This window comes from Micromonospora matsumotoense (assembly GCF_900091525.1).
Classification (GTDB): domain Bacteria; phylum Actinomycetota; class Actinomycetes; order Mycobacteriales; family Micromonosporaceae; genus Micromonospora; species Micromonospora matsumotoensis.
In genome coordinates this window covers 55,589-508,422 of record NZ_FMCU01000004.1, presented here as the reverse complement: position 1 = coordinate 508,422, position 452,834 = coordinate 55,589, and the positions used below count along the sequence as shown (strand labels likewise).

Annotated in this window: 346 protein-coding genes and 3 pseudogenes (1 of these 349 cut by a window edge); 215 read left to right on the top strand and 134 right to left on the bottom strand. The window is 73.0% G+C overall.

Annotated elements, in window-relative coordinates; all coding sequences use genetic code 11:
• From GA0070216_RS11925 to GA0070216_RS11900, 6 genes are all read right to left on the bottom strand, one after another.
• Nucleotides 1–636, bottom strand: a 636-nt coding sequence (locus GA0070216_RS11925; RefSeq protein ID WP_141723059.1) for a chorismate synthase, incomplete at its 3' end; no start/stop codon positions are given.
• A gap of 5 nt (nt 637–641) precedes the next feature.
• Nucleotides 642–1,670, bottom strand: a complete 1,029-nt coding sequence (locus GA0070216_RS11920; RefSeq protein ID WP_091243861.1) for a pseudouridine-5'-phosphate glycosidase — start codon at nt 1,668–1,670, stop codon at nt 642–644.
• A 133-nt stretch (nt 1,671–1,803) separates the two neighbouring features.
• Nucleotides 1,804–5,793: an amino acid adenylation domain-containing protein gene (locus GA0070216_RS11915; RefSeq protein WP_091243858.1), complete on the bottom strand. Its 3,990-nt coding sequence runs from the start codon at nt 5,791–5,793 to the stop codon at nt 1,804–1,806.
• Nucleotides 5,794–5,818: 25 nt separating this feature from the next.
• Entirely contained in the window at nt 5,819–6,736 is a 918-nt protein-coding gene (locus GA0070216_RS11910; RefSeq protein ID WP_091243856.1) for an EamA family transporter, read from the bottom strand.
• Nucleotides 6,733–7,440: a uracil phosphoribosyltransferase gene (gene upp / locus GA0070216_RS11905; RefSeq protein ID WP_176738933.1), complete on the bottom strand. Its 708-nt coding sequence runs from the start codon at nt 7,438–7,440 to the stop codon at nt 6,733–6,735. The genes GA0070216_RS11910 and upp overlap by 4 nt, the downstream gene beginning before the upstream one ends.
• Before the next feature lie 5 nt (nt 7,441–7,445).
• Entirely contained in the window at nt 7,446–8,129 is a 684-nt protein-coding gene (locus GA0070216_RS11900; protein ID WP_091243853.1) for a phosphoribosylanthranilate isomerase, read from the bottom strand.
• Between the two features lie 399 nt (nt 8,130–8,528).
• On the opposite strand from GA0070216_RS11900, the gene GA0070216_RS11895 reads away from it, so the two are divergent.
• Nucleotides 8,529–9,425, top strand: a complete 897-nt coding sequence (locus tag GA0070216_RS11895; protein WP_218108176.1) for a haloalkane dehalogenase — start codon at nt 8,529–8,531, stop codon at nt 9,423–9,425.
• Between the two features lie 50 nt (nt 9,426–9,475).
• Here GA0070216_RS11895 and GA0070216_RS11890 read toward each other — a convergent pair whose 3' ends face one another.
• Together GA0070216_RS11890 and GA0070216_RS11885 are read right to left on the bottom strand one after the other, a co-directional pair.
• Entirely contained in the window at nt 9,476–11,293 is a 1,818-nt protein-coding gene (locus GA0070216_RS11890) for a class I adenylate-forming enzyme family protein (RefSeq protein ID WP_218108175.1), read from the bottom strand.
• Nucleotides 11,290–12,120, bottom strand: coding sequence for an aminotransferase class IV (locus GA0070216_RS11885; protein WP_176738932.1), 831 nt, complete (start codon nt 12,118–12,120; stop codon nt 11,290–11,292). The genes GA0070216_RS11890 and GA0070216_RS11885 overlap by 4 nt, the downstream gene beginning before the upstream one ends.
• A gap of 309 nt (nt 12,121–12,429) precedes the next feature.
• On the opposite strand from GA0070216_RS11885, the gene GA0070216_RS11880 reads away from it, so the two are divergent.
• The 7 genes from GA0070216_RS11880 to GA0070216_RS11850 all read left to right on the top strand — a co-directional run bounded on the left by GA0070216_RS11880 (nt 12,430) and on the right by GA0070216_RS11850 (nt 19,268).
• Nucleotides 12,430–13,605: a sulfotransferase family protein gene (locus GA0070216_RS11880; protein WP_176738931.1), complete on the top strand. Its 1,176-nt coding sequence runs from the start codon at nt 12,430–12,432 to the stop codon at nt 13,603–13,605.
• The gene (locus GA0070216_RS11875; RefSeq protein ID WP_176738930.1) at nt 13,602–14,849 is read left to right on the top strand and encodes an ABC transporter substrate-binding protein; all 1,248 of its coding nucleotides are present in this window, start codon (nt 13,602–13,604) and stop codon (nt 14,847–14,849) included. Before GA0070216_RS11880 ends, GA0070216_RS11875 begins: the two co-directional genes overlap by 4 nt.
• A gap of 38 nt (nt 14,850–14,887) precedes the next feature.
• Nucleotides 14,888–15,820, top strand: a complete 933-nt coding sequence (gene cysD, locus GA0070216_RS11870; protein WP_091243833.1) for a sulfate adenylyltransferase subunit CysD — start codon at nt 14,888–14,890, stop codon at nt 15,818–15,820.
• The gene (locus GA0070216_RS11865) at nt 15,820–17,085 is read left to right on the top strand and encodes a sulfate adenylyltransferase subunit 1 (protein ID WP_091243831.1); all 1,266 of its coding nucleotides are present in this window, start codon (nt 15,820–15,822) and stop codon (nt 17,083–17,085) included. Before cysD (GA0070216_RS11870) ends, GA0070216_RS11865 begins: the two co-directional genes overlap by 1 nt.
• Before the next feature lie 52 nt (nt 17,086–17,137).
• Entirely contained in the window at nt 17,138–17,740 is a 603-nt protein-coding gene (locus GA0070216_RS11860) for a mycothiol-dependent nitroreductase Rv2466c family protein (RefSeq protein ID WP_091244021.1), read from the top strand.
• Between the two features lie 75 nt (nt 17,741–17,815).
• Complete coding sequence (locus GA0070216_RS11855) at nt 17,816–18,670, top strand: arylamine N-acetyltransferase family protein (RefSeq protein WP_176738929.1); 855 nt, start codon at nt 17,816–17,818, stop codon at nt 18,668–18,670.
• Nucleotides 18,671–18,695: 25 nt separating this feature from the next.
• Nucleotides 18,696–19,268 (top strand): DNA-3-methyladenine glycosylase I, encoded by a 573-nt coding sequence (locus tag GA0070216_RS11850; RefSeq protein ID WP_091243824.1) that lies wholly within the window; start codon nt 18,696–18,698, stop codon nt 19,266–19,268.
• 57 nt (nt 19,269–19,325) lie between these two features.
• On the opposite strand, the gene GA0070216_RS11845 is transcribed toward GA0070216_RS11850, so the two are convergent.
• From GA0070216_RS11845 to GA0070216_RS11825, 5 genes are read right to left on the bottom strand one after another with little or no spacing between them, the layout of a single operon-like run.
• Nucleotides 19,326–20,027: an ABC transporter ATP-binding protein gene (locus tag GA0070216_RS11845; RefSeq protein WP_091243820.1), complete on the bottom strand. Its 702-nt coding sequence runs from the start codon at nt 20,025–20,027 to the stop codon at nt 19,326–19,328.
• Nucleotides 20,008–20,766: an ABC transporter ATP-binding protein gene (locus tag GA0070216_RS34500; protein WP_176738928.1), complete on the bottom strand. Its 759-nt coding sequence runs from the start codon at nt 20,764–20,766 to the stop codon at nt 20,008–20,010. The genes GA0070216_RS11845 and GA0070216_RS34500 overlap by 20 nt, the downstream gene beginning before the upstream one ends.
• Nucleotides 20,763–21,740, bottom strand: coding sequence for a branched-chain amino acid ABC transporter permease (locus tag GA0070216_RS11835; protein ID WP_091243812.1), 978 nt, complete (start codon nt 21,738–21,740; stop codon nt 20,763–20,765). The genes GA0070216_RS34500 and GA0070216_RS11835 overlap by 4 nt, the downstream gene beginning before the upstream one ends.
• Nucleotides 21,737–22,624, bottom strand: coding sequence for a branched-chain amino acid ABC transporter permease (locus GA0070216_RS11830; RefSeq protein WP_091243809.1), 888 nt, complete (start codon nt 22,622–22,624; stop codon nt 21,737–21,739). The genes GA0070216_RS11835 and GA0070216_RS11830 overlap by 4 nt, the downstream gene beginning before the upstream one ends.
• Before the next feature lie 26 nt (nt 22,625–22,650).
• Complete coding sequence (locus GA0070216_RS11825; RefSeq protein ID WP_176738927.1) at nt 22,651–23,847, bottom strand: ABC transporter substrate-binding protein; 1,197 nt, start codon at nt 23,845–23,847, stop codon at nt 22,651–22,653.
• A 522-nt stretch (nt 23,848–24,369) separates the two neighbouring features.
• Between GA0070216_RS11825 and GA0070216_RS11820 the strand changes: the two genes are divergently transcribed.
• Nucleotides 24,370–24,729, top strand: a complete 360-nt coding sequence (locus GA0070216_RS11820) for an MmcQ/YjbR family DNA-binding protein (RefSeq protein WP_091244018.1) — start codon at nt 24,370–24,372, stop codon at nt 24,727–24,729.
• Nucleotides 24,726–25,169 (top strand): hypothetical protein, encoded by a 444-nt coding sequence (locus GA0070216_RS11815; protein ID WP_091243803.1) that lies wholly within the window; start codon nt 24,726–24,728, stop codon nt 25,167–25,169. Before GA0070216_RS11820 ends, GA0070216_RS11815 begins: the two co-directional genes overlap by 4 nt.
• 63 nt (nt 25,170–25,232) lie before the next feature.
• Here GA0070216_RS11815 and GA0070216_RS11810 read toward each other — a convergent pair whose 3' ends face one another.
• Nucleotides 25,233–26,519, bottom strand: coding sequence for a cation:proton antiporter domain-containing protein (locus GA0070216_RS11810; protein ID WP_091243800.1), 1,287 nt, complete (start codon nt 26,517–26,519; stop codon nt 25,233–25,235).
• Nucleotides 26,520–27,125: 606 nt separating this feature from the next.
• Here GA0070216_RS11810 and GA0070216_RS11805 point away from each other — a divergent pair.
• The 17 genes from GA0070216_RS11805 (at nt 27,126) to GA0070216_RS11725 (ending at nt 47,441) form a co-directional block, all read left to right on the top strand.
• Nucleotides 27,126–27,740: an FMN-dependent NADH-azoreductase gene (locus tag GA0070216_RS11805; RefSeq protein WP_176738926.1), complete on the top strand. Its 615-nt coding sequence runs from the start codon at nt 27,126–27,128 to the stop codon at nt 27,738–27,740.
• A gap of 49 nt (nt 27,741–27,789) precedes the next feature.
• Nucleotides 27,790–28,635 (top strand): SDR family NAD(P)-dependent oxidoreductase, encoded by an 846-nt coding sequence (locus GA0070216_RS11800; protein WP_091243795.1) that lies wholly within the window; start codon nt 27,790–27,792, stop codon nt 28,633–28,635.
• Nucleotides 28,636–28,679: 44 nt separating this feature from the next.
• Nucleotides 28,680–29,759 carry a class I adenylate-forming enzyme family protein gene (locus GA0070216_RS11795; RefSeq protein ID WP_218108174.1) on the top strand — a complete coding sequence of 360 codons (1,080 nt, stop codon included), beginning with the start codon at nt 28,680–28,682 and terminating at the stop codon, nt 29,757–29,759.
• A complete protein-coding gene (locus GA0070216_RS11790; RefSeq protein ID WP_091243791.1) occupies nt 29,760–31,130 on the top strand; it encodes an aldehyde dehydrogenase family protein in 1,371 nt (456 codons plus the stop codon). It begins immediately after the preceding gene.
• The gene (locus GA0070216_RS11785) at nt 31,117–31,959 is read left to right on the top strand and encodes an acyl-CoA synthetase family protein (protein ID WP_091243788.1); all 843 of its coding nucleotides are present in this window, start codon (nt 31,117–31,119) and stop codon (nt 31,957–31,959) included. The genes GA0070216_RS11790 and GA0070216_RS11785 overlap by 14 nt, the downstream gene beginning before the upstream one ends.
• Before the next feature lie 107 nt (nt 31,960–32,066).
• Nucleotides 32,067–33,605 carry a MocR-like pyridoxine biosynthesis transcription factor PdxR gene (gene pdxR / locus GA0070216_RS11780; RefSeq protein WP_176738925.1) on the top strand — a complete coding sequence of 513 codons (1,539 nt, stop codon included), beginning with the start codon at nt 32,067–32,069 and terminating at the stop codon, nt 33,603–33,605.
• A 181-nt stretch (nt 33,606–33,786) separates the two neighbouring features.
• Nucleotides 33,787–35,001, top strand: a complete 1,215-nt coding sequence (locus tag GA0070216_RS11775; RefSeq protein WP_091243782.1) for a 3-deoxy-7-phosphoheptulonate synthase — start codon at nt 33,787–33,789, stop codon at nt 34,999–35,001.
• A gap of 44 nt (nt 35,002–35,045) precedes the next feature.
• Entirely contained in the window at nt 35,046–37,127 is a 2,082-nt protein-coding gene (pabB, locus tag GA0070216_RS11770) for an aminodeoxychorismate synthase component I (protein WP_091243779.1), read from the top strand.
• Complete coding sequence (locus GA0070216_RS11765) at nt 37,114–39,048, top strand: FAD/NAD(P)-binding protein (RefSeq protein ID WP_091243776.1); 1,935 nt, start codon at nt 37,114–37,116, stop codon at nt 39,046–39,048. The genes pabB and GA0070216_RS11765 overlap by 14 nt, the downstream gene beginning before the upstream one ends.
• On the top strand, nt 39,045–40,475 hold the full coding sequence (locus GA0070216_RS11760; RefSeq protein WP_091243773.1) for a lyase family protein: 1,431 nt from the start codon (nt 39,045–39,047) through the stop codon (nt 40,473–40,475). Before GA0070216_RS11765 ends, GA0070216_RS11760 begins: the two co-directional genes overlap by 4 nt.
• The gene (locus GA0070216_RS11755) at nt 40,472–41,530 is read left to right on the top strand and encodes a nitronate monooxygenase (RefSeq protein WP_245722441.1); all 1,059 of its coding nucleotides are present in this window, start codon (nt 40,472–40,474) and stop codon (nt 41,528–41,530) included. Before GA0070216_RS11760 ends, GA0070216_RS11755 begins: the two co-directional genes overlap by 4 nt.
• A 25-nt stretch (nt 41,531–41,555) precedes the next feature.
• Complete coding sequence (locus tag GA0070216_RS11750; protein WP_091243770.1) at nt 41,556–41,780, top strand: tautomerase family protein; 225 nt, start codon at nt 41,556–41,558, stop codon at nt 41,778–41,780.
• A gap of 54 nt (nt 41,781–41,834) precedes the next feature.
• Nucleotides 41,835–42,797: a cysteine synthase A gene (gene cysK / locus GA0070216_RS11745; protein WP_091244009.1), complete on the top strand. Its 963-nt coding sequence runs from the start codon at nt 41,835–41,837 to the stop codon at nt 42,795–42,797.
• Nucleotides 42,798–42,825: 28 nt separating this feature from the next.
• Nucleotides 42,826–44,115, top strand: a complete 1,290-nt coding sequence (locus GA0070216_RS11740; RefSeq protein WP_091243767.1) for an ATP-grasp domain-containing protein — start codon at nt 42,826–42,828, stop codon at nt 44,113–44,115.
• A 1-nt stretch (nt 44,116) separates the two neighbouring features.
• Nucleotides 44,117–45,379: an ATP-binding protein gene (locus GA0070216_RS11735; RefSeq protein WP_091243764.1), complete on the top strand. Its 1,263-nt coding sequence runs from the start codon at nt 44,117–44,119 to the stop codon at nt 45,377–45,379.
• Nucleotides 45,376–46,770 carry an MFS transporter gene (locus tag GA0070216_RS11730; protein ID WP_218108173.1) on the top strand — a complete coding sequence of 465 codons (1,395 nt, stop codon included), beginning with the start codon at nt 45,376–45,378 and terminating at the stop codon, nt 46,768–46,770. The genes GA0070216_RS11735 and GA0070216_RS11730 overlap by 4 nt, the downstream gene beginning before the upstream one ends.
• Complete coding sequence (locus tag GA0070216_RS11725; protein ID WP_091243761.1) at nt 46,770–47,441, top strand: TRM11 family SAM-dependent methyltransferase; 672 nt, start codon at nt 46,770–46,772, stop codon at nt 47,439–47,441. The genes GA0070216_RS11730 and GA0070216_RS11725 overlap by 1 nt, the downstream gene beginning before the upstream one ends.
• 18 nt (nt 47,442–47,459) lie before the next feature.
• Here the strand turns inward: GA0070216_RS11725 and GA0070216_RS11720 are convergent, their stop codons facing one another.
• Together GA0070216_RS11720 and GA0070216_RS11715 are read right to left on the bottom strand one after the other, a co-directional pair.
• Entirely contained in the window at nt 47,460–49,046 is a 1,587-nt protein-coding gene (locus GA0070216_RS11720) for a class I adenylate-forming enzyme family protein (RefSeq protein ID WP_091243758.1), read from the bottom strand.
• Nucleotides 49,036–50,580, bottom strand: coding sequence for an NAD(P)-binding domain-containing protein (locus GA0070216_RS11715; protein WP_091243754.1), 1,545 nt, complete (start codon nt 50,578–50,580; stop codon nt 49,036–49,038). The genes GA0070216_RS11720 and GA0070216_RS11715 overlap by 11 nt, the downstream gene beginning before the upstream one ends.
• Before the next feature lie 63 nt (nt 50,581–50,643).
• On the opposite strand from GA0070216_RS11715, the gene GA0070216_RS11710 reads away from it, so the two are divergent.
• The 9 genes from GA0070216_RS11710 (at nt 50,644) to GA0070216_RS11670 (ending at nt 61,092) form a co-directional block, all read left to right on the top strand.
• Complete coding sequence (locus tag GA0070216_RS11710) at nt 50,644–52,161, top strand: aromatic amino acid ammonia-lyase (protein WP_091243751.1); 1,518 nt, start codon at nt 50,644–50,646, stop codon at nt 52,159–52,161.
• A complete protein-coding gene (locus tag GA0070216_RS11705; RefSeq protein ID WP_091244006.1) occupies nt 52,151–53,713 on the top strand; it encodes an FAD-dependent oxidoreductase in 1,563 nt (520 codons plus the stop codon). The genes GA0070216_RS11710 and GA0070216_RS11705 overlap by 11 nt, the downstream gene beginning before the upstream one ends.
• A gap of 1 nt (nt 53,714) precedes the next feature.
• Entirely contained in the window at nt 53,715–54,776 is a 1,062-nt protein-coding gene (locus tag GA0070216_RS11700) for an alpha-hydroxy acid oxidase (RefSeq protein ID WP_245722440.1), read from the top strand.
• Entirely contained in the window at nt 54,773–56,113 is a 1,341-nt protein-coding gene (locus GA0070216_RS11695) for a cytochrome P450 (RefSeq protein WP_176738924.1), read from the top strand. The genes GA0070216_RS11700 and GA0070216_RS11695 overlap by 4 nt, the downstream gene beginning before the upstream one ends.
• On the top strand, nt 56,110–57,375 hold the full coding sequence (locus GA0070216_RS11690; protein ID WP_091243748.1) for a cation:proton antiporter: 1,266 nt from the start codon (nt 56,110–56,112) through the stop codon (nt 57,373–57,375). The genes GA0070216_RS11695 and GA0070216_RS11690 overlap by 4 nt, the downstream gene beginning before the upstream one ends.
• A 74-nt stretch (nt 57,376–57,449) precedes the next feature.
• Nucleotides 57,450–58,097, top strand: a complete 648-nt coding sequence (locus tag GA0070216_RS11685; RefSeq protein ID WP_218108171.1) for a response regulator transcription factor — start codon at nt 57,450–57,452, stop codon at nt 58,095–58,097.
• Nucleotides 58,097–59,377, top strand: coding sequence for a sensor histidine kinase (locus tag GA0070216_RS11680; RefSeq protein ID WP_091243742.1), 1,281 nt, complete (start codon nt 58,097–58,099; stop codon nt 59,375–59,377). Before GA0070216_RS11685 ends, GA0070216_RS11680 begins: the two co-directional genes overlap by 1 nt.
• A 158-nt stretch (nt 59,378–59,535) precedes the next feature.
• The gene (locus tag GA0070216_RS11675; protein ID WP_091243739.1) at nt 59,536–59,943 is read left to right on the top strand and encodes a YciI family protein; all 408 of its coding nucleotides are present in this window, start codon (nt 59,536–59,538) and stop codon (nt 59,941–59,943) included.
• Between the two features lie 3 nt (nt 59,944–59,946).
• Nucleotides 59,947–61,092: an RNA polymerase sigma factor gene (locus GA0070216_RS11670; protein WP_091243736.1), complete on the top strand. Its 1,146-nt coding sequence runs from the start codon at nt 59,947–59,949 to the stop codon at nt 61,090–61,092.
• Here the strand turns inward: GA0070216_RS11670 and GA0070216_RS11665 are convergent.
• Both GA0070216_RS11665 and GA0070216_RS11660 read right to left on the bottom strand, forming a co-directional pair.
• Nucleotides 61,070–61,516 (bottom strand): IS5 family transposase, encoded by a 447-nt coding sequence (locus tag GA0070216_RS11665; RefSeq protein WP_091243734.1) that lies wholly within the window; start codon nt 61,514–61,516, stop codon nt 61,070–61,072. The two genes, GA0070216_RS11670 and GA0070216_RS11665, sit on opposite strands and share 23 nt — an antisense overlap.
• Nucleotides 61,517–61,586: 70 nt before the next feature.
• Nucleotides 61,587–62,024: a hypothetical protein gene (locus GA0070216_RS11660; RefSeq protein ID WP_091243731.1), complete on the bottom strand. Its 438-nt coding sequence runs from the start codon at nt 62,022–62,024 to the stop codon at nt 61,587–61,589.
• 143 nt (nt 62,025–62,167) lie between these two features.
• Between GA0070216_RS11660 and GA0070216_RS34495 the strand changes: the two genes are divergently transcribed.
• The 3 genes from GA0070216_RS34495 (at nt 62,168) to GA0070216_RS11650 (ending at nt 64,079) form a co-directional block, all read left to right on the top strand.
• Nucleotides 62,168–62,695, top strand: coding sequence for a hypothetical protein (locus tag GA0070216_RS34495; protein ID WP_218108170.1), 528 nt, complete (start codon nt 62,168–62,170; stop codon nt 62,693–62,695).
• 57 nt (nt 62,696–62,752) lie between these two features.
• Nucleotides 62,753–62,878 carry a hypothetical protein gene (locus GA0070216_RS36075; protein ID WP_255554102.1) on the top strand — a complete coding sequence of 42 codons (126 nt, stop codon included), beginning with the start codon at nt 62,753–62,755 and terminating at the stop codon, nt 62,876–62,878.
• A gap of 130 nt (nt 62,879–63,008) precedes the next feature.
• On the top strand, nt 63,009–64,079 hold the full coding sequence (locus GA0070216_RS11650; protein WP_091243729.1) for a TauD/TfdA family dioxygenase: 1,071 nt from the start codon (nt 63,009–63,011) through the stop codon (nt 64,077–64,079).
• A 201-nt stretch (nt 64,080–64,280) separates the two neighbouring features.
• Here the strand turns inward: GA0070216_RS11650 and GA0070216_RS11645 are convergent, their stop codons facing one another.
• Nucleotides 64,281–65,684, bottom strand: a complete 1,404-nt coding sequence (locus GA0070216_RS11645) for a DUF4386 domain-containing protein (RefSeq protein ID WP_091243726.1) — start codon at nt 65,682–65,684, stop codon at nt 64,281–64,283.
• Nucleotides 65,685–65,778: 94 nt separating this feature from the next.
• Between GA0070216_RS11645 and GA0070216_RS11640 the strand changes: the two genes are divergently transcribed.
• A complete protein-coding gene (locus GA0070216_RS11640; protein ID WP_091243724.1) occupies nt 65,779–66,423 on the top strand; it encodes a TetR/AcrR family transcriptional regulator in 645 nt (214 codons plus the stop codon).
• A gap of 203 nt (nt 66,424–66,626) precedes the next feature.
• Here GA0070216_RS11640 and GA0070216_RS11635 read toward each other — a convergent pair whose 3' ends face one another.
• The gene (locus GA0070216_RS11635) at nt 66,627–68,888 is read right to left on the bottom strand and encodes a cytochrome P450/oxidoreductase (protein WP_091243721.1); all 2,262 of its coding nucleotides are present in this window, start codon (nt 68,886–68,888) and stop codon (nt 66,627–66,629) included.
• A gap of 209 nt (nt 68,889–69,097) precedes the next feature.
• Nucleotides 69,098–70,180 (bottom strand): NAD(P)-dependent alcohol dehydrogenase, encoded by a 1,083-nt coding sequence (locus GA0070216_RS11630; RefSeq protein ID WP_091243718.1) that lies wholly within the window; start codon nt 70,178–70,180, stop codon nt 69,098–69,100.
• Nucleotides 70,181–70,252: 72 nt separating this feature from the next.
• Between GA0070216_RS11630 and GA0070216_RS11625 the strand changes: the two genes are divergently transcribed.
• The 12 genes and pseudogenes from GA0070216_RS11625 to GA0070216_RS11570 form a co-directional block, all read left to right on the top strand.
• Nucleotides 70,253–71,722 carry an aldehyde dehydrogenase family protein gene (locus GA0070216_RS11625; protein ID WP_091243714.1) on the top strand — a complete coding sequence of 490 codons (1,470 nt, stop codon included), beginning with the start codon at nt 70,253–70,255 and terminating at the stop codon, nt 71,720–71,722.
• A gap of 17 nt (nt 71,723–71,739) precedes the next feature.
• Nucleotides 71,740–73,095, top strand: coding sequence for a helix-turn-helix domain-containing protein (locus tag GA0070216_RS11620; RefSeq protein WP_176738922.1), 1,356 nt, complete (start codon nt 71,740–71,742; stop codon nt 73,093–73,095).
• A gap of 174 nt (nt 73,096–73,269) precedes the next feature.
• The gene (locus GA0070216_RS11615) at nt 73,270–74,292 is read left to right on the top strand and encodes a zinc-binding dehydrogenase (RefSeq protein ID WP_091243705.1); all 1,023 of its coding nucleotides are present in this window, start codon (nt 73,270–73,272) and stop codon (nt 74,290–74,292) included.
• Nucleotides 74,289–75,761 (top strand): amidohydrolase family protein, encoded by a 1,473-nt coding sequence (locus tag GA0070216_RS11610; RefSeq protein ID WP_091243701.1) that lies wholly within the window; start codon nt 74,289–74,291, stop codon nt 75,759–75,761. The genes GA0070216_RS11615 and GA0070216_RS11610 overlap by 4 nt, the downstream gene beginning before the upstream one ends.
• Nucleotides 75,758–76,837 (top strand): BMP family ABC transporter substrate-binding protein, encoded by a 1,080-nt coding sequence (locus GA0070216_RS11605; protein WP_091243697.1) that lies wholly within the window; start codon nt 75,758–75,760, stop codon nt 76,835–76,837. The genes GA0070216_RS11610 and GA0070216_RS11605 overlap by 4 nt, the downstream gene beginning before the upstream one ends.
• 37 nt (nt 76,838–76,874) lie before the next feature.
• On the top strand, nt 76,875–78,464 hold the full coding sequence (locus tag GA0070216_RS11600) for an ABC transporter ATP-binding protein (RefSeq protein WP_245722439.1): 1,590 nt from the start codon (nt 76,875–76,877) through the stop codon (nt 78,462–78,464).
• Complete coding sequence (locus GA0070216_RS11595; protein ID WP_141723051.1) at nt 78,464–79,798, top strand: ABC transporter permease; 1,335 nt, start codon at nt 78,464–78,466, stop codon at nt 79,796–79,798. The genes GA0070216_RS11600 and GA0070216_RS11595 overlap by 1 nt, the downstream gene beginning before the upstream one ends.
• Nucleotides 79,795–80,709, top strand: coding sequence for an ABC transporter permease (locus tag GA0070216_RS11590; RefSeq protein WP_091243694.1), 915 nt, complete (start codon nt 79,795–79,797; stop codon nt 80,707–80,709). The genes GA0070216_RS11595 and GA0070216_RS11590 overlap by 4 nt, the downstream gene beginning before the upstream one ends.
• Before the next feature lie 278 nt (nt 80,710–80,987).
• Nucleotides 80,988–81,932 carry an alpha/beta fold hydrolase gene (locus GA0070216_RS11585; RefSeq protein ID WP_091243691.1) on the top strand — a complete coding sequence of 315 codons (945 nt, stop codon included), beginning with the start codon at nt 80,988–80,990 and terminating at the stop codon, nt 81,930–81,932.
• Between the two features lie 4 nt (nt 81,933–81,936).
• Complete coding sequence (locus GA0070216_RS11580; protein ID WP_091243686.1) at nt 81,937–83,184, top strand: ATP-binding protein; 1,248 nt, start codon at nt 81,937–81,939, stop codon at nt 83,182–83,184.
• Nucleotides 83,181–83,783 carry a response regulator transcription factor gene (locus GA0070216_RS11575; RefSeq protein ID WP_091243683.1) on the top strand — a complete coding sequence of 201 codons (603 nt, stop codon included), beginning with the start codon at nt 83,181–83,183 and terminating at the stop codon, nt 83,781–83,783. Before GA0070216_RS11580 ends, GA0070216_RS11575 begins: the two co-directional genes overlap by 4 nt.
• A 123-nt stretch (nt 83,784–83,906) precedes the next feature.
• Nucleotides 83,907–84,404 (top strand): annotated as a pseudogene (locus GA0070216_RS11570) (type 1 periplasmic-binding domain-containing protein); the annotation flags it as partial.
• Between the two features lie 75 nt (nt 84,405–84,479).
• On the opposite strand, the gene GA0070216_RS11565 reads toward GA0070216_RS11570, so the two are convergent.
• Nucleotides 84,480–85,952, bottom strand: coding sequence for an arabinofuranosidase catalytic domain-containing protein (locus GA0070216_RS11565; protein ID WP_091243680.1), 1,473 nt, complete (start codon nt 85,950–85,952; stop codon nt 84,480–84,482).
• Nucleotides 85,953–86,276: 324 nt separating this feature from the next.
• Here GA0070216_RS11565 and GA0070216_RS11560 point away from each other — a divergent pair, with 324 nt between their 5' ends.
• From GA0070216_RS11560 to GA0070216_RS36070, 4 genes are all read left to right on the top strand, one after another.
• Nucleotides 86,277–86,561: a LacI family DNA-binding transcriptional regulator gene (locus GA0070216_RS11560; protein ID WP_245722438.1), complete on the top strand. Its 285-nt coding sequence runs from the start codon at nt 86,277–86,279 to the stop codon at nt 86,559–86,561.
• Nucleotides 86,562–86,610: 49 nt separating this feature from the next.
• Nucleotides 86,611–87,822: a helix-turn-helix domain-containing protein gene (locus GA0070216_RS11555; RefSeq protein ID WP_091243678.1), complete on the top strand. Its 1,212-nt coding sequence runs from the start codon at nt 86,611–86,613 to the stop codon at nt 87,820–87,822.
• A gap of 205 nt (nt 87,823–88,027) precedes the next feature.
• Nucleotides 88,028–88,186 carry a hypothetical protein gene (locus tag GA0070216_RS34490; protein WP_176738897.1) on the top strand — a complete coding sequence of 53 codons (159 nt, stop codon included), beginning with the start codon at nt 88,028–88,030 and terminating at the stop codon, nt 88,184–88,186.
• Entirely contained in the window at nt 88,176–89,414 is a 1,239-nt protein-coding gene (locus GA0070216_RS36070; protein ID WP_281190415.1) for a helix-turn-helix domain-containing protein, read from the top strand. The genes GA0070216_RS34490 and GA0070216_RS36070 overlap by 11 nt, the downstream gene beginning before the upstream one ends.
• Before the next feature lie 333 nt (nt 89,415–89,747).
• Here GA0070216_RS36070 and GA0070216_RS11545 read toward each other — a convergent pair whose 3' ends face one another.
• Nucleotides 89,748–90,776: an aldo/keto reductase gene (locus tag GA0070216_RS11545; protein ID WP_091243675.1), complete on the bottom strand. Its 1,029-nt coding sequence runs from the start codon at nt 90,774–90,776 to the stop codon at nt 89,748–89,750.
• A 186-nt stretch (nt 90,777–90,962) separates the two neighbouring features.
• Between GA0070216_RS11545 and GA0070216_RS11540 the strand changes: the two genes are divergently transcribed.
• From GA0070216_RS11540 to GA0070216_RS11530, 3 genes are all read left to right on the top strand, one after another.
• Nucleotides 90,963–91,412, top strand: a complete 450-nt coding sequence (locus tag GA0070216_RS11540) for a VOC family protein (protein ID WP_091243671.1) — start codon at nt 90,963–90,965, stop codon at nt 91,410–91,412.
• On the top strand, nt 91,400–91,852 hold the full coding sequence (locus GA0070216_RS11535) for a nuclear transport factor 2 family protein (protein WP_091243667.1): 453 nt from the start codon (nt 91,400–91,402) through the stop codon (nt 91,850–91,852). The genes GA0070216_RS11540 and GA0070216_RS11535 overlap by 13 nt, the downstream gene beginning before the upstream one ends.
• A 248-nt stretch (nt 91,853–92,100) precedes the next feature.
• Nucleotides 92,101–92,856, top strand: a complete 756-nt coding sequence (locus GA0070216_RS11530) for an IclR family transcriptional regulator (protein WP_176738920.1) — start codon at nt 92,101–92,103, stop codon at nt 92,854–92,856.
• 18 nt (nt 92,857–92,874) lie between these two features.
• On the opposite strand, the gene GA0070216_RS11525 is transcribed toward GA0070216_RS11530, so the two are convergent.
• Together GA0070216_RS11525 and GA0070216_RS11520 are read right to left on the bottom strand one after the other, a co-directional pair.
• Nucleotides 92,875–93,684 carry an IclR family transcriptional regulator gene (locus tag GA0070216_RS11525; RefSeq protein ID WP_176738919.1) on the bottom strand — a complete coding sequence of 270 codons (810 nt, stop codon included), beginning with the start codon at nt 93,682–93,684 and terminating at the stop codon, nt 92,875–92,877.
• 49 nt (nt 93,685–93,733) lie between these two features.
• Entirely contained in the window at nt 93,734–95,065 is a 1,332-nt protein-coding gene (locus tag GA0070216_RS11520; RefSeq protein ID WP_091243656.1) for a zinc-binding metallopeptidase family protein, read from the bottom strand.
• A gap of 212 nt (nt 95,066–95,277) precedes the next feature.
• On the opposite strand from GA0070216_RS11520, the gene fdxA reads away from it, so the two are divergent.
• The 7 genes from fdxA to GA0070216_RS11485 are packed head-to-tail and all read left to right on the top strand — an operon-like array spanning nt 95,278 to nt 100,861.
• Nucleotides 95,278–95,589, top strand: coding sequence for a ferredoxin (fdxA, locus tag GA0070216_RS11515; protein WP_091243652.1), 312 nt, complete (start codon nt 95,278–95,280; stop codon nt 95,587–95,589).
• The gene (locus GA0070216_RS11510; RefSeq protein ID WP_091243649.1) at nt 95,589–96,569 is read left to right on the top strand and encodes an NAD(P)/FAD-dependent oxidoreductase; all 981 of its coding nucleotides are present in this window, start codon (nt 95,589–95,591) and stop codon (nt 96,567–96,569) included. Before fdxA ends, GA0070216_RS11510 begins: the two co-directional genes overlap by 1 nt.
• Nucleotides 96,566–97,486 (top strand): fumarylacetoacetate hydrolase family protein, encoded by a 921-nt coding sequence (locus tag GA0070216_RS11505; RefSeq protein WP_091243646.1) that lies wholly within the window; start codon nt 96,566–96,568, stop codon nt 97,484–97,486. The genes GA0070216_RS11510 and GA0070216_RS11505 overlap by 4 nt, the downstream gene beginning before the upstream one ends.
• The gene (locus GA0070216_RS11500; RefSeq protein ID WP_091243643.1) at nt 97,483–98,649 is read left to right on the top strand and encodes a hypothetical protein; all 1,167 of its coding nucleotides are present in this window, start codon (nt 97,483–97,485) and stop codon (nt 98,647–98,649) included. Before GA0070216_RS11505 ends, GA0070216_RS11500 begins: the two co-directional genes overlap by 4 nt.
• A gap of 7 nt (nt 98,650–98,656) precedes the next feature.
• The gene (locus tag GA0070216_RS11495; RefSeq protein WP_091243639.1) at nt 98,657–99,556 is read left to right on the top strand and encodes an aldolase/citrate lyase family protein; all 900 of its coding nucleotides are present in this window, start codon (nt 98,657–98,659) and stop codon (nt 99,554–99,556) included.
• A gap of 25 nt (nt 99,557–99,581) precedes the next feature.
• Complete coding sequence (locus GA0070216_RS11490; protein WP_091243637.1) at nt 99,582–99,956, top strand: cupin domain-containing protein; 375 nt, start codon at nt 99,582–99,584, stop codon at nt 99,954–99,956.
• 5 nt (nt 99,957–99,961) lie between these two features.
• Nucleotides 99,962–100,861, top strand: coding sequence for a ribokinase (locus tag GA0070216_RS11485; RefSeq protein ID WP_091243635.1), 900 nt, complete (start codon nt 99,962–99,964; stop codon nt 100,859–100,861).
• A gap of 240 nt (nt 100,862–101,101) precedes the next feature.
• Here GA0070216_RS11485 and GA0070216_RS11480 read toward each other — a convergent pair whose 3' ends face one another.
• The gene (locus tag GA0070216_RS11480; RefSeq protein WP_091243633.1) at nt 101,102–102,211 is read right to left on the bottom strand and encodes an acetamidase/formamidase family protein; all 1,110 of its coding nucleotides are present in this window, start codon (nt 102,209–102,211) and stop codon (nt 101,102–101,104) included.
• Between the two features lie 310 nt (nt 102,212–102,521).
• Here GA0070216_RS11480 and GA0070216_RS11475 point away from each other — a divergent pair, with 310 nt between their 5' ends.
• The 5 genes from GA0070216_RS11475 (at nt 102,522) to GA0070216_RS35000 (ending at nt 106,189) form a co-directional block, all read left to right on the top strand.
• Entirely contained in the window at nt 102,522–103,895 is a 1,374-nt protein-coding gene (locus GA0070216_RS11475; RefSeq protein ID WP_091243631.1) for an aromatic ring-hydroxylating oxygenase subunit alpha, read from the top strand.
• A 5-nt stretch (nt 103,896–103,900) separates the two neighbouring features.
• The gene (locus GA0070216_RS11470; RefSeq protein WP_091243992.1) at nt 103,901–104,428 is read left to right on the top strand and encodes an aromatic-ring-hydroxylating dioxygenase subunit beta; all 528 of its coding nucleotides are present in this window, start codon (nt 103,901–103,903) and stop codon (nt 104,426–104,428) included.
• A gap of 11 nt (nt 104,429–104,439) precedes the next feature.
• Nucleotides 104,440–104,769: a Dabb family protein gene (locus tag GA0070216_RS11465; RefSeq protein ID WP_091243629.1), complete on the top strand. Its 330-nt coding sequence runs from the start codon at nt 104,440–104,442 to the stop codon at nt 104,767–104,769.
• Nucleotides 104,766–105,659 carry a VOC family protein gene (locus GA0070216_RS11460; protein ID WP_091243627.1) on the top strand — a complete coding sequence of 298 codons (894 nt, stop codon included), beginning with the start codon at nt 104,766–104,768 and terminating at the stop codon, nt 105,657–105,659. Before GA0070216_RS11465 ends, GA0070216_RS11460 begins: the two co-directional genes overlap by 4 nt.
• Before the next feature lie 197 nt (nt 105,660–105,856).
• Nucleotides 105,857–106,189: a MerR family transcriptional regulator gene (locus GA0070216_RS35000; protein WP_091243626.1), complete on the top strand. Its 333-nt coding sequence runs from the start codon at nt 105,857–105,859 to the stop codon at nt 106,187–106,189.
• Here the strand turns inward: GA0070216_RS35000 and GA0070216_RS11450 are convergent.
• The 6 genes and pseudogenes from GA0070216_RS11450 to GA0070216_RS11425 form a co-directional block, all read right to left on the bottom strand.
• Nucleotides 106,168–106,452 (bottom strand): nuclear transport factor 2 family protein, encoded by a 285-nt coding sequence (locus GA0070216_RS11450; protein ID WP_245722451.1) that lies wholly within the window; start codon nt 106,450–106,452, stop codon nt 106,168–106,170. The genes GA0070216_RS35000 and GA0070216_RS11450 overlap by 22 nt on opposite strands.
• A 116-nt stretch (nt 106,453–106,568) precedes the next feature.
• Nucleotides 106,569–106,724: pseudogene (locus GA0070216_RS35410) on the bottom strand (SRPBCC family protein); the annotation flags it as partial.
• Nucleotides 106,721–107,074 (bottom strand): ArsR/SmtB family transcription factor, encoded by a 354-nt coding sequence (locus GA0070216_RS11440; protein ID WP_091243624.1) that lies wholly within the window; start codon nt 107,072–107,074, stop codon nt 106,721–106,723. The pseudogene GA0070216_RS35410 and the gene GA0070216_RS11440, both read right to left, overlap by 4 nt.
• Nucleotides 107,075–107,112: 38 nt before the next feature.
• Nucleotides 107,113–108,003 (bottom strand): hypothetical protein, encoded by an 891-nt coding sequence (locus tag GA0070216_RS11435; RefSeq protein WP_091243622.1) that lies wholly within the window; start codon nt 108,001–108,003, stop codon nt 107,113–107,115.
• On the bottom strand, nt 108,000–109,250 hold the full coding sequence (locus GA0070216_RS36065) for a WxL protein peptidoglycan domain-containing protein (protein WP_091243989.1): 1,251 nt from the start codon (nt 109,248–109,250) through the stop codon (nt 108,000–108,002). The genes GA0070216_RS11435 and GA0070216_RS36065 overlap by 4 nt, the downstream gene beginning before the upstream one ends.
• Nucleotides 109,251–109,319: 69 nt before the next feature.
• The gene (locus GA0070216_RS11425; protein WP_091243619.1) at nt 109,320–110,819 is read right to left on the bottom strand and encodes an HtaA domain-containing protein; all 1,500 of its coding nucleotides are present in this window, start codon (nt 110,817–110,819) and stop codon (nt 109,320–109,322) included.
• A 194-nt stretch (nt 110,820–111,013) separates the two neighbouring features.
• Between GA0070216_RS11425 and GA0070216_RS11420 the strand changes: the two genes are divergently transcribed.
• From GA0070216_RS11420 to GA0070216_RS11395, 6 genes are read left to right on the top strand one after another with little or no spacing between them, the layout of a single operon-like run.
• Entirely contained in the window at nt 111,014–111,853 is an 840-nt protein-coding gene (locus tag GA0070216_RS11420) for a hypothetical protein (RefSeq protein WP_091243614.1), read from the top strand.
• Entirely contained in the window at nt 111,850–112,866 is a 1,017-nt protein-coding gene (locus GA0070216_RS11415) for a heme/hemin ABC transporter substrate-binding protein (protein WP_245722437.1), read from the top strand. The genes GA0070216_RS11420 and GA0070216_RS11415 overlap by 4 nt, the downstream gene beginning before the upstream one ends.
• On the top strand, nt 112,863–113,960 hold the full coding sequence (locus GA0070216_RS11410; protein ID WP_091243611.1) for a FecCD family ABC transporter permease: 1,098 nt from the start codon (nt 112,863–112,865) through the stop codon (nt 113,958–113,960). Before GA0070216_RS11415 ends, GA0070216_RS11410 begins: the two co-directional genes overlap by 4 nt.
• 43 nt (nt 113,961–114,003) lie before the next feature.
• Nucleotides 114,004–114,897, top strand: a complete 894-nt coding sequence (locus GA0070216_RS35400; protein ID WP_091243608.1) for a heme ABC transporter ATP-binding protein — start codon at nt 114,004–114,006, stop codon at nt 114,895–114,897.
• Nucleotides 114,898–115,575 (top strand): biliverdin-producing heme oxygenase, encoded by a 678-nt coding sequence (locus GA0070216_RS35395; protein ID WP_245722436.1) that lies wholly within the window; start codon nt 114,898–114,900, stop codon nt 115,573–115,575. It begins immediately after the preceding gene.
• On the top strand, nt 115,572–115,880 hold the full coding sequence (locus tag GA0070216_RS11395; protein WP_245722435.1) for a DUF2470 domain-containing protein: 309 nt from the start codon (nt 115,572–115,574) through the stop codon (nt 115,878–115,880). The genes GA0070216_RS35395 and GA0070216_RS11395 overlap by 4 nt, the downstream gene beginning before the upstream one ends.
• Before the next feature lie 117 nt (nt 115,881–115,997).
• On the opposite strand, the gene GA0070216_RS11390 is transcribed toward GA0070216_RS11395, so the two are convergent.
• Nucleotides 115,998–118,067: a HelD family protein gene (locus tag GA0070216_RS11390; protein ID WP_091243602.1), complete on the bottom strand. Its 2,070-nt coding sequence runs from the start codon at nt 118,065–118,067 to the stop codon at nt 115,998–116,000.
• 324 nt (nt 118,068–118,391) lie between these two features.
• On the opposite strand from GA0070216_RS11390, the gene GA0070216_RS11385 reads away from it, so the two are divergent.
• From GA0070216_RS11385 to GA0070216_RS11370, 4 genes are read left to right on the top strand one after another with little or no spacing between them, the layout of a single operon-like run.
• Complete coding sequence (locus GA0070216_RS11385; RefSeq protein ID WP_218108168.1) at nt 118,392–119,258, top strand: ABC transporter permease; 867 nt, start codon at nt 118,392–118,394, stop codon at nt 119,256–119,258.
• Nucleotides 119,259–119,290: 32 nt separating this feature from the next.
• Nucleotides 119,291–120,337: a taurine ABC transporter substrate-binding protein gene (locus tag GA0070216_RS11380; protein WP_091243595.1), complete on the top strand. Its 1,047-nt coding sequence runs from the start codon at nt 119,291–119,293 to the stop codon at nt 120,335–120,337.
• On the top strand, nt 120,321–121,100 hold the full coding sequence (locus GA0070216_RS11375; protein WP_091243592.1) for an ABC transporter ATP-binding protein: 780 nt from the start codon (nt 120,321–120,323) through the stop codon (nt 121,098–121,100). Before GA0070216_RS11380 ends, GA0070216_RS11375 begins: the two co-directional genes overlap by 17 nt.
• Before the next feature lie 22 nt (nt 121,101–121,122).
• Entirely contained in the window at nt 121,123–122,004 is an 882-nt protein-coding gene (locus GA0070216_RS11370) for a TauD/TfdA dioxygenase family protein (protein WP_091243588.1), read from the top strand.
• Nucleotides 122,005–122,331: 327 nt separating this feature from the next.
• Here the strand turns inward: GA0070216_RS11370 and GA0070216_RS11365 are convergent, their stop codons facing one another.
• From GA0070216_RS11365 to GA0070216_RS11355, 3 genes are all read right to left on the bottom strand, one after another.
• Entirely contained in the window at nt 122,332–122,703 is a 372-nt protein-coding gene (locus tag GA0070216_RS11365) for an ArsR/SmtB family transcription factor (RefSeq protein WP_176738918.1), read from the bottom strand.
• Nucleotides 122,704–122,907: 204 nt separating this feature from the next.
• Nucleotides 122,908–124,218, bottom strand: a complete 1,311-nt coding sequence (locus tag GA0070216_RS11360) for a CE1 family esterase (RefSeq protein WP_091243581.1) — start codon at nt 124,216–124,218, stop codon at nt 122,908–122,910.
• A gap of 332 nt (nt 124,219–124,550) precedes the next feature.
• Nucleotides 124,551–126,134, bottom strand: a complete 1,584-nt coding sequence (locus GA0070216_RS11355; RefSeq protein WP_091243577.1) for a cellulose binding domain-containing protein — start codon at nt 126,132–126,134, stop codon at nt 124,551–124,553.
• A 394-nt stretch (nt 126,135–126,528) separates the two neighbouring features.
• On the opposite strand from GA0070216_RS11355, the gene GA0070216_RS11350 reads away from it, so the two are divergent.
• The gene (locus GA0070216_RS11350) at nt 126,529–127,422 is read left to right on the top strand and encodes an SGNH/GDSL hydrolase family protein (RefSeq protein ID WP_091243574.1); all 894 of its coding nucleotides are present in this window, start codon (nt 126,529–126,531) and stop codon (nt 127,420–127,422) included.
• Between the two features lie 158 nt (nt 127,423–127,580).
• Here GA0070216_RS11350 and GA0070216_RS11345 read toward each other — a convergent pair whose 3' ends face one another.
• From GA0070216_RS11345 to GA0070216_RS34485, 3 genes are all read right to left on the bottom strand, one after another.
• Nucleotides 127,581–129,254: a cellulose binding domain-containing protein gene (locus tag GA0070216_RS11345; protein WP_091243571.1), complete on the bottom strand. Its 1,674-nt coding sequence runs from the start codon at nt 129,252–129,254 to the stop codon at nt 127,581–127,583.
• Nucleotides 129,255–129,371: 117 nt separating this feature from the next.
• A complete protein-coding gene (locus GA0070216_RS11340) occupies nt 129,372–132,218 on the bottom strand; it encodes a glycosyl hydrolase family 95 catalytic domain-containing protein (RefSeq protein ID WP_091243982.1) in 2,847 nt (948 codons plus the stop codon).
• A complete protein-coding gene (locus tag GA0070216_RS34485) occupies nt 132,211–132,348 on the bottom strand; it encodes a hypothetical protein (protein ID WP_176738917.1) in 138 nt (45 codons plus the stop codon). The genes GA0070216_RS11340 and GA0070216_RS34485 overlap by 8 nt, the downstream gene beginning before the upstream one ends.
• A gap of 627 nt (nt 132,349–132,975) precedes the next feature.
• On the opposite strand from GA0070216_RS34485, the gene GA0070216_RS11335 reads away from it, so the two are divergent.
• The 6 genes from GA0070216_RS11335 (at nt 132,976) to GA0070216_RS36060 (ending at nt 141,341) form a co-directional block, all read left to right on the top strand.
• Nucleotides 132,976–134,592 (top strand): glycoside hydrolase family 43 protein, encoded by a 1,617-nt coding sequence (locus GA0070216_RS11335; RefSeq protein WP_091243566.1) that lies wholly within the window; start codon nt 132,976–132,978, stop codon nt 134,590–134,592.
• A 10-nt stretch (nt 134,593–134,602) separates the two neighbouring features.
• Nucleotides 134,603–135,643, top strand: coding sequence for a LacI family DNA-binding transcriptional regulator (locus GA0070216_RS11330; RefSeq protein ID WP_091243563.1), 1,041 nt, complete (start codon nt 134,603–134,605; stop codon nt 135,641–135,643).
• A gap of 97 nt (nt 135,644–135,740) precedes the next feature.
• The gene (locus GA0070216_RS11325; protein ID WP_091243559.1) at nt 135,741–136,169 is read left to right on the top strand and encodes a Fur family transcriptional regulator; all 429 of its coding nucleotides are present in this window, start codon (nt 135,741–135,743) and stop codon (nt 136,167–136,169) included.
• Nucleotides 136,170–136,192: 23 nt separating this feature from the next.
• Nucleotides 136,193–138,469, top strand: a complete 2,277-nt coding sequence (gene katG / locus GA0070216_RS11320; protein WP_091243555.1) for a catalase/peroxidase HPI — start codon at nt 136,193–136,195, stop codon at nt 138,467–138,469.
• A gap of 368 nt (nt 138,470–138,837) precedes the next feature.
• Complete coding sequence (locus tag GA0070216_RS11315) at nt 138,838–139,458, top strand: acyl-CoA-like ligand-binding transcription factor (RefSeq protein WP_091243551.1); 621 nt, start codon at nt 138,838–138,840, stop codon at nt 139,456–139,458.
• A gap of 311 nt (nt 139,459–139,769) precedes the next feature.
• A complete protein-coding gene (locus GA0070216_RS36060; protein WP_091243547.1) occupies nt 139,770–141,341 on the top strand; it encodes an FAD-dependent monooxygenase in 1,572 nt (523 codons plus the stop codon).
• Nucleotides 141,342–141,395: 54 nt separating this feature from the next.
• Here the strand turns inward: GA0070216_RS36060 and GA0070216_RS11305 are convergent, their stop codons facing one another.
• From GA0070216_RS11305 to GA0070216_RS11245, 12 genes are all read right to left on the bottom strand, one after another.
• Nucleotides 141,396–142,700 (bottom strand): sulfate adenylyltransferase subunit 1, encoded by a 1,305-nt coding sequence (locus tag GA0070216_RS11305; RefSeq protein ID WP_091243545.1) that lies wholly within the window; start codon nt 142,698–142,700, stop codon nt 141,396–141,398.
• A complete protein-coding gene (gene cysD / locus GA0070216_RS11300; RefSeq protein WP_091243542.1) occupies nt 142,700–143,614 on the bottom strand; it encodes a sulfate adenylyltransferase subunit CysD in 915 nt (304 codons plus the stop codon). Before cysD (GA0070216_RS11300) ends, GA0070216_RS11305 begins: the two co-directional genes overlap by 1 nt.
• Entirely contained in the window at nt 143,611–144,477 is an 867-nt protein-coding gene (locus GA0070216_RS11295; RefSeq protein ID WP_091243539.1) for a 3'(2'),5'-bisphosphate nucleotidase CysQ, read from the bottom strand. The genes cysD (GA0070216_RS11300) and GA0070216_RS11295 overlap by 4 nt, the downstream gene beginning before the upstream one ends.
• A 54-nt stretch (nt 144,478–144,531) precedes the next feature.
• Entirely contained in the window at nt 144,532–145,359 is an 828-nt protein-coding gene (locus tag GA0070216_RS11290) for an ABC transporter permease (protein ID WP_245722434.1), read from the bottom strand.
• A complete protein-coding gene (locus GA0070216_RS11285; protein WP_091243536.1) occupies nt 145,356–146,531 on the bottom strand; it encodes an ABC transporter ATP-binding protein in 1,176 nt (391 codons plus the stop codon). The genes GA0070216_RS11290 and GA0070216_RS11285 overlap by 4 nt, the downstream gene beginning before the upstream one ends.
• A gap of 52 nt (nt 146,532–146,583) precedes the next feature.
• Complete coding sequence (locus GA0070216_RS11280; protein WP_245722433.1) at nt 146,584–147,579, bottom strand: extracellular catalytic domain type 1 short-chain-length polyhydroxyalkanoate depolymerase; 996 nt, start codon at nt 147,577–147,579, stop codon at nt 146,584–146,586.
• A 194-nt stretch (nt 147,580–147,773) separates the two neighbouring features.
• Nucleotides 147,774–149,600 carry a hypothetical protein gene (locus GA0070216_RS11275; RefSeq protein ID WP_176738938.1) on the bottom strand — a complete coding sequence of 609 codons (1,827 nt, stop codon included), beginning with the start codon at nt 149,598–149,600 and terminating at the stop codon, nt 147,774–147,776.
• Nucleotides 149,601–149,689: 89 nt separating this feature from the next.
• Nucleotides 149,690–150,652, bottom strand: a complete 963-nt coding sequence (locus GA0070216_RS11270; protein WP_091243529.1) for a sulfotransferase domain-containing protein — start codon at nt 150,650–150,652, stop codon at nt 149,690–149,692.
• 26 nt (nt 150,653–150,678) lie between these two features.
• Nucleotides 150,679–151,503 carry an alpha/beta fold hydrolase gene (locus GA0070216_RS11265; protein WP_245722450.1) on the bottom strand — a complete coding sequence of 275 codons (825 nt, stop codon included), beginning with the start codon at nt 151,501–151,503 and terminating at the stop codon, nt 150,679–150,681.
• Between the two features lie 2 nt (nt 151,504–151,505).
• Nucleotides 151,506–151,814: an acyl carrier protein gene (locus tag GA0070216_RS11260; RefSeq protein ID WP_091243523.1), complete on the bottom strand. Its 309-nt coding sequence runs from the start codon at nt 151,812–151,814 to the stop codon at nt 151,506–151,508.
• A gap of 59 nt (nt 151,815–151,873) precedes the next feature.
• Nucleotides 151,874–156,865, bottom strand: coding sequence for a type I polyketide synthase (locus tag GA0070216_RS11255; protein WP_091243521.1), 4,992 nt, complete (start codon nt 156,863–156,865; stop codon nt 151,874–151,876).
• Nucleotides 156,866–156,917: 52 nt separating this feature from the next.
• Entirely contained in the window at nt 156,918–164,747 is a 7,830-nt protein-coding gene (locus tag GA0070216_RS11245; protein ID WP_141723049.1) for a type I polyketide synthase, read from the bottom strand.
• An 837-nt stretch (nt 164,748–165,584) separates the two neighbouring features.
• Here GA0070216_RS11245 and GA0070216_RS11240 point away from each other — a divergent pair.
• Nucleotides 165,585–166,514 (top strand): sulfite exporter TauE/SafE family protein, encoded by a 930-nt coding sequence (locus GA0070216_RS11240; RefSeq protein ID WP_091243518.1) that lies wholly within the window; start codon nt 165,585–165,587, stop codon nt 166,512–166,514.
• 18 nt (nt 166,515–166,532) lie between these two features.
• Here GA0070216_RS11240 and GA0070216_RS35380 read toward each other — a convergent pair whose 3' ends face one another.
• Nucleotides 166,533–166,889 carry a hypothetical protein gene (locus GA0070216_RS35380; protein WP_245722432.1) on the bottom strand — a complete coding sequence of 119 codons (357 nt, stop codon included), beginning with the start codon at nt 166,887–166,889 and terminating at the stop codon, nt 166,533–166,535.
• Between the two features lie 180 nt (nt 166,890–167,069).
• Nucleotides 167,070–167,300: a hypothetical protein gene (locus GA0070216_RS35375; protein ID WP_245722431.1), complete on the bottom strand. Its 231-nt coding sequence runs from the start codon at nt 167,298–167,300 to the stop codon at nt 167,070–167,072.
• Between the two features lie 122 nt (nt 167,301–167,422).
• On the opposite strand from GA0070216_RS35375, the gene GA0070216_RS11230 reads away from it, so the two are divergent.
• On the top strand, nt 167,423–168,262 hold the full coding sequence (locus GA0070216_RS11230; RefSeq protein WP_091243514.1) for a fumarylacetoacetate hydrolase family protein: 840 nt from the start codon (nt 167,423–167,425) through the stop codon (nt 168,260–168,262).
• A gap of 28 nt (nt 168,263–168,290) precedes the next feature.
• Here GA0070216_RS11230 and GA0070216_RS11225 read toward each other — a convergent pair whose 3' ends face one another.
• Nucleotides 168,291–169,028 (bottom strand): SDR family NAD(P)-dependent oxidoreductase, encoded by a 738-nt coding sequence (locus GA0070216_RS11225; protein ID WP_091243511.1) that lies wholly within the window; start codon nt 169,026–169,028, stop codon nt 168,291–168,293.
• A gap of 202 nt (nt 169,029–169,230) precedes the next feature.
• On the opposite strand from GA0070216_RS11225, the gene GA0070216_RS11220 reads away from it, so the two are divergent.
• Genes GA0070216_RS11220 through GA0070216_RS11205 form a run of 4 tightly spaced genes read left to right on the top strand, consistent with a single transcriptional unit; the run spans nt 169,231 to nt 173,518 of the window.
• A complete protein-coding gene (locus GA0070216_RS11220) occupies nt 169,231–169,917 on the top strand; it encodes a (Fe-S)-binding protein (protein ID WP_091243509.1) in 687 nt (228 codons plus the stop codon).
• Between the two features lie 28 nt (nt 169,918–169,945).
• The gene (locus tag GA0070216_RS11215) at nt 169,946–171,376 is read left to right on the top strand and encodes a lactate utilization protein B (protein ID WP_091243506.1); all 1,431 of its coding nucleotides are present in this window, start codon (nt 169,946–169,948) and stop codon (nt 171,374–171,376) included.
• Nucleotides 171,366–171,890, top strand: coding sequence for a LutC/YkgG family protein (locus GA0070216_RS11210; protein WP_091243502.1), 525 nt, complete (start codon nt 171,366–171,368; stop codon nt 171,888–171,890). The genes GA0070216_RS11215 and GA0070216_RS11210 overlap by 11 nt, the downstream gene beginning before the upstream one ends.
• Nucleotides 171,891–171,928: 38 nt before the next feature.
• On the top strand, nt 171,929–173,518 hold the full coding sequence (locus tag GA0070216_RS11205) for a DUF4139 domain-containing protein (protein ID WP_091243498.1): 1,590 nt from the start codon (nt 171,929–171,931) through the stop codon (nt 173,516–173,518).
• A 67-nt stretch (nt 173,519–173,585) separates the two neighbouring features.
• Here GA0070216_RS11205 and GA0070216_RS11200 read toward each other — a convergent pair whose 3' ends face one another.
• The 3 genes from GA0070216_RS11200 to GA0070216_RS11190 form a co-directional block, all read right to left on the bottom strand.
• Nucleotides 173,586–175,118, bottom strand: a complete 1,533-nt coding sequence (locus tag GA0070216_RS11200) for a polysaccharide deacetylase family protein (protein WP_176738916.1) — start codon at nt 175,116–175,118, stop codon at nt 173,586–173,588.
• A 112-nt stretch (nt 175,119–175,230) separates the two neighbouring features.
• A complete protein-coding gene (locus tag GA0070216_RS11195; protein ID WP_091243491.1) occupies nt 175,231–176,607 on the bottom strand; it encodes a glycosyltransferase family 2 protein in 1,377 nt (458 codons plus the stop codon).
• Between the two features lies 1 nt (nt 176,608).
• Nucleotides 176,609–177,970 carry a nucleotide sugar dehydrogenase gene (locus tag GA0070216_RS11190; protein WP_091243487.1) on the bottom strand — a complete coding sequence of 454 codons (1,362 nt, stop codon included), beginning with the start codon at nt 177,968–177,970 and terminating at the stop codon, nt 176,609–176,611.
• Nucleotides 177,971–178,525: 555 nt separating this feature from the next.
• Here GA0070216_RS11190 and GA0070216_RS11185 point away from each other — a divergent pair.
• The 7 genes from GA0070216_RS11185 to GA0070216_RS11155 all read left to right on the top strand — a co-directional run bounded on the left by GA0070216_RS11185 (nt 178,526) and on the right by GA0070216_RS11155 (nt 192,343).
• The gene (locus GA0070216_RS11185) at nt 178,526–179,401 is read left to right on the top strand and encodes a DUF4132 domain-containing protein (RefSeq protein ID WP_091243484.1); all 876 of its coding nucleotides are present in this window, start codon (nt 178,526–178,528) and stop codon (nt 179,399–179,401) included.
• The gene (locus GA0070216_RS11180; RefSeq protein WP_091243481.1) at nt 179,398–184,149 is read left to right on the top strand and encodes a hypothetical protein; all 4,752 of its coding nucleotides are present in this window, start codon (nt 179,398–179,400) and stop codon (nt 184,147–184,149) included. Before GA0070216_RS11185 ends, GA0070216_RS11180 begins: the two co-directional genes overlap by 4 nt.
• Complete coding sequence (locus GA0070216_RS11175; protein WP_091243478.1) at nt 184,146–185,309, top strand: ATP-binding protein; 1,164 nt, start codon at nt 184,146–184,148, stop codon at nt 185,307–185,309. Before GA0070216_RS11180 ends, GA0070216_RS11175 begins: the two co-directional genes overlap by 4 nt.
• On the top strand, nt 185,293–188,886 hold the full coding sequence (locus tag GA0070216_RS11170) for a DUF5682 family protein (protein WP_091243475.1): 3,594 nt from the start codon (nt 185,293–185,295) through the stop codon (nt 188,884–188,886). The genes GA0070216_RS11175 and GA0070216_RS11170 overlap by 17 nt, the downstream gene beginning before the upstream one ends.
• The gene (locus GA0070216_RS11165; protein WP_091243472.1) at nt 188,883–190,802 is read left to right on the top strand and encodes a hypothetical protein; all 1,920 of its coding nucleotides are present in this window, start codon (nt 188,883–188,885) and stop codon (nt 190,800–190,802) included. Before GA0070216_RS11170 ends, GA0070216_RS11165 begins: the two co-directional genes overlap by 4 nt.
• A gap of 63 nt (nt 190,803–190,865) precedes the next feature.
• Nucleotides 190,866–191,465: a carboxymuconolactone decarboxylase family protein gene (locus GA0070216_RS11160; RefSeq protein WP_091243470.1), complete on the top strand. Its 600-nt coding sequence runs from the start codon at nt 190,866–190,868 to the stop codon at nt 191,463–191,465.
• Entirely contained in the window at nt 191,462–192,343 is an 882-nt protein-coding gene (locus tag GA0070216_RS11155) for an RNA polymerase sigma-70 factor (protein WP_091243970.1), read from the top strand. Before GA0070216_RS11160 ends, GA0070216_RS11155 begins: the two co-directional genes overlap by 4 nt.
• 95 nt (nt 192,344–192,438) lie before the next feature.
• Here the strand turns inward: GA0070216_RS11155 and GA0070216_RS11150 are convergent, their stop codons facing one another.
• The 4 genes from GA0070216_RS11150 to GA0070216_RS11135 are packed head-to-tail and all read right to left on the bottom strand — an operon-like array spanning nt 192,439 to nt 203,184.
• Nucleotides 192,439–192,735: an acyl carrier protein gene (locus tag GA0070216_RS11150; protein ID WP_141723048.1), complete on the bottom strand. Its 297-nt coding sequence runs from the start codon at nt 192,733–192,735 to the stop codon at nt 192,439–192,441.
• The gene (locus GA0070216_RS11145; protein WP_091243468.1) at nt 192,735–195,989 is read right to left on the bottom strand and encodes a non-ribosomal peptide synthetase; all 3,255 of its coding nucleotides are present in this window, start codon (nt 195,987–195,989) and stop codon (nt 192,735–192,737) included. The genes GA0070216_RS11150 and GA0070216_RS11145 overlap by 1 nt, the downstream gene beginning before the upstream one ends.
• 23 nt (nt 195,990–196,012) lie before the next feature.
• Nucleotides 196,013–197,521, bottom strand: coding sequence for a class I adenylate-forming enzyme family protein (locus GA0070216_RS11140; protein WP_245722430.1), 1,509 nt, complete (start codon nt 197,519–197,521; stop codon nt 196,013–196,015).
• Nucleotides 197,518–203,184 carry a non-ribosomal peptide synthetase/MFS transporter gene (locus GA0070216_RS11135; RefSeq protein ID WP_245722429.1) on the bottom strand — a complete coding sequence of 1,889 codons (5,667 nt, stop codon included), beginning with the start codon at nt 203,182–203,184 and terminating at the stop codon, nt 197,518–197,520. Before GA0070216_RS11135 ends, GA0070216_RS11140 begins: the two co-directional genes overlap by 4 nt.
• A 138-nt stretch (nt 203,185–203,322) precedes the next feature.
• Between GA0070216_RS11135 and GA0070216_RS11125 the strand changes: the two genes are divergently transcribed.
• On the top strand, nt 203,323–206,247 hold the full coding sequence (locus GA0070216_RS11125; protein ID WP_091243465.1) for a condensation domain-containing protein: 2,925 nt from the start codon (nt 203,323–203,325) through the stop codon (nt 206,245–206,247).
• Between the two features lie 320 nt (nt 206,248–206,567).
• Here GA0070216_RS11125 and GA0070216_RS11120 read toward each other — a convergent pair whose 3' ends face one another.
• Complete coding sequence (locus GA0070216_RS11120) at nt 206,568–207,647, bottom strand: SRPBCC family protein (protein WP_091243461.1); 1,080 nt, start codon at nt 207,645–207,647, stop codon at nt 206,568–206,570.
• A 549-nt stretch (nt 207,648–208,196) separates the two neighbouring features.
• Between GA0070216_RS11120 and GA0070216_RS11115 the strand changes: the two genes are divergently transcribed.
• From GA0070216_RS11115 to GA0070216_RS11105, 3 genes are all read left to right on the top strand, one after another.
• Complete coding sequence (locus GA0070216_RS11115) at nt 208,197–209,594, top strand: endo-1,4-beta-xylanase (protein ID WP_091243458.1); 1,398 nt, start codon at nt 208,197–208,199, stop codon at nt 209,592–209,594.
• 186 nt (nt 209,595–209,780) lie between these two features.
• Nucleotides 209,781–211,100: an extracellular catalytic domain type 1 short-chain-length polyhydroxyalkanoate depolymerase gene (locus tag GA0070216_RS11110; protein WP_091243456.1), complete on the top strand. Its 1,320-nt coding sequence runs from the start codon at nt 209,781–209,783 to the stop codon at nt 211,098–211,100.
• A 126-nt stretch (nt 211,101–211,226) separates the two neighbouring features.
• A complete protein-coding gene (locus GA0070216_RS11105) occupies nt 211,227–211,520 on the top strand; it encodes a ricin-type beta-trefoil lectin domain protein (RefSeq protein WP_245722428.1) in 294 nt (97 codons plus the stop codon).
• A 214-nt stretch (nt 211,521–211,734) separates the two neighbouring features.
• Here GA0070216_RS11105 and GA0070216_RS11100 read toward each other — a convergent pair whose 3' ends face one another.
• The 5 genes from GA0070216_RS11100 to GA0070216_RS11080 all read right to left on the bottom strand — a co-directional run bounded on the left by GA0070216_RS11100 (nt 211,735) and on the right by GA0070216_RS11080 (nt 219,822).
• Nucleotides 211,735–213,564, bottom strand: coding sequence for an alpha-galactosidase (locus GA0070216_RS11100; protein WP_091243453.1), 1,830 nt, complete (start codon nt 213,562–213,564; stop codon nt 211,735–211,737).
• Between the two features lie 21 nt (nt 213,565–213,585).
• Nucleotides 213,586–215,055 (bottom strand): arabinofuranosidase catalytic domain-containing protein, encoded by a 1,470-nt coding sequence (locus GA0070216_RS11095; RefSeq protein ID WP_091243450.1) that lies wholly within the window; start codon nt 215,053–215,055, stop codon nt 213,586–213,588.
• Nucleotides 215,056–215,170: 115 nt separating this feature from the next.
• Nucleotides 215,171–216,562: an extracellular catalytic domain type 1 short-chain-length polyhydroxyalkanoate depolymerase gene (locus tag GA0070216_RS11090; RefSeq protein WP_091243446.1), complete on the bottom strand. Its 1,392-nt coding sequence runs from the start codon at nt 216,560–216,562 to the stop codon at nt 215,171–215,173.
• A 341-nt stretch (nt 216,563–216,903) separates the two neighbouring features.
• Complete coding sequence (locus GA0070216_RS11085; protein WP_218108167.1) at nt 216,904–217,887, bottom strand: LacI family DNA-binding transcriptional regulator; 984 nt, start codon at nt 217,885–217,887, stop codon at nt 216,904–216,906.
• 537 nt (nt 217,888–218,424) lie between these two features.
• Nucleotides 218,425–219,822: a LacI family DNA-binding transcriptional regulator gene (locus GA0070216_RS11080; protein WP_218108166.1), complete on the bottom strand. Its 1,398-nt coding sequence runs from the start codon at nt 219,820–219,822 to the stop codon at nt 218,425–218,427.
• Between the two features lie 379 nt (nt 219,823–220,201).
• Between GA0070216_RS11080 and GA0070216_RS11075 the strand changes: the two genes are divergently transcribed.
• On the top strand, nt 220,202–221,773 hold the full coding sequence (locus tag GA0070216_RS11075) for a glycoside hydrolase family 27 protein (RefSeq protein ID WP_091243962.1): 1,572 nt from the start codon (nt 220,202–220,204) through the stop codon (nt 221,771–221,773).
• A gap of 190 nt (nt 221,774–221,963) precedes the next feature.
• Here the strand turns inward: GA0070216_RS11075 and GA0070216_RS11070 are convergent, their stop codons facing one another.
• Together GA0070216_RS11070 and GA0070216_RS11065 are read right to left on the bottom strand one after the other, a co-directional pair.
• Entirely contained in the window at nt 221,964–222,965 is a 1,002-nt protein-coding gene (locus tag GA0070216_RS11070; RefSeq protein ID WP_141723046.1) for a family 43 glycosylhydrolase, read from the bottom strand.
• Between the two features lie 75 nt (nt 222,966–223,040).
• Nucleotides 223,041–224,066: a LacI family DNA-binding transcriptional regulator gene (locus tag GA0070216_RS11065; RefSeq protein WP_091243436.1), complete on the bottom strand. Its 1,026-nt coding sequence runs from the start codon at nt 224,064–224,066 to the stop codon at nt 223,041–223,043.
• 412 nt (nt 224,067–224,478) lie between these two features.
• On the opposite strand from GA0070216_RS11065, the gene GA0070216_RS11060 reads away from it, so the two are divergent.
• From GA0070216_RS11060 to GA0070216_RS11045, 4 genes are read left to right on the top strand one after another with little or no spacing between them, the layout of a single operon-like run.
• A complete protein-coding gene (locus GA0070216_RS11060; protein WP_091243433.1) occupies nt 224,479–225,837 on the top strand; it encodes an ABC transporter substrate-binding protein in 1,359 nt (452 codons plus the stop codon).
• Nucleotides 225,834–226,805 carry a carbohydrate ABC transporter permease gene (locus GA0070216_RS11055; RefSeq protein ID WP_091243430.1) on the top strand — a complete coding sequence of 324 codons (972 nt, stop codon included), beginning with the start codon at nt 225,834–225,836 and terminating at the stop codon, nt 226,803–226,805. Before GA0070216_RS11060 ends, GA0070216_RS11055 begins: the two co-directional genes overlap by 4 nt.
• Nucleotides 226,802–227,626, top strand: a complete 825-nt coding sequence (locus GA0070216_RS11050; RefSeq protein ID WP_091243426.1) for a carbohydrate ABC transporter permease — start codon at nt 226,802–226,804, stop codon at nt 227,624–227,626. Before GA0070216_RS11055 ends, GA0070216_RS11050 begins: the two co-directional genes overlap by 4 nt.
• A 2-nt stretch (nt 227,627–227,628) precedes the next feature.
• Nucleotides 227,629–228,783, top strand: a complete 1,155-nt coding sequence (locus tag GA0070216_RS11045) for a serine hydrolase domain-containing protein (RefSeq protein WP_091243423.1) — start codon at nt 227,629–227,631, stop codon at nt 228,781–228,783.
• Nucleotides 228,784–228,878: 95 nt separating this feature from the next.
• Here the strand turns inward: GA0070216_RS11045 and GA0070216_RS11040 are convergent, their stop codons facing one another.
• Nucleotides 228,879–230,207 (bottom strand): hypothetical protein, encoded by a 1,329-nt coding sequence (locus tag GA0070216_RS11040; protein ID WP_091243420.1) that lies wholly within the window; start codon nt 230,205–230,207, stop codon nt 228,879–228,881.
• Nucleotides 230,208–230,628: 421 nt separating this feature from the next.
• Here GA0070216_RS11040 and chvE point away from each other — a divergent pair, with 421 nt between their 5' ends.
• The 4 genes from chvE (at nt 230,629) to GA0070216_RS11020 (ending at nt 237,086) form a co-directional block, all read left to right on the top strand.
• Nucleotides 230,629–231,771 carry a multiple monosaccharide ABC transporter substrate-binding protein gene (gene chvE / locus GA0070216_RS11035; RefSeq protein WP_091243417.1) on the top strand — a complete coding sequence of 381 codons (1,143 nt, stop codon included), beginning with the start codon at nt 230,629–230,631 and terminating at the stop codon, nt 231,769–231,771.
• Nucleotides 231,772–231,857: 86 nt separating this feature from the next.
• The gene (gene mmsA, locus GA0070216_RS11030) at nt 231,858–233,396 is read left to right on the top strand and encodes a multiple monosaccharide ABC transporter ATP-binding protein (protein ID WP_091243414.1); all 1,539 of its coding nucleotides are present in this window, start codon (nt 231,858–231,860) and stop codon (nt 233,394–233,396) included.
• Nucleotides 233,393–234,643 carry a multiple monosaccharide ABC transporter permease gene (gene mmsB / locus GA0070216_RS11025; RefSeq protein WP_091243411.1) on the top strand — a complete coding sequence of 417 codons (1,251 nt, stop codon included), beginning with the start codon at nt 233,393–233,395 and terminating at the stop codon, nt 234,641–234,643. The genes mmsA and mmsB overlap by 4 nt, the downstream gene beginning before the upstream one ends.
• Nucleotides 234,644–234,986: 343 nt before the next feature.
• Nucleotides 234,987–237,086, top strand: coding sequence for a family 43 glycosylhydrolase (locus GA0070216_RS11020; RefSeq protein ID WP_176738914.1), 2,100 nt, complete (start codon nt 234,987–234,989; stop codon nt 237,084–237,086).
• 286 nt (nt 237,087–237,372) lie between these two features.
• On the opposite strand, the gene GA0070216_RS11015 is transcribed toward GA0070216_RS11020, so the two are convergent.
• The 3 genes from GA0070216_RS11015 to GA0070216_RS11005 all read right to left on the bottom strand — a co-directional run bounded on the left by GA0070216_RS11015 (nt 237,373) and on the right by GA0070216_RS11005 (nt 242,958).
• Nucleotides 237,373–239,715, bottom strand: a complete 2,343-nt coding sequence (locus GA0070216_RS11015; protein ID WP_091243409.1) for a beta-L-arabinofuranosidase domain-containing protein — start codon at nt 239,713–239,715, stop codon at nt 237,373–237,375.
• A gap of 130 nt (nt 239,716–239,845) precedes the next feature.
• Entirely contained in the window at nt 239,846–241,612 is a 1,767-nt protein-coding gene (locus tag GA0070216_RS11010; protein WP_245722449.1) for a family 43 glycosylhydrolase, read from the bottom strand.
• A gap of 581 nt (nt 241,613–242,193) precedes the next feature.
• Complete coding sequence (locus GA0070216_RS11005; RefSeq protein ID WP_091243406.1) at nt 242,194–242,958, bottom strand: FadR/GntR family transcriptional regulator; 765 nt, start codon at nt 242,956–242,958, stop codon at nt 242,194–242,196.
• A gap of 151 nt (nt 242,959–243,109) precedes the next feature.
• Between GA0070216_RS11005 and GA0070216_RS11000 the strand changes: the two genes are divergently transcribed.
• Genes GA0070216_RS11000 through GA0070216_RS10960 form a run of 9 tightly spaced genes read left to right on the top strand, consistent with a single transcriptional unit; the run spans nt 243,110 to nt 253,530 of the window.
• Nucleotides 243,110–244,378, top strand: coding sequence for an ABC transporter substrate-binding protein (locus GA0070216_RS11000; RefSeq protein ID WP_091243403.1), 1,269 nt, complete (start codon nt 243,110–243,112; stop codon nt 244,376–244,378).
• Nucleotides 244,379–244,381: 3 nt separating this feature from the next.
• A complete protein-coding gene (locus tag GA0070216_RS10995; protein WP_176738913.1) occupies nt 244,382–245,353 on the top strand; it encodes a carbohydrate ABC transporter permease in 972 nt (323 codons plus the stop codon).
• Nucleotides 245,353–246,180, top strand: a complete 828-nt coding sequence (locus GA0070216_RS10990) for a carbohydrate ABC transporter permease (protein ID WP_091243400.1) — start codon at nt 245,353–245,355, stop codon at nt 246,178–246,180. The genes GA0070216_RS10995 and GA0070216_RS10990 overlap by 1 nt, the downstream gene beginning before the upstream one ends.
• A gap of 1 nt (nt 246,181) precedes the next feature.
• Nucleotides 246,182–247,420 (top strand): mandelate racemase/muconate lactonizing enzyme family protein, encoded by a 1,239-nt coding sequence (locus GA0070216_RS10985; protein ID WP_091243397.1) that lies wholly within the window; start codon nt 246,182–246,184, stop codon nt 247,418–247,420.
• A gap of 25 nt (nt 247,421–247,445) precedes the next feature.
• Nucleotides 247,446–248,471, top strand: a complete 1,026-nt coding sequence (locus GA0070216_RS10980; protein WP_091243395.1) for a zinc-dependent alcohol dehydrogenase — start codon at nt 247,446–247,448, stop codon at nt 248,469–248,471.
• Nucleotides 248,468–249,229, top strand: coding sequence for an SDR family NAD(P)-dependent oxidoreductase (locus GA0070216_RS10975; protein WP_091243392.1), 762 nt, complete (start codon nt 248,468–248,470; stop codon nt 249,227–249,229). The genes GA0070216_RS10980 and GA0070216_RS10975 overlap by 4 nt, the downstream gene beginning before the upstream one ends.
• Entirely contained in the window at nt 249,226–250,098 is an 873-nt protein-coding gene (locus GA0070216_RS10970) for an amidohydrolase family protein (RefSeq protein ID WP_176738912.1), read from the top strand. Before GA0070216_RS10975 ends, GA0070216_RS10970 begins: the two co-directional genes overlap by 4 nt.
• Complete coding sequence (locus GA0070216_RS10965; RefSeq protein ID WP_091243389.1) at nt 250,095–251,078, top strand: aldo/keto reductase; 984 nt, start codon at nt 250,095–250,097, stop codon at nt 251,076–251,078. Before GA0070216_RS10970 ends, GA0070216_RS10965 begins: the two co-directional genes overlap by 4 nt.
• Nucleotides 251,079–251,133: 55 nt before the next feature.
• Complete coding sequence (locus GA0070216_RS10960) at nt 251,134–253,530, top strand: RICIN domain-containing protein (RefSeq protein ID WP_091243384.1); 2,397 nt, start codon at nt 251,134–251,136, stop codon at nt 253,528–253,530.
• Between the two features lie 101 nt (nt 253,531–253,631).
• On the opposite strand, the gene GA0070216_RS10955 is transcribed toward GA0070216_RS10960, so the two are convergent.
• A complete protein-coding gene (locus GA0070216_RS10955) occupies nt 253,632–255,329 on the bottom strand; it encodes a tetratricopeptide repeat protein (protein WP_091243380.1) in 1,698 nt (565 codons plus the stop codon).
• A 344-nt stretch (nt 255,330–255,673) separates the two neighbouring features.
• On the opposite strand from GA0070216_RS10955, the gene GA0070216_RS10950 reads away from it, so the two are divergent.
• Nucleotides 255,674–257,212: a ricin-type beta-trefoil lectin domain protein gene (locus GA0070216_RS10950; protein WP_091243376.1), complete on the top strand. Its 1,539-nt coding sequence runs from the start codon at nt 255,674–255,676 to the stop codon at nt 257,210–257,212.
• 119 nt (nt 257,213–257,331) lie between these two features.
• Nucleotides 257,332–258,132, top strand: coding sequence for an alpha/beta hydrolase (locus GA0070216_RS10945; RefSeq protein ID WP_091243372.1), 801 nt, complete (start codon nt 257,332–257,334; stop codon nt 258,130–258,132).
• Nucleotides 258,133–258,353: 221 nt separating this feature from the next.
• Here the strand turns inward: GA0070216_RS10945 and GA0070216_RS10940 are convergent, their stop codons facing one another.
• Together GA0070216_RS10940 and GA0070216_RS10935 are read right to left on the bottom strand one after the other, a co-directional pair.
• Nucleotides 258,354–259,211: an NAD-dependent epimerase/dehydratase family protein gene (locus tag GA0070216_RS10940; RefSeq protein ID WP_091243369.1), complete on the bottom strand. Its 858-nt coding sequence runs from the start codon at nt 259,209–259,211 to the stop codon at nt 258,354–258,356.
• Complete coding sequence (locus tag GA0070216_RS10935; protein WP_218108165.1) at nt 259,208–259,624, bottom strand: nuclear transport factor 2 family protein; 417 nt, start codon at nt 259,622–259,624, stop codon at nt 259,208–259,210. The genes GA0070216_RS10940 and GA0070216_RS10935 overlap by 4 nt, the downstream gene beginning before the upstream one ends.
• A 107-nt stretch (nt 259,625–259,731) precedes the next feature.
• On the opposite strand from GA0070216_RS10935, the gene GA0070216_RS10930 reads away from it, so the two are divergent.
• Together GA0070216_RS10930 and GA0070216_RS10925 are read left to right on the top strand one after the other, a co-directional pair.
• Nucleotides 259,732–260,319 (top strand): TetR/AcrR family transcriptional regulator, encoded by a 588-nt coding sequence (locus GA0070216_RS10930; protein WP_091243363.1) that lies wholly within the window; start codon nt 259,732–259,734, stop codon nt 260,317–260,319.
• A 24-nt stretch (nt 260,320–260,343) separates the two neighbouring features.
• Nucleotides 260,344–261,213, top strand: coding sequence for an LLM class F420-dependent oxidoreductase (locus GA0070216_RS10925; RefSeq protein ID WP_091243360.1), 870 nt, complete (start codon nt 260,344–260,346; stop codon nt 261,211–261,213).
• Nucleotides 261,214–261,370: 157 nt separating this feature from the next.
• Here the strand turns inward: GA0070216_RS10925 and GA0070216_RS10920 are convergent, their stop codons facing one another.
• Nucleotides 261,371–263,017, bottom strand: a complete 1,647-nt coding sequence (locus GA0070216_RS10920; RefSeq protein WP_245722427.1) for an amidase — start codon at nt 263,015–263,017, stop codon at nt 261,371–261,373.
• Entirely contained in the window at nt 263,017–263,316 is a 300-nt protein-coding gene (locus GA0070216_RS10915; protein WP_091243353.1) for a hypothetical protein, read from the bottom strand. Before GA0070216_RS10915 ends, GA0070216_RS10920 begins: the two co-directional genes overlap by 1 nt.
• Before the next feature lie 575 nt (nt 263,317–263,891).
• Here GA0070216_RS10915 and GA0070216_RS34465 point away from each other — a divergent pair.
• From GA0070216_RS34465 to GA0070216_RS10895, 5 genes are all read left to right on the top strand, one after another.
• On the top strand, nt 263,892–264,065 hold the full coding sequence (locus GA0070216_RS34465; protein WP_176738911.1) for a hypothetical protein: 174 nt from the start codon (nt 263,892–263,894) through the stop codon (nt 264,063–264,065).
• Complete coding sequence (locus tag GA0070216_RS10910; protein ID WP_091243349.1) at nt 264,062–265,084, top strand: glycosyltransferase family 4 protein; 1,023 nt, start codon at nt 264,062–264,064, stop codon at nt 265,082–265,084. The genes GA0070216_RS34465 and GA0070216_RS10910 overlap by 4 nt, the downstream gene beginning before the upstream one ends.
• Nucleotides 265,085–265,207: 123 nt before the next feature.
• Nucleotides 265,208–266,347 (top strand): glycosyltransferase, encoded by a 1,140-nt coding sequence (locus GA0070216_RS10905; protein WP_091243346.1) that lies wholly within the window; start codon nt 265,208–265,210, stop codon nt 266,345–266,347.
• On the top strand, nt 266,344–267,408 hold the full coding sequence (locus GA0070216_RS10900) for a glycosyltransferase (RefSeq protein WP_091243340.1): 1,065 nt from the start codon (nt 266,344–266,346) through the stop codon (nt 267,406–267,408). Before GA0070216_RS10905 ends, GA0070216_RS10900 begins: the two co-directional genes overlap by 4 nt.
• Entirely contained in the window at nt 267,405–268,886 is a 1,482-nt protein-coding gene (locus GA0070216_RS10895; protein WP_091243336.1) for a glycoside hydrolase family 130 protein, read from the top strand. The genes GA0070216_RS10900 and GA0070216_RS10895 overlap by 4 nt, the downstream gene beginning before the upstream one ends.
• A gap of 395 nt (nt 268,887–269,281) precedes the next feature.
• Here GA0070216_RS10895 and GA0070216_RS10890 read toward each other — a convergent pair whose 3' ends face one another.
• The gene (locus tag GA0070216_RS10890; protein WP_176738910.1) at nt 269,282–269,842 is read right to left on the bottom strand and encodes a hypothetical protein; all 561 of its coding nucleotides are present in this window, start codon (nt 269,840–269,842) and stop codon (nt 269,282–269,284) included.
• Between the two features lie 367 nt (nt 269,843–270,209).
• Here GA0070216_RS10890 and xynC point away from each other — a divergent pair, with 367 nt between their 5' ends.
• From xynC to GA0070216_RS10870, 3 genes are all read left to right on the top strand, one after another.
• Entirely contained in the window at nt 270,210–271,880 is a 1,671-nt protein-coding gene (gene xynC / locus GA0070216_RS10885; protein ID WP_342670716.1) for a glucuronoarabinoxylan endo-1,4-beta-xylanase XynC, read from the top strand.
• Nucleotides 271,881–272,002: 122 nt separating this feature from the next.
• On the top strand, nt 272,003–273,118 hold the full coding sequence (locus GA0070216_RS10880; protein ID WP_091243325.1) for a MerR family transcriptional regulator: 1,116 nt from the start codon (nt 272,003–272,005) through the stop codon (nt 273,116–273,118).
• 429 nt (nt 273,119–273,547) lie between these two features.
• The gene (locus GA0070216_RS10870; protein WP_091243319.1) at nt 273,548–274,153 is read left to right on the top strand and encodes a YdeI/OmpD-associated family protein; all 606 of its coding nucleotides are present in this window, start codon (nt 273,548–273,550) and stop codon (nt 274,151–274,153) included.
• A 7-nt stretch (nt 274,154–274,160) separates the two neighbouring features.
• Here the strand turns inward: GA0070216_RS10870 and GA0070216_RS10865 are convergent, their stop codons facing one another.
• Genes GA0070216_RS10865 through GA0070216_RS10850 form a run of 4 tightly spaced genes read right to left on the bottom strand, consistent with a single transcriptional unit; the run spans nt 274,161 to nt 276,679 of the window.
• Entirely contained in the window at nt 274,161–274,718 is a 558-nt protein-coding gene (locus tag GA0070216_RS10865) for a GNAT family N-acetyltransferase (protein WP_091243315.1), read from the bottom strand.
• 31 nt (nt 274,719–274,749) lie between these two features.
• Nucleotides 274,750–275,157, bottom strand: a complete 408-nt coding sequence (locus GA0070216_RS10860) for an arsenate reductase ArsC (protein ID WP_091243311.1) — start codon at nt 275,155–275,157, stop codon at nt 274,750–274,752.
• 47 nt (nt 275,158–275,204) lie between these two features.
• On the bottom strand, nt 275,205–276,293 hold the full coding sequence (gene arsB / locus GA0070216_RS10855) for an ACR3 family arsenite efflux transporter (protein WP_091243946.1): 1,089 nt from the start codon (nt 276,291–276,293) through the stop codon (nt 275,205–275,207).
• Nucleotides 276,290–276,679: an ArsR/SmtB family transcription factor gene (locus tag GA0070216_RS10850; RefSeq protein ID WP_091243308.1), complete on the bottom strand. Its 390-nt coding sequence runs from the start codon at nt 276,677–276,679 to the stop codon at nt 276,290–276,292. Before GA0070216_RS10850 ends, arsB begins: the two co-directional genes overlap by 4 nt.
• A 135-nt stretch (nt 276,680–276,814) precedes the next feature.
• Here GA0070216_RS10850 and GA0070216_RS10845 point away from each other — a divergent pair, with 135 nt between their 5' ends.
• The 6 genes from GA0070216_RS10845 (at nt 276,815) to GA0070216_RS10820 (ending at nt 284,140) form a co-directional block, all read left to right on the top strand.
• Nucleotides 276,815–277,312 carry a GNAT family N-acetyltransferase gene (locus GA0070216_RS10845; RefSeq protein ID WP_091243305.1) on the top strand — a complete coding sequence of 166 codons (498 nt, stop codon included), beginning with the start codon at nt 276,815–276,817 and terminating at the stop codon, nt 277,310–277,312.
• A gap of 34 nt (nt 277,313–277,346) precedes the next feature.
• Nucleotides 277,347–278,750 (top strand): FAD-dependent oxidoreductase, encoded by a 1,404-nt coding sequence (locus GA0070216_RS10840; protein ID WP_091243302.1) that lies wholly within the window; start codon nt 277,347–277,349, stop codon nt 278,748–278,750.
• A 373-nt stretch (nt 278,751–279,123) separates the two neighbouring features.
• Nucleotides 279,124–281,835 (top strand): fibronectin type III domain-containing protein, encoded by a 2,712-nt coding sequence (locus tag GA0070216_RS10835; RefSeq protein WP_176738909.1) that lies wholly within the window; start codon nt 279,124–279,126, stop codon nt 281,833–281,835.
• 85 nt (nt 281,836–281,920) lie between these two features.
• The gene (locus GA0070216_RS10830; RefSeq protein ID WP_141723045.1) at nt 281,921–282,778 is read left to right on the top strand and encodes a hypothetical protein; all 858 of its coding nucleotides are present in this window, start codon (nt 281,921–281,923) and stop codon (nt 282,776–282,778) included.
• Nucleotides 282,775–283,722: a nucleotidyltransferase family protein gene (locus GA0070216_RS10825; RefSeq protein ID WP_091243293.1), complete on the top strand. Its 948-nt coding sequence runs from the start codon at nt 282,775–282,777 to the stop codon at nt 283,720–283,722. Before GA0070216_RS10830 ends, GA0070216_RS10825 begins: the two co-directional genes overlap by 4 nt.
• Complete coding sequence (locus GA0070216_RS10820) at nt 283,715–284,140, top strand: lasso peptide biosynthesis protein (RefSeq protein WP_091243289.1); 426 nt, start codon at nt 283,715–283,717, stop codon at nt 284,138–284,140. The genes GA0070216_RS10825 and GA0070216_RS10820 overlap by 8 nt, the downstream gene beginning before the upstream one ends.
• Nucleotides 284,141–284,184: 44 nt before the next feature.
• Here the strand turns inward: GA0070216_RS10820 and GA0070216_RS10815 are convergent, their stop codons facing one another.
• From GA0070216_RS10815 to GA0070216_RS33695, 5 genes are read right to left on the bottom strand one after another with little or no spacing between them, the layout of a single operon-like run.
• On the bottom strand, nt 284,185–284,463 hold the full coding sequence (locus GA0070216_RS10815; RefSeq protein ID WP_091243286.1) for a PqqD family protein: 279 nt from the start codon (nt 284,461–284,463) through the stop codon (nt 284,185–284,187).
• Nucleotides 284,460–285,653 (bottom strand): asparagine synthase-related protein, encoded by a 1,194-nt coding sequence (locus tag GA0070216_RS10810; protein WP_091243282.1) that lies wholly within the window; start codon nt 285,651–285,653, stop codon nt 284,460–284,462. Before GA0070216_RS10810 ends, GA0070216_RS10815 begins: the two co-directional genes overlap by 4 nt.
• Nucleotides 285,654–285,660: 7 nt before the next feature.
• The gene (locus tag GA0070216_RS10805; RefSeq protein ID WP_091243277.1) at nt 285,661–286,536 is read right to left on the bottom strand and encodes an ABC transporter permease; all 876 of its coding nucleotides are present in this window, start codon (nt 286,534–286,536) and stop codon (nt 285,661–285,663) included.
• Nucleotides 286,533–287,153 (bottom strand): ABC transporter ATP-binding protein, encoded by a 621-nt coding sequence (locus GA0070216_RS10800; protein WP_091243272.1) that lies wholly within the window; start codon nt 287,151–287,153, stop codon nt 286,533–286,535. Before GA0070216_RS10800 ends, GA0070216_RS10805 begins: the two co-directional genes overlap by 4 nt.
• Nucleotides 287,154–287,171: 18 nt before the next feature.
• Nucleotides 287,172–287,336: a lasso RiPP family leader peptide-containing protein gene (locus GA0070216_RS33695; RefSeq protein ID WP_141723044.1), complete on the bottom strand. Its 165-nt coding sequence runs from the start codon at nt 287,334–287,336 to the stop codon at nt 287,172–287,174.
• Nucleotides 287,337–288,056: 720 nt separating this feature from the next.
• On the opposite strand from GA0070216_RS33695, the gene GA0070216_RS10795 reads away from it, so the two are divergent.
• The 3 genes from GA0070216_RS10795 to GA0070216_RS10785 all read left to right on the top strand — a co-directional run bounded on the left by GA0070216_RS10795 (nt 288,057) and on the right by GA0070216_RS10785 (nt 293,795).
• On the top strand, nt 288,057–289,019 hold the full coding sequence (locus tag GA0070216_RS10795; RefSeq protein WP_176738908.1) for an AraC family transcriptional regulator: 963 nt from the start codon (nt 288,057–288,059) through the stop codon (nt 289,017–289,019).
• Between the two features lie 40 nt (nt 289,020–289,059).
• Nucleotides 289,060–289,350 (top strand): GNAT family N-acetyltransferase, encoded by a 291-nt coding sequence (locus tag GA0070216_RS10790; RefSeq protein WP_245722426.1) that lies wholly within the window; start codon nt 289,060–289,062, stop codon nt 289,348–289,350.
• A gap of 173 nt (nt 289,351–289,523) precedes the next feature.
• A complete protein-coding gene (locus tag GA0070216_RS10785) occupies nt 289,524–293,795 on the top strand; it encodes a family 43 glycosylhydrolase (protein WP_091243262.1) in 4,272 nt (1,423 codons plus the stop codon).
• A 291-nt stretch (nt 293,796–294,086) separates the two neighbouring features.
• Here GA0070216_RS10785 and GA0070216_RS10780 read toward each other — a convergent pair whose 3' ends face one another.
• A complete protein-coding gene (locus GA0070216_RS10780) occupies nt 294,087–295,238 on the bottom strand; it encodes a helix-turn-helix domain-containing protein (protein ID WP_091243258.1) in 1,152 nt (383 codons plus the stop codon).
• Between the two features lie 208 nt (nt 295,239–295,446).
• Between GA0070216_RS10780 and GA0070216_RS10775 the strand changes: the two genes are divergently transcribed.
• From GA0070216_RS10775 to GA0070216_RS10690, 17 genes are all read left to right on the top strand, one after another.
• A complete protein-coding gene (locus GA0070216_RS10775; RefSeq protein WP_091243255.1) occupies nt 295,447–295,695 on the top strand; it encodes an acyl carrier protein in 249 nt (82 codons plus the stop codon).
• Nucleotides 295,688–297,250 (top strand): class I adenylate-forming enzyme family protein, encoded by a 1,563-nt coding sequence (locus GA0070216_RS10770; protein WP_091243252.1) that lies wholly within the window; start codon nt 295,688–295,690, stop codon nt 297,248–297,250. Before GA0070216_RS10775 ends, GA0070216_RS10770 begins: the two co-directional genes overlap by 8 nt.
• A gap of 161 nt (nt 297,251–297,411) precedes the next feature.
• Nucleotides 297,412–298,134 (top strand): Phenylacetic acid catabolic protein, encoded by a 723-nt coding sequence (locus GA0070216_RS10765; protein ID WP_218108163.1) that lies wholly within the window; start codon nt 297,412–297,414, stop codon nt 298,132–298,134.
• 14 nt (nt 298,135–298,148) lie between these two features.
• A complete protein-coding gene (locus tag GA0070216_RS10760; protein ID WP_091243249.1) occupies nt 298,149–299,279 on the top strand; it encodes a 4Fe-4S cluster-binding domain-containing protein in 1,131 nt (376 codons plus the stop codon).
• Nucleotides 299,280–299,309: 30 nt separating this feature from the next.
• Nucleotides 299,310–299,567, top strand: a complete 258-nt coding sequence (locus GA0070216_RS10755) for an acyl carrier protein (protein ID WP_091243247.1) — start codon at nt 299,310–299,312, stop codon at nt 299,565–299,567.
• The gene (locus tag GA0070216_RS10750) at nt 299,564–300,400 is read left to right on the top strand and encodes an SDR family oxidoreductase (RefSeq protein ID WP_245722425.1); all 837 of its coding nucleotides are present in this window, start codon (nt 299,564–299,566) and stop codon (nt 300,398–300,400) included. The genes GA0070216_RS10755 and GA0070216_RS10750 overlap by 4 nt, the downstream gene beginning before the upstream one ends.
• A gap of 21 nt (nt 300,401–300,421) precedes the next feature.
• Entirely contained in the window at nt 300,422–303,811 is a 3,390-nt protein-coding gene (aroA, locus tag GA0070216_RS34990) for a 3-phosphoshikimate 1-carboxyvinyltransferase (protein WP_218108162.1), read from the top strand.
• Nucleotides 303,808–304,956 (top strand): acyl-CoA dehydrogenase family protein, encoded by a 1,149-nt coding sequence (locus GA0070216_RS10735; RefSeq protein ID WP_091243243.1) that lies wholly within the window; start codon nt 303,808–303,810, stop codon nt 304,954–304,956. The genes aroA and GA0070216_RS10735 overlap by 4 nt, the downstream gene beginning before the upstream one ends.
• Nucleotides 304,953–305,747 carry an SDR family oxidoreductase gene (locus GA0070216_RS10730; RefSeq protein ID WP_091243239.1) on the top strand — a complete coding sequence of 265 codons (795 nt, stop codon included), beginning with the start codon at nt 304,953–304,955 and terminating at the stop codon, nt 305,745–305,747. The genes GA0070216_RS10735 and GA0070216_RS10730 overlap by 4 nt, the downstream gene beginning before the upstream one ends.
• Entirely contained in the window at nt 305,744–307,837 is a 2,094-nt protein-coding gene (locus GA0070216_RS36385; RefSeq protein ID WP_091243236.1) for an FAD-dependent oxidoreductase, read from the top strand. The genes GA0070216_RS10730 and GA0070216_RS36385 overlap by 4 nt, the downstream gene beginning before the upstream one ends.
• A complete protein-coding gene (locus GA0070216_RS10720) occupies nt 307,834–309,843 on the top strand; it encodes an ABC transporter ATP-binding protein (RefSeq protein ID WP_091243233.1) in 2,010 nt (669 codons plus the stop codon). Before GA0070216_RS36385 ends, GA0070216_RS10720 begins: the two co-directional genes overlap by 4 nt.
• Nucleotides 309,840–311,735, top strand: coding sequence for an ABC transporter ATP-binding protein (locus tag GA0070216_RS10715; protein ID WP_091243229.1), 1,896 nt, complete (start codon nt 309,840–309,842; stop codon nt 311,733–311,735). Before GA0070216_RS10720 ends, GA0070216_RS10715 begins: the two co-directional genes overlap by 4 nt.
• A gap of 31 nt (nt 311,736–311,766) precedes the next feature.
• Entirely contained in the window at nt 311,767–313,023 is a 1,257-nt protein-coding gene (locus GA0070216_RS10710) for a cytochrome P450 (protein ID WP_141723043.1), read from the top strand.
• A 32-nt stretch (nt 313,024–313,055) separates the two neighbouring features.
• Nucleotides 313,056–314,783 carry a condensation domain-containing protein gene (locus GA0070216_RS10705; RefSeq protein WP_141723042.1) on the top strand — a complete coding sequence of 576 codons (1,728 nt, stop codon included), beginning with the start codon at nt 313,056–313,058 and terminating at the stop codon, nt 314,781–314,783.
• A 141-nt stretch (nt 314,784–314,924) separates the two neighbouring features.
• A complete protein-coding gene (fabF, locus tag GA0070216_RS10700; RefSeq protein ID WP_245722424.1) occupies nt 314,925–316,205 on the top strand; it encodes a beta-ketoacyl-ACP synthase II in 1,281 nt (426 codons plus the stop codon).
• Nucleotides 316,202–317,287 carry a branched-chain amino acid aminotransferase gene (locus GA0070216_RS10695; protein ID WP_091243222.1) on the top strand — a complete coding sequence of 362 codons (1,086 nt, stop codon included), beginning with the start codon at nt 316,202–316,204 and terminating at the stop codon, nt 317,285–317,287. Before fabF ends, GA0070216_RS10695 begins: the two co-directional genes overlap by 4 nt.
• A complete protein-coding gene (locus tag GA0070216_RS10690; RefSeq protein ID WP_245722423.1) occupies nt 317,287–318,900 on the top strand; it encodes a beta-ketoacyl [acyl carrier protein] synthase domain-containing protein in 1,614 nt (537 codons plus the stop codon). Before GA0070216_RS10695 ends, GA0070216_RS10690 begins: the two co-directional genes overlap by 1 nt.
• An 87-nt stretch (nt 318,901–318,987) precedes the next feature.
• On the opposite strand, the gene GA0070216_RS10685 is transcribed toward GA0070216_RS10690, so the two are convergent.
• The 6 genes from GA0070216_RS10685 to GA0070216_RS10660 form a co-directional block, all read right to left on the bottom strand.
• Nucleotides 318,988–319,452, bottom strand: coding sequence for a PaaI family thioesterase (locus GA0070216_RS10685; protein ID WP_091243219.1), 465 nt, complete (start codon nt 319,450–319,452; stop codon nt 318,988–318,990).
• A 115-nt stretch (nt 319,453–319,567) separates the two neighbouring features.
• On the bottom strand, nt 319,568–321,103 hold the full coding sequence (locus GA0070216_RS10680) for a family 43 glycosylhydrolase (protein WP_245722422.1): 1,536 nt from the start codon (nt 321,101–321,103) through the stop codon (nt 319,568–319,570).
• A gap of 90 nt (nt 321,104–321,193) precedes the next feature.
• Nucleotides 321,194–323,254 (bottom strand): family 43 glycosylhydrolase, encoded by a 2,061-nt coding sequence (locus GA0070216_RS10675; RefSeq protein WP_091243217.1) that lies wholly within the window; start codon nt 323,252–323,254, stop codon nt 321,194–321,196.
• Between the two features lie 86 nt (nt 323,255–323,340).
• A complete protein-coding gene (locus tag GA0070216_RS10670) occupies nt 323,341–324,486 on the bottom strand; it encodes a cellulose binding domain-containing protein (protein WP_091243214.1) in 1,146 nt (381 codons plus the stop codon).
• Nucleotides 324,487–325,006: 520 nt separating this feature from the next.
• On the bottom strand, nt 325,007–326,005 hold the full coding sequence (locus GA0070216_RS10665) for an acetylxylan esterase (protein ID WP_091243212.1): 999 nt from the start codon (nt 326,003–326,005) through the stop codon (nt 325,007–325,009).
• 15 nt (nt 326,006–326,020) lie between these two features.
• The gene (locus GA0070216_RS10660; RefSeq protein WP_091243209.1) at nt 326,021–327,061 is read right to left on the bottom strand and encodes a LacI family DNA-binding transcriptional regulator; all 1,041 of its coding nucleotides are present in this window, start codon (nt 327,059–327,061) and stop codon (nt 326,021–326,023) included.
• A gap of 281 nt (nt 327,062–327,342) precedes the next feature.
• On the opposite strand from GA0070216_RS10660, the gene GA0070216_RS10655 reads away from it, so the two are divergent.
• The 9 genes from GA0070216_RS10655 (at nt 327,343) to GA0070216_RS10615 (ending at nt 338,829) form a co-directional block, all read left to right on the top strand.
• A complete protein-coding gene (locus GA0070216_RS10655) occupies nt 327,343–329,727 on the top strand; it encodes a beta-xylosidase/alpha-l-arabinosidase (RefSeq protein WP_091243206.1) in 2,385 nt (794 codons plus the stop codon).
• Nucleotides 329,728–329,737: 10 nt separating this feature from the next.
• Complete coding sequence (locus tag GA0070216_RS10650; RefSeq protein WP_091243203.1) at nt 329,738–330,724, top strand: ABC transporter permease; 987 nt, start codon at nt 329,738–329,740, stop codon at nt 330,722–330,724.
• Entirely contained in the window at nt 330,721–331,662 is a 942-nt protein-coding gene (locus GA0070216_RS10645) for a carbohydrate ABC transporter permease (RefSeq protein WP_245722421.1), read from the top strand. Before GA0070216_RS10650 ends, GA0070216_RS10645 begins: the two co-directional genes overlap by 4 nt.
• 58 nt (nt 331,663–331,720) lie before the next feature.
• Nucleotides 331,721–333,358, top strand: coding sequence for an ABC transporter substrate-binding protein (locus GA0070216_RS10640; RefSeq protein WP_091243199.1), 1,638 nt, complete (start codon nt 331,721–331,723; stop codon nt 333,356–333,358).
• A gap of 84 nt (nt 333,359–333,442) precedes the next feature.
• Complete coding sequence (locus GA0070216_RS10635; RefSeq protein WP_091243196.1) at nt 333,443–334,996, top strand: GH39 family glycosyl hydrolase; 1,554 nt, start codon at nt 333,443–333,445, stop codon at nt 334,994–334,996.
• Complete coding sequence (locus GA0070216_RS10630; protein ID WP_091243192.1) at nt 334,993–335,676, top strand: hypothetical protein; 684 nt, start codon at nt 334,993–334,995, stop codon at nt 335,674–335,676. Before GA0070216_RS10635 ends, GA0070216_RS10630 begins: the two co-directional genes overlap by 4 nt.
• On the top strand, nt 335,673–337,808 hold the full coding sequence (locus GA0070216_RS10625) for an alpha-glucuronidase (protein ID WP_091243188.1): 2,136 nt from the start codon (nt 335,673–335,675) through the stop codon (nt 337,806–337,808). The genes GA0070216_RS10630 and GA0070216_RS10625 overlap by 4 nt, the downstream gene beginning before the upstream one ends.
• A 156-nt stretch (nt 337,809–337,964) precedes the next feature.
• On the top strand, nt 337,965–338,408 hold the full coding sequence (locus GA0070216_RS10620; RefSeq protein ID WP_091243186.1) for a helix-turn-helix transcriptional regulator: 444 nt from the start codon (nt 337,965–337,967) through the stop codon (nt 338,406–338,408).
• A gap of 10 nt (nt 338,409–338,418) precedes the next feature.
• Entirely contained in the window at nt 338,419–338,829 is a 411-nt protein-coding gene (locus GA0070216_RS10615; RefSeq protein WP_091243917.1) for a VOC family protein, read from the top strand.
• 15 nt (nt 338,830–338,844) lie between these two features.
• Here GA0070216_RS10615 and manD read toward each other — a convergent pair whose 3' ends face one another.
• Nucleotides 338,845–340,053, bottom strand: a complete 1,209-nt coding sequence (gene manD / locus GA0070216_RS10610) for a D-mannonate dehydratase ManD (protein WP_091243182.1) — start codon at nt 340,051–340,053, stop codon at nt 338,845–338,847.
• Nucleotides 340,054–340,436: 383 nt separating this feature from the next.
• Between manD and araB the strand changes: the two genes are divergently transcribed.
• The 12 genes from araB (at nt 340,437) to GA0070216_RS10550 (ending at nt 355,107) form a co-directional block, all read left to right on the top strand.
• Nucleotides 340,437–342,134 (top strand): ribulokinase, encoded by a 1,698-nt coding sequence (gene araB, locus GA0070216_RS10605; RefSeq protein WP_091243179.1) that lies wholly within the window; start codon nt 340,437–340,439, stop codon nt 342,132–342,134.
• Nucleotides 342,131–342,808 carry an L-ribulose-5-phosphate 4-epimerase gene (locus GA0070216_RS10600; RefSeq protein ID WP_091243175.1) on the top strand — a complete coding sequence of 226 codons (678 nt, stop codon included), beginning with the start codon at nt 342,131–342,133 and terminating at the stop codon, nt 342,806–342,808. The genes araB and GA0070216_RS10600 overlap by 4 nt, the downstream gene beginning before the upstream one ends.
• A gap of 172 nt (nt 342,809–342,980) precedes the next feature.
• Nucleotides 342,981–343,997 carry an ABC transporter substrate-binding protein gene (locus tag GA0070216_RS10595; RefSeq protein ID WP_176738906.1) on the top strand — a complete coding sequence of 339 codons (1,017 nt, stop codon included), beginning with the start codon at nt 342,981–342,983 and terminating at the stop codon, nt 343,995–343,997.
• 62 nt (nt 343,998–344,059) lie between these two features.
• A complete protein-coding gene (locus GA0070216_RS10590; RefSeq protein ID WP_091243171.1) occupies nt 344,060–345,607 on the top strand; it encodes a sugar ABC transporter ATP-binding protein in 1,548 nt (515 codons plus the stop codon).
• Nucleotides 345,604–346,674 carry an ABC transporter permease gene (locus tag GA0070216_RS10585; RefSeq protein ID WP_091243167.1) on the top strand — a complete coding sequence of 357 codons (1,071 nt, stop codon included), beginning with the start codon at nt 345,604–345,606 and terminating at the stop codon, nt 346,672–346,674. The genes GA0070216_RS10590 and GA0070216_RS10585 overlap by 4 nt, the downstream gene beginning before the upstream one ends.
• Nucleotides 346,671–347,663, top strand: a complete 993-nt coding sequence (gene yjfF / locus GA0070216_RS10580) for a galactofuranose ABC transporter, permease protein YjfF (RefSeq protein WP_091243163.1) — start codon at nt 346,671–346,673, stop codon at nt 347,661–347,663. Before GA0070216_RS10585 ends, yjfF begins: the two co-directional genes overlap by 4 nt.
• 31 nt (nt 347,664–347,694) lie before the next feature.
• Nucleotides 347,695–349,200, top strand: a complete 1,506-nt coding sequence (araA, locus tag GA0070216_RS10575) for an L-arabinose isomerase (RefSeq protein ID WP_091243159.1) — start codon at nt 347,695–347,697, stop codon at nt 349,198–349,200.
• 6 nt (nt 349,201–349,206) lie between these two features.
• The gene (locus GA0070216_RS10570) at nt 349,207–350,229 is read left to right on the top strand and encodes a LacI family DNA-binding transcriptional regulator (RefSeq protein ID WP_091243156.1); all 1,023 of its coding nucleotides are present in this window, start codon (nt 349,207–349,209) and stop codon (nt 350,227–350,229) included.
• A gap of 310 nt (nt 350,230–350,539) precedes the next feature.
• Nucleotides 350,540–352,807: an FAD-dependent monooxygenase gene (locus tag GA0070216_RS10565; RefSeq protein WP_245722420.1), complete on the top strand. Its 2,268-nt coding sequence runs from the start codon at nt 350,540–350,542 to the stop codon at nt 352,805–352,807.
• The gene (locus GA0070216_RS10560) at nt 352,804–353,124 is read left to right on the top strand and encodes a putative quinol monooxygenase (RefSeq protein WP_091243149.1); all 321 of its coding nucleotides are present in this window, start codon (nt 352,804–352,806) and stop codon (nt 353,122–353,124) included. The genes GA0070216_RS10565 and GA0070216_RS10560 overlap by 4 nt, the downstream gene beginning before the upstream one ends.
• Nucleotides 353,121–354,410, top strand: coding sequence for a cytochrome P450 family protein (locus tag GA0070216_RS10555; protein ID WP_091243146.1), 1,290 nt, complete (start codon nt 353,121–353,123; stop codon nt 354,408–354,410). Before GA0070216_RS10560 ends, GA0070216_RS10555 begins: the two co-directional genes overlap by 4 nt.
• A gap of 16 nt (nt 354,411–354,426) precedes the next feature.
• The gene (locus GA0070216_RS10550; RefSeq protein ID WP_091243142.1) at nt 354,427–355,107 is read left to right on the top strand and encodes a TcmI family type II polyketide cyclase; all 681 of its coding nucleotides are present in this window, start codon (nt 354,427–354,429) and stop codon (nt 355,105–355,107) included.
• Between the two features lie 57 nt (nt 355,108–355,164).
• Here the strand turns inward: GA0070216_RS10550 and GA0070216_RS10545 are convergent, their stop codons facing one another.
• Nucleotides 355,165–357,600 carry a M14 family metallopeptidase gene (locus GA0070216_RS10545; RefSeq protein ID WP_091243140.1) on the bottom strand — a complete coding sequence of 812 codons (2,436 nt, stop codon included), beginning with the start codon at nt 357,598–357,600 and terminating at the stop codon, nt 355,165–355,167.
• 411 nt (nt 357,601–358,011) lie between these two features.
• Nucleotides 358,012–359,244, bottom strand: coding sequence for a PucR family transcriptional regulator (locus GA0070216_RS33690; RefSeq protein ID WP_141723041.1), 1,233 nt, complete (start codon nt 359,242–359,244; stop codon nt 358,012–358,014).
• 222 nt (nt 359,245–359,466) lie between these two features.
• On the opposite strand from GA0070216_RS33690, the gene GA0070216_RS33685 reads away from it, so the two are divergent.
• From GA0070216_RS33685 to GA0070216_RS10490, 11 genes are all read left to right on the top strand, one after another.
• Nucleotides 359,467–360,384 carry a dihydrodipicolinate synthase family protein gene (locus GA0070216_RS33685; protein ID WP_141723040.1) on the top strand — a complete coding sequence of 306 codons (918 nt, stop codon included), beginning with the start codon at nt 359,467–359,469 and terminating at the stop codon, nt 360,382–360,384.
• A 296-nt stretch (nt 360,385–360,680) separates the two neighbouring features.
• On the top strand, nt 360,681–362,684 hold the full coding sequence (locus GA0070216_RS10535; RefSeq protein ID WP_245722419.1) for a M6 family metalloprotease domain-containing protein: 2,004 nt from the start codon (nt 360,681–360,683) through the stop codon (nt 362,682–362,684).
• Between the two features lie 76 nt (nt 362,685–362,760).
• Nucleotides 362,761–363,213, top strand: coding sequence for a hypothetical protein (locus GA0070216_RS34460; protein WP_091243137.1), 453 nt, complete (start codon nt 362,761–362,763; stop codon nt 363,211–363,213).
• The gene (locus GA0070216_RS34455; RefSeq protein ID WP_091243134.1) at nt 363,210–363,788 is read left to right on the top strand and encodes a TlpA family protein disulfide reductase; all 579 of its coding nucleotides are present in this window, start codon (nt 363,210–363,212) and stop codon (nt 363,786–363,788) included. Before GA0070216_RS34460 ends, GA0070216_RS34455 begins: the two co-directional genes overlap by 4 nt.
• Nucleotides 363,789–364,265: 477 nt before the next feature.
• Complete coding sequence (locus tag GA0070216_RS10520; protein ID WP_245722418.1) at nt 364,266–365,378, top strand: sugar phosphate isomerase/epimerase family protein; 1,113 nt, start codon at nt 364,266–364,268, stop codon at nt 365,376–365,378.
• Between the two features lie 452 nt (nt 365,379–365,830).
• The gene (locus GA0070216_RS10515; RefSeq protein ID WP_091243130.1) at nt 365,831–369,049 is read left to right on the top strand and encodes a ThuA domain-containing protein; all 3,219 of its coding nucleotides are present in this window, start codon (nt 365,831–365,833) and stop codon (nt 369,047–369,049) included.
• Nucleotides 369,050–369,286: 237 nt separating this feature from the next.
• Nucleotides 369,287–370,576 carry a glycosyltransferase family 4 protein gene (locus GA0070216_RS10510; protein WP_091243127.1) on the top strand — a complete coding sequence of 430 codons (1,290 nt, stop codon included), beginning with the start codon at nt 369,287–369,289 and terminating at the stop codon, nt 370,574–370,576.
• Between the two features lie 65 nt (nt 370,577–370,641).
• Nucleotides 370,642–372,141, top strand: coding sequence for an O-antigen ligase family protein (locus GA0070216_RS10505; RefSeq protein ID WP_091243124.1), 1,500 nt, complete (start codon nt 370,642–370,644; stop codon nt 372,139–372,141).
• Between the two features lie 11 nt (nt 372,142–372,152).
• Complete coding sequence (locus GA0070216_RS10500; RefSeq protein WP_176738905.1) at nt 372,153–373,229, top strand: Wzz/FepE/Etk N-terminal domain-containing protein; 1,077 nt, start codon at nt 372,153–372,155, stop codon at nt 373,227–373,229.
• 15 nt (nt 373,230–373,244) lie between these two features.
• Nucleotides 373,245–374,831, top strand: a complete 1,587-nt coding sequence (locus GA0070216_RS10495; protein ID WP_141723038.1) for a flippase — start codon at nt 373,245–373,247, stop codon at nt 374,829–374,831.
• Nucleotides 374,828–375,673 carry a sulfotransferase family protein gene (locus GA0070216_RS10490; RefSeq protein ID WP_176738904.1) on the top strand — a complete coding sequence of 282 codons (846 nt, stop codon included), beginning with the start codon at nt 374,828–374,830 and terminating at the stop codon, nt 375,671–375,673. The genes GA0070216_RS10495 and GA0070216_RS10490 overlap by 4 nt, the downstream gene beginning before the upstream one ends.
• 53 nt (nt 375,674–375,726) lie before the next feature.
• On the opposite strand, the gene GA0070216_RS10485 is transcribed toward GA0070216_RS10490, so the two are convergent.
• Genes GA0070216_RS10485 through GA0070216_RS10475 form a run of 3 tightly spaced genes read right to left on the bottom strand, consistent with a single transcriptional unit; the run spans nt 375,727 to nt 379,104 of the window.
• Nucleotides 375,727–377,229 carry a hypothetical protein gene (locus GA0070216_RS10485; protein WP_091243111.1) on the bottom strand — a complete coding sequence of 501 codons (1,503 nt, stop codon included), beginning with the start codon at nt 377,227–377,229 and terminating at the stop codon, nt 375,727–375,729.
• Entirely contained in the window at nt 377,226–378,176 is a 951-nt protein-coding gene (locus GA0070216_RS10480; protein ID WP_091243108.1) for a sulfotransferase family protein, read from the bottom strand. The genes GA0070216_RS10485 and GA0070216_RS10480 overlap by 4 nt, the downstream gene beginning before the upstream one ends.
• Complete coding sequence (locus GA0070216_RS10475) at nt 378,169–379,104, bottom strand: sulfotransferase family protein (RefSeq protein ID WP_141723037.1); 936 nt, start codon at nt 379,102–379,104, stop codon at nt 378,169–378,171. The genes GA0070216_RS10480 and GA0070216_RS10475 overlap by 8 nt, the downstream gene beginning before the upstream one ends.
• A gap of 239 nt (nt 379,105–379,343) precedes the next feature.
• On the opposite strand from GA0070216_RS10475, the gene GA0070216_RS10470 reads away from it, so the two are divergent.
• From GA0070216_RS10470 to GA0070216_RS10455, 4 genes are all read left to right on the top strand, one after another.
• Complete coding sequence (locus GA0070216_RS10470; RefSeq protein WP_176738903.1) at nt 379,344–380,588, top strand: glycosyltransferase; 1,245 nt, start codon at nt 379,344–379,346, stop codon at nt 380,586–380,588.
• Entirely contained in the window at nt 380,585–381,589 is a 1,005-nt protein-coding gene (locus tag GA0070216_RS10465; protein WP_091243098.1) for a sulfotransferase family protein, read from the top strand. The genes GA0070216_RS10470 and GA0070216_RS10465 overlap by 4 nt, the downstream gene beginning before the upstream one ends.
• Nucleotides 381,590–381,592: 3 nt before the next feature.
• Nucleotides 381,593–382,504, top strand: coding sequence for a sulfotransferase family protein (locus GA0070216_RS10460; protein ID WP_091243095.1), 912 nt, complete (start codon nt 381,593–381,595; stop codon nt 382,502–382,504).
• Between the two features lie 160 nt (nt 382,505–382,664).
• Nucleotides 382,665–384,560: a CocE/NonD family hydrolase gene (locus tag GA0070216_RS10455; RefSeq protein WP_245722417.1), complete on the top strand. Its 1,896-nt coding sequence runs from the start codon at nt 382,665–382,667 to the stop codon at nt 384,558–384,560.
• A gap of 158 nt (nt 384,561–384,718) precedes the next feature.
• Here GA0070216_RS10455 and GA0070216_RS10450 read toward each other — a convergent pair whose 3' ends face one another.
• The 4 genes from GA0070216_RS10450 to GA0070216_RS10435 all read right to left on the bottom strand — a co-directional run bounded on the left by GA0070216_RS10450 (nt 384,719) and on the right by GA0070216_RS10435 (nt 390,877).
• Nucleotides 384,719–386,815 (bottom strand): cellulose binding domain-containing protein, encoded by a 2,097-nt coding sequence (locus GA0070216_RS10450; protein ID WP_091243088.1) that lies wholly within the window; start codon nt 386,813–386,815, stop codon nt 384,719–384,721.
• A gap of 274 nt (nt 386,816–387,089) precedes the next feature.
• Complete coding sequence (locus GA0070216_RS10445; RefSeq protein WP_091243084.1) at nt 387,090–387,788, bottom strand: SDR family NAD(P)-dependent oxidoreductase; 699 nt, start codon at nt 387,786–387,788, stop codon at nt 387,090–387,092.
• A gap of 199 nt (nt 387,789–387,987) precedes the next feature.
• Nucleotides 387,988–389,070, bottom strand: coding sequence for a DUF8189 domain-containing protein (locus GA0070216_RS34450; RefSeq protein ID WP_176738902.1), 1,083 nt, complete (start codon nt 389,068–389,070; stop codon nt 387,988–387,990).
• Between the two features lie 445 nt (nt 389,071–389,515).
• Nucleotides 389,516–390,877: an extracellular catalytic domain type 1 short-chain-length polyhydroxyalkanoate depolymerase gene (locus GA0070216_RS10435; protein ID WP_091243081.1), complete on the bottom strand. Its 1,362-nt coding sequence runs from the start codon at nt 390,875–390,877 to the stop codon at nt 389,516–389,518.
• A 206-nt stretch (nt 390,878–391,083) separates the two neighbouring features.
• Here GA0070216_RS10435 and GA0070216_RS10430 point away from each other — a divergent pair, with 206 nt between their 5' ends.
• A complete protein-coding gene (locus GA0070216_RS10430; protein ID WP_091243079.1) occupies nt 391,084–392,085 on the top strand; it encodes a LacI family DNA-binding transcriptional regulator in 1,002 nt (333 codons plus the stop codon).
• A 184-nt stretch (nt 392,086–392,269) separates the two neighbouring features.
• Here the strand turns inward: GA0070216_RS10430 and GA0070216_RS10425 are convergent, their stop codons facing one another.
• A complete protein-coding gene (locus tag GA0070216_RS10425; RefSeq protein ID WP_091243075.1) occupies nt 392,270–393,229 on the bottom strand; it encodes a hypothetical protein in 960 nt (319 codons plus the stop codon).
• 174 nt (nt 393,230–393,403) lie between these two features.
• Complete coding sequence (locus GA0070216_RS10420) at nt 393,404–394,771, bottom strand: FAD-dependent oxidoreductase (protein WP_091243072.1); 1,368 nt, start codon at nt 394,769–394,771, stop codon at nt 393,404–393,406.
• Between the two features lie 285 nt (nt 394,772–395,056).
• On the opposite strand from GA0070216_RS10420, the gene GA0070216_RS10415 reads away from it, so the two are divergent.
• A complete protein-coding gene (locus GA0070216_RS10415; protein WP_245722416.1) occupies nt 395,057–396,055 on the top strand; it encodes an alpha/beta fold hydrolase in 999 nt (332 codons plus the stop codon).
• A 146-nt stretch (nt 396,056–396,201) separates the two neighbouring features.
• Here GA0070216_RS10415 and GA0070216_RS10410 read toward each other — a convergent pair whose 3' ends face one another.
• The 9 genes and pseudogenes from GA0070216_RS10410 to GA0070216_RS10370 form a co-directional block, all read right to left on the bottom strand.
• The gene (locus GA0070216_RS10410) at nt 396,202–397,134 is read right to left on the bottom strand and encodes an oxidoreductase (RefSeq protein ID WP_281190412.1); all 933 of its coding nucleotides are present in this window, start codon (nt 397,132–397,134) and stop codon (nt 396,202–396,204) included.
• 254 nt (nt 397,135–397,388) lie between these two features.
• The gene (locus GA0070216_RS10405; RefSeq protein WP_245722415.1) at nt 397,389–397,763 is read right to left on the bottom strand and encodes a DUF4260 family protein; all 375 of its coding nucleotides are present in this window, start codon (nt 397,761–397,763) and stop codon (nt 397,389–397,391) included.
• Entirely contained in the window at nt 397,760–398,329 is a 570-nt protein-coding gene (locus GA0070216_RS10400; protein WP_091243066.1) for a TetR-like C-terminal domain-containing protein, read from the bottom strand. The genes GA0070216_RS10405 and GA0070216_RS10400 overlap by 4 nt, the downstream gene beginning before the upstream one ends.
• 94 nt (nt 398,330–398,423) lie before the next feature.
• Nucleotides 398,424–399,044: pseudogene (locus tag GA0070216_RS36580) on the bottom strand (alpha/beta fold hydrolase); the annotation flags it as partial.
• A 373-nt stretch (nt 399,045–399,417) separates the two neighbouring features.
• Nucleotides 399,418–400,164 carry an SDR family NAD(P)-dependent oxidoreductase gene (locus GA0070216_RS10390; RefSeq protein ID WP_091243893.1) on the bottom strand — a complete coding sequence of 249 codons (747 nt, stop codon included), beginning with the start codon at nt 400,162–400,164 and terminating at the stop codon, nt 399,418–399,420.
• The gene (locus tag GA0070216_RS10385; protein WP_091243062.1) at nt 400,164–400,403 is read right to left on the bottom strand and encodes a ferredoxin; all 240 of its coding nucleotides are present in this window, start codon (nt 400,401–400,403) and stop codon (nt 400,164–400,166) included. The genes GA0070216_RS10390 and GA0070216_RS10385 overlap by 1 nt, the downstream gene beginning before the upstream one ends.
• A gap of 50 nt (nt 400,404–400,453) precedes the next feature.
• On the bottom strand, nt 400,454–401,695 hold the full coding sequence (locus GA0070216_RS10380) for a cytochrome P450 (protein ID WP_091243060.1): 1,242 nt from the start codon (nt 401,693–401,695) through the stop codon (nt 400,454–400,456).
• Between the two features lie 112 nt (nt 401,696–401,807).
• Nucleotides 401,808–402,635, bottom strand: a complete 828-nt coding sequence (locus GA0070216_RS10375; RefSeq protein ID WP_218108181.1) for an alpha/beta fold hydrolase — start codon at nt 402,633–402,635, stop codon at nt 401,808–401,810.
• A gap of 8 nt (nt 402,636–402,643) precedes the next feature.
• Complete coding sequence (locus tag GA0070216_RS10370) at nt 402,644–403,933, bottom strand: nucleotide disphospho-sugar-binding domain-containing protein (RefSeq protein WP_141723036.1); 1,290 nt, start codon at nt 403,931–403,933, stop codon at nt 402,644–402,646.
• A gap of 403 nt (nt 403,934–404,336) precedes the next feature.
• Here GA0070216_RS10370 and GA0070216_RS10365 point away from each other — a divergent pair, with 403 nt between their 5' ends.
• Entirely contained in the window at nt 404,337–404,756 is a 420-nt protein-coding gene (locus GA0070216_RS10365; protein ID WP_245722413.1) for an SCP2 sterol-binding domain-containing protein, read from the top strand.
• Between the two features lie 145 nt (nt 404,757–404,901).
• On the opposite strand, the gene GA0070216_RS10360 is transcribed toward GA0070216_RS10365, so the two are convergent.
• The gene (locus GA0070216_RS10360; RefSeq protein ID WP_091243046.1) at nt 404,902–406,569 is read right to left on the bottom strand and encodes a (2,3-dihydroxybenzoyl)adenylate synthase; all 1,668 of its coding nucleotides are present in this window, start codon (nt 406,567–406,569) and stop codon (nt 404,902–404,904) included.
• Between the two features lie 349 nt (nt 406,570–406,918).
• Here GA0070216_RS10360 and GA0070216_RS10355 point away from each other — a divergent pair, with 349 nt between their 5' ends.
• The 6 genes from GA0070216_RS10355 (at nt 406,919) to GA0070216_RS10330 (ending at nt 417,127) form a co-directional block, all read left to right on the top strand.
• The gene (locus GA0070216_RS10355; RefSeq protein WP_425413147.1) at nt 406,919–412,300 is read left to right on the top strand and encodes a type I polyketide synthase; all 5,382 of its coding nucleotides are present in this window, start codon (nt 406,919–406,921) and stop codon (nt 412,298–412,300) included.
• Nucleotides 412,301–412,525: 225 nt separating this feature from the next.
• The gene (locus tag GA0070216_RS10350) at nt 412,526–413,008 is read left to right on the top strand and encodes an SgcJ/EcaC family oxidoreductase (protein ID WP_091243037.1); all 483 of its coding nucleotides are present in this window, start codon (nt 412,526–412,528) and stop codon (nt 413,006–413,008) included.
• Nucleotides 413,009–413,039: 31 nt separating this feature from the next.
• Nucleotides 413,040–413,495: an SgcJ/EcaC family oxidoreductase gene (locus GA0070216_RS10345; protein WP_091243034.1), complete on the top strand. Its 456-nt coding sequence runs from the start codon at nt 413,040–413,042 to the stop codon at nt 413,493–413,495.
• A gap of 127 nt (nt 413,496–413,622) precedes the next feature.
• Nucleotides 413,623–414,105 carry an SgcJ/EcaC family oxidoreductase gene (locus GA0070216_RS10340; protein WP_091243030.1) on the top strand — a complete coding sequence of 161 codons (483 nt, stop codon included), beginning with the start codon at nt 413,623–413,625 and terminating at the stop codon, nt 414,103–414,105.
• Between the two features lie 171 nt (nt 414,106–414,276).
• Nucleotides 414,277–415,854 carry a GMC family oxidoreductase gene (locus tag GA0070216_RS10335; protein ID WP_091243890.1) on the top strand — a complete coding sequence of 526 codons (1,578 nt, stop codon included), beginning with the start codon at nt 414,277–414,279 and terminating at the stop codon, nt 415,852–415,854.
• Between the two features lie 85 nt (nt 415,855–415,939).
• Nucleotides 415,940–417,127: an acyl-CoA dehydrogenase family protein gene (locus tag GA0070216_RS10330; RefSeq protein ID WP_091243026.1), complete on the top strand. Its 1,188-nt coding sequence runs from the start codon at nt 415,940–415,942 to the stop codon at nt 417,125–417,127.
• Nucleotides 417,128–417,217: 90 nt separating this feature from the next.
• Here the strand turns inward: GA0070216_RS10330 and GA0070216_RS10325 are convergent, their stop codons facing one another.
• Nucleotides 417,218–417,589 carry a YciI family protein gene (locus GA0070216_RS10325; RefSeq protein ID WP_091243022.1) on the bottom strand — a complete coding sequence of 124 codons (372 nt, stop codon included), beginning with the start codon at nt 417,587–417,589 and terminating at the stop codon, nt 417,218–417,220.
• A gap of 114 nt (nt 417,590–417,703) precedes the next feature.
• Between GA0070216_RS10325 and GA0070216_RS10320 the strand changes: the two genes are divergently transcribed.
• Complete coding sequence (locus GA0070216_RS10320) at nt 417,704–419,281, top strand: DHA2 family efflux MFS transporter permease subunit (protein ID WP_091243018.1); 1,578 nt, start codon at nt 417,704–417,706, stop codon at nt 419,279–419,281.
• 293 nt (nt 419,282–419,574) lie between these two features.
• Here the strand turns inward: GA0070216_RS10320 and GA0070216_RS10315 are convergent, their stop codons facing one another.
• From GA0070216_RS10315 to GA0070216_RS10260, 12 genes are all read right to left on the bottom strand, one after another.
• Nucleotides 419,575–420,810: an acyltransferase family protein gene (locus tag GA0070216_RS10315; RefSeq protein ID WP_091243015.1), complete on the bottom strand. Its 1,236-nt coding sequence runs from the start codon at nt 420,808–420,810 to the stop codon at nt 419,575–419,577.
• Between the two features lie 323 nt (nt 420,811–421,133).
• On the bottom strand, nt 421,134–422,351 hold the full coding sequence (locus tag GA0070216_RS10310) for an RNA polymerase sigma factor (RefSeq protein ID WP_091243012.1): 1,218 nt from the start codon (nt 422,349–422,351) through the stop codon (nt 421,134–421,136).
• Nucleotides 422,348–422,719: a YciI family protein gene (locus GA0070216_RS10305; RefSeq protein WP_091243009.1), complete on the bottom strand. Its 372-nt coding sequence runs from the start codon at nt 422,717–422,719 to the stop codon at nt 422,348–422,350. Before GA0070216_RS10305 ends, GA0070216_RS10310 begins: the two co-directional genes overlap by 4 nt.
• Nucleotides 422,720–422,935: 216 nt before the next feature.
• Nucleotides 422,936–424,240 (bottom strand): lipopolysaccharide biosynthesis protein RfbH, encoded by a 1,305-nt coding sequence (rfbH, locus tag GA0070216_RS10300; RefSeq protein ID WP_091243005.1) that lies wholly within the window; start codon nt 424,238–424,240, stop codon nt 422,936–422,938.
• A 102-nt stretch (nt 424,241–424,342) separates the two neighbouring features.
• Nucleotides 424,343–425,521: a nucleotide disphospho-sugar-binding domain-containing protein gene (locus GA0070216_RS10295; RefSeq protein ID WP_091243002.1), complete on the bottom strand. Its 1,179-nt coding sequence runs from the start codon at nt 425,519–425,521 to the stop codon at nt 424,343–424,345.
• A gap of 159 nt (nt 425,522–425,680) precedes the next feature.
• Entirely contained in the window at nt 425,681–427,252 is a 1,572-nt protein-coding gene (locus tag GA0070216_RS10290) for an ABC transporter substrate-binding protein (RefSeq protein WP_176738901.1), read from the bottom strand.
• Between the two features lie 47 nt (nt 427,253–427,299).
• Nucleotides 427,300–428,157 carry an ATP-binding cassette domain-containing protein gene (locus tag GA0070216_RS10285; RefSeq protein WP_091242995.1) on the bottom strand — a complete coding sequence of 286 codons (858 nt, stop codon included), beginning with the start codon at nt 428,155–428,157 and terminating at the stop codon, nt 427,300–427,302.
• Nucleotides 428,154–430,166: a dipeptide/oligopeptide/nickel ABC transporter permease/ATP-binding protein gene (locus GA0070216_RS10280; RefSeq protein ID WP_091242991.1), complete on the bottom strand. Its 2,013-nt coding sequence runs from the start codon at nt 430,164–430,166 to the stop codon at nt 428,154–428,156. The genes GA0070216_RS10285 and GA0070216_RS10280 overlap by 4 nt, the downstream gene beginning before the upstream one ends.
• Complete coding sequence (locus tag GA0070216_RS10275; RefSeq protein ID WP_091243887.1) at nt 430,163–431,104, bottom strand: ABC transporter permease; 942 nt, start codon at nt 431,102–431,104, stop codon at nt 430,163–430,165. Before GA0070216_RS10275 ends, GA0070216_RS10280 begins: the two co-directional genes overlap by 4 nt.
• A 215-nt stretch (nt 431,105–431,319) precedes the next feature.
• Nucleotides 431,320–432,246 (bottom strand): alpha/beta fold hydrolase, encoded by a 927-nt coding sequence (locus GA0070216_RS10270; protein WP_245722412.1) that lies wholly within the window; start codon nt 432,244–432,246, stop codon nt 431,320–431,322.
• A gap of 111 nt (nt 432,247–432,357) precedes the next feature.
• Entirely contained in the window at nt 432,358–434,361 is a 2,004-nt protein-coding gene (locus GA0070216_RS10265) for an acyltransferase family protein (RefSeq protein WP_141723035.1), read from the bottom strand.
• 99 nt (nt 434,362–434,460) lie between these two features.
• The gene (locus tag GA0070216_RS10260; RefSeq protein WP_091242982.1) at nt 434,461–434,640 is read right to left on the bottom strand and encodes a hypothetical protein; all 180 of its coding nucleotides are present in this window, start codon (nt 434,638–434,640) and stop codon (nt 434,461–434,463) included.
• Nucleotides 434,641–435,009: 369 nt separating this feature from the next.
• Here GA0070216_RS10260 and GA0070216_RS10255 point away from each other — a divergent pair, with 369 nt between their 5' ends.
• Complete coding sequence (locus GA0070216_RS10255) at nt 435,010–436,605, top strand: FAD-dependent oxidoreductase (protein WP_176738900.1); 1,596 nt, start codon at nt 435,010–435,012, stop codon at nt 436,603–436,605.
• Between the two features lie 486 nt (nt 436,606–437,091).
• On the opposite strand, the gene GA0070216_RS10250 is transcribed toward GA0070216_RS10255, so the two are convergent.
• From GA0070216_RS10250 to GA0070216_RS10240, 3 genes are read right to left on the bottom strand one after another with little or no spacing between them, the layout of a single operon-like run.
• Nucleotides 437,092–438,168, bottom strand: coding sequence for a carboxymuconolactone decarboxylase family protein (locus tag GA0070216_RS10250; protein ID WP_091242979.1), 1,077 nt, complete (start codon nt 438,166–438,168; stop codon nt 437,092–437,094).
• A gap of 55 nt (nt 438,169–438,223) precedes the next feature.
• Nucleotides 438,224–439,861, bottom strand: coding sequence for an FAD-dependent oxidoreductase (locus GA0070216_RS10245; protein ID WP_091242975.1), 1,638 nt, complete (start codon nt 439,859–439,861; stop codon nt 438,224–438,226).
• Nucleotides 439,858–440,427, bottom strand: coding sequence for a DUF5987 family protein (locus tag GA0070216_RS10240; RefSeq protein ID WP_425413146.1), 570 nt, complete (start codon nt 440,425–440,427; stop codon nt 439,858–439,860). The genes GA0070216_RS10245 and GA0070216_RS10240 overlap by 4 nt, the downstream gene beginning before the upstream one ends.
• 425 nt (nt 440,428–440,852) lie before the next feature.
• Here GA0070216_RS10240 and GA0070216_RS10235 point away from each other — a divergent pair, with 425 nt between their 5' ends.
• Nucleotides 440,853–441,848: a DUF1702 family protein gene (locus GA0070216_RS10235; protein WP_091242967.1), complete on the top strand. Its 996-nt coding sequence runs from the start codon at nt 440,853–440,855 to the stop codon at nt 441,846–441,848.
• Between the two features lie 60 nt (nt 441,849–441,908).
• Here GA0070216_RS10235 and GA0070216_RS10230 read toward each other — a convergent pair whose 3' ends face one another.
• A complete protein-coding gene (locus tag GA0070216_RS10230) occupies nt 441,909–442,655 on the bottom strand; it encodes a TIGR03084 family metal-binding protein (protein WP_245722445.1) in 747 nt (248 codons plus the stop codon).
• Between the two features lie 466 nt (nt 442,656–443,121).
• Here GA0070216_RS10230 and GA0070216_RS10225 point away from each other — a divergent pair, with 466 nt between their 5' ends.
• The 6 genes from GA0070216_RS10225 to GA0070216_RS10200 all read left to right on the top strand — a co-directional run.
• A complete protein-coding gene (locus GA0070216_RS10225; protein ID WP_176738899.1) occupies nt 443,122–444,177 on the top strand; it encodes a carboxymuconolactone decarboxylase family protein in 1,056 nt (351 codons plus the stop codon).
• Nucleotides 444,178–444,311: 134 nt separating this feature from the next.
• Nucleotides 444,312–445,286, top strand: coding sequence for a DUF1702 family protein (locus tag GA0070216_RS10220; protein ID WP_091242957.1), 975 nt, complete (start codon nt 444,312–444,314; stop codon nt 445,284–445,286).
• Nucleotides 445,287–445,453: 167 nt separating this feature from the next.
• On the top strand, nt 445,454–451,213 hold the full coding sequence (locus GA0070216_RS10215; RefSeq protein WP_091242953.1) for a type I polyketide synthase: 5,760 nt from the start codon (nt 445,454–445,456) through the stop codon (nt 451,211–451,213).
• 2 nt (nt 451,214–451,215) lie between these two features.
• Nucleotides 451,216–451,659 (top strand): acyl-CoA thioesterase, encoded by a 444-nt coding sequence (locus GA0070216_RS10210; protein ID WP_091242950.1) that lies wholly within the window; start codon nt 451,216–451,218, stop codon nt 451,657–451,659.
• 16 nt (nt 451,660–451,675) lie between these two features.
• The gene (locus GA0070216_RS10205; RefSeq protein WP_091242946.1) at nt 451,676–452,212 is read left to right on the top strand and encodes a flavin reductase family protein; all 537 of its coding nucleotides are present in this window, start codon (nt 451,676–451,678) and stop codon (nt 452,210–452,212) included.
• Nucleotides 452,209–452,834, top strand: the start of a protein-coding gene (locus tag GA0070216_RS10200; protein WP_091242943.1) for a cytochrome P450. It continues 733 nt past the right edge of the window; 626 of the gene's 1,359 nt are visible here — the first part of the coding sequence; its start codon is at nt 452,209–452,211; its stop codon lies off the right edge, out of view. Before GA0070216_RS10205 ends, GA0070216_RS10200 begins: the two co-directional genes overlap by 4 nt.

Genomic DNA, 452,834 nt, shown 5'->3' with positions numbered 1-452,834 from the left:
CGCCGCGTCGACCTCGGCGACCATCCGGGCACTCGCGTCCGGATCGAGACACCGCAACGGGTCCGCGTCGATCCGCTCAGCGTCCTCGGGCGTCGGCCGCAGCCCCGGCTTCGCGGCCACCGACCCCAACTCCACCACATGCGACACGATCTCGATACCGAGGGCCTGCTTCACCAGGGCCTTCGCCACGGTGCCCACGGCCACCCGGGCGGCGGTCTCCCGGGCGCTGGCCCGCTCCAGAATCGGCCGGGCGTCGGTGTGGCCGTACTTCTGCATGCCGGCCAGGTCGGCGTGGCCGGGCCGGGGACGCGTCAACGGCGCGTTCCGGGCCTGACTCGCCAACTCGTCCGGATCGACCAGGTCAGCGGCCATCACCGTCTGCCACTTCGGCCACTCCGAATTCCCCACCCGGATCGCCACCGGACTACCCAAAGTCAACCCATGCCGCAGACCACCGACAACCTCGACCTCATCCCGCTCGAACGCCATCCGCGCACCCCGGCCGTAACCCAACCGACGACGCGACAACTCACCCACGATGTCACCGGTGGTCACCGCCACCCCGGCGGGAACCCCCTCCAACAACGCCACCAGAGCCGGACCATGCGACTCACCTGCAGTCAGCCAACGCCACACCGTCGTCACCGCCCGAGACCGGGCAGGGCGTGCGCCGTCCCGGCAGCCGCCGGCACCGGGGCCGGCGACGAGGCCCCGGCGGTCGCCGGGCTCCCGACCTCGGCCAGGTGTCGGGCGTGGGCCGCGGCGAGGCGGCCACCGGTGCGGGCGGTGCTGATCAGCACCGCCATGTTGGCCCGGGACGAGCGGCCCTGGGTGGCCGCGTCGACGGCGCGCATGAGGTACTTCGTGATGGCGTTGCCGCGTACCCCGTCCCGGCGGGCGGCCGACATCGCCTCGTCGATCGCCTGGTCGACCTCGGCGTCGTCCACGGCCTCCTCGGCGTCGACCGGGGTGGTGATCAGGAAGGAGCTGTGGTTGCCCAGTGCCCAGTGGTTCTCCACCGCGCGGGCGATGACCATGTCGTCGTCGACGCGGCAGGGGCTGGCGAGGCCGCTGGAGACGCAGTAGAAGGCCGGGAAGTCGTCGGAACGGTAGGAGACCACCGGCACCGAGTGGGTCTCCAGGTATTCCATGGTCAGTCCGAGGTCGAGGATCTTCTTGGCGCCGGCGCACACCACGGCGACCCGGGAACGGGTGAACTGGACGAGATCCGAGGAGATGTCCATGCTCGTCTCGGCGCCCCGGTGGACACCGCCGATGCCGGCGGACGCGAAGAACGCGATGCCGGCCAGATCCGCCGCGATCAACGAACTCGCCACCGTCAGCGCGCCCATGCCGCCCCGGGCGAGCGCCACCGGCAGGTCCCGGGCGCTGACCTTGGGGATTCCGGGCGTCGAGGCGAACCGCTCGATGTCCGCCGCGCTCATGCCGACCCGGATCACCCCGTGGTCGACCGCGACCGTCGCCGGCACCGCGCCGCCCGAGCGGACGGCCTCCTCCACCCGGTGCGCGGTGGCGGCGTTGTCCGGGTAGCGCAGCCCGTGGGTGATCACATTGGATTCCAACGTCACCACGGCCCGCCCCTCGGCCAGGGCGTCGGCGACCTCCTCACTCAACCGCACCTCGACGGTGGAGTGGACGTTGCGTGTCATGCGGGCTCCTCGGTCGGTCCGGTCCGGGCAACGCGGGACCGGTTTCGGGCAGGGCAGGTGCGGTTTCGGGCAGGTCGGTCTCGGGTCGCCGGTCGGGTCGGGCCGTCTGTGGCGGGTGCGGGCCGGGGTCGGCTCACTCCTCCAGGACCGCCTCCAGCGCGATGGACACCGCGTCCTCGTCGCAGCCGAACGCCCTGGTCATGGCGCGGGTGACGGCGGTCACCAGGCGGTTGTGCTGCTCGTCGGTCAGGGCGATCGGCAGGTGGGTGATGCTCACGTGCGGGCGGACCGGTCGACGGCGGGACCGGGCGGGCAGCGCCGCCACCACCTGGTGCACCCCGGGTTCGCGCAGCACCGCGTAGTGGTCGGCGGCCAGGTCGACGACCACGGGGGAGAGGTTGCGGCGGGCGACGGCGGTGTCCAGGAAGGACTCCTGGTCGCCCCGGGTCCGCAGCACCGTCACCGGGGCCCGCACCGGCCGCCGGGCGAGTTCGGCCTCGGTGTGGCGCAGCCCGTACGTACGGGCGACGACCCGGGTGATCCGGCGGACCAGCGGCAGGTCCAAGGCGGGGAAGTGCCGCCGGACGAACCCGGTGAAGGTCTCCTCGTCCACGACGGTGGCCAGACACTCCTCGATCACCGGACCGCTGACCGTGCCCGCGAACACGGAGCACAGCACCGCCAGGTACGTCGGGCTGGCGAAGCTCGCCGGGCCGTCAGTGGCCGGGCCCGCCGACACCCGGACCCGGGGTGATCCGGGGGCGATCAGAACGAGTTGGTCCACCTGCTCGCCGGCCTGCTCCAACTGGTACGCGGCCTCCACCGCCACCCGGGTGCCGAACGAGTAACCCCACAGCGTGTAGGGGCCGCGGGGTTGCCGTTCCCGGATCGCCCGGATGTCCTCGGCCGCCATCCGGGAGATCGTGCGGTAGGGCTCCTCTCCCGGGTTCACGCCGTACGCCTGCACGCCGTGGAAGGGCCGGCCGACGGTGCCGGCCAGCAGCCGCAGGTTCATCGGGTAGCCGCCGAGGCCCGGCCAGCAGTAGACGGAGCGACCCTCCCGGGTCCGCGCCAACGGCACCAGCCGGGACCTGCTCACCTGGTCGCGTTGGGCGATGCGCCGCGCCAGTTGGGCCACTGTCGGGCTGTCGAAGATGACCTGCATCGGCAGCGCCGCGCCGAACACCCGGTTGAGCCGGTTGATCAGGGCGACGGCGATCAGCGAGTTGCCGCCACAGGCGAAGAAGTCGTCGTGGACCGAGACCTCGTCCTGGCGGACGGCCTCCTTCCACAGGCGCGCGATGCGGCGCTCCAGGTCGGTGCGCGGTGCCACGAACGGCCGTTGCGGGCCGGGATCGTCGGCCACCCGCGCGGCGAGCGCCGTGAGATCGGTCTTGCCGTTCGCGGTCAGCGGCATCCGGTCGACGATCACCACCTTGTTGGGCAGCATGTAGTCGGGAAGCCGGCCGGCCAGGTCGTCCCGGATCAGCTCCGCCGGCCCCTTCATGTGGACGACGTCCTCCTTCATTCCCCGGCCGGCCACCTGGGCGGGGCTGACCCGCCCACCCACGGCGAAGTACGACGGCCCGTCGGGCAGCCCGTGCCGGCGCAGGATGCCCCGGAGGCGGTGTGCCGACGGCAGGTCGTGACCGGTGTCCGAGCTGTAACCGGAGGACATGAACCCGAAGTCGAGGTCGTTCATGGACAGCCGTTGCAGGGCGCGACCCAGGTCGACGTACCGCCGCCAGCGGGTCGGGGTCGTGCTGACCATGCTGATGCCGATCGCGGCCCGGTCGTACACCTGCTGGTTGATCGCGATGACGTGCTGGCGCAGCACCAGGGCGTCGTCGACCCGGACCAGGTCGCCGTCGCGGTGCAGGTACTGGCCGGGGGGCAGGTCCACGCCCCGGTCCGGGTGGACCTGGACGTACACGTCGATCTCGTCCGGGGGCGGCGGGGTGTACGGGGTCAGCGTGAAGCTGCCGAGGTAGAGGTCGTCGTCGGCGCAGTCGAGGTGCCGGATGGTCGGCGGTGCGTGGTCCGCCGCCGTGACGGTCAGCCCGTACCCGGGGAGGACCTGCTCCAACAGGCCGACCAGGTGGCCGGTCTCGATCTCCAGGACCTCCCGGATGTTGTTGCGGTAGACGGGTTCGATGGCCCGTCGTCGGCCGACCAGGTGCAGCCGGACCGTCGGCTCGGGCTGCGGCGTGGCGGGGCCGATCAGGAACAGCTCGTGGGTGAGGGGATGGTGGTAGTAGTAGCCGGACGGCTGCCCCCACAGCTGGTGGATCTCCAGGTAGAGCTGGGTGGCGTTGAGGGCGCCGGGTGAGGCGTAGCCGTACTTGGGCAGCAACCGTTCGTCGCTGACGAACTGCCCCAGGTAGCGGAGGATCTCCCCGAAGGTGGCCAGGTCGAGCTGATCGAGCGGGCGCGCGGGGAGGTCCCCGTGCGCTGCGGGACGCAGCAGCGCCAGCAGGTCGGCGCGGGTGACCGGCGGTCCCTCGTAGAAGCGGTACGTCTTGCGGGCGAACACCCGCCGCACCTGCTCCTCGGTGGGCTCGGCCCCGGGCAGGGCGAGCGCCGCCCGCCCGGCCAGTTCCTCCGGGGTACGCACCCCGACGTGCGACAACTGCGCCCGGACCTGGAGGCGGCTCTCCTTCGACCGGTGGTGCGCCTCCTGCCGGCCCTGGTCCATCAGCGCCGCCTCGCGCGGGTTGAGTTCGACGAAGGCGAGCAGGTGCGGGTGGCCGGTACGCCTGTCGTCGCGGACCAGCATCCCGGCGTGCCGGACCCACTGGTGGGCCTCCACGGCGAGGCGTACCTCGTCGAGTTCGACCCGGAACCCGCGCAGCTTCACCTGGTTGTCGACCCGGCCGACGAACCGTACGGTGCCGTCGTGGTGGCGGGCGGCCAGGTCGCCGGTGCGGTAGAGCCGCTCGCCGGTGGCCGGGTCGGGCACGAAGCGTTGCGCGGTCAGGGCCGGCCGGTGCAGGTAGCCCCGGGCGAGCTGGATGCCACCGATGAGCAGTTCCCCGACGGTGTCACCGGTCACCGGCACGTCGTCGGTGTCGACGATGACGTAGCGCAGGCCGGCGACGGGCCGGCCGATCGACACGGACTGCTGGGCGTGGTCGAGGGTCGCCGGATCGACGGTGAACGCGGAGGAGTTGATGGTGCACTCGGTGGGGCCGTAGAGGTTGACCAGTGTGCCGGGGTGCGCCCTGAGCACGTCGGCGGCCAGCGTCGTGGACAGCGCCTCACCGCCGGTGAAGATCTGCCGCAGGGTGGTGCAGGCGCCGAGGCGGTCGGTGTCGACGAGCGCCCGCAACAGGGTCGGCACGCACTGCAGGGCGGTGACGCCGTGCCGCCGGATGGTCTCGATGATGGCCTCGGGGTCGCGGTGCAGACCCGGGGTGCCGGCGACGACGGTGCCACCGCAGGCCGGGGCGAGGATCTCCCACTGCGCGGCGTCGAAGCTCATCGGGGTCTTCTGGAGGATGACGGCCTCGTCGAGGCGGTAGGTGTCCCGCAGCCACCGCAGTTGGCTGACGATGCTGCGGTGTTCGATCATCACGCCCTTGGGTCGGCCGGTGCTGCCGGAGGTGTAGATGACGTAGGCGAGGTCGCGGGGGCGCGGCCCGTGGCGGGGCACGTCGGGCGGGGACGCGTCGTGCCACGCGCTCAGCGGCACGATGGACGTGCCGGGCCCGACCAGGTCCGACAGGCGTTCGACGAGGTCGTCCTGGGCGACGACGATGCGGAGCCCGGCGTCGGTGGCCATGTAGCGCAGGCGCTCGTCGGGATAGTCGGGCGCCAGGGGCAGGTAGGCCGCCGACGCGTACAGGATTCCCCAGGCCCCGACGACGAGCGCGGCGGACGGCTCGGCGAAGAGCCCGACCCGGTCGTCGGGGCCGGTGCCCCGCGCGCGGAGGTGGGCCGCGAGGGTACGGGCCCGGCGGGCCAGCTCCCGGCGGGTGATCCCCGCCGGCCCGTGCCGGACGGCGACCGCGTCGGGGTCGGCCCGGACCTGCGCGTCGAGCAGGTCGGGCAGGGTGGCGGCGGCAGGTTCGTGGGCGTCGGTGCCCGGCTCGCGGGCTTCGGTGGTGGCGGGCGTGGTAGGCATGCTTCCCCCTGTGGTGGGTGACGCCTCACCGGCTGGTCAGTGCCGGGGGTGCCACCGACACCGGGGCGGGTGGCGGTGCCGGCGGGGACGACCTGCGCTGGGCGAGGGCGACTGCGGCGACGATGACCAGGGCTCCGACGAGCTGGGCGGCGCTGAGTTTCTGGTCGAGGAAGGCGAAGCCCAGCAGGCTGGCGACGATCGGGCTGACCAGGCTGAGGAAGGAGGCGGCCAGGGCGGGCAGCCGTTCCAGCCCGCGGAACCAGACCGCGTAGCCGAACAGCGATCCGACGATGCCCAGGTAGGCCAGGCCGGCCAGGTTCGGACCGGTGAGGTGGTCCGGCAGCCCCTCCAGCAGCAGGGTGGCGGGGAGCAGGACCAACCCGCCGGCGGTCAGCTGCCAGCCGGTGAACTGCAACACCCCGACCCCGGGGGGCCGCGCCCACCGTTTGGTCAGCACGATTCCGCTGGCCATGCTGGCCGCACCGGCCAGGGCAGCGACGACGCCCAGCGGATCCAGCTCGGCGGTCGGGCGCAGCACCAGCAGCGCGACCCCGGTCGCCCCGAGCAGGCACGCCACGACGTGCAGCGGGCGGATGCGGTCGCGCAGCAGCAGCGCTGCGAGGACCAGCACGAGCATCGGCTGGAACGACATGATCAGGGCTGCGACGCCGCCGGGCAGCCGGTACGCGGCGATGAAGAGCAGCACGAAGAACAGGCCGATGTTGAGGGTGCCGAGCAGCAGCGCCCGCCAGATCCACGCGCCACGCGGCATCACCCGGCCGAAGGCCATCAGGGCGAGTCCGGCCGGCAGGGCGCGGGCGAGGGCGGCCAGGTACGGCCGGCCGGGGGGCAGCAGTTCGGTGGTGACGAGGTACGTGCTTCCCCAGATCGCCGGTGCCAGGGCGGTGATCCCGATGTCGCTGACGACTCCACCGCGCCTCATCGGGGCTGGTCCGTCCCGAAGTAACGGTCACCGAAGTCACCGATGCCGGGCACCATGTAGGCGTCCCCGTTGAGGCGTTCCTCGACGGCGGAGGTGACGATCCGTACCCGGGGGTGCCGGTCGTGGACCGCGCTGATGCCCTCCGGCGAGGAGAGCAGGGTGACGAAGACGATGTCCTCCTCGAAGACCCCGTATTCGCGGAGCAGGGCGATCGCGGCCAGCGCGGTGCCGCCGGTGGCGAGCATCGGGTCCAGCAGCAGCACCTGGGACGTGGCGATGTCCGGGGGCAGGGCCGCGTAGTGCAGGTGCGGCAGCTTCGTGGTCCTGTCCCGTTGGATCAGGATCTTGCCGATCCGGGTCTGCGGCAGCATGGCCCGCAGCTCCGCCTCCATGCTCTCGCCGGCACGGGCGATGGACACCCCGCAGACCGGTGCGGCCGGCCGTAGCCCGTGGTAGGTCTGCCCGACCGGGGTCCGTACCGACCGCGTCGTGACCGGGAGCAGGTCGAGGGCGGTGTCGAGGAGCAGCCGGAAGATCTGGGCGGAGGTCTGCACGAAGTCGGCCCGGGAGGCGTCGCGGTCGCGGATGACCGTGTGCAGCGACCGCAGCCGGTTGGTCTGCGGCAGCAGGTGCAGGCGGGTGGTCACGGGGGGGCCGGTCACGGCGGTGTGGCTGGGGCCGGTGTCGATGGCGGTGTCGGTCATGGCTCTCAGTCCTGTCCGGCGAGGTCGGCGAACGCCTGGCGGGCGACGGTGACGAACCGGCGCACCTTCGCGCGGTCCTTGCGGCGGTCGGCGCCCTCCAGGCCGGTGTGCGCGTCGACGGCGGCGGGGCGTACCGCGGCGATGGCCGCCGCCACGTTGTCGGGGTTCAGGCCACCGGCCAGCATCAGCGGCCGGGGCGCGACGCGGACCAGCTCGGCGCTGACCGACCAGTCGTGGACGAGGCCGGTCGCGCCCTTGGCGCCGGTGGCGGGGTTGAAGCTGTCGGTGATGTACATGTCGACCCACTCGGCGCTCTCATCGACGATCTTGGTCAGTTCGTCGATGTTGTCCTCCTTGACCACGAGGCTCTTGAGGACATAAAGGTCGGGGTCGATCTGACGCAACCGGCGCAGCTGCGCGGGGTCGACGTCGCCGTGCAGCTGCACGGCGGTGACGCCGAGTTCGGCGCAGAACTGCCGGATCTCCTCGGCCTCGGTCAGATAGGTGATCAGCACGCCCCGGTGGCGGGGCTGGATCGCCGCGACGATGGCGGCGGCGGCGGCCTCGGACAGGTCCTCGTTCTTCGCCGGCAACCGCAGGGCGAACCCCAGCCAGTCGGCGCCCTCCGCGCAGATCAGGTCGGCCTCGTCCTGGTCGATGACCCCGGCGACCTGGATCAGTCCCTGCATCTGGTCCTCCCTCTTTCGTGAGCCGGCGGAAAACCCGCGTGGCGCATTTGACATATCGGTGGCGTCCGGAGATCCGAGAAACACTCGTCCGGGCCCTCGGGTCGACACAGGAAACGTACGAAGCGGCGGTGCCGGTGCACAGGCCCATGTGCGAAGTCGCGTCGGTGCCATTTGCGTCGGCGGTCGGGCCGGTCGGGGCCGGTCACGGCATCCGGCATCGCCTGACCAGGGCGGAGCCGAGTCAGATTCACCATGTCATTCTTTGACTTTTCGCGAACAGTTCATGAATGGTGTCGGGCTGCGGAGCGCGAACTGTCGTCCGTGGCCGGACACGCCGTCACACGGATTCCCCGGAATTGCCTGGCCCGCTTGCTATCACTGGGGCGAGGAGGTCTACAAGTGACACACAGTTCCATGCCCGCCGCGGTGCCCGTCTCCGTGGCCGACCCACACCCACGCCGTCGGATCGACCTGTGCGGGACCCACCTCTCGTACGTCGACGTGGGGGCCGGTGATCCGATCGTGTTCCTGCACGGCAACCCCACCTACTCGTACCTGTGGCGCAACATCATCCCGGCGGTCCGCGACCAGGGTCGCTGCCTCGCCCCCGACCTGGTCGGGATGGGCGGCTCCGGGCCGGCGCCCGACGGCCGCTACCGCTTCACCGACCAGGCGCGGTATCTCGACGCCTGGTTCGACGCCGTGGTGGGCGACCGGCCGGTCACCCTGGTGCTGCACGACTGGGGTTCCGCGCTGGGTTTCCACTGGGCGGCCCGCCACCCCGAGCGGGTCCGGGCCATCGCCTACCTGGAGGCGATCGTCCAACCCCGCCGGTGGAGCGACTTCGAGGCCGGCCGCGACCAGCTCTTCCGTGCCATGCGCTCGCCCGAGGGGGAACGCATGGTGCTCCAGGAGAACTTCTTCGTCGAGGTGGTGCTGCCGCGCAGTGTGGTGCGCCCCCTGTCGGAGGCGGAACTGGACCACTACCGCCGGCCCTTCGGTGACCCCGACTCCCGACGGCCGACCCTCGTGTTCCCCCGGGAGCTGCCCATCGAGGGCGAGCCGGCGGACGTGACGGCCATCGTCGAGGAGTACGGCCGGTGGCTGGTCGCCTCGCCGGTGCCGAAGCTGCTGGTGGTCGCCGAGCCGGGGGCGTTGCTGACCGGCCGGGCGCTGGCGTTCGCCCGGACCTTCCCCCACCAGCGCGAGGTCACCGTCACCGGCAGCCACTACGTGCAGGAGGACTCGCCGGACGAGATCGGCGCCGCGTTGCGGGACTTCGTCGCCACGTGCTGAGGACGCGCTCCGGGGCGGGCGGTGGGGAAACCGCCCGCCCCGGTGGCCGCTCAGACGGCGGAGGTGGCCTGGTCCTGCGGGGCCCCGGCGGTCGCCTGCGAGGTGCTCAGCTCCCGCAGGACCGACTGCTCGGTGCGGGTACGCGCCACGTCCAGCCCGCCGTCGTCGTCGGTCAGCAGCAGCTGGGCGAACTGCGCCCGCACCTCACGCTTGAGTACCTTGCCGGTGACCCCGAGCGGGATCTTGGTGTCGTCCTTGGAGATCACCGCCGCCGCCAGCTCGTGCCGGCCCGCCGCCCGCAGGGCGCGGTTGACCAGGGTCAGCAGCTCCTCGGCGGAGATGTCCGCCTGGTCGATGAGCCGCAGCGCGGCGATCGGCGCGAACGAGGTCGGCTCGACCGGGTCGACCACCCCGACGACGGCGCAGTCCACGACCGCCCGGCACGCCTTGAAGATCTCCTCTTCGAGGGTGAGGCTGTAGACCGGTCCGCGTCGCGTCGTGATCACGTCCGTCGTCCGGTCGTAGTGGTAGAAGCGGCCCTTGTCGTCCCGGTAGCCGATGTCACCGGTCAGCCAGTAGCCGTTGCGGATGGACTTGTGCGTCAGCTCGTGGTTGCCCCAGTAGCCCAGGGTCACCGTCGGGGTGTGCACCGCCAGGTAGCCGACCTCGTTGGGGCCCAGCTCCCGACCGTCCTCGTCGAAGACCACCGCGTCCTCGACGATCGGCTCGGGGTAGCCGACGCAGCGGTCGTAGGCGTCGGTCTTGGGACCGTGGATGTTGAGGAACAGCGCCATGCCCATCTCCGAGGCGCCCAACCCGTCGAGGTAGTGCGACCCCGGCCGCCAGCTGCCGTTCTCCCGGTGCCGGCCGAGCCGGACCAGCTCCCGGACGTGGGCCTCGTGCGAGGCGTCCGCCGTGCTGATCCAGGTCGTCACGTTCGCCGCGGCGGACGGCTCCAGGCCGAGCGCGAGCATCTCGGTGAAGGTGATCGGGAAGCCGGTCACCACGCTGGGCTTCCACCACCGCATCGCCTGGGCCACCGTCGCCCCGTCCTGGGACTCCATCACCAGGGTGGGCAGGCCGATGAGGGTGGCCATCATCATGTAGCTGTAGCCGGACGAGTGCGAGGCCGGGAAGGCCAGCAGCATCTTGTCGTCCGGGCCGGACGGCAGCGTCATGATCCGGGGGCGCTTGCCGGCGAAGAACTGGCGGTGGCCGAACGTGGCGGCCTTGGGCATGCCGGTGGTGCCCGAGGAGTGCGAGATGAGCACCGGGTCGCGGTCGCCGTGCCGGTAGGGGTAGACCCCGGGCAGCGGGCCGGCCGGCGGCGCGGCGTGCATCTCCTCCTGCGAGGCGGTGAACCGGAACGGACGGGCGTCGGCCATGCCGTTGAGCAGCGGGCCGAGCTTGTCCGCGTCGACCACCACGCCGACCGCGTCGAGCCGGTCGAGGTACTTGGCGGCGGTGTCGGGCAGCATGTTCGGGTTGATCACGGCGGGGATCGCCCCGAGGCTGTTGAGCGCCAGGAAGTGCACGAAGCTCGCCATGCCGTTGCGGGTGAACACCCCCACCCGGTCGCCGTGGGTGACCCCGGCGTTGTGGTACCACCGGGCGTACCGCTCGGTCTGGTCGCGCAGCGTCGCCAGGCTGTAGACGATCAGGTCGTCCGGGCCGCCGCCGGGCGGCAGGTGGTGGAACAGCGGCGCGTCGTGGTCCTGCCCCCGCTCCAGGGCATGCCACAGGAAGTCGCCCGCGCCGAGCTGACGCGTGGCCAGCAGCTCCAGCCGGGCCCGCAGCCCCCGGTGCGACCGCCCGAAGTGCATGCGCGGGACCGATGCCAGATAACGCTGTAGTGACCTGAGCTTCATGGTGCCTCCTCGGTGCTTCGGTGCGGCCAGATGGCCTCGGGGTCGGGCAGGGGTTCGCTCAGCGCGTCGAGATGGGCGCGCCACTCGTGCAACCGCCGCTCGTGGACGGGAGCGGTCGGCTGTCCGTTGATCTCGGTCAGTACTCGGATGCCGTGCAGGGCACTGGTGATCCACACCTCGCTGTCGAGCAGCTCCGCCACGCTCGGCAGGCGGTGCCGCACCGGCAGGCCGAGCGCGGCGCAGCGGGCCAGCAGCAGCCGCCGGGTGACGCCGGGCAGGATCCGCCCGTCGTCCGGCGGGGTGTGCAGGATGCCGGCCGACCACCAGTAGAGCGTGCTGAACGCCCCCTCGCGGACCAGACCCTGCTCGTCGCACAGCAGGGCCTCGTCGGCGCCCGCGTCCTGGGCGGCGGCCCTGATCTTCTCCAGCTTCTCGAAGTCCGGCCCCTTGAGGTGGGGCAGCCGCCGGGGGTCCGGATGCGGCCAGAGCCAGCCGCGTGCCCTGCTGACCAGTGGTGGGGCGGGACGCAGCCGCAGGGCCAGCCGCTGCGTGGGGATCATGTGCAGTTCGATGCGGGGGAACCAGACCCCGGAGCGGGGCAGCGCCGCGGTGACCGACGTCCCGAAGGACGCCACCCGGTGCGCCGGGACCCCGAACCGTTGCACGGCGGCACCGAAGCGTCGCCAGTGCAGCGGATAGGCCCGTGCCCGACCATCGGTCAGGAGCCAGGAGTCGGCGACGACGGGTCGGTACCGACTGTCCTCGATTCCTTCGCTGACCCCCGTCTCCCACAGCAGCAGGGGGACGGCCCGAGTCGCCGACGGCATCTGGTCCTCCGATCCGCGGTGCATCGCCGATTGGCTGGGCCGACCATAGGGCCGCTGCTCGCCACCGCTCCAGAGCCACATTGACGTCGGACCCCGGGCCACTTGTCGGCGTCGGCTTTGGTTCCCCGGAAACGGCTGATGTGGCCCTGTACCGACCGGGGTCGGGTGCCTATCGTCGCTACCTACCGTGACCGTTGTTCACATTCGTCGCGGTCCGTCGGTCGGTCCGGCTCCGCGGTGCGGCGCACCGACCGCGCGGACCGGCAGCCCGATCCGCCGCGCTTGCAGCCAGATAGAGGGGAGTACGCCGTGACCGCCGTCATCGAACCGAGTCAGGACACCTACCGGGTGGAGGAGTTCGTCGAGGCAGCCCGGGAGAGGGCGGGAGTTCCGGGCTTCGAGTTCGCGCACCTCGACGCCCTCGACCGGCTCCTGGGGGCGTTGGACACGGAGGGTGGCCTGAACGAGGCCGGCCGCCGGTCGGTCCGGGGCGCCCTGATCGCCGCGCTCGCCACCCAGGCCGCCGCTCACCGGGCCCGGGTGAAGAACCCCGAGATCGCCTCGACCGAGATCCACCAGCCGGTGTTCGTCACGGGCATGACCCGCAGCGGCACCACGCTGATGCACAACCTGCTCGGCCAGCACCCGGATCTGCGGGCACCCGACCTGTGGGAGCTGATGGCGCCCGCGACCGACGACCGCGACGAGGCGACCCGGCAGGCGCTGGTCCGGGCCGCGGAGAACTTCTGCACCGACTACTACACGGTCGCGCCGGCGCTCAAGCCGGTGCACCTGTGGGAGCCGCACCGCCCGGACGAGGACCACCGGCTGACCGCGCCGACGTTCAAGACCATGGCGTACGAGCTGCGCTACACCGTGCCCAGCTACGGCGAGTGGCTGCGGACCCAGGACCAGTACGACGCCTACGACTACCACCGCTACCTGATGCAGCACATCGTCTGGCGGGTGCCCACCGACACGCTGGTGCTCAAGGACCCGTTCCACCTGTGGCGGGCCGACGCGCTCGCCCGCACCTACCCGGACGCCCGGCTGATCTACATGCACCGCGCCCCGAGCGTCACCATCCCCTCGACGTGCAGCCTCACCGAGATCATCCGACTCGCGCGCGCCGACCAGGTGGACCGTCTCGCGCTGGGTACGCTCTGGACCGAACGCTTCGCGGAGATGCTCGACCTGTTCGCGCGCGCCGAGCGGGACAAGATCGCCGACACGCCGGTGCTCGACGTCGACTACCAGCGCCTGATGGCCGACCCGATCGCGGTGATGGCCGAGATCTGCGAATTCCTCGGTGCCCGCTGGGACGGCGAGGTCGAGCAGGCGTTCCGCGGCTACCTCGCGGCGAACCGCAAGGACAAGCTCGGCAGGCACGTCTACCGGGCCGAGGACTACGGCCTCGACGCCGACGAGCTCGACGAGCGCTTCTCCGCATACCTGACGAAGTACCAGATCGGAGGACGGGTGTGAGCACGACGTCGGAGCCCACGGTGCTGGAGACGGTCAACGACCAGGTCCGCGCCTTCGCCCGCACGGTGGCGGGTGCACCCACCGTCACCGTGGGCATCGTGACCCCACTGTCCCTGCCCGGTGACCCCACGGCCGGCACGCTCGCCGTGCGCGGGGCCCTGATCGGCGCCGAGTACGTGCGGGACCACGGTGGAATCCGCGACGGCCTCCAGTTCGACTTCGTCGTCCGGGACGACCAGGAGACCGTCACGCTCGACGGTGGCACGATGCCCCGCTCGGCGGTGGGCGCGCTGGCGAAGGTGGCGATCGTCGACCGGGCGTTGGCCGTCCTGGGCCCCTGGCACCTGCGCTACACCGAGGAGGTCGCGGAGCTGGCCGACCGGATCGGGGTGCCGCTGTTCATCGAGAACGCCCATCCGGCGGTCACCGCGCAGCAGCGGCGGGCGGTCTTCCGGACGTTCACCTCGATGGCCGAGCGCGCCCCGGTGCTGATCCGGTTCGCCGCCGAGCAGGGCTTCCGGCGGGTCGGCCTGATCCACGCCGACACGGTGTTCGGCCGTAGCGCCGCCGCGTTGCTCACCGCCGAGTTGCAGGCGGCGGACGAGCCGATGGAGCTGTACGCCGTGGAGTTCGACCAGGAGTCGACGACGGACCTGCGCCCCCAGCTGCGCGAGATCCAGCAGTGGCAGCCGGACGTGGTGATCAACGTCGGGGTGGTCCGCACCAACCACCTCATCGTGCAGCAGGCCGCCGAGATCGGGCTGCTGCCGCAGGTGCCCATGTTGGCGCCGTTCCAGTGGCCACTGCGGGCGGCGGACTACTGGAAGGCGCTCGGCACGCACGGCCTGCACCTGGTGTGGCCGGCCACCCAGTTCAGCCCGAACTGGTCGGGGCTCACCCCGATCGGCCGGTGGTTCGTGGACCGCTACCGCGACACGTACGGCACGATGCCGCCGGACACCGCCCTCAACGCCTTCACCGACATCACCATCATCGCCCAGGCCCTGCGCCAGGCGGACGGGGTCGGGCGGGCGGAGCTGATCGACGCGTTGGAGAAGGGCACCTTCGACACCTGGCGTGGACCGGTCAGCTTCGCCCGCGGCGAGACCCACTGGCACCACAGCCCGCCGCCGGTGGTGCTCCAGCAGTACCAGGAGATCGACCAGGACATCTCCACCGTGCCGATCGTCTACCCGCCCGAGCTGCGTACCGCAGGGTACGTGCGACCGGGCACCTCGACCTGACCGGCCCACCGGGCCGACACCTGTGGGGAGACAACGCCATGGCGTTCACTCAGACCGCATCCGAGACCGCACCCAGCCTGCGGATGTCCTACCTCGACGTCCTCGAGGCCGAGGCGGTGCACATCATCCGTGAGGTGGCGGGCACGCTGGAGCGACCCGTCCTGCTCTTCAGCGGCGGCAAGGACTCCGCCGTCATGCTCCACCTGGCCCGCAAGGCGTTCCTGCCGGGCCTGCTGCCCTTCCCCGTCATGCACGTCGACACCGGGCACAACTTTCCCGAGGTGATCGAGTACCGCGACAAGGTGGTGGCGGAGCACCAGCTCACGCTGCGGGTGGCACACGTCCAGGACTACATCGACGACGGCCGGCTGACCGAGCGTCCCGACGGCAGCCGGAACCCGTTGCAGACCGTACCGCTGCTCGACGCCATCGGGCAGCACCGGTTCGACGCCGTGTTCGGCGGCGGCCGCCGCGACGAGGAGAAGGCGCGGGCCAAGGAGCGGGTGTTCTCGCTGCGCGACGAGTTCGGGCAGTGGGACCCGCGCCAGCAACGCCCGGAGCTGTGGAACCTGTACAACGGCCGGCACGACCCCGGCGGTCACGTGCGGGTCTTCCCGCTGTCGAACTGGACCGAACTCGACGTGTGGCACTACATCGCCCGGGAGGAGATACCCCTGCCCGCCATCTACTTCGCCCATCAGCGCCGGGTCTTCCTGCGCAACGGGATGTGGCTGGCGCCGGGGGAGTGGGGCGGACCGCGCCGCGACGAGCAGGTGCAGGAACGCACCGTGCGGTACCGCACGGTCGGGGACATGTCCTGCACCGGGGCCCTGGTGTCCGAGGCCGCCACCATCGACGAGGTGATCGCCGAGATCAGCCTGTCCCGGATCACCGAACGGGGATCGAGCCGGGCCGACGACAAGTTGTCGGACACCGCCATGGAGGACCGCAAGCGGGAGGGGTACTTCTAGTGACCACGCTCAGCCTCGACACCGCCCGGGACAGCGAGCTGCTCCGGCTCGCCACCGCCGGTTCCGTCGACGACGGAAAGTCCACCCTGGTGGGCCGTCTCCTCTACGACTCCAAGTCGGTGCTGGCCGACCAGTTGGAGGCGGTGGAGTCCGCCAGCCGCGCCCGTGGCTACGGACAGGCCGACCTGGCCCTGCTGACCGACGGGCTGCGGGCCGAACGCGAACAGGGCATCACCATCGACGTCGCCTACCGCTACTTCGCCACCGGAAACCGCCGGTTCATCCTGGCCGACACCCCCGGGCACGTGCAGTACACCCGGAACATGGTCACCGGTGCCTCCACCGCCCACCTGGCCGTGATCCTGGTCGACGCCCGGCACGGGGTGGTGACCCAGACCCGGCGACACACCGCCGTGGCCGCACTGCTGCGTACCCCGCACGTGGTGCTGGCGGTCAACAAGATGGACCTGGTGGACTTCGCCGAGGAGCGGTTCGCCGAGATCGACGACGAGTTCCGCCGGCTGGCCGGCTCGCTCGGGATACCCGACGTGCGGTCCATCCCGTTGTCGGCGCTGCGCGGCGACAACGTCGTCGACGCCTCGACCGAGATGCCGTGGTACACCGGGCCGACCTTCCTGCAACACCTGGAGCGGGTCGACCTCGACGAGGACCTGACCGCGCTGCCGGCCCGGCTGCCGGTGCAGTACGTCCTGCCCGGGAACGGGGCGCCCGCCGGTCAGCTCGTCGCCGGTCAGCTCCGCGTCGGCCAGCAGGTCCTGGTCATGCCGACAGGACGGCCGGCGGTGGTCACCGCCATCCACCGGCTCGGCACACCGACGGAGCACGCCCGCGCCGGGATGTCGATCAGCGTCCAGCTCGACGTCGAGGGCGACGTCGGGCGGGGCGACATGATCGTCGCGGCGGACCGGATACCGACGACGACCCGGCAGGTCTCCGCGACGCTGTGCCACGTCGCGGAGCGCCGGCTCGCCGAGGGCGCCCGGGTGCTGGTGCAGCACCAGACCCGGGTGGTCGGGGGGACGGTGGCGTCGATCGTCGACCGCCTCGACCTCGCCACCGTGGAGCACACCCCGAACTCCGACCCGCTGGCCGTCAACGACATCGCGAGCGTGGTGCTGGATCTCGACGAACCGATCGCCGCGGACCCCTACCGCCTCATCCGGGGCACGGGGTCGCTGCTGCTCATCGACCCCCGCGACGGGGCGACCCTCAGTGCCGGCCTGGTGGGTCCGGCGTTCCGATGAATCAACCGAAGGATGTACGACGGTGCCTGAAGTGAACCGAATCCTGGTGGACATGTTCGTCGACCCGGTCTGCCCGTGGGCGTGGCTGACGTCGCGCTGGCTGCTCGACGCCGAGCGGCAACGCCCGCTGGACGTGCGATTCCGGATCATGAGCCTGTCCGCGCTCAACGAGGGACGCGCCGACATCGACGCGTTCTACCAGCGCAACATCGGACCGTGGCGGCGGCCGGTACGGGTGCTGATGGCGGCCGAGCAGCAGCACGGGCCGGACGCCGTCCGGTCGCTCTACGACGCCATGGGCACCCGCCGACACGTCAAGGGCCAGTCGTACGGGCCGGCGCTGTACAAGGCGGCGCTCACCGAGTGCGGCCTGCCCGGGGGCCTGGCCGACGCGGCGGACGACGCGGGGCTCGACGACGCGGTGCGCAAGAGCCACCAGGCGGGGATGCAGCCGGTCGGGCTGGACGTCGGCACGCCGACGATCCACGTGCACGTGCCCGGCGGTGATCCGGTGGCGCTGTTCGGCCCGGTGGTCACCCCCGCTCCGCGCGGCGAGGACGCCGCCCGGCTCTGGGACGGCTTCCTCCTGGTCGCCCAGACCCCCGGATTCTACGAGCTCAAGCGCAGCCGCACGAGCGGCCCGACGACCCGCTGACGACCGACCGGGGCGGTGCCATCTCCACGGATGGCGCCGCCCCGGCGTCACGGGGGGAAAGGTAACTGTCCCGACATGCAGGAGCCGTCTGTGACCCGGATCGGTGACGAGGTGGTGCATCGCTACCTCAGCCGCCTGGACGAACCCGGTCGGCCCCGGGTGAACCTGGCCACCCTGGTCCGGCTGCACGAACGCCACGTGCGGCGGATTCCGTACCACAATCTCGACATCCGGCTGGGGCTGCCCACCGACGTCGACCCCGCCGGCAACGCCGCGCGGCTGGCCGGCGGCGACGCCGGTTACTGCTTCCACCTCAACGGCGCGTTCGCCGCCCTGCTGGCCGCGTTGGGCTTCGACGTCACCCTGCACCGGGGGCAGGTGAAGAAGGCGCCGGCGCTGCCGGACGGCGTGCAGTTCGCCAACCACCTGACCATGACCGTCACCCTGGAGGGCCGGCGCTGGTTCGTCGACGTCGGGCTCGGTGACGGGCTGCTGGGCCCGGTGCCATTACGTCCCGGCGTGGTCCGACACCCGCCGTTGACCTTCGGCTTCGCCGAGGCGGCGTGGGGTTGGCGGTTCACCCACGACCCCCGTGGGTCGTTCACCGTGATGGACTGGGAGGACCGGCCGGCGCAGCCGCACGACTTCGCCGAAGCCCACCACGTGCTCTCCACCGCGCCGACCTCCACGTTCGTCCGCCGGCTCATCGTGACCAACCGGGGCCCGGACGACGTGGTGTGGTCGCTTGTCGACTGCCAGCTGACCCGCATCGACGGCGACGGCGTGCACCACCGGGTGCTGACCACCTTCGACGAGTGGCGTCGGGAGCTGGAGGACACCTTCCTGCTGCGGCTCGACGACGGGCACACGGCCGGGCTGCGGCGGTTGTGGCAGCGGTTGCCGCGTCAGCGCAGCATCCCGGCGGGCTGACCCCCGCCCCCGACAGGAGACGACGATGCAGATCAGCACCGGACCCGACGGCGTGCCGCGCTGTGGTTGGTGCACCGGCACCCCCGTGTACGTGGCGTACCACGACGACGAGTGGGGTCGGCCCGTGCACGGCGACGCCCCGCTCTTCGCACACCTGGCGTTGGAGACCTTCCAGGCGGGGTTGTCGTGGTCGACGATCCTGCACAAGCGGGACGCCTTCCGGTCCGCCTTCGACGACTTCGTCCCCGAGACGGTCGCCGGATACGACGACACCGACGTGGCCCGGCTGCTCGGCACCGAGGGCATCGTGCGCAACCGGGCGAAGATCGAGGCGACGATCGGCAACGCCCGGCTCGTCGTCGCGCTGGCCGGCGGCCTCGACGCCCTGCTCTGGTCGTACGCGCCGGCCGGTGGGCGGGCCCGTCCCCGCACGGCGTCGGAGGTGCCGGCCCGTACGCCCGAGTCGACCGCGATGGCGCGGGAGCTGAAGCGGCGCGGATTCCGGTTCATCGGCCCGGTCGGCGCGTACGCGCTGATGCAGTCGACCGGGATGGTCGACGACCACCTGGTGGGCTGCCACCGCGCCGTCGACGGCTGAACCCGGCCCGGTGCGGCCCCACCAGCGACGGCGGTGGGGCCGCACCGGGCCGGGCGTTCACCCCGCGACGCCCAGCAGACGCCGCATCGTCGGCAGGTCCCCGCGCAGTTGCGGGGTCGGGCACCGGTGCACGATCAGGCCCCGGACCATCACCGCCGCCTGCTCGGTCACCCCGAGGGCCAGGTGCAGGTCGTGTTCCACGAGCAGCAGCGTCAACCCCTCCCGGACCACCATCCGCAGCGCCTCGGCCACCTGGTCGACGACGATGGGCGCCAGCCCCTCGGACGGCTCGTCCATCAGGATCAGCCGCGGGTCGGTCGCCAGGGCCCGGCCGATGACGAGCATCTGCTGCTCGCCCCCGGACAACTGCCCGGCGAGGTGCCGCCGGCGCTGCGCCAGGCGGGGGAACACCTCGTAGACCCGCTCCGTCGGCCAGGTCCGGCCGCCGTGCCGGGTGGCCAGGGCCAGATGCTCGTGCACCGTCAGCGCCGGCCAGACCCGCCGGCCCTGCGGCACCAACGCGACACCGGCGCGGGCGAGCCGGTCGGGCCGCCACCCGGTGACGTCCCGACCGTCCAGCAGCACCCGCCCGCCGGTGGGCCGCAGCAGCCCGGCGAGGGTGCAGACGAGGGTGGTCTTGCCGACCCCGTTGCGGCCGAGCAGGGCCAGCGCCTGACCCGCGGGCAGGTCGAGGTCCAGCCCGTGCAGCACCTGCCCCTGCCCGTAGCCGGCGGACAGCTCACGCACCTCCAGCTTCACCGTGCACCTCCTCCATCCGACCGCCGAGGTACGCCTGCTGCACCTCGGGACTACGCCGTACCTGCTCGGGCGTGCCGCTGTGCAGCACGGTGCCGAGGTGCAGGACGCTCACCCGGGTGGCGACGTCGAACACGACGTCCAGGTCGTGCTCGACGAACACGATCGTCACGGTGGGCGGCACGCTGCGCAGCAGCTCCACCAGCCCACCCCGTTCCTCGCCGGACATGCCGGCGGCCGGCTCGTCCAGCAGCAGCAGTTGCGGCTTCGCCGCGAGGGCCACCGCGATCTCCAGCCGGCGGCACTGGCTGTAGGACAGCGCCGCCGCCGGCACGTCCGCCAGGTCGGTCAGGCCCACCGGGGCGAGCGCCTCGGCCACCTCGGCGCGGTGACGCCGGTCGGTGTGCCGGGCCAGCAACCGGCCACCGGTCAGCGCCAGGGCCACGTTCTGTGCGGCGGTGAGCGAACCCAGCAGGGTGGAGTGCTGGAAGCTGCGGCCGATGCCCGCCCGGGCCCGCCGGTGGACGGGGTCCCGGGTGACGTCCCGGCCCCGGTAGTGGACGGTGCCGGCGGACGGCCGTTCCTCCCCGGCGATCAGTTTCAGCAGGGTGCTCTTGCCGGCGCCGTTCGGCCCGATGAGCGCGTGCCGGTCGCCGGCGGACACCGTCAACCGCACCCCGCGCAGCACCGTCAGCGCGCCGTAGCGGTGCTGCACGTCCTGGCAGCGGAGCAGATCGATCACGAGGCGGCCCTCCTCAGCCGGATCCGGGCGATCCCGGTGGGCAGCAGATAGACGACGAGGACGAACAGCAGCCCCAGGGCCAGCGGCCCGTGACCGTCGAGGGTCGCGCCCAGTGAGTCCCGCACGACGATGACCAGGGCCGCGCCGAGGCAGGGGCCCCACCAGGAGCCGGTGCCGCCGATCACCACAGCGAGCAGGGCGAGCGCGGAGGTCTCGAAGCCGACGTCGGCCGGGGTCACCAGCCGCTGCTGGGCGGCGAGGAGCCCGCCGGCCAGCCCGGCGACCGCCCCGGCGAAGACGAGCGCGCCGAGCTTGATCGCGGTGGTCCGGTAGCCCAGCGCCCGCATCCGGTCCTCGCTGTCGCGGATGCCCCGCAGCACCACGCCGGGGGCCGAGGTGGACACCAGGCGCAGGGCGAGCATGCCGACGACGAAGAAGCCCAGCACATACCAGTAGGTCGTGGCGGGTTGGTCGAGGACCGTGCCGAACAACGTCGGCGCCGGTACGCCGTACAGCCCGTTGGAGCCGCCGGTCACCGACTCCCAACTGTCGGCCGCCTGCTGCGTCAGCTCGCCGATGGCCAGGGTCAGCATGAGGAAGAACACGCCGCTCGCACGGACGGCGACCGCCCCGGCGACCAGCGCCACGAGGGCCGCGACGACCACCCCGACCAGGAGCGCCCCCGCACCGGCCAGCCCGTGGATGGCGGTCCAGGCGGCGGCGTACGCGCCGACGCCGAAGAACGCGGCGTGTCCCAGGGACGGGAGTCCGACGACCCCGACGAGCAGGTTGAGGCTCGCGGCGAGCAGTCCGAAGACGAGGATCCGGGTCAGCGTCGTCGTCGCGTACGGGGCGAGGTAGAGCGGGGCGGCGGCCAGCAGCAGGGTGCCGGCGGCGATCCCGGTCGCCGTGCGGGCTCCCACCCCCAGCCGGGGCCGGGCGGGCGCAGCACGGGTCTGGGCCAGGGATGTCATCGTCGTCCTCCCGGGGCGAGGGTGAACAGGCCGCGCGGGCGGACGACCAGCACCGCCGCGAGCGTGCCGAAGAGCAGGAAGGAGGCCAGTCCGGGCAGCACCGCCCGACCGACGGACTCGACCTGACCGAACAGCAGCGCGGCGATGAGCGGCCCCCGGATGGAGCCGAGCCCGCCGACCACCACGACCACCAGGGCGAGCACCAGGATGGTGGTGTCCAGCCCGGGACGGGCGTGGTAGATGGGTGCGCCGAGCAGCCCGGCGAGGGTGGCCAGCACCGAGCCCAGGACGAACACCCCGCCCCGGACCAGGCGCGGGTCCACCCCGACGGTGGCGACCATGTCCCGGTCGCTGACCGTGGCGCGGAACAGCGCGCCGAGCGAGGTGCGTTCGACGGTCCAGTAGACGGCGGCGGCGAGCAGGGCGGCGATCCCGACGAGGGCGAGCCGGTAGCTCGGGTAGCTCCAGCCGGCGATGGTCACGGTGCCGTCCAGGCCGGCCGGTGGCTCGGTGGCCCGGACGTCGTCGCCGAAGAGCGCGGACAGGATGTCGGCGGCCACCAGGGCGATGCCGAGGGTGAGCAGCGCCTGTTCGAGGTGGGAGCGGCGGGACAGCGGCGCGGTCAGCAGCGACAGCAGGCCACCGGCGGCGGCCCCGAGCACGACGACGGCGACGACCGCGCGGGCGAGCGACGGCCAGGTCTGCTGCTCGCCGCCGATCCACCAGGCGAGGTAGGCGCCGGTGAGGAACAGCGCGCCGTGGGCGAGGTTCAGCACGTCCATCATGCCGAAGATCAGGGACAGGCCGGCGGCGGTGATGAACAGCAGCAGCCCGATGGCCAGGCCGTTCACCATAGCCGTGACGGCGATCTGCGTGGTGGGCATCGTGGAGGCTCCGTCCGGTGGTGCGGTTACGACTCGGGGTCGAGCGGACCGAGGTCCTCGACGACGCTGTTGACCGGTGCGCCGGCCCTGGTCCGCACCCGGCGCAGGTAGAAGTTCTGCCGGGGCGACTGCTGTACGAAGGACCACGGTCCACGGGGGCTGTCGGTGAGCACGCCGACCGAGCCGAGGGCCGCGGCGAGGCTGTCCCCGTCGACGGCGCCGGCCTGCGCGACGGCGCGGGAGAGCACCTCGGCGGCGTCCCACGCCTGCACCGCGTACGCGGTGGGGGTGGCGTCGTAGGCGGAACGGAACGCCTGGCCGAACGCGGTGTTGGCCGGGTTGTCCAGTTCGGAGGTGTAGTGCAGCGTCGACAGCACCCCGTCGGCCGCCTGGCCCTGTGCGCTGAGCACGCCGCCTTCGACGAGGAACCCCGACGCGTACAGCGGGATGGTGCGGGAGAGGCCGAACTGGGCGTACTGCTTGACGAAGGCCACCGACTCGGCACCCCCGAAGAAGCAGAAGGTGCCCTGGGCGCCGGAGGACTGGATCCGGCTGAGGAAGGGCTGGTAGTCCTGGGTCTTGCCGAACGGCGGCTGACTCTGGCCGACGATGGTGCCACCACCGGCCCGGTAGGCGTTGCTGAACCCCTTGATGGCCTCGGTGCCGGCGACGTAGTCGGGGGCGATCGCATAGACCCGGCGTACGCCGCTTTCGGCCAGGTGCCGTCCCATCGCGGCGGCCACCTGGGCGTTGGTGAACGAGGTACGCCAGATGTAGGGGCTGCGGTTGGTGCCGGTGATGGCGCCCGCGCCCGCGTTGGCGATCACCAGCAGCCGACGGGCGCTGGTGACCAGGTCCCGCACGCCGAGGGCGGTGGCGGAGCTGACGATGCCGACCAGCACGTCGACCCGGTCGTTCTGGAGCAGCTTCTGCACGGCCGGCACGCCGGTCTGCGGCCCCTCGCCCTCGTCGGCGACGACGGTGGTGACCCGCCGCCCACCCAGCCGGCCGTCGTGCTGGCGCAGCCAGAGGTCCCAGCCCCGCTGGATGTCGACACCCAGCGGGGTGTAGACCCCGGCCTGCGGGATGACGAGGCCCACCTTGACGGTGTGGCCGTCCCCGCTGGCCGCGGCGGCGCCGATGCTGCTGCCACAGCCGGTGAGGCCGGCGACGCCGAGGCCGGCGCTGATGCCCAGAAATGTCCTGCGGTTGATCCCGGTCATGGCCCAACTCCCGAACGTATCGAGCAGGATTAGTGGCCTGAAGGTATGGCCGGCCGTCGGGGGCGGCCAGAGCCACATCACCGCGCGGTCCGGGACCACTCCGGCGGCGGGCGGGGCCGGTGCCGCCGACGCGACCCGCCCCGCGTCGTCGCCCGTCCGGGTGCTCGCGGGGACGGCGACGATTGGTCCTGTCGACCGGCGGCAAGTGGCCGTTTCCCGCACCGGCGACCCGTGGCACGCTGCTGGTCGCCGTCCGGTCCGAACAGGTGAGGAGTCCCCGTGCGCGCGTACGGCCGGCGGGACGGCTCCGCCGAGGTCCACGCCCCCGCGGTACGCGTACCCCTGGGGCGGCTGCCGGCCGCACCCCGATACCCGGCCGCGGTGTCGTGCCGGCCGCTCCCGGTGGCCCGTCCCCGGGTGCGGGCCGGCGCGTCCGCCCGGACGGCAACCGGCGTCGACCGTCTAATGGGCGGTACGCCCCACTGCGGGCGTGGCCGCCCGCTGACCCGGAGGGAACCGACGATGTTGACACCCGAGCAGGTACGGGAGTTCGCCCTCGCGCTGCCGGAGGCAGTGGAGCAGGAGACGTGGGGGCATCCCACGTTCCGGGTGCGGGACCGCATCTTCGCCAGCACCTCCGCCGACGGGGTGGTGGCGATCATCAGGGCGTCGAAGGAGGACCAGGCCGAGCTGATGGCGGCCGACCCGGACACCTTCGACCCGGCGGACTACTTCGGCCGGTTCGGCTGGGTCCGCGCCCAGCTCGCCAGGGCGGACCCGGACGAGATCCGGGAGCTGGTGGTGGAAGGGTGGCGGCGCGCGGCGCCGAAGCGGCTGGTGGCGCACTACGACGGCGCTGCGGCCCGGGTTCCGGGGCGGTGAGCACGGTGGCCGCGATCATCCTGGGCTGGAACCCCCAGCGTTGGAACGGGTGGACGCCGAGCTACGAGGCGCTGACCCCGGGGGTCTCCCCGCAGCGCACGTTGGCCGGTTCGTGGACGGTGGGACGGCGGGTGAACATCCCGGTGGGCGCCGACGCCTGGCTGCTGATGCAGGGTCGCCAGCGGGGCCTGGTCGGGCACGGCGTGGTGACCCGGGCCCCGTATCCCGGTCCGCACGACCGGGACCCGGAATCGACGACGAACTACGTGGACGTGGCGTGGGACGGGCTGCTGCCGGTGGCGGAGCGGATCGTTCCGCAGGTGTTGAAGACGGAGGCGTCCGGGGTCGCCTGGGACTACGTCTTCAGCTCGGGCACCGGCGTGCCGACCGCCGCCGAGGCGCAGGTCCACCAGCTCTGGCAGCGGCACGCCCTGGACTGAACCGCGGGGCCGGTCCCGGTGGCGCGTCGCGCGCGCCACCGGGACCGGCCCCGCAGTCGGTGTTCAGCGGGTGGCCGGCACGGGTTCGGCGGCCAGCATGGGCACGTCGTCGCTCGCCGGCATGCGCGTCGCCAGCAGCGGGCCGGCCATCGCGGTGGTCACCAGGGCCATGACGACCATCATGGTGAACAGCTGTCCGTCGAGGACGCCGAGGGAGACGCCGATGTTGAGCACGATCAACTCGGTCAGCCCCCGGGTGTTCATGAGGATGCCCAGTCGACGCGCCTGTGGCCAGGGCAGGCCGAAGGCCCGCGCGGGCAGGGTGGCGCCGGCCATTTTGCCGACGCAGGCGACCAGGATGATCGCGGCCAGTTCGAGCAGGTTGGTCAGGGTCAGCGCGGCGATGTCGACGCTGAGTCCGGTGACGATGAAGAAGACCGGCAGCAGGACCAGGCCGATGTTCTCGAACGGCACCCGGACGTGCGTGGTCAGCGGCTCCGCCGGTTGGCGGGGCATGACGAACCCGAACGCGAAGGCCCCGAAGATGGCGTGGATGCCGATCCAGGTGGTGGCGTAGGAGGACAGGAAGACACCGGCGGCGGTGATGGCCGCGAGCTGGTAGGTGTTCGGACCGATGCGGCGGATCAGGGCGGCCAGGCCGGGGCGGACCGCGAACGCCATGACCGCGATGTAGCCGGCGGACATGAGGACCACCTGGGCGAGATCGGTGGCGTCGCGGGCGGTGGCGACCGCCGCGACCACGGCGAGGATGCACCAGGCCAGCACGTCGTCGATGGCGGCGCTGGCCAGTGCCAGCACCCCGACCTGGGTACGGGACAGGCCGCGGTCGCGCAGGATGCGGGCCAGGACCGGGAACGCGGTGATGGCCATGGCGGCGCCGAGGAAGAGGGCGAACGCGACGAACGGCACGTGGGTGCCGCCGATCGTCGCGTGCCGGGGATAGATCAGCCTGGCCAGGCCGACGCCGAGGGTGAAGGCCAGAGCGATGGAGCACACCGACACCGACAGGGTGAGGCTCTTGCGTCGGGAGATCATGCGCCGGTCGAACTCCCACCCGACGAGGAACATGAACAGCAGGAGGCCGACCTGCGAGATGGCCGACAGGTACGGCCGCGCGGCGGCGGGGAAGAGCAGGGCGGTCAGGTCGCCGGGGAACAGGCCGAGCAGGCTGGGGCCCAGCGCGATGCCGGCGAGGATCTCGCCGATCACCACGGGCTGCCTCAGCCGGCGGGCGATCCCGCCGAACAGGTGGGCTACCAGGAGGACGAGGGCGATGTCGGCCATCACGATTGCAGCGGTGAGTTCGGCCGGGGTGGCTACGGACTTCATGAGATCTCCGGATCTGGGCGGGAGAAGGCTGGTCCGGGTCGGCGCCGGTGTGTTCACGGCGGCGCGGATCACCGACCGTAGCAGCGGATTTTCCCGCCGGACACGGCCATGTCCGGCGGGTTGAGGGTGCCATTTGCCGATTGGTCGCGGTGGTGGTGGGGGCCGGTGGGAATCGCGTCCACCGTCCACCGTCCGCCGTTTAATCACCGGCCCCCGTCGCGCCGGCGGGAAGAATGCAGAAAAAGCTGACCTGTAACGGGGTGGTCAGCATGCCGACACCGCTTCGATAACCTGAAATGGTGCATTCCAGAAGAGTGGTTCCGGCGATTGTCGTCTATGGCCCGATTTCCGGGATGCCAATTGGCCACGCTGGGTGACGCTGCGGCTACTTCGTGACATGAGTCCTGGATGGCGGGCTGCTCAGTGGTTCTGTCCCGGAGCAGGGAATGGCTCTGGTTGCCCTCCTACCGGTGGGTTAGCCTTCCTGACGTTCCGTCCTTCCGTCGACACAGAGAGTGGAGTCATGGCGCGTTTGTCAGGCCTCGGCAGTCATTGCGGCCGATCCGGGGCGGCACTGCCCGGTGCCGAGCCGCAGAGGTCCGAGCGGTGACCCGACTTCTGCACGTCAGCGCCTCCCCGCCCGGCCCGGGTAGCCGTTCGGCGGCGGTCGCCGAGGCGTTTGTCGACGCATTCCGCGAGCGTTACCCCGGGGCGACCCTCGACGTGCTCGACCTTTCCTCGACCACCTTGCCCCCGGCCGGCGTCAGCGCGGTGACCACGGAGAAGAACGCGGCCGGCTCCGGCGGGCAGGCGGCGTTGCGGCAACAGACCCGCGACCTGGAACGTCGCTTTACCGATGCTGACCACTATCTGTTTTCCGTGCCGATGTGGAACTTCGGAATCCCATACCTGCTCAAGCACTTCATTGATGTCGTCACCCGGCCCGGCCTGACGTTCCGACTCGATCCGCGACACGGCTACCAGGGCCTGCTCACCGGCCGACGGGCCTGTGTCGTCTATACCAGTGGCGTCTACACCCCCGGGTGCCCACCGGAGTTCGGCGTCGACTTCCAGTCTTCCTACCTCAACTACTGGCTCCGGGTCATCGGCGTCGACCCCGTGATCGAGATCGCGCTGCGCCCCACCGACTTCACCCGGTCCCTGGCCGCCGATCTGGACCGCGCCCGGGAGGACGCGCGCAAGGCCGCCCACACCATCTGACCGCACCCGGCCGACGACGCGTCGGCCCGTACCGCAGGAGGGAAGCAGCATGTCCGTCTGGTTCGTCACCGGCGCGTCCCGGGGCTTCGGCCTGGAGATCGTCCGCCAACTGCTGGAGCAGGGTGAGCAGGTCGTCGCCACGGCGCGCAACACCAGCAGCCTGGCCGACCTGCCCTACCCCGACCGGTTGCTCGTGGTCCCGCTCGACGTCACCGACCAGTCCCAGGCCGACCGGGCCGTACTCGCGGCGGTGGAGAGTTTCGGTGGCATCGACGTGCTGGTCAACAACGCCGGCCGGGGCCTGCTCGGGGCCGTGGAGGAGGCCACCGACGCCGAGGTCCGGGCGGTGTTCGACGCGAACGTCTTCGGCCTGTTGAACGTCACCCGCAGCGTGTTGCCCGTGCTGCGCCGTCAGCGCCGGGGCCGGGTCATCAACATCAGCTCGGTCCTCGGCTTCAGCGCCAAGATGGGCTGGGGCGTCTACGCGGCGACGAAGTTCGCGGTGGAGGGGCTCAGCGAGGCGCTGCGGGTGGAACTGGAGCCGGTCGGGGTCCAGGTGTGCCTGGTGGAACCGGGCCTGTTCCGTACCGACTTCCTCGATCCCTCGTCGCTGTGTTTCGCCGGCCGGGAGTTCCCGGATTACGCCGAGACCGCCGGGCGGATCCGCACCTGGTCGGTCGGACACAACCACGCGCAGGCCGGGGACCCCGAGCGGGCGGCGGCGGCCATCATCGCGCTCGGCCGCAACCCGCAACCGCCGTTCCGGCTTCCGCTCGGGGTGGACTCCGTGCAGCGCATCGGCGAGAAGCTGGCCGAGGTGACGCAGGAACTGGAGGCCACCCGCGAGACCGGGCTGTCGATGTCCTACCCGGAGCCGGCCACCGTCGTCCGCTGAGGCGGTGCGTGGCGGATCCCCCAGACGATCGGTGAGGAGCGAGGATGGACACGATGACCACGGCGCTGGCACCGGGCCGCGTCGAGACCTTCGACGAGCGGTTGCGGCGGTTGCTGCGCTGGCACTTCGACCCCGAGACGGGTTCGGCGTTCTGGCTGCGCCAGCGCCGGTTGCTCGACTTCGATCCGCTGCGTGACATCGACGGCGCTGCCGATCTGGTGCGGTTTCCGGACCTCACCGAGCAGTTGCGGCACGTGCCGGTCGGTGACCTGATCCCCCGTGGCCTGACCGGCACCGGCTTCCGGGTGTACGAGTCGGGTGGGACCAGCGGGGCGCCCAAGCGCATCATCGACCGGGACTACCGGCGTCGGCTGCTGTCCTGGGCGATGCAGCGGCTGCGGGCGCACCACATCGCGGATCCGGCGCACTGGCTGCACCTCGGCCCGAGCGGGCCGCACGTCTTCGCCTACGACTGCGCCCGCTACGCCGCCCTCGGCAACGGCATGTTCCACACTGTCGACTTCGACCCGCGCTGGGTCAAGAAGCTCGTGGCGGCGGGGGAGAGCGACATGGTCAAGCGGTACGTGCGGCACCTGCTGGACCAGGCGGCCGAGGTGCTGCGGTCGCAGCCGATCAAGGTGCTCAGCACCACGCCGCCGCTGATCGAGGCGATCTGCGCGGACCCCGAGCTGCACGCCGCCGTCGAGCGGACCGTCGAGACGATCATCTGGGCCGGCACCTCGTTCAGTCCGGAGAGCCTGCGCCAGGTGGAGGAGGTCTTCTTCCCCGACACGACGCTCGTGGGGATCTACGGCAACACCCTGATGGGTGTCGCGCCGCAGCGGCCCCGCCGCCCCGGGGACCGGCACCTGTGCGTGTTCGAGCCCTACCAGGAGGCGGTGTGGATCGACGTGGTGGACGACCGCGGCGCGGTGGTGGACTACGGTCAGCGCGGCCGGGTCCGGCTGAGTCTGGTCAGCGAGGAGATGTTCCTGCCCCACGTCATCGAGCGGGACACCGCCGTCCGGGTGGAACCCGTCGGTGACGCCACCCTCGACGGACTGGCCGAGATCGGCACCGTGGCCGAGGTCGGCGACGTCCGGGTGATCGAGGGGGTGTACTGAGTGGCCGGCATCGTGGTGGAGCCGATCGTCTGCGGCCGGCCGGTGCGCAGCCTCGACCGGGCCCCGCTCGCCGACGTCCGGGGCGACCTGCTGGGCGAGGTGGGCATGGTGCCGAGGCTGATGGCCGTCGGGGCGGTGACCCGGGCCCGCCGGGCGGCCGACGGCCGCCCGGTCGGGCACGAGCTGTTGCTGCGGGCCGCCGAGCTGTTCGCCACGGCGGACCTCGACGGGGAGACTCCCGACGAGTACGAACGGCGGGTCGCGCTCGCCGCCGGGCTGCCCCGGGTCACGGTCCGCCACGCCGTGGCCGACATCGTGCGCAGCCTCACCCACCTGCCCCGCACCACCCGGGCCGAGCTGCCCGAATCCCGGTTGGGCGACGGTTACCAGACGGCCTGGGTGCCGGCCGGCCGGCTCTTCGCGGCCGTGATGGCCAGCAACCACCCGGCGCCCAACGACTCGTGGCTGCACGCGCTGGCGCTGGGCTACAGCGTGCTGGTGCGCCCCGGCACCCGGGAGCCCTTCACCGCCCGGCGGTTGACCCTCGCCCTGCTCGCCGCCGGCCTGGCGGAGCACCGGATCTCCTTCCTGCCGGGCGAGCGCGCGGTGGGGGAGTACCTGTTGGAGGCCGCCGACCGGGGCATCGTGTACGGCGGCAGCGACGCCGTGCGGCGGTGGGCCGACAGCGCGACGGTCACCACCCGGGGGCCGGGCCGCAGCCGTGCCCTGCTCGACCGGCCGCTGACCGACGACGTGCTCGACCATCTCACCGTCAGCGCCGCGTACGACGGGGGGACCCGGTGCAACAACATCTCCCTGGTGCTGACCACCGGGGAACCCCGGCAGGTCGCCGCCGCCCTCGGCGCCCGCTTCGACGCCCTGGCCAGCCCGGAGGTGACGGCGTCCGATGCCACCCTGCCCGTCGTCGACGCCGGCCGTGCCGAGGCCCTGAGCCGGCAGCTCGCCGGGCTCACGCACGGGGCGACGGTGCACACGGCGGCGGGCGCGGACCCGCTGGTGCGGTTGCCGGACGGCGCGTACCGCCCGCTGCCCACCGTCCTGTCGACGGACGATCCGCGCCACCCGGCGGTGGGGGTGGAACTGCCGTTCCCGTTCGTCGTGGTCGCGCCGTGGCGTCGTGCGGACGGCACCGCGCCGCTCGGTGGGGCCCTGGTGCTCAACCTGTTGACCGACGACGCCGACCTCCGGGCCGACGCGGTGGCCGATCCGAGCATCCGCAAGGTGACGTGCGGGCTGACCCTGCCCTGGGACAGCACGCCCGGCATTCCCCACGAGGGCAACCTGTCCCTGTTCCTGTTGCAGTCCAAGGGCGTCGTCTCGACCGGAACGAGGGATCATGCGTTGGCTTGAGGAGTTACTTTCGGACGGGTGGTGGGCCACCGGCCAGGCGGTGCGGTTCCAGTTGCCGCACCAGTCCGAGTCGTCGATCACCTACGGCGACCTGCTGCGTCAGGCGGCGACGTTGGCCGGGCGGATCGGCGAACCCGGCGAGGGCGCGCAGATCCGCCTGGCCATCCTGACGATGGGCAGCGCGGAGGGGCTCGTCGCCCTGCTCGCCGGGCTGATCGTCGGCGCGGTGGTCATCTCCACCCCGATCCAGACGACGAGCCCGTGGTCGGCGGACCTGCTGGGTGATCCGGACGTGGTGCTGACCGACGCGACGGGCGCGGCGGTGTTGCAGTGCCACGAGCGGTTGATCGGCGCACGACCGCGATACCAGGTGCTCACCGTCGATCTGACGGAACCCGCCAAGGCCAGCGTCCGGCCGGACGTCTGCACGGACCAGGACGACGTCTGCAAGGTCGCCTACCTGGACCAGGACAGGTCGCCCCTGGTGGTGGCGCTGACCGGGTTCGCCCTGAACGCCGCGGTCCGGCAGCCGGACCGCCGGCCGGTGGGCGCGGCGGGCGGGCTCGGCAGCCTCACCGGGCAACTGGCCAGCTACCGCACGCTGGCGACGGGGGGCGTCGTCGATCTCGTCGCCCCCCGCCGGGCCGGTAGGTCCATCCTGGACGCCGCGATGCCGGTGACCCTGCCCCGCCGTACGGAGCGGATACCGGCCGACTCCACCGCTACCTTTCCGTACATCGTGGACAACACGGCCCAGTTGGACAGGCTTGTGTCGGGAATCGTCCTGCCGGCCGGGTCCGGCGCGCTCTCGTCAGTAGCTAAGTTGTAAGCATGGTCATTTCCGTTTCTTGAGCCGGTTCGGTCGGGAGACGGATCGTCAGTGCGGGCCGGACACGGGCAATGCCGGCCTCGCCCGATCGGGCAAGGGACAAATGCATGCCACGTGAGTCGCCCGCGCTGCCGGGAAGCGGTTTCCTCATCGACCGTCATTCATCGGCGCCGCTCTACCAACAGTTGTACGAACAGTTGCGGTGGAGCATCGAGGCGGGGCAGCTCACCCCGGGCACCCGGCTGCCGGCCACCCGCACCCTGGCCAAGGAGTTGGGCGTCTCGCGCAACACCGTGCTCGTGGCGTACGACCGGCTGCTCGCCGAGGGTTATCTCGACGGTCGGGTGGGCTCCGGTACCCGGGTGGCCACCCGACAGAGCGTCCGGGAGTTGGAGGCCAAGCTCCCCCGGGCGACCACCCAGACGCCGCTGCGCATCACCCGGGCCGCCCGCCGGATGGCGGAGGCGGCAGCGTACTTCACCCCGGCGCACGATCAGCTGCGCTACCCGGACCGGCCGTTCACCCTGGGCATGCCCGCCCTGGACCTCTTCCCGTCGAAGGTCTGGGGCCAGATCATGTTCAGCAAGTCGCACCAGCTGACGAGCGCCCTCTACACGCACCGCGATCCGGCCGGCTACTGGCCGCTGCGCAAGGGCATCGCGGCCATGCTCGGGCTCATGCGCGGGGTCCGGTGCACCCCGGAACAGGTGATCATCCAGCCGAGCGCCCAGATCGCCGTGCACGTCATGGCCCTGACCCTGCTCGAACCGGGGGAGAAGGCTCTGGTCGAGGACCCGGGCCTGCAGGCCATCCGGGGCGCCCTGCACTCCGCCGGCGCGGAGACCTGTCCGGTGCCTGTCGACGCCGAGGGCATGTGCATCGCCGTGGGCCAGGCCCGGCACCCGGACGCGCGGATGGCGGTGGTGACGCCCAACAACCAGTTCCCCCTGTCGATCCGGATGTCCGCGGCCCGGCGGGCCGAGGTGCTGGCGTGGGCCAGGGACACCGACGGCTGGATCATCGAGGACGACTACGACGGTGAGTTCTGGGCGGAGAATCCCGGCCCGCCGCTGCACCAGGCCGACGACCGTGGGCGCGTCATCTACGTCGGGACCTTCAGCAAGGTGTTGTTCCCCGGCCTGTGCCTGGCCTACCTGGTGGTGCCCCCGGATCTCGTCGACATCGTCACGGAGGTCCAACGGGCGACGGTCAACTCGCTCAACATCCTCACCCAGTCCGCGCTCGCGGAGTTCATCGAGGCCAACCACCTCGCCCGGCACGTCAGGCGGATGCGGGACGTCTACCGGGAACGCGGGGACATCCTGGTCGGCGCGCTGCGCGGCAGGCTCGGCGGTTTCGTCACGATCGACAACCCGCCCCGGGGCACCCATCTGGTCGCCAGCCTGCCCGAGGCGGCCGACGAGCAACGCCTGGCCCGGCTCGGCCGGGAAGCGCGCCTGCGGGTGTATCCGCTGTCGTCGTTCGGCGACGAACTCGAAGGGATCGGCCGGGGGCTGGTCCTCGGTTACGCGGCCACGCCACCCGAGAAGATCCTCGCCGGCGTCGACCGCCTGGCGACAGTTGTCGAGCAATTCTCCGGCCGTTCGCATCCGGGCAGTCGAACCGCATTGAGGAAGAGCGTATAAGGCGCTTCGCCGGTGCCAAAGGGCCATGTATCCAAATAGCCAGGTGCCAATCCCAGTGGTACTAGCGAGATGGCGTACATGGCCCTGTGCCAATCGTCTTCCCCGCCGATACGGTCCGTACCGGATCGCGGCGCCCTCTTCGGTGACCGGGCCGCCCCGCAGAATACAGGGGGAGACTTCCATGCCATCACCACGGCTTCTCGTACGGCGCCCCGAGGCGCCCACCACCGACAGTTGGAGCCCCGCCGGCTGGCGCTCGCTGCCCATCACGCAGCAGCCGACCTGGCCGGACCGGGACGAACTCGACGCTGTCGCCGACTACCTGTCCGGCCTGCCGGCGCTGACCGGCGTCGAGGAGATCAGGCGGCTGCGCGAGGAACTGGCCCTCGCCAGCGCGGGGCAGGCGTTCGTGCTCCAGGCCGGCGACTGCGCCGAGCCGCTCGGCCTGGCCGCCACCACCTCGGCACGGGCCAAACACCGGACCATCACCTCGCTCGGTGAGCGCCTGGCCCGTGAGCTGCACCGTCCGACCATCGGCCTGGGACGGCTCGGCGGCCAGTTCGCCAAGCCCCGCTCCGAGCCTTTCGAAGCGGTCGACGGGCAGCTGCTGCCCGTGTTCCGTGGACTGATGGTCAACGAGCCGGAGGCCACCGCGCTGGCCCGCCAGGCCGACCCGTACCGGCTGCTGTCCTGCTACTACACCGCCCGGCAGGTGGTGGCGGAGCTGTCCCGGGCCGGCGGCGGCGTGCGGACCAGCCACGAGGTGCTGATCCTCGAGTACGAGCAGGCGCTGACCCGCCTCGACGAGGCCACCGGCGAGTGGTTCCTGCGCTCCACGCACCTGCCGTGGGTGGGCGACCGCACCCGCGCGGTGGACAGCGCCCACCTGCACTTCCTGGCGGGGCTGGGCAACCCGGTCGCGGTCAAGGTCGGCCCCAGCGCCACCGTCGACGAGGTGCTGCGGATCTGCGCGCTCCTCGACCCGCACCGCCGGCCCGGCCGGCTGACCCTGATCAGCCGGATGGGCCACCGCCAGATCGCCGACCACCTGCCGGCCCTGGTGCGGGCGGTGGTCGACGCCGGGCATCCGGTCGCCTGGATGTGCGACCCCATGCACGGCAACACCGTCCGTGGCGTCGGCGGGGTGAAGACCCGCCACCTGGACGCCATCGTGGGCGAGCTGACCACCTTCGTCGAGGTGCTGCGTGGCCACGGCCGGGAGCCGGCCGGCCTGCACCTGGAGATCGCCGCGGACGACGTGACCGAGTGCGTCGGCGCGAGCGTGACCGACGAGCACCAGCTCGGCCGCGCCTACCGGTCGCTGTGCGACCCGCGGCTCAACCACGAGCAGGCCGACGCGGTCGTCGCCGCGGTCGTCGCCGCGATGCACCCCTGAACACCTGTCCCCCACACTTCGTGACCCGAGCGGAGGAGGCATCAGTGCGTACCCTGCTGGTCGACAACTACGACTCCTACACCTACAACCTGTTCCAGCTCATCGCCGTCGTCAACGGCGTCGAGCCCACCGTGGTCCGCCACGACGACCCGGCCGTGGCCACCCTGGACCTGCGTCGTTTCGACAACGTGGTGATCTCGCCCGGCCCCGGGCGACCCGACCGGGAGAAGGACTTCGGCTTCTCCGCACAGGTCATCGCGGACTCCCCGGTGCCGGTGCTCGGGGTCTGCCTCGGCCACCAGGGCATCGCCTCGGGGCACGGCGCCGCCGTCCGCTCCGCGCCCGTTCCCCGGCACGGGCACCTGGCGTCGATCAGCCACGACGGGGACGGCCTGTTCGCCGGCATCCCGCAACAGTTCACCGCGGTCCGCTACCACTCGCTGTGCGTGTCGGACCTGCCCCCGGAGCTGGTGGCGACGGCCTGGGCCGAGGACGGGGTGATCATGGGTCTGCGGCACGTCAGCCGGCCCATGTGGGGGCTCCAGTTCCACCCCGAGTCGATCTGCACCGAGTACGGGCAGACCCTGCTCGGGAACTTCCGCGACCTGACCCGGGCCCACCAGGCCCGGGAGAGCATCCAGGTGGCCGCCCCGCCGGCCATCGCCCCGCCGACGCACCGGCTGCACGTGCGCACCCTGGACTGGGAGACCGACGCCGAGCAGGCGTTCGCCCGGCTGTTCCGGGACTCGACCCACGCCTTCTGGCTCGACAGCGCCCGGGTCGAGGAGGGGCTGTCCCGCTTCTCCTATCTCGGCGACGCCTCCGGGCCGCTGTCCGAGGTGGTCCGCTACGACGTCGGCGTCGGCGAGGTCGAGGTCGCCGTGGCGGCCGGGACGCCGACGCGGGTGCCCGGCACCATCCTGTCCTACCTCCAGCAGCGGCTGGCCGGGATCCACCTCGACTCGTCGGCGCTGCCGACCGACCTCACCTGCGGCTACGTCGGCTACTTCGGTTACGAGCTGAAGGGTGACCTCGGCTCGCCCGTGCCGCACCGTGCCGACACCCCGGACGCCTACTGGATCTTCGCGGACCGGTTCGTGGCCGTCGACCACCGGGACCGGCAGACCTACCTGGTCGCGCTCTCCGACGGCGACGAGAGCAGCGACGACGCGGCACAGGACTGGCTCGACACCGTCGCCGACCAGCTCACCGCCATCCCCGAGGCGGGACGACTCACCCCGCTCACCCCACCGCCGGTGGACACCAGCTCGCTCGTCGCGGCGCTGGAGCGGGACCGGGAGCAGTACCTGGCCGACATCGCCGCCTGCAAGCGGGAGCTGGTCGCGGGGGAGAGCTACGAGATCTGCCTGACCAACTCGTTGCTGCTGCCCCGCCCCCGGGACGGGTTCGCCTTCTACCGGGCCATGCGCCGGTACAACCCGGCGCCCTACTCGGCCTACCTGCGGCTGGGTGACATCGAGGTGGCCTGCTCCTCCCCGGAACGCTTCCTGCGGCTGACCGCCGACCGGGTCGTGGAGACCAAGCCGATCAAGGGGACCGCTCCCCGGCACCCGGACCCGACGGTCGACGCGGCGCTGCGCGACGAGCTGACCACCAGCGACAAGACCCGCGCCGAGAACCTGATGATCGTCGACCTGCTCCGCAACGACCTCGGCCGGGTGTGCGAGGTCGGCAGCGTCACCGTGCCCAAGCTGATGCAGACCGAGTCGTACGCGAGCGTGCACCAGCTCGTCTCGACGATCCGGGGCCGGCTGCGGGCGGAGTCCGGCGCCGTCGACTGCATCGAGGCGTGCTTCCCCGGCGGGTCGATGACCGGGGCGCCGAAGCTGCGGACGCTGGAGATCATCGACGGGCTGGAGACCACGGCCCGGGGCATCTACTCCGGCTCGCTGGGCTTCCTCAGCTGCAACGGCACGGCGGACCTGAACATCGTGATCCGCACGGCGGTCCTGTCCGGCTACGGAATGCGGGTCGGCGCCGGCGGGGCCATCATTCTCGACTCCGACCCGGAGGGGGAGTTCGACGAGATGCTGCTGAAGGCCGCCGCCCCGTTGCGCGCGCTGCTCAGCGGCGGCTACCAGGAGGACGTCGATGTCTACCAGTGATCCCCTCGCGGTGTGCGTCGTCGGTATGGGGCCGCGTGGGCTGTGCGTGCTGGAGCGCCTGGTCACCAACGCCGCCGCCGACCCCGACCGGCCGGTACGCATCGACGTCGTCGACCCGTACCCGCCGGGGGCGGGACGGGTGTGGCGGGCCGACCAGTCCGACCGGCTGCTGATGAACACCGTGGCGTCCCAGGTGACCGTGTTCACCGATCCGACCGTGGAGCTGGCCGGCCAGTTGCGGGAGGGCCCGAGCCTCTACGAGTGGGCCCGCTTCCAGGTGCTGATGGGCGACCTCGACCAGTTCCCGTCCGACGTCGCCGAGGAGCTGCGCGGGGTGGGGCCCGACACCTACTCCACCCGCCGTTTGTTCGGCCACTACCTGACCTGGGTCTACCGGCGGGTGGTCACCACGGCACCGGCGAACGTCAGCATCCACGCCCACGCCACGGTCGCGGTCGCGGTGTGGGACGAGTCCGACGGCCGGCAGTGTGTGCAGTTGCAGACCGGCGACCGGCTGCCCGGCCTGGACGCGGTGGTGCTGGCGCAGGGCCACTTCCCGGTCACCCCGACCGTGCCGGAGCAGACGCTGGCCGCCTTCGCCGTCGAGCGGGGACTGACCTACATTCTGCCGGCCAACCCGGCGGACGTGGACCTGTCGATGGTGCGCCCCGGCGAACCCACCCTGCTGCGTGGGCTGGGGCTCTGCTTCTTCGACTACCTGGCCCTGCTCACCGAGGGACGCGCCGGCCGCTACGTCCGGGGCGACGACGGCCGGCTGACCTACCTGCCGTCCGGGTTGGAGCCGCAGTTGCTGGCCGGGTCCCGTCGCGGGATCCCGTACCGGGCGCGGGGCCGCAACGAGAAGGGCGCGCACGGGCGGCACGAGCCGCGCGTGCTCACCGTGGAGCTGGTCGAGCGGCTCCGTACGGCTGCGGACGCGACGCCGCTGGACTTCATGGCCGACCTGTGGCCGCTGATCGCCAAGGAGGTGGAGACGGTCTACTACGTGGCCGTGCTGCGCCGGGGCGGCTGCCGGGGCAAGGCGCGACGCTTCGAGGCCGAGTATCTCGACGTGCCCCGGGGCGACGAGCGGGAGGAGCAGATCCGGCAGCGCTACGGCATCACCGAACGGTGGGACTGGGACGCGGTGCTGGACCCGGCCCGGGACGAGACGTTCACCGAGCCGGCGGCGTTGCAGGAGTGGATGCTGCGTTACCTGGAGCAGGACGCCGACACGGCCCAGGAGGGCAACGTCAGCGGCCCGCTCAAGGCGGCCATGGACGTCCTGCGCGACCTGCGCAACGAGGTACGCCTCGCCGTCGACCACGGCGGCCTGCGGGGCAGCTCGCACCGGCGCCACCTGGACAACTGGTACACCCCGATGAACGCCTTCCTCAGCATCGGACCGCCGGCCCACCGGGTCGAGCAGTTGGCCGCGCTCATCCGCGCCGGGGTGCTCCGGGTCGTCGGGGCCGAGATGCGGGTGTCGCCGTACCCCGAGCAGGGCGGGTTCCTCGTGGAGTCCCCCCGGACGCCGGGGACCCGGGACGTGGTGACCGCCATGATCGAGGCGCGGTTGCCGGAGGTCGACCTGCGTCGCACCGCCGACCCGTTGCTCGGCTGGATGCTCGCGCACCGGTCCTGCACCCCGCACGTGGTCGCCGATCAGGGGGCGGAGCCCCACGTCACCGGCGGACTGGCCGTCACCGGCCGGCCGTTCCACCCGGTGACGGCGGCCGGCGAACGACACGCCCGCCGGTTCGTCTTCGGGGTGCCCACCGAGGGCACACACTGGGCGACCGCAGCCGGGGCGCGTCCGGGCGTCAACTCGGTGATGCTCGGCGACGCGGACGCGATCAGCCTGTCGGTGCTCGCCCTCACCGTGCGGGCGGCCACCACGACGGGAGCGGTGACGACATGACCGAAGGCTTCGACCACGGGCTGCTCAGTCCGAGCAGCGCCGACCGGGCCATCGAGCACGCCGTACGGGACCGGGCGGTCCTGCAGGCGATGCTCGACGCCGAGGCCGCCCTGGTGCGGGCCCAGGCCCGGCTGGGGGTGGTGCCGCAGGAGCACGCGGACACCATCACCGCCGTCGCCGACGCGCGCCGGCTCGACCTGGCCGCCGTCGCCCGCCGGGCGACCGAGACGGCGAACCCGGTGGTCGCGGTGGTCGCCGCGCTCACCGACCTGGTCACGGCGCTGGACCCGGCCGCCGCGGAGTACGTGCACCGCGGCTCCACCAGCCAGGACATCCTGGACACCGCCCTGATCCTGGTGGCGGAACGGGCGCTGCGGGTCGTCGACGCGGACCTGGCGGCCACCGCCGACGCCCTCGCCGCCCTCGCGGACCGGCACCGGGGCACCCCGTTGGCGGGGCGGACCCTGACCCAGCACGCCGTGCCGACCACGTTCGGTCTGAAGGCGGCGACCTGGCTCTCCGGTGTGCTCGACGCCCGGCAGGCGGTCCACGCCCTGCTGGCGGAGGGGTTGCCGGTGCAGCTGGGCGGGGCCGCCGGCACCCTCGGCGGTTACCTGGAGTTCGCCCGGCTGGCCGGGAACACCGACGACGCCTACGTCGAGAAGCTGATCCACGCCTTCGCCGCCGAACTGTCCCTGGCCGAGCCGCACGCACCGTGGCACACCGTGCGTACGCCCCTGCACGCCGTCGCGGGCGCGTTGAGTCTCACCACCGGTGTGCTCGGCGCGATGGCGGCGGACGTGCAGGTCATGACGCGTACCGAGATCGGGGAGCTGGCGGAGCCGACCGGCCCGGGGCGCGGGGTGTCCTCCGCGATGCCGCACAAACGCAACCCGGTGCTGGCGACCCGGATCCGGGCGGCGGCAGCGCAGTTGCCGCTGCTCGCCGCGACCGTCGCGCACTGCCTCGTCGCCGAGGACGAACGCCCCGGTGGCGCCTGGCACGCGGAGTGGCAGCCGTTCCGGGAGGCGTTGCGGCTGGCCGGCGGTGCCGCCGACGCGGCGGCCGAGTTGGCCGGGGGCCTGACGGTGTTTCCCGACCGGATGCGCGCCAACCTCGACCTCGCCGGGGAGTTCATGGCCTCGGAGCGGTTGGCCGTCCGGCTCGCCCCGCTGCTGGGCAGGGTCGAGGCGAAGGAGTTGCTGACCGCCCTGACCGGCCGGGCCATCGAGACCGGGCAGCCGTTACGCGACCTGGTCGCGGCCGACCCCCGGGTCACCGCCGTCCTCGACCCGGGGGAGGTCGCCGGCCTGCTCGATCCGGCCCGCTATGTCGGCGCCGCCGACCTGCTGGTGGACCGCATCCTGCACCGGCACCGCGCGTTCGGCGTGCGGTCGGCGGCACCGGCCGAGGGCCGGCGGCCGTGAGCCGGCCGGGTCCGCTGGCGCGTGCGGTGATCGGCGCGCCGATGGCGGGGGGCGTCAGCACACCCGCTCTCGTCGCGGCGGTCAGCGACGCCGGGGGGCTCGGTTTCCTGGCCGCCGGCTACCTGCGCCCGGCGGACCTGGCCGGCGACATCGACCGGGTCCGCCGGGCCACGACGGGCCCGTTCGGCGTCAACGTGTTCGTGCCGGAGTCCCGGCCGGCGGACCTGGCCGCCGTCGACCGGTTCCGGCAGGCGCTGCTGCCGCAGGCCGCCCGCTGGGGGGTGACCCTGCCCGACCCGCCCGAGTGGGACACCGACCATTTCGCCGAGAAGATCGAGGTGGTGCTCGCCGCCCGGGTGCCGGTGGTCAGCTTCACCTTCGGCTGCCCGCCCCGGGCGGTCGTGGACCGGCTGCACACCCACGGGTCGCAGGTGGTGGTCACCGTCACCGACGTCGCGGAGGCGCAGTTGGCCGTCGCCGCGGGCGCCGACGCGCTCTGCGTGCAGAGTTCCCGGGCCGGCGGGCACCGGGCGAGTTTCACCCCCGACGTCCGCCCCGACCCGCAGCCGGACACGGCCGAGCTGGTCGGGGCGGTCCGGCGGGCCGTCGCGGTGCCGCTGATCGCCGCCGGGGGCATCACCGGGCCGGCGGAGATCGACGCGGTGGTCGCGGCCGGCGCGTCGGCGGTGCAGGTCGGCACCGCGCTGCTGCTGACCCCGCAGGCGGGCACCCACCCGGTGCACCGGGCCGCGCTGACCGATCCCGGCCGGGCCGGCACGGTCGTCACCCGGGCCTTCTCGGGGCGACCGGCCCGGGGCCTGCGCAACCGCTTCATCGACGCCTTCGACACGCTGGCCCCCGCCGCGTACCCGCAGGTGCACCACCTGACCCGGCCGCTGCGGGTGGCGGCGGCGGCGCGCGGCGACGCCGAGCAGATGGCGCTCTGGGCCGGGGTGGGACACCACCTCGCCCGGCCGGAGCCCGCCGGGCAGGTAGTCACCCGCCTCGCCGCCGCCGTGGCCGCCGCGACCCCGCTACGCCCCGCATCCCACTGACAGTCGTACCCCCCAGGAGGACCCGATGCCGCACATCAACATCAAGTTCTTTCCGGTCGCCCTGCACCGGGACACCGAGCAGCAACTGGTCGACGAGTTGACCGAGGCGGTCACCGCGGCGTTCGGGTGCAGCCCGAACGTGGTGTCCATCGCCCTGGAACCGGTGGAGGAACAGCGCTGGCAGGCGCAGGTCTACCAGCCGGAGATCGTCGAGCGGGGACACCTGCTGCGCAAGCTGCCGAACTACTGACGTCGTCGCGGCGACGGACAACCGGACCCGGTCCCTCAGGAGGTGGACACCGCCATGGCGCAGCCGACCCGTACCCTCGCACCGCAGCCGTTACCCGGCATCGCCGACGGCATCGACGACCTCGTCGGCAACACGCCGCTGCTGCGGCTGCCCGTCGCGCACCGGGCGCCCGGCGTCGACGTGGTGGCGAAGCTGGAATGCGCGAATCCGGCCGCCAGCGTGAAGGACCGCGCGGCGCTCTACATGCTCCGCACGGCGGAGGCCGACGGACGGCTGCGGCCCGGCGGTGTCGTCGTGGAGGCGACCTCGGGCAACACCGGCATCGCGCTGGCCGCCCTGTGCGCGGCGCGCGGTCACCGCTGCATCATCGTGTTGCCGGACAACGCCACCCCGGAGCGGATCGGCCTGCTGCGGCGGTTCGGCGCCGACGTGGTGCTGACCCCGCGTGAGGCGCGCTACCAGGGCGCCGTGGACAAGGCCGAGGAGATCTGCGCGATGACCCCGGGCGCGTGGTTCGTCCGGCAGCACGACAACGACGACAACCCCCGGGCCCACCGGGAGACGACCGGCCCGGAGATCTGGGCCGACACCGGCGGCCGGGTCGACGTCCTGGTCTGCGGGGTCGGCACCGGCGGCACGCTGAGCGGGACCGCCGGATACCTCAAGGAGCGCAACCCGGCGCTGCGGGCGATCGCGGTCGAGCCGCTGGGCTCGCCGCTGCTGTCCGGGGGTGTGCCCGGCACCCACGCCATCCCCGGTTTCAACGGCGGGTTCATCGCCCCCACCACCGACCTCGACCTCATCGACGAGGTCGTCACCGTCAGCGACGACGAGGCGGCCGAGACGAGCCGCTGGCTGGCCCGGCGCGTCGGGGTCCTCGCCGGGGTGTCCTCCGGGGCGGCGACCCACGTCGCGCTGCGGGTGGCCCGTCGGCGCGACAGCGTCGACAAGCGGATCGTGGTCATCCTGCCGGACACCGGGGAGCGCTACCTCAGCATGTGGTCGGAGCGTCCGTGAGACGCCGGAGGATTGGAGAGGAAACCCCGTGAGGACACTGCTTCTCGTCGGTGGCGTCGACGACACTCTCGTCGCGGCGAAGGAACTCGGTCTGCGGGTGCTCCTGCTCCAGCACCCCACCAAGATCACAAATCGTCAGCGGGAGTTGGCCGACGTCGTGGAGGTGTTGGACTACACCGACTGGACACTGACGGCACCGGTGGTGACCCGGCTGCACCAGCAGTGGCGCATCGACCAGGTGGTGTCGCTGACCGAGCCGGGCCTGGACATCGCGGCCCGCTCCCGTGACCTGCTCGGCCTCGGCGGCACCACGTACCCGGTGTCCCGCCGGTTCCGCGACAAGCTGGCCATGCGCCGCCACCTGGTACGCCGGGACGCCGACGCGGTCGCGGCGACGCCGCTGCACGACTTCGACGACCTGCGGGCCTTCGGCGCCCGGCACGGATACCCGTTCGTGGTGAAGCCGACCGCCGCCACCGCCAGCATCGGGGTGTTCCGGGTCGACGACCCGTCGGGGCACGAACACGTGTGGGAGCAGGTGTGCCGGTTGCGGGGGACCCGCACCGACCGGGTGTCGACCCTGCTGGTGCTCGACGACTTCCTGATGGAGGAGTACGTCCACGGCCGGGAGTTCAGCGTCGAGACGTTCAGCTTCGCCGGTCGGCACGTGGTCGTCACCATCACCGAGAAGATGACCGACCCGGGCCACTTCGCCGAACTCGGCCACGCCGTGCCGGCCCGACTGACCGAGGACGCCTGGGACCGGGTCGGCGAGTGCGTCGGCACCCTCCTGGACCACCTGGAGTTCACCGACGGCCCCTGCCACACCGAGGTCCGCCTCAGCGGCACCCGGGCCCGCATCATCGAGAGTCACCACCGTTACGGCGGGGACGCGATCCCCGAACTGGTGCGCGCGGTGTACGGCATCGACCTGGACCGGCTTGCCGTCGGCTGGCCGTTCGGCCTGGTCGACCCGCTGCCGGACAGCCCCGCGCCCCGGGGCGGCGGCTGCGTACGGGCCGTCGTCGGGACGCCCGGTCGGGTGCTGTCCGTCGACGGGGTCGAGGAGGCGCTGCGCCAGCCGGACGTCCTGGCGGTGCGGATCAGCGCCCGCCCCGGCGACGAGGTGCGCCCCCTGCGGGACAACTGGGACCGGCTCGGACTGGTCGCCGTCACCGGGCCCACCGCCACCGCCGCCGCCGTCCGGGGCGCCCAGGTCATCGACGAGTTCATCCGGATCCGGATCGCCGACGACCGGGGTGAGGTGCGGCTCGCCCGGGCCGCCGAGATCGCCGAGGTGTCCGGGGTGGTGGGCTGACATGAGCGTGCTCATCCTGCACCGCAATCCGTTGGAGCCGTTCCCCTACCGGGACTGGCTCGCCGACCACGACCAGCCGGTGGTGGTGCTCGCCGCCCGCGACAAGATCGAGTCCTTCGGTGAGCAGGTGCCGCGTGACACCCTGGGCCTGGCCCACCTGGAGGTGCTCGACCACTACGACCGGGACGTGGCGGACCGGGCCACCGCGCTCGCCGCGAGCTACCGGCCCCGGCACGTCGTCGCCCTGCACGAGGCGGACCTGGAACTCGCCGCCGAGCTGCGGGTGCGCTGGGGGCTGCCCGGTCCCCGACCCGCCGACATCCGGCCGTTCCGCGACAAACTGCTGATGAAGCAGCGGGCGGTGGCCGCCGGCATCGAGGTGGCCCCGCACGCCCCGGCGGCCACGGCGGCGCAGGTGTGGGCCTTCGCGGCCGACCACGGTTACCCGGTCGTGCTCAAGCACCGGGCCGGCTACAACTCCATCGGCCTGCGCATCGCCCGGTCACCCGACGCCCTCCGGTCCCACCTGGACGAGCTGTACGGTGGCGGCAGCCGCGACGACCTCATCGTCGAGCAGTTCGTGCCCGGCCGGATGTGCCACGTCGACGGGTTCGTCCGGGCCGGTCGGACGGCGCTGGCCTGGCCCTCGCAGTATCAGTACGACCTCGCCTCCTTCGGCAGCGATCCCGGCCCGCGCATCGATGTGACCCTCGACCCGGACGACCCGCTCACCGGGCGGCTGCTCGACCTCGTCGACCGGGTGCTGGCCGCCCTCACCCGCCGCCCCGGCCAGCTCACCGACCACGCCTTCCACGCCGAGGTGTTCCACACCCCCGACGACCGGTTGGTGCTCTGCGAGATCGCCTGTCGCAGCGGCGGGGCGAAGATCCGTGAGGTGTTCGAGGTGATGTTCGACGTCAACCTGGCGGAGGCGGAGCTGCGTACCCAGCTCGGGTTGCCCGTCCCGGCCGTCGACCGGCTCCCCGGCGACGTCCGCCCGCACCCCCGCAGCATGTCCGGTCAGCTGCTGATGATGAAGCGCCCCGGGCTCGTCCGCGCGGTGCCCACCCCGCCGACCGAGCCCTGGGTCCGCCGGTTCTGGTGCTGGGCCCGACCCGGGCAGGTGATCCCACCGGCCGCCGGGTCGGCCGACTTCCTCACCGCCGCCGTCGCCGCCGCCCCGACCCGGGGCGAGTGTGAGGCGCGGCTGCGTCGGCTCGGCGACCGGGTCGCCGGGCAGATCCAGATCGCGGAGGCGTCGTGACGACCCGGGGAGTCCAGGCCCGGTACATGGCCGCGATGGTGATCGACGCCACCGGCAGCGGCATGTACCTGCCGCTGTCGCTCATCTACTTCCAGCACAGCACCGGCCTGTCCGTGGGGCGGGTCGGCGCGATCGTGAGCGCGGCGGCGGTGCTCGGCCTGATCGCGAACCCCCTCACCGGAGTGCTCGTCGACCGGTTCGGCGCGCGGGCCGTGGTGGTGGGCGGCTACCTGGTCCGGGCCGCCGCCTTCGCCTGCTACCCCCTGGTCGACTCGGCGGGGCCGCTGTTCCTGGCCGTGCTGGTGGTGGCGTTCGGTGACGTGTCCTTCTCCCCGTCGGTGCACTCGCTGGTCGCCGAGATCGCCAGCGGCAGCGCCCGGGACAAACTGATCGCCGCCCAACGGAGCCTGCGTAACGCCGGGCTCGGCGCGGGTGGCCTGCTCGCCGGGGCCGCCCTCACCGTCCGGGCCGACCTGGCGTTCACCGTGATCGTGCTGACCGGGGCGGTCGCCTTCACCGTCGCGGCCGGGCTGATCCGCGCGATCCCGGTCCAGGCCCACCGGCGCGATGCCACCGCCCCGGCCACGGCGGCGCAGCGGGGCTACCGGCTGGTGGCGCGCAACCGGCCGTTCCTCGCCCTGACGCTGCTCAACGTGCCCACCGCGTTCGGCTACATGGTGTTGTCGGTGAGCCTGCCCGTCTATGTGACCCTGCACCTGGGTCAGCCGCCCGCGCTCGTGGGGGCCCTCTATGCCGTGAACACCATCGGCATCGCGGTGGCGCAGATCCCCGTCACCCGGGCGTTGACCCGGTTCCGCCGGTCCCGGGCCGTGGCGGCCGGGGCCGGCATCTTCGGGCTGTCGTTCGTGTCGTTCGCGGTGCTGGGGGCGACGTCCGGCGGGGCGGTCCTGCTGGCCGGCGTCTTCGCCGCGACCGGGCTGTTCACCGTCGGGGAACTCCTGCACGGGGCGACCGCGTCCGCGCTGGTGGTCAACGCCGCCCCCGCGCAGACGCGGGGCCGGCACCTGGCCGTCTACCAGCTGTCCTGGGCGGTGCCGGGCGCGTTGGCCCCGGCGGTGCTGACCGCGCTGCTGTCCCTGTCGCCGACCGGAATGTGGCTGGTGCTGGCGGTGGGTGTGGTGGTCGCCGCCGTCGGCGTGCTGCGCCTCGAACCCCACCTGCCGCCGGAGGCGCTGCGACCGCAGCCGGCACCGGACACGTCGGGAACGACCCCGCCGGCCTTCACAGTCACCGGTCCCGACGCCGGCCCCGCCAGCACCGACCCCGACGCCGGCCCCGCCAGCACCGACCCCGACGGCGGCCCGGCCGCCACCGACCCCGACGGCGGCCCCGCCGCCATCCACCTCGTACGAGTCAGGGAGAAGAACTGATGGGAGTTGCCAGCTGGGTGGTGCTCACCGGCGACGATCCGCGGCACGCGCCACCGGCAGCCGCCGGGCAGTGTGGCTGGGTGAGTCAGATCGCGCCCCTGATCACCGAGTTCACCCGCCCGGGGGACCTGGTGTTCGACCCGTTCGCCGGGTGGGGGACCAGCCTGGTGGCGGCCTCGGTCACCGGCCGGCGGGGCATCGGGTTGGAGATCTCGCCGGACCGGGCCAAGCAGGCGTCGCGCCGCCTGGAGGCGTACCCCGACCAGGTCATGATCTGTGGTGACGCCCGACGGCCCCCGGTGCCCGACCGCAGCGTCGACTTCCTTGTCACCGACCTGCCCTACTTCGGCACCGCGCTCGACGCCGACTCCCCGGTCGACGGTCAGCTCTATGCGGTCCGGGACTACTCCGCCTACCTGACCGCCCTGGACCACGCCTTCCACGCGCTGGCCCGGGTGCTGAAGCGGGGCGCCTACGCGGTCGTCGCGGTGCAGAACCGGCGGGTCGCCGACCGGTTCGTGCCGTTGGCGTGGGATGTCGGCCGGGTGCTCGGCGGTCACCTCACCCTCGGCGACGAACGCATCCACCTGTACCCGCGTCCGGTCAGCGAGGGGGACCCGCTGGTCAACAACCGGGCCCACGAGTACCTGCTCGTCGCGCAGAAACGGTAGCCGGCGGGCCTGGGCGGCTCAGCCGCCGGTGGCCATGCCCAGGGCGGGCTTGTCCGGCTTGCCGCTCGGTCCGACCGGGACCCGGGCGATCACCTCGACGGTCTTCGGGGCGGCGGCCGCACCCAGGGCCGCTGCGACCCGGGCGCGGAGCCGTCCGGCATCCGGCGACTGCCTGGCGGCCGGCACCACGTACGCGTGCACCGCCTCGCCGGTGGCGTCGTCGGGGCGGCTGACGACGTACGCCTCGGCGACCGAGGGGTCGGTGGCGAGCACCCGTTCGATCGGGCCGGCGTACACCAGGTTGGCGTTGACGATGATGACGTCCCGGACCCGGCCGGACAGGTGCAGGTAGCCGTCGGCGTCCCGCCGGGCCAGGTCGCGGGTGCGGACCCACCCGTCGGCGAACACCTCGGCGGTCTCGGCCGGGTCCGCCCAGTAGGCGGTGGCCTGCGCCGGGGTCCGGACGAAGAGTTCACCCTCGGTGGCCGGCCGGCCGGCGGTGTCCCGGATGGACAGGTCGACCACCTCGGGCGCGCGCCCGACCGAGGCGAGCCGGCCCGGGTCGGCCAGCAGTTCGGCCGGGGTGACCATCGAGATCATGCCGGTCTCGGTCTGCCCGTAGCCGTGGAAGACCACCGGCCCGAGCACGTCGAGCGCCTCGGCGAGCCGGGACGCGGTGAGCGGGGAACCGGACACCAGCAGCGCCCGCAGGCTGCTCAGGTCGACCGGGTCGGTGCGCTGGTCGCGGACGAGCTGGTGCAGCTTGCCGACGGTGATCACACTCGCGGTGGCCCGGTGTCGGGCGATCATGCCGGGGAAGCCCGGCGGGCGGGCGGCGACCAGGGTGCCGCCCGCGGCGAGGGTGAGGATGCCGTACTCCAGCATCACCTGGCTGCTCAGCGAGCCGAAGACCAGGTAGCGGCCCAGCCGGGGCGCGAGGTCGGCGATCGCCGCCGGCCACCGGTCGGGGTACGGTGCCCAGGCCGCGCCCATCGCCGCGTACGTCTGGGCGCAGCCCTTGGGGTTGCCGGTGCTGCCGCTGGTCCAGGTGATCCGGGCGATGTCACCGGGCCGGCCGGCGGCGACCAGCGGGACGCCGTCGTCGGCGGTCCGCGCCAGCGCGGCCAGCCGGGTGTCGTCGACGAGCAGCGCGTCGTCGCTGGCGAGCAGCCGGTCGAGTTGCGCCGGGGTCAGCTCGGGCCGGATACCGGAGACCCGGGCACCGACGGTGAACGCCGCGAGGACGCCGGCGAGCGCCTCCGGGGTGACCCCGATCCGCAACGCCACCCCGCTGCCCGGCCCGATGCCGGCGGCCCGCAGCCCGGCGGCGACCCGCCGCACCAGCTCCGCCAGTTCGGCCGCGCCGACGACCCGGTCACCGTCCTCGAAGACCGGCCGGTCGCCGCCGGTGGTGAGCAACCGCAGCACGGGCTGCGGCCACCGCTCACCACCGGCGGCGAGCCCGCCGGCCCCGGGCCGGCCGCGGTCCGCCGACCCGCGACCGGCCCGGTCGTGCCCGCCGTGGTGGCCGGGCTCCGTCGCGCGGCGGTCGGCGTGGTCGTGCTCCGCCGCGCGACGGTCGTCGTTGTCGTGCTCAGCCGGCATCGGACAGGACGCCCTTGAGGAACAGCGCCAGGGGTTGCTGGTGCACGCCGGGGAGGTCCCAGTTGTTCTCCAGGTTCTCCGCGAGGTGGTGGGTGGCGACCACCCGGCCGCCCCGGTGCACCCGGACGACGGGGTGCAGGTAACTGGCGTCGTGGGCGCGTTCGGCGTCGTTCTCGGCGATCCGGGGGATGGTGATGTCGAACGGATCGACCTGGTCGTGGTCCGGGCCGTACTCCAGGGTGGTCACCAGGGCGAACGGCTCGGGGCCCAGGCCACCGTCGTGCAGGTAGGCGACCGGCACCTCCTCGTGGTAGCGCGCGGTGCCGTCGGCGATGACCACGACGTCGCCGAGGACGCCGAACTGCTGCCACAGCGCCGAGGTCCGGTTGATCCGGGCGATGACCGCGTCGGTGATCGCCTCGGGGGTGGCGTCCAGCGTGGTGGACGGCCACGGCGTGCCGTGGTGCCGGGCGTCGAGCATCCGGTGCAGGGCGCGGACGCCGTACCGGAAGCCGTGGATGAAGCCGTTCGTCGAGCGCTTGAAGTCGCGCTGCTGGGTGAGGGTGCCGGCGAAGTACAGGCCGGGCACGTTCACCGACTCGTAGCCGGAGGTCTGCTCGGGAAAGCGGTCGTTGATGACCAGCCGGGGCCGGGCCGACGGGTCGAAGATGCTCGCGTCGAACCGGAAACCGGTGCAGAGGATGACCCGGTCGTAGTCGAGTTGCCGGATCGACTCACTGGTCCGGGCGTACCGGAAGTCGATCCGGTAGCCGCCGTCGTCGCGTCGGGCGATCCGCTCGACGGTGCCGTCGAGCACCGCGTTCTGCGACTTGAGCTGGTAGGTGTCGAGGAAGTTGTTGTTCACCGCGCGCAGGTGCCCGACGTAGTGGGTCTGCCAGGCCAGCCGGATCGAGTGCGGGCCGGCGACGTGGATGACCGCGGCGGTCTCGACCAGGGCGTCGGCGGTCTCGAAGGCCGAGTTGCCCTTGCCGATGATGAGGACCCGCTGGTTGGTGAAGTCCTCCGGGTCGACGCTGACGGTGTCGTAGCGTTCGGCGAGGTCGACGCCGTCGATCGGGGGGACGTACAGCTGGGAGACGCCGGTGGCGACGACGACCCGGCGGGCGGTCAGGGTGTCGCCGTCGGTCTCGACGGTGAACAGGTCGCCGTCGCGGGCGATCCGGGTGACCCGGGTGTCGTACCGGACCCGCAGCCCCTCGGCGAACGCGGCGAGGTAGCGCACCAGGTCGGCCGCGTCCGGGAAGTAGCGTCGGCTGAAGTTGCCGAACAGCAGCGCCGGGTCGTCGGTGAGCAGCGAGTTCCAGTCGGAGCGCAGATTGAACTCCGGATCGTCGGAACCGGTCCAGACCTTGTTGATCGAGATCAGTTGCCGGTGCCGGGGATAGCGGGTGAAGAACGTCCCCGGCTCCGGTCCAGCCTCCAGCACCAGATGGTCGCGGCCGTCGCGCTCCAGCAGGGCGGCGAGTTGGAGCCCGGCCGGCCCGGCTCCGATGATCAGGTAGTCGAGCGTCATGCGGCGCACCGTATCGGCCCGATTTCAAAGCGTTCTGAGATTTCGTCTCTAGGGTCCCGTCGCATGACGACAGAGGTAGATCTCGCGGCCCCGCTGCGGATCGCCGATCTGAGCGCCGCCCGTGACCCGGTCCGGGTCGTGGTCGGGCCGCAGGTCCGCGATCGGGTCACGCACACCCGCATCTTCCTGTCCGAGGTGCTCGGCGAGGACCGCGCGGTGTACGGCAGCACCACCGGCTTCGGCGCTCTCGTCGGGTACGCGGGCCGGGCCGACCTGCGCGACCAGGCCGACAACACCCTCGCCCACCTCGGTGCGGGCCACGGCCCGGATCTCGCCCCCGAGATCGTGCGGGCGACGGCGCTGGTCCGGGCCTGGTCGCTGGCCCAGGGCGCGTCGGGGGTGTCGCCGCACGTCGTCGACGCGTTGGCGGCGATGCTCGGGACCACCTTCGTGCCGGCGGTGCCGAGGTGGGGATCGGTCGGCGCGAGTGGTGACCTGATCCCGTTGGGCGCGGTGGCCCAGGCGCTACGCGGTCGCGGCCACGCCTACCTGGACGGGGTCCGCCTATCGGCGGCCGAGGCGCTGCATAGGGCGGGTCTGGAGCCGTTGCCGCTGGACGGTCGGGACGCGCTCGCCCTGGTCAACGGCACCTCTTTGACCACCGCGGCGACGGCGTTGGCGTTGTCCGCCGTGCGCGCCGCGCACCGGTCGGTGCAGGTGCTCACCTGCCTGCTCGCCGACCTGCTCGGTGCTGATCCGCAGTTCCTCGACGCCCGGCTGCTGCGGGCGTACGGACACCCGGGCGCGATCGACGTGGGCGCGCGGATGCGGCGGGTCAGCGACGGGTTGGTCCCGTCCGGCAAGCGCCCGTTGCAGGAGCCGTACAGCATCCGGTGTGCGCCGCAGTTGCTCGGCGCGGCCGAGGACGCGCTGCGCCACGTCGATTCCGTGGTCACCGCCGACCTGGGCAGCGTCAGCGACAACCCGCTGTTCTTCCCCGACGACGATCTCGTGGTGCACGGCGGCAACTTCTTCGGACAGCCGGCCGCGTTCGCCGCCGACCTGCTGTCGATGGTCGTGGCGCAGGTCGGCAACCTCGCCGAACGTCAACTCGACCTGCTCGTCGACCCGCACCGCAACGGCGGCCTGCCGCCGATGCTGGCCGCCGGCCCGGGGCAGCAGCACGGGCTCCAGGGGGTGCAGTTGGCCTCGACCGCGCTGATCGCCGAGATCCGCCGGGACGCCATGCCGGCGAGCATGCAGAGCCTGCCGACCAACCTGCACAACCAGGATGTCATCCCGCTCGGCACCCAGGCCGCCCTGCGGGTCTTCGACCAGGCCGGGCTGCTCCGGCTGATCGTCGGGTCGCTCGCGCTGGGGCTGCGGCAGGCCGCGTACGTGGGCGCCCGGACGCCGACCGCGCCGGGCTGCGGCGAGGCGCTGGCGGCGCTGGTCGCGGCGATCCCCCCGGTCGATCCGGACCGGCCGTTGGACGGCGACGTCCGGCGGGCCGCCGACGTCATGGACACGCTCGAACTCCCGCTGACCCCTCTCACCCTGGATGGCCGTCGTGACGCTTGACTATCTGATCATCGGGGCCGGGCCTGCCGGTCTGCAGCTGGCGGCCCTGCTGGAGGCCGACGGGCGGCGCGACTACCTGGTGCTGGAGGGTGCGGACATTCCCGGCGCGTTCTTCGCCCGCTATCCCCGGCACCGGCAACTGATCTCCATCAACAAACCGCACACCGGCTCCGACGACCCCGAGGAGAACCTGCGGCTGGACTGGAACTCGCTGCTGAGCGACGATCCGACGTTGCGGTTCACCACGTACACCGAGCGGTACTTCCCGGACGCCGACGTGATGGTCCGCTATCTGGCGGACTTCGCCGCGAAGACCGGGGCGAAGGTGCGCTACGGCAGCCGGGTGACCTCGGTGTCCCGGGTGGACGGGGTCTTCGAGGTGCAGGCCGGGGAGACCTTCCGGGCCCGGCGGGTGGTCGTCGCCACCGGGGTGTCCCGGCCCTACCTGCCGGACGTCCCGGGGCTGGAGCTGGCCGAGCAGTACGCGGACATGCCGGTCGACCCGCGCGACTACCTCGACCAGAAGGTGTTGATCATCGGCAAGGGCAACTCCGCGTTCGAGACCGCGGACAGCCTGATGGAGACCACCACCCTGATCCACCTGGCCGGTCCGAGTTCGGTGCGGATGGCCTGGCGCACCCACTACGTCGGGCACCTGCGCGCGGTGAACAACAACTTCCTGGACACCTACCAGTTGAAGTCGGCGAACGCGATCCTGGACGGCACCGTCCGGCAGATCACCCGCGACGACGACGGCTACACGGTGACGTTCGCGTTCTCCCGGGCCGACGAGGTCACCAAGGAGCTGCGCTACGACCGGGTGCTCGCCTGCACCGGGTTCGCGTTCGACGCGTCGATCTTCGACGACTCCTGCCGACCGGAGCTGGCGATCCGGGACCGCTTCCCGGCGCAGACGGCGGCGTGGGAGTCGGTCAACATCCCCGGCCTGTACTTCGCCGGCACCATCAGCCAGGAGCGGGACTTCAAGCGCTCGACCAACGGTTTCATCCACGGCTTCCGCTATGCCGTCCGGGCCCTGCACAAGATCCTCGAACGCCGCTACGGGGACACGCCGTGGCCGGCGGAGAAGCTGGACGCCACCGGCGCGTCGATCACCGACGCGATCATCACCCGGGTCAACCGCACCTCCGCCCTGTGGCAGCAGTTCGGTGTCCTCGGCGACGTGGTCACGGTCGCCGACGCCGACGCGCGCTACCACGAGGAGGTGCCGGTCGAGTACTTCGCCCAGACCGGCCTGCGCACCGCCGACCACGACTACTCCGACGCCTTCGTGGTCACCCTGGAGTACGGCCCGGAGCACGACCAGGTGGACCCGTTCGACATCACGGTCAGCCGGGTGGCGCAGAACGTCGTCGGTCAGGCCCACGACGCCGCCTACCTGCACCCGGTGGTGCGCCACCACCGGGCGGGGCAGGTCGTCGCGACCCACCACCTGGCGGAGAACCTGGAGAACCGGTGGGACCGGCCGGAGGTGCACGTCACGCCGCTGGCCGCCTTCGTCGACCGCTGCCTGCGCAGTGTCCGGGACTGACGTGCTGGCGTCCGACGAGGTGGGGCTGAACCTGGCCGACGTGGCCGAAGCCGCCCGGCGTCGCCTGAACCCGGTGCACTGGGACTTCTTCGCGGGCGGGGCCGGCGACGAACGTACCCTGCGGGCCAACGAGGCGGCCTTCGGCCGGCGCTGGCTGCGGCCCCGGGTGTTGCGCGGCGTCGGTGAGCGTGACCTGCGGGTCTCGCTGTTCGGCAGTCCACTGTCGATGCCGGTGCTGATCGCGCCGACCGCGTTCCACCGGCTGGCCCACCCCGACGGGGAGGTGGCCACCGCGCGGGCCGCCGCCGACGCCGGCACGGTCATGGTGGTCAGCATGGCGGCCACCCGGTCGGTCGAGGAGATCGCGGCGGCCGGCGGGCCGCTGTGGTTCCAGCTCTATCCCCACACGGATCTGGGGTTCACCACCACCGTGGTACGGCGGGCGGTGGCCGCCGGCTGCCGGGCCCTGGTCGTCACGGTCGACTCGCCCGTGTTCGGTCGGCGCGAGCGCGACCTGCGGCACGGTTTCGTCGACCTGCCGCCCGGCATGGTCTGCGAGAACATGCGTGACGCGAGCGGCCGGGTCCGGGACATCGAGATGAACGCCCGGGTGAGCTGGGAGCTGGTCTCCGTGCTGCGGCGGCTCACCACCGTGCCCATCCTGCTCAAGGGGGTGCTGCACCCCGAGGACGCCCGGCTGGCCGTCGAGCACGGGGTGGACGGGGTGTTGGTCTCCAACCACGGCGGTCGGCAGCTCGACGGGGTGACGGCCACCCTGGACGCGCTGCCGGCCGTCGTGGCGGCCGTCGACGGGCGGCTGCCGGTGCTGGTCGACGGCGGCCTGCGGCGTGGCACGGACGTGCTGGTCGCGTTGGCGCTCGGCGCGACGGCGGTGCTGGTCGGCCGCCCGGTGCTGTGGGGGCTGGCGGTGGCCGGGGCGGCCGGTGTGCGGCACGTGCTCGACCTGCTGCGCACCGACCTCGACCGGGCGTTGGCGCTGGTCGGCGTCGCCCGACCGGGTGACCTGAGCGCCGATCTCGTCGTCTCGGGGGCACCGGGATGAGCGGGCCGGTCATGGCGGGTGCGCTGGTCGCGCTCGGGGTGTGCTGGAGCCTGCCGCGGTGGCTGCCCCCGGCGGTGGTGCGGCTGCGGCAGTGGGTGTTCGCGAGGGTCAACGGCGGGGAGGGCATCCCGGTGCCGGGCCCGCTGGTCGGCGTGGAGCACTTCGAGCGGGTCTATGCGGACCCGGCGGCGGACGGGCGCAGCCGGGGCGCCGGCCTGTCCGACCTGTTCTGGTACTGGCTGTCGCCCGGCCCGCACATGCACCAGGAACACCTGGAGCCGGGGGAGCGCTACCGGGCGGTGGCCGGGGTGACCCGGCGGGTGCTCGCCCTGCGCCCGCAGCGGGCCGACGCGTTGGCCACCGCCGCCACCCGGCGGGTGCTCGACGAGTTGCCGGCCGGGCGGATCAACCATGTCCGGTTGCGCGACCTGATGATGCCGGTGTGGGCGGAGGTCTACCACGAACTGATCTTCGACGAGGTGTGCCCGAAGGAGGTCCGGGCGCTGTTCGTCGCCAACGCCGGTGACGTGGCCGCCGCCCTGAAATGCACCGGCCTGCGGCACATGCGTCGACGTGACCCGCTGACCAGGTACCTGCGCGGGCGGGTCGAGGCGGGCACCTGCCCGGTGACGTTGCCGGCGCCGTTTACCGCCGAGGAGACGGCCTGGTATCTGCACGGCGCGTTCGGCACCACCGCCGTGGTGCAGATGTCCGAGGCGATGGCGCACGTGCTGCTGACCCTGGCCAACCATCCGGACCTGCAACGTGGTCTCGACGACGACGACGCGTTGGACCGGGTGATCGACGAGACGCTGCGGCTGCATCCGCTCTTCGGTGTCGCCCACCGGATCACGTCCGCGCCGATCGCGCTGCCCGCCGGGGTGACCCTGCCCGCCGGGTCGGTGCTGCTCTTCAACTACCTGGCGTTCCAGCGCAGCGGACCGGCCGGCGACGACCGGTTCGACCCGGACCGGTGGCGCACGCTGACGCGCCGGGAGGCCCGCTTCATCCCCTACGGCGTCACCGCCAACCGGGCCTGCCCGGCGCGCGGGGTCGCGCCGGTGATGATGCGCGCCGCGACCCGCGAGGTGCTGCGCCGGTACGCCCTGGCGTCCTCGGCCGCACACAGCCGGTCGTTGCCCAGCCGGGGACCGGCGTACCTGACCCCGGCCGGTGTCCCCGGCCCGGGGTGGCTGCGGCTGGCCGCGATGCGGTGGCGGGACCGCTGGGCCGACGTGGGGCGCAGCGTACGGCAACTCGTGTTCGGCGCCTGGATGGTCGTCGACGCCCGGCGACAACGGTTGTGCACCCACTACTTCGAGGAGGCGGTCCGGTGACCCCCACCCAGTTGGCTCCACGGTTCTTCATCGCGGTCGCGGTGATCCTGATCTTCTGCAAGGCGGTGGCCTGGCTGCTCGGCCGGGTGGGTCAGCCCGCCGTGGTCAGCGAGATGCTCGCCGGGGTGCTGCTCGGCCCGTCGCTGCTGGGGTTCGTCCTGCCGGAGGTGAAGGACGCCCTGTTCCCGACCGCGCTGTTGCCGGTCCTCTACGTGGTGGGCCAGGTCGGCCTGGTGCTGTTCATGTTCCAGGCCGGGTACGCGTTCAGCGCCCACCGGGTCACCGGTATCGCCGGCACCGCCGGGCTGGTGTCGTTGGCCGGGGTGACCGCGCCGCTCGCGCTGGGCGTGGGGCTGGTCCTGGTGACCGCGGACACGGTGCCGATGCGGGCCGACGGGACGTCGATCGGGGTCTCGGCCGCGTTCGTCGGGGTGGCGCTGGCCATCACCGCCTTTCCGATGCTGGCCCGGATCATCACCGAACGCGGGCAGGCCGGGACCCGGCACGGCACCCTGTCCCTGGCCAGCGGTGCGCTCGACGACATGGTCGCCTGGATCATGTTGGCCGTGGTGCTGGCGTTCGCCTCCGGCCGGGCCGGGCCGGCGATCGTCACCGCCGGGGGCGCGGTCCTGTTCGGGTTGGTGCTCTGGCTCTGCGGGCGGCGGGTGACCAATGCCCTGATGACCAGTCCCCGCCTCAACGACGGCGCCCGGGTGCTCGGCACGGTGGCCCTGCTCTTCCTGGTCGCCTGGTACACCGACGAGATCGGGCTGTACGCGGTCTTCGGCGCGTTCGCGGTCGGGGTGGTGATGCCGCACACCGAGAACACCGACCGGGTGGTGGACACCCTCACCCCGGTCGCCGCGACGGTCTTCCTGCCGCTGTTCTTCACCTACTCGGGGCTGCGGACGGAGTTCGGGTTGCTCGGCAGTGCGCCGGTGCTGCTCTTCGCGGCGGCCTGTGTGACGGCGGCGGTCGTCGGCAAGTTCGGCGCCTGCTGGGCGGCGGCCCGGTTCCGGGGCGAGTCGCAGGGTGTCGCGCTGCGGGTGGGCGCGCTGATGAACGCCCGGGGTCTGATGCAGCTCATCGCGCTCAACGTCGGGTTGGAGGCGGGCATCGTGAACGCGTCGTTGTTCACCGTGCTGGTGGTGGTGGCGCTGGTCACCACGATGATGACGACCCCGCTGCTGAGCTGGATCGAGCGCCGGGAGGCCCGCAGGCAGACCACTGTCCGACCCCCGGCCCTCGCGGTGGTGAAATGATAAAAAGATAGCTATCACTATTTAGCCTCACTCTGTGCGATTGTGGACGCATGTGCGGGGGAGGACCGAACCGGTTGCTGTTGGTAGAGGACGACGAGGAAATGGCCGGCCTGCTCACCGAGACACTGGTCGGCGACGGGTTCGTCGTCGACCACGCCTCGGACGGTCAGCGCGGTCTCCATCTCGGACTGACCCGCACCTACGACGTGATGGTGATCGACCGGATGCTGCCGGCGCTCGACGGGCTCGACCTGGTGATCCGGCTGCGTTCGCGCAAGGTTCCGGCCCGCGCGCTGATGCTCACCGCGCTCGGCACGGTCGGCGACCGGATCGCCGGGTTGGACGCGGGCGCCGACGACTACCTGATGAAACCCTTCGACCTGGACGAGCTGAGCGCGCGGATCCGGGCCCTGTGCCGGCGCACGCCCGAGTCCACCACGGTCCTGCGCATCGGGGCCGGGCTGCTGGACCTGACGCCCCGCGACGCCGTGCTGGCCGACGGCACCCGGGTGGCGCTGTCCGCCCGGGAGTTCGAGCTGCTGCGGGTGCTGGCGGCCCAGCCCAACCTCGTGCACTCCCGGGCGGAGCTGCGCCGCCGGGTCTTCGACGAGGCTGCGGCGGCGTCGATGGTGGACACCTACGTCTACTACCTGCGCCGCAAGCTCGGCCGGGCGGTGGTCCGCACCGTGCACGGGCTGGGCTACCGCCTCGGGGCGCTCTGATGGAGTTGGTGGAGCAGGCGATGGTCCGGCGGGCCCGGCTGCGGATCGGCCTGCTGGTCGGGCTGGCCATCGGCACCCTGCTGTTGCTGGCCGGCGGCATCTCGTACGCCGTCCTGGTCCGCAGCCAGGAGGCCCAGATCCACCGTGAGTTGGCCTGGGGCACCAACCACGCCACCATCCCGGGCCCACCCGCGTGCAGCTGGATCTTCCGGTACAACGGCCTCATCACCGACACCGGCCTCAACCCGCCGCCACCGGGCTTTCCGCTGACCGGTGCGCTGACCTCGGTGGCCGCCACCGGCATCACCGAGGTCACCACCGTCACCCGTAACGGCACGACGTATCACGTCCGCACCGAGTCCCGCAGCGACGGGCTGGTCGTCCAGGCGGTGTTCGACGCGCGTTTCCAGCTGTCCGACCGTCGGCATCTGCTGCTGGCGTTCAGCCTCGCCGCGACGGTCGGGCTGCTCGTCGCCGTGCTGACCGGCGCGCTCGTCGGCCGACGGGCCGTCGCCCCCCTGGCGGAGGCGCTGACCCGGCAACGTCGGTTCATCGCCGATGCCAGCCACGAGCTGCGGACGCCGATCGCCCAGGTGCACATCCGCGCCCAGTTGATGGCCCGCCGGGCCCGTACGGGTGGCGGCGCCACGAACCTGGAGGATCTCGACCGGCTGATCGGCGGCACCCGCCGGCTCGGCGAGATCGTGGACGACCTGCTGCTCTCGGCCCAGCTCGCCGCCGCGCCCGCCGACCGCCGTCCGTATCCGCCGGTCGATTTCACCGCCCTGGTGGGGGCGGCGGTCGCCGCCGAGGCGGAACGGGCCACCGACCGCCAGGTCACCCTCGCGGGGGACCTGCCCGGCGTCCCCCTGCCCGTGCCGGGTGTCGAGTCGGCGCTGCGCCGGGTGGTCGGCGAACTGCTCGCGAACGCGCTCACCCACACACCTGCCGGGGGGCGGATCGACGTGTCACTGCGGGCCGGCGGCGACTACGCGGAGTTGGTGGTCGCGGACACCGGGGACGGGTTCGACCAGGCGGACGCGCGGCGCATCTTCGACCGGTTCCACCGTGGCGGGGGCTCCGGGGAGCACCGGTTCGGGCTGGGGTTGGCCCTGCTCCAGGAGGTGGTGACGAGCCACCGGGGCACGATCGAGGCCGAGGGCCATCCGCACCGGGGGGCGGTCTTCACGGTGCGCCTACCCGCCACCCGGCCGCCCGCCCCGGTCGAGCGGGTCTCGGGGATCCGACGACTGCGGGTACGGCAGCTCGTGGAGCGGTGAGCGGGGCGGTGTGGTCGCCGCCGCGCCGGTCCTCTCCCGGACGTCGGCACCCGGGCGGAAAAATACCCCGGCCGGGATGTCGAGAACGGGGTGCCGGCGTCGTCCCTGGGGTGAACGCGGCCAGAATAGGGGTCGCACCGGCACCGAGGAGACACCCGATGGCGAAGTACCTGCTGCTCAAGCACTACCGAGGCGCCCCCGCCGCGGTCAACGACGTCGCGATGGACCAGTGGACGCCCGAGGAGATCACGGCCCACGTGCAGTACATGAACGACTTCGCGGCCCGGCTGGAGGGCAGCGGGGAGTTCGTCGACGGGCAGGCGCTCGCCCCCGAAGGGACGTTCGTCCGGTACGACGGGCCGGGGCGTCCGCCGGTGACCGACGGGCCCTTCGCCGAGACCAAGGATCTCATCGCCGGCTGGATGGTGATCGACGTGGACAGCTACGAGCGTGCCGTCGAGCTGGCCGGGGAGTTGTCGGCGGCCCCGGGGGCGGGCGGGCGACCGATCCACGAGTGGCTGGAGCTGCGCCCGTTCCTGACCGAGCCGCCGACCATCACCGACTGACCGGTGGACGGTGACCTGCTGCGCCGGCTCACCCCGGAGGTGCTCGGGGTTCTCGTCCGGCGCGGGGCCGACTTCGCGGCGGCCGAGGACGCCGTGCAGGACGCGCTGGTCCAGGCGGTCCACGGCTGGCCGGCCGACCCGCCCCGGGACCCGAAGGGCTGGCTGGTCACCGTGGCCTGGCACCGGTTCCTCGACGCGGGCCGGGCGGACGTTGCCCGCCGACGGCGGGAGTCACTCGTCGTCGAGGAACCGCCCCCGGGGCCGACGCCCGGGGTGGACGACACGCTCCGGCTCTACTTCCTGTGCGCCCACCCGGCGCTGACCCCGTCGTCGGCGGTCGCCCTGACCCTGCGCGCCGTCGGCGGGCTGACCACCCGGCAGATCGCCCGGGCGTACCTGGTGCCGGAGGCGACCATGGCGCAGCGGATCAGCCGGGCCAAGCGCACCGTGTCCGGCGTACGCCTCGACCGGCCGGGCGACGTCGCCACCGTGCTGCGGGTGCTCTACCTGGTCTTCAACGAGGGCTACTCCGGCGACGTCGACCTCGCCGCCGAGGCGGTCCGGCTCACCCGGCAGCTCGCGGCGATGGTCGACCACCCCGAGGTGGCCGGGCTGCTCGCCCTGATGCTGCTGCACCACGCCCGACGCGCGGCCCGGACCACGCCGGACGGCAGCCTGGTCCCGCTCGCGGCGCAGGACCGCAGCCGGTGGGACACCGCCCTGATCGCCGAGGGGGTGCGCATCCTTCAGGCGGCGCTGGCCCGGGACCGGCTGGGCGAGTTCCAGGCCCAGGCCGCCGTCGCCGCGCTGCACGCCGACGCGCAGGCCGCCGGGGAGACCGACTGGGTGCAGATCGTCGAGTGGTACGACGAACTGGTGCGACTGACCGACAGCCCGGTGGTGCGGCTCAACCGGGCGGTGGCCGTCGGGGAGGCCGACGGGGCGTGGGCCGGGCTGGCGGCACTGGCGGCGGTGGACCCGTCGGTGCCCCGCCACGCGGCGGTGACGGCGTACCTGCACGAGCGGGCCGGTGACCGGGCGACGGCGGCCCGGTGGTACGCCGAGGCCGCCCACCGGGCCGCCCACCTCGCCGAACGTGACCACCTGATCCGCCAGGCCGCCCGCCTCAACGCCCGTCTGCCCGGCTGACCTCCGGTGCGCGCCGCCCGGCGGCCGGGGCTGACCGTGGTGATGTGCTTGTCCCGCAGGGCGGTCCGGTTCGCGCGAGAGGAGTACGCCTTGTCGCCGGTGAGCGAGTCCGGGCACGCACGATGGTGGCATCGACCTGGGCGTTCCAGTCGATACCGTCGTCGAGTTCGGCCAAGGCGATGACGTGGGCCTTCAACCGGGCCCACGTGCCGTCGGCCGCCCACCGGGAGAACCGTCCGTGGGCGGTCTTCCAGGACCCGTACCGTTCGGGCAGGTCCCGCCACGGCGACCCGGTGCGTTTCACCCAGCAGATCCCGTTGATGACCTGCCGGTGATCCCGCCACCGCCCACCCCGCACCGGCTGCGCCGGCAACAACGGGGCCAGCACAGCCCACTCGTGGTTCGTGAGATCACCTCGCGCCATACCAGGCTCAACGAGCCAGACTCATGATCCGCAAGACGGAACCTGGCCGCAACCGGCCAATGGCTTCGGGTCAGGTCCGCTTGCGGCTCGCGATCTCGTCAGCGAGTTGCTGCACACGGGCCGGGTCCGCGTCCCGGGCAAGGGCGACGTAGTGGTCCATGACGGCCGGCCGGTAGCGCACGGGCAATGTCTGTCCCGGAGCGAGTCGGGTGAGCTCGGTGATCGTGAGGTCTTCGTCTGCGATACCGCGGAACGAGATGCCGTCGGCAGTCTCCACGTCGAACACCAGGACCACGCGAGGGTTGCTGTTCACCTCCCGCCAGTCGACGAGAACGCCGAGCGCAAGCGCCCCCGTACGCAGTTCCGCATTGCGCTTCCGTGCATCACTGCTCAGGAGCGGGTTCGGGGCGACGCCCGGGAAGTCGGGCCCGACGCCGAGCGATTCCCGACTCAGGTCGGGCCTGAGCTGCGCCATCAGATCGTTGATCTTCTTCTTCGAACCGAACACCCTGCACTCTCCCTCACCCCGGTGCCGGAATCTTGGCCTGGCGCTTCGCCCTCACCGCGACTGTACGTCGCCGGCCCCGGCAAAGATGATCTCATCCGGGCTGCGGCTGCTGTAGAGCAGCACGATCCGGCAGCCTGGAATCCGTGGTGCGGACCCTGGTCCGGGACGCGATCGACCACCACGACGACGACCCGAGACTGCTCCGCATCATGATCGAGGAGGCGTCCTTCTCCCAGGAACTGGTCGACACGCTCGACCGGCACAGCCGCACGCGCGCCGCCCAGGTGCGCGACCTGCTGGCCGGCCACCCCGATGTGCGCGTGGAGAACCTGGACGTGGCCACCGACCTGATCATGTTCACCGTCGAGCTGAACACCCACAGGCTGATGGCGACCCACGCGACGTGCCGGTCGAGACCTTCGGGAACGAACTGGTCGCCATGGTCACCCGCTACCTGCGCGGCCAGGCCCGTATGCCGCGGGTCGGCAATCGTCAGCGCCCACTCCCGGGGAGGGGTGCGGCGTGCTCCGTGCCCGACCCCCGGTGTGATCGATGTTGTCGGATGGTTACGCCTGGTAACCGCACGCCGTCGGTCGCCGCGGAGCGTGCGGGTGCCGTCGGACCCGTCCCGACGTCGGTCAGATCATATTGCGAGACGGTGTCTCTGTTGACGTCGCAGCGGGGGTTGGTTAGCCTGGAGCGATCATCGCCAGCCGCAGGAGAACGCCATGATCCGAGTTCCGCAAGGCTCTGGATTGCTGGTGCGCGGCTACGAGGAGCCGTTGCGGGTACACCCGCCGCGGGAGGGCATGCGCCCCGGGACCGCCGCCGGGGACCCGCAGACCCCGTTCTGATGGATAGGCGCGCCGCCTCCCGTCCGGGACACGGCGATCGCCCACGTCGTTGATCAGCCCGGTGGGCGGCACGGCCCACGCCGGGACATTGACCCGTTTTCCGCAGAACCGACCCTCGGAGCGCACCATCATGACCACCGCAATCGATCTCGCCCCCATCTCCGGCCCGTCCGCCTGGCGCGGTGACGAGCTGCGTACCTCGACCGAATGGGTCTACCAGCTCAGCGACGCCGAACTCGCCGAGCTGGAGACCGTCGGCCGGCGGTTCGTCGCCGACAACCCCGACCTGCGTACGGTGACCGCCGCCGACTACCCGTTGCCGGCCTGTGCCGGGCTCAACGAGGAGTGCGCCCGCCAGCTCGACAGCGGACGCGGCTTCATCCTGGTCCGGGGCCTGCGCACGGAGGAGTACGGCGACACCCTCGCCGGGGCGATCTTCTACCTGATGGGGCTGCACCTCGGCGTGCCGATGGGGCAGAACCAGATGGGCGACGTGCTCGACCACGTCATCGCCACCTCCAACAAGACCCTCGACGACCCGTCGGCCCTGCCGTCGCGGGTCCGCGACCGGCTGCCGTTCCACTCCGACAGCTCCGACGTGGTCGCGCTGATGTGCCTGCGGGCGGCCAAGGCCGGCGGGGCGAGCAGCCTGGTCAGCGGCACCACCATCTACAACGAGATCCTGCGCCGCCGGCCCGACCTCGCGCCGCTGCTGTTCGAGCCCTGGCACTGGGACTGGTACAAGCAGGACCACCAGGCTCCGGCGAAGACCTACACCTCGCCGATCTGCAGCTATGTCGACGGCGTGTTCAGCACCTACGCCGGCAGCTCGATGATCTTCTCGGCGCAGGACTACCCCGAGGTGCCCCGGCTCACCGACGCGCAGATCGAGCTGCTGCACCTCTACGACGAGGTCTCCCAGTCCGCCGGCCTGGCCCTGGACATGGACTTCCAGCCCGGCGACGTGCAGTGGCTGCTGAACTACGCCGCCCTGCACTCGCGTACCGGTTACGTCGACTTCCCGGAGCCGGAGCGTCGCCGGCACCTGCTGCGCCTGTGGCTCAAGCGGGACGTCGGCCGGCCGCTGGTCGACAGCTTCGGCAAGCACGTGGTGACCGACCGGGAAGCCGCGGTCGTCACGCCGGGCGGCCGGTTCCACATCGCCGAGGCGGTCGAGCCCAACTTCGAGTGGGGCAACTGACCCACCGGCCCCTCGTCAGGACGGCCCGCAGCGCCCCAGTGTCGTGGCGCGGCGGGCCGTCCGCATGTGGTCACCAGGCGGTGCGCCGTCGGGCGGCATCACCGGGTGGCCTGTCGTCCGGCCCGGTTCACCACCCGAGGGGGCCTGCTCACCGGCCGGCGGGTCGGGGCCCGGGTGGCCAGGCGGCGGGCCGGGGCCTGCTCACCGGGCGGGGATGAGCGGACGTCGGTCCGGGCCCGGCGCGACCCGCCGACCGGGGGAGCGGTGTCGGGCGGCGTGGGCGAGCAGCCAGCCCATCAGGACGACCTCGCCGACGAAGGTGACCCCGGAGACCTGCACCGGATGACCGGCCGGGAGCAGCGACCCGACCGAGTCGGCGAGGTAGCCCGCGCCGGCGACCCCCACCAGCGCCGCCACCCAGGTCGGCACGGTGGGTGAGCGCCAGCACAATCCCCCGACCAGCAGCAGGTGTACGCCGAACAGCAGCAGACCCAGCTCCCAGACCTGCTGGAAGTCGGTGAGTCGCGGATGCCCCTCGGCGGCGAGCCGGTCGGCCCCCGCGCCGTCGCGCAGCAGTCCGGCGACGGCGATCAGGTGGGTGAGCGCCACGGCGAGGACGATCGCGTACCCGGTGCGGCACCAGGCCGACAGCAGCGCGACGGTGGGCCGGGTGCGGCCGAGGAACGTCCGCAGCGCCCAGCCGACCAGCACGTCGAGGCAGGCCACCGTGAACAGGGCGACCACGGCCAGGGTGAGGGCCCCCTGCCGTGCCGGCAGTCGCCTGGCGCTCCCGGCCGCGTCGGTGTCGACCAGCGGTTGTACGACGGCGAAGTTGGCCCACCCGGCGAGCACCGCCATCAGCAGGAGGCCGAGCCCGGCGGCCAGCGCCGCCCGGCGGGCGCGAGAGCGGTCCGGGCCCGCCCCGGCCGCTCCGGTGGCGCTGGCCGGCTCACCTGCTCCGGCGGCGGTGATCGGCTCGCCTGCCTCGGTGGCGCTGGTCAGCGCGCCTGCTCGGGAGGCGGCCGGAGTGCCTGGTCCGGCGGCGCTGGCCGGAGTGCCTGGTCCGGCGGTGGCGGCGCCGGCCGGCGTGAAGCCCCGGGTGAGCAGCAGCAGGCCGAAGACGATCTCGAACAACCCGCCCGGGGCGGCCAGCACGACCCCGACCGCCATCCCCGCCAGCTCGGCTGCCGCGCCGACCGCCAGCAGCGCGTAGCCGACGGTTCCCCAGAGCGCGAGCCAGCGGGGCAGCCAGTGCCGCCGGGCCAGGGCCAGGCAGAACGGCAGGCTGCCCAGCCCCAGCGCCAGCATGGCCAACTGGTAGGCGAGGTCGCCGGCCCCGGCACCGACCCGGTCCCGCAGCACGATGCCGGCGGTCAGCAGGAACGCCTCCGCGCCCCGGGCCACCAGGTAGGTCCAGGCGGCTCCCGGGTGTGCCCGACGCAGCGCCCGGAAGGCCAGCCCGCCGATCGCCGCCACCAGCACGGAGTTGAGCACCACGAGCGTCACCCCGGCCGGTTGCCCGGCGAGCGCGCTGCCGAGACCGTAGGCGACGAACGCCGACAGGAAGAACGCGCCGGCCCACCGACCGGCCACACGCAGGGACATCGTCGCCTCCCAAGTCTTCGTACTAAGTACGACTTACTTAGTACGGTACGGTGGGCGGTGCAGGCGGTCAACCGGGCGTCAGGGGAGCGACAGGGTGGGCGAACCGGTGCGGCAGCTCAGTCGGGAACGGGTGCTGCGGGCTGCGGTCGCCATCGCCGACGCCGACGGCCTCGGCGCGCTGACCATGCGGTCACTCGCCGCCGCGCTGCACGCCAAGCCGATGTCGCTCTACCACTACATCCGCAACAAGGACGAGTTGCTCGATGCGCTCGTCGACGGGGTCTTCGCCGAGATCGACCTGCCCGAGGTGGGCGGTGACTGGCGGGCCGAGGTGCGCCGACGGTGTCTGTCGGCCCGGGCGGTCCTCGCCCGGCACCCCTGGGCGCTGGCCCTGGTCGAGACCAGGACCAGCCCCGGCCCGGCCACCCTGCGCCATCACGACAGCATGCTGGGCGTGCTGCGGGGCGGGGGGTTCTCGCTGCCGATGACCGCGCACGCCTACGCGATCATCGACGCGTACGTCTTCGGGTTCGTGTTGCAGGAGGCGTCACTGCCGTTCGACGGCGGCGACTCCGCCACCGAGGTCGCGGACTCGATCATGGAGCGGTTCGCGGCAGGCGACTACCCGCACCTGGTCGAGTTCGCCACCCGGCACGTCCGGCAGCCCGGCTACCACTTCGGCGGGCAGTTCACCTTCGGCCTCGACCTGATCCTCGACGCCCTGGCGAACGCGTCGTGACGGCGGCCGGAGCGGCGCCGGCCAGCGGGTGACGGTACCGGGCCACCGCCGTCGATCGGTGCGCGCCACCGGCACCTGACACACCCGCGCCGTCGAGGTCACCCGTAACACCGTGCGGGCCACCGGCGGGGACCCTTGGCGACGGCCACCGGCGACGGACGGGCCGGCCGCTGGTCAGCGGCCGGCCCGTCCGGGCGGCACACCTACAGGTCCAGCACCAGCCGCTCCGAGCGGCACCGCCCGACGCAGATCATCATGCTCCGGCCGGCCGCGCGCTCCTCGTCGGTGAGCAGCGAGTCGCGGTGCTCCGGCGTGCCGGCCAGCACCCGGGTCTCACACGCGCCGCAGTAGCCCTTCTCGCAGTCGTAGGTCAGGCCGGGCACCATCTCGCGCAGTACGTCGATCATGCGGCGGTCCCTCGGCACCCGCAGGGTCGCCCCGGTCCGCGCCAGGTGCACCTCGAACTCGGTGTTCGCCGCCGGGTCGAAGGCGACCTCCAGGTCGTCACCGGCGGTGAACCGCTCGACGTGTAGCTGCCCCGACCGGTCCGTCTCGGCGCAGACCCGCTCCACCGCGTCGATCATGCCGGTCGGCCCGCAGCAGTAGACGGCGGTGTCCGCCCCGGTGGAGCCGAGCAGCGCCCGCAGGTCGGGCAGGCCGGCCTCGTCCTGCGGCAGCAGGGTGACCCGGTCCCCGGCCAGCGCCACCACCTCGTCGACGAAGGCCATCGAGGCCCGGCTTCGCCCGCCGTACACCAGCCGGAACGGCACGCCCCGGCGGTCGGCCTCGCGGGCCATCGCCAGGATCGGGGTGATCCCGATGCCCCCGGCGAGGAAGAGGTAGCCGGGGGCGTCGACGAGCGGGAAGTGGTTGCGGGGGCCGCGCACGGAGAGGGTGACGCCCGCGCGGGCCAGCGTGTGCAGCTCCACCGAACCGCCCCGGCCGGCCGGCTCGCGCAGGGCCGCGATCCGGTAGTGCCGGGCGTCGTCCGGGTCGCCGCACAGGGAGTACTGCCGGACCCGCCCGGACGGCAGCCGCACCTCCAGGTGCGCGCCCGGCGTCCAGGGCGGCAGCTCCGCGCCGGTCGGGTCGGCCAGGCGTACCTCCAGCACCTCGTCGGTGACGGCGCCGGTGGTCGCCATGACCAGGCCCCGGTCGCCGGTCAGGCTGGCGGTGGGCCGGGTCCCCGCCGCGTCGGCGTCGCGGCGGGGACCCGGAGTGAAGACGGCCGGGATGGCGTCCCAGCCACTCTGGTTGCCCCGGGTGGGGTAGGCGACGAGGCCCTCCTCCACGACCCGGAAGTCGGGCAGCCGGGTGAGCACCTGCGTGATCATCTCGCGGAACATCAGCCGGGCCAGGTGGGCGCCGGCGCAGCGGTGGCTGCCGATGCCGAAGCTCAGGTGCCGGGCGGCGTCGCGGTCCAACCGGAGCTGCTCGGGGTCGGGGAAGACGACGGGGTCGTGGTTCGCCGCGACCCAGGGGATCAGGACCCGCTCACCGGAGCTGACCGGGCAGCCGCCGACCTCGGTGTCGGCCCGCACGGTACGGGCCATCGACTGGGACGGGGCGAACACCCGCAGGAACTCGTCGGTGGCGGTGAGCAGCAGGTCGGGGGAGTCGATCAGGCGCTGCCGGTCGTCGGGGTGGCGGCTCAGGTGCACCAGGGTGGAGCCGGTCAGCGAGGTGGTGGTGTCCACCCCGCCCGCGATCAGCAGCCCGATGACGGAGACGAGCTCGTCGGCGGCGAACAACTCCCCGTCGGGGCGACGCTGGGCGGCCAGGTAGCTCACCGCGTCGCCGGTCGGCGCGGCGCGCCGACCGACGATCAGCTCCCGGATCCGCTGGTCGAGGTAGGCCAGGCCGGCGGCGCCGCGCACGGCGCGCTCGCTGCCGGGCAGCGCGGCGAAGATGTCGTGGATCGGGCCGGCCAGCTTGGCCCAGTCGGATTCGGGGAAGCCCAGCCAGTCGAGGGTGACGGCGGCCGGCAGCGGGTTGGTCAGGTCGCGGACGAAGTCCACCGACCCCTCGGCGATGAAGGCGTCCACCACGCGGGTGGTGTGCCGGGCGACCATCGGGGCCAACTCGGCCACCGCGTCCTGGGTGAGCAGCGGGTTGATCAGGTCGCGGTAGCCGGTCGCGGCGGGCGGGTCCAGCTCGATCGGGTACTGCTCCAGGCCGGGGCCCCGGGGGATGACGATGGCGGTGCCGTCGCCGCCGGCGGTGGCGCGGGCGGAGGAGAAGGTGTCGTCGTCGCGGGCGATCCGGACCACGTCGGCGTACCGGGTGGTGTAGACGAAGCCGCCGTGCGCGTCGGTACGACCCACCGGGCAGGTCTGCCGGAACTCCCGGTAGTAGCCCACCGGGTCGGTGTTGCACTCGGCCGAGTGGTGGTCGAAGGGCGCGACGGGCCGGTCTTCGGTCGCGGTCTGCGCGGCGGCCGGGGCGGTGCGCTGCTGTTCGGTCATCGGGACGTGCTCCACAGGTGCGGGACGCTGCGCGGTGTTGCCCAGCCGCGCCACTGGGTGTGGGTCTGACGCCAAGGGTAATGTCGCTCACATGGCGAGACAATGTTTCGCCATGAGATACAGCGCTGTCGATGCTGCCCCGCCCGGCCAGGTGGGCGGGGGGTTGCCGGCCTCGGCGGGTGGCCGCGCCGGCGGGCGGGGGCGGCCCGTCAGAGGGTCAGGACGGCCTTGCCGATCTCGCCGGACCGCAGCGCCGCCACCGCCTCGTTGATCTGCGTGAAGGGGAACCGGGTGATCAGGCGGTCCACCGGGAAGTTGCCGGCGGCGTGCAGGTCCAGCAGCTTCGGCAGGAAGACCTGGGGCAGGCTGCTGCCGCCGATGATGCCGGTGATGCTGCGGCCGTTGAGCACGCTGCGCCACTCGAAGCTCATCTGCTCGCTCGGGCCGATCCCGACCACGCCGCAGCGGCCGAGCGGGCCGAGCGACTCGACGGCCAGCCGGAGTACGTCCTCCCGGCCGGTGGTGTCGATCGCGACGTCGAAGCCGTGCGGGGCGATCGCGGTCAGCAGCTCGCGCGGGTCGCCGTCGGCGGAATTCACCCCGTGGGTCGCGCCCAGCAGCCGGGCCGTGTCGAGCTTGCCGGCGTTGACGTCGACCGCCGCCACGACGGCGCAACCGGCCACCCGCGCGGCCAGGATCGCCGCGACGCCGACCGCGCCCGCGCCGAAGACGACGAGCGAGGAGCCGACCTCCGGGCGCAGCACGTTGAGCACCGCGCCGGCGCCGGTGCCGAAGCCGCAGCCGAACGGGCCGACCACGCCCAGGTCGACCTCCTTGCTGATGGGCACCACCGCGCGGGCCGGGGCGACCACGTGACTGGCGAACGACGACTGGCCCAGGAAGTGGCCGTTGACCGGTTGCCCGTCGCGGGACAGTGCCGAGCTGCCGTCGGGTCGCCGGCCGGAGAAGTTGACCGCGTCGAACTGGCGGCAGTAGGCGGGGTTTCCGCCCCGGCAGAGCGGGCAGTCGCCGCAGGAGGTGAAGCTCATCGCGACGTGGTCGCCCGGGGAGATGCCGGTGACCCGCGCGCCGACCTGCTCGACCACCCCGCTGCCCTCGTGGCCGAGCACCGCCGGGGTGGGGAAGAAGTTGGCGAACTCCAGGTCGGTGGCGCAGATCCCGACGCTGTGCACCCGGACCAGCACCTCGTCCGGCCCGGGGTCGGCGAGGTCGATCTGCTGCAGGGTGAACGGCCCTCCCGCGTTCTCCAGCACCGCCGCTGTGATCCGCACGCGCCCTCCTAGTGACTCACAAAGCGAGATTGCATCTTGACATGCGAAACGTAGAGGGTCAAGGATTCGCACATGGCTGACCTGGACATTCCCACCGCCCGCCAGCTCATCGACGGCGCCTGGACCGCCGCCGCCGACGGCGGTGAGCTACCGGTGCTCGATCCCGCCACCCGGGAGACCATCCAGTCGGTGGCCCGCGCCCGCGCGGTCGACGTCGACCACGCCGTCGCCGCCGCCCGACGGGCCGCCCCCGGCTGGGCGGCGACCTCGCCCAGCGAGCGCGGCGCGATCCTGCGCCGCTGGGCCGACCTGATCGGCGCGCACGTCGAGCAGCTCGCCGAGCACGAGTCGCGTGACGTGGGCAAACCCCGTTCCGGCGGGCGGCTCAACATGTACATCACCCAGGGCATCGTCGACTACTTCGCCGGGGCCGCGGACAAGCTCACCGGGGTCACCCTGCCCACCCGTACGCCGGACTACTTCGGCTACACCCGGCCCGAGCCGTACGGGGTCTGTGCGGTGATCATCCCGTGGAACGTGCCGGCCGTGCTCACCGTGGCCAACGTCGCCCCGGCGCTGGCCGCCGGCAACACGGTGGTGCTGAAGCCGTCCGAGATCGCGCCGCTGTCGCCGTTCGCGCTGGCCGAGTTGGGCCGCCGGGCGGGGCTGCCGCCGGGCGTGCTCAACGTGGTCACCGGGCTCGGTCCCGAGGCCGGGGTCGCGCTCACCGGGCACCCCGACATCGACCACATCAGCTTCGTCGGCTCGACGGTGACCGGCCGGGCCGTGATGCGGGCTGCCGCGCAGCACCTGGTGCCGGTCAAGCTGGAGCTGGGTGGAAAGTCCCCGAACGTGGTCTTCGCCGACGCCGACCTGGACGTGGCGATCCCGGCGATCATCGCCTCGATCACCGAGAACGCCGGGCAGAACTGTTACGCCGGCTCCCGGCTGCTGGTCGAGGAGTCGATCCGGGCGCAGGTGGTGGAGCGGGTCGCCGCCGGCATGGCGGCGATCCGGACCGGCCCCTGGGACCAGGACCTGGACATGGGGCCGCTGGTCAGCCAGGCCCAGTACGAGCGGGTCCGGGGCTTCCTGGCCGAGGCCCCGTCCGCCGGGGCCCGGCTGGTCACCGGCGGCGAGCCGGCCACCGCCGCGTTCGACGACGGCTGGTACGTCGCCCCGACCGTCTTCGACCAGGTCGACTCGGACATGCGGCTGGCCCGGGAGGAGGTCTTCGGCCCGGTGCTGGCGGTGCAGGGCTTCCGGGGGGTCGACGAGGCGGTGGCACTGATGAACGGCACCGACTTCGGGTTGCTGGCCTGCATCTGGACCAGCGACGTGTCCCGGGCGCTGCGGGTGGCCGGGCAGGCCCGCGCCGGGCAGGTGGCGGTCAACCAGTTCCACGACGCGGGAGTGATCGGCTTTCCGTTCAACATGCAGAAGGAGAGCGGCTTCAGCCGGGGCGGCGGCTACGCGGCGCTGCGCGAGTACACCCAGGAGAAGGCCGTCGCGGTCCGGCTGCTCGACCGACCGTCGGCGTGAGCCGACCGACCGTCGGCGTGAGCCGACCGACCGTCGGCGTGAGCCGACCGGGTGAGCTGGCGGCGGCGCGACCACGGCTGGCCGTCGCCGCCGGGCCGCCGCTGGCCGCGTTCGCCCAGTGGCTCACCGAACTCGCCTTCGCCGGTGCCGGCTGGCCGGAGCTGCTGGCCGCGCTGGCCGAGCGGACCGGGGCGGCCTGCCGGCTGGTGGCCGAGACGGGGGAGCTGCTCGCCGCCAGCGACGGCGCGGACGGCCCTCGTTGCGCCGCCGCGCCGGACGACGTGCGCCGCGCCCTGGTCGCACAGGATGCCCGCCGACCCGTACCGGGCGGTCGGGCCGGCGGCGCGGGGGTGCCGGGCGGCGTGCCGACCCCGGTGCGCTGTGCCGACGGGTGGACCGGTCGGGCGGTGGCGGTGGGCACGGGGTCCCGCCGGCTCGGCGCGCTGCTGCTGGCCGAGCCGGTCACGGCGGGGCAGTTGGCGTTCGCGGGGGCCGCGCCCACCGCACTGTTGATCGAGGCGGTCCGGCACGAGTCGCCGCCGCCTGCCGTCCGGGACGCCGCGACGGTGCTGCGGGCCCTGCGCGACGGCCTCGGCGACCCCGCCGGGTCGCCACCCGGACCCACCGAGGCCGAGGCCGGACTGCTCCGGTCGGGCGAGACCGGGCCGTCCCCTGCCGGCGGGACCGGGCTGCTGCGGGCCGGCGAGGCCGAGCTGCTGCGGGCGGGCGCGGCGCACGGCTGGCGGTTGGACCAGCCGCACGCCGTCGCCGGGATCGCGTACACGGGGGCGCAGCAGCGCCGGTGGGCGTCCGCGCTGAGCTGGCTGGACCGGCCGGTGCTGGCCGAGGGGCGACGGGCCTGGACCCTGCTGCACGGTGACGTGGAGCGCGAGGTGACCCGGCTGCGGGTCCGGTTGGACCAGATCGTGGGGGGCGGTCAGGTGCGGGTGGTCGCCGGGTCGCTGGTGACCGGGCCGGCCCGGACGGCGGTCTCGTTCCGTGACGCGGACCGGTTGCTGCGGCTGCTGCTGCGGTCGTCCGACGAGCGGCCCGAGCTGCCGTTCGGGCAGGCGGGGTTGGCGCAGGTCCTGTTGGCCGTGCCGGACGAGCGGTTGCGCTGGTTCGTGCACCGGCACCTGGGGCCGATCGCGCACCGCGACGACCTGCTGCGCACCCTGGACTGCTGGTTGGCGACCGGGGGCAGCCGGCAGGCGGTCAGTGAGCGACTGCATCTGCACCGCAACTCGGTGGGCTACCGGGTCGGCCTGATCAAGCGGCTGCTGGGGGTCGACCCGCTCGATCCGCAGACGGTCGCGGTGCTGCGTACGGCGCTGGCCGCGCGGGAGTTGCTGGCCGCGTCCGAGGCCGGTTGATCCCCTGGTGGGCGGCCTGTGAACGGCCTGTACGACCGGCTTCGTTAACCGTTCCGCCTCTTTTGCGGCAAGCCGTTGACACGCCGCCGCCCCGCAGGCAGAGTACGTCGCTAAGCAACGAGAATCACAATGCAAGACGCCATATTGACTGGTAGACCATGGGGGGAGGTTGCGATGCGGGCGATGGTCCAGACCGGTTTCGGGGGTCCCGAGGTGCTGCGCCTACGGCACCTGCCCGACCCCGAGCCGGGCGCGGGCGACGTGGTCGTCCGGGTGCACACCGCCGCCCTCAACCGCCTCGACCTGCTCCAGCGGCGGACCGCCCTGCTCCCCGGCTTCGCGCTGCCGCACGTCGGCGGCATGGACGTCGCCGGGCAGGTCAGCGCCGTCGGGCCGCAGGTCACCACGGTACGCCCCGGAGACCGGGTGCTGATCGACCCGACCATCGGCTGCGGAGCCTGTGCCACCTGCAAGAACGGTCAACCGGGCTACTGTGCGACGCTGGCTGTGGTCGGCGGCAACCGCCCCGGCGGCTTCGCCGAATTCGTCACCGTCCCGGCCACCGTGGTGCACCGGGTGCCCGCCCACGTCGACCTCGCCGACGCCGCCGCGCTGCCCACCGCCTGGAGCCTCGGCTGGCACGCCGTGCACCGCGTCGGCGCGGTCCGCGCCGGGGAGTGGGTGCTGGTGCAGGCCGCCACGAGCGCGGTCAGCATCGCCGCCATCCAACTCGCCCGCCGGGCCGGCGCCCGGGTGCTCGCGGTGGCCCGTACCGAGGCCAAGCGGGCCGTCGCCGCGGACCTCGGCGCGGACGTGCTCGACCTGGACGACCGGACCGTCGAGCAGGTGCGCGAGCGCACCGACGGCCACGGCGTCGACCTGGTCGTCGACCACGTCGGCACCGCCACCTGGGCCACCTCGCTGGCCAGCCTGCGCACCGGCGGACGGATCGTGCTGCTCGGCAACACCACCGGCGACCAGGTCAGCTTCTCCCTCTCCGACGTCTACCGGCGCGGGCTGCGGCTGCTCGGGGCGGGGGCGTACAGCCCGGCCGACTTCGCCGACATGCTCGACGCCTACTTCACCGGTGGCCTGCGGGTCGTCCGGGGGGCGGAATACCCGCTGGCCGACCTGACCGAGGCGTACGCCCGGCAGGAGTCCGGCGACCTCATCGGCAAGATCCTCGTCCGGCCATGACCACCCCGACGGCGCACACCGCCGACCTCCGCCCGGCCGACCTGCTGATCGTCGATGCCGAGATCGTCACCATGACGCCCGACCGGGCGGTGGTCCCCGGCGGCACCATCGCCGTGGTCGACGGCCGGATCGCCGCGATCGGGCCGGCGGCGACGCTGCGCGCGGCGTACCCGGGCAGTCCCGAACTGGACGCCGCCGGCTGCCTCGTCGTCCCCGGCCTGGTCAACGCCCACCAGCACACCACCGCCGACCCGCTGGTGCGCAGCAGCATCCCCGACGACGTCCCCGCCCAGCAGGCCATCTTCGACTGGATCGTGCCGCTGCACGGCGCGGTCACCGGCGACGACGACGAACTGTCCGCCACCCTCACCGCCGTCGAGTCGCTCAGCTACGGGGTCACCACCCTGCTGGAACCCGGCACGGTGGCCCACCCGCTGCGGGTCGCCCGGGGGCTGCGCGCGGCCGGCATCCGGGCCCGGGTCGGCGGCTGGGGCTGGGACGCCCCCGACGTGCCCTACGCCCGGCCGGCCGCCGACACCCTCGCCGTCCAGGCCGACACCGTCGCCGCCCTGGCCGGCGACCCGCTGGTCACCGGTTGGATCACCCTGGTCGGGCACGACCTGGTCAGCGACGAGTTGTTCACCGGCGCGGCGGACCTGGCCGACCGGCTCGACGTGGGAATGACCTGGCACCTGTCGCCCGGCCCCGAGGACGCCGCCGCCTACACCGCCGCCGGTCGGGCCCGGCCGGTGCGGCACCTGCGTGACCTCGGTGTGCTCGGCCCCCGGCTGCTGCTCGGCCACGCGGTGTGGCTCGACGACGTCGAGGTCGACGCGCTCGTCGAGACCGGCACGGCGGTCGCCTCCTGCCCGGGGGCCTACCTGCGGCTCGGTCAGGGCTTCAGCCGGGCCGGCCGGCACACCGCGCTGCACCGGGCCGGCGGCCGGCTCGCGCTGGGCTGCGACTCGCACAACGCCGGGGACACCCCGGACCTGTGGCGGGCCGCCCGACTCTTCGCCGGCCTGGAGCGCGACCGGGGCGTCCCCGACCCGCTGCGCGCCGACGAGGTCTTCGCCCTGGCCACCGTCGACGGCGCCGCCGCCGTCGGGCTGGGGGCGCAGACCGGCTCGATCGAGGTCGGCAAGGCCGCCGACCTGGTGCTGCTGGACACCCGGACCATCCCCTGGACCCCGCGCGGTGACCTGCCCACCCAGCTCGTCTGGGGTGCGGCCGGGCACACCGTCCGGGACGTCCTGGTCGACGGCCGGCTGGTGGTCCGCGACGGGCGGATCACCACCGTCGACATCGACGCCCTGCGCGAGGAGGCCGCCCAGCGTCGGGCCGCCCTGCTGCGCCGGGTCGGCATCGACATCCCCCCTCGCTGGCCCACCGTGCCAGCGACCGAGTACTCCGCGCGCCGGTCCGTGCCGGGCCGCGCGCCGACCCCACGTGAAGGGAAAGCACCATGACAATGAGGATTGGTCGGGGTCCGGCGGCGCTGCTCGCCGGGGCACTGGGATTCGCCCTGGTCGGTTGCGCCAGCAACGACGAGACCGCGCCATCGGCCGCCGGCTCGGCCAGCAGCGGTACGGCCCCCGCCGGGCAGCCCGACGCCAACGGCGACGGCAAGGTGGTCATCGGGGTGCTCAGCCCCGGTGACATCAACGACAACGGCTACTACGAGAGCTTCGTGATCGGTGCCGAGAAGTTCGCCACCGAAAAGGGCTGGCAGGTCATCAAGCGCGGCAACGTGCCGCCGACCGAGGCGCTCAGCGCCGCCCGCGCGCTGTGTCAGCAGGGCGTGGACATGGTGGCGCTCGGGGCCTCCGAGCTCAAGGACGCCATCCCGGCCTCCGAGGAAGCGGTCTGCGCCAAGACCTCCTGGTACGTGCCGTCGTCGGAGAACATCCCGCAGACGCCCCGGGTGACGCTGTCCAGCGACGACCCCAACCAGAGCATGCTCGCCGCCGGGTACGCCACCGGCCTGGTCATGCAGCAGAAGAACGCCACCAAGGCCGGCTTCGTCACGGGCATGGAGGCCGACTTCTCGGTCAACGCCGCCAAGGCGTACAAGGCGGGCATCCGGATGGTGGTGCCGAACGCGACCCTGGTGACCACCTACACCGGTGACTTCAACGACTCGGCGAAGGCCCGGGAGGCCGTCCAGGCGCAGATCAGCCAGGGCGTCAAGGTCGTCTACCCGTACCTGGGTGGGGCCACCGACGCCGCCGCCAAGCTGGCCAACACCGGCGGCGCGCTCACCCTGACCCCGGGCACCGACCGGTGCGACTCGACCGACCCGCGCTTCGACATCTCGGTCATCTTCGACCCGGGCGCGTACTTCGCCGCCGCGCTGGAGCTGTTCGCCAAGGGTGAGATGACCCTCGGCACCACCAAGAAGTGGGAGCTGGGCAAGGACCCGTACCCGGCCGTCAAGATCTGCAAGCCGACGCCGGAGCAGACCCAGAAGATGGACGCCTTCGTCGCCGACGTGGCCAGTGGCAAGACCGACACCGCCGCGACGGTCGCCAGGCTCGGTTCCTGATTCCCGCTGCCCGACGACCAACGAGGTGAAACGGACTGTGGACGTTGACGACAAGCTGACGCCGGCTCTCACCCTGCGCGGGGTCAGCAAGCGTTACGGTCCGGTCGTCGCCTGCGACGCCGTGGATCTCGCCGTACGACCCGGCGAGATCCACGGCCTGCTCGGCGAGAACGGGGCCGGAAAGTCGACCCTGATGAAGATCCTGCTCGGCCTGGTGCACCGCGACGCCGGCACCATCACGCGCGGCACCGAACCGGTCGAGATCGACAGTCCGCAGGTCGCCGTCGAACTCGGCCTGGGCATGGTGCACCAGCACTTCAGCCTGATCGAACCGCTCACCGTCTGGGAGAACGTCATCCTCGGCGACACCGGGCGGATCGACCGGGCGGCGGCCTGCGCCCAGGTCGAGGAGGTGTCCCGCCGCTACGGGCTGCCCATCGACCCGCACGTGCGGGTCGACCGGCTCTCGGCCGGGGAACGGCAGCGCGTCGAACTGATCAAGTGCCTGCGCCGCGACCCGTCCGTGCTGATCCTGGACGAGCCGACCTCGGTGCTCACCCAGGCCGAGTCGGCGGAACTGTTCACCGTGCTGCGCCGGGTGGTGCAGGCGGAGCGGCGGGCGGTCATCCTGATCAGCCACAAGCTCGCGGAGATCATGGCGGCCACCGACCGGGTGACCGTGCTGCGGCGCGGCGCGGTGGCGTTCCACGGCGCGACGAAGGACACCACCGCCCAGGAACTCGCCCGGCAGATGGTCGGCCGGGAGGTGTCGTTGCAGGCCGAGAGCGCGGCGCTGGGCCTGCTGCCCGTCGAGCGTCCCGCGCCGGTCGCGGGTGCCGACGGTACGGAGGTCGCCCCGTCGGCCGCGGGCCCGACGCAGGAGAAGCCGGCGGTGTTGCGGCTGCGCGAGGTGACCCTGCTCGTCGGCGGCCTGCCGATGCTGGACCGGCTCAGCCTCGACGTGGCCCCCGGCGAGATCGTCGGCCTGTACGGGGTCGAGGGCAACGGCCAGGCCACCGTCGGTGAGCTGCTGTCCGGGCTGCTCGTCCCCGACTCCGGCACCGTCGAGATCGACGGCCGGCCGGTCGACCTCGTCCGCCCCGGCGCGCTGCACCACGCCGGCCTCGGCATCGTGCCCGAGGACCGGCACCACTCCGGGGTGGTGCTGGACATGAGCGTCGCCGAGAACCTGGTGATGAAGTCCCTCGCCGGGGTCACCACCCGCGGGGTGCTCAGCCGGCGGCGGATGCACCGGATCGCCCAGCGGCAGATGACCGAGTTCAACATCGTGGCGCCCTCGCCCGACACCCCGCTGCGCAGCCTCTCCGGCGGCAACCAGCAGCGGGTGGTGCTGGCCCGGGAGTTGTCCGCCGGCCCGAAGGCGCTGGTCGCCGCCCAACCCACCCACGGGCTGGACGTCGGCGCGATCGAAGACATGTACGTGCGGCTGCGGCAGGCCGCCGCGGAAGGGGTGGCGGTGTTGCTGATCTCCACGGAGTTGGAGGAGGTGATGGCCCTGGCCAACCGGATCGCGGTGATCTCCTCCGGCCGGATCGTCGGGGTGCTCCCCACCGCCGAGGCCACCGCCGAGCGGCTCGGCATGCTGGTCGGCGGGGTGAGTCACTGATGGCCACCCTCGGCATCGACGGCACCGGCCAGCGGCTGCTGCGCCGGCTCAACCCCGGACCCGGCGGCTGGCAGGTCGGTCTCGCCACGGTCGCCACGGTGGGGGTCGCGCTCGGCCTGTCCGCCCTGCTGATCGCGGTCACCGGCGGTTCGCCGACCGCCTCCGCCAAGGCCCTCTACCAGGGCAGCATGGCCTCCCCGGCGGCCTGGTCCACCTCCCTGCTCTATGTCGCGCCGCTGCTGCTGGTCGCGGTCGGGGCCTGCGTCAGCGCCCGCTCCGGCTTCTTCAACATCGGCCAGGAGGGGCAGGTGCTGATCGGCGCGCTCGCCGGCGCGTGGGTCGGCCTGCGGCTGGCCGTGCCCGGGCCGCTGCTGCTCGTCCTGGTGCTGCTCGCCTCGGTGGTCGGTGCCGGGATCTGGGCCGGGCTCAGCGCCCTGATGTACCGGTTCCGGGGCGTCAACATCGTGGTGAGCACGATGCTGATGACCTTCCTGGCCCAGCAGCTCGTCTCGTTCGCGGTGAACACCCCGTGGCTGCTCCAGGAGTCCCGGCTGGGCCGGGGCACGCTCTCTCCGCAGTCCAACCCGGTGCCGGAGAACGCCCGGCTCACCTCCCTCGGCGACTACCCGAACCTCCAGCTCAACGGCGGTCTGGTGCTGGCCGTCGTGGTGGCGGTGGCGCTGGCGCTGGTGATGGCCCGTACCCGCTGGGGTTTCCGGTTGAAGATGGTCGGCCTCAACCCGGCGACGGCCCGGCACGCGGGCGTGCGGGTCGGCGCCCTCGGCGGCATCGCGCTGGCGATCTCCGGGGCGCTGGCCGGCCTGGCCGGTGCGCTGCTGCTGACCAGTCCGGTCAGCACCAACCGGTTGCAGCCGGGGATGTCGCTCAACATCGGGTGGGACGGCCTGCTGGTCGCCCTGGTCGCCCGGAACAACCCGCTGCTGGCCATCCCGGTGGCGGTACTGTTCGGCGTGCTGCGGGCCGGCGGCAGCTTCCTGGCCGCCACCGGTGTGCCGTCGTTCCTGGTCGACGTGGTCAAGGCGCTGCTGGTGCTGGCCTTCGTCGCGCCCCCGGTGGTGATCGGCATGCTGCGCCGACGTCGCCTGGCCGACGAGCCGGCGACTCCCACCTCCACCCCGACCGCACCGGCCGCTCCGATGGGCGCTCCGGCCCCGACGGCGCCGACCGCCGGGTCGGCCGAGGCTGCCGGGTCGGCCCCGGCCGGATCGGCGGCCCCGGTGCCCGGCCCCCGGACCACCGCGCCGCCACCGGCGGACCCCGGCGACGCCGGGACCGCCGGCAACAAGGACGCCATGGAAGGCAGGTTGGCATGAGCGCCGCCGACAACATCGCCACCATCCTCTCCAGCGGGGCCCGGCTCACCGTGCCCCTGGCCTTCGCCGCCTGCGGTGAGTACGTCGCACAGCGCGCCGGCACCCTGAACATCTCCGTCGAGGCGATGATGCTCGGCGCGGCGTTCGGGTCGATCGCGGTCGCCAGCGCCACCGGCAGCGCCACCATCGGCCTGGTGGCCGGCGCCCTGGTCGGGGTGGCGGTGGCGTTCGTGCACGGCATCCTGTCGCACCGGGTGCAGATCAACACCTTCGTGGTCGGCCTGGTGCTCAACGCCCTGGTGCTCGGCCTGACCAGCTACCTGATCACGGTGAGCACCTTCACCGGCCACCAGGTCTGGCAGGTGAACGTCCCCGGGCTGCGGGACATCCCGATCATCGGTCCGATGCTGTTCGTCCAACGCTGGCCGGTCTATCTGCTGCTGGCGGTGATCCCGCTGACCTGGTGGCTGGTCGAGCGCAGCCGGTGGGGGCTGGAGCTGCGGGCGGTGGGGGAGAACCCGCAGGCCGCCGACGTGAGCGGGATCGAGGTCAACCGGCGACGACGGCAGGCGCTGCTCTGGTGCGGGCTGCTCGCCGGGCTGGGCGGGGCCTACCTGGCGGTCGGCGAGGTGGGGTCGTTCAACCAGAACATGACCGCCGGCCGGGGTTACCTGGTCATCGCGGCGGTCATCTTCGGGGCCTGGCGGTTGGGCCGTACCCTGATCGGCTGCGTCGTCTTCGGTCTGGCCGACGCGATGCGGCTGGCGCTGCCGGCGCTCGGGGTCACCATGAACTCGCAGCTGCTGATCGCCGCGCCCTACCTGCTCGCCCTGCTGGCGATGCTGGTGTTCGCCACCACCCACCGCGAACCCCGGGCGCTGGCCCAACCGTTCCAACGCGGCACCACCTGACGGGGGATTCCTCGACTCCGGTCCGCCCACACGGCGCAGCGGCCACCCTCCTCCGGTGGCGGTCGCTGCGCCGTGTGGGTCCTGGGTCGGCACCCGCCCGCCGTGGTGGTCGTATCTCGTTGATCACGAGGACCCGGGGGTCCCACGGGGCATACCATGACTTTTTGTCACGATCGGTCGTGACAGCAGGACACTTCCGCAGCGCCTCGCGCGCTTGATTGGCTGGTCAGGCATCACGGGAGTGATCCGGATGCGCCGCCGATCCGAAATGAGAACCCATGCGAAAGCCCGTGCGAGTCGTGCTCACCACCCTCGGTGTCCTGGTCGCCGTGCCGGTGCTCCTGCTCGCGACCACCGCCGTGGTGAACGTGGTGGCGACGAAGTCGGAAGCCTCCTCGATCACCCGTTACGGGCAGCTCGTGCCCGTGGACGGCAAGCAGATGAACGTGGTGGTCGCGGGCAGCGGTGCCGAGACGGTCGTGCTCCTGCCCGGCCTCGGCACCGCCGCCCCCGGGCTCGACTTCCAGCCGCTGATCACGGAACTCCAGAGCACGTACCGGGTCGTCGCGGTCGAACCGTTCGGCACCGGCCTGAGCGACCCCGCCGACACCGACCGCACCGCCGCGAACATCACCCGGGAGGTGCACGAGGCGCTCCAGCACCTCGGCATCGACCGTTACGTGCTGATGGGCCACTCGATCGCCGGGATCTACGCGCTGACCTACAGCGCCAGCTACGCCGATGAACTCGTCGCCTTCGTCGGCATCGACAGCAGCGTCCCCGACCAGCCCGGCGGGGACGAGCCGATCCCGACCGGGGTGATCGTCGGCCTGAGCAAGCTCGGCATCACCCGGGCGCTGGCGGCAATCGCCGACGACCCGTACGCGGGCCTGCCCTACGACGAGCAGACCAGGAAGCAGCTGCGGTTGCTCAGCGCGAAGAACACGGCCGCCCCGACCATGGTCGACGAGATGGACCACGCCTCGGCGAACTTCGCCGCGGTCAGCGGGAAGACCTTCCCGAAGGGCCTGCCCGTCCTGTTGTTCGTGCGGTCGGACGACCCCGACGTGGCGGGCTGGGTCGCGCTCCACGAGCAGCAGGCGGCGAGCGTCGACACCGGTCAGGTCGTCCTCCTGACGGGCGACCACTACCTGCACCACACCCTGTCGCCGGAGATCGCCCAGCAGACCAGGGCTTTCCTGGCGGCGCGGTCGCTACGCTGAGCCGGTGACGGACACCTGGCCGGGTGCACCGCGGGTGACCGCCGACCTCAGGGCGATGCGGCTGTTCACGGTGTTCTCCCTGGGGCTGGGGATGCTCGTCGGCGGCGTCGTGCAGCTGGTGCTCGGCGCGGGCACGGCCACCGGCGTGCGGGCGGTCACCCTCCTGGTCGCCACGATCGCCGCCGTCCTGGTGGGGCTGGCCGCGATCCCGCTGCTGCTCCGGGCCCCCGACGAGGCGACGCCCGGTCATCCACTCGTCCTCGTGCTGCTGGCGCTGTCCGGCGCGGTGTGGGTGCTGGCCGTGCTGCCGCCGTTCGCGGGCTGGGGGTGGGCGTTCACGCTCGCGATGGCGGGCGGAGTGCTCAGTTGCCTCGTGCGGGGCTGGTGGCGGGCGGCGGTGATCCTCGGCTCCTGGGCCGCGATCGGGCTCGGCGGCCTCCTCGGCGTGCTGGCCCGGCCGCAGGCCGCCGCCGTGGCGTGGCGTGGCGAAGCGGGTGCCGAGGCCGTCGTGATCAGCACCCTCGCGCTGTTCACGCTGCTGCCCCTGAGCGCGGTCTGGGTGCAACAGGTGGTGTGGCGGCTGGAACACGCCCGCCGGCTCGCGTCCGACCTGGCGGTGGCGAAGGAACGGCTCCGGTTCGCCACCGACCTGCACGACATCCAGGGCCACAACCTCCAGGTGATCGCGTTGAAGAGTGAACTGGCGGAGCGGCTGCTGCCCGGTCAGCCCGAGCGGGCCGGCCGGGAGATCGCCGAGATCCGCCGGATCGCGCAGGTGGCCCTCGACGACACCCGGGCCGTGGTGAACGACTACCGCACCGTCACCGTGGCGGCGGAGGCGCGCAACGCGGCGGCGGTGCTGCGCTCCGCCGGCATCCGGTGTGCGGCCCACATCGGGACACCGGACCTGCCGGTGGCCCTCGGCGCGGTGTTCGCCGTCGCGATCAGAGAGGCGGTGACGAACGTGCTCCGGCACAGCAGGGCGACCGAAGCCACCATCGCACTCGTCCGCGTCGCGGCGGAGTACCGACTGACCGTCACGAACAACGCCGCAGGCGTGCCGCGTCCGGACGGAACGGGCCTGGCCGGTCTCGCCCAACGCGTCGCGACCCACCGCGGGACGGTCGAGACCATCCGCGAGGACGACACCTTCACGTTGACCGTCCGCATTCCGGCGCCCGCCGCCGACGCGCCGGGGCCCGCTCCGCAGGAGCCGACCCGGCCGACGAGACGACGGGGGACCCGCCGGTGATCCGGATCGTGATCGCCGACGACGAGGAACTCATCCGGGGCGCGCTCGTGGCGTTGCTCTCCCTGGAACCCGACATCGAGGTCGTCGCGGATGTCGCCGACGGCGAGGCCGCGGTCGCGGCTGCCGTCGCGCACCGACCCGACCTGACCCTGCTCGATCTCGAAATGCCCGGACTCGACGGGGTCGACGCCGCCCGACGACTGCTGCGTCTCGTCGCGACGCAGGTCGTCATCGTCACCCGACATGCCCGACCGGGCACGTTGAAGCGGGCGTTGAGCGCCCGGGTGCACGGCTTCGTGCCGAAGTCCACCCCGGCGTCGGAGCTGGCCAGGATCATCCGGTCGGTCGCCGACGGCGAGCGCTACATCGACGCGCGCCTCGCCGCGTCGGCACTCACCGAGCAGGAGAGCCCGCTCACGCCCCGGGAGATCGACGTGCTGAGGCTGACCCGGGACGGCCTGCCCACCAAGAACATCGCGCGGCAGCTCGGCCTGGCCCACGGCACCGTCCGCAACCACCTCTCGTCCGCGATGGCGAAACTGGACGTCGATTCGCGCACCGCCGCCGCCACGATCGCCTGGGAACACGGCTGGATCTGAGTGCGCCGTTTTCGGTCTTCGCAGTTTCGCCGATGTTGCGGTATCAACGCGCCGTCGATGCCGCAACATCGGCGACATTGAGTCGATCCCGGGATTCGAGTCTGGTCGCCGCCGCTTCTCCCCGTGGGGGGCCGGGTGAGGGGGCGTCATGTTAGATCCACACTCCCGCGGATCGTCACCGGGCGCCGGGTGGACGGTGTGGTCCTGATGGAGATCCGCTTGGAGGACGGCCGGGTGACCCGCCTGACCAAGACCGGTCTGCCGTTCGTCACGATCGGGCGGATCGCCGAGCCGCACGACATGAGCTGGATCGACATCGACTATTCCGGGCTGATCGCCCGCTGCGTGCACCACCTGGCCGATCTGGGGCACCGGCACGTGGCCCTGGTCAACCGCTCCGCCGAGTTGGTCGCCGCGGGTTACGGGCCCAGCCATCGAGCGCTCGCCGGTTTCCGGGCGGCGGCGGTGGACCGGGGGCTGACCGGCGTGGAGGTCTGCTGCGGCGACGACACGGCCTCCGGCGAGGCGTGCGTGGAACAGCTGCTCGTGACACATCCCGACGTCACGGCCATCGCCACCATCAACGAGGCCGCCCTGCCCGGAATGCAGCGCGCGCTGACCGGTGCCGGCACCGCCGGCGCTGCCGGCACCGCGAGTCTCGCGGTGCCGGCAGCGCCGGTCGGGTGGTGGTACGGATCAGCTGCGGGTGGACCAGCGCTGGTTCTGTTGCCCGATGCAGGCCCAGAGGAGGAGCTTGGTGCCGTTGGCGGTCCCGGCGCCGCTGGCGTCGAGGCAGAGCCCGGACTGGACGCCGGTGATGGTGCCGTTGGAGTTGATGTTCCATTGCTGGTTGGTGCCGCTGTGGCAGTCCCAGATGATGGCCTGGGTGCCGTTGGTGGTGCCCTGGCCGCTGGCGTCGAGGCACTTGTTGCCCAGCACCTGCAGTTGTTTGCCGGCGGTGTGGGTCCAGCGTTGGGCGGTATTGCCGGTGCAGTCCCAGAGTTGGACCTGGGTGCCGTTGGTGGTGGTGCCGTTCGGCACGTCGACGCAGCGGTTGGACTGGCCACCGACGAGTTGGACGCCCTGTGGCGGGTTGCCAACGGCCGGCGCGTACGCGGCGGCGGCGATGTTGGCCTGTACCGCGTCCTCGGTCGTCGCGGTCGGGTAGCCGGAGGTCATCACGCCCTCGTAGAAGGTGCCGCGGGCGGTGTTGCTGTTGTCGCCGCCGATGCCGAGCAGGATGGCGCCTTCCTTCTTCATCGGGTGGTAGCCGTTGGGGCGGCGTCCGTCGAAGTAGGTCGTCAGGCCGCCGGACTGCGCGCTGCCGCCGCGGATCGCCCAGTGGTTCGGTTCGCCCTTGACGATGGCCGTCACGAAGCGGTGGTTGATGGGCGGCATGGGGTTGTATCGCGGGTTCACTCCGGAGAAGAGTCCCCACTCCATGTCCATCATGATCCAGGGGCCGTTGCCGTCCCCGTAGCCCCACACCTTGTTGTTGCCGAAGTAGATGGTCTCCATGATGCCGATGTCGTCGGCCATGGCGTTCGTCTGCGCGTTGCCGTAGTCGAAGCAGCACCCGTTGTTGTAGTGCGTGCCGTCGAGGACGGCGTACATGCCCTCGGGCTGGTCGCCGGTCGCGATGCCGTTGGTGTTGTTGTTGCGGTAGCCGGTGCCCGGAGGGATGTAGACGCCGTACGCCTTCTGGCCGCCGATCGTGATCGGCGCCGCCTTCGCGTCGGCAAGGTTGTCCGACCCGCCAGGCCCGGGGCCCGGCACGCCGCCACCCAAGGCCTGGGTGAGACGGTTGTTGCGGCCGGTCTGGTCGTAGATGATCGTGATGACGCAGTTGGTGTTGGTGCAGAACGTGTCCTGCGCGGCGGCGTCGGCGTAGCCGCCCGCGCTGAGCACGCCGACGTCGCGGGTGGTGTTGTCCGACGAGCGGCGAACCTGGTAAAGCGGGCCGTTGTACGCGCCGTACAGCGCCCGGGTGGTGCTGTGCGCGGCCACGCACGGGGTGCCACCCGAGGCGTAGATGTCGCACGGCCCCGTGCCGGCGGCGCGGGCGACACCCGGCGCGTCCGAGACCACGTAGATGCTGGCGCCGACAGCGAGAACCAGCAGGGTTCCCGTCGCGGCGAGCAGACGACTCAGTCGTCCCTTCACATTCATCGGATCCTCTCGGCGGTGAGGTGGAGCGTGGTGGTGGCGGGTTGAGCCTGTGTTGCCGGACCGATCCAGTTCGACACGGTTGGTGCCGTGGGCGGCGGTGGTTCGAGCCTCGCTACCGGCCCAGACTGACGTCACACGTCATACCTATTACATTAATGCCCGTCCATGCGTCGCGCTACCGGGCGCGGGCCGTCGCATCCGACCCGGTCGACGCCCCGCTGGCCGGGGAACATGCCGACTCGGGGCTTGGGTTCCGGACGGATATGCCGACAGGGAAGAGGGTGCGTGCCCGTTTCGGGGCAAGAATCGATTCGAGGGCGCGGCATGAACATCGGGGAGATCGCCCGCCGGGCGGGGGTGTCCCGCAGCACCGTCTTCTGCGTCCTGAGCAGGAAGCGGACCGTCTCGGAGGGGACCCGGCAGCGGATCCAGGCGGTCATCGACGAGCTGGACTACCGACCGAACGCCAGCGCCCGCGCGCTCAAGGAGGGACGCAGCCGCACCCTCGGGCTGGCGATCCCCCCCGGGATAGCCGTCGAGCAGGTGCTGATGCGGGGCAGTGAGACGAGGGGTTATGCGGTCGCGGGATGGTCGGTAGCGTTGGTGTGACGGCGGCCGGTCGGTCGGCGATGCATCCCGCACTGACGAGGAGGTCGGGGTGGATTTCTTGCCGGAGTTGACGTTCGGGCAGCGGCTGAAGGTCTACCGGGAGCGTTCCGGCAAGACCCGCGCGGTGCTCGGTGGGCTGGTCGGCCGGAGCGCCGAGTGGGTCAAGGCGGTGGAGACCGATCGCATCCTGCCGCCGCGCATCCACATGTTGGACCGGATCGCGCGCGCCCTCAAGGTCGACGTCGCCGTCCTCGCAGGCGAGCTGGGTAACCGGTCGGCGGTGGTCAACGGCCCCGAGCATCCGGCGCTGGCATCGGTGCGGGACGCGGTGAACCGCTTCACGGTCTTCCCGGACGTTCCGGCCGAGTCCTTGTCCAGCCTGCGTGAGCGGCTTGCGGCGGCGTGGCGGGCGCGTCATCAGGCGTCGGATCACCGGACGGTGCTGGGTGCGTTGTTGCCCGCGCTGCTGCGGGATGTGCGGCACGCCGCCCTGGTTTACGAGGGTGCGCAGCGGCGACAGGCGCAGGCGCTGTTGGCCGAGACGCTCGGGGTGGTGCAGATGTTCCTCGCCTACCAGCCCGCCGCGGAGTTGATCTGGCGGGTTGCGGATCGGGCGATGGTGGCGGCGCAGGAGTCGGGCGACCCCGAGGCGATCGCCCGAGCGGGGTGGTTCCTGGGACAGGTGCACCGGGACACCGGCGATTGGGACACCGCGATGGCGGTGACACTGGACGTGCTGTCGGCTCTGGAATCCCGGGCGGCCGAGGGAGACGCTGGTCTGCTGGCCCTGTGGGGAGCGCTGAACTTCGAGGCCGCGTACACCGCTGCTCGGGCGGGGGAGGAGGGCCGGGCGTGGCGGTACTGGGATCGCGCGGACCGGGTCGCGCAACGCCTGCCGCAGGGCTTCTACCAGCCGCAGACGTCGTTCTCCCGGGTTGTCATGGGCGCTCATGCGGTGACCGTGGCCGTGGAGTTGCAGAAGTTCGGCGAGGCGGTCCGACAGGCGCGTCGCCACGAGGCGGCGACGATTCCGTCGAGGCCGCGCCGGGCGCGGCACCTGATCGAGGTCGCAAGGGCGCACCACGGGAAGGGCGACAAGGAGGCGGCCGTGGCGACGCTCCGGCAGGCGTACGAGTCGGCTCCGGAGACGATCCGCTTCAACGGGTACGCCCGACAGATCACCCTGGACCTGCTCGACGGTCCACGGTCCACCCGTGACGAGGCCCGCGACCTCGCGGTGAAGGTCGGCCTCGTCCCGTGAACCGGGGGTAGAGACCCTACCCGTTCCCCATGGTCACCATACGTAGCGTCTTCCGCACGGGATGCGGCGGGCGGTGCGACTTCGCCTGGTCGCCGCGTCCCCCTCAGCACGGGGCGAACGATGCCCCCGTGATCCGGCGCGGTGGTGACGTTCTCCCGAGCACATCGCCGCGCCCCTTCCGAAGGGGACGACGCGGATGGGTGGCGTGGACAGTGATCGGGGCGTAAGCCGGGGCGAGCAGATCCAGGCGGCGGAGCGGGCCGCGGCAAGACAGCGGCTGCTCGCGCAGGCCGAGGCGGAGCGGATACCGGTGGAGGAGACGACCCGGGCGGTGCCGGATCGGCGGTGGCGTCGTGGACGGTAGTGAGGTGCTGCCGGTCGGTCGGCGGGTGGCGTACTGGCGGGGGCGGCGCAGGTTGTCGCAGCAGGTGTTCGCCGACCGGTTGGGCAAGTCGAAGAGTTGGGTGGACAAGGTCGAGCGGGGTGTCCGGACCCTGGACAAGGTGTCGACGCTTCAGGACATCGCCGGTGTGTTGCGGATCGACACGAGCGTGCTGCTCGGTCGTGAGGTTCCGCCGGCCGAGGTGGGCGGTCAGGTCGTGGGGGTCGAGCGGGTCCGGGAGGCGTTGTCGAGGTACGACGTCGTGGTGGGTCGGCGGGCTGCGCGGGGTCAGGCGGTGCCGGCGGATCGGCTGGCGCGGGATGTCACCCTCGCCTGGACCGCCTTTCAGCATGCCCGGTATCCGCAGGTGACCGGGATGCTCCCGGAGTTGTTGGCCAGCGCGCAGCGCTCTCATGCCGGTGATCCGGACTCCATGAACCCCTCGACGGCGAACTTCGCCGCGCCGGTCGGGCGGTCGGTGCTGGTGCAGGCGTACCGGCTCACCGCGTCGTTGCTGGTCAAGCTGGGTGAGACGGAGCTGGCGTGGTTGGCTGCCGACCGGGCCATGACCACCGCGACCGGTGACGTGGTGCTGGTGGCCGCCGCGACCGTGCCCCTGGCGCAGGTGTTACGCGCGTCGGGGCGGGCGCGCACGGCCAGGTCGACGGCGCTGGCAGCCGCGTACCGGATCGCCCCGCCCGACCTCGACGGCGCGCCCGCCCCCGGGCTGTCGCTGTGCGGGACCCTGGTCGTGCAGGCCGCGCTGGCCGCCGCCCGCGACGGCGACGACCGCGCCACGGTCGACCTGCTCGACGAGGCCGCCGGGATGGCCGCCCTCGTCGGCGACGGCCACGACCACCACCGGACCGCGTTCGGGCCGGTCGCGGTGGACCTGGCCCGGGTCGCCACCGCCCTCGACCTCGGTCATGCCGGTGAGGCGGTGGCCTGGCACGAGAAGACCACCGCCCGTGACGCCTGGCGGTGGCTACCCGCCGAGCACCGCGCCGCCCACCTGCTCGACGCCGCCCGCGCCTACCTGCACACCGGCGACCCGGGCAACGCCGGCCGCGCCCTGCTCGCCGCCGAGCGCACCGCCCCCGGCGAGGTACGCCACCGGCCCACCGCCCGCGCGGTGATCGCCCGACTCGTCCACGACCCGCACGCCCCCGCCGCGATCATCCAGCTAGCCGCCGCCCTCGAGGTGGCCTGAGCATGACCGCCCCGTTCCTGTCCCTGGCCCAAATCCGCAACCGCCTGACTCTCCAGGCCCGCCACGCCCTCCGCAACCCGCACCCGGCCCCCGCTACCCGCGACCCACGCCCGGCCTCCGCTACCCGCGACGACCCACGCCCCGCCTTCGACGACCGCTGCCCGCTCTGCGGCGCCGTCGCCGGCCAAGCAAGATCGTGCTATTTCCTGGTTGTAGTGGCCTCCGGGCGTAGCGAAGCCACTACAACCATGTTCGAGCGTGACCTTGTGGCACGGTTCCCGGCGTGCGTCGGGGTGGTCCCGGCGTGCGTCGGGGTGACCGCCGCTGACGACGTCAGGGACGGCGGCGCAGGCTCGGGTCGGTCAGCGCCGGCACCTGGTAGCCGGCGTCGGCCGGGTTGACGTCGTGGCCCGGCCGGACCAGGGCGTCGATCCGGTCCAGCACGTCGGCCGGCAGCCCGGCCGGCTCCCCGGCGGGCAGTTGGCTGCGCAGTTGGGCCAGGGTGCGCGGGCCGATGATGGCGCTGGTGACCGCCGGGTGGCTCAGCACGAAGCCGAGCGCCAGCTCGATCAGCGTCAGGCCGCTCTCGTCGGCGAGCGTGGCCAGCTCGTCGACCAGGGCGAGCTTGCGGTCCCGGGCGGCGGCGTCGCGGAAGTCGAAGTGGTCGCCGTTGCGCCCGGCGCGGGAGTCCGCCGGTACGGCCGCCGACCGGTACTTGCCGGTCAGCCAGCCGCCGTTGAGCGGGCTGAACACCAGCACGCCGAGCCGGTGCCGGGCGCTGGTGGGCAGGGCGGCGGCCTCGACGCCCCGGGTCAGGATCGAGTAGCCGAGCTGTTCGGTGGTGAAGCGTTCCCGCTGCCGGCGCTCGGCCACCCACTGCGCCTCGACGATCTGCTCGGCCGGGAACGCCGAGGTGCCGATCATCCGGACCTTGCCCTCCCGGACCAGGTCGGACAGCGCGCCGAGGGTCTCGTCGACGTCGGTGAGCGGATCGGGCCGGTGCACCTGGTAGAGGTCGATCCAGTCGGTGCCGAGCCGGCGCAGGCTGCCCTCCACCGCCTGCCGAATCCAGCGGCGGGAGTTGCCGCGCCGGTTGCGGTCGTCCCCCATCGGCTCGTGGAACTTGGTGGCCAGCACCACGTCGTCACGTCTGCCCCGCAGCGCCCGGCCGAGGATCTCCTCGGACTCGCCGTGGGCGTACACGTCGGCGGTGTCGACCAGGTTGATCCCGGCGTCGAGCGCCTCGGCGACGATCCGATGGCACTCCTGCTCGTCGGGGTTGCCCCAGGCGCCGAACATCATGGTGCCGAGGCAGAGGGTGCTCACCTCGACCCCGGTTCCGCCCAGTCTGCGGTACTGCATGATCCGATCGACCTCCCGTACGCGGTGTGCCCCCACGCTGGCACGCCGGCCGGTCGGTGACACCGTCCCGGCGCGTCGAACCCGGCGCGCCGGCTTTGTGTCCCCGGCACATCGACCCCGCCGCCGAACAGTGAATAGGCTGGTGGAGGCGATAATGATGGACATTTCGGTACGGTGGAGGTAACAGTGGCGACCGGTCTGACCCAAGCCCGATGGACGCACGTGGCGTTGCCCACCGGCGACCTCGACAAGGCGATCTCCTTCTACACCGCGCTCACCCCGCTGGTGGTCGTGGAGCGGTTCGCCGACGCCGACGGGGAGAGCGTCTGGCTCTCCAACGACAAGCAGGCCGACACCCCGTTCGTGCTGGTGCTCGTCTCGTTCAACAAGGACAAGGGCGGCCAGCTCGGTCTGCTGCACCCGTTCGCGCACATCGGCATCGAGGTGCCGCAGCGTGCGGACGTCGACGAGATCGCCGCGCGGGCCCGGGAACTGGGCTGCCTGCACTGGGAGCCCCGCCAGATGCCGCCGCCGGTCGGCTACATCTGCGCGCTGAAGGACCCCGACGGCAACGTCATCGAGATCTCCCACGACCAGCAGGTCTTCGACACCGTGCGGCGTCGGTGGGGGAGCTGACCGCAGCGTCCACCCGCGCCGCCGTACTGCGGTACCTGGCGGCGTTGAACGCCCACGACGCCGATGCCGTCGCCGGCTGCGTCAGCGCCGACTTCGTCAACGAGCACACCGCCGCCCTCGGCCGGACGGTGGTCGGCCGGGTCCGTTACCGGGCCCGACTCGACGGCTTCCTGGCCGAGTTCGTCGACCTGCGCTACGAGGTGGAGGAGCTGCTCGTCGACGGTGACCGGGCGGCGGTGGCCTACCGGATGTCGTTCCGGCTGGCGTCGGCCGGCCGGGCACCGGTGCGCATCCGCGGCGTGTTCCGGTTCCGGGTCGACCCGGACGGGCTGATCGCCCACCGGGTCGACTACTGGGACAGCGGCGAGGTGCACCGTCAGCTCGCCGGTGCCCCCGAACCGCCGCCCGCCCCCGGTTCGGGGGCGGGCGGCCCGGCGTAACCCCGCGTCCCCGGGCGGCGATCTTGGTGGCAGATGGCCCCTCCGGGGGCCGCGATCCTCCAAGATCTGTCGGGACACCGCGCGTCGCCGTGCGGGACCGGCCGCGTGCCGGGCCTGTCCGTTGTCGGGCGGGACGCCGGTTGCGGGGGAGAAGTCGGCGGCGTGGTGTGGTGTCCGTGTCGCCGGATGCGGTCGGTGCTCGGTAAAGTTCGCCTTTCGGTGGACGGCGGCGAGTGCGGGGTGACGCGGTGACGGGCGGAGTCGACGAGCCGGCCGGTGACGCGCCGGCGATCCAGACCGTGCAGCGGGCCGCCACGATCCTCCAGGCGTTCTCGGTCGAGCGGCCCCGGCTCACCCTGGCCGAGTTGACCGCCGACCTGGCCATCAGCCGGGCCACCGCGCACCGGTACGCCCGCGCGTTGCGGGCCGCCAACCTGCTGCGCTTCGACGTGGCCACCGCCACCTACACGCTGGGTCCGCAGGTGTTGGCGATGGAGGCCGCCGCCCGTGCGGCGCTGCCCATCGTCACCGCCGCCGAGCCGTACCTGGACCGGCTCACCCGGTTGACCAACCAGACCTCGATGCTCAGCGTCTGGAACGGTGAAGTGCCGACGGTGGTCCGCTGCATGGACAACACCAGCGGTGACGTGCGGTTGAGTGTGCGCACCGGCTCGCCGTTGGATCTGCTCCGCTCGGCGCAGGGCCGGGTGTTCTGCGCCTACCTGTCGGCCGCCGAGGCGCCCGCGGTGGCCCGCCAGTTGCGGCTGTCGGCGGGGTTGCGGGTGGTGGTCGAGCAGGTCCGCCGGGACGGTTTCGCCGCCAACTCCCCGGAGGATTTCGGGGTACGCGTGCTGGCCGCGCCGGTGTTCGAGCGTACCCAGGTGGTGGCGGCCTTGGCCGTGCTGGGCACCAGCACGACGCTGTCCGGCGCGGTGGAGGCCGCCGCGGCGGACAGCGTCGTGCTGGTGGCCCGGGAGTTGTCCGAGGCGCTCGGCGCAGGCTGAACCGGGGCCTCCCGCCCGTCAGCGGTGGCCGTTGCTGCCGGCCGGGGGGTGGTGGCCGTTGCCGCCGCTGCCCAGCTCGGCGGTGACCACGGCGGCGGCGCGTTGCAGGGCGATGGCGAGCGGGCTGTCGGTGCCCTCGGGGACCGAGGTGGTGGTGCCGACGATGGCCATGGCGGCGATCAGGGTGCTGCCCCGGAAGATCGGCGCGGCGATGCTGCGGACCCCGTTGGCCGAGGGCGTGTTGGCCGAGATGCCGGTACGCCGGATCTTGTCGACCTCCCGGCGCAGCTCGGCGGAGGCCGCGATCTCGCCGGCCAGCCCCGGGACGTCGGCCTCGGGGAGGAAGGCGCAGAACACCCGGCCCTGGGCGGACTCGGTGCGCGACAGCCGCGAGCCGGTACGCACGGAGACCCGGATGACCCGGTCGGTGTTGTCGTCGGCGCGGACCACCACGGCGGTGTCGCCGTCCCAGACGCTGAGCACGACGGTCTCGTCGATCTCACGGACCAGTTGCTGCATGCGCGGGCCGGCGATGCTGATCACCGGCATCGCCGCGCGGGCGGCGGCGGAGAGGGTCAGGATCTGCGGACCGAGGGAGTAAAGTCCCTCCCGCTCGTCGTAGCGCAGCAGGTTGCTCTCCCGCAGCGCCTTGGTGTAGCGGTGCGCGGTGGCCTTGCTGGTGCCGAGGCTGGCGGTGAGTTCGTTGAGGCTCAGGCGCGGACGTGCCGCCGTGAACGCGTTGAGGATGACCGCCGCGCGCTGCACGGTCTGGATCGCCGGTGAGCTGGGATCAGCGCTCTTGACCGGCGAAGGGGCATCGTCCGCCATCTGGATTCCTTTGTGCGCAGAGTGAGACAGTATCATGGCATATGACACGTCAGCCTGTCGATGCCTGCTGGTGCCGCAGTGCGATGTCGGCGTACAACCGGGCGAAGCGCATCAGTTCCGGCACCGCGTACCTTTCCCGTCGGGGATCGGTCGGATCGGGCGGTAGCGCCGGCGGGCCCAGTCGGACCGTCGGCACCCCCCGTCGACGCAGCACCACCCCGTCGGTCGAGCCGGTCCAGCCGCGCACCGGTGGGGCCGGCCGACCGTATGCGGCGAGCCAGGCTCTGCCCGCGTGCCGGCAGATCGGTGCGTCCGCCGGGGTGGCGGCGGACGGATGGGCCGGGTGGCCGGCCACCGCCAGCCCGCAGCCGGCCAGGGGAGTGCCCCGCAGTCGCTGGACCAGGGTCGCCCGCAGCGCGTCGGTGATCTGCCCCGGATCGTCTCCGGGCACCGTGGTCAGGTACAGGTGGACGTCGACCACCCCGGGCAGCAGGTCGGGTTTGCCCGGTTGGCCGGCCCGGACCGCCCCGATGCCCAGTTCCGCGCCGACCAGGGCGTCCGGGTCGGCCCGACGGGCCAGGTGCGCGCGCCGGAACTCCTCCAGCGCCTCGACGAGCACGCCGAGGTGGGTGAGCAACCCGCCCGGGGGTGTGGCGGTGTCCCGGAACAGGGCCGGATGGAACCCGCTGGACAGTCGTACCCGCAGGAACATCGCCCCGGGCTCGGCGGTGAGGATGCCCGGGCTGGTCTTGGCCACGACCGCGGCGGCCGGCAGTGGCCGGTCGCGCAGGTGGTGGAGCACCCCGCCGGTGGTGGGGGCGGGCGCCACCCCGTCGTCCGGTCCGGCGGTGGGATCGTCGCGGTGGGTGCCGGTGGCGGCGAGCAGCAGGGTCAGCCGGTGCGGCCGGCCGGCGGCCCGGCAGGCCTCGGCCGCGGCGGCGTAGCCGACCAGGGCGGCGGCGGCTGCCGCCCGCGCCACCCCGAGGCCGAAGCCGCTGACCACCTCGCGGGCCGGGCCGGACAGCTCCAGCGCGGGGGCGGGGGTGCGTCGACCGGTGATCGGGGCGTCGAAGTCGGTGGCGCCGGTCAGTGAGGTGTCCAGGTGTGAGTAGATCAGCAACTCGGGGCGCTCGCCGAGGTCGGAGCCGCCGACCAGGTTGGCGCTGTCCGGCGTGGCCGCGGTGCGGGGGACCGGGTCGACCCGCCAGGACAGCTCGGGCCAGCGGGTGGCGGCCCAGTCGGCGACCCGGTGCGCGGTGGCCCGTTCCCGGCCGTACGGGCTCGGCTGCGCGCTGAGCGCCGCCAGGGCGTCGAGCAGGGTGGCCTCGTCGACCGCCCGTTCGGCGGCGTGACGCAGGGTCGCCGGCACCTCGTCGTCCATCCGGTTCCTCTCACCAGCGTGACTTCATTCAAGATGACGTCTCGTATGTTGACATACTCTGGGCCAGGTCTCTAGCGTGGCCTGACACCCAACGACATCGCCCCCGCATCCGGCGACGTCACGGAACGGGCCCGGCACGCCGGATCGGCTGCGCGCCCCGACCTGCCGCGTCGGCTCGGATGTGGCGGGCCGACCGAACCGCAGGAGGACCGATGACCTACGTGGTCACCGACGAATGTGTGGACGTACAGGATCGGTCCTGCGTCGAGGAATGCCCGGTGGACTGCATCTACGAGGGCGACCGGATGATGTACATCAACCCCGACGAGTGCGTCGACTGCGGGCGTTGCGAGCCGGTCTGCCCGGTCACCTCGATCTTCCACCTCGACGACCTGCCCGCCGACCGGGCCCGCTTCGGGCCGATCAACGCCGAGTTCTTCACCGAGATCGGCACCCCGGGCGGCGCCCGCAAGATCGGCCGGGTCGGCCACGACCACCCGGCCGTCGTGGAAAGCGCCAGCTGATGGCCCCGCGGCACGAGGTCGATCTCGCCATCATCGGCGCCGGGCCGGCCGGCCTCTACGCCACCTACTACGCCGGCTTCCGGGGGATGAGCGTGGCGGTGATCGACTCGCTGCCCGAACCCGGCGGGCAGATCGCCGCCCTCTACCCCGAGAAGGCGATCTACGACATCGCCGGGCTGCCCGCCGTCCGGGGCCAGGAACTCGTCGACGCCCTGCTCACCCAGGCCGCCACCGCCAAGCCGACGTTCCTGCTCGGGGAGAGCGCCGTCGAGCTGACCTGCGCCGAGGACCACGTGCTGATCGGCACCGACGTCGGCACCCAGGTCCGGGCGGCGGCGGTGCTGCTGACCGCCGGCATCGGCACCTTCACCCCCCGGGAGCTGCCGGTCGGCAGCGACCACCTCGGCCGGGGACTGCGCTACTTCGTACCCCGGCTGGAGGAGCTCACCGGGCAGGAGGTCGTGGTGGTCGGCGGCGGCGACTCCGCCGTCGACTGGGCGCTGGCCCTGGAGCCGTACGCCCGCAGCGTCACCCTGGTGCACCGACGGCCGCAGTTCCGCGCCCACGAGCGCAGCGTCACCCAACTGCACGACTCGACCGTGCGGGTGCTCACCCCGTACGAGGTGTGCGGGATCGACGGGGAACAGACCGTCGAGGCGGTGCACCTCGCCGAGGTGCGCGGCGAGGGCCGGGAGACCCTGCCCGCCCAGGCGGTGGTGGCCGCGCTCGGTTTCATCGCCGACCTCAGCGCGATGGAGCGGTGGGGGCTGGAGATGCGTCGCCGCTACGTCGCCGTGGACCGGACGATGCGCACCAACCTGCCCCGGGTCTTCGCCGCCGGCGACATCACCGACTACGACGGCAAGGTACGCCTCATCTCGGTCGGCTTCGGTGAGGCCGCCGCCGCCGTCAACAACCTGGCCCCGCTGGTCAACCCGGCGCTGGGCACCGTTCCCGGCCACTCCTCGGACGCGGCATGACCGCCCCGGGGCGCACCGCCCCGCACCTGGTCGTCACCCGGTACGGGCTGGGCCGGATCACCGGCGACGACGTCGAGCTGCTCGACCTGCCGTACCCGGACGTGGCGGCCCTGCTGCGCGCCGGCCTCGGGCTCACCCCGGCCGCCGAGGCCCGGGTCCGTCGCCGGCTGCCGCTGGAGACCCTCGTCGGCGATCTGCGCCCACCGCTGGCCGGCACCCGGGCGGTGTGGGGGGTCGGGCTGAACTACCACTGCAAGGCCCGGACCACCGGGCGGGCGCTACCCACCCAACCGGTGCTCTATCTCAAGTCGCCCAGCGCCGGTTCCGGCCCGGGGGACACCGTGCCGCTGCCCGGCTCGGTCAGCGAGCAGCCCGACTACGAGGGTGAGGTGGCTCTGGTCGTCGGCGCGCGGATGCACCACACGCCGGCCGAGCAGGTCTGGGCGCAGCTCGCCGCGATCACCGCCGCCAACGACCTGACCGCCCGGGACGTGATGGCCGCCACCGGCAACCCCACCCTGGCCAAGAGCTTTCCCGGCTTCGGGGCCCTGGGCGCGTCCGTGCTCGGCCTGGGCGCGGTCGCCGACCGCGCGGCCATCGGGGTCCGCACCACCGTCAACGGCGAGCTGCGCCAGCAGGCCAGCACCGCCGACCTGATCTTTCCGGTGCCCGAGCTGCTGGCCTGGATCACCCGGTACGTGGTGCTGGAGCCCGGTGACGTGGTGCTCACCGGCACCCCGACCGGCACCGGCCAGGACCGGGGCTGCTTCCTGAGCCCCGGCGACCTGGTGGAGGTCACCGTCGCCGGGGTGCTGCCCCTGCGTACCCGGTTCCGTGCCGAAAGCCCGGACCACCCCGCGCCGGCCGCCGTCAGCGCGTCGACCCACTCGCTTCGCACAGAGAGCCCGATGTCATGAGTGAGAATTCCGACCGATACGACCTGGTGCTGGCCGGTGGCCAGGTGTTCGACGGCGAGACCGGGGCCAGTCGGGTCGCCGACGTCGCGGTCACCGGCGACCGGGTGGCCCGGATCGCGCCCGGCCTCGCCGCCGACGCCGCCCAGGTGGTCGACTGCACCGGGCAGTACGTGCTGCCCGGCCTGGTCGAGGCGCACACCCACATCTTCGCCGAGGTCTCCAAGGTCGGCGCCCCGCCGGACGAGGCGCACCTGCACCGGGGTGTCGTCGCCGCCTGCGACGCCGGCACGGTCGGCGCGTCCACCTTCGCCGCCTTCGAGCGGTACGTCGCCGAGCCGGCCCGGATGCGGCTGGTGAACTTCCTCAACGTCTCGGTCCTCGGCCTGATCGACTTCCGGTTCGGCGAGCTGATGAACCCGGGCACGCTGGTCCCCGAGGACGCGCTGGCGGTGGCCGAGGCGAACCCGCACCGGGTCCGCGGCTTCAAGATCCGGCTCTCCGAGGACGTCGTCGGCCTGGACTGGCGTCCGCTGCTCAAGCGGTCCCTGGCGCTCGCCGCCGAGGCCGGCCTGCCGCTCATGATCCACATCGGCGAGACGCCGGAGCCGCTGCCGGTGATCCTGCCCCTGCTGCGCCCCGGCGACGTCGTGGCGCACTGCTACACCGGCAAGCCGTACGGCATCCTCCACGACGGCACCGTGCTGCCCGAGGTGTACGCCGCCCGTGAGCGCGGGGTGCTGTTCGAATCCGCCCACGGCAAGAGCAACCTCAGCTTCGCCGTCGCCCGGCCGGCGATCGCGCAGGGCTTCCTGCCCGACGTGGTCACCTCGGACACCAGCGCCCGCAACTGGCGCGGCCCGGTCTTCGACCTGGTCACCAGCATGGCCAAGCTACGGGCGATGGGGATGACCCTGGAGCAGTTGGTGCCCCGGGTGACGTCCGCACCGGCCCGGCTGACCGGCCTGGACGCCGAGGGTTACGGCAGCCTGGTCGAGGGCGGCCCGGCCCACGTCACCGTGCTGGCCGAGGCGGAGGAGGCGGTGCTGCCCGACGCCGCCGGCAACAAGATCACCGCGCCCCGGCTGGAGCCGAGCGTGGTGCTGCTCGCCGGTGAGCAGGTGCCGACCGTGCCGTGGCGCGGCCTGCCCGCCACCGGGGCGTGACGCGCTGATGTCCGCCGCCGAGCCGCAGCCGGGGAGCGCGGCGTCGACGTCCACCGGGTCGACGCCGGGTAGTGCGGCGTCGATGCCCGCCGGGTCGACGCAGGCGTCGACGTCCGCCGAGCCGACACCGCCCGCCGGCGTGCACGGGTCCCGCGCCCGGCTGCGGGCCGTGCTGCGCGGCGGCGGGCAGCTCGTCGGCACCTTCGTCAAGCTGCCCGGTGCCGACGTGATCGCCCTGGCCGCCCGCGCCGGCGTCGACTTCGTCGTGGTCGACCTGGAGCACTCCGGGCTGGACGAGCGCACCGCCACCGACCAGCTCCGGCTCGCCGCCCTGGCCGGCCTGCCGGCGCTGGTCCGGGTGCCGGCCGTCGACCCCGGCCAGGTCAACCGGCTGCTGGAGGCCGGGGCCGTCGGGGTGCAGCTGTCGACCGTGCGTCGCCGGGCCGACGTCGAGGCGCTGCGCGCGGCCAGCCGGTACGCCCCACACGGGCGGCGCAGCATCAGCCTGGCGCACCCGTCGGCCGGGTACGGCGGCGACGGGCTGGACCGGTACCTGGCGGCGGAGGCCGCGCACCCGCCCGTACTGGTGGCGCAGATCGAGACGGCGACCACCGACGACCCGTTGCCCGCCCTGCTGACCGGGGTGGACGTCGGCTTCGTCGGCACCACCGACCTGGCGGTGAGCCTGGGCCTGTCGAGCACCGACGACCCGGGGCCGTTGCTGCGGCGCACCGGGGACATCGCCGACGCGGCCCGCGCGACCGGGGCCGCTCTCGGCGGGTGGGTCGCCGAGCGCTCCGCCGGGGCGCTGGGCCGCTACGGCCTGACCGACGCGCGGTACCTCGTCGTCGGTTCGGACCTGCAACTGCTCGGTGCCGGCCTGCGACGGCTCGCCGCACCTGCCTGACCCGCCTGAGAAGGGACGCGTTCACATGCTCAATGCGCAGCTGTACGGCATCTCGGTCAACTGGGACGACATCCCGGCCACCGAGGTCCGCCCGGGGGTACGCCGCAAGGTGTACGCCACCGACGAGGTCCTCTTCGCCTGGCACGAGCTGGCCGTCGGGATGGACCTCAACCCGCACCACCACGACGACTTCGACCAGCTGGTGCTGATCCTCGGCGGCCGGTGCAACTACTACGTCGACGGCGTGCCGCACCCGATGGGGCCGGGCTCGCTGCTGCTGGTGCCGCGCGGCGCGGCGCACTACATCGAACCGACCGAGGGCCCGTGCATCAACGTGGACGTCTTCGCCCCGCCCCGGGCGGACTTCCTGCCGCACGCCTGGCGTCCGGGACAGGGCTGACCGTGATGACCGACATCGTCGTGGTGGGCAGCCTCAACGTGGACGTGGTGGTGCCGCTGCACGAGCTGCCCGCCCCCGGTCAGACCGTGCTCGGCGCGGCCGACCACCGGCGCACCGGCGGCGGCAAGGGCGCCAACCAGGCGGTCGCCGCCGCCCGGCTGGGTCGCCGGGTGGCGATGGTCGGCGCGGTCGGCATCGACGCCGACGGGGACTGGCTGCTCGGGCTGATCGCCGCCGAGGGGGTGGCCACCGAATCGGTGCTGCGTGCCCCCCGGCCGACCGGGCAGGCGATCGTGTTGGTCACCGCCGACGGCGACAGCACCATCGCGGTGAGCTCGGGGGCGAACATGTGGCTCGCGCCCGAGCACCTCGCGCCGCTGCGGGACCTGCTCGGGTCGGCGCGGGCGGTGCTGCTGCAACAGGAGGTCGACGCCGCGGTGGTGGCCGAGGCGGTACGCCTGGCGGAGGGCCTGGTGGTGCTCAACCCGGCCCCGGCCCGCCCGGTCGACCCGGCGACCCTGGCCCGGGTCGACGTGCTGGTGCCCAACCGGGGTGAGCTGGCCGCCCTGGCCGGTGCGCCACCGACGGACGCCGGGGTCGACGGGTTGGCCGCGATGGCCCGCTCGCTGGGCACCCGGGGGCCGGTGGTGGTGACCCTCGGCGGCGACGGCGCGCTGGTGGTGACCACCGACCGGCAGTGGCTGGTGCCGGCGGAGCAGGTCGACGCGGTGGACGCCACCGGTGCCGGGGACACCTTCTGCGCCGCCCTGGCCGACGCGCTGCTCGACGGCGCGGCGATCGACGAGGCGGCCCGGTGGGCGAGCCGGGCGGCGGCGGTCACGGTCACCCGCCCGGGGGCGATGGCCGCCGCGCCGCGCCGCGCCGAGGTGCCCACCGCCGCCTGACCTGCCCGCCTGCGGTCCTGATTCTGCCGCCCGTCGTGCCGTTTGCGGCGAGGGAGCGGCCCGGCTCCGGCCGGCTGCGCGCGTTGCCCCCGGCTTGTCCCGGTCGGGGGCAGCGGCGTGGCGGCGGCTGCACCGGCCGGGCGGGCGCCGAGGTGCCACCCGGTCGATCCGGGTCCGCTGCCGACCTCCCGGTCCCGGCCCGCAGCACGGTGCCACGGGCCGGGACGTCACGCGCTCCGGTCAGAAGTGGGCCGGGAAGTCGGCCTTGCGGATCAGGCAGTGGATGCCTTTCACCCCGTCGACGACCTGGCTGACCTCGAAGTCGGCGGCGGCGCTGAGGTAGGCCAGGGCGGTCTGCGGGGGCATGCCCTGGGTGCGGACGAGGAAGTCGACGGCGGCCCGGACGGCCCGCCGCATCGCCTCGTCGAGATCGCTGTGCAGGCCGACCGGCAGCCAGTGGGTGGCGGTCTCGCCGAACGGCCCGTCGACCCCGCCGAGCAGCAGGCCGGCCTGCGCCCGGGGGATGACTGACAGCCGCAGGGTGGCCCGCAGCGGTGCCTCCAGGGCGGTCAGCGCCACCTCGCCGTCGCCCTGGGCGTAGTGCGGGTCACCGGCGTAGAAACCCGCCCCGGGCAGCTGCACCGGCAGGTAGAGGGCCGAGCCGACCTGCAACTCGTTGATGTCGAGGTTGCCGCCGAAGGCGCCGGGCGGCACCGAGTGGACCGGCTCGTCGGTGTCGACGGCGACGCCCATCAGGCCGAGGAACGGCGCGAGGGGGAAGCGGGCCGCGCGACCGTCGCCGTACGGCAGGGTGCCGAACAACCGGCCGCCGTGGTGGACCACCGGGGTGAAGTGGCTGACGGTGCCGTACTCCCGCGGAACGTCGCCGTCCGGGCCGGTGTCGGTCGGGGTGAGCGGGTACTCCCCGGGCAGCGCGCCGTAGCCGTGCCGGCTGCTGATGAAGCCGTAGGGGGCGCGGATGAGCAGGTCGACGACCTCGACCCGGAGCAGGTCGCCGGGTTCGGCCCCGGCCACCGTGATCGGCCCGGTGACCACGTGCGGGCCGTCGGCGTCGTAGTCGTGGGCGACGTCGGAGGCGGCCAGGTCGCGGGCGTCGGTGAGCACCTGGTCGGTGGGTACGTCGAACTGCTTGAGGTAGCCGACGGGGTCGCGCCCCTGGTCCTCCAGGATCCCCTCGTGGCTGAGCGTGTCGATGGTCACGGTCTCGCCGGAGCCGACCCGCAGCACGGGCTCGTGCCGCCGGTTGGGCAGCCGGCCCCACAGGCAGGTGTCCGGGGTGCTGGGCAGGTAGTGGGTTCCACCGATCGGGCCATCGTGCGGCTGGAGCATGACATCCTCCGGGAGGGGTGACACCGGCTGGCGGTGCGACGGGACGGCGCTGCCCGGTGCGGGTGGCCGGCGGCCGGCGACGGGGTGCGCGGGCCGCATCCGGGGGCCGGTGATCGCCGTGGGGCGGATCGGCCGGGCCGAGTCGGATGTGGGGCATCGTGGCCGGCGAATCAGCAGGCACGTGTTGCGTTCGTATTAACAGCGAGTAACCCGGTGCCGGAGTCTGCCCTGCTCTTGACAGTTGCCATGGCGGAGTAGCAGCATCGTGTAGCGAGATGCTGTCTCGCATGACGTAGAAGGCGGTGAGGTGATGGCGCAGCAGACGCCGGTACGTCCGCTCGGTGCAGCCGGCGCGATGATCGACGAGGACTGGGAGGCGCTGCGGTTCCGGGTGCACCGCTCGGCGTACCGCGACCCGGAGGTGTTCCGGACCGAGGTCGACCGGATCTGGAACCACACCTGGCTCTATCTCGGCCACGAGACCGAGATTCCGAAGGCGGGGGACTTCAAGACCCGGACCCTCGGCGGTCGACCGCTGATCTTCTGCCGGGACGCCGACGGCCAGGTGCGGGCCTTCTTCAACGCCTGCACCCACCGGGGCACCGTGCTGTGCCGGCACAGCGAGGGCAACACCAAGTTCTTCCAGTGCTTCTACCACGCCTGGGCGTTCAGCAACGCGGGCGAGCTGGCCGCGCTGCCCGGCGACGACGCGTACCCCGACGACCCGGCCTTCCGGGCCTCGATGGCCCTGCGGCAGGTGGCCCGGCTCCAGATCCACGAGGGATTCGTCTTCGTCGCCTTCGACCCGGACGTGCCGGACCTGCTGACCCACCTCGGCCCGGCCGCGCACTACATGTCGCTGACCGCCAAGATCGGCGAGCACGGCATGACCACCCTGCCGGGCGTGCAGCTCTACAGCGTGAAGGGCAACTGGAAGCTGGCCGTCGAGAACGCGATGGACGGCTACCACTTCGCCCCCACCCACAACACCTTCGTCGGCTACCTGCGCGAGACCGGTTTCGCCGTCACCGACGACGACCAGTACGCCTACGACCTCGGCGGCGGCCACGGGCTGCTCGTGCTCACCGGGCACAACGGCCGGATCGGGATGGTGTGGGAACCCCGCTTCGGCGACGAGGAGAAGACCCGCACCGTCACCAAGCGCCGCGAGCTGGAGGCCCGTCTCGGCCCCGAACTCGCCGCCGAGGTGGCCGACGCCAGCCGCATCCTGTTCGTCTTCCCCAACCTGCTGCTGTTCGACCTGGAGGCGCTGACCATCCGGCAGCTCGAACCCGTCGCCGCCGACCGCACCGACGTGCGGGCCTGGCAGTTCGTCGAGGTCGGCGAGCCGGAGTCGGTCCGCGCGCTGCGGATCAAGACGATGGTCAGCTTCGTCGGGCCGGGCGGCCTGGCCACCCCCGACGACATCGAGGCGTACGAGGCGGTGCAGCGCGGCATCACGGCGACCGCCGACTCGGTCGACCCCGCGCACGACTGGAGCGACATGTCCCGGGGCATGGCCAACGAGAAGCAGGGCAACCAGGGCCGCTCGATCGACGAGGGCGCGATGCGCAGCTTCTGGCGACGCTGGGCCGAGGTGGTCGGGGCGAGCACCAGCGTGGCCGGCGACCCGCCGGCCGGTACGCCCGCCGCCGGACCCGCCTCGGGTGGTGCGGGCAAGTGAGCGCGATGTCAACGACGGTCGGTAGCCCCAGGGGAGTGGTCAAGGTGGAGTCGCGCGAGGTGACCCGGGCCGAGGTGGAGGACTTCCTCTACCGGGAGGCCCAACTGCTCGACGAGTGGCGACTCGACGAGTGGCTCACCCTGATCGAGCCGGGCGGCCGGCTGGAGGTGCCGACCACCGACTGGGCCGGCTGGGACGCCACCACCGCCGGGTACTTCGTCGCCGACGACTACGAGCTGATCCAGGCCCGGGTCAAGCGGCTCAAGAGCCGCAAGGCGCACGCCGAGAATCCGCACTCGCGTACCCACCGGATGATCTCCAACGTGCTGCTGTTGGAGGCCGGCGCGGAGACCGTCTGGATCAGCGCCAACTTCCTCATCCACCGCTACCGCGACGGCGGCGCCTACACCTACGTCGGCCGGTACGAGCATGTGCTCAAGGTCGACCCGGACGGGCTGCGGTTCCGGCTGCGCCGGGCCGTGCCGGTGATGGAGTCGATGGATCCCGGCGCCCGACTCAGCTTCATCCTCTGAGCCGGCCCGCCATGATCACTCACATCCTGGTCTTCCGGTTCCGCGACGACCTGCCGCCCGGCGCGGCCGAGTCCGTCCTGGCCGAGCTGGAGACCTTCCCGAGCCGCTATCCCGCGATGCGTAATTGGCGCAGCGGGGTCAACGTCAGCACCCGGGACACCAGCATGACCCACGGCTTCGTCGTGGAGTTCCCCACCGAGCAGGACCTGCTCGACTACCTGCACAGCGACTCGCACGAGCGGTTCGTCCGGGAACGCTGGCGGCCGGTCGTCGCGCGTCAGGCCATCGTCAGTCTCCCCACCGCCGGGGACGCCCAGCCCATCGAGAGGGGTCACAGATGACCACCGAGGCCACCGCCCGCCGCCGTGGGCCGTACGGCATGGAGTACGCCCGGATCGAGGTGCCCGACCTGGCCGCCTCCATCGAGTTCCTTCAGTACCACGTCGGGCTGCAACTGGAGCAGCACGACGACGAGTACGCGTTCCTGCGCGCCGACCTGGAACATCACAGCATCGAGCTGATCGCCGCGCCGCACCGGTCGGAGTCCTGGACCACCGCGGTCGGGTTCAGCGTCGAGAACGACGCGGTCCTCGACGACCTGCGCGAGCGGGTCACCGCCGCCGGGCACGAGGTGTTCGAGCTGGCCGACCGGGTCAAGGGCCTGGTCCAGCGGGGCTTCGCCGTCCGCGACCCCAACGGGCTGATCGTCGAGCTGTTCACCGAGTTCCAGGAGTACGCCGAGCCGCCGCTGATCGAGCTGCGCCCGCTGGACCTGGTGCACCCCTTCCTGGCCACCGACAAGTACGACGAGACGCTGGCGTTCTATACCACGGTGCTCGGCTTCCAGGAGTCCGACCACGTCGGCGACGTCACGGTCTTCCTGCGCAGCGAGGACCGCTACCACCACAGCCTGGCGATCCAGCGCAACAACGAGTTCTACGTCGCGCACCTGTGCTTCATGATGAAGAGCTTCGACCACGTGATGCGCGGCCGGGCGCGGGCCCAGTACAAGCAGATCCCGATCGCCTCCGACCTGGTCAACCACTCGGCCTCGACGTCGATCGCCTTCTACATGCACGACACCCGGCACGGGCCGCGCTACGAGCTGTGCGACCGGCACCGGGTGTTCACCCCCGAGGAGCACGAGACGCACCGGGCCCGGCGGATGGCGGTGGACCCGCGCAACATCGACGTGTGGCGGCCGGCCGCCGACGACTGGGCGCGCTTCTGACCCGCGCCCGGCCAAGGCCGGTGGGCGGGATGTCGTACCCGCCCGGCCGGTAGGGCGCGTTGTAGCGGGGTGGCCCGGTCAGGGGGCCACCCCGCCTTCCTGCGCGCGACGTCCGGTCCCGCCGCGCACGCGATGACTTGACCTTGACATTGATGTCAGGGTTCTAGCATCGCCAGGCGCGGAAGGGGACCAGCGACATGCGGATCGGAGAACTCGCGCGCCACTGCGGCGTCAGCCCCCGTTCGGTGCGGTACTACGAGCAACAGCGCCTGATCGCGCCATCGAGGACCTGGGCCGGCTCGCCGACGCGGGGGTGTCGATGTGCTCGCTGTGGATGCCCATCGACGGTCGCCTGGTGGATGCGGCGTTGGAGTGGCTTGCCGGCGAGGTTCTGCCCCAGGTGCAGCGCACGGGCCGGTCAGGCCCGCGCTAGCCGCCGCTCGGCAGAAGGGGCCGGACAGCGGCCCCACCCGGCGTGCCGGTTCTTGTATGGCGGGGACCCGTCGCCTTACGGCAGCGGGACGACGTAGGAGTCGACCCGGGCGATCAGCCCGTCGCGGAAGGTGAACAGGTCGTTGAAGGCGAAGCGGAACGGCCCGTGGTCGACGCTGACGCCCCGGCCCTCGCCCGTGACGACGACGACCGGGCCGTCCTCGTGGACGCGGTGGACGTCGAGCGCCGGGCTGCCGGTGAACGCCGGGTTCTCGATCTCGCCGTCGAACTCCGCCCGGCCGTGGGTGGTCCGGTGCCCGTGGATGACCCACTCGACGTCGTCGGTGAGGGTCGCGAGGATGCGCGGGTGGTCGCTCGCCCGGAACCCGGCGAAGTAGTCCGCGACGAGGTCGCGTTGGGTCTGCGGCCGTCCGGCGCGCGGGTGTCGAGCGCGAACTCTCCCCCGGGGCGCAGGTCGACGGTCACCGATCCGGGTGGCACGGCGGCGTGCGAGCCGCCCCAGAAGGCGGTGATGCCGGCCGGCGAGGTGAACGCGGCCCAGACCCGCTCGGGTGGCGCGGCGAGCTGCCGTCGGGCGATCAGCTCGTCGCCGCGCAGCTGCGCGGCGGTCACCGGGCCGCCCCGTCGTCGGTGAGGTGTTGCTCCAGGGCGTCGAGCCGGTCGTTCCAGGTGCGCCGCTGCGCGTCGATCCAGGTGCCGAGCAGCGAGAGCTGATCGGTCCTGAGCCGGCAGGGGCGTCGGGTGCCCTCGCGTCGCTGCTCGACCAGGCCGCACCGGCGCAGCACCCCGACGTGGTGCGAGATGGCCTGCGGGGTCAGGTCGAACGGCGCGGCGAGCTGCCCCACCGTGGCATCCCCACGGGCGAGGCGGGCCACCAGGGCACGCCGGACCGGGTCGCCGAGCGCGGCGAAGGCCGCGTCGAGATCCGGGCCGGGTGCGACGGGTACGGGGGCGGTGGGCACGGCCCCACCCTAATGCAAACCACCATTTGTGCAAGCGATTATTTGTCGATGGGTTCCGCCGGCGTCGCGCCGGGCGGTGGGCGTCGTGCCGGCCGGGCGAGCAGCAGCACGACCGTGAGAACGGCGGCGGCGACCGGCAGTCCCCAGGGCCGCCGGGCCGCCGACACGGTGAACGCGAGCGGCCGACCGGGCACCGCGATCCGACCATCCACCTCGTACCGGCCGAACGGGGCCGCGTCGGTGGGCACCGCGACGTGGTACTCCCGGGTCTGCCCGGCGGCGATGGTGCCCACCGCCGGGGCGGCCACGATGGTCCGGGCCCGGCCGGGCGGCCCGACGGTCAGCTGGAACGCAGGATCGGTGATCTCCTGCGGGCCGGGGTTGTGCACGGTGATCCGTACCGCGAGTACGCCCGGCAGGCCGAACCACCCGCGCGGCCCGGACCGGTCGGCGGCCCGCAACGCCACCAGGGTCAGCTCCGCCGGGGCGGTCGGCGCGACGGCCGGGGCGGTCACCCCGGCCAGCGTCAGGTCGGCGACGGCGGTGGCCGTGCCGGTCGGCGTCCGGACCCGCAGCACGCACGGGCAGGCCACCGGCGGGGCGGCCAACAGCACCGGCAGGGTGGCCCGGCCGACCGGCGGCACCTGACCGTGGGTGGCGGCCCCGGTCGCGCAGTCGAGCGCTCCGCGCCGGGCGGCGTTGCCGCACACCTCGATCTGGACGGTGCCGGCGGGCCAGCCGTCGAGGCTGACCAGCACCCGCTGCCCGACCCGCAGCGCTCCGGCGGGCAGGGTGACGCCCGGTCCGGCGGCTGCCGCGCCACCGCCGCCGCCCTCCGTGGCATCGACCTTGGCGGCTGCCCCGGGGGCCGGCGTCGTCAGGACGGCGACTACGGCCAGCAGGACGACGGCGCGGACCGGTCGGGTCATGAGGCGTCGGGGCGTCGGGCGTCGGGGCGCGGGTCGACACCCGGAACCGGCCCGGCGGCCGTACCGCCCGACGCAGCCTTGGCGGCCGGTTGCGGTGCGGCCGGGGCGTCGGCGGGGCCCGGGGCGGTTCGCTGATCGGCGGGAGCGCCGGTGGAGCCCGGGGCCGGCCGTTGATCGGCGGGGCTGGGGGCGGGCGGTTGCCCGGCGGGGGCGTCGGCGGGGCCCGGGGTGGTCACCCGGCCGGCGGTCGGCGCGTCCCGCCGTCGCCACCACCGCAGGCCGCCCCCACCGGCCGCGACGGCGAGCAGGGCCAGCAGCAGCCACGGCGGAGCCCAGATCCCGGCGGCGCGGACCACCGGCGGCAGCGCGGTGTCCGTGCTGGTGGCCGCGATGTCGACCGCGGCGGTCAGGCGCAGCAGCGGGGGTACGCCGGTGATCCGCTCGGTGACGGTGAAGGTGGCCCCGGGCAGCAGCTCCGGCAGGTCGGTGGGGGAGGTGCGGGCCTGTTCCCATCCGAAGGGCGCGTCGACGGTCACCGTGCCGCTGCCGCCGAGCCGGACGTTGCCGTCGTTGCGCAGCCGGTAGCGGACCACCACGTCGCCACCGGCGAACGGGTTGACCGGGTTGTCGTAGGAGACGTCGACCGCCTCGACGGTGACGGCCGGCCGGACCGGGCCGTTGACCCGCAGGTAGACCCGGGCGGCCAGTCGCTGGTCGACCAGGACCCGCTGCCCGTCGACGGTGGTCCGGACCCGGGCGACCGCCCCGATCACCCCGCCGGTGTGGTCGCCCGGGGTGGCGTTGGCCGGCACGGCGAGCCGGAACGGGATGTCGACCCGCTTGCCCGCCGGGATCGTCCACTCGCGCCGGTCGACGCTGATCCAGGAGCCTACGTCGGTGGCCCGCCGGTCCGCCGGCAGCAGGGCGAACGCGCCGTCGGCGGCGCTGTACGCGTCGGTGCCGTACACGGCGAAGGTGACCGGGCGGTCGCCGAGGTTGGTGATGCCGACGTGGTCGGTCAGGGTACTGCCCGGGGCCAGGTCGTAGATGAAGTAGTTGCGCCCGGTCGGGCCCTTGGCGCTGGACGGCTGGACGGCCCAGCGGGCCGCGCCGGTCTCCCCGACGCCGGCTGCGGGGCCGGGGGAGGGGGTGGGCGCGGCGTGGGCCGGCGCGGGCAGGGCGGTCGCCACGAGCAGCGCGGCGGCGAGGGCGGCGCTCGTCCGGGACAGGGCGGTACGCAGGGACATGCCGGGCTCCGGGGAGTGGTCGGGCCGGTGGGACGGGAGCGGGTCCCGTCCCACCGGTGTGGTGCCGAATCAGGAGAGGGTGAGGGTCAGCACCGCGCTGTAGTCGCCCGCCGGGGCGGACGCCGGGACTCCGAGGTGGAGTTGGGCGCCACAGGTGAAGGTGCCGTTGCTCGCGCCGGTGGCCGAGGTGCACAGCGCACGCGCCGTGCCCAGGCCGGCACCGGGCGCGGCGGGCACGCCCGGGGTGACCACGCCGGGGGCCCCGGCGAGACCGTCGACGCCGACGGTGGCGCTCGGCGTCCAACCGAGGTTGTCGGCGGCGATGGCGCCGCCGCTGGCCGAGGCGAAGTCGGCGACCTGCCCGACCAGGCTCCAGCCGGCGTTGGTGCCGCGCAGGTCGGCCACGGTGGCGGCGTTCAGTGCCCCGTTGGTGACCTGCCCGTTGCTGACCGCCGGCAGGGTGACCGAGGAACCGGTCACGCCGAGGGTCAGCGCGCCACCGGTGACGGTGGTGGTGATCTGCTGGCTGGCGTGGCCGCCACCGGCCGGGGTACGGCTGAACGTCACCGGGGTGAAGGTGTCCTGGCTCCGGTCGGCCGCGCCACGGGCGGCGAAGGTGATCACGTAGCACTGGACCTTCGTGCAGTCGACAGACGTGCCGGTGCGGTCGGTGTACACCGCGCTGATCGGCAGGGTGGTGCGGAACGTGCCGTCGGCGTTGAGGCGGTCGCGGGCCTCGGTCGGCTCGTTCGTCTTGTTGACCCACTTGGTGACCTGGAGGACACCGGCGTTCGTCCAGTGCTCGTCGACCTTGGGGCCGAAGGAGACATAGATCCCCGCCGCCCCGTTGGCCTCCGGGTCGAAACCGCTGCCGGTGACCGTGATCGTCGCCCCGGCCGGGTCCAACCCGGTGGCCGGGGTGACGCCGACCGCCGGCCCGGTCGGTCCGCTGCCGCCACCGGTGGAGAAGGTGAAGGACAGCGGGTCGAGCGCGGAGCCGGCGGAGTAGAAGCCGTTGAACGCCGAGGCGCCCTCGGCGGTCAACGTCGCCGCCAGGTTGGTCGCGGTCACCGTGCCACCGCTGCCACCGGGCTTGCCGTCGATGGTGGCGATGGTGGCCTGCCGGACCGACACCGGCTCGGCCGCGGTGGTGAGCAGGTCGACGTCCGCCGTGACGGACGTGGTGCCCCCGGTGACGACGATCGTCGGGTTGGCCAACGAGATGGTGAAGAAGTGCGCCGGGTACGAGAAGACGATCTTCCCACCGTATCTGGCGTCGATGGCGCCGGTGTCGGGGTCGTGCGTGCCGCCCTTGGCGGGGAAGGTGAAGGTGCCGTCGCTGTTGATGCTGGCGCCCTCGCTGGCCGCGATCGGCGGGTTGCCGTTGCCGGTGGTGACGTAGGCGCGGAACGACGCCTTGAAACCCCAGGTCAGGCTGCCGGAGCGGATGTCCGTCCCGGCGGCCTGGGCGGGGCTGACACCGATGAGTGCGGCCGATGCGCCGAGCAGGGCGACCGCCGCCCACCGCGCCGACCGCCACCGACCGGTACCGGTTCTGGATCTGACCATGCTGCTCCCTCTCTTGTGCCCAATACGGACAGTGGTTGAGGTTAGGCAAACCTAACTATCGGGCACAGTGGGCGACAGGTTGAAGATCTTGATCCGAAGAACCCCTTGTGAACTGCGGATCTCTCGCTTAGGTTAGGCAAACCTTAGCTACGGTCGGTGTGTCAGCCGGCCCGATCCGTCATGGGGGGAGCCTGATGCGAGCACTGCGTCGCGCCGTTCTGATCGCCACCCTGATCACTCTCGGTGTCGGCGTGCTGCCGACGCCGGCCCACGCCGGCACCGGTCGGGGCGCTGCCGGGCAGACCCTCACCGTCACCCCCAGCGCCGGGGTGGGCCGCACCGGGGCGAAGGTGACCGTCGCCGGCAGCGGGTACGACGTCACCAAGGGCATCTACGTCGCCTTCTGTGTGGACAACGGGGCCGGCGTCGCCCCCAGCCCGTGCGGCGGCGGGGCCGACACCACCGGCAGCACCGGCGCGTCGCACTGGATCTCCTCCAACCCGCCCTCCTACGGGGAGGGCCTGGCCGTGCCGTACGGCGACGGCGGCTCGTTCCGGGTCAGCCTCACCGTGGCCACCCGCATCGGCGACGTGGACTGCACCGTCCGCCGGTGCGTGGTGGCCTCCCGGACCGACCACACCCGCACCGCCGACCGTTCCCAGGACGTCCGGGTGCCGATCACCTTCGCCGCCGGGGCCGCTCCGGCGCGTACCACCGCGGCCGCCCCGGCCACGACCGGTGTCGGCGGCAGCACCGGTCGGACCACGCCACCGGCGGCGGCACCGACCGGCGCGGTCGCCGCGCCCACCGGCGCGGGCCCGGCGTCGGCTGCCGTCGGCCCCACCGGGGGCGTCCCTACCGGGGCCGACGGCGGGGTCGATGAGGCGGGCCGGACCGACCAGGCGCAGGTGACCCGGGTCAGCGCCGCCTCCGACACCGGCCGCTGGTGGCTCGCCGTGCTGGTCGTACCCCTGCTCGGGGTGGCGCTGCTCGCCGGCCTGCGTCGTCGCCGTCGCCGCCGGGCCACGTCGTGACCCGGCGCGCGCTGCCGCTCGTCCTGGTGCTGCTCGCCGGTGCCCTGGTCGGCTGCACCGATCCGGCGGCCGAGGCGCGGTCGACCACACCGACGTCCTGCGGCCCGGTCACCGCCACCCTGCCCGACACCGACGTCACCCCGCTGGACCCGCCGCCGACCCCGGCCCTGCCCGTCACCGTCACCTCCGCCGACGGCATCGCCAGCACGGTCACCGACGCCGCGCGCATCCTGCCGGTCAACCTCTACGGCTCGATCGCCGAGATCGTGTTCAGCCTCGGGCTCGGCGGCAACGTCGTCGGCCGGGACACCTCCACCACCTTTCCGGCCGCCGCGCACCTGCCGGTGGTCACCCCGGCCGGGCACGACCTGTCCGCCGAGGCGGTGCTCGCCCTCGCCCCGACGGTGATCCTCGCCGACGACAGCATCGGTCCACCCGAGACGCTGCGGCAACTGCGCGCCGCCGGCATCCCGGTGGTCCTGGTGGCCGCCGAGCAGAGCCTCGACGCCGTCCCCGGGCACGTCCGGGCCATCGCGGCGGCGCTCGGTGTCGGCGCGGCCGGCGACCGGCTGGTCACCCGGATCGAGGGGGAGATCGCCGCCGCCCGCGCCGGGGCGCCCGACGGTCCGGCCCCCCGCGTCGCCTTCCTCTATCTGCGCGGCACCGCCGGGGTCTACCTGATCGGCGGGCGGGGCGCCGGCTCCGACGCGATGATCGAGGCAGCCGGGGGAGTGGACGCCGGCACCGCGATCGGCCTGGCGAAGTTCCGCCCGCTGACCAGTGAGGGCCTGATCAACGCGGCCCCGGACGTGCTGCTGGTGATGAGCGGTGGACTGAAGTCCGTCGGCGGCGTCGACGGACTGCTCAAGCTCCCCGGGGTGGGGCAGACCCCGGCCGGGGCCGCCCGCCGCGTCATCGACATGGACGACGGCGTCCTGCTCACCTTCGGCACCCGCTCCGGCCGGGTGGTGCGGGCCCTGGCCGACGCGCTGCACTGCCGGGGCCCGCGATGACCGCCACCGACACCCGACCGGCCACCGGGGACACCGGTGACGGCCGGGACCGCCGCCGTCCGGTCCGGCGCGGGCCGGTCCTGCTCGCCGGGCTCACCGCCGGCCTACTGCTGGTCGCCCTGATCGCCGCCGGCCGGGGTCAGGTGGCCGTCGCCCCGGCCGAGGTGCTCGGCTCGGTGCTGCACCGCCTCGGCCTGGACCTCGGCCCCCGGCCCGCCGCCCCGCACGGCGAGAGCGCGCTGTGGCTGGTCCGCTTCCCCCGGGTCGCGCTCGCCGCCGTGGTCGGCGCCGCGCTCGGCTGTGCCGGCGCGGTGATGCAGGGGGTGTTCGGCAACCCGTTGGCCGAACCGGGCATCATCGGCGTCTCGGCGGGCGCGGCGGTCGGCGCGGCGCTGGCCATCGTCACCGGTGTCACCGTCCTCGGTGGCTGGACGGTGCCCGCCGCCGCGTTCGCCGGTGGCCTCGCCACCGCCTGGCTGGTCTACCTGCTGGCCCGCTCCGGTGGCCGGACCGAGGTGGTCACCCTGGTGCTCACCGGGGTCGCGGTCAACGCCGTCGCCGGTGCCGCCATCGGGCTGCTGATGTTCGTCGCCGACGAGTCGGGCGTGCAGGCCATCGCCTTCTGGAACCTCGGCAGCCTGGCCCAGGCGAACTGGTCGGCGGTCTCGCTGGCCGCGCCCTGCCTCGCGGTCGGGCTGCTCGCCACCCTCGCCGACGCCCGCCGGCTCGACCTGCTCGCCCTGGGCGAGCGGTCCGCCCGCCACCTCGGGGTCGACGTGGAACGGTTGCGGACCCGGATGATCGTGGTCACCGCGCTGCTCGGTGCGGCGGCGGTCGCCTTCACCGGCATCATCAGCTTCGTCGGCCTGGTCGTGCCGCACCTGGTCCGGATGGTCGCCGGCCCCGGGCACCGACTGCTGCTGCCGGCCAGTGCCCTCGGGGGCGCGATCGTCGTCATCGTCGCCGACCTCGCCGCCCGGACCCTCGTCGACTACCAGGAGCTGCCGTTGGGGGTGCTGTCCGCGATCGTCGGCGGGCCCGCCTTCTTGTGGCTGCTGCGGCGCACCCGGGACCGCGCCGGAGGTTGGGCGTGAACGGCTGCGGGGCGTCGACCCGTACCCACCCGGGGAGGCCGTGATGACCGAACGCGTACGTCGGCGGCGAGGTCCGCTGCGGTTGCTCGGCCGTCGGTCGGCGCCCCGGGTGCCGACCGCCACGACGTCGGGCAGCACCCGGGTCCAGGTCACCGGGGTCCGGGTCGAGCGCGCCGGCCGACCGGTGCTCGACCAGGTCGACCTCGCCATCCGCGCCGGTGAACTGCACGCCCTGCTCGGCCCGAACGGTGCCGGCAAGTCCACCCTGCTGGCCGCCGTCAGCGGTGACCTGCCGCTCGCCGCCGGGACCGTCGAGGTGGACGGTCGTCCGCTGGCCGAGTGGTCGGCCGTGGAGTTGGCGATGCGTCGGGCGGTGCTGACCCAGAGCAGCGCCCTGAGCTTTCCGTTCGCGGTGGTCGAGGTGGTCCGGATGGGCCGGGTGCCCTGGGCCGGCCGCCCCGAGGAGGCCCACGATGATGCGGTCGTCGCCGAGACCATGCGACGCTGTGACGTGATCCGGTTCGCCGCCCGCCCCTTCCCGTCGCTCTCCGGGGGCGAGCAGGCCCGTGCCGCCCTGGCCCGGGTGCTGGCCCAGCAGACCGGGGTGCTGCTGCTCGACGAACCGACCGCCGCCCTCGACCTGCACCACCAGGAGCTCGTCATGCGGATCGCCCGGGACCGTGCCGACGCCGGCGACGCGGTCGTGGTGGTGCTGCACGACCTCGCCCTGGCCGGGGCGTACGCGGACCGGATCACCCTGCTCGCCGACGGGCGGGTACGGGCCGCCGGCCCGCCCGACGCGGTGCTGACCGCGCCCCTGCTCAGCGAGGTCTACCGGCACGACATCGAGGTCGTGCCGCACCCGGACACCCGCCTGCCGCTGGTCGTGCCCCGCCGTCGGGGCCCGGCCCGGAACGTCCCCCTCACGGAGGAATAGATGGACACACCACCCATGCCGTTCTCGGCCCGGCTGCGGGCCGCCACCCAGGGGGCCCACTCCGCCGCCGAGAGCCAGCGCTACGTCTCCGCGCTGGTCGCCGGCGAGCTGGACATCGCCGGCTACGTCGACCTGGTGGTGCAGCACCACGCCCTCTACCAGGCGTTGGAGTCGGCCGCCGAGGCGATGCGCGCGGACCCGTTCGCCGGTGGCTTCGTCGACGACGCGCTGACCCGACTGCCCGCGCTGGAGGCGGACCTGACCCAGCTCGCCGGGCCGGACTGGGCGTTGCGCACCGCGCCGCACCCGGCGACGGTGGCCTACGCCGACCGGATCCGGGCCGTCTGCGGCACCTCCCCGGTGCGGTTCATCGCCCACCACTACACCCGCTACCTGGGTGACCTCTCCGGGGGCCTGTACATCGGGCGGGCGGTGTCCCGGCGGTACGGGTTGACCGACGGGTCCGGGGTGGCCTTCTACGCCTTCGACCGGATCACCCGGCCGAAGGCGTACAAGGAGGCGTACCGGGCGCGGTTGGACGCCCTGCCGTTGAGCGCGGCCGACGAGGCGGCGCTGCTGGACGAGGTGCTGGTGGCGTACCGGCACAACATGGCGGTCTTCTCCGCCCTGGCCCGGCACGTGCCGGACGGCCCGGAGATCACGGAGGCGGTGGCGTGACCGGGCAGCCGTTCGACGCCGACGTCGTCGGGGCGGTCAGCCGGCACATGAACGACGACCACGCCGGGGACTCGTTGCTGATCTGCCGTACCCTCGGTGGCTGCCCGGACGCCAGCCGGGCGCGGGTGACCGGGCTGGACGCCGACGGGATGGACTTCGCCGTCACCCTCGACGACATCGAGGTGCCGGTGCGGGTCCCGTTCGCCCACCGGCTCACCGAGCGGGCCGAGATCCGCCGGGAGGTGGTCCGGATGTACGAGCAGGCGTGCGCCGCGCTCGGTGTGCCGCCGCGCCGCGCCGACTGAGCGCCCACCCCCGCCGGCCGACGTCACGGGGGCCGGTCCTGCGCGGGCCGGCCCCCGCGAGCGGGGTCGACCACGTCCGGTGGCGGGGCGGCGGGTCGTGGGGTGCCGCCGGCCGCCTCAGGCCCGGGTCAGCTGCTCCGGCAACGGCTTGCGGTGCAGGATGACCAGTTCGCCGACGGCCCGGGTCAGGGCGACGTAGAGCCGGTTCATCCCCCGGGGTTCGGCGGCGACGATGTCGGCGGGTTCGACCAGCACCACCCGGTCGTACTCCAGGCCCTTGACCTGACTGACCGGGATCGCGTGCAGGGCGGCGGCCAGGTGGTCGGGGGCGATGACCGTCCCGGTCTCCCGGGCCACCGCCTCGGCCAGGTCGTCGACCCGGCGGATCGCCAACCGGCCGCCGGGACGGAACGACCGGGTCGGCGCGATGCCGGGCGGCAGGGCCCGGGCCGCGAAGTCGGCGATGACCTCGGGGACCCGGTAACCGGTGGGCAGGTCCAGCGTCCGGGCGGTCCGCTTGCCCAGCCGGTGCACCAGCTCCGGCCACGAGCCGGCGGCCAGCGGATGGGTCGCCTGGCCGAGGTCGCCCACGATGGTCATCGAGGCGTACGCGGCCCGGCGGGCGATCATCCGGCACTCCATCGGCGACAGGTCCTGCGCCTCGTCGATGATGACGTGCTGGTAGGTGTCCTCGACGGGCTCCTCGGCCTGCGCCACCGGCAGCGGCTCGGCCAGTACCGGCACGTGCCCCTCCTCGCCGTACGGGTCGAACCCGTCGACCCAGCCCACCACCTGGTGACCCTCCCGCAGGATGATCGCCGCCGCCCAGCGCTGGGCGCCCCAGTGGCCGCTGTCCAGCGACTGCCCGGACTGCGCGATGGGAGTCGCCACGCCGGGCGCGAAGAGCTGCCACCCGTCGCCGAGGCTCAGGCTCAGCACGAAGGTCTCCGCCAGTCGGGCGCCGCTGCGCAGCTCCCGGCGCTGCCACTCGGGCCGGACCTCGGCCACCCGCTGCGGCCGGCCCAGGATCTCGGCCAGCTCGTCGAGCAGCGGCACGTCGTCCACCGACCACTCGCCCCGCTGGGCGGGCAGGACGTCCTGCGGGGTCAGCGACGGCCACCAGGCGGTCAGGAAGGCGGCCGGGACCTCCCGGCCGTCCAGCAGCTCCGCGAGCACCGTCGCGGCCTGGGCCCGCGCGGCGTTGGGGGTGATCCCGGCGGCCTCGCACCTGCGGCGGACCTCCCGGCGGGCCCGCGCCAGATCGTCGGCGTCGAGACCCCACAGCCGGTCCGGCACGTTCGGCGGGGTGTCCCAGGCCAGGTCGGTCAGCACCCGCACCATCCGCAGGTCACCCTTGGTGCGGGCCACCTCGGCGCAGTCCCGTCGGGTGGCGACGACACCGTCGAACAGGTCACCGATCGCGCGCAGGTGGACGCTGTCCTCGCCGAGGCCGGGCAGCACCCGGCCGATGTAGGTGGTGAACACCGTCGACGGGCCGACCACCAGCACCCGGCCGTCGGCGAACCGGCCCCGGTCGCGATAGAGCAGGTAGGCGGCCCGGTGCAGGGCCACCTGCGTCTTGCCGGTCCCCGGACCGCCGGTGATCAGGGTGACCCCGGCGGCGGGGGCGCGGACCGCCTCGTCCTGTTCGCGTTGGATCGTCGAGACGATGTCGCGCATGTGTGCGCCGCGTTCCCGGGTCAGCGACGCGAGCAGGGCGCCCTCGCCGACCACCCCGTCGACCGGCGTGTCCGTCAGCACCTCGTCGTCGAGGCCGACCACGGTACGGCCGGTGCAGGTGATCACGCGGCGACGAGCCACCCCGAGCGGTTCGCCGGGGGTGGCCCGGTAGAACGGCGCGGCGGCGGGGGCCCGCCAGTCCACCACCAGCGGCTCCCGGTCGGCGTCGCGGACCCCCAACCGACCGATCCGGTACGTCTCGTCGTCGTCGAAGTCGAGCCGGCCGAAGACGATGCCCTCCTCCTGGCCGTCGAGATCGGACAGTCGGGCGGCGGCGCCCAGCACCATGGCGTCCCGCTCGACCAGCCCGGCGACCGGTCCGCCGCCGGCCCGGCGGTGTCCCTCCTCGCTCAGCTGTCTGGTCTGCGCGCGCATGACCTCCAGGCGGGCGTACACCGTGTCGACCACCTGTTGTTCGATGGCGATCTGTCGGGCCGTCTCGGACACGTGCTCCCCGTTCTCCCGCCGGGCCCTCCGGCACGGACCGGTCGAGCGTAGGCATGGTCGCGGGGGCAAAAATCGTCATCCGGGACGATCTGGACGGCTTGACCGGCGCATATGATGAATGTGGCGGCCGGAAACGGGTGCTCCGTTTCCGGGGTCGGGCGCCCCGCCCCGCCCCGCCCCGCCCCGCCGCCCCGCCGCCCCGCCGGGCCGGATGCCGCCCGGACGGCCCGGTCCGGCGATCACTCGTTCCACGCCGTGGGCCACCCCTTGTCTAAGACCTACTAAAGCTGTAGGAAAAGTAGGTCATCGACATCGGGAGAGATCGTGACCGCCGTCCAGGCCACCCAGAGCACCAACGTCACCCCCGGCACCGCACCGCCGAGGCACGCCACGCACCCACCCCGGCGGGGTCTCCTGCTGCGGCGCGTCCTCCTGCGCGCCGCCGCGCTGCTGGCCCTGCTGGCGCTCTGGCAGACCCTCGCCGTGCTGGTCGAGAACCCGACGTTCATCCCGTCACCGGGCGCGGTCTGGGGCCGGCTCGTGCAGACTTCCACCACCCACGACGGCATCCGGGGCTACAGCGGGCACCTGCTGATCGAACACCTCGGGGTGAGCCTGCGCCGGATTCTCATCGGTGCGGTGGTGGGCGTACTGGCCGGTCTCGTGCTGGGCCTGCTGATGGGCACCGTCACCTGGGTCCGGGTGGCCACCGAACCGGTGGTCACCTTCGTCCGGGCGCTGCCACCCCTGGCGTACTTCAGTCTGCTGATCATCTGGTTCGGCATCGACGAGACGCCGAAGCTGTGGCTGCTGGCGATCGCCGCCCTGCCCCCGGTCGCGGTCGCCACCGCATCGGCGGTCCACGCCGCACCGGTCACCCTGGTCGAGGCGGCCCGCGCGCTGGGCGGCGGCCGTTGGCAGGTCACCCGGGACGTGGTGCTCCCGCACGCGTTGCCGGAGATCTTCACCGGGGTCCGGCTCGCCGTCGGCATCGCGTACTCGTCGGTCGTCGCGGCCGAGACCATCAACGGCGTACCGGGCATCGGCGGCATGGTCCGCGACGCCCAGCGCTACTCACAGACCGACGTGGTGGTGCTCGGCCTGTTCGCCATCGGTCTGTCCGGCCTGCTCATCGACGCGCTGTTGCGCGCCGCCGAGGACCGGCTCGTTCCCTGGCGCGGTCAAGGGTGACCCCGCCGTCAGCTGTCAAGAATGGACGCCCCGTGCATCGACCTGTCCCCCGTATCCTCGCCGCCGTCGCCGCGGTGCTCACCACCGTCTCGCTCGCGGCCTGCGGAGACGGCGCCGCCAGCGGCGGCGGAGACCCGCAGCGCAAGAGCATCCGGATCGCCTACCAGGCGTTCCCCAGCGGCGACCTGATCGTCAAGAATCAGCGGCTGCTGGAGCGGGCGCTTCCCGACTACACCATCACCTGGACCAAGTTCGACTCCGGCGCGAGCATCAACACCGCCTTCGCCGCCAACAGCGTGGACATCGCCGCGATCGGCTCCAGCCCGGTCGCCCGGGGGCTGTCCGCCCCGCTGAACCTCCCGTACAAGGTGGCCTTCGTGCTCGACGTCGCCGGGGACAACGAGGCGTTGGTGGCCCGCAACGCCAGCAACGTCAGCACCGTCGCCGGGCTGCGCGGCAGGAAGATCGGCACCCCGTTCGCGTCGACCGCGCACTTCAGCCTGCTCGCCGCGCTGGACCGGGCCGGGGTCAAGGAATCCGAGGTCACCCTGGTCGACCTGGAACCGCAGGACATCCTCGCCGCCTGGAGCCGGGGCGACCTGGACGCGGCCTACACCTGGCTGCCGTCCCTGGACGCGCTGAAGAAGACCGGCAAGGTGCTGGTCACCAGCCGCGAGCTGGCCGCCGCGGGCAAGCCCACCCTGGATCTCGGGGTGGTCTCCACCGCGTTCGCCGACGCCCACCCCGGGGCGGTCGACGCCTGGCGTCGGGCCGAGGCCCAGGCGCTCGACGTCATCGCCACCGATCCGACCGCCGCCGCGACCGCCGTCGGCAAGGAGCTGAACCTGAGCGCCACCGACGCGGGGCACCAGCTGGGTCAGGGAGTGTTCCTGAAACCGGCCGACCAGTCCGGCCCGGAGTGGCTGGGCACCGCGGACAAGGTGGGCGCGCTCGCCGACAACCTGCACGGCGCCGCGGTGTTCCTCAAGAGCCAGCAGAAGATCGACGCGGTACCCGACCCCTCGGTGTTCGCCGCGGCCATCTACACCAGGGGACTGCCGGATGTCCTCAAGCCCTGACGCGGCGGTCGACGTCCGCGACGTGACCCACGTGTACCGGACGGGGGGCGGGGCGGTCACCGCGCTGGGCCCGGTCGACCTGCACGTGACGCCGGGCACCTTCCTCGTCCTGGTCGGCGCGTCCGGCTGCGGCAAGACCACCCTGCTGCGGCTGATCGCCGGCTTCGAGGAGCCGACCAGCGGCACGGTGACCGCCGCCGGGGCGACGCCGGTGCCCGGCCGCAACGCCGGCCTGGTGTTCCAGCAGCCGAGGCTGCTGCCGTGGGCGACGGTCGGCGGCAACGTCGGGCTGGGTCTGCGGTACGCCGGTGTGCCCCGGGCCGAGCGGGCCCGCCGGGTCGCCGACCTGCTGGACCGGGTCGGGCTGCCCAACGTCGCCCACCGGCGCACCTGGCAGCTGTCCGGCGGTCAGCAGCAGCGGGTCGCCATCGCCCGGGCGTTGGCCGTGCAGAACCCGCTGCTGCTGCTGGACGAGCCGTTCGCCGCCCTCGACGCGCTGACCCGGGAACGGTTGCAGGAGGACCTGCGCCGGGTCAGCGCCGAGACGGGCCGGACCTGCGTGTTCGTCACCCACAGCGTGGACGAGGCGGTGTTCCTCGGCAGTCGGGTCGTCGTGCTGACCAACCGTCCGGGGCGGATCGCCCTCGACCTGCCCGTCGATCTGCCGCGCGGCGGTGTCGAGCCCGACGAGTTGCGGGGCGCACCGGAGTACGCCGCGCTGCGCACGACGATCGGCCACGCCGTACGGGCCGCGGCGATCTGAACCGGATGAGAGGACGACACGGATGACCGACACACTGCGGGAGTTGGCCCTGACACCGCTCGGGCCGCACTTCGCCGCCCGGGTGACCGGGCTCGACCTCGACCGGGCGACCGACGGGGAACTCGCCGCCGTGCGCGCGGCCCTGGTGGCGCACAAGGTGCTGTTCTTCCCGGACCAGCGGCTCGACGACGACGGCCAGGTGCGGCTGGGCCGCCGGCTCGGCGAACTGACCGCCTCCCACCCGGTCGTCGGCGGGGTGGACGAGGCACACCCGGAGGTGTATGCGCTGGACAGCGCCGACAACGGTTTCGCCGACGTCTGGCACACCGATGTCACCTTCGTCGCCCGACCGCCCCTCGGCGCGATCCTGCGGGCGGTCACCCTGCCGCCCAGTGGCGGCGACACCACCTGGGCGGACAGCCAACTCGCCTACGACTCGCTCGCCGAACCCGTACGCCGACTGGTGGACCGGCTGGTCGCCGTCCACGACGGCAACCGGGAGTTCGGTTACTACCTGGCGCACCGGCGCGGCGGGCGGGGCAGCGTGTGGGAGGACGAGGTGGTCACCCGGCTCGACCCGGTGGAGCACCCGGTGGTGCGGGTCCACCCCGAGACCGGCCGCCGGGGCATCTTCGTCAACCCGGGCTTCACGTCGCACATCGTCGGTGTCTCCGAGGCGGAGAGCCGGGCCGTCCTGGACCTGCTCTACGCCCACCTCACCAAGCCGGAGCACCTGGTACGACACCGGTGGCGGCCGGGTGACGTGGTGATGTGGGACAACCGCAGCACCGCGCACTACGCGAACCGCGACTACGGCACCGCCCGGCGGATCGTGCACCGGATCACCCTGCGGGGGGACCGTCCCCGGGGGCCGGGCGACCCGTGGCGTCCGCCGGCGGCCTGAACGCCGCCCCCCGCCGAGATCGGGTGGGCCGGGCACGCGCCGGCCCACCCCAGGCCGCCGGGCGGCACGGTCCCACCGGGTCCGGGGTGGCCCGCCGGGCCGACGATCCTCGTGGGCGTCACCGCCGCGCGAGGTCGCTCAACGGGCGGCGGCGGGGTGCCGGGCGGCGGCCGACCGCTGGCTGGGCCGGGGCACCGGCCTGATCAGCTTCGGCCGTGCCTATCTCGCCAACCCCGATCTGGTCGAGGGGAATCCGTCGCGGACCGGCCGGGGCCGGGTGGTCCGTCGAGCTGCGGACCGGGAGCGTGCTCGCCCCGGTGCCCGGCGTCAGCGGGTCTTCTTCGTCGCCCGTTTGCGGGGCGGGGTCAACAGGTCGGCGATCGCGGCGATCGCGGCGGGCACCGTGCGGTAGTACGCCCAGACGCCACGCTTCTCGCGTTCGATCAGGCCGGCCTCGGTGAGGATCCTCAGGTGATGGCTCACCGTCGGCTGGGACAGGCCCAGCGGCGCAGTGAGGTCGGTGACGGACGCCTCGCCCTCCGGGGCCGACTGGATGAGGCTGAGCAGTCGTAGCCGGGCCGGGTCGGCGAAGGCCTTCAGCACTCCCGCCAGCCGCTCCGCGTCGGCGCGTTTGATCGGCTCACCGGCTAGCGGCGAGATGACAGGCGTATTGGTTTTCGCAGCTCCCACGTCCGCCATCATGGCAGCAAGAGGCACGTCGGGCCGCTCGTTCGACGATCGGCCACGACGAATTCGCGGATCGGGTGACTCCTGCCGGCGAGTCGGCCGACCCGCCGTCGCGGACCGGGCGACGCCCGGGGCCGGGTGCACCGGACGTCATTCCCGTGCACCCGGCCCCGCCTCGTGTTTCCTGGTGACGCAGCCGAACCGCGACCGGTCCGGTCAGCGGGTGGTGCAGGTGGGCGTCAGCCCGGACCCGCTGCCGTTGCCCTGGAAGCCGAATTCCGCCACCTGACCGGCGCCGAGTTGGCCGTTGTAGCTGACGTTGGTGAAGCGCACCGTCCCGGTGCTGCCACTGGCGGTGGCGTTCCAGGTGTTGGTGACGCTGGCCCCGCCGGGCAGGGTGGTGCTGACGGTCCAGCCGGTGGTGCCGGAGGAGCCGGCGGTGACGCGTACGGAGGCGGTGAAGCCACCGGTCCACTGGTTCACCGACACCGTGGCGGTGCAGCCGTTACCACCGGGCGGCGGCGTGGTCGGGGTCGCGGGCGGGGTCGTCGGGGTGGGCGGCGGCGTGGTGGGCGGCGGCGTGGTGGGCGGCGTCGTGCCGTCGAACTGGGTGAAGAAGCTCCACACCACCGGTCGCGTCCAGGACTTCTCGCCGGGCGCGTAGGGGTCGGCGGTGCCGTCCACGGCGTTGGGGGCGTGTCCGCCGTCGAACGGCGCCCAGGCGACCGGATAGCCGGCCCGGCAGCCGGAGTAGTAGGTGACGGTGTGCGTCAGGCTGCCCTGCGCCGGCTCCGGCGGGTTCTGCGGGGTGCAGCCGTTGTTCCGGACGAACCGGTCGCGCAGCGACCGCCCGGTCGCGATGGGGAGCACGCCGTCCCGCAGACCGTGGATGCCGATGTACGCGATCGGCTGGGTGCCGCCGTTGCACCCGCTGAGCTGGCCGCCGGAGTAGACGGCGACGGCGCGGAAGACCGTGGCCCGGGCGCAGGCGATGGCGTAGCTCATCCCGCCGCCGTAGCTGAAGCCCATGGCGAACCGCTGCGTGGTCTCGACGCACAGGGCGGACTCGATCTGGCGCATCATGTCGTCGACGAAGGTCAGGTCCCGGTCACCGCTGTTGGCCCAGCCGTTGCCGATGCCCTGCGGTGCGACGAAGATCGCGCTGTTGTTCGACAGTGCCCGGATGCCGTAGTAGGACCACGGGTATCCGCTCGTCCCGCCCGAGTCGACGTCGTTGGCGGTGCCGCCGTTCCAGTGGAAGCCGAAGATCAGCTTGTAGGGGTGGTTGCGGTCGTAGTTGTCCGGGATCCGCAGGATGTACGAGCGGTTCTGGCCGCCACTGGAGATGGTGCGGTTGCCGCTGGTCAGCGTGGGTGCCTTGCCGCAGCCGGCGGTCGCCGCGAGTGCGCCGGCGTCCTTCGCGTAGGCGGGCGGGCTGGCCCCGGCGGTGATCGCGGCGCCGCCCATGGCGAGGGCGAGCGCCGCGACCCCCGCGACGGCACCGGCTACGAGGCGGTGTCTCGACATCAGGAAGGGCTCCTTTCGGGAGCGGGGTGATGCGGTGAATGCGATCGACCGCCCGGGGCAGGGCTACGGCGGCCACGGACGCGGCGGCGCTAACTCTCGATCAACCCCGGCAGGCGATGATATGTATCGATGATTACAAACGTAATCCGTATGACGTATGATGTCAATGTGGGGGCGGTCGGTGGCCCGGAGCAGCGCAAACGGGTCAGTCATCCGAGGTCATCTGTCCGATGAAGACCTGTCCGGCTAACGCCGCGGGGCCGACGGTGCACGCGCCGCCGGCCCCGCGGCGGCCGGGAAGCCGGTCCTCCGGCGTCCGCCGGAGGACCGGCTCACCAGGTCAACGGCAGGGTGTTGACGAACCGGGTGAGCGCGCCGGCGAGGAGCTGGTCGTCGCGGCGGGAGGGGTGCCAGTCGCAGCCGAGCTTGTCCAGCCCCAGCGCGTTGTCGTCGTAGTAGAGCGAGCGGATCCGGGTGTCGCCCCGGCTGACGCGGGTCTGGACGATCTGCTGGACGGAGCTGGCGAGCGCGGTGGTGGGGGACAGGTCGGGGTAGGTGAGCACGATGAACGTGTCGGCCCCGTACCGGCTGCGGAGCTTGTCGATGAAGGCCAGGTAGGCGGTCCGGTAGTCGGCGGCGAGCTGGTCGATGGTGGCCCACCGCTCACCGGGGTTGAGGGCGGTGGAGAAGTCGTTGATGCCCAGCCCGACCACGACCAGTTGCGGCTTCCAGGTGCTCGGCTTCTGCCACACCGTGCTGTTCCACAGGGCCTGGAGATCCGTCTCGTAGTAGGTACGGAAGTTGTCCGTGCCGCCACCGTTGTAGTTGCGCACCATGCCGAGGCCGGACCAGGCGGTGAGCTGGTAGTCGGCGTTCAGGCTCTGCGCGGTGAGCGCGCCGAAGGTGACGTCGGCGTTGGAGTTGCGGGTGACCCCGCCGTTGCTGTTGCAGTCCCGGGTGGTCGACATGTTGCCGTACCCGGCGGTCCATGAGTCGCCGATGAACTCGATCTGCCGGCTGCGGGGGGCGGGCCTGGTCAGGATCGCGCCGCCGGAGGCGGCGACCAGACCACCGAACTCGCCGGCAGCCCACGGGCTCTCGGTGCGCTTGACCAGTCGTACGGTGTGCTCGGCGTTGGTGAGGCTCCGCACCCAGTAGGTGGTTCGACCCGGGGTGACCAGGGTGGCGACGGTCGCCCCGTCGATCTGCACGACGTAGTCGTTCTGCGCGTCGTTGAGGACGATCCCGACCCCGGTGCCGCGGAACCGGCCCTCGAAGTAGATGCCGGGCCAGGTGTACTGGGCGCTGGTCCCGACCGCCTTGACCCGCCCGACCGTCGACGTCTGGTCCAGCGCCCCGGATGCCGGCGGCGCGGTGGTCGGCGGCACCGTCGTGGGCGGCGCGGTGGTGGGTGGCGTCGTGGTCGGCGGCGTCGTGGTGGGCGGCGTGGTCGTCGGCGGCGCGGTGGTGGGCGGCGCGGTCGGGCTGGTGGTACGCCCGGTGCACGGCACCCCGTTGAGGGCGAAGTCGACCGGCACCGGGTTCGACGAGTTGTTCCACGAGGCGCCGAAGCCGAACTGGGTGCTCGCCCCGGAGCCGAGGTTGCCGTTCCAGCCGGCGTTGGTGACCGTGACCCGACCGGTGGCCTGGGTCACCGTGCCGTTCCACAGCTGGTCGATCACCTGCCCTGCGGCAAAGGACCAGGTCAGCTGCCAACTGGTGAGCGGATCGCCGAGGTTGGTGAGGTCGACGCTCGCGCCGAATCCGCCCGGCCACTGATTCGTCACCGCGTAGGTGACCCGACAGCCGGCGGCGGCCTGGGCGGGTGCGGTGCCGGCGAGCGCGGCGGTGGCGGCGACGGTGGCGGTGGCGAACAGCGACACCGCCAACCGGAACCGGGAACGGGTGAGTCGCATCGGTGGTCCTTCCACGAGGATGGCGGCGACAGTTGTCGGCCGTGGTGCTGGGGCGGCTGCACCGGATCTCCCGTTCGGGGGCGGTGGCCGCGCAGATGTCGAGGGGATGCGCCGGGTGGTGACGTGCCGCCAACGGCCCTGATCCGCCGTCGGCCGGCTCACGTCGGTGGTGTCGTGCGGTGTCGCTCGCCCTGCAGCCAGCCCGGCTCCGCGGAGATTATCCCGCCCGGCTTTCACGTCCGTCAATCGATCTGGCTGCTGCCCTGGGCGTCGGCCCGGTGGCGTCCGGGCCCGTGCCCATGTCGGCAATTTACTGAGATCCATCTATATTGACGCCGGGCGTCAGCAGCGGCAGGATCGCGGCACCACCCCCGTGATCTGCCCTGGAGGCGTCATGCCCCGTCCCCGCCTGCCGCTGCTGCGGGCCGCCACCCGGACGGTCGCGCTCGCCGCGGCCACCGCCGGTGTGCTGCTCGCCGCCGCCGTGCCCGCCAGCGCCGCCGTCCCCACCGGTCGCTACGTCGCGCTCGGCGACTCGTACACGTCCGGTCCGCTGATCCCCACCCAGGTCGACCTGAACTGCCTGCGCTCCCACCGCAACTACCCGTCCCTGGTCGCCGCGTCCGCCGGCTCCTCGTCGTTCGCCGACGTGAGCTGCTCCGGAGCCACCACCGACGACATCCGTTACGGCGGCAGCGGCTCGTGGGGCGGCGCGCTGCCACCGCAGCTCAACGCGGTCACCCCGAACACGGCCCTGGTGACGGTGCAGATCGGCGGCAACGACATCGGCTTCTCCAGCATCATCAGCGACTGCGCCCAGGCGAGCTTCAGCAGCCCGCTCGGCTCGCCGTGCAAGAACCGGTACACCGCCGGCGGCACCGACCAGTTGCAGGCCCGGATCACCGCCACCGCGCCGAAGGTGACCGCCGTGCTCCAGGCGGTCCGCCAGGCCGCGCCCGGCGCGCGGATCGTGGTGCTCGGTTACCCGGCGATCGTGCCGGACTCCGGATACGGCTGCTGGCCGCTGGTCCCGATCGCCTACCAGGACGTGCCCTACCTGCGGGGTGTGGCCAAGTCGCTCAACGCGATGCTGGCCGGCGTCGCCGCCGCGAACGACGCCAGCTACGCCGACGTCTACACCCCGTCGATCGGGCGCGACACCTGCAGGAGCAGCGGCACCCGGTGGGTGGAGGGGCTGGTGCCGGAGAGCGCCGCGGCGCCCTTCCACCCCAACGCCCGGGGCGAGCAGGGCATGGCCACCGCCCTGCTGGCCACGCTGAACAGCTGAGCGGGCCGAGCGCGACGACTGACCAGGTGCCCTGCCGGACGGGTCGGTGCCACCGATCGTCCCGTGGGGAGGAGGTTCCCCCTGTCATGAGCCGTCCCGGTATCGGGCCGGCTCATGACAGGGGTCCGCACGTCTGCGGGCGCGGGCCGGTTTCCCGGTCAGGCCACGCCGCACTCCTGGCCGTTGAGGGTGAACCCGGTCGGCTTGGCGTTGCCGCCGGACCAACTGGAGATGAAGCCGAAGTTGGCGCTGCCGCCGGGGCTGATGGTGCCGTTCCAGCCCGCGTTCGTGGCGGTGACCTGCGCGCCGCTCTGGGTGTAGGTGGCGCCCCACGCCTGGTTGAGCTGCTGGCCGTTGGCGAACGACCACCGCAGGTTCCAGCCGTCGACCGCCGTGGTGCCGGTGTTGCGGACGATCACCTCGGCCTGGAACCCATCCGGCCACTGGCTGCTGATCGCGTACGTGACCTGGCAGGACGCGGTCGACGGCGGCGGCGTGGTCGGAACCGGGGTGGTCGGGGCCGGCGTGGTGGGCGTGGGGGTGGGCGTCGGGGGAGTGGTGGTCGGGGTCGGGGTGCTAGTCGCGCCGCTGACCCGGTAGACGACGGTGCCGTGGCCCGGCACGCTGGCCGAGATGGCCCCGGAGGTGGTGCTGGTCGTGTTGCTCCACGCGTCGCGCAGGGTGAACGAGCCGCCCGACAGCCCGATCGCGGCGGCGGTGGTGCTGATCGTGGTGGTGGCCGTCCCCTGGTTGAACAGGGCGACCGCGACGTCCCCGTTGGCCAGCCGCTTGGCCAGCACCCGGCGGGTGCCGTCGAAGGAGACCTGGCTGGCCTGGAGCGCGAGCGGGTCCTGGCTGATGCCGAGGAGGTTGGCGTTCTTCAGGATCGTCTGGGTCGCCGCGTTCATGTTGCGCAGGTCGTTGCCGGCGATCATCGGTGAGGCCAGGATGGCCCAGAGCGCGAAGTGGCTGCGCATCTCGGTGTCGGTCATGCCACCGCGGCCGACCTCCATCATGTCCATGTCGTTGAACGCGCCGGGCTTGGCCCGCGCGGCGAGCGGCACGGTGACGTCGACGATGTTCTGGATGCCCATCGGGTAGCCGTTGGTCTGGCCGCTGTTCCAGGTGTTGGTGATGTCCTCGGTGGTGCGCCACATGTTCGACACGTCGCCCCAGTTGCGCTGTGGCCCGGTCTTGGAGTGGATGCTGTTCGAGTTGATGCTCAGCACGATGGGTCGACCGGCTGCGGCCAGCCCGTCGCGCATCTTGGCGAAGGCACGCACCTGGTCGTCGATGCTGCCGCTGGGCGAGCACCAGTCGTACTTCAGGTAGTCGACGCCCCAGGCGGCGAACTGGCGGGCGTCCTGGGCCTCGCGTCCCTGGGAGCCGGTGGCCCCGGGGTAGCTGTTGAAGTACTGGGCGCAGGTCTTGTCCAGCGGGGCCTGGTAGATGCCGAACTTCAGCCCCCGGGCGTGGATGTAGTCGCCGAGCGCCTTCATGCCGGAGGGGAACCGGGTCGGGTCACCCTGGAGGTTGCCGGCCGAGTCCCGGTTCGGGTTCATCCAGCAGTCGTCGACCACGACGTACTGGTAGCCCGCATCCTTCATGCCGGAGCTGACCATCGCGTCGGTCATCTGCCGGATCAGGGCCTCGTTGATGTTGCAGCCGAAGGTGTTCCAGCTGTTCCACCCCAGCGGCGGGGTGCGGGCCACCCCGTTGTCCAGGGCCAGCGCCGGGGAGGTCCGCAGCACCACCGCCGGGCCCGCCACCAGCAGCAGCCCGGCCGCCAGGGCGGTCAGCAGGCGACGCCCGCGGGTAGATGGTCTTCTCATGTTCTTCCGTCCGTTTCACAGAGGTGGGATCGTGCGCGCCGGCAGGGGGCGGGACGCGCGCCGCCACCTCGACCGGCCCGGGGGCGGGGCGAGGCGGCGACGCCCGTCCCACGCCGGTCAGGTCGTGGTGCAGGTGAGGTTCGTCGGTGCGTTGTTGGTGCCGTTCACCGTGCCGATGAAGCCGAACGTGGTGGAGGCGCCGGCGGCCAGCGCCCCGTTGTAGTCGACGTTCTTCACGGTCACGTTCGCGCCGCTCTGGCTGTGCGACCCGCCCCAGATCTGGCTGATGCTCTGTCCGTTGGCGAACGTCCAGGACACCGTCCAGCCGCGGATCGCGGTCGCGCCGGCGGTCACGGTGACCTCGGCCTGGAAGCCACCCGACCAGGAACCCGTCACCGCGTACGTCGCCCGTGCGCCCGAGGGCGCGGGCGAACTGGTGGTCGGGACCGGCGTCGTCGGCGGCGGGGTGGTGGTCGGCGGGGGCGTCGTCGTCGGCGGGGGGGTGGTCGGCGTCGGGGTGGGCGTCAGGGTCGGCGTCACGCCCGGCCGGGCCGCCCGGTAGGTGTGACCGGCGCGGACGGTGAACTGGACGACGTCGGTCTCCGGGCGGGTGGTGGCCGGGGCGCTGTCGTCGGCGACGTCGACGAGGGTGAAGCTGCCGGTGAACAGCCGGGAGCGCAGCCGCAGCGTGCCGTCCCGGTCGGCGCGGATGCCGATCTGGTCGGGCTGACCGCTGCTCCACGCCACGCCGACGGTGTATCCGCCGCGCCCCCGCAGGCCGGCGACCTGGCCGGTGGGCCAGGCGCTCGGCAGCGCGGGCAACACGTTCAGCTCGCCGGTGTGGCTGTGCAGCAGCATCTCGGCGATGCCGGAGGTGGCGCCGAAGTTGCCGTCGATCTGGAACGGCGGGTGCAGGTCGAACATGTTCGGTGCGAGCCGGTCGGTGCGGACCAGGTCGCGGATGAGCTTGTGGGCGCGGGTGCCGTCCTCCAACCGGGCCCAGAAATTGATCTTCCAGGCGAGGGACCAGCCGGTCCCGTCGTCGCCCCGCAGCTCCAGCGTCTTACGGGCGGCCTCGTACAGCGCCGGGGTACCCCGCTTGGTGATCTGGTTGCTGGGGTGCAGGCCGTACAGGTGGGAGACGTGCCGGTGGGTCCGTTCGGTCTCCACCCAGTCGGCCAGCCACTCCTGCACGTTGCCCCGGGAGCCGACCCGGCTCGGGGGCAGCCGGTCCTTGGCCGTGCGGACCTGCGACCGGAAGGTGGTGTCGACGCCGAGGGTCTCGCTGGCGCGGGCCGCGGCGTCGAACAGGTCCCGCAGGATCTGGTTGTCCATCGTCGGGCCCGCGCAGACGCTGGCGTTCGAGTGGTGCGGCAGCTCCGGCGAGTTCGACGGGTTCGTCACCAGGTAGCCGAGCGTCGGGTGGGCGACCAGGGTGTCGAGGAAGAACTGGGCGGCGCCCTTGAGCGCCGGGTAGTTGGCCTGGAGGAAGCCCAGGTCACCGGTGAACAGGTAGTGGTCCCAGATGAGGGTGCCCAGCCAGGCGCCACCGGTCTGCCACATGCCCCACAGCGCCCCGTCGACGACCGAGGCGCCCCGCCACGCGTCCGTGTTGTGGTGGGTGACCCAGCCACCGGCGCCGTACTGCGCCTGGGCGACCCGGGCACCGGTCACCGTCAGGTCTTTGACCATGTCGAAGACCGGTAGGAAACACTCGGCGAGGTTGGTGGTGTCGGCCGGCCAGTAGTTCATCGGCAGGTTCGCGTTGATGGTGTACTTCGAGTCCCACGACGGCGTCAGCGAGTCGTTCCAGATGCCCTGGAGGTTCGCCGGCTGGGTGCCCGGCCGCGAGGAGGAGATCAGCAGGTACCGCCCGAACTGGAACAGCAACGCGGAGAACTGCGGATCGTTGCCGCTCGCGTGCTGCGCGATCCGTACGTCGGTGGTCTGGTCGGCTGCGGCGGTACGCCCCAGGTTGATGCTCACCCGGTTGAACAGCGCCTGGTAGTCGGCGAGATGGCGGCTGCGTAGCTGCTCGATGGCGACGCTCTTGGCGGCGTTGAGCCGGGTGCGGGCGATGCCCTGGTAGTCGCCGTTGACGGTGCGGTAGTTGACGTAGCTGGAACCGATCGAGATCAGGATGGTCACGCTGGTGGCGCCGGACACCCGCAGGGTGCCGCCGGAGCTGCTGACCGTGCCTCCGGTCGCGGCGGCGTTGGCCAGGGCCAGGAACCGCACCGAGCCGGTGACCCCCTCCTGGCTGCCGGAGATGCCGTCGAGCCCGATGGTGGCGGCGTCCGGGCTCGACACGGTGGTGCGTTGCGGGCTGTCGAAGGTGGCGGAGAACGTGATCGCGTTGGCCCGGTCGGCGGTCAACCGCACCACGATCACCTGGTCGGGCGCGCTGGCGAACACCTCCCGCTGGTGCCGTACGCCGCCCAGCAGGTAGGTCGTGGTGACCGTGGCGGTGGTCAGGTCGAGGGTCCGGACGTACTGGCTCGCCCCGCTGGCCGAGCCGAAGGCCAGCCGGAGGTTGCCCACGGTCTGGTAGGCGAGCTGACCACCCGGGTTGCCCATCATGGTCTGGTTGATCAGGTCCTGCGCCGAGGTCCACTGGTCGGCGAAGACCCGCCGCCGGATCTCGGCCAGGTTGGCCGCGCCCCGGGTGTTGGCGGAGTCGTACGGCCCGCCCGCCCAGACGGTGTCCTCGTTGAGCTGGAGCCGCTCGGTGTCGACGTTGCCGAACACCATCGCGCCGAGTCGTCCGTTGCCGATCGGCAGCGCGCGGAGCCAGTCGGTGCCGGCCCCCTCGTCGTACCACAGGGCCAGGTCGTTCGCGGCCAGCACCTGGGGTGGCGCGGCCGAGCCGGCGCGGGCGGTGGCGGTCCAGGCGACCGGCAGCAGCGCGGCGCCGGTCCCCGCCGCCCCGGCCTTGAGGACGTTCCTTCGGGTGACTTCAGACATGATCACTCCCAGCGGTGCGGATCAGGGACGGGTGCGGGTGGGGGCGGGCGTCGTCGCCGAACCAGATGCGGAACCGCCGCGCCCCGGGCCGTCGGGGCGGCGTGCCGGTGTCGGCCTGGCGTCTTGCCATGGCGTGACTCCTGTCGGTGGTGCGCGGTGGCGGGCCGGCAACAGCGCAGGGTGGGGTGTGTGTCGCCGTGGACCCGATCGGGGACACGGCCGATCGCCACCCGTCCCGAGCCGGTGTGGCGATCAGTCAGCAACGGAAACGCTGCTGTGAGCGTTAACAGGCGCGGCCCCTCGCACCCTGACGTCGGCATCCACGAATGCCACGACGGCGCGTCGAGCTCCCGACGGCGCACCATCTCGCCTTATATGGACTCTCGTGGATTCGCGGGGCCCCGTCAAGATATGACCGCCATGTTGCGCGAATGTTCCTTGCCGGGTTTCGGTGGCCCGGGCGGTGTGCCGGACGCCGCCCCGCCGGGTCCGGCGGGTGCCCGGGTGGGTTCCCGGCCGGTGGGACGGCCACCCGTGCGCGGGCGTACTGCCAGATCAGGGCTTTTCGCCGAGGTGGCGGGTGAGCTGCCCCCCGGTGCGGGGTGGGTCGACACGCGGGGGGACCTTGAACCCGGGGCGGGCCTTCCGTAGCATTCAAGTTGCGAAATGTTACCGCAAACATTTCTGGACCGTGGCGGCGTCCCTGCCCCGCAGGCGCCGTCTGCCGTGGCCGACGACCCCAGGGAGGTGGCACCCGGTGTCCGCCGGACCGTCCTACCGCAATCCGGTCGTCCCCGGTTTCCATCCCGACCCGAGCGTCTGTCGGGTGGGCGAGGACTACTACCTGGTCTGCTCCAGCTTCGAGTACTTCCCGGGCGTACCCCTGCTGCACAGCCGCGACCTGGTCAACTGGCGGCAGATCGGCAACATCCTCGACCGGCCGGGCCAGTGCGAACTGCCCCCGGACGCCGAGGCGTCCCGGGGCATCTTCGCGCCGACCCTGCGCCACCACGACGGGCGGTTCTGGCTGATCACCACCAACGTCAGCCTGGGCCGGCACCTCATCGTCACCGCACCGGAACCCACCGGCCCGTGGTCCGATCCGGTCTATGTCGACCTGCCGCACGTCGACCCCTCGCTGGCCTGGGACGACGACGGCAACTGCTGGCTGACCACCTCCGGCGTGGACGCCTACCGGATCGACCCCGACCGGGGGGAGGTGCTGGAGGGGCCGATCGCGCTGTGGTCGGGCACCGGCGGCCAGTACCCCGAGGCGCCGCACCTCTACCGGATCGACGGCTGGTGGTACCTGCTGCTCTCCGAGGGCGGCACGCACACCGGCCACGCGGTCTCCGTCGCCCGCTCGCGCAGCCCGCGCGGCCCGTTCACCCCCGCGCCCGCCAACCCGATCCTCACCCACCGCAGCAGTGACCGCCCGGTGCAGGCCACCGGGCACGCCGACCTGGTCCAGGCCGTCGACGGCAGTTGGTGGCTGGTCCTGCTGGGCATCCGGGCAAAGGGCCACTGGCCGCCCTATCACGTCCTCGGCCGCGAGACCTTCCTCGCGCCGGTGCGCTGGGTCGACGGTTGGCCGGTCGTCGACCCGGTCGAGGAACTCACCGCCGCGCCCGCCGGCAGCGCCCCGGCCGGCGCCGCCCCGGCCGACCCGGGCACCTACCGTGACGACTTCGACGCGACCGCGCTGGCACCCGGGTGGATCTCGCCACGCCGCCGACCCGCCGGGTCCTGGTCGCTGACCGCCCGGCCGGGCTGGCTCACCCTGTACGCCGCGGGCGCGACCCTCGACCTGGCCGGCGCGACGATCGTGGCGTTGCGGCAGCGGCACCACGACTGCCGGACCAGCGTCCGGATGGACCCGGACGGTGGCACCGCCGGGCTCACCATCCGGATCGACGAGGCGCACCACTACGATCTGGAGGTGCGGGCCGGCACGGTCCGGGTCATCGGCCGGGTCGGGCCGTTCCGGCAGGTCTTCGCCACCCGCGCCGTACCGCCGGGGCCGCTCGTGCTGACGATCGCCACCCGCACCGACGACGTCTTCCCGCCGACCGTGACCTCCGCCGCCGAGCTGGCGGCCGAGACCGCGCCCCGGGGGGTACGCGCCGTCGGCTGCGACATGATCACGTTCGAGGTGACGGGCCCGGCCGGCCCGGTCGTGCTGGCCGAGTTGGACGGGCGCTACCTGTCCACCGAGGTGGCCGGCGGCTTCACCGGCCGGGTGATCGGCATGTACGTCACCCAGGGCAGCGCCGCGTTCGACTGGTGCGCGTACCGGCCGGGGGCGCGTGCGCCGGACCCTGCGGAGGTCGGGCCCGTCGGCGCTCCCGGGTTCCGGATGGAGCACGCACCGTAGACTTCCCTTCGTGATCGAGGAAGGTCGACGCCGTGGCTCCCGCAAGCCCCGGCGTGGTGACCTGCCCATCGCCGCCATCGCCGAACTCGCCGGGGTGTCCCCACCGACGGTGTCCAAGGTGCTCAACGGCCGCCGGGGGGTGGGCGAGCAGACCCGCCAGCGGGTGGAGGCGCTGCTGCGCGACCACGGCTACCGCCGTCGACCGGCCAGCAGCGTGACGCCCTGCATCGAGGTGGTCTTCCATCAGATGCTCTCCTCGATCGCCATGCCGATCCTGCGCGGCGTGCAGGAGGTCACCGGCCCACGGGACCACACGGTCGGCTTCACCGACGTGCAGCACAGTCTGCGGGCGGGGCGGCCCTGGGTGGAGTCGCTGCTGCTGCGCCAGCCGGCCGCCGTGATCACGGTGTTCTCGTTGGTCACCGCCGAGGACGGGGCAAGATTCGCCGCCGCCGGCATTCCGCTGGTCGCGGTCGATCCGATCGGCAACCTGTTTCCCGTCCCCGCCGTCGGGTCGAGCAACTGGAGCGGGGCGCTGTCGGCCACCCGGCACCTTCTCGATCTCGGCCACCGGCGGATCGGGGTGCTCACCGGCCCGGTCCGGGACCTCTCGGCGCGGGCCCGCCGGGACGGCTTCCGTGCCGCGCTGGACTACGCGGGTGTCCCGTTCGACGAGCGCCTCGAACGCAGCGGTGTCTTCACCTTCGAGGAGGGCCGACGCCTCGGTGCCGAGCTGCTCGTCCGGCCGGAGCCGCCCACCGCCGTGGTCTGCGGCAACGACCTGCAGGCGTTGGGCGTCTACGCGGCGGCCCGGGAGGCCGACCTGCGGATTCCCGACGACCTCAGCGTCGTCGGCTTCGACGACGTGGACGAGGCGGCCTGGCTGACGCCAGCGCTGACCACGGTGCGGCAGCCGTTCGGGGAGATCGGCGCCACCGCCGCGCGGCTGGCGCTGTCCCTGGCCGACGGCCACCCGCTCGCCCAGGACCGGTACGAACTCGGCACCTCGCTCGTGGTGCGGGGCAGCACCGCGCCGCCACGTTCCCGCTGACCCCGCCCGGCCCGATCACCCGGCGGTGGGGAGATCGTGTGCCGCCACACCGGGGATAAACTTGATTTGTTCCAGAACAGCGGACTAGGGTCGTACCATGACGGCCGACCTCGAGGCACGGTTGCGGGCGGCCTCGCTGCGCGTGACCCGGCCCCGACTGGCCGTGCTCGCCGCGCTGCGGGACCACCCGCACGTCGACACCGACACGGTGATCGCGTTGGTACGGGCCGACCTGCCCACGGTCTCCCACCAGGCGGTCTACGACGTGCTGCGGGCGCTCACCGAGGCCGGTCTGGTGCGCCGCATCCAGCCGAGCCGGTCGCCCGCCCGCTACGAGTCGCGGGTGGGGGACAACCACCACCACGTCGTCTGCCGCTCCTGCGGTGCGATCGCCGACGTCGACTGTGCCGTCGGCCATGTTCCCTGTCTCACCGCCTCCGACGATCACGGTTTCGTGGTCGACGAGGCGGAGGTCGTCTACTGGGGCACCTGCCCCGACTGCGCGACCGACCGCACCTCCCAGTGATCCACCAGCTCGGAAGGAAGTTCATGAGCGACACCCAGGACAACGCCCCCGCCAGCGCGCAGGGCGTGGACCAGAAGGCGGCGGCCGGCTGCCCGGTCGCGCACGACTCGGTGACCGCGCACGGCAGCGAGAGCGAGAACCCGGCGATCGACTCGCCGACGCCGAAGACCGGCGGGCGTCCGCGTACCAACCGGGACTGGTGGCCCAACCAGCTCGACCTCTCGGTCCTGCACGCCCACTCGGCCAAGGGCAACCCGCTCGGGGCGGACTTCAGCTACGCCCGGGAGCTCGCCAAGCTCGACGTCGAGGCGCTCAAGCGGGACATCACCACGGTCCTCACCACCTCGCAGGACTGGTGGCCGGCCGACTTCGGCCACTACGGCGGCCTGATGATCCGGATGAGCTGGCACGCCGCCGGCACGTACCGCATCGAGGACGGCCGCGGTGGTGCCGGTGACGGCGGCCAGCGGTTCGCGCCGCTGAACAGCTGGCCGGACAACGCCAACCTGGACAAGGCCCGCCGGCTGCTCTGGCCGGTCAAGCAGAAGTACGGCCAGCAGATCTCCTGGGCCGACCTGCTCGTGCTCGCCGGCAACGTGGCCCTGGAGTCGATGGGCTTCAAGACGTTCGGCTTCGGCTTCGGCCGGCAGGACGTGTGGGAGCCGGAGGAGATCTTCTGGGGTCCGGAGGACACCTGGCTCGGCGACGAGCGTTACGCCTCCGAGAGCGAGATGGCGGCCGGTGTCGGGGCGACCGAGATGGGCCTCATCTACGTCAACCCGGAGGGCCCCCGGGGCAGCGGGGACCCGCTCGCGGCGGCGCACTTCATCCGGGAGACCTTCCGCCGGATGGCGATGAACGACGAGGAGACCGTCGCGCTCATCGCCGGCGGCCACACCTTCGGCAAGACCCACGGCGCCGGCATCGCCGACGACCACGTCGGCCCCGAGCCCGAGGGCGCCCCGCTGGAGGCGCAGGGCCTGGGCTGGCTGAGCACCCACGGCAGCGGCAAGGGCGGTGACACGATCACCAGCGGTTTGGAGGTGACCTGGACCGACCGGCCGACGCAGTGGAGCAACCGCTTCTTCGAGATCCTCTTCGGCTACGAGTGGGAGCTGACCACCAGCCCCGGCGGGGCGAAGCAGTGGGTCGCCAAGGACGCCGAGGCGATCATCCCGGACGCCCACGACCCGGCGAAGAAGCACAGGCCGACGATGCTCACCACCGACCTGTCGCTGCGCGTCGACCCGGCGTACGAGAAGGTCTCGCGGCGCTTCCTGGAGCACCCGGACGAGTTCGCCCTGGCGTTCGCCAAGGCGTGGTACAAGCTGCTGCACCGCGACATGGGCCCGGTCAGCCGGTTCTTCGGCCCGTGGGTCGCCGAGCCCCAGCTGTGGCAGGACCCGGTGCCGGCCGTCGACCACGAGCTGGTGTCCGACGCCGACGTCGCCGCCCTCAAGGCCAAGGTCCTCGACTCCGGCCTGACCACCGCGCAGCTGGTCGCCACCGCGTGGGCCTCCGCGGCGACCTTCCGGCACACCGACAAGCGCGGTGGCGCCAACGGCGCGCGGATCCGCCTCGAACCCCAGCGCAGCTGGGAGGTAAACCAGCCCGAGCAGCTCGCGACGGTGCTGGACACCCTGGCGGGGATCCAGCGGGAGTTCAACGCGGCCGGTGCGGCCAGAATCTCCCTCGCGGACCTGATCGTGTTGGCCGGCTCGGCCGCCGTCGAGCGGGCCGCCCGCGAGGCCGGCGTCGAGGTCACCGTGCCGTTCCACCCGGGCCGCACCGACGCCTCGCAGGAGGAGACGGACGTCGAGTCCTTCGCCGTGCTGGAGCCGCGGGCCGACGGGTTCCGCAACTACCTGCGGCCGGGCGAGAAGACCCAGCCGGAGGTGCTGCTCGTCGACCGGGCCTACATGCTCAATCTGACCGCGCCGGAGATGACCGTCCTGGTCGGCGGTCTGCGCGCCCTCGGCAACAACGTGGGTGGCGCGTCGCACGGCGTGCTCACCGACCGGCCCGGCGTGCTCAGCAACGACTTCTTCGCCAACCTGCTCTCCCCGGGTACCCGGTGGAAGGCGTCGGAGTCCGACGAGCACGTCTACGAGATCCGGGACCTGGCCACCGACGAGGTGAAGTGGACCGCCACCGCGGTCGACCTCATCTTCGGGTCCAACTCCCAGCTGCGGGCCCTCGCCGAGGTCTACGCCAGCCAGGACGCGGGCGCCAAGTTCGTGACCGACTTCGTGGCGGCCTGGACCAAGGTCATGGAGCTGGACCGCTTCGATCTCTCCTGACCCGAGGTTGCTGCGCGGGCCCCGGCCGATCGACGATCGGCCGGGGCCCGTCCGTGTCGGGGCTTCCGGAGTCGGTCAGCCGGCGGTGTTTCATATTGGGCAAAAGCCCCAAATTTCCGATGGTGTCGTTCGTGCATCTTCTGGCAGCCCTGCTCGGCCCGTTGCTGCTCGTGGGTGGGTGGCACCGCCCGGTGCGGCACCGGTCGCCCGCGTGCGGGCGTTGGCGTTGGTGGTCGGGCTCGACATCACCGTGCCCCTGCGGTGAGCCTCGGTGGGGACCTCGCGGGGAGCGCCCTCAGTGGGTCGCGGAGCACAAAGTGCGCGGCACGTAATATTGCGTGCCACGCACTTTTCTGTATGCTGGGTTCGTGAGCGGACTACGCGAGCGTAAGAAGACCGAGACCAGGGCGGCGCTGAGTTGGGCGGCCATCCGGTTGACCGTGACACAGGGCTTCGACAACGTCCTGGTGGAGGACATCGCCCAGGCGGTGGGCGTGTCCCCGCGTACGTTCAACAACTACTTCTCCAGCAAGGCCGAGGCGATCGCCTTCCGGCACCTCGACCGCAGTCGGCAGGTGGCCGAGGCGCTGCGCCAGCGGCCTGTCGACGAACCGCTCTGGGCGGCGCTGATCGAGGCGACGCTGACCCGGTTCACCCCCGGTCCGGAGGTCGCGCAGTCGCCGCCGGGCTCGCACACCGAGTGGGTCGACGGGCTCGCGGTGATGCTGGCCGAGCCGGCGCTGCAGGGGGAGATGCTGCGCGCGAGCGCGATCGCCGAGGCCGACCTGGCCGCAGCCGTCGCCGAACGCACCGGCACCGACCCTGAGCGCGATCTGTATCCCCATTTGGTGGCGGCCAGCGTGACCGCCGCCGTGAACGCGGCGATCCGGCACTTCCTCCGCGCCGATCCGCCCGTGGCGATGGAGCGGTTGCTCCCCGACGCCCTGGCCCAACTCGCCGCCGGCCTGCCGGTCCCCACACCGCGCTGACCGCCCACCCCGCACTGCTGCGGCCCACCCCGGACTGCCCGCTGACCGCCCACCCCGCACTGCTGCGGCCCACCCCGGACTGCCCGCTGACCGCCCACCCCGCACTGCTGCGGCCCACTCTGGACCGCCGCGCGGACCGCGCTGACCGCGCACCCCTGAAACACCCCCGCCAGCGGCGCTGACCGCCCGCTCCGCACCGTCCGCGCGCGACTCGCCGCGTCCACCGGCACCTCGTCGGGGTGTCCTGCCCTGTCCACGGCCCGCCGTCACCTCGGCGGGCGGGTCGACCACGCCCTCAAAAGGATCTTGCCATGATCGATGTCATAGTTGTCGGCGCCGGCCCGAACGGCCTCATGCTCGCCGTCGAGCTGGCCCTGGCCGGCATCCGCCCGGTCGTGTGCGAGCGGCTGTCGGCACCCACCACCGAGCAGCGCGCCAACGGGCTGGTCGGTCAGGTGGTCCGGATGCTCGACCGGCGCGGCCTCTACCACCGCCTCGTCGACGATCCGGCCCCACCGCAACCCGCGCCCGGATTCGTCTTCGGGGCGTTGCCGCTGGACCTGCGGGCGGTGCCGGACAACCCGCTGCACCTGCTCCAGGTCCCGCAGGCACACCTGGAGCGGGTGCTCGCCGAGCGGGCCGCCGAGTTGGGCGTGCAGGTCCGCCGGGGGCACGAGGTGACCGGGCTGACCCAGGGAGTCGACGACGTACGCGTGGCATTCTCCGACGGCACCACCCTGCGCTGCCGCTATCTGGTCGGCGCGGACGGCGGGCACAGCGTCGTACGCCGGCTGGTCGGGATCGGCTTCCCCGGCGTGTCCACGGATCGCGCGGTCTCCCGTACCGCCCACGTCGGCCTGCCGGCGGAACTGGTCGACGTGTCGACCGGGGGCCTCGCGATCCCCGGGTACGGCACCGTCCCGCCGTTCCGGCACACCCGTACCGAGCGGGGGTTGATCGTGTGGGCACCCTTCACCGGGCGTCCGCCGGGCCTCAGCACGATCGAGTGGCCCGACTCGGCGCAGTTCGACGGGCCACTGACCCTCGCCGAGCTGCGGGCCAGTGTCGCCCGGGTGCTCGGGGTCGACGTACCGATCGAGCCGCCGGCCGGCGCCGGGCCGCACCTGCTGCGCCGCCTGGTGGGGGGCAACACCCGACTCGCCGAGCGGTACCGCGCCGGACGGGTGCTGCTGCTCGGCGACGCCGCCCACGTGCACTCCGCGATCGGAGGGCCCGGACTCAACCTCGGCCTCCAGGACGCGGTGAACCTGGGCTGGAAGCTGGCCGGACAGCTGCACGGCTGGGCCCCGGACGGGCTGCTGGACTCGTACGAGGCGGAACGCCACCCGGTGGCCCGGCGGGTGACCATGTCGACCCAGGCCCAGTCGGCGCTGATCGCCCCGGGCAGCGAGGTCACCGCGCTGCGCGTGCTCGTCGGTGAGCTGCTCGACCGGCCGGAGAACGCCGCCCACGTCGCCGCCCTGCTGGCCGGCGCGGACATCCACTACGAGATGGGAGAGCCCGGCGGGCCGCTGGTCGGGCGTTGGGCACCCGACCTGGTGCTGCACACCGACGCCGGCCCGGTACGGCTGGCGGAGCTGACCCGGCCCGCCCGTGCCCTGCTGCTCGACCCCACCGGCGCCCTCGCCCCGGTGGCCGCACCCTGGCGGGACCGGGTCGACGTCGTCACCGGGCGGACCGAGGTCGGCACCGGACCGGCCGACCCACCCCCCGGGCGGACCGACGGCGGCACGTCGACCGCTCTGCTGCTGCGCCCGGACTGCTACGTGGCCTGGCAGTCCACGGCGGACGGCGGGGACGGGGACCGGTTGCGGGCCGCGCTGACCCGCTGGTTCGGCCAGCCGCGTACCGACCGGTCCTGACGGTCGACGGCCGGCCCGGCGGAGAGGCCGGGCCGGCCGGTACGTGCTGCGGTGTCAGTCCCGTTGGATGACCATCCCGGCGCCGACGGTGCGGTTGGTGGCCTCGTCGATGATGACGAAACCGCCGGTGGTGCGGTTGCGGTGATAGTCGTCCACCAGCAACGGCACGGTGGTCCGCAACCGGATCCGCCCGATCTCGTTGAGCGCGAGTGCGGTGCTGCTCTCGTCCCGGTGCAGGGTGTTGACGTCGAGCCGGTAGTGCAGTTCGCGGACGATGGCGCGGGCGGAGCGGGTGGTGTGCTTGACGACGTACCTGCCGCCGACCTCCAGTGGGCGGGTCTCGTCCATCCAGCAGACCATCGCCTCGATGTCCTGGGAGACGGTAGGCGCGTTGTGCGGCCGGCAGATCATGTCGCCCCGGGAGACGTCGATCTCGTCCGCCAGTCGGACGGTGACCGACATCGGCGGGAACGCCTCGTCGAGCGGGCCGTCGGCGGTGTCGATCGAGGTGATCCGGCTGGTGAAGCCGGACGGGAGCACCATCACCTCGTCGCCGGGTTTGAGCACGCCGGAGGCGACCTGACCGGCGTAGCCCCGGTAGTCGGTGACGGTGGTCGACTGCGGGCGGATCACGTACTGCACCGGGAACCGCACGTCGACCAGGTTCCGGTCCGAGGCGATGTGCACGTGTTCCAGGTGGTGCAGCAGCGACGGGCCCTCGTACCACGGCATGTTCTCGGAGCGGGTGGCGATGTTGTCGCCGTGGAGCGCCGAGATCGGCACCACCGTCAGGTCGGGTGCGTCGAGTTTGGCCGCGAAGGCGGTGAACTCGTCGGCGATCTGCTCGAAGACCTCCTGGGAGTAGTCGACGAGGTCCATCTTGTTGACGCACAACACCAGGTGCGGCACCCGCAGCAGCGAGCACAGGAACGCGTGCCGCCGCGACTGCTCCACCAGGCCCTTGCGGGCGTCCACCAGGATCAGGGTCAGGTCGGCGGTGGACGCGCCGGTGACCATGTTGCGGGTGTACTGGGTGTGCCCCGGGGTGTCGGCGATGATGAACTTCCGCCTCGGGGTGGCGAAGTAGCGGTACGCCACGTCGATGGTGATGCCCTGCTCCCGCTCGGCCCGCAGACCGTCGGTGAGCAACGCCAGGTTGGTGTACTCGTCACCCCGGGCCGCGCTGACCGCCTCCACCGCCGCCAACTGGTCGGTGAACAACGACTTCGTGTCATAGAGCAGCCGACCGATCAGGGTCGACTTGCCGTCGTCCACACTCCCGGCGGTGGCGAACCGCAACAGGTCCATCGGTCGGGCCTCGGTCGGGGAACCGGCCGGTGCCAGCATGTCGGTGCTCATCAGAAGTAGCCCTCCCGCTTACGGTCCTCCATGGCGGCCTCGCTGACCCGGTCGTCGCCCCGGGTGGCGCCTCGCTCGGTGATCCGGGTGGCCGCGACCTCCTCGATGACCTTCTCCACCGTGTCCGCGTCCGACCGCACCGCCGCCGTGCAGGAGGCGTCGCCGACGGTGCGGTACCGCACCGTCGCGGTGAACGGCTGCTCACCCGCACGGGGCTGGAAGAACTCGTTCACGGCGTAGAACATGCCGTCGCGTTCGACCACCTCACGGTCGTGCGCGTAGTAGATCGACGGCAGCGGGACCTGCTCCCGGGCGATGTAGTGCCAGATGTCCAGCTCGGTCCAGTTGGACAGCGGGAACACCCGGATCGACTCGCCCGGGTGGTGCCGGCCGTTGTACAACGACCACAGCTCCGGCCGCTGGTTCTTCGGATCCCACTGCCCGAACTCGTCCCGGAACGAGAACACCCGCTCCTTGGCCCGCGCCTTCTCCTCGTCCCGCCGCGCCCCACCGAACAACGCGTCGAACCGGTGCTTCTCCACCGCGTCCAACAACACCGGCGTCTGGATCCGGTTACGCATCCCGTCGCCGGACTCCCGCACCGTCCCGGCGGCCAGGGCGTCGGGCACGCTCGCCACGATCAGGTGCAGGTTCAGCTCGGTGACCCGGTGGTCCCGGTAGTCGAGCACCTCGGGGAAGTTGTGCCCGGTGTCGACGTGCATCACCGGGAACGGGATGTTGGCCGGGGCGAACGCCTTCTGCGCCAACCGGAGCATCACGATGGAGTCCTTGCCACCGGAGAAGAGCAGCACCGGCCGCTCCATCTCGGCAACCACCTCACGCATCACGAAGATGCTCTCCGCCTCCAGCTCGTCGAGCTGGGAGACCTGGTACGCAGCCGATCCGCTGCTCATCTCGGGTCCTTTCCGGGGTGGGGGGCGGGGGAGCCGGACGGGACCGCCGTACCGGCCAGCTGCCGTCGCAGCGCGGCCAGCAGCGGCGCGGCCAGCTCGTCGCGACAGACCAGCAGGTCGGGCAGTCGGGGGTCCGCCTCGTTGTAGGTCAGCGGGGAGCCGTCGATGCGGGACGCGTGCAACCCGGCGGCCGTGGCCACCGCGACCGGCGCGGCGGAGTCCCACTCGTACTGGCCGCCCGCGTGGATGTACGCGTCCACGTCACCGGTCACCACCGCCGCGATCTTCGCCCCCGCCGAACCCATCGGCACCAGCTCGGCACCCACCTCGTCGGCCAGGTCCGCCAGGAAGGCGGGGGGACGGCTGCGGCTGGCCGCCAACCGGAGTGCCGTGCCGGGTGGGGTCGGCGTGGCCGGCGGCGCGGCCGTAACGTCGGTGGCCAGCACCCGGTGCTGCGCCGGCAACCCGACCGCCCCGGCGATCAGCCCGTGCGGGGTCGCCGCGTCGCGGGCCCAGAGCGCCACGTGCACCGCCCAGTCGGTGCGCCCCTGCTCGGAGAACTCCCGGGTGCCGTCGAGCGGGTCGATGATCCACACCCGGTCGGCGGTCCGCCGCGACACCCCGTCGCCGCCGTCGACCAGCCGGGAGCCCTCGTCCTCCTCGGACAGCACCGCGTCGGCCGGCCGCCACCGGGCCAGCTCGGCCCGCAGGAAGTCGTGCGACGCCCGGTCACCGGCGGCCTTCAACGCGGCGGGATCGGCGTGGCCGTGCGTGGCGCGTACCCGCAGCAGCAGCTCACCGGCGAGGACGGCGAGCCGGCGGGCGAGCGCCGCGTCGGATTCGGCGATGGTGGGGTCAACCATGGCAACTCCTCGACCTGTCGGGTACGGGTGTGGTGCGGTGCCGGGCGTGGCGGGTCACTGGATCGCCCGACGGCTGAAGCAGCGGACACTGACCCAGGTCAGCACGACGGCCACCCCGGTCAGCACGGTCAGGCACACCCACCCCGGCAGGTGCGGCACGCCGGGCAGCAACGCCCCGCGCACCCCCTCCGAGACGTACGTCATCGGGTTGAGCGCGGTGACCACCTGGTACCAGGGCACCGACGACAGCCGGGGCCACGGATAGTGGATGCACCCGGTCCAGATGATCGGGGTGAGGATCACCGAGAAGGTGACGTTGATCCGCTGTACCGGCAGGGTGGTGGCCAGGCTCATCCCGATCGCCCCGCCGATCCACGCGCCGAGCAGCGCCACCACGAACGCCAGCGGCAGCCCCGCCGGTCGCCACGGCGCGGAGCCGACCATCAGCGCCCCGAGTGGGTAGATCAGCACGGCCGCGAGCAGGCCCCGGATGGTGGCGATCACCAGCTTGCCGATCGCGACGTACCCGGTCGGCAGCGGCGCCATCAGCCGGTCCTCGATCTCCATGGTGAAGCCGAACTCCTTCACCAGCGGCAGGGCCACGCTCTGCAACGCGGTGGTGAGGGCGGCCAGCGCGATGATGCCGGGCAGGAACACGTCGGCGAAGCCGCGCCCGACGAGGCCCTGGCTGCCCAGGACGGTGTTGAAGACGAAGAGCATGAACAGCGGCGTCAGCCCGACCTGCACCAGGATGACCCAGAGTTCCCGGCCGGTGACCATCAGGTCGCGGCGCAGCACCGCGGCGAACACCCGCCCGGTCCCGGGGCGGGAGCGCGGCGCGATGGTCGGGCGCAGCGGGGTCGGGGTGTCGAGAGCGGTCACCTCGGTTGCCTTCCGGTGAGTTCGATGAAGACGTCCTCCAGGCTGGGTTCGCCGATGTCGACCGCGTTGATCGCCGCCGACCGGGCGGCGAGCGCGGTCACCGCCGGGCCGAGCAGGGTGGCGGCCTCGCCGGCCAGGTGCAGCCGGATGCGCAGCCGGCCCCGGCCGCCGTTGCCCGCCGCGCCGCCGCCGCGCCCGAGCAGGCCCGCGCCGGCCAGGGCGGCCAGTCGGCCCGCGCCGGGACGGCCACCACCGGCCCCGGCGGCGAGCGCGGCCAGCATGCCGGCGCCACCCGCGCCGACCCCGGCCAGTCCGGCACCGCCGCCACCCGGTCGCCACCCGGCCGGCCCGGTCGGCGTCGCCAACCGTTCCGCCTTGCGGACGCCGGTCAGCTCGCCGAGGGCGGCGCAGATCGCGTCCGGGTCGTCGCCACCGGCCGGGGTGACCGTGAGGTCGAGCAGCGCGTCCCCGGCCAGGCCCCGGACCAGGTTGGTCGGGGTGTCGAGGGTGAGCAGCCGGCCGTGGTCGACGATGCCGACCCGGTCGACCACCCGGGCCGCCTCGTTCATCGCGTGCGTGGTCAGCACGATCGCCACCCCGCGGGCCCGCAGCTCGCGCAGCTGCCCCCAGATCAGCAGGCGGGTCTGCGGGTCGAGGGCGTTGGTCGGCTCGTCGAGGAAGAGCACCGTCGGCTCGTGGGTCAGCGCACGGGCGATCATCAACCGCTGCGCCATCCCGCCCGAGTACGCCTCGATCCGCCGGTCCGCCCGCTCGGTGAGGCCGAACCGCTCCAGCAGCTCCGCGGCGCGGGCCTGCGCCTCCCGTCGCCGTACCCCGTGGTAGGTGGCGTGGTAGACCAGGTTCTGCCGGGGGGTCAGGGCCCGGTCCAGGTTGTTGTGCTGCGGCACCACGGCCAACTGGGCGCGGGCAGCGGCCGGGTCCCGGCCCACGTCGACCCCGCCGACCGTCACCCGGCCGCCGGTGGCTCGCAACCGGGTGGTCAGGATGCCGACCGTGGTGGACTTGCCGGCCCCGTTCGGCCCGAACAGCCCGAAGATCTCGCCCGGCGTGACGGTGAACGACAGCCCGTCCACCGCGTTGGTGTCGGCACGGGGATAGCGCTTGACGAGATCGTGGACCTCGACCACTGCCGGCCCGTCTCTGCTGGGCATCTCAACTCCTGTTCTGGGGGTGCGGGTGCCGGCGGGGCCGGCGGTGGTGCCGTCAGCCGCCGGAGGGCTGGGGGTGCGCGGCGAAGAACCGCCAGATGGTGTCGGTGGCGTTCAGCGCGGTGGAGGGGGGATCGAGGTCGAGCAGCTTCTCCGCCCGGGGCGGGTTGGGCCGGCCGCCGGGCCACTGGTGTCCCGCGTCGGCGACGGTGATCAGCTCGACGGCGCGGCCCTGGGCGCAGCTGGCCGTCGACCGGGTGACCGGCCCGTCGGTGGTCACCTTCGGTGCGCCACAGGAGTCGACGGACCGCCACCGGGCGGACAGCTCGGGGGCGGGCGGGCCGTCGATCTTCACCGGGTTGCGGCCGGTGCCGCCGTTGTCCCGGCGACCGGGGCCACCGCCGTACGGCATGGTCTGGTCCTGCCGGCCGTGGATGTGCAGCACCGAGACCGGCTTCGGGTCGGCGCACTGCCCGGTCAGGGTGCTCGCCACCGCGCCGATCGCGGCGAACGTCGTGGTGTCGCAGACCAGTTTGTACGCCAGCAGCCCACCGTTGGAGATCCCGGTGACGTACCGGCGGGCCGGGTCGACCGGCAGCTCCCGACCGACGGTGGCGACCAGTTCGGTGATGAAGCCGACGTCGTCGACACCCTCCCGGGCGGGTGCGCCGCAGCACTGTGGACCGACGGCCCAGGCCCGGTTCAGCCCGTCCGGGAACAGCACCAGGAAACCGTCCCGGTCGGCCTGGGCCGTCCAGCCGTACGCCTGCTCGGCCTGCTCGCCGGTGCCGGCCGCGCCGTGCAGCATCACCACCAGCGGGACGGGCGTCGCGAGGTCGGCCGAGGCGGGCCGGTACAACCGGTAGCCGCGCTCGCGTCCGTCCACGGTGATGGTGTGCGTGGAGCTGCCGACGGGGACGCCCGGTGCCGGCCGCGCGTCGCCGGAGGACGGGGCGTCGGCCGACGGGCCGGCGGGTGAGCCGGTGTCCTCCCGACCGAGGCTGCATCCGGCGGGGGCGGTCAGGGCGACGAGCAGGGTGAGCGTCCCCACGAGCCGGCCGGTCGAGCGGCCCGGTCGACGGAAGCGCGGCCCGACCTCAGGGCGAAAAACGGTAAAAGGCATCATATCCATACTTTCGCCCGGGAATGTTCGAGCAACGTCAGGGACGCGCCAGGATTCGGCAAGGGGAAGGAGGGGCCGCCGGCCCGGCGACGGTGCGGTCACCGGGCCGACGCCCCGGCTCCTCAGTAGCCCCGGAGCCGGATCAGTTCCCAACCACCCTCGGGGACGTCGTCGGTCGGGTCCGCCCGCAGGTTCATCGGGTTCGCCATCCCCAGGTAGAGGGTGGGACCGTCGGCGACCATGTTGCGGATGCCGTAGTTCAGGTAGTTGCCCAGCCCGGTCTTGTCGACCGTCGTCGCCGGCTTCGTCGGCGACGGGAAGGCGTACAGGTCACCGCCGTAGACCGCATCCGGCAGGGCGCTGGCCCGCATCCCGGCGGCCGCCATCGGCGCCTCGGCCAACTCGTCCGCCAGCTGCGGCAGGCCCAGCTCGGTGGCGGTCTCCTTGCCCAGCTCCTTGGCCAGGTAGCTCCAGTCCATCGTGCCGACGTACAACTTCCCGCCGGCCACCACCATCTTCCAGGTGTAGTTGTTGTACGGGTTGCCGAAACCGGCCGGCCCGAACTTCGGCGTCTGGTGCGTCGACTGCAACGCCCAGGCCCCGGCCCCACCGTTGGCCGCCGGGTCGTACGCGGGCAGCTCGGTCGAGCCGTACAGCAGCTCGACCTTCTCGAAGTGGGAGCCGAAGTTACGACCCCGGTAGATGCTGATCGACCGCTGGGTGTTCTGGATGGTGGCCTGGGCCGCCGCCTCGTCCGCCGGCGGGTAGGTCGCCATGTGCACAGTGGTCGCCTTCATCGGCACGTGCATCGTGCCCCAGTAGAGGAAGCCGCCGTAGGAGGCCAGGCCGCCCAGGGCGTACGCGCGGGCCACCACCGGGTCCGGCTCGTACGCCGACACGTTCCACACCTGCTGCCAGCCGTCGGAGTCCTCCGGGTTGAGGCCCGGGGCGCCCGAGGCCAGCAGCGGGCTCATCCAGACCGCGGCGATGCTCGGCGGCGGGGGCACGGCACCGGCGGTCGGCCCGGCCAGCTCGGCGTCCGAGCCCGGCCAGGTGGTGACGAAGAGCCGTCCCTGGTGGACGGTGAGGTCGGCGGCCTGCGCCGGCAGGTTCGCCACCACGGTGAACGCGAACGGGTCGGACTTGCTGCCCGTCCAGCGCAGCACGTTGCCGCGCTCACCCCCGTTGGCCCCGACACCCACCCCGGCGTACAGCGCGTCCCCGGCCACCGTGAAGTGCCGGATGTTGCCGTACATGGGGAAGTTGCGCGAGCCGAGGAACGCGCCGGTGTCGGTGTCGAACGCGAACAGGTTGACGCTGGTGCCCAGCGCCGGACCACCCAGCAGGGCCACCCCGCCGAAGCTCCCGGCCGCCCGGATGCCGGCCGTGGTCTGCAACCGGTTGGCGTCGTCGGTGGAGGCCGCCTTGATCAGGTCGGTCTTCTCGGTCAGCTTGTTGGCGCGGGTGTCGTAGGTGTAGAGGCGCGGCTGACGGTGGTCGCCGAGGATGGGGGGCAACTGCGGGTTGCGCTTGGCGACCTGGCTCTCGCCGTACTCGCAGACCCAGTCGTCGTTGACCGTCGGTGTGGTGTTGCGCAGGGCCCGTCCGCTGGTCAGACAGTTGACATTCGCTCCGGTGCCGAACCACAGCATCTTGCCGACCCGGGTCATGCCCCACAGGTACGCCTGGTTGACCTTGGTCTTGCCGGTGGCGCACGGCGGACCGGCCGGGTACGGCAACCCGATCCCGGCGAAGCACTCGTCCGGCTGGGCCTTGGCGAGCAGCTGCGGGCTGCTCTGCTGTGCGCTGGCCGTGCTGGCCGCGCTGCCGGTGTCGGCGGCGTCGAGTGGCGCACCGAGCGCCGCCGAGGGTACCGCCAACACCGACCCGAGCCCGAGTACGGCGACGGCGGTCGACAACCGCCGTGCGGAGAACCGGAGTGGATTCACCAACTGTCTCTCTTTCGAAGGAAGGGGAAGACCCGCCCCCGGGCCCGGCGGACCGGACCCGGGGTGGGCAGGGACAAACAGGGGACCGCTCAGACGGTGGCGGGCAGCTTCCGGGTCGCCGGGGCCACGACCCGCGACGCCATCCGCTCGGCCCACCCGGCCGGGTCGGGGAAGTCCAGGAACCGGCCGAGACCGGTCAGCTCGGCCACCGGGTCGGCGACCAGGTCCTCGTACGACATCCGCAGCAGGTGCGCCGGGGGGACGTCCCGCAGCGCCTGGTCGGCCTGGCTGCTCATGAAGGCGCACAACCCGAGGTAGCGGCGCAGGTCCTCGCCACGCTCGCGCAGCGCGTCGGCGGTCAACCGGTCCGGCAGGAACCGTTGGAGGTCCTCCGGCACCGCCTGGTCCGCGCCGACCCGGAACGGGTCCAGGCCGCACCGGCCGAGGAACTCCACCCGCAACTGGATGAGCTGGAACGACGAGTGCCGGCTCATCGACCGGGCGGTGTCCTCCCAACTGCGGGTCAGGTAGACGACCTTGCAGTCCGGGAACCCCCGCAGCAGGTACGGCGCCACGTGGCTGGAGCCGCCGGAGCGTTCCACCCACCGGGTCTTGCCGGTGAGCACGGCGAGCAGGTCCAGGAAGTCGTGGTGGTGCTGGGCCACCGACTGGGTGCGGAACTGCGGCACCCGCTCGGCGAGCTGGTCGAACAGCGCGTCCGGGTCGGCGGTGAGCTTGGACAGGGTGATCGCCAGGATGCGGGGCAGCTCGACCAGCCGGTCGGCCCACCGGCCCGTCGACGGGTAGCGGACCTCCTTCGGCGGCAGCCCGATCCGGAACAGCGTGGACAGCTCCGCCTTGGGGCTGGCCAGCACCGCCCAGTACTCGTCGCCGGTGAGCACCTCGGCGCTGCGGGCCCACGGCGCCACCGACATGAAGAACTCCTGGGCCGACAGGGTGTCCGGCTCCTCGTGGATCAGGTCGGACAGCAGCGTGGAGCCGCACCGACCGTTGCTGATGATGATCGACCGGCCGGTGATCGGGGTGTCCATCGGAAGTCCTCCTGCGTGTCGCGTCGTCATGCGGTGGTGGGTTGGGCCACGTCGAGCGAGCATTCCTCGGCGAGCCAGGCGAAGACCAGCCGGCGGACCTCCTCCGGCCGGTCGATCAGCACCGTGTGCTTCTGGTCGGGCAGCACCACGACCCGGGTCTGCGGCAGCAGCCCACGGACCGTCGGGGCCAGCTCCACCACCGCCGAGTCGCCGCCGTAGAGGCAGAGCACCGGGCAGCCGATCGCGGCCAGCGCCCCGGCCGTCGGCAGCGGGCTCGCCGGCAACTCCTGCGCCAGGCTGGTGTCGGTGAGCATCCGCTGCGTCTCGGCGGCCCGTTGGGCGGCGACCCGGCCCCGCCGGGCCCCGATCTCGGTGACCGCCCCGGCCCGGGGCAGCCGGGCGGCGACCCGGGCGAGCCGCTCGCGGACCCGACGCATCCACTCCGGGACCGGCGGCCCGGACTCCACGGTCACGATGCCGGCGACCCGGTCCGGGTGCCGGGCGGCGTAACCGAAGGCGATGGTCCCGCCGAACGAGTTGCCCAGCAGCAGCAGCGGACCGGTGACGTCCAGGCTGTCCAGCAGCGCCGCCAGATCGTCGACGAAGTCGTCCAGGGCGTACCCGGTGGCGGGGCGCTCGCTGCGTCCGTGGCCGCGCAGGTCGTACAGGACGGTCGGGAAACCGGCCCGGGACAGCGGCTCGGCCAGGGTGAAGTACCAGCTCGCCATGGTGTCCGAGGCCATCCCGTGGATCAGGACGGCGGTCGGCGTCGGCCCGGTCCGGCCGTCGACGGCCGGACCGGGGGGATCGAGCCGCTGCGTGTGCAGGGTGATCCCGTTCGCCCGGACCATGGTCACCGGCTGCCCGCCCCGACCTCGTCGGCCTGCCCCAACGAATCGGCGATGTGCCCGACGAGCTGTCCGACCTTCAACTCCCGGACGGTCTCCAGGTCCAGCTTGGCGACGAAGTGGGCGAAGTTCACCGTGTCGCCGTAACGGGACTGGAGCCGACCGGCGAGCGCGACGACGTCGATGCTCTCCATCCCCAGGTCGGCCGAGAACGTGGTGTCCATCGTGACCACCTGGTCGTCGGCGAAGTCGCCCAGTACGGCGTCGATCATCTCGGTGAGCTCGGCGAGGATGGTGTCCTGGGCCGGGGGCATGATCGTTGCTCCTTCTGCTGATCGGATGGGAAGGGCGGTGCTGCGCACCGGGTGCCGGTTCACGGCCGGGACACCCCGGGCGGGGTCGCGGGTGCCGGCTCCGGCCCCCAGGTCCAGGCGACGACGTAGCGGCGTGACGGCAGGTCCTCGGGGTTGGCCACGTCCCGGTGACCGACCCGGTACGCCCGCCCGCCGATCTGGACGGTCATCCCGACATCGGTGGCCGAGTAGACCCGGAACCGGCGCGGTGAGCCGTCCAGCCCGGTGCCCTCGGCCTTGGCGACCGCCTCCTTGGCCGCCCAGAACCGGGTGAACCACAGCCGCCGGGCCTCGGCGTCCGTGCCGGCCAGGGAGGTCAGCAGGGTCAGCTCGGCCGGGGTGAGGGCGAAGGTGAAGGTGCTCTCCGGATGGTCGGTGACCTCCGCGACGTCGATGCCGACGCCGGGTCCGCCGGGCACCGCGTCGGGTGCCCGTCGGCGGGCGATCGCCACCCCGATCTCCGCGCAGTGCGCCAGCGAGACGTCGCAGTCGCCGAGGCCCCGGCCGGGCCGTCCGCGCACCCACGGCCGACCGTCCGGGTCGTTGCCGACGGTCAGCTCGATCGGGTAGATGTCGGTGTGGCCGTCCTCCCAGAGCCGGGCCCGCACCGCGTCCTTGGCCGCGATCCGGCCCAGCATCCACTGCTTGCGGTTCTTCGCCGGGTGCCGCTCGTACTCCGCGTAGGCGGCGCCGCCGAGGATGCCCCGGGCCGCCATCCCCCGGGTGACCAGGTCGGTCCAGCAGTCGAAGGCCATCGTCCAGCCCTCGGGCTGCAACAGCGACATCGGGTGCCGCTCGGGGAACCGTTCCGCCACCCGGGCCTGCGGGTGGCTGTCGAACCGCCGGTCCACCGCCCCCTCGATCTCCGACCACACCCGACCCTGGTAACTGAGCTGGGTGTCGGCGACGAGCTTGCCGTCGTCGATGACGCGGACCCGGGCGACGCACTCGAACGCCCGGCCGGCCGGTGGGGGCGGCCCGTAGAACCGCACCTGGCCGAGCCCGACCGGCAACGCGACCGTCCGGAACGGCTGGGTGGTGATCAGCCAGTTGCCGATGAGCTGGAGGGCGTTGTCCAGCAGCGCCCCGGGCGGCACCGGGGCGGTGACGATGCCCCGTACGTGCATGTCGCCGAGCGCGTGCACCTCGGTCACGCCCTGGAACTGCGGGCCGTGGAACATCAGCCGCTCCGCGTACATCTCGGCGGCGCCGAGGGTGGGCGGCCGTTCGGTGGCCGGGTCGTGGGTCCAGACCGGCGGCGGTGCCGGATACGCCGTGCCGACCTCGATGGTCGCCCGGGCGTAGCCGGCGAAGGCGACCGCGTACCGGTTCGGGCCGGCCGCGCGGACCACGATCTCCACGTCGGTGGCCGGCTCGGCGATCAGCCACCTGTTGAACTTGGCGTCGTGCACGGCCACCACCGGGACGCCGGGCAGCAACTGCTCCACGGCCTCCATCATGTGCGCGACCAGGGCGGTCGCCGGCACCACCGGCCACCGGTCCTCCGGGTCCGGCCAGTCGTCGGGCTGCACGAAGAAGCAGTGGTCCAGCAGGTAGGGCATGGTCTCCAGAGAGATCCGCCGGGTGATCCGACCGATCTCCGCGCCGACCGCGGCGACGGTCGCCGGGGCGGCCGGCGTCGCCGGCAGGCTCGCCGTCGGCGCGGTGGGCGTCCTCCCCGTCGGTGCGGCGGGTGCGGGGGACGGCGCGGGTGCCGCGGGCCGGGTCGGCGTCGCGGTGCCGTTGCCACCGGTGGCCGTCTGCCGGCTCATGGTGTCCCGGGTGTTCTCCCGCAGCAGGGCGGCGAACTCGGCTGCGGCGCTGGACCCGCCGGAGAGCCGGTGCAACGCGTCCAGCGCGGCGGCCGGCGTACCGGCCGGCGTGGCGACGGCGGGCTGTGCCGTGCCGCCCGGCCCGCCGGGCTGTCCGGACACCCGCGCGGCCGGGGCCGGCGCGGTAGCGGGTCGGGCAGCTGCGGCGGGCACGGCGGTCGGCCGGGCGGCAGGCGTCGGTACGACCGGCCGGGTGACCGGGGGCGGTACGGCGGCCGGCGTCGACGCGCCGCCCTGGCCGGCGGCGGGGCGACCGGCTCCGACGACGGCCGGCCGGGCCGCGCCGTTTCCGTTGCCCGGCACCGCGCCGTTGCCCGGCACCGCGCCGTTTCCGTTGCCCGGCGTGGACAGCGGCCCGTCCGGCGACGCGGTCACCCCGAGCAGGCCGGCGGCGTCCGCGCCGAGGCGGACCAGCGGCCCGCCGAGGTCGAGCTTGATCCGGGGACCGCGTCGGCCGGTGCCCGCCCCGGGCTTCGCGGGGCCGTCGGTGCCGGCCGCCGCCGGGGTACGACTGGCGGTCGTGGCCGCCGTCGTCGCCCGGTCCACCCTGTTCAGGGCACTCAGATCCGGGGTGCCGCCCTCCACCCACAGCGCGGTGGCGACCCGGCGCAGCTGGTTCAACCCGCTGCGGTGCGCGGTGTTCACCGGCATCGCCAGGTGGTCGCGCCCGCGCAGGTTGTCACCGATCAGCGAGGCGAGCTGCCCCGCGCCGACCTGGAGGAACACCCGGAACCCGGCGGCGTACATCGCCTCGACGGTCTGCCGGAACCAGACCGGCTCCATCATGTGTCGGACGAAGATCCGGTTGACGTCCTCCTCGTCGGCGGGGAACGGCGCGTGCAGGGTCGCCGACCAGACCGGCATCCGGGTCGGGTGCACCTCCCAGCGGCCCAGGGCGGCACCGATCGAGGTGAGCCCGTCGGCGAAGGCGGGGGTGTGGAACGCCGAGCGGAACGGCAGCTTCTGGCACAGGATGTTGCGGGTACGCAGCGCCTCGACGAGCCGGTCGACCTGCGGCTCCGGGCCGTTGACCACCGACTGCGCCGGGGCGTTGTCGTGCGACAGGACCACCCCGGGAAAGTCGCCGAGCAGCGGGGTGACCCGGTCCGCGCCGGCCCCGACGGCGGCGAAGACGTACCCGGAGACCTCCACCGAGTCGGCGTTGAACAGGTCGAGGAACTCGTCCATCGCGGCGGTGCTGACCTGGCCGCTGACCGCGGCGGCGGTCCACTCGCCGATGCTGTGCCCGGCGACCGCGTCGGGTCGTACCCTGATCCGGGCGAGGGCGTCGTCGAGCAGCTTGCCCACCTCGATCAGGCCGGCACCGTGCCGGCCCAGGTCGGCGGCGGACCACTCGCGGTCCGGCAGGCCGAAGTGGGCGGCCAGGTCGGCGGTGCGCGGGGCGAACTCCGCCTCCAGGCCGGGGAAGACGAAGGCGAGCTTGCCCGCCCCCGCGCCGAGCAGCGGGCGGGGGCTGAACCAGATGTCCCGCCCGCCCCGCCAGGCCTGCCCCCGGGCCACCGTCTTGCGGGCCACCGCGAGCAGCTTGTCCGTCGGGTTGACGATGCCCAGCCGGGTCGACCCCGGGGTGTCACCGCCGGAGCGGGCGGCCAGCTCGACGCCGAGCCGGCGTACCTCGTGGTCGTCGCGGGCCAGCAGCTCGGCGAGCCCGGCCGGGTCCGGCGCGGCCAGCCAGAGCACCTGGTCCGGCTCGTCGACCACGGCGCGGCCGGCGGCCGGGGCGGTCAGCGCCACCACCGGCTCGCCCACCGACACGGGTGCCTGCTCGATGATCAGGTGGGCGTTGATCCCACCGAACCCGAACGCGTTGACCCCGGCCCGGCGCGGCCCGTCGCTCTCCCACGGCCGGGCGGTGTCGATCGGCGCGAACCGGGTCGCCGCCATCTCCTTGCGCGGCGTCTCGCAGTGCAGGGTGGGCGGGAGCACCCCCCGGTGCACCGCCAGCGCCGCCTTGATCAGGCCGGCCACCCCGGCGGCCGGCATGGTGTGCCCGATCATCGACTTCACCGAGCCGATCACCGGGCGGGGACCACCGGTGTACGGGCCGAACACCTGCGCCACCGTGGTCAGCTCGGCGGCGTCCCCGGTCGGGGTGCCGGTGCCGTGCGCCTCCAGCAGCCCCAGCGCGTCCGGGGCGGTCGGGTCGAGCCCGGCCGACTCCCAGGCCCGCTTGATGGCCAGCACCTGACCGGAGACCGCCGGGTTGAACATGCTCGCCGACTTGCCGTCGCTGGACACCCCGCTGCCCCGGATCACCGCGTAGACCCGGTCGCCGTCGCGCACCGCGTCGGCGTACCGCTTGAGCACCACCACGCCGGTGCCCTCGCCGATCAGCAGCCCGTCGGCGGCGGCGTCGAACGGCCGGATCTCACCCTGCCGGGACAGCGCCCGCAGCTGGTTGAACACCGACCAGAAGCTGATGTCGTGCACGTGGTGCACACCACCGGCGAGCACCGCGTCCAGCCGGCCGTTGTTGAGTTCGGTGATGCCCTGGTCCACCGCGATCAGCGAGGAGGCACAGGCGGCGTCGATGGTGTACGCCGGGCCGCGCAGGTCGAGCCGGTTGGCCACCCGGGAGGCGGCCAGGTTGGGCACCAGACCGATCGTCCCCTCCGGCTGGTAGGGCCCGAGCCGCTCGTCGAACTTCTTGCGCAGCAGCTCCAGCCGGGCCGGGTCGACGTCGGGGATCAGCTCCCGCAGGATGCTGACCACCTGGCTGGACATCCGCACCCGCTGGGCGTAGCGGGCCTGGGCGGGGCTGAGGATGCCGCCCCGGCCGAGGATGACGCCGATCCGGTCGCGGGCCGGGAGCCGGTCGCCGCCACCCGCGTCGTCGATCGCCGCGGCGGCCACCTCCAGCGTGATCAACTGGTCCGGCTCGATGTCGCCGACGGAGGCCGGCATCACCCCGAAACGCAGCGGCTCGAAGGTGGCGTACTCGTCGACGAATCCGCCGCGCCGGCAGTACATCCGGTCGGCCCGGTGGGACTGCTCCGGGTCGTAGAACTCCTCGTCCCAGCGGTGCGCGGGGACATCGGTGATCGCGTCGACCCCGCTGATCAGGTTGCGCCAGTAGCTTTCCAGGTCACCGGCGGAGGGCATCAGGGCGGCCATCCCGACGATCGCGATCTGGCCGGGCGCAGCGGCGCCGTTGTTCATCGGTTCCTCCGGCTTGCGGGGCGGGCGGGGGCGGGGCGGCACATCGACGCCGTCACCACCCGGAGGCGGTGTAGACGACCGAGGTGACCGACGCGTCGGCCCAGGCCAGCTCGCGCAGCAGGGCCAGGGCGCCCTCCTCCGGGTCGATCAGGCCGATGCCGCGCCGGGCGTACTCCCGGCTCAGCTCGGCGGTGACCATGCCGCCGTGGCCGACACCCGGGGCCCACGGCCCCCAGTGGACGGTCACACAGCGCACCCCGGTCCGGGCCGCGTACCGGGTGCCGATGGCGTCCAGGGCATCGTTGGCCGCCGCGTAGTCGGCCTGGCCCCGGTTGCCGTAGGCGGCGGCGATGCTGCCGAAGAAGACCACGAACCGCGGTGCGGTGGGCAGCGCGTCGAGGCCGGTGAGCAGGCCCCGCGCCCCGTCGACCTTGGTGTCGAAGACCCGGGTGAACGAGGCCGGGTCCTTCTCGGCGATCAGCTTGTCCTCGATGATCCCGGCGGCGTAGACCACGCCGTCGAGTCGGCCGTACTCGGCGTGGATCCCTGCCAGCAGGGTGCGGGTCGCCGCCGCGTCCCGGACGTCCAGGGCGTGGTAGCGGACCTCCCCGCCCAGCTCGGTCAGCTCGGCGATGGTCGCGGCCACCTCCCGGGCGGCCAGGATGCGCTGCGCGGTCCGGGCGATCTCGGCCGGCGAGGACAGTCCGCGTCGGGCCAGCACACCGACCAGCGCGGCCCGGTCGACGGCACCCGCCAGCTCCGGGTCCTCCGGGCCGGCCGGCAACGGGGTACGGCCGACCAGTTCGATGCGGCACCCGGTGGCGGAGGCGAGTGCCCGGGCGAACCACGGGGTGATGCCCCGCGCCCCGCCGATCAGCACCACCACCGAGTCGCGTTCCAGGCCGATCGCGGCGGCCTCGGACACCCCGTCACCGGCCGGTCCGGCACCCCCGGCGGCCAGCGCGCCAAGCTCGACCGGGACCAGGTCGGCGACGTACCGGTCGACGCCGCGTCGGGCGACCACCGGGGCGTCGGAGGCGGTGAGCAACTCGTCGAGGAGCTGCCGGGCGAGGACCTCCGGCGTCGCGGCCGGGTCCACCGCCACGAAACGGGCGGTCAGCTGCGGATACTCGCGGGCGATCGTGCGGAACAGGCCGGGCATCCCGTCGGCCGCGCCGGTGACGTCCTGCGCCCCGGCGGCGAGCAGCCAGCGCGGCCCGGCAGCCAGGGCCCGCTGCAACAGCGGGAACACGTCGGGCAGCAGCGGCTCGTCGAGGTTGGTCAACCCGTCGAGCACCAGCACCCCGTCGAACCCCTGGTCGGCCTGGTCGCTGTCGAGCACGCCCAACTGGCCGCCGGCACCGTGCGCGCCGAGCAGTTCGGCCAGGTACGCCCCGACCGGGCCGCCCCCGGTGATCAGGAAGCGCATGCCGGCGAGCGTGGTCGCCGGGTCGATCTGCTGTCCGGCCTGGACGCTCTCCAGGGCGATCAGCCGCTTCGGCGCGATTCCCACCCCGACCTCGGTCGGCGCGGGCGGTGCGGCGGCGACGGCGGCCGGCGCGGCGACGGCCGTCGTCATGGTCGGGCCGGCGGTGACGGCGGGCGTCGGGGTCACGGTGACCGTGGCGCTCATCTTCTGGTCGAGCCAGGTGACCATGGCGCGGACGGTGCGGGCCTTGACGAGGTCTTCGAGTTCGCTCTCGTCGCCTTCGACGGCGAGGGAGAGTCGTTGGGCGACCTCGCCGGCGACTTCGGCGCGTTTGATGGAGTCGATGGAGAGGTCGGCTTCGAGGTCGAGGTCGAGTTCGATGAGGTCGACCGGGTAGCCGGTGCGCTCGCTGATCACCGCCAGGATCGCCTGCTGGAAGTCGGCTGCGGTGACGCCGACCTGGTCGCCGGAGGGGAGCGCGGCGGTGAGGGTCGCGGTGGCGGTGACCGTGCCGCTCATCTTCTGGTCGAGCCAGGTGACCATGGCGCGGACGGTGCGGGCCTTGACGAGGTCTTCGAGTTCGCTCTCGTCGCCTTCGACGGCGAGGGAGAGTCGTTGGGCGACCTCGCCGGCGACTTCGGCGCGTTTGATGGAGTCGATGGAGAGGTCGGCTTCGAGGTCGAGGTCGGGCTCGATGAGGTCGACCGGGTAGCCGGTGCGCTCGCTGATCACCGCCAGGATCGCCTGCTGGAAGTCGGCTGCGGTGACGCCGACCTGGTCGCCGGAGGGGAGCGCGGCGGTGAGGGTCGCGGTGGCGGTGACCGTGCCGCTCATCTTCTGGTCGAGCCAGGTGACCATGGCGCGGACGGTGCGGGCCTTGACGAGGTCTTCGAGTTCGCTCTCGTCGCCTTCGACGGCGAGGGAGAGTCGTTGGGCGACCTCGCCGGCGACTTCGGCGCGTTTGATGGAGTCGATGGAGAGGTCGGCTTCGAGGTCGAGGTCGAGTTCGATGAGGTCGACCGGGTAGCCGGTGCGCTCGCTGATCACCGCGAGGATCGCCTGCTGGAACTCGGCGATGCCCGGCCCGGCCGGGGCCGGGGCCACGACCACGCCGGCCGGGGCCGGCGCCACGACCAGGCCGGCCGGGACGACGCCGCCGACCGCGGGAGAGACGGGCATGACGTCCGGGGTGACCGGTGCGGGCCGGGTGATCACGGGTGCGGTGGCCAGCGCGGTGCCGCCGTTCGATCCCGCCACGGTGGGCATCGCCGCCGGGGCCGCCGCAGGTCGGGGGGCCGGGGCGGGCGTCGGGGTCGGCACCACGGCGGGGCGGGGAGCCGGCGCGGGCGTGGCGGCCGGGGTGGGCATCGGCGTCGGGCCGGCGGGCAGCGCGGTGTACCCCTCGACCCGGTACGTCTCGGTGGGCTGCCAGCCCGGCCGGCCGCCCCCGTCACCGGAGTCGCCGAGGAAGGCGAGCATCACGTCCCGCTGGGTGGCGATCATCTCCCGGGTGGTGCGCAGGTACTCGCTGAGCAGCTCGCCCCGGATGTCCCGGACGGTCGCCGGCTCGGGGCCGGTGACGGTCCGGACCTCCCGGACGGTCACCGGCTCGGGGGCGCTGACGGTGCCGGTGGCGGTGCCGGGGGTGGTGGCGGTGCCGTTGGCGGGGGTCATCGACAACTCCTTGATCCGTCGGGGTGGGGTCATGCCACCGGGAAGACAGTTGCCGTGCTGGTCCCGGACGAGTTGACCGTCGACCGTCCAGAGCGGACGACGGCTCGGTGCGGTGGTGGTGGAGTCGTCCGCGACCCGGCCGTGGAAGAGCCAGTCGGGGCGGACCTGCGCGCCGGCGCAGGCGAGCTCGGCCACCGAGATCAGGAATCCGCGCAGCCCGTCGGACGGGCCGCGTTCGCAGGCGACCGTCTGGTGGGGTCGGTCGCCGAGCACCGCCTGCACCAGCCGGCTGAGCACCTGACCGGGGCCGACCTCGACGAACAGGCGGGCGCCGGCGGCGTACATCGCCTCGATCTGCTCGACGAAGCGCACCGGTGCGCCGATCTGCTCGGCGAGGTGGTGCCGGACCTGGCTGGCGTCGCCGGAGTACGGCGCGGCGGTCAGGTTCGACCAGACCGGGATGCGGGGTTCGGCGATCGGCCGGGCGGCGAGCACCTCGGCGAAGGTCTCCACCGCCCCGGCCACCACCGGGCTGTGGAAGGCGCAGGCCACCGGGATGGCCCGGGCGGACAGGCCGGCCTCCTTGAGCGCGACCACCGCCGCCCGCACCTTCGGGGTCGGGCCGGAGACCACCACCTGCTGCGGCGCGTTCCGGTTGGCCAGCACCACCTCGCTGGTCAGGCCGGCGCTGGCGAGCACCTGGGCGACCTGGTCGGCGGTGGCGTTGACCGCCGCCATGGTGCCCGGGTCCTCGCCGCAGGCGCCGAGGATGGCCGCCGCCCGTTGCCGGCTCAGGTCGAGCAGGGTGGCCGCGTCGAACGCCCCGGCGACGCAGAGCCCGACGAGTTCGCCGTAGCTGTGGCCGGCGGTCATGTCGGGGCGGACCCCGAGGCGGCGCAGCAGGTGGTCCATGGCGAGACCGCCGATGCCGAGCACCGGCTGGGCGGTCCGGGTGTCGCGTACCCGGTCTTCCTGGGCGCGCCGGGAGTCCTGGTCGAAGGCGGTCGGCGGGAAGAGCAGCTCCGCGGCGGCCGGGTCGAGTTCGAGGTAGTGCCGCAGCTCGGGGAAGGCGACGAAGAGTTCCCCGAGGGCGCCGGGACGCTGGCTGCCCTGGCCGGGGAAGAGGAACGCCAGCTGGCCGGGCCCGACCGGGTCGACCCCGGTCGGCTGGACCAGGCCCCGGGCCGGGTCGTGCTCGCCGGCCAGCGCCCGGTGCAGCAGGGTCTCCAGCTCGGTCAGGTCACGGGCGACCACCGCGACCTGGGTCGTCCCGGGCCGGTTGGCGGCCCGGGCGGCGACCGACGCGGCCAGTTGGGCGAGCCGGGCCGGCCGGTCCCCGGCGGCGTCGCCGGCCAGGCTCTCCAGCAGTTGCCGGACGGCCTGGTGGGCGGCGGCCCGGTCCGCGCCGCGGAAGCAGAACAGCTCCGCCGGCCAGATCCGTTGCGCGTGCCGGGGTTCGGCCGCGTTCGGGTAGGCGCTGAGCACGACGTGGAAGTTGGTGCCACCGAAGCCGAACGCGCTGACCCCGGCGATCCGTTCGGCGGCCGGCACCGGCCACGGGCGGGCCTCGGTGAAGAACGCGAACGGGCTCTGCTGCGGGTGCCAGGCCGGGTTGGGCCGTTCCAGGTGGATGGTGGGGGGTCGGATGCCGTGGTAGAGGGCGAGCGTCGCCTTGATCAGCCCGGCCAACCCGGCGGCGCACTTGGTGTGTCCGATCTGGGACTTCACCGAGCCGAGCGCGCAGCCGCCCGGCTCGGCGCCGGCCTCGACGAACATCCGGGTCAGCGTCTCCAGCTCGGTGCGGTCGCCGACCACCGTGCCGGTGCCGTGCGCCTCCACCAGCCCGACCTCGCGGGGCGAGATGCCGGTGCGGTGGTAGGCCCGGTCCAGGGCCCGCCGCTGCCCGTCCGGGCGCGGCGCGGTCAGGCCGAGGGCCCGCCCGTCGCTGGCCCCGCCGAGCCCCTTGATCACGCCGTAGATCCGGTCGCCGTCGCGCTCGGCGTCGGACAACCGCTTGAGCACGACGCACGCGACGCCCTCGCCGAGGGCGATCCCGTCGCCGGTGCTGTCGAACGGGCGGGACCGGCCGGTGGGGGACAGCGCGTGCGCCGAGGTGAACATCAGGTAGTCGTTGACCCCGTTGTGCAGGTCGGCGCCGCCGCAGATCATCAGGTCGCTGTCCCCGCTGGCCAGCTCCTTGCAGGCGGCGTCCATCGCGGCCAGGGACGAGGCGCAGGCCGCGTCGATGGTGTAGTTGGGCCCGCCCAGGTCGAGCCGGTTGGCGACCCGGCCGGCGATCACGTTGGCCAGCACGCCGGGGAAGCTGTCCTCGGTGACCGTGGGCAGCAGCTCCTGCATCTGGTCGGGCACCTCGCCGAGGTACGCCGGGAGCATGGTGCGCAGGGTCTGCGCGTGCCCCATGTCGCTGCCGGCCTCCGCGCCGAACACCACCCCGGTCCGGGCGTGGTCCGCGCCCGGGGCGTCGTAGGCGTAACCGGCGTCGACGAGCGCCCGGTGGGAGACCTCCAGGGCGAGCAGTTGGGTCGGGTCGATGCTGCTCAGCGCGGCCGGCGGAATGCCGTAGCCGATGGCGTCGAAGGGCACCGGGTCGATGAACCCGCCCCACTTGGAGACGCTGATCCGGCCGGTCTGCCCGGGCCCGACCTCGGGGGCGTAGTAGTGGTCGGTGTCCCAGCGGTCGGCCGGGACCTCGGTGACGGTGTCGACGCCGCTGAGCACGGTACGCCAGAAGCTGTCCAGGTCGGGGGAGCCGGGCAGCATGCAGGCCATCCCGACGATGGCGATGTCCAGCGGGGCGGGCGCCTGGTCGATGTCGGCGGCCGGCGGGGTGAGCCGGGCCCGCAACGTGTCGAGCCGGCCGGCGTGGAAGCCCCGTACCTCGGTGGTGACCTCGTCGTGCAGCGCGGCGACGGTGGTGGCGGCGGTGCGCAGCACGGCGACCTGGCCGGCCATGAACAGCCCGTCGCTGGCCTGGATGCTCTCGTCGACGGCCTCGACGACGTCGCCGGAGCGTCGCAGGCCCTTGCTGGCGATCCGGAGCCGGCCCACGTTGAGCAGCTCCAACTGCTCCCACACCTGGCGGTTCTCCGCCCCGGCGCCCTCCAGTTGGGTGCGCAACTCGTGGAAGTCGTCGACGAACGGGGTGTGCAGGCAGCGGGTGGCGTGCCCGGGGGCGGTCTCCAGCAGCGCGGTGTGCTCGGCGGTGAGCGCCTCCCGCTGGAACAGCGGCTGGACCGCGCCGTGGGTCACCGCCTCCTCGGTGAACAGGTAGGCGGTGCCCATCAGCACGCCGATCCGGGCGCCCCGGCGGGCCAGCGGCGCGGCCATCGTGGCGACCATCGCCGCCGACCGGGCGTCGTGCACCCCACCGGCGAAGAAGATCTGCAGCTGCGCGCCGGCGGCCGGATCGGCGTCGAGGTACTCGTCGAGCACCGCCAGTTGGGCCTCCCACAGCGGGAAGCTCGCCCGGGGACCCACGTGCCCGCCGCACTCGGCGCCCTCGAAGATGAACTTGCGGGCGCCGGAGCGCAGGAACTGGCGCAGCAGGCCGGGGGAGGGCACGTGCAGGAAGGTGCTGATCCCCTGCTCCTCCAGGGCGCGGGCCTGCGGTGGCCGGCCACCGGCGATGATGGCGCAGGCGGGGCGGATCTCGCGGATGACGTCCAGTTGCGCCGCGCGCAGCTCCTCGGGGGCGAAGCCGAGCACCCCGACGCCCCAGGGCTTGTCGCCGAGCTGCGCGGCGGTCTCGGTGAGCATCCGGCGGCACTGGTCGGCCGAGTTGAGGGCGAGCGCGACGAACGGCAGCGCGCCACCGTCGGCGACCGCCGCGGCGAAGGCGGCCTCGTCGCTGACCCGGGTCATCGGACCCTGGGCGACGGGCACCCGTACCCCGAGGGCCGCCGCGAGGGGAGCACCGGGCTGGAGCAGGTCGGCGGCGTCCGGGCCGTCGACGGCGTCGAGCATCGCCGCGCGCATTCCGCGTACGGCGGCGGCGGTGTCCGGCCAACGGTCGGCGAAGGCGGCGGCCAGCCAGCCGTCCTGGCCGACGGGGAGCAGTTCCGCGTCGGCCTGGTGGGGGCCGCCCCGGCGGATGCCCCGCACCCCGGCGCGCAGGACGGTTTCCGAGCCGTCCATCCGCCGGATCACCGCCTGGACGTCGACCGGCAGCTCCGACTCGGGCATCAGGGCGAGCTGGGTGTCCAGGACGACGCCGGTCGCGCCGCCGACCAGGCAGGCGCCGGCGGTACGCGGGCCGATCCCGCCGGCCACCCAGACCGGCAGGTCGAGGGTGTCGTCGGCGACGAGCTGCTGGAGCAGGACGAAAGAGCTGAGTTCGCCGACCCGGCCGCCGGCCTCCATCCCCCGGGCGATCAGTCCGTGCGCCCCCGCCGCCGCTGCGGCGTGCGCCTCGGCCCGGCTGGTCACCTCCACGAGCACCCGGTGGTGCCCGGTGATCTCGGCCAGCGGCCACGGGCTCGTCGGCTCGACCACGACCAGGTCCACCCGGCCGGCGGCGACGCGTGCCACGTCGGCGGGGGTGGCCTGGCAGCCGGCGGGCACCCGGATGCCGATCGGGTCGGCCGACCAGTTCGCCGCCCGGGCGAGTGCCCGCAACGCCCAGTCGTCGCCGGTGGCGAGGTCGATGATGCCGCGCCCACCACCGACGGCGGTGGCGGCCGTGATCCGTGGGCCTGGTTCCAGGACGCCGATCGGATTGACGACCAGGATCAGGTCACGCGTGTACGGTGCGCTACTCATCGGGCTCCCACTTCGGTCGCGAAGGATCGCGTGGTGACGGGGGGATTTGCCGGCCGAACGCCAGCGAGTGCGGTTCTGATTTGCGGCAGTCAATGTCGCGCTGAGTCACAATCTAGCGCTGCCCAGTTACGGCCCGGTTAAATCCAACCATCGGCGCCGCTTCGGTGAAGATTTCCTACCAAGGCTACCGGATATGCCGTCGGGGTAACCAGGCAAAATGACGGTCGATGAGTCGACGCTGTCGCCAGATCGTGCCACGGTAGGTCGCCAGTTCATTTACGGGCTTATTTCCAAACTGTTTTCTGCTGAACGTGAAGTTCCTGGTAGCAGAGATCAACTCGCCGCACGTCCCACTATGTGGAACGGGTCTTGCCATGGATTGCGGTGAACATTAAAGATCCGTACCGGCATTCTTGGCGTCATTACCCATCGATTTGATGTGGCATTCGTGAGGCGAGGTGGGATTGGTTTCGATCATCAGATTCCCTGGTCAAGGACCGGGTGTTCATCGCCCGAGCCCCCGCCTCGCCCATCGCCGCTGACCTCGGCAGTGACCGCCGACCGGGCGAAGATGCCTCGAAGGTGTCGCCGATAACGGCTCTGGGCTGGTCAAACGTCAAGCTTTGACGACAGTCGACGTACTCACTTAACGAACGTTTCACGCGCTGTCTGCCGGGCCGTCCTACGAGCCGGCACCAAGCGACCTGCGGGGGCGATTCCTCCAGCAGCACCGCCCCCCCCACACAGGCCCCGACCAGCCGGGACGTCCGTCACCGCCACGGTGATCCGCCCTAGCCGGGCCGACCTTCCCATTCATCTTCCGGATCGGCGGTAATTGTGCGAAGCCTGCTTCTTCTTGCCCTCGTCGGCCTCGGTGCGCAACTGGTCGACGGCAGCCTCGGGATGGCGTACGGCGTGACATCCACCACATTGTTGCTGGCCCTCAACACAGGTGCGGCCAGCGCCTCGGCGACCGTTCACCTGGCCGAGATCGGCACCACCCTGGTCTCGGGCGCCGCGCACTGGCGGTTCGGCAACGTCGACTGGACGGTGGTCCGCCGGGTCGGTGTGCCGGGTGCCGTCGGGGCGTTCGCCGGCGCGACCTTCCTGTCCAGCCTCTCCACCGAGACCGCGGCGCCGATCATGTCGCTGATCCTGTTCACCCTCGGCCTGTACGTGCTGATCCGGTTCACCGTCGCCGGACTGCCCCGGGACCGCGTCGGGCTGCCCCTGCGCAAGCGTTTCCTCGGGCCGCTGGGGCTGGTCGCCGGTTTCGTTGACGCCACCGGCGGCGGGGGCTGGGGCCCGGTCGGCACCCCCGCGATCCTGGCCAGCGGCCGGCTGGAACCCCGCCGGGTGATCGGCTCGATCGACACCAGCGAGTTCCTGGTGGCGGTCGCCGCCAGCCTGGGCTTCCTGGTCGGCATCGGCTCCGCCAACATCAACTTCGCCTGGGCGGGCGCGCTGCTGCTCGGCGGCATGATCGCCGCCCCGATCGCCGCCTGGCTGGTCCGGCTGGTCCCGCCCCGGGTGCTCGGCTCCGCCGTCGGCGGGGTCATCGTCCTGACCAACACCCGGACCCTGTTGCGCAGCGACTGGATCGGCGCTCCGGACGCCGTCCGCTACGGCTGCTACCTGATCGTCGTGGTGCTCTGGGTGGCGGCGGTGAGCTGGTCGCTGCGCCGGCACCTGGCCGACCGGCAGGCCACGCCGGTCGCCGTCGGACCGGAGGCCGGCGCCGGGGAACACGCCACCACGTCCAGCTGACCGGACGGCCGGCGGCTCCTACACCTCCGGGTCCCAGGCCACGAGCAGGTCGAAGAGCCGCCGGTCGCCGTCCAGTTCCAGGGCGTCCACCGGAATCCGGCCGTACGGCGCCGGGACCAGATCGCTGGCCGTGCCCCGGGCGGAGGCCTCGGCCGCCAGCGCATCGGGGGGAGTGCCGGACCCGGACAGGCGGGCCGCCCGTACGCCCGCAGGACGGCTTCCCGACGGTTGCGGGCGCGGAGAGCCGGAGCCGCAGGAACGACCCTCGGTAGCGTGGTGGTCGACGGCGGCCGGTGCGTGCGGCCAGGCCGCCGTCGTGGTGCAGCAGGTGAACAGGAAGTCCTCGACGCCGTCGAGGGCCACCCCGGCGGGCAACGGCTGCGGGCGCTCACGGTGAGCTGGGCGTCGTAGGTGTGCACCGCGATCTCCTGGAGTTGGCGCCGGGCACCGCACCGCAGGTCTGTGGCGACTGCGACCAGGCCCACCAGGTTCCAGCAACCGCGATCCGGGCCCGTCGTCCCCGATCGTCGTCGGGACGCGACGAGGCGGGCGTGGTCACGGCACGGGGTGCTCGGTCTGGGCGCGGATCTGCCGGAAGATCTCCTCCGGGTGAGTGGTCTGCGGGAAGTGGGTGAGGTGGACCATGCCGAGCGTGTGCCGGTCGGCCCAGGCGCAGACGTGGACCCGGACACCCCTGCTGCGGCCGTCCCCGCAGCGGGCGGACCCGCCCAGCGGTCCCGGGGGGACCGGTGTCACGCCCGAGATGGCGGTGAGCCGGGTGAACACCAGGTCCAGGGTCCGGTGCGAGCGCGGTGGTGCACCGGACCGGACACCGGGTCGGGCGGTCCCGGGTGATCTACGATCCTGCATGGCGTCAACGGGGCGCCGGAGCGTGGAGAGGTCGTCGGATGAAGCTGATGCGGGTGGGCCCGGCCGGCGCGGAGCGGCCGGTGCTGCACGTCGACGGCCGGCATTTCGACCTGTCCGGGCTCACTGCGGACATCGACGCCGCCTTCCTCGCCTCCGACGGCCCGGCCCGGGTCCGGGCGGCGCGGGACCTGCCGGAGGTGGACGTCACCGGCCTGCGGGTCGGCGCGCCGGTGGCCCGGCCGGGCGTGGTGCTCTGCGTCGGGCAGAACTACGCCGCGCACGCCGCCGAGTCCGGCGCCGCCCCACCGGAGACCCCGATCATCTTCTACAAGGCACCTAACACCGTGGTCGGCCCGTACGACGACGTGCGGGTGCCGCGCGGGGCGACCGCCACCGACTGGGAGGTGGAGCTGGCCGTGGTCATCGGACGGCAGGCCCGCTACCTGGAGTCGCCCGCGCAGAGCCTGGCCCACGTCGCCGGCTACCTGGTCTCCAACGACGTGTCCGAGCGCGACTTCCAGCTGCGCGACTCCGGCGGCCAGTGGTCCAAGGGGAAGTCCTGTGAGACCTTCCAACCGCTCGGCCCGTGGCTGGTCACCCCGGACGAGATCGCCGATGTGCAGGACCTCGGGTTGCGTTCCTGGGTCAACGGCGAGCCCCGGCAGGACTCCCGCACCGGGGACATGGTCTTCGACGTGGCGTACCTGATCTGGCATCTGTCGCAGTACACGGTGCTCGACCCCGGTGACGTGATCAACACCGGTACGCCGGAGGGGGTCGCCCTCTCCGGCCGGTTCCCCTACCTGCGGCCCGGTGACGTGGTGGAGGTCGAGGTGGACGGCCTGGGCCGGCAGCGGGTCACCATGACGGCGGCCTGACCGGCGGGCTGCCGGCCGGCCGGCCGGATCAGCGGACCAGCCGCAGGCCGGACATGCCGCCGTCGACGGCCAGCGCGGTGCCGGTGGTCGCCCCCGACAGCGGGGAGGCGAGGAACGCCACCGCCTGGGCGACCTCGTCGGCGGTGACCAGTCGACCGGTGGGCTGTCGGGCGGCGAGCCGGCGCTTCTCCGCGGCCGGGTCCCCGGCTCCGGCGAGCAGCCGGGCCACCCACGGGGTGTCCACCGTGCCCGGTGCCACCGTGCACACCCGGATGCCGTCGCCCACCAGGTCCGCGGCCATGGCCAGGCTGAGCGCGTGCACCGCGCCCTTGGTGGCGGAGTAGACCGCCCGGTCGACCAGCCCCGCCGTCGCCGCGATCGAGGTGATGCTGACGATGGCCCCGCTGGACGAGCGGCGCAGGTGGGGCAGGGCGGCCCGGCAGGCCCGGGCGACCCCGACGACGTTGACGTCGAGGCAGTGGTGCCACTCGGCGTCGTCGGCGGCCTCCACCGCCCCGACCGCGCTGACCGCCGCGCAGTTCACCAGCACGTCGAGACCACCCAGGGTTGCCGCGACCCGGTCCATGGCCTCTTCCAAGGGGCCGGTGACGTCGGCGGTGAGCCGCAGGTGCGCTCCGCCGGCACCGGGGTCGCGATCCAGGACGGCGACCCGGGCCCCGCGCGCGGCCAGCAGGTCGGCGACCGCCGCGCCGATGCCCGAACCGCCGCCGGTGACCGCCGCCACCAGACCGTGGAAATCCGTCATCTCGGCACCTCGTACCCACGGGCGGCGGGGACCGGGGGACACCCCCACCCGCACCGGGCGTCCACCGGGGCCGGTACGCCGCAGCGATCGGCGGGCCAGCGGCCCGCCCGGCCGACGAGACCGCAGGACGTCGCACCTCGCACCGAACTCCATAGATCATATACGATTCGTCAAACACGGCCGGGGACGGCGAGGGGGCTCGGTGCGCATCGCGTTGTTCGTCACCTGCCTCAACGACGCGTTCTTCCCGCGCGTCGGCATCGCCACCGTGACGGTGCTGGAGCGGCTCGGCCACACCGTGACCTTCCCCGCCGGGCAGAGCTGTTGCGGCCAGTTGCACGCCAACACCGGCTACCCGGACCCGGCCCGGGTGCTCGAGCGGAGCACCGAGGCGGCGTTCGCCGGCCACGACGTCGTCGTCTCCCCGTCCGGTTCCTGTGTGGCCCACCTGCGGGCGCACACCCGGTTGCCGGTGCACGAGCTGTCCGAGCTGCTGGTGGACGTGCTCGCGGTGACCGATGTGGGGGCCCGCTTCCCCCACCGGGTCACCTACCACCCGACCTGCCACGGGCTGCGGATGCTGCGCCTGGGCGACCGGCCACGCCGACTGCTCGGCGCGGTGCGCGACCTGGAGCTGCTGGACCTGCCCGAGCCGGAGCAGTGCTGCGGCTTCGGTGGCACCTTCGCGCTGAAGAACGCCGCCGTCTCCGGCGCCATGCTCGACGACAAGTGCGCCCACGCGGTGGCCACCGGCGCCGACTACCTGGCCGCCGCGGACAGCTCCTGCCTGGCCCACATCGGCGGTGGCCTGGCCCGCCGGCCCGGTGCCCCGCGCCCCGTCCACTACGCCGAGATCCTCGCCGCGACCGGGCCCGGGACGGGCCCGTGACGCCCCGACGACATCCGGAGGGCCCGCGATGAGCCGGCAGTTGCCCATCGTGGCGGTCACCCCCTTCCCCCGGGCGGCGGCCGGCGCGCTGCGGGACGCCCAGCTCCGGGCGAACCTGGGTCGCGCCACCCGTACCATCCGGGACAAGCGGGCCGCGGTGGTGGCCGAGGTGCCCGACTGGGACCGGTTGCGCGACCGGGCGGCCCGGGTCAAGGACGACGTGATCGACCGGCTGCCCGAGCTGGTGGCGCAGTTCGCGCGGGCGGCCACCGCCGCCGGGGCGACCGTGCACCACGCCGTGGACGCCGCCGCCGCCAACACGGTGGTCACCGAGCTGGTCCGGGCGCAGGGCGTCGACCGGGTGGTGAAGGTCAAGTCGATGGCGACCCAGGAGATCGGCCTCAACGAGGCGCTGGCGGCGGCCGGGGTGACGGCGGTGGAGACCGACCTGGCCGAGCTGATCGTCCAACTCGCCGACGACACCCCGTCGCACATCCTGGTGCCGGCGATCCACTACAACCGGGGGCAGATCCGGGAGCTGTTCGCCCGTCGGATGCCCGGCTTCCACGCCGACTCGGACGACCCCGCGGTGCTGGCCGGCGCCGCCCGGGAGTATCTGCGGCGGACCTTCCTGGCGGCCCGGGTCGCGATCTGCGGGGCCAACTTCGCGGTGGCCGAGACCGGCTCCCTGGTGGTCGTCGAGTCCGAGGGCAACGGCCGGATGTGCCTGACCCTGCCGGACACCCTGATCGCCGTGGTCGGGGTGGAGAAGCTGCTGCCCCGCTTCGCCGATCTCGGTGACTTCCTGCGCCTGCTGCCGCGCTCGTCGACCGGTGAGCGGATGAACCCGTACACCTCGATCTTCACCGGGGTGACCCCCGGCGACGGGCCGCGCCGGCTGCACGTCGTGCTGCTGGACAACGGTCGACGCCGGATGGCGGCGGACCCGGTGGGCCGGGCGGCGTTGCGCTGCATCCGCTGCTCGGCCTGCCTGAACGTGTGTCCGGTCTACGAGCGGGTCGGCGGCCACGCCTACGGCTCGGTCTATCCCGGGCCGATCGGGGCGATCCTGTCGCCCCAGCTCACCGGGCAGGACGCCGGCCACAACGCGACCCTGCCGTACGCCTCGACGCTCTGTGGGGCCTGCTACGACGTCTGTCCCGTCAAGATCGACATTCCGGCGATCCTGGTCCACCTGCGCCAGACGGGACCGAAGCCGGCGGCCGAACGCGCGGCGATGGCGTGGCTTGCCTGGACGATGCGCGACCGTCGCCGGTGGCGGGCGGCGCTGCGGACGGCCCGCGCCGGCGGTCGGCCCCTGCGGGTGCTGACCCGGCGGCACGGCGGGCGGCTGCGCCGGGCACCGTGGCCGCTGTCGGCGTGGACGGCGCACCGGGACGCCCCACTGCCGGCCGCCGAGTCCTTCCGCGACTGGTGGCACCGGACCCATGACTCCTGAACTGTCCGCGCTCTTCGCCGCCCGGGCCGGGGACTACCGTGCCGGGGTGCATCCCTGTACCCCGGCGGAGCTGCCCGACCTGCTCGCCACCCTGCTCGCCGGGGCTTCCGGGGTGGTGCTGCCGGCCGGAACACCACCGGAGTGGACCGCCCGGCTGGGCCGGCCCACCCTGTCCGGCGACACGCTCACCGCCGCCCAGCTGGACGCCCCCGGGCTGGCCGTGCTCACCGGTTGCGCGCTCGCCGTCGCCGAGACCGGCACCCTGGTGCTCGACGGGGGCGTGGCGCAGGGCCGCCGGTTGCTGACCCTGGTCCCCGACCACCACGTCTGCGTGGTCCGCGCCGCGCAGATCGTGGCCGACGTGCCCGACCTGGTGATCGCGCTGCCCGACCCGACCCGCCCCCTGACGATGATCTCCGGACCCTCCGCGACGAGCGACATCGAGCTCAACCGGGTGGAGGGCGTGCACGGCCCCCGCCGCCTGGACATCGTCTGCCTTCCCCCGCACCGGTAGCGGGGCGGGGCGAGCGCGCTGCGGCTACCCTCGCCGCCGTGGACGCTGTGGAGATCGAAGCCCCCGTGGTCGCCGTCACCGTGTATCCGGACCGGGCCCGGGTCACCCGCCGGGGCGGCACCCGGCTGACCGCCGGTGAGCATCGGATCCGGATCGCGCCCCTGCCGTTACGGCTGCGCCGGGACTCCCTGCGCATCGGGGGCGGAGGCGCGGTCACCGTCCTGGGGGTGGAGGTGAGCACCTGGCGGCAGCCCCGCAGCACCGACGGTCAGGTCGGCGAACTGACGCGGCGGGCCCGGGAGTTGGCCGACGAACTGGCCGAGGTCGACGACGACGCCGAGGTCGAGACGCAGCGGCGGCAGTTCCTCACCCGGCTGGCCGAGCGGGCCGGCAGCACGTACGCCCGCACGCTGGCCGCCGGTGACACCGGCCCGACCGACGTGGCCACCTTCGCCGACTCGGTGGCCGCCCAACTCGCCGAGTCGCACCGCCGCCGACGCGGGCTGGCCCGGCGGCGTACCGCGCTGACCGAGGACCTGTCGGCCGTCGAGCGGGAGTTGGCCGCCGCAGGCGGCAAGCAGGAACCGGACCGGTTGGCCGCCGAGGTGACGGTGGCGGTGGACGCCGGCGACACCGAAGTGGACCTGGAGCTGAGCTACCTGGTCGACGGGGCCCGCTGGGAGTCCTCCTACGACCTGCGGCTGGTCGAGGAGACCATGACGGTCACCTGGTTCGGTCTGGTCACCCAGGACACCGGCGAGGACTGGCCGGAGTGCGCGCTCCAGCTCTCCACCGCCCGCCCGGCGGCGGCTGCCGACGTACCCGAGTTGTCGCCCTGGTATCTCGACCGGGTCCGGCGGGCGCCCGCGCCGGCGGACCTGCCGGTGGCGAGTTTCGGCGCGCCGCCACCCCCGGCGCCCGGCGCGGCACCGGCGGGCGGCGGTGTGGTGGCCCGCGGGGGCGCACCACGCCCGGCGATCCGCCAAGCCGTGGCGGAGGTCGCGCAGGGGGTCAGCGCGGCGACCTACCGGCCGGCCCGGCCGGTGGCGGTGCCCGCCGACGGCAGCGCCTACCGGGCCGTCATCGCGGTGCTGGACCTGCCGGTCCGCCTCGACCATGTGACCGTGCCGGTCCGGGTGGCCGAGGCGCACCTGCGGGCGACGGTCCGCAACACCTCGGCGCACACCCTGCTGCCGGGCGCGGCGGCGGTCTTCCACGAGGCCGACTTCGTCGCCGCCACCCGGCTGCCCACGTGGGCGCCCGGCGAGGAGACCGAACTGGCGCTCGGGGTGGACGACCGGGTCCGGGTGGAACGCGAGCTGACCCGGCGGGCCGACACCCGGGCCACCCTCGGCTCCACCCGGCGGCGGGACGTGGAGTACCGGATCAGCGTGGCCAACCACACCCCCCGGCCGGCGACCGTCGAGGTCCGCGACCAGTTGCCGGTCTCCCGCGACGAGGCGGTGGCGGTCCGCGAGTCCACCGTCGTCCCGCCACCGGACGAGCGCACCGAACTCGGCGAGCTGACCTGGCGGCTGCGGCTCGGCCCGGGGGAGAGCGGCCAGATCACCCTGGGCTTCCGGGTCGAACTCGGCAAGGGGGTCGAGCTGGCCGGCTGGCGGGAGTGACCGCCGCCCCCGCAGCGACCCGGCCCACCGGCCAGCCGGCGGGGCGGACCGCCCGACAGCGGACCTGTCACCCGTCGGTCGTCACGGTCAACGCGGCGACCGACGGGTGGGGTCGTCCCTGCGCGTCGTCGATCGCCACGGCCAGTCCGCCGGTGGCCCCCGGCCCGGTGGGGGTGACCACCCGCAGGACCGGGCCGCCGTCCACCCGGGCCACGGTCTCGCCGTCGCGCACGGTGACTGCGATCCGGTGACCGGCGGCCGGGGTAAGGGCGGCCTCGGCGACCACCCGGCCGGCGCGCAGCAGCGCCACCCGGCCGTACGCCACCCGCACCGACACCGTGGCGTCGCCGTTCACCCCGACCAGCAGGGTGACCGTGCCGCCGTCGGTCCGCAGACCCCGCACGGTGGCGTCGGCCGTGTAGCCGGTCCAGTCCGCGCTGGCATACGCGAGCAGCGTGCCGTAGGCGCGGCGGGGACTGTCGGCGGTGAACCGGCCGGCGGTCAGTGGGGACAGCTCGGTCATCGGCTCGCCGTGCTGGTCACGCCAGTCCCAGGCGCGGGCGAACGGGTCGGTCACCACGGCGGGCACGGCCGTCCGCTCGACGACCGCGCTGACCAGTTCGGCCGTGTCGGTCGTGGCGTACACCTCGGCCCGCTCGACCTGGCCGTCGGCCGCCGACCGGCGGCTGCTCGGTTCCGGGGCGAGCGACTTGTTGGTCAGCGCGCCGACGAACCGCGCGGCGATCAGGTCGCGGCTGAACGCGGCAGCCTCCGGGTCGGTCGTCACGTCACCGATCTCGGAGAACGGGTACGCGAACAGCCGCGGCCGGGGCAGCTGATGGGCGGTGAACGCGGTGAACATCGCGTCGAAGTCGGCGGTCAGCCGCTGCCGGTAGGCGGCCAGGCTCTCCCGGGTGCCGGTGGCCGGCTCCCAGCGCCGGTGCGTCAGGGGGGAGCCGAGCTGCCCCGGCGCGGTCTGCACCCGGGTGTGCAGGTCGTGGGTGTGCGCCTGGAAGTCCCACCGGCCGGAGCGGCTCATCCGGCTGACCTCCGCCCAACTCAGGTAGTACGGCCGGTGGGTGTCCACGTGCCCGGTGATCAGGTAGGAGGCGGCCACCATGCGGTGCCGTTCCAGGATCGGGTCGGCGTACGTCCAGAGCCCCCGGGTGCCGTCGTCGAAGGTGAGGTAGACCGAGCGGGCCGGGACGCTGCCGCCCCGCAGGTAGTCGACGTACTGGGCCGAGGAGATCGTCCGGTAGCCGGCCGTGTGCAGCGCGGTGAGCTGGGCGTCGAACGCCTCCGGGGTGACCACGTAGTGTTCCCGACCGGCCGGTGCGGTCGCCGCCGGGTCGCCGCCGTGCGGCCTGATGTCGTGGTAGGCCACCACCACCGGCGCGGCCCGGTCCGGCAGCCGCCCGGCCGTCTCGGCGAAGCGGCGCAGGTCGGCGGGGTCGACCCGGGTGACCGGGGTGTCCCGCTGCCCACTGACGTGCCGCCGCAGGTCGGCCAGGTACCAGGACACCCCGAAGGGCGCCGCCACCACCAGCAGGGTGACCAGCGAGAGCAACCCGCCGAGCGCGCGGGGCCACAGCCGCCTCACCGGAGCACCTCGCCCCGGGAGAACACCACCGCGTAGAGCAGCACCAGCACCACCGCACCGGCGAGGGTGAGCGCCACCCGGGCCAGCCGGGTCAGCAGCCGACCGCCGGCGTTCACACCGTGCTCCGGGACCACACGCCACGACGGATCGTCCCCACCGACCAGGGCAGCAACCAGGACAGCATGGTGGCGGACAGCACGCTCATCAACGGCCGGTACGCCCAGCGCGGGTCACCCGGGTTGTCCAACCGGTACGCCAGCCCCCAGGCGGTGCCCTTGAGCAGCACCCCGCACAGATAGAGCAGCGGCACCGCCCACCAGCCGCGCAGCGGCGCCCAGACCAGATGGGAGAAGGCCATCGCCGGGGCCAGCGCCACCCAGAGCGCGTGTCCGTAGTAGAGCGCGGCCGGCCCGGGGCCCCGCCGCCACATGAACGTGCCGGTGAAGAAGAGGTTCCGCACGTAGCTCTTCTTCCAGCGGGTCTGCTGGCGCAGGAACGGCCGCAGCCGGGCCGGCACGGTGGTCCACACCTTCGCCGAGCGGACGTAGCCGACCCGCCAGGCGCGGGGCGGGTGGTCCTCGTCGCGGACGAACGGCGAGTCGGCGAAGCGCCGCTTGAGCCGGTCGCCGATCCAGCGTTGTCCCAGCACATAGCCGGTGAGCTGCCGGTCGGTGGCGAACCGGAACTCGCCGCCGAGGAAACGGTCGGCCGCCCAGGCGGGCAGGTAGTTGAGCACCGCCTCCCGACGGAACACCGCCAGCGGGCCGGAGACACAGGTGACCGCGCCGAACGACGCCTCGGCCGCCTTGGAGACCCGGAACTGACCCTCGTACCAGACGTCCTGGACCCGGGTGAGCAGCGACTCGTCGGGGTTGAGCGCGCGGGCGTGGCCGCTGACCGCGCCGAGGTCCGGTTGGCGCAGCAGCGCCTCGACGCAGCGGCCCAGCGCGTCCGGGGCGAGTACGCAGTCGGAGTCGGTGAAGGCGAGCACGTCGCCGGTGGCGTACCGGGCGGCGTGCACCAGGGCCCGCTTCTTGCCGACGTTGCGGGGCAGGTGCAGCACGGTGACCGGGAGTTCGGCGGCGAGCCGGTCGAGCACCTCGGCGGTGCCGTCGGTGGAGCCGTCGTCGACCACGATCACCTGCAACGGCCGGTGGTTGCTGCCGGTCATCGACCGTACGCACGCCTCGATCCCGTCCGCCTCGTCCTTGACCGCCACCAGCAGGCTGACCCGGGGAGCCGGCGGCAGCGGCGGGAACTCGGCGGCGTGCCGGTGCTGCGCCGGTGCCTCGCTGGGGTCCACGTACCGGGCGTAGGCCAGGTAGAACACGGCGACGGTGGCGGTGAGCACGGCGAAGCCGTAGAACGCCAGCAGCGGGGCGTACGGCAGTTGGGGCAGCTGGCGGGCCAGCAGGACGATCAGCGGGAGCAGCGCGAGCACGGTGAGCAGCCGACGCAGGCCGCGCCGGACCGGCAGGGACACCGGCATCTCAGACGACCTCCCGCCGGGGCAGCCCGGCCAGCCGGTAGGTGGCGTCGAGCACCATGGGCTGCCCGCGCAACCACGCCTCGTCCAGGCCGGACTGGCCGGTGTGCACGACCACCAGGTCCCACTCCCGGTCGGTGTGGTCGGCGACGCGGTGCAGGGTCCCGCCGTCGGGGGTGCGGACCGTGTCGACGAGGTCGTCGACGAAGCCGACCTCCGCGCCGGCCCGGACCAACTCGCCGATGATCTCCAACGCCGGGGACTCCCGCACGTCGGCGACCCCCGGCTTGTACGTCACCCCGGCGATCAGCACCCGGGCCCCGAGCAGGGGACGACCGGCCCCGGCGAGCAGTTCCCGGATGCGGTCGACGACCCGCCGGGGGCGGGCGGCGATCCCCCGCATCGCGGTCTCGATCAGGGGTGCCTCGCGGCGCTGCCCGCGCACCTGCCAGAGCAGGTAGTGCGGGTCGCAGGGGATGCAGTGCCCGCCCACCCCGGGGCCGGGCTGGAAGGCCATGAAACCGTACGGCTTGGTGTCCGCCCCGTCGATCACCTCGGTGACGTCCAGGTGCAGGTCCCGGCAGAGGTCGGCGAACTCGTTGGCCAGGGCGATGTTCACCGCCCGGAAGGTGTTCTCCAGCAGCTTGGTCATCTCGGCGGCCTCGGGCGAGCTGAGCCGGTGCACCAGGGGGGTGATCCGGGCCAGCGCGGCGGCGGCCCGCGCGGTGCAGTCCGGGGTCGTCCCGCCGACGACCCGGGGGGTGAGTTCCTGGCGGTGCCGGTCGTTGCCGGGGTCGACCCGTTCCGGGGCGAAGGCCACCCACACCTCCTGTCCGACCCGCAGGCCCCGGGCGGCCAGCGGCGCGACCAGCAGGTCACGGGTGGTGCCGACATAGCTGGTGGAGGTGAGCACGATGGTCTGGCCGGGGCGGGCGTGGGCGACCACCGCCGCGCAGGCGGCCCGCAACGCGGTGAGGTCCGGGGCGAGGTGGCGGTCCACCGGGGTGGGCACGCAGATCAGCACCGTGTCGGCGTCGGCGATCTCGCCGATCGCGGTGGTCAGGCGCAGCGCGGGGTCGGCGGCCCGCAGCGTCTCGCGGAGCCGGTCCCGGTCGTCGTCGAGCAGGTCGGCCCGGTCGGCCCGGATGTCGTCGAGCCGGTCCGGGGAGATGTCCACGCCGATCACCCGGGCGCCGCTGGCGACCAGGGCCAGGCTGGTCGGCAGGCCCACGTAACCGAGGCCCACCACGGCGGTACGCGCCCCAGGGACGGTGGTGACGGCGGCGGCCGGCTCCGGTGGGGCGGCCGGGAATGCCGGGGCGATGGCCGGGACGTCGGACCGGGCGGCGGGCAGGAGCTGCGACATGGTCGGTGACCCTCACGGAAGGTGAACGGTGATGACCTAAGAGTGCCGATCGGGTCACCCCGGCGGCTGTCCGTCGAACAGCCTCCCGGAAGCAGAAAGACTACGGGCAGTCACTGTCCGTTCGGTCAGTTCTCCGCGTGGCAACCGCCCACCAGCGTCTTTACCGCACCGTGGGGACGCCCCGGGTCCGTCCCAGCGGCCTCATCGACCACCGGCGTCCCACCTGTCCCGCCGTCCCGGGCGGAGTAAGAATCATCACTGGCGGTGAACTGGACGGCCGTGCTCCCTCGCCTCGCCTCGGGTCGGGTGACGGCCGGCCCTGCGGGCGCGGCGTCCCGTCCCACCAGGAGCGAACCGGTTGCGGGGGCACGGTTCCTCCGGTGCGGATGGCGGCGGTTCCATCGGCCGGGGTTCGCCTTGACCCGAGACTCATCACCGACAGTCATGGTGGGGTAGGTGTCGGCCCCGCCGCCGGGTGGCGGGACGACGGCGGGTTCTGTCGCCCGGGTGGGCTAGCCTCCGGTGTCTCTACTCGCCGATCATGAGGATGTCCACATGGGATGGTCAGCGGTGTCGGGTGGCTATCAGGTCACTCTCCGCGATGGTGACGTCGTCGCCCGGAACGCCAAGGGCCGGGAACTCCGTTCCCTCCCGGCGACCCTGCGCGACGATCCGACCGTGGTCGGGCTCCGACAGCTCACCGAATGGCTGACCCGGCACGAGGCCCAGTGCCGTACGGACATCGAACGCTGGATGGTGCGCTCGCTGCCGGTGCCGGTGTCGGTCCTGACCGAGGTGTGGCCGGACGAGGCGTGGCGCACCGCGCTCACCGACCTCGTCGTCGTGGTGCTCGACGACGACGGCCACCGGGACCCGGACGACGTGGGTCTGCTCCGCGAGGTGGGCGACGGCCAGGTCGGTCTGGTCAACCTGGACGGCGACTCCGTCCGCCGGGCCGCCCGACGGATCGTCATCCCCCACCCGGTCACCCTCGACGACCTCGACGACCTGCGGGAGTTCGCCGCCGAACTCCAGGTCCGCCAGTCCGTCGACCAGCTCTTCCGGCAGACCTGGGTCCGGGGGCCGGACGTCGACCCGACGTCGACCCGATGCGACGACTACGCCGGCGGCCGGTACGACCAGCTGCGCCACCTGACGGCCCGGGCGACGAAGCTCGGCTACCCGGTGCGCGGCGGCAACGCGGTGTGCCGGATCGTCGAGGACGGCCACACCGTCGAGGCCCGGTCGTGGGTCGGCGCCGACGACCCGTACTACGAGACCGAGACCGGTGACCTCGTCTTCACCGACCGGCACGGCACCGCCCTGCCGCTGGGCACGGTCGGCCCGGTGGCCTGGTCGGAAGGAACCCGGATGGCCGCCGCGCTGTACGCCGGCCGGGTCGTGGCAGCAGAGCAGGAGGAGGACCAGTGAGCGTCGACGCGATGGACCTGTTGGAGGCGGGGGCGGTGCTGCCCGCCGGCACGGTGGTGGCCAAGGACGACACCGCCGACACCCTGACCGCCCGCCGCTACGCCCATCCGGTCCTCGCCGGACGGACCGTCGTCCGGCTGGTCATCGACGCGCTCGGCGAGGCCGAGGACCTGTCCATGGAGTTCCTGGGCTTCGACCGACCGGACCGGGTGACCCCGGTCGGGGTGGTCCGCCGGCAGGCGCTCGGCTTCCCGGCGTGGGCGCTGGTCCACGACCCCGCCAACGGGCACCACGCGCTGGCCCTGGTCAAGGAGATCGAACGGCTGGCCCGGACGGCCAGGTCCCGGATCGGTCCGGCGAAGGACGGCTTCAACGCCCTCGGCGAACGACTCGCCCGGTCGGTGCCGCACTTCCTGCCGACGTTCTACGAGGAGGCCGGCCGGGCGTTCCTCGCCGCCGACAGCGTGACCCACGCGGCGAGCATGTTCGGCAAGGCCCGGGACGCGGAGCGCGCCTACGGGCTGACCATCGACGAGGACCGCCAGCACGCCGTGTTCCTGGAGTTCGCGCTGGCCGGCGCGCTGACCGCGAAGGCACTCTCCGGCCACGCCCGGGACCTCGCGACCCGGTGCGCGCCGGCGGACGCGTACGCGATGTTCCTGCGGCTGTGCGTGGAGCGCACCCTGGGCGGGCTGCCGCCGTACGCGGCGATGCACACCGACCTGCGCCGGCTGGCCCGCGCCGCCGGGCTCGACCCGGCCGCCGAGGACGAGCGGGTGCTGACCGAACTGCTGGCCGCGCCCGCGCTCAACCGGGCACCGGAGGCGTTCTGGAACGCCTACCGGACGCCGTTGGCCCGGCTCGCCGCGACCGACCCCGCCCTGCGCGGCCGGCTGCTCGGGCTGACCCCCGAGCACTGCGGCGACGACGTCTGGCTGAGCGTGCTGGAGGACGCCGGCGCCACGGCGGCGTTGACCGGGCCGGCGGACGGCGTACCCGCCGAGGCCGCCTCGCCGGACGGACCCGCCGGCTGGCTGCGCCGCTTCGACGAGCATAGAGAGCGGCGCTCCTGGCGGGCGCGCAAGCGCCACCCCGGGCTGCTGGCGTTGGTCGCACGGATGGCGGGACGGCTGAAAGGCGACGGGGTGCCGGTCGCGCTCTGCCGCGACCACGACACGGTGGACCTCGACCTGCTCGACACCTGCCTGGCGCTGGGGGTGCCCGTCGCCGATCCGGCCCCCGACGTCCGGCACCGGCTGGAGCTCTGGCTGGCCGACGAGACCGACGGCCGGCGTGACCTGGTCGCCGTCGCCGCCGACCGGCGCTTCCTGCCGTTGCTGGTCGAGGGTGTGGAGCGGCGGCTGCGGACCGGCTCGCGCGACCTGCGCGACCCGACCGCACGGGTGCAGGAGATCGTCGCGGTACCCGGCCTGCGGACCGCCCTGCGGCGCTGGCTGGACACGCTCGCCGACGCCGTCGGGCGGCAGGGGCTGCCGACGATCGACCATCACCTCGACCGGGTCGGCACCGTCGCCTGCCCGACCGGGTTCGCCGTCAACCCCGACGCGGCACGCCGGCTCGTCGACCACGACCTCGGCCCCGTCCTCGGCCGTACGCTGCGGTCTGGTCTGTTCGACGAGTACGGCTGGCCGGCCCTGGACGCCGCGGTCGAACGTCTCCCCGAGTCGGACGTGGGCGTACAGCTCGTCGGGCAGTGGCCTTACCTGCTGCTGGTTACCGGGAACCTGGTGTCGGTGGTCGGGCCGGACGGGGTGGAACTCGAGCACCTGATGCGGATTCCGGCCGGGGAGAACCGGCACCGGTGGCGGCTGGTGCTGCGCTACGTCGACGGGCAACTGCTGGTCTGCTGGGACCGGGGCCGGGACCGGGCCGCCTACTGGAGCGGCACACCGGACGACGTCTTCACCCTCGCCGACGACGCCTTCACCAACTATCCCCGGCTGTCGCTGCCGCTGCCCGGTGGGGGACGTACCCTGGGCCGCCGTCCGTTGCGGGTCGGCGACCGCAGCGAACGGACCGGCGGCCGGGTGATCAGCGACGGCGACACCTACTGGGTGCGTGCCGCCGACCACCCGCTGGGCTGGCGGGAGTACGACCCCGCGACGGGCGAGCCGGGCCGGTTCTCCCGGCCGACGTTCTTCGAGGACGGCACGGTCGACGGTCAACCCCTGGACGCCGAGGCGTCCTGGCTGCGCCCCACCACGTCGGCCGGCAGCCCGCTGGGCCCCGCCGACGGGCTGGCCGGCTGGCGGGCCCGGCACGCAGCGGGCGGCTGGGCCGGCGAAGCCGCGAACGGCCTGTCCTTCGCCCTGCCGGCGGGTACCGGCCTGGACGGGCGGCTGGTGGCGGCGGTGCGTTTCCCCGGCGCGACCGCCACCTTCGGTCTGCTGCACCACAACCGGGGCCGGGGCGGCGAGCTGCTGATCTGCGCCGAGGACGGCTTCCTGCTCGGTCGCTACCAGCTCGGCGGTGAGCGGTCGGCCTTCGCCACCGGCACCCGGCTGGTGCCGCCCCTGGAGTTCTGGCACTTCCTGCGGCCCCGCGACGAGGCCGGTTCGGCGGCACTGCGGGTCGTCACCGACGCGCAGGCCGGTGCGCTGCTGGCCGAGGCGGCCGGCCTGGACGCCGCGCAGGTGCCCGCCCTGGTCGGCCGGCACCTTCCGCAGCTCACCGCGCCCGCCCTCGTCGCCGGGGTCGCCGGCCTCGTCACCCGGGCCGCCGCGCAGGTGGCACGGCTGCGGACGTTGGCCGCCGTGCTGGACGGCGAGCAGGACAACGCCCTGCCGGCGGTGGAGCAGACCCCGGCCGGGGCGCCGGCGGTCGACCGGCTGCTCGCCGAGGGGCTGGCCGGGCTGATCCAGTACTGCTACGCCGCCGGGGACAGCTCCCTGCGACTGATCAGCCGGGCGGGTGCCGCACTCACCGGCACCGGGCCGACGTCGGACGCCCGGGGCCAGCTGGACGGTGACCTCGACTGGTTCGACGTGCTGGGGGTGCTGCCGGCCGCGATGTACCGGGCGGTGGCCCCGGTCTGCCTGTCCGAGGTGCGCGAGGCGCTGCTGACGCTGCTGGAGGTGTGCGCCCGCTCCGGGCTGCTCGCCCCGGGCAGCCGGCTGCGGCGGGCCACCCTGGTCGCCGACGGCACCCACCCGGTCGACCAGGTCAGGGGACAGGTGCTGACCGAGGGCGGACGGCGGTTGCTGGTGCTCGCCGTCGACACCGACGACCGCGAGGTCGAGGTGCTCGACTGGACGCCGACCGGGCAGTTCTCGGCGGTGGCCGGTTTCCGGATCACCGAGGAGGAGATCCTGCCGACCGGTGACGTCACGCCGCAGCGGCTCGACGAGTTCGTCCGGCTCGCCCGCGAGAACGGGCCGGTGCCCTGGCACACCGAGCGGGCCCAGGCACTGTCCGAGGCGGCGGGAATGAGCTACGCCGAAGCGGTGCTGCTGCTGGCGGGCCTGCCCCGGCTGATGTGGGAGAAGGCGCCGGCCGAGCTGCGTACCACCCTGGGGTTGCCCGACCCGGCGGCCGCCGCCGCGGCGGCCCGGTTCTGGGGGACCGGCGGTCGCGGTCGGCAGGGCCTCACCGGGCTGCTCGGGCGGTTGGTGCCGGAGGACCCGGCGACGCTGTGGGTCGACGGACCCCGGCAGGATCTGATCGTCGAGGAGTGGGTCCGGCGGTACGGGCGACGTCGAACCGTGTCCGACGAGTTGATCGTCCAGGTGCACCGCGCCGAGGTGGCCAGTCCGCTGCCGGCCTCGACGGTGGTCCACTGGGTCGCCAACGCGGCCACCTGCCACTGGCTGGCCGGTACCGACCAGGGCATCGACGACGGCGACGCGTTGATCGCGCTGACCAGGACGCTGCCGTGGCTGGCCTACCACCTGGCCGTCGACGACCCGATCCGGGCGGCGTTGCCGGTGGCCGCCCGACTGGCCCGGGAGCGGTTGGCCGATCCCGGGTGCACCGTCACGGTCGGCCACCTCGACGGCAGCAAGCTGTCGGCGTTCACCGCCGCGTTCGGCCTCCCGGCGACGACCGGCCCGGCCGGCACCGAGGTCGGCCCGGTGCTGATCCCGTCGTCGGCCCGCTGGCACCAGGTCCGGTTGGTGCCGTCCCGGCTGTCCGGGGTGGACGATCCGGCGCTGGCCGTGCTGCGGGCCCGCCTCGACCGCGTCGACGAGCGGGTGCTCGCGGCACTGCGGGCCCTGGTCGGTGACCAGCTCACCGAGGTGGTGTCGCACGTCGTACCCGCGATGGACGACGGCTTCGCGCAGGACCCGACCCGGTCCGCCCCGGACCTGGTCGCGACGGTCGCCTCGACGCTCGGGCTGAGCGCCGACGCCGCGGCGCTCTATCTGCAACTGCTCGCCCTGCCCGACCCGACCGACCGCAACGTCGCCCGGTGGACCGGCTGGAAGCCGGCCCGGCTCAAGGCGGCCCGTGCCGAGTTGGCCGCCACCACGCACGTCGTGGCGGCGAAGCGGCCCCGGGCCGGTCGGTCGCTGTTCCTGCCCGGTGGTTGGTTGGCGCTGAAGGCGCCGCTGCTGCCGCTGGAACGCTGGAAGCTCCCGCTGCTGATCGGGGGCGAGGGCGGCGTGACCGCGCTGGGCATCGTCTCCCCGGTCGCCCCCGCGCCCCGCCTGTTCGCGCTCGCCTGGGCCCGGCTGGGCGACGGCGACGCACCCCGCTTCGACGATCTTGTTACGGAAGGGCGCCGATGACCACCACGGCCACCCCGGCGGCGCGTCAGGTCGCGCCGGCCGAGCACGCCCACGCCACCGAGTTGGCGTTCCTCGCCGCGTACGACGACGGGCCCCGCCCGCCGGGCTGGCGGTTGACCCCCCGCGCGGTCGTCACGTTCATCGTCGGCAGCGCCGGCACCGCGCTGGACCTACCCCGCCAGGCACGCCGCGACGACCTGCCCCGCACGCTGGCCGTGGCCGCCAAGTTCGTCGGGGAACGGGCCCTGGTCGAGCGGTGCGTCGTCACCCTGGCCGGGGAGCGGGGCCTGCTGCTCGTCGGCGAACCGGGCACCGCGAAGTCGATGCTGTCGGAGCTGTTGGCCGCCGCGATCTGCGGCAGCAGCGAACTGGTCGTGCAGGGCACTGCGGGGACCACCGAGGACCAGCTGCGGTACGGCTGGAACTACGCGCTGCTGCTGGCGCACGGGCCGAGCGCCGCCGCGCTGGTGCCCTCGCCGATCCTGTCGGCGATGCGTACCGGTGCGGTGGCCCGGGTGGAGGAGATCACCCGCTGCCTGCCGGAGGTCCAGGACGCCCTGGTGTCCATCCTGTCGGACCGGCGGATCGCGGTGCCCGAGCTGTCCGGCACCGCCGAGGCCACCGTCCCCGCCGCGCCCGGCTTCACGTTGATCGCGACCGCCAACCTGCGTGACCGGGGGGTGTCGGAGATGTCCGCGGCGCTCAAGCGCCGGTTCAACTTCGAGACCGTCGGCCCGATCGGCGACCTGGCCCAGGAGATCGCCCTGGTGCAGCGGCAGGCCCGCGCCACCCTGGAACGGGTGCACGCCCCGTTCGCGGTCGACGAGGCCGTGCTGGAGGCGCTGGTCACCGCGTTCCGGGACCTGCGGGCCGGGCGGTCGGTCGAGGGCTGGGAGGTGGAGCGGCCCTCCACGGTGATGAGCACCGCCGAGGCGGTGGCGGTCGCGTCGTCGCTGGCCTTGGCGGCGGCCTACTTCCCCGGCGACCGGGACGTGTTGTCGCTGTTGCCGGGGCACCTGCTCGGCGTGGTCCGCAAGGACGACCCCGCCGACGGGGCCAAGCTGCTCGGCTACTGGGACGGCGCGGTCCGGCGTCGGGCCGAGGACGGCGCCCGGTTGTGGCGGCAACTCTGGGAACTGCGCGATGTCCTCGCCGACTGACCTGTCGCCTCCGGCCGGGCCGCCGCCTCCGCCCGCGTCCCGGGAGCCGGCCCGGCCGCCGACGCCCCCGGGGCCGCCGGCCCCGGCCGCACCGCCGGCCGGCGCGGAGCTGGTCGATCCCTCGGTCGCGGTCGCCGCGTTGGCCGGGCACCGGCGGCCGTACCTGATCGGGGTACGCCACCACTCGCCCGCGCTGGCGGTGGCCCTGCCGCGGCTGCTGGCCGAGTGCCGACCCGAGGTGCTGCTCCTCGAACTCCCGCCGGAGCTGGGCGAATGGCTGCCGTGGCTCGCCGACCCGGCCACCACCGCCCCGGTGGCGCTGGCCGGGGTGGTCGGCGAGGGCGGGGGACCGGCGTTCTACCCGTTCGCCGACTTCTCCCCGGAGCTGGTCGCGGTGCGGTGGGCGGCCCGTAACGGGGTTCCCGTCGTACCGTGCGATCTGTCGCTGGCCGACCCGGCCTGGGGGGAGCGCGCACCGGGCGGGGCCCCGACGCCGGGCCGGTCGTTCGCCGACGCGCTGCGCGCGGCGGGCAGCGGGCGTGCCGACGAGGACCTGTGGGACCGCTCGGTCGAGGCCCGGGCACCCGGCGCAGACCCGGAGGCGGTACGCCGGGCGGCGCTCGCGGTCGGTTGGGCGTTGCGCGTCGACGCCGAGCGGGGGGCCGGGGTGCCCGCCCTCGACCTGCGGCGGGAGGCGCGGATGCGGCAGTGCCTGGCGGAGGCGGGGCCGCGCCGGGTCGCCGCCCTGGTCGGCGCGTTCCATGCCCCGGCGCTGCTGACCGGATCGGCCGGTCCGCCGGCCGGTCCGGCCGGCCCGTCGTCGGTGGTGACCTCGATGGTGCCGTACACGTTCGGGTTGCTGGACGCGCGGTCGGGCTATCCGGCCGGCATCCGCGATCCGCAGTGGCAGCAGTCGGTCCTCGCCGCCGACGGTGATCCCGGTGCCGTCGAGTCGGCGACGACGGCCGCCGTGGTGGCCATCTGCGCGGCGATCCGCCGGGCCGGCCACCCGGCCGGCCCCGGCGAGGCCCGGGAGACGGTCCGGCTCGCCCTCGACCTGGCCCGGCTGCGCGGCCTGCCCGCACCGGGCCGGGGCGAACTGGTCGAGGCGATCCAGAGCGTGCTGGCCCACGGTGAGGTGCTCGGCCGGGGCCGGGCGGTGGCCCGCGCGATGGAACAGGTGCTCGTCGGGGACCGGCGGGGCGCGCTGGCCCCCGGCACCCCCCGCTCCGGGCTGGCCCCGGCGGTGCGGGAGCTGCTGGCCCGGTTGCGCCTGCCCGGCGCCGGTGACCCGGCCAGGGAGCTGCGGCTGGACCCGCTGCGTTCCGCCCTGGACCGGCGGCGGGAGATCACGCTGCACCGGCTCGTGGTCTGTGGCGTCGGCTATGCCGCGCCGGTCGCCGGTGTGGGGGTCGGTGGGGTAGACCCGGTCACCGCGCGCTGGCGGGTGGAGTGGACGCCCCGCACCGAGGCGACGATCGAGGTGGCCGGGCTGCACGGGGTGACCCTCGCCCAGGCCGCCGAGGGCGCCCTGGTGCAGCGGCGACGGCGGGAACGGGCCGAGGACGGCCCGACCGTCGCCGCCCTGATCGTCGGGCTGGAGGACGCCGCGCGGTGCGACCTGGCCGGGTTGGCCGCGCGCCGGCTCACCGAGCTGTCGGTCACGGTGCCGGCGGAGGGCACCCTCGGCGAACTGGTCGCCGCGTTGGCGCTGCTCGACCGGCTGCGCCTCGGCCACCTGCCGGGCGGGTCGGGACTGCCGGTCGACGACCTGGGCCGGGTCGTCGAGACGCTGGAGAGCGCGGCGATCCGGCAGGTCGACGGGCTGACCGGTGCCCAGGACGTGGCCGACGCCGAGGCGTTGGCCACGCTCGCCCTGCGGGCCGACGCCGCCGGGGCGGGCCTGCGCCTGGCCGACTGTCTGGCCCGGCTCGCCGCGCAGGGCACGCCGCTGATGGCCGCCGCCGCCGGGGCGGTCCAGGTCCTGCTGGGCCTGCGGGAGCCGGCCACCTTCGGACGGCTCGCCGCGTCCTGGGTGGACACCGCGACCACGCCCACCGGGCGGCAGCAGCTCCAGGGCCACCTGACCGGGCTGCTGGTCGTCGCCGAACCCCTGCTGCGGGCCAGCGGCGAGGTGCTCGACGGGCTCCTGGACCGGGTCGAGACGCTGCCCGACGAGGAGTTCCTCACCCGGCTGCCGCCGCTGCGCGCCGGCTTCCACGTGGTCAGCCCGGCCGGCCGGGACCGGCTGCTGGAGGTGGTCCGCGAGCGGCTCGACGAGACCGGTCCGGCCCCCGACATCACGCTGCTCGACGACCCGGACGCCCTGCTGGTGCGCCTGCGTGCCGACCGGGCGGGCCGGGAGGCGCTGCTGGCGCAGGGCCTGCTCGCGCCCGAGACGGCGGACCCGTCGCCGGATCTTTCGGCAGCGGTTGCCGACGCGGCGCGACCGGCCACCCGCCGGCCGCCGGCCGGTGGGCTCCCGGCCGTCGACCGGTGGCGGCTCGTGCTCGGCCGGGAATCCACCCGGGTCGGGCCGCGCGCCCGCCGGTACGCCACCGCGCTCGACGAGCTGTACGGGGCCGGCCGGGGCGAAGGGGCCGGTGCCGAGGCGGCCGGTCGCGCCGGTCGGGAGGCGTCGTTTCCGGGCGTACGGGAGTGGGCGCAGGAGCTGTCCGTCCTGTTCGGCGCCGGTGTGCGGGAGGAGGTGCTGGCCCGGGCCGTCGAGGCGGGCCGGCTGGACGCGGCCACCGAGCTGGACCCGACGGCGGTGCGCCCGTCGGTCGAGTTGCTCCGCGACCTGCTCACCCTCGCCGGTGGGCTGCCGGAGTCCACGGTGGCGCGGCTGCGCCCGCTGGTGGCCCGCGTCGTCGAGGAGCTGACCAGACAGCTGGCGGCCCGGCTGCGGCCGGCGCTGACCGGGCTGACCACCCCCCGCCCCACGTACCAGCCGGGCGGGCCACTGGACCTGCCCCGGACGCTGCGGGCCAACCTGGCCACGGTCCGCCGTGACGCGCAGGGCCGGGTCATGCTGGTGCCGGAGCGGCCGGTGTTCCGGACCCGGGCCCGCCGGGGGGTCGACTGGCGGCTGGTGCTCGTCGTCGACGTCTCCGGCTCGATGGAGGAGTCGGTGATCTGGTCGGCGCTCACCGCCGCCGTGCTCGCCGGCGTTCCGGCGCTCAGCACGCACTTCGTCGCCTTCTCCACCGAGGTGGTGGACCTGTCCGAGCGGGTGGACGACCCGCTGGCCCTGCTACTGGAGGTCAGCGTCGGCGGGGGCACCCACATCGCGGCCGGGCTGCGCTACGCCCGGTCGTTGGTCACCGTTCCGCAACGGACGATGGTGGTCGTGATCAGCGACTTCGAGGAAGGGTTCCCGATGGGTGGACTGCTGGCCGAGACCCGGGCGTTGGTCGAGGCGGGTTGCCAGGTGCTGGGCTGTGCCAGCCTGGACGACTCCGGCCGGCCCCGGTATTCGGTCTCGGCTGCGGGTCAGCTGGTCGCGGCGGGGATGCCGGTCGCCGCGTTGAGCCCGCTGGAGCTGGCCCGGTGGGTCGGCGAGCAGGTGCGTCGATGACCGGCCTGCCGGCGGTGACCGCCCCGGTGCTGGCCGATGCGCTGGACGCGCTGCCCGCCCGGCTGCGCCGCAAGGTCGACGACGCGGTCACCCGCGCCAGCGGCTGGCCGGTCACCGGCATGACCGGCGGGGTGACGGTCCGGGTCGACGAGGCGACGACGGTGACCCTGGTGGCGGTCGACGGGGTGGTGCGCAGCGCCGCCGACGCCCGGTGCAGTTGCCTGCTCGCGCCGAACTGCCTGCACCGGATGGCGGTGCTCGCCCTGGCTCCGGTGGACGACACGGCTGCGGCGCCGCCGCCGGCCGCCGACCGGCCCGTCGATCCGGCGGTCGGCCCGCCTGCCGGCCCGGTGCCCGGTGCGTCGGCCGATGCCGCCGCCGACCCGTCCGCCGACGTGGGGGCTGCGGCGGCCGGCGGTCCGGCAGCTCCGGCACTGGACGGTGCGGCGGGGGCCGGTGGGGCGGCGCGCAGCGAGCTGACCGCACGTCAGCGGATCGCCGCCGACGGGTTGTGGCAGGTCGCGGTGGACGTGCTCGCGGCGGGGACCGTCGGCTGCGGCGTCGTGCTGCGGACCGCCCTGCTGCGGGCCGTGCACGAGGCCAGGGCCAACGGGCTGCACCGCGCCGCCGCGTCCGGTACCCGGGTCGCGGCGGGACTGCGGGCCGCCCGGGCCGCCGAGCCGCAGTACCGGCTCGCCGATCTGACCGACGACCTGTGCGAGCTGCTGGCCGTGTCCCGTCGGCTGCGCGGGACCGACCCGCCGGCCGGTGAACTCGGGCCGTTGCTCGGGACCGCCCGGCGGGCCTACGACCCGCAGGCCGGCCTGCGACTGTACGGGCTCTGCGCGGTGCCGGTGGTGACGGACTCCGGGTACGCCGGGGTGGTCACCTATCTGGTGGACCGCACCGGTCGGGTGTGGACGGTCGCCGACCTGGCCCCGGGGGACGTGGCACGGGCCGCCGGTGCGGGTGACGCGACGGTGGCGGTGGGCGAGTCGGGGCTCAGCCACCGGCAGCTCACCCGGGCCGGGCTGGTGGTGTCCGGCGGCACGGCGTCGGAGTCGGGGCAACTGGGCGCCGGCCGGGCGGTCCGGGCGGCGCGGGCCGCCGGCGTCGGCTGGGCCGACGAGCCCCTCGCCGGGCTCTGGGCGCAGCCCCTGCCCGACCAGGTACGCCGGGCCTTCGGCGCGGCAACCCTGCCGGTGCCGGAGCGCCCGGCCGGGGCCGACCTGCTCTTCCTGACCGTGCGGGTGCTGGGCGGTCACGACCACACCGTCCTCGTCGCGACCGGGGACGGCGCGGTCCTGACGTTGACCGTCGCCGACGAGCACGCCGCCCTGCCGCACCGGGACAACCTGCGGCTGCTGGGGCAGGCGGCGGGGGCGGAGCTGCGCCTGGTGGGCCGGCTCGATCCGACCCGCCGGGCCACGGTCCAGGCGCTCGCCGTGGGGCCGACGTCCGTCGACGGGCCGGTGCTCGTCCTGCCGCCGAGCTGGGCGGGCCACGCCGACCTCGGCTACGACCGGCTGCACTCCAGCCAGCTCGGCCCGGCAGGAGGCCCGGCACCGGCGCCGCCGGACGGTCGGCTCCCGGGCCAGGGCGGTCCCGCGCCGCGTCCGCGCCTCGGCGATCCCGGGCTGGGACTGCTGCGCCGGCAGGTGGAACGGGTCGTCTCGGGCGGCCGGGCGATCCAGGCGCTGGCCGACCCCACGGCACGGGGACTGCGGCTGGCCCGGCTGGATCTCGGTGCGCACCTGCTCACGGCGATGGGCGGCGCGGCACGGGCCCGTCCCCGCAACGCCTTCGGCCGACTCACCGATGACGACGGGCAGGCGTTCGCGGAGTCCTGGTTGGCGCTGGCGGTCTACGAGCAGGCGGCGTCGCGGGCGCTGGCGGAGGCGTCCTGGCTGCCCTGACGACTGTCACACGAGGGCGGCGGCCGGTGTCTGCATGTCGAGACCAGCCGACCAGGAGGCGACATGTCCCGCAACACCCGGATTCCCAGAGCCGAGATCACCGGCCTCTACGGCGCGGTGCTGAAGAAGTTCAGCCGGAAGATGTTCGGCGACGTGGCCGAGCCGCTCGAGGTGATGTGGCACCACCGGCCGGTGCTCCGGTTCAGCCTCGGCCTCGGCCAGAAGTCCCGCAGGTGGAGCGCCTGCGACGAGAACCTCAAGTCGTACGCGCAGATGGCGGTGGCCGCCCGGATCGGCTGCACCTTCTGCCTCGACCTGGGGTACTTCCAGGCGCACAACGACGGCCTCGACGTGGCCAAGGCACGGCAGGTGCCCCGCTGGCGGGAGTCGGACGCCTTCACCCCGCTGGAGCGGGACGTGCTGGAGTACGCCGAGGCGATGACGCAGACCCCGCCGACCGTCACCGACGCGCTCTCCGCCCGGCTGCTGGGCCGGCTCGGTGCGGCGGGGATGGTCGAGCTCACCGCGTGGATCGCACTGGCCAACCAGTTCACCCGGACGAACGTCGCGCTGGGGATCGAGGCCCAGGGCTTCGCCGCGTCGTGCGGGTTGCCACCCCTGCCGTCGCGGGCGCGGCCGGACGGCGCGGTGCCGGCGGCATGACCGACGATCCGTTCGTCGCCCACCGCAGTCTGCTGTTCACGGTCTCCTACGAGCTGCTCGGCTCCGCCGCCGACGCCGAGGACGTCGTGCAGGAGACCTGGCTGCGGTGGGCGGCCCTCGGTACGCGGGCCCGGGCGGAGGTCCGCGACCCCCGGGCCTACCTGGTGCGGATCGTCACCCGACAGGCGCTCAACCGGCTGCGGACCCTGTCCCGACGACGCGAGGAGTACGTCGGCGAGTGGCTGCCCGAGCCGCTGCTGACCAGCCCCGACGTGGCCGAGGACGTGGAGCTGGCGGAGAGCGTCTCGTTTGCGATGCTGACCGTGCTGGAGACCCTGGGCCCGGTCGAGCGGGCGGTGTTCGTGCTCCGGGAGGTCTTCGAGACGCCGTACGACGAGATCGCGGCGACGGTCGGCCGTTCCCCGGCGACGGTACGGCAGATCGCCCACCGGGCCCGGGAACACGTGGCCGCCCGACGGCCGAGGGTACGGGTGAGCCGGGCTGAGCAGGAGACCGTCGTCGCGCGGTTCCTGGCCGCGGTGCGTGGGGGCGATCTGCGGGGGTTGCTGGAGGTGCTCGCGCCGGACGTGGTGGTGGTCTCCGACGGTGGTGGGGTGGTCGCGGCGGCCCGCCGCCCGATCGAGGGCGCGCACCGGGTGGCGGCGCTGCTCGGCGGGCTGGCCACGCTGGCCGGGGACTTCGCGGTGCGGCCGGTGTGGCTCAACGGGGGACCGGCGGCGCGGTTCGACGTCGGCGGTGTGCTGGACACGGTGGCGGCCCTGGTGATCGAGGACGGCCGGGTCACCCGGGTCTACGCCGTCCGCAATCCGCAGAAGCTCGCCCGGCTCGGCGAGGAGGCGTCACTGAGCCGCGCGTAGCGCCACCGCCCGGCCGCCGCCACCCGACCCGTACGGGTCCGCTCCGACACCCACCCCGGTCCGACCCCGACCCGGCACCTACCGGGCCGGGGCGGTCACCGGGCCGGGTCGGCGGTGGTCGTCGTGGTCGTGGTCGTGGTCGTGGTCGTGGTCGTGGTCGTGAGTAACGCCACCAGGTCGTCGAGGGTGTCCAGCGGACGCCCGGAACTGGTCAGCTCGACCTCGACGTCGTACTCCAGCTCGATCGCGTCGACCAGCCGCAGCAGGCCGAGGGAGTCGACGCCGAGGGCGATCATGGAGCCGCCGGCGAGCAGGTCGTCGGTCGGGACCTCGCCGCCGGTGGCCTCGCGGACCAGCTCGGCGAGCCGCCCGCGCAATGCGGTGCTGTCCATCAGGACTCCTTTCCGGACTGCCGGACGATCTCGGCGATCTCGGCGATGGTGGGGGTGTCGAAGAAGGCGTCCAGGGGCACCTCGACCCCGAGCCGCTGCTGGATCCGGCCGCTGATCCGGGTGATCGTCAGCGAGTGGCCGCCCAGGTCGAACAGGTCCTCGTGCAGGCCGATGTCGGGAATCCGCAGCACCTCCTGCCAGATCAGCCGCAGCTGCGCCACCACCGGGTCGTCGCCCGCGTCGGCCCCGGTCGGCCCGACGTCCACGGCGCTGCCGGCCCGGTCCGGGTCCATGGTGCTGCCGGCCCGGTCGGGGTCCACGGTGGCACCGGGCCGGTCCGGCCCGGTGCCGGCCAGGCGGGTCGGACCGGTGGCCGCCGGGCGGGGGAGGTCCACCGCGAGGTCCCGGGCGGCCAGGGCGGCCCGGTCGATCTTGCCGTTCGGGCTCATCGGCAGCCGGTCGAGCGGCACGAAGTCGGTCGGCAGCACGGCCTGCGGCAGACTCGTCGCCAGGTGCCGGCGCAGGTCGGCCGGCTCCGGGGCGGTGCCGGCGCGGGTCACCAGGTAGGCGACGAGCCGGGGCCCGTCGGCGTCGGGCCGCAGCACCGTCGCCGCGCCGGCCACGGCGGGATGGTCGAGCAGTCGGGCGTCGAGCTCACCCAGCTCGATCCGGTGTCCCCGGATCTTGACCTGGTCGTCGGTGCGGCCGAGGAAGTCCAGCCGCCCGTCCGGCAGGAACCGGCCGCGGTCGCCGGTGCGGTAGAGCCGCTCCCCGGGCCGCCCGAACGGGTCCGGCACGAACCGTTCGGCGGTCCGGTCGTCGCGGCCGAGGTAACCGGCGGCCAGCCCGGCACCGGCCAGGTGCAGCTCGCCGGGGACCCCGATGGGTGTGGGCCGTCCCGACCCGTCCAGCACGTACGCCCGCACGTTCGGCAGCGGTCGGCCGATGGTGACCTCGTCGGGGTCGGCGGGGAGGTCCGCCATCGTGGCGTACACCGTCGCCTCCGTCGGGCCGTACCCGTTGATCAGGCGGGTGGTGCGGGCCCGCAGGTCCCGGGCGAGGGCGACCGGCAGGGCCTCGCCGCCGGCCACCGCGACCAGCGGCGTCGGCGTGAGCCCGGCGGCGTCCGGGGCGGGTGTGCCGAGGCCCGCCTCCAGCAGCACCCGCCACCCCGACGGGGTGGCCTGGACGTGGGTCACCCCGGCGGCCCGGACCAACCGCAGCACGCCCGCGCCGTCCAGCGCGCCGACCGTCGAGGCGACGACCACCCGGCCGCCGGTGACCAGCGGCAGGAAGACCTCCACGGTGGAGATGTCGAACGACAGCGAGGTCAGGTGCAGCCACCGGTGCGTCGGGCCGCTGCCCAGCAGGTCCCGCACGCCCAGCAACAGGTTGGCCAGCGCCCCGTGCCGCACCGCCACGCCCTTGGGCCGCCCGGTCGAGCCGGAGGTGTAGAGCACGTAGGCGAGGTCGTCGGCGGTCGGCGGCGCGGCGGGGGTGGTCGGCGTGGGCGCCGGCCCGGCGAGCAGGTCGACCCCGTCGAGAGCGAGGGTGGGCCAGGCCAGTCCGGTCGCGGTGGGCGTCACGACCAGCGCGGGGGCGGCGTCGGCGAGGACGAGTTCCCGGCGGGCCGGCGGGTGCCCCGGGTCCACCGGCAGGTACGCGGCGCGGCGGCGCAGCACCGCCAGCAGGGTGACCACCGCCTGCCAGGACCGGTCCAGCGCGACCGCGACGAGCGCCCCCGGCCCGACCCCCCGCCGGCCGAGCAGCGCAGCCAGCCGGTCGGCGGCGGCGTCGAGCTGGGCGTAGCTGAGGGTCCGGGCGCCGTCGACCACGGCCGGCGCGTCCGGGTCGGCGGCGACCCGGGCGGCGAACAGGGTGGGCACGCTCGCCCCCTCGGGGTACGCCCGACCGGTGTCGTTCCACTCCCGGGTGACCCGGTCCAGTTCGTCGGCGGGCAGCACCGGCAGCTGCGCCACCGGGCGGTCGGGGTCGGTGACCGCGGCGGCGAGCAGGGTGCACAGGTGTGCGCCGATCCGGCGTACCGCTTCGGTGTCGATCGCCGCCGGGCTGTGCTGGAGGCTGACCGTGAGGCCGGTGGGGGCGTCCACGATCTGCACGTGCAGGGCGTTGCGGGCCGCGCCGCAGAACAGCGTCCAGTCGACCTCGCCGGCCACCCCGGGGAAGGTCGGCTCCCCGCCGCGCCGCCGGTAGCCGACGCTGACCGGGGTCACCGCCGGGGCGGGCCGCAGGCCGGGCACGGCCTGGGCCAGTGGCACTGCCCGGTACCGGTACACCTCGCGCAGCCGGTCCCGGACGGCGCGGGCATGCGCGCGGAACGTGCCGTCGGCCGGGTCGACGGCGACCGGCAGTTCGTTGACGAACAGTCCGATCCGGTCGGCCTGGTCCGGGGCCCGGGTCGACAGCGCCACCCCGACCGGCGTGCCCCGGTTGCCGTACCGCCCGAGCAGGGCGTGCAGCGCGGCGAACAGCAGCTCGAACCGGGTGACCCCGATCGACCGGGCGGCCGCGTCGACGCCGTCGACCACGCCGGTGGGCAGCGCGACCTCGACGGCGACGCCGGGCTCCGCACCGCTGGGCAGTCGGCGCAGGCCGGGCAGGACCAGGTCGCCGGGGCCGGACCAGTGCCGGGCCCAGTGGGCGCGGGCGGCGGGCAGGTCGACGGCGACCCGCTGCTGCTCGGCCGCCGCGAGGCCCGCGTGGTCGTCGCCGGGCTGCCCCGGACCGGTGTCGGTGGCCCGCGTCGGGTCGGTGCCCCGCGTCGGGTCGGCGGACCGCGCGGCGGCGTACCCGGCGGCCAGGTCGTGGACCAGCACGTCCTTGGAGGTGCCGTCGAAGGCCAGATGGTGCGCGGTGACCAGCAGCAGGTGCGTACCGTCGGCCCCGGTCAGCAGGGTGAACCGGGCCAGCGGCCCGGCCCGCAGGTCGTACGGCCGGGCGATCTCCTCGGCGACCCGGGCGTCGGTCAGCTCCCCGAAGGTGACCGCCGGGCGGGCCTCGGCCGGCGACAGCCGGGGCGTGCCGTCCTCGTCGGTGCCGACCCGGGCGGCCAGGACCGGGTGCCGCGCGATCACCGCCGCGCACGCCGCGACGAGGGCCGCCCGGTCCAGCGCGCCGCCGAACCGGATGCCCAGCGCCATGTGGTACGCCGTGCCGGCGACCCCGGCCTGCTCGGTGAACCAGACGGCGTGCTGCGCGAAGGTCGCCTCGGCGGTGCCCACATGTTCTCCCATGGTCGTGCTGTCGGTGCGGGTGGTCAGTTGTCGAACAGGGCGGTGAGCTGCCGTTTGAGCACCTTGCCACCCTCGTTGCGGGGCAGCCGGTCCAGCAGCAGCAGCCGGGCGGGCAGTTGGTGGTCGGCCAGCCGGTCGGCGAGGAAGCCCCGCAGCACCGGCAACGTCAGCCCGGCCGCGCCGGCCTGCGGCCGGGCCACCACGGCGGCGGCCACCGCCGAACCGAGCACCGGGTGGGGCACGCCGACCACGGCCACCTCGGCGACCAGCGGGTGTTCGTGCAGGGCCGCCTCGACCTCGACGGTGGAGACCTTGAACGCACCGGTCTTGATCACGTCCTGGTGCCGGTCGGTGAGGTAGAGGTAGCCGTCGGCGTCGATCCGGCCCACGTCGCCCATCCGTACCCACCCGTCGCGGAAGGTGGCCCGGTTCGCCGCGTCGTCGCGGTAGTAGGCGCGCGGGTGCGGGGCCCGCAGCCATACGTCGCCGGTCGTCCCGGCGGGCAGCGGGTGGCCCTCGGCGTCGGCGACCATCAGCTGCCCGCCGACCGGCCGGCCGACCGCGTCCGGCCGGGCCGGGTCGTAGATCATCGTGGTCTGTGCCGGGGCGGCCTCGGTGGAGGTGTAGTAGTTGACGATCGTGGCCTGCGGAAATGCCGTGGCCAGCCGGGCCGCGACCGCCGGGGGCAGCGGCGCGGCGGTGGACCCGATCAGCTGCACACCGCTGGTGTCCCGGTCGCGCAGCGCCCCGGAGTCCAGCAACTCGATGGCGATCGACGGTACGACGAAGACGGTCCCGGTGCCGGGGGCGGCGACCAGCCGGGCGAACCGGACCGGGGTGAACCGGGGCAGGGTGAGCGCGGCGGCCTTCGCGGTCAACGCGTTGAGCAGCATGGTCTGCCCGGCGTTGGTGCCGATGGCGAAGGCGTGCAGGAACCGCTGGGAGTGGGCCAGGGCCAACCGGCGTGGGTGCTGCGGCGCACCGGCGGTGAGGTTGGCGTGCCGGGCCGCCACCCCCTTGGGTCGGCCCGTCGTGCCCGAGGTGTAGAGGATCTGCGCGAGGTCGCCGGGGTGGACGGTGGCCGGGCCGGGGTCGTCGGGGCGCCCGTCGGCACGCAGCTCGGCGTCGCTGAAGACCACCACGCCGGGCGGGGCCGGCGGGGCGGGGGTGTCGTCGCCGTGCACGACGGCGGTGGCCGCGCAGTGGGTCAGCGCGTGCCCGAGCTGCCCGGCGGCGAGCCGGTCGGACAGCGGTACGGCCACCCCACCGGCCCGCAGCACCCCGCAGTACGTCACCGCGTACCGGGTCCAGTCGCGGGCGCCGAACACCAGCCCGACCCGGTCGCCGTGGCGCAGCCCCCGGTGCCGCAGCGCGGCGGCGACGGCACGGGCACCGGCGGACCACTCGGCGAAGGTCAGCGTCGCCACCTGGTGCACCTCCACCGCCACCAGGTCCGGATGCAGCCCGGTACGCCAGTCGAGCAGTTCGGGCAGGGTACGCGGCGCAGGCGTCCCGGTGGGCGTCGTGGTCACCGCGACCCTCCCGTCGTCCCGACGCCCACCGGGGTCCGGTCGGCGGTGTCGGCCGTCCTGGCCCGGCGTTCCTCGATGCCGATCAGATCGTCCGGTGGCGCGTCGGGCACCTCGTCGTCGAACCGGGCGAGGGTGGGCGTGGCCAGCGAGACCAGCGCGGTCAGCGCGATGCACACCCCGAACAGCACATAGAGCAGCCCGTGGCCCCGGCCCGGCCCGACCCCGAGCACCACCCCGACGGTGTCGGCCAGCGCGCCGTCGGGCAGCAGCGTGGGCTCCACCATCCGGGCGGCGAACGGGGCGACGACGCCCCAGCCCAGCGGCAGGGTGGACTGGGCGACCATCTGGTTGACCGCGAACACCCGACCGTGCACTCGCGCCGGCACCTTGGTCTGGATGATCGTCTGGTAGACGCCGTTGACGATGCCCAGCGCCAGGTACATGCCGAACGCGCCGGCCCCGATGAGCAGCAGGTTCGGCCGTAGCCCGGTGACCACGGCGGCCACCGCGATGCCGAGGGTGCCCAGCAGCACCGCCCGCATCCGGCGGCGGCGGGGTCCACCCCAGAGCAGCATCACCAGTCCGCCGGTGGCCGCGCCGACCCCGCCGGTCAACGCGACGCGGGACACGTCGGTGAGGTCGGCGAAGCCGAGCACCAGGGGGGAGAGCAGGAACAGCACCGGGAACAGGAAGAAGTTCAGCGCGGCGAAGAACGCGAGCATGGCGCGGAACTCCCGACGCCGCAGCGCGTAGCGCAGCCCGGCGACGATCTCCGTGCCGATGCCCTCGCGGCGGTGCAGGGCCAACGTGCGGGGGAACCGGACGACCGCCAGCACCCCGACCGCGAACAGGTACGACGCCACGTCGATGAGCAGGATGCCGCGTAGCCCGACGGTCTCCAGCAGGGCCACGGCGAGCAGCGGCACGGTGAACTGGGTGAGGCCGACGGCGGTCTGGGTGAGGCCGTTGGCGTGCCCGAGGAACCGTTTGGGCACCAGTTGCGGCACCGCCGAGACGAAGGCGAGGCGTTGGAAGGCCAGCGCCACCGACAGCCAGCCGACCAGCGGATAGAAGTGCCACACCTCGGCCCGGTCGGTGAACACCAACCCGGCCAGCACCGCGTTGGCGCCGCCGGCGGCGACCCCGGCGAGCAGCAGGACCCGCCGCCGGCTGGTGCGGTCGATCAGCGCCCCGGCCAGCGGCGCGACCAGCAGGCCGGGCAGCAGGCCGAGCACGGCGAAGAGCGCGAACCGGGCGAGCGACCCGGTCTGCGTGTAGATCCACAGCGGAATCGCGAAGGTGGTCAGCGCGGTGCCCAGGCCGGAGACGACCTGACCGGCCGCGACCAGGCCGAAGCGGCGCAGGCTCGGCGCCGGCGTGGCCCGGCCCGGCTCCCCGCCGGCCACCGCGCCGCCCCCGCCGGCTGCCGGCGGGTCGGACGTCGGTGGCCCGTCGGCGGTCCGGCGGGAGACGGCGGCGAGCTGCCAGGCGGGTGGCGTGGCGTCCGGTCCGGTCGGGGCCGGCCGGGGTGGCGCGTCGAGCCGCCGGTGCACGTCCGTGACGATCTCGGCCAGTTCACCGGCCCGGTACTTGAGGAAGTAGTGCCCACCCTCGTCGACCACGGCGAGGGCGGTGCGGTCACTGAGGAAGTGCCACTCCCGGTAGCGCTCCTCGTGGTAGTCGGTGCTGCGGTCCCGCTCGCCGACCACGGAGACGACCGGCGCGCGCAGCGGGGTGACCCGCTGGCGCATCAGGTCGGTGAAGTAGTCCTCGGCGACCCGGGCGTCGTGCCGCATCGCCCGGACCAGGAAGCGGACCTCGTCGGGGGCGAGCGAGCCGACGGCGGTGCCCTGCGCCTGCAACCAGGTGCGGTAGATCCGGTCGCTGCGCAGCCGCTCGGCCAGCCGCAGCCGCAGCAGCGGCCCGAGCGGGCCGTCGGCGGGCCGGGCGAACGGGAACACCGCGCCGAGGTACACCGCCAGCAGGTCCCGGCCGGCGGCCTCCAGCCGGCGGGCGATCTCCACGGCCAGCGCCCCGCCGGGCCCGCAGTGCCCGTACAGGATCAGTGGGCCGGCGACCCGGGCCAGCACCTCCGCGACGACGTCGGCGGCGACGTCGGCGATCGGCGCGGGGTCGTCGGCGAGGCCGATGTCATGTCCGGGTACGGCCACCGACAGCAGCCGGTACCCGGCCGGCAGCGCGTCGGCCAGCGGCTGGTACACCACCGCGCTGCCCCCGCCGTACGGGACGCAGACCAGGGTGGCGGTCCGGTCGGCGGCGGGCACCGGCGGGGTCAGCTCGTGCAGCAGCCCGGCCCGGCCGGCGTCGGGCCCGGCGACGAGACCGGCCAGCTCGCGTACGGTGCGGTGGCGGAACAGGTCCATCACGCTGACCGCCGGCGGAGTGCCGTCGGTGACGGCGGGTAGCTCCCGGCGCAGCCGGGCCACCACCCGGGTGGCCAGCAGCGAGTGCCCGCCCAGGTCGAAGAAGTCGTCGGTGACGCCGACCTCGGGCACCCCGAGCACGGCCCGCCAGACCTCGGCCACCAGGGTCTCCACCGGCCCGACCGGTGGCACCCGCGCGCCGGTCAACTCGTCGGCACCGGGCTCGGGCAGGGCCCGCCGGTCCACCTTCCCGTGCTCCTGCAACGGCAGCCGGTCCAGCACCACCCAGCGGGTGGGCACCATGTGGTCGGGCAGCCGGTCGGCGAGCAGGCGGCGGCACTGCGTAGGGTCCGACCCGTCCGCGCCCGCCTCCGGCTCCAGGTACGCCACCAGCCGCTCGTCGCGCAGCAGCACCGCCGCCTGGCGTACCCCCGGGCAGTCCCGCAGCGCGGCCTCGACCTCGCCCAACTCGACCCGGTAACCGCGGATCTTGACCTGGTGGTCGCGGCGGCCGAGGAACATCAGCTCCCCGTCGGCCCGCCAACGGCCCAGGTCACCGGTGCGGTACAGCCGCGCGCCCGGCGGCCCGTACGGGTCGGGCACGAACCGGTCGGCGGTCAGGCCGGGCCGGTGCAGGTAACCCCGGGCGAGCCGGTCCCCGCCGAGGTACAGCTCACCGGGGACCCCCACCGGCACCGGGCGCATCCGCGCGTCGAGCACGTGCACCGAGGCGTACGGCAGCGGCCGGCCGGTCGGCACCGCCCCGGTGTCCGGCCCGTCGGCCGGCACCCGGTAGGTGGCCACGCCGACGGTGGCCTCGGTGGGCCCGTAGTGGTTGAACACCCGGGCCGGGCCGGCCGCGAGCGGGGCGATCCGCTCCAGGTCGGACGCCTCACCGCCGAGGATCAGCGCACGGGCCGGCAGCAGCTCGTCCGGTGCGGTGTCGGCGGCCAGCGCGGCCAGGTGCGACGGGGTGATCTTCAGGTAGTCGATCCGTTCGGCACGCAGCCGGGCGGCGAGTTCGGCGCCGGTGCCCCGCCGGGGGAGCAGGTGCACCGTGCCGCCGGTGGCCAGTGCCAGGTAGAACACGGTGACGGCGAAGTCGAACGACATCGACTGCAACAGGCCGTACCGGGCGGCCGGGGCGACCCCGAACCGGTCCGCCACCCCGTCGAGATAGCGCAGCACCGGCCGGTGCGGCACGGCCACCCCCTTCGGGGTGCCGGTCGAGCCGGAGGTGTAGATGACGTAGGCCAGGTCGTCACCGCGTACCCCGGTCGCCGGTGGGTCGTCCGGTGCGGCAGCGATCTCGGCGGCGATCTCGTCCAGGCAGCTCGCCGCCGTCCCGGTGGGCAGCCGGTCGTGCAGTTCCGCGCTGGTCAGGACGACGGACGGCCGGGCGTCGGCGAGCATCAGGCCCAGCCGGGCGGCGGGCTGCTCCGGGTCCAGCGGCAGGTACGCGCCGCCGGCCCGCAGCACCCCGAGCAGCGTCACGGCCAGCTCGACCGACTGCTCCAGCAGCACCCCGACCAGCCGGTCCGGGCCGACCCCCCGGGCCCGCAGCCAGTGGGCGAGCCGGTTGGCCCGCCGGTCCAGCTCCCGGTAGCTGATCCGGTCGGTGTCGCAGACCACGGCCGGCGCGTCCGGGGTGGCGGCGACGTGCGGGGCGATCAGGTCGGCCAGGGTGACCGCCGCCCCGGTGACTCCGCTGCCGGGCACGGTGCGGTCGTGGGGCGGCAGCTCGCGGGCCTGGCCCTGGGTGCGGCCGGCCGGAGCCGGCGGCACCTCCGGAGTGGGCGGTGCCCCCGGAACGGCCTGCGCCTCCGGGGCCTGCGGTGCCGGGGCCTGCGGTGCCGCCGGGACGCCGGCGAGGGTCAGCATCCGGTCCCGTTCGGCCGGGCCGAGCAGGTCCAGGTCGACGATCGGCCGGTCCGGGTGGGCGACCGCGGCGCGCAGCAGGGTCTGGAAGGCGGCGGCCAGCCGGTCCACGGTGGCGGCGTCGAACAGGTCGGTGTGGTAGACGAACATGCCGCGTAGTCCGTCGGCGGTCTCCCCGACGTACAGCGACAGGTCGAAGCGGGCGCTGGCGGCGTCGGTGCCGACGCCCTCGACGTCCAGCCCGGTCGGCCACCGGCCGCCGCTGCGGGCGTAGTTCTGCAGGGTGAACAGCACCTGGAACACCGGGGCGCGGGTCACGTCCCGGGTGACGTTGAGCTCCTTGACCAGGCGTTCGAACGGGATCTCCTGGTGGGCCAGGGCGCGCACGACGGTGCCACGGGTACGCCGCAGCAGGGTGGTGAAGCTCGGCTCGGCGGCGGTCGTCGGGTCCGGGGCGAGGTCGGCACGCAGGGCCAGGGTGTTGACGAACAGGCCGACGAGGTTCTCCAGCTCCGGGACGACCCGGCCGGCCACCGGGGAGCCGACGGCGAAGTCCCGCTGTCCGCTGTAGCGGAACAGCACGGCCTGGAGCCCGGTGAGCAGGGTCATGTAGAGGGTGGTCCGGTGGGCCCGGCCGAGTCGGCGCAGACCGTCGGTGAGCTCGGCGTCGACGGTGAACCGGTGGCTCCCGCCGGCGTACGACTGCACGGCCGGCCGGGGGCGGTCGGTGGGCAGTTCCAGCGCGGGCACATCGGCCAGCGCGCGGGTCCAGTGGGCGAACCCGTCCCCGGTGGCCGGCCCGTCGAGGCGGTCCCGCTGCCAGCCGGCGTAGTCGACGTACCGGGTGGTCGGCGGGGCGGGCGGGTCGCCGCCGTCGCGGAGCGCGGCGTAGCCGGCGGCGATCTCGCCGAGCAGCAGGTCCAGCGACCAGCCGTCGCTGACGATGTGGTGCATCGCCAGGTGCAGGAGGTGGTCGGTGTCGGCCAGCCGGACGACGAGGGCCCGCAGCAGCGGCGCGGCGGTGAGATCGAACGGGGTGCGGACGGAGTCGGCGACCAGGGCGTGGGCGGCGTCCTCGGTCGCCACGGCGGTGACGGTGACCGGCACCCACACCTCGGGCAGCACCGTCACGACGGGTTCCCCGTCGGCGCTCTCGGTGAACCGCATGCGCAGGCTGTCGTGCCGGGCGGCGGTGGCGTCCAGGGTGGCGCGCAGCAGGTCGACGTCGCACGCCCCGCGCAGCCGTACGGTCGAGTGGACGACGTACGCGGCGGTGCCGGGGGAGAGCTGTTCGGTGAACCAGATCCGTTCCTGACCGAATGACAGGCGCGGATTTCCGGTGGCGCGGGGGACGGTGGAATGCGGCGGGGCGGCCCGCGACGGTACGTCAACGTTGGTCACGCGGGGCCTTCTCAAAGCGGTGCGGGCAGTGGCCAGTAGTCTGCACGTCGGGCCCGAACCGTCGGATCGGCTGATCGGTCCACTATGGAAAGCACGAAAGAGCGATTCGGCGACGAACGTCGCGTCGTACGGTCGGGAATGCGATTCGTTGACGTGGTGGTGCCCGCGGAATGGGCGTCGGAGACGCTGGTCCACGCCGAGTTCTCGGGCGACGGGGCCGGGCTGTCGCCGTTGACCTGGGCCCAGCGGGTGATGTGGCGGTCGATCGCCCGCAACGGTGCGAATCACGTCTTCCTCAACCTGCGCCGTACCGTGCCGGTGTCCGCCCGGGCGGGGGCGGAGGTGCCCGCCGTCGCCCGCGCGGTGGGCGCGTTGGTCGGCCGGCACGGCTCACTGCGTACCAGGGTCCGGGTCGTCGGCGGCGAGCCGCGCCAGGAGACGGCGGCGGCCGGGGTGCTGCCGCTGCTGGTCTGCGTCGGGGCGCAGGACGGTGCCGAGGCGGCGCGGGACACCGCCGGCCGGCTCGGCGACGTCGCGTTCGACCACGCCGCCGAGTGGCCGTTGCGGGTCGCGCTGGTGACCGTCGCCGACCGGGTACGGCAGGTCGTGGTGGTGTTCAGCCACTCCACGGTGGACGCGCACGCCGCCGAGACGGTGCTGCGGGAGCTGCGGCTGATCATGCTGCGCGGCGGCCTGCCCACCCCGGCCGGCCCGCAGTCGGTGGACGTGGCGCGGTGGCAGCACGACGCCGACCGGGGTCGCTCGGCCCGATCGATCGGGCACTGGCTGCGGGAGTGGGACCGGCTGCCGACGCCGCTGCCACTGCCGACGTCGCCGCTGCCGGCGGCGGGGCCGGGCCTGACCCCGCCGTGGCGTCGGGGGGTGCTGGTCTCCTCGGCCGTCGACACGGCCACCCGGCTGATCGCCGCCCGGCACCGGGTCAGCGGCTCCGCGGTGTTGCTGGCCGGGGTGGCGGCGATGGCCACGGGCCGTCACGAACGGGACCGTTGCGGCCTATTCCCGATGGCCCACAATCGGTTTCGCACCGAGTACGCGAATGCCGTCGCCAATCTCGGTCAGATCGGTTTCGGCGTGCTGGATTTGTCCGGTCGCCCCCATTTCGGGGAGCTGTTGTCCCGGGTGTGGAGCGCCTCCCTGGACGGGCTGCGGCACGCGTATTACGACCCGGTCGCGCTTCGGCACGCATTCGAGGAACGGGGGGTCGACCCGGCGTCGGCGTTCGCACCGCACTACTACTTCAACGACGTCCGGTTGCCGGTCGGCGGCGTCGACCGGGTGCCGGCGGTGACCCAGGACGAGTTGCGGGCCGCCACGGGCCGCAGCACCTTCTCCTGGACCGCAGGGCTCGACCAGGCGTCCTGGCACCTGCTGACCCACGTGGTCGACGAGCCGGCCGGGGTGGGTGTCACACTCACGGTCGACACCCGGCACCGCACGCTGGACGACGTCGAACCGTTCCTGCGCGGGTTGGAGGAGTTGCTGGTGGAGGCCGCATTCCACGAGGTGCCCTGGCCCTGGTCGCCCGCCACCGCCACCGCCGCGCCCACCGCCGCCCTGCCGGTCGTCGCCCCGCCGCCCGCGACCGCCGCACCCGCCACCGCCCCGCCGGTCGCCGCCGCGCCCACCACCGCCCGGCTGGTCGTCGGCGGCGGGCTGACGTACGCCGAGTTCCACGGGGGTCGGGACGCGACGGCCCCACTGACCTGGGGGCAGCGGGCGATGTGGCGGACGGTGGCGGAGTTCGTGGCCCCCGCCGCCTACCGGGTGCTCACCCTGCCCCGCACCCTGGCGGTGTCGGTGCGGGCCGGGGTGGACGTGCCCCGGGCGGTCCGGGCGGTGGGTGCGCTGGTCGCCCGGCACGAGTCGCTGCGCACCCGGGTCCGCCCGCACGACGGGGAACTGTGCCAGCAGGCGTCGGCGGCCGGACGGCTGCCCGTCGGGGTGCACGCCGTGCCCCGGGCGGTCGACGACCCGGACGGCGCGGCGGCGGCGGCGGAGCTGGCCGCGCAGCTGTCCGGATCGCCCTTCGATCACGCGGTGGAGTATCCGCTGCGGGTCGCGCTGGTCACCGTGGACGATCGGGTCCGGCAGATCGTGCTGGTGTTCAGCCACTGCGCCGTCGACTTCCACGCCGCCACGACCGTGCTGCGGGATCTGCGGGTGCTGCTGCTGCGCGGGTCGCTGGACAGCCCGCCCGGCCTCCAGTCGCTGGATCTCGCCGCGCGGGAGCGTACGACCGGGCTGCGGCGTTCGCAGCGGGCGGTGGCGTACTGGGTCCGGCAGTTCACCGGTCTGCCGATGAACCTGGCCGACCCGGTCGGGTCGGGCTCGACGCCCCGCTACCGGCAGGGCTCGCTGGTCTCCCCGGCAGCCCACCACGCGGGGCGGCTGGTCGCCGCCCGGCACGGCGTCAGCACCTCGACCGTCCTGGTGGCCGCGACCGCCGCCGTGCTGACCGGGGACGGTGGGCAGGACGCCTGCGGGATCGTGGTGATGGCGAACAACCGTTTCCCACCCGGGTACGACCACGCGGTCGCCACCCTGAACCAGATCGGGCTCTGCCGCCTCGACCTGGCCGACCGGCCCGACTTCGCCGAGCTGCTGTCCCGGGCCGGACGGGCGAGCCTGGACGCCTACCGGCACGCCTACTACGACCCGGCCGAGTTCGAGCGCGCCTTCACCGACCTGGGGCACGACCACCGCAGCGTGCTGGCCCCGCTCTGCTACCTCAACGACACCCGGCTCGCCTCCGAGGTGGACCCGGGCGCGGTCGGCCCGGACGAGGCCGCCCTGCGGGGGATGGTGACGCCCGGGGCGGTGCGCTGGGTGGGGGAGTTGGACCGGTTCGCGTGGCGCTGCCGGGTGCAGGTGCGCGACGCCCCCGGCGCGGTGGAGCTGGTCGTCACCGCCGACACCCGTTACCTTCCCGCCGAGCGGGCCGAGCGGTTGCTGTCCGGCGTCGAGGCGCTGCTGGTGGAGGCGGCCTTCCACGAGGTGCCCTGGCCGTGGTCGCCGACGGTCCGCGCCGCGCCGGCCGGCTGACCTGCGCCCCGCCGCGCCGGCCGGCTGACCTGCGCAGCGGGGCGTCGCGGGCGATGAGCTGCGACGCCCCGCCTGCGGTCAGGCCGGGCTGCCGGTGACCGTGCTTCCGGACTTCGTGATCCGCTACGTCCTCTGCGTGCCGCTCCAGACGCGCCGTTGAGGTTGACGGTGAGCGCGACCACCCTCACCGTCCGGCAGAGCACCGCACCGCCGGCGCCCTGAGCGGACGGCGCCCGGCGGCGGGCCACACCGACCCGGCCGGTGCCCGGTCCGGCGGGCGGCTGTCCGTGCGGGGACCGCGCTGTCCGGCCGGCGTCGGCTCACAGGCCGGCGCAGGGGCGCTCGTCGACCGTGCAGCCCTGCGGCGTCTTGGTGACCGGATCGGCGGTACGGACGTCGAACCGGATGGCCTGGGCCCCGCCCGCCGGGACGGCCGGCCCGGTGAAGGTGACCGACTGCCCGTCCTGTCGCCAGTCGGCCCCGGTCACCTCGGCGGCCGAGTTGCCCCGGGGCAGGGTGACGACCACCGTCCAGCCCGAGGCCGGCGTCCCGCCCGGATTGTCGACCACCACCTCGCCGGTGTACCCGAAGACCCGGGTCGAGACGGTCTCGTAGCGGGCACCCACCGGGTCCGGGGCCGACGGGGACGCCGAGGGCGTACGCGACGGGGTCGGCGAGGGGGTCCGGCTCGGCCGGGCGCTGCTCGGCGTGGTGGTCGGGGTCGGGCGTGGGGTCACGGCGGACCGGGTCGGGTCGGGCGCGACGGCCGACCGGGCCGGCGGAGGCACCGGGTCCGCCGCGGTCTCGGCCGGCGGCCCACCCGGCAGCAGGGCCCACCCCGCCAGCCCGAGGGTCAGCGCCGCCGCGCCCGAGCCGGCAACAACCCAGGTGGTACGACGACGGGTCGGCCGCCGGTCGAGATCGGCGATCAGGGCCACCGGCAGTACGGCGGTCGGCGCGGCACTGTCCCGTCGCAGGTCGACCTGCTGGAAGGCCAGCCAGTCGAGCAGCGCGGGCAGCCGTCCGGCCAGCGACTGCCGGTAGCACTCCTCGCGGCGCGTACCTCGTTCGGCAGGCCAGTCGCCGTGCTCCACGGTCTCCCGGATCAGGACCCGACAACCCACCGTGGTCGGGGTGACGGCACAGGTCAGCAGGCTGCGGTCGGCACCCTCGTGGCACCGTACGACGATCAGCTCCGGTTCCCGCCGGTCGACCACCTCCACCTCGACGTCGGTCTCGAAACCGGGCAGCCCGGCCGTGCGTACCCGCCACCGGCCCGGTCCGTCGGGGATCGGTTCGGTCTCGGCGAACCAGCGGCCCAGCAGCTCCGGATCGGTCATCGCACGCCAGACCCGGTCGGCGGGGTGGGGCAGGTCGATCTGCGTGCCGATCTCGATCACGGCGAGAGACTCTACGGTCCGCGCGGCCCGGTCGCGAAGGTGGCCGACCGATCGACCCGGGGCAATCGTTACGACTTGACGAATGGCATGTTATCGCTCACAGTCGATGCGAGGACGACAGCACCTGATGGCTCACCGGGCGAGCCGCGCTGGTCGCACCTCGGATCGCGACGTCCCCCCAGGGCATGCGGGACGTCGGATCGGATTCCCATCAGCAGATTCCGGTGACGGCGTGACCGGTCCCGTACGCGTGGGGGCTGGATCATTTCGCCGAGGGCCGGCCCGGTTTCCTCGGTGAAGGAGGATCATGGCTCCCTTTTCGGGCGGCGTGCCGCTGTCGCCATCGACGGACGATCCTCTCGCCGGCCCGGGCTCCGGCTCCGGCGTCGGGGTCACCGGCGTCGCCGGCCCAGGTGGACCGCGGCGAGGCTGTCGCCGGCACCCGCAGTCGCTGGCCGGGCGGCATGCCGCGTCGGCCGTCGCGGCCCACCGCCGGAAGCGGAATCAGGCACCCCACCACCGCTGCACCCACATTGCAAAGGATGCGACATGAGACCCAAGAGAGCCCTGCTAGCGACGGCGACCCTCGCCGTCGCCGGCGCACTCACCGTCGGGATGACGCTGGCGATGGCCCCGTCCGCCAGCGCCGGCACGACCCTGCGGGCGGCGGCGGCCGAGAAGGGCCGCTACTTCGGTGCGGCGGTCGCGACGGGCAAGTTGTCGAACGGCACCTACACGACCGTGCTCAACCGCGAGTTCAACTCCGTCGTGGCCGAGAACGAGATGAAGTGGGACGCCACCGAGCCGTCCCAGGGTCGGTTCGTCTACACCGGTGGTGACCGGCTGGTCAGCCACGCCCAGGCCAACGGGATGAGCGTGCGCGGGCACGCCCTGCTGTGGTACCAGCAGCAGCCGGTCTGGGCGCAGAACATGTCCGGCAGCGCGCTGCGCAGCGCGATGATCAACCACGTCACCCAGGTCGCCACCCACTTCCGGGGCAAGATCTACGCCTGGGACGTGGTCAACGAGGCGTTCGCCGACGGCAACAGCGGCGGGCGGCGTGACTCGAACCTCCAGCGCACCGGCAACGACTGGATCGAGGCGGCGTTCCGGGCCGCCCGCACCGCCGACCCGGGCGCGAAGCTCTGCTACAACGACTACAACACCGACGGGATCAACGCGAAGTCGACGGGCATCTACAACATGGTGCGCGACTTCAAGTCCCGGGGCGTGCCGATCGACTGCGTGGGCTTCCAGTCGCACCTGGGCACCTCGCTGTCCAGCGACTACCAGGCCAACCTCCAGCGCTTCGCCGACCTCGGCGTGGAGGTCCAGATCACCGAGCTGGACGTGATGACCGGCGGCAACCAGGCCAACGTCTTCGCCGGGGTCACCCGGGCCTGCATGAACGTCTCGCGATGCACCGGCATCACCGTGTGGGGGGTGCGGGACTGCGACTCGTGGCGCGGCTCCGACAACGCCCTGCTGTTCGACTGCAACGGCAACAAGAAGCCGGCGTACGACGCCGTGCTGAACGCCCTCAACTCCGGCCCCAGCATCCCGAACCCGACGACCACGCCGCCGAGGCCGACCACCACGCCGCCGAACCCGACGACCACGCCGCCGAACCCGACGACGACTCCGCCTCCGGGTGGGGCGGGGTGTTCGGCGTCGGTGTCGGTGAATTCGTGGACGGGTGGTTTCGTGGCCACGGTGAAGGTGACCGCGGGTTCCTCGGGTACCCGGGGTTGGACGGTGGGTCTGACGTTGCCTGGTGGGACGAGTGTGACCGGGACGTGGTCGGCGTCGGCCAGTGGTAGTTCCGGGACGGTGCGGTTCACGAATGTGGACTACAACGGTCAGCTCGGTGCGGGTCAGGTCACCGAGTTCGGTTTCCAGGGCAATGGCAGTGGTGCGGGGATGACCCCGACCTGCACCGCCAGCTGATTCCCGCCGTCGGCCCGACCCGGTGTTCCCGGGTCGGGCCGACGGTCCACGGCCCGACTGGCGTGGGCCGGCTGGCGGGCCGGGGATCTCGTCCGCCCGTGCCGGGCCTCCCATGCGGAGGCCCCACCGACCGGGCAGTCGACCGAGGACGTCCCCCACCACCGACTCCCGACAGAGGAACCGTCGATGAGACCAAGAATCGCACTGCTGGCCGCGGCGCTGGCGACCGCGCTGGCGACCATGACGGCCGTGGTCACGGCCGCCACCCCGGCGTCGGCCGCGACGCTGACCCAGGTGACCAACTTCGGCACCAACCCGACCAACCTCCAGATGCACCTCTACGTCCCGGATCGGGTGGCCGCCCGGCCGGCGCTGCTGCTGGCGCTGCACTACTGCAGCGGCAGTGGCCCGGCGGTGCACTCCACCTTCGGGCTCAGTACCCTCGCCGACCGCTACGGCTACATCGTGATCTACCCGTCGGTGACCCGGAGCAGCAAGTGCTGGGACGTCTCCTCCCCGCAGGCGCTGCGGCGCGGCGGCGGCAGCGACCCCGTCGGCCTCAAGTCGATGATCGACTACGTGCGGAACCGCTACCCGGTCGACGCGAACCGGATCGGTGTCGCCGGCTTCTCCTCCGGCGCCATGATGACCAACGTGATGGCGGGGGTCTACCCGGACGTGTTCCACGCCGGGGTCAGCTCCTCCGGTGTGCCGTTCGGTTGCTTCGCCACCACCAACGGCTCGGAGTGGAACAGCGAGTGCTCCGGCGGCCGGATCGTCAGGACTCCGCAGCAGTGGGGTGACCTGGTACGCAACGCCTATCCCGGCTACACCGGCAAGCGCCCCCGGATGCAGATCTGGCACGGCACCACGGACACCACGCTGAGCTACGTCAACTTCGGCGAGCAGATCAAGCAGTGGACCAACGTGCTCGGGGTGTCCCAGACCCCCAGTGCCACCGACTACCCGCAGACCAGCGCCACCCGTACCCGCTACGGCGGCACCGGGGGCACGGCGCCGGTGGAGGCGATCAGCTTCCAGGGCTACGGCCACTCCATCCCGTTCGACGCCGCGCAGGCCGTCCGCTTCCTCGGCTTCGACACCGCGAGCCCCACCACGCCGCCGCCGAACCCGACGACCACCCCGGCCAACCCGACGACGCCGCCGAACCCGACGACCACGCCGCCGAACCCGACCACGACGCCGCCGGCTACGGGTGGGTGTTCGGCGTCGGTGTCGTTGAATTCGTGGACGGGTGGTTTCGTGGCCACGGTGAAGGTGACCGCGGGTTCCTCGGGTACGCGGGGTTGGACGGTGAGCATGACTCTGCCGGGTGGGACGAGTGTGACCGGTACGTGGTCGGCGTCGGCCAGTGGTAGTTCCGGGACGGTGCGGTTCACGAATGTGGACTACAACGGTCAGCTCGGTGCGGGTCAGGTCACCGAGTTCGGTTTCCAGGGCAACGGCAGTGGTGCGGGGATGACCCCGACCTGCACCGCCAGCTGAACGACCTGCTCCACCTGGCTCCGGGCGGAACAGACCCCCAGGGGCGTTCCGCCCGGAGCCAGGTGTCCGCCAGACAGGTCGGTGACCCGGTCCGCGTTTGACCGGGCCGGATCGTTGACCGCGCCGGTGGATCGCCGCCGACGGTCCGGCGTCGCCGTGGTCGACGCCGCACCCGTCACCCATCCCGCCGGCCGGTGCCTGGACGTCCCGTCGCAGTCGCAGTCCAACGGTACCCAGCTCGCGCTCTGGGACTGTAACAGCGGGACCAACCAGCAGTGGAACGTCAACACCGACGGCACGATCACCGGCGTGCAGTCCGGGCTGTGCCTGACGCCCCACGGGTCAGGCACGGCCAACGGCACGCTGATGGTCCTGTCGAGCTGCACCGGCGGCAACAGCCGGAAGTGGACCCGGAGCTGACCGGGTACCGGTGACACCGGCACGCCCCCGGCGCGCACCGCGCCGGGGGCGTCGCCCCGCCCGCCGGCCTGGTCCCGGCCGGGTCGGGGGTCCCGATCCGGCCCGGGGCGGTCGGCGGGTGCCGCCCCGAGGGCACCCGGGCAGACAAAGACGCAGGGCCGGGGAGCGACCCCGACCCTGCGCCTCCCTCACCGGCGGCGATCGCGCCGCCGCGTCACAGCGGGGTACGACGCCACTGCTGGTTCGTGCCGGTGCCGCAGGTCCACTGCACGACCTGCACCCCGTCGGTCAGACCGGCGTTGAGCACGTCGAGACACTTGTTGCTGTGCCGGGCGACCAACTGCACCTGACCGTCACCGACGTCCTGGAGCCGCCACTGCTGGTTGGTGCCCCCGTTGCAGGTCCACTGCACCACCCGGGCGCCGTCCGCGGTCGTGCCGGCACCGCCGGAGACGTCCAGGCACTTTCCGCTGTGGGCGCTCACCACCGTGGACCAGCCACCGCCGGCCTCCTGGAACCGCCACCGCTGGTTGGCCTGCCCGTTCGCGGCCCACTGCACGACGTTCGTGCCGTCGGCCGTCGCGGCGTTGCTGACGTCCAGCAGTTTCGCGCTGTGCCGCGCCGTCAGGGTGTACGTCGTCGGCGTCGGGGTGGTGGTCTGGGGCGTCAGCCGGTAGAGCCCGGCACCGTGGGCGGGCAGCGAGCGGCTGAACGTCCCGGTCGACGTGCCGAGGGCCGCGCCGGACCAGAGGTCGGTCGCGGTGGCCGAGCCGATGCCGAGGTCGGCCAGGTTCACCGACACGGTGGCCGCCGCACCCTCCCGGTTGAACAGCGCGACGTACCGGTCGGTGCTGTCCGGCACGTCGGCGACCCACACCTGCCGGGTGCCGCCGGTGAGTTGCCGGTTGTTGGCGCTGCGCTGGTCGACCGCGAGCACCGCGCTGTTGGTCATCAACGCCAGCTCAGACGCCCGGTTCTCCACCAGGTTGCCGCCCCACATCAGCGGCGCCCGGTTGATCACCCACAGCGACATCAGGGTGCGCTGCTCGTCCGCGCTGAGGTTCGAGTAGCGCGGCGAGCCGACCGGCCCGTACTTCGACAGCCGGCCGATCGGGATCATGTCCGGATCGGGCCAGGCCCCCGCCCTGCGGTACGGCGTCCAGTTGCGCAACTGGTCGAACAACGCGTCGACGGACGACCAGTTGTCCCACAGGTCGTTGACGATCCGCCACATGTGCGCGTTGGTCTGCACGTGCGGCCCGGCGGACAGCGGCGTGGCCCCCGGCGACAGGCTCAGCACCATCGGCCGGCCGCTGTGCTGGATCGCCAGCCGGTAACCGTCGACCTCCGACTGCCGGTAGGTCGGTGCGGCGATGTCGTCGATCTTGACGAAGTCGACGCCCCAGCCGGCCAGCAGCTGGAACACCGAGTCGAGGTACGCCTGCGCGCAGGGGTTGGCCATGTCCAACCCCCACATCAGGTTGAGCCAGGCCGCGCTGTTGCTGGCGTCGATCTGGTTGGCCCGGCAGGAGGTGCCGAGGATCGGCACGTTGTCCGCGACCGCCTGCCGGGGAATCCCCCGCATCAGGTGTACGCCGAACTTCAGCCCCTGGGCGTGCACGTGGTCGGCCAGGGGCTTGAACCCGTTGCTGCCGGTCGCCGACGGGAACCGGGTGGTGTCGGGCAGCAGCCGGCCGTTGGCGTCCATCCGGAGCCGGGGTTGCAGGTTGGCGTCCTGGTTGGGGCTGCCGTTGTGCTGGCCGGGGAAGTACCAGGCCCAGTCGACGACGATGTACTGCCAGCCGTACTGCCGCAGGTTCGCGCCCATGTAGTCGGCGTTGGCCCGGACGTCGGCCTCGGTGACGCTCCAGTTGAACGAGTCGTAACTGTTCCAGCCCATCGGTGGGGTGTCGGCGACGCCGTTGTCCCACGCCTGCGCCGGCCGGGGTGCGGCGGTGCCGACCAGGCTCGTCATGAGCAGCAGGGTCGTGACGAGCAGGACGGCCGCCCGTCGGGTCGCCGGATGGATGACATGGTGGTACATCGGGCCTCCTCAGCCATCGGGTCAGCGGTATCCGGCGGCGGTGATGTTCGCCTGGACCGCGTTCTCGGTCGCGTCCGACGGGTAGCCGGCGACCATCGCCCCCTCGTAGAACGTGCCGACGCTCTGGTTGGTGTTGTCGATGCAGCAGTCCCCGCCGCTGCCCAGGATGATCGCGCCCTGCTTCTTCATCGGGCTGTACCCGCGTGGCAGGGCACCGTCATAGAGGGTGTAGAGGCTGCCGGACTGGGCGTTGCTGCCCTTGATGGCGAAGCGTGAGGTGCCGTTGTTCTTCAGGGTGGCGGTGACGAACTTGCTGGTGAACGCCCGCTGGTTGGAGTTCCAGGAGCTGCTGCCCCCGGGGTAGAGGCCGTACTCCAGGTCGGCCTGCACCCAGGGGCCGGAGCCGGAGCAGCCGCCGAACCAGCAACTGGTGCCGAAGTAGATCGCGTCCATCGCCCCGGCGCCGTCGGCCCGCCGGGTCGTCTCGCTGTTGCCGTAGTCGAAGCAGCAGCCACTGTTGACGTGGGTGCCGCTGGTGACCATGTACATGCCCTCCGGCGCGGCGCCGGTCGGCACCCCGGTCAGATGACCGTCGCGCCAGTAGCTGCTCTTGCCGGGGATGTAGAGCGAGTAGACCTTGTCGCCGCCGACCGTCAGCGACTCCTTGTTCGCCACCGCCGGCTGTACGGCGCCACCGACGCCCCCGGCACCCTGGTATCCGAGGTTGTTGCCGCGCCCGGACTGGTCGAAGATGACCGTGATGACGCAGCTGGTGTTCGCGCAGAAGCTGTCCTGGCTGGCGGCGTTGGCCCGTCCGCCGGGCGACAGCACGCCGATGTTCCTGGTGCTGTTGTCCGAGGATCGGCGTACCTGGTAGAGCGAGCCGTTGTAGGCGGCGTAGAGCGCCCGGGTGGTGCTGTGCGCGGCGATGCAGGCGGTGCCACCGGCGGCGTAGATGTCACACGGCTGGCTGGTGCCGGGCGGTGGGGTGGTCGGCGGGGGCGTGGTCGGGGGCGGGGTGCTCGGGGGCGGGGTGCTGGGTGGTGGTCCGGTGGTGGGGTCCACCCCTCCGGTGCAGGTCGTGCCGTTGAGGCTGAACGAGGTGGGGGCGGGGTTGCTGCCGGTCCAGGCGCCGTTGAAGCCGAAACTGGCGGCGCCGTTGGTGGGGATCGCGGCGTTGTAGCTGGCGTTGGTGACGGTGACCTGGGCGCCGGCCTGGGTGTAGCTGCCGTTCCACAGTTGGGTGACGGTCTGCCCGGCGGGGTAGCTCCAGGTCAGTCGCCATCCGTTCACCGCGTCGCCGAGGTTGGTGATGGTGACGTTGGCCCCGAAGCCGCCCTGCCAGGACGAGCTGACGGTGTAGTTCACCTGGCATCCGGCGGCAGCGGCCGAGGCCGAGGTCTGGGCGGCGGCGGCAGTGACGAGCAGGAGGGCGGTGGCGGTGGCGGCGACGAGCGCCGGCCGTCGGCGGAGGAATCGGGTCTCTCGCACGGGATCTCCTGATGGTGGATGGACGGTGCGGTACGCCTCCGGCAGGGCGGCGGACGGTCACCCCGCGACCCCGCGACCCCGTGCGAGGGCGACGGGCGCGGTCGGGTGCGGCGGGTCAGGCGACCACGCAGGTCGCGCCGTTCAGGGTGAACGCCGTGGGGGCGGCGGCGTTGCCGGTGTGGTTGGCCTGGAAGCCGATCGTCGTCGACGCGCCCGGGGCCAGGGTGCCGTTGTAGCTGACGTTCGTGGCGGTGACCTGGCCGCTGCTCGGCGAGTAGCTGGCATTCCAGCCGCTGGTGATGACCTGCCCGGCGGGGAGGGCGAACCCCAGGGACCATCCGTTGAGCGTCGTGGTCGCGGTGTTGACGATGGTGATGCTCGCGGTCAGTCCGCTGTTCCACGCGCTGATCGTGTCGGTGACCCGGCAGGCCCCTGACTGCGGCGACGACGTCGGCGTGGGCGTCGGGGTCGGGGTGGGGGTCGGGGTGACCGTCGGCGTCGGCGTGGGGGTGACCGTCGGGGTCGGGGTGGCGGTCGGAGTCGGGGTGGCGGTCGGGGTCGGGGTGGGCGACGGCGCGGTGCCGTCCAGGCCGAGGAAGGTGATGGCGTACGCGAGTTGGCCGGCCATCGGCAGTTGGTGACCCACCCCGGCGATGCTGATCCCCTCGACGGGGGCCTGCGGGCCGGTCCCGCCGTACCGGGTGCGCGTCCAGGGCGACTGGGGACGATCGGTGAAGGTGGGCGTGGTGCTCAACCCGTGCAGGTTGGTCCACTGCTTGATTTCTTCACCGTAGTTGGGATACGCCAGGGTGGTGTCGGTGGCGCCGTGCCACAACTGCATCCGGGGGTATCGGCCCGTGTATCCCGGGTACATCGCGCGGGCCTGGTCACCCCACTGCTGCGCCGTCTTGATCACGTTGCCGCCGGAGCACCGGCTGTTCCACAGCGATCCGTCGGTAGTGGCGAAGCACCCGGCCGGAACCCCGGAGAACGCTGACGCGGCGGCGAAGACGTCGGGATACTGCGCCGCGAGCACGTTGGTCATCATCGCGCCGGAGGAGAAGCCGGAGACCACGATCCGGGCCGGGTCGACCGCATAGCGCTGCCGCGCGTACGCCACCATCGACATGATCCCGGTCGAGTCACCGCCCCCGTTGCGGGTGAGGGCGGCCGGGGTGGAGACGTCGAAGCAGTTCCCGCTGCGGGTGGCCTCGGGCACGACGACGAGGTAGCCGTAGCGGTCGGCGGCGGTCACGTAGTCGCGTCCGTTGCCGTTGAAGATCCCGCTGGCCGAACCGCCGCAGTAGTGCACCAGGAGCAGCAGCGCGGGCCGGGCCGCCAGGTTGCTCGGGGCGTACATGTACATGTTGAGGTTGGTGGGATTGTTGCCGAATCCCGTCACTCTGGTCAGGGTCGCCGCGGTCGCGGGCTGTGCCGTCACCAGGACGGTGGCTGTCGCGATTCCGAGGACGACGGCTGCCAGCGCGGCGCGCAGACTGCCCTTCATCGGTGGCCTTTCTTCCGGGGTGGGATCGCCGCGCCGGGGGTGTGGTGCGGGCGTCGGGTCCGGCCGTCGACCCGCGGGCACGGACGGCGGGCGGGGCGGTCCTGGTGGCGAGGACCGCTGGGCGCCGGCCCGCCTTCGGCCGGCCCTGCCCGTCGCGACGGCGTCGGCCGTGGCCTTCCCGGATCGGACGAGAGTGTCACCGGGGCGGCCGAATTCGGTCCCGAGAATCGACGATCGTCGGTTACGTTAACGTTAACAGCGGAGGCTGTCCATAGATGACGATCAGTGCACGGGCTTTGCCGGTGCCGGTGCGGCGGCCGGCAGCGGTGCCGGCCGACCCGTCACCGGGGTGGAGCGACGCTGTCCCGGGTGATCAGGGTGGGGGAGATGGTCTGCCGTAACGTGTGGTCGACGCCCGCGTCGATCTGTGTCAGCAGCAGACCGAGGCTGACCTCTGCCACGGTGTCGAAGTCCGGCCGGACGGTGGTCAGCGGCGGGATGAAGTAGGCGGCGTCCGGGACGTCGTCGAAACCGACGACGCTGACCTCCTCCGGCACCCGCCGGCCGTGCTCGTGCAACGCGTGCAGCACGCCCAGCGCGAGATCGTCGTTGGCGGTGAAGATCGCGGTGACCTCCGGGGTCCGGGCCAGCATCTGCCCGCAGCGGTACCCCGAGGCGGCGGACCAGTCCGCCTGGAGCACCGGCGGAACCTCCGCGCCCGCGGCCTGCAACGTGTCCCGCCAGCCGGCGATCCGCCCCGCGCTGTCGAACCAGTCGGCCGGGCCCGACACGTGCCAGACCGTACGGTGACCGGCGTCGAGCAGGTGCCGGGTGGCCAACCGTCCGCCCTCCACCTGGTCGATGGTGACCAGCGGCACCGGCCGGCGGGGGTCGCCGTCCACGGTGACCAGCGGAATGTCGGTGGGCAGGCACTCCAGTGCCTCACCGGCGGACTCCACCGGGGCGATCACCACGATGCCGGCCACCCGGTGCGCCAGATGTCGCTCGACGACGGCGGTGATGGAGGTGCGGTCCAGGTTGCGGACGCTGCCCACACTGACGGCGAAGCCCGCCTCGGCCGCGGCGAGTTCGAAGGCGGAGAGCAGGGACGCCGGACCGTAGAGGGTGGTGTTGAGCGCCACCACACCGAGCACCTGCGATCGCCCGGTGACCAGCGTGCGGGCGGCCCGGTTCGGGCGGTACCCGAGCTCGGTGATCGCGGCCTGGACCCGTAGGCGGGTCTGTTCGCGTACGTGCGGATGTCCGTTGAGGACCCGCGAGACGGTCTGGTGGGACACTCCGGCGAGGCGGGCCACGTCTCTCATTGCAGGAGCGCGCACAGTCATTCCACACCTCTCGGTCCGTCCCGCAGCCCGTAGACGGCGAGGCGGCCCGGCCCGGGCGTCCGAATAGGACGTCGGACACAAGGCATGGGCGCACACGCCGTGGACAACGCTGGATCAGCGAGATTCTACGCGGCGTGTCGCCCTGGGTGGGTCGGCAACATGGCCGAGTGTCGCCCACCCGCCGTGATATTCGTCATCACGGATCGGGGGCGGCGCGTGAACTGGCGGTGACGGGTGGCCTCTGTTGTCCCCCTCGGTCCTCGACGGTTGCTGTCGTGCGCCCGGGTCAGGCCGGCACCGCCGACCCGCACGGTGAACCTGACCTCGACCGGCAGGTCGCGCGGGGCGTCGGACGGTGCGCCACCGGTGGAACCGGAAACCGCCTCGGGTACGGGAACCGCGCCGTGACGACATGCCGTATCGATCGAATCGGATGCTACTCGAAACCGTTCGGTAACGACAAGGACAGGTTTCCAGGACGTACTCCCGGTGACCGCGTCGTGTCGGCCGGCCCGGTCAGTGCTGCGGTGCGACCGCGGTGCTGCCCCGCACCACCAGCGTGGTCGCCAGTTCCACCCGGGTCTGGGCAAGGCTCTCGTTGGCCGCCAGGGTCAGCACCATCCGCGTCGCGGCAGCGGCCATCTCGGTCAGCGGCTGCCGTACCGAGGTCATCGGCGGTCCGCAGAACATCGTGTACGGGATGTCGTCGAAGCCCACCACGCTGAGGTCCTGGGGAATCCGACGGCCGGCCAACCGGGCCGCCTCGTAGACCCCGAGCGCCTGGAGGTCGTTGCCGCACACGATCGCCGTGGGCGCCGGGTTCTGTCGGAGCAGTTCCTGGCCGAGGTTGAGTCCGTCCTCGAAGGAGAACCAGTGGCCGAAGCGCAGCCGGCGCGCGGGCAGTCCCACCCCCGCCGCCTCCAGCGCCGCCCGCGCGCCGTCCAGGCGAGCCTTGGCGCACAGCCGTTCGGTCGGGCCGGAGATCACCCCGATCTGCCGATGGCCGAGGTCGAGCAGGTGTCGGGCGGCCTCGAAACCGCCGCTCCAGTTGGTCGTCGCCACCGACGGGACGGCGTGCAACGGCGGCTCGCCCGTGGGATCGAGGACCACCAGCGGGATCGCGCTCGCCGCCAGCAGGGCGTGTTGTTCGGAGGTGAAGCCGAGGTGCACCGCGATCACCCCGGTCGGGCGACGGGCCAGCAGGTCACGAGCCCAGAACCGCCCCTCGGAGACCTGTCGACGGGCGTCGGTGAAGCCGACGGCGAGCCGATGCGCCCCGGCGACCTGCTGCACTCCCTGCATGATCAGCACCGCCAGGTTGCTCTGCATGCCATAGAAGACCACCTCGATGCTGGCGTTCGGGGTGCCCAGCTCCGGCCGGCGGTAGCCGTGCTCCCGCAGCAGTGACTCCACCCGGGCCCGGGTCTCCGCCGCGACTCCGGTGCGGCCGTTGAGGACCTTCGACACCGTGGGTGCCGACACGTCCGCCAGGAGGGCGATCGTGGTCAGCGTCGGTTCACCCCGTCGGCTCCGCCGTCGTCCCCCGGTCGGGGCGCCGGCCGCCGGGGAGACGGTGGGCGCGGGGCTGCCGGGGGCTGCCGGGACGGTGGCGGCTGCCGGCCTGACGCCGGTGGCGGGGGGCGCGGTGGGGGTGCCCGGACCGCCGTGGACCAGACCGCCGGTCGGGGCGGACGGGGGGCGCTCGTGCTGTCGTCTTACCTGGTCGAGCAGTCGACTGCGGACCGCTTCGGCGTGGCGGGCCGCGACCGGGCCGGCGGGCACGGTCTCGGTGAGGTAGCGCCGGCGCTTCGACACGGGGTCGATCCCGGCGTACACCCGCACCCGCAGTGAGCCGCTGGGTAGCTGCTCGATCTCGCCACGGGCGCGCCGGCCGCGCCTGGAGCCATTGGACATGGAGCCAGGGTATTCGATGTCAGGCGGCGCAGATGGCTCCACGATGGCTCCATGCTCCCGCCTGCCTGTCTCCCTGCCCGACGGTGTCTCGGGGCCCGCCGGTTGTCCGCTGGCGGGTCGACGCGCCGGGGCCCTCCGCGCGAGACGTCTACAACATGGAAGCAGTTGAATACCTCGAAACGCTTACGTAACATGGGGGGCCATTGTTAGCGCTCACACCGGGTGGCTCGTGTCGACGACTCCCGTTCGTCCGGCCGGCATTGCGCCCGACGTGGCGCCACTGATTGGAGACTTCGTGAAGCGATTCGTGCGAGCCCGGAGCTGGGGGCGGGCACTGGCCGCCGGCCTGCTCCTGGCCGGCGTCCTGGTGGGCATCCGGATGCCGGTGGCGCAGGCGTTGGAGAACGGGACGGCCCGGACCCCACCGATGGGCTGGAACAGTTGGAACTCCTTCGGCTGCAACATCAACGAGACGTTGATCCGGCAGACGGCCGACGCGCTGGTCAGCAGCGGGATGCGGGAACTGGGCTACCAGTACGTCGTGGTCGACGACTGCTGGTTCAACCCCAACCGGGACTCCGCGGGCAACCTCCAGGGTGACCCGACCCGGTTCCCCAGCGGCATGAAGGCGCTCGGCGACTACATCCACGCCCGGGGGCTGAAGTTCGGCATCTACCAGGTGCCGGTCGACAAGACCTGCGCCCAGTACTTCAACTCCTACCCGGGGGCGACCGGCAGCCAGGGCCACGAGGTGCAGGACGCCCGGCAGTTCGCCGCCTGGGGCGTCGACTTCCTCAAGTACGACTGGTGCTCGCCGAACGGGTCCATCGACCAGCAGGTGGCCACGTTCGCCAAGATGCGTGACGCCCTGGCCGCCACCGGCCGGCCGATCGTCTACAGCATCAACCCCAACAGCATCCACGCCAAGACCGGCCCGCAGCGCAACTGGGGCGACGTGGCGAACATGTGGCGCACCACCGAGGACATCACCAACACCTGGAACAGCGGCCAGACCAACGGCTACCCGATGGGCATCCAGAACATCATCGACGTCAACGTGCCGCTGGCCCCGTACGCCAAGCCGGGCGCGTTCACCGACCCCGACATGATGGAGGTGGGCCGGGGTGGCATGACCGACACGGAGATGCGCAGCCACTTCGCGATGTGGGCGATCATGGCCTCGCCGCTGATCGCCGGCAACGACGTCCGGTCGATGAACGCGGCCACCCAGACCATCCTCAAGAACGCGAACCTGGTCGCCATCAACCAGGACTCCCTGGCGTTGCAGGGCGCTCAGGTCTCCTTCGACGGCACCCGCCGGGTGCTGGCCAAGCGGCTGGCCAACGGGGACGTCGCGGTCGCCCTGTTCAACCAGGGTGGCTCGACGACGACGATCTCCACCACGGCCGCCGCGATCGGCAAGTCCGGGTCCTCCTTCACCCTGGTGGACGCCTGGACCAACGCCAGCACCACCAGCACCGGCACCATCTCCGCGAGTGTGCCGTCGCACGGCACGGTGGTGTACCGGGTCAGCGGTGGTGGCACGGCCCCGCCGACGACCCCGCCGCCGTCCACGGCGAGCGCGCTGGCCAGCGTCGCCTCCGGTCGCTGCCTGGACGTCCCGCAGAGCAACACCGCCAACGGCACCCAGCCGGTGATCTGGGACTGCAACGGGGCCGCCAACCAGCGCTGGACGGCCAACGGCCAGACCCTCCAGTCCCTCGGCAAGTGCCTGGACGCACCGACCAACGCCACCGCCGGCACCAAGGTCCAGATCTGGGACTGCAACGGTGCGACCAACCAGCAGTGGACGTTCAACACCAACGGCACGATCAGCGGCGTGCAGTCCGGTCTCTGCCTGGACGTGAACAACAACGGCACCGCCAACGGCACCACCGTGCTGCTCTGGTCGTGCACCGGCGCGACCAACCAGCGCTGGAACCGCCGCTGACCGACCAGGTGTCGCCGCTCGCCCGACGCCGGGACCGGGTGTCGGGCGAGCGGCGACGGCGAGCGGTGCCGGACCCGGACGGTGTGGTGCGGACATCGTCCGGGTCCGGCCGCCCGGCGTCCACCCCGCATGGCGGTGGACGCTGCGGTATCCGCCCGGACCGTGCGACCGGGCGGTGATCGGGGGATGCTCAGTCGGCGGCGGTGGTGGCCGGCGTGCCGGCCGGGGTCAGCCCGCTGCCGGGCCGGTAGCGGACCGGGACCGGGTCGCTCAGTGCGCCGACGAACTCCCCGTCGACGTGGTCGAGGAACCCGATGAGCGACCAGTCGCCGGCCGGGCCCGGGACCAGCCGGGGCGCGTAGAGGTGCGGATGCGGGAACGGGCGGGCCGAGGCGATGTCCCACGGGCCGCGTACGTCATGGCCTTCCGCCACCCAGATCCGGTGGCCGTCCCGGCGGGCGCCGGCGGCGTCGGTGCAGAACAGCAACAGGGGCTGCCCGTCGACGACGACGACCTGGGGCACCTCCAGGTGCCCGAAGTCGGCCGGGACCGACAGCGGCGGCTGGACGGTCCAGTTCACCAGGTCCGGTGAGGTGGCGTGGCCGACGACCCCGCGGGTCTCGGTCGGCCCGGTGTTGCCCCGGGCGGTGACGAGCATGTGCCAACCGTCGCCGGCCGGGTCGGGGAACACCCAGGGGTCCCGCCAGGCCTGCTCGTACCAGAGCGTCCGGTCGAGCAGTTCGTACCAGGTGGGATCGGCTTCGACGAGCGGGCTGGTGCCGTGCCGGTGCCAGGTGGTCAGGTCGTCGGAGACGGCCAGGCCGATCCGCTGGACCAGCCCGTCCTCGGCGCGACCGACCCCGGTGTAGAACAGGTACCACCGTCCGTCCGGGCCGCGCACCGTGCAGCCCGTCCAGGTCGCGAGGTCGTCCCAGCTCGGCGCGTCGGCCGCGACGAGGGCGTCGGCGACCAGGTGCCACGTGTGCAGGTCGGTCGAGACGGCGTGGCCGATCGTGGCGCGGCGGTGCCGGCGGTGCGGGTCGTGCAGGGCGCGGGAGGCGCGCAGGAAGAACGCGTGCCACCGGTCGTTGTCGTCCCGGGCGTACCAGCTGTCCCACACCCAGTGGTCGGGTAGACGTAGCATGGCGGGGAAGCTAGCACTAAATCGTTTTAGCGGCCAGGTAGGAGCCATCGCCACCGCACCCCGCCCGGTCGGTGCGAGCGCTGCGGCGCTGCCGGACCGGCGGTCCGGCCGGGCTGATCGGGGCTATTCGGTCGGGGCGGCCACCGACCTGCGTCGCCGCAGCGGCATGGGGACGAGGGACGGTTCGGCGTCGCCGCCGTCGAGGAGGATCTCGACTGCCCGCCGGCCCATCTGCTCGTGCGGCAGCGCGGTGGTGGACAGGCCGGGGCGCAGCCAGGCGGCGATCGGGTCGTCGTCGAACGAGACCACCGAGATGTCGTCCGGGACGGTCAGTCCGGCCTCGGCGAGCGCCTGGTAGGCGCCGAACGCGAGTCGGTCGTTCATGCAGATGATCGCTGTGGGTCGGGCCGGCCGGCTCAACAGCGTGCGCATGGCGGCGTAGCCGTGTTCGGGCAGCCACTCGGCGCAGAAGCACTCGGTCAGCAGGTCGACCCCGGCCGCACCGAGCGCCTGGTGGATGCCGCGTAGCCGGGCCGGCGCGGCGAGGGAGACCTCGGTGTCGTCCTCCTTGAGGCGGTTGCGGCCGATCAGCGCGATCCGGTCCCGGTGTCCCTGGTCGAGCAGGGCGGCGGTGACGGTGCGGCCGGCCCGCTCGTCGTCGGGGAGCACACAGGGCAGGTCGTCCGCGCTGGTGGCGTTGAGCAGCACCACCGGGCCGCCCAGGATGGCCGGGGGTACGGTCAGCCGGCGGGTCGCCATCGCGGCGTAGATCACCCCGTCCACCTGCCGGTCGAGCATGGCCTCGATGGCGTACTGCTCGAAGGTGGCGTCGCCCTGGGTCTCGGTGATGAGCAGCACGTGGTCCCGCTCCCGGGCCGCGTCGAGCGCGCCGCGGATCAGACCGCCGGCGAACCGGGTGGTGGCGACGATGTCGGAGACGAACGCGATGGTGGCGGTCTTGCGGGTACGCAGGCTGCGGGCGGCCAGATTGGGCCGGTAGCCGAGTTCCTCGGCGGCGGCGAAGACGCGCTGGTGTGCCTCGGCCGAGAGGCGGGTGCCCTCCCGGCCGTTGAGGACCATCGACGCGGCGGTCTTGGACAGCCCGGCCCGCCGTGCGACGTCGGCCAGGGTTGCTCTGTTGCGGCCCATCAATCCTCCGAATCGCCGGCGGTGTCCCGGACGCCGCTCCCGCCCATCATGATGCGTCGCCGCCTCCGGTCCGTGTCGGCGGCCACTCGGCGTGGTGTCGGCGGCCACTCGGTCCGGCCGTCCGGCCGGGGGTGGCCGAGCGTGAACCAGACGTTTCCGGACCGTTGCAATTTTGTCCTTGACAGCTCAAGCCGCCGCGCGCATGCTCTGCTAAATCAGTTTAGCGGCTACTTCTGGCAGGTCGGGCGGCACTCTCGGTCGTCCCCGGGCGCAGCCATGGGTGGCGGCATCGCGTGCCGTGGCGGCACGCCGGTCGCGACGTACTGTTGCGGTTGGTCACCCACCGTGACGGTCCGATGGGCCGGCAGAACCAGCGGCCAAGGCACGCACGGACGAGTCGAGGAGTCCTCAATTGGCTACATCATTGACAAAATTCTCCCGCCGGGCGGCGCTGCTGGCCCCCGTGCTGGCGCTGGGGTTGGCCGCCACGGCGTGTAGCGCACCCGGGGCGGACGAGTCGCCGACCACCGGTTCCGACGCCGCCGTCAGCACCGATCTCGGCACCGACCCGATCACCCTGGAGATGTACGCCGAGACCGGCTTCCCGCTGGCCAAGGCGCTGGCCGACGAGTTCACCAAGCAGCACCCGAACGTCACGTTCAACATCCGCGAGGACCAGTTCACGGTCATCGTGGAGAACGCGCCCCGGGTGATGGCCTCGGACAACTCGCCGGACATCATCCGGCTCCCCACCATGGTCGACCTGGTCAAGGACGACCTGCTCAAGAACCTCGACCCCTACTTCACCGCGTACGGCTGGGACAAGTTCCCCGCCTCCCAGCTGGTGCAGCTGCGGGTCGGTGAGGGCGGCACCACCCGGGGCACCGGCTCGCTGTGGGGGATGGGCCTCGGTTACAGCGTCACCGGGGTGTTCTACAACAAGAAGCTGGCCGAGCAGGTCGGGATGACCCAGCCGCCGGCCACCATCGCCGAGTTCGAGCAGCTGCTGGCCAAGGCCAAGACCGCCGGGGTCCAGCCGATCATGCAGTTCAACAAGAACACCGCGGGCATCAACTTCCCGCACCAGGCGTTGCAGAACCAGTTCGGCGACCCGGCCCAGGTGGCGGACTGGATCTTCCAGAAGCCGGGCGCGACGTTCGACACCCCGGCTGCGCTGAAGGCCACCCAGACCATCCAGAAGTGGGCCCAGGCCGGCTACTTCCCGAAGGACGCCAACGCCCTGGACTACGCGAGCATGGTGGGCGAGTTCCAGAAGAACAACGGTCTGTTCATGTTCAACGGCGACTGGGAGTCGGCCAACCTCGACAAGACGATGCCCGGCAACGTGGGCTTCTTCCTGTTCCCGAGCGAGTCGGCCGGTGGCAAGCACGTGGCGATGTCCGCCCCGAACACCTTCGGCATCGGCGCCAAGGCCAAGAACCCCGACGCCGCCGCGTTCTTCCTGAACTGGGCGCACACCAACCCCACCGCCCGGGAGATCGCCGTCAAGATCGGCGGCTCCAGCCCCGGTGGCCCGAGCGACCTGGCCGTGCCGGCCGCCGCGCCGAACACCGTGCTGGCCGAGACGCTCAAGGCGTCGCAGCAGCTCGGTGAGGAGAACGGCGCGGTGGACTTCACCGCGAACGCCACCGGTGGCATCTTCGCCGCCGCGATCACGCCGGAGATGCAGAAGCTGATCGCCGGTCAGCAGACGCCCGAGGGGTACGTGAAGGCGGTCCAGGCCGAATACGCGAAGGAACTCTCCCGATGACGTCTGCCTTCGGCAGCGCACCGGCCGGGCGGGGCGACCCGGTGGCGACACCGGCTCGTCCCACCCGTCCCTCCGCCGCGCGGGCCCACCGGAAACGGTGGGCCCGCGCGGGCGGGACGGGCTGGCTCTTCGTCCTGCCCGCCGTCGTGATGTACGCGGCCTTCGTCCTGCGTCCGCTCGTGCTGACCATCCAGTACTCGTTCTACAACTGGAACGGCATCGGGGTGGCCCGCTGGGCGGGACTGGACAACTACCTCACCGTGTTCACCGACAGCGACCTGCTGAAGATCATCGGTAACGCGCTCGTCCTGATCGTCTTCTTCAGCTTCGTCCCGGTCGCGCTCGGCCTGCTGGTGGCCAGCCTGGTCCGTCGGATCACCACCGGCGCGTTCGGCACCGTCGTCCGGACGGTGCTCTTCCTGCCCCAGGTCATCCCCCTGGTGGCGGCGGGCATCGCGTGGAGCTGGCTGCTGTCGACGAACGGGTTGATCAACCAGGTGCTCCGCGCGGTCGGCCTGGGTGGGGTGGCCCGTGCCTGGCTCGGTGACTTCGACACCGCGCTGCCCGCCGTCGGCGTCATCGGCGCCTGGGTCCTGCTCGGCCTCTGCACGATCCTGCTGGTCACCGGGATGAGCAAGATCGATCCCGCGCTGTACGAGGCGGCCCGGCTCGACGGCGCCGGCCCGATCCGGGAGTTCTTCGCCGTCACCCTGCCCAGCCTCCGCCAGGAGATCGGGGTCTGCCTGACGGTGACCATCATCGCCGCCCTGGCCAGCTTCGACATCGTCTACATCTCGACCAGCGGTGGTCCGGGCCTGCAGACCACCGTGCCGGGCCTGGAGATCTACCGGCTCGCCTTCTCGCAGCGGCAGGTCGGGCTCGCCTCGGCGCTGGCCGTCGTGCTGATGCTGCTGGTGCTGCTCTGCGTGCTGCCGATCCAGCGACTGACCCGAGGGGACAAGTCATGAACCTGAGCCGGCGCGAGAACCTGACCGGCCGGGTCTTCCTGATCGTCCTGGTCGTGGTCACCCTGCTGCCGTTCGTCAGCATGCTCTCCGCGGCGCTCCAGCCGCGCGGCACCGTGCCCAGCGGCCTGGCCTGGCCGTCGGACCCGCAGTGGGGCAACTTCGCCGACGCCTTCACGGTGGCGAACATGGGCGCGCTGCTGCGCTCCAGCCTGCTGATCGTGGCCGGCGTGGTGCCGGTCTCGGTGCTGATCGCCACCATGGCCGGCTTCGGGCTGGGGCAGCTACGGGTCCCCGGTGGCCGGATCGTGTTCGGTCTGCTGCTGCTCGGGCTGACCCTGCCGTTCGAGGCCGTGGTCACCCCGCTCTACTACCAGATGCAGGACCTCGGCCTGCTCAACACCCGGTGGGCGATCATCCTGCCGTTGATCGGGCTGTACATGCCGTTCGCGGTGTTCTGGATGCGGGCGCACTTCAGCAACGTGCCGGTCGAGCTGTCCGAGGCGGCCCGGGTGGACGGCAGCAGCACCTGGCAGCTGTTCTGGCGGGTCCAGGTGCCACTGGCCAAGCCGGCCATCGCGTCGCTGACCATCCTGATGTTCCTCTGGACGTGGAACCAGTTCCTGCTGGCCATCGTGCTGGTCGACGACCCGGCCAAGCGCACGATGGCGGGCGCGCTCGGGGCGTTCCAGGGCCAGTGGGGCACCGACCTGGTGCTGCTGTGCGCCGGTTCGCTGCTGATCCTCACCCCGACCCTGATCGTGTTCCTGATCTTCCAGCGTCAGTTCATCAAGGCCCTGATCCAGGGTTCACTGAAGGGATAGCAGTGGCCACACAGCCGCAGATCCACGGCGACGCCGACGAACGTTTCGGGCGGGTGGCCGACGTCTTCCGCGACAACTTCACCACCCGGGGGGAGGTCGGCGCGGCGGTCACCGTCTACGTGCGGGGTCGCCGGGTCGTCGACCTGTACGGCGGGACGGCCGACCCCCGTACCGGCCGGCCTTGGACGCCGCAGACGCCGGTCGTCGTCTTCTCCTGCACCAAGGGCATCCTGGCGATCTGCGCCTACCTGCTGGTGCAGCAGGGCCGGCTCGACCTGGACGCGCCGGTCACCCGCTACTGGCCGGAGTTCGGCCAGCACGGCAAGGCCGACATCCCGGTGCGCTGGTTGCTCACCCACCAGTCCGGCCTGCCCGCGCTCGACCGCCCGCTGTCCCTCGACGAGGTGCTCGGCTGGGACCCGGTGATCAAGGCGATCGAGGCGCAGGCCCCGCTGTGGCGACCGGGCACGGCGCACAGCTACCACCCGATGACGTACGGCTGGTTGATCGGCGAGGTGATCCACCGGATCACCGGCCAGCTGCCCGGGGCGTTCTTCCGCGACGCCCTGGCGACGCCGCTGGGCCTGCGGACCTGGCTCGGTCTGCCGGCCGGCGAACGCGACTCGGTCGCCTGGAACCTGGCCCCGGCGCCCGACCCGGAGCCGTTCGTCGACCCGGTGGCCGACCGGGGGATCACCATGGGGGGCGCGTTCGCGTTCCCCGCCGACGACGCCGGCCTGGTCAGCTTCAACGATCCGGCCATCCAGGCCGCCGGCATCCCGGGCGCGGGCGCGGTGAGCACGGCCGACGGCCTGGCCCGCCTCTACGCCGCCTGTGTGTCGCCGGTGGCGGGACCGCCCCTGCTCGACCCGGCATCGGTGGACGACGCGACGGTCGTGCGGTCCCGGGGCCAGCAGCGGCACGGCCCGCCCGACACCGGCCAGCGCTGGGGCAGCGGCTTCCTGCTGCACTCGCCGCCGGCCCGGCCGCTGCTCGGTGAGCGCAGCTTCGGTCACGACGGCGCGGGTGGGAACCTCGCCTTCGGCGACGACGCCCACCAGGTCGGCTTCGGCTACGTGGTGAACCAGATGCAGGGCATGGGCGACGAACGGGCCAACCTGCTGACCGCCGCCCTGCGGTCCTGCCTGGACGACTGACCGCGCGGGACGACCGACGTGCACCCCGGCGGCCCCTCATCGGGCCTCCGGGGCGCACGTCGGTGCTGGTCACCGCAGCGCGGCTGCCCGGTGACTCAGCCGGCCGACTTCGCCGGCCTGCGCTGGGCCAGCAGCCAACGCAGGATGCGACCGTCGGAATAGGTCGGCCCGAACGCCGCGTGGTAGTCCGGCAGGGTGAACGCCGAGTCGGCGTACTCGGTGTAGCGGACCAGGTCGGCGATCTGCGCCGGGGTCCTGCCCCGGGCCTCGTACGCCTGCCGCAGCGCGGCCGAGGAGTTGCGCGCGCCCGAGACGTTGAGCAGGTGGTCGTGCTCGCCGTGGGTGATCCAGATCGGTACCTCGGCGGCGGCGATCGCGGTGGCCTGGCCGGCGTTGACCGGGAAGCCCCCGGTGACCAGCCCACCGGCGAACAGGTCCGGGCGCTTGGCGAACGCCTCCCACATCAGCTGGGAGCCGTACGACACGGTGGTCGCGTAGACCCGGCGGGTGTCCACGGCGTACTCGCCGACGAACGTGTCGAGCAGCTTGACCAGCAGGTCGGCCTCGGCCACCCCACCGACCCGCTGGTGCTGCGGGGCGAGGACGATCACGTCCTCCCGGCTGCCGGTCCAGCTCGGCTGCGACCAGGCGGTCGCCGGGATGTCGGCGGCGAGCTGTACGCCGAGGTTGTCCCCGTCCCAGCCCATCCCGTGTCCGGGCAGGACGACCACCAGCGGGTAGGTGCGGCCCGGCTGGTAGTTGCGCGGCAGCCGGTAGTGGTAGGGCAGCACCATGCCGGCGCTCAGGAACGACCCGTAGCGGAACTCGTCGACCTGTGGGTCGACCGACGCCTCGGTGACCGGGCGGGACTGGCGCGGGGTCGCCTTGGCCAGCACCGGGCCCTTGCCCTTCCCCCGGCCGGGGGCGGCGTGCACGTCCTTGCGCTGCACCACCCGGGTCGGCAGCTCGGGGTTGACCTTCACCGAGCAGAGGAAGGTCGGGCACTTGGAGACGATCACCGTCCAGCCGCCGGGGTCGGCCGGGTCCAGCTCGACGATGACGTACCGCCCGGGCGCCGAGCGGTGGTCGGCACGGGGGGTCGGCGCGTTGTTGGTGTAGGTGCGGGTGACCGTGCGGTCGGCGAGTTTCGGCAGGTCCTCAATGGGGTTGAAGCGAAAGTTGTAGATCGTGTCGGCCACCCCGAAGGTGCCGTTGTCCAGCGTCCGGGGGTTGACCGTCGCGCCGTACTCGACGGCCACCGCGGAGACCTTCTGGCCGTAGGTGTAGACGGTGGTGATCGGGGTGATGCTGCGGATCGCGTCCCGGCCACCCCGGTCACCGCCCGGGGTGCCGTACGCCGGGCCGGCGGAGGCGGCCAGCACGAGCGTCGCGGCGAGCGGGATCAGTCCTCTGCGCAGTCTCATCCGGGTCCTTTCCGCGGGGCGCGGCCATCGGCTCCCGGCGGCACCGGCATCCGGAGCACCGGATGCGCGCGGGAGGAAGCTGGCCGCTAAATGGATTTAGCAGAGCATGTAGCGCCGATTGTCCGGTGTCAATGGCGGACCCGTAACAAGTCCGAAACCAGGTGTGACGTCGTCGGTGGCCGACCAGCCACCCCCGGTGCAGGTGGGCGGGCCGGAATCGGCGTGGCCGCAACGGAAACCGCCCTGCGCCGACCCGGTGGGCGGGGGGTCGGTGGGTGGACAAGTCGGAGACGCCCGTTACGAGACCGTGACGTCCGGATTTCCGGGGGGGTGTTGACGGGGGCGATGTGAGCGCTAACACTACCCCGAAAGGTGACAGGTGGTCCCCGCAGTCGGCGGGAGTTCTGGAGAGGAGAAACCTGTGCGCAGGAAATTCCTGGTCGCGCTCGGCGGCGCGGCACTGGCGTTCAGCCTTGCCGCGTGCAGTGGCGGGGGAGCGGGCAGCGGCGGCGACAGCAGCGACAAGAAGCCCGCCGATCTGACCATCGGCGTTTCCATGCCGACGCAGACCTCGGAGCGGTGGATCGCCGACGGCAAGGCGGTGAAGGAGAAGCTGGAGGCCAAGGGTTACAAGGTCGACCTCCAGTACGCCGGTGACGACATCCCCACCCAGTCCCAGCAGGTCGACCAGATGATCACGCAGGGCGCGGACGTCCTGATCATCGCGGCCATCGACGGCACCGCGCTCAGCGGCCAGTTGGACGCCGCCGCCGCCGCGAAGATCCCGGTCATCTCCTACGACCGGCTGCTGCTGGGCAACAAGAACGTCGACTTCTACGTCAGCTTCGACAACTACAAGGTCGGGGTGGCCCAGGCGACCGCCCTGCTGGTCGGCCTCGGCCTGCAGACCAAGGACGGCGCGAAGGGCACCGCGAAGGGCCCGTTCAACATCGAGCTGTTCGCCGGCTCGCTGGACGACAACAACACCCAGTACTTCTGGGGCGGGGCGATGGACACCCTCAAGCCGTTCATCGAGAGCGGCACGCTGAAGGTCAAGTCCGGCCAGACCCGGATCGAGCAGGCGGCGATCCTGCGCTGGCAGCAGGAGACCGCGCAGCAGCGGATGGAGAACCTGCTCACCTCCACCTACAACGACGGCACGGTGGTCAACGGGGTGCTCTCGCCGTACGACGGGATCTCCCGGGGCATCATCACCGCCCTGCAGAACGCCGGCTACGGCAAGGGCGCGAAGAAGCTGCCCGTGGTGACCGGCCAGGACGCCGAGATCGCCTCGGTCAAGCTGATCAACGACGGGGTGCAGGGCTCCACCGTCTTCAAGGACACCCGGCTGCTCGCCGAGCAGGCCGTCATCGCGGCGGAGGCGTTCCTCCAGGACAAGCAGCCGCAGGCCAACGACACCAAGACCTACAACAACAAGATCAAGGTCGTGCCGGCGTACCTGCTGCCGATCCAGACCGTCTACAAGGACGACATCCAGAAGGCGCTGGTCGACTCCGGTTACTGGTCGGCCGAAGAGGTCGCCGCCGGTCAGGCCAAGAAGTAAGCCGGTCGTCGGGCGCGGCGGTGACCGGCCGCCGCGCCCGACGCATCGGAAGCCCGCCTCAGGCTTCGACGATCAGGACGCTGACCATGGACGACACCATCCTCGAGATGCGACGCATCACGAAGACCTTTCCCGGGGTGACCGCGCTTTCGGACGTCTCCCTCGCGGTGCGCCGGGGGGAGATCCACGCCATCTGCGGCGAGAACGGCGCCGGCAAGTCCACCCTGATGAAGGTGCTCTCCGGGGTGCACCCGACCGGCTCCTACGACGGTGAGATCGTGCTGGACGGCAAGCCGGTGCACTTCCGGGGCATCCGCGACAGCGAGTCCCAGGGCATCGTCATCATCCACCAGGAACTCGCCCTGGTGCCGCACCTGTCGATCGCCGAGAACATCTTCCTCGGCAACGAGCGGCGCGGCCCGGGCGGCCTCATCGACTGGAACCGGGCCAACGCCGAGGCCGCCACGCTGCTGGCGTCGGTGGGCCTGCACGAGAACCCGGTCACCCCGGTGATCCAGCTCGGCGTCGGCAAGCAGCAGCTGGTCGAGATCGCCAAGGCACTGTCCAAGAAGGTCCGGCTGCTCATCCTGGACGAGCCGACCGCCGCCCTCAACGACATCGACTCGGCGCACCTGCTCGACCTGCTGCGCCGGCTGCGCGACCAGGGCATCACCTGCATCCTGATCTCGCACAAGCTCAACGAGGTCACCGCGATCTCCGACTCGACCACGGTCATCCGGGACGGGCGCACCGTGGAGACGCTCTCCCTGGCCTCCGGGGAGGTCACCCAGGAGCGGATCATCCGGGGCATGGTCGGCCGGGACCTGGACAGCTTCTATCCCGACCGGGTCTCGTCGCCGGGGGAGGAGGTGCTGCGCATCGAGAACTGGAGCGTCCGGCACCCCAGCCAGGACCGGCTCGTCGTCGACGACGCCAGCCTGGACGTCCGCGCCGGCGAGGTGGTCGGCATCGCCGGGCTGATGGGCGCCGGTCGGACCGAGTTGGCGATGAGCGTCTTCGGCCGGTCGTACGGCCGGGACGTGCGGGGCCGGCTGTTCGTGCGGGGTCGGGAGGTCCGGGCGCACAGCGTCGCCGAGGCCATCGAGCACGGCATCGCCTATGTCACCGAGGACCGCAAGCGCTTCGGTCTCAACCTCATCGACGACGTACGGCGCAACGTCTCCGCCGCCGCGCTCGGCCGCCTCGCCCGGTTCGGCTGGGTCAACGGCAACGAGGAGATCAAGGTCGCCGAGCAGAGCCGGCGCGACATGAACATCAAGACGACCAGCGTGATGGCCGTGGTGGGCAAGCTCTCCGGCGGCAACCAGCAGAAGGTCGTGCTGTCGAAGTGGCTGTTCACCAACCCGGACGTGCTGATCCTGGACGAGCCGACCCGGGGGATCGACGTCGGCGCGAAGTTCGAGATCTACACGATCGTCAACCGGCTCGTCGCCGAGGGCAAGGCGGTGATCCTGATCTCCTCGGAGCTGCCGGAGCTGCTGGGCATGTGCGACCGCATCTACACCCTCGCCGCCGGCCGCATCACCGGCCAGGTGCCGGTGGCCGAGGCGACCCAGGAGAACCTCATGGACCTGATGACGAAGGACAAGGAGCGCGTGGGATGACCAGCGTCAAGACCTCATCGCCGCCGTCCCCGCCGCCCACCGGGAAGAGCCCGGGCGTCGCCCTGCACGCCGGCACCAGCAACCTGCGTGCGCTGATCATGAACAACCTGCGGCAGAGCGGCATCTACGTCGCGCTGGTCGTCATCGTCGGGCTCTTCGCCGTGCTCACCGACGGGGTGTCGCTGAGCCCCGGCAACATCACCAACATCGTGCTCCAGTACTCCTACATCCTGGTGCTGGCGATCGGCATGGTGATCATCATCATCGGCGGGCACATCGACCTGTCGGTGGGCTCGGTGGTCGCCCTCACCGGGGCGGTCTCCGCCGTGCTGGTCATCCAACAGGGCTACCCGTGGTGGGTCGGCATCCTGGCCGCGCTGGCGGTGGGGGTTGCGGTCGGCGCGTGGCACGGCTTCTGGGTGGCGTACGCCGGCATCCCGGCCTTCATCGTGACGCTCGCCGGCATGCTGCTGTTCCGGGGTCTGACCCTGCGGGTGCTCGACAACATCTCGCTCTCCCCGTTCCCCGCCGACTACCAGCAGGTCGCGGCCGGCTTCCTCAACGGCCTGCTCGGCGGGGACGGCTTCGACGCCTTCACCCTGCTGATCGGTGCCATCGCGGTGGCCGGGTACGCGGTGAGCGGCTTCCGGACCCGGGTGGCCCGGGTCCGCTACCAGCAGCCGGTCGAGTCGTTCCCGCTGTTCGTCGCCCGGGTGGTGCTGGTGGGCGCGGTCATCATGTACTTCGCCTGGCAGTTGGCGCACGCCCGGGGCCTGCCGATCGTGCTGATCATCCTGGCCGCGCTGGTGCTGGTCTACGGCCTGCTCACCCGGCGTACCGTCTTCGGCCGGCAGGTCTACGCGATCGGCGGCAACCTCTCGGCGGCGATGCTGTCCGGCGTGAAGGTGCGGACGGTCAACTTCTGGATGTTCGTCAACATGGGCTTCCTGGCGGCGGTGGCCGGGGTGATCTACTCCTCGCGTTCCAACGGCGCCCAGCCCGCCGCGGGCAACATGTTCGAGCTCGACGCGATCGCCGCCGCGTTCATCGGCGGCGCCGCGGTCACCGGCGGGGTCGGCACCGTGGTCGGCGCGATGGTCGGTGGTCTGATCATGGCGGTGATGAGCAACGGGATGCAGCTCATGGGCATCGACCAGTCCATCCAGTCGGTGGTCAAGGGCCTGGTGCTGCTCGTCGCCGTGGCCTTCGACGTCTACAACAAGCGCCGCGCCGGCTCCTCCCGCTGACGGCGGGGCGGCGCTCGGCCGCACTCCGGTCCTCCACCCAGGCACCCCGGAACACCTCGGCTCCACCCGACGGTGTCCCGGGGTGCCTGCCGTCTGTCCGTCGATCGTGTCCGCGATGTTTCCGCTTGACGGGCATCATGTTATCGCTCACAGTCTATGGATAGCTGAAGCCGTTCCTGTAGTGGCTGGTCGCTATCCCTGGCCGGCCGCTGCCCCGTGTCGCGCGCCATCGCGGACGCGTCGCCGAGTGAACGTTGACATCGGCAGGCTTCGAACAATGCGACGACGGGGTCCGGACGGTGTTCCGGGGCGACCGTCGATCGACCGTTGGTGAAGGAGGGTCATGGTAGCCATGGGTGAGGTGCCGATCGCGGTCCGGCGGCGGCGCGGCTGGTGGTCGCGGGTCGTCGCCGCGCTGTTGACGGTGCTGGTCGGCGGTGGTCTCGTCGTGGTCGAGTCGACGGGGGCGGCCGCGGCGACGGTGGACACCAACGCCTGGTACGTGTTGGTGAACCGAAACAGCGGCAAGGCGCTGGACGTGTACAACCGGGCCACCAACGACGGGGCGCGGATCACCCAGTGGACCCGCGGTGACGGTACCAACCAGCAGTGGCAGTTCGTCGACTCCGGCGGCGGCTACTACCGGTTGAAGTCACGGAACTCGGGCAAGGTCCTCGACGTCTCCAGCCGGTCCACCGCCGACGGCGCGGCGATCGTGCAGTGGACCGACGGCAACGGCACCAACCAGCAGTTCCGGCTCGCCGACTCGGCCGACGGCTACGTCCGGCTGCTCAACCGCAACAGCGGCAAGGCGGTGGAGGTGCAGGGCGCCTCGACGGCCGACGGCGGGAACATCGTCCAGTACGCCGACTGGGGCGGCACCAACCAGCAGTGGCAACTCGTCCGCGTCGACGGCACCACCCCCACCACGCCTCCCACCACGCCACCGGCGAACGGCTCGTTCACCAACCCGGTGGTGTGGCAGGACTTCGCCGACGTCGACATCATCCGGGTCGGTGACGCGTTCTACCTGTCCGCCTCGACCATGCACTACTCCCCGGGCGCCCCGATCCTGCGCTCCTACGACCTGGTGAACTGGGAGTTCGCCGGGCACTCGGTGCCCAAGCTCGACTTCGGCGCGAAGTACGACATGTCCGGCGGGCGGGCGTACGTCAACGGGATCTGGGCGTCGACGCTGAACTACCGCCCGAGCAACAGCACCTACTACTGGGCCGGCTGCATCGACTTCGCCAAGACCTACATCTACACCGCCGCCGCGGTGGACGGGGCCTGGAACCAGCACGCCACCATCAACAAGTGCTACTACGACGCCGGCATGCTGGTGGACGACAACGACACCATGTACGTCGCCTACGGCAACAGCCAGATCAGCGTGGCGCAGCTGTCGGCGGACGGCAAGAGCGAGGTCCGCAGCCAGCAGGTCTTCTCCACCCCGTCGAGCGTGGGCACCCTGGAGGGGGCCCGGTTCTACAAGCGCAACGGCAGCTACTACATCTTCCTCACCCGGCCGGCCAACGGTCAGTACATCCTGAAGTCGTCGAGCCCGTTCGGCCCGTACGAGATGCGGCAGGTGCTGCTCAACATGCCCGGCCCGATCTCCGGCGGCGGCGTGCCGCACCAGGGCGGACTGGTGCAGACCGCGGGTGGACAGTGGTACTACATGTCCTTCGTCGACGCCTACCCCGGTGGGCGGGTGCCCGCCCTGGCCCCGATCACCTGGACCGCCGACGGCTGGCCGCAGATCCAGACGGTCAACGGGGGCTGGGGCGCGTCGTACCCGAATCCGTTGCCGATCCGGCCGGTCAAGCCGCTGACCGGCACCGACACCTTTGCCGGCAGCACCCTCGGCCCGCAGTGGGAGTGGAACCACAACCCGGACAACACCAAGTGGTCGGTCAACAACGGCCTGCGGTTGCAGACCGCCACCGTGACCAACGACCTCTACAGCGCCCGGAACACGGTCACCCACCGGATCCAGGGGCCCACCTCCACCGCCACCGTCGAACTCGACTACTCGGCGCTGCGTGACGGCGACCGGACCGGGCTGGCGGTGCTGCGCAACTCGTCGGCCTGGATCGGCGTCCGGCGCGACAACGGGGCGACCCGGGTGTCGATGACCAACAACCTCACCATGGACGGCAGTTGGCGGACCACCAACACCGGTACGGAGATCGCCTCCGCGCCGGTCAGCGGGGGTCGGATCTGGCTGCGGGCCACCGCCGACATCCGCCCCGGCTCCGGCCGGCAGGCCCGGTTCTCCTACAGCACCGACGGCACCAACTTCACCGCCCTGGGCAACGCGCTCACCCTCGACAGCAACTGGCAGTTCTTCATGGGCTACCGCTTCGCCATCTTCAACCACGCCACCCAGGCCCTCGGTGGCACCAGCACGATCCGCCAGTTCCAGCTGACCACCCCCTGACCCACCCGGTCGCGGCCGGCAGACGCCGGGACCGCTCGTACCGTCGGACCGCCCAGCGGACCCGGTCGGCACGGGCGGCCCCGGCGGCCAGGCTCCGGTTCGTGCCGGCCCCGGGTTCATGCCGGCTCCGGTTCGCCGGCTCCGGTTCGTGCCGGCTCCGGTTCGTGCCGGGTTCAGGTGCAAACGGAATGGGGCTGCCCCGATCGGGGCAGCCCCATTCGTCAGGCCGCAGGTCCGCCACCGTCTCGCCGGCGGTGGCGGACCTGCGGCCGGTCCACACCAACCACTACTGGTTGGCGACGATCCGCCACCGGTTGTCCGCGCTGCCGTTGTCGGAGTCCTGCACGGCCTGTGCGCCCTGGGTGGTCGAGCCGTTGAGGATGCCGAGCAGCTTCCCGCTGTTGACGTTGCGGATCTTGTAGGTGCCGTCACCCTGGTTCACCAGGACCCAGCGGTGGTCGGCGGTGCCGTTGTCCGCCCACTGCAGGACCCGGGCGTTGTCGGCGGTGGACATGTTCTCCACGCCGAGGACCTTGCCGCTGTTGACGTTGCGGAACCGGACCGCGTCGCCGTCGGTCACCACCACCCAGTTGTGGTCGGCGGTGCCGGTGTCACCCCACTGGAGGGCGAGCCCACCGTCGGCGGTGGACATGTTCTGGATGCCGAGGACCAGGCCGCTGCCGACGTTGACGAGCCGCGAGCTGCCGCCACCGGGGTTGCCGCCCCCGGTGGTGCTCCAGTAGACCGTGTAGTTGAAGCCGTGGGCGTCGTAGAACGGCCCGACGTTGACCGTGGACCCGTTGGCGGTGGCGGTGAACGCCAGCGCGCTGGTGCTGGTCCGGGTGACCGACGAGACGTTGAGCGACGGCAGGGAGTTCAGGGCGGTGTTGCCGTAGTTGCCGGCCAGCACCGCCGGCCCGTAGGTGAGGGCGCCGACGTTGGCGTTGTCGTTGGCCTGCTGCACGACGACCTTCATCGGCAGGCGGACGGTGATGGTGTCGCCGGCCGCCCAGGTGCGGGTGACCGTGGCGTAGCTGCCGGGGTTGGTCGACACGCTCTGCGTCTCGCCGTTGACGGCGATCGTCGCGCCGGTGGCCCAGGCCGGAATCCGGACCCGGATGCTCCACGAGCCGCTCATCGTGCCGTCGATGGTGAGCGTGCTGGTGTCGCTGGCCGGGTAGCTGGTGCTCTGGGTGACCGTGATCCCGCGCTGCGACCAGGTCAGCACCGACGGCACGAACAGGTTCACCGTCAGCGTGGTGCCGTTGTAGAAGTAGATCGAGTCCATCAGCTTGGTGTTCGCCTCGATGCCGGTGCCCTGACAGCACCAGAACGAGTTGTAGTCGGTGCTGAAGGTGCCGCCGCCCCAGGCCGGGCCGACGCCCCGGCGTCCACCCGGCTTGAGCGGGGTGAAGTAGGTAACGTGGCCGTGGCCGTCGGCCGGGTTCTGCGCGCCGACGACGTGGTTGAGCAGGGCGCGCTCGTAGTAGTCGAAGTAGGCGACCCGGTTCGGGTCGAGCAGCCACAGCTCCCGGGTCAGCTTGAGCATGTTGTGGGTGTTGCAGTGCTCGCAGGTGTCGTTGCTCAGGTAGCCGGCGATCGCGTTCGGCGGCCGGAAGTGCTCGGCCTGGCTGTTGCCGCCGATGACGTAGGTGTGCGCGTTGACGGTCATGTTCCACGCGTTGCTGGCGATGTCGCGGTACCGGGTGGTGCCGGTCGCCTTGAACTCCCGCGCCGCGCCGATCCACTTGGGCACCTGGGTGTTGGCGTGCTTGCCGTTGAGCTGGTCGGAGTTGGAGGCCAGCGGGTTGAACACGCTTTCGTGGTCGAAGCGCTGGGCGACGGTGAGCCAACGCCCGTCGCCGGTGTACTGGTAGATGTCGGTCAGCGCCTCGTTCATGCCGCCGAACTCGGTCCCCAGCATCGACTGCATCTGGTTGTAGCTCAGCCGCGAGGTGCGGGTGTCGACCCAGCCGGCCAACGCCAGCAGCACCGAACGGGCCTGCGTGTTGCCGATGTAGCGCCACACGTCGAGCAGCCCGATCAAGGTCTTGTGGATGCAGTAGTAGGGCACGTTGCCGTTGGACAGCGTCCGGGCCTCCAGCGCCGCGAAGTCGGACTCCGGGAAGCCGGACAGGTAGCCGGCGGTGAACCCGGCCGCGCCGTTGTTGGCCTGGCACTTGGCCAGCTCGGCCACCATGTAGTTCGCCTTGTCCCGGCAGGTGGTGTCGCCCAGCACGGCGTACGCCTGCGCCCAGGCGGTCAGGAAGTGGCCCTGCATGTGAGAGCGGAACGGGAACGACGGCGCGTCCCAGCCACCGTTGGAGGCGGCGTTGTTGGTGCCGAGCCGGTGGTTGGCCCGGAAGTTGCGGAGCATCCGGTCGACGTCGACGAACCGCAGGTAGCTCAGCGTCCGGTTCTGGTTGTCCAGCAGCCGGCCGGCGGTCAGCCGGACCTGACCCAGCTCGAACGGGTACGCGGAGACGCCGAGGTCCGCCCGGGCCGGGGGGACCACCAGCGCCGCGGCGGCCGGCGTCGACCCGAGGAGGGCGCTACCGGTGGCGGAGACCAGCGCGGTGGCGCCTGCGGCCTGGAGGAGCTGGCGTCGGTTGAGGGACGGGACTGACATGGGGACCTCCGGTTGACCGGACGGCGGGCTAACGCCTGCCCGGGACGTGTCGTACGGGATCGTTGGTGGTGCCGGTGCTGGGGTGCCGGCCCGCCCTGGTGGGGCGGCGCGGGCCGGCACCGCTGTGGGGTCAGACGGGCGTGCAGGTCAGGTCGGTCGGTGGCTGGTTGCTGCCGGTGGTCGAGCTGATGTAGCCCACGGTGGTGGACCCGCCCGCCGCGAGCTGTCCGTTGTAGCTGGCGTTGGTGACGGTGACCTGGTTGCCCTGCTGGCTGAGGGTGCCGTTCCAGGCCTGGGCCACCGTCTGTCCGCTGGGGAAGGTGAAGTTCACCCGCCAGCCGCTGACCGCGACGGACCCGTTGGTGATGGTCAGCTTCCCTTCGAAGCCGCCCTGCCAGGTGTTGACCACCGTGTTGGTGACGGCGCAGGAGCGGCCGCCGGGCGTGGTCGGAGCCGGGGTGGTCGGAGCCGGGGTCGTCGGGGCCGGGGTCGTCGGGGTGGGGGTGGGGGTAGCGGTGGGCGTCGGGGTGGGCGTCGCGGTCGGGGTGGGCGTCGGGTTGGTCCCACTGCCGAACTGCCACCAGTTGACGTTGAACAGGGTGCCGCTGCCACCGGTGAACCGCAGGTACATGTCGTGGGTGCCGGTCGCGCCGGACACCGGGCAGGAGACGGTCTGCCAGTTCTGCCAGCCGCCGGTGACCGGTACGGAGCAACTGGCCACCCGGGTGCCGGTGGCGCTGTCCAGCCGGACCTCGATGGTGCCGCCGCTGCCGGCCGAGGCCACCCGGGCGTTGAAGGTCGTCGCGCCGGTGCCGAAGCCGACCCCCTTGACCTTGATGTAGTCGCCGTTCTCGATGAAGCCGACGTTCATCCCGCCCTCGGTCGACGCCTCCGTCTCGATGCCGGAGCCCCACGCGATGGTCTCGGCCTCCTGCCGCACGTACGGGTTCAGCGTGCCGATCTGCGGTGCGCCGGTGGTGCTCATGTTGATCGTCGGGATGGTGCCGTTGGTGTTGTAGGAGAACTTCTCCACCGCCACCGACCGGGTGAAGCCGCCACCGCCGGGCAACGCGCCGTTGTGGTAGAAGAAGTACGACCCGCCGTTGAAGTCGACGATCCCGGCGTGGTTGGTGAAGCTGCCGCCCTGCCGGGGCATGATCGTGCCCCGGTAGGTCCACGGCCCGGTGGGGCCGGTCGCCGTGGAGTAGGCGATGAACTCGCTGCAGCACTCGGCGGCGAAGACGTTGTAGTAGAGCCCGTTGCGCTTGTAGACCCAGGGGCCCTCCTCGTAGAGGGTGGGCCGGGTGGCGTTGCCGTTGCGGGTGCCGAATCCGGCGGTGGTCAGCGGGATCTTGGTGACGCTGCCGGAGAACGAGATCATGTCGGGGTTCAGCTTCACGTACCACAGGTTGGGGTTTCCCCAGTAGAGGTACGCCTGCCCGTCGTCGTCGATGAAGACGGTCGGGTCGATCTCACCGTTGGCCGCCAACGGTCGGCCGATGGCGTCGCGGAACGGGCCGGTGGGGCTGTCGCTCACCGCCACCCCGATGGCCATCGAGTTGGTCGACTTCGCGGTCACCGGCACGTACCAGTAGAACTTGCCGTTGCGGGCGATGACCTGGCCGGCCCAGGCGTCCGACTTCGCCCAGCTGAAGGTGGCGACGCTCAGCGGCGAGCCGTGGTCGGTCCAGTTGACCATGTCGGCGGAGGACCAGACCCGCCAATCCTTCATGGTGAACCACGTCGAGCCGTCCTCGTCGTGGCCGGTGTAGAGGTACACCCGCCCGTCGTGCACCAGCGGGGCCGGGTCGGCGGTGTAGATGTGCTGGACGACGGGGTTGTCGGCCTTCGCGGTGCCGGCCGGGAGCAGGGTCGAGACCAGGAGCAGGGCCGCCAGCCAGGCGAAGGAGCGCCGCAATCGGTGCAGTGGTGGCAGTGCGGGTTTCACCAGTACCTCCCAGGAGGGGCGATGCGTGTCTCTGTCGGTGGCGTCGCGGCTCGGTGGCGTACCCGGACGCGCCGGCCCCGGGTCGGCGGACCGCCGGTGGGGCCTGGCCTCGTCTGAGCTGCCCGCCGTGCGGGTGCGCGGGTGTGGCGTCGCGGCCCCGATCGCGTCCGTGCCGGCCAGGGGCGGCCCGGCGGTCAGCACGCGATCGGGTCGGGCCCCACGGTGCTGGACGATGTGCGCCGGGGCTCCCCGGGGCAGGCGAATGATCGACCTGACCCGCCGACGTGCAGCGTCCACGGAGGTGCCCGGAGGTGTCCGACCGGCGTCGCCCGTGCCCGCACTCCGCTCCGCCGACCGGTCCGGTGGGTGGAGCGTGGAAGCGTGCCCTTCGCTTCTGCGGCCGACGGTATCTTGTTATCGTTAACACCCGCAAGCCATTGATGCCCGTGGGTTGAGCTGCCCCGGCCGGCCCGGTGCGGACGCCGCTTCCCCGGGTGGTCCGGGGTGGGTCGTCGGGTCGGGTTCCGGTGTCAGCGCACCAGCCGTGCGGTGTCCGGTCCGCTGCGGCGGACCAGCCATGCCTCGGTGATGTGGGTGACCATGGCCTCGGCGGCGCCGTCCGGGTCGTGGGCGGCGATGCGCTCGTAGATGCGCCGGTGCCCCCGGTTGGACGCCACGCACAGCGCCCGCTCGGAACGGCCCATGTACCGGGCGGTGTTCACCACCTGGCTCTCCAGCGACCGCACCACACCCCGGGCGATCCGGTTGCCGGACGCCTGCATGATCACGTCGTGGAACGCCCGGTCGTGCTCGTGGTAGGCGGCCGGGTCGCCGACCAGTTCGTCCATCCGGTCGACCAGGGCGCGCATCCGGTCGACGGTCTCCCGGTCGGCCAGCCGGGCGGCGACGTTGGCCATGTCGGACTCCAGCACCCGCCGGGTGGCCACCAGGTCGTCGAGGATGGTCAGGCTGTCGTCCTCGGCGATGGTGGCGGCGAGCACCAACTCGTCGAGCATGTCCCACATCGACGGCGGGGTGACGATGGTGCCGCTGCCCTGTCGGACCTGCACCAGACACTTCTCCTGGAGGATCTTCACGGCCTCCCGGACGACCGTGCGGCTGACCGAGAACGCCTCGCACAGCGCGGGCTCCGGGGGCAGCGGGGAGCCGGGCGGGTGAACTCCGCGTACGATGCGTTCTACCAGCTCCGCGGTGACCGCGGTGGCGAGGTTGGCCGGTCGTCGCGCCCAGGTCGGGGGCGCTGCCGTGTTCAGGGTGATCTCCCGTGCCGTCATGTCCCCTCCAGTGACTCCCGCGGACCGCGCCACGACCTGCCTGCCGCGAATTCTACGTCCCGCTGTTGACGTCATACGTCATACGAGTTACTTTCTCGTCAATTCAAGCGTCTCGATCCAGTGGTCCGCGCGATGGCGAAGGTGAGCAGCGATGAAGCAGCGAGCAGTGTGGTCGGCCGTCCTCGTCGCGGCATTGGCCCTGGCCGGCTGTGGGAGCGCCACCGACACGCGCTCCTCGCCCGGTGGCGCCGACGGGAAGCTGGTGGTCTGGGACTGGAAGTCCGGTGAGGCGACCGCCGGCGCGTACCTGCAGAAGGCGAAGGCCGACTTCGCCAAGAAGCACCCGAACGTCACGGTCGAGTTCGTCGCCCAGCCCTACGAGCAGTACTACACCCTGCTCGGCACGGCGATCCAGGCCGGCAAGGGACCCGACGTGATCCTGTTCAACGGCGGCGGCCAGATCCGGGACCGGGCGGACGCGCTGCTGCCCCTGGACGAGTACGTGGCCGAGGACCGGCAGCGGCTCGCCGGCTGGGAGGCGTTCAGCAAGGACGGCAAGACCTACGCCGGCCCGGTGACCCTCCAGGGCCACCCGATCTACTACAACCGGACGCTCTACGAGAAGGCCGGCCTCGACCCGGCCAACCCGGCCAAGACCTGGCCGGAGTTCGTCGCCAACTGTGCCACCCTCACCAAGCAGACCGGCGCGAAGTGCCTCGCCCTCGGCAACAAGGAGGGCTTCGGCATCCAGTTCTTCCTCTCCGCCTTCGGCACCGGCGTGTTCACCCCGCAGGAGCAGGACGACTGGATCGCCGGCAAGCGGGACTGGAACTCCCCGCACGTCAAGCGGATCTTCGCGCTCTGGAAGGAGACCCAGGACGCGAAGCTGAACAGCGACGGGGCGAACTCGACGGCGATGTTCAACGACTCCTTCGCGATCTTCCAGTCCGCGAAGGCTGCCCACGTCATCGGGCTGATGTCGGACATCGGGCACTGGAAGGACTTCAGCGAGTTCGTCACCGCCGAGAAGCTGGGCGTGATGCGGGCCCCGGTCGTCGTACCCGGCGCCACCCCGAACCTGCCCTACGACGGTGGCATCGGCTACGGGGTCGCCAAGTGGACCAAGGACCCCAAGGTCGCCGCCGACCTGGTGCGTTCGCTGACCTCGACCGACGCGCTCAAGTCCTTCTACGCCGACGCCGGGGCGATCGCCTCCGACACCACCATCGACGTCTCCCAGGGTGGCCCGGCGGTGGCCACCATCGTCGCCGACCTCAAGGCCGGCAAGCCCGCCCTGCACGTGGCGCTCTCCTCGAAGACCCTGGAGCTGATGGGCCGGATCTCCCAGCAACTGCTGAGCGGCTCGATCACCGTCGACGAGGCGGTGAAGCAGCTGGCCGCCTCCGATCAGGCCGGCTGACCCGTGCCGGTCGACGAGGCGATCCCGTCGGTCCGCCCGGCACCCGCCGGACGGACCGACGGGACGCCGCCGCGGCAACGCGTACCCCGTGCTCGGGCCGCCTCGCGCGGTGGCCGGCGCGCGGAGCGGCTCGCCCCCTTCGTGTTGCTGGCCCCGGCCCTGCTGATCCTCGCGCTGCTGCGGTTCTGGCCGCTGCTGCTCGGGGTCAACTTCTCCTTCACCGGGGACGGCGACCGCAACGGGCTGATGGTCGGCCTGGACAACTACCGGGAGTTGTTCGGGGACCCGCTGTTCCGGGGCGCGTTGCGCAACGTGGGGCTGCTCGTGCTGCTGCTGCCGGTGGCGGTGGCGATCCCCGGCCTGCTCGCCACCTTCATCTACCTGCGGGTGCCCGGGCACCGGCTGTTCCGCAGCGTCTACTTCTTTCCGGCCGTGCTGTCCCCGGTCATCGTCGGCGCCATCTTCAACCTCCTGCTCGCCTTCGACGGCCCGCTCAACGCCCTGCTCGGCGGGGTCGGCATCGGGCCGGTGGACTGGCTCGGCGATCCGGACGTGGCGATGTTCGTGGTGGTCGGGGTGCACGTCTGGGCGACCTTCGGGATGGCGCTGGTGGTGTTCCTCGCCGGGTTCGCCACCCTGGACGCCTCGCTGCTGGACGCCGCCCGGGTGGACGGCGCGTCGCTGCCCCAGACCATCCGGCACGTGATCGTGCCCAGCCTCTCCCGCACCATCCAGTTCGTCTTCGTCACCACGATGATCGGGATGCTGACCTCCATGTTCGGCCTGCTCTACGTGATGACCAGCGGTGGTCCGGAGGGCTCGACCTACCTGCCGGAGTACTACATCTGGATCCAGCAGGGGCAGATGAACCGACCGGCGCTCGCCTCGGCCGCCTCGACGGTGCTCTTCCTCATCATGCTCGTGGTGGGGCTGTTGCAGATCAGCCTGCTCCGGCGGGCGGTGAGAGAGGCGTGATGTCCCAAGCCCGGTGGGGTCGGTGGCTGCTCGCCGTCCCGATGGCCGTGCTGGCCCTGGCGACCGTCTACCCCCTGGTCTTCACCGCCAACGTGGCGATGAAGACCCGCCGCGACTACATCCTCGACCGGTTCTCGCTGGCGGACGCCCTGCACTGGGAGAACATCGCCACCGCGTGGAACAGCGTGGGGATGGCCCGGTACCTGGCCAACTCGGTGGTCGTGGTGACGGTCTCGGTGTTCCTGCTGCTCTTGTTCGGGTCGATGGCCGGTTTCGCGTTGAGCCAGCTGCGCTTCCGGGGTTCGTCGGTGCTCTTCCTGTGCTGCCTCGCGGCGCTCTTCGTGCCATTCCAGGTGATCATGGTGCCGCTGGCCCGGATCATGGGGGACGCCGGCCTCGTCGACACCTACCCGGGGCTGGTGCTCGCCTACGTGGCGCAGTTCCTGCCCTTCACGATCTTCCTGATGACCAGCTACTACCGGACCATCCCACCGGAGATCATCGACGCGGCCCGGATCGACGGCAACGACGTCTACGGCGTCTACCGGCGGATCATGCTGCCGCTGGGCACCCCGGCCCTGCTGTCGGTCGGCATCCTCAACGCGCTGTTCTGCTGGAACGACGTGCTGATCTCGTTGCTGCTGATGCCCTCGGCCGACCATCGGACCCTGATGGTCGGCGTCACCTCGCTGCGGGGGCAGTACTCCGACGACATCCCCACCTTCGCCTCGGGGGTGCTGATCGCCGCGGTACCCGTGCTGGTGATCTACCTCTTCCTCCAGCGCCAGATCGCCGACGGCGTCGCCGCCGGCGCCACGAAGGGCTGACATGCGGATCACCGGATACCGGACCCTGACCACCGTGCAGGAGTGGGGTCGGCCCGTCGGCGACGCGAACGGCGTCTTCACCGACGGGGCGACCTCGGTGCCGATCATCGTGGTCGAGACCGACGAGGGCATCACCGGGATCGGCCTCGGACCACATGCGGACGTCGAACGGATCTTCGCCGCGATCGACGGCGAGGACCCCCGCGCCGTGACCACCCTCTACGACCGGATGCTGCGGCAGACCTTCAAGGCCGGTCACGCTGGCTCGGTGTTCGGCACCATCGGGGCGCTGGACACCGCGCTGTGGGACATCAAGGCCCAGGCGGCGGGTCAACCGCTGTGGCGGCTGCTGGGCGGCCGCGACCCGCGGGTGCCCGCCTACGCGTCCGGCCTCGACATCGGCCTGGACGACGACGACCTGGCGGCGGCCTACACGGTCTACGCCCGACACGGGCTGCGGGCCGCCAAACTCAAGGGTGGCCTCGACATCGAGCGGGACCGGCACCGGCTGCACCTGGTCCGGGACGTGTTGACCGAGGCCGGGCGGGGGCAGCGGCCCGGCCTGATGCTCGACGTGAACGAGGCGTGGACCCGCAAGCAGGCCGTCCGGCACGTCTGCGAACTCGAACGCACCCTGGACCTCGTCTGGATCGAGGAACCCGTCCGACGGTGGGACGCCGAAGGCCTGGCCGTCGTCGGGCGCGGGGTCCGGGCCTCGGTCGCCACCGGGGAGAACCTCACCGGCCTCGAACAGTACCGGCCGCTGCTCGCCGCGTCGGCGGTCGACATCGTGCAGATGGCCGCGGTCTGGGGGGTCACCCACTTCCTGCGGGTTGCCGCCCTGGCCCACGCCTACGACCTGCCGGTCAGCCCGATCGGCAACAGTCCCGTCGGGCTGCTGCACGCCGCCACGTCGGTGCCGAACCACCTGGTCAGCGAGTTGCAGGACCTCCGGCCACCGGTCGGGATCACCCGCGACCTGCACGTCGAGGACGGCGCGTTCGTCCTCGGTGACACCCCGGGCCTGGGCGTCACGATCGCCGAGGAGGAGATCCGCACCTATCCGCGCCGGTCGGACGTGCCCACGCCCGACGGCCCCAACGTCCGGCCGGAACGGGCCGGCCGCCGGCTGCTGGCGGAGGTCGACCAGGTCGTTGCCGGGCCGGGGCGGTACGTCACCGGGCTGCCCGGCACCCCGGCGCACCACCACGACGGCCTGCCGTCCGCCGTCGGGCACTGAGACCCCGACCCGCGAGGGAGTACGCATGAAGGCAGTGGTCTACCGGAGCGCGCGGCACCTGGAGGTCGAGCACCGCGACCCCGAGCCGCCGGGGCCAGGTCAGCTGCGGATCGCGGTGGCCTACACCGGGATCTGCGGCACCGACCTGCACGTCTACCACGGGGACATGGACGCCCGGGTGGGCGCGTCGGCGGTGATCGGGCACGAGATGTCCGGGCGGGTCGCCGAGGTCGGCGCGGGGGTCACCGGGCACGCCGTGGGTCAGCCGGTCACCGTGCTGCCCACCCGCTTCTGCGGCCGGTGCGTCGCCTGCCGGCGCGGGAACCCGCACATCTGTCACGCGATGAACTTCCTCGGCGTGGACTCGCCCGGGGCCATGCAGTCCTCCTGGACCGTCCCGGCCGAGCTGGTCGTGCCGCTCCCCGACGGGCTGCCCCTCGACGAGGCGGCCCTGGTGGAACCGGTCGCGGTCGCCGTGCACGACGTACGGCGGGGCCGGGTGACCGACGCCGACCAGGTCGTGGTGGTCGGTGGCGGACCGGTCGGCGTGCTCATCGCCACCGTGGCCCGGCAGCGTGGCGCGCGGGTCCTGTTGGTCGAACCGGACCCGTTCCGCCGTGCGGTGGCCACCGGGATCGGGATCGACGCCGTCGACCCGGGGGAGACCGACGTGGCGGCCCTGGTCGACGCGCGCACCGAGGGTGCGGGCGCCGACGTGGCCTTCGAGGTCTCCGGTTCCGCCGCCGGTGTCGGCACCGCCGTCGACGTGCTGACCACCCGGGGCCGGCTGGTGATGGTGGCGATCCATCCGCAGCCCCGGCCGGTGAACCTGCACCGGGTCTTCTGGCGTGAGCTGGAACTGCTCGGCGCCCGGCTCTATCAGCGCGACGACATGGTGGAGGCGGTCCGGCTGGTCGCCTCCGGTGCGATCCCGGCCCGGCAACTCATCTCCCGGGTGGTGCCCGCCGACGCGGCGGCGTCGGCCTTCACCGCCCTGGAGGGCGGCGGCGTGATGAAGGTGCTGCTCGACTGGCAGGAGGGGGACCGATGAGCACTCTGTTCGACCTGTCCGGCCGGACCGCCGTGGTGACCGGCGCCCGCCGGGGCATCGGGCTGGCCATGGCCGAGGCGCTGGCCGTGGCCGGTGCCGACGTCGTCGGCGTGTCGGCCCAGCTGGAGGCCACCGGCAGCGAGGTGGAGCAGCGGGTACGCGCGGCGGGCCGCCGGTTCACCGCGCTGCGCGCCGACCTGGCCGACCGCGTCGCGGTGCGTCGCCTGGTCGGGGACCTGCACGACCTCGGCCCGATCGACATCCTGGTCAACAACGGCGGCACCATCGCCCGCGCCCCCGCCGCGGAGCACCCCGACGAGATGTGGGACCACGTCATCGAGGTCAACCTGACCAGCCAGTTCGTGCTGAGCCGGGAGATCGGCCGGGAAATGGTGGCCCGGGGCCGAGGGAAGATCATCTTTACCGCGTCGCTGCTCAGCTTCCAGGGCGGCATCACCGTCCCCGGCTACGCCGCCTCCAAGTCCGGCATCGCCGGGCTGACCAAGGCGCTGGCCAACGAGTGGGCGGGACACGGGGTCAACGTCAATGCCATCGCCCCCGGCTACATCGCCACCGACAACACCCGGGCGCTGCGGGAGGACCCGGAACGCGACCGGGCCATCCTGACCCGGATCCCGGCCGGCCGGTGGGGAAACGCCGACGACCTCGCCGGCGCGACGGTGTTCCTGGCCGCGCCCGCGTCGGACTACGTCAACGGCGTCGTCCTGCCCGTCGACGGCGGGTGGCTGGGCCGATGACCGTGCCGGCCGGACCCACCGACATCGTCGACGCCCACCACCATCTCTGGGTGCGGGCCCGGCACCCGCAACCGTGGATCGACCCGGCCACCATGGCGGCGATCGACGCCGACTTCACCGCGGCCGACCTCGACCGGGTGGCCCGCGACGCCGGGGTGACCCAGACCGTCCTGGTGCAGGCCAACTCCACCGAGGCGGAGACGGTGGACCTGCTGGGCGTCGCCGCCGACAGCCCGCTCGTGTGCGGTGTCGTCGGCTGGCTGGATCTCACCGCGGACGACGTCCCCGACCGGGTGGCCCGGCTGCGGGCGGCGCGGGGCGGCGAACGGCTGGTCGGCGTCCGGTACTCCGTCCAGGACGAGCCCGACCCGACGTTCCTCGACCGGGCCGACGTGCGGCGGGCGATCGCGGCGGTGGGCGCCGCCGGTCTCGCCTTCGACCTGCTGGTCCGCCAGCACCAACTGGCGGCGGCCAGCCGGGTGGCCCGCGACCTGCCCGAGGTGCGGTTCGTCCTGGACCATCTCGGCAAGCCCGCGCTGGGCGGAGCGGACCTCGGCGGGTGGGCCCGCGACCTGCGCGCCCTCGCGGCCTCGGCCAACACCACGGCGAAACTCTCCGGCCTGGTCACCGAGGTGGGCCACTCGCCCTGGACCCCGGAGGATCTGCGACCGGCCGTGGAGCACGCCCTCGACGCGTTCGGTCCGGACCGGCTGATGTTCGGCTCCGACTGGCCGGTCTGCCTGCTCGCCAGCTCCTACCCCCGCTGGGTCGACACCCTGGCGGGACTGCTGGACCCACTCGACCCCGACGGCCGGGCGGCGATCTGGCGGCACACCGCCCGGCGGGTGTACCGACTGGAGGCGTCGTGAGAGCGCACGCGCTGTCGCGCCGGCCGGCGGTGCGCCTCACCGAGCTGGGCTTCGGTGGGGCGCAGGGTGGCGACCTCTACCGGGCCACCACCGACGAGGGGTTCGCCGCCGCCGTCGACACCGCCTGGGCGGGTGGGCTGCGCTACTACGACACCGCGCCGCACTACGGGCTCGGGTTGTCCGAACGGCGGCTCGGCGCGGCCCTGCGTACCCGTCCGCGCGACGAGTACGTGGTGTCGACGAAGGTCGGGCGGCTGCTCGTACCGTCGCCGCAGGACGCGCACCGGCGCGACCCGGAGGGGTTCGACGTGCCCGCCGACCACCGGCGGGTCTGGGACTTCAGCCGGGACGGGGTGCTCCGCTCGCTGGAGTCCAGCCTGGCCCGCACCGGCCTGGACCGGCTGGACATCGTCTACCTGCACGACCCCGACGACCACTGGGAGCAGGCCGCGACCGAGGCGGTGCCCGCCCTGGTGGAGCTGCGCGACCAGGGCGTGGTGGGGGCCATCGGGGCCGGCATGAACCAGTCCCACCTGCTCACCCGGTTCGTCCGGGAGACCGACGTGGACGTGGTGATGTGCGCCGGCCGCTACACCCTGCTTGAACAGGGCGCGCTTGCCGACCTGCTGCCCGCCGCCGAGGAGCGGGGCGTCGGCGTGGTGATCGCCGGGGTCTACAACTCCGGGCTGCTGTCCCGGGACCGGCCACCGGCCGACGCGACCTACAACTACCAGCAGGCCCCGCCGGAGCTGCTCGACCGGGCCCGGCGGATCGCCGACGTCTGCCAGGCGTACGGCGTCACCCTGCCCCAGGCGGCGCTCGCCTTCGTCCGGTCCCATCCGGCAGTCGTCTCGACGGTCGTCGGCCTGCGCAGCAGCGCGCAGGTCACGCAGACCCTGGCCCGCGCGGACGCCGACGTCCCGGCGACGCTGTGGCCGGCGCTGCGGGCCGCCGGTCTGCTCACCCCGGTCGCGGCATGATTCCACCGTCGGCCGGGACGTCCCACCACCCCCCACCACGATAGGAGTCCCACCCGTGTCCGTCCCGACATCCCCCACAGGGCGCAGGCAGGTGCTGGCCGGCCTGGCCGCCACGGCGGTCGCCGCCGCGGTCGCCGTGGTCGCCTCGGCCACCCCCGCCCTGGCCGCCACCACCACCCTCTACGCCTCCCCCGCCGGCACCGGCACCGCCTGCTCCGCCAGCCAGCCGTGCGGGCTGACCGAGGCGCAGAACGCGGTGCGCTCCCTCAACACGTCGATGTCCGGCGACATCGTCGTCGAGCTGGCCGACGGCGTCTACCGGCTCGCCGCACCGTTCCGGCTGACCGCCGCCGATTCCGGCACCAACGGCTACACCGTGACGTGGCGGGCCGCCGCGTCCGCCCGCCCGGTGATCAGCGGGGCCCGGGCGGTCACCGGCTGGTCGCTGGTCGACGCCGGGAAGAACATCTGGCGGGCGAACGTCCCCGCCGGCCTCGACAGCCGGCAGCTCTACGTCAACGGCGCGGTCGCCACCCGGGCGCGGACCGCGGTGAACCGGGCCGACTTCACCTTCACCACCAGCGGCATGCGGTTCAGCAACGGCGCGCTGAGCTACCTGAACAACCTGGGCAACCAGAACCGGGTCGAGGTGGAGAGCGTCGGCTCGTTCACCGACCGGTACTCGCCGGTGCAGAGCATCAGCGGCAACTTCCTGACCATGCAGCAGCCGGCCTGGAACAACAACACGTTCGGCTTCGACACCCTGTCCAAGCCGCACCGGGCCGGCCCGTTCTACCTGGCCAACGCCTACGAGTTCCTGGACAGCGCGGGGGAGTGGTACCTCAACCCCGGCAGCGGGCAGCTCAACTACATCCCGCTGGCCGGGCAGAACATGAGCAGCGTCAGCGTGGAGCTGCCCCAGTTGCAGTCGCTGGTGAACGTCGGTGGCAGCTATGACGCTCCGGCGCACCACATCGCGTTCAGCGGGATCACCTTCACCGGCACCAGCTGGCTCGGCCCGAGCAGCAGCAACGGCTTCGCCGACCAGCAGACCGGCGCGCACATCGTCGGCACCTGGGCCCGTCCGGCCGACGCCCTGACCTCCTGCCAGGAGGGTTGCCCGCTGTTCGAGGCGACCCGGCCGAGCTGGGCCCAGATGCCGGCCGCCGTGCAGGTCTCCGCCGCCAACACCATCACCTTCAGCGACTCCCAGTTCGTCAACCTCGGGCAGACCGCCATCGGCATCGGCAACGACGCCAACGCGCACGCCAGCGGGGTCGGCCTGGGAGCCAGCAACATCACCGTCACCCGTTCCGAGATCGCCCGCAACTCGGCCGGCGGTGTCGTGGTCGGCGGGGTGCGCGCCGACGCCCACCACCCGGGCGACCAGCGGATGATCAACCGGAACATCACCATCAGCAACAACCGGGTGCACGACCTCGGCCTGGAGTACCGGGGCGTCGTCTCGATCCTGACCACCTACGTCAACACCTCGCTGGTGTCGCACAACGAGGTCTACAACATGCCGTACACCGGGCTGTCGGTCGGCTACGGCTGGGGCGCCAACGACGCGGGCGGCAGTCAGCACTACGCCAACCGGGGTCTCTACAACTACCAGCCGCGTTACTCGACGGCGACCACGGCGGCCAACAACCAGGTCATCGGCAACTACATCCACGACGTGATGCAGCAGATGACCGACGGCGGCTGCCTCTACACGCTGTCGGCCAACCCGGGCGGGACCATCAACGAGAACTACTGCCTGCGCACCAACGGCTGGTTCGGGCTCTACTTCGACGAGGGCTCCCGCTACTACACCGCCCGCAACAACGTGTTCTCCTCCACCGGCACCTGGGCGACCGCCAACTACTGGTACGCCGAGAACATGGGCAACTTCACCGTCACCAACAACTGGTCGACCAACAACAGCACCAACGTGACCAACGGTGACCGGGGCAACGTCGTCAACAACAACACCGTGGTCAGCAACAACAACTGGCCCTCGGGCGCGCAGACCGTCATCGCCAACGCCGGGGTGCAGGGCACCACCAACCCGCCGACGCAGGGCGCGCAGCTCGTCGGGGTCCAGTCCGGCCGGTGCGCCGAGGTCACCGGTTCCAGCACCACCAACGGCACCCAGGCCCAGCTCTGGGACTGCACCGGCGCGGCCAACCAGCGGTGGACCCAGACCGCCAGCCGGCAGTTGATGGTCTATGGCAACAAGTGCCTGGACGCCTCCGGGCAGGGCACCAGCAACGGCACCAAGGTGGTGATCTGGGACTGCAACGGCGGCACCAACCAGCAGTGGAACGTCAACGCCAACGGCACCATCACCGGCGCGCAGTCCGGGCTCTGCCTGGACGCGAACGCCGCCGGTACGGCCAACGGCACCAAGTTGATCCTCTGGGCCTGCAACGGCGGCACCAACCAGCAGTGGAGCCTGCGCAGCTGACCGGTCGACCATCGGGGGTGCGCGCAGCCGGGCCGTCCGCCCGGCTGCGCGTACCCCGACGTCGTTGTCCACCCGGTGTCGCCACCGTGACGTGCGGCCGGTCAGGAGGTGCGACGGCGGCAGCGGGCGAGTGCGCTGCGCAGGTCGCGACGCAGTGACCGGTCCAGGTCGGGTGCGGCGAGCGCGTCGGCGAAGTCCCGGGCCGCCTCGTCCCACCGGTCCAGCCGGGCCAGCGCGGTGCCCCGGTTGTAGCGGGGCACCGGTGCCGCCGACAGCGCGACCGCCCGGTCCAGGTCGGCCACGGCGGCGGCCACCTCGCCCCGGTCGAACCGGACGGCGGCCCGGTTCGTCCACGCCTCGACCAGCTCCGGATCGCCGGCCAACGCCCGGCTGAACAGCTCCTCGGCCCCGGCCGGGTCGCCGCGCTCCGAGCGGATCAGCCCGAGGGTGCACAGCAGGGCCGGCTCGTCCGGGGCCCGCATCAGCCCGGCCCGCGCCCCCGCCTCGGCGACGTCGAGCGCGCCCCGGCCGAGGTGCAGGTTGACCAGGGCGATCCGGGCGTCGAGGTGCCCGGGCTCGATGGCGAGCACCCGTTCCAGGTCATCCCGGGCCTGCCCGGCGCGGCCCCGTTCCTGGTGCAGCACCGCCCGGTTGTAGTACGCCTCCGGCAGGTGCGGCCCGAGGCGGATGGCGCTGCCGTGGTCCCGGATCGCGGCCCGGTGCCGCCCGGCCGCCCGGTGCAGGGCGGCCCGGTCCACGTAGTACTCGCAGTTGTCGGGGTCGTGGCCGATCACGGTGTCGAGTTCGGTCAGGGCCCGCTGCGGATCACCCAACGCCAGATAGACCTGGGCCCGGTTGTGGCGCAGCCGGGCCAGGTCCTGGGGGCGTTCACCGGGGGCGAGCACGGCCGTCAGCCGGGCCAGCCCGTCGTCGATCAGCCGCAGCGCCCGCTCCGGTTCACCCGCCCGGCTGTCCAGCAGGGCCACGCCCTGTTCGTAGAAGACGGTCGACAGCACCCGTTGCCGGGGGTCGGTGACCGTGCGGGCGAGCCGGAGCGCCTGCTCCAGCCAGTGCCGCGCCCGCGCCGGGTCCTGGGCTGCGGCGGGCAGGTGCCGGGCGTACAACATGGCGGTGGCGTACGCGGCCGACATGGTGATCTTGGGGTCGTCGGTGACGGTCCGCGCCTCGTGATAGAGGTCGAGCGCCTCGGTGGCCTGGTCCAGCGCCGCCAGGGCGGTGGCCAGGCCGGTGGTGAACGCCCACCAGTGCGGCAGGTCGTCGGCCGGGGTGACCAGGGCACGTCCGTGCCGGCCCGTGCGGGCAGCATGGTGGTAGAAGCCGCCGGCCAGGCTCTCGCCGAGGCTGGTGCGCAGGGTCGCCGGGGTCGGGTCGACCGCCGGCCGGGCCGGGCCGTCGTCGCACAGTTCCAGTCCCACCGGGTACGCCCCGAGCCGGCCGGCCAGCGAGTCGAGCAGCTCCCGGGTGGTCTCGTCGGCCGCGCCGACGTGCGCGAACCGGAGCGTGACCGGGCGTCGGAGGGTGCCCGCCCAGGCCGCCACGAACTCGGTCGCGCCGTAGGCCAGGGCGGCGGTGCGTCGGGCGGGGTGGAACCGGATCGGCGCCTCGTCGGCGGCGGTGCGGGCCGTCGGGTCGAGCCGGGGCGCGATGGCCCGCAGTTCGGTTCGGTGCCGGGCGGCCAGCCGGGGGCGGTCGGCGGCGATGCGGTGGAGCAGATCCGCGACCCCGGCGTACGGCCCGTGGTCGCGGTGGCAGTCGTACCCCGGTGGTGCGCCGGTCACGGTCGGGCCGGTGCCGCCGAGGGCGGGCGCCCGGGGGCGCCCGCCGGGCCGGCAGTTACCAGCACCACTCGATCCAGAGCCGGCGGGCGCCGGACACCAGACGCAGTGCACTCGTACGACGGACGGTCATCTTCTTCATGGGCACCTCCGTGGTCGTCCACTCCGGACTGCGCAGAGCCTAATGCCGCTCAAGGGAAATGCGAAGGGTGCTCGGGGAACCGGTCGGCCCGATGGCCTGGTCGCCGACCGGTCCGGCGACCTCGCATTGACAGCTGTCCCTCAATTAGTCAGGATTGTTGCCTGAGAGCGCTCTCACGTCCATCGAATACTCTGGAGGGTGCAGAATGATCCGTCACCTGGGTGCCGTTCTCGGGGCCGCGACGCTGGTCGGTGCGCTGGCCGCCGCGCCCGCCGGGGCCGCGCCGGCCGTCCCGTCGGCCGACCCGACCGCGTCGGCCGCCGTCGACCCGTCCGCCGGCCTTCCCGCCGGGCAACGGGCGGCGCTGCGCCGGGACCTCGGTCTGACCGACGAGCAGCTCCGCGTCCGCTCGGTCGTCGAGGCCGCTGCGCCGTCGACCGAGCGCCGGCTCCGGGCCGAGCTGGGCGTCGCGTACGGCGGGTCCTGGATCGCGGGGGACGGGAGGGCCCTGGTGGTCGGGGTGACCACGGCCGCCGACGCCACGCGGGTCCGCCGCACCGGCGCTCAGCCGCAGGTGGTCCGCCGGAGCCTGGCCGAGCTGGACCGGGCCCGGGCCACCCTCGACCGGGCGGCCGGCCGGGCCGGCCCGGCCGTGCACTCCTGGTATGTCGACCCGGCGAGCAACAGCGTGGTGATCCAGGCCGCCGACACCGCCTCGGCCCAAGCGTTCGCCCAGGCCACCGGCACCGCCGACGCGGCCCGTCCGGTCGCCGCCGCGCAGCCGTACCGCCCGGTCTACGACATCCGGGGCGGCGACCAGTACGTCATCAACAACAACACGCTCTGCTCGGTCGGCTTCGCCGTCGCCGGTGGCTTCGTCACCGCCGGACACTGCGGTGGGGCGGGCAGCACCACCAGCGGCAGCGGCGTCGCGCAGGGCACCTTCCGGGGCTCGTCCTTCCCGGGCAACGACTACGCCTGGGTGCAGACCAACTCCTCGTGGGTGGCCACGCCCACGGTGAACACCTACAACGGCGGCACGACCGCGGTGGCCGGCTCGGCGGAGGCCGCCGTCGGCAGCGCGGTCTGCCGGTCCGGCCGGACCACCGGCTGGCGGTGCGGCACGATCACCGCCCGGGACGTCACGGTCAACTACTCCGGTTCCCTGGTGTACGGCCTGGTGGCGAGCAGCGCGTGCGCCCAGCCCGGCGACTCGGGTGGGGCGTTCATCTCCGGCAACCAGGCGCAGGGGGTCACCTCCGGTGCCGGTGGCGACTGCAACTCCGGTGGCACCACCGTCTACCAGCCGGTCAACGAGATCCTCGGCGCGTACGGGCTGTCGCTGACCACCACCGGCGGTGGCGGTGCCGGCCAGCTCGTCGGGTACGCCGGCAAGTGCATCGACGTGCCCAACTCCCACGGTGTCGACGGCCAGTACCTGCAACTGTGGACCTGCAACGGCACCAACGCCCAACGGTGGACCTTCGCCGGTGACGGCACCGTGCGGGCGCTCGGGCTGTGCATGGACGTGGCCTGGGGCTCGACCGCCAACGGAGCGGTCGTCCAGTTGGCCAGGTGCAGCGGCAACCCGGCCCAGCAGTTCGTCCTCAGTGGCGCCGGTGACCTGGTCAACCCGCAGGCCAACAAGTGTGTCGACGTGCAGGGCGCGAACAGCGCGGACGGTGCCCGGCTGGTCATCTGGGAGTGCACCGGCGGGGCCAACCAGAAGTGGCGGCGCGGCTGAGCGACCCGGGCGCGGGGCGGGCGACGACCGGGTCGCCCGCCCCGCGCGCCGTCGGCGCCGCCGGTTAGCATCGCCGTAGCGTCGCGTGCCGGTGGCGGACGATCGTCAGGCATGGAGGCGTGGTAGCGAAAGGTGGCACTGCCATCTCGCCGACTCAGGCAACAATCTCCGAGCGGATCACGGTCTATCCGGCCGCCGACCGTTTCACCGGCCCCCGGCCGGCCGTGCTGGTCCTCCCCGGCGGCCGCTTCCGGGAACTCCCACCGCACGAGGGGGAGGGCTACGCCCGCTGGCTGGCCAGCATCGGGCTGCACGCCTTCGTCCTCGAATACCGGCTGCTGCCCGACCGGTTCCCCGCACCGTTGCAGGACGCCCGTGCCGCGCTGGACCATGTCAGGAGCGGCGTCCACGGGCTGGAGACCGGCCCGGTCGGGGTGATCGGCTCCAGCGCCGGCGGGCAGTTGGCCGGCCTGCTGATGACCGGTGCGGTGCTGTCGATCGAGACCGGTGTGGTCGACCCGCCGCGCCCGGACTTCGCGATCCTGGCGTACGCCCTGGCCGATCTGGATCTGCTTCCCCCGCCGGCGGTCGAGGGGCTGCTGGGCGAGCTGATCCCGATCAAGGACGAGTTGTCGCCGGCGCGGCACGTGGACTCGACGGTCTGCCCGACGTTCGTGTGGGCGGCCGCCCAGGACCCGCCGGGGGTCCCCAACGCCCTGGAATGGGCCCGGGTGCTCGTGGCGGCCGGGGTCCCGGTCGAACTGCACATCTACCCGCGCGGTGGACACGGTATCGGGCTGGCCGACGGCATCACGTACGGCGGCCGGAGCCACCCCTTCATCGCCCGCGACGCGCACACGGCGACCTGGACCGACGCGTGCGAGGCGTGGCTGCGGGCCGAGGGTTTCCTGACTCCCTGACCGGCCCGTTCCCCGGGGCGGGGGACCGCGTAGGCGGGGGCACCCGCCGCCGGCACCGTGCTGCCCACCGGGGCCGGCGGCACCGTCGGTCGTCGTCCGGACGACCCGCGCCGGTCGATCCGCGCCGGACGACCCGCTCCCGACGATCCGCGCCGGTCGATCCGCGCCGGTCGACGCCGCAGCCGTGGCGTCGGCCGGCGCGGGCCGTACCGGCCGACCCGTCAGGTCGGTGTCGGGGCGCGGTCCGGGGTGGAGCGGGGGCCGCCGGGCAGCCGGTCGCGGCAGAAGTCCCGGAACGAGCGGGGTGGGCGGCCGGTCACGTCCGCGACGGTGCTGGTGGTCCGGTCCTCCGCGCCGGCCGCGATCGCCGTGTCCAGGCTCGCGAGGAACCGGGCGAAGTCGGGTGGCAGGCCGTTGGCCTCGTGGTACGCCGTGAGTGCGGCCTCGCTGACGGCACGGTGCCGGACCGGTTGGCCGCCGGTGTCGGTGAGGACGGCGGCGATCTCGGCGTAGCTCAGGCGTTCGGGGCCGGTGATGAGGTGCTCGGTGTCGTGCGACGTCGGATCGGTGAGGGCGCGGACCGCCACCTCGGCGATGTCGGCCGGATCGACGATGCCGACCCGGGCGTCGCCGGTGGCGCTGATGATCTCGCCGCGTTCCCGGGCGCTCACGCCGTGCGGATGATCGCCGACGAAGTTCTCCATGAACCAGGAGGGCCGCAGCACCGCCCACTCGGGGAAGAGCGTGCCCAGTCGGGCCTGCACCTCGCCCAGGCCGGGAGTGCCGGCCTCGATTGCCGAGGAGCTGAGCAGGACGGCCCGCCGCACTCCCCGGGTGTGGGCCAGTTCCAGCAACGGCAGCATGACCGGCGCGGGATCGACCTCACCGACGGGCGGGATCAGGTACACGCCCGTCACGCCCTCCACCGCGGCGTGGTGGGTGCCGGGGTCGTACCAGTCGAAGCGGACGTCCCCGGCGGAGGCCCGGCGGCTGGCGACGCGGACCGGGCGGCCGGCGTCGGCGAGGGTGGCGGCGACGAGCCGGCCGGTCGTCCCGGTGCCGCCGGTGACCAGGATCACGAGCGCACCAGCCCGCCGCCGAGCAGGTCCTGTGCGGCCTGCGGGTTCCAGTAGTCGCGGTAGTGCACGATGTGGCCGTCCCGGATGGTCAACACGGCGATGTACCGCAGTCGGTAGGGCCGGTCGCTGGCGACGACGACGCCACTGGCGGTGAACTCGGCGACGAGCACCGCCGGATCGGTGGTCTCGTGCACGGTGACCTCGGTGATCTCGCGAACGTCGAGGATGTGCGGGTAGTCGATGAGGTAGTCGTGCACGGCGGCCCGGCCGGTGACCCGGCTCGGCTGCCCGGCCGGCGCGAACGGGAACTCCATGACGCCGTCGTCGGCGAACAGGGCGATGAATCCCGGCATGTCCTTGGCGAGCAACAGGTGCATGGCCCGGTGGAACAGGACGGTGGAAGGGTTCGACACGATTGTCCCCTGGTCGTCGGTGCCGTCCCGCTGCATGGCTACCATAGCGGACGGCCGGTCCGCTTCACTGTAGCGGACTGATGGTCCGTTTCGCGAGGGGAGAGCGTGTGCGCGCCGACGCGGCACGAAACCGGACGGCCGTACTGGCCGCCGCGGATCGGTTGTTCGATGCCGCGACCGACCCCGACCAGGTCTCGATGGACGACATCGCCGCCGCCGCCGGCGTGGGCAAGGGCACGCTGTTCCGCCGCTTCGGCGACCGGATGGGGCTGCTCCGTGCCCTGTACGCGCAGCGCGGCGACCAGTTGCGGGCGGCACTGACGGCGGCGCCACCGGGGGGTCCACCGGCGGAGCGCGCCCTGCACCTGCTCCGCGAGGTGGTGCGGTTCAAACGGGACAGTCGGGTACTGACGTTGGCCCTGGAGAACGCGGGCGACGGCAGCCCCTACCGCACCGGGTCGTACGAGGAGTGGCACGTCCTGCTGGTCGCGCTCGTCACCGAGGCGCGCGGCCCCGCGTCGGCGGACTACCTCGCCCACGCCCTGTTGGCAGCCGTGCGCAGCGACCTGGTGGAACACCTGCGGGACTGGCCCGACGCGCGCTGGGAGGCGGGATTGGCCACCCTGACCCGCGCGGTGCTGGACGGTGACGCGTCGCCGGCGGCAGCCGGGGCGGGCGGCCCCGTACGCCACTAGGATCGGTGGGGAGGTGGACGAGGCATGAGACTCGGACTGCACTACTGGAACTACTCGACCCCGGCCGATCCGGCGGCGATCGCACCGACACTGATCGAGACCGCGACGATCGCGGAGGAGGCCGGGGTCGCATCGTTCACCGTGATGGACCACTACTTCCAGATGGAGGCGATGGCCCCGGCCGAGGAGCCGATGCTGGAGGCGTACACGACGCTGGGTTTCGTCGCGGCGCGGACCTCGCGGATGACGCTCGGCGTGCTGGTCACCGGCGTGATGTACCGCTACCCGGGGCTGCTCGCCAAGATCGTGACCACCCTGGACGTGCTCTCCGGCGGCCGGGCCCGGCTCGGCATCGGCGCGTCCTGGTACGAGCGTGAGCAGCACGGCCTCGGGGTGCCGGTGGTGCCGGTGGCCGAGCGGTTCGAACGGCTGGAGGAGACGCTGCGGATCTGCCGGCAGATGTGGAGCGACGACAACGGGCCGTTCGAGGGTCGGCACTACCGGCTGGCCGAGACGCTCAACTCGCCGCAGCCGCTGCGACGGCCCCACCCGCCCATCATGATCGGCGGCAGCGGCGAGAAGAAGACCCTGCTGCTGGTGGCCCGGTACGCCGACGCCTGCAACCTGTTCGGCAGCAGCCCTGCCGAGGTGGCGCACAAGCTGGACGTGCTGCGGGGGCACTGCGCCGCCGAGGGCCGCGACTACGACGCCATCGACAAGACGGTCCTCGTGATGCGACCGCCGCTGGCCGACGTGGACGGATTCCTGGCCGAGGTGGCCGGATACGCCGCGCTCGGCGTGACCGAGGTGCAGGTCACCCCGGACCGGCACCCGGTGGAGTTCACCCGGCGGGTCGCCGAGGAGGTGCTGCCGAAGCTGACCACGATCGGCTGAGGTCGGTCACCACCGGTCGACTCCGGCCCGCCGGGTGCCGCTGCCGGCGATCCGGCCGGGCGGGATGCGCTGGTGGCGGCACGTCCGCCCGCCGGCTGTGGTCCGCCGCCGGGTGCCGTCCGCCCGCCGGTGAGCCGGCGGGCGGACGGCCTGACGGTCACTGGCTGAGCTGGGCGACCTCCTCGGCGGTGAGCCGCAGGCCGGCCGGGGCCGCGCCGCGCGCCGCCGCCGGGGTGGCCGGCGGATCGGCCGGTCGGCGCAGATGCCAGTCGGTCACCGCCTGGTAGGCGGCGGCCACCGACAGCAGCCGGTCCTCGCCGTACGGCAGGCCACCGAGGATGGTGCCGATCGGCAGGCCCGCGCCGGTGAACCCGATCGGGAAGGCGATCTCCGGCAGGCCGAGGATGTCGAACGGCACCGGGCCGGTCTGCACCACCACGTCGCAGTCGGCGAAGAGCTGGTCCAGCACCCGCTCCATCAGCAGCAGCTTGGCCCGCTGACCGGTGATGAACTCGCTGCCGCCCAGCAGCGCGCCCTGCAACCAGCCGGTCACCGAAACCCCGAAACCGCGCAGGTCGGTGCGCAGGTAGGGCAGGAAGGGCTCGGTGCGCTCCGGCAGCCGTACGTTGTTGAACGCGGTGCCGGTGAGCAGCTCCCACTCGTCGGGCAGCGGCACGTCGACGATCGTCGCGCCGGTGATCGCGGCGAGCTTCGCCAGGTAGGCCTGCCGGGCCAGCGCGGTCTCCGAGGCGCCGGCGGTGAAGCCGGGCAGCACCCCGATCCGGGTCTTCCACCGCAGCTTCAGCTTGCCGCCCTGGTAGGCCGGGGTGGCCGCGTCGATCAGCTTGGGCACCTCGGGCAGGCCCTGGCTGCGCGGGTCGGCCGGGTCCTCGCCGGCCATCGCGGTGAGCATGATGGCCGCGTCCTTGGCGTCACGGGCCAGCGGACCGGGATGGTCGCGGGTGTAGCTGAGCGGGATGATCCCGTGCAGCGACACCCGACCCATGGTCGGCTTGAGGCCGGTGAGGTTCTGCGCGTTGGACGGCGCGGTGATCGACCCACCGGTCTGGGTGCCGGTGCCGGAGGTGGCGAGCCGTCCCGCCACGGCGGTGGCGGTGCCGGTGGAGGAACCGCCCGGGTCGGTGCCCGCGTTGGTCGGGGTCCAGGCGTTGACCGTGGTGACCACCCCGCTCGGGGTGGTGGCCCGGGTGGTGGCCAACGGACCCATCTGGGTCTTGCCCAGCACGATCGCCCCGCCGCCGGTGACCAGCCGGGTCACCGCCGTGGCATCGTACGGGGGCCGGAAGTCGGCGAACAGGTACGAGCTGGCGGTGGTCGGCACCCCGGCGGTGTAGTAGTTGTCCTTGATGGCCAGCGGGATGCCGTGCAACGCGCCCCGGTGCGGTTTCTTCGCCATCGCCCGGGCCGCCTTGACCGCCTGGTCGGCGAGCACCAGGTTGAACGCCTGGTAGGTCGGCTCGTTGGTGGAGATCCGGGCCAGGTACGCCTCGACCAGCTGCTGCGGGGTGAGCTTGCCAGCCCGGATCAGCCAGGCCGCCTCGGCGACGGTCAGTTCGGTCGGGTCGGCCACCGCCTCCGGGCGCGGCTTGACGTAGGCGTTCGGCACGGCCAGCGCCGGGTTGTAGCGGCCCGCCGGCACGGCGGATGTTCGGCTGTCGCCGGCCGCCGAGGCCACGGCGGGCAGCCCGACGATGCCGCCGACCGCCGAGGCGGTGGCCAGCGCGGATGTCCGGGCGAGGAAGGCGCGACGGTCGACGCCGCGGTCGGCAGGTGCTGTGCTCATCACTTCCGCCATTCCGTGCTGATCGAGGGGTAGAGCATCGGCGCGGGCTGCTGGGACAGTGCCCTGGCCACGGCCGGGTCGGTGCCGGCCGGCGTCGGCGGCTGGTAGGCGGCGAGGGTGCCGACCGTGCCGCGGACGAAGGAGCGCAGCGACGCCAGGACGGAGTCCCGGCCGGGGGAGCCGGTCTGCGGGTCGGCGGTGGTGCCGGGTGGGAGCTGGTCGAGATCGATGCCGAGCGACGCGAGCCGGGCGCGGATGAGGACGTCCAGCTCGGCGTCGGTCGGTGGGGTGGGGGCCATGACGCTCCTTGAGGGGTGGGCGACGATGACCCACTGTTGAGCCGGATCGTGTCACGGGCGTGACAAGTTGATCTCGACGCGGTGAAGCCACGCAGGTCAATGCCGTGGTGAGACCTCTCGACGTCGGCCGGCCCAGCCTCCGCCATCGACAGATCGATCCGCCGCACCCCGCCGGCCGACCCGCCCTCGTCTGACACGGACGGAGTACCCGGGGCGCCACCGACCTGTTCCGGCCCGCGGGGGGTCACCCGGGGCGGTGGTTCGCCGGCCACCATGGTGTCTTCCTGCCGGATGAGGCGTACGGTGGCGTTGTCGCTCGGGTCCCCGGTGGCCCCGCCAGTTCGCCGTAGTCGGCCTGACGGGCCTGATCCATGATGATCACCGCGACGACGTCCTCCGCATCCCGGCCGCCCGGCGGCCGGCACCGTTCGTCGCGCGGACGGGCTGTTCTCCCCCGCACCCGCCCGGCTGGGCCGCACCGACGTGGGCCCGTACCGACGAGGACGACCAGCACGCCCTCTTCCGCACGCCGAAGGGCCCACGAACACCCCCACGGCTTCATGAGGGAGCACCCGATGAGGATCGCCAGGAACCGGATCGTCGACGCCCTACGGGAGCGGGGCCAGCCGGCCAGAGCCGCCTGGGTCGAACGGGAACTGCCGGAGTGGGTGGACCCGGACAAGCACTCGGGCCTGCTCGCGACCCTGCGGCTCGATCCGGCCGCCCTCGTCGACGCGCCGTCCCCGTGAGGGTGGCCCTGCTCGGGCCGGTCGCGTGGCGGACGCCGCCGCACCACTACGGCCCCTGGGAGCAGGTGACCGGCCTGCTCGCCGAGGGTCTGACCTCCCGCGGCGTGGACGTGACCCTCTTCGCGACGCTGGACTCGGTCACCTCCGCCACCCTCGACGGGGTGTGCCCCCGCGGGTACGCCGACGACCCGTCGATGGACGGGCGGGTCTGGGAGGCGATGCACGTCTCCCACGCGTTCGCCCGTGCGGCGGAGTTCGATCTGGTGCACAGCCACCTCGACTGGTTGCCGCTCGCCTTCGCCGAGCACTGCCGCGCGCCGCTGCTCACCACCGTGCACGGCTTCTCCGGCGCCGCCATCCTGCCCGCGTACGCCCGGGCCCGCTCGTCGTACGTGTCGATCTCCGACGCGGACCGGGCCGCCGGGCTCGACTACGTCGCGACGGTGCACCACGGCGTGGACCTCACCGCGCTGCCGTTCAGCCCGCAGGCCGGCCCGGGGCTGGTCGCCTTCGGCCGGATCCACCCGGACAAGGGCACCCACACCGCCATCGAGATCGCCCGGCTGGCCGGTCGGCCCCTGACCATCTGCGGCATCGTGCAGGACGAGCGGTACTTCGCCGAACAGGTGGCCCCGCACATCGACGGCGAACAGGTCGTCTTCCTCGGCTCGGTGGGCCCCCGCCGCCGCGCGGAGGTTCTCGGCGTCAGCGCCGCCCTGCTCCACCCGATCGCCTTCGACGAGCCGTTCGGACTGTCGGTGGTGGAGTCGATGGCGTGCGGCACACCCGTCGTGGCGTTCGCGCGCGGATCGATGCCGGAGGTCGTCGACGAGGGGGTCACCGGGTCGCTCGTGCACACCGTGGCGCAGGCCGCCGCCGCGGTCGCCGGGATCGGGCGAATCGACCGGGCCGGTTGCCGGGAACGGGCCCGGCTGCGCTTCGGCGCGGACCGGATGGTCACCGACTACCTGGCCGTCTACGAACAGCTCATCGGCTCGCCCTGGCGCGGAAGGCGCTGACCGGCCGACGTCCGCCGCCCGGCCGGACCCCGCGCCCGGCCACCCTGTTCCCCCGGCGACACCCGCCGGCCCGCGTCGCGCCCGTCACCCCGGGCCGCGGCCGACAATCGGAAGGCCAGACCCATGCCCCGCTACGGTTTTCTCAGCACCCACCCACCGACCCGGTGCGGCCTGGCCACCTTCAACGCCGCGCTGGCCGCGCACCTCACCGGGGGCGGCGAACCCGGCGGCGTCGTCCGGGTCACCGACGGCACCGACGATGAGGGGGCTACCCCGCCCGGCGTGGTGCACACCTGGTCGGCGCGGACCCCGGGTGGCTGGCGGGAAGCCGCCGCCGCCCTGAACACCTACGACATCGCCGTCGTCCAGCACGAGTACGGCATCTATCCCGGCATCGACGGCCGGGACGTCCTGCCGCTGCTGCGTCGGCTGGACGTGCCGAGCATCGTGGTCCTGCACACCGTGCTGCGTCAGCCCACCCCCCGGCAGCGGTCCCTGCTGGAACAGATCGTCGCCGAGGCGGCGGCGGTCGTCACGATGACCGACACCGCCCGGGACCGGCTGCTCGTCGGCTACACCGTGGACCCGACCAGGGTCACCGTCATCCCGCACGGCACCGCCGACCCGGTCGGCCGGTCCGGCCCCCGCCGCACCCGTCCGCACCTGCTCACCTGGGGGCTGCTCGGCCCCGGCAAGGGCATCGAGTGGTCGTTGCGGGCGCTGGCCCGGTTGCAGGACCTCGAACCGACCCCCACCTTCACCGTCGCGGGCCGCACCCACCCCAAGGTGATCGAGCAGCAGGGCGAGCGGTACCGGGCGGGCCTGCACCAACTCGGCGCGCAACTGGGTGTCGCACACACCGTGGACTACCAGGCGGTCTACCACGACTCGGCCACGCTCGGCGCGCTGATCCGCTCCGCCGACGTGGTCCTGCTCCCGTACGACTCCCGCGAGCAGGTCACCTCCGGCGTGCTCGTCGAGGCGGTGGCCGCCGGGATTCCCGTCGTGGCCACCCCGTTCCCGCACGCCGTGGAGCTGCTCACCGGCGGGCCCGGTCTGGTCGTACCCTATGCGGACCCGACGGCGCTGGCCACGGCGGTCCGGCGCATCCTGACGGAGTCGGGCCTGGCGGCCCGACTCGCCGGCCGCCGTCGACCGGTGGCCGCCGAGCTGCGCTGGCCGGCGGTGGCGGCCCGGTACGCGGCCCTCGCCGACCGGCTCACCGCCACCGGGCCGCCCGTGGTCAGCGGGGTGTCGGCGTGACCGCGACCGTCGGCCGGGCCGGTCCACCGGCCGGCAGCCCGTCCGCTGCCCGCCGACCGGCCACGCCCGCACCGAGCTTCGCCCACCTCGCCCGGTTGAGCGACGACACCGGGCTGTTCGAACACGCCCGGCACGCCATCGTGCGGCGGCGGCACGGCTACTGCACCGACGACGTCGCCCGCGGCCTCGTCGTCACCAGCCGTGAGCCGGAGCCGACCGGCGCGGTGCTCCGGCTCGCGGAGTGCTACCTCGCCTTCCTGACCCACGCGCAGAACTCCCGGGGCGCCTTCCACAACCGGCTCGGCCTCGACCGGCACTGGGCCGACCAGCCCGGCCTCGGCGACTGGTGGGGACGGGCGCTGTGGGGGCTGGGCACCGCAGTGGCCCGCAGCCCGGCACCCTGGATCCGGGAGGAGGCGCTGGTCGCCTTCAGCACGGGAGCCGTGCGTCGCAGCCCGGCCCCGCACGCCATGGCCTTCGCCGCGCTCGGTGCCGTCGAGGTGCTGCGCCGTCACCCCAGCCACGCGGTCGCCGCCGCGCTGCTGTCCGACGCGGCCACCTCGATCGGGGTGCCGCCGGCCGATCCGGGCTGGCCCTGGCCGCAACCGCGGCTGAGCTATGCCAGCGCTGCTCTCGCCGAGGTCGTGATTGCGGCCAGCCAGCTACGGCACGACGGACCGCTGCTCGACAACGGCCTGCGGATGCTGGCCTGGCTGCGCGACGTCCAACTGCGCGACGGGCGGCTGTCGGTCGTGCCGGCCGGCGGTTGGGAACGTGGCGCGGTGCGGCTGCGCCACGACCAGCAGCCGATCGAGGTGGCCGCCTTCGCCGACGCCTGTGCCACCGCCGCCACCGTCACCGGCGACGCCGGCTGGGAGACCGGTGTGCGGCAGGCCGTCGGGTGGTTCCTCGGCGACAACGACGTCGGCACCCCGATGTGGGACCCGGCCACCGGCGGTGGCTACGACGGGTTGACCCGGCACGGACCCAACCTCAACCAGGGTGCCGAGTCGACCCTCGCGCTCATCTCCACCCTGCAGCACGCCCGGCGGTGGTCGTGACCGGACCCCCGGTCGTCCGGCGGGACCTCACCCTGCGCCCCGACCCGGGCCGGGTCGTCGTCAGGCTCTTCGTCCCCGGCGAGGACGCGGCCGTGGCCCGTACCCGGGCGCAGGCGCTCATCGACCGGATCTGCCGACTCGACGCCGAGGAGACCGGCCGGCTGCTGCGGGACGCCCGGCGCCGCTTCGGCGACCGGCACCGGGACCTGGATCGCACCTTCCACCACCACTACGACCTGGTCCGGCACCGGGCCTCCCGGTCCCGGGACCTGGACCCGGCCACCCGCCTGCTGGTCGGCGCCTACTTCAGCCACGAGTACGCGGTGGAGTCCGCCGCGTTGTGCAACCCGTCCATGGTGGTCCACCCCGACCAGGGCGGGCTGGCGGCGGGGCAGCTCCGGGTCGCGATCAGCCTGCGTCAGATCGGCGAGGGGCACCTGTCGTCGATCGGGTTCGCCGACGCCGTGCTCGGGCCCGGCGACCAGTTGACCGTCGATGCCCGGCCCGGCCCGCTGACCGTGGGCCGGCGGGTTCCGCTGCGGCACCGCCGCGATCTGCTCGCCGCCGGGCTCGCCGAGATCGACTGCGACGACGAGGTGTCCGCCACCGTGCTGGATGCCCTGCCGGCCCGCTACGACGAGGCCCTGCTCGACCGGGTCATCGCCGACCTGCCGGCCGACCTGCTGTCCCGGGGCACCGCCCCGGCCACCGTGGCCCACCTGCGACGGGCCGGTTCGGCCAGCTACGCCGTCGAGTTCCCCGCCGACAGCCGACTGCCGCAACGGGTGCTCTGGCCGGCCACCCCGGACGAGCGGAACGGGATGGAGGACGCCAGGTTCGTCAGGTTCGTCGACGAGTCGGGACCGGTGTACCGGGCCACCTACACCGCGTACGACGGGCAACGCATCGCCACCCGGGCCCTGAGCAGCACCGACCTGCGACGCTTCGAGATCACCCCGATGCGTGGTCCGGGCGTCCGCAACAAGGGGGTCGCGCTGTTTCCCCGTACGGTCGGCGGCCGGCACCTCGCGCTGTGCCGTGCCGACGGGGAGACCATCGGCCTGACCAGCCTGGGCGGCGACAACCAGTGGCAGCGGCCGGTAGCACTGCACGCCCCCCGCCGGGGCTGGGAGCTGATCCAGGTCGGCAACTGCGGTTCACCCGTCGAGACGGACGCGGGCTGGCTCGTGCTCACCCACGGTGTCGGCCCGATGCGCCGGTACGCCATCGGCGCGCTCCTGCTCGACCTGCACCGCCCGGAGCGGGTCGTCGCCGAACTGCCCGGCGCGCTGCTGGCCCCCGACGAGACCGAGCGCGACGGGTACGTGCCGAACGTCGTCTACTCCTGCGGCGCGCTCGTGCACGCCGGCCTGCTCTGGCTGCCGTACGGGGCCAGCGACGCCCGGGTCGGTTTCGCGACCGTACCGGTGGCCGCGCTCGTCGCGGCGATGGTCGAACCCGCGCTGCCGCCCGGTTGACACCGGACGGCGGCGTCAGCGTTGCCGGGGCGGTGCCCGACCAGGATCGAGCGGTCCGAAAGGCCACCGATGGGGGAGAGGTTCGGTCGCAGGACCATGTCCATCGATGGATTCCCGCCCGTTCGGGCGCTGTCCGGTGTACGACGGCCGCCCGTGTAGATCGGGACCCGGCCGGCAGACGGTGCCAGAATCGCCAGGTGATCGGACGTCTGGAGAAGGCGATGCTCGACTGCCCCGATCCCTGGGCGCCCGCCGCGTGCTACGCCGCGTCCTGGGCATGCGCATCAACGAGGACAGCGGGCCACCCGTTCTGCCCGGTGTGCGGACGACACTCTGCGTAACCGCTCCGGGTCGTCGATGCTCATCGTCCCCTGGTTGTCGGGGGTGCCGGAGACTCAGTCGTGGAGCGTGACGTGGGGCAGTGGGCGACCGGTGGCGTCGAACAACGCGGCGCCACAGTCGCAGCGTTCGTCGGCCAGGGTCTGGGTCGCCGGCAGTTGCCAGACCAGCAGCTCCGCGCAGTTCGGGCAGTCCAGGCTGACCAGCGTCTCTTCGGCTGCCGAGCCCCAGGCCCGCACCGGGAGGCCCTGGTAGGTCAGCCCGGTCAACTCATCCCCACCGGTCAGCGCGACCAGTATCTCGTAGGTGTCGGTGCCGCTGTCCCACACCGCGAGCGTGCAGCCGAGATGTGCCAGCACGCCGGCCAGATGATCGAGCTGGCGGATCGGGAAGTCACCGCGGCGTAACGTCGGGTCGGCCTCGGCAGCCTGGTAGACGACGGTGGTGTCGACGTCTGTGGGCTCCGCCCCGAAGGCCCGTACCCGACCGGCCACGAACGCGGCCAACTGGCCGGGGTGCTCCTCGCCGGTCCAGTCCATGCCGAACAGCACGCTGTCGACCCGGACCCCCCGGGCCCGTTCGTCGGGGGTCAGGACCAGCTCTTCCAGCTCCACCATGATGATCACGCTAGCAACTGTCGGGCGGCGGACCGTCCCGGGCGGTTGCTCACGGTCGTCGCGTACGCCATAGCGGTGCGCGACGACCGGAACACCGCCCGGATCGGCACGCCCCTTTGTGCGGCCTGCGCATGCTTGACCCCTCCGGGGGCGGAAACTAAACTCCGGCCGTTAACGTTCACAATCATTACAGTCGATATGTTTCGTCGAAACGCCGCCGGTGAGGTCGAGGTCATCCCCGTGGCGACGCAGCAGATTCGGTGCCGACCGGGTCGATGGGACCGGGAAGGCGCGTATCACCACCACCAGGAGGACGAAAGAAATGACGCAGGATCAGATTGGGCCGGTCAGCGGCGAGCGAAAGCAGTTGAGCCGCAGAGTCGTCCTGACGACGCTGGGGGCCCTGCCGGTGGCGGCGGCCACGGCGGCCCTGGGGGCCACGGAGGCCTCGGCCGCGCCGGCGAGCATCAATCCGTCGGCATCGCGGCAGACGATCAAGGGTTTCGGTGCGATGGCCCATGCCGCCTGGATCGGCGACTTGACCGCCGCCCAGCGGGATACGGCGTTCGGCACCGGCGAGGGGCGACTGGGCTTCTCCGTGCTGCGGATCCCGGTCGGCGAGAGCCAGGCGGACTTCGGCCGTGACCTGGCCACGGCGAAGCGGGCTGTCGAACTCGGGGTGACCGTCTTCGCGTCGCCGTGGAACCCCCCGGCCAGCATGATCGAAACCTTCACCCGGGGCAGCCAGACCAACGCCAAGCGGCTGCGGTACAGCTCGTACGCCGCCTATGCCCAGCACCTCAACGACTTCACCGCGTACATGCGCACCAACGGGGTGCCGCTGTACTGCATCTCGGTGCAGAACGAGCCCGACTACGCGCACGACTGGACCTGGTGGACCACCGCCGAGATGAACCGGTTCCTGCGGGAGAACGCCGGCTCGCTCACCACCAAGGTCATGGCGCCCGAGTCCTTCCAGTACGTCAAGTCCGTGTCGGACCCGATCCTCAACGACGCCACGGCGCTGGCCAACGTGGACGTCATCGGGGCGCACCTCTACGGCACGTCGTACTCCAACTTCCCGTACCCCCTGCTCAAGCAGAAGGGTGCGGGCAAGGAACTCTGGATGTCCGAGGTGTACTACCCGAACAGCAACGCGAACTCGGGGGACGCCTGGCCGGAGGCGCTCGACGTCGGGGAGCACATCCACCACGCCATGGTGGACGCCGAGTTCCAGGCGTACGTCTGGTGGTACCTGCGGCGCAGCTACGGCCCGATGCGCGAGGACGGCCAGGTCAGCAAGCGGGGTGCGATGATGGCGCACTTCGCCAGGTTCGTCCGCCCGGGATTCGTGCGGGTCGACGCGACGGCGAACCCGGCGTCGAACGTCTACGTCTCGGCGTACCGGGGCGGCGACACCGTCGTCATCGTCGCGGTCAACAAGAACACCTCGGCGGTGAGCCAGCAGTTCACCCTCTCGGGCGCCACCGGGTCCCGCAGCGTCTCGAACTGGCTGACCGACGGGGGCCGGACCGTCGCACCGCAGGGCGCGCTCACCATGTCGAACGGCTCCCTGACCGTCAGCCTCCCCGCGCGCAGCATCATGACCTTCGTGACCAGCGTGAGCGGCACCACGCCGACCCCCACGCCCACCATCACCCCGACGCCGACCCCCACGCCGACTCCCACCCCGACCCCCACTCCCACGCCCGGTGGTGGGACCGGCCCCCGGGTCACCTACACGATGAGCACCTGGGCCTCCGGTTTCACCGCCAACATCGCCATCACCAACACCGGCACCTCGACGATCGACGGCTGGACGTTGGCCTTCACCCTGCCGTCGGGCCAGTCCGTCACCTCGGGCTGGAACGCCACCTTCTCGCCCACCAGCGGTCAGGTGAGCGCCCGCAACGTCAGCTACAACGGCACGCTCGCCCCCGGTGCCACCGTCGAGATCGGCTTCCAGGCCAACCACACCGGCAACACCGCCGAACCGACCGCCTTCACCCTCAACGGCATCCCCTGCACCGTGGCCTGACCGGCACGCGGAAGGCGAGCCACCAGACGGGTACCGCCCCTCCGGCGACGGAGGGGCGGTACCCGTTCGGGTGCGCCGGCCCGCTTGCTCCTCACGCGGCGTCAGGGCACATAGTCGGTGCCGTGGAGGAACACCTGACCGTGGGGCGGGTGGCGGAGCTGGCCGGGGTCACCGTCCGCACACTGCACCACTACGACGAGATCGGCCTGCTGACGCCGTCCACGCGGACCCCGGCGGGGCACCGGGCGTACTCCGCCGGCGATGTGCGACGGCTGCGGGAGGTGCTCGGCTACCGGCGGCTCGGCTTCGGACTGCGGGAGATCGCGGCCCTGGTCGACGACCCGGCGACCGACCCGGTCGCCCACCTGTGCCGGCTGCGCGGCCTGCTGACGGACCAACGCGACCGGGCCGCCGCCATGGTGGCGGCCATCGACCGGGAACTGGAGGCGCGGGCGATGGGGATTCCGACGACACCGGAGGAACAGCTGCGCGGGTTCGGCGCGCAGTTGTACGACACCATCGGGTCCGCCTACCCGGCGACGCGGCGCACCGAACCACGGATCGCCGCGCGCCTCTGGGCCGCGCTGGGGGACGCCCGGACGGTGCTGAACGTCGGGGCCGGCACCGGTTCCTACGAGCCACCCGACCGTACGGTCACGGCGGTGGAACCGTCGGCGGTGATGCGGGCCTTGCGTCCGGTGGGCGCGGCGCCGTGCGTGGCCGCCACCGCCGAGCGGCTGCCGTTCGAGGACCGGTCCTTCGACGCCGCGATGGCGGTCAGCACCGTCCACCACTGGCCGGACCCGGTCGCCGGGCTGCGGGAGATGCGGCGGGTGGCCCGCCGCGTGGTGGTGTTCAGCTACGACGCCGACGAGACCGGTTGGCGGGAACGGTTCTGGCTGACCCGCGACTACCTGCCCGAGTTCGCGGGCCTGCTCGTCGGCTGGCCCCCGCTGGACGAGCTGACCCGGGCGATCGGCGGACGCGCCGAGCCGGTGCCCGTCCCGTGGGACTGCGCCGACGGCCTCTTCGAGGCGTACTGGCGGCGGCCCGAGGCGTACCTGGACGAGCGGGTGCGCCGGGCGATGTCGGTATGGACCAGGGTCGGACCGCCGGCCGAGCAACGGGCCGTCCGGATGCTGGGGGAGGACCTCGCCTCCGGCCGGTGGGCCGAGCGCAACCACGACCTTCTCGCCCGCGACACCGCCGAGTTGGGTCTCCGCCTGCTCGTGGCCTGACCGCCCGCACCGGGGCGCGACGTCGTGCGGCGTGCCCGCTGTCGCGGGCCAGGAGGTTGTTGACGTGCGCCCTCGTAGGGCGGGGACCCGGGATCACTGGAGTATGCGGTCGACGAACTCGGCTATGGCGGCGTCGACGGACAAGCCGGTGTCGAGTGGCGCGGTGAGGTGGTCTCGAGTCCGGCGTCGCGATCGAGGAGTACGCCTCCCGGGGTGGAGCGTGAGCGCCGCGATCATGCGGATCCATCGCGCGACGGTCACCCGCGCCCGAACGCTCCGTTGACGCTCCAGGGTCGTCGCCGGCTGATCGAGCCGCTGCATCAGCCCACGGCGACGGTTCCGGCGGTGGTGGCGCGGATCGAGGGGGCGGGGGCACAGGTGGTCGGCGGCGCGGATCGAGTTCGGGCTCGCTACAGCTAGCCTGCCGTCATGGTGAGCGCCGAACTGGATGAGTTGATCGTCGCCGACGCGGACGCGCTGCGCGGATGGCTGTCGGCCCACCACGCCACCTCGCCCGGCGTGTGGCTCGCCCTGACCCGCAAGGGCGGCACCGTCACCACGCTGACCTGGCAGCAGGCGGTCGACGAGGGCCTGTGCTTCGGCTGGATCGACGGGCAGGCCCGCAAGCGGGACCTGGAGACCTCCTGGATCAGGTTCACCCCGCGCCGGCCGCGCAGCTCCTGGTCGCAACGCAACGTCGCCCATGTGGCCCGGCTGGAGGAGCAGGGGCGGATGCAGCCCTCGGGCCGCGCCGCGGTGGAGGCCGCGAAGGCGGACGGGCGGTGGGCGGCCGCCTACGCCCCGCCGTCGGAGGCCCAGGTGCCGGCCGACCTGCTCGCGGCCATCGCGGCCGACCCGGCCGCCCAGGCCATGTTCGACGTGCTCACCAGCGCCAACCGGTTCGCGCTCATTCACCGACTCCACGCGCTCAAACGGGCGCAGACCCGCGAGCGGAAGATCGGTGAGTTCGTCGCCATGCTGGCCCGCCACGAGACGATCTACCCGCAGAAGGCCCGGCCCCCGCAGTCGCCGTGATCCCTGTCTATCGGGGCGTTGCGCACCAGGTGTCGGCGTGCAGGGCGTAGGTGTAGCCGTCCACCCAGCCCCGTTCGGCGTGCCAGGAATCGCCGACACCGTGCTGCTCCCGACGCATCCCGACCTTCTCCAGCACCCGCACCGAGGCGAGGTTGTCGGCGAAGCAGCCGGCGGTGATCCGGCGGACGCCCAACCCGGTGAACGCGTGGGCCACCATCGCGGCGACCGCCTCGGTGGCGTAGCCCCGGCCGGCGTGGGCCGGGTCGAAGATGTAGCCGAGCTGCGCCTCCGTGCGTGCCGGCATGCCCGGCTGGCCCATCCCGTCCACCACGTCGAGCGAGACCGTGCCGATCACCAGGCCGGCCAGGGTGACCGCCACGCTGTGGTCGTCGGGGTCCGCCGCCGCGCGTCGCCACGCCGCCCGGAAGGCCACCGGCTCCACCTCGGTACGCAGCAGCCAGTAGGTGACCTCCGGCAGGTTGCGGTATTCGAGAATCCGGTCGATGTCCTCGTCCCGTACCGGGCGGAGTGCCAGGCGGGCGGTGCGCAGTGTGGTGCCTTCCATGCGGTCGGACTCTAACCCACCGTGGCCGGGGTCAGCCTGCCGGTCGCAGGTCGGCGAGGAGTTGCTCCACCCGGGCGCGGATCTCGTCGCGGATCGGGCGGACCGCCTCGACGCCCTGGCCGGCCGGGTCGTCGAGCTTCCAGTCCTCGTAGCGTTTGCCGGGGAAGACCGGGCAGGTGTCGCCGCAGCCCATGGTGACGATGACGTCGGAGGACTCCGCCGTGGCGTACTCCAGGAGCTTGGGGGTCTGGTCGGTGAGGTCGACGCCGACCTCGCGCATGGCCTGCACGGCGGCGGGGTTGACGGTGTCGGCGGGCGCGGAGCCGGCGGAGCGGACCTCGACGGTGTCGCCGGCGAGGTGGCGCAGCCAGCCGGCGGCCATCTGGGAGCGGCCGGCGTTGTGCACGCAGACGAACAGGACGCTGGGCTTGTCGGTCACGGTGGTTCCCTTCGGGGTGGCCCCGGTGGCGGGGCGGGCCGCGCGGGTCAGGAGCGGGCGGCGGTGGTGGGGAAGAGGCGGTGGCGGGCCCAGCGGGAGACGTAGACCAGCCCGACCAGGACGGGCACCTCGATGAGCGGGCCGACCACCCCGGCGAGGGCCTGGCCGGAGGTGACGCCGAAGGTGCCGATCGCGACGGCGATGGCCAGCTCGAAGTTGTTGCCGGCGGCGGTGAAGGCCAGCGTGGTGGTACGCGCGTAGCCGAGGCCGACGGCCCGGCCGAGCAGGTAGGACCCGGCCCACATCACGGCGAAGTAGACCAGCAGCGGCAGGGCGATCCGGGCCACGTCCAGCGGGCGGCCGGTGATCGCGTCGCCCTGGAGGGCGAACAGGATCACGATGGTGAACAGCAGCCCGTAGAGGGCGGCGGGGCCGATCCGGGGCAGCAGGCGGGTTTCGTACCAGTCGCGGCCCCGGGCGCGTTCGCCGAGGCGGCGGGTGAGGTAGCCGGCGAGCAGCGGGATGCCCAGGAAGATCAGCACGTTGCCGGCGAGGTCCGCGCCGGAGACGGCCAGCCCGGTGCCGGAAAGACCGAGCCAGCCGGGGAGTACGGCCAGGTAGAACCAGCCGAGCAGGCCGAAGGCGACGACCTGGAAGACGGAGTTGAGGGCGACCAGGACGGCGGCGGCCTCCCGGTCGCCGCCGGCGAGGTCGTTCCAGATGATCACCATGGCGATGCACCGGGCCAGGCCGACGATGATCAGGCCGGTGCGGTACGCGGGCTGGTCGGCGAGGAAGATCCAGGCCAGGGCGAACATCAGCGCCGGGCCGACGAGCCAGTTGAGCACCAGCGACGAGACCAGCAGCCGCCGGTCGCCGGTGACCGTGCCGAGCCGGTCGTAGCGGACCTTGGCCAGCACCGGATACATCATGATCAGCAGGCCGATGGCGATGGGCAGCGAGATGCCGCCGACGGTCACCGCGTCGAGCGCGCTGTCCAGCCCGGGGACCAGACGGCCCAGGAGCAGTCCGACGGCCATCGCCAGGCCGATCCAGAGCGGCAGGAACCGGTCGAGGTGGGACAGCCGGCCGACCACGGCGGGGGCGGTGGGGGAGTCGTGGGTGGCGGTGCTCACGGGCACTCCCGGCGGGCGGTCGCCGGCACGACGGTGAGCAGCGCGGCGAGTTGCCGCAGCAGCGCCGGCCGGGCCCGGTAGTAGACCCAGGTGCCCCGCCGCTCGGCGTCGACCAGCCCGGCCTCGCGCAGCGTCCGGAGGTGGTGCGAGATCGTCGGCCCGGTCAGGTCGAACGCCGGGGTCAGGTCGCAGACGCACACCTCACCGCCCTCGGCCGAGGCGATCATCGACATCAGCTGCAACCGCACCGGGTCGCCGAGGGCCTTGAAGGCCGGCGCGAGCACCGCGGCGGTCCCGGCCGGTAGGCGTTGCTCCGCCAGGGGCGGGCAGCACGGCGCGTCGGCGCTCAGGCCGACGGGGGCGAGGGGCCCCGTTTGTTTAGACATGCATCTAGGTTGACACTGATCTAATCAGCGTGCAACTGTCTGGTCCGACGGACGTCGCCTCGTGCGGCGCCCCGGTTCCGCCCGCCGCCGACCCGGTCGCAGGGTGGTCCCGCCGATGCCGAACGGAGCCCGCCCATGGCCGACGTCACCCTCCGCAGCATGCGCGCCGATGACGCCGACCGGGTGCTGGCGATCTACCAGGCCGGCCTCGACGCCGGTGACGCCAGCTTCGAGGCCACCGCGCCCACCTGGGCGGCGTTCGACGCGGGCCGGTCACCCGGGCACCGGCTCGTCGCGGTCGACGGCGACGGTCTCGTGATCGGCTGGATCGCGGTCGCCCCGACCTCGGCCCGCGCGGTCTACGCCGGGGTGGTCGAGCACTCCGTCTACGTCGACCCCGCCGCCCGGCGGCGCGGGGTGGCCCGGCTGCTGCTGGACGCGCTGATCGCCTCGACCGAGGCGGCCGGCGTCTGGACCATCCAGTCCGGTGTCTTCCCGGAGAACGCCGCCAGCCTCGCCCTGCACCGGCGGGCCGGTTTCCGGGTGGTCGGCCGGCGCGAACGGGTGGGCCGGCACCACGGGCGGTGGCGCGACGTCGTCCTGCTCGAACGCCGCAGCCCCGTCATCGACTGACCACCCCGCCCCCACCGCCCCGAGGAGTCACCCGATGAACACCATGGACACCCTGCCGGTCGTGGTGATCGGCGCCGGCCCGGTCGGCCTCGCCGCCGCCGCCCACCTGCACGAGCGCGGCCTGCCCTGCACCGTCCTCGAAGCCGGCGACGGTCCGGGCGCGGCGGTCCGCCAGTGGGGACACGTCCGGCTCTTCTCCCCCTGGCGGTACGACATCGACCCCGCCGCCCGGCGGCTGCTCGACGCCGCCGGCTGGACCGCCCCGGACCCGGAGGTGCTGCCCACCGGCGCGGAGTTCGTCGCCGACTACCTGCGACCACTCGCGGAGCTGCCGAGTCTGCGGCCGTTGCTGCGCTACGACGCGCGGGTCGAGGCGATCAGCCGGGTGGGACTGGACCGGCTGCGGACCGCCGGTCGCGACACCACCCCGTTCCTGGTCCGCCTCGCCGACGGCGAGGAGATCGCAGCCCGTGCGGTGATCGACGCCTGCGGCACCTGGGGCACCCCGAACGTCCTCGGTGCCGCCGGCCTGCCCGCCCGTGGTGAGCGGGAGGCGGGCGACCTCCTGGAGCACGCGCTGCCCGACGTGCTCGGCGCGGCGCGGGACCGGTTCGTCGGCCGGCACACCCTGGTCGTGGGGGCCGGGCACTCCGCCGCCAATACCCTGCTGTCCCTGGCCGAGCTGGCCGCCACCGGGCCCGGCACCGAGGTGACCTGGGCGGTCCGGTCCGCCTCGCCGGCGCGTACCTACGGCGGCGGTGACGCCGACGCGCTGCCGGCCCGGGGTGCCCTCGGCGTCCGCCTGCGTGCGCACGTCGACGCCGGCCGGGTCCGGCTGCTCACCGGCTGCGCCGTGCACGCCCTCACCCCCGCCGACGGGCGGCTGACAGTGGTGGTGCGGCACGCCGACGGGAGCGCGGAGACGGTCACCGTGGACCGGGTGGTGGCCGCCACCGGCTTCCGCCCCGACCACTCGATCACCACCGAACTGCGGCTGGACCTGGACCCGGTGCTGGGCGCGACCCGGGCCCTGGCCCCGCTGATCGACCCCAACGAGCACTCCTGCGGGACGGTTCCCCCGCACGGCGTGGACGAACTCGCCCACCCGGAGCCCGGCTACCACGCCGTCGGGATGAAGAGCTACGGCCGGGCCCCGACGTTCCTGATGGCCACCGGCTACGAGCAGGTCCGCTCGGTCGTCGCCGCCCTCGCCGGGGACTGGGCCGCCGCCCGCGACGTGCGACTCGACCTGCCCGAGACGGGCGTGTGCCGCAGCAATCCCGACGACACGGTCGACGGCGACGACTGCTGCGGTGCCCCGACCGTCGAGCCGGCCGGGCGGGGCCCGGCCACCGGTCTCGCCGGCGGGCTGCTCGCCGCCCCGCTGAGCCTGGTCACCGTCGATGCCGCACCCGCCGGAGGGTGCTGCTCCGGCTGACCCGTGCCACCGGCCCCCGGTGCCCGCCAACCCGTCGGCGGGCACCGTCCGTGGTGGCCGGCGGTCGCCGCGGGCACCGGTCCGGAGACGCAACCATGGTTCCGGTACGCGCAGCAGCACAGTGTCAGGTAGGCGACGCAGCCCGCGCGGCCCCTCGCCGCGGCCGGATCGACAGCCGCTCCAATGCCCTCTGAGCTGGGAAAACTGGTAGGAACAGGTCGAGATTCGACTTCCCGTCGACGGCGGGGAGCGGGTCGATTTCCGCCGGTCACCTTCGCGGTACGGGGCATCAGGCATGCGGTCCAGAGCCGAACGGCTGCCTCATCCCTTCCTCCGTGGTGGCCCACCGCCCCCCGATGAGGGAGAACACTTCATGTCCCTGGTGCACCGTCTCCACCCACGGGCGGCCTTCGTCGCCGCCCTGCTGCTGCTCGTCGGCCTGCTCACCGCACCCACCTCCGCCTCGGCGCGTGACCCCGGCCGGTCCGTCCCGCCCCCGGCGTCCACACTCCACCGCCCGCTTCCTGCCGCGCCGGCCGCCACCGTGGCGGCCCGGCCGAAACCCCCGGCGGCCCCGGCCGCACCCACCGCCACCCGTTTCCGCACCACGGCCACGGTCACCTGGAAGGCACCGGCCTCGCCGGACACCGCCATCACCGGGTACGCGGTGACCGCCTACCGGGACGGGAAGAAGACCCGCTCGGTCTCCTTCGACGCCTCGACGACCAGCCGGAAGGTCTCCGGGCTGACGGCGAAGGGCAGCTACACCTTCACCGTGGCGGCGAAGAACGTCGCCGGGACCGGCCCGGCCAGCCCACGCTCGAAGGCGGCCAAGCTGCTCGCCCTGCCGGGCGCCCCGACCGTCATCGCGGTCACCGCGGACACCGCCTCGGCTCTGCTGAGCTGGACCCCCGGCCCGGACGGCGGTTCACCGATCCTCGGCTACCGGATCACCCCGTACGTCGCCGGGATGCCGCAGGCCGCCCAGACCTTCGGGCCGGCCACCACCAACACGGTGACCGGCCTGGTCCCGACCACCGCGTACACCTTCACCGTGGCGGCCCGGACCGCCGCCGGCACCGGCCCGGAGTCCGCGCTGTCGTCGGCGGTGACCGCGAACGTGTCGCCGACCCTGCTGTTCGACGCGCCCACCGAGGCCACCCTCGGGGTCGCCTACACCGCCACCCTGAACGTCACCCACGGCGTGCCGCCGTTCATCTGGTCGGTGGCCTCCGGCACGCTGCCACCCGGGTTGATCCTCAACCCCACCACCAACGGCATCTCCGGGGTGCCGACCGCCCCCGGTCAGTACCCGGTGGTGATCCGGGTGGTCGACGCGGCGGCCCGCTCCGGCACCCGGTTGATCGTGATGACCGTCAACAAGACGCCCATCCTGAACTTCCCGCCGCCCCCGCTGGCCGAGGTCGACGCGATCTACTCCGACCTGCTCACCGTGGTCGGTGGCACCGCGCCGTTCACCTGGGGGATGGCCGACGGCATCCTGCCGCCGGGGCTGACCCTCGACCCGGCGACCGGCCTGATCTCCGGCCGGCCGACCACGGTCGGCACCTTCCCGGCCACCGTCCAGATCACCGACGCCAACGGAGTCACCGCCACCAAGCAGATCCGCCTGGTGGTGCAGCCCAAGAGCGTGGTCACCCTGACCGCCTCCACCGCCGCCACCACCTTCGGCACCTCGGTGCACTTCGCGGCCGTCATCGGGCCGGGCCAGGCCGACGGGACCGTGACGCTGATCGAACAACAGCCCAACGGCGTCGAGACGCGGCTCGGCACGTTCCCGGTGGCGCTCAACCGGTCGGAGTTCGACCTCAAGCTGCCGGCCTTCGGGCTGAACGCGTTCCGGGTCCAGTACGACGGGGTCTCCCCGCTGGCCGAGGCGGTGTCCAACGAGGTCGTCATCGAGGTGTCGGCCGTGCCGGGCCAGGTGCTGATCAACCAGTTCGCCCAGTCCGGCATCAACGGGCTGAAAGACCAGTTCGTCTCGGTGATCAACACGACCGCTCTCGACCTGCCGATCGCCGGGTTCCGGATCGAGTACCCCGGGGGCGGGACGATCCTGGTGCCGGGCTCCGCCCGCGCGCTGCCCCCCCGTCACGCCTTCCTGTTCACGTCGCCCGGCTACTCGCTGTTCAACATCCAGCCCGACCTGGTGGTGTCCGGCCTGGGCCAGGGCGGCCTGCGGCTGCTGGCCCCGGACAGCGCGCACACCGTCGTCGACGCCGCCGGGTCCACGGTCGGCTACGCCGAGGGCACCCCACTGCCGGCCTTCGGCAGCCCGCCGTTCGTGCCGCACGCCTGGAACCGGCTCGGCGTCGCCGGCGTGCCGCAGGACACCAACGACAACGTGGCGGACTTCCGGCTGGTGGCGACCGTCTTCGGCCCGATCAACGGGGTGCCGTCGGCACTGGGCACCCCGTCGCCGCAGAACAGCCTGGGCACCTACCAGCAGAACGCCGCGGTGCAGTCGACGCTGCTCGACCCGGTCGTCGCCCAGGGCAGCCCGCCCAACCGGGTCCGGGTCGACGGCACCCCGGGGTCGCTGATCATCCGGCGCACCCTCACCAACCGGTCCAGCGCGCCGATCACCCAGGCGCGGATCAGGATCACCAGCCTGAGCCAGGAGAACGGGGCGCCGCTGCCCGGTGCGTCGTCCCCGGCCGTGCACGCCCACATGCGGGTGGTCAACCCGGTCAACGCGACCAGCTCGATCACCATCAGCACCGGTCAGACGCTGCTGGTGCGCAACCTGTCGATGGACGCGCCGGCGACCAGCCCGCCCGGCGGTGGGCTCGGCACCACCCTGACGATCCCGCTCGAACTCGGCGGTCTGCGGCCCGGTGGTGAGGTGCACATCGCGCTGAGCTTCGCCATCGACACGCCGGGGACCTTCTGGATCGCGTACGACGTCGACGCGATCGGCGGCGGGGTCGTGCCCACGGTGGCCGGGTCCGGCAAGGCGGCCAAGAAGGCCAAGAAGGCCACCTCGGCCAGGCAGCGGGCGCTCGACGCCCGCCGGTTGGCCGAGTCGAGGAAGCTGAGCCTGATCACCGGCACCGTGCGCTGAGGCACTGCCGCATCAGGGGTGCGGGTGGCGGGTCACCACGACCGCCACCCGCACCGCTGCGCCGACGACGGTCGTTGACCAGGACATGAACGGGGCAGTGATGGGGGCGACCGGGCGGTCCGTCTACGGGCTGTGCGTACACGGGTTGGACGAGGTCGAGGAGCTTCCCCCGGCCGAGGCCCACCCGGACCGTCCGGCGGTACGCGTCCGGCAGACCACCGCAGTGCCGCCACCGCCGATCCCCATCGACCTCGACGGCGGGGTGCGGGTCCTCGCCGACGGGCGGACCCTCGCGGTGGACCGGCGGCGGGGCACCGCCGCCTTCCACGGCCCGCCGCTCGCCCCCGACGTGCTCGCCCACCCCTACCTCGCCCCGGTGGCGACGGTCTTCAACCGGTGGGCCGGCCGGGAGACGTTCCACAGTGGCGCGTTCGTGTACGCCGGGCGGGCCTGGGCGGTGCTCGGTCCGCGTACCGCCGGCAAGAGCAGCCTGCTCGCCGCCCTGGCCGCCCGGGACGTCCCGGTGGTCGCCGACGACATCCTGGTGGTCGACCACATCGAGGTCTACGCCGGCCCGCGCTGCATCGACCTGCGGGAACCCGTGCCGGGGCCGGCGCTGGCCACCCGGACGGTCCGGGCCGGTGAGCGGCTGCGGGTGGCCCTGCCGCCGATCGCCGACCGGACCCCGCTGGGTGGCTGGCTCTTCCTCGGCTGGGGCCGGACGCCGACGATGACCCCGGTGCCCCCGGCGGAGCTGCTGGCCCGGCTCGCCGGCTGCCGGTCCTGGCACCGGTTGCCCACCGACCCGGCCGCCCTGCTGGGCCTCGCCGCCCTGCCGGCGTGGGACCTCATCCGGCCGCGTGACTGGGCCGCACTCGGGCCGACCCTGCGGCTGGTCGAGCGGACCCTGACCGCCGCGCGGGCCGTGGCGGCGTCCCGATGACCGCATCGCAGGCGACCAGCGCGGCCGTCCGGCACCTCGCCCTCGACGCGACCGCCGTGGCGACCTGCGCCCGGCTGGCCGACCGGGGGATACCGGCCATCCTGCTCAAGGGGGCCGGGCTGGCCCGCCGTCTCGGCACCGAGGGACGCCGGGTCTACTCCGACGTCGACCTGCTGGTCGCGCCGGACGACTTCGACCGCGCCGAAGCGCTTCTCGCCGGGTCGGGCTTCCGCAGCGCGTTGCCGCCGGGCCGCCCCGATCCCCGGCTGCTCTGGTATGAGCGCCCCTGGTATGCGCCCGGTCCGGCACCGCTCGTCGTCGACCTGCACCGGGGCTTTCACGGGGTGGCCGACCCGCAGGCGTTCTGGACCCTGCTGTCGGCGTCGGCGCAGCGGCTGCCGTTGGCCGGCGGCACGGTCGCCGTACCCGACGTGGCCGCCACCGCCCTGCTGGTCGCCGTGCACGCCGCGATGCCCGGTCGCTCCGACCGGCCGTACGCCGACCTACTGCGTGCGTTGGTGGTCTTCCCGGTCGAGGCGTGGCGGGCGGCCACCGTGCTCGCCAGACAGACCGGCGCGGTGCCGGCGTTCGGCTTCGGGCTGCGCCTGGCTCCGGGCGGCGCGGAGCTGGCGGACCGCCTCGGCCTGCCCCGGCGGACGAGCCGGACGCAGTGGGCCGCCGTGCGTCGGGTCTCCGGCCCCGCGTACGTGCTGGCCCGGCTCGCCGAGCTGCCCACCGGACGGGACCGGTGGCGGCACCTGGTGCCGTACCTCCTGCCACCACCCACCGCGATGCGGCACGGCAGCCGGCTGGCCCGGCGCGGTCCGGTGGGCCTGTCGGCCGCCTACCTGCTGCGTTTCGCCCGGCACGTGGTCAGCCTGCCGACGGCGGTGCGGGAGCTGTGGACCGCCACCCGGTTGGCGCGGCGCTCCCGCCATGGCTGACCGCCACCGGTCGACCCTGCGTGCCATGGCGCGGGCGCTGCGCCGGGGTGGCCTGCCGGCGGCCCGGACGGCCCTCTGGGCGGGCCGGGCGGTGCGTCAGGCGCGTCGGCAGCTCGCCCGGCAGGGCATGACCGACCTGCGGCTGCCGGCCCCGCCGCCCGGCGCGGCCGCCCACCGCGCGGTGGTGCTCGGCGTGCTGCGCCGGACGGGGGCCAACTGCCTGGAACGCTCCCTGGTGCGGCAACGCTGGTACGGCGCTCAGCTGGTCGCCCGGACGATCGTGATCGGGGTGACCGCCCCGAGCACCGGTTTCCACGCCCACGCCTGGCTCGACGGCGACACCGACGCCGAGCGGGAGGCCATGGTGGAGATCCTCCGCCGGCCCACCCCGCCGGCCTGGCTGGGCGAACGGCCCTGACGCCGGCCACCCGGGCCTGCCGGGCGGGCGGCCCCGACGGCGGGTCACCGCCCCGATAGCAGGCCGTTTCGGCGCAGGTCGTCGAGGAAGGCCACGACATCGGCGCTCGCCCGGTCCCGGTCCACGGCGGTGTCGGCGACCAGCACGGTCACCAGTTCCCGCTGCGTCGCGCCGTCGACCAGGCGCTGCCACAGCAACGCCCCGCAGCGGTCCAGCCCGAAGTAGACCGAGCGGTCGGTGTCCAGCACGACCACCTCGTCGCCGGCCCGCCGCCAGGCCACCCGGGTCGGGTCCACCCGGTGCACGGTCTCCGGCCGGCTCATCCGCTCACCTCCGCGTCGGCCCCGGCGCGTTGCCCTCCGGCCGGCGGCAGCGCCCGGATCGGCGTGGCCCGTGGTGGGAACCGGGGGGCCGGGGGTGGTGTGGTCGCCAGCCAGAGCTGCTGGACCAGGGCGGCGGTGCCGCCGGGGATCGGCCAGCGGGACCAGGTGTCGCGCAGCGCGGCAACGTCGACCAGTTCCGGGTCCGCGCCGGTGCCGTCCCAGGAGCGGACGAACTCCCGGGTCGGGGTGCGCAGGAAGACGTCGCGGAAGTGGGCCTTGCGGCGGGGCGCGGTGACCTCGGGCGGCAGGGCGTCGCCGACGATCTCGGCGAGCAGACCGTCGCGGGAGGTGTGGTGCCGTCGCCCGGCCAGTGCGGTGAGCGCGTCCAGGAACCCGTGGTCGAGCAGCGGGTGGACCGGGGTGACGTCGTGGTCTTCGGCGACGGCGGTGAACGCCGACCGGGTGATCACCAGGTCGCGGCGGCGGAGGTGCCACGCGACGCGCGGGCCGAGCCGGCGCGGCTCGGCCCGCTGCTCCGCCCGCAGCGCGCGGTTGACCTGCCGGGCCGTCTCCGCCGGCAGCCACGGGAACAGCCGCCTCGGCCGGTGCCGGCGCGACAGCTCACGGGCGAGGACCTGGACCCGGCTCAGGCGGGCCCGGGCCGACCGGGGTGGCGGACGACGCCACCCCGACAGCACCTGGTCCCCGCCGAGGCCGGTGAGCACGCTTCCGCCACGGGTCAGCTCCAGCAGCGGCAGGTGCAGGTGCAGGTTCACCGGATGCCGTACCCCGTACCGGTGCAGGAAACGGCCGGCTACCGGGCCGATCAGGTCCAGGTCGTCGTCGGCCCGCAGGATCTCCCACGAGGCCCCGACGCCGAGCGCCGCGACGACCCGGTCCTGCCAGGACGACTCGTCGGCGCGGGGCGCGCCGGTGAACCGCCAGGTGACCGGGACCGGGTCGGGCAGGCCCTCCCACCGGGCCATCCGGACGGCCACGGCGAGCACCAGCGACGAGTCCAGCCCGCCGGAGAAGCTCACCACGCACGGCGGCCGGCGCAGCGCGGGCAGCACCGCCCGGCCCAGCGCGGCGAGCGGGTCCGGGGCGACCGGCGGGACGACCCGCAGCGTCGGCGGCCCCACGCCGAGCACGGTGCCGGACGCGATGTCGAACGGGGTCGGGCGGAGCATGGGCACCTCAATCACGGGTGAGGGTTCCCCGGGCGGCGGCGATCCGCAGCGCGCGCCCGAAGACCCAGGTCGACAGGGGTAACAGCAGCACGGTGGCGGCCAGCAGGGTGAGCGCGGAGGCGGCCCAGGCACCGCCGGACAACGCGGCGCGCAGGCCGTCCAGCGCGATCCGGCTGGGCAGCACGGCAGTCAGGGTGGGCAGGACACCGGGAAGCGCGGCCACCGGGAAGTACGTCCCGGACAGGAAGGACAATCCGACGATCAGCAGCCGGGCGGCGCTCTCGCCGTACCCGACGGCAACGGCGAACGCGGTCAACCCGATGCCGATCCCCATCATCGCGGCGCTGCCGGCCACCAGGACCGTGACGACGCCCCACCAGTCGGCCCGCGCGGTGTGCAGGCCGAACAGCGCGTGCAGCAGGACCAGGTAGAACCCGGCGCGCAGCAACGCCAGCAGGAACGGGTACGCGGCCGTGCCCACCGCGAGGGCGGACGCCGGCACCGGCTGGGCGGCCAGCAGCTCCAGCGTGCCGCCGCGTTGCTCCCGGGTCACCCGGGAGGTCAACTGGGTGCTCGCGGCCTGGAGGACGAGCATGAAGGTGATGCCGACCGCGACGAAGTCGAAGTAGGTCGTCGCGCCCAGCAGGCGGTGCGCCTCCGGTGGCGTCAGCACCCGGGAGATGAACAGGAAGACCAGCAGGTTCACCACCCCGAACACGAGATCCAGCAGCAGTGGCAGCCGGATCAGCTGTCGCTCGCCCAGGTCCCGCCGGGCCAGGGCGAGCACGGCGCGACCGCCCGCTGCCGGCCCGAGCCGGGGAGCCGGGCCGGCAGCGGGCGGTGCCGGCCGGGGGTGCAGACGCGGGCCGGTCAGTGGCGTCATCCGGCCGCCGTCAGGGTGAGCCGCTGCTGGCAACGGTTGCCGTCGTCGGCGTGGTGGGAGGCGACCACACAGGTCAGCTCCGTCCGCCGGTCGATGGCCTGCCAGAGCAACCGCCGGCCCTCCTCGTCGAGGGAGCGCCCCGGCTCGTCGAGCAGCAGGAGCGCGGGGGTGGCGACGAGCGACCGGGCGATGCTGATCCGGGCGCGCATGCCGGCCGAGCAGCGGGCGGCCGGCATGCTGGCGTAGCGGGCGATGCCCAACTCCTCCTCGATGGCGCCGACGGCGGCGCGGACGGCCCGTCCGGGGAGCCGGAGCCGGGCGACGAGCGTGATGTTCTGGTGTGCCGTGAGCTGCTCGTAGAGGCCCTGTTCCGGTGCCAGGCACACGCCGGTCGCGCGCCGGGCGCCCGGCGAACCGACCGGATGGCCGGCTACGGTGGCCTGCCCGGCGCTCAGGGCCAGCGTGCCGGACAGGCACCGCAGCAGGGTGGTCTTGCCGGATCCGTTGGGCCCCGCGAGGAGCACCCGTTCGCCGGCCGCTGCCTCGAAGTCGAGGTCGGTGAAGACACTCCGGTGACCGAACCGTCGGGTGGCCCGCACGAGACGCAGCATCGGCATCCGGCCCTCACCGTTGGTTCAGAGCAGCGAGGCGTCGCCGTTGCCGCCCAGTCCGTCGTCGGGCCCGACGGTGCCGCCCTGGGTGAGTTCGGCGAGGGTGCCGAGCCGGGTGACGGTCGGGGGCCGGTAGCCCGGGGCGTCGGGTGGGGTGGGGGTGCCGTCGAGGTCGCGGAGTGAATCCATGTCAGTTCCCTGCTTCGGTAGGTGGGCGCCGGAACGACAACCTTACAGGCGTTCCGGGGTATTTAGGCAATAGTATCCCATATGGGGCGTTTCCGGGCAGGCTCCCGTGGTGTGGCCGTCGTGGGAATTAACGCTTCAAGGCTGCGGTGGTCACGCCGCTCGGTGGCCTCGTTCCACGAAATGCGGGCCGTGGGCGGCGTCGCCGCCGGTGCGGAGATCCGGTACGCGTCGGCCGGCGCGCGTCGACCGTCTGGTGACTGCCGCCGGCGGCCTGCGTCGCAGCGGTTCCCGGCTGCCGCTGTCGTCCACTGTGCTCTGTCGTGCGAGGTGTCTGTGCTGGCCAAGCTGCGGTGTCCGGCCGGCGGGGCGCGCGACGGGTGGTACGCCCCGGGGTGATTTCGACCCGGCCTCTTCGCCTGTCGCAACCTTTCCTCGTGAGCGAAATTTGTTTTGACGCTGCTCGGATCTGTTTTACTTTCGTCTTTCACCACCTTGATGCGCTTATCGAGAATGTGTGGCGCGATTAGGGTGCCCGATCCGGGGTAGTACAGCTGGGGCAATCGGCGATGTCGCCTATAGTGCGGCATTGTTAGATTTTCGCCGCCCGGTGCCTGGCCGGGCGGTGTGGCCACGGGAGGGCACCGGATGGCGGGCTACCGGCCGCCCCTTTCCCGGCGATCGACGGCGCAATCAGCCGTGGAAGCCGATCCTGAGGCCGGGGTGCAGCCATTGCCCTGGCAGCGGTACACCATGACCGACGCCGACGAGGTGCGCGCGTTCTTCCGGGCCACCTTCGCCGACGTTACCGCCGTGTTGTCCGAATTCGGGGCCGGGGGGGCGAAACCGCAGGGCATGAGAACCATGCTCGGCGATGTCATGCTGCATGGACTGCGATACTCGGCGCGTATCCGGGTGGAGGGCGTCGCGCACGGACTGGTCAACATCATCCACGTGCGTGACGGTCGGTTGTCGGTCAGCGACCGCGGGGACGTCCACCGGGTCGCACCCGGCCAGGTGGCCCTCCTGCCGGCGGAGCAGTTGCTGGAACTGGAGTGTGAGGCCGTCGAGTCGTTCACCGTCGGGCTGCCGACGTCGCTGGTCGACGAGGTCGCCCACAGCAGGCTCGGAGGCGACGGTGGGCGGGTGCGGTTCGCGGGAACCCGTCCGGTCTCGGCCGGACTGGAGCGGCACTGGCTGGGGACGCTGGCGTACGTCCGGCAGGTGGTGCTGGCCGACCTCGACCTGGCGACCAACCCGCTGATCATCGGGCAGGTCCGGCACATGCTGGCGACGGCGGCGCTGGCGGTCTTCCCGAGCGCCGCCGTCGTGCCCCAGCCGCGCGGCCCGGGTGACATCGCGCCCTCGGTGGTCCGCCGGGCGATGGACCACGTGGAGGCGCACAGCGATCGGTACGTGTCGCTGACGGAGCTGGCCGAGGCCGCCGGCGTCTCCGCCCGGGGTCTGCAGTACGCGTTCCGCCGATACCAGGACACCACTCCCGCCCGGTACGCCCGCCGGGTCCGGCTGGGCCGCGCCCACGAGGACCTGCTCCGGGGCGACCCGGCGGTGGGCGACACGGTGGCCGCGATCGCCGCCCGCTGGGGGTTCACGGACGCGAAGCGCTTCGCCACCGACTACCGGGCCGCCTACGGCCAGCCGCCGAGCCGCACGCTGCGATCCTGACCCCGACGTCGCGTGTTTGGATGGTCCGGTGGAGTTCACCGTGACAGACGCGCCGGACCGGCAGCGGTTCGAGGCGCGCGACGAGACCGGAACGCTGGCCGGGATGGTCACCTACCAGGTGACCGGCACCATCATCGCCTACACGCACACCGAGGTCGATCCGGCCTTCGAGGGGCGGGGTGTCGGGTCGACCCTGGCCCGCGCGGTCATGGACGACGCCCGCGTCCGGGGGCGCACGGTGGTGCCGATCTGCCCGTTCCTCGGTGACTGGCTGGGCCGGCACCCGGAGTACGCGGACATCGTGGTCCGGTCCACCCGCAAGATCAAGTAGGGGTGCCGGGGCGGTTCCGGGTCGCTCGACGGTGTCGAGGCGGCCGTCGGTCGCCCTGCGGTGAGCGGGCGTGCGCGCAGCGCATCGCCGGGGTTCACCTCCTTGACGGGGTCTGTTTGTTGCGCTGACAATTCCAGCCTGTTAACGCTCACATGACACCGAGGAATCCCCCCATGCGCTCAGCAGTTCCCCGGGACCACCACGCCACCCCCACCCCCACCCGCCGCCGTACCCTCGCCGCCGCCACCCTGCTCACCCTGCTCGCCGCGCTGACCCCCGCCGTGGCGACACCGGCCGATGCGGCGACCGCCGACGTCACCGACGGGCTGCTGCTGCGCTACGACCTCGACCAGCGCACCGGCACCACGATCACCGACACCTCCGGGCGCGGCAACGACGGCACCCTGGTCGGCGGCGGCACCTGGACCGGCCCGGACGGGCTGCTGCTCGACGGTGTCGACGACCACGTCAAGCTGCCGAACAACATCCTGGCCGGCCTGTCGTCGGTCACCGTCGCGGTCGACGTCCTCGTCGACCCGGCACAGCAGACCCCGTACTTCCTCTGGGGACTGGGCAACCCGGCCACCTCCGCCGCCGGCACCGGTTACCTGTTCGCCAGCGGCGACGCGTTCCGCGCCGGCATCACCACCACCAACTGGTCCGGTGAGAAGGTCACCGGCACCGGCGGCAACCTGGCCCGGGGGGTGTGGAAGTCGGTCGTCTACACCCAGACCGGCACCACCGGCACCCTCTACGGCGACGGTGTGCAGGTGGCCCGGAACACCGCCGTCACCGTGCCGCCCAGCGCCGTCGGCAACGGCGTCACCACCGCCAACCACCTCGGCCGGTCGAACTACGGCACCGACCGGTTCCTCAAGGGACGGGTGGCGAACTTCCGGATCTACGACCGGGCCCTCACCGCCGCCGAGGTCGCGGTGGTCGCGCAACCCGAGGAGTCCGACCAGACCCGGGCCGAGACGGCCGCCGCCGCCCTGTCCCTGGTGCACGCCGACGACGTACGCGGCAACCTGACCATGCCCGTCACCGGCCGGCACGGCGCGACAGTCACCTGGCGCTCGGCCCGACCGGAGGTGGTCGCCGCCGACGGCGTGGTGCGTCGCCCGGCGCACGGCGCGGGCGACGCGACGGTCCCGCTGACCGCCACCGTCACCGTCGGCAGCGCCACCGCCGAGCGGACCATCCCGCTGACCGTCCGTGAACTGCCGGCCCCCGCGCCGTACGCCGGCTACGCGTTCAGCTACTTCACCGGCAACTCGATCGCCGGGGAGAAGATCTACTTCGCCGCCAGCCGGGGCAACAACGCCCTGCAGTGGACCGAGGTCAACGGCGGCCAGCCGAAGCTGGAGTCGATCCACGGCACACTGGGCCTGCGCGACCCGTTCCTGATCCGCAGCCCGGAGGGGGACCGGTTCTTCCTGATCGCCACCGACCTGTCGATCGGGCGCAACGGCGACTGGGACGCCGCCCAGCGCCGGGGCAGCCGCTACCTCGAGGTGTGGGAGTCCACCGACCTGGTGAACTGGTCCGCCCAGCGGCACATCGAGGTGTCGCCCCCCACCGCCGGCAACACCTGGGCGCCGGAGGCGTACTGGGACGCGGCGCGGGGCGAGTACCTGGTGTTCTGGGCCTCGAAGCTGTTCGCCGAGAACGACCCGAACCACACCGGCAACACGTACAACCGGATGTTGGCCGCCACCACCCGCGACTTCGTCACGTTCAGCCCGGCGACGATCTGGCAGGACCGGGGCGAGTCGCGGATCGACTCCACGATGATCCGCGAGGGCGACACCTACTACCGGTTCACCAAGGACGAGGGCGGCGGCGGCACCGGCTGCTCCGACATCATCCAGGAGAGGTCGACCTCGCTGACCGCCGTCGACCTGCCCGGCCGGCCCGCGTGGACGATGCTCGACTCGTGCATCGGCCGCGACGCCGGCACCTCCGCCGTCGAGGGCCCCACGGTCTTCAAGGCCAACCCCGGCGACACCTCCGGCTCGCGGTACTACCTCTTCGTCGACGAGTACGGCGGCCGGGGCTACATCCCGCTGGGCACCGACGACCTGGCGAAGCCCAACTGGAAGGTGCCGGCCTCCTACCGGCTGCCGGCCAGCCCCCGGCACGGCACCGTCATCCCGGTCACCCGCGCCGAACTCGACGCGCTGACCGACGCGCCGCCACCGGTGAGCGCCAACGCCGACGGTGTGGTCGCCCACTACCGGCTCGACCAGGCAGGCGGCGGCACGGTCACCGACGACTCCGGCAACGGCCACCACGCCACGCTGGCCGGCGACGCCCGCTGGGACGACGGCAGCCTCACCCTCGGCGGCACCAACGGCCACGTCGACCTGCCCGACAACATCATGGCCGGGCTGGACGAGATCACCGTGTCGATGGACGTCAACATCGCCGCCGACCAGGCCACCCCGTACTTCCTCTGGGGGCTCGGCAACACCGACTCTGCAGGTGTCGGCAACGGTTACCTGTTCACCACCGGCAACGACTACCGCACCTCGATCAGCCTGGGCAACTGGACCGGCGAGCAGACCGTCACCGGTGGCCGGGCGGTGCCCCGGGGAGCGTGGAAGACGTTGACGTACACCCTGAACCGGGCCGGCACCGCCCGGATCTACCTGGACGGGGTGCGCGTCGCCGAGAAGACCGGGCTGACCGTCGCGCCCGGCGACATCGGCGGCGGCCGGACCACGGCCAACTACCTCGGCCGCTCCCAGTACGCCAGCGACCGCTACCTCAAGGGCCGGGTGCGCGACTTCTCCCTCTACAACCGGGCGCTCACCGACGCCGAGGTCGCCGCGCTCGGCAGCAACGGCACCAGCGTGGTCTCCGTCGAACTCGACAGCCTCAAGGTGCCGGCCATCGTGGACGCCGCCACCGGCACCATCACCCTGCCGGTCCGGCCGGGCACCGACCTGACCACCCTCGCCCCGCGCTACCTGGTCGCGCCGACCTCCACGGTCAAGCCCGCCGGGCCGCGCAACTACACCCGGCCGGTGACGGTCACCGTCACCAGCGCCGCTGGGGCCAGCCGGGCCTGGAAGGTCCGGGCGGTGCCGATGAACACCCCGGTGCTGCCCGGCTTCAACGCCGACCCGAACATCGTCCGGTTCGGCGACACCTACTACATCTACGCCACCACCGACGGCTTCCCCGGCTGGGGCAGCTCGACGTTCACCGTCTGGTCGAGCCGCAACCTGGTCGACTGGACCGCCCACGACACCATCCTCGACCTGGGGCCGGACATCAGCTGGGCGGACACCAACGCCTGGGCGCCGGCGGCGATCGAGAAGAACGGGAAGTACTACCTCTACTTCTCGGCGCAGCAGAACATCGGTGTCGCGGTGGCCGACTCGCCGCTCGGGCCGTTCGTCGACCCGCTCGGCAAACCCCTGGTGAGCAAGGCCGACTACGGCAACGCCCAGCAGATCGACCCGGCGGTCTTCACCGACGACGACGGGAAGAGCTACCTCTACTGGGGCAACGGCACCCCGTACGTGGTCCCGCTCAACGACGACATGATCTCGTACGACGTCGGCAAGCGGGTCCGGTTGACCGGGCTCACCGGTTTCCGCGAGGGCCTGTTCCTGCACAAGCGCAACGGGGTCTACTACCTGTCCTGGTCGATCGACGACACCGGTAGCGAGAACTACCGGGTCGGCTACGGCATCGGCAGCAGCCCGCTCGGGCCGTTCACCAGCAAGGGGGAGATCCTCACCAAGGAGCCGGGCCAGGGCATCCTGGGCACCGGTCACCACTCGATCATCCAGGTGCCGGGCACCGACGACTGGTACGTGGCGTACCACCGGTTCGCCATCCCGGGCGGCGACGGCACCCACCGGGAGACCACCATCGACCGGCTGTACTTCGCGGACGACGGCACCATCAAGCCGGTGGTGCCGACGTTGAGCGGCGTCGAGCCGCTGCGCTACCGGGGCGGGCAGCCCCGGCTGCGGATCACCGACCCGGGCACCGACGGCTGGTACGGCGCCAACGCCGCCCTCACCCTGGCCCACGGGGAGCTGATCCGGCTGGTGGAGTACCAGATCGACGGGGGAGGCTGGTTCCCGTACCGGGAGCCGGTGGCCCTGCCCGCCGGCCGGCACACGGTGGAGTACCGGGCGCAGGGGGTCAACCTGTTCTGGAGCGCGCCCTGGTCGACGTCGGTGCAGGTGGACCGGGTCGCGCCGACCGCCGAGGCGACGCTGACCGGCCGCGCGTTGGTCGTCACCGGCCGGGACGCCGACTCCGGGGTGGCCCGGGTGGAGTACCGGCTCGACGGTGGGGAGTGGACCACCTGGAGCGGTCCGGTGCCACTCGACGACCGGGCGCACGGGGTCCGCTACCGCGCGGTCGACGTGGCCGGCAACGTCGGCGAGGTGGCCGTCCTGCGGGTCCCCGCGATCCGGTAGCCGCCACCCGGACGCGCCGCCCGACCGGAGCACGGTCGGGCGGCGCGTCTGCGCGGCGGTGCCCCCGCCGATGGCCATGCCCGCCGTCGGCCATGCCAGCGGCGGTGTTCCCGCCGTCGTCCATGCCCGCCGTCGTCCATGCCCGCCGACGTCCACTGTCGGTCACGTCCACTGTCGGTCACGTCCACTGTCGGTCACGTCCACTGTCGGTCACGTCCCGGCGGCGACGGCCGGGCTGCTGCTCGGGGTCCTCGGTCGCCCCGGGCCGGAGCACGATGCGACTCCGGCATCTCACATGCCGGTAGCCCGGGTGGACGGGTCCCGTGCCGTAGGCCGGTCGGCTGACACCGACGCGCCTGAAGTCCGTTGATGATGTCGGGCGAGCGCCTGACGCATCTCCTCCGGGGTGCTGATCCACCGTGTCGGCGGCTCCCCGACGACGGCGGGCCCGCCCCCGCCGGGGGGGACCGGCCCGGCACCGCCCGGATGCCGGGCGGCGAGCAGGCCCGACCAGCGCCGGACCTGGTCGGCCCAGGACCTCCCGGCCGGGGTCAGGTGCAGGTGGAAGCGGGGATGCCGGGTCAGCCAGCCCCGGACCGCCGGGGCGTCGTGCAGCGCCGGGTCGTCGGCGACCACGTGCACCAGCAGGCCGGCGGGCACCACTCGGTCCACCGCCACCAGGAACCGACGGTACGCGGCGGCGCGACGCCGCCGCTGCGGGGCATCCTCCGCCACGGGTATGGGCGATCCCGGTCTGTCCGGGTCGGACCCGGGTGGGGTCGGCCCGGACGGCGTGAGTAGGCCCAGCGATCCGAGCGGGGCGGGCGCGGGCCGGGCCGGGCCGGGCGCGAGCTGTCCCGGCCGGACCGGGGCCGTGCTGCCGCTGGTCGGCGGCCGGTCGTCCCGGGACACGGCGCAGAGCACCAGGGCCTGCTCCGGGGGGTGGCGGTAGAGCCCGACCAGGGCCACGACCGAGTCGACGAACCCCGGGTCGGCGGCCAGGATCAGGCCGTCCTGGAGGTGCGGGCGCAGGTCGAACTGTCGCCAGATCCGGCCGACCGTGGACGCCGACAGGCCGGTCCGGGCGGCCATCGACGCCCGGGACCATCTCCGGGCGGTGGCGGGCGTGCCGTCGAGGGTGTCCGCCACCACCCGGTCCACCTGCTCGGGTCGGACCGAGGGGGGCCGGCCGGTCCGCGGTTCGTCGGCGAGCCCCGGCAACCGTGCCGAGGCGAACCGTGCACGCCATTTCCCGACCGTCGCCGGTGAAACGTTCAACCGGGTCGCGACCTCGATATTCGTGGCCCCTTCGGCGCATGCCAAAACGATTCGGCAGCGAATGGCGAATGACTGCGGGGAGTGCGCCGCCCGCGCTCCCCGGATCAGTGCGTCCCGTTCCTCGTCCGTGAGTGTCAGTCCTGCCTTCGGCCGCCCTCTCCCCATGCCATGATCCTATCCGGACATGTTACGGACTAATGACGCATGACGATGGTGGGAGCGGTTGCTGACGATTGCTCCGACGGTTGCCCTGGACGGTTCACGACGCGACTGAGTATGGTCCCGACGAGTCCCGAGACGTGTTGGGGGAAGGGACCGCTGCCGCAACGTTGCCGTGGCTCGTGTGGTGATCTGACATGGGGGGACCGCTTCAGTGACCACGACCGATCTGCACGAGAACATGACCTCGATCTGCGCCGAAGTCCTGAACAGACTCACCCTCGGCCCCGACGACGACCTCGTCGCACTCGGCATGGACTCGGTGGGCGCGGTCGAGATCGTGACCCGGGTCGAGGCGGCGTACGGCGTCGACGTGGTCGACGTCATCTTCGACAACCCCACGGTCAACCGGCTCTGCGCGGTCGTGCAGGGGTCCGCCGCCCGCGACGAGTCGCATGCCTAGTCCGCTGGCCGAGCCGGATCTCACCGTCACGGCGAACCTGCTGGACCTCGTTTCCCAGGCCGCGGCGGCCTACGGCGACGATCCGTACCTGCTCCCGGCGGAGCCCGGCGGGCGGGTGGTCAGCTTCGCCGACGTGCTGACCTTCACCCGGGGTTGTGCGGCGTTGCTCGACGAGCACCGGGTGCCACCGGGTGGCCGGGTGGCCGTGGTCCTGCACAACTCCTCGCTGGCGGCGCTGCTGTTCCTCGGGATCATCGCCGCCCAGCGGATGCTGGTGCCGCTGAACCCGAAGTCCGGCCCGGCCGAGCTGGACACCCTGCTCGCCCACGCCGACGTCGCGTTGGTGCTCGGTCCGTCGTCGACCGCGGCGAAGACGTCGCCGGGCCGGTGCTGGCTGACGGTGGACGACGCGGAGGGGTTCCTCACCGAGGTCCTCGGCCGGGGCGTCGCCCACCGGGGGGAACTGGTCGCGCCCGCCGACGGCGGGGCGGGCGACGCCGAGATCGTCTACACCTCCGGCTCGACCGGCGCGGCCAAGGGTGTCGTGCTGTCCCACCGCGCCCTGCTCGCCAACTCGCTGGCCATGGTCAAGTGGGCCGACGCGGGCCGCGACGACGTCTTCCTCAACGTCATTCCCATGCTGCACGTCGGCGGGCAGGGCCTGCCCACGCTGACGCCGCTGTGGTCCGGGGGGCGTACGGTCTGCGTCCGCTCGGAGGTGGCGCTGGCCCGGTTCTGGACCTACGTGGACAGGTTCCGCCCGACCTGGACGCTGGTGGTCAACGCCTACCTCGCGCACCTGGTCGAGCGCCCGCAACGGCCGGCCGTGAGCCGGCTCAAGGGCGTTCTCGCCGGCGGCTCGGCGCTCAGCCCCGAGCTGATCCACCGGTTCGAGGACACCTTCGGCATCCCGGTGTTCCAGGTCTACGGCATGACGGAGCTGACCTCCCTGACGGTGGTGGAGCCCCGGGAGCGCCGGCCGGGGGACCGCCGCACGGCCGGGCTGCCGGTGCCGTTCGCCCGGGTCCGGGTCGTCGACGAGGCCGGCCGGGACGTCCCGCCGGGGGAGAGCGGCGAGGTGCTGCTCAGCGGCCCGAGCATCTTCACCCGGTACGAGAAGGCACCCGACCTGACCGCCGCCCGGCTGGTCGACGGCTGGGTCCGCAGTGGCGATCTCGGCCACCTCGACGAACGCGGCGAGCTGACCATCGTCGACCGGATGGACAGCATGGTCATCGTCAGCGGCGAGAACGTCTACCCCGCCGAGATCGAGAACGTCGTGCCGCAGCTCGACGGGATCGAGGACGCGGTGGTCGCCGCGCTGCCGCACCCGGTGACGGGGGTGGAACTGGTGCTGGTCTACACCCTGCTGCCCGGCGCGGTCGTCCGGGACGACGAATGGCGCGCGCTGCTGATGAAACAGCTCAGCGCCTTCAAGGTGCCGCGCCGGTTCGTGCCGCTCAAGGAGATCGGGGTCGACAGTTTTCCGCGTACTCCGCTCGGCAAGATCCAACGGTCGGACGTGCGAAGACTGGCGATCGAGAACCTGACCTGAGTCACCGTCGGTGGCGGGCGAGGAGAAACGGGGGGATTTCTCAGGGGATCGGGTCACCGGGAGTCACCCCGGGCCCGTCGTGATGGCGCAGCAACGCCGGTGTCCCCTTTTCCATAATTTGCGGGTGTGAATGTCGACAGGAGGCGGTCTGCGCTATGCCGGTGGAGATCTTTGACGACGAAGAAGTAGTGGTACGGACCCCCGAAGAGTTGAAGCGCATGCCTCGGGGTTACCAGAAGGCGCTGATCAGTCAGATCATGATCAATACGGAGGGTGAGCTCTCCGGTGGCGACGACTACACCATGATGTTCCTTCCGCTGGCGCCCAACGCCGAGGAGCGTCAGGTGTGCGCGGAGCGGGCCGCCGAGGAGTACGACCACTACAAGATCGGTAAGCGGGTGCTGGCCGAGATCGGCATCGACACCTCGCACATGGAGAGCCAGTCCATCGAGGAGCGTCGGCTCTTCGCCGACAAGCGGCTGCACCAGTGCACCACCTGGGCCGAGCGGGGGATCTACTCCTACATCGGCGAGGAGAGCGCACTGATCATGATCAAGGAGTTCGCCCTGGGCAGCTACAAGCCGTGGGCGGACGCGGTGCGGACGATCATCCTGGACGAGAAGATCCACATCGCCCACGGTGCCCGGGTCTGCCGCAACCTGGCCACCACCGACGAGGGACGCGAGCAGTTGCAGGCCGCGCTGGACCGGCTCTGGCCGGTGTTTCGCGACCTGTTCGGCACCCCGGAGTCCGAGCGCTCCAAGCGGGCGGTCCGCTACGGCCTGCGGCGCACCACCAACGGCGAGGCGTTGCAGCAGTGGGAGGACGCCGTCATTCCGCGGATCCACGCGCTGGGGCTCGTCGTCCCGACCGCGAGCAGCTGAGAGGACGGCCGCCCATGCCCACCCCCATCGCGATCAATCCCCGTCCGCTGTCCCGGCGGGAGGCGAAGACCCGCCTGGCGTCCCTGCTGGCCGACCGGCCCGACCTGGCCGCGCGGTTGCAGGTCGTCCGGGACATGGGCCGCCGGGTCAGTGCGACCGAGGTGCACCTCACCACCACCTGCAACATCCGGTGCAAGGGCTGCTGGTACTTCGAGGGCGGCTTCGACGCGGCCGTCCCGGAGACCTCGGACCCGGCGCTGATCTCCCGGTTCGTGGACTCGCTGGTGGCCAAGGGCGTTACCCAGGCGACCCTGATCGGCGGCGAGCCGACCCTGGTGCTGCCCCGGGTGGTGCCGTTCGTCGAGCGGCTGCCCTACGTGACCATCTCCACCAACGGCATCCGGCCGCTGCCCATGGTCGGCTTCGCGCACGTCGCGGTCGCCATCAGCCTGTTCGGCGGCGGCCCGCTCGACGACGCGCTGCGCGGCTACCGGGTCAACGGGTCGTCGTTCTCCGGGCTCTTCGAGACCGCCCTCGGGCACTACCGCAACGACCCCCGGGTGATCTTCGTGTACGCGCTGTCGGAGGAGGGCCTGCAGTACGTCGAGCCGACCGTCCGGGCCATCCAGGACAACGGCAACCAGGTCACCTTCAACTTCTACTCCGCGCACGGCAGCGACCATGCCCTGCGCATCGAGAACGAGCAGCGCACCCTCGCCGAGGCACTACGGGTCAAGCAGGCGTACCCCGAGACGGTGGTCTGCCACCCGTACTTCATCGAGGCGCTGATCACCGGTCGGACCCACTGGGACGGCCAGTTCGGCTACGACGTCTGCCCCAGCATCAGCGTGGACCACCCGGACCACGCCGAGCGGCTCCGCAACGGCAACCCGGTCCTGGACGGCTTCTCGGTCTACGGCGCCGACTACCAGACGCTCCAGTTCTGCTGCACCTCCGGCAACTGCGCGGACTGCCGGGACAGCCAGGGCGTCTACAGCTGGCTGCTGGTCAGCATGAACCGGTTCCTCGACGACACCGGCCGACTGGAGACCTGGCTGGAACTGGCCGAGAGCTACTGGCGGCAGTGGTACTGGGCGCAACGGCACGCCCCCAACTTCGCGCGCCAGGCCCCGTTCGCGGCCTAGGCGACTCCCCCCGAGAAAAAGGAGCACCGGATGTCTTCCCCTTCGACTGAGATCACCGCGTCCGCCGTCGAGGAGCGCCTGCGCGCCGAACTGATCGACCTCGGCGTCGAGGAGGACGCGATCAGCGCCGACGCCAAGTTCGACTCGCTGGACATCGACTCGCTGGACGTCGCCGACCTGATGGCCATGGTCGTCAAGGAGTACGGAGTGGAGATCCCGCGCAGCGAACTCGCGGACGTCACCATCGGTCAACTCGTCGAGCGGATCGTGGCGGGCGCGTCGCATTGAGCTCGTTGCTGAGCCTGGACAAGCGCACCTACCTGGTCACCGGGGTCCTCAACAACGAGTCCATCGCCTGGCACGTGGCGGCGGCCCTGCAACGGGAGGGCTGCGAGGTCATCCTGACCTCGTACGGGCGGGTCGGCCGGATCACCCGGAAGGTGGCCGACCTGCTGCCGTCCCGGCCCGAGGTGCTCGAACTGGACGTGATGTCCGACGAGAGCGTCGACGCGCTGGCGGACCGGATCGGGAGCCGCTGGGGTCAGCTCGACGGGGTGCTGCACAGCATCGCCGCCGCCCCGCCGGACGCGCTGGGGGCCGGATTCGTCACCGCCGGGGCCGCCGGGGTGCTCGACGGGTTCCGTGCGTCGGCGTACTCCTTCCAGCAGCTCACCACCGCGCTGTCGCCCCTGCTGCGTCAGGCGCCCGGTGGCGGCGCGGTGGTCGGGCTCACCGTCGACTCGACCCGGGCGTTGCCCGGCTACGGGTGGATGGGGGTGTACAAGTCGGCGCTGGAGGCGGTCTGCCGCTACCTGGCGATGCACCTCGGGCCGACCGGGATCAGGGTCAACCTGGTCGCCGCCGGGCCGGTTGAGACCGTGTCGGCGCGCGGGGTGCGCACCTTCTCCGCCCTGGCCGACCAGTACGAGCAGTGGGCGCCGTTGGGCTGGGACCGCGCCGACCCGGCCCGGGTGGTGGGGGCGGTGCTGTTCCTGCTGTCGGACCTGTCCCGGTACACCACCGGGCAGGTGGTGCACGCCGACGGGGGCATGCACGCCGTGTTCGGCGGCGTCCCGGCTCCAGCTCCGGCGGCACCGTCGCCACCAGACACCGCCGGCTGACACACACTGCGGGGAGGGACTGTGCGTCTCGTCATCAAGGGCACGGCCGAGCCACTCGTGGGTGAGTTCGACGTCCCGGCGTCGAAGTACCACGCGCACCGGGCGTTGATGCTCGCGTCGCTGACCGACGGGACCAGCCGCATCCACGGCGCCTGCCACGCGGGTCACGTGCAGCACACCATCCGGGCGCTGCGCGACCTCGGCACGGCCATCGCCGTCGAGGACGACGCCTTCGTGGTGCGCGGCGGCCGGTACCGTCCGGTGCGTCCGGAGATCTCGGTCGGCAGCTCGGGCACCACGCTCTACTTCCTCACCGGGCTCGCCGCCCTGGCCGACACCCCGGTCGGCATCACCGGCCAGAAGTACTTCCGTCGGCGACCGATCCGCCCGCTGCTCGACGCCCTGGCCGGCATCGGCGTGGAGATCACCTCGACCGGTGGACTGCTGCCGATCCGGGTCGCCGCCCGCCCGCCCACCGGCGGCCGGGTCCAGATCCCCGGCACCCTCTCCCAGTGGATCTCCAGCCTGCTGCTGGTCAGCCCGTTCGCCACCGGCCCCACCGTGATCGAGGTGGTCGGTGAGTTCAACGAGCGGTCGTACGTCGACCTGACCGTGGCGATGATGCGCCAGTTCGGTCTGCACGTGCAGGTCAGTGGCGACGGCCGGCGGTACGACATCGAACCCGGCCAACGGCCCACCCCGGCGGTGGTCCGGTTGCCGCCGGACGTCGGCGCCGCCGCGTTCGGCCTGGCCGCGACCGCCCTGCATCCCGCCGACGTGTTGTTCCGGGGACTGCCGGCAGTGGGCCCGGGGGAGCTGGACCATCCGGAGGCCGACCTGTTGGAGAGCCTGACGACGATGGGCGTGCCGCTGTCCCGGGACCCGGCCACCGGCTGGGTCCGGGTGCGTCACGACGGCCTGCGGCTGGCACCGGTGCGGGTGGACTGCCGCACGGTGCCCGACATGCTGCCGGTGCTCAGTGTGCTCGGCTCCCACGCGCACGGCACGACCGTGCTGGACAACGTGGCCCACGTACGCCTCAAGGAGTCCGACCGGGTGACGGCGATGCTGCAACTCAACCGGATGGGCGGCCGGCTGCGGCTCGACGGCGACCGGCTCGTGTGCGAGGGGGTCGGGCAGTTGCGGGAGGCGGACCTGTCCTCGTTCAACGACCACCGGGTGCTGATGGCGCTGGCGGTGGCCGCCTCCCGGGCCACCGGTGAGAGCCGGCTGACCTACCCGAACGCCCACCGGATCTCCTTCCCGCAGTTCCTCGACCAGATGAACTCCGTCGGCCTCCACATGTCGGTCGACCGGGCCCGCGCCCGCCGGCTGCCCCGGCCCGCCGCCGAGCCGGCCGGTCGGCAGCGCCACGAGATCGCTCCGGCGACCCGCCCGGCACCGGCGCGGCCCGCCGGGCCGCCGTCGTCACCGGTGCGGTCGGCTGGCACGTCGTCGTCGGTGCGGTCGGCTACGGTGCCGGCACCGGCGCGGTTGGCCGCGACGCCGGTCGCCGAGCTGGTCCGTCGGCACGCCGGCGCGCACCCCGACGACGAGGCCGTGATCGAGGCGGCCTCGCCGGGGCGGTCGGGCACCACGCTGAGCTGGGGTGAGCTGGACCGCCGCGCCGACCAGGCCGCGTCGTTGCTGCTGGAGCTGGGGGTGGGCCCCGGCGAGGTGGTCGCCTGGCAGTTGCCGAACTGGGCCGAGTTCGTGGTGCTCACGCTGGCCACCACCCGGATCGGGGCGGTCTGCTGTCCACTGATGCCGTTCTTCCGGGAACGGGAGATGGCCCGGCTGCTGCATCGGTCCCGGGCCCGGGTGCTGGTGATCCCCGACCGGTTCCGCAGCCGTGCGCACCTCGCGGAGACCGTGTCGGTGCTGTCCGGACCGGACGCCCCGGCGGTGGCGCACGTCCTCGTCGTCCGCGCCACCGACGATCCGCCCGCCGGCCCTGCCGGGCCGCCGTCCGACGCCCTGACCCTGCCGCCGTCCGGTGCCGCCGGTCGGCCGGGCGACGCCGCCCTGTCCGGGGACGCCGCCCTGTCCGGGGACGCCGCCCTGTCCGGGGACGCCGCCCTGTCCGGGGACGCCGCCCTGTCCGGGGACGCCGCCCTGTCCGGGGACGCCGCCCTGTCCGGGGACGCCGCCCTGTCCGGGGACGCCGCCCTGTCCGGGGACGCCGCCCTGTCCGGGGACGCCGCGCTGTCCGGGGACGCGGCCTCGGCGGGAGACGGCGGGCTGCCGGCGGACACCGCTGCGGTGCGGTGGCAGTGGTTCGGTGAGGCGCTGGGCCGGCAACGTCCCGACGGGGCGGTGCTGGCCGCCCGCCGGCCCGCACCGGGGGCGCTCGCCCAACTGATGTTCACCTCCGGCACCTCCGGCGAGCCGAAGGGCGTGCTGCACCGCACCGACACGCTGACCCGCGCCGCGGCGATGCAGGCCCGGCAGCTCGGGCTGACCGCCGCCGACCGGCTGTTCATCCCGTCGCCGCTGGCCCACCAGACCGGGTTCCTCTACGGGATGTGGCTGGGGTTCACCCTCGGTGCGCCGGTGGTGCTGCAACCCGTCTGGGACGGCCGGACCGCGCTGGCGACGTTGCACCGCACCGGGGCCACCTTCGTCCAGGCGGCCACGCCGTTCCTCGCCGACCTGGTCGAGGCCGTCGAGACCGGCGGGGAGCCGGCCCCGGCGCTGCGGGTCTTCGTCGCCACCGGCGCGGCGGTGCCCCGGACCCTGGCCGAGCACGCCACCCGGACCCTGGACGCCGCCGTCTGCGGCGCGTGGGGCTCCACCGAATCCTGCCTCGGCACGCTGTCCGCGCCGACCGACGAACCGGCCCGGGCCTGGGGCACCGACGGGCGGGCGGTGCAGGGGGTCCGGATCAGGGTCACCGACGACGCCGGGACCGTGCTCGACCCCGGTGCCGAGGGCAACTTCGAGGTGACCGGGGACTGTCTGTTCGCCGGCTACCTCGACCGCCCGGACCTGACGGCGGCGGCCCTCACCCCCGACGGCTGGTACCGCAGCGGTGACCTGGCCACCATCGACGACGCCGGGTACCTGCGGATCACCGGCCGGGTGACCGACGTGGTCAACCGGGGTGGCGAGAAGATCCCGGTGGCGGAGGTGGAGCAGCTGCTGCACACCCATCCCGCCGTCCGCGAGGTGGCGATCGTGGCGATGCCCGACCCCCGCCTCGGCGAACGGGCCTGCGCGTACGTGGTGACCCGGGAGGCGTTCACCTTCGCCGAGATGCAGCGGTTCCTCGACGCCCACAAGCTCGCCAAGCAGTACTGGCCCGAGCGGCTGGAGACCGTGGCCGCGCTGCCCCGCAACGTGGTCGGCAAGGTGCAGAAGTTCGTGTTGCGTGACCAGATCAGCGCAACGATCGGCGAGGAGGCAGAGTGACCCAGGCCGATGGCACGTCGTTCGCGACGTTGGCCCGTGAGGTCGAGGCGTTCGTCCGTGGCCCCGGCGAGGCGTACGCGACGGCGATCGAACGTGACCGCAGCGTCCCCGCGCAGCTCTGGACGGACCTGCGTGATCGGGGCTACCTGCGGCTCGCCGCGCCGGTCGACTACGGCGGTGCCGGCCTGTCCTTCACCCAGTACCTGCAGCTGCTCGAACTGTTCTCCATGTCGCACGCGTCGCTGCGGATGATCGTGCACGTGTGCAACGGGGTGTGGCGCTCCATCGACCAGTTCGCCTCCGACGAGCAGCGCAAGAAGTTCGTGCTGCCGCAGGTCGCCGGGGACCTGCGGGTCGCGTTCACGCTCACCGAACCGACCGCCGGCACCGGCGCGGACCTGCGCGCCAGCGTGACCCGCGACGGCGACACCTACCTGCTCAGCGGTGAGAAGCACCTGATCACCTTCGGGGTGAGCTGCGACTACTGGCTGCTGTTCGCCCGGTGCGAGGGCAGCACCGGCAAGGACGGCACGGTGGCGCTGATGGTGGACCGGCACGTCGACGGCGTCCGGGTCACACCGATGCCCGACACCATGGGCGTACGCGGCACCGACCACGCGCACCTGACCTTCGACCGGGCGCCGGTGCCGGTGGCCAACCGGCTCGGCGAGGAGGGCGACGGACTGACCGTCGCCCTCGGCGGCTTCCTCACCCCGAGCCGGATCGGGGTCGCGATGACCTGCGTGGGGCTGGCCCGTCGGGCCCAGGAGCTGGCGGTCGAGCACGCGGGCAACCGGGTCACCTTCGGCAGGCCGCTGGCCGCCCGGCAGGCGGTCGCGTTCGCGCTCGCCGAGAACGCCGCCGACATCGAGGCCGCCCGGCAGCTCACCCTGCACGCGGCCCGCCGGTGGGAGGCGGGCGAGAGCGACGCCGGGGCGCTGTCCTCGATGGCCAAACTGGTGGCGGTGGACATGCTCACCCGGGTCACCGACAAGGCGCTCCAGGTGCACGGCGGCATCGGCTACTGGGAGGGCAGCACCATCGAACGGGTCTACCGCGACGCCCGCGCGCAGCGCTTCGAGGAGGGCACCAACGAGATCCAGAAGACCGTGATCGCCCGGGAGATCCTGGCGGCCGGCCGATGACCGGCTACCAGGGGCGTACCGCCCTGATCACCGGCAGCTCGCGGGGCATCGGCCGGGCGCTGGCGCTCACCCTGGCCCGGGGCGGCGGCTCGGTGGTGGTCAACTACAAGAAGAACGCCGAACTCGCCGAGCAGGTCCGCAAGGAGATCGAGCAACTCGGTGGCCGGGCCGTCGCGGTCGCCGCCGACGTGGAGCAGCCGGAGGAGATCGAACGGCTCTTCGCGGTGGTCGCGCAGGAGTTCGGCACCCTCGACTACTTCGTGTGCAACGCGGCGGCCAGCTCGTTCAAGAACATCATGGACCTCAAGCCGCACCACCTGGACCGCTCGTACGCGATGAACATGCGCGCGTTCGTGCTCGGCGCGCAGCAGGCGGTGCGGCTGATGCCCGACGGCGGCCGGATCGTCGCGCTGTCCAGCTACGGCAGCATCCGGGCCTATCCGACGTACGCGAACCTGGGCGCCGCCAAGGCCGCGATCGAGGCGTGGGTGCGCTACATGGCTGTCGAGTTCGCCGGCCGGGGCATCAACGTCAACGCGGTCAACGGCGGCATCATCGAGACCGAGTCGTCCGGCTACTTCTACGACGTGCCCGGCATGGCACCGCTGTCCGGGGTGCTGCCGCTGATCCCCAAGCAGCGGATGGGCACCGCCCAGGAGGTCGCCGACGTGGTCGCCTTCCTGCTCTCCCCGGCCGCCGAGTACATCACCGGACAGACCCTGGTGGTGGACGGCGGTCTGTCGATCGTCGCGCCACCGTTCACCCGGGACCTGAGTGGTCCGCTGGCATGACGACCGGACTGCAACGGGTGCTGCGTCCCGGCCGGATCGGTCGGCTGCCGCTGCCGCACCGGATCGTGATGGGGGCGATGCACCTGGGCTGGGAGAACCGGGACGACGACGGCCGGGCGCTGGCCGCGTTCTACCTGGCCCGGGTCCGGGGCGGCGCCGGGCTGATGGTCACCGGCGGCGCGGCGGTCAGCGCGGCCGGTGCCGACGTACCCGGCTACGGGGTGCTCGACGACCCCGCCTTCCGGGCCCGGCTGCGTCGGGTCGCCGGGGAGGTCGGCGTGGCCGGTGGCCTGCTCGCCCTCCAGCTCTTCCACGCCGGCCGGTACGCCCGGCCGGCAGCCGGCGGCCCCCGCCCGGTCGCCCCGTCGGCGGTGCCCAGCCCGATCTCCCGGCTCACCCCGGACACGTTGTCCGCCGCGGGGGTCAGCCGGATCGTCGAGGACTTCGCCCGGGGCGCGCACCATGCCCGTGAACTGGGCTTCAGCGCGGTGGAGATCATGGGCTCCGAGGGCTACCTGATCGACCAGTTCCTCTCCCCGCTGACCAACCGGCGCGACGACGAGTGGGGCGGCGATCCGCAGCGCCGGATGCGGTTCGGGGTGGCCGTGGTGCGGGCGGTCCGCGAGGCCGTGGGCACCGACTTCCCGGTGGTGATGCGGATGACCGGCGACGACCTGCTGCCCGGCGGCACCGACCGGGACACGGTGGCGGAGTACGCCCGGGCGCTCGCCGCCGCCGGTGCCGACGCGTTGAACGTCGGGGTCGGCTGGCACGAGTCACCGACCCCGACGGTGCAGGCGGTGGTGCCGCCGGGGCACTGGGTGCCGGTGGCGTCGGCGGTCAAGGCCGCGGTGGGCGCGCTGCCCGTACTGGCCAGCAACCGGATCAACCGGCTGGCGCAGGCCGAGGCGATCCTGGCCGGCACCCCGCTGGACCTGATCTCGATGGCCCGACCGTTCCTGGCGGACCCGGCGCTGATCGAGCGCAGCCGTGCGGGCCGGCCGGTGAACATCTGTGTGGCCTGCAACCAGGCCTGCATCGACCGGTCGCTGGTCGGTGCGGCGGTGTCCTGCATGGTCAACCCGCTGGTCGGCCGGGAAGCCGACCCGGAGTTCGAGGCTGAGCGGGAAGACCGGGCCGCGCCGGCGACTCAGGCCGAGCCCGGAGTCCGGGCCGCGCCGTCGGGGCAGGTCGGACCGGTGGTGCGGGTCGGGTCCGTGGCGGTGCGGGAGCCCCGGACGGTGGCCGTGGTCGGTGCCGGTCCCGCCGGGCTGCGCGCCGCCCGCGACCTGGCCCTGGCCGGGCACCGGGTCACCGTCTACGAGGCGGACCGGGAACCCGGCGGGCAGTTCCGGCTGGCCTGCCGGGTGCCCGGCAAGGCCGACTACGCCGAGACGATCCGGTTCCTCACCGCCGAGCTGACCCGGCTCGGCGTGGTGCTGCACACCGGCCGGCCGGTCGCCGGGGCCGACGAGGGTCTGCTGCGCCGCTACGACGGGATCATCGTCGCCACCGGGGTGGTACCGAGGCGGGTGGACCTGCCCGGCGGCGCGCTGCCGCACGTCCGCGACTACGGCGCGGCCTTCACCGACGACGCGCTCGGGCCACGGGTCGCCGTGATCGGTGGCGGTGGCATCGCCGTGGACCTGGCCCACCTGGCCAGCCAGCCGGGCGCCGGCCGACCCCGGCAGGTCACCGTCCTGCTGCGGGGTGAGCGGCTCGGCCCCCGGATGGGGCGCTCCACCCGGTGGGCGGTGCTGGCCGAGTTGCGCCGCCGGCAGGTGGCGGTGGTGTCGGGCGTCCGGGACCTGCGCATCGACACCGACGCCGTGCACCTGGTCGACGGCACCGGCGCGGCCCGGTCCGTACCCGCCGACACGGTGGTGATCGCCGCCGGTCAGCTGCCCGCCGACGGGCTGGTGCGGACGGTACGCCGGACCGGGGTCTGGCACCGGGTGGTGGGCGGTGCCCGGGACACCACCGGGTTGGACGCGGTCCGGGCGTTCGCCGAGGGGCACGCCGCCGCGCTGGCGTTCCAGCGGGCCGCCCAGGGCGCCGGCCGGACCCTGCGGGTGGGGGAGCCGGCATGACCGCCGACGGGACGGCCCCCGACACCGTGGCCGGTGTGCTGCGGCGGACCGCCGAGGACCGGTGGCGCATCGTCGGGTTGCTGCCCCGGGCGGGTGGCCCGGCGGTGTGCGCCGCCGTCGTGGTCAACCTGCTGCTCGCCGCCGCGCCGGTGCTGTTCGTCGTCGCGACGAGCCGGATGATCGGGTGGCTGCCGCCGGCGGTACGCGACGGCGTCGACTCGCCGGCCTTCGGGCACCTGGTGACCGCCTTCGTGGTGGCGGCAGCGGCGCTCAGCGCCCAGCAGTTGCTGGCCCAGCTCCAGGTCGCCACGGGTCTGCTGGTGCAGCGGCGGATCGACGGGTGGGTGGCCGACGAACTGATGACGGCCGCACTGGGCAGCGTCAGCACCACCCCGCTGGAGGATCAGGCGCTGCTCGAACAGCTCACCGAGGCGTCCCGCGAGGTCGAGCACGGCATCCAGAGTCCGGGGGCGGCGGGCGCCGGGATGCTGGCGCTGCTCGCCCGCTACGGGCAACTCCTCGGGTACGCGGTGCTCGTCGGGCTGGCCTTCGCCTGGTGGGCGGGGCTGGGTCTGCTCGTCGCCGTGCTGGCCTTCCGGCACGGGCAACGCGGCGGCCTGCGCCGGTACGCGGCGATCTACGGTGCGGTGGTCGCCCGGGTCCGCCGGCTGACCTACTTCCGGGGCGTGGCGATGGGCCGGCCCGCGGCCAAGGAGATCCGCATCTTCGGCCTGCTGCCGTGGCTGCGCGAGCAGTACCGGGAGGCGTACCTGGACTGGATGCGCCCGGTGTGGGCGCAGCGGCGGCGGGTCTACCTCAAGCCGTACTTCCTCTACACGGCCGTCGGGCTGACGGCGCTCGTCGCGGTGCTCGCCGCGCTGGGCCTGGCCGGTGGCGACGGGCAGGTCGGGCTGACCCGGCTGGCGCTGGTGATCCAGGCCGTGCTCGCGGCGGTCCAGCTCGGGGAGTTCTATCCCGAGGCCGACGTGCAGACCCAGTTCGGCATGAACGCCTACCGGGCGGTCGGCGAGTTCCGGACCGGGATGCGCGAGCGCACGTCCACCGGGGACGTGGCGACCGGCCCCACGGTCGCGCCCCCGCCGGGGCGGGTCGCCGACCGGCCGGCCGGCCCGGCGGACATCCGCTTCGAGGCGGTGTCCTTCCGCTATCCGCACCGCACGGCGCCGGTCTTCACCGATCTGGACCTCACCCTGCCGGCCGGTGCGTGCACCGCGATCGTCGGACTCAACGGCGCCGGCAAGACCACCCTGGTCAAGCTGCTGGCCCGGCTGGCGCTGCCCGACGCGGGCCGGATCACCGTCGGCGCCACCCCGATCGACGACCTCCCGCCGGCCGACTGGCGACGTCACCTGGCGGTCATCTTCCAGGACTACCTGCGGTACGAGACCAGCGCCGCCGACAACATCGCGCTGGGCGCGATCGCGCACGCCGACGACCGGGACGGCATCCGTGCCGCCGCCGACGCCGCGGGCATCCTCGACGCCCTCGACGCGCTGCCGCTCGGGCTGGACACCCCGCTGACCGGTCAGCTGCGCGGCGGGGTGGACCTGTCCGGCGGGCAGTGGCAGCGGGTGGCGATCGCGCGGGCGTTGTTCGCCATCCGGCACGGCGCGTCGGTGCTGGTGCTCGACGAGCCGACGGCCAGCCTGGACGTCCGGGCCGAGGCGCGGTTCTTCGACGAGATCATCGCCGCCACCACGGGGGTCACCACGGTGCTGATCTCGCACCGGTTCGCCACCGTCCGTCGGGCGGACCACATCGTCGTACTGGCCCAGGGGCGGGTGGTCGAGCAGGGCTCGCATGCGGAGCTGCTCAGCCTGGGCGGCCGGTACGCCCGGCTGTTCTCCCTCCAGGCGCGGCGCTTCGCCACCCGCTCCGACACCGACCTGTCGGACGGCGACCTGTCGGACGGCGACCTCGGCGGCGGTCCGGTGGATGCCGACGGCACGCCGGTGGACGTCGGGTCGCCGCGGAGCGCCCGATGAGCCGCGGCCTGCTCTCCGCCGGGTGGTCGCTGTGGCGGACCTCGCTGCGCCAGGATCGGCGCAAGGCGCTGACCGCGCTGGTCCTGGTCGTCGCCGGGGCGGTGGCGTGGCCCCTGGTGGCGGTGCTGCTGCGGGTACTCTTCGACGCCGTCAACGCCGGCCGGCCGGTCACCGCGAGCCTCGCCGGGGTCGCCGTGGCCGTCGGATTGATCGCCGGGCTGACCTTCGGTCACTTCGCCCACATCGCCTACTTCGAACTCGCCGAACTCGACGTCCTGCACGTGCACCAGGAGCTGATGGAGGCCACCAACGGGTCGTCCGGGATGGCGCACTTCGAGCGGTCCGAGTTCGCCGACAAGATCACCGTGCTGGAGCAGGACGTCGAACAGCTCCGGGTCGGCCTCCAGGCCGTGCTGACCGGCGTCGGCCTGGCCGTGGCGATGACGCTGACGACGGTGGTGCTGGCCGTACTCCATCCGTTGTTGTTGCTGTTGCCGTTGGCCGCCGTGCCGCCGCTGCTGGCCGGGCGGTGGGCGGAGCGGATGGTGAACCGGGCGCGGGAGGCGGGTGCCGAGTCCACCCGGCGTGCCGTCGGGCTGTTCCGGCTCAGCACCGACGCCGCCGCCGGCAAGGAGCTGCGGATCTTCGGCCTGACCGACGAGGTACGGCGGCGGCACCGCGGGCACTGGCAGGACGCCACCCGCCGGTTGTGGCGGGCCCAGCTGGTGGCGAGCCTGGTGCGGATGACCGGGCAGTTGGCGTTCGCGGCCGGTTACATCGGGGCGGTCCTGGTGATCCTGCGCGACGCCGTCGCCGGCCGGCGCGGGGTGGGCGACGTCATCCTGGTCGTCACCATCGCGGCGCAGGTCAACCAGCAGGTGGCGGCGGCGGTCGGGGTGTTGCAGGACCTCCAGCGGCTGCGCAGCGTCTACCGCCGGCTCGACGAGGTGCACGACCTGGTCGGCGTCGCCGACCGTCCCGCGTCCCCCGGTCACCGCACCCCGGTCGACCGTCCCACGTCGGTCGACGCCCCGCTGGCTGCGGCCGGCGACCCGGGGTCCTCCGTCGAGGCCGCCGACCGGCCCACCGGGGGCGGTGGTGTGCCGCCGGCCCGGCTGCGTGAGGGCATCCGGCTGGCCGGGGTCACGCTGCGCTACCCCGGCGGGTCGCGACCGGTGGTCACCGGCCTCGACCTGCACCTGCCGGCGGGCACCACGGTCGCCGTCGTCGGCGAGAACGGCGCCGGCAAGACCACAGTGGTCAAACTGCTCTGCGGTCTGCTGGCACCGACGTCCGGCCGGATCCTCGTCGACGGTGTCGCGCTGGGTGAGCTGTCCCTGCCGCGTTGGCGCGAGCGGATCGCCGCCGGCTTCCAGGACTTCGTCCGGTTCGAGCTGCCGGCCCGGCATACCGTCGGCATCGGTGACCTGCCCCGCCACGACGACGACCCGGCGGTACGGGCGGCGCTGGGCCGGGCCGGGGCGGAGGACCTGGTCGGGCAGCTCGACGAGGGGCTGGACACCCCGCTCGGGCGCAGCCACACCGACGGGGCGGAGCTGTCCGGCGGCCAGTGGCAGAAGCTCGCTCTCGGCCGGGCGTTCATGCGCGACGATCCGCTGCTGGTGGTGCTGGACGAGCCGACCGCCGCCCTCGACGCGGAGGCCGAGCACGCGTTGTTCGCCCGCTACCGCGACCAGGCGCGCGAGGTGGCCGCCCGGACCGGCGCGGTGAGCGTGTTCGTGTCCCACCGGTTCTCCACCGTGCAACTGGCCGACCTGATCGTGGTGCTCGCCGACGGCGGCGTCGCCGAGGTCGGCAGCCACGCCGACCTGCTCGCCGCCGGCGGCCGATACGCCGAGATGTTCGCACTCCAGGCCAGGGCGTACCGGTGACCGGCCCCCATCGATTCCGGAGGACATGGCAGTGACCAGCGCGACGCGTACCGAAGAGTTCGATCCCTTCTCGCCCGAGTCCATGGACGACCCGTACCCCGCCTACGCGGACCTGCTCCGCGCGGAGGAACCGCTCTACCTGGCACAGCGCGACATGTGGCTGGTGATCCGGTACGACCACGTCCGGCTGGCGGCGAAGAACCACACCGGACTCTCGTCGGCCGACGGGATCGCCTACCACCGTTCCACCCTGCCGGTGCTCTTCGGGCTCGACCAACCGGACCACACCCGGCTGCGCGCCCTGATCCGGCACGACTTCTCCCCGCGCGGGGTGCAGTTCTGGCGGCCGTTCATCGAGCAGGTCTGCGGCGAACTGCTCGACGAGGCCGTGGCCACCGGCGACATCGACCTCGTCCAGCAGGCGATCATCCTGCAACCGGTGAAGGTGATCACCACCATCGTCGGGGTGCCCGACGACAACCTCGCCAAGCTCAAGCTCACCGCCGGTGTGCTGGAGAGCTTCATCGCCAACGCGAAGGTCGGTGAGGACGCCCCGGAGGACCCGGCCGAGAACGCGCTGCGGTTGCAGGCCGCCAAGGCCGCCCTGTCGTCGATCGCCGGCCTCTCCGGCTACCTGGGCAACCTGCTCACCCGGCGGCGGACCGAACCGGCCCGCGACGACGTGGTGTCGAAGTTGTTCGCCGCGGCGGCCTCCGGCGGGGTGACCGCGAACGAGATCCTCTGGCTGTGCCTCACCCTGCTGGTGGGCGGGCAGGAGACGATGACCCACTTCCTGGGCAACATGCTCGACGCGCTGCTCAACCACCCCGACCAGCTCCGGCTGGTGCGGGAGCGGCCCGAGCTGATCGCGTCGACGATCGAGGAGACCGCCCGGTTCTACCCGCCGGTGCAGAACGTCTTCCGCACCGCCACGACCGACGTCGTCGTCGGCAACACCACCATCCCGCAGGGCGCCCGGGTGGAGTTGTCCTTCGCCGCCGGCAACCGGGACCCGCGCAAGTTCCCCGACCCCAACGACTACCGGATCGACCGGGTGACCGACGGCCACCTCGGTTTCGGGGCGGGCATCCACACCTGTGTCGGCGCGCACCTGGCCCGCCTCCAGGCCACCACCTTCCTGCGGATGCTCATCGAGCGCACCGACGACATCGCACTCATCGGCGAACTGGTCAAGGTGCAGAGCCCGGCCTTCCGGGGGCTCGACCACCTGCCGCTGCGGCTGACCCCGAGGCCGTCCGGTCCGCTCGCGTCGGCGCAGCGCGCGTAGTGCGTACCGACGACCGTCCGGAGGGGGACCGGGTGAGTGATGCGACCACCGACGTCGGCACGGTCAGCCTGCCGTTCGCCACGGGTGAGGCCGCGGCCGGGCCGCTGACCTGGGCGCAGAGCGTGATGTGGGGGCCGATGCAGTGGTTCGGCAAGGAGGCGAACCAGTTCAACATCGGCGAGGCCCTGGTGCTCCCCGCACCGGTCGCGGCGGCCCGACTGCACGCCGCCCTGCGGACCCTGATCGAGGCGCACCAGACCCTGCGGACCCGGTACGTCGACCGTGCCGACCAGCCGCAGCAGCAGGTCGCCGCCGCCGGGGCGTACGACATCGTGGTGGTCGACGACCACGGCGACCCGGAGCGGGTCGGTGACGAACTCGTCGCCACGTTGACCGCTACGGCGTTCGACCACGAGGCCGAGTGGCCGCTACGGGTCGGCTGCGTCCGGGACCGGGCCGGCCGGATCAGCGCGGTCGCCCTCGTCGGCTCCCACCTGGCGTTCGACGGCTGGGCCTTCAACACCCTCACCGCGCTGCTGCGCGGCCGGCTCACCGACGCGCCGTCGCCGCAGGAGACGCCGACCGCCGGGAGCGGGGCGCAGCCGTTGGCACAGGCCGCCTTCCAACAGTCGACGGCCGGCCGGCAGCAGAGCCGGCTGGGGCTGCGGCACTGGGAGCAGGGGTTGTCGGCCGCCCCGGCCTCGATGTTCGACCTGCCGCGCGCGGTGACCGGCGACCAGCCCATCGAACGGCACCTGCTGGACTCCACGGCGGTCACCGCGGCGGCGACGGCGCTGGCCACTCGGACCCGTACCTCCTTCTCGACCGTGCTGCTCTGCCTGACCACGCTGGTCCTGACCGCCTACAACGGGCACCGCACCGGGGTGTTCAAGCTGATCGCCGGCAACCGCCTGGACCGGGACAGTCGTGACCTGATCGCCCTGAACACGTTGGACGCCCTGCTGGTGCACCGGGTCGACGAGGACGCCGACCTGCTCACCGCCATCCGGCAGCTGCACCGGCCCGCGTTCGACGCGTACCGCCGCGCCCCGTGCGACCCGGCCGGGGTGCGCACGGTGGTCGAACAGGTCGGCCGGCGGCGGGGGGTGGCGTTCGACCTGTCCGCCTACTTCAACAACGGGCACCGGGGCAGCGACTGGGCCACGGCCGACCCGGACCCGGGACCGGACCGCCTCGCCGTGCTGCGCCGGGACTCCCGATACTCCCGGCTGGAGCCACTGTCCAAGAGCGACATGCGGTTCTATGTCGCGGCCAGCAACCTGGGCGACGGTCGGTGCCGGCTCGGGCTGCTGGTCGACACGGCCTACCTCCCCGGAGGGCTCGGCGAGACCATCATCCGGGGGATCGAGACCCTGCTGTGCCAGGCGGTCACCGGCGCGGTCCGGGTCGCCGAGATCGCCGACCGGATCGGCCTGACCCCGGCCCACCGGGGCCCCGACTGGGTGTCCACCCCGGCCGGTTGGGTCCGTCCGCAGGCGGTGGCGGAGCTGGTCGGCGAGGTGGCCGGGGCGGCCGCCTCCGCCGAGCCGTCGGCCGGCGGCGGGCTCACCGCCTACGTGTCCGGTTCCTGCTCGCCCGAGGAGTTGCACCGGCGGGTCCTCGACGCGCTGCCCGGCCGACCGGGGCTCGTCGCGCCGACCGAGTACGTGATCTGCGGGTCGGCGCCGCCCACCGGGACCGGGGCCGACGCGTGGCGTGCCGGGCCCGTGCTCGCCCGGGGGACGGGGCGCGATGCGTAGGGCGCTGCGGCCGGTCGACGGGATCGACCAGGGCGGCCGTCCGCGCGCGGCACGCGGTGCGGTGGACGGCTGCCGGACGTCGATGGTGACTGATAGTGTTCTATCGGTCGTTCAGTGGCGGGAGAGCGGAGCCATGGCGGGATGCTGGGGGGCGACGGCGAGATGGTGACCGACGACGTCGTCATCACCGGCATCGGCGCCGTCACGCCGCTCGGTCTCGACCGCGACAGCACCTGGCAGGGCCTGCTGGCCGGCAAGTCGGGCGTCGGCCCGGTCACCGCCTTCAATGCCGCCGCGCTGCCCACCCGGATCGCCGCCGAGGTGCGGGGCTTCGCGCCGGCCGAACACTTCACCGGCAAACAGCTGCGACGGATGGCCCGGTTCAGCCAGTTCGCGGTGGTCGCCACCCGCGAGGCGGTCGCCGACGCCGGGCTCACCGTCGACGCCGGCAACGCCGCCCGGGTCGGCGTGGTTGTCAACGCCGCCGTCGCCGGCTTCGACACCGTCGAGGCCACCGTACGCGGGCTGCTCGCCCCCGACCCGACCGCGCCCCTCTCGCACTTCGTGCCCTCCTCCCTGACCAACATGCCGGCCTGCGAGGTGGCCATCGAGGTGGGCGCGCACGGGCCGGTCAACGCCAGTGCACTGGCCTGCGCCAGCGGCGCGTACGCGCTGCTCGACGCCCGCCGGCTGATCCTGGCCGGCGAGGCCGACGTGGTCATCTGCGGCGGCACCGACGCGGCGATCACCCCGGCCATGTTCGCCGGCCTGGTCAGCATGGGGGCGATGTCCCAGCGCAACGACGACCCGACCGGCGCGAGCCGGCCGTTCTCCGCCGACCGGGACGGCTTCGTCTTCGGCGAGGGCGCGGTGATCCTGGTGCTGGAGTCCGCCGCGCACGCCCGTCGCCGGGGCGTCACCCCCTACGCCACCGTCGCCGGTGGCGCGCTGACCAGCGACGCGTTCCACGTGAGCGCGCCCCGCCCCGGCGGGGTCTACGCGGCCGAGGCCATCCGGCAGGCGCTGGACCGCGCCGGGGTGCGCCCCGACGACGTCGACTACGTCTGCGCCCACGGCACCTCGACGAAGGCCAACGACCTGACCGAGACGGTGGCGATCCGGGCGGCGCTCGGCGCGGCGGCCGACCGGGTCGCGGTCAGCGCGCCGAAGTCGATGCTCGGCCACCTGATCGGCGCGGCGGGTGCCCTCGGCGCGATGGTGTGCGCGTTGGCGATCCGCGACGGCGTCGTCCCGCCGACGGTCAACCTGCACCAGCCCGATCCGGACTGCGACCTGGACTACGTGCCCCACCAGGCCCGGGAGATGCCGGTGCGGGCGGCGCTCACCAACGCCTTCGGCTTCGGCGGGCAGAACTGCGTCGTCGTGTTCACCGAAACCCCGTCGCGAGGAGAGCCCGGATGACCGCGCAGTTCCCGTTGGTCCCCACCGACCACCCGACCCCGCCGCAGACCCGGGAGGAGATCCTCGCCGACCCGGGATTCGGCCGGCACTTCACCGACCACATGGCGACCGCCGTGTGGTCGCCGGACGCCGGTTGGCACGACCAGCGGGTGGGCGCGCTGGAGCCGTTCACCATGCACCCCGGCGCGGCGGTCCTGCACTACGCGCAGGAGATCCTGGAGGGGCTCAAGGCGTTCCGGCACGCCGACGGCAGCGTCTGGCTGTTCCGCCCGGAGCTCAACGCCCGCCGGTTCGCCGCCTCGGCCCGCCGGATGGTCCTGCCCGAGCTGGACGAGGAGACCTTCGTCGAGAGCGTGGCCGCGCTGGTCCGCGCCGACGAGGCCTGGGTGCCGCCGTACGGGGGTGAGCAGAGCCTCTACCTGCGACCGTTCATGTTCGCCTCGGAGGCGTTCCTCGGGGTGCGTCCCGCCCAGCAGGTCACCTACTGCGTGCTGGCCTGCCCGGCCGGGTCGTACTTCCCCAACGGGGTCACCGGTGTGACGCTCTGGGTCAGCACCACCTACAGCCGGGCGTCGATCGGTGGCACCGGCGCGGCCAAGTGCGGCGGCAACTACGCGGCCAGCCTGGCCCCGCAGCGGGAGGCCCTCGGGCACGGCTGCGAGCAGGTGCTCTACCTGGGCGGCGAGGGGCGGCGCAGCATCGACGAGTCGGGCACCATGAACGTCTTCTTCGTGACCCGCGACCACCAGCTGCTCACCCCCGGGCTGGGCACCATCCTGGACGGGGTGACCCGGGACAGCGTGCTGACCCTCGCCGCCGAGCACGGGCTGGAGCCGGTGCAGCGCACGATCGACCTGGACGAGATGCGGGACGGGTTCGCCGACGGGTCGATGACCGAGGCGTTCGCCGCCGGCACGGCGGCGGTGATCACCCCGATCATCGGGCTCAAGAGCGACGACTTCGCCCTGACCATCGGCGACGGGGCGCCGGGCAAGTACACCCAGCAGTTCCGGGAGCGGCTGCTCGACATCCAGTCCGGCCGGGCTGCCGACACCCACGGCTGGATGCGTCGGGTGCTGTAGTGCCCACCCCGATCGCGGTCGTCGGGATGGCGGTCCGCGCACCCGGCGGGGTGTCGAGCCTCGACGCGTACTGGTCGGCGATCCTGGCCGGCCGGGACCTCACCGGCGAGCTGCCCGACGACCGCCGGGCCGGGTTCGGCGCCCAGTGGGACGGCATGGTGACCCGGGGCGGTTACTGCGATGCGGTGTTCGACTTCGACCCGAAGTTCTTCGGCATCTCGCCCCGGGAGGCGCGGGTCCTCGACCCGCAGCACCGGCTGCTGCTCGAGGTGGTGTGGGAGGCGTTCGAGCACGCCGCGATCCCGGTCGCCGCCGTCGCCGGGGCGACCGGTGTCTTCGTCGGGGTGACCGGGCGGGACTACCGGCAGTGGCTGACCGGCGATCCGAACTCGTACTGGACGATCGGCAACGGGCACAGCTTCACCGCCGGCCGGATCGCGTACACGCTGGGGTTGCAGGGGCCGGTCTTCGCGCTGGACACCGCCTGTTCGTCGTCGCTGGTGGCGGTGCACACGGCGGGTCGGGCGCTGGCGGCCGGTGACTGCGACACGGCGGTGGCCGGCGGGGTCAACCTGATCCTCGCGCCGAGCACCACCCGGTCGGTGGCGCAGACCGGCGCGTTGTCGCCGGACGGCCGGTCGCGCCCCTTCGACGCCGAGGCGAACGGGTTCGTCCGGGGCGAGGGCTGCGCGATGCTGGTGCTGAAGCGGTTGGCCGACGCGCACCGCGACGGTGACCGGGTGCTCGCGGTGCTGCGCGGCACCGGGATCAACCACGACGGGCGGACGGCGACATTCACCACGCCGAACGTGTCGGCCCAGTCGAGGCTGATCGACGCGGTCCTGGCCGCCGCCGGGATCGCCGTCCGGGACGTCGGTTACCACGAGGCGCACGGCACCGGCACCCCGCTCGGCGACCCGGCCGAGATGGCGGCGATCGTGGCGGCGCTGGGTCGCGCCGACGGCCCGCCGCTGTACGTGGCCTCGGTCAAGGGCAACCTCGGCCACACCGAGTCCGCCGCGGGGGTGCTCGGGCTGGTGAAGGCGGTGCTCTGCCTGCAACGGCGCACCATCGCGCCGCAGGCCAACTTCCGGACGTTGAACCCCCGGATCGATCTCACCGGCACCGGCGTCGACATCCCGGTCGCCCCGGTGCCCTGGGACGACCGGCTCGGGGCCTGCGCCTCGACCAGCTCGTACGGGATGAGCGGCACGAACGCCTTCGCGGTGCTGTCACCCGCCCCGCCGGTCGCGTCGTCTGCGTTGCCGGCGGCGGACGGGTTCCCGGTGTCGGCGGCCACCGGGCCGGCGCTGGCCGTGCTGGCCCGGCACTACGCCGACCGGCTGGCGGTGCTGCCGGCGGCGGACTATCCGGCGTTCGCCACCACCGCCGCCGGGGGGCGTACCCGGCTCGCGCACGCGGTGTGGGTGCGGGCGTCCGGCCCGGCGGACGCGGCGGCGGCGTTGCGCGCGGTGGCGGCCGGCACCGCGCACCCGGACGTACGGGTGCTCGGTGCGGACGAGCCGGTGCCGACGCCGTCGGGCCGCGCGGTGGTCGACCTGCCGACCTATCCATGGCAGCGGCGCACCTGTGTGGTGGACCGCCCGCAGTGAGCCGGCGCGGTGACCCGGGTCGCCGGGTGACCCGGTGGTCGGGTGAGCCCGTCGCCGGGTGAGTCCGGCCCGGCCCGGCCGGGTGGGTCAGCTGCTGGCCTGGGCGGCGTGCTCGGCGCGCAGGGCCGCCCGGGCGGCCCGGGACGGCAGGGCGAAGTGCAGGGTGGATGCGGCGACCAGACACCCCCGGTGGTCACTGGCCCGGGCGTCCACCACGGCCGACCGGCTGGCCAACTTGATCACCTCGGCGGTGACCCGTAGCGCGCCGGGTTCGGCGGGTTCGAGGAAGCTGATGCTGCTGTGTGCCAGGACCATCGCGGGCGCCGGACCGATCAGCACGGTGACCGCGACGAAGCCGGTCAGGTCCATCGCCCAGAACATGGCCGGCCCGGAGATCGTGCCGTCGAGGCGGAGCTCCAGGCAGTCGGGGCCGGCGACCGCCACCACCTGAGCGCCGTCCACGGACTCCAGGCGCAGCCGGTCGGGACCGGAGATGACCTCGGCGAGCCAGGCCCGCGCCTCATCGACCGACATCACCGCTCGGCTAGCCATGGAGGCTACTATAGGCCATGATCGGGTAGCGCTCCGTCCCTGAACGGTCGTCGTCGATCAGGGGTGCCGACCGGCCTGCCGGGCCACCCGTGCGGGCGGCCCGGCAGGCGTCCGGTCACTCCAGGACGAAGGTGGCGTCGGCGTTGCCGGTGGCGTCCGTGACGGTCCGCAGATAGAGCAGGCCGCCGCTGTGCCGCAGGTACTGGCCGGGATAGTTGATCGCCTCGAACGACACCCCGGCGGAGTTCGACAGGCCGGTCCGTTGCGCGAAGCTGGCATCGGCGCGGTACGTCGAGGAGGCGTCGTCGCGCTCGACCCACACCTCCCAGTTGCGGTGCCGCAGGTAGTAGCCGGGGAAGTTAGTGGACTCCAGGGAGACCGTGTTGCCGCCGGCCAGGCCGGGCACCAGGCGGAACTGCGAGTCGGCCAGGTTCGTCACGTTCGCCTCCAGCCGGGCCCGGTACTCCCAGTGCCGGACGAACCGGTCGGGCTGGTTGTCCGACCGCAGCCGAACCGGGGTGACGCCGTCGGGCACCGGGATGCCGAAGTTCGGGGTGCCGTCGGCGTTCCAGTAGACCTTCTGGACCCGGGTCCGCCGGTTGGGGTCCCGCAGCGGGTCACCGCTGATGTCCCGGTAGTTGCGGTCGTGGTAGACAAGGATGTCGCTGAGCCCGTCCTCGGAGACGGTGAACGAGTTGTGCCCCGGCCCCCACTGACCGGTTGCGGCGTTGCTGGTGAAGACCGGTTGCGGCGACTTCACCCAGGACGACGCCTTGAGCAGGTCACTGCCGGCCGACGCGGTGAGCAGGCCGAGGCAGTAGTTGGCGTCGGTGGCGCTGGCCGAGTAGGTGAGGAAGATCCGGCCGTTGCGTTGCAGCACGGTCGGCCCCTCGTTGACCTTGACCCCGCCGCGCATCTCCCACTCCAGGGTGGGCACGGCGATCCGGGTCGGGGTGCCGCTGAGCGTCCACGGGTTCGCCATCCGGGCGATGTAGAGGTTGGAGTTGGTGGCGATGCCCGGCTCCCCCTGCGCCCAGATCAGGTAGCGCACGCCGTTGGCGACGAACGTCGACGCGTCCAGGGCGAAGGTCTCCCAGGGGGTACGGATCTGACCCTTCTCCGCCCAGCTCGCGGTCAGCGGGTTGGCCCCGGTGCCCTCCAGGACGTACATCCGGATCGCCCAGACGTTGTCGGTGGCCCCGGCGGCGAAGTAGACGTACCACCGGCCGTCGATGAAGTGGATCTCCGGGGCCCAGATGTGCGCGCCCATGATCCCGCTGCTGTGCCGCCGCCAGATGACGGTCTCCGGGGCGGTGGACAGGCCCTGCAGGGTGGTGGCCCGGCGCAGCACGATCCGGTCGTACTCGGGGGCGGTGGCGGTCATGTAGTAGTAGCCGTCGGTGTGCCGGACGATGTGCGGGTCGGCGCGCTGCGCGACCAGCGGGTTGGTGGCCCGGACGGCGGGGGCCGCCTGGGCCGGGGTCGCGGCGGTCAGCATGCTGGCCAGCATCGTCAGGACCAGCAGCACCGCCGTCCGGGTCCGGCCGGCGCGGGGCCCGGCCGGGGCGGCCGTGGCGTGCGCCGGCAGGCCGGTGCGAGGTGTGGACGGGTGAGGTGGGACGGTGGCCCATCGGGTGTGTGAGGCGGGCACGGTGAGGCTCCTTGCTCGGGGTGGTGGGTGGGACGCGGTCCGCCGCCCGAGCACCCGGAGGCGGTCGGACGGCGGACCGGGAACGGGGTCCTACGACTTGGCGAGGTCGAACTTCTTGACGGTCACCGCGCCACCGAGGGAACTGGTGGCGTAGTTGAACATGGCGAACCGGTAGCCCATGAAGAACTGCCAGGCGTTGTTGAGGGTGAAGGCCGGGCCGAGCGAGGTGAAGGTGACCCCGTCGGTGCTGTAGGAGAAGCGGGCCTGCCGACCGGAGCCAGGGCTGATGTCCGCGTTGATCCGCAGCCAGATCTTGCCGCCGGAGATGCCGGCCCCGGCGACCTCGGTGCCGGTGTTGGTGGTGTTCCAGTTGCTGTCCATGGTCAGGTTGTTGACCACGGCGACCCGGGTCGCGCCGTTGTCGCGGCGCACGCCGATCCAGGCCGACTGGTCCCGCAGCATCGCCAGGCCGCTGCGGTCACCGTCGCGCATGGTGGAGTAGTCGAGTTCGATGGTCGCGGTCGACCGGGGACCCTGGATGCGGTGGGTCAGGGTGTTGCGGGCGTTGTACAGGTCGTTGGTGACGTTGGTGGTCTGTAGCCGTAGGCCGTTGTTGACCGACCACTTCGAGTTGTCCGGGTTGTGGTTCCACTCGTACTGCGGGCCGAGGGTGGTGCCGGCGAAGGTGTCGGTGCCGGTCATCGGCTTGACCGTTCTCGGCGGGCGCGGCACGTTCGGGTACGGGTACGAGCCGCCCCAGGTGTTGTTGACCGTCTGCAGGACGGGCCAGCCGCTGGAGTTCCAGGTGACCGGGGCGAGCACGGGCACCCGGCCGCCGGGGTAGGCGTCCACGAATCCCATGTAGTACCAGTCACCGTTCTGCGTCTGCACCATGCCGCCCTGGTGCGGCACACCGCCGCCGGCGATGGGTCCGGGCAGGTTCAGCAGCACCTGTTGCATGGTGTACGGCCCGAACGGATTCGACGCCTTCAGGATGTACTGACCGTTGGCCGGCCGGGTGAGGAAGATGTAGTAGCTGCCGTTGCGCTTGTAGAACCGGGCCCCCTCCAGGGTGCCCACGTTCGACGGGGTGCTGAACACCTGCTGCGACCGGACCTGGGTCTTCCCGTCGGCCGACAGTTGGGCCACGCTGATCTGCGTGTTGCCGTACGCGACGTACATGGTGTCGTTGTCGTCGACCAGCAGGCCGGCGTCGTAGTAGCACTGGTCGAGCGTGGTGTGCCTGGTCCACGGTCCCTCGGCCGACGGGGCGGTGTAGATGTAGGTCTTGTTGAAGTCGATGCAACCGCCCCAGTAGAACGTCTTGTTGCTCTTGCGGTAGCCCAGGAACGACGCCCAGATGCCCCGGACGTAGCCACGCCCGCCGGTCATGTCGTACTTCTGGCCGAAGTCCAGCTTGGGCACCGAGTGACCGGCGAACTCCCAGTTGACCAGGTCGTAGGAGCGCAGCACCGGCGCGCCGGGGGAGTAGTGCATGGTCGACGCCGAGTAGTAGTAGGTGTCGTCCACCCGCAGGATGTCGATGTCCGCGAAGTCCTGCCAGAGCACCGGGTTGGCGAAGGTGGACGACGGCGGCCACTGCCCCGGCGGGGTGGTCGGCGGCGGCGTCGTGGGCGGGGGTGTGGTGGGCGGCGGGGTGGTCGGTGGCGGCGTGGTCGGTGGCGGCGTCGTCGGCGGGGGCGTCGTCGGCGGGGGTGTGGTGGGCGGCGGGGTGGTCGTGCCGCCGGTGCAGGTGACGCCGTTGAGGGTGAAGCTCGTCGGCTTCGGGTTGCTGCCGTTCCACGAGCCGTTGAACCCGAACGACACGTTGGCCCCGGTGCCGATGGCGCCGTTGTAGCTGACGTTGCGGGCGGTCACCTGGGCGCCGGACTGGGTGACGGTGGCGTTCCACGCCTGGGTGACCTGCTGCCCGGCCCCGTACGACCAGGTCAGGGTCCAGCCGTCGATCGGGTCGCCCAGGTTGGTGATGGCCACGTTCGCGCCGAAGCCACCGCCCCACTCGGACGAGACGGTGTAGTCGACCGTGCAGCCGGCGGCTGCGGCCTCGGCCGGCAGGGCGACCGCTGTTCCGGCGGCGATCAGACCGGCGGCCAGGACCAGCCGTGCCGGCAACTTTCTGGTGAGTGGCATGCGGTACTCCTACTGGGGGTGGTGGGAGTCGGGTGGTCGGGAGGCGTCCGGCACCGGTGCGCACGCACACCGGTGCCGGACGGCGGTCAGGCGACCGTGCAGGCGGTGCCGTTGAGCGTGAACGAGGCCGGTCGGGCCGTGTTGCCGGTGTGCGTGGCCTGGAAGCCGACGTCGACCGAGGTGTTCGGCGCGATCGTGCCGTTGTAGGAGACGTTGCGGGCGGTCACCGCCCCGCTGGTCGGCGCGTAGCTGGCGTTCCAGCCGCTGGTGATGGTCTGCCCGCCGGGCAGGGTGAACGCCAGCGCCCAGCCGTTGACCGCCGTGCCGCTGGTGTTGGTGACGCTGATGGAGGCGGTGAGACCGGAGTTCCAGGCGTTGACCGTGTACCCGACCCGGCAGCCCGCCGAGGGCGGCGGGGTGGTCGGCGGGGGCGTGGTGGGCGGCGGCGTGGTCGGCGGTGGGGTCGTGGGTGGCGGGGTGGTCGGCGGGGGCGTGGTGGGCGGCGGCGTGGTGGGCGGCGGGGTGGTCGGCGTGTTGCCACCGAGGCTGCCGGGCACCGCCCGCAGGGCGTTGTACCAGGTGGTGGCCATCTTGCGATAGCCGGTGGCGTTCGGGTGGAGGCCGTCGGCCAGGTCGGCCGTGCCCACCGCGCTGAACATGTCCACCAGGTGCACCCGCTTGCCGGCGCTGACCTTGCTCTGCACGATGCCGGGGATCGCCGCGTTGAACGTGCGTACCGCCGACTCGGTGCCGTTGCGCGGGATGATGGTGGCGACGAAGACGTCCGCGTTCGGTGCGGTGTTGGTGATCTTGTCGATCAGGGTGGAGAGCCGGGCCGGGGCGCCGGAGGCGTTGTACATGTCGTTGGTGCCGATGTGCAGCAGCACCGTCCGGGGGGTCGTCGTCCGCAGCCAGTTCACCACGTTGGCGTCGACCTGGGAGATGGTCCACCCGGAGTGGCCCTCGTGGTCGTGGTCGCCCAGGTTGGACGGGCCGTTGAACATCGAGCCGACGAAGTCGACCCGGTAGCCGTCGGCGACCAGCCGCTGCCACAGCTCGATCCGGTAGCCGCCGGGGACGTTGAAGCCGTCGGTGATCGAGTCGCCGAGGGGCATCACCCGTACCCCGCCGTTGGACTCGGCGCTGGCGGGTGCGGTCACCACCGACCCGGTGGCGACCACGGCCACCAGGGCGGCGGTGGCCAGGCCCAGCAGGCGCAGCCCCCGGCGCATGGTGGGCAGCCGTCGCCCGGCGGGGGTGGTGTCGACGAGGCGTTGGCGGTCGGACGGGGGTGGCCCGGCATTCGGGCAGCTCGTGCCGCTCATGGAGACTCCCTGGGGTGGCGGTGCGGACCGGTGCGGCGACCGTCCCGGGAGGTCGCCGCCTCGTCCGGCGGGTGGACGAAGAGGTGCGTCGGCACGCCACCCGGACGTCGGCTCGCGGGCGACCGAGCACCGCTTACCGGCGGGTTTCCCTGAGGTGATGGGCGGACGGTGCCCCACGCGCAACGACCAGGAAGCCGGACTCGTCACTGGTCGTGGACGCCGTGCGGTGCCGGTGGTCACCGACCCCGAAGTGGACGAACCGGTGATCCACAGCCGGAGCGTGCCCTGCGCTCCCGCCGGGATGCACCATATCGTGTTATCGCTAACATCGGCAACATCGGTGAGCGACGATGCCCAGGTGACCTGCCGGACGGACGACCCACCGGGAGCACGAATGGTGACCGGAGTCGACCCTGCCGGCCGCGAGTCACCCCACCGCGTGGTCGGTGGCCGGTCGCAGCAGCGCGTCGAGCCAGCGCAACTGCCGCGCGACCTGCCATGCCTCGCCACCCTCGTGGCCGTTGAACGGGTAGGTGTGCAGGTGCCGGGAGGGTGCCTCGGGGCGGCCGTTCGCCGCGCCGTACTGGTTGTAGGCGGCGAAGCCGGTGCTCGGGGGGCAGACGTTGTCGCGCAGGCCGATGCCGAAGTGCGCGGGCGCGATGGCCCGCCGGGCGAAGGTCACCCCGTCGACATAGGACAGCGTGTGCCGGACGGCCTCCTCGACCTGCCGGTGCACCGCCAGGTACCGGGCGATCTCGCCGTACGGGGCGGCATCGGTCAGTTCGATCCCGCGCTGGACGTCGCAGAGGAACGGCGCGGTGGTCAGCAGCGCCGCGAGGTCGTCGCGCAGCCCGGCGACCGCCAGGGCGAGCCCGCCACCCTGGCTGTTGCCGACGGCGGCGACCCGGGCCGGGTCCACCCCGGGCAACGCGTGGACGGCCTCGACCGCCCGGACCGCGTCGGTGATCAGCCGGCGGTAGTGGTAGTCGTGCGGGTCGAGGATGCCCCAGGTGGCGGGCCACGGCCCACCGGAGACCCCGTGCGGGTCCGGGGTGTCGCCCGCGCCGTGCAGGCCGGACTGACCGCGGTTGTCCATCAGCAGGTGCGCGTACCCGGCCACCGGCCAGGTCAGCCGCTCGTGCGGCAGACCCCGGCCGCGCCCGTAGCCGGCGTACTCGACCACGGCGGGCAGTGGGGCGTCGACCCCCGCCGGGCGGGTGTACCAGGCCCGCACCGGGTCACCGTCGAAACCGGCGAAGGTGACGTCCCAGGTGTCGACCAGGCGCAGGTCGGTCGGGTGCGGGCGGACGTCGACCAGCACCGGCCGGGCGCGCGCCCCGTCGAGGGTGGTACGCCAGAACGCATCGAAGTCGACGGGCTCGACGACGGTCGGCGTGTACCGCCGCAGGTCTTCGGTGGCAGCCATGGGTTCCTCGGGGGGTCAGGAGCGGGTGGTGGTGGGTGGCGCGGTGCTCTCCCGGACGACCAGTTCGGTCACCAGGTCGATCCGGCTGGTCGCCACGGCGCCGCCCCGGGCCAGTTCCAGCAGTATCTGGGTGGCGGTGCCGGCCATGTCCCGCAGCGGCTGGTGCACGGTGGTCAGCGGCGGGTCGGTCCAGCCGGCGACCGGCAGGTCGTCGTACCCGATCACCGAGAGGTCCTCGGGCACCCGCAGGCCGAGCTGGCGGGCGGCCCGGAGCACGCCGATGGCCTGGAGGTCGGAGCCGGCGAAGATCGCGGTGGGCCGGTCGGGCCCGGTCAGCAGCTCCAGCCCGTGGGCGTGCCCGCCGTCGACGTAGAAACTGCCGTAGCGCACCAGGTCGGCGTCCAGGGTCAGCCCGACCTCGTCGTGCGCGGAGCGGAAGCCGGCGGCGCGGGCCTGGCTGCACAGCACGTCCCGGGGCCCGGAGATGACGGCGATCCGCCGGTGCCCCAACTCCATCAGGTGTCGGGTGGCCAGCAGGCCGCCGTTCCAGTTGTTCGAGCCGACGGTCGGCACCGAGGCCGAGGTCGCGCTGTCGGTGTCGACCACCACGAACGGGATGCGGTGCTCGGTCAGCAGGAGCTGCTGCGGCGGGGTCGGGTGGCAGAGCACGAAGAGCAGGCCCAGCGGCCGGCGGGCGATGAGGGCGTCCAGCCGGCGCGGTGCGGGTCGGTGCTCCCCGTCGAGCTGGGAGATGGCGATGCCGAGCCCGGCGGCGGTGGCCACCGCCTCCACCCCGCTCATGATCTCCATCGCCCAGCTCGAGTTGAACTCGTGGAAGACCACGTCGATCTGGTCGATGCCGAGCGACTGCCGACGGATGCGGCGACGGTACCGGTGGCGTTCGAGGCTCTCCTCGACCCGCGCCCGGGTCTCGGCGGCGACGTCCGCGCGCCCGTTGAGCACCTTCGAGACGGTCGCCACGGAGACGCCGACCTCCTCGGCGATGGTGGCGATGGTGGCCGAGGACTGTGGGGTGATCGGGCGGGACGCGGTCATCGAAGCCTCACCAGGCACTTCCGAAAGTTTCGGAGGACTCTAGCACGTCCGCTGCGAAACGGGGATCGACATCGATACGGTATTTCGACAGGGGTGAATGCGCCTTGCGAGAAGAGTGTTACTGCATATCCCATTTGGGACCCTTGACATGTCCCGTGGATGCCTCCTAAGTTGCCCGAAAAAGGTAACCCGCTGTTTACGAAATTTTCGAACCCTCCGCCGATACACCGCGTCGATCCGTGCGGCGCGGGTGGGGGAGCGGTCGAGGTGAGAGGTGTGGCATGAGAAGTCAGGTGCCCGTCGACGACGGCCCGGCGCCCCAGGACACCCAGCCGTGGCGGGACCCTCGACGCTCACCCGCGCAACGGGCCGACGCGCTGGTCCCGGTCATGTCGCTGGAGGAGAAGATCGCCCAGCTCGTCGGGGTCTGGGTCGGCGCGGAAGCCTCCGGCGAAGGGGTCGCCCCGCACCAGTCCGACATGATCGACGGTGCCCCGCCGTGGAGCACCATCATCCGGCACGGGCTCGGCCAACTGACCCGACCGTTCGGCACCGCGCCGGTCGACCCGGTCGTCGGCGCCCGCTCGCTGGCCGCCTCCCAGGCGCAGATCGCCGCGGCGAGCCGGTTCGGCATCCCCGCCCAGGTGCACGAGGAGTGCCTCACCGGCTTCGCCGCCTGGCGGGCCACGGTCTATCCGACCCCGTTGGGCTGGGGCGCGTCCTTCGACCCCCCGCTGGTCGAGGAGATGGCCGGTCGGATCGGCCGGTCGATGCGGGCCGCCGGCGTCCACCAGGGACTGGCCCCGGTGCTCGACGTCACCCGGGACTACCGGTGGGGGCGCACCGAGGAGACCATCGGCGAGGACCCCTACCTGGTCGGGACGACCGGTGCGGCGTACGTGCGGGGCCTGGAACGGGCCGGCATCGTCGCCACCCTCAAGCACTTCGCGGGCTACTCCGCCTCCCGGGGCGGCCGGAACCTCGCCCCGGTGTCGATGGGCCGCCGGGAGCTGGCCGACGTCATCCTGCCGCCGTTCGAGATGGCGCTGCGCCTCGGCGGGGCCCGCTCGGTGATGCACTCGTACGCCGAGATCGACGGCCTGCCCGTCGCCGCCGACGAGGAACTGCTGACCGGCCTGCTGCGCGACGAGTGGGGCTTCACCGGCACGCTCGTCGCCGACTACTTCGCGGTGCGGTTCCTGGAGACCCTGCACGGGGTGGCCGCCGACGCCGCCGACGCCGCCCGGCTCGCCCTGCGCGCCGGCATCGACGTGGAGCTGCCCACCGTGGACGCCTTCGGCGCGCCGCTGGTGGCGGCGGTCCGGGCCGGCGAGGTCGACGAGGCGCTGATCGACCGCGCGCTGCGCCGGGTGCTGATCCAGAAGATCGAACTGGGGCTGCTCGACGAGGGCTGGCAGGAGCTGCCCGAGGACGTGGCGAACCTGCGGCTCGACGACGAGACCAACCGGGACGTCGCCGTGCGGCTGGCCCGCGAGTCGGTGGTGCTGCTGCGCAACGACGGCGTGCTGCCGCTCGCCACCGACCTGCGGGTCGCGCTGGTCGGTCCGGTCGCCGACGACCCGATGGCCCTGCTCGGCTGCTACTCCTTCCCCAACCACGTCGGCGTCCGCCATCCCGAGCACGGGCTGGGCCTGGAGCTACCCACGCTGCGCGACGAACTCGCCCGACGGGTCCCGGGACTCGTGCACGAGCCGGGCTGCGCCATCACCGACGGGGACACCTCGGGCATCCCGGCGGCGGTCGCCGCGGCGGCGGGGGCCGACGTGTGCGTGCTCGCCGTCGGTGACCGCGCCGGCATGTTCGGCCGGGGCACCTCCGGCGAGGGCTGCGACGCCGACGACCTGCGGCTGCCCGGCGCCCAGGCCGAACTGGTCCGGGCCGTGCTCGACACCGGCACGCCGGTGGTCCTGGTGCTGATGACCGGCCGGCCCTACGCGCTCGGCCCCGAGTACGACGGCGCCGCCGCCGTCGTCCAGGCGTTCTTCCTCGGCCAGCGGGGCGGGCAGGCGCTCGCCGAGGTGCTCACGGGCGCGGTGAACCCGTCCGGGCGGCTGCCGGTCAGCGTCCCCCGCGACGCGGGCGGCCTGCCGGGCACCTACCTGACGCCGCCGCTGGGTCGACGCTCCGAGGTCTCCTCGATCGACCCCACCGCGGCGTACCCGTTCGGCCACGGGTTGAGCTACACCACCTTCGCCTGGACCGACCCGGTGGCGTCGGGCACCGGGGAGCCCGACGGGCCGCCGGCCTGGCCGGTCGACGGTGAGACGACGGTCCGGATCACCGTGCGCAACACCGGGCAGCGGGCCGGCACCGAGGTGGTCCAGCTCTATCTGCACGATCCGGTCGCGCAGACCACCCGACCCGTGGTCCGGCTGGTCGGCTTCGCCCGGGTGCCGCTGGACCCCGGTGCGGCGGCGCACGTCAGCTTCACCGTGCCGGCCGACCTCACCTCGTTCACCGGGCGCGACGGCCGGCGCATCGTCGAACCCGGCGAGGTCGAACTGCGGTTCGGCCGGTCCAGCGGCGAACCGGCGGCCACCCTGCCGCTGCGACTGACCGGCGTGGAACGCCAGGTCGGCGTCCGCCGGCACCTGCTCACGTCGGTACGGGTCGAGCCCGCCGCGACCGGCCCGCACGCCGGATAGGAGGCCGAGAATGACATCCGAGACGCTACGGCCGCCCCCACCGGCGCCGGGGCGGGCTGCGGCGGCCCCCGCCCCGTCACCGCGCCGACGTCGCCGGCATCCCTGGCGGCGGGCCCTGAGCCGGGACTGGCAGCTCTATTCGCTGGCCGTCCTGCCGCTGCTGTTCTTCCTGGTCTTCCGGTATCTGCCGATGATCGGCAACGTGATCGCGTTCCGCCGGTTCAGCCCCGGCGGGAGCGTCTTCGGCGAGTACTGGGTGGGCCTGCGGTACTTCCGGCTGTTCCTCGCCGACCCGACCTTCTGGCAGGTGTTCACCAACACCCTGGTGCTGGGCACGCTGACCCTGCTGTTCTGCTTCCCGCTGCCGATCGTGCTGGCGCTGCTGCTCAACGAGGTCCGGACCCGCCGGCTCAAGCGGTTCGTCCAGTCGGTGTCCTACCTGCCGCACTTCCTGTCCATCGTGATCGTGGCGGCGATGGTGATGCAGTTGCTGTCGATGGACGGCTCGGTCAACCAGCTGGTCCGGGGGCTCGGCGGGGACGGCGTGCCGTTCCTGCAACAGCCGGGCTGGTTCCGCGCCATCTACGTCTCCTCGGAGGTCTGGCAGACCGTCGGCTGGGGGACGATCCTCTATCTGGCGGCGCTCACCACCATCGACGAGAACCTCTACGAGGCGGCCCGGATCGACGGTGCCAACCGCTGGCGGCAGACCTGGCACGTCACGCTGCCGGGCATCCGGCCGACGATGGTGACCCTGCTGATCCTCAACATCGGCACCTTCATGGCCGTCGGGTTCGAGAAGATCCTGCTGCTGTACAACCCGTTGACGTACCCGACCGCCGACGTGATCTCCACGTACCTGTTCCGGCTGGGCTTCGAGTCCAGCAACTTCAGCTACGCCGCCGCCATCGGCCTGTTCGAGGCGGTGATCGGGCTGATCCTGGTCCTCGGGGCGAACACCATCTCCCGGCGCACGGTCGGGACGAGCCTGTGGTGACCGTGGCACCGGGCACGGCCGGCCCGAAGACGACGCAGCCCCGGCGGGTCCGCCGGCCGCGGGGCATCCGACCCACCCGGGGTTACCGGGTGTTCCAGGCGGTCAACGGGGTCGTGCTGACCCTCGTGGTGATCGTGACGCTCTACCCGTTCGTCAACATCGTGGCCCGGTCGCTCAGCGACGAGGCACCGATCATCGCGGGCAAGGTCAACCTCGTCCCGCAGGGCTTCAACCTCACCGCCTACCGGTTGGTGATGTCCGACCCGATGTTCTGGACGAACTACCGCAACACCGTGGTCTACACCGTCGTGGCCACCGCCATCTCGATCGTGTTGACCACCTGCTACGCGTACGTGTTGTCGAAGCACCAGCTCAAGGGCCGCGGGGTGCTCGTCGGGATCGCCGTGTTCACCATGTTCTTCTCCGGCGGGCTGATCCCCAACTACGTGCTGATCACCAGCCTGGGGATGAAGAACAGCATCTGGGCGGTGGTCCTGCCCAACGCGATCAACGTGTTCAACCTGCTGGTGATGAAGGCGTTCTTCGAGAGCCTGCCGGTCGAGTTGGAGGAGGCCGCCGCCGTCGACGGGCTGAGCACCTACGGCACCCTGCTGCGGATCGTGCTGCCGCTGTCCAAGGCGATCATCGCCACGATGCTGCTGTTCTACGCGGTGTCCTTCTGGAACTCCTGGTTCACCGCGTTCCTCTACCTCGACCAGCAGGACCTGCTCCCGGTCACGGTCTACCTGCGCAACCTCATCGCCGGGGCGACCGGGGCGCAGTCGGCCGGTGGCGTCGCCGAGTCCGACGCGGTGCAGGCGGCGGCCACCATCCAGGCCGTGACCATCGTGCTCACCACGCTGCCGATTCTCGCGGTCTACCCCTTCGTCCAGCGGTTCTTCGTGTCCGGCGTGATGCTCGGCGCGGTCAAGGGGTAGCCCGGCCGACCGCTCCACCCCACTGCACCCCCACACCACCTGATCGAAAGGACGAGCCATGTTGCACAGGACGTGGCGCCGCGTGGCGATAGCCGCTGCCGGGCTGCTCACCCTCACCCTCGTCGGGGCCTGCTCCGAGGAGGCCCCGGAGGCCAAGAACCTCGACGGCAACCGGGCCGGCGCGATGGCCGACTACGGGATCGACACGCAGTTCAAGGCCACCGAGCCGCTCTCCTTCCCCATCCTCTACAACAACCACCCGAACTATCCGCTCAAGGACGACTGGCTGTTCTGGTCGGAGCTGACCAAGCGGACCAACGTCAAGCTCGCACCGGTGGCCGTGCCGCTGAGCGACTACGAGCAGAAGCGCAGCCTGCTGATCGGTGCCGGCGATGCCCCGCTGATCATCCCGAAGACCTACCACCCGCAGGAGAACGCCTTCGTCTCCTCCGGCGCGATCCTCCCGGTGAGCGACTACCTGGACCTGATGCCCCACCTCAAGGACAAGATCGCCAAGTGGAACCTCCAACCGGAGTTCGACACGCTGCGACAGTCCGACGGCAAGTTCTACCTGCTCCCCGGCCTGCACGAGAAGCCGTGGGCGGAGTACTCGATCGCGATGCGCACCGACATCCTCCAGCAGCTCAACCTCCAGATCCCCAAGACCTGGGACGAGCTGTACACCGTGCTCAAGGCGATGAAGGCGCGCTACCCCGACACGTACCCGTACTCGGACCGGTGGAGCAAGCCGAACCCGGGCGGGGAACTGCTGAGCATCGTCGGCGCCGCGCACGGGCTGCGGACCGGTTGGAGCTGGAACCCCGCCACCTGGGACCCGGCGGCGAAGAAGTTCGTCTACACCGGTGCCACCGAGCAGTACAAGCAGGTGATCGTTTACCTCAACAAGCTGGTGGCCGAGAAGTTGCTCGACCCGGAGAGCTTCACCCAGACCGATGACCAGGCCCGGCAGAAGCTCGCCAACGGCAAGTCCTTCGTCATCGGCAGCAACGCCCAGACCCTCATCAACGACTACCGCCCCGACCTGGCCAAGACCCAGCCGAACGCCAAGCTGACGAAGATCCCGCTGCTGGTCGGCCCGGCCGGCGAGATCAACCCGGCCAGCCGGCTGGAGAACGGCATCATGATCTCCAAGAAGGCCCGGGACAGCAAGAACTTCGTGGCGCTGATGCAGTTCATCGACTGGGTGTACTACTCCGACGCCGGCCAGGAGTTCGCCAAGTGGGGCGTCGAGGGCACCACCTTCACCAAGGATGCCGCCGGCAAGTACACCCTGAATCCCGACGTCGACATGATCGGGCTCAACCCCAAGGGCAGCAAGCACCTGCAGAAGGACTTCGGCTTCGGCAACGGGGTGTTCTCCTACGGCGGCAAGCTCGACCTGGTGCAGTCCTTCTTCTCCCCGGAGGAGATGGAGTTCCAGAAGGTGATGAACGCCCGGACGCCGTTGCCGGTGGACCCGCCGGCCCCGCTCACCGACGAGGAGCGGGAGCAGGCGTCGCTCTGGGAGACCCCGCTGAAGGACCACGTCGTCCAGAACACGCTGAAGTTCATCCTCGGCCAGCGGCCCCTCACCGAGTGGGACGCCTACCTCGGTGAGCTGAAGGCCAAGAACTCGGAGCAGTACATCGGCCTGGTCAACAAGGCGTACGAGCGGTTCCAGAAGGACAACGGCTGACCGACCCGGTCCGGCCGGGCCCGCCACGGGCCCGGCCGGACCGGTCACCGGCACCGGCACGGCGACCACCGGAGGACGACGACGATGCGGATCACCGTTCCCGCCCAGCCTGTGGGGCGGCTCACCGATGCCTGGCGGCACTGCGTCGGCACCGGGCGCTTCGAACTGGCCCTGCGCCGCGACTACCAGGACTCGCTGGCCCTGATCCAGCGGGACATCGGCTTCCGGCACATCCGCGGGCACGGCCTGCTCAGCGACGGCGTCGGCGTCCACCGCCCCTACCAGCACCAGGGCGAACGCCGGGTGCACCACGCCTTCACCTACGTCGACCAGGTGATCGACGCCTACCTCCGGGTGGGCGTCCGACCCTTCGTGGAACTGGGCTTCATGCCCTCCGGGCTGGCCTCCGGCGACCAGACGGTGTTCTGGTGGCAGGGCAACGTCACCCCGCCCCGCTGCTGGTCGGAGTGGGCCGACCTGGTCCGCGCCACGGTGGCCCACCTGGTCGACCGGTACGGCCTCGACGAGGTGCGGGGCTGGCCGATCGAGGTGTGGAACGAACCCAACCTGACCGACTTCTGGCAGGGCGCGGACCGGGACGCCTACCACCGGCTCTACGAGGTCACCGCGCACGCCGTCAAGGAGGTCGACGCCGGGTTGCAGGTCGGCGGCCCCGCCATCTCGCCCGGCGCGGACGACTGGCTGGAACCCTTCGCCGACTTCGTCACCGCACACGACGTGCCGGTCGACTTCGTCAGCCGGCACGCCTACACCTCCGGCCCTGCCCAGCACGTACCCTTCGGCACCCACCAGACGCTGGCCCCGGCGTCGTCGCTGCTGGAGCAGTTCGCCGCACCCCGGCGGCACCTGTTCGGCACCGCCCTGGCGGAGTTGCCGGTGCACATCACCGAGTTCAACTCCTCCTACCGGCCGGACAACCCGATCCACGACACGGCCTTCCACGCCGCGTACCTCGCCCCGGTGCTGGCGGCCGGCGGTGACCTGGTCGACTCCTTCTCGTACTGGACGTTCAGCGACATGTTCGAGGAGACGGGGGTGCCGACGGCGCTGTTCCACGGCGGGTTCGGCCTGCTCACCCACCACCAGATCAAGAAACCCACCTACCACCTGTACGCCTTCATGGCCCGCCTCGGCGACGAGGTGCTGGCGCGCGGCGCGGACCACCTGGTCACCCGGCATCCCGACGGCCGGGTCGCCGTGCTGGCCTGGGCGCCGGTGGACGTGACCGGCCATGCGCCGGTGCCCGACCGGCACCCGGTGGCCCTGTCGGTGCCGGTGGGCCCGCCCGGCGCCTCGTCGGTGTTCCTGCTCCGCTCGTCGGTCAGCGAGGAGGCCGGCAACGCCTGGGCCGCCTGGAGCGAGATGGGCCGCCCCCGGTCCCCCCGACCCGACCAGCTCGACACCCTGCGGGAGGCCGCCGAACCGCCCCGCTCCCACCGCGCCCTGCCGGTCACCGCCGGCCGGGTCGACCTCGACCTCACCCTGGCCCGGCACGAGGTCACCCTGGTCGAGTTGGCGGCGGTACGGGACGAGACCCCGCCGTGGTGGGACGAGGCCCGGCTGCTCGGCGGCCCCACCGAGCGCACCCCGCCGCCCGACCGGGACGAGCGGTCGTGAGCGCGCAGCCCTGGCGGGAGTTCGGCGACGGTCCACTGTCGCGGGCCGCCGCATCGGTGTACACGGTGCTCGTCGTCGGGCTGCTGCTGGCCCTGGTCACCCTGCCCGGACTGGTCCCGCTGCTCCTGCTCGGCCGGGACGCCAGCAACCTGCCGCTGGTCGCGGTCTGCCTGCTCCCGGTCGGCCCGGGGGTCTCCGCCGCCCTGTACGCCCTGCACCACCAACGCCCCGACCTGACCGACCTGCGACCCGCCGCCCGGTTCCGGCAGGGCTACCGGGCCAACCTGCCGCAGGTGCTGCGGATCTGGGTGCCGCTGCTGCTGTGGCTGACCGTCATCGGGGTCAACCTCACCCACCTGGCCACTGCGGGCGTCCCGACCGGCTGGGCGGTGCCGCTGGTCGGACTCGGCGTGGTGCTCGTGCTGGTCGGCGGCAACGCCCTGGTGATCGCCTCGCTGTTCACCTTCCGCACCCGCGACGTGCTCCGGCTGGCGGTGCACTTCCTGATCCGCACCCCCGGCGTCACCGTCGGCAACCTGCTGTTGCTGGCCGCTGCCACCGCGCTCACCGTGCTCTCCTCCGAGGCGCTGCTGGCGTTGCTGGCCGTGCTGTTCGTCCTGGCGTACCTGCGGGTCGCCACCCCGATGACCGATATCGTGCGGAAGGACTTCACCGGATGACCAGACCCGCCACCCTCCCGGCCGGAGCGACCGACGACGGGGAAAGCCCGCCGCACCCCGCCTGGCTCCCGGCGGAGGCGTTCCGGGCCCTCGGCACGCGCCGGGTGCTGGTGCACGGCGACGGTCCGCTGGTCGACACGGTATTCGCCGAGGTGGCGCGGGCCTGCGCCGCACACGGCGGACGGGCCGGCCGGACCGGCACGGGTGCGACCTCGGGTGACGCACCGCCCGTCGGCCCCGTCGACGTGGCGCTCGCCCTGCGCACCACGGGCGGGCTGCCGTCGGCGGTGCCGGCCGGCGCGTCGGCGGTCCCGGGCCCCGACGACGGGCCGCTCGGCGACGAGGGGTTCCTGCTGACCCGGGTCGACGACGTGACCGTGGTGCTGGCCGACGCCCCGGCCGGGCTGTTGTACGGCCTGTTCCACCTGGTCCGGCTCGGCGAGTCCGCGTACGTCGGGGACCATCCGCCGCGGGCGCACCGACCCGCGCTGCGCCGCCGGATGCTCGACCACTGGGACAACGTGGCCGTGCACCCGGTGATGGGTCAGGTGGAGCGCGGCTACGCGGGCGGCTCGATCTTCTGGCGCGACGGCGCTCCCCACGGTGACCGGGACCGGCTGCGGGCGTACGGGCGGCTGCTCGCCTCCATGGGGGTCAACGCGATCTCGGTGAACAACGTCAACGTCGGCCTGACCGAGGCGCGGTTGCTGACCGACCGGCTCGACGACGTGGTCGACCTCGCCGACCTGCTGCGCCCGTACGGCATCCGGGTGCACCTGTCGGTGACCTTCGCCGCCCCCGTCGTCCTCGGTGGCCTGCCCACCGCCGACCCCCTCGACGACGGGGTGCGGGACTGGTGGGAGAGCACCACCCGCCGGGTCTACGCGCGCATCCCCGACTTCGGCGGGTACGTGGTGAAGGCCGACTCGGAGGGACAGCCCGGCCCGTTCAGCTACGGTCGCGACCACGCCGACGGGGCGAACCTGCTGGCCGCCGCGCTCGCCCCGCACGGGGGAGTGGTGCACTGGCGGGCGTTCGTCTACGACCACCGGCAGGACTGGCGGGACCGGACCACCGACCGGGCCCGTGCCGCGTACGACCACTTCGCCCCGTTGGACGGGCGGTTCGCCGACAACGTCGTCCTCCAGGTGAAGTTCGGCCCGGTCGACTTCCAACCCCGGGAGCCGGTCTCGCCGGTGATCGCGGCCATGCCGGCCACCCGGCTGGCGGTGGAGTTGCAGGTGACCCAGGAGTACACCGGCCAGCAGTGGCACGCCTGCTACCTCGCCCCCTGGTGGCGTGAGGTGCTGGCCTTCCGGCCGTGGGGGGCGGCGGAGCGCAGCGTCGCCGACGTGCTGGCGGACGTGCCCGGCCCGGGGCCGCGGCGGGGCGGCGACCTGGTCGCCGTCGCCAACGTGGGGGACGATCCGTTCTGGTGCGGGCACCCGCTGGCCCAGGCCAACCTGTACGCCTTCGGGCGGCTGGCCTGGGACCCGGGCCTGGACCCGGGCGCGCTCCTCGACGAGTGGATCGACCTGACCTTCCCGGCGTCGACGGTCGGTGACCCGGCGTTGGTGCGCGAGACGCTGCACGCGGTGCTGGACGACTCCTGGCGCACCTACGAGCGCTACACCGCCCCGTTGGGTGTCGGCTTCATGGTCAACCCGGCCGGCCACTACGGGCCCGGGGTGGACGGCTACGAGTACAGCCGGTGGGGCACCTACCACTTCGCCGACCGTGACGGCGTCGGCGTGGACCGGACCTGCGCGACCGGCACCGGCTTCGCCGGCCAGTACCCGCAGCCCTGGTCCCAGGTGTACGAGTCGCTCGAGCGGTGCCCGGACGAACTGCTGCTCTTCTTCCACCACGTGCCCTACTCCCACGTCCTGCACAGCGGCGTCCCGGTCATCCAGCACATCTACGACACCCACTTCGCCGGGGTGGAAGAGGTGGTGGCGATGCGGGACCGGTGGACCCGGCTCGCCGGGGTGATCGACCGGGCCGTGTACGACCGGGTCGTCGAGCGCCTCGACGAGCAACTGCGCTGCGCCACCGAGTGGCGGGACCAGGTCAACACGTACTTCTTCCGCAAGTCCGGGGTGCCCGACGCGAAGGGCCGCCACATCTACTGACCGCGCTCGGCGGCACCGCCGGACGACGGCCGGTGCCGCCGCACGCCGGTGCCCGGCCGGCCGGGCTGAGGCCGCCGCCCGCCGACCGGGACGGGCCGCGTGGGGACGGGCCGCGTCGGGGTGGGGCGACCCGGCGGGACGTGGCACGATCACGGGATGACCAGCAGATCCGCCCCGGAGCAGCAGTTGCGCGACCTGGCCCGGCTGCGCCGGGTGCGGGACCGCATCGACCGGGAGTACGCCCGGCCGCTGGACGTCGAGGCGTTGGCCCGGGGCGTGCACATGTCGGCCGGGCACCTCAGCCGACAGTTCCGCCGCGCCTACGGCGAGTCACCGTACGCCTATCTGATGACCCGGCGGATCGAGCGGGCGATGGCGCTGCTGCGCCGGGGCGACCTCAGCGTCACCGCGGTCTGCTTCGCGGTGGGCTGCGCGTCGCTGGGCACCTTCAGCACCCGCTTCACCGAACTGGTCGGCGTCCCGCCGAGCAGCTACCGGGCGTCGTCGACGCCCGGGTCGGCGGAGCCGCCGCCGTGCCTGACCAAACAGCTGACCCGGCCGGTCAGGAATCGAGAAGCACCCGCCCCGATCCTCACCTAGCGTGAGCGGCATGGATCTCACCATCGACACCTGTTTCCTGCCGCACGACGACCCGGACGCCTCGCTGGCCTTCTACCGCGACATCCTCGGTTTCGAGGTCCGCAACGACGTCGGGTCGGGCAGGATGCGCTGGATCACCGTCGGCCCGGTCGGTCAGCCCGGCACGTCGATCCTGCTGGCGCCGCCGGCCGTCGACCCGGGCGTCACCGACGAGGAGCGCCGGACCATCGCCGAGATGATGGCCAAGGGCACCTACGGCTGGCTCATGCTGGCCACCCCGGACCTCGACGGCACCTTCGAGAGGGTGCAGGCCAGCACCGCCGAGGTGGTCCAGGAGCCGATCGACCAGCCGTACGGGGTGCGCGACTGCGCCTTCCGGGACCCGGCGGGCAACCTGATCCGCGTCAAGGAGCTGCGCTGACCTTGGCGGCCCGGCTCACCAGGGGTGGACGGTGCCGTCCTCCAGCCGGTTGACCGGCAGGTACGCCGGGGCGTACGGGTAGCGGGCCGCCGCCTCCTCGTCGATGTCCACCCCGAGGCCGGGGGTCTCCGCCGGGTGCAGGTAGCCGTCGGCGTAGCGGTAGCCGTGCGGGAAGACCTCGTCGGTGGCGTCGGTGTGCCGCATGTACTCCTGCAGGCCGAAGTTGGGGATGGCCAGGTCGAGGTGGAGGGCGGCGGCCATGCAGACGGGGGAGAGGTCGGTGGCCCCGTGTGAGCCGCTGCGCACGTGGTGCAGCGCCGCCAGGTCGAAGATGCGCCGCAGGTGGGTGATCCCGCCGGCGTGCACCACCGTGGTACGGATGTAGTCGATGAGCTGTTCCCGGATGAGCTGGGCGGCGTCCCAGATGGTGTTGAACACCTCGCCGACGGCGACCGGGGTGGTGGTGTGCTGGCGGATCAGCCGGAAGCCCTCCGGCAGTTCGGCGGGGACCGGGTCCTCCATCCAGGTCAGCGCGTGCGGTTCCAGGCTCTTGCCGAGCCGGGCCGCCTCGATCGGGCTGAGCCGGTGGTGCACGTCGTGCAGCAGCCGCAGGGTCGGGCCGAACTCGTCGCGTACCCGGGCGAAGACCGTCGGGACGTGCGCCAGGTACCGTGCGGTGGACCAGGTCGCCTCGCTGGGCAGGGCCGCGTCGGCCGGTTCGTAGAACAGCTTGTCCGCGCTGACCCCGTAGGTCCTCGGCAACCCCGGCACACCGCACTGCACCCGGATCGCCCGGTAGCCGAGGTCGACGTAGCGGGCGACCTCGACCAGCACGTCCTCGACCGTCTCGCCGTTGGCGTGCCCGTAGACGGTGACCCCGTCGCGGGACCGACCGCCGAGCAGTTGGTAGACGGGCAGGTTGGCGACCTTGCCCTTGATGTCCCACAGCGCGGTGTCCACGGCGGCGATCGCGCTCATCGTGACCGGCCCGCGCCGCCAGTAGGCCCCCTGGTAGAGGTACTGCCAGGTGTCCTCGATCCGGGCCGGGTCCCGCCCGATCAGCAGCGGCACCACGTGGTCGCGCAGGTATGACGCGACGGCCAGCTCGCGGCCGTTGAGGGTGGCGTCTCCGACGCCGGTGACCCCTTCGTCCGTGACGATCTTCAGGGTGACGAAGTTGCGGCCCGGACAGGTCACGATGACCCGGGCGTCGACGATCCGCACACGGCCTCCTTCGGGTGGCGACGAAGGCCGTGTGGTCCGCCGCGCGGACGAAGGCCGTGGTCCGTCCCGCGCGTGCGGCCGGTGGGCAGGGGGTGACGTCGGTGGACCCGTCGTCGCCCGTCCGGCCCGGCTTCCGGCCCGCGGCGCGGTCGCCCCGAAGTCTGGAACCGCCCGTCCAGGCGTGTCAAGGGCCCGCCCGGCCGAACGGATGTGACCGCTCACCTGTTCGTCGTATGCGGCCTACTCGATGGCTGGTCGGAGCGGTGTTGATGGATGCCGTGCCGGGGCCGCTCAGGATGGTTACGGCAGTGTTACATGGATGCGCCTTGACGGATTCCATGTGAGCGCTAACACTTGCCCCCAACGATTGAACGGAGAACGGCATGGATGCAGGCGCAAAGCCGCAGGACCGGTACGTCGTCGGCGTCGACTACGGCACGCTGTCGGGTCGGGCGCTGGTGGTGCGGGTCGGCGACGGCGCCGAGCTGGGCACGGCGGTGCACGAGTACCGCCACGCGGTGATGGACACGACGCTCGCCGCCGACGGCCAGCCCCTGCCGGCCGACTGGGCGTTGCAGGACCCGGACGACTACCGCGACGTGCTGCGCGAGGCGGTGCCCGCGGCGTTGGCCGCGAGCGGCGTCGACCCGGCCCAGGTGGTCGCCGTCGGCATCGACTTCACCGCCTGCACCGTGCTGCCCACCCTGGCCGACGGCACCCCGCTGTGCGAGCTGCCCGACCTGCGTACCCGCCCGCACGCCTGGGTGAAGCTGTGGAAGCACCACGCCGCCCAGCCGCAGGCCGACCGGATCAACGCGCTGGCCCATGCCCGGGGCGAGTCCTGGATCGGCCGGTACGGCGGCAAGATCTCCGCCGAGTGGCAGTACGCCAAGGGGCTGCAACTGCTGGAGGAGGACCCGGAGGTCTACGCCCGTGCGGAGCGCTGGATCGAGGCCGCCGACTGGATCGTCTGGCAGCTCTGCGGCGTCGAGACCCGCAACGTCTGCACCGCCGGCTACAAGGGGCTGCTCCAGGACGGCCACTACCCGTCCCCGGCCTACCTGTCCGCGTTGAACCCCGGCTTCGCCGACTTCGTCGCCAAGATCGACGGGCCGTTGGCGCAGCTCGGCACCCGGGCCGGCGGGCTGACCGCGCAGGCCGCCGGCTGGACCGGGCTGCCGGAGGGGATCGCGGTGGCCGTCGGCAACGTCGACGCCCACGTCACCGCCGCCGCCGCGCAGGCCCTGACCCCCGGCCGGCTGGTCGCCATCATGGGCACCTCCACCTGCCACGTGGTCAACGGTGCCGAGCGGGCCGAGGTGGCCGGCATGTGCGGGGTGGTCGAGGGCGGGATCAGCGCGGGCTCCTGGGGCTACGAGGCCGGCCAGAGCGGCGTCGGCGACATCTTCGGCTGGTACGTCAAGCACGCCGCCCCGGCCGGGTTCGCCTCCCACGAGGAGTTGACCGCCGCGGCCGCCGCGCAGCCCGTCGGCGCACACGGGCTGGTGGCGCTGGACTGGTGGAACGGCAACCGGTCGCTGCTGGTCAACCACGACCTCAGCGGGGTGCTCGTCGGGCTCACCCTGGCCACCCGCCCGCCGGACGTCTACCGTGCGCTGCTGGAGTCCACCGCGTACGGCACCCGCATGATCATCGAGGCGTTCGCCGAGGCGGGCGTCCCGGTCGACGAGCTGATCGTGGCCGGCGGGCTCACCAACAACAGCCTGCTGATGCAGATCTACGCCGACGTGACCCGACGGCCGCTGGGCATCATCGGCTCGGCGCAGGGCCCGGCCCTGGGCTCGGCGATCCACGCGGCGGTCGCGGCCGGCGCGTACCCCGACGTGCCGACCGCCTCGGCGGCGATGGGCCGGGTGGACCGCGAGGTCTACCGGCCCGACCCGGAGCGCGCCGACGCCTACGACGCGCTCTACGCCGAGTACCGCCGGCTGCACGACCACTTCGGCCGGGGCGGCGACGACGTGCTGCTGCGGCTGCGGGCCATCCGCAACGCCGCCCGCCGCCCGGCCGTCGCGCCGCCGGTCGACGCGACCACCGACCCCCTGGAGGTGCCGGCATGACCCTCGACCTCGACGCCGAGGTGGCCCGCCTGCGCGCGCAGGTGGCCACCCTGCACGGCGAGCTGGTGCGCTACAACCTGGTGGCCTGGACGGCCGGCAACGTCTCGGCCCGGGTGCCCGGCCGGGAGCTGATGGTGATCAAGCCGAGCGGGGTGTCCTACGACGACCTGCGGGCCGACAACATGATCGTCTGCGACCTGGAGGGGGTGGTGGTCGACGGTGACCTCTCGCCGTCCAGCGACACCGCCGCCCACGCCTACGTCTACCGGGCGATGCCCGAGGTCGGCGGGGTGGTGCACACCCACAGCGGGTACGCCACCGCCTGGGCCGCCTGCGGCGAGGCGATCCCGTGCCACCTCACCGCGCAGGCCGACGAGTTCGGCGGTGAGATCCCGGTCGGTCCGTTCGCGCTGATCGGCGGCGACGACATCGGCAAGGGCATCGTGGCGACCCTGTCCGGTCACCGCTCACCGGCGGTGCTGATGCGCAACCACGGCGTCTTCACCATCGGCCGGGACGCCCGCGCGGCGGTGAAGGCCGCCGTGATGTGCGAGGACGTGGCCCGGACCGCCCACCTGACCCGGACCCTCGGCACCCCCGTGCCGATGGCCCAGACGGACATCGACTCGCTCTATCACCGCTACCAGAACGTCTACGGGCAACCGGGGCCGTAACCGCTACGACCCCGCCCGTCCTCGCCACCGGCCCGCCCCGTGCGGCCCGGTCGATCCACCGCAACCCGATGCACCACCCCTGGAGGGTCCGGCTCGTCCGGCGTGCCGTGCCGGCCGGTCCTTCCCGCAGTAGCACCATCCCCCACCTCATCCCCATACAAGGAGTCTTCACATGGCGAAGACCGGTATTACCCTCACCCGACGCGGCCTCGGCGCGATGCTCGCCGTCGGCCTGCTGGCCGGCGGACTCGCCGGCTGCGGCAACAGCGACACCGGCGGCGACAGCGACAGCGGCAGCAGCGGCGGCAACAGCAAGCTGGTCATCGGCTTCTCGCAGGTCGGCGCGGAGAGCGGCTGGCGCACGGCGAACACCAACTCGATCAAGGAAGCCGCCACTACGGCCGGCTACGAGCTGAAGTTCGACGACGCGCAGGGCAAGCAGGAGAACCAGATCAAGGCGATCCGCAACTTCATCCAGCAGAAGGTGGACGTGATCGCCTTCTCGCCGGTGGTGGAGTCGGGTTGGGACACCGTGCTCAAGGAGGCCAAGGACGCCAAGATCCCGGTGATCCTGACCGACCGGGCCGTCGACTCGGCCGACAAGAGCCTCTACAAGACCTTCATCGGCTCGGACTTCGTCAAGGAGGGCAAGCTCGCCGGCGAGTGGCTGGTCAAGGAGAAGTCGGCCGCGACCGGCCCGGTGAACATCGTCGAGCTGCAGGGCACCACCGGCGCGGCGCCGGCCAACGACCGCAAGAAGGGCTTCGCCGAGGCGATCGCCGCCAACCCCAACCTGAAGGTCGTCGCCTCGCAGAGCGGTGACTTCACCCGGGCCGGCGGCAAGCAGGTCATGGAGCAGTTCCTCAGGGCCAACCCGAAGATCGACGTGCTCTTCGCGCACAACGACGACATGGGCCTGGGCGCGCTGGAGGCGATCACCGCGGCGGGCAAGACGCCCGGCAAGGACATCACCATCATCACCGTCGACGCGGTCAAGGACGGCATGCAGGCACTGGCCGACGGGAAGTTCAACTTCATCGCGGAGTGCAGCCCGCTGCTCGGCCCGCAGCTGATGGACCTGGCCAAGAAGGTCAAGGCTGGCGAAGAGGTCCCGGCCCGGGTCGAGACCGAGGAGACCACCTTCACCCAGGAGCAGGCCAAGACTGCTCTGCCCAACCGGAAGTACTGATCCGACCGGAGGCCGCCGCGTTCGGCGCGGCGGCCTCCGCCTCCGAGGAAAGGTTCGGTGGGATGTCGGATAGGCATCCGGTCCTGACGATGACCGCGATCAGCAAGCTCTTCCCCGGGGTCCGCGCCCTCGACGGCGTCGACCTCCGGCTCTTTCCCGGTGAGGTGCACGCCCTGATGGGCGAGAACGGCGCCGGGAAGTCCACCCTCATCAAAGTGCTGACCGGCGTCTACGGCACCGATTCCGGCACCATCGCCCTCGACGGCGCAGAGGTCTCCTTCTCCGGCCCGATGCAGGCCACCGCCGCCGGGGTGAGCACCGTCTACCAGGAGGTCAACCTCCTGCCCAACCTGTCGGTGGCGGAGAACATCTACATCGGCCGGGAGCCGCGCCGGCTCGGTGCGGTCAACTGGCGCGAGATGCGCCGCCGGGCGCAGGAGCTGCTGGCCCGCATCGACCTGAACATCGATGTCACCGAGCTGCTGGGCAGCTACTCGCTGGCCGTGCAGCAGATGGTGGCGATCGCCCGCGCGGTCGACATCCGGGCCCGGGTGCTGATCCTCGACGAGCCCACCTCCAGCCTGGACGCCGACGAGGTGGCCCAGCTGATGCGGATCATGCGGCAGCTGCGCGACGACGGCATCGCGATCATCTTCGTCACCCACTTCCTCGACCAGGTGTACGCCATCGCCGACCGGATCACCGTGCTGCGCAACGGCCGGCTCGTCGGCGAGTACCTGACCAGCGAACTGCCGCAGATCGCGCTGGTGGAGAAGATGATCGGCAAGGAGCTGGACGCCCTGGAGCGCCTCGACGAGGCCACCAGCGGCGACGACCGGGCGGCCCTCGAACAGGGCACCCCCCTGGTGGCTGCCGACGGCCTCGGCCGGTCCGGTTCCGTCGCGCCGTTCAGCCTCACCATCCACCAGGGCGAGGTGGTGGGCCTGGCCGGGCTGCTCGGGTCGGGACGTACCGAGGTGGCCCGGTTGTTCTTCGGCGCGGACCGCGCCGACGCCGGCCGGCTCGCCGTGGACGGCACCCCCGTGACGATCCGCAACCCGGTGGCCGCCATCGACCGGGACATCGCGTTCTGCTCCGAGAACCGCCGCACCGAGGGTCTGGTCGGCGAGCTGTCGGTGCGGGAGAACATCATCCTGGCCATGCAGGCGTCCCGGGGCTGGCTGCGGCCGGTGCCCCGCCGCCGGCAGGACGAGCTGGTCCAACACTGGATCAAGGCGTTGAGCATCCGGCCGGCCGATCCGGAGATGCCGGTGCGCAACCTCTCCGGCGGCAATCAGCAGAAGGTGCTGCTGGCCCGGTGGCTGATCACCGAACCCCGGCTGCTGATCCTGGACGAACCGACCCGGGGCATCGACATCGGTGCCAAGACCGAGATCCAGCGCCTGGTGGCGCAGCTCTCCGACGGCGGGATGGCGGTGCTGTTCATCTCCGCCGAGCTGGAGGAGGTGCTCCGGCTCAGCCACAAGGTCGCCGTGATGCGCGACCGGCAGCTGGTCAGCGAGCTCACCAACGACGACACCCTCGACGCGGCCCGCATCATGCAGGCCATCGCCAGCGGCAGTTCGCAGGAAGGGACGGTGCCGGCATGAGCACCGCACGGGCCCGCCTCGCGGGCGTCACCGGTCACCGGCTCTTCTGGCCGCTGGTCGTGCTGCTGCTGCTGCTGGTGGCGAACGTCATCTACCGGCCGAGCTTCCTGTCGGTCGAGTTGAAGAACGGCCACCTCTACGGCAGCCTCGTCGACATCGTCCGGCTCAGCGCCCCGCTGATCCTGGTCGCCCTGGGGATGTCCCTGGTGATCGCCACCGGCGGCATCGACCTCTCGGTGGGTGCGGTGGCCGCCGTCAGCGGCGCAGTGGCCTGCCTCTACATCAGCAAGCAGCCCGACCAGAACAGCCTGGCCGTGGTGCTCACCGCGGTGGCGCTCGGCTTCGGGGTGGCCCTGCTGCTCGGCGTGTGGAACGGCATCCTGGTGGCCGGGATCGGCATCCAGCCGATCATCGCCACGCTGATCCTCATGGTGGCCGGCCGGGGCCTGGCCCAGCTGATCGCCGAGGGGCAGATCATCACCATCAACAGCGATCCCTACAAGGTGATCGGGGTGGGGCACCTGCTGACCCTGCCGTTCGCGATCGTCATCGCGCTCGCGGTGACCCTGCTGGTGGCGGTGCTGACCCGGCGTACCGCGCTCGGGATGATCATCGAGTCGGTCGGCGGGAACGCCGAGGCGAGCCGGCTGGCCGGCATCCGCTCCCGTCGGATCACCTTCCTGGTGTACGTGGTGAGCGCCGCCTGCGCGGCGATCGCCGGGTTCATGATGACGGCGAACGTCTCCAGCGCCGACGGCAACGCGGTCGGGCTCTGGGTCGAGCTGGACGCCATCCTGGCCGTGGTCATCGGCGGCACCGCGCTGGCCGGCGGCCGGTTCTACCTCGGTGGCAGCGTGATCGGCGCGTTGCTCATCCAGACCCTGACCACCTCGGTGTACGCCATGAACATCGACCCGCAGACGTCACTGCTGTTCAAGGCGGTCGTGGTGATCGTGGTCTGTCTCATCCAGGCCCCGGCCTTCCGGGCGCGGTTCCGCCGTCGGCGCAGCGTCCCGGTGACTCCGGTGGAGCCGGTCGGCACAGAGAAGGAGCAGGTTCCGGCATGACCACGACCCCGTTGGCCGCCCGTCCGGGCCGTGCCTGGTGGCGGGTGCCACCCCGGCACGTGCCGGTGCTCGCCACCGCAGCCCTGCTGCTGGTGATGTACGCCGTCGGTGTTTCGCAGTACCAGGCGTTCTCCAACATTCAGGTCGTCTTCAACGTCTTCATCGACAACGGCTTCCTGCTGGTCGTCGCGGTCGGGATGACCTTCGTGATCCTCACCGGCGGCATCGACCTGTCGGTCGGGTCGGTGGTGGCGATGACCGCGATGGTGTCGGCCTCCCTGTTGGGCGACGGCCTGCACCCCGCCCTGGTGTTGCTGATCGCCTTGCTGCTCGGCCCGACCCTCGGCTTCGCCATGGGCTGCGTGATCCACTTCTTCGACATCCAACCGTTCATCGTCACCCTGGCCGGGATGTTCTTCGCCCGGGGCATGTGCACCTGGATCAGCACCACCTCGATCCCGATCACCGACGGCTTCTGGACCACCGCCGCCCAGCACCGGATCCATCTCGGTGAGAACTTCGTCTCGATCAGCGTGCTGATCGCCCTCGCGGTGCTGGCGGTCGGGGCGGCCGTGCTGGCGTACACCCGGCTGGGTCGCAACGTGTACGCCATCGGCGGCAACCAGCAGTCCGCGCTGCTGATGGGCCTGCCGGTGGGCCGTACGAAGATCGCGGTCTACACGATCAGCGGGCTCTGTTCGGCGATCGGCGGCATCCTGCTGTCCTTCTACACCCTGTCCGGTGCCCCGCTGATCGCGGTGGGCATGGAGCTGGACGTGATCGCGGCGGTCGTCATCGGCGGCACCCTGCTCACCGGCGGCTCCGGTTACGTCTTCGGCACCCTGCTCGGGGTGCTGGTGCTCAGCATCATCCAGACGCTGATCACCTTTGACGGCACGCTCAACTCGTGGTGGACCAAGATCGTCATTGGTGGCCTGCTGTTCGTGTTCATCCTGCTCCAACGCCTCGTCGGCATCCGTACCAAGTGACCCTCGCCAGTCCCACCGGAAGGCAACGCCCATGACCAACCCATCCCCGGTCGCCGAGGTCTGGTTCCTCACCGGCAGTCAGGGCCTGTACGGCCCGGAGACCCTGCTTCAGGTGGCCGAGCAGTCCCGGCGGATCGCCGAACGGCTCGACGCCGACGCGGCCGTCCCGGCCCGGGTGGTCTGGAAGCCGGTGCTGACCTCCAGCGCCGAGATCCTGGCCGTCTGCCGCGACGCCGCGGTGCAGGGCGCGGTCGGCGTGATCGCGTGGATGCACACCTTCTCGCCGGCCAAGATGTGGATCTCGGGGCTGGACGCGCTGCGTACCCCGCTGCTGCACCTGCACACCCAGGCCAACGTGGAACTGCCCTGGTCCGAGATCGACATGGACTTCATGAACCTCAACCAGGCCGCCCACGGCGACCGGGAGTTCGGGTACGTCCAGACCCGGCTCGGCGTCGCCCGCAAGACCGTCGCCGGGCACGTCAGCGACCCCCGGGTCGCCGCCCGGATCGGCGCGTGGACCCGGGCCGCGATCGGGCACGCCGAGATGCGGTCGCTGCGGCTGGCCCGCTTCGGCGACAACATGCGCGACGTCGCGGTGACCGAGGGGGACAAGGTCGAGGCCGAGCTGCGCTTCGGCGTCTCGGTGAACACCTACGGGGTCAACGACCTGGTCGAGGCCGTCGACGCCGTCGCCGACGCCCGCATCGACGACCTGGTCAAGGAGTACGACGACAGCTACCGCCTGGTCGCCGAGCTGCGCTCGGGCGGCGACCGGCACGACTCGCTGCGCTACGCCGCCCGGATCGAGGCGGGGCTGCGCGATTTCCTCGACGCCGGTGGGTTCCGCGCCTTCACCACCAACTTCGAGGACCTGGGCGGGCTGCGGCAGCTGCCCGGCCTCGCGGTGCAGCGGCTGATGGCCGACGGGTACGGCTTCGGCGGCGAGGGCGACTGGAAGACCTCCGTGCTGGTGCGCACGCTCAAGTCGATGTCCGTCGGCACCACCGGCGGTACCTCGTTCATGGAGGACTACACCTACGACCTCACCCCCGGCCGGGAGTTGGTGCTCGGGGCGCACATGCTGGAGGTCTGCCCCACCATCGCGTCGGCCACCCCGAACGTCGAGATCCACCCGCTGGGCATCGGCGGCCGGGAGGACCCGGTACGGATGGTCTTCGACGCCCAGCCCGGCCCGGCGGTGGTGCTCGGCCTGGCCGACATGGGGGAGCGGTTCCGGCTGGTCGCCAACGAGATCGACGTGGTCGCCCCGCCGTACCCGCTGCCGAAGCTGCCGGTGGCCCGGGCGGTGTGGCGGCCCCGACCGGACCTGGCCGCCTCGGCGGAGGCCTGGCTCACCGCCGGCGCCCCGCACCACACGGTGCTGTCCCAGGCCGTCGGGGTCGAGGAGCTGCACGACCTCGCCGAGATGGTCAGCACCGAACTGGTCGTCATCGACGCCGACACGACCCCCCGGCGGCTGGCCGACGAGCTGCGGTGGAACCAGGCCTACTACCGCCTGGCCCGGGGTTTCTGACCCGCCATGGGCCAGCAGCGGCCCGAACGCGCCGCGGTGATGAGCGACGTCGCGCAACTCGCCGGGGTGTCGCACCAGACCGTGTCCCGGGTGCTCAACAACCACCCCAGCGTTCGGCCGGAGACCCGGGAGCGGGTGCTGCGTGCCGTGCACCAGCTCAACTACCGGCCGAACGCCCTGGCCCGGGGGTTGGCCGGCCGACGCTCCCGGGTGATCGGTGTGGTCAGCTTCGACACCATCCTGTTCGGGCCGGCGGCCACCCTGCTCGGCATCGAGCGGGCCGCCCGGGCCGCCGGGTACGGCATCAGCATCGTCACCCTGGAGCGGTTGGACCGTAGCGGGATGCGCTCGGCCATCGACGCGCTGACCGAGCAGTCGGTGGCCGGCGTCGTCGTCATCACCCCGATGATGACGGCGTCGGTCGCCGTGCACGGCCTGCCCACCGGGGTACCCGCGGTGGTGGTCGAGGCCAGCGGGGAGCGCGGCGAACTGCCCAGCATCTCCGTCGACCAGGTGGCCGGCGCCCGGCTGGCGGTGCGGCACCTGCTCGACCTGGGACACGAGACGGTGTGGCACATCGCCGGGCCCCGGGACTGGCTGGAGGCCCGGGACCGGGTCGACGGGTGGCGGCAGACCCTGGAGCAGGCGGGCCGCCGGGTGCCCCCGGTCATCGTCGGCGACTGGAGCCCCCGGGCCGGCTACGAGCTGGGCCAGTCCCTGGTCGAACGCCCCGACGTGACGGCGGTGTTCTGCGCCAACGACCACCAGGCGCTCGGTCTGCTGCGCGCCCTGCACCAGCGGGGGGCCCGGATCCCCGAGGACGTCAGCGTGGTCGGTTTCGACGACATTCCCGAGGCCGAGTACCTCTCACCGCCGCTGACCACCGTGCGGCAGGACTTCGACGAGGTCGGCCGCCGGTGCGTGGCCGCGCTGCTGGAACTCTTCGACGGCGCGGCCGGGGACGCGCCCCGGCCCCAGGTCGAACCGGTCCTCGTCGTCCGCGCGAGCAGCGGCAACCGCCGCTCCTGAGTCCTGCGCGCGGCGACCGCCGCTCCTGAGCCACGCCCGGTGACCGTCGGTCCTGAGCTGCGTGCGCCGCCCCGACCGGTCCCGCAGTGGGCGTGCGGTGGCGGCCGTCGGTCTGGGTCCGGCGGCGGAGACGGTCCGGGTGGGTGGGCCGTCCCGGCGGCGTCAACGGGGGGCGACCCGGGTCGGCTCCCCGGTGACGGCGGGGTGACGCGCGCTGCGACAGGGTCGAACGACGACGCGCCGGTGCAGGTTCCCGGCGGTCGGACCCTCGTCCGGGCAGGCCGTCAAGGGAGACCTCATGATCAGGACAATGCTCCGGATCCGCGCGCGTCCCGGTGCCGAACAGGCCGTCCGGTCGGCCTGGCGCACGGCTGCGGCACAGATCGGTGCACTGCCCGGCAACCTGCGCCGGGACCTGTTCGTGGACGCGCACGACCCCCGCACGTTCGTCATCGCCACCGAGTGGGTCGACGACGCGGCCCTGCGCGACTACGAGGACGGCGCGGTGGCCGCCGACCTCGCCGACGCCCTGCGCGCCGGGTGCGCGCCACCCACCGCCGACGACCAGCGGGTGATGCGCGACCGGCCCGGCGAGCACCTGACGATCCTGGTGGACGTCGAGGTCACCGTGCCGGCCGCCCGGCTCGCCGAGTTCCACCGGGGCCACGCCGAGGTGACCGCCCGGATGGCCGGGGTCCCCGGCTACCTGCGCGAGGACCTGCTGCGCGAGCCCGGCACGGACGTCCACCACATCTTGGCCGAGTGGCGCACCGAGGCGGAGTTCCACCGCTGGGTCGCCAACCCGGCGCACGCGCGGGAGGAGGCCGGGCCGATCGCGCCGTTCCTGCTCGACTTCCGCCGCCGCCTGTTCCACCTCGCGGCTCATCCCGGCACCGACCGGGCAGCCACCACCGGTAGGGAGACCGACGTGCACACGACAACGGACGTACTCATCGTCGGGGCGGGGCCGACCGGGCTGACCGCCGCCGTCGAGCTGGCCCGGCGCGGCATCGACTGCCGGGTGGTGGACAAGCTGGTCGCCCCGCCCGCCCAGGCGGACAAGGCGATCGGCGTGCACTGCCGCACCATGGAGATCTGGGCGGAGCAGGGCATCGTGCGGGAGGCGATGGACGCCGGCACCTGGCTCACCGGCAACGTGGTGTTCGTCAACGGCACCCAGACCCACCGGATGAGCTGGGAGCTGCCCGACCTGCCGTACGCGCACCTCGGCCTGCCCCAGTACGAGACCGAGCGCATCCTCACCGACCGGCTGGCCACCCTCGGCGTACGGCCGCAGCGCGGCGCGGAGCTGACCGGGTTCACCCAGGGCGCGGACGGCGTGCTGGCCACCCTGGCGCTCGCCGGTGGCGGCACCCAGACGGTGCGGGCGCAGTACCTCATCGGCGCCGACGGTGCGCACAGCCGGGTCCGTGACCTGCTCGGGCTGACCTTCTCGGGTGGGCTGGGCCGGTTCCCGCAGCTGTTCATGCTCGCCGACGTCGACGTGAACTGGGACATGCCGGACGGGCACCTGCTGCGGTTCCTGCACCAGACCGACGGCCAGATGGACGGCATGCTGGTCTGCGTCCCACTGCGCGGTGCGGGCCGGTACCGGATCGCGACCCTCGCGCCGCCCCGGTTCTTCGCCCAGACCGGCGGCCGGGACGCCCCGCCCGGGTTCAGCGAGGAGCTGGCCGAGCCGAGCCTCGACGACGTGCAGGCCGCCCTGGACCGGCTGGCCCCACCGGGCACCCGGGCGGCGAACCTGCGCTGGTCGTCGGTGTTCCGGATCAGCCACGGCATCGTCGACCGGTACGGCCACGGCCGGGTCTTCGTGGCCGGTGACGCGGCCCACCTCCACCCACCCGCCGGTGGGCAGGGGATGAACACCGGCATCCAGGACGCCTGGAACCTGGCCTGGAAGGTGGCCCTGGCGGCGCGGGGGGTGGCCGCTCCCGGGCTGCTCGACAGCTACGAGGCCGAACGCCGCCCGGAGGGGGAGGAGATCGTCGGCCGGGCGGTGCGGATGGCGTTCACCGACGAACTGGACCGCGCCGACCTGGAGCGGCAGTTCCGCCAGGAGATGTCCCTGCTGCTCAGCTATGCCGACAGCCCGCTGGTCGGGGAGTGCGTGACCGACCCCGAGGCGCTGCGCGTCGGCCCGCGTCCCGGTGACCGCGCCCCCGACCTGGACGGGTTGGCCCGGCAGGGGGTCGGGCATCCGCTGCGGTTGCGCGATCTGACCGGCGGCACCCGGCACACCCTGCTGGTCTACGCCGACCGGTCGGCGCAGCCGGCGGCGGTGGCCGCCGTGGCGGGGCTCGCTGCCGATGTCCGCGCCCTGAGCCGGGGCGAGATCGACGTCTACCTGCTGCTCAGCCCGGACGCCGAGGAGCCGGGGCTGCTCGCGCCGCCGGTGGTGCGCGACACCGGGGGCGAGTTCCGGGCCCGGTACGGGGTGGCCGGCACCGCCCTCTACCTGATCCGCCCGGACGGTCACGTCGGCTTCCGCAGCCAGCCGATCGACGCCGACGCGCTGCGCAAGAACCTGCACCTGGTCTTCGGGGGTGCGCGATGACGGCGGTGCGCACCGTGCTCGCCATGCGGACCCGCGAGGGCTGCGCGGAGCGGTTCGAGGCGGAGTGGCTCTCGGCGGCGGCACAGATCCGGCTGCTCGACGGGTGCCTGCGGCAGGATCTCGTCCGCGACGCCGACGACCCGCGCAGCTACCTGATCATCAGCGACTGGGCGGACCGGGAACGGTTGGACGCCTTCGGCCGCAGCGAACACCGCGACCGGCTGCTGCGGGTGGTGCGTGACCTGCGGGAATCCGCCGAACGACACACCTACCAGGTGCTGCACAGCATGCCCAGCAGGGCGGAGGAGACCAGATGACCGAGCCGGTGCCCGCGTCGCAGCTCTACACCGAACAGTTCGCCGCCGACCCCTACCCGTCCTTCGCCCGGCTGCGCACGGACGCGCCGGTCTGCCCGGTCAGCTCGCCCCGGTTCGACTCGTACCTGCTCACCCGGTTCGACGACGCGCGGGCGGCGCTGACCGACCCCCGGTTGTCCAAGGACCTCTACGGCCCCGGCCAGCACTATCTCCAGCTCTTCGGCCCGAACTCCGAGGCGTTGAACCGCAACATGCTCAACTCGGACCCGCCGGAGCACACCCGGTTGCGCCGGATGGTGTCGCAGGCGTTCGCGCCGCGCCGGATCGAGGCGCTGCGACCCCGGGTGCGGCAGATCGTCGACGGCCTGATCGACGGGTTCGTCGCGCAGGGCCGGGCCGAGCTGATGCACGACTTCGCGATCCCGTTGCCGATGGTGGTGATCTGTGAACTGCTCGGGGTGCCCCGGGCCGACCAGGACCGGGTGCTGGACTGGACCCAGGTGATCCGGACCTCCGGGTCGTCGCGGCGACCCCCGGCGGAGGAACGGGCGGCGGTGGGCGAGGCGCAGGTCCGGCTGCACCACTACCTGGCGGAGCTGGTGGCCGCCAAGCGGGTCGCGCCGGCCGACGACATCATCAGCGCGTTGATCGAGGGCTGCGACCAGGACGGTCGACTGTCCGAGGCGGAACTGGTCACCACCAGCTTCCTGCTGCTGTTCGCCGGGCACCAGACCACCGCGGACTTCCTGGGCAACGCGACGGTGGCCCTGCTGACCCACCCCGACCAGCTCGACCTGCTGCGCGACACCCCGGATCTGTTGCCCTCGGCGATCGAGGAGCTGCTGCGCTTCGACGGCCCGCTGCCGGTGGCCAGCCCCCGGGTCGCCACCGAGGACGTCGAATACCAGGGGGTACGCATCCCGGCCGGGTCGATCGTCGGCGTGGTGCTCAACGCGGCCAACCACGATCCGGCGCACTTCGTCGCCCCGGACCGGCTGGACCTGCGCCGGGTCCGCGGGCCGCACCTGGGCTTCGGCCACGGCGTGCACTACTGCCTCGGGGTCTCGCTGGCCCGGATGGAGGCCCAGATCGCTCTGGCGGCGTTGCTGCGCCGGTTGCCCGGGTTGCGCCTCGGGGTGCCGGCCGCCGCGCTGCGTCGGTTGCCGGCGGCGTCACCGTTCCGGGGCCTGTTGGAGCTGCCGGTCCGGTTCACCGCCTCCGCCCCGCCGGTGTCGTACCCGCCGGCCAGTCGCACCCGCCCCACCGAGCCGACCCGTACCGTCTGATCTCCGAGGAGCTTCCATGACCTTCCGCAACGTGATCGTCTGTCGCATGGTGCCGGGCAGCGAGCAGACCGTCGCCGACGTGTTCGGGTACTACGACCGGACCACCAGGCCGCAGGACCTGGGCGTGGTCGGGCGGACCCTGTTGTCCTTCCACGGCCTCTACATCCACCTGATCGAGCGGGACGCGGACCCGAAGGTGACCGGGCAGACCCGGGGGCTGCCCGCCTTCCAGCAGATCGCCGAGAAGATCGGCCCGTACGTGACGCCCTACCCCCGGGACTGGAAGAACCCGTCGGACTCGGTGGCCAAGGAGTTCTACCGGTGGGCGTCGACCGAGGGTGCCGGGTTGCCGGCCGACGCGGGCGAGCCGAGCCGGACGGTCATCGTGGCCCGGATCAAGCCCGGTGCGGAACCCACCGTCGCGCAGATCTTCGCCGAGTCCGACGCCGGCCCGCTGCCCGGCATGATGGGGGTCACCGGACGGTGGCTGTACTCGATCGACGACGTCTACCTGCACGTGCTGGAGCGCGTCGGCGAACCGTTCGACGGCGCCGTGGAGCAACGCCACGACCAGCCGGTCTTCGCCAAGATCATGGACGATCTCAGCCCGTACATCAGCCCGTTCGACCCGGAGACCTGGGGCAGCCCGCTGGACGCGGTGGCGACGGAGTTCTACCGGTGGCGGGCCGAGGACTGAGCCCGGTCGACCAGCGGGGGTCCGGCGGCGCGGACCCCCGCTGGCGCATTCCGGACCTCAGCCGGTGGGCAGGGTCGCCCAGCCCCGGTTGAAGGTCAAGCTGGCGTCGTCCGGCCGGTAGTTACGTTCGATGTTGCCGGCGGCGTCCACCGAGAACCAGTGGACCTTGGCGCCGACCGGGACGGTCAGCGTCTCGCCCCCCTCCCGGATGCCCCCCGAGGCGTACAGGATGGAGTCGAACGTCGGCCGGCTGCCGTCGAGGGTGTAGAACACCGCCGCCGGCTCGCTCACGTCGAACCGGACGCTGACCGTGCCCTCGGTCGGGCTCGGCGCGACCGCCAGGGTGCTGGTCGGACGCTTCTTGTCCTTGTCGAAGTCCCGGGCCACCCGCAGCAGCTCGACCAGGCCGTTGCTGAACTCCATGGCCTCCTGGTGCGCCTCGTCCCAGGTCGGCTGGAAGCTGGTGCCGACCTCGAAGTTCCAGGCGTAGATGCCGTACTTGTACCAGAGCATGTCGCCGGAGTTGCCGGCCGCCGAGTAGAGCACGTCGGAGATCGGGCCGGTCCGGGCCGGGGTGACCGCCATGTTGCGGTGCCGCTTGATGGCGGTGAGGATCCGCGACGACGCGCCCCAGAAGAACGACTCGTCGGCCAGCGTCGGCCGGGGCGCGGAGATCCGCCCCGGGGTGGCGTACGCGCCCGGCGACCACATGAAGTAGTTGCCGGAGGAGTGCAGGTTCATCGAGAACTTCATGTTGGGCCGCTGGGCCAGCCAGTCGACGTTGCGGTTCTCCGGCTCGGACAGCTCGCTCGGCCCGGCGTACGTGTCGCCGGTGCAGCTCGCCGACGCCCCCGAGTAGCCGTCGAAGAGGCTGTACTCGGTGTAGTTGCGGTTGTTGTCCACCCCCCACGAGTTGCGGGCCAGCGCGTCGGTGGCGCCGCCCGGGGCACAGTGGTTGGTCATGTTGCGCCGCTGCGAGGCGTAGTCGTAGAACGAGTAGTGCCCGCCGTCCGGGTTGATCGACGGGACGATCCAGATGTCCAGGGTGCGCAGCAGCTGCTTGGTGTTCTCGTCGGTGGCGTGGTTGCGCAGCAGCCGCTCGGCGGTCTCGATGGTCACCAACGGCGGGACCCACTCCCGGGCGTGCTCCTGGGCGTACGCGAGCACGCCGGTGCGGGAGCCGTCCCGGTACTTGCCGATTCGGATGGCGTACACCGGATGCGGGTCGCGGGACACCCCGGCCGGGGCCTTCAGGTTGTCCGTCAGCGGCGTCGGCGCGACCGGCGCGACCACCCCGGCACCGGCGTCACCCCGATAGGTGTACGCCGTGACCAGCGCACCCGCCTCGGCGGTCAGCGCCGCGGCGACCTGGGCGGCGGTGCTGGTCACCGCCCCGGCGGCATCGGTGGCCAGGCTGACCCGGATGTCCTTGCCGGTCACCGTGACCGCGAGCGGCCGGTCGGCCGCGCCCGGGTCGGCCAGCGCGACGGTGATGTCGTTGCCGCCCTCGTGCCCCCAGGCGAGCGAGTCCACCGCGACCCGGGTGGCGTTGGTCCCGCCGAGCACCACCTGCGCCTTACGCCGGTACCCGTTGGTCTGGTACGGCAGCTTCACCACCTCGGCGAGCTGCGGGTAGGCGTCGGCCAGCCGCTTGATCCGGTCGTACAGCTCGGTCGGGGTGAGGTAGCTGGTGACGAAGTCCTTCTGGTAGCCGGGCCCTTCCGGGCTGTCGGCCGGGATCGGCAGCCACTCGGAGACCTCGGCGACCGCCACGTCCCCGGTGGGGCTGGTGATCTGGATGCGTTGCGGCCGGGCGGTGACGGCGGCGGCGCCCCGGTGGTAGAGGTAGACCCCGGCGTCGACGAACCGGGAGATGTTCTGGGTGCCGCCGGAGCCGATCTCGGTGCCGGGGCCGCTGTCCCGGGCCACGGTCAGCGCGCTGGTGGAGGTCTGCCCCTGGGCCCACTTCGCCTCGACCGAGAGCACCTGGTTGGTGCCGGAGGTGTAGTAGTCGGCCCGGATGATCTTCACGTCCGAGGCGGCGGCGCTGCGCGCCAGGGTGGCCGTGTACGCCCGGTTCTCGGCCTGGTGGGCGGCGATCGTCGCGTCCCGCTCGCTGACCCGCTGCGCGGAGTCGGCGGCGTCGTGCAGCACGGCGCCGACCCGGTAGCCCATCCGCTGGAGCGCGGCGACCTCGGTGGGGGTGACCACGGCGTGCACCACGATGCCCGCCTCGGTGCGGGTGACGTGGTGGTCGAGGTCGACCCCGGTGGCGACCAGCTCGTCCAGCCGGGCGGTGTCGTCGACCACCACCTCCACCACGTCGGCCTGCTCGTCGGCGGAGCGTTCGAGCACGATCGGGGCGTCGGCCTCCCGGTCGGGCGGAGCGGCGGTGCCGGCGGTCGCCGGGCCGGCGAGCAGCAGCAGCGCCACACCGGCGGCCGTCGCGGCGGGTAGCCGCCGCCAGCGGCGGGGGAGTGCGGAACGGGACATCTCGGGCCACCTTTCCTGGGGGTGCGAGACGGACCGACGGCGCGCGGCAGCGCCCGCCGTCGGGCGGGGGTGCGGAAACAGGGAGGTCGGACGCCGACAGCCGGGCGACGGTGGGCGACCGATCACGACGTCGACCCACCGGACGACGGGAGACACGGGTGTCTCCCGGACGCGCGGCGGCGCCGGACCGGCGCCGATCCGGTCTGCGTGACGGGCGGGGGACGTACCTGGTTACGGTCGGTCGTGGGGGCATTGCCGATCGGTGCGCCCATCCTGGCCGTACCCGCTCGGATCTGTCAATGATCTGTCCGGCCGGACACGGACTGTCACAGCACGGCGGCGCGAACGTCCTCTCCCGACGGTCGACGCGACGGTCGGGGCGGTCAGGACGGGGCGGTCAGGACGGGGCGGTCAGGACGGGGCCCGGTAGTGGCCGGTCAGCCGACCCAGTTTCATCGCCAGGTGCAGGCACAGCCGCTCGTTGCCGTCCTTGAGGTCGGTGTCGGCGAGCTGCTCGACCCGTTGCAGCCGGTAGTAGAGGGTGGTCCGGTGCAGCCGTAGTTTCTCGGCGGTCGCGTGGGCGTTGCCGGCCAGGTCGAGATAGGCCTCCAGGGTCTCCAGCAGCACCTGGTGGGCGTCGTCGCGCAGCAGCCGCTCCAACCCGGGATGCACCCCGGCGACGTCCAGGTGCCGGCCGTCCAACTGGGACAACACCCGGTAGATGCCGAGGCCGGCCCAGGAGACCACCCGCCCGAGCGCCGGCAGCTGGACGCCGACCCGGGCGGCCTGCACCGCCTCCCGGTACGACTGCACCGCGTCGACCAGCCCCGGGCGGGACTGACCGATGCCGGTCACCGTCCGCTCCACCGAGGACAGCCCCCGGGTGGCCTGACCCAGTGCCTCGTCCAGGTGCCCGGCGGCGGCCGCCGGGGTGGGCCGGCCGGCGATCCGGCCACCGCAGATCAGCAGCACCCCGTGGTCGGGCCAGACCATGTGCAGCGACTCCCGCACGCCGAGCCACCGGCGGGTCGCCACCAGCGCCTGTTCCAGCGCGATCCGGGCCACCTCGTCGGGGTGCCGCCCGGTGGCGGGGGCGAGTTGGGCCACCACCGCCGTGGTCGTGCCGTCGCCGGCGACCGTGCCCTCCTCCAGCAGCGCCCGCACGGCGTGCGCGCGGGCCTGGGGACTCTCCACCAGCAGGGTCCGGGTGGCCTCGGCCTCCCGCTGCGAGGCCAGCTCGCCGAGCAGGTTCTCCCGGTAGAGCGCCAGCGACAGGTCGGTGAAGGCGCCGGTCGCGGTGGCGATGTCGGCGTCGGTCATCGACCCGTCGTCGTCGATGAACCAGACGAACCCGAGCAGCAGGTCGTCGTGCCAGATCGGCACGCAGACCCGGGGGAGCAGGTCGAGGTCGACGTCGGCGGGGGTACGCACCGGCTCGCGGGCGGTCAGCACACCCATCCGGCGGAACCAGGCGATCACCTCCGGGGTGGTCTGCCGGCGCAGGATCGACATCCGGCGCACCTCGTCCATCGGCCCGTCGTGTTCGCTGTAGACGACCACCCGCTGCCGCCGGTCCTCGATGAGGGCGGGACGCCCCACCCGGGCGGCGACGGCGTCGACTATGCGCTGAAGCTCACCGTGCATGGATCTCCCCTGGTTGGCTGCGCGGCAGGGGTGCGACAGCCGGTGCCCTACCCTCTGCGGCCGGTGGGCCTGTGCGCAAGGTCCACCACGGATCTACCGACAAAAGGACGGCCCCCACGGCGACTGTTCCGGCAATTGTCCGAAGAGCCACGGCGATCGACGATCGTAGGGTTCCTCCTGCGGTGGGCAGCGGGCCGCCGGCGCGCAGGAGGGAACGCCCGAGTGACAGCTGGTAGGCCCTGGCGTGGCGTCCTGGTCGCCATCACCACGCCGTTCCGCGACGACCTCGGCGTCGACTTCGACCGGCTCCAGGAGCACGTGCGCTGGCTGGCCGAGGCGGGTTGCCACGGGGTGACCCCGTGCGCTTCGGTGGGGGAGTACCGGGCCCTGTCCGACGACGAACGGGCCGACGTGGTGCGGGCGACGGTGCAGGCCGCGCCGCCGGGCTGCGCGGTGCTGCCCGGCGTCGGCGGCTACGGCAGCCGGCAGTCCCGCCGCTGGGCGGAGCAGGCCGCCGCCGCCGGCGCCCACGGGGTGCTCGCCCCACCCCCGGACGGCTACCCCGCCGGGGACGCCGACGTGGTCGCCCACTACCGGGAGGTGACCGCCGTCGGCCTGCCGGTGGTCGCCCACAACGACCCGTACGACACCCGGGTGGACCTGACGCCCGAGCTGCTCGCCCGGGTCGCCGAGACCGACGGCATCGTCGCGGTCGAGGAGTTCTCCGGCGACGTGCGGCGGGTGCACCGGATCAGGGACCTCTGCCCGCACGTGGACGTGCTGGCCGGGGCCGACGACGTGCTGCTCGAACTGGTGCTGTGCGGGGCCCGGGGCTGGGTCGCCGGCCTGTCCAACGCGCTGCCCCGCCAGGCCCTGCGGCTCTACGACCTCTGTGTCGCCGGGGACCTGGCGCGGGCACTGCCGCTCTATGCCGAGTTGCACCCGGCCTTCGGCTGGCGCTCCCGGCCGGAGGCCGTACAGGCGATCAAGCTGGCGATGGACTGTGCCGGGCGGTTCGGTGGCCGGTGCCGCCCGCCGCGCGGTCCGCTGGCCGGGCCGGCCGCCGCCCGGCTGCGCCGGGACCTGGTGCGGGCCCTGTCGACCACCGTCGATCCGGTCACCGACGGTCGGCCCCGGTGAACCATGCCGGCCGGTCCGGCCGGTCGACCGACGGCGCGGCGTTGCGGTCCGGGCCGGGGTGGGCGGCCCGCCGGGCCCCGGCGTCGGTCCTTCAGGTGTCGGAAGCCGCCGGTCCACCTGCCGACATCTGCACGGTGACCGGCCCCGGCCCGTCCTCCTAGATTCGCTGCGCGGCCCAGTGACAGGTGTCCCGGCAGCCACCCCTCGCCGACACCGGACCGGACGCCGTGTCCCTCCCGACGAGAGGTGAACCTGTGCACCGTGCTACCCGCAACAGACCCCGACTGAGGCGCTCCGTGTTGGCCGCGGTCCTGGCCGGCACCCTCGTGGTGACCGGCGCGGCGCAGGCCGCCGCGGCCCCGGCCAATCCGGCCGGCGGCACCGCGCCGTTCCAGGTCCTCGACCCGCAGGCGTGGCAGAACCCCGACACCATGACCTGGGACGACTACCAGGCGGTGCCGGGTAAGAACTGGGCCGACCCGAGCGTGCGGGGCGCGGTCCGCAACTTCAAGATCGCCCTGGTCGCGCTCGACTATCCGGACCAGACGTTCGCGGTCTCCCAGCGGGCCCGCTCGACGGTCTTCGGCAACCCCCAGTCGGTCGCGGCCAACATCCCCCGCGCCGACGTGCCGAAGTTCTACCAGGACTTCCTCAACACCCCGAACACCCTGAACAAGGGGCACACCCTGCACGAGTACTGGATGCAGGACTCCAACGGGCGCTACGGCGTGGACCTGGCCGGGTTCGGGCCGTACCAGTTGCCGGCGAAGTCGTACCAGTACGGGCTGGACAACAGCTTCAACCCCGGGGCCTGCCCGAGCGGTGACACCTGCAACAAGAACATCCGCACCGACGGGTTGGGCGCCTGGCGGGCGGCGGTCGGTGACGCGGTCGCCGACCAGTACGAGCTGGTCTTCATCCTCAGCGCCGGGCAGGACGAGTCGTCCACCTGGCAGGAGTTCGGGCAGATGATCTTCCAGAACAAGGAGGACGTGCCGGACGCCTGGGGCCCGCCGGACCCCAACCTGCCGAACTGGGCCAAGACCCGCTATGTGGAGTGGACGTCGTGGAAGGCGGCGGCGACGTTGTGGCCCAACGCCGGCTCCGGCTCGTCCACCCAGGGCGAGAGCTCCGGCATGGGGGTGTACGCCCACGAGCTGACCCACCTGCTCGGCATCGGCGACAACTACAACAACCCGTACGGCGAGCCGTTACGGCGGGCGTACACCGGCATCTGGAGCATGATGTCGCGGGGTTCGTTCAACGGCCCCGGCGGCCCGCACACCCGCTGGCAGATCCCGCCGACCAACGGCGGCTCGATGGGGTCGTTGCACACGGTGCGGGACAAGCTCAAGATCGGCCTGCTCGGTGAGGAGCACGTGCTGCGGCTGTCCCGGGAGGCGCTGGCCTCCTCCGGGCTGGTCGTCGCCCAGGTGACCGCCCGCGCGGTCGACGCCGGACCGAAGGGGTTGACCGGCGTGAACATCGCCCTGAACAAGGACCTCTCGCCGGCCTGTACGGTCGCCACCAACCCGTTGTGCGACGGCGGGAGCTTCCACAACTACACCGTCGAGGTCGTCGACCGGATGGGCGCGGACTCGTTCACCCCGGACCGGGGTGTGCTGCTGAGCAAGACCAAGAACGCCGACAGCGCACCGTTCCAGTGGGTGGTGGACGCCAACCCGCAGGACATCGACATGATCGACTTCTACCGGCCGGACGGCACCCCGCAGAAGATCACCATGGGTGACTACCGGCAGCTCTCCGACGCGCTGTTCCACGCCGGAGCGGACACCGGCAGCCAGTACGAGTACGTCGACGAGGCCAACCGGCTGCACTTCTACATCATCGACCTCAAGCGGGACGCCGCCGGCTCGCTGTCGTACACGGTGGCGGTGAAGTCGCTGGACGGCACCGGGGGGCCGAGCAGCCACGGGGTGGCCCTGGCCAAGGGTGAGGTGACCAGCACCGGCAAGCCGACGAACCGGGGTGTGACCTGCGCGTTCGAGCTGACCAACACCGGCACCTACTCGGCCGGTGGGCAGCAGCACCCGGAGAACGTGACCGCCTACCTCAAGTCGGACGTCTACCGCCTCTCGGCGGAGGTGGCCGGCACGGGCTGGCGGACCTGGCTGCCCAACCCGATCGCCACCGCCCAGTTCGGCAAGTCCACCACGGTCCGGGTCTCGGTGGGGGCCACCGCCGCCGCCGCGGACACCGGTTTCGTCAAGCTCACCGCGACCTCTGAGAGCGACCCGTCCAAGACCGTGACGAAGCAGTGCCGGGTGGAGAAGTCCTGACCGGTATCGATGGTCGCGCCGGGTCCGTGGCGGCACCCGTCGGCACGGACCCGGCGCGCGGGTGGGAGGAGACGACGTGCGGCTGACCACGGGCACCCGGCGCGGCACCGGCGCGCTGGCGATCCTGCTGCTGGCCGGGACGACCGGCTGCGGCGGCCCCGACCCGGGGCCGGAGGCGGTCACCCCGACCACCGTCCGGGTCCTGGTCCGCGACATCAACATCAGGGCCGAGGGCGTGGACTGCGCCGGCACCGGGCCGTACCTCTATTTCCACCACAGGGCACCGTTCCGGTTGCTCGACCCGGACGGCGCGGCCCTGGTCACCGGGAAGCTGCCGGCGGGCACGGCGGTGGCCGCCTTCGCCGAGGACCTGGCGGTGGAGCGGGTGCCGACCTACTGCGAGTTCGCGGTGCCGGTGCAGGTGCCGCAGCGGACCGGGTACCGGCTGGAGGTGGCCGGCCGGCCCGCGCTCGACCTGACCCCGGACAGCAGCGAGGGGCCGGCGCTGGTGGCGGTGGTGCCGGCATGAGGCGGCTGCTCGCGCCGTTGCTGGCGGTGCTGGTGCTGGCCGGCTGCACCGCCCGCCCGGCCGGGGAGTCCGCGCCGGCGCTCGCCGGGGGCGCCTCGACGATGCCGGGGCCGGTCCCCGCCGATCTGGCGCTGCGCCCGGCGCCCGGCACCGCGCCGGCCGCCCCGGCGTTCACCGGCGGGCTCACCGACGGCACCCCGCTCACCGCCGCCCGGCTGTGGGCGGACCGACCGGTGGTGTTCACCTTCTTCAGCTCCTGGTGCACCACCTGCGTCGCCCGCCAGGACGCGCTCAGCGACCTCGCCCGCCGGCACCGGGACCGGGTGGTCTTCGTCGGGGTGGCCGGCGCGGACCAGGCCGAGGAGTTGCAGGACTACCTGCGCACGCACCGGGTGGAGTACCCCGTCGTGGTCGACGAGCAGCAGACCATCTGGCGGTCGTACGCGGTGCGGGAGCCACCGGCCGTCGTGCTGGTCGCGAAGGGCGGTGCGTTGCTGCGGGGCTGGCCGGGCGGCCTGGACGCGGCGGCGTTGGAGCAGCGGCTGGGGGAACTGGTGCTGGCCGGTTCCGGGTAGCGGACCGGAGCACCGGACGGCGGGCCAGCGCCCGGCCGGCCCCGCCCGGCGGTGGACCGGTCCGCGGCGACGCGTCGGGCGTGGTGTCGATTCGGGCGTGGTGTCGATTCGACCGTGGGTCGGCATCGCGCCCCGCGGCGCGTCCGCGTGCCCGCGTCCCGGTCGCCGTCGCTGTTCGTGCTGGTGAGGGCCGGGGAATCGACCGGGAAGCCGGGTCTGGGCGACCGTTCGGGCATTGGTTCTGACCATCGAGAACTTTTGTTCGCGCGAACAAAAGTTTCTCCGTTCGAGGTCTATCTTTAGCCGTCAGCCACCGTTAGTGTCCGGTTCACGGACGTAACACGGCTGACACACCCCCTTGATCGACCAGTCATCCACCGGGCCACGCGTATTCGGCGGCGCAGGTCCTTACCGACCCTCACAGCAGGACTCGCACGTCTCCGTGGCCCGCAGGGCCACCCTCGAAAGGTGGAAATTGTGAACGAGGAAAAGCGCCGTTTGGCCGCCGACCCGCAGTACCGCGCCCAGGTCACCCGTCGTCGGCTGCTCGCCGCGTCGGCCGGCGCCGCCGCTGTCCTCGGCGCGGCCGGGCTGCCGGTGCTCCAGACCAACGGCCCGGCCCGCGCGGACGGCAAGTGGCGGGTCGACCCGCTGATCCCGGTGCAGAACCGGGGCATCATCCTCTACAGCGTCCGGGACCGGATCGCCGCCGCCCCGGACGACAGCGGTGTGCCCTACGGCTTCGAGCGGGTGCTCGCCAGCCTGGCCCAGATGGGCTACAAGGAGATCGAGTTCGCCGGCTACAACCAGCACACCTCGATCCTGGGCCGGCAGATCACCCCGACCGAGATCCGCAAGATCCTGGACGACAACGGCCTGGTCGCCAACGGCACCCACGCGTCGATCAACGCGGCGACCTTCCAGCAGCAGCTGGACATCGCCGAGGAACTCGGCATGAAGAACATCGGCACCGGCAGCGACCCGAGCAACAGCGCCTACCAGTCCGACTGGGACGCCGCCGCCGACCTGTGGAACGAGCTGGGCCGGCAGGCCAAGGAGCGCAAGATGCGCCTCTACACCCACAACCACGACGTGGCCTACTCGTTCCTGCTCGACAGCGGCCCGCTGGACGCCAACGGCAAGCCGACCCGCTCCTCCGGCGTCCGCCGGCTGGAGTACTTCTTCGCCAAGACCGACCCGAAGTACGTCTTCTTCGAGCTGGACATCTACTGGGCGTACGTGGCGCGGCACAAGCACACCAAGTACATCAACTCGGCCGGCCAGGAGAAGACCTCGCTGTTCGACCCGATCCTGAACGTGGCGCGGCGCACCAAGCGGTTCCCGCTGTTCCACGCCAAGGACGGCAACCGCAACACCACGCTGCCCAACGGCTACGAGATGATCCCGCTCGGTGAGGGCGACATCAACTTCCAGCAGTTCTTCCAGACCATCGGCGAGTCCGACTTCCACCACGCCAACTGGGAGATGGACACCGCCCCCGGCGGCACCGCCGCCCCGGGCCAGTCGCTGGACTTCGCCCGGCTCAGCTACGCCAACATGGCCGACCTGACCACGTACCGCAACGACTGACCGCTCCGACGGCCGTACCCCGGCCGCAGCTGGGCACCGACCGACGGTCGCACCCCCGTCGGCGGTACCCCCGGGTGGCGGTCGCGTCTCCTGACGCGACCGCCACCGCCCGGACGCCGTCGCCGTCCGACCGTCGCCACCCGGCCCCGCCCCGTAGACCCGGGCGGCCGGCTGAACGATCCACGGGCGTTCCGCCCCCGGCGGGCCTCGGGCCCGCGCACCGCGTCACCTCTTCCGACCCGTACCCCCGCGGGCCGTGCTGGCGCATGCCCGCAACACGGGCTGCGACCCCACGCCCCGCCCGGCAGCTCACCGGTCGGCGAACCACCTCGGGGCCGGGACGGCGTCGTCCCGCCCCCACCGGAGAGCGAGGCGCAGCACCGCCACACCCCCGGGTGGCCCCGGCACCCACCCGGAGCAGGTAGCACATCGTCCCCCACCGGAGGAACCAGATGGCAAGATCGGTACACCGATGGCTCGCCGCGATCGCAGGGGTCGGGATCGTCGTCCCGCTCGCCGCGACCGCCCCGGCGTTGGCCCAGCCGGCCCAGGACAAGACCAGTGTCCTGGTGTTCACCAAGACCGACGGTGAGCGGCACCCGTCCATCGACAAGGGTGTCAACGCGATCCGCACCCTGGGCAACGGCAACGGCTTCACCGTCGACGTCACCCAGAACTCCACCGCCTTCTCCGACGACAACCTGGCCAGCTACGGCGCGGTCGTCTTCCTCAACACCACCGGCGACGTGCTCAACGGCGGCCAGGAGGCGGCCTTCGAGCGCTACATCCGCAACGGTGGTGGCTACCTCGGCGTGCACGCCGCGGTCGAGGCCGAGCCATCGTGGACGTTCTACCGCGACATCGTCGGCACCACCGCGGCCGGCACGGCGTCGAGCGGGTCGGCGACCATCGACGTGGCCGACCGGGTCCACCCGGCGAGCAAGCCGCTCGCCCGGCAGTTCAGCCTGAACGACCAGTGGTACAACTTCACCACCAACGTGCGGGGCACCGCGCACGTGCTGGCCACGGTGGACGAGAAGACCTTCACCGGCGGCACCATGGGCTACGACCACCCGATCTCCTGGTGCAAGGACTTCCAGGGCGGCCGGTCGTTCTACACCGGACTCGGCGACTCCGCCGACACGTACGCCAACGGCACCTTCCGCAAGCACCTGCTCGGCGCGATCCAGTGGTCGGCCGGCATGGTCCAGGGCGACTGCGGGGCGACGGTCAAGGCCAACTACGAGAAGGTCATCCTCAACGACGAGCCGGGCGAGCCGATGACCCTGTCGGTGCTGCCCGACGGCCGGGTGCTGCACAACACCCGGGCCGGCGAGATCCGGCTGTACGACCCGAAGACCGGTGCCAGCCCGGTCGTCACCACCCTCCCCGTCTACCAGCACGACGAGGACGGCCTCCAGTCGATCACCGTCGGCCCGGACTTCGCCACCGACAAGTGGGTCTACGTCTACTACGCCCCGAAGCTGGACACCCCGATCACCGACGCGCCGGTGACCAGCACCGACCCGACCGCGTGGGACGCCTACAAGGGGCACAACCAGCTCTCCCGGTTCAAGTGGGTCGAGGAGCCGACGCCGCACCTGGACCTGGCCAGCGAGCAGAAGATCATGAAGGTCGACACCGACCGGGGTGTCTGCTGCCACGTCGCCGGTGAGGTCAAGTTCGACGGCAAGGGGCTGCTCTACCTGGTCACCGGTGACGACACCAACGCCGGTGGCTCGGACGGCTACACCCCGATCAACGAGTCGCCGACCCAGGGCCCGGGCTACGACGCCCAGCGTTCCGCCGGCAACACCAACGACCTGCGGGGCAAGGTGCTGCGGATCAAGGTGAAGGCCGACGGGTCGTACAGCGTCCCGGCCGGCAACCTCTTCCCCGAGGCCGAGGACCGGGACGACAAGACCCGCCCGGAGATCTTCCTGATGGGGCTGCGCAACCCGTTCCGCTTCGACGTGGACTCCCGGGGCTTCGTCTACATCGGTGACTACTCGCCGGACTCGCAGGTGCCGAACGCGGCCCGGGGGCCGGAGGGCACCGGCCGGTGGATCGCCGCCAACAAGGCCGGCAACTACGGCTGGCCGTACTGCTACTCGCCGACCCTGCCGTACATCGACTACGACTTCGTGACCAAGCAGTCGAAGGGGGCGTTCAACTGCGCCGCGCCGGTGAACGACTCGCCGCGCAACACCGGCCGTCGGGTCCTCCCGCCGGTGCAGGACCCGCAGCTCAACTACACCTTCCGGGCCACCACCACCTGCGCCGAGGCGTACCTGAACACGCCGCCCGGCACCTGTGAGTTCCAGTGGCCGGTGCTCGGCACCGGTGGCGTCGGCCCGATGGGCGGCCCGGTCTACAAGTACGACGCCGCGCTGGCCTCCGAGACCAAGTTCCCGGAGTACTACCACGACGCGGTGGTCTTCGGGGAGTTCACCCGGGACAAGATCTACATGATGCGCACCAACGGCAGCGGCAAGCTGGTCGGGGTGGAGCAGTTCCTGCCGGGCGTCGTCTTCGACAACCCGATGGACATGGAGTTCGGCCCGGACGGCAACCTCTACCTGCTGGAGTACGGCGACGGCTTCTTCCGGGCCAACCCGGACGCCGCCCTGTCGGTGATCCGCTACGCCAAGGGCACCCGGGCGCCGGTGGCGGAGTTGAAGGCCAGCCCCACCTCCGGGCAGGCGCCGTTGACCGTGCAGTTCTCCGCCGAGGGCTCCTACGACGCGGACCCGGGCGAGACCATCACCTACGCCTGGGACTTCGACGGCAACGGCACCACCGACGCGACCGACCGGGACGCGTCGCACACCTACACCACCAACGGCGTCTTCACCGCCAAGCTGACGGTGACCGACACCAGCGGCAAGACGGCGGTGCTCACCCGCGAGATCACCGTGGGCAACACCGCACCCACCGTGAAGGTCACCTCGCCGCTGTCCGGCACCTTCTTCAACTGGGGTGACACCGTGCCGTGGACGGTCACCGTGACCGACCCCGAGGACGGTCCGATCGACTGCAGCCGGGTGACGGTCTCCTTCGTCCTGGGTCACGACACGCACGGGCACGGCATGAGCGACGCCAACGGCTGCTCGGGCTCGTTCGAGACCCCGGCCGACGGTGCCGACCACGCCGGTGGCTACCTGTACGGCGCGATCAGCGCCACCTACACCGACAAGGGCGCCAACGGCCAGCCGGCGCTGTCCGCCCTCGACCAGATCGTTCTGCAGACCTTCCGGCAGCAGGCCGAGTTCGCCCAGGTGCAGCAGGGCGTCACCCTGGCGAACACCACCGACGCCGGTGGCGGCCAGCACGTGGCCGGCATCGACAACGGCGACCACATCGCGCTCGACCCGATCAACCTGGGCGGGATCGACAAGATCACCTTCCGGTACGCCGGTGGCTCCACGGCCACCGTCGGGACCCCGCGCGGCATCGTCGAGCTGCGGCTCGACTCGCCGACCGGGACGCTGGTGACCAGCGCGACGCTCAACGCCACCGCCGGCACCAGCGCCTGGGCCAGCCAGACCTTCCCGGTCAGCCAGGCGGCCGGCACCCACGCGCTCTACCTGGTCTTCAAGCCCGCCTCCGGCGGACCCACGACCAGTCTGTTCAACCTCAACTGGGTGGAGTTCGGCGGCCCGACCGCCTGACGTCACCCTCCGGTCGCCGGGAGGACGGAGACTCCGTCCTCCCGGCGTCGTAACGGCACCGGGCGGCCACCGTCGGTCGGCCGGTCGGCACCGTCGGTGTCCGGCCCGGCCGGAGCCGTCGGTGTCCGGCCAGGTCTGACTGACCGGCCAGTGGTCGGCCGATCATCGATGATCTAGCGTCCCGTGCGCCGGGGGCAGCGCCATCGCCCCGGTGAGAAGCAGAAACGAGGGGGGACAGTGCCGTTCCGTGACGATGCCGCCGATCGGGGCGAGCAGCTCCGCCCCGACCGTTCGGGGCCGACAGTGACCTGCCCGCCGGGTTGGCGCCCGCTGCGGGTGGCGATGATCGGTCAGAAGGGCGTGCCGGCCACCCACGGGGGGATCGAACGGCACGTGGAGGAGATGGCCAGCCGGCTGGCCGGGCTCGGCCACGAGGTCACCGTCTACTGCCGGGACAGCTACGGCGCGGTGGAGGCCACCCGGCACCGGGGCATCCGGCTCCGGCGGACGCGCACCGTGCCCAGCAAGCACCTCGACGCCATCGTGCACTCGGCCACCTCGACGCTGGCCGCGCTGACCGAGCGCCCCGACATCGTGCACTACCACGGTCTCGGCCCGGTGCTGACCGCGCCGCTGGTCCGCTACGCCTCCCGGGCCCGGGTGGTGCTCACCGTGCACGGGCTGGACAACCAGCGCGACAAGTGGGGCCGGGCGGCGCGGGCCGTGCTCGGCACCGCGTACCGGCTCAGCGGGCACCTGCCGGACGCCCGGGTGACCGTGTCGCAGGGCCTGGCGGCGCACTACACCAGCCGGTTCGGCCGACCGGCCCGCTACATCCCCAACGGGGTGGCCGCCCCCACCCACCGGCCGCCCCGGGAGCTGTCCCGGTTCGGCCTGCGCCCCGGTGGCTACCTGCTGCTGGTCGGCCGGCTCGTCCCGGAGAAGGCCGCCGACCTGCTCGTCCGGGCGTTCCGACGGCTGCCGACCGACCTGCGGCTGGCCATCGTCGGCGGCTCGGCCTTCACCGACGAGTACGTCGCCCGGCTGCGTCAGGCCGCCGGCGACGACCCGCGCATCGTGTTCACCGACTTCGTCTACGGCGACGTGCTGGCCGAGTTGTACTCGCACGCGGCGGCGTTCGTGCAGCCGTCCCGCCTGGAGGGGCTGCCGCTGACCCTGCTGGAGGCCGCCTCGTACGGGCTGCCGGTGGTGGCCAGCGACATCGAACCCCACCGGGAGGTGCTGGACCACGACGGTCCGGGGCAACGGCTGTTCCGCGACGGCGACGTCGACGACCTGCTGCGGGCGCTGACCACGGTGACCGCCGACAGACCGGCCGAACGGGCCGGCGCCGCGCTGTTGCGCGACCGGGTACTCGCCGAGTACAGCTGGGACGCGGCAGCCCGCGAGTTGGAACGGCTCTACTTCTCGCTGGCCCTGCGGGTGCCCCGCCCGGTTCGGGACGTTAAGTCGCCAACGGTCGACGTAACGGCCCATGTCCCGGCCCGACGGCGACCGTTAGATTAGGCCGTTCTCCCGGCCGTCGGCGGCGACCGGCAACACAATCTGCGGAAACGAGTGGTCGGCGAGCGGTGGACGGACAGCGACACGGCACGGAGGTCGACCTCGCGCTGCCCGCAGAGAGACGCCGACGGTGGTCCGTCGGTGACCCGACCGCGCGCCTGCTGACCGGCGGCGCGGCGCTGCTCTGCGCCGTGGTCGCGGTCGGTGCCGGGCTGGTCGCGACCGGTGGCGGCCGGATCGGCGCGGTGCTGCCCCTGGTGATCCTCGCCGGGCTGGCCGTCGGGGTGCTCGCGTTGACCCGCTTCTCGGCGTACGTGCTGCTGATGCTGGCGGTCCGGTCCTGCGTCGACCTGTTCAAGCTCAGCGGCCCGACGGCCGGCCGGGCCGACGGTGCCGGGGCGACCCGCACGATGGACCCCTCGACCATCCTGGCGGTGCTGTTCCTGCTCGCCGCCGGACTCTGGCTCGCCGCCCAACTGCGGCAGCGGGGCCGGCTGCGCGGCTCCCCGCTCGGCGTGGCGATGCTGCTGGTCGGGGCCACCTCGCTGGTCAGCGCGGCCGGTGCCGCCCAGCCGGTGCCCAGCGCCCTGGAGGCGCTGCGGATCGGCACCGTGGTGGTGATGTTCGTGGTCCTGGAACAGTTGATGCCGGACCTGCCGGCGGTCCGCCGGGTGCTGCTCGCCGCGTACGTCTCGCTGGCGCTGGCGGTCGGCTACACCGTCGTGCTGTCCCTGCTCGGCCACCCACCGGCCGAGGTCAAGGGGGACTTCACCCGGATCAGCGGACCGTTCAGCCAGTCCACCACGTTCGGCCGCTACCTGATGTTCATGGTGATCTTCGGGTTCGGCATCCACCGCTACCTGAGCCGCCGACTGCGGCTCGGCCTCGGCGCGCTGCTCGCCGCGTCGCTGCTGTTCCTGCTGCTCACCAACACCCGCAGCGCCATCCTCGGGGCGGGGCTGGGCCTGCTGGTGGTGGCGGTGCTGCACCGCAGCCGGCGGATGCTGGTGGCGCTCTGCCTGGTCGCGGTGGCCGGGGTGGCCCTGCTGCCGAGCGTCGCGCACCGCTTCGGGCAACTCGCCGACAGCAGCGCCGTGGGCGGCGGCCCGACCGGCAACACCCTCGCCTGGCGGGTCGGCTACTGGGCGGAGATCGTGTCGCTGGCCAACCGCAACCCGGTCACCGGGATCGGCCCCAACATGACCAAGTTCGAGGCCGACGAGGCGAAGAAGCCGCACAACGACTTCCTGCGCGCGTACGTGGAGACCGGGCTGGCCGGGCTGCTGGCGTACCTGGCGATGATGGCGCTGTGCCTGCACACCGGGCTGAACGCGCTGCGCCGGGCCCCACCGGGCACCCTCGGCCGGGGCATCGCGATCGGGTTCCTGGGCTGCGCGGTCGCCTTCGTCGCGGTCAGCGCGGCCTCCAACGTGATCTCGAACGTGGTGACCCTGTGGTATTTCGCGGCGTTCGCCGCGGCAGCCGGCGCGGTCGCCCGCGGGCTACCGGACGACCTGTCCCGGCCGGCGTCGCTCCGACCGGTGACGACCGGCCGGCCCAACCGATGAACCGTCAAGCAGTGGGGAGCACCAGGGTGGAGATCGTCGACTATCTGCGGGTCGCGCGGCGTCGACTCTGGCTGCTGGTGGGCATTCCGCTGGTGGCCGGGGTGGCAGCCGCGCTGATCGTCCTGCTCGGCCCGCAGCAGTACGCCGCCACCTCCTACGTCGCCGCGCCCGCCCTGGTCGGTGGCAGCGCGTCCCAGCAGTACACCGGCACCCAGGCCGCCAACCAGTTCGCGGCGGCCTTCGCCGCGGCGGTGACCTCCCCGCAGGTGGTCGACCAGGTGGCCGCCGACACCGGGGTCCCCGCCGACACGCTGCGCGACGGGCTCGCGGTCAAGCAGGTCGGCGCGAGCAGTCAGCTCACCGTGACCTACACCGCCGACGACCGGTCCACGGTCGCCCCGGTGCTCACCGCCACCGGCCGGCGCGCGCTGGCGTTCCTGTTCACCAGCCAGGTCAACATCGCCACCGACGAGGTGAAGGCGGCCACCGACGAGCTGACCACCGCCACCCGGGCGATCAACGACTGGGAGAAGACCAACAAGGTCAGCCAGCCGGACAAGCTCTACCAGTCGACCCTCCAGGAGATCGCCAGCCTGCGGCAGCAGCAGTTGCAGATGCAGGCGGTCGGCAACAGCCGGGGCGCCGACGCCGCCGCCGAGTCGATCAGCGCCGGGCAGAAACGCCTCGACGGCCTCGGCCCGAAGCTGCCCGACTACCAGGCGCTGATCGCGCAGCGCGACAGCGCCACCAGCGCGCTGGCCTCGGCCCGGCAGGGCCTGCAACAGGCCCGCGCCCAGTCCCAGGCGGCCGACCCGGACAAGGTCACCAGCGTCGGCGAGGTGCAGCCGGTGTCCCGGATGCAGGCGCTGGTCGCGCTGGTGCTCCCGGTGTCCGGTGCCGGCCTGCTGCTGGCCGTGCTGCTGGTGGCGGTGCTGGAGTGGCTGGCGCGCAGCCGCCGGGCCGGACAGCCGGCGGCGGTCGGCCGGGCGACCCCGGCCCCGACCGGTGGGCGGCGCAGCAGTGACGACACGGTGGTGTTGCCGGCGGTGACGGCGACCGTGCCCGAGCAGCACTCCCGGCGTCGGTAGGTGAGGGTGCCCGCAGTGTCCACACGGGGCGACCAGCCCGTCCGGGAAGCGGCGCGGGGCGACCAGCACGTCCGGGGGATGGCCCGGGGCGGTGGGCTCAACCTGCTCGGCGCCCTGCTCAGCCAGGCGGCGGTCTTCCTGATCATGCTGCTGCTGGCCCGGGTGCTGGGCATCCGGGAGGTCGGCCGGTACGCCCAGTGCTACGCGGTGCTGTCGCTGGCCGGGCTGCTGTCGCTGTCCGGGTTCCGGGCCGGGCTGACCCGGTTCGTGGCGGTGCACCTGGCCGACGACGACGCCCCGGCGCTGCGCGGCACCGTCCGGCTGGGGCTGGCCGTCTCGGCCGGCTCGTCGGTCGTCCTGGCCGGGGCGCTGGCCTGGGGCGCACCCTGGCTCGCCGACCGGCTGCACGATCCGGGGCTGGTCACCGGCCTGCGGCTGGTCGCGTTGACCCTGCCCGCCTCGACGATCTGCGAGGCGGCCCTGGCGGCGACCCGGGGTTGGCGTACCCAGCGGCCGTTCACCTTCATCGGCCAGCTCTACGAGCCGGGCACCCGGCTGCTGCTCACCCTGTTCGCCCTGGTCACCGGGGCCGGGCTGACCGGGGCGTTCTGGGCGCTGGTGGCGGCCGGCTGGTCGGCGGCCCTGCTCGCCCTGCTGGCGCTGGCCCGGCTGGTGCGCCGGGTGCCGCCGGCCCGGCCGGTGCACCGGCCGGGGGAGCTGTTCCGTTTCTCCACTGTCAGTTGGGTGTCGTCGCTGTCGTCGACCGGGCTGATCTGGGTGGACACCCTGCTGCTCGGTTTCTTCGCCAACCCGGAGATCGGCGTCTACAACGTCGCCACCCGGCTGGTCACCGTGGCCATCTTCGTGCTCGCGCCGGTCAACGCGGCGTTCGGTCCGTACCTGGCACACCTCTACCACCGGGGGGATCTCGACGACGTCCGCCGGGTCTACGCGGTGGCCACCGGCTGGGTGGTCCGGTTGTCGCTGCCGGCGTTCGTGGCGCTGCTGGTCCTCCCCGGCGACCTGCTGCGTGTCTTCGGCGGCGAGGTAGCCACCGGCGCGGCGGTGACCGTGATCCTGGCCCTCGGCCAGCTCGTCAACGCGGCGACCGGCCCGTGCGGCACGGTGCTGAACATGTCCGGCCGGGTGGCGCTCAACATGGCCGACAACCTGGTCGCCCTGGTGCTCAACGTGCTGCTCAACCTGTGGCTGATCCCCGCGTACGGGATCGTCGGCGCGGCGGCGGCGTGGAGCGCCTCGCTGATCGTGGTCAACATCGCCCGGGTGGTGCAGGTCCGCCACCTGACCGGCGCGTTGCCGTTCACCGTCGGGATGGCCAAGGGGCTGGCCGCCGGGGTGGCCGCGCTGGCCGCCGGGCTGCTGGTGCGTTGGCTGGTGCCGGGCTGGCCGTGGCGGCCGGCGGCCGGGCTGACCGCGATCGTGGCGGTCTACCTGGGGACCGTGCTGGCGCTGGGGCTCAGCCGGGAGGATCTGATGGTGCTGCGCACCCTGGCCCGCCGCCGTCGTCGCGGCGACCCGTCCGACACCGTGCGGGTCGACCCCCCGGGTGTCGACCCGCGCGACCGGGCGGTGTCGCGGTGAGCGCGGGGCCGCGCCGGGCCGCCGTGGACCGGCTCCGTCGGGTGGTACGCGGCACCCGCGCCTGGGGGCGGGCGGTGTGGCCCGGCCCGGTCGGCGCGCTGCCCGACTTCCTGATCATCGGTGGGCAGCGCTGCGGCACCACCTCACTGCACCACTACCTCGCCGCGCACCCCGACGTGCGGGCCGCCACCGGCAAGGAACTCCAGTTCTTCAGTCTGCACTTCGGGCGGGGGACCCGCTGGTACCGGGCGCACTTCCCACCGGCCGTCGCCGGTCGACGCAGCTTCGAGGCCAGCCCCTACTACCTGTTCCACCCCGGCGTTCCGGCCCGGGTGGCGGCGACGCTGCCGCAGGCCCGGTTCGTGGCGCTGCTGCGCGACCCGGTCGAGCGGGCCTACTCGCACTACCTGCACACCCGCGCGTACGGGGTCGAGCCGTTGGGCTTCGCCGAGGCGCTCGCCGCCGAACCGGGCCGGCTGGCCGGGGCGCTGGCCGACGGGCCGGACACCCCGGCGGCCCACCACGCGCTGCGTAACTTCTCCTACGCCGCCCGGGGCCGCTACGCCGAGCAACTCGACCGCTGGTACGCCCACCTGCCCCCGGAACGGCTGCACGTGATCCGCAGCGAGGACCTGTACGCCGACCCGGCGGCCACCTACGCGGGCGTGCTGCGCTTCCTCGGGCTGGCCCCGTTCACCCCGGCGGAGTTCGCCCGGCACACCCGTCGGGCGGACACCGGCCCGTCCCAGCTCACCCCCGCACTACGGGCCGCGTTGGCCGCCGAGTTCGCCCCGCACAACGCCCGCCTCGCCGACCTGCTCGGCTGGCCGCGTACCTGGTGAACGGCCGCCGGGCCGCCGACGCCGCCCACCCCCTGGTCGGGGCGGCACACCGGTCAGCGGATCGGGGCGAGGACCGTGGCCGGGTCGTCCTTGGCCCGCAGCAGCACCGGGCTGGGGCCGATCGGCAGCGCGCCGGTGCGGGCGGTCGGATCGACGCCGACCGGGCCGCCGGTCAGACCCGCCGTGGCCGGCAGCGACACGGTGCCGGTCGAGGTCGACCAGACCACCAACGTGCTCTCCGCGCCCCGCCGGAACGCCACCCCGGTCAGGCCCTTGCCGTTCACCGGCTCGACGGTCGCGTCCCGGGCCGCCGCCGCCAGGGCGGCCATCATCGCGCCGGCCTGCCGTTGGGTGCCGTCCGGGTCGAGCAGGCCGTAGCGGACCTCCGCGCCGGCCCGGTTGTTCGGGTTGTACGCCAGCGGCAGCCAGAGCACCTCGTGGATGCCCCCGGCGACCAGCAGGCTGACCACCTTGACCATCTCGTCGCCCCGGGCCGCGGCGTCGTCGCCGCCGTCCTTCCAGAACTGGCCGACCTCCCACGCCTGCACCGGCACACCGGACGGCGTCTCGGCCCGCAGGTAGTCCAGCAGCGCCGGCACCCCGGAGAAGTGCTCGTAGAAGTGCAGTTGCCGGACGTCGACCACCCGGTCGTCGAGCAGCTTCTCGGTGACCGCGAGGTAGGCCAGGTTGCGGGCGTTCGGCGCGTTGTCCAGCGCGGCACGCAACGCCGCCGGGTCGTTCACCGCCGGGATCAGCCGACCCCGGGTGCCGATCCGCCGCTGGAAGTACGCCTGGTAGGCGGCGACGGCCTGGTCGGGCTGACCGGCCCGCAGCAGCCGGTCGGCGACCCCCATCCCGTACGCCACGCTGCTCATGCCCGAGTCGACCACCTTGGCCTTCGGGTCGGCCGACCGGATCGCCTCGGCGGCGGCGGTGACCAGCCGGCGGTAGTCCTCCGGGCTGCCCGCCCAGTACTGCTGCGCGTTGACCTCGTTCTCGATGGCGTACTCACCGACGCCGTAGGGCGCGTACCGCTTCACCAGCTCGCGGACGAAGTTCTGGTAGGTGGCCAAGTCCGTCGGCATCGCCGACTCGGTCTTGTTGGCCTGGCCCCGGGTGAACTTCGCCGTCCCGCCGGTCGCCCAGCACACCCCGGTACGGATCTTCAGGTGCAGGGTGATGCCGAGCTTGCGGCTGCGTTCGGCGATCTGGTCCACCGCCGAGAAGTCCGGGCTGCCCTGGGTCTTCTCGATGTCACACCAGCTCAGCTCGTGGTAGGTCGTCGAGCCGGAGAGTTTCTCGAGGTACGGCACGAACTGGTCGTGCCGGGTGAAGTCCCAGTGCGCGCCGAACGGGTTGCGGACCGGCGCACCGGCCGGCAGCGGCGTGCCGCTGGCACCGGCCGACGGACCGGTCGCCGACGGGGCGGGCCGGGGAGCCGGAGCGGGATCGTCGGAACAGGCCGCCCCGGCGACCAGGGCGAACAGCAGCGCGCCGGCGATCAGCGTCCGCCGCCCGGCCCGACGGGCCACCGACGACCCGTTCCGGCGGTTCACCGGTAGCCCAGTTCGCGCAGGGTGGCGCCGGAGAAGACCCGGACCAGCACCCGCAGGAAGGGGTCCAGCTCCCGGCGGTAGGTGCCGACCCGGGAGCCGTAGATCGGGGCGTCGGTGCCGGCGGCTGCCCGCCGTCGGTCCGCCTCGGCGGTGTACTTGCCCGCCACGTCGTGTTGCTTGCCGTCGTAGTCGAGCACGCCAGCCTCCCAGGGTTCGCCGAGGAACTCGAACAGGCCGCGCATGGCCTTCTCCGGGTCGGTGACCGTCTCCTCGTAACGCAGTTCGTGGTAGCGGTCGGCCGGCAGCCGGGCCCCGGCGGCGCGGGCGATCCGGATGTAGCGCGGCCACTTCACCACGCACTTGACCGCCGACCAGTAGCCGAACCGCTTGCGGTGCGACACCACCACGTCCCGGCCGTCCCGCACGACGTGCACGAACTGCGCGTCGGGGAAGACCTCGGCCAGGAAGTCGATGGAGAGCGCGTACAGCGGTGTCTTGTCGGCCCAGCGGGTCTTGCCCCGGGACCGGGCGTAGTCGGCCTGGATGCCGCCGAAGAAGTCGCCGATGCGGCCCAGCCAGTACTCCCGGGGGAACCCGAAGCGGGACAGCCGTTCCCAGTCCCGCCCGACGATGCGTTGCATGTCGGCCAGGAACCGGGTCTCCGGGCCGCAGCTGACCCGGGAGTGCGAGTCGAGCACCAGGCGCAGCATCGTGGTGCCGGACCGCTGGCACCCGACCAGGAAGATCGGCCCCTGCGCACGACCCGCCCCGGCTGCCGCATGCGGTGCGGGGCTGGTCCCAAGTGCGGGCCGGGCCTGCGGGTGCGGTGCGGGGCTGGTCGCCGGTGCGGGCCGGGCCTGCGCGTCGGGTGCGGGGTCGGCCATTGGTGCGGGCCGGGCCTGCGGGTCGGGTGCGGGGTGCGGGATCGGGTCGGCGGGGTCAGCCATGTTCCACCGTCTCGGGTCGGCCGGCCAGCGCGTCCAACCGGCCGGTCAGCGCGGTGCACAGCGCCCGTACCCGGGGGTCGATCTCCAGCCGGGGTCGCGGCGGGGTGCGCGCGCCGACGTGCGCGTGCAGCACCGGGTCGTACGGCAGGTCGAGGAACGCGCACAGCCGCCGGGTGTGCCCGGCCGGGTCGGCGACCAGCGCGTCGTACGAGCAGAGCAGGGTGTCCGGGCGGTCGGCCAGGCCCAGGGAGAAGTACAGCGAGTTGCGGACGTACCAGAACAGGGCGGCGGCGGTGTGCGGGGTCATCCGGTCGTGGTCGAAGCCGGCGACCAGCTCCCGGACCGACGGGTCCAGACGTTGCCCCTGCCAGCGGTCACCGATCGTGCCGTCGGCGATCGCCCGCAGCGCCCGCAGGTTGGCGTCACCGAACTTCGCCACCTCGGAGCGGGCCCGGTCGTCGACGTCCCGGTACGCCCACAGCGCCCGCCCCGGCGCGACCCCGGCCAGGCCGAGCAGTTCGTCCACCCGGTGCGTGTCGCACAGCGGCTTGACCAGCACGAACCGGTGCCGGCTGCGCCGGATGGCGGCGGTCAGCACGGGGTCGGGGCGCAACCGGAAGCGGTGGAACACCGCGCGGTCGTTCTCGTTGCGCACCTCGACCGACGGGTCCGCGTCCAATCCCCGGGTGAGCATGTTGGTGCCGGAGCGTTGCAGGCCCACCAGGTAGACCGGGACGGCCTGGCCGGGTGGCCCGGGATGCGCCCGCCGCCACCGCCGTTTGGCCAGCGCGGTGCGGGCCCGCTCGACCGGGTCGAGCCGGTCCTCCTCGACCAGCCGCCGGATGCCCTCGGTACGCGCCCAGCGCAGGTGCCGGCGGACCCGGCGGGCGGTGTACGCCAGCGCCGAGGGTTCGTCGGGGTGGGGCACCGGGTCCTCCTCGGGCACGTCGGGCGGGGTGGGGCACACGGTACCGGCAGATCATCGCGGCTGGCCACGTGGCCGTGTGGTCAGCCGGTGATGGGCCGTGTGGCTACTTGGGGATCATGAACTGGACTCACGACACCGGTGTTGCATACGGTGGGGCCCCTGGTCACCGCTGCTGTCCGGGGCGACAACCCCACCCCCCGACCCCAGTGGGCCGCAGCAGCCACCCCCGGAGCAGGCCGATGCGTGTCCTCCACGTCAACAAGTTCCTCTACCGGCGCGGCGGCGCCGAGGGCTACCTGCTCGACGTCGCCGAGCTGCAACGGGGCGACGGCGACGAGGTGGCCTTCTTCGGCATGACCCACCCGGACAACGACGCCCCGACCCCGTACGCCCGGCACTTCCCGTCTCTGGTGGAGCTGGACCCGGCGCCGCGCGGCGCGGGACCCCGCGCGGCGGCGGCGGCCCGGATGATCTGGTCGCCGGCCAGCCGGCGGGGCCTGGCCCGGGTGCTCGACGAGTTCCGGCCCGACGTGGTCCACCTGCACAACATCTACCACCAGCTCTCCCCGTCGGTGCTGGCCGCGGTGCGGGCCGCCCGGGTGCCGGCGGTGATGACCCTGCACGACTACAAGCTGGCCTGCCCCAGCTACCAGATGCTCGACCGGGGCACGGTCTGTGACGCCTGCGTGACCGGGGGGCCGTTGCGCGCCGCCCGTCGCCGCTGCAAGGACGGTTCGCTCGGGGCCAGCTCGCTGCTCGCCGTCGAGTCCTGGCTGCACCGCTCCACCCGGGCGTACGGGCCGGTGCAGGCATTCGTCAGCCCCAGCCGGTTCCTGGCCGACGTGATGCGTCGGGCGGGTGTCTTCCCCGACCGGATGCATGTGGTGTCCCACTTCGTCGACGTCGCCGCGACGGCGGTCAAGGCGGCACCCGGCGGGCCGGTGGTCTTCGCCGGTCGACTCGCCCCGGAGAAGGGCGTCGACGTGCTGATCGAGGCGCTCACCCGACTGCCCGACGACGTCGTGCTCGAGGTGGCCGGGGACGGCCCGGCCCGGGACGGGCTGACCGCACTGGCCCGGCGGCGGGCCCCCGGCCGGGTCCGGTTCCACGGCCGGCTGGACAAGGCCCGGCTGCACGAGCTGGTCCGCTCGGCCACGGTGGTGGCGGTGCCGTCGCGGTGGAACGAGAACCAGCCGATGGCGGTGCTGGAGGCGTACGGCTGCGGGGTGCCGGTGGTCGCCTCCGACCTGGGTGGGCTGCCGGAACTGGTCACCCCGGGGGTGGACGGCGAGGTGGTGCCCGCCGACGATCCGGCCGCGCTGGCCGTCGGGCTGGGACGTGTGCTGGCCGACCCGCAGCGGGCGTACCGGATGGGGCTGGCCGGCCGGGCACGGGTGGAGCGGGACTTCTCCCCGCAGACGCACCTGACCCGGCTGCGGGAGGTCTACGCGACCGCCGCCCGGACCGTGCGGGAGCCGGTGTGAACCCGCCGGTGCGGGTGCTCTACCTGGCCGGCAGCGGACGCAGCGGCAGCACCCTGGTCACCACCGTGCTCGGCCAGTACGACGGGGTCTTCGCCGCCGGTGAGCTGCGCTACCTGTGGCAGCGCGGCGAACTGGAGAACCGGCCCTGCGGCTGCGGCCGGCCGCTACGGGACTGCCCGCTGTGGCGGGAGGTGCGCCGGGACCTGCCGACCGACCGGGCCGCCGCGATCGCCGCCGGGCTGCGCGGCCGGCTGCGGATGCGCGGGCTGCCCGCGCTGCTGCGCCGGCACCGGCGCGGTCGGCGTCCGGTGCCCGCGCACCCCGACGACGCGGCGCTGACCGACCTGTACGCGGCCGTGGCCCGGCACACCGGGGCGCGGGTGGTGGTCGACTCGTCGAAGCTGCCCCCGTACGGGGCGCTGCTCGGCGCGCTGCCGGGCATCGAGCTGCGGGTGCTGCACCTGGTCCGTGACCCCCGGGCCACCGCCTTCTCCTGGCGACGCCGCCGGGGCCTCGACGGTGACACCGACCCGGAGCTGATGAGCCGGCCGCCGGTGTGGAAGGCGGCCCTGCTCTGGTTGGTCTGGAACACCGTGACCGTCCGCCTGTGGGGTGGCGGTGCCCCGGAGAGCTACCTGCGGGTGCGCTACGAGGACCTGACCGCCGACCCGGAGGCGACGCTGCGCCGGATCGCCGGATTCGCGGGCGTCGACGCCGACAGCGGCCCGTTCACCGGCCCGGCGACCGTGCGGTTGGTGCCGACGCACTCGGTGGCCGGCAACCCGTCGCGGCACCGGACCGGACCGGTGCCGATCACCGCCGACGTGCAGTGGCGGCGCGACCTGTCCCGCTGGTCGTACGCGCTGGTCACCGGGCTGACCGCACCGGGCCTGCGCCGGTTCGGCTACCCGTGGCGTCGGGGCGTCCCGGCACCCGCACGGCCGGCCGGGCAGCCGGTGGAGGTCTGGCAGTCGGCGTCGGCCGGGCAAGAGGAGGGCTGAGGGATGTTGGCGGTGGTGGTGGGCACCGGGCGGTGCGGCTCGACGCTGGTGCAGGAGTTGTTGTCCCGGCACCCCGGGGTCGGGTTCGTCTCCGGCGTCGACGACAAGCTGTCCCGGCTCAACCTCGCCGGCCGGCTCAACGGGCCGCTGTACCGGCGGTCGGCGCCCCGCCCGGCGGGCATGACCTCGCTGCGGCACAGCCGGCGGCTGCTGGAGAAGGGTCGGCTGCGGGTCGCCCCGTCGGAGGCGTACGACCTGCTGGACCGGCACGTGGTGGCCGGCTTCTCCCGCCCGTGCCGGGATCTGACCGCCGAGGATCTCACCCCCTACCTGCGGCGGCGGCTGCGCGCCTTCTTCGACGCCCGGATCGAACGGCAGGACTGCCGGCTGCTGCTGCACCACGTGACCGGGTGGCCGCGCACCGGTTTCCTGCGGGCCGGCTACCCCGGGCTGCGGGTGGTCAACGTGGTCCGCGACGGGCGCGCGGTGACCAACTCCTGGCTCCAGATGGGCTGGTGGGACGGCTGGCGTGGGCCGGACAACTGGTTCCTCGGGCCGTTGCCGACCGACCTGCGCCGGGAGTGGGAGGAGTACGACAGGTCGTTCCCGGTGCTCGCCGCCCTGGGCTGGAAGATGCTGATGGACCGGTTCGCCGAGGCACGCGCCGCGCACCCCGAGGGGCAGTGGCTCGACGTGCGTTACGAGGACCTGCTGGCCGACCCGCGCGCCGAGGTGGCCCGGATGCTCGACTTCCTCGACCTGGAGTGGTCACCGGCGTTCGAGAAGGGGTTCGGGCGGTACCGGTTCCACGCCGGGCGGCGGGCGGCGTACCAGGACGAGTTGGGCGTGGACCAGCTCGCCGCCGTCGAACGGGTGCTGGACAAGCCGCTGCGGCAGTGGAGCTACCGGGACTGACCGGCGCGGGCCGGCCCGGCCCGGTCACGGCGTGCCGTCGTCGGGGCGCGGGCGGACGGGGTGCCGGACCGGGTGGGGGCAAAGTTCCTACACGTGCAGATGGTCGGGACGGTCGGTCGGCCCATAACGTGCGCGGTCTCGGGAGATTCAAGGAGACCGCATGGCTGGAATGGGAACACCCCTCCGCGCCGGGGTGGCCGTACTGTCCGCGATGGTGCTCGCCGCCCTGGGCGCGGCACCACAGGCGGTGGCGGCGCCGGAGGTACCGACGATCGTGGTCCAGGACGGGGTCACCCAGCCGGTGTTCGGCTACGCCGACGCCATCCGGGAGCGCCTGTTCATCGATTCCACCTTCGACAGCGACAACGACGGGCTGCGCGACATCATCGCGTTCGACCTGATGCGGCCGGCGGCCACCGCGAACGGCCTCAAGGTCCCGGTGATCATGGACGCCAGCCCGTACTACTCGACGGTCTGCAGGGGCAACGAGTCCGAGTGCAAGGCCGACCTGGACGGCGACGGCCTGCTCGACAGATGGCCGCTGTTCTACGACAACTACTTCGTGCCGCGCGGCTACGCGGTGATCCTGCTGGACATGGTGGGCACCAACAACTCCACCGGCTGCCCCACCACCAACGCCAACCAGGACAATCTCAGCGCCAAGCAGGCGATCAACTGGCTCAACGGCCGGGCCACCGCCCGCAACGCCGCCGGGCAGGTGGTCACCGCCGACTGGCACAACGGCAAGTCGGGCATGATCGGCAAGTCGTACGACGGCTCGCTGGCCATGGCGACGGCGGTGACCGGCGTCAAGGGCCTGACCACCGTGGTGCCGATCAGCGGCCCCACCGAGTACTACGACTACGTGCGCAGCAACGGGGTGGTCACCCGGGGCAACAGCTACGTGTCGTCGCTGGCCAACACGGTCACCAACCCGGAGCGGCGGGAGTACTGCAAGCCGGTGCGCGACGCGATGGGCGCCGCCGACGGTGACGAGCACGGCGACTACACCGCCTTCTGGAACGAGCGCAGCTACGTCAAGAAGGTCCCCAACATAACGGCCAGCGTGCTGCTCTACCACGGTCTCAACGACGACAACGTCCGCCCGGACCACTTCAGCAAGTTCTGGTACGCCCTGGCGGAGAACAACGTCCCGCGCAAGCTGTGGCTGTCCCAGGAGGGGCACGTCGACCCGTTCGACTCGCGGCGCGCGGTCTGGGTGTCCACCCTGCACCGGTGGTTCGACTTCTGGCTGCACGGGGTGGCCAACGGCATCACCGACGAGCCCCGGGTCGACCTGGAGCGGGCCGCCGACGTGTGGGAGACCCACGCCGACTGGCCGATCCCCGGCAAGGCCGACACCGAGGTGTTCCTGCAGCCGGGCACCACCGGGGCGGGCGGTCTGGACCTGGTGCCGACCGCCAAGCCGGCGACCGGCGCGTTCCAGGACAGCCGTACCCAGACCCAGAACACGATGATCCTCAACCCGGACGCGGTGCAGCCCCACCGGCTGGCGTTCCTGTCCGCGCCGCTGACCGCGCCCCTGCACATCTCGGGTACGCCGACCGTGCAGCTGCGGGCCTCGGCCGACCAGACCGACACCAACTTCGGGGCGATCCTGGTCGACTACGGCACCGACGAGCGGGTGGCGCACCGGGCCTCCGGCGAGGGCATCATCACCCTGACCACCGAGGACTGCTGGGGGCTGAGCAGCCCGACCGACGACGGCTGCTACAAACAGACCGCCAAGCGGGTCGCCACCGCCGACTACGAGCTGGTCACCAAGGGCATCATGGACGCCCAGAACCGGCAGTCGATCCGCACGGCCGTGCCGCTGGTGGTGGGGGAGTCCTACCACTTCAGCTTCCCGCTGCTGCCGGAGGACTACGTCTTCACGCCGGGCCACCGGATCGGCGTGATCATCGTGGCCAGCTACCCGCAGTACTCCAGCCAGGCGGACACCACCGCCGCGAACATCAAGGTCGCCCTGAAGAGCAGCAAGATCGTTCTTCCGGTGGTCGGCGGCACCACCGCCGCGCACGCCGCCGGTCTCTGACCGGTCCCCGGCGGTCGTCTTCCGGTCGGCACCACCGGGGGTGGCCGCTGGCGCAGCGCTGCTGCGCCAGCGGCCACCGTCGGTGCGCCCGGGCCGTGTCGGGCCTCAGCCGGGGTCGGATCGCCCGGGTGGTCGGCGTGGCGGCCACCCGGCCCCGGTCACCCGACCGTGCAGGGGGTGCCGTTGAGGACGAAGCCGGTGGGCGGGACGTTCGGGCCGCTGTAGGCCCCGACGAAACCGGCGCTGGCGCTGCCCCCGGCGGCGATCCGCCGGTTGTCGTCGGTGCTGGCGACCGTCACCGTGCGCCCGGTCTGCGTCCAGGTGGCGCTCCAGCCGCTGCTCACCTGCTGCCAACTGGTCGGCCAGCTCCAGGTCAACGTCCAGCCGTCGACGGGGTTCGCCCCGTTGTTGACGATCTCGACGTTGCCGACCCATCCGTTGCCCCAGTCGCTGGCGGTGCTGAGCCGGACGGTGCAGGCGCTGTCGGCCGGGCCGGCGGTGGTGAAGGTGACCGGCGACGACGACCAGGACACCTTCCCGGCGGTGTCCCGGGTCAGCACGTTGAGCGTGTACCGGGTGCCGGGGACGAGGTTGTCGACGGTGAACGAGGTGCCGGCCGTCTCGCCGAGCTGCTCGCTGACCGTGCCGTTCTGCCGGTACACCTCGTACTTGGCGATCGGGGCGCCCTTCGGCGGGGCCGGCGACCAGGAGATCGTCGCCGACCGGTCGGTGACCCCACTGGCGGTCGGCTGCCCCGGCGGGGCCGGGTGGGCGGTGACCGGGGACGAGGGCCGCAGCACCAGCGTGGTCAGCGAGTACGGCGGCAGCGTCCGGCTGTCCGCGCTGCCCGACTGGCCGGTGACGACGCCGGCCGCCCCGTTGGTCAACGAGTACGTCGTCGGCGCGGCGCCCGACGGGGTGAAGCCGGCGTAGTCGAGGGTGACCGGGCGGGCGTTGTCCGGGTCCTTGTTGACCAGCAGCACCGCGAGATCCCCGTCGACCCGCCGGACGGCGTGCGCGGTGACCAGCGGCTGGTCGGTGGCGGCGCGGACGAACTGGTCGCCCGGCCGGGCGAACAGGTTCATCATCGACAGCGCGTGGTACGGGGCGAACGGGGTGTTCAGCGGCGGCTCGCAGACCGAGTTGTCGGCGGTGCAGGTGCCGCTGGACAGCAGCCCGAAGTCGCCGTAGTCGGTCTGCCCGCCCACCTGCGACACGGTGCCGATGCCGTTGTGCACGTTCCACCACTGGACCGTGAAGACGCCGTTCTCCAGCAGGTCGCTGTAGGCGTCGGCGAGGAACAGCGCGCCGGGCTGGGTGTTCTGGCCGGTACCGACGTTCAGCTCGGTGAAGCTGATGCCGATCCGGGCGGCGTTCGGGCCCGCGTACCGGGCGAGCTGGTCGCGCAGCAGGTGGGCCGCCTCGTCGATGTGGGCGGTACGGGCCAGCGACTCGGCCGCGCTGCCACCCGGGTACCAGTGCACGTCCACGAAGTCGATCTTCGGGCCGGCGATCGAGAGCACGGTCCGGTTCCACGGTCCCGGGTCACTGCCGGCGGTGATCCCGTCCGGCCAGTTCCCCGGCATGGTCAGCACCGCGCCGACCTTGATGCTGGGATCGACAGCCTTCATCGCGTCGGCGTACTCGACGACCAGCCGGGCGTACTGGCTGGCGCTCTTGTCGGGGTGGTCGTCGGCCTCCCAGGCCGAACCGTAGTGGCCGTTGCCGTAGTTCTCGTTGCCGACCGTCCACCACTTCGCGCCGTACCCCTTGGTGACGTTGGCGTAGCGGACCCAGTCGGCGGCCTCGGCGGGGGAGCCGGTGCCGTAGTTCGCGATGATCATCGGCTGTGCGCCGACCCGCCGGGCGGCGGCCATGAAGGTGTCGAAGTCGGTGTTCGGCGCGACGTACCCGCCGGGCGCGGTGTGGTCGCGCCAGTGGTAGATGTCGGCGTACGAGCCGCCCGGATACCTCATCATCCGCACGCCGGCGGCCTTGAGCAGGTCGGACGTCTCGGCGGTGCCGAGCTGGGAGTCCCAGATGGCATGGTTGACCCCGAGCGCGGTGTCCGGCACGGTGGCCAGCCCGGCGTTGGCGTTGACGGTCACGGCCACCGGGTCCGACGCCGCGTCGGCGGGCGACGGACCGGACACGGCGAGCCCACCGGTGGCGAGCAGCAGGCTCGCGGCGAGCGCCGTCCAGCGCCCCCGGCCGCGCCGCGACGGGCGCGACGGTGGGGCGGAATCTCTGTTCATACGGGTTCCTTCGTGGGTCACCACAGCGCACCGCCCGGCCGGTCGGGGTTGCGTCGCCCACGAGGGCGTCGAGACGGCGGGCGGGACTGATGGACGGAGTGCTGGCGTCGTTCCGTCGTGCTTGTCGCCGTCCCCCGGAAACCCAGCGGCTCCCGGTTGCCCTTGGACGACTGTCAGCCCCGCGCGCGGCAAGTCATCGACGCATCAGAATCCCACGACGATCGTGGCGAGTTCAAGGCGGCGCGCCGGCCCCACCCCGCCGTGCCGGTACGGCTCACCGCCGGGCGGCCACCGTCGCCGCGACCCCGGCCGCCCGGGCCAGCACGGCCATCCGCCGGGGCCGGGAGACGACCGCCGGCCCGGTACGCAGGCAGTCGCGCACCACGTCGGCGGCCCGCTCCGCGCTGAGCAGCATGGGCTTGACCGGCGACTGGGCCATCTTGGTGTCGACGAACCCGAACCGGACGACGGTCACCCGCACCCCGTGCGGGCGGAGCGCACCCCGCAGCCCGAGCAGGTAGGACGTCAACCCCGCCTTGGACGCGGCGTAGCCGGGGGCCTGGGTCGACGGTGCGACGTCGGCGAGGCTGGACAGGCCCACCAGGTGACCGCCACCGCCGGCCACCATCGCCGGCACGACCACCTCCACGGTGCGCGCCGCACCGATCAGGTTTACCTCCAGCGCCCTGGTCTGCGCCGCCAGGTCACCGACGTCGAAGAGTTCACCGACCCCCGCCGCGTAGACACACACGTCGACCCCGCCGAGCCGGTCGACCACCCCGGCCAGCACCCTGCGGTAGGCGTCGCCGGTGACGTCGGCAACGTGGTGGGCGTACCCGGGGGCGGCCAGGGCGCTGGCGCTGCGGGACAGCCCGGCGACGGTCCAGCCGGCTGCCACCAGTTGCCGGGTGAGGGCCAGCCCGACGCCGTCGCTGTTGCCCACCACGATCGCCCGTCGCCCCTGCGCGTCCATGCTGGGACTCTAAGGCAACGTCGACGCCGCGTCCGGCGCGGCGCTGCCCTGCCCATCGCCCCCGTCCACCGGTGCGGCGCTGCGCTGCCCTGCGGCGTGACGCTGCGCTGCCCTGCGGCGTGACGCTGCTCCCGCCCGCCCGGTGCGACGCTGCCCCGCCTCCGTCGATGGTGGGCGGGGCAGCGTCGGGGCGTTGCCGCTAGGGCTGGCCCTGGTGGACCTCGTCGTCGGCGCCCCGGACGAAGAGCCGTACCAGACCGCCGTAGACGCTTCCCGCCGGAGTGGAGATCGCCCCGCCGGGGCCGTCGACCGTGCTCCAGCTCGACCACGCGCCGGTGTCCTGGAGGTACCAGGTGGTGCGCAGGTCGTCGCTGGCGTCACGGACGAACAGGTGCAACCCGCCGCCGTAGACCATGACCCCGGGCGCCGACGTCGCATCCGCGCTGCCGGGCACGTCGCTCCACCCCGACCAGGCGCCGGTGGACAGCGCGTACCGGTCGGTGCGTACGTTGCCGTTCGTGCCCCGGACGAACACGTGCAGGTAACCGCCGTAGATGGTGGCCGCCGGAGCCGAGTTCGCGCCGGTCGGCCCGGCGAGGGTGGTCCAGCCGGACCAGGCGGCGGTGTCCAGCGCGTACCGGTTAGTGCGGATCTTGCCGTTCGCCCCCCGGACGAACAGGTGCAACTGCCCGCCGTAGACGGTGGCGGCCGGGGCCGACGACGCGGCCGTGGTGCCGGGGATCGTGCTCCAGCCGGACCAGGTGCCGGTGTCCAGGGAGTAGCGGTTGGTGCGGACCTTCTGGTCGGCCTGCACGAACAGGTGCAGCTCCCCGCCGTAGACGGTCGCCGCGGGTGCCGAGGTGGCCGCCGCGTCACCGGGGACGGTGGCCCAGCCGGACCAGGAGTCGGTGTTCGCGTCGTACCGGTTGGCCCGGACCTGCCCGCCGGGGCCCTGCACGAAGACGTGCAGGTCACCGCCGTAGGTGGCGGTGGCCGGCGCGGACCGGGCCTGCGCCGTGCCCGGCACCGCCGTCCAGCCGGCAGCGCGTACGGCATCGCCTGCCACGGTCTTCCCCGCCGCGGGGTCCCGCATGACGGTGTTGCCCGGGAGGAGGTCTGCGGAGCTGGTGCTCGCGGTGGGGTTCGCCGGTTTTCCGGCTGCCGTGTCGCCGCTTCCCGGGACGGCGGCTGCGGGGGTGGCGATCAGGGTGACCGCGCCCAGGCCGAGGGCGAGCGCCGGCAGCCGCCGCTTCACCAGTTTCAACGATCGACTCAGACGCATAGACGCTCCCTTGTGGACGATTGGCGGTGATGACGGCTCGGTCAGCTTGTGGCTGGTCCGCAGGGCTCGACACCCGCCTGTCCCCGGGCGGCCGACGACGCTGGCCAGCAACCTCGGCAAACCCCCGTCACCGCCACCCTATCGACCCACCCCCACCCCCCACATCCACCAACCACCCCACCCCCGTCCTCCCCCTCCCCCTCCCTCCTCGCCCTTCACCGGCGGTGATCAAGAGGCTTAGGCCACCACGTTCGGCTCTGGTGACCTAAACCTCTTGATCACCGGGGACAGCCGCTGCTGAGGAGCGGTGACCAAGAGGTTTAGGTCAGGACGTCGGGGATCGGTGAACCAAAGCTCTTGATCACCAGGGGTGGGCGGGGGCAGGGGAGGGGGCAGGGAGGTGGGTGGGGTGCGGGCACCGGGGGTGCCGGTGCCCGCACGGGGGTCAGGTGACGGAGCAGGGGGAGCTGTTGAGGGTGAAGGAGGACGGTTTCCCGGCATCGCCGGTGTGGTTGGCCTGGAAGCCGATGCTGACCGAATCGCCCGGCCCGATCGTGCCGTTGTAGGAGACGTTGCGGGCGGTGACCGCTCCGCTGGTCGGCGAGTAGGTGGCGTTCCAGCCGCTGGTGATGGTCTGCCCGGCGGGCAGGGTGAACGCCAGGTTCCAGCCGACGACCCCGGTGTCGTTGTACGTGGTGATCTTGATGGCGGTGGTCAGCCCGGTGCCCCAGGCGTTGACGGTGTACTCGACCCGGCACAGCGGCCCCGGCCCCGGCGTGGTGGGCGGGGGCGGCGTGGTCGGCGGGGCCGGCGTGGTGGGCGTGGGCGGATACGGGGTCGGCGGGGTGGTCGGCGGAGCCGTGGTGGGCGGGGCGGTGGTGGGCGGCGGGGCGTCCAGGCCGAAGAAGCGGATCGCCTGGGCGGCGTCGACCGGCAGGTTGTGCGTCACGCCCTGCATGCTGATCGCCTCGACCTGCGCGGTGCCGCCGCTACCGCCGTAGCGGGTGCGGGTGTAGCCGGCCTGCGGGGTGTCGGTGAAGGTCGGCGTCTGGCTCAGCCCGTGCACGTTGGTCCACTGCTTGACCTCCTCACCGAAGTTCGGATAGCGCAGGGTCTCGTCGTTGGTGCCGTGCCACACCTGCATCCGGGGCCGCTTGCCGGTGTACCCCGGGTAGGCGTTGCGGACCAGGTCGCCCCACTGCTGCGCGGTCTTCGTGACCTGACCGTTGGCGCACTGGCTGTTCCACTCCGACCCGTCGGTGGTGGCGAAGCAGCCGAACGGCACCCCGGCGAAGGCGGCCCCCGCCGCGAACACGTCCGGGTAGTCGCCGAGCAGCACGTTGGTCATCATCGCCCCGGACGAGGTGCCGGTGGCGAAGATCCGGTTCGGGTCGACGGCGTACCGGGACCGGACATAGTCGACCATCGACTTGATGCCCACCGGGTCGCTGCCCCCGTCGCGGCGCAGCGCCTGCGGGGAGGAGACGTCGAAGCACTTGCTGCTGCGGGTCACCGACGGGTAGATGACGATGTAGCCGTACCGGTCGGCCAGGGCCGCGTACTGGGTACCGGAGTAGAACGCCGGGCCGCTGCCGGTGCAGTAGTGCACCGCCACGAGCAGGCCCGGTCGGGCCGCCACGGTGTTCGGCACGTACAGGTACATCTGGAGGTTGCTGGGGTTGGCGCCGAAGTTCGTCACCTGGGTCAGCGTCGCCGCCGAGGCCGGGGTGGGGGCGGCGATCGCGGCCAGCGCGGTGAGCGCGGCGGCGACCAGGGCGGTGCCGAGCAGTTTGATCCTGGGTCTCATGGGACAGGTTCCTCCGGAGGATCGCGGACATGCGACTGTGTCGATCGAGGCTGCCCGGCGCTCGATCATGTCCGGCTCAGGAACATCCATGAGTATTGTTAGCCTGCGGACGGCTTGGCAAGCCGCGTCGGCCACCGGAACTTCCGGTCGCCGACGGGCGTGGGCACCGGCGACCGGTGGGACCGCGCCGGTGGATAATGGCCCCCATGCGTGGTCCTGCGATGACGGACGTCGCCCGCCTGGCGGGAGTCTCCCACCAGACGGTTTCCCGGGTGCTCAACGACCATCCGAACGTCCGGGAACAGACCCGGGTACGGGTCCGCGCGGCGATCGCCGAGCTGGGCTACCGACCGAACCGGGCGGCACGGGCGCTGGTCACCGGCCGGTCCCAGCTGATCGGGGTCGTCGCCCAGAACAGCACGCTGTACGGGCCGGCGTCGCTGCTGGCGGCCCTGGAGCAGGCTGCCGCGTCGGCCGGCTTCGCGGTCAGCGTGGGCAGCGTCAGCACCCTCGACCGGCGGTCCATCTCCGCCGCCGTGGAGCGGCACCTCGACCACCGGGTCGCCGGCATCGTGGTGATCGCCCCGGTGGCCTCGGCCGACGAGGCGCTCGACCACCTGCCGCACGGCGTGCCGCTGGTCACCGTCGACGGTGATCCGGCCCGGGAGGCGGCACTGGTGACCGTCGACCAGGCAGCGGGGGCCGGGCTGGCCACCCGGCACCTGCTGGACGCCGGGCACCGTACCGTCTGGCACGTCTCCGGCCCGGCGGACTGGTTCGACAGCGCCGGGCGGGTCGAGGGCTGGCGGGCGGCGTTGCGGGCGGCCGGTGCGGAGGTGCCGCCGGTGTTGTCGGCCGACTGGAGCGCGGCGTCCGGCTACCGCTGCGGGCAGATGCTGGCCCGGATGCCGGAGGTGACGGCGGTCTTCGCGGCCAACGACCACCTCGCGCTGGGGGTGCTGCGGGCGTTGAGCGAGCGCGGGCGTCGGGTGCCGGAGGAGATCAGCGTGGTCGGCTTTGACGACGTGCCGGAGGCGGCGTACTTCATCCCGCCGTTGACCACCGTGCGGCCCGATTTCGACGCGGTGGCCCGCGCCGGCCTGGCGATGCTGCTGCGGCAGATCGAGGCCGGCCCGGGCGTGGCCGAACGGCACACCATCGCCCCCACCCTGGTCCACCGGGCCAGCGTCGCCCCCCCACCCCCCTGACCCCCCCCCCCCCCCCCCCCCCCCCCCCCCCCCCCCCCCCCCCCCCCCCCCCCCCCCCCCCTTGCCCGTCGATCAAGAAGTTTGCGCCAGAGTTGATCTCCAATGTGACGCAAACCTCTTGATCAACAGGGTCGGCAGGCCAGGGGGCCAGGGGGCCAGGGGAGTCTGGGAGAGCTGGGAGGGGTCAGTTGTAGGGCATGGTGGGGAACCAGCCGACGCCGAAGATCGCCGGTACCCGGAGGTCCCAGTAGACGACGGTGAAGACGCCGAGGGCGACCAGCAGGGCGCCGGTCACCAGCGCCGATCGTGTCGGGTCGGTCATCCAGCGCAGGAAGCCTCCCCGGGTGACCAGCACGACGACGACGAAGAGCAGCGTCACGATGACGATGTTGCCCAGCGACTGGAGGGTGAACGCCGCCGCCCCGTACAGCGGGTTGCCGGTCTCCACCGCCCAGTGGAAGAGCTTGTTGAACAGCGGGTACGGCCGGCCGATCAGGAAACCGCCGATCAGCGCGCCGATGAGCACCACCCGGGCCACCGGCCGGCGGGCGAACACGTCGGGCACCAGCCCGAGGGCGCCCAGCCCGAGCAGGGCGAGCACCAGGCCGATCACCCCGAAGACCACCGACGACTGGATCAGCCGGACCGGCATGCCGCCGACCGTCTCGGTGGACAGCTGCGGCAGGCTGTCGCCGATCAGCACCCCCACCGCGCCGTACGTCGCGGAGACCGCGATCATCCCCAGCGCCAGCCAGCCCACCGGGCGGACCAGCGTGCGCAGTTGGTGGCGCAGCCGCGTGGACGACCCGGCCTGGCTCAGCGGCCCCACCGACGCGACCATCGCGATGTTGCAGGCGGTGAAGGTGCCGGCGAACCCGGACACGAAGGCGAACAGCAGCCCCGCGCCGGTGCCGCCGATCGCGGTCGCCTTCGCGTCGTGGCCGAGCAGGTTGTTGGCCACCGTGTCACCGATGACCGAGTCGACGAACTCGAACGACCAGAGCACCGCCAGCAGCACCCCGGCGGCGGCGCTGACCAGCGCGGCGGTGCCGTGCCGGGTGGGTGCCGGTGAGACCGGTCCCACCGGCGTCGGCGACACCGGCCGGCGGGGGGCCGGGGACTCGGGACTTTCTCGTAGGGCCATCGTGCCTCGTCTCTGCCGATCCGGGCGGGCCCACGGCCGACCGACAGCGACCCGACCCGGCAGGCGCCCGGCCCACGGGACCCCGGGCCCTGACGGGTGACGCCGTACGCCGTCGCACCCGCCGGGCAGCGACCGCTGCCCGCTCACAGCATGCCGACGCGTACCGGTGCGGTCTTATCCGTGCGTGCTGACTTCGGCCGGCCCGTCGGGCCGTCGGGCCGCGACCCCGGACCCGGTCAGCACCCGTGCCGCCACCGCCGGCACGAGCAGCCGGCCCGGCGGGTCGACCAGGTTGAGCACCCGGAGGAACGCCGCACCCAGCGCCGGATCGGCGGTGGCGGCGGCGTGCAGCCGGTGCACGTAGGCGTTGGTCAACCGGACCCGGAGCGACCGGGGGCCGGGGACCTCGGCGAACCGCAGGTCGGTGCCGACCGCGATGGCCCACGGCACGTCGATCACCCGGGCCGCGCGACGGAAGAACCGTCGGGCCAGCCCATCGGGTGCGGCGCGCAGCAGCCGGGCCAGTTCCGAGGCCTGCAACGCCGCCGCCGTGATGCCCTGCCCGTAGAGGGGGTTGAAGCTGCACAACGCGTCGCCGAAGACCAGGTATCCGGCGGGGAAGCGCCGCAGCCGCTCGTACCGCCGGCGGACGCTGGCCGGGAAGCGCATCCGGGCCGGCTCGCCGAGCGGGCGGGCCTGCCGCATCAACGCGCCGATCTCCGGCGCCGGCAGACTCTCCGCGTACGCGATCAGGCCGGCGTCGTCGGTCGGCGGTTCCTCGCCGAACATCCCGTTGAGCGCCACCGCGAACCGGTCGTGCTCCTGCACCGCCACGATCCCGCCCCGGGGCCGGCCGGGCACCGCGTTGGTGAAGACGCCGAGCAACCCGTCGAGGTGCTGCGGTTGCCGCTCGTAGAGCCGGGTCACGTAGGTCAGCCCCACGGTCACCTGCTCCTCGGGTGCGGGCGGATAGCCGAGCGCGGGAAGCCACACCGGACTCCGGGTGCCCCGGCCACCGGCGTCGACCACCAGGTCGGCGGGATGCTCCACGGCGGCCGAGGGGCCGTCGGCGCGACGATGCACCCGTACGCCGGTCACCCGTCGCCGGTCCGGTGTGGCGGTCAGGCCGGCGACCTCGTGTCCGGGTAGGACGGTCACCCCGGGCAGTGCGCCGATCCGGTTGCGGACGACCTGCTCCAGCAGGGGGCGGCTCACCCCGATCGCCCGCAGCGGTGACGCCGCCGGGCGCATCCGGTAGCCGTCGTTGTACCAGCGCACCTGACCCTGGAGGTCCACCAGCGGCGCACCGAGCTCGGTCAGCTCGTCGCCCACCCCCGGCAACAGCTCCTCCAGCACCTGGCGGCCCCGGTCCAGCAGCACGTGCAGTTGCCGGCCCTGCGGCACCCCGCGTCGGCTGGTGGCCTGCTCGGGGAGGGGATCGCGGTCGACCAGGGTGACCCGGGCGTACGTCTCGCTGAGGGCACGGGCGGCCAGCAACCCGCCGATGCCCGCGCCGACCACCACGGCACTGTCGGTCGCCATGGACCGATGCTAGGCGGACATCGACGGTCCTGTCGTCTCGTAACGTGCCCACCATCGACCATTGACGCGGTCACCGTGCTGGGCAAGGGTGACAGGGTGCGACGGCGCGAATCCCATCGGTCGTCGCACGACACGTTGTGGGACAGCCGTACCGACCCGTCGGGCCACGACCCCGCCCGACGGCGTCGGGCCCGTCCCGCCCGTCGCCATCCGACAGTGCTGACCCGGACGAAAGGACTCCTCGTGCGCCGCTTCCCGCGAACGTCCGTAGCCCCCGGTGACCCGATGCCGTGCCGCCACCCCTGGCGTCGGGTCGTCGCCGCCGTGGCCGGACTCGTGCTCCTGCTGGTCGCCGCGCCCGGCGCGGTCGCCGGTCCGCCCGGCCCGGCCGGAGCCGGCGACCGGGCCCTGCCGGCCGGCTTCCGGCACGGCTGGGTCGAGGTCGAGGGGACCAGGCTGCACTACGTACGCGGGGGCAGCGGGCCGGCCCTGGTGCTGCTGCACGGTTGGCCGCAGACCTGGCAGGCGTGGCGGCCGGTGCTGCCCGCGCTGCGTGCCGGCCGGACGGTCGTCGCGTTCGACCTGCCCGGCCTGGGGGACTCCGCCGCGCCGGCCGGCGGCTACGACAAGGCCACCACGGCCCGCCGGCTGCACGCCGCGACCCAGCAGCTCGGCCTCGGCCGGGTGGAGCTGCTCGGCCACGACGTCGGCGCGCTGGTGGCCTACCCGTGGGCGCGGGACTACCCGGCCGACGTGTCCCGGATGATCGTGATCGAGACCGCGCTCTCCGGGTTCGGCCTGGAGGACCTGTACAGCCGCAGCTGGCACTTCCTGTTCAACGCCACTCCGGCGCCGACGCCCGAGCTGCTCATCGACAACTCGGACGTCGAGGTCTACCTGGACCGGATCTTCGACTTCTCGTCCCAGCACGACACCATCGACCGGCCGGTCTACTACCGCGCCTACCGCGACCCGGCCGACCGGACGGCCGGCTACGAGTACTACCGCGCGTTCAACACCGACATCGCCGACAACCGGGCGCAGGCCCCGGCCAAGCCGGTGACCGTGCCGGTGGTGGCGATGGGCGCGGCGTTCTCGTTCGGCCCCGGCGTCGCCGCCTCCTACCGGCAGGTCGCCACGGACGTCCGGCAGGTCGTCGTGCCGGACTCGGGCCACTGGGTCCCGGAGGAGAACCCGCAGTTCCTCATCGACTGCACCCGGCTGTTCCTCGGCCTGCCCGGGGCGCCGGCCCCGACCCCGGCGCTGGCCGGTTGCGCCGCCTGATCCCACCCCCGCAGCCCACCCCCGGTGCCCCGCAGCCCACCTGCGGGGCACCGCCTGGCCTGCGGCGCGGACCGCCTGGTCCGGGTCGGGTCGCCCGGTAATGGCCGACAGCCCGCCGGCCGGGCGCAGGTGGCCGGCGGACCGGGTCAGGCCAGCGCGTCGAGCGCGGCGCGGTCCGCCGGGGTCAGGCGCAGCCGGGCGGCGGCCATGTTCTCCTCGAGGTGCCGCACCGAGCTGGTGCCGGGGATCACCAGGATCGCCGGTGAGTACGCCAGCAGCCATGCGATGGCGACCTGCGCGCGGGTGGCGTCGTGCCCGTCGGCGACCCCGTCGACGGTACGCCGTTGCGCGGCGCTGAAGTCCGGCCCGAACGGCAGCTGCGACCGCCCGGTACGCGCGCCGAGCAACCCCGCCCCCAGCGGGAAGTACGGCACGAAGGCGATGCTCTCCTCGGTGCACCGGCGCAGCACGTCCAGGCAGTCCCGGTCGAGCAGGTGGAAGCGGTTCTGCACGGCGGCGATCGGGATCGTCGCCCGGGCCTGGTCCAGCTGTTTGAGGGTGACCCCGCTGAGCCCGACGTCGCCGATCAGGCCCTCCTCCCGCAGCCGCACCATCATCGCGAACGACTCGGAGAACCGGACCTCGCCCGGGCGCAGCAGCCCGTCCCCGCCGACCCGCAGATAGACCAGCTCCAACCGGTCCCGACCCAACCGGCGCAGGTTCTCGTGCACCTGCCGCCGCAACTGGTCGGGTGCCCCGGCGGGCACGAAGTCGCCCCAGTTGTCGCGTACCACCCCGATCTTGGTGCCGATCACCAGGTCGTCGGGGTAGGGGTGGAGGGCCTCGCGGATCAGGTCGTTGGCCACGTGCGGGCCGTAGAAGTCGCTGGTGTCGAGGTAGTTCACCCCCAGCTCGACCGCCCTGCGCAGCACCGCCAGCGCGCCCGCGTGGTCGTCCGGGGGGCCGAAGGAGCCGGGGCCGGGCAGTTGCATGGTGCCGAAGCCCAACCGGTTGACGCTCAACTCGTCGCCCAGCCGGAGCCGGCCGGCCTCCGGTGCGAGCTTGTCCGACAGTGTCACCCTTGCTCCCCTCGGGGGACGCCGCACGAGGCGACGCCCGTGTGTGCGGGCCTGCGCGGGCGGCGGGAGCCGGCGGGACGCCCGCCACCCGTCGGCCATCCTTCCGGACAACCGGGACACCATCCCGCAGGTCGGCGCAGCGTGTCGTGCATCGGGTCACCCTGAGTGAGTGCGGTGGGGGTGTGGCGCGGTGCGCGCCGGTCGGGACGCGCCGGGTGCGGTGCGGGCGCTGTCGAGCTGTCGGCGTCGACGGATCAGTGCAGGGGCCGCGGCCCGAAGCCCAGGGCCCGGTCCACGCCGATGTGGAAGAACCAGCAGGCGGCCACGAGCGCGAGCAGCGACCATCGGGTCGAGTCGAGGGCGAGCGCGAGGCCGTACCCGGCGAGCAGGACGAAGGGGGCGACGTAGGTGTGCCCCAGGTTGTAGGCGATCGCGCCGACCCGGTGGTCGACGGCGTAGCCGAGCATCGAGAGGTCGAAGACGAGGAACAGGGCGAACAGCCACCACCAGGCGAAGCCGGTCAGTACGAGGAGGACGACGGCCGCCCCGGCGACGGCCGCGCCCTCGACGCGGTAGAGGGCCGGCACCGGGGTGGCCGGTGGGGTGCTGCGGTCGGGCGCGGCGGTCACTGGTGTTTCCAGTTCTCCAGAGCGGTCACCACGCTGGTGACGGTCTTGTCGTAGCTGCGTTCGAGGTCGGCGGCGAGCGTGAACGCGCCGGCGGTCTCCAGGCTGACGAAGCCGTGGATGACCGCGCGCAGGAACCGGGTGGCGTCGATCGCGTCGTCGCCGAGGAGGTGGTAACCGGCGAGCACGCGGTAGACCACCTGGAGGCTGGCATCGCTCGCCTGCTGGTCCTCGACGTCGTCGGGGCCGGGTGCCCGGACGGTCATCGGGTACTGCGCCGGGTGTTGCCGGGCCCACGTCCGGTAGGCGGCGGCCAGGCTGCGGACCGCGTCGTCGCGGGCCCGGCCGACGCACGCCTCGACGAGCGCCGCCGACAGGTTCACCTTCACGCGCAGCATGATGCCACGGCGGAGCCCGGGTAGGCCGTCGATGTGCTTGTAGAGCGACGGGACGCGGACGCCGAGGCTCGTGGCGAGCGAGGCGAGGGTCAGCTCGTCGGTGGGGTGCGCTTCGAGCAGCTGCGCGCCGCGGGCGATGACGATGTCGGCGGTGAGGCCGGCCCCAGGCACTGGTGTGCACCCTGCTGAGGAAGTCGAGCACCGCACTGGCGGTGAGTTCGGGCTGCTGGGACTGCGGGTAGTGGCCGGCGTCGGGCACCATGACGACCTCGCCGCGCAGGGTCTCGCCGATCCAGGTCGCCTCGGCCGCCGGGTCCGTGAAGTCGGGGTCGCGCTCGCCCATGACGACGAGCACGGAGGTGTCCACCTCGGCGAGACGCGCCTCGGCGAAACGGTGGTCGGTCTGCCGTGCGGTACGGGAGAACGCCGTGCCGTAGCCGGGCTGCCGGAGCTTGGCGACGACGGCCGCCCGGTATGCGGCGAAGTCGGCCGGCTTGACGCCGGCGTAGAGGGTGGGCAGGTAGGCCTTCCAGACGCTGGCCACCCAGAGCGGCGACATCATCAGGTGGAAGAGGCTCCGCATGCCGGGCGGCTGCCGGGGGTTGCGCACGAACGGTCCGACGAGCACGAGGCCGGCGACCTGCGCGGGGTGCTCGGCTGCGACGATGACACCGGCCCCGGCGGCCCGGGAGTTGCCGACGATGACCGCCGGCCGGCCGAGCTCGGCGATCAGGGCGCTGATGTCGGCGGCCGTCTCGGGGTCGCCGTAGGACGCGAAGGTGGTGTCGCTGTCGCCGTGACCGCGCAGGTCGGTGCTGGCCACGGTGAAACCGGCGGCGACCAGGGCCGGGGCGAGGAACCGGTACGACGAGCGCAGCTCCGCCATCCCGGGCACGAGCACCACGAGCGGGCCGCTGCCCTGGACGTCGTCGGCGATGCGGCCTTCCGCGCGGTGCAGGTAGCGGGTCGGTGACGGTGTGGTGTTCCGGGCGTCGGTCATGAGGCTGGCGTGGCTAGGCAAAAAGCTAACCACAATAGCTTTCAGATTCCGGCCCGGCCGCCGGCCGCCACCAGGTCAGCGCACCACACCCACCGGGCCGCAGTGCCCGCTTGTCGAGGACCGGGGCACCCGCCGGACCCGGCCGTCCCCGACACCGTTCGCCACCCGGCCGGAACCGCCCGGACGGGGAGATACCACCGGTGGTCCCGCCCGGGCACCCCGGACCGGGCGGTGGGACCGCCGACGTGGTGACCCCGGGTCACAGCCGGACCAGACCACCGTCGGCCATGATGGTCTGCCCGGTGACGAAGGCGGCGTCGTCGCTGGCCAGGAATGCCACCGTGCCGACCACGTCCTGCGCCTCGCCGGGGCGCTTGATGGCCTGCATCGCCGCGACGTGCTCCTGGGCCGCGCCGGCCATCGGGCTCTCCGCGAGACCCGGGGTACGCGACAGGGTCGGCCCGACCGCGTTGACCGTGATGCCGTACGAGGCGACGTCGCTGGCCAGCGCCCGGGTGAACCCGATCACCCCCATCTTGCTGGCCATGTAGTGGGTGAAACCGGGCAGGGCCAGACCGACGGAGTTGGAGGTGAGGTTGACGATCCGCCCCCAACGCGCCTCACACATGTGGTGCAGCACCGCCTTGGTCATCAGGAACTGCGAGTCGAGGTTGACCGCCAGCACCCTGCGCCACGCCTCGTACTCCAGCTTGAAGATGTTCTTCGCCGGATAGATGCCGGCGTTGTTGACCAGGACGTGGCAGCCCCCCATCCCGGCGGTGATCTCCGCGCCGATCCGGGCGACGTCGTCCGGGTCCGAGACGTCCCCGGTGACGCCGAGGGCCTTGCGCCCCTCGGCCTCCACCAGCGCCACCGTCTCGATCGGGTCGACCAGGTCCACCGCCACCACGTCCATGCCACGCCGGGCCAGGCCCTGGCAGATCGCCTGCCCGATGCCCCGCCCCCCGCCGGTCACCACCGCGATCCGGGTACCCGTGTCGGTCATCAGCCCCACCCCTTCGTTGCTGCGTCGCGGTCGGGGACGACCGGCCGGGATCGCGTGTCGTCGGTCAGCCGCAGTGCGCCCGAGGGACAGAGGTCGACCGCGGCGCGGCCCTCGTCGGCGTCGACCGGTCGCCGACGCAGCAGCACCCGGCCGTCCTCGCTCTGGTCGAACAGCTCCGGCGTGGACAGCACACACTGCCCGGCGCCGATGCACAGGTCACGGTTCACCACCAGGGTCATGGTCGGTCCTCCTCCGCCCACCGGGTCGTCCCCACCCACCGGCCCCTCGCTCACCAGGTCACCGGCAGCCGGTCCAGGCCGTAGATGTTCGACTCCTTGCGGAACGGCAGGCCGTCCAGCTCCTCGGCCAGCCGTAACCCGGGGATGCGGGTGAACAGGGTGCGGAACACGATCTCCAGCTCGGCGCGGGCCAGGTTCTGCCCGATGCACTGGTGGATGCCGTAGCCGAAGGCCATGTGGTGGCGCGCACCCCGGCGGACGTCCAGCTCCCCGGCGTCGGCGAAGACGTCGGTGTCCCAGTTGGCGGAGGCGAACGACAGCAGCAGCCCGTCGCCGGCCCGCACGGTCACCCCGCCGACCTCGATGTCGGCGGTGGCGACCCGGGGCAGCGCGTCCACCACGGTGAAGTAGCGCAGCAGCTCCTCCACCGCCAGGCCCATCGCGGCCGGGTCACCGGTGACCACGGCGAGCTGCTCGGGATTCTCCAACAGCCCGGCCACCCCCAGGGAGATCATGCTGGCGGTGGTCTCGAAGCCGGCCACCAGCAGCAGCATCGCCAGCCCGACGAGCATGTCGTGGTCGAACAGCGGGGTCTGCCGGTTCTGCACCACCAGCCGGCCGAGCAGGTCGTCGGTCGGCTCCGCCTCCTTCGCGGTGACCAACCGGTCGACGTAGGCCCGCAGCTCGCTGCTGGTCTGCTGGCGCTGCTCGGCGGAGACCGTCCGGCGCAGCTGCGCGTCGGCGCTGCGGACGATCAGGTCGCGGTCCTCGTACGGCATGCCGAGCAGCTTGGTGATCATCGAGGCGGGCACCGGCAGCGCCAACGCGGCGACCAGGTCCACCGGCTTCGGCCCGGCCAGGATCGCGTCGACGCACTCGTCGACGGTGCGCTGGATGTGCGGGCGCATCTCCTGCGCCCGGCGCAGCGTGAAGTCGCCGATCAGCATCCGCCGCTGCGGGCCGTGCTCCGGCTGGTCGAGCCCGATCAGCGACCGGCCGACGGCGGCGATGTTCCGCCGGGTCTGCGGGGTCACCGGCTCGGTCAACGGCAGGTTCGGGTGGAACCGGTTGGCGCTCACCCGGGGGTCGGTCAGCAACCGCCGGACGTCGGCGTAGCGGGTGACCAGCCAGGCCAGCTGCCCGTCGGGCACCCGGACCTGGCTGACCGGCGCCTCGGCGCGCAGCCCGACGTACTCGGGGGCGGGGGCGAAGGGGCAGGTGCGGGGCATCGGGAAGTCGGGCGCCTCCCCGGAGGGCGCCGCGTCGGGGGCGTACGTGCTGTTCGCGGTCATCACGATCCTCTCGGTGGGTGGGTCGGTGGGCCCGGACGGCGTCGACCCGGCGTGCGGTGCCGACGGGGGACCCGGCGTCGACCCGGGGTGCGGCGAAGCGACGGTGGTGGGCTCATCCGGGGTGTCGGGCGAGGTGGGCGAGCAGCGCCGCCGAGAGCTGGTCGGGGGCCTCCTCGGGCACCCAGTGCGACACCCCGTCGAGGGTGAGGAACTCGTACGGGCCCTTCACCCAGTCGCCGGTGCCGTGCGCGGCGACCGGGCCGACGCCGATGTCGGCGCTGCCCCAGACATAGAGCGTCGGCACGTCGACCGGCCCGGCCTCGACGTCCTCCGGCCGGGTGGCCCGGTACCAGTTCAGGGCGGCGGTCAGCGCGCCCGGCGCGGTCAACCGGTCCAGATAGGTCGCCAGCCTCGCCGGCCCCGCCGCGCCCAGCATCCGGCGCAGGAACGCGGCGTCGTCGGCCAGCAGCATCCCCTCGGCCTGCCCCGGCTGACGGAACATCGCCAGGTACGCGGAGCGGCGCTGCTGGTCCTCGTCGCCGGCCAGCGCGTCGGCGAACGGCCGGGGATGCGGCACCGACACGGCGGTGAAGGTGCGCAGCAGCGCCGGGTGCCGGTCGGCCACCGCCCAGCCGATCGCCGCGCCCCAGTCGTGGCCGACCAGGTCGAACCGGTCCCAGCCGAGCTGCCCGGCGAGGGCGACGACGTCGGCGACCAGGGCGTCCATCCGGTACGCGTCGACGTCGTCGGGCCGTACCCCGGGGGAGTAGCCGCGCTGGTCCGGCGCGACGGCGTGGTGACCGGCGGCGCCCAGCGCGGCGAGCTGGTGCTCCCACTCGACGGCCCCCTCGGGGAAGCCGTGCAGCAGCAGCACGCCCCGGCCGTCGGCGGGGCCGGCGGTCAGCGCGTCGAAGGTGCCGGCGTCGGTGGTCAACCGCAGCGGCGTGGTCACGACGGCCGCCCGGCCCGTGCGGCGGCGACGTCGCGGTACTGGTCGACCAGCCGGTGCAGCGCCGGGACCAGGTCGTTGGGGGTGGGCAGGCCGGCTACCTGGGTCCGCAGCCGTTCGGCGTTCGCCTTGAACGACGGGTCCTTGAGCACCCGGGTCAGGTCCTCGGCGAGCGCCTCGGAGGTGAGGTGGTCGGCGTCGGCGACGAACCGACCGGCCCCCTGCTGTTGCAGGCCGTTGGCGTGGGCCAGCGGCCCCCACCACTGGAACCCCCAGTGCGTCCCCGGAATGATCAACTGCGGTACGGCGTGTTCGACGGCGGTGGCGAAGGTGCCCGCCCCACCGTGGTGCACGATCGCCGCGCAGCTCGGCAGCAACATGGCCAGCGGCACGAAGTCGACCACCCGGACGTTGTCCGGCAGCACCGGGATGGTGGCGAGCTGCTTGGCGTTGAAGGTGGCGATCACCTCGGCGTCGAGACCGCTCACCGCGTCCAGCAGATCGGCGGCGGGGGCCTCGGTGCCGCGCCCGTTGCGGTGCGACTCGCCGAGGGTGAGGCAGATCCGGGGCCGCTGCTGCTCCTCCCGCAGCCAGTCCGGAATCCGGGCCGGCGGGTTCACCGCGATGTGCCGCACCGGCACCAGGTGCAGCCCGTCGGGCTGGTACTGCCACGGCGGCATCGGGTCGATGGTGAAGTGGCCGGTGGCGACGTCCTCGTCGAACCGGGCGCCGTAACCACCCAGCACCCGGTCCAGCCAGTCGCGCAGCGGATCACCCTCGTCCCGGGCGGCCCGCCGGAGCTGGGTGATCCCGTCCGGGCCCATCATCATCCGGGCGTGCGGCACCCCGCAGACGGTGGCCGCGGCCGGCGCGGCGTACACCATGGAGTCCCAGACCACCAGGTCCGGCCGCCAGGAGTCGATCAACGCGATCAGGTCGGCGATCATCTCGTCGGTGGAGAACAGCGCGAAACCCCAGGAGGCCCGGGACAGCTTCTCCAACGGGTTGTCCCGCGGGAAGTCCTGCTGCAACGGCATCTCCTGGCGCTCACCGGGGGCCATCACCACCGGCGGCGTCTCGCCGGGGCGTACCCCCGGATAGAAGGCGGGCATCTCCGTGCGGGTCCGACCCACCTCGACCGGGACGAACCCGGACGCGATGATGGCGTCGGCGATCTCGGGCTGGCTGGCGACGCGGACGTCGTGTCCGGCCGTACGCAGCGCCCACGCCAACGGCGTCATGATGTGCAGGTGCGCCTTGTTGGCGTGCGGCACGAAGAGCACTCTCATCCGGTCTCCTCAGCTCGGTGTCCGTGGCTCGGCAGGGCGGCGGCCGGAGGGCTGCCACCACGCGGGCACGGCGCCTCGCCCCCCGGCGACCTCCGCCCCACCATGATCTCGGCCCGGCCGTCCCCGGACATCTCCATACATGCCCTTTCACCGTCGTCGACCGGGCATCGTCGAAGTAGGCACCCACCGTCGACCTCTCCATACTCGACGGACAGGCGGGCTCACCCGGCGGTCCGACGCCACGCGGGTCGGGTGCCCGACACCGGCCGGACCGCCGGCCCGCCGTCGCGGTCGCGTCGCGCCCGGCCGCCCGGCCCGACTCCCGGATCAACCTCCCGCGCGGCCCCTGCCTGCCCGTACGACGAAAGGGACGCCCATGTTCGCCGACGCCGACCCTGCCCTGATGGAACCCCGAGACTTCGCCCGGCTGGTCACCGCCACCCCGGTCGACGAGCTGCGCCGGGTGATGGGGGGCCCGCACCGCCGCACCATCCTGGACGGCATCTTCGTCCGGATGCCCACCCTGTTCCGCGCCGACCGGGCCGGGACCACCGAGGCGGTCCTGCACTGGAGCGTCGGCGACCGACGTGAGGGGACCGTGGACACCTACGAGATGGTGATCGCCGGGGGTGAGTGTGTGCTGTCGGCGCGGCCGGACCGGGAGCCCCGGCTCACCCTGACCCTCAGCGACATCGACTTCCTCAAGCTGGTCAGCAGCAACGCCAACCCGGTCACCATGTTCGTGCTGGGCAGGATGAAGGCCAAGGGCGACCGGGGGCTGGCCATGCGCATCCCCACCCTGTTCGACATCCCGAAACCCTGACCACGCGCGTACGCGGGGGCGGCATCCGGTGCCGCCCCCGCGCCGCGTCCTGCCCCCGTGCCCCGGCCGGCGTGGGCCGCGCGGGGTGTCCCGGTTCCGTCGCCGGCCCGCCCGCCGCCCCGGGCGCTGCGGGCCGGCCTGCGGATCAGCCGGTCAACCGGCGGCTGATGTCCGCCCGGAGCTGCTTCTTGTTCACCTTGCCCACCGCCGTGTACGGCAGTTCGTCGACGGTCACCAGCCGCTCCGGCAGCTTGAACGCGGCCACCCCGGCCCGCTGCATCACCGCCCGGACCTCGTCCAGGCCCACCGCACGGCCCGGCTGCGGCACCACGTAGAGGCAGACCCGTTCGCCCAGCTCGGCGTCCGGCATGGCGACCGCGGCGGCCAGGCTCACCGCGTCGAGCTGGTAGGCGAAGTTCTCCACCTCCTCGGCGGAGATCTTCTCGCCACCCCGGTTGATCAGATCCTTGTCCCGTCCCTCGATGACCAGGTTCCCGTCGGGCCGCAGCCGGACGATGTCCCCGGTGTTGTACCAGCCGTCGACGAAGGCCCGGGCGGTCAGCTCCGGCGACCGGTAGTAGCCGCGCGGCGTGTACGGCCCCCGGGTCAGCAGCACCCCCGCCTCGCCCGGCGGCACCGGCCGGCCGTCTTCGTCGACCAGCCGCAACTCGTCGTCGGGGCAGATCGGCCGCCCCTGGCTGTGGCACACCACGTCCTGCGGGTCGGCCGGGCGGGTGAGGCAGAGCAGCCCCTCCGCCATCCCGTACACCTGCTGCAACTCGCAGCCGAGGACCGGCGTCACCCGCTGGGCCACCTGGTCGGCCAGCCGGGAGCCGGCCACCTGGACCCGGCGCAGCGAGCCGAGGTCCCGGTCCGGGTCCTTGTCCCGGTATTCCAGCCAGCGTTGCACGGCGGCGGGCACCAGCGAGGTGAAGGTGACCCGTTCCCGCTGCACCGCCTCGAACGCCCGCTCCGGTGCCGGGGACGGCAGGATCACCACCCGGCCGCCGGCCAGCAGCGTGCCCAGCAGGCCCGGCCCGGCCATCGGGTAGCCGTGCGCCAGCGGCAGCACCGCGAGGTAGACCGTCGTCGCGTCCACCTCGGAAAGCTCGGCGGCCCGACGCATCATGTAGCCGTAGTCGTCGTGGGTCCGGGCGATCAGCTTCGGCACGCCGGTGGTGCCGCCGGAGAGCAGGAACAGGGCGACCGCCGAGCCGGCGGGCGCGGCGGCGTCGAGCGCGCGCCGGGCCGCCACCGGGTCGTCGGCCGGCCGGCACAGCTGCCGCAGGTCGACGCTGTCCGGCCGGACGTCCGCGCCGGCCACCAGCACGTGCCGCAGGGTCGGCGCGTCGGCGGCCACCTCGTGCGCCAGCGCCTGGTGGTCGAAGTCCTTCCACCCGTCCGGTACGACCAGCGCCCGCGCCCCGGTCAGCGCCACGATCGCGGCGATCTCCTGTCGGCGGTGCGCCGGCAGGGCCATCACCGGGACCGCGCCCAGCCGGAAGCAGGCCACCGTCAGTACGACGAACTCCCAGCAGTTGGGCAGCTGCACCACCACCCGGTCGTCGGGGCGTATCCCGAGCGCGCGCAGGCGGACGGCGGCACCGTCGGCGCGGGCGGTCAGCTCGGCGAAGGTGAGCCGTACCGGGCCGTCGACCAGGCACGTCGCGGTGGGGTCGGCGTCGGCGGCGGCGTACAGGTACGCCCCCAGCGACCGGTGGGTCCAGTACCCCCGCTCGGTGTACCGCGCCACCAGCTCCGGCGGCCACGGCACGGTCCCGTCGAGGGTAGGTCGGGTCGCTTCTGCGGACATGTGGGTCCTCCCGATCCGAGTGGTCGACGCGGCGCACCGGCGTCGGGGCCCGCGCGGCGCGACCGAGGAATTCGCGTGTCGAACTCGCGGGGAAACCGTACGGACGCGCGCCGCCGAGTTCCTTCTCCCGCATTGCGCTATTGCGCGCCGGGCATTAGCGGAGGTCACGGCGGGTGCCGGTGGGTGGCCGTCGGCCGCAGACGATCGCACTCAGGAAGGTGCCCCTGTGATCGGTGGGGGAACAGGATGTGTCGCAGTTGAGGTCAGCGTCCGGACCTGACCGTCACCGCGACATTTCCGAAGGACAGCGACCACCGCATCCGGCTGTGTTCCGGATGCGGTCGGCGATGTGGAGAGGAGCCTGGACGTGAGCCAGGATGGGGAATTTTCTGAGGCCGTGGCCATTGTCGGTATGAGCTGCCGGTTCGCCCCTGACCTTGACTCGTTGGAGAAGTTCTGGGCATTTCTCATCGGTGGTCGACATGCCGTGAGTGCCATGCCCGACAAGCGGTGGGAACCGTACGCCTCGACCAGCCCCCAGGCCACCGCGATCCTGCGGAAGACGACCCGGCTGGGCTCATTCCTCGACGACATCGAGGGATTCGACGCGGACTTCTTCGGCATCTCTCCCCGGGAGGCGGACTTCCTCGACCCGCAGCAGCGGATCGTGTTGGAGTTGGCCTGGGAGGCGCTGGGCAACGCGGGTGTGCCGCCGTTGTCGCTGCGCGGTTCGGACGCCGGTGTCTTCGTGGCGGCCAATTCCAACGACTACGGCCGCCGCCTGCTGGAGGACATTCCGCGGACCGGCGCCTGGGCGGTCAACGGCACCACCTACTACGGCATCGCCAACCGCATCTCGTACTTCCTGGACCTGCGGGGGCCCAGCATGGCGGTGGACACCGCCTGCGCCGGTTCCCTCACCGCGCTGCACCTGGCCTGCCAGAGCCTGCGCGAGGGGGAGATCCCGCTGGCCGTCGTCGGTGGGGTCAACATCATGGCCAGCCCGACCCTGTTCGTGGCCCTGGACGCGGCCGGGGCGACCGCCCCGGACGGACGCAGCAAGGCGTTCGCCGCCGACGCCGACGGCTACGGCCGGGGCGAGGGCGCGGGGGTGGTGGTGCTCAAGCGGTTGGCCGACGCCCGCCGCGACGGCGACGAGGTGCTCGCCCTGATCCCCGGCAGCGGGGTGTTCCAGGACGGCCGTTCCGACGGCATGATGGCGCCCAACGGCTCGGCCCAGGAGCACATGCTGCGGGTGGCCTACGCGCGCGCCGGCATCGCCCCGGAGACGGTGCACTACGTCGAGGCGCACGGCACCGGCACCCCGGTCGGTGACCGGGAGGAGGCCAAGGCGCTGGCCGCGGTCTTCGGCGCCGGCCGGACCCCCGACGAGCCCTGCCTGATCGGCTCGGTGAAGCCGAACATCGGTCACGTCGAGGCGGGCTCGGGCATCGCCGGCGTGATCAAGGCGGTGTTGGCGCTGCGGCATGCGGAGATCCCGCCGAGCCTGCACCGCGAGCCGAACCCGGACTTCGACTGGGCCGGCTCCGGGTTGCGGCTGATCGGCGAGCGGTCCCCGTGGCCGGCCGGCGACTCACCACGCCGGGCCGGCGTGTCCAGCTACGGCGTCGGCGGTTCCATCTCGCACGTCATCCTCCAGGAGGCGCCGCCCGCCCCGACCGCGTCGGCCGGGGACACCACCGCCGAGGCGGCGGCCACCACGGTGCCGGCCGAGGTCACCACCGGGACACGACCGTCGGTGTTCCCGCTCTCGGCGATGTCCGAGGCCGGGGTGGCGGCGCTGGCCACCCGCACCGCCGACTGGCTGGTGGAGCACCCCGGGGCGTCCCTGCCGTCGGTGGGGCACACCCTGGCGCAGCGCCGTTCGCACCTGCCGCAGCGGGCCGCCGTGCTGGCCGCCTCGCCCGGGGAACTCGTCGAGCGGCTGCGGGAGGTGGCCGACGGCAAGTCCACCCCGCAGGTCGCCCGGGGCCGGACGGTGGCCGACCCGGCCCCGGTGGTCTGGGTCTTCTCCGGGCACGGCGCGCAGTGGGCGGGCATGGGCCGGCAACTGCTGCGCGACGAGCCGGTCTTCGCCGCCGCCGTCGACGCGCTCGCCGAGGTGTTCCGCGAGGAGTTGGGCTGGACGCCCCGCGAGGCGTTGACCGCCGGCGGCCCGTGGAGCGGCGTCGAGGTGCAGGCGTTGACCTTCGCCACCCAGGTCGCCCTGGCGCAGACCTGGCGGGCCCGGGGGCTCACCCCGGCCGCGGTGATCGGGCACTCGGTGGGGGAGATCGCCGCCGCCGCCGTCGCCGGCAGCCTGGACGTACTGGCCGCCGCCCGGTTCGCCTGCCAGCGGGCGCGTGCCCTGGAACGCCTCCAGGGCGCGGGCGGGATGGCCATGGTCGGGCTCGGGTTCGACGAGGCCCGGCAGCGGCTCGCCGGCCAGCTCGGCGTGGTCGCCGCCATCTCGGCCAGCCCCACCTCCACCGTGCTCTCCGGTGACCGGGAGGCCGTCGAGCAGATCGTGACGCACTGGCGCGAGGAGGGGGTGGCGGTGTGGCGGGTCGACACCGACATCGCGTTCCACAGCCCGCACGTCGACGCGGCGGTGGCCGAGGTCGCCGCGGCGGCCGGCGCGCTGCGCCCCGGGGCGCCCCGGACCACCCTCTACAGCACCGCGCTGACCGACCCCCGGTCGACCGCCCCGCGGGACGGCGCGTACTGGGTGGCGAACCTGCGCGAGCCGGTGCGGTTCACCGACGCCGTGACGGCGGCCGTCGCCGACGGGCACCGGGTCTTCCTGGAGGTCTCCACCCACCCGGTGGTCACCCACTCCATCGGGGAGACCCTCGCCCACCTCGGCGTCGAGGACGCCACCGTCGTGCACAGCCTGCGCCGCGACACCGACGAGGTACGCGCGCTGCTGGCCGGCCTGGCCCGGCTGCACTGCGCGGGCGCGGCGGTGGACTGGGGGCGGCTGCACCCGACCGGATCGCTGCTGCCGATGCCCTCGGTGGCCTGGCAGCACCGGCCGTACTGGATCTTCCCCGAGTCGCGGGCCGAGTCCGGCCCCGGCGGCGGTCACGACCCGGAGCGGCACAGCCTGCTCGGCGGCCGGATGACGGTCTCCGGCGCGCCGCCCCGGCAGGTGTGGCAGACCTACCTGGACATGTCGTCGCGGCCCTACCCGCTCGACCACGAGGTGGTCGACGTCGAGATCACCCCGGCCGCCGTCCTGATCAACAGCTTCGCCCTGGCCGCCGGGGAGGACGGCCGGCTGCCGGCGCTGGCCGACATCGTGCTGCGCACCCCGCTGGCCGTCGCGCCGCCCCGGGTGGTGCAGATCGTGCTCTCGGAGAACACCGCCCGGCTGGCCACCCGGGTCGCCCCGCAGGACGGCGGGCCCGTCGTCGACGACGAGGAGTACGAGTGGATCACCCACTCGACGGCGACCATCGACTGGAGCACCGAGTTGGTCGACGGCGGGCTCGACGCCGACGAGGTGCGGGCCCGGTGCCCGCAGGAGTGGTCCTGGCAGCGGGTCGACGAGATGTTCCGCCGGATGGGCGTCGGCGGTTACGCGTTCCCCTGGGACGTGGTCGAGCTGCGCCGCAACGACGAGGAGCAGTTGGCCGACATCGTCATCGTGCCGCCACCGGCGCAGACGGCCACCAGTTGGGCGCACGTCATCGACGGCGCGCTGACCATCAGCGCGGTGCTGGTCACCCCGGAGTACGCCCGGCACCAGTGGATGTCCTCGCACATCGAATCGGTGGTCTTCAAGGGGGAACCACCGGCGCACATCACCGTCCACTCGGTGCGCTCGCCGAGGTCGCCGCAGGACACCGTGGACGTGCAGGTGGCCAACGAGCACGGCGAGGTCGTCTGCCAGGTGCGCGGCCTGCGGTTCTCCGCCATCTCGGACACCGACAGCGCGGTGGCCGCCCCCCGCGAGCTGGTGCACGAGGTGGTCTGGCGGCCCCTGGACCTCACCGTCGACGGGGTCACCACCGAGCTGTCCCGGGTGGTCGTGGTCGGTGCCGACCCGGCCGCCGGTGACCTGGCCGGGGCGCTGGCCGGCACCGGACTGCGTACCGTCCGGGTGGACGGCCCGGACGAGCTGGCCACGGTGGGTCTCACCCCGCGCGACGCGGTCCTGGTCGCGCCGGGCTTCGGCGACGCCGACGAGTCGGCCGAGCAGGCCGCCGAACGGTGCGGCTGGGCGTTGATCCACAGCGCGCAGGCGCTGATCGAGGCGCAGGCGGCCGGGGGTGACCCGGCGGCCGCCCAGCCCCGGCTCTGGTGCCTGACCCGGGGCGTCCGGCAGGCGGTGGGGGAGCGGTCGCTGGCCCACGCCCCGCTGTGGGGCATCGCCCGGATCATCGCCGGGGAACACCCGGACCTGTGGGGCGGGGTCGTCGACCTCGCCGACGACGCCGACATCCCCGCCGAGACCGTCGCGACGGTGCTGCGCCGGCTCACCGGCGACGAGGACATCGTCTCGGTCACCGGCGGCGAGGTGGCGGTGCAGCGGCTCGGTCAGGTCGAACGGCCCGCCGACGGCACCGCGTTGCAGTGCCGGCCGACCGACACCTACCTGATCACCGGTGGTCTCGGGTCGCTCGGCCTGATGGTGGCCCGGTGGCTGGCCGACCGGGGGGCCCGGCGGATCCTGCTCGCCGGCCGCCGGGGCCTGCCCCCGCGCGCCGAGTGGGACGGCGACCACGACGTGCGGACCCGCCGGCAGATCGACGGGGTGCTCGAACTGGAGGCGCTCGGGGTGACCGTCCGGACCCTGGCGTTGGACATCACCGACCCGGTGGAGGTCGCGGCGGCGCTCGACCCGGCCACCCACGGCATGCCGGCGGTACGCGGCATCGTGCACGCCGCCGGGGTGGTCCGCGACGCGATGGTGGACAAGGTGGACCGGGAGGGGCTGCACGACGTCCTCGGGCCGAAGGTCAACGGGGCGATGGTGCTGCACCGTCTCTTCCCCCCGGGCACGCTGGACTTCTTTGTGATGTTCTCGTCCTGCGGGCAGTTCACCCGGCTGACCGGGCAGACCACCTACGCGGCGGCCAACTCGTTCCTGGACGCCCTCGCGGCGCACCGGCACGCCGACGGCCACACCGAGACGACCAGCCTCGGCTGGACGTCCTGGCGCGGGGTGGGCATGTCCGAGTCGATCTCGTCGACCATGCTGGAGGCCAACTCGCGCGGTCTGGACGCGATCTCGGTGACCGAGGCGTTCCGGGCCTGGGCCTTCGCCGACCGGTTCCACAGCCCGTACCACGCGATCCTGCGGGTGCTGGCGCCGACCACCAACGCCCCCCGGCTGCCGATGCTGCGGGAGCTGACCGCGACCCGGTCGACCACCGAGGGCGGCACCGGTCAGGCGTTCAGCGTCGACTGGGTCGACACCCCGGAGCAGGAGCTGCGGGAGTTGGTCACCGCCGACGTCCGGGAGCAGGCCGCCGCCGAGCTGAGCCTGGCCGCCGAGGATCTGGAGCTGCGCCGGCCGCTGGTCGAGCTGGGCGTGGACTCGGTGATGACGGTGGCGCTGCGGGTGCGGTTGCAGGGCCGGTACGGCCTGGAGCTGCCGCCGAACATCCTGTGGAACAAGCCGACCATCGCCGCCCTGGCCGATCACATCGTCGACAGTCTCCGCCCCGCGGAGCCCGCCGACGACGACCCGGCCGACGACCCGGCCGCGCTGCGGGTGGGCTGACCCCCACCCCGGCGATCCCGCCGTACCCCGGCCGGTGCACCCACCGGCCGGGGTACGGCAATTCGCCGTCCTGCCCCGGAAACGGATTCTCGGAAACGGTCTTCGACATCGCAATCGCGGAGATGTCAGCGGTGTCGGACCGCCGGAGGATAGGGGGACGGACGGACCGTTCGGGGGTGAATGTGTCCACTGTCCGCAGTAGTCACAGGAGAGGAAGCGACCACGATGTCCACTGATACCCAGGTGGCTCCGGCCATTGACGGAGAAAAGGCGCTCGACGCGTATTACGGGTCGTTCACCAGCGACCAGGAGAAGGAGGTCCTCACCGTTCCGTTGCGGCTGGTGGAGGCCTGGTCCCGCAACGACGCCGCCGGGGTGGCGAATTCGTTCACCGAGGACGGCGTGATGATCCTGCCCGGGGACGTGTTCAAGAAGGGTCGGGACGAGATCCACTCGTTCATGGCCGCCGCGTACGCCGGACCGTTCAAGGGCACCGGGGTCACCGGCCGCCCGGTCGACGTCCGGATCATCTCCGACGACGCCGCCCTGATCCGCACCCACGGCGGCATCCTCGCCGCCGGCCAGACGGAGATCGCGGAGGAGTTGGCCGTGCGCTCCACCTGGGTCGTCGTCAAGCGGGACGGCCAGTGGCAGCTCGCCGGCTACCAGAACAGCCCGCGCGGCGCCGGCGCGACGCTGCGCTGGTGACCGGGCAGCGACGCGGACAGGAGGAGACAGTATGAGCACGGACGCCGCATCACTCGTGGCCGGCGCCAAGCAGTGGGCCTCGTACTACGGCGACTTCCCCAACGGAGTGGAAGGGGCGGTGCTGACCGCGCCGCTGCGCTGCCGGGCCGCCTGGGACGCCAACGACGCCGAGGGCTTCGCCTCCCTCTTCGTCGACAACGGCAGCATGCTGGTCGGTGACAACCAGCTGATGAGCCGGGACGAGATCCGGTCGTACCTCGGTGAGCTGTTCGCCGGCCCGTACAAGGGCTCCCGGCTGACCCTGGAGTTCAGCGAGATCCAGGTCGTGTCGGAGTCGACGGCGCTGGCGGTCAGCGTCGGCGGGGTCGTCTACGCCGACGCCGCCGGCCTCGCCCCGGCCGACAACATCCGCACCATGTGGGTGGTCGTCAAGCAGGACGGCGACTGGCGGATCGCCTCCTACCAGAGCAGCCCGATCACCGGCTGAACCGGCCCCGGCCAGCGCCGGGGGCGACGAGCGCCCCGGTACGCGCCGGGTGACCAGCGGGCCGGCCAGGGCCGGGGCGACGAACGGGTCGACCCGGCCCTGGACGACGAGAGGAGAAGAGGGACCGATGACCACGACCATGGCACCCTGGGGAGACGCCTCGGCGCTGCTGGCCGCCGCGGGTGTCCCCGAGGACCCGTCCTACTACCGGGGGTACACCGAGGCCGACGAGCGGGCGGCGCTGACGGTGGCGATGCGCATCCAGGCGGCGTGGGCGGCCAACGACGCCGACATGTTCGCCGACGTGTTCACCGCCGACGGCAGCCTGCTGATGCGCGACGAGCAGCTCACCAGCCGGGAGGAGATCCGGGCGTACATGTCCCGGGGCTTCGCCGGGCCGCTGCGGGGCGCCCGGGTGAAGGGTTGGCCGGTCGAGGTCGCCTTCCTCACCGACGACGTCGCCCTGGTGGTGACCGAGGGCGGCATCATCATGGCCGGCCAGGACGACATCGCGCCGGAGAACTTCATCCGGGCCACCTGGGTGATGCTGCGCCAGCCCGACGGCCAGCTCCGGCTGGTCTCGCACCAGAGCAGCCCGATCCGGGGCTGACCGAGCGCGGTCGACGACGACCGCCCGACTGCCGGGGTCGTGGTGACGACGGGAAGCCGTCCGCGGGTCACCACGGCCTCGGGGCACGCCCGACGGGGACCGTCCGGTCCCCGTCGGTGGCGCGGTGACCCGCGACCGACAACCGAGAACCTGACCTTGGAGGGTGCAGTGGTGTACGACTACGTCATCGTCGGCGCGGGATCAGCGGGGTGTGTCCTGGCCGCCCGGCTCACCGAGGACCCCGACGTCACGGTGTGCCTGATCGAGGCGGGTCCCCGGGACACCGCCGACAGCATCCACGTCCCGGTGGCCTTCGGCACCCTGTTCCGCACCCAGCTGGACTGGGACTACGACACCCACGAGGAGCCGGCCCTGGGCCGGCGGCGGGTCTACCTGCCCCGGGGTCGGGTGCTGGGCGGCACCAGCTCGATCAACACGATGGTCTACATCCGGGGCGCGCGCGGCGACTTCGACGGCTGGGCCCAGCCCGGCTGGGACTTCGACGACCTGCTGCCGTACTTCAAGCGTTCCGAGGACAACGAGCGCGGGGCGTCGACCTACCACGGGGTCGGCGGGCCGATGGCGGTCTCCGAGGGGCGGGCCAACAACCCGATGTCGTCGGCGTTCGTGGAGGCGGCCGGCGAGGCCGGCTACGGGGTCAACGACGACTTCAACGGCGCGGGCCAGGAGGGCTTCGGCTTCTTCCAGCTGACCCAGCGCGACGGCCGCCGGGAGAGCACCGCGACCGCGTTCCTGCACCCCGCCCTCGACCGGCCCAACCTGACCGTGGAGACGAACGTCCACGTGCACCGGGTGCTGATCGAGAACGGACGGGCGGTCGGGGTGACCGGGACCCGGCTGGACGACACGCTGACCGTCACCGCGTCCCGGGAGGTCATCCTCGCCGCCGGGGCGTACAACTCGCCGCAGTTGCTGATGCTCTCCGGGGTCGGCCCGGCCGGGCTGCTGGGCGCCCTCGGCGTGCCGGTGCTGCTGGACCAGCCGCAGGTGGGGCAGAACCTCCAGGACCACGCACTGATCCCGCTGGTCTACACCCACTCGCAGCCGATCAGCCTGCTCGCTGCCAACCAGCCCGAGCACCTGCAGCGCTTCCTGGCCGAGGGCCGTGGCCCGATGACGGCCAACGGGCCGGAGGCGGGCGGCTTCGTGCGCACCCGCGACGACCTGACCGCCCCGGACGCGGAGTTCCTGGCCGCGCCGGTGATGTTCGCCGACAGCGGGCTGGGCACCCCCACCCACCATTCGATCTCGTACGGCCCGTCGATGGTGGCCCCGCGCAGCCGGGGGTACGTCCTGCTGGCCTCGGCCGACCCGACCGCCAAGCCGAAGATCGTGCACAACTACTTCCAGGACGAGCGCGACCTCGACGACGCGGTCGCGGCGACCCGGATCGGCATCCGGATCGCGGAGCAGAAGGCGCTGGCCCCGTACACCGAGGGGCAGTTCGCCCCGCCGGCCTCGGACTCCGACGAGGACCTGCGGCACTACGTCCGGCAGTACGCCCACTCGATCTTCCACCCGGCGGGCACCTGCGCGATGGGTGCCGTGGTGGACGAGCAGCTGCGGGTCAACGGGCTGGAGGGGCTGCGGGTGGTCGACGCCAGCGTCATGCCCACCCTGGTCCGGGGCAACCCGAACGCCGCCGTGATCGCCATCGCGGAGAAGGCGGCGGACCTGATCGCCGGTGTCGCGCCGCTGCCCCGGCAGGCCGAGGCGGTCGCCCGGTGACCCACCGGCCGCCCGCCGACCCGTCCGTCCCGGTGGACGGCGTCCCGTCCGCCGACCCGACCCGTGACCGCACAGGAGGAGTGAGATGACCAGCGCGACCGAGGCCCCCCCGAGGGACGAACTGGTACGCCGCGCCAGCGAGCTGGTGCCGCTGCTGCGTCAGCACGCCGGCTGGCAGGAGGAGAACCGGCGGCTGCACGACGAGACGGTGGAGGCGCTGGCCGACGCCGGCCTGTTCCGGATGCGGGTGCCGCGCCGCTACGGCGGCTACGAGTCGGACACCCGCACCCTGCACGAGGTGATGGTGGAGCTGGGCCGGGGTGACGGCTCGGTGGCCTGGACGGCGTCGGTGTGGGCGATCCCCGGCTGGATGGTGGGGATGTTCCCCGACGAGGTGCAGGACGAGGTCTACGCCACCCCCGACGTGCGGATCTGCGGGACGTTGAGCCCGTCGGCCAGCGGCACCCCGAAGCCCGGCGGCGGCATGCTGCTCAACGGCAGCTGGAGTTTCATCAGTGGCGCGCTGCACAGCCACTGGCAGGAGGTCATCGCGATGGCCCCGGCGCCGGACGGGGTGAACCAGTGGCCGGTGATGGCCCTGGTGCCGCTGTCCGACCTGGAGATCGTCGACGACTGGTACACCGCCGGCCTGCAGGGTTCGGGCAGCATCACCACGGTGGCCCGGGACGTCTTCGTGCCGCAGGAGCGGATCGTGCCGATGCCCGCCGTGCTCCAGGGGCAGAGCGCCTCGGCGCTCAACCGGGACCTGCCGATGTACCGCAACCCGCTGCTCGGGGTCGCGAACGCCTCCTCGGCCGGCACGGTGATCGGCCTGGCCCGGGCGGCCCGGGAGTTCTTCCTGGAGCGGCTCGACCGGAAGATCACCTACACCGACTACGCCACCCAGCGGGAGGCCCCGGTCACCCACCTCCAGCTCGCCGAGGCGACCATGAAGATCGACGAGGCCGAGTTCCACGCCCAGCGGATCACCGACCTGGTCGACACCAAGGGCGTCAGCGGTGAGCCGTGGACGCTGGAGGAGCGGGCCCGGACCCGGGCCGACATCGGGGCGGTCTGCCAGCTCGGCAGGGCCGCCGTCGACCTGCTCGGGATGGCCAGCGGTGGCTCGTCGATCCTGCGGCAGGCCCCGATGCAGCGGGTGGTGCGGGACATGTACGCGGTCAACCTGCACGCGCTGATGGTCCCGTCGACGAACCTCGAACTCTATGGCCGGGTGCTCTGCGGGCTGGAGCCCAACTCGCCGTACATCTGAGTTCGCCCGTCCACCGGGGTGGACGGCCCGACCAGAGAAGTGGACCCGCGGCACCGGTCGGTGCCGCGGGTCCGCCGCGTGTGCGGGTCGTCACATGTCGGGGCCGCCGGCACCGAGCACCGGACGGACCTCGACCAGGCCGAAGTTGGCCTCGGGGATCCGGGCGGCGTGCCCGACCGCCTGCTCGATGGTGTCGCACTCGATCAGGTAGATCCCGGCGACGTACTCCTTGACCTCGGGGAACGGGCCGTCGGTGGTCGTCACCTGGCCGTCGCTGACCAGGACCTTCTTGGCCTGCCCCTGGTCGGCGAGTGCCTCGGACACGATCAGCTCGCCCGACTCGGACAGATCCTCCACCAGCGACATGTGCGCCTTGAAACCCAGCTCGCGCTCGGTGTCGGACATGTTCTGCCAGGCGTCCCGGGTCTGCTGGTTGTGGCTGATCATGATTAGGTACTTCATGGGTGCCTCCTGAAGGCTCGAACTATTTGCTTACCCGTATGTCGAAACCAACGAGCCAGCTTCGACATCCAGGCAGAAGCGCACGTGACGTGCGCCGATGTCGAGGAGGGCACCATGAGCACCGGTACCACACCGAGTTCGGACGAGGCGCTGGACGCGTCCACGGACCGGCCGGACCCCCGTCGGTGGAAGGCGCTGGCGCTGCTCGGCTTCGTCCAGTTCATGTTCGTCATCGACATGACCGTGGTCAGCGTCGCGCTGCCGCGCATCCAGGGCGAACTCGACATGTCCCGGACCGGGCTGGCCTGGGTCGTCAACGGCTACGTCCTGATGGCCGGCGGTCTGCTGCTGTTCGGCGGCCGGCTCGCCGACCTGTTCGGCCGGCGGCGGATCTTCATCACCGGCGTGGTCATCTTCGCCGTCGCCTCGGTCATCTCCGGGGCCGCCATGAACCCCGAGATGCTCATCTACAGCCGCTTCCTCCAGGGTGTCGGTGAGGCCCTGGCCGCCCCGGCCGCGCTGGGCATCGTTTTCCTGCTCTTCTCGGCCCCGGCCGACCGGGTCAAGGCGGTCGGCATCTGGGGTGGACTGTCCGGCCTGGCCGGCACGCTCGGGCCGGTCGTCGGTGGTCTCATCGTGGCCGACGCCAGTTGGCGCTGGATCTTCTATGTCAACGTTCCGGTCGCGGTGATCGCGCTGGCCCTGGTGGGCCGGCTGGTCGGGGAGACCCGGATGGAGCGCACCGGGCAGAAGTTCAACTTCACCGGTGTGCTGACGGCCACGGCGGGTCTGGTCGCCATCGTCTACGGCCTGCTCCAGGCCGCCGAGCGGTCCTGGCTGTCGACGCAGGTGCTGCTGCCGCTCTTCGGTGGGCTGGCGTTGATCGGGCTGATGCTGCTGATCGAGTCGCGGGCCGCCGCACCGCTGATCCCGCTGCGCTTCTTCACCAATCGCACCCGCGCGGTGGGTTACCTGGTCGGCCTGGCCCTCTCCTGCGCCTTCTTCGGGTTCACCTTCCTGACCACCCTCTTCGAGCAGCAGGTGCTCGGCTACTCGCCGCTCAAGGGCGGTCTCTCCTTCATCCCGGTGGGCCTCGGCATCGCCTTCGGCGTCGGGCTGTCCACCGGCATGATCCCGAAGTTCGGCGTCAAGCCGGTGATCATCGTGGGCCTGCTCGGGGTCACCGGCGGCCTGCTGCTGCTCAGCGGGATCTCCGTCGACACCCACTACGCCAGCGGCATCCTGCCCGGGATGCTGGTGCTGGGTGTCTTCTTCGGCCTGGCGATGCCCGGCACCGCCAACACCGCGCTCTACAAGGTGGGCACCCAGGACACCGGGCTCGCCTCCGCCATGCAGAACGTGATGCAGCAGGTCGGCGGTGCGCTCGGCCTGTCGGTCCTGGTGGCGTTGGCCCTGCGGCTGGGCGGGGACCGGCTCGCCGAGGGGGCGAACCCGAGGGCCGCGGCCACCGAGGGCTACGTGTTGTCCTACCGGGTGTCCGCGGTGCTGCTCCTGGTCGTCGCCCTCGTCGTGCTCCTGCTGCTGGAGAAGATCGGCATCCAGGGCGACTGGGCCACCCCGGACGACAAGACCCCGGCCGACGCCCCGTTGGCCGGCACGGCCGGCGCCGACACCCCGTCGGATGCCCCGACCACCGCCGACGACCGGACCGGCGCTCCGCCCGGACGTTGACCGGTCGACGTCCGGTTGGTTGCCGCCGCCCGGACGTCGTTCCCGTCCCGCACTGACCCACCCCCCCCGGGTCAGTGCGGGACGTGCCGGCCGGCCCTCCCACCGGGCCGGCCGGCACCCCGGGGCCGGCCGCACCGGTCCCACCGTGCCACCCGGACCGTCCCCCCGGTCCGGGCCGGAGAACCTGCCGTCCCCCCGGCAGGCGTCAGCCCCGCCGGATCCCCCTTCCGGCGGGGCTGACTCGGCCCGGCGCGACCACCCGGGTCGGCGCGGCGCGGCGACCCGGGGTGCGGTCAGTGTGCGGCGGTCTGCGGCACGGCCGGCTCGGCCGGCGCCACGCTCCGGCGACGCCGACCGTTGAGCAGGGCCCCGACGAACGTGTACCGGACCAGGTAGCGGTAGCTGAGCAGGGTGAGCGGATAGGTGACCAGCAGGATGGCCGGGAACTTGACGAACCACGGCACCGCCACCTGTGACACGGCCGCCTGCAGCGCCATCACCAGCGGGAGGTGGACGACATAGACCCAGTACGACGCGTCGGCCACGTACCGGATCGACGGGTTCGGCCGGGACAGGTACCGCATCGCCGCCCCGATCAGACCCATCGTCCAGGCCCAGACGGCCAGCGTGTAGACGACCGCGTAGCCGACCTTGTGCCAGCCCAGCCCCTCGGGTTCGGTGTCCGGGGTGAGCCCCACCATGGCCAGTGCGATCCCGGTGAGCACGACCGCCGCCACCAGGTTGCGGGGGTACCGCCGCTCCCACACCCGGATCACCTCGACCTGGCGGTTGAGCAGCCAACCGAAGCCGAACGCGCAGCCGTAGGCGACCAGCCCCACGGGGTTGGGGATCAGCCCGTTCTCGGCCGGCGGTACCCCGTACCAGAGCAGCCAGTCCTGCTTGAGCAGGAAGGCGACGCAGAGCGGGGCGCCGACGACCAGCGGGGTGAGGTCACGGGCGACGACGGTCCGGACGATCGGGTCGACGAGCCCGCTGCGCCGGGTGCCGTCGGGGTCGAGCAGGTTGACCACCGCGCGGACGGCCAGCGCCAGCACGTAGAGGACCAGCAGCCAGTAGAGGAACCACAGATGGGTCAGCGGGAAGGTGCGCAGGGTCATCGGGGTGGCCCCGGGAACCTCCTCGCCGGCCAGGTTCGCCGCGATGATGATCGCCACCACCGTGGAGACCATCACGAGCGGCCAGAAGATCGCCAGGGGCGCGAGGATGCGTACGGCCCGGTTGCGGACGAAGCCGCCGGTGCCGCGCCGGTGCAGCAGCAGCCGGGCGAAGAAGCCGGCGATCAGGAAGAACAGCGTCATCCGGAACACGTGGATGACGAAGTAGGTGCCGTTCATCACCGGACTCGTCGACACGTCCCCCACCACCCAGGTGCGAGGTTCCAGGAAGGACAGTGTCGTGTGCAGGACGACGCCGAGGAGCAGGGCTCCCGCGCGTACCGCGTCGAGGGCGTGCAGTCGTTCGGAGGCGCTCGTGGCGGCGCCGGGGACAGGGGTCGAGGGGATGGCCATGTTCTGCTCTCCACTACCCGCGGTTTCGGGTCCGTCCCGATTCCACGCGTTCGTCGGGCGTCGGGAATAGGCGGCGCCGGTAGCCCCGGAAAGGGTGCTGCGTGCTCCGGGCCGACCGGACGGACGGCACTGAGGGAGTTGCCGTCGACCGCTACGGGGAGGCTATAAAACATAGACAATCATGGTCATCCGCGCTTGCGTCAAAATTGTTTCATCTTTCGGTTGCCGGCATCGGCCTTTCGGCCTTTCCGGCCTATTCGTCGTTGTTCCGCGCCGCTCGCGGGCCGACGCCCGGGGTATGTGCCGCCCGGTGTCCCGCCGGGTCAGGTCCGCTGGGTTGCGCGCAGTCGCAGGAAACGCTGCTCCGGGATGCTGAGCGTCGCCTGGGCGGCCAGCAGGTAGTACCGCCGGGCCTCCGCCCGGTCGCCGAGCAGGTCGAGCAGGTGCGCCCGGACGGCGTGCACCCGGTGGTTGCCGGCGAGCACCGGATCGGCCTGGGCGGCGGTCAGCTCCGCGAGCGCGGCACCCGGCCCGTCCACCATCGCCACCGCCACGATCCGGTTGAGCGCGACCATCGGACCGGGCGCGATGCGCCGCAACAGGTTGTAGAGCCCGAGGATCTGCGGCCAGTCGGTGTCCTCGGCGCGGGGCGCCTCGTCGTGCACCGCGGCGATCGCCGCCTGCACCTGGTAGGGCCCGACCGGCGCACTCGCCAGGGTCCTGGTGATCAGCGCGACGCCCTCGGCGATGGCCCGCCCGTCCCACCGGGACCGGTCCTGCTCGGCCAGCGGAATGAGCGCACCGTCCGGCCCGGTTCGCGCCGGCCGCCGGGCGTCGGTGAGCAGCATCAGCGCCAGCAGGCCGGTGACCTCCGGGTCGTCGGGCAGGTGCTCGTGCAGCTGCCGGGTCAGCCGGATCGCCTCGGCGGTGAGTTCGATCCGGTTGAGCGCCGGCCCCGAACTGGCCGTGTAGCCCTCGTTGAAGATCAGGTAGAGGACTTCCATCACGGCGGCCACCCGGGCCGGACGATCCTCGGGTGCCGGCATCCGGAACTCGGCGCCACTGGTCCGGATGCGCTGCTTGGCCCGGCTGATCCGCTGGGCGACGGTGGACTCCGGCACCAGGAACGCCCGCGCGATCTCGGCGGTGCTCAGCCCACCGACCGCCCGCAGGGTGAGCGCCACCTGGGAGACCCGGGTCAGCGCCGGATGGCAGCAGAGCATCAGCAGGGTCAGCGTGTCGTCCACGGCGGAGACCGGGCCGGACTCCGGGCCGGTCAGGGCGGCCACCGCGCGTTCCCGGCGTCGGCGGGCGGCGTCGTTGCGCCACAGTTCCGTCCAACGGCGGGAGGCGACCGTGGTCAGCCAGCCCCGGGGGTTGGCCGGCAGCCCCTCCTCCGGCCACTGCACGGCCGCCGCCAGCAGGGCTTCCTGGACGGCGTCCTCGCAGGTGTCGAAGCCGCCGTGCAGGCGTACCAGGGTGGAGAGCACCTGTGGAGCGTGTTCGCGCAGCAGGTCCTCGACGTCCGTGGTAACGGTCACGCGTCCGGCCGGGCGGCGTCGAGGACCGGGCGCACCTCGACCAGGCCGAACTGCGCCTCGGGCACCCGGGCGGCGTGCGCCACCGCCTGCGCGATGGTGTCGCACTCCACCAGGTAGAAACCGGCGAGATACTCCTTCACCTCGGGGAAGGGGCCGTCGGTGGCGATCGTGCGCCCCCGGTCGACCCGGACCCGACGGGCGGTGGCCGGGTCGGCCAACGCCTCGGAGACGATCAGTTCGCCGGTTGCGGCCAGCTCCTCGACGAGGGCGGTGTGGGCCTTGACGCCCAACTGCCGTTCGGTGTCGGACATGCCCTGCCACGCATCACGAGCCTGCTCGTTGTGGCTGATCAGGATCAGGTATTTCACCGCACCTCCAAGGTCGGAGATGATTGTCCCACCAGTAGGTCAAAACCGGCACCGCCGCATCGGCACGATACAGAACCGCAGCTCAGGATGGGGTAAGTCGGCGCGGCGGTAGGGTGCCGCGTCGTTTTCGCAGTGGGGTCGGCGACATCGGGTCAGGTGGTCGGCGAGGGCAGCCGAAATGGAATTCGTCATCTCGTCTTCGGGTGTTTCCCGCCCTCACCCCCGGCCGGCGACGAACTCCAAGATCGACGTCCCGACATAGTCGATCATCTCATCGGTGAGCGCCGGATAGACGCCGACCCAGAGGGTCTGCTCGGTGATGATGTCGCTGTTGGTCAGCTCGCCGACCACCCGGTAGCGCTGGTGGAGGTAGGCCGGGTGCCGGGTCAGGTTGCCGGCGAACAACTGCCGGGTCCCGATCCGCCGGTCCTCCAGGAACGCCACCAGCTCGGAGCGGGTGAACGGCGCCGCCGGGTCGACGGTGACGACGAACCCGAACCAGCTCGGCTCGCTGTTCGGGGTGGCCTCCGGCAGCAGCAGGTGCGGCACCCCGTCGAGCCGCTCCCGCAGCCGCCGCCAGTTGCGCCGGCGCAGCGCGGTGAACTCGTCCAGCTTGGCCAACTGGGTCAGCCCCAGCGCCGCCTGCAGGTCGGTCGCCTTCAGGTTGTAGCCGACGTGCGAGTAGATGTACTTGTGGTCGTACCCCTGCGGAAGCGTGCCCAGCTGGTACTTGAACCGCTTGAGGCAGGTGTTCGACTCGCCCGGCGGGCACCAGCAGTCCCGTCCCCAGTCGCGCAGCGACTCGACGATCCGGGCCAGCGCCAGGTTCGAGGTGAGCACGCAGCCACCCTCACCCATCGTCAGATGGTGGGCCGGATAGAAACTCACCGTGGACAGGTCGCCAAAGGTGCCGGTCAGGTCACCGTCGTAGGTGGAGCCCACCGCGTCGCAGTTGTCCTCCACGAAGAACAGGTCGTGTGCGTCGGCCAGCTCGGCCATCTCCCGCGCCGGGTAGGGGTTGCCCAGCGTGTGGGCCAGGATGATGGCCCGGGTCCGCGGGCCGATCGCCGCGGCCACCCGCTCCACGGTGGTGTTGTAGGTGCCCAGGTCGACGTCGACGAAGACCGGCACCAGGCCGTTCTGCAGGATCGGGTTGACCGTGGTGGGGAAGCCGGCCGCCACCGTGATCACCTCGTCGCCGGGGCGCAGCTGCCGGTCCTCCAGCAGGTCCGAGGTGAGCGCGCTCACCGCCAGCAGGTTCGCCGACGAGCCGGAGTTGGTCAGGTGCGCCTTGCGACGGTGCAGTTTGCGGGCGAACTCCGACTCGAACCTGCGGGCCAGCGGGCCGGCCGCGATCCGCATGTCGAGCGCGGCCTCCACCAGCGCCACCCGGTCCTCGGCGTCGAGTAGCGCCCCGGAGGGCCAGATCTCGGTCACCCCCGGGATGAAGGGCTGGTTGGGTTGCGCGTCCTGGTGGAACTTACGGACCTCGTCGAGCAGCAGCGCTCTACGGTCACTCATGCCCGGACTCCTTCTCGTGATCGCGACAGGTGTGCGTACCGGTGGCGGGGCCGGACCGGTCGCGGGTCGGGCCGGGCGCCAGCGGGCGGCGGCCGGGGGCCGTCACCGCCGCCCCCGGGCGCCCGACCCGCCGGCCGGCGAGGCGTCGGCGGTGTCCCGCCCGGCCAGGCGTTCCAACGCCCGGACGGTCTCGGCCGGGGACGGCTGCGCCGCGATCTCCCCGGCCACCGCCCCGGCCGTGACCGCGAACCGGGACTGGCCCAGCACCAGCGCCGCCGCGTCGGCCACCCCGCGCGGGGTGGCCACGTCGAGGCGGACGGCCAACCCCACCCCCGCCGCGGCGATCGCCTCCGCGTTCTCCAACGCGTCGTCGAACTTGGGCAGCACGATCTGCGGACAACCCGCGGCCAGGGCGGTCAGGGCGGACCCCTGACCGCCGTGGTGGATCAGCAACCGGCAGGTCGCCACCAGCTCCGACAGCGGGATCCGGCCCGCGTACCGGACGGCCGACGGCAGCGGTGGCAGTTGACGGGCGGCCTCGTCGTCGATGGCCAGGACCAGCTCGGCGTCGAGGGTCGCCAACTCCTCGACCAGCCCGGTGAGCAGTCCACCCATCCCGCCGTCGGTCAGCTGGGGCAGCACGGTTCCCATGGTCAGGCCGATCCGGGGCCGTGCCGGCGGGTCGAGCAACCAGTCCGGCACCCGGGCGACGCCGTTGTACGGCACCGCCCGCAGCCCGACGTGCGTCCGGGCGTGCGGCTGCCGCAGGCTCGGCGGCCACGGGTCGAGCACCAGGTCGGCCCGGGGCAGCCGGGTCAACCCGAGGCGGTGCAGGTCACCCCGGAGCACCGTCTCGGCGGCCGCCCGGTACTCGACGAGTTCCGCGACACCCCAGTGCAGTTCGACGTACGGGACGCCCTCGGCGCGCGCGGCCACCGGGCCGGCGTACTCGGAGCGCTCGGCGAGCACCAGGTCCGGTCGCCAGGACCGGACGGTGGCCAGGGTGCCGGCGAGGTTTCGCGACGCCATTGTCGCGAAGACCTCGCCGTGTCCGTAGGGGTCGTCCTCGATGCCGTGCGGCGAATCCGGCCGCATCAGCTCGCGGATGTCCATCCCCGGCCCGCTGGAGATCGCGGGCAACCCGGCCTGCGTCACGGTCGGTACGAAGTGCTCGGTGCACGCGACCAGCACCTCGTGCCCCGCTGCCCGCAGCGCCCAGGCGAGCGGCACCAGCGGGAAGAGGTGACCGTGCATGGGTGCGCTGGTGATCAGCACGCGCATCTGCGGCTCCGACGGCTGAGGGGCGCCGCCGGAACTGCGCGGCGACGGATACCGGTAGTGACCATTACCAATAGATCGTGGCAGAGGCCGGGAGGTCAGACACCTCCCAGCGTGCCGTCGTACCCGGTCCCGCGCCGACCACTGTGGACCTGTTTGTGGTCAGCCCGCCGGGCGGACCGTCACCACGCTCGGCAGGCCGTTGTCGGCGGCGGCCTCCAGCGGGGCGACCCGGGTGCCGGTCACCGCGATGCCGTCCATCCGCACCACCGGCGCGAACCAGGCCAGGTCGGTGAGACGGGCCACCGCCTGCTGGAACAACCCCGCCTGGGTGGTCGGGTCCGGCTCGGCGACCGCCCGCTCCAACGACTGCCGCAGCTGCGCGTCGTTGGTGGCGTACGGGTTGAACGGGTTGGCCACCGGCCGCATGAAGTCCAATGAGGACAGGTAGGTCGGCAGGTTGCCGTAGCCGAACGCGGTCACCGGGAACTTGCGCGACATCACGTGCTCCAGCCACTGCGGCACCTGGGTGTCGGTGGTCAGCTCCACGGTCACCCCGATCTTCTTCCACTGCCCGGCCACCACCTGCGCGACGGCGGCGATGCCGGGGGTGTGCGCCTCCGCCTTGACGGTGAAGCCGTTCGGGTAACCCGCCTCGGCGAGCAGCGCCTTCGCCCGGTCCGGGTCGTACGGGTAGCGGTCGTCCAGGGCCGCCTGGTAGCCGTCGAAGCCGGGGGCGGCGATCTGGCTGGTCGGATGGGCGAACTCGCCGAAGATCGTCTTGGCGATCGTGGCCCGGTCGATGGCGTGGTTCAGCGCCTGGCGTACCCGCACGTCGCGCAGGGGCGCGGCGACGGTGCCGTCGCGGTCGGCGAGCACCATGCCGAGCACCGCCACGCTCGCCGTGATGTGCGTGAGCCCGGCGGCGACGACCGCCGGCCCGGCGTCGGCGTTCAGCGCGGCGTAGTCGATCTGCCCCGCCTGGATGGCCTGCACCGTGGCGTTCGAGTCCGGCAGCACCCGGACCACGACCTTCTTCCAGTGCTGCCCGTCCTTGTTCCAGTACCGGGGGTTGGGCAGGTAGGTGTAGTGGTCGCCGGCGACGGTGCCGGCCGGGTCGAGCTGGTACGGGCCGGCCCCGAAGGTGCGCTGCGCCAACTGGCCCGGGTCGGTCAGCCCGGCGGGGGAGACGACCGAGCCGGAGAGGATCGCCTGGCTGAACAGTTGCCGCATCACCGGGTTCGGGGTGCTGTTGGTGACCACCACCGTGCCGGCGTCCGGCGCGGTGATGCTGGCGATGGTGGCCGCCCAGGTCTTCGCCTTCGGGCTGACCGTCCGCATGTACTCCAGCGACCGGACCACCGCCGGGGCGTCCAGCGGGGTGCCGTCGGCGAAGGTCACCCCCGGGCGCAGCTTGAGCTGGAAGACCTTGTTCTGCCGGTCGACGTAGCCGAACGACTCGGCCAGTTCCCCGGTGAACGTCCGGTCGGCGTTCATCCGGATCAGCGGGGCGTACGCCAGCGCCACCGTCGGAATGTTGTTCAGGTCGATGTTGGCCTTGTACGGGTCGAGCGTCGGCGGGGCCGCCACCGCCAGGGTCAGGGTGGCGTCGTCGGTGGCGCCGCCCTCCTCGGCGGTGCCGGAACAGGCGGTCAGCGAGCCGACCGTGAGCAGCGCGGCGGCGACCAGGACTCGTACCTGGTGGACGCTCCGGCGCGGACGATGCGCGAACATGGCCATCCTTTCCCGGCGGACGCCGGTGTCGAGGGGGAGGGGTCTGGTCAGGAGATCGAACAGCGGCCGGGCACCGGCCCGGCCTGGGGCGGCTGTCGGGCGAAGGCGGCCAGCGCGGCGCGGGCCCGGCCGGGGTCCGGCACCGGCACGGCGGCCAGCAGTGCCCGGGTGTACGGGTGCACGGGCCGCCGGTACACCTCCTCGGCGTCACCGGACTCGACCACCCGTCCCTGGTGGAGCACCACCATCCGGTGCGACAGGTGCCGCACCACCGCCAGGTCGTGGGCGATGAACAGGTGACCGAACCCCAGCTCGGCCTGGAGGTCGGCGAGCAGGTTGATGATCTGGGCGCGGACGGACAGGTCCAGTGCGGACACCGGCTCGTCGGTGACCAGCAGGCGGGGGGTGCCCACCAGGGCCCGCGCCAGGGCGATGCGCTGCCGCTGCCCGCCGGAGAACTGCCCCGGATACCGGTGCACCGCCTCGGCCGGCAGGCCCACCCGACCGAGTGCCTCGGCGACCAGCGTGCGCCGTCGCACCGGGTCGACGCCACGCCGGTTGAGCAGGGGCTCGACCAGGGAGTCGCCGATCCGGCGGGCCGGGTTGAGCGAGCTGAACGGGTCCTGGAACACCAACTGCACATCGCGGCTGAGCGCCCGGCGTTGCCGCCGGCCGGCGTGCGTGACGTCCACCCCGTCGATCGCGATCCGGCCGCCGGTGACCGGGGTCAGGCCCAGGATCGCGCGGGCGATCGTCGACTTGCCGGAGCCGGACTCGCCGACCAGGCCGACCGTCTCGCCGGCGGCCACCGTCAGGCTCACCCGGTCCACCGCACGTGTCGCCGTCCGGCGCTGCCCGAGGTCGACCACCAGGTCGTGCACCGCCAGCAACGGCTGCCCCGTCACGCCGCCACCCGGTCCTCGTCGGGCCGTACGCACCGGACGGCGTGCCCGGGGCCGAGCCGGTCCAGCGGCACCGGGGCGCGCCGGCAGGGTTCCCCGGCCAGCGGGCAACGCGGCGCGAAGCGGCACCCGGTCGGCCAGTCCCCGGGGGCCGGCACCGTGCCGCTGATCGTGGGCAGCGGGCCCGACCGGGACGCCCGGTGCGGATCGGCCGCCAGCAACCCCCGGGTGTACGGGTGCCGGGGGCGGGCGAACAGGTCGGTCACCGGGCAGGACTCGACGACCTGACCGGCGTACATCACCACCGCCCGGTCGCAGAGCGCGGCCACCACCCCCAGGTCGTGGGTCACCAGCAGCACGGCCATCCGCCGGTCCCGGCTGGTGCGGGCGAGCAGGGCCAGGATCTCGGCCTGCCGGGTGACGTCCAACGCGGTGGTCGGTTCGTCGGCGATCAGCAGGTCCGGGTCGCCGGCCAGCGCGAACGCGATCGCCACCCGCTGGGCCATCCCACCGGACAACTGGTGCGGGTACCGCCGTGCGGCGGTCTCCGGCGCGGGCAGGCCGACGTCGCGCAGCAGCGCCAGCACCCGGGCGCGGGCCGGACGCCGACCCAGCCCGGTGTGCCGGCGGACCGCCTCGGCGAGTTGGACGCCGACGCGCAAAGTCGGGTCCAGGCTGACCATCGGGTCCTGGGCGACGTACCCGATCCGGCGGCCCCGTACCGTGCGCCACTGCCGGTCGGTGGCCCCGACCAGGTCGACGCCGGCGAAGTGGCAGCTGCCGGTGATTCGGCCGTCGCCCGGGGGCAGCCCGAGGATGCTCAGCGCGGTGACCGTCTTGCCGCAGCCGGACTCGCCGACCAGACCGACGATCTCGCCCGGGCCGACGTCGAGGTCGACGTCGCTGACCACGGTGGTGCCGGTCCGCGCCCCCCGGCCGGGACGGGCCGGGAGCTGGACCGACAGCTGGCGTACCGACAGCAGCGTGTCGGCGTGGCGGGGCGTGCCGGCCGGCGGCGGTGCGACGGGGTGGACCGGGGTGGACAGCGCGGGGTGGGCGGGTGCGGACCCCAAGGGGTGGGCGGGTGCGGACCCCGTGGGGTGGGCCGGTGCGGGTGCCGTGGTGCGGGCGACGCCCGCACCGGGTGACCGGCGTCGGCGGCGGGCCAGCTTCGTCGCCGACCAGGCGGCGGTCGCGCCGTCGCGGGCGGCGTCGCCGAGCAGCACGAAGGAGAGCACGGTCAACGCGACCGCCAGCCCCGGCGGGAACAGGGCCCACGGATGCCGGACGATGACCGCCCGTGCCTCGTCGATCATGCCGCCCCAGCTCGGCTCCGGCGGCGGTGGCCCGAAGCCGAGGAACGCCAGGCTCGCCTGCATCACCAGGGCGACCGCCGCGACCAGCGACGCCTGGACGATGACCAGGCCGCGCAGCCGGGGCAGCACGTGCCGGCGCAGGATCTGCGGCGTGGAGAGCCCGGCCAGCCGGGCGGCCGCGATGAACAGCTCCTCCCGGGTCGACCGGGTGGCGGCCCGGACCACCCGGATCAGGCCGGAGGAGAGCAGCAACCCGAAGGTCAGCATGGCGATCGTGACGTCACCCGGGAAGACGGCCACCACCACCAGCAGGATCACGATGGCCGGCAACGCGAACAGCAGGTCGGCCAGCCGGCCGACCAGCGCGTCGACCAGCCCGCCGAGGTAGCCGGCGAGCAACCCCAGACCCACCCCGACCACGGTGGCGGTCAGCACCGCCACCAGCACCCCCCACAGGGTGCCCGCCGCGCCGTACGCCAGCCGGCTGAGCAGATCCTGGCCGAGCCGGTCGGTGCCGAGCGGGTGCGCGGCCGACGGCCCGCTCAGGGCGGCGGGCAGGTCCTGGTCGACCGGGTCCCGGCCGGTCACCAGCTCCGGGTGCAGGGCACACACCAGCACCAGCGCCAGCCACAGCAGGGCGAGCAGCACCAGCGGGCGACGCAGCAACCGCGCCGACGCCGGGCCGGGCCCGCTCACCGGGCCCCCACCCGGGGGTCGAGCCACGCCTGGGCCAGGTCGGCGAGCAGCCCGATCGCCACGACGATGAGGGTGTAGCAGACCACCGCGCCCTGGAGCACCGGGATGTCGTGCTGGGCGGCGGCGAGGGCGGCCCCGGAACCCAGGCCGGGCAGGCCGAAGATGTTCTCGATCAGGACCGTCGCGCCGAGCAGGCTGGCGGAGATCACTCCGAGCAGGGCGACCACCGGCACCGCCGCGGTCCGCAGCGCGTGCCGGTAGACGATCGACCGGGTGGACAACCCGTTGGCCTGCATCACCCGGACGAAGTCCCGGCTCAGCACGTCCAGCATGGCATCGCGGGTCTGCTTGGCCACGGCGGTGACCGCCGCCAGCGAGGTCGCGGTCACCGGCAGGGCCAGCGACCGCAGCCAGCCCACCGGGGACTCCCCGAACGGGACGTAGCCGGTCGCCGGGAACAGCCGCCACCGCACCGCCAGCCAGGTGATCAGGACCAGGGCCAGCCAGAATCCGGGTACGGCGAGCCCCACCACGGAGGCCACGTCGACCAGTCGGCCGAGCGGTCCACCCCGGACGGCGCTGAGTACACCGAGGGCGGTGCCGACCACGCCCACGGTCAGCGTGGTCAGCAGGATCAGCGAGACCGTCGGCGCCAGCCGGCTGGCGATCAGCGGGGCCACCGCCGTCCCGGTGCTCACCGAGCGGCCCAGGTCGCCGTGCACGGCGTCGGCCAGCCAGCTCAGGTACTGCACGGTCAGCGGCCGGTCCAGCCCCATCTGCCGGTGCAGCGCCTCGACCTGTTCGGGTGGGGCCAGCGGGCCGAGCACCGTGCGGGCCGGGTCACCGGGCACCAGCGAGATGAGCAGGAAGCAGAGGACCGAGACGACGAAGAGCAACGGCCCGGTCCAGGCCAGTCGGCGCAGGACTAGCCGGACCATGGCCACCGGTGGCCGTCCGCACCGGCATCCGCACGGACGCCGATCCCCCCTGTGGTCGTACGGCCGGCCGGGTCGCCGGCATGGTCGAGTCTGATGGCGTCACGCTCCAGCCGTCGGCGGTCAGGGCCGACCCACCGACGGACGTGATCAGCGGCGCGTCGGGGGCCGTGTCCACGCTGGCAGAGCGGAGGTGCGGTTGTCTTCCGCAGACGTGCTCACCCGGTGGGCTTCCCGCGCCCGTCACCGGTGTGCGCCAGGACTGCCGGCACGAGCACGTCCCACGTCGCGCGGGGCGGCATCTGGTGCCCCACCCCGGGCAACGGCAGCAGCCGGGCGACCGGCAGTTCGGCGGCCAACGCCTCCCCGTGTCCGTACGGGAAGAGCGGGTCCTCGGTGCCGTGCACCACCAGGGCCGGTACGGTGATCCCACCCAGCGCGTCCCGGTATTCGGCGCCGCCGTCGATGGACCAGTGGTTGGCCAGGCTGGCCCGGATGTCGACGGTGCGCGCCACCGCCCGTGCCACGAGTTCCCGCAGCTCCGCCCCGGCCAGCGGGACGGTTCCGGTCAGCGGTCGCTGGCCGGCGGCGATGTGGTCGACGACGGCGTCCGGGTCGGCCCAGTCCGGGTCCGGACGGGATTCGCCGAAGCTGGCCATCAGCGCCTTCGACATCGGCGGCAGGTCGTCGTAGGGGCGCTCGCCGATCCGCAGGGCGGGACTGGTCGAACTCAACGTCAGCGAGGCGACCCGCCGGGGATGCGCGACGGCGAGCCGCTGGGCGATCGCGCCGCCCATCGAGATGCCCCAGACGTGGGCGGCCCCCAGGTCGAGCTGTTCGACCAGGGCGGCGGCGTCGGCGACCAGGTCGTCGAAGTGGTAGTCGGGGTCGCCGGCCGGCCAGCCGGTGGACCGGCCGGTGTCGCGGTGGTCGTAGCGCACCACGTACCGGCCGCCGTCGGCGAGTCGCCGGCACAGCCCGTCGGCCCACCAGTCCATCGAGTTGGACGCCCCGCTGACCAGCAGTACGGCCGGGTGGTCCGGCGAGCCGAAGGTGCCGACGCAGAGCTGCACGCCGTTGGCGGGGACGTGTCGTTCCGTCCCCGCCAACAGGTCCTCGTCGCCAACGGTCCGATGTGTACTCAAGACGGTCTCCTCATGCCCTCGGACCACGCGCGGGAATTCCGCGACCACCGCCGGTCACCGTGCGGGATGATTATCCGCCCCACCGCCTGAGCAAACCGCGTAAAACACCGGCTATGCCACGAGATGTTCCAGCGTGCCGAGAAGGTCGTCGAGGTCGTCGGTGACCACCGCCCCGTCCCGCCACCGGGCCAACGGGTCCGTCCGCACCGCCGTGCGCAGCCGGTCGGCCTGGCGCACCGCCGGCTCCGGGTCCGCCCCGTCGGCGCCGGCCCGGTGGGCCAGTGCCGCGTCGATCCGGTCCAGCCGCGCCCCGGCGGTCTCCCACACCGCCTCCGCCGCGGTCACCACCTCGGCGACCCCCCGGAACAGCTCGTCCATCCGGGCCACCGCCGCCGCGACGGTCAGCTCCACCCGGCCGTCGTCGGTGATCCGCCGCCGCGCCAGCGGCGGAGGCGGGCCGGTGACCACCACCGACGCCTGGTCGAGCAGAGCACTGACCCGGGCCAGCTCCGCCCCCGACGGCTGCCCGGGACCGGCGAACGGCCGGACCACCTCGTCGACCACCGCCGAGTAGGCGTGGTAGACGGTCCACAGCTGCGCCAGGTCGGCCCGCGCGGCGGCCCACCGGCGGGCCGACTCCCCGGTCAGCTCGGCGGCGGCCAGCAGGTGCCGGTCCAGGTGCCGTTCCAGGTCCACCAGGTTGGTCTGGATGGCGTCCCGGTCGGTGACCGCCGCCGCCACGGCGGCCCCGGCCTGCGGCGGGGACAGCACGTCGACGGTGGCGGTGGCCAGCAACGGGGCCCGCAGCAGCGCCGGTGGTCGCGGCGTCGGCCGCCGTCGCCGGGCCAGCGCGGCGTCCACCAGGGCGGCGAGCGGCTGCTCGAACAGCCGGTGGCTGAGCGTGGCCAGCAGCACCGCGCCGAGCAGGGTCACCGTCTCCAGCTCCCAGAACCCGGCCGTGCCGTACAGCTCGCGGATCGGGCGGACGGCGCCGCTGAACACCGCCCCCGGCTGGAGGTAGAAGTGCATCACCGCGAAGTGCCACAGGTAGACGCCGTAGGAGACCTTGCCGAGGTGGACCACCGGACGGGCGGTCAGCACCGCGTCCACCACCCGGGTCCGGGCCGCCCCCGGGGACACCAGCGGCAGCGACGCGAACAACCCGAACAGGGCCACCATCAGGTACGTCATGAACAGGCCGCTGGTCGAGTAGATCGCGTCCATCCCGATCACGCTGAACGGGCGGGCGCAGTTGACCAGGTAGACCGCGATCGCGGCGACCCAGAACAGCCCCGGGCGTACGGCGGCGACCCGGAGCAGCCGGGGGGTGTCACCGGGCGACACCTGGGACAGCGCCAGCAGCACGGCCAGACCCAGACCGATGCCGATGGTCGGCGCGAAGCCCTGCGGCCACCAGAACACCATCCGGTTGTCCCAGCCGTTGCCCTTGACGAAGAAGAGCCAGCCGACGCCGATGCCGATCAGCACCGGCACCGGCAGCAGCAACCGGCGGGCCCGCGCCACCGGGGTCGCGCCCCGGGCGGCGAACCGGTGGCTCGCCCAGGCGATCAGCGGCAGCGCCAGGTACCACTGCACCATGCTCGGCACCGTCCAGCTGACCTCCATCCCGTTGATGAAGTGCGGCGCGAACGGGCTCGGCGAGTAGATCTGCAACAGCAGCAACGGACGCAGCACGTACCAGGGGCCGTCGATGGCGTCCCGGTTCAGCGCCACCAGCACCACCAGATACATCAGGTAGTACGCCGGGAGCAGCCGCATCAGCCGGCGGACCATCGTCGCGCCCTGCGGCGGGCGGGGCCGCCCGGCGATGATCGCCCGCGCCAACGGCAGGTAGAGGTAGAGCGCGGGCAGGACGAAGAACACCCCGATGAACGACGGCAGCCCGCTGACGAAGAACGCGCCGAGGAAGTTGCTCGGCGGTCGGGGCGTACCCAGGGCCTTGGTGCCCAACAGCCCGGAGAACATCGCCACGTGCACCGTCAGCAGCGCCAACGCCGCCAACCCGCGAATCCCGAAGATCGCCGGGTCCCGGTCGCCGCCCGCCCTGCCCGTGGGGGCCGGGGCCCCGCCGCTGTCCCTGCTCGTCACGCTCACGTACTCGTCCTTTCGGTCCGGCCGGCGGGGCGTCGACCGGGAGCCGGCCGGGCCCACGGCACGCGGGATGGTCGTCGCCGGCGTCCAGCGGGCCGGTGGTCAGCGGATGACGGACCGCACGAACCGCAGCGTCGTACGGACCTCGGGGCTCTCCGCCAGCTCCAGTGCCCGCTTCAACTCGGGGAGCCGGTCGAGGACCACGTCCCGCAGCCGGCGCAGCTCGGCGGAGTTGATGCTGAAGGTCGTGGTCCCGTCCTCGTTCTCGGTCACCTGCGGCACGTGTCCGCCTCCTCGTCTCGACCGTCCGTGTGGTGCCGGGCGCCGGCACCGCACCGCCGGGGCCGCGACTGTCGGCGGCACCCGTCGTACCGGTTCGAGGATGGATCCGGCGAGGTGGGAGGTCATCTCCGAGCGTGCTCAGCCCCGTCGGTCGACCCCGTCGGGCCGGCCACCGCCGCGCCCACCGGCACCGCCGACCGGCCGGAGGTGACCGTCCGCATTGGGCACGTACGAGGACGTGCTACCCCCTCGTCCTCTGCTTGCATGGGCAGCACACCTGGCGAGCCGCACGCCCGGCGGTGTGCGCGGCGGGGCGTTCCCGTCCCCGCCCCGCGTGGGCCGCCGACCGAGTTCAGGGAGGCACCGCAGATGGGCGACCATGTCGCAGCGAGCAGGACCGCGCGAAGCGGTGGGATGATCGACCGGATGCGCGCCGCGTTCGGCGGCCGGCAGTCGACACCGGGAGCGCCACGAATCCTGGGGGACCGGGCGGTGGTGGCCGGCGGCAGCATCGCCGGCACGCTGGCCGCCCGGGTGCTGTCCGACTGGTACCGCGAGGTCGTCGTGGTGGACCGGGACGAGGTGCTCGGGGTCACCGGCATGCGTAAGGGCGCGTCCCACGCCGTACACGCGCACGGGCTGCACGCCCGGGGCTACCTGATCCTGTCCGACCTCTTTCCCGGCCTGCTCGACGACGCCAAGGAACTGGGCCTGCCGGTACGCGACTTCGGGCTGATGCGGTGGTATTTCAACGCCCGCCCGATCGCCCGTACCGAGACCGGGCTGCTCTCCGTCGCCGGCAACCGGCCGGTGCTGGAGAACTACCTGCGCTCCCGGGTGGCCGGGTTGCCCAACGTGACCTACCGGCAGCACGCCGACGTGCTGGGGCTGGTGGCCACCGCGGACCGGGGCCGGGTCACCGGGGTCCGGATCCAGGAGCGTACGCCGGGCAGCCCCGAACAGCGGCTCGACGCGGACCTGGTGGTCGACGCCACCGGTCGGGGCTCCCGGCTGCCCGTCTGGCTGGCCGAGCTGGGTTACGAGCGGCCGGTCGAGGAGCGGATGACGATCGGGCTGGCGTACACCACCCGCACCTACCGGCGGCGGCCCGGCACCTTCGACGGGCCGGTGGCGATCAATCCGGTGGCCTCGCCCGAGCACCCCCGGGGGGCGTTCTTCGGGCAGACCGCCACCGGCGACTTCCGGCTCAGCCTGACCGGCATCCTCGGCGACCATCCGCCGACCGATCCGGCGGGTTTCGAGGAGTACGTCCGGACCCTGCCGGTGGCCGACATCCACCAGGCGGTACGCGACGCCGACCCGACCGGGGACGCGGTCTCCTTCACCTTCCCGGCCAGTGTCTGGCGGCACTACGAGCGGCTGACCCGGTTCCCCGCCGGGCTGGCGGTGCTGGGCGACGCGGTGTGCAGTTTCAACCCGGTCTACGGCCAGGGGATGACCGCCGCGGCGATGCAGGTGACCGCGCTGCGCCGGTTCCTCGACGGGCAGTCCGCCGCCGACGGTCGCTCCTACCTGCGGGACGTGGCCCGGCAGATGCGCCACCCGTGGCAGCTGTCCACCCGCACCGACCTGGACTTCCCCGGGGTGGGGCCGCGGTCGTTGCCGATCCGGCTGCACAACGCCTACCTGGTCCGGCTCCAGTACGCGATGACCAAGGACCCGGAGGTCACCCGGGCGTACATGCGGGTCGCCGGGCTGGTCGACCCGCCGCGCACGCTGTGGCGGCTGCCGTTGCTGGTGCGGGTGCTCCGGCTGGCCCGGGACATGCCGGCCACCGCGCCGGTCCCTGCGCCCGCGCCGGTCCCTGCGCCCGCGCCGCTCTCCCCGACGGTCGCCGCGTCGGCACCGTCGTCGGTTCCGGCGGCGTCGGTGCGCCCGCCGGCCACCGGGGCGGGGGACGAGCCGGCGGGCCCGGTGGACGCCGGGCAGCGGGCGGGGTCCTGACCGGCCCAGGGACAGCAGCCGGAGCCGGCGCGGGAACCGGCTCCGGCTGCACCCTGTCTACCCACCCTGCCCAACCACCCTGCCTACCGACCCTGCCCAACCACCCTGCCTACCGGGCCGTCCTGTCGGGGCACCGTCCTGTCGGAGAGCCGGTGAAGGCGGGGACGGCGGCGCTCTGGCCGGCCACCACGCAGGTGCCGGAGCGGTCGACGGTGGCGCGCCGTCCTGCCGGGAGGCGGGCCGAACGAGGCGAGTCAGGGAGCCGCTGTGCCGGGAGGGCATGGTGTGCCGGATAGGTGGTATGCCCCTGCGTCATGAATATGACTGGGTGGCATAAGCGCATCGGGGAAGGTGGTCCCACCGGGAGCCGTACTCACCGCCCAGCTCCGCCCCGCGCCCCAGCTCACCGCAGCCCAGGCTCCGCGCCGTGCCCAGGCTCCGCGCCGCGCGTCGCCCCCGACCCACGGTCGGGGACCAGGGCGGGGGTCAGCCGGTCGGTTCCGTCACGTCCGGGCCGCCGGCCAGCGCGGGACCGTAGCGCCGGGCCGCCGTCAGGGCCGCCCAGGCGGTGAGCGTGACCAGGGCGTCGTCACCGGGGTGGTGCGCGCGGAAGTCCGCCACCACGGCGTCGGTCACCTGGTACGAGGCGAAGGCGGTGAGCAGGGCGAGCCGTCCCGCCGGACGCTCCACCGGGGACAGGCCGGCGACGGCGTCCTCCACCCAGGGGCGGGCGCTGATGCCGGCCGGACCGTCCTGCGGGTCGGCGCAGCGGGCGGCGACCAGCTCCCGCACCCCGGCGGGAACGACCTGCCGGCCGCCGTCCTCGATCGCGGCGTAGCCCCGGGCCAGTCCGTCGGCGAGCACCGTCGCCCCCGCCCAGGCCAGGTCGGCCGGGGGCGGGGCGGCCGCGAGCAGCTCCAACGCCGCCCCCGGCGGGCAGGGACGGCGGGCCAGCGCACCCATCACCCGGGCCGCCGTCCGCTGCACCACACCCCGGGCCAGCGACGGGGTGTCGGGCAGCGGGGAGTCCCGCAGGAAGACGTTGACCATCCGATTCAGGTAGTGGAAGACCACCGCCACCCCGACCAGCTCCGGGACCTGCGCCGCCGGGGCGGGCGGCGGCCCGGCCGGGCCGTGCGGGGACGGTCGACCGGCCCACCGGGCCAGCGGGCTCCACGGCCCGTCGTCGAGCCGGTCCACCGCCGGGCCGGCCCCGTCGCCGCCGGGGAACAACCCGACCAGGGTGGCCCCGTGCACGTCGACGCAGTACGGGCAGCGGTTCGCCGCGGAGACCGCCGCCGCCACCGCCTCCTTCGCCGCCCGGCCGGCCGGACCGGTGGCCACCAGGGTCTCCCGCAGCATCGTCCAGCTCGCCGCCAGCACGTCCGGGGCGGGGGAGTGCAACGCCATCGGTGGGGCCAGCATGCCGAAATCCCGCTCGACCTGCCCGTACACCCGGGCGACGAGTCCGTCCGCCCGATGCGGGGCGACCGGTCGGACGTGCCGGACGTGGGCGAGCACGGTGCGCCGGGTGGCGCGGGCCAACAGGGTCGCCACGGTCATCCCCTTCCAGATCGGCGCGGTCCCCCGGCCGGATGCCGGGGGACCGCGGTCGAGGTCAGCGAGTCTGGAGCACGGCGCGACGGCCGGCGGTCGCGCCGTCCGGCGCGGGAGCGCCGTAGGTGACCGCGACCCCGCGCGCCTGGGCGGCCCGGACGATGCCCGGGACGGCCCGTTCGGCCAGCGCGCTGATCGTCAGGGCCGGATTGACCGTGAGGGCGCCGGGCACCGCCGAACCGTCGGTGACGAAGATGCCCGGGTGACCGCGCAGCTCGTGCCGGTCGTCCAGGGCCGAGGTCGCCGGGTCGTCACCGATCCGGCAGGACGCCAGCGGGTGCACGGTGTACGCGCCCACCAGGTCGTTGGTCCACGGCATCACCTTCGCCAGGCCGTCGCGTTCGACGATGTCCTTGACGTCGGCGTCGGACAGGTTCCAGCCCCGCCAGGTGTTGGCGGTGGGCTGGTACCGCAGCGGGCCGTGCCCCAGCATCTGCTGGGAGAACCGGTGCGCGTTGCCGGTCTCCGGTGGCGGCCCGAACACGCCCTCGTTGTCGTCCTCGGACATGGTGAAGACGGTCAGCCACGACTTGAAGTGCCGCATCAGCTCCTTCTTCTCCACCCCGAACCAGCTCGGGCCGGTCGCGTCGGGCACCTGGGCGAGGATGGTGCCCAGGCCGGGCGGGAAGTAGAGCTGCTCCAGCGAGTACCGCTCGTACTCGGGCAGGTTGGCGTCGAGCTTGTCCCAGCTGGCCACCGTCGGCCCACGACCGATCTGGTACGACTCGTAGGCGACCCCGTCGCCCCGGTCCAGGCCCAGCACCTCGCGGACCCGGTCCTCGTCGAACACGGCGGTGTTGAGCCGCTCCCCGTTGCCGGAGAAGTAGCGTCCGACCGCCGACGGCATCTTGCCCAGCGTCGGCTCGGAGCGTTGCAGGATGACCGGGGTGGCCCCGGCGCCGGCCGCGACGATCACGATCTTCGCGTCGATGGTGCCCGCGCCGTGCAGGATCCGGTAGTCCTCGTCGTCGACGACCCGGTAGTGCACCCGGTAGCCACCGTCGTCGGTGCGGGACAGGTGCTGCACCTCGTGCAACGGCCGGATCGTCGCGCCGTGGGCCAGCGCCGCCGGCAGGTAGTTCAGCAGCAGCGACCGCTTGGCGTCGAACCGGCACCCGGCCATCATCCAGTTGCAGTTGGTGCACTTGTCCAGGTCGATCGCCGACGGCACCGGGTTGGCCGTGCGGCCCGCGTGCGCGCAGGCCGCCGCCCACAGCCCACCGGGGTACGGCACCTGGTCCCAGCTCTGGCCGGTCACCGGCAGGGCCTCGACCACCCGGTCGTACCACGGGTCCAGGGTGTCCCGGTTGATCGCGGCCGGCCACATCCGCCGGCCGATCGACCCCTGGCGTTCGAAGACGAACCGGGGCGCCCGGGGCATGGTGGCGAAGTAGACGACGCTGCCACCACCCACGCAGTTGCCGCTGAGCACGCTCATCCCGTCCCCGACGACGAAGTCGAACGCCCGGGTGTACGACGAGCCGAGCTCGAAGTCGTGGTCGAAGTCCTGGCCGGACAGCCACGGCCCGCGCTCCAGGATCACCACCTTCGCGCCGCCGGCGGCCAGGTGGTAGGCGGTGATCGCGCCGCCGAAGCCACTGCCGATGATCAGGACGTCGGTGCTCTCGGTGCTGCTCATGCCGGGCTCCCGGTGGGGGTCGTGTCGGGGTGCAGGGGTGCCAGTGGGCGGCCGTAGGAGTAGTTCGGGTACCGCCACAACCCGTCGGCGTCCGGCCGGTGGTAGCCGAGGTGCAGCAGACCGGGGTGCCCTTCGGCGAGCGCCGTCACGGTGGACCGGTGCGCCGCGCTGTCGAAGGCCATGTTGCTGAACAGCGCCAGGCCCACCCACATCTGCTTCTCCGGGTGCTCCGGGTCGGTCAGCCGGCGTACCAGCTCGGTGCGGTGCGCGAACGGCAGGGCGACGAACGCCGGCAGCGCCGGGTCCAGGGCGACCCCCTGCTCGGCGGCGTACTCGCCGGCGTGCATGTCGAGGGTGAGGGCCAGCCCGTCGAGCGACTCGGCCAGGCCGCCGGCCGGCAACTCCAGCAACTCCAGCGCCCCGGCGGCGACCGCGCCGCCACCGGGGGCGGCGCCGGCCACGGCCGGGTCGTCCGGGCTTCTCTTCTCACCCGGAACAATGGTGTCGGCAAAGGCCTCGATGGTCATTGTCCGCGCTGTGTCTGCGTCGGTGATACTGGGCTGCACGGCGACGCCTCCTGTCCGGTGCGACATTGTTCCGGGCGGTTCCGGGATGCTCTTTTCTGCGTTCACACGGTGTGCGTGAATGTCGGTGTCGACCGGTCCGGGAGAATTCGGGCCCCGGTTCCGCGCGATTCCGCTGCCGCACATCGTGCACGCATCGACCGCACCGAAACACCTTCCGAAGTGCGGTGGGTGCCGCGGCCCGACATCGGTGCCGCCGTCACCGGCCCGGTGGCCCGCCACCGGGGCCCGGTCCGCCGCGTCGGGGCCCGTCCCGGGCGGACACCTGCGCACGTCGGGAGAAGCGGGAAAACCGGTCCGGCCCGGACGATGAGTGCACCCGTGACCGGCGTGCGCCCCGAGGTGCCCCGGCGGGTCCCGACCGTTGCCGACGGACCGACCGTCCGGCGTACCCCAGGGAGATGTCCATGCCGACCACCCTCGGTTCGATCCGCAGGCTGCTGCTCACCCCGTCGCTGGCCGAGGTGACCTTCGCCCGGCGCGGCTTCCCCGTCGCCGAGTCGGCGGTCACCCGGCGGCTGGAGGCCATCCCACAGGCGGTGATCTGCGGGTTCGAGTGGGCGATCGACGCCCGCGACCAGTGGGAGGTGGAACGTCGCCTGGAGTTGGTCGACGTCGAGCTGCGCGGGTTCGCCTACGAGGGGGCGACGATGGCCTGCACGGTGCGCGACGCGATGGCCGGCGGGCGTGGCCACCGGGCCCGGGACCTGCTGCGGGGCCGGGCCGAGCGGCACACCTTCCTCACCTACATCGGGATCGGCTTCGCGATGGCCCGGCTGCCGCGTCCGCTGTGGCGACGGGTGCTGCCCGACCTGACCGGCATGCGGTACTACCCGACGATGAGCTGGCTGGCCGTCGACGGGTACGGCTTCGACCGGGCCTACTTCGACACCGACCGCTGGGTGGGCGGGCAGTTCCGTCCCTCGCCGTACCCGTGGCAGGGGCACCCCGACTACTTCGCCCGCGCCTGCGACCAGGGCGTCGGCCGGGCGCTGTGGTTCATCCACGGTGCGCAGCCGACCCAGGTGGCCACGGCAGTGGAGCGGTTCGACCGGTCCCGGCGGGCCGACCTGTGGAGCGGGGTCGGACTGGCGGCCACCTTCGCCGGTGGCTGCGACGCGGACGGGTTGGCCCTGCTGGCCCGGCTCAGCGGCGTCGACCGGCCCCACCTGGGCCAGGGCGCGGTGTTCGCCGCGAAGGCCCGCGACTACTCGGGCCACATCCCGGCGCACACCGGGGTGGCGCTGCACGCCCTCGCCGGGATGACGGTGGAGCACGCCTCCGTACTGGCCGACGATGTCGCGGTGGACGCCGCCGCCGGGCCGGACCTGCCGGCGTACGAGCTGTGGCGGGCCCGGGTGCGCGACCGGGTGCCGGCCGCCGACCCGGCGACCCCCGCCTGACCCCTCGCCGGTGGACAGCCGGCGGCCCCCGTCCCGACCGGGACGGGGGCCGCCGACGCGTCAGGCCGACACGGTGCTGAACTGGCCCGGGGTGCGGCCGGGGCCGGCCGGGCCCCGGTAGGCCTGCGCCAGGTCCAGCCAGCGGTCGGCCTCCGCCCCGACGGCGGTGAGCGCCAGGTCGGCGCGGTGCCGGCGGCGGGTGACCAGCAGGCACAGGTCGGCCGCCGGGCCGCTGATCCGCTCGGTGGCGTCCGCCGGCCCGAACTCCCAGACCTGTCCGCCGGAGGGCGCGGTGATCTCGAACCGGAACTCGACGTCCGGCGTGTCCAGCTGCCGGGCCTGGTAACCGAAGTCCCAGGTCCGCACGGCGAAGTCGACCAGGTGCCGGAGCCGGTCGGTGCGCTCGGGGCGCAGGCCGAGCGCGTCGGCGATGTCCTGCCCGTGACCGAACAGCTCCATCATGCCGGCGGCGGCCAGCACCGGCGCGGGCAGCGGTCGGACCAGCCAGGGCACCGGCTGTCCGGCCGGCACCGCCACCAGGGCCTGCTCGGCGGTGGCCCGTTCCTCACGCCACTTGGCCAGCAGCGCCGGTGGCGGCGCGGACAGGTAGGGCGAGAGCGCGGTCCGCACGTTGCGGTTGAAGTCGGGCCCGAACTGCCCGGCGAGCGCGACGAACCCCGCCGGGTCCGCCGCGGCCAGGCCCGCCAGCCGGAAGGTCGCCGCCAGGTGGGCGATCTGGTGGGCGATGGTCCACTCCGGCGCGGGGGTTTCCCGCGCCCACTGCGCCTCGTCGAGGTCGGCCACCATCCGGTCGACGGCGTCACCCTCCAGGGCCAGGTCGACGAAGACGTCGTTTCGTGCGCTCACGCGTCTGTCCTCTCGCTCGTCAGTTGTGGCGAGCGTGGCCCGGCGCGTCCGAGGGCGCCGGTTGCCACGCACGACGCCGATCCCGTCGCCGCCGCGCGCCGGGGCGGCCGGTGGCCGGGCCCCACGCCGACGGCGTCACGTCAGCATCAGCAGCATGCGGGCCGGGCGCGGGCGCTGTCTTCTCTCGTCATGCGCAGCGGCAGCCCGCCGTCGCTGCCGCTGGGGCCGGCGCTCGCGGTCGATTGTGCGGGCCGGTCGACCGGGGCGAATCCGTGCCCGTGCGCCGGGTTGCGCACCGTGGAAGAACCGCCGGCCGGGCCGTCCGGCGCATGCTGACCACGATGGGCCCGGCCGTCGACGTCCGGCCAACCCCGGCACGCCGGCGGGCCCGCCAGGGGGAGGGACCATGGTCGCCGCACGGGTCGCGTCATCGGTGGTACGCCGCCAGGTCAGGTACGTCGCGCCGGTGCCGGCCGGCGTGGCCCGGGGCCTGGTGGCCGAGGTCTACGCCCAGGCGCAGGACGAGCAGAAGCTGGTGGTGCCGCCGGTGCTGCTGCACTCCCCGGCGCCGCCGGTGCTCGCCGCGTACTGGATGTTGATGCGGGAGCCGCTGCTCGCGGGCCGGGCGGTGGACCGACGCACCAAGGAGGCGGTGGCCGCCGGGGTCTCCGTGGCCAACACCTGTCCGTACTGCGTGGACATGCACAGCATCAGCCTGTACGACCTGGCCACCGAGGACGACGCGGAGGCGGTCGCCGACGACCGGCTGGCCGACCTGGGCGACCCGGTGGTGCGGTCGGTGGCCAGCTGGGCCCGGCAGGCCCACACCGGTACGACGCCGGCCCCGTTCCCGGCCGCCCACGGCCCGGAGTTGGTCGGCGTGGTGGTGGCCTTCCACTACCTGGCCCGGGTGGTCAACGTCTTCCTGCCCGACCATCTGCTGCCGGCCGGGTTGTCCGGTGCCGCCCGTCGCCGGTTCAAGCGGGCCGTCGGTCGGCTGCTGCGGCCCACCCTGCGGGCCGCGCCCCGGCCGGGGCGGTCGCTGGCGTTGCTGCCGGCGGCGGCGTTGCCGGTCGACGCCGGGTGGGCCGCCGCCGATCCGGTGATCGCCGAGGCGACGGCCCGCGCCTACCGGGCGTTCGACCGGGCCGGCGAGGAGGCGGTGCCGCCGTCGGTACGGACCCTGGTGCGCGGCCGGCTCGACCGCTGGGACGGGGAGCCACCCGGCCCCGGCCGGCGCTGGTGCGACGAGGCCGTCGAGGAGCTGCCGGAGCCGGACCGGGCGGCCGGTCGGCTGGTGCTGCTGACCGCGTTCGCCTCCCACCTGGTGGACGAGAGGGTGGTCGCGGGGTTCCGCCGGGCCGCGCCGACCGACCGGGCGCTGGTGCAGGCGGTGGCCTGGGCGGCGTACGCGGCGGCGCGGGAGGTCGGCCGACGCTGTCCCGGTCCGGCCATCCGATGACGCGGCCGACCAATTCCGGGGCATCGGGTAATGCGCCGGTGTCGCACCTTTGAAGTAGACGATCTGTTTCGCCGCTGAAAACATAACTTCAGGAGGCATCCCTCCTGACGTGCGAGAAGATAGGGGGACGCCAGGTGTCGAATACATTCCGGAGATTGCGGCGACGCATTCTCACGCCCTCGTTGTCGGAGACCAAACTGGATGTTCGCGGTTTCCACCGCAAGAATCCGGCCGCCGTCGAACTGTTGGAAACCGTCGGCGAGTCATTTCTGACCGGGTACGCCGCGGCGGCCGAGGCCCGGCACCCCGCCGACGCCGAGCCGACACTGGAGGCGATCCGTCCGCAGTTCCGCGGCTTCGCCTACGAGGGGGCCGCGATGGGCTTCGCCGTGCTGGACGCCCTGCCGGGCGGCCGGTCGGACCGGGTGGCGACGTTCCTGGCCGGACGGGGGGCCGACCACATCTACATGGCCTACGTCGGGGTCGGCTGGGCGATGGCCCGGGTGCCCCGGTTCCGCTGGTCGAAGCTGTCCGCCCCGGACCCGCTGCTGCGCTGGCTGGTGCTCGACGGCTACGGCTTCCACCAGGCGTACTTCCACACCCGCCGGTACGTGCACGAGCAGTACCAGGAGCCGGACTTCCCGTGGCCGGCCGACGGCCCCCGCTGGTACGCCCAGCGCGCCATCGACCAGGGCATCGGCCGGGCGATGTGGTTCGTCGGCGGCACCGACACCACGGTGATCGCCGACCTGATCGACAGGTTCCCGGCCGAGCGCCGGGCCGACCTCTACGGCGGTGCCGGCCTGGCCGCCACGTACGCCGGTGGCGTCGACTCCGACGAGCTGCGCCTGTTCCTCGACCGGGCCGGCGTACACCGCGCCCAGGTCGCCCAGGGCAGCGCGTTCGCCGCGACCGCCCGGCTGACGGCCGGCCTGGAGACCCCGCACACGGGCCGGGCGACGGCGGTGCTGGCCGGCACCACCCCGGCGGAGGCGGACCGGATCTGCGACGCGCAGCGGCCGACCGACGGCGACAGCCCGCTGGAGCCCGCCTACGAGATCTGGCGTCGCGCCATCGCCGCCGAACTACGGGTACGCGGAAGGCACTGACCGGGACGACCCGTCCCCGTCCCTGTTCCCGTCCCGCCGCCGCCGGGTGGTCCCGGCGCAGCCTCCCCACACCTGCTCACGCCTCGGCAGGCGCCACACCTGCCCACGCCTCGGCAGGCGCCTCGCCACGCCCGTGGCGACCCGAACGGTAAGGAGATCGTGCCCGCATGACCAGGATCGCCATCGTTGGCATGGCGTGCCGATACCCGGACGCCACCTCGCCCCGAGAACTGTGGGAGAACGCCCTCGCCGGTCGCCGGGCCTTCCGCGCGCTGCCCGACGTCCGCATGCGGTTGGCGGACTACTGGGACGCCGAGCCGAGCACCCCGGACCGGTTCTACGCCCGCACCGCCGCCGTCATCGAGGGGTACGAGTTCGACCGGCTCGCCTACAAGATCGCCGGCAGCACGTACCGCTCCACCGACCTGACCCACTGGCTCGCCCTGGACATGGCCACCAAGGCGTTGGGCGACGCCGGCTTCCCGCTGGGGGAGGGGCTGCCCCGCGACCGCACCGGTGTGATCGTGGGCAACACCCTCACCGGTGAGTTCGCCCGCGCCAACGTCATGCGGCTGCGCTGGCCGTTCGTCCGCCGTACGGTCGCCACCGCGCTGCAACAGCAGGGCTGGGACGACGACCGGTTGGCGACCTTCCTCGACGGGCTGGAGGAGCAGTACAAGGCGCCCTTCCCGGCGATCGACGAGGACACCCTCGCCGGTGGCCTGTCCAACACCATCGCCGGCCGGATCTGCAACTACTTCGACCTCAACGGCGGCGGGTACACCGTCGACGGCGCCTGTTCCTCGTCGTTGCTGTCGGTCGCCACCGCCTGCCGGGCCCTGCTCGACGGTGACCTCGACGTCGCGGTGGCCGGTGGGGTGGACCTGTCGATCGACCCGTTCGAGATCGTCGGTTTCGCCAAGACCGGCGCGTTGGCCCGCGACGAGATGCGGGTCTACGACCGGCACTCCAACGGCTTCTGGCCGGGGGAGGGGTGCGGGATGGTGGTGCTGATGCGCGAGGCGGACGCGCTCGCCGCCGGCCACCGCAGCTACGCCACGATCGCCGGCTGGGGCATCTCCTCCGACGGCAAGGGCGGCATCACCCGTCCCGAGGTCAACGGCTACCAGCTCGCCCTGCGCCGGGCGTACGAGCGGGCCGGGTTCGGCATCGAGTCGGTGCCGTTGTTCGAGGGGCACGGCACCGGCACGGCGGTCGGGGACGCCACCGAGTTGACCGCCCTGTCGGAGGCCCGGCGACAGGCCGATCCGACCGCCCCGCCCGCCGTGATCACCTCGATCAAGGGCATGATCGGGCACACCAAGGCGGCGGCCGGCGTGGCCGGCCTGATCAAGGCGGCGCTGGCCGTGCACCACCAGGTGCTGCCGCCCGCGCTCGGCTGCGTCGACCCGCACGAACTGCTCACCCGCGACGACGCGACACTGCGGGTGCTGCGGACGGCCGAACCGTGGCCGGACGGTCAGCCGGTGCGCGCCGGCATCACCGCGATGGGGTTCGGCGGCATCAACACCCATGTCGTGCTGGAGCGGGCCGGGACGGCCCGCCGGGTCGCCTTCGACACCCGGACCGCCCGACTCGCCACCTCCGTGCAGGACGCGGAGCTGTTCCTGGTCGACGGGTCCTCGCGGGACGAACTGCGCGACCGGTTGCGGGAACTGCGCGACTACGTGCCGACCCTGGCCCAGGGGCAGCTCGCCGACGTGGCGGCCACCCTGCACGACCAGTTGGCCGACCGGCCGTACCGGGCGGCGGTGGTGGTCTCCTCACCCACCGACGCGCAGCAGCGGCTGCGGCGGCTCTGCGAGCTGCTCGACTCCGGCGAGACCCGGCTGGTCGACGGCGACGGCCGCAGCTTCCTCGGCCACGTCGGCGGTGCCGGCCGGCTCGGCTACCTCTTCCCCGGCCAGGGCGCCGGCCGCGGGACCAGCGGCGGGGCGCTGCGCCGCCGGCTGACCGAGGTGGACCAGGTGTTCCGCCGGGCCGACCTGCCGGTCACCGGGGACATGGTGGCCACCGCGTTGGCCCAGCCGCGCATCGTCACCGGGTCGCGGGCCGGACTGGCCGCCCTGGACCTGCTGGGGCTGGACGCGACCGTCGCGGTCGGGCACAGCCTCGGTGAGCTGTCCGCCCTGCACTGGGCCGGCGCGATGGACGACGAGACCCTGCTGCGGGTGACCCGCGCCCGCGGCCGGACGATGACCGAGCACAGCTCCTCCGGGGTGATGGCGAGCGTCAACGCCGGACCGGAGCGGGTGTCCGCGTTGGTGGCCGGCGTACCCGTGGTGATCGCCGGTTACAACGGGCCGGAGCAGACCGTGGTGGCCGGCACCGAGGAGGCGGTCCAGGCCGCCCTCGGCCTGGCCTCCGACGCCGGGATCGGCGCGTCCCTGCTGCGGGTCTCGCACGCCTTCCACTCGCCGCTGGTGGCGCCGGCGGCGGACGCGTTCGCCGGGCACCTGACCCGGGAGTCCTTCGGCCCGGTCCGCCGGCGGGTGGTCTCCACCGTGACCGGTGAGACCCTGCCGGCCGAGACCGACCTGCGGGCGCTGCTGCGCCGCCAGATCACCGACCCGGTGCTGTTCGCGCAGGCGGTGGCGCTGGCCGCCAAGGACATCGACCTCTTCGTGGAGGTCGGCCCGGGTCGCATCCTCAGTGGCCTGGCGGGGGGGATCACCGACGTGCCGGCGGTGGCCCTGGACACCGACGACGAGTCGCTGCGCGGGCTGCTCCGGGTGGCCGCCGCGGCGTTCGTGGTGGGTGCCGCCCACGACTATCCGGCGCTCTTCGACGACCGGCTCCGCCGGCCGCTGGTAATCGGGGCCGAGCAGCACTTCTTTGCCAGCCCCTGTGAGCAGGCGCCGCTGGTGGACCTGCCGGTGGCGGCCCGCGCGGACCGGCCCGCCCCGGCGGACGCCGACGGGCCGGTCGACGGCGAGTCCACGGTGCAGATGCTGCGCCGGCTGGCCGCCGAGCGCGCCGAGCTGCCGTTGGCCATGGTGCACGGCGAGAGCCGGCTCCTCGACGACCTGCACCTCAGCTCGATCACCGTCGGGCAGATCATCAACGAGGCGTCCCGGTTGGTGAACGTGCCGCCGGCCCAGGCCCCGACCAACTTCGCCACCGCCACCGTCGAGGAGTTGGCAGTGGCGCTGGACGAACTCTCCGCCACCGGCCAGTCCGGTGACCACGACCGGTCGCCGGCCGTCACCGGCGCGGCGACCTGGACCCGGGCCTTCACCGTCGACCGGGAGCCGGCCGCAGCGCCGGTGCCGGTGGGCGGCGGCGCACCCGGCCGGTGGCAGGTCTTCGCCACCGAGGGGCACCCGTTGGCCGCGCCGCTGCGGCACGCCCTGGAGCGGGCCGGCGTCGACTCCGGTGTGCTGGTGTGCCTGCCGCCGGAGTGCGCCGAGGAAGACCTCGAACTGGCCCTGGCCGGGGCGAAGCAGGCCCTGGCCGGGCCGGCCGGCACCCGGTTCGTGCTGGTGCAGGGGGGCCGGGGCGCGACCGGGCTGGCCAAGACGTTGCGCCTGGAGGCGCCGCAGCTGCGGGTGACGGTGGTGGACACCCCGGCGGTGCCCGAGGCCGTCGACCGGGTGGTCGCCGAGGTCGGTGCCACCACCGGCTACCAGGAGAGCCACTACGACGACGCCGGTACGCGACGGCTGCCCGTGCTGCGGGCGTTGCCGGTGCGGGCGTCCCGGACCCGGCCCGCCCTCGACGACACCGACGTGCTGCTGGTCACCGGTGGCGGCAAGGGCATCACCGCCGAGTGCGCCCTGGCGGTGGCGGAGCAGACCGGGGCCCGACTCGGGCTGGTCGGCCGCTCCGACCCGGCCGAGGACACCGAGCTGGCGGAGAACCTGCGGCGGATGGCCGCCCGGGGGGTGACCCTGCACTACACCCGGGCCGACGTCACCGACGCCGGGCAGGTCGCCGACGCGGTGGCGGAGGTGCGGGCGGCGCTGGGCCCGGTGACCGCGGTGCTGCACGGCGCGGGGCGCAACGAGCCGGCCGCGTTGACCGCGCTGGACGCGGCGGCGGTCCGGCGGACCTTCGCCCCCAAGCTGGACGGTCTGCGGGCGGTGCTCGCCGCGGTCGACCCCGGGCAACTGCGCCTGCTGGTCACCTTCGGCAGCATCATCGGCCGGGCCGGCCTGCGTGGCGAGGCGCACTACGCCACCGCGAACGACTGGCTGGCCGGGCTGACCGAGGAGACCGGCCGGCGGTTCCCCCGCTGCCGGGCGCTCTGTCTGGAGTGGTCGGTCTGGTCCGGGGTGGGGATGGGTGAACGGCTGTCGGTGGTGGAGTCGCTCAGCCGGGAAGGGGTCGTCCCGATCAGCCCCGACCAGGGCGTCGAGGTGCTGCTGCGGCTGCTCGCCGACCCGGACGTGCCGCCCGTGGTGGTGGTCAGCGGCCGGGCCGAGGGGATGGACACCCTGCGGTACGACCGCCCGCCGCTGCCGCTGCTGCGGTTCGTGGACAAACCGCTGGCGTACTACCCGGGTGTCGAACTGGTCAGCGAGGTCGAGCTGACCGCCGGCACCGACCGCTACCTCGCCGACCACCTGCTCGACGGCAACCTGCTCTTTCCGGCGGTCTTCGGGATGGAGGCGATGACGCAGGTGGCGGTCGCCGTCACCGGCCGGTCCACGGTGCCGGTCGTCGAGCAGGTGGAGTTCCCCCGACCGATCGTGGTGCCGCCCGACGGCAGCACGGTCATCCGGGTGGCGGCCACCGTCACCGACGACGCCGTCGTCCAGGTGGCGATCCGCAGCGCGGAGACCGGGTACGCCACCGACCACTTCCGGGCCCGGCTGCGGTTCACCGACACCGCCGTCCCCGACGGCCCGCCCGGACGCACCGACCCGGGTCTGCCGCCGGTGCCGCTGGCACCCGAGCGGGACCTCTACGGCGAGTGGCTGTTCCAGGGCGGCCGGTTCCAGCGGCTGCGCCGGTTCCACCGGGCCGCCGCCCGGGACGTGGACGCCGAGGTGGCGGTGGGCGGCGGTGACGCCTGGTTCGCCGGCTTCCTCCCCGGTGACCTGCTGCTCGGCGACCCCGGCACCCGGGACGCCTTCATGCACGGCAACCAGGTCTGCGTACCGGACGCCACCCTGCTGCCGGTCGGCGTGGAGCGGATCTGGCCGGCCGGAGCGCGGATGTCCGGCACCGGCACGGTGCGCTGCTGCGCCACCGAACGCAGCCGCGACGGCGACACCTACGTCTACGACATCGCGGTGCGCGACGAGTCCGGGGTGGTCGTCGAACGCTGGGAGGGCCTGCGGTTGCAGGCGGTCCGGCACCGGGGCGGCCGGGGACCGTGGTTGCCGGTGCTGCTCGGCTCGCACCTGGAACGGGGGCTGGGCGACGTGCTCGACGCCCGGGTCGCGGTCGCGGTGGAACCCGACGGCGCGGGGGACGTCCCCCGCCGGGACCGCACCGCGGTCGCCGTCGGCCGGGCCCTCGGCGCCCGGCACGAGGTGCGCTACCGCCCGGACGGCCGACCGGAGGTCGACGGCGACCGCCGGGTCTCGGCGGCGCACGGTGCCGGGATCACCCTCGCGGTCGCGGCGACCGGGACGGTCGGCTGCGACGTCGAGCCGGTGGCCGAGCGCTCCCCGACGGACTGGGCGGGCCTGCTGGGCGTCCACGCCGGTCTCGCCGCGCTGATCGCCGGGGACCGCGACGAAAGCACGCACACCGCGTCGACCCGGGTGTGGGGCGCGGTCGAGTGCCTGCGCAAGGTCGGCCTGCCGGCGGACTCTCCGCTGACCCTGACGCCCGGCGGCCCCGACGGCTGGGTGGCCCTGGCCTCGGGTCCGCTGCGTGTCGCCACGTTCGCCACGAGCCTGGTGGACATCCCGGAACCGGTGGTGTTCGCCGTGCTCACCGACGGGTGGAGTTGAGCATGGACAAGTACTTCGAGTATCCGCACACGGTCGGTTTCGAGGAGACCAACATCGTCGGCAACGTCTACTACGTGAACTACCTGCGCTGGCAGGGACGGTGCCGGGAGATGTTCCTCAAGCAGCACGCCCCGGACGTGCTGGCCGACCTCCAGGACGACCTGAAGCTGTTCACCCTGAAGGTCGACTGCGAGTTCTTCGCCGAGATCACCGCCTTCGACGAGCTGTCGATCCGGATGCGGCTGGTCGACCTGGTGCAGACCCAGTTGGAGTTCAGCTTCGACTACGTGCGCCTCGACCCGGGCGGCGGCGAGACCCTGGTCGCCCGGGGGCGGCAGCGGGTGGCCTGCATGCGCGGGCCCAACAACCGGACCGCGCCGACCCGGGTGCCGGAGGCGCTGACCCGGGCGCTGGCGCCCTACACGGCCACCGTCCGGGCCCAGTGACGGCGAGGAGACCACGATGGACATCTCTGCGGGCGTCGACGACGCGGTGGTCGACCCGGCCGCGCTGCGGCGGGCCTTCGCCGCCTTCGCCACCGGCGTCACGGTGGTCACCGTCGGGGGACGTACCCCGCACGGGATGACCGCGAACGCCTTCACGTCGGTGTCGCTGGACCCGCCGCTGCTGCTGGTCTGCGTGGACCGGGAGGCGGTCATGCACCGCCACCTGGTGGCCGCCGGCAGCTTCGCGGTGTCGGTGCTCGCCGCCGACCAGGAGCACGTGGCGCGGCACTTCGCCGACCGCCGCCGGCCGCTCGGCGCCGCCCAGTTCGACGTCGTCGACTGGCGGCCCGGCCGGCTCACCGGAGCGCCGCTGATCACCGGCGCGCTGGCCTCCTTCGAGTGCGCGCTGTGGCGCGACTACGAGGGCGGCGACCACACCATCTTCGTCGGCCGGTTGTTGTCGGCCGAGAAACTCCACGAGGAGGACGCGGTGCTTTTCCTGCACGGGCGGTTCCGGCAGATCACCCCCATGCCGAGCGGGGTGGTCCGATGACCACGGTCGCGCCCCGGGTCGTCCCCCGGGGCCCGACCGGGGTGGCGATGCTCGGCACGCTGTGGAAGCTGGGCCGCGACCGGCTCGGCCTGATGCGCTCCGCCGCCGAGACCTACGGCGACGCGGTACGGCTGGGCCCGGGGCGGGGGCTGCACTTTTTCAACCACCCCGACCACGCCAAGCACGTGCTGGCGGACAACAGCCAGAACTACCACAAGGGGATCGGGCTGATGCACGCCCGGCGGGCCCTCGGCGACGGGCTGCTGACCAGCGAGGGTGGGCTGTGGCGGGAACAGCGTCGGGTGATCCAGCCGGTGTTCCAGGCCCGCCGCATCGCCCAGCAGGCCGGGATCGTCGCCGAGGAGGCCGGCCGCCTGGTCGACCGCCTCGAGACGCACGCCGGTGGTGAGCCGGTCGACATGATGCGGGAGATGACCGGGCTCACCCTCGGGGTGCTGGGCCGTACCCTGCTCGACGCCGACCTGAGTGGCTTCCGGTCGCTCGGGTCGGCCTTCGAGGCGATGCAGGACCAGGCGATGTTCGAGATGGCGTCGATGAACCTGGTGCCGATGTGGGTGCCGCTGCCGCAGCAGATGCGGTTCCGGCGGGCCCGCCGCGAGCT

Excerpts from the sequence above, each read along its gene's own strand:
- GA0070216_RS11920 (WP_091243861.1), bottom strand. The coding sequence starts at position 1,670 with ATGACACGCAACGTCCACTCCACCGTCGAGGTGCGGTTGAGTGAGGAG.
- GA0070216_RS11915 (WP_091243858.1), bottom strand. The coding sequence starts at position 5,793 with ATGCCTACCACGCCCGCCACCACCGAAGCCCGCGAGCCGGGCACCGAC.
- GA0070216_RS11910 (WP_091243856.1), bottom strand. The coding sequence starts at position 6,736 with ATGAGGCGCGGTGGAGTCGTCAGCGACATCGGGATCACCGCCCTGGCA.
- upp (WP_176738933.1), bottom strand. The coding sequence starts at position 7,440 with ATGACCGACACCGCCATCGACACCGGCCCCAGCCACACCGCCGTGACC.
- GA0070216_RS11900 (WP_091243853.1), bottom strand. The coding sequence starts at position 8,129 with ATGCAGGGACTGATCCAGGTCGCCGGGGTCATCGACCAGGACGAGGCC.
- GA0070216_RS11890 (WP_218108175.1), bottom strand. The coding sequence starts at position 11,293 with ATGAAGCTCAGGTCACTACAGCGTTATCTGGCATCGGTCCCGCGCATG.
- GA0070216_RS11885 (WP_176738932.1), bottom strand. The coding sequence starts at position 12,120 with ATGCCGTCGGCGACTCGGGCCGTCCCCCTGCTGCTGTGGGAGACGGGG.
- cysD (WP_091243833.1), top strand. The coding sequence starts at position 14,888 with ATGGCGTTCACTCAGACCGCATCCGAGACCGCACCCAGCCTGCGGATG.
- GA0070216_RS11860 (WP_091244021.1), top strand. The coding sequence starts at position 17,138 with ATGTTCGTCGACCCGGTCTGCCCGTGGGCGTGGCTGACGTCGCGCTGG.
- GA0070216_RS11855 (WP_176738929.1), top strand. The coding sequence starts at position 17,816 with ATGCAGGAGCCGTCTGTGACCCGGATCGGTGACGAGGTGGTGCATCGC.
- GA0070216_RS11850 (WP_091243824.1), top strand. The coding sequence starts at position 18,696 with ATGCAGATCAGCACCGGACCCGACGGCGTGCCGCGCTGTGGTTGGTGC.
- GA0070216_RS11835 (WP_091243812.1), bottom strand. The coding sequence starts at position 21,740 with ATGACATCCCTGGCCCAGACCCGTGCTGCGCCCGCCCGGCCCCGGCTG.
- GA0070216_RS11830 (WP_091243809.1), bottom strand. The coding sequence starts at position 22,624 with ATGCCCACCACGCAGATCGCCGTCACGGCTATGGTGAACGGCCTGGCC.
- GA0070216_RS11825 (WP_176738927.1), bottom strand. The coding sequence starts at position 23,847 with ATGACCGGGATCAACCGCAGGACATTTCTGGGCATCAGCGCCGGCCTC.
- GA0070216_RS11820 (WP_091244018.1), top strand. The coding sequence starts at position 24,370 with ATGTTGACACCCGAGCAGGTACGGGAGTTCGCCCTCGCGCTGCCGGAG.
- GA0070216_RS11810 (WP_091243800.1), bottom strand. The coding sequence starts at position 26,519 with ATGAAGTCCGTAGCCACCCCGGCCGAACTCACCGCTGCAATCGTGATG.
- GA0070216_RS11800 (WP_091243795.1), top strand. The coding sequence starts at position 27,790 with ATGTCCGTCTGGTTCGTCACCGGCGCGTCCCGGGGCTTCGGCCTGGAG.
- GA0070216_RS11795 (WP_218108174.1), top strand. The coding sequence starts at position 28,680 with ATGGACACGATGACCACGGCGCTGGCACCGGGCCGCGTCGAGACCTTC.
- GA0070216_RS11785 (WP_091243788.1), top strand. The coding sequence starts at position 31,117 with ATGCGTTGGCTTGAGGAGTTACTTTCGGACGGGTGGTGGGCCACCGGC.
- pdxR (WP_176738925.1), top strand. The coding sequence starts at position 32,067 with ATGCCACGTGAGTCGCCCGCGCTGCCGGGAAGCGGTTTCCTCATCGAC.
- GA0070216_RS11775 (WP_091243782.1), top strand. The coding sequence starts at position 33,787 with ATGCCATCACCACGGCTTCTCGTACGGCGCCCCGAGGCGCCCACCACC.
- GA0070216_RS11765 (WP_091243776.1), top strand. The coding sequence starts at position 37,114 with ATGTCTACCAGTGATCCCCTCGCGGTGTGCGTCGTCGGTATGGGGCCG.
- GA0070216_RS11760 (WP_091243773.1), top strand. The coding sequence starts at position 39,045 with ATGACCGAAGGCTTCGACCACGGGCTGCTCAGTCCGAGCAGCGCCGAC.
- GA0070216_RS11750 (WP_091243770.1), top strand. The coding sequence starts at position 41,556 with ATGCCGCACATCAACATCAAGTTCTTTCCGGTCGCCCTGCACCGGGAC.
- cysK (WP_091244009.1), top strand. The coding sequence starts at position 41,835 with ATGGCGCAGCCGACCCGTACCCTCGCACCGCAGCCGTTACCCGGCATC.
- GA0070216_RS11735 (WP_091243764.1), top strand. The coding sequence starts at position 44,117 with ATGAGCGTGCTCATCCTGCACCGCAATCCGTTGGAGCCGTTCCCCTAC.
- GA0070216_RS11725 (WP_091243761.1), top strand. The coding sequence starts at position 46,770 with ATGGGAGTTGCCAGCTGGGTGGTGCTCACCGGCGACGATCCGCGGCAC.
- GA0070216_RS11720 (WP_091243758.1), bottom strand. The coding sequence starts at position 49,046 with ATGCCGGCTGAGCACGACAACGACGACCGTCGCGCGGCGGAGCACGAC.
- GA0070216_RS11715 (WP_091243754.1), bottom strand. The coding sequence starts at position 50,580 with ATGACGCTCGACTACCTGATCATCGGAGCCGGGCCGGCCGGGCTCCAA.
- GA0070216_RS11710 (WP_091243751.1), top strand. The coding sequence starts at position 50,644 with ATGACGACAGAGGTAGATCTCGCGGCCCCGCTGCGGATCGCCGATCTG.
- GA0070216_RS11695 (WP_176738924.1), top strand. The coding sequence starts at position 54,773 with ATGAGCGGGCCGGTCATGGCGGGTGCGCTGGTCGCGCTCGGGGTGTGC.
- GA0070216_RS11680 (WP_091243742.1), top strand. The coding sequence starts at position 58,097 with ATGGAGTTGGTGGAGCAGGCGATGGTCCGGCGGGCCCGGCTGCGGATC.
- GA0070216_RS11675 (WP_091243739.1), top strand. The coding sequence starts at position 59,536 with ATGGCGAAGTACCTGCTGCTCAAGCACTACCGAGGCGCCCCCGCCGCG.
- GA0070216_RS11665 (WP_091243734.1), bottom strand. The coding sequence starts at position 61,516 with ATGGCGCGAGGTGATCTCACGAACCACGAGTGGGCTGTGCTGGCCCCG.
- GA0070216_RS36075 (WP_255554102.1), top strand. The coding sequence starts at position 62,753 with ATGATCCGAGTTCCGCAAGGCTCTGGATTGCTGGTGCGCGGCTACGAG.
- GA0070216_RS11650 (WP_091243729.1), top strand. The coding sequence starts at position 63,009 with ATGACCACCGCAATCGATCTCGCCCCCATCTCCGGCCCGTCCGCCTGG.
- GA0070216_RS11645 (WP_091243726.1), bottom strand. The coding sequence starts at position 65,684 with ATGTCCCTGCGTGTGGCCGGTCGGTGGGCCGGCGCGTTCTTCCTGTCG.
- GA0070216_RS11635 (WP_091243721.1), bottom strand. The coding sequence starts at position 68,888 with ATGACCGAACAGCAGCGCACCGCCCCGGCCGCCGCGCAGACCGCGACC.
- GA0070216_RS11625 (WP_091243714.1), top strand. The coding sequence starts at position 70,253 with ATGGCTGACCTGGACATTCCCACCGCCCGCCAGCTCATCGACGGCGCC.
- GA0070216_RS11615 (WP_091243705.1), top strand. The coding sequence starts at position 73,270 with ATGCGGGCGATGGTCCAGACCGGTTTCGGGGGTCCCGAGGTGCTGCGC.
- GA0070216_RS11610 (WP_091243701.1), top strand. The coding sequence starts at position 74,289 with ATGACCACCCCGACGGCGCACACCGCCGACCTCCGCCCGGCCGACCTG.
- GA0070216_RS11605 (WP_091243697.1), top strand. The coding sequence starts at position 75,758 with ATGACAATGAGGATTGGTCGGGGTCCGGCGGCGCTGCTCGCCGGGGCA.
- GA0070216_RS11595 (WP_141723051.1), top strand. The coding sequence starts at position 78,464 with ATGGCCACCCTCGGCATCGACGGCACCGGCCAGCGGCTGCTGCGCCGG.
- GA0070216_RS11590 (WP_091243694.1), top strand. The coding sequence starts at position 79,795 with ATGAGCGCCGCCGACAACATCGCCACCATCCTCTCCAGCGGGGCCCGG.
- GA0070216_RS11585 (WP_091243691.1), top strand. The coding sequence starts at position 80,988 with ATGCGAAAGCCCGTGCGAGTCGTGCTCACCACCCTCGGTGTCCTGGTC.
- GA0070216_RS11565 (WP_091243680.1), bottom strand. The coding sequence starts at position 85,952 with ATGAATGTGAAGGGACGACTGAGTCGTCTGCTCGCCGCGACGGGAACC.
- GA0070216_RS11560 (WP_245722438.1), top strand. The coding sequence starts at position 86,277 with ATGAACATCGGGGAGATCGCCCGCCGGGCGGGGGTGTCCCGCAGCACC.
- GA0070216_RS11545 (WP_091243675.1), bottom strand. The coding sequence starts at position 90,776 with ATGCAGTACCGCAGACTGGGCGGAACCGGGGTCGAGGTGAGCACCCTC.
- GA0070216_RS11525 (WP_176738919.1), bottom strand. The coding sequence starts at position 93,684 with ATGGCGGACGATGCCCCTTCGCCGGTCAAGAGCGCTGATCCCAGCTCA.
- GA0070216_RS11520 (WP_091243656.1), bottom strand. The coding sequence starts at position 95,065 with ATGGACGACGAGGTGCCGGCGACCCTGCGTCACGCCGCCGAACGGGCG.
- fdxA (WP_091243652.1), top strand. The coding sequence starts at position 95,278 with ATGACCTACGTGGTCACCGACGAATGTGTGGACGTACAGGATCGGTCC.
- GA0070216_RS11510 (WP_091243649.1), top strand. The coding sequence starts at position 95,589 with ATGGCCCCGCGGCACGAGGTCGATCTCGCCATCATCGGCGCCGGGCCG.
- GA0070216_RS11505 (WP_091243646.1), top strand. The coding sequence starts at position 96,566 with ATGACCGCCCCGGGGCGCACCGCCCCGCACCTGGTCGTCACCCGGTAC.
- GA0070216_RS11500 (WP_091243643.1), top strand. The coding sequence starts at position 97,483 with ATGAGTGAGAATTCCGACCGATACGACCTGGTGCTGGCCGGTGGCCAG.
- GA0070216_RS11495 (WP_091243639.1), top strand. The coding sequence starts at position 98,657 with ATGTCCGCCGCCGAGCCGCAGCCGGGGAGCGCGGCGTCGACGTCCACC.
- GA0070216_RS11490 (WP_091243637.1), top strand. The coding sequence starts at position 99,582 with ATGCTCAATGCGCAGCTGTACGGCATCTCGGTCAACTGGGACGACATC.
- GA0070216_RS11485 (WP_091243635.1), top strand. The coding sequence starts at position 99,962 with ATGACCGACATCGTCGTGGTGGGCAGCCTCAACGTGGACGTGGTGGTG.
- GA0070216_RS11480 (WP_091243633.1), bottom strand. The coding sequence starts at position 102,211 with ATGCTCCAGCCGCACGATGGCCCGATCGGTGGAACCCACTACCTGCCC.
- GA0070216_RS11475 (WP_091243631.1), top strand. The coding sequence starts at position 102,522 with ATGGCGCAGCAGACGCCGGTACGTCCGCTCGGTGCAGCCGGCGCGATG.
- GA0070216_RS11470 (WP_091243992.1), top strand. The coding sequence starts at position 103,901 with ATGTCAACGACGGTCGGTAGCCCCAGGGGAGTGGTCAAGGTGGAGTCG.
- GA0070216_RS11465 (WP_091243629.1), top strand. The coding sequence starts at position 104,440 with ATGATCACTCACATCCTGGTCTTCCGGTTCCGCGACGACCTGCCGCCC.
- GA0070216_RS11460 (WP_091243627.1), top strand. The coding sequence starts at position 104,766 with ATGACCACCGAGGCCACCGCCCGCCGCCGTGGGCCGTACGGCATGGAG.
- GA0070216_RS35000 (WP_091243626.1), top strand. The coding sequence starts at position 105,857 with ATGCGGATCGGAGAACTCGCGCGCCACTGCGGCGTCAGCCCCCGTTCG.
- GA0070216_RS11435 (WP_091243622.1), bottom strand. The coding sequence starts at position 108,003 with ATGACCCGACCGGTCCGCGCCGTCGTCCTGCTGGCCGTAGTCGCCGTC.
- GA0070216_RS36065 (WP_091243989.1), bottom strand. The coding sequence starts at position 109,250 with ATGTCCCTGCGTACCGCCCTGTCCCGGACGAGCGCCGCCCTCGCCGCC.
- GA0070216_RS11425 (WP_091243619.1), bottom strand. The coding sequence starts at position 110,819 with ATGGTCAGATCCAGAACCGGTACCGGTCGGTGGCGGTCGGCGCGGTGG.
- GA0070216_RS11420 (WP_091243614.1), top strand. The coding sequence starts at position 111,014 with ATGCGAGCACTGCGTCGCGCCGTTCTGATCGCCACCCTGATCACTCTC.
- GA0070216_RS11410 (WP_091243611.1), top strand. The coding sequence starts at position 112,863 with ATGACCGCCACCGACACCCGACCGGCCACCGGGGACACCGGTGACGGC.
- GA0070216_RS35400 (WP_091243608.1), top strand. The coding sequence starts at position 114,004 with ATGACCGAACGCGTACGTCGGCGGCGAGGTCCGCTGCGGTTGCTCGGC.
- GA0070216_RS35395 (WP_245722436.1), top strand. The coding sequence starts at position 114,898 with ATGGACACACCACCCATGCCGTTCTCGGCCCGGCTGCGGGCCGCCACC.
- GA0070216_RS11375 (WP_091243592.1), top strand. The coding sequence starts at position 120,321 with ATGTCCTCAAGCCCTGACGCGGCGGTCGACGTCCGCGACGTGACCCAC.
- GA0070216_RS11370 (WP_091243588.1), top strand. The coding sequence starts at position 121,123 with ATGACCGACACACTGCGGGAGTTGGCCCTGACACCGCTCGGGCCGCAC.
- GA0070216_RS11365 (WP_176738918.1), bottom strand. The coding sequence starts at position 122,703 with ATGGCGGACGTGGGAGCTGCGAAAACCAATACGCCTGTCATCTCGCCG.
- GA0070216_RS11360 (WP_091243581.1), bottom strand. The coding sequence starts at position 124,218 with ATGTCGAGACACCGCCTCGTAGCCGGTGCCGTCGCGGGGGTCGCGGCG.
- GA0070216_RS11355 (WP_091243577.1), bottom strand. The coding sequence starts at position 126,134 with ATGCGACTCACCCGTTCCCGGTTCCGGTTGGCGGTGTCGCTGTTCGCC.
- GA0070216_RS11350 (WP_091243574.1), top strand. The coding sequence starts at position 126,529 with ATGCCCCGTCCCCGCCTGCCGCTGCTGCGGGCCGCCACCCGGACGGTC.
- GA0070216_RS11345 (WP_091243571.1), bottom strand. The coding sequence starts at position 129,254 with ATGAGAAGACCATCTACCCGCGGGCGTCGCCTGCTGACCGCCCTGGCG.
- GA0070216_RS11340 (WP_091243982.1), bottom strand. The coding sequence starts at position 132,218 with ATGTCTGAAGTCACCCGAAGGAACGTCCTCAAGGCCGGGGCGGCGGGG.
- GA0070216_RS34485 (WP_176738917.1), bottom strand. The coding sequence starts at position 132,348 with ATGGCAAGACGCCAGGCCGACACCGGCACGCCGCCCCGACGGCCCGGG.
- GA0070216_RS11325 (WP_091243559.1), top strand. The coding sequence starts at position 135,741 with ATGACGGCCGACCTCGAGGCACGGTTGCGGGCGGCCTCGCTGCGCGTG.
- katG (WP_091243555.1), top strand. The coding sequence starts at position 136,193 with ATGAGCGACACCCAGGACAACGCCCCCGCCAGCGCGCAGGGCGTGGAC.
- GA0070216_RS36060 (WP_091243547.1), top strand. The coding sequence starts at position 139,770 with ATGATCGATGTCATAGTTGTCGGCGCCGGCCCGAACGGCCTCATGCTC.
- GA0070216_RS11305 (WP_091243545.1), bottom strand. The coding sequence starts at position 142,700 with ATGAGCACCGACATGCTGGCACCGGCCGGTTCCCCGACCGAGGCCCGA.
- cysD (WP_091243542.1), bottom strand. The coding sequence starts at position 143,614 with ATGAGCAGCGGATCGGCTGCGTACCAGGTCTCCCAGCTCGACGAGCTG.
- GA0070216_RS11295 (WP_091243539.1), bottom strand. The coding sequence starts at position 144,477 with ATGGTTGACCCCACCATCGCCGAATCCGACGCGGCGCTCGCCCGCCGG.
- GA0070216_RS11285 (WP_091243536.1), bottom strand. The coding sequence starts at position 146,531 with ATGCCCAGCAGAGACGGGCCGGCAGTGGTCGAGGTCCACGATCTCGTC.
- GA0070216_RS11270 (WP_091243529.1), bottom strand. The coding sequence starts at position 150,652 with ATGGACACCCCGATCACCGGCCGGTCGATCATCATCAGCAACGGTCGG.
- GA0070216_RS11265 (WP_245722450.1), bottom strand. The coding sequence starts at position 151,503 with ATGGTCCGGGCGAACGGGATCACCCTGCACACGCAGCGGCTCGATCCC.
- GA0070216_RS11260 (WP_091243523.1), bottom strand. The coding sequence starts at position 151,814 with ATGCCCCCGGCCCAGGACACCATCCTCGCCGAGCTCACCGAGATGATC.
- GA0070216_RS11255 (WP_091243521.1), bottom strand. The coding sequence starts at position 156,865 with ATGAACAACGGCGCCGCTGCGCCCGGCCAGATCGCGATCGTCGGGATG.
- GA0070216_RS11245 (WP_141723049.1), bottom strand. The coding sequence starts at position 164,747 with ATGAGTAGCGCACCGTACACGCGTGACCTGATCCTGGTCGTCAATCCG.
- GA0070216_RS11230 (WP_091243514.1), top strand. The coding sequence starts at position 167,423 with ATGAAGCTGATGCGGGTGGGCCCGGCCGGCGCGGAGCGGCCGGTGCTG.
- GA0070216_RS11225 (WP_091243511.1), bottom strand. The coding sequence starts at position 169,028 with ATGACGGATTTCCACGGTCTGGTGGCGGCGGTCACCGGCGGCGGTTCG.
- GA0070216_RS11215 (WP_091243506.1), top strand. The coding sequence starts at position 169,946 with ATGAGCCGGCAGTTGCCCATCGTGGCGGTCACCCCCTTCCCCCGGGCG.
- GA0070216_RS11210 (WP_091243502.1), top strand. The coding sequence starts at position 171,366 with ATGACTCCTGAACTGTCCGCGCTCTTCGCCGCCCGGGCCGGGGACTAC.
- GA0070216_RS11195 (WP_091243491.1), bottom strand. The coding sequence starts at position 176,607 with ATGCCGGTGTCCCTGCCGGTCCGGCGCGGCCTGCGTCGGCTGCTCACC.
- GA0070216_RS11190 (WP_091243487.1), bottom strand. The coding sequence starts at position 177,970 with ATGTCGCAGCTCCTGCCCGCCGCCCGGTCCGACGTCCCGGCCATCGCC.
- GA0070216_RS11185 (WP_091243484.1), top strand. The coding sequence starts at position 178,526 with ATGGGATGGTCAGCGGTGTCGGGTGGCTATCAGGTCACTCTCCGCGAT.
- GA0070216_RS11175 (WP_091243478.1), top strand. The coding sequence starts at position 184,146 with ATGACCACCACGGCCACCCCGGCGGCGCGTCAGGTCGCGCCGGCCGAG.
- GA0070216_RS11170 (WP_091243475.1), top strand. The coding sequence starts at position 185,293 with ATGTCCTCGCCGACTGACCTGTCGCCTCCGGCCGGGCCGCCGCCTCCG.
- GA0070216_RS11165 (WP_091243472.1), top strand. The coding sequence starts at position 188,883 with ATGACCGGCCTGCCGGCGGTGACCGCCCCGGTGCTGGCCGATGCGCTG.
- GA0070216_RS11160 (WP_091243470.1), top strand. The coding sequence starts at position 190,866 with ATGTCCCGCAACACCCGGATTCCCAGAGCCGAGATCACCGGCCTCTAC.
- GA0070216_RS11155 (WP_091243970.1), top strand. The coding sequence starts at position 191,462 with ATGACCGACGATCCGTTCGTCGCCCACCGCAGTCTGCTGTTCACGGTC.
- GA0070216_RS11150 (WP_141723048.1), bottom strand. The coding sequence starts at position 192,735 with ATGGACAGCACCGCATTGCGCGGGCGGCTCGCCGAGCTGGTCCGCGAG.
- GA0070216_RS11145 (WP_091243468.1), bottom strand. The coding sequence starts at position 195,989 with ATGGGAGAACATGTGGGCACCGCCGAGGCGACCTTCGCGCAGCACGCC.
- GA0070216_RS11125 (WP_091243465.1), top strand. The coding sequence starts at position 203,323 with ATGCGATTCGTTGACGTGGTGGTGCCCGCGGAATGGGCGTCGGAGACG.
- GA0070216_RS11115 (WP_091243458.1), top strand. The coding sequence starts at position 208,197 with ATGAGACCCAAGAGAGCCCTGCTAGCGACGGCGACCCTCGCCGTCGCC.
- GA0070216_RS11110 (WP_091243456.1), top strand. The coding sequence starts at position 209,781 with ATGAGACCAAGAATCGCACTGCTGGCCGCGGCGCTGGCGACCGCGCTG.
- GA0070216_RS11100 (WP_091243453.1), bottom strand. The coding sequence starts at position 213,564 with ATGTACCACCATGTCATCCATCCGGCGACCCGACGGGCGGCCGTCCTG.
- GA0070216_RS11090 (WP_091243446.1), bottom strand. The coding sequence starts at position 216,562 with ATGAAGGGCAGTCTGCGCGCCGCGCTGGCAGCCGTCGTCCTCGGAATC.
- GA0070216_RS11085 (WP_218108167.1), bottom strand. The coding sequence starts at position 217,887 with ATGAGAGACGTGGCCCGCCTCGCCGGAGTGTCCCACCAGACCGTCTCG.
- GA0070216_RS11080 (WP_218108166.1), bottom strand. The coding sequence starts at position 219,822 with ATGTCCAATGGCTCCAGGCGCGGCCGGCGCGCCCGTGGCGAGATCGAG.
- GA0070216_RS11075 (WP_091243962.1), top strand. The coding sequence starts at position 220,202 with ATGCCGGTGGCGCAGGCGTTGGAGAACGGGACGGCCCGGACCCCACCG.
- GA0070216_RS11070 (WP_141723046.1), bottom strand. The coding sequence starts at position 222,965 with ATGGCTCCTACCTGGCCGCTAAAACGATTTAGTGCTAGCTTCCCCGCC.
- GA0070216_RS11065 (WP_091243436.1), bottom strand. The coding sequence starts at position 224,066 with ATGGGCCGCAACAGAGCAACCCTGGCCGACGTCGCACGGCGGGCCGGG.
- GA0070216_RS11055 (WP_091243430.1), top strand. The coding sequence starts at position 225,834 with ATGACGTCTGCCTTCGGCAGCGCACCGGCCGGGCGGGGCGACCCGGTG.
- GA0070216_RS11050 (WP_091243426.1), top strand. The coding sequence starts at position 226,802 with ATGAACCTGAGCCGGCGCGAGAACCTGACCGGCCGGGTCTTCCTGATC.
- GA0070216_RS11040 (WP_091243420.1), bottom strand. The coding sequence starts at position 230,207 with ATGAGACTGCGCAGAGGACTGATCCCGCTCGCCGCGACGCTCGTGCTG.
- mmsA (WP_091243414.1), top strand. The coding sequence starts at position 231,858 with ATGGACGACACCATCCTCGAGATGCGACGCATCACGAAGACCTTTCCC.
- mmsB (WP_091243411.1), top strand. The coding sequence starts at position 233,393 with ATGACCAGCGTCAAGACCTCATCGCCGCCGTCCCCGCCGCCCACCGGG.
- GA0070216_RS11020 (WP_176738914.1), top strand. The coding sequence starts at position 234,987 with ATGGTAGCCATGGGTGAGGTGCCGATCGCGGTCCGGCGGCGGCGCGGC.
- GA0070216_RS11015 (WP_091243409.1), bottom strand. The coding sequence starts at position 239,715 with ATGTCAGTCCCGTCCCTCAACCGACGCCAGCTCCTCCAGGCCGCAGGC.
- GA0070216_RS11005 (WP_091243406.1), bottom strand. The coding sequence starts at position 242,958 with ATGACGGCACGGGAGATCACCCTGAACACGGCAGCGCCCCCGACCTGG.
- GA0070216_RS11000 (WP_091243403.1), top strand. The coding sequence starts at position 243,110 with ATGAAGCAGCGAGCAGTGTGGTCGGCCGTCCTCGTCGCGGCATTGGCC.
- GA0070216_RS10990 (WP_091243400.1), top strand. The coding sequence starts at position 245,353 with ATGTCCCAAGCCCGGTGGGGTCGGTGGCTGCTCGCCGTCCCGATGGCC.
- GA0070216_RS10985 (WP_091243397.1), top strand. The coding sequence starts at position 246,182 with ATGCGGATCACCGGATACCGGACCCTGACCACCGTGCAGGAGTGGGGT.
- GA0070216_RS10980 (WP_091243395.1), top strand. The coding sequence starts at position 247,446 with ATGAAGGCAGTGGTCTACCGGAGCGCGCGGCACCTGGAGGTCGAGCAC.
- GA0070216_RS10975 (WP_091243392.1), top strand. The coding sequence starts at position 248,468 with ATGAGCACTCTGTTCGACCTGTCCGGCCGGACCGCCGTGGTGACCGGC.
- GA0070216_RS10970 (WP_176738912.1), top strand. The coding sequence starts at position 249,226 with ATGACCGTGCCGGCCGGACCCACCGACATCGTCGACGCCCACCACCAT.
- GA0070216_RS10950 (WP_091243376.1), top strand. The coding sequence starts at position 255,674 with ATGATCCGTCACCTGGGTGCCGTTCTCGGGGCCGCGACGCTGGTCGGT.
- GA0070216_RS10925 (WP_091243360.1), top strand. The coding sequence starts at position 260,344 with ATGAGACTCGGACTGCACTACTGGAACTACTCGACCCCGGCCGATCCG.
- GA0070216_RS10920 (WP_245722427.1), bottom strand. The coding sequence starts at position 263,017 with ATGAGCACAGCACCTGCCGACCGCGGCGTCGACCGTCGCGCCTTCCTC.
- GA0070216_RS10915 (WP_091243353.1), bottom strand. The coding sequence starts at position 263,316 with ATGGCCCCCACCCCACCGACCGACGCCGAGCTGGACGTCCTCATCCGC.
- GA0070216_RS34465 (WP_176738911.1), top strand. The coding sequence starts at position 263,892 with ATGAGGATCGCCAGGAACCGGATCGTCGACGCCCTACGGGAGCGGGGC.
- GA0070216_RS10905 (WP_091243346.1), top strand. The coding sequence starts at position 265,208 with ATGCCCCGCTACGGTTTTCTCAGCACCCACCCACCGACCCGGTGCGGC.
- GA0070216_RS10890 (WP_176738910.1), bottom strand. The coding sequence starts at position 269,842 with ATGGTGGAGCTGGAAGAGCTGGTCCTGACCCCCGACGAACGGGCCCGG.
- GA0070216_RS10870 (WP_091243319.1), top strand. The coding sequence starts at position 273,548 with ATGGTGAGCGCCGAACTGGATGAGTTGATCGTCGCCGACGCGGACGCG.
- GA0070216_RS10865 (WP_091243315.1), bottom strand. The coding sequence starts at position 274,718 with ATGGAAGGCACCACACTGCGCACCGCCCGCCTGGCACTCCGCCCGGTA.
- GA0070216_RS10850 (WP_091243308.1), bottom strand. The coding sequence starts at position 276,679 with ATGTCTAAACAAACGGGGCCCCTCGCCCCCGTCGGCCTGAGCGCCGAC.
- GA0070216_RS10845 (WP_091243305.1), top strand. The coding sequence starts at position 276,815 with ATGGCCGACGTCACCCTCCGCAGCATGCGCGCCGATGACGCCGACCGG.
- GA0070216_RS10840 (WP_091243302.1), top strand. The coding sequence starts at position 277,347 with ATGAACACCATGGACACCCTGCCGGTCGTGGTGATCGGCGCCGGCCCG.
- GA0070216_RS10835 (WP_176738909.1), top strand. The coding sequence starts at position 279,124 with ATGTCCCTGGTGCACCGTCTCCACCCACGGGCGGCCTTCGTCGCCGCC.
- GA0070216_RS10830 (WP_141723045.1), top strand. The coding sequence starts at position 281,921 with ATGAACGGGGCAGTGATGGGGGCGACCGGGCGGTCCGTCTACGGGCTG.
- GA0070216_RS10825 (WP_091243293.1), top strand. The coding sequence starts at position 282,775 with ATGACCGCATCGCAGGCGACCAGCGCGGCCGTCCGGCACCTCGCCCTC.
- GA0070216_RS10820 (WP_091243289.1), top strand. The coding sequence starts at position 283,715 with ATGGCTGACCGCCACCGGTCGACCCTGCGTGCCATGGCGCGGGCGCTG.
- GA0070216_RS10815 (WP_091243286.1), bottom strand. The coding sequence starts at position 284,463 with ATGAGCCGGCCGGAGACCGTGCACCGGGTGGACCCGACCCGGGTGGCC.
- GA0070216_RS10810 (WP_091243282.1), bottom strand. The coding sequence starts at position 285,653 with ATGCTCCGCCCGACCCCGTTCGACATCGCGTCCGGCACCGTGCTCGGC.
- GA0070216_RS10805 (WP_091243277.1), bottom strand. The coding sequence starts at position 286,536 with ATGACGCCACTGACCGGCCCGCGTCTGCACCCCCGGCCGGCACCGCCC.
- GA0070216_RS10800 (WP_091243272.1), bottom strand. The coding sequence starts at position 287,153 with ATGCCGATGCTGCGTCTCGTGCGGGCCACCCGACGGTTCGGTCACCGG.
- GA0070216_RS33695 (WP_141723044.1), bottom strand. The coding sequence starts at position 287,336 with ATGGATTCACTCCGCGACCTCGACGGCACCCCCACCCCACCCGACGCC.
- GA0070216_RS10785 (WP_091243262.1), top strand. The coding sequence starts at position 289,524 with ATGCGCTCAGCAGTTCCCCGGGACCACCACGCCACCCCCACCCCCACC.
- GA0070216_RS10780 (WP_091243258.1), bottom strand. The coding sequence starts at position 295,238 with ATGGGGAGAGGGCGGCCGAAGGCAGGACTGACACTCACGGACGAGGAA.
- GA0070216_RS10770 (WP_091243252.1), top strand. The coding sequence starts at position 295,688 with ATGCCTAGTCCGCTGGCCGAGCCGGATCTCACCGTCACGGCGAACCTG.
- GA0070216_RS10760 (WP_091243249.1), top strand. The coding sequence starts at position 298,149 with ATGCCCACCCCCATCGCGATCAATCCCCGTCCGCTGTCCCGGCGGGAG.
- GA0070216_RS10755 (WP_091243247.1), top strand. The coding sequence starts at position 299,310 with ATGTCTTCCCCTTCGACTGAGATCACCGCGTCCGCCGTCGAGGAGCGC.
- GA0070216_RS10730 (WP_091243239.1), top strand. The coding sequence starts at position 304,953 with ATGACCGGCTACCAGGGGCGTACCGCCCTGATCACCGGCAGCTCGCGG.
- GA0070216_RS36385 (WP_091243236.1), top strand. The coding sequence starts at position 305,744 with ATGACGACCGGACTGCAACGGGTGCTGCGTCCCGGCCGGATCGGTCGG.
- GA0070216_RS10720 (WP_091243233.1), top strand. The coding sequence starts at position 307,834 with ATGACCGCCGACGGGACGGCCCCCGACACCGTGGCCGGTGTGCTGCGG.
- GA0070216_RS10715 (WP_091243229.1), top strand. The coding sequence starts at position 309,840 with ATGAGCCGCGGCCTGCTCTCCGCCGGGTGGTCGCTGTGGCGGACCTCG.
- fabF (WP_245722424.1), top strand. The coding sequence starts at position 314,925 with ATGCTGGGGGGCGACGGCGAGATGGTGACCGACGACGTCGTCATCACC.
- GA0070216_RS10695 (WP_091243222.1), top strand. The coding sequence starts at position 316,202 with ATGACCGCGCAGTTCCCGTTGGTCCCCACCGACCACCCGACCCCGCCG.
- GA0070216_RS10685 (WP_091243219.1), bottom strand. The coding sequence starts at position 319,452 with ATGGCTAGCCGAGCGGTGATGTCGGTCGATGAGGCGCGGGCCTGGCTC.
- GA0070216_RS10675 (WP_091243217.1), bottom strand. The coding sequence starts at position 323,254 with ATGCCACTCACCAGAAAGTTGCCGGCACGGCTGGTCCTGGCCGCCGGT.
- GA0070216_RS10670 (WP_091243214.1), bottom strand. The coding sequence starts at position 324,486 with ATGCGCCGGGGGCTGCGCCTGCTGGGCCTGGCCACCGCCGCCCTGGTG.
- GA0070216_RS10665 (WP_091243212.1), bottom strand. The coding sequence starts at position 326,005 with ATGGCTGCCACCGAAGACCTGCGGCGGTACACGCCGACCGTCGTCGAG.
- GA0070216_RS10660 (WP_091243209.1), bottom strand. The coding sequence starts at position 327,061 with ATGACCGCGTCCCGCCCGATCACCCCACAGTCCTCGGCCACCATCGCC.
- GA0070216_RS10655 (WP_091243206.1), top strand. The coding sequence starts at position 327,343 with ATGAGAAGTCAGGTGCCCGTCGACGACGGCCCGGCGCCCCAGGACACC.
- GA0070216_RS10650 (WP_091243203.1), top strand. The coding sequence starts at position 329,738 with ATGACATCCGAGACGCTACGGCCGCCCCCACCGGCGCCGGGGCGGGCT.
- GA0070216_RS10640 (WP_091243199.1), top strand. The coding sequence starts at position 331,721 with ATGTTGCACAGGACGTGGCGCCGCGTGGCGATAGCCGCTGCCGGGCTG.
- GA0070216_RS10635 (WP_091243196.1), top strand. The coding sequence starts at position 333,443 with ATGCGGATCACCGTTCCCGCCCAGCCTGTGGGGCGGCTCACCGATGCC.
- GA0070216_RS10625 (WP_091243188.1), top strand. The coding sequence starts at position 335,673 with ATGACCAGACCCGCCACCCTCCCGGCCGGAGCGACCGACGACGGGGAA.
- GA0070216_RS10620 (WP_091243186.1), top strand. The coding sequence starts at position 337,965 with ATGACCAGCAGATCCGCCCCGGAGCAGCAGTTGCGCGACCTGGCCCGG.
- GA0070216_RS10615 (WP_091243917.1), top strand. The coding sequence starts at position 338,419 with ATGGATCTCACCATCGACACCTGTTTCCTGCCGCACGACGACCCGGAC.
- araB (WP_091243179.1), top strand. The coding sequence starts at position 340,437 with ATGGATGCAGGCGCAAAGCCGCAGGACCGGTACGTCGTCGGCGTCGAC.
- GA0070216_RS10600 (WP_091243175.1), top strand. The coding sequence starts at position 342,131 with ATGACCCTCGACCTCGACGCCGAGGTGGCCCGCCTGCGCGCGCAGGTG.
- GA0070216_RS10595 (WP_176738906.1), top strand. The coding sequence starts at position 342,981 with ATGGCGAAGACCGGTATTACCCTCACCCGACGCGGCCTCGGCGCGATG.
- GA0070216_RS10590 (WP_091243171.1), top strand. The coding sequence starts at position 344,060 with ATGTCGGATAGGCATCCGGTCCTGACGATGACCGCGATCAGCAAGCTC.
- GA0070216_RS10585 (WP_091243167.1), top strand. The coding sequence starts at position 345,604 with ATGAGCACCGCACGGGCCCGCCTCGCGGGCGTCACCGGTCACCGGCTC.
- yjfF (WP_091243163.1), top strand. The coding sequence starts at position 346,671 with ATGACCACGACCCCGTTGGCCGCCCGTCCGGGCCGTGCCTGGTGGCGG.
- araA (WP_091243159.1), top strand. The coding sequence starts at position 347,695 with ATGACCAACCCATCCCCGGTCGCCGAGGTCTGGTTCCTCACCGGCAGT.
- GA0070216_RS10570 (WP_091243156.1), top strand. The coding sequence starts at position 349,207 with ATGGGCCAGCAGCGGCCCGAACGCGCCGCGGTGATGAGCGACGTCGCG.
- GA0070216_RS10565 (WP_245722420.1), top strand. The coding sequence starts at position 350,540 with ATGCTCCGGATCCGCGCGCGTCCCGGTGCCGAACAGGCCGTCCGGTCG.
- GA0070216_RS10560 (WP_091243149.1), top strand. The coding sequence starts at position 352,804 with ATGACGGCGGTGCGCACCGTGCTCGCCATGCGGACCCGCGAGGGCTGC.
- GA0070216_RS10555 (WP_091243146.1), top strand. The coding sequence starts at position 353,121 with ATGACCGAGCCGGTGCCCGCGTCGCAGCTCTACACCGAACAGTTCGCC.
- GA0070216_RS10550 (WP_091243142.1), top strand. The coding sequence starts at position 354,427 with ATGACCTTCCGCAACGTGATCGTCTGTCGCATGGTGCCGGGCAGCGAG.
- GA0070216_RS10545 (WP_091243140.1), bottom strand. The coding sequence starts at position 357,600 with ATGTCCCGTTCCGCACTCCCCCGCCGCTGGCGGCGGCTACCCGCCGCG.
- GA0070216_RS33690 (WP_141723041.1), bottom strand. The coding sequence starts at position 359,244 with ATGCACGGTGAGCTTCAGCGCATAGTCGACGCCGTCGCCGCCCGGGTG.
- GA0070216_RS34455 (WP_091243134.1), top strand. The coding sequence starts at position 363,210 with ATGAGGCGGCTGCTCGCGCCGTTGCTGGCGGTGCTGGTGCTGGCCGGC.
- GA0070216_RS10515 (WP_091243130.1), top strand. The coding sequence starts at position 365,831 with ATGGCAAGATCGGTACACCGATGGCTCGCCGCGATCGCAGGGGTCGGG.
- GA0070216_RS10480 (WP_091243108.1), bottom strand. The coding sequence starts at position 378,176 with ATGGCTGACCCCGCCGACCCGATCCCGCACCCCGCACCCGACCCGCAG.
- GA0070216_RS10470 (WP_176738903.1), top strand. The coding sequence starts at position 379,344 with ATGCGTGTCCTCCACGTCAACAAGTTCCTCTACCGGCGCGGCGGCGCC.
- GA0070216_RS10460 (WP_091243095.1), top strand. The coding sequence starts at position 381,593 with ATGTTGGCGGTGGTGGTGGGCACCGGGCGGTGCGGCTCGACGCTGGTG.
- GA0070216_RS10455 (WP_245722417.1), top strand. The coding sequence starts at position 382,665 with ATGGCTGGAATGGGAACACCCCTCCGCGCCGGGGTGGCCGTACTGTCC.
- GA0070216_RS10450 (WP_091243088.1), bottom strand. The coding sequence starts at position 386,815 with ATGAACAGAGATTCCGCCCCACCGTCGCGCCCGTCGCGGCGCGGCCGG.
- GA0070216_RS10445 (WP_091243084.1), bottom strand. The coding sequence starts at position 387,788 with ATGGACGCGCAGGGGCGACGGGCGATCGTGGTGGGCAACAGCGACGGC.
- GA0070216_RS34450 (WP_176738902.1), bottom strand. The coding sequence starts at position 389,070 with ATGCGTCTGAGTCGATCGTTGAAACTGGTGAAGCGGCGGCTGCCGGCG.
- GA0070216_RS10435 (WP_091243081.1), bottom strand. The coding sequence starts at position 390,877 with ATGAGACCCAGGATCAAACTGCTCGGCACCGCCCTGGTCGCCGCCGCG.
- GA0070216_RS10430 (WP_091243079.1), top strand. The coding sequence starts at position 391,084 with ATGCGTGGTCCTGCGATGACGGACGTCGCCCGCCTGGCGGGAGTCTCC.
- GA0070216_RS10425 (WP_091243075.1), bottom strand. The coding sequence starts at position 393,229 with ATGGCCCTACGAGAAAGTCCCGAGTCCCCGGCCCCCCGCCGGCCGGTG.
- GA0070216_RS10420 (WP_091243072.1), bottom strand. The coding sequence starts at position 394,771 with ATGGCGACCGACAGTGCCGTGGTGGTCGGCGCGGGCATCGGCGGGTTG.
- GA0070216_RS10415 (WP_245722416.1), top strand. The coding sequence starts at position 395,057 with ATGCCGTGCCGCCACCCCTGGCGTCGGGTCGTCGCCGCCGTGGCCGGA.
- GA0070216_RS10390 (WP_091243893.1), bottom strand. The coding sequence starts at position 400,164 with ATGACCGACACGGGTACCCGGATCGCGGTGGTGACCGGCGGGGGGCGG.
- GA0070216_RS10385 (WP_091243062.1), bottom strand. The coding sequence starts at position 400,403 with ATGACCCTGGTGGTGAACCGTGACCTGTGCATCGGCGCCGGGCAGTGT.
- GA0070216_RS10380 (WP_091243060.1), bottom strand. The coding sequence starts at position 401,695 with ATGACCGCGAACAGCACGTACGCCCCCGACGCGGCGCCCTCCGGGGAG.
- GA0070216_RS10370 (WP_141723036.1), bottom strand. The coding sequence starts at position 403,933 with ATGAGAGTGCTCTTCGTGCCGCACGCCAACAAGGCGCACCTGCACATC.
- GA0070216_RS10365 (WP_245722413.1), top strand. The coding sequence starts at position 404,337 with ATGGAACCCCGAGACTTCGCCCGGCTGGTCACCGCCACCCCGGTCGAC.
- GA0070216_RS10360 (WP_091243046.1), bottom strand. The coding sequence starts at position 406,569 with ATGTCCGCAGAAGCGACCCGACCTACCCTCGACGGGACCGTGCCGTGG.
- GA0070216_RS10350 (WP_091243037.1), top strand. The coding sequence starts at position 412,526 with ATGTCCACTGATACCCAGGTGGCTCCGGCCATTGACGGAGAAAAGGCG.
- GA0070216_RS10345 (WP_091243034.1), top strand. The coding sequence starts at position 413,040 with ATGAGCACGGACGCCGCATCACTCGTGGCCGGCGCCAAGCAGTGGGCC.
- GA0070216_RS10340 (WP_091243030.1), top strand. The coding sequence starts at position 413,623 with ATGACCACGACCATGGCACCCTGGGGAGACGCCTCGGCGCTGCTGGCC.
- GA0070216_RS10330 (WP_091243026.1), top strand. The coding sequence starts at position 415,940 with ATGACCAGCGCGACCGAGGCCCCCCCGAGGGACGAACTGGTACGCCGC.
- GA0070216_RS10325 (WP_091243022.1), bottom strand. The coding sequence starts at position 417,589 with ATGAAGTACCTAATCATGATCAGCCACAACCAGCAGACCCGGGACGCC.
- GA0070216_RS10320 (WP_091243018.1), top strand. The coding sequence starts at position 417,704 with ATGAGCACCGGTACCACACCGAGTTCGGACGAGGCGCTGGACGCGTCC.
- GA0070216_RS10315 (WP_091243015.1), bottom strand. The coding sequence starts at position 420,810 with ATGGCCATCCCCTCGACCCCTGTCCCCGGCGCCGCCACGAGCGCCTCC.
- rfbH (WP_091243005.1), bottom strand. The coding sequence starts at position 424,240 with ATGAGTGACCGTAGAGCGCTGCTGCTCGACGAGGTCCGTAAGTTCCAC.
- GA0070216_RS10295 (WP_091243002.1), bottom strand. The coding sequence starts at position 425,521 with ATGCGCGTGCTGATCACCAGCGCACCCATGCACGGTCACCTCTTCCCG.
- GA0070216_RS10290 (WP_176738901.1), bottom strand. The coding sequence starts at position 427,252 with ATGTTCGCGCATCGTCCGCGCCGGAGCGTCCACCAGGTACGAGTCCTG.
- GA0070216_RS10275 (WP_091243887.1), bottom strand. The coding sequence starts at position 431,104 with ATGGTCCGGCTAGTCCTGCGCCGACTGGCCTGGACCGGGCCGTTGCTC.
- GA0070216_RS10255 (WP_176738900.1), top strand. The coding sequence starts at position 435,010 with ATGGGCGACCATGTCGCAGCGAGCAGGACCGCGCGAAGCGGTGGGATG.
- GA0070216_RS10250 (WP_091242979.1), bottom strand. The coding sequence starts at position 438,168 with ATGACCGTGGCGACCCTGTTGGCCCGCGCCACCCGGCGCACCGTGCTC.
- GA0070216_RS10245 (WP_091242975.1), bottom strand. The coding sequence starts at position 439,861 with ATGAGCAGCACCGAGAGCACCGACGTCCTGATCATCGGCAGTGGCTTC.
- GA0070216_RS10235 (WP_091242967.1), top strand. The coding sequence starts at position 440,853 with ATGCCGACCACCCTCGGTTCGATCCGCAGGCTGCTGCTCACCCCGTCG.
- GA0070216_RS10230 (WP_245722445.1), bottom strand. The coding sequence starts at position 442,655 with ATGGTGGCCGACCTCGACGAGGCGCAGTGGGCGCGGGAAACCCCCGCG.
- GA0070216_RS10225 (WP_176738899.1), top strand. The coding sequence starts at position 443,122 with ATGGTCGCCGCACGGGTCGCGTCATCGGTGGTACGCCGCCAGGTCAGG.
- GA0070216_RS10215 (WP_091242953.1), top strand. The coding sequence starts at position 445,454 with ATGACCAGGATCGCCATCGTTGGCATGGCGTGCCGATACCCGGACGCC.
- GA0070216_RS10210 (WP_091242950.1), top strand. The coding sequence starts at position 451,216 with ATGGACAAGTACTTCGAGTATCCGCACACGGTCGGTTTCGAGGAGACC.
- GA0070216_RS10205 (WP_091242946.1), top strand. The coding sequence starts at position 451,676 with ATGGACATCTCTGCGGGCGTCGACGACGCGGTGGTCGACCCGGCCGCG.